General features: G+C 69.8%; 409 protein-coding genes, 3 tRNA genes, 4 pseudogenes and 2 riboswitches. Of the genes and pseudogenes, 191 read left to right on the plus strand and 225 right to left on the minus strand.

Going from position 1 to position 428,308, the window contains the following annotated elements; translation table 11 throughout:
• From D3218_RS05625 to D3218_RS05645, 5 genes are all read right to left on the minus strand, one after another.
• The coding region (locus D3218_RS05625) for an ATP-binding cassette domain-containing protein (protein ID WP_136625058.1) at positions 1-148 on the minus strand (148 nt) is incomplete at its 3' end.
• A gap of 22 nt (positions 149-170) precedes the next feature.
• Positions 171-1,001, minus strand: coding sequence for a carbohydrate ABC transporter permease (locus D3218_RS05630; RefSeq protein ID WP_119538949.1), 831 nt, complete (start codon positions 999-1,001; stop codon positions 171-173).
• 3 nt (positions 1,002-1,004) lie between these two features.
• Entirely contained in the window at positions 1,005-1,868 is an 864-nt protein-coding gene (locus tag D3218_RS05635; RefSeq protein ID WP_119538950.1) for a carbohydrate ABC transporter permease, read from the minus strand.
• A gap of 167 nt (positions 1,869-2,035) precedes the next feature.
• The gene (locus tag D3218_RS05640; protein WP_119538951.1) at positions 2,036-3,355 is read right to left on the minus strand and encodes an ABC transporter substrate-binding protein; all 1,320 of its coding nucleotides are present in this window, start codon (positions 3,353-3,355) and stop codon (positions 2,036-2,038) included.
• Between the two features lie 148 nt (positions 3,356-3,503).
• Complete coding sequence (locus tag D3218_RS05645; protein ID WP_119538952.1) at positions 3,504-4,469, minus strand: sugar-binding transcriptional regulator; 966 nt, start codon at positions 4,467-4,469, stop codon at positions 3,504-3,506.
• Positions 4,470-4,670: 201 nt separating this feature from the next.
• Here D3218_RS05645 and D3218_RS05650 point away from each other — a divergent pair, with 201 nt between their 5' ends.
• The 3 genes from D3218_RS05650 (at position 4,671) to D3218_RS05660 (ending at position 7,952) form a co-directional block, all read left to right on the plus strand.
• Positions 4,671-6,065 (plus strand): circularly permuted type 2 ATP-grasp protein, encoded by a 1,395-nt coding sequence (locus D3218_RS05650; protein ID WP_210209651.1) that lies wholly within the window; start codon positions 4,671-4,673, stop codon positions 6,063-6,065.
• Between the two features lie 61 nt (positions 6,066-6,126).
• A complete protein-coding gene (locus D3218_RS05655) occupies positions 6,127-7,068 on the plus strand; it encodes an alpha-E domain-containing protein (RefSeq protein ID WP_119538954.1) in 942 nt (313 codons plus the stop codon).
• Between the two features lie 137 nt (positions 7,069-7,205).
• On the plus strand, positions 7,206-7,952 hold the full coding sequence (locus tag D3218_RS05660) for a proteasome-type protease (RefSeq protein WP_119538955.1): 747 nt from the start codon (positions 7,206-7,208) through the stop codon (positions 7,950-7,952).
• A 7-nt stretch (positions 7,953-7,959) separates the two neighbouring features.
• Here D3218_RS05660 and D3218_RS05665 read toward each other — a convergent pair whose 3' ends face one another.
• A complete protein-coding gene (locus tag D3218_RS05665) occupies positions 7,960-8,322 on the minus strand; it encodes a gamma-butyrobetaine hydroxylase family protein (protein WP_119538956.1) in 363 nt (120 codons plus the stop codon).
• 103 nt (positions 8,323-8,425) lie between these two features.
• Between D3218_RS05665 and moaA the strand changes: the two genes are divergently transcribed.
• The 7 genes from moaA (at position 8,426) to D3218_RS05700 (ending at position 13,965) form a co-directional block, all read left to right on the plus strand.
• Entirely contained in the window at positions 8,426-9,463 is a 1,038-nt protein-coding gene (moaA, locus tag D3218_RS05670; RefSeq protein WP_119539300.1) for a GTP 3',8-cyclase MoaA, read from the plus strand.
• A gap of 74 nt (positions 9,464-9,537) precedes the next feature.
• Positions 9,538-9,774 carry a YMGG-like glycine zipper-containing protein gene (locus tag D3218_RS05675; RefSeq protein ID WP_119538957.1) on the plus strand — a complete coding sequence of 79 codons (237 nt, stop codon included), beginning with the start codon at positions 9,538-9,540 and terminating at the stop codon, positions 9,772-9,774.
• Between the two features lie 144 nt (positions 9,775-9,918).
• Positions 9,919-10,824, plus strand: coding sequence for a DMT family transporter (locus D3218_RS05680; protein WP_245414932.1), 906 nt, complete (start codon positions 9,919-9,921; stop codon positions 10,822-10,824).
• Complete coding sequence (mobA, locus tag D3218_RS05685) at positions 10,821-11,456, plus strand: molybdenum cofactor guanylyltransferase (RefSeq protein ID WP_119538958.1); 636 nt, start codon at positions 10,821-10,823, stop codon at positions 11,454-11,456. Before D3218_RS05680 ends, mobA begins: the two co-directional genes overlap by 4 nt.
• A 121-nt stretch (positions 11,457-11,577) precedes the next feature.
• On the plus strand, positions 11,578-12,375 hold the full coding sequence (locus D3218_RS05690) for an ABC transporter substrate-binding protein (RefSeq protein WP_119538959.1): 798 nt from the start codon (positions 11,578-11,580) through the stop codon (positions 12,373-12,375).
• Between the two features lie 88 nt (positions 12,376-12,463).
• Positions 12,464-13,171, plus strand: a complete 708-nt coding sequence (locus tag D3218_RS05695) for an ABC transporter permease (protein ID WP_119538960.1) — start codon at positions 12,464-12,466, stop codon at positions 13,169-13,171.
• A complete protein-coding gene (locus D3218_RS05700; protein WP_119538961.1) occupies positions 13,168-13,965 on the plus strand; it encodes an ABC transporter permease in 798 nt (265 codons plus the stop codon). The genes D3218_RS05695 and D3218_RS05700 overlap by 4 nt, the downstream gene beginning before the upstream one ends.
• Here the strand turns inward: D3218_RS05700 and D3218_RS05705 are convergent.
• Positions 13,962-14,675 (minus strand): TetR/AcrR family transcriptional regulator, encoded by a 714-nt coding sequence (locus D3218_RS05705; RefSeq protein ID WP_168990418.1) that lies wholly within the window; start codon positions 14,673-14,675, stop codon positions 13,962-13,964. The two genes, D3218_RS05700 and D3218_RS05705, sit on opposite strands and share 4 nt — an antisense overlap.
• A gap of 182 nt (positions 14,676-14,857) precedes the next feature.
• Between D3218_RS05705 and D3218_RS05710 the strand changes: the two genes are divergently transcribed.
• Complete coding sequence (locus D3218_RS05710) at positions 14,858-15,724, plus strand: NAD(P)-dependent oxidoreductase (protein WP_119538963.1); 867 nt, start codon at positions 14,858-14,860, stop codon at positions 15,722-15,724.
• Positions 15,725-15,747: 23 nt separating this feature from the next.
• Here the strand turns inward: D3218_RS05710 and D3218_RS05715 are convergent, their stop codons facing one another.
• Positions 15,748-16,236, minus strand: coding sequence for an Lrp/AsnC family transcriptional regulator (locus D3218_RS05715; RefSeq protein ID WP_119538964.1), 489 nt, complete (start codon positions 16,234-16,236; stop codon positions 15,748-15,750).
• A 159-nt stretch (positions 16,237-16,395) separates the two neighbouring features.
• Between D3218_RS05715 and D3218_RS20240 the strand changes: the two genes are divergently transcribed.
• The 3 genes from D3218_RS20240 (at position 16,396) to D3218_RS05730 (ending at position 18,878) form a co-directional block, all read left to right on the plus strand.
• Entirely contained in the window at positions 16,396-17,904 is a 1,509-nt protein-coding gene (locus tag D3218_RS20240) for a sensor histidine kinase (RefSeq protein WP_119538965.1), read from the plus strand.
• Positions 17,905-17,977: 73 nt separating this feature from the next.
• Positions 17,978-18,175 carry a DUF1289 domain-containing protein gene (locus D3218_RS05725; RefSeq protein WP_119538966.1) on the plus strand — a complete coding sequence of 66 codons (198 nt, stop codon included), beginning with the start codon at positions 17,978-17,980 and terminating at the stop codon, positions 18,173-18,175.
• Between the two features lies 1 nt (position 18,176).
• On the plus strand, positions 18,177-18,878 hold the full coding sequence (locus tag D3218_RS05730; RefSeq protein WP_119538967.1) for a retropepsin-like aspartic protease family protein: 702 nt from the start codon (positions 18,177-18,179) through the stop codon (positions 18,876-18,878).
• A 7-nt stretch (positions 18,879-18,885) separates the two neighbouring features.
• Here D3218_RS05730 and D3218_RS05735 read toward each other — a convergent pair whose 3' ends face one another.
• Positions 18,886-19,701, minus strand: a complete 816-nt coding sequence (locus D3218_RS05735; protein ID WP_119538968.1) for a sulfite exporter TauE/SafE family protein — start codon at positions 19,699-19,701, stop codon at positions 18,886-18,888.
• Between the two features lie 16 nt (positions 19,702-19,717).
• Positions 19,718-20,716, minus strand: coding sequence for a tRNA dihydrouridine(20/20a) synthase DusA (dusA, locus tag D3218_RS05740; protein ID WP_119538969.1), 999 nt, complete (start codon positions 20,714-20,716; stop codon positions 19,718-19,720).
• Positions 20,717-20,841: 125 nt separating this feature from the next.
• On the opposite strand from dusA, the gene D3218_RS05745 reads away from it, so the two are divergent.
• The 7 genes from D3218_RS05745 to D3218_RS05775 all read left to right on the plus strand — a co-directional run bounded on the left by D3218_RS05745 (position 20,842) and on the right by D3218_RS05775 (position 28,303).
• Positions 20,842-21,123, plus strand: coding sequence for an acyl carrier protein (locus D3218_RS05745; RefSeq protein ID WP_119538970.1), 282 nt, complete (start codon positions 20,842-20,844; stop codon positions 21,121-21,123).
• A gap of 76 nt (positions 21,124-21,199) precedes the next feature.
• Complete coding sequence (locus D3218_RS05750) at positions 21,200-22,405, plus strand: beta-ketoacyl-ACP synthase (protein ID WP_119538971.1); 1,206 nt, start codon at positions 21,200-21,202, stop codon at positions 22,403-22,405.
• Positions 22,406-22,452: 47 nt separating this feature from the next.
• The gene (locus D3218_RS05755) at positions 22,453-23,736 is read left to right on the plus strand and encodes a beta-ketoacyl-ACP synthase (RefSeq protein WP_119539302.1); all 1,284 of its coding nucleotides are present in this window, start codon (positions 22,453-22,455) and stop codon (positions 23,734-23,736) included.
• Positions 23,737-23,759: 23 nt separating this feature from the next.
• Entirely contained in the window at positions 23,760-24,803 is a 1,044-nt protein-coding gene (locus D3218_RS05760; protein ID WP_119538972.1) for a zinc-binding dehydrogenase, read from the plus strand.
• Entirely contained in the window at positions 24,800-25,723 is a 924-nt protein-coding gene (locus D3218_RS05765; RefSeq protein ID WP_119538973.1) for a lipid A biosynthesis lauroyl acyltransferase, read from the plus strand. The genes D3218_RS05760 and D3218_RS05765 overlap by 4 nt, the downstream gene beginning before the upstream one ends.
• A gap of 92 nt (positions 25,724-25,815) precedes the next feature.
• Positions 25,816-27,810, plus strand: a complete 1,995-nt coding sequence (locus tag D3218_RS05770) for a putative bifunctional diguanylate cyclase/phosphodiesterase (RefSeq protein ID WP_245414933.1) — start codon at positions 25,816-25,818, stop codon at positions 27,808-27,810.
• 163 nt (positions 27,811-27,973) lie between these two features.
• A complete protein-coding gene (locus D3218_RS05775; protein ID WP_168990419.1) occupies positions 27,974-28,303 on the plus strand; it encodes a response regulator in 330 nt (109 codons plus the stop codon).
• Positions 28,304-28,519: 216 nt separating this feature from the next.
• Here the strand turns inward: D3218_RS05775 and D3218_RS19635 are convergent, their stop codons facing one another.
• Positions 28,520-28,666, minus strand: a complete 147-nt coding sequence (locus D3218_RS19635; RefSeq protein WP_168990420.1) for an entericidin domain-containing protein — start codon at positions 28,664-28,666, stop codon at positions 28,520-28,522.
• A gap of 257 nt (positions 28,667-28,923) precedes the next feature.
• On the opposite strand from D3218_RS19635, the gene D3218_RS05780 reads away from it, so the two are divergent.
• The gene (locus D3218_RS05780; protein ID WP_119538975.1) at positions 28,924-29,883 is read left to right on the plus strand and encodes a lysylphosphatidylglycerol synthase transmembrane domain-containing protein; all 960 of its coding nucleotides are present in this window, start codon (positions 28,924-28,926) and stop codon (positions 29,881-29,883) included.
• Between the two features lie 19 nt (positions 29,884-29,902).
• On the opposite strand, the gene D3218_RS05785 is transcribed toward D3218_RS05780, so the two are convergent.
• Positions 29,903-30,715: a DUF1194 domain-containing protein gene (locus D3218_RS05785; protein WP_119538976.1), complete on the minus strand. Its 813-nt coding sequence runs from the start codon at positions 30,713-30,715 to the stop codon at positions 29,903-29,905.
• A gap of 146 nt (positions 30,716-30,861) precedes the next feature.
• Here D3218_RS05785 and D3218_RS05790 point away from each other — a divergent pair, with 146 nt between their 5' ends.
• The gene (locus tag D3218_RS05790) at positions 30,862-32,610 is read left to right on the plus strand and encodes a hypothetical protein (protein ID WP_119538977.1); all 1,749 of its coding nucleotides are present in this window, start codon (positions 30,862-30,864) and stop codon (positions 32,608-32,610) included.
• A gap of 62 nt (positions 32,611-32,672) precedes the next feature.
• Here the strand turns inward: D3218_RS05790 and D3218_RS05795 are convergent, their stop codons facing one another.
• The 5 genes from D3218_RS05795 to D3218_RS05815 form a co-directional block, all read right to left on the minus strand.
• On the minus strand, positions 32,673-34,127 hold the full coding sequence (locus D3218_RS05795) for an aspartate aminotransferase family protein (RefSeq protein WP_119538978.1): 1,455 nt from the start codon (positions 34,125-34,127) through the stop codon (positions 32,673-32,675).
• 12 nt (positions 34,128-34,139) lie between these two features.
• Entirely contained in the window at positions 34,140-35,153 is a 1,014-nt protein-coding gene (locus D3218_RS05800) for an NAD-dependent epimerase/dehydratase family protein (RefSeq protein ID WP_119538979.1), read from the minus strand.
• A complete protein-coding gene (locus D3218_RS05805; protein WP_119538980.1) occupies positions 35,150-35,590 on the minus strand; it encodes an EamA family transporter in 441 nt (146 codons plus the stop codon). The genes D3218_RS05800 and D3218_RS05805 overlap by 4 nt, the downstream gene beginning before the upstream one ends.
• A gap of 136 nt (positions 35,591-35,726) precedes the next feature.
• Positions 35,727-37,076, minus strand: a complete 1,350-nt coding sequence (locus tag D3218_RS05810; protein WP_119538981.1) for an FAD-binding oxidoreductase — start codon at positions 37,074-37,076, stop codon at positions 35,727-35,729.
• Positions 37,069-38,511: a UbiA family prenyltransferase gene (locus D3218_RS05815; RefSeq protein WP_119538982.1), complete on the minus strand. Its 1,443-nt coding sequence runs from the start codon at positions 38,509-38,511 to the stop codon at positions 37,069-37,071. The genes D3218_RS05810 and D3218_RS05815 overlap by 8 nt, the downstream gene beginning before the upstream one ends.
• 495 nt (positions 38,512-39,006) lie before the next feature.
• On the opposite strand from D3218_RS05815, the gene D3218_RS05820 reads away from it, so the two are divergent.
• Positions 39,007-39,822, plus strand: coding sequence for an outer membrane protein (locus D3218_RS05820; RefSeq protein WP_119538983.1), 816 nt, complete (start codon positions 39,007-39,009; stop codon positions 39,820-39,822).
• Positions 39,823-39,910: 88 nt separating this feature from the next.
• Here the strand turns inward: D3218_RS05820 and derI are convergent, their stop codons facing one another.
• Positions 39,911-40,372: a D-erythrulose-4-phosphate isomerase gene (gene derI / locus D3218_RS05825; RefSeq protein WP_119538984.1), complete on the minus strand. Its 462-nt coding sequence runs from the start codon at positions 40,370-40,372 to the stop codon at positions 39,911-39,913.
• A 109-nt stretch (positions 40,373-40,481) separates the two neighbouring features.
• Positions 40,482-41,459, minus strand: a complete 978-nt coding sequence (locus D3218_RS05830; RefSeq protein ID WP_119538985.1) for a sugar-binding transcriptional regulator — start codon at positions 41,457-41,459, stop codon at positions 40,482-40,484.
• A 219-nt stretch (positions 41,460-41,678) separates the two neighbouring features.
• Between D3218_RS05830 and tkt the strand changes: the two genes are divergently transcribed.
• From tkt to fba, 3 genes are all read left to right on the plus strand, one after another.
• The gene (tkt, locus tag D3218_RS05835; RefSeq protein ID WP_425359290.1) at positions 41,679-43,682 is read left to right on the plus strand and encodes a transketolase; all 2,004 of its coding nucleotides are present in this window, start codon (positions 41,679-41,681) and stop codon (positions 43,680-43,682) included.
• A 100-nt stretch (positions 43,683-43,782) separates the two neighbouring features.
• Positions 43,783-44,547, plus strand: a complete 765-nt coding sequence (locus D3218_RS05840) for a triose-phosphate isomerase (protein ID WP_119538987.1) — start codon at positions 43,783-43,785, stop codon at positions 44,545-44,547.
• A gap of 19 nt (positions 44,548-44,566) precedes the next feature.
• On the plus strand, positions 44,567-45,634 hold the full coding sequence (fba, locus tag D3218_RS05845) for a class II fructose-bisphosphate aldolase (protein WP_119538988.1): 1,068 nt from the start codon (positions 44,567-44,569) through the stop codon (positions 45,632-45,634).
• A 42-nt stretch (positions 45,635-45,676) separates the two neighbouring features.
• Here fba and D3218_RS05850 read toward each other — a convergent pair whose 3' ends face one another.
• Positions 45,677-46,468: an inositol monophosphatase family protein gene (locus D3218_RS05850; protein WP_119538989.1), complete on the minus strand. Its 792-nt coding sequence runs from the start codon at positions 46,466-46,468 to the stop codon at positions 45,677-45,679.
• A gap of 44 nt (positions 46,469-46,512) precedes the next feature.
• Entirely contained in the window at positions 46,513-47,412 is a 900-nt protein-coding gene (locus D3218_RS05855; RefSeq protein WP_119538990.1) for an ROK family protein, read from the minus strand.
• Between the two features lie 175 nt (positions 47,413-47,587).
• On the opposite strand from D3218_RS05855, the gene D3218_RS05860 reads away from it, so the two are divergent.
• The 3 genes from D3218_RS05860 to D3218_RS05870 all read left to right on the plus strand — a co-directional run bounded on the left by D3218_RS05860 (position 47,588) and on the right by D3218_RS05870 (position 50,470).
• Positions 47,588-49,057 (plus strand): protein adenylyltransferase SelO, encoded by a 1,470-nt coding sequence (locus D3218_RS05860; RefSeq protein ID WP_119538991.1) that lies wholly within the window; start codon positions 47,588-47,590, stop codon positions 49,055-49,057.
• Positions 49,058-49,202: 145 nt separating this feature from the next.
• Positions 49,203-49,967, plus strand: coding sequence for a cytochrome c oxidase assembly protein (locus D3218_RS05865; protein ID WP_119538992.1), 765 nt, complete (start codon positions 49,203-49,205; stop codon positions 49,965-49,967).
• A complete protein-coding gene (locus D3218_RS05870; RefSeq protein ID WP_245414934.1) occupies positions 49,964-50,470 on the plus strand; it encodes a CopD family protein in 507 nt (168 codons plus the stop codon). The genes D3218_RS05865 and D3218_RS05870 overlap by 4 nt, the downstream gene beginning before the upstream one ends.
• On the opposite strand, the gene D3218_RS05875 is transcribed toward D3218_RS05870, so the two are convergent.
• Positions 50,448-50,948: a DUF2231 domain-containing protein gene (locus D3218_RS05875; RefSeq protein ID WP_119538993.1), complete on the minus strand. Its 501-nt coding sequence runs from the start codon at positions 50,946-50,948 to the stop codon at positions 50,448-50,450. The genes D3218_RS05870 and D3218_RS05875 overlap by 23 nt on opposite strands.
• A 48-nt stretch (positions 50,949-50,996) precedes the next feature.
• Between D3218_RS05875 and coxB the strand changes: the two genes are divergently transcribed.
• From coxB to D3218_RS05890, 3 genes are read left to right on the plus strand one after another with little or no spacing between them, the layout of a single operon-like run.
• The gene (coxB, locus tag D3218_RS05880; protein ID WP_119538994.1) at positions 50,997-51,665 is read left to right on the plus strand and encodes a cytochrome c oxidase subunit II; all 669 of its coding nucleotides are present in this window, start codon (positions 50,997-50,999) and stop codon (positions 51,663-51,665) included.
• Entirely contained in the window at positions 51,662-54,169 is a 2,508-nt protein-coding gene (gene ctaD, locus D3218_RS05885; protein ID WP_119538995.1) for a cytochrome c oxidase subunit I, read from the plus strand. The genes coxB and ctaD overlap by 4 nt, the downstream gene beginning before the upstream one ends.
• The gene (locus tag D3218_RS05890; protein WP_119538996.1) at positions 54,169-54,522 is read left to right on the plus strand and encodes a hypothetical protein; all 354 of its coding nucleotides are present in this window, start codon (positions 54,169-54,171) and stop codon (positions 54,520-54,522) included. The genes ctaD and D3218_RS05890 overlap by 1 nt, the downstream gene beginning before the upstream one ends.
• Positions 54,523-54,588: 66 nt before the next feature.
• Here the strand turns inward: D3218_RS05890 and D3218_RS19470 are convergent, their stop codons facing one another.
• Entirely contained in the window at positions 54,589-54,771 is a 183-nt protein-coding gene (locus D3218_RS19470; protein ID WP_136625059.1) for a hypothetical protein, read from the minus strand.
• Between the two features lie 219 nt (positions 54,772-54,990).
• On the opposite strand from D3218_RS19470, the gene D3218_RS05895 reads away from it, so the two are divergent.
• The 9 genes from D3218_RS05895 (at position 54,991) to glpK (ending at position 65,249) form a co-directional block, all read left to right on the plus strand.
• The gene (locus D3218_RS05895; RefSeq protein ID WP_119538997.1) at positions 54,991-55,767 is read left to right on the plus strand and encodes a DeoR/GlpR family DNA-binding transcription regulator; all 777 of its coding nucleotides are present in this window, start codon (positions 54,991-54,993) and stop codon (positions 55,765-55,767) included.
• 88 nt (positions 55,768-55,855) lie between these two features.
• On the plus strand, positions 55,856-57,382 hold the full coding sequence (gene glpD, locus D3218_RS05900) for a glycerol-3-phosphate dehydrogenase (RefSeq protein ID WP_119538998.1): 1,527 nt from the start codon (positions 55,856-55,858) through the stop codon (positions 57,380-57,382).
• Between the two features lie 63 nt (positions 57,383-57,445).
• Positions 57,446-58,516, plus strand: a complete 1,071-nt coding sequence (locus D3218_RS05905; RefSeq protein ID WP_119538999.1) for an ABC transporter ATP-binding protein — start codon at positions 57,446-57,448, stop codon at positions 58,514-58,516.
• An 11-nt stretch (positions 58,517-58,527) separates the two neighbouring features.
• The gene (locus D3218_RS05910; RefSeq protein ID WP_119539000.1) at positions 58,528-59,607 is read left to right on the plus strand and encodes an ABC transporter ATP-binding protein; all 1,080 of its coding nucleotides are present in this window, start codon (positions 58,528-58,530) and stop codon (positions 59,605-59,607) included.
• 4 nt (positions 59,608-59,611) lie between these two features.
• Positions 59,612-60,499 (plus strand): carbohydrate ABC transporter permease, encoded by an 888-nt coding sequence (locus D3218_RS05915; RefSeq protein ID WP_119539001.1) that lies wholly within the window; start codon positions 59,612-59,614, stop codon positions 60,497-60,499.
• Entirely contained in the window at positions 60,496-61,401 is a 906-nt protein-coding gene (locus D3218_RS05920) for a carbohydrate ABC transporter permease (RefSeq protein ID WP_245414935.1), read from the plus strand. The genes D3218_RS05915 and D3218_RS05920 overlap by 4 nt, the downstream gene beginning before the upstream one ends.
• 76 nt (positions 61,402-61,477) lie before the next feature.
• Positions 61,478-61,762 (plus strand): DUF2160 domain-containing protein, encoded by a 285-nt coding sequence (locus D3218_RS05925; RefSeq protein ID WP_119539002.1) that lies wholly within the window; start codon positions 61,478-61,480, stop codon positions 61,760-61,762.
• Between the two features lie 87 nt (positions 61,763-61,849).
• Entirely contained in the window at positions 61,850-63,664 is a 1,815-nt protein-coding gene (locus tag D3218_RS05930) for an ABC transporter substrate-binding protein (RefSeq protein WP_168990421.1), read from the plus strand.
• Positions 63,665-63,749: 85 nt separating this feature from the next.
• Complete coding sequence (gene glpK, locus D3218_RS05935; protein WP_119539003.1) at positions 63,750-65,249, plus strand: glycerol kinase GlpK; 1,500 nt, start codon at positions 63,750-63,752, stop codon at positions 65,247-65,249.
• Between the two features lie 4 nt (positions 65,250-65,253).
• Here glpK and D3218_RS05940 read toward each other — a convergent pair whose 3' ends face one another.
• The 3 genes from D3218_RS05940 to D3218_RS05950 all read right to left on the minus strand — a co-directional run bounded on the left by D3218_RS05940 (position 65,254) and on the right by D3218_RS05950 (position 68,871).
• Complete coding sequence (locus tag D3218_RS05940) at positions 65,254-66,723, minus strand: FAD-binding oxidoreductase (protein WP_119539004.1); 1,470 nt, start codon at positions 66,721-66,723, stop codon at positions 65,254-65,256.
• A gap of 154 nt (positions 66,724-66,877) precedes the next feature.
• A complete protein-coding gene (locus D3218_RS05945) occupies positions 66,878-67,600 on the minus strand; it encodes a response regulator (protein WP_119539005.1) in 723 nt (240 codons plus the stop codon).
• Positions 67,597-68,871 carry a GAF domain-containing sensor histidine kinase gene (locus tag D3218_RS05950; protein WP_119539006.1) on the minus strand — a complete coding sequence of 425 codons (1,275 nt, stop codon included), beginning with the start codon at positions 68,869-68,871 and terminating at the stop codon, positions 67,597-67,599. The genes D3218_RS05945 and D3218_RS05950 overlap by 4 nt, the downstream gene beginning before the upstream one ends.
• A 227-nt stretch (positions 68,872-69,098) precedes the next feature.
• Here D3218_RS05950 and D3218_RS05955 point away from each other — a divergent pair, with 227 nt between their 5' ends.
• The 5 genes from D3218_RS05955 to D3218_RS05975 all read left to right on the plus strand — a co-directional run bounded on the left by D3218_RS05955 (position 69,099) and on the right by D3218_RS05975 (position 74,523).
• Positions 69,099-70,115: a substrate-binding domain-containing protein gene (locus tag D3218_RS05955; RefSeq protein ID WP_119539007.1), complete on the plus strand. Its 1,017-nt coding sequence runs from the start codon at positions 69,099-69,101 to the stop codon at positions 70,113-70,115.
• Positions 70,116-70,185: 70 nt separating this feature from the next.
• A complete protein-coding gene (locus tag D3218_RS05960) occupies positions 70,186-71,697 on the plus strand; it encodes an ATP-binding cassette domain-containing protein (protein ID WP_245414936.1) in 1,512 nt (503 codons plus the stop codon).
• Complete coding sequence (locus D3218_RS05965) at positions 71,694-72,638, plus strand: ABC transporter permease (RefSeq protein WP_119539008.1); 945 nt, start codon at positions 71,694-71,696, stop codon at positions 72,636-72,638. Before D3218_RS05960 ends, D3218_RS05965 begins: the two co-directional genes overlap by 4 nt.
• Positions 72,635-73,609, plus strand: a complete 975-nt coding sequence (locus D3218_RS05970) for an ABC transporter permease (RefSeq protein ID WP_119539009.1) — start codon at positions 72,635-72,637, stop codon at positions 73,607-73,609. Before D3218_RS05965 ends, D3218_RS05970 begins: the two co-directional genes overlap by 4 nt.
• An 11-nt stretch (positions 73,610-73,620) precedes the next feature.
• Positions 73,621-74,523: an SMP-30/gluconolactonase/LRE family protein gene (locus D3218_RS05975; protein WP_119539010.1), complete on the plus strand. Its 903-nt coding sequence runs from the start codon at positions 73,621-73,623 to the stop codon at positions 74,521-74,523.
• A gap of 15 nt (positions 74,524-74,538) precedes the next feature.
• Here D3218_RS05975 and D3218_RS05980 read toward each other — a convergent pair whose 3' ends face one another.
• The 38 genes from D3218_RS05980 to motA all read right to left on the minus strand — a co-directional run bounded on the left by D3218_RS05980 (position 74,539) and on the right by motA (position 108,431).
• Positions 74,539-76,722 (minus strand): DUF1217 domain-containing protein, encoded by a 2,184-nt coding sequence (locus D3218_RS05980; RefSeq protein WP_119539011.1) that lies wholly within the window; start codon positions 76,720-76,722, stop codon positions 74,539-74,541.
• A 92-nt stretch (positions 76,723-76,814) separates the two neighbouring features.
• Complete coding sequence (locus D3218_RS05985; protein ID WP_119539012.1) at positions 76,815-77,288, minus strand: hypothetical protein; 474 nt, start codon at positions 77,286-77,288, stop codon at positions 76,815-76,817.
• The gene (locus tag D3218_RS05990) at positions 77,288-77,623 is read right to left on the minus strand and encodes a flagellar protein FlgN (protein WP_119539013.1); all 336 of its coding nucleotides are present in this window, start codon (positions 77,621-77,623) and stop codon (positions 77,288-77,290) included. The genes D3218_RS05985 and D3218_RS05990 overlap by 1 nt, the downstream gene beginning before the upstream one ends.
• Before the next feature lie 84 nt (positions 77,624-77,707).
• A complete protein-coding gene (locus tag D3218_RS05995; RefSeq protein ID WP_119539014.1) occupies positions 77,708-78,148 on the minus strand; it encodes a rod-binding protein in 441 nt (146 codons plus the stop codon).
• Positions 78,149-78,231: 83 nt separating this feature from the next.
• Entirely contained in the window at positions 78,232-78,636 is a 405-nt protein-coding gene (locus D3218_RS19640; protein ID WP_168990422.1) for a hypothetical protein, read from the minus strand.
• Complete coding sequence (locus D3218_RS06005) at positions 78,633-79,388, minus strand: flagellar biosynthetic protein FliR (protein ID WP_119539016.1); 756 nt, start codon at positions 79,386-79,388, stop codon at positions 78,633-78,635. The genes D3218_RS19640 and D3218_RS06005 overlap by 4 nt, the downstream gene beginning before the upstream one ends.
• Positions 79,385-81,481 (minus strand): flagellar biosynthesis protein FlhA, encoded by a 2,097-nt coding sequence (gene flhA, locus D3218_RS06010; protein ID WP_119539307.1) that lies wholly within the window; start codon positions 81,479-81,481, stop codon positions 79,385-79,387. Before flhA ends, D3218_RS06005 begins: the two co-directional genes overlap by 4 nt.
• Positions 81,482-81,652: 171 nt before the next feature.
• Positions 81,653-81,919, minus strand: a complete 267-nt coding sequence (fliQ, locus tag D3218_RS06015; protein ID WP_119539017.1) for a flagellar biosynthesis protein FliQ — start codon at positions 81,917-81,919, stop codon at positions 81,653-81,655.
• Position 81,920: 1 nt separating this feature from the next.
• Positions 81,921-82,322 (minus strand): flagellar hook assembly protein FlgD, encoded by a 402-nt coding sequence (gene flgD / locus D3218_RS19935; protein WP_119539018.1) that lies wholly within the window; start codon positions 82,320-82,322, stop codon positions 81,921-81,923.
• A 3-nt stretch (positions 82,323-82,325) separates the two neighbouring features.
• A complete protein-coding gene (gene flbT, locus D3218_RS19940; protein ID WP_119539019.1) occupies positions 82,326-82,778 on the minus strand; it encodes a flagellar biosynthesis repressor FlbT in 453 nt (150 codons plus the stop codon).
• 2 nt (positions 82,779-82,780) lie between these two features.
• On the minus strand, positions 82,781-83,131 hold the full coding sequence (gene flaF / locus D3218_RS06030; RefSeq protein WP_119539020.1) for a flagellar biosynthesis regulator FlaF: 351 nt from the start codon (positions 83,129-83,131) through the stop codon (positions 82,781-82,783).
• A 65-nt stretch (positions 83,132-83,196) separates the two neighbouring features.
• Positions 83,197-84,252: a flagellar hook-associated family protein gene (locus D3218_RS06035; RefSeq protein ID WP_119539021.1), complete on the minus strand. Its 1,056-nt coding sequence runs from the start codon at positions 84,250-84,252 to the stop codon at positions 83,197-83,199.
• A 15-nt stretch (positions 84,253-84,267) separates the two neighbouring features.
• Positions 84,268-86,061 carry a flagellar hook-associated protein FlgK gene (gene flgK, locus D3218_RS06040; RefSeq protein ID WP_119539022.1) on the minus strand — a complete coding sequence of 598 codons (1,794 nt, stop codon included), beginning with the start codon at positions 86,059-86,061 and terminating at the stop codon, positions 84,268-84,270.
• A gap of 98 nt (positions 86,062-86,159) precedes the next feature.
• On the minus strand, positions 86,160-87,524 hold the full coding sequence (locus D3218_RS06045; RefSeq protein WP_119539023.1) for a flagellar hook protein FlgE: 1,365 nt from the start codon (positions 87,522-87,524) through the stop codon (positions 86,160-86,162).
• A gap of 188 nt (positions 87,525-87,712) precedes the next feature.
• Entirely contained in the window at positions 87,713-88,384 is a 672-nt protein-coding gene (locus D3218_RS06050) for a response regulator transcription factor (RefSeq protein WP_119539024.1), read from the minus strand.
• A gap of 317 nt (positions 88,385-88,701) precedes the next feature.
• Entirely contained in the window at positions 88,702-90,138 is a 1,437-nt protein-coding gene (locus D3218_RS06055; RefSeq protein ID WP_119539025.1) for a flagellar hook-length control protein FliK, read from the minus strand.
• The gene (locus D3218_RS06060) at positions 90,135-91,448 is read right to left on the minus strand and encodes a hypothetical protein (protein ID WP_119539026.1); all 1,314 of its coding nucleotides are present in this window, start codon (positions 91,446-91,448) and stop codon (positions 90,135-90,137) included. Before D3218_RS06060 ends, D3218_RS06055 begins: the two co-directional genes overlap by 4 nt.
• Positions 91,445-92,566: a flagellar motor protein MotB gene (locus tag D3218_RS06065; protein ID WP_280959958.1), complete on the minus strand. Its 1,122-nt coding sequence runs from the start codon at positions 92,564-92,566 to the stop codon at positions 91,445-91,447. The genes D3218_RS06060 and D3218_RS06065 overlap by 4 nt, the downstream gene beginning before the upstream one ends.
• Positions 92,563-93,429, minus strand: a complete 867-nt coding sequence (locus D3218_RS20055; RefSeq protein WP_245414937.1) for a hypothetical protein — start codon at positions 93,427-93,429, stop codon at positions 92,563-92,565. Before D3218_RS20055 ends, D3218_RS06065 begins: the two co-directional genes overlap by 4 nt.
• Before the next feature lie 3 nt (positions 93,430-93,432).
• The gene (gene fliF / locus D3218_RS06070) at positions 93,433-95,142 is read right to left on the minus strand and encodes a flagellar basal-body MS-ring/collar protein FliF (RefSeq protein ID WP_245414938.1); all 1,710 of its coding nucleotides are present in this window, start codon (positions 95,140-95,142) and stop codon (positions 93,433-93,435) included.
• A 207-nt stretch (positions 95,143-95,349) separates the two neighbouring features.
• Positions 95,350-96,180 carry a flagellin N-terminal helical domain-containing protein gene (locus tag D3218_RS06075; RefSeq protein ID WP_119539028.1) on the minus strand — a complete coding sequence of 277 codons (831 nt, stop codon included), beginning with the start codon at positions 96,178-96,180 and terminating at the stop codon, positions 95,350-95,352.
• Between the two features lie 320 nt (positions 96,181-96,500).
• Positions 96,501-97,277 (minus strand): flagellar type III secretion system pore protein FliP, encoded by a 777-nt coding sequence (gene fliP, locus D3218_RS06080; RefSeq protein WP_425359291.1) that lies wholly within the window; start codon positions 97,275-97,277, stop codon positions 96,501-96,503.
• Positions 97,274-97,813, minus strand: coding sequence for a flagellar basal body-associated FliL family protein (locus D3218_RS06085; RefSeq protein ID WP_119539029.1), 540 nt, complete (start codon positions 97,811-97,813; stop codon positions 97,274-97,276). Before D3218_RS06085 ends, fliP begins: the two co-directional genes overlap by 4 nt.
• A gap of 139 nt (positions 97,814-97,952) precedes the next feature.
• Positions 97,953-98,663 carry a flagellar basal body L-ring protein FlgH gene (flgH, locus tag D3218_RS06090; protein ID WP_119539030.1) on the minus strand — a complete coding sequence of 237 codons (711 nt, stop codon included), beginning with the start codon at positions 98,661-98,663 and terminating at the stop codon, positions 97,953-97,955.
• Complete coding sequence (locus D3218_RS06095; RefSeq protein ID WP_119539031.1) at positions 98,660-99,262, minus strand: MotE family protein; 603 nt, start codon at positions 99,260-99,262, stop codon at positions 98,660-98,662. The genes flgH and D3218_RS06095 overlap by 4 nt, the downstream gene beginning before the upstream one ends.
• Positions 99,262-100,467, minus strand: a complete 1,206-nt coding sequence (locus tag D3218_RS06100) for a flagellar basal body P-ring protein FlgI (protein WP_119539032.1) — start codon at positions 100,465-100,467, stop codon at positions 99,262-99,264. The genes D3218_RS06095 and D3218_RS06100 overlap by 1 nt, the downstream gene beginning before the upstream one ends.
• On the minus strand, positions 100,464-100,940 hold the full coding sequence (gene flgA, locus D3218_RS06105; protein ID WP_119539033.1) for a flagellar basal body P-ring formation chaperone FlgA: 477 nt from the start codon (positions 100,938-100,940) through the stop codon (positions 100,464-100,466). Before flgA ends, D3218_RS06100 begins: the two co-directional genes overlap by 4 nt.
• A gap of 5 nt (positions 100,941-100,945) precedes the next feature.
• Positions 100,946-101,728, minus strand: a complete 783-nt coding sequence (gene flgG, locus D3218_RS06110) for a flagellar basal-body rod protein FlgG (protein WP_119539034.1) — start codon at positions 101,726-101,728, stop codon at positions 100,946-100,948.
• A gap of 15 nt (positions 101,729-101,743) precedes the next feature.
• Positions 101,744-102,064, minus strand: a complete 321-nt coding sequence (gene fliE / locus D3218_RS06115) for a flagellar hook-basal body complex protein FliE (RefSeq protein ID WP_119539035.1) — start codon at positions 102,062-102,064, stop codon at positions 101,744-101,746.
• A gap of 5 nt (positions 102,065-102,069) precedes the next feature.
• Complete coding sequence (gene flgC / locus D3218_RS06120) at positions 102,070-102,486, minus strand: flagellar basal body rod protein FlgC (protein ID WP_119539036.1); 417 nt, start codon at positions 102,484-102,486, stop codon at positions 102,070-102,072.
• A 4-nt stretch (positions 102,487-102,490) separates the two neighbouring features.
• Positions 102,491-102,871 carry a flagellar basal body rod protein FlgB gene (gene flgB / locus D3218_RS06125; protein ID WP_119539037.1) on the minus strand — a complete coding sequence of 127 codons (381 nt, stop codon included), beginning with the start codon at positions 102,869-102,871 and terminating at the stop codon, positions 102,491-102,493.
• Positions 102,872-103,062: 191 nt separating this feature from the next.
• Complete coding sequence (locus D3218_RS06130) at positions 103,063-103,512, minus strand: hypothetical protein (protein WP_119539038.1); 450 nt, start codon at positions 103,510-103,512, stop codon at positions 103,063-103,065.
• Positions 103,513-103,584: 72 nt separating this feature from the next.
• Positions 103,585-104,673, minus strand: coding sequence for a flagellar biosynthesis protein FlhB (gene flhB, locus D3218_RS06135; protein WP_119539039.1), 1,089 nt, complete (start codon positions 104,671-104,673; stop codon positions 103,585-103,587).
• Positions 104,674-104,744: 71 nt separating this feature from the next.
• A complete protein-coding gene (locus D3218_RS06140; protein ID WP_168990423.1) occupies positions 104,745-105,743 on the minus strand; it encodes a FliG C-terminal domain-containing protein in 999 nt (332 codons plus the stop codon).
• A gap of 36 nt (positions 105,744-105,779) precedes the next feature.
• On the minus strand, positions 105,780-106,109 hold the full coding sequence (gene fliN / locus D3218_RS06145) for a flagellar motor switch protein FliN (protein ID WP_210209652.1): 330 nt from the start codon (positions 106,107-106,109) through the stop codon (positions 105,780-105,782).
• A gap of 161 nt (positions 106,110-106,270) precedes the next feature.
• Positions 106,271-106,639: a hypothetical protein gene (locus D3218_RS06150; RefSeq protein ID WP_119539041.1), complete on the minus strand. Its 369-nt coding sequence runs from the start codon at positions 106,637-106,639 to the stop codon at positions 106,271-106,273.
• Positions 106,620-107,555 (minus strand): FliM/FliN family flagellar motor switch protein, encoded by a 936-nt coding sequence (locus tag D3218_RS06155; RefSeq protein WP_119539042.1) that lies wholly within the window; start codon positions 107,553-107,555, stop codon positions 106,620-106,622. Before D3218_RS06155 ends, D3218_RS06150 begins: the two co-directional genes overlap by 20 nt.
• A gap of 9 nt (positions 107,556-107,564) precedes the next feature.
• The gene (motA, locus tag D3218_RS06160; RefSeq protein ID WP_119539043.1) at positions 107,565-108,431 is read right to left on the minus strand and encodes a flagellar motor stator protein MotA; all 867 of its coding nucleotides are present in this window, start codon (positions 108,429-108,431) and stop codon (positions 107,565-107,567) included.
• A gap of 187 nt (positions 108,432-108,618) precedes the next feature.
• Between motA and flgF the strand changes: the two genes are divergently transcribed.
• Both flgF and D3218_RS06170 read left to right on the plus strand, forming a co-directional pair.
• Positions 108,619-109,344 carry a flagellar basal-body rod protein FlgF gene (gene flgF / locus D3218_RS06165; protein ID WP_119539044.1) on the plus strand — a complete coding sequence of 242 codons (726 nt, stop codon included), beginning with the start codon at positions 108,619-108,621 and terminating at the stop codon, positions 109,342-109,344.
• On the plus strand, positions 109,341-110,672 hold the full coding sequence (locus tag D3218_RS06170; RefSeq protein WP_119539045.1) for a FliI/YscN family ATPase: 1,332 nt from the start codon (positions 109,341-109,343) through the stop codon (positions 110,670-110,672). Before flgF ends, D3218_RS06170 begins: the two co-directional genes overlap by 4 nt.
• Before the next feature lie 42 nt (positions 110,673-110,714).
• On the opposite strand, the gene D3218_RS06175 is transcribed toward D3218_RS06170, so the two are convergent.
• On the minus strand, positions 110,715-113,159 hold the full coding sequence (locus D3218_RS06175) for a putative bifunctional diguanylate cyclase/phosphodiesterase (RefSeq protein ID WP_168990424.1): 2,445 nt from the start codon (positions 113,157-113,159) through the stop codon (positions 110,715-110,717).
• Between the two features lie 277 nt (positions 113,160-113,436).
• On the opposite strand from D3218_RS06175, the gene mprF reads away from it, so the two are divergent.
• Together mprF and D3218_RS06185 are read left to right on the plus strand one after the other, a co-directional pair.
• The gene (mprF, locus tag D3218_RS06180; protein ID WP_119539047.1) at positions 113,437-116,028 is read left to right on the plus strand and encodes a bifunctional lysylphosphatidylglycerol flippase/synthetase MprF; all 2,592 of its coding nucleotides are present in this window, start codon (positions 113,437-113,439) and stop codon (positions 116,026-116,028) included.
• Positions 116,025-117,455, plus strand: coding sequence for an AcvB/VirJ family lysyl-phosphatidylglycerol hydrolase (locus D3218_RS06185; RefSeq protein WP_245414939.1), 1,431 nt, complete (start codon positions 116,025-116,027; stop codon positions 117,453-117,455). The genes mprF and D3218_RS06185 overlap by 4 nt, the downstream gene beginning before the upstream one ends.
• Before the next feature lie 31 nt (positions 117,456-117,486).
• Here D3218_RS06185 and D3218_RS06190 read toward each other — a convergent pair whose 3' ends face one another.
• From D3218_RS06190 to D3218_RS06230, 9 genes are read right to left on the minus strand one after another with little or no spacing between them, the layout of a single operon-like run.
• Complete coding sequence (locus D3218_RS06190; RefSeq protein WP_119539048.1) at positions 117,487-118,269, minus strand: SDR family NAD(P)-dependent oxidoreductase; 783 nt, start codon at positions 118,267-118,269, stop codon at positions 117,487-117,489.
• A gap of 46 nt (positions 118,270-118,315) precedes the next feature.
• A complete protein-coding gene (locus D3218_RS06195; RefSeq protein ID WP_119539049.1) occupies positions 118,316-118,678 on the minus strand; it encodes a DUF423 domain-containing protein in 363 nt (120 codons plus the stop codon).
• Positions 118,675-119,055, minus strand: a complete 381-nt coding sequence (gene mnhG / locus D3218_RS06200) for a monovalent cation/H(+) antiporter subunit G (RefSeq protein ID WP_119539050.1) — start codon at positions 119,053-119,055, stop codon at positions 118,675-118,677. Before mnhG ends, D3218_RS06195 begins: the two co-directional genes overlap by 4 nt.
• Entirely contained in the window at positions 119,052-119,417 is a 366-nt protein-coding gene (locus D3218_RS06205; protein WP_119539051.1) for a cation:proton antiporter, read from the minus strand. Before D3218_RS06205 ends, mnhG begins: the two co-directional genes overlap by 4 nt.
• Positions 119,414-119,887, minus strand: a complete 474-nt coding sequence (locus tag D3218_RS06210) for a Na+/H+ antiporter subunit E (RefSeq protein ID WP_119539052.1) — start codon at positions 119,885-119,887, stop codon at positions 119,414-119,416. Before D3218_RS06210 ends, D3218_RS06205 begins: the two co-directional genes overlap by 4 nt.
• A complete protein-coding gene (locus D3218_RS06215) occupies positions 119,884-121,536 on the minus strand; it encodes a proton-conducting transporter transmembrane domain-containing protein (RefSeq protein WP_168990442.1) in 1,653 nt (550 codons plus the stop codon). Before D3218_RS06215 ends, D3218_RS06210 begins: the two co-directional genes overlap by 4 nt.
• A 43-nt stretch (positions 121,537-121,579) precedes the next feature.
• Positions 121,580-121,957, minus strand: a complete 378-nt coding sequence (locus D3218_RS06220; protein WP_119539054.1) for a Na+/H+ antiporter subunit C — start codon at positions 121,955-121,957, stop codon at positions 121,580-121,582.
• Positions 121,958-121,972: 15 nt separating this feature from the next.
• Positions 121,973-122,392, minus strand: coding sequence for a Na(+)/H(+) antiporter subunit B (locus D3218_RS06225; RefSeq protein WP_119539055.1), 420 nt, complete (start codon positions 122,390-122,392; stop codon positions 121,973-121,975).
• Complete coding sequence (locus D3218_RS06230) at positions 122,389-124,761, minus strand: putative monovalent cation/H+ antiporter subunit A (protein ID WP_119539056.1); 2,373 nt, start codon at positions 124,759-124,761, stop codon at positions 122,389-122,391. Before D3218_RS06230 ends, D3218_RS06225 begins: the two co-directional genes overlap by 4 nt.
• Positions 124,762-124,962: 201 nt before the next feature.
• Here D3218_RS06230 and msrB point away from each other — a divergent pair, with 201 nt between their 5' ends.
• Positions 124,963-125,364 carry a peptide-methionine (R)-S-oxide reductase MsrB gene (msrB, locus tag D3218_RS06235; RefSeq protein WP_119539057.1) on the plus strand — a complete coding sequence of 134 codons (402 nt, stop codon included), beginning with the start codon at positions 124,963-124,965 and terminating at the stop codon, positions 125,362-125,364.
• Positions 125,365-125,437: 73 nt separating this feature from the next.
• Positions 125,438-127,555 carry a S9 family peptidase gene (locus D3218_RS06240; protein ID WP_119539058.1) on the plus strand — a complete coding sequence of 706 codons (2,118 nt, stop codon included), beginning with the start codon at positions 125,438-125,440 and terminating at the stop codon, positions 127,553-127,555.
• Positions 127,556-127,577: 22 nt separating this feature from the next.
• Here the strand turns inward: D3218_RS06240 and D3218_RS06245 are convergent, their stop codons facing one another.
• The 3 genes from D3218_RS06245 to D3218_RS06255 form a co-directional block, all read right to left on the minus strand.
• Entirely contained in the window at positions 127,578-128,510 is a 933-nt protein-coding gene (locus tag D3218_RS06245) for a cytochrome c (protein WP_119539059.1), read from the minus strand.
• A gap of 9 nt (positions 128,511-128,519) precedes the next feature.
• A complete protein-coding gene (locus tag D3218_RS06250) occupies positions 128,520-128,975 on the minus strand; it encodes a c-type cytochrome (RefSeq protein WP_119539060.1) in 456 nt (151 codons plus the stop codon).
• Positions 128,976-129,136: 161 nt separating this feature from the next.
• A complete protein-coding gene (locus tag D3218_RS06255; RefSeq protein ID WP_119539061.1) occupies positions 129,137-129,739 on the minus strand; it encodes a superoxide dismutase in 603 nt (200 codons plus the stop codon).
• 292 nt (positions 129,740-130,031) lie between these two features.
• Here D3218_RS06255 and D3218_RS06260 point away from each other — a divergent pair, with 292 nt between their 5' ends.
• The gene (locus D3218_RS06260) at positions 130,032-130,757 is read left to right on the plus strand and encodes a L,D-transpeptidase (RefSeq protein WP_119539062.1); all 726 of its coding nucleotides are present in this window, start codon (positions 130,032-130,034) and stop codon (positions 130,755-130,757) included.
• Positions 130,758-130,779: 22 nt separating this feature from the next.
• On the opposite strand, the gene kynU is transcribed toward D3218_RS06260, so the two are convergent.
• The 3 genes from kynU to D3218_RS06275 form a co-directional block, all read right to left on the minus strand.
• Positions 130,780-131,982 carry a kynureninase gene (gene kynU, locus D3218_RS06265; protein WP_119539063.1) on the minus strand — a complete coding sequence of 401 codons (1,203 nt, stop codon included), beginning with the start codon at positions 131,980-131,982 and terminating at the stop codon, positions 130,780-130,782.
• 80 nt (positions 131,983-132,062) lie between these two features.
• Positions 132,063-133,121, minus strand: coding sequence for a DHH family phosphoesterase (locus D3218_RS06270; RefSeq protein WP_119539064.1), 1,059 nt, complete (start codon positions 133,119-133,121; stop codon positions 132,063-132,065).
• Positions 133,122-133,209: 88 nt separating this feature from the next.
• Positions 133,210-134,541, minus strand: a complete 1,332-nt coding sequence (locus tag D3218_RS06275; RefSeq protein ID WP_245414940.1) for an MFS transporter — start codon at positions 134,539-134,541, stop codon at positions 133,210-133,212.
• Between the two features lie 174 nt (positions 134,542-134,715).
• Between D3218_RS06275 and cyoA the strand changes: the two genes are divergently transcribed.
• The 8 genes from cyoA to D3218_RS06315 all read left to right on the plus strand — a co-directional run bounded on the left by cyoA (position 134,716) and on the right by D3218_RS06315 (position 142,502).
• On the plus strand, positions 134,716-135,942 hold the full coding sequence (gene cyoA / locus D3218_RS06280) for a ubiquinol oxidase subunit II (RefSeq protein ID WP_119539066.1): 1,227 nt from the start codon (positions 134,716-134,718) through the stop codon (positions 135,940-135,942).
• A 61-nt stretch (positions 135,943-136,003) separates the two neighbouring features.
• Positions 136,004-138,010: a cytochrome o ubiquinol oxidase subunit I gene (gene cyoB / locus D3218_RS06285; protein ID WP_119539067.1), complete on the plus strand. Its 2,007-nt coding sequence runs from the start codon at positions 136,004-136,006 to the stop codon at positions 138,008-138,010.
• Positions 138,011-138,014: 4 nt separating this feature from the next.
• Entirely contained in the window at positions 138,015-138,653 is a 639-nt protein-coding gene (gene cyoC, locus D3218_RS06290; protein WP_119539068.1) for a cytochrome o ubiquinol oxidase subunit III, read from the plus strand.
• Entirely contained in the window at positions 138,650-139,036 is a 387-nt protein-coding gene (gene cyoD, locus D3218_RS06295) for a cytochrome o ubiquinol oxidase subunit IV (RefSeq protein WP_119539069.1), read from the plus strand. Before cyoC ends, cyoD begins: the two co-directional genes overlap by 4 nt.
• Complete coding sequence (locus D3218_RS06300; protein WP_425359292.1) at positions 139,033-139,836, plus strand: SURF1 family protein; 804 nt, start codon at positions 139,033-139,035, stop codon at positions 139,834-139,836. Before cyoD ends, D3218_RS06300 begins: the two co-directional genes overlap by 4 nt.
• Positions 139,833-141,191 carry an ATP-binding protein gene (locus D3218_RS06305; protein ID WP_245414941.1) on the plus strand — a complete coding sequence of 453 codons (1,359 nt, stop codon included), beginning with the start codon at positions 139,833-139,835 and terminating at the stop codon, positions 141,189-141,191. The genes D3218_RS06300 and D3218_RS06305 overlap by 4 nt, the downstream gene beginning before the upstream one ends.
• Positions 141,188-141,718, plus strand: a complete 531-nt coding sequence (locus tag D3218_RS06310; protein WP_119539070.1) for a response regulator transcription factor — start codon at positions 141,188-141,190, stop codon at positions 141,716-141,718. The genes D3218_RS06305 and D3218_RS06310 overlap by 4 nt, the downstream gene beginning before the upstream one ends.
• Before the next feature lie 79 nt (positions 141,719-141,797).
• A complete protein-coding gene (locus D3218_RS06315; protein WP_210209645.1) occupies positions 141,798-142,502 on the plus strand; it encodes an HAD family hydrolase in 705 nt (234 codons plus the stop codon).
• Between the two features lie 23 nt (positions 142,503-142,525).
• Here D3218_RS06315 and D3218_RS06320 read toward each other — a convergent pair whose 3' ends face one another.
• Positions 142,526-143,569: a hypothetical protein gene (locus tag D3218_RS06320; RefSeq protein ID WP_119539072.1), complete on the minus strand. Its 1,044-nt coding sequence runs from the start codon at positions 143,567-143,569 to the stop codon at positions 142,526-142,528.
• A 326-nt stretch (positions 143,570-143,895) separates the two neighbouring features.
• On the opposite strand from D3218_RS06320, the gene D3218_RS06325 reads away from it, so the two are divergent.
• The 6 genes from D3218_RS06325 to D3218_RS06350 all read left to right on the plus strand — a co-directional run bounded on the left by D3218_RS06325 (position 143,896) and on the right by D3218_RS06350 (position 149,351).
• A complete protein-coding gene (locus D3218_RS06325) occupies positions 143,896-145,167 on the plus strand; it encodes an ADP-dependent glucokinase/phosphofructokinase (protein WP_168990425.1) in 1,272 nt (423 codons plus the stop codon).
• Positions 145,168-145,192: 25 nt separating this feature from the next.
• Positions 145,193-145,966, plus strand: coding sequence for an SDR family NAD(P)-dependent oxidoreductase (locus D3218_RS06330; protein WP_119539074.1), 774 nt, complete (start codon positions 145,193-145,195; stop codon positions 145,964-145,966).
• Between the two features lie 65 nt (positions 145,967-146,031).
• The gene (locus D3218_RS06335; protein ID WP_119539075.1) at positions 146,032-146,838 is read left to right on the plus strand and encodes a DeoR/GlpR family DNA-binding transcription regulator; all 807 of its coding nucleotides are present in this window, start codon (positions 146,032-146,034) and stop codon (positions 146,836-146,838) included.
• Positions 146,839-146,898: 60 nt separating this feature from the next.
• Positions 146,899-148,044 (plus strand): Gfo/Idh/MocA family protein, encoded by a 1,146-nt coding sequence (locus tag D3218_RS06340; RefSeq protein WP_119539076.1) that lies wholly within the window; start codon positions 146,899-146,901, stop codon positions 148,042-148,044.
• On the plus strand, positions 148,041-148,991 hold the full coding sequence (locus D3218_RS06345; protein ID WP_119539077.1) for an alpha/beta hydrolase: 951 nt from the start codon (positions 148,041-148,043) through the stop codon (positions 148,989-148,991). The genes D3218_RS06340 and D3218_RS06345 overlap by 4 nt, the downstream gene beginning before the upstream one ends.
• A gap of 141 nt (positions 148,992-149,132) precedes the next feature.
• Entirely contained in the window at positions 149,133-149,351 is a 219-nt protein-coding gene (locus D3218_RS06350) for a hypothetical protein (protein WP_119539078.1), read from the plus strand.
• Positions 149,352-149,489: 138 nt separating this feature from the next.
• Here the strand turns inward: D3218_RS06350 and D3218_RS06355 are convergent, their stop codons facing one another.
• Positions 149,490-149,894 (minus strand): DUF983 domain-containing protein, encoded by a 405-nt coding sequence (locus D3218_RS06355; RefSeq protein WP_119539079.1) that lies wholly within the window; start codon positions 149,892-149,894, stop codon positions 149,490-149,492.
• 156 nt (positions 149,895-150,050) lie between these two features.
• Here D3218_RS06355 and D3218_RS06360 point away from each other — a divergent pair, with 156 nt between their 5' ends.
• Complete coding sequence (locus D3218_RS06360) at positions 150,051-151,622, plus strand: FAD-dependent oxidoreductase (protein ID WP_119539080.1); 1,572 nt, start codon at positions 150,051-150,053, stop codon at positions 151,620-151,622.
• Positions 151,623-151,629: 7 nt separating this feature from the next.
• On the opposite strand, the gene D3218_RS06365 is transcribed toward D3218_RS06360, so the two are convergent.
• Positions 151,630-151,860, minus strand: a complete 231-nt coding sequence (locus D3218_RS06365; protein WP_119539081.1) for a TM2 domain-containing protein — start codon at positions 151,858-151,860, stop codon at positions 151,630-151,632.
• A 64-nt stretch (positions 151,861-151,924) separates the two neighbouring features.
• Entirely contained in the window at positions 151,925-153,559 is a 1,635-nt protein-coding gene (locus tag D3218_RS06370) for a helicase HerA-like domain-containing protein (protein ID WP_119539082.1), read from the minus strand.
• 167 nt (positions 153,560-153,726) lie between these two features.
• Here D3218_RS06370 and D3218_RS06375 point away from each other — a divergent pair, with 167 nt between their 5' ends.
• Together D3218_RS06375 and D3218_RS06380 are read left to right on the plus strand one after the other, a co-directional pair.
• The gene (locus D3218_RS06375; RefSeq protein WP_119539083.1) at positions 153,727-154,077 is read left to right on the plus strand and encodes a DUF2267 domain-containing protein; all 351 of its coding nucleotides are present in this window, start codon (positions 153,727-153,729) and stop codon (positions 154,075-154,077) included.
• Positions 154,078-154,227: 150 nt separating this feature from the next.
• A complete protein-coding gene (locus tag D3218_RS06380) occupies positions 154,228-155,289 on the plus strand; it encodes a magnesium transporter CorA family protein (RefSeq protein ID WP_119539084.1) in 1,062 nt (353 codons plus the stop codon).
• A 16-nt stretch (positions 155,290-155,305) separates the two neighbouring features.
• On the opposite strand, the gene D3218_RS06385 is transcribed toward D3218_RS06380, so the two are convergent.
• Complete coding sequence (locus D3218_RS06385; protein ID WP_119539085.1) at positions 155,306-156,310, minus strand: asparaginase; 1,005 nt, start codon at positions 156,308-156,310, stop codon at positions 155,306-155,308.
• A 78-nt stretch (positions 156,311-156,388) separates the two neighbouring features.
• Here D3218_RS06385 and D3218_RS06390 point away from each other — a divergent pair, with 78 nt between their 5' ends.
• Together D3218_RS06390 and D3218_RS06395 are read left to right on the plus strand one after the other, a co-directional pair.
• Positions 156,389-157,132 (plus strand): DUF3750 domain-containing protein, encoded by a 744-nt coding sequence (locus D3218_RS06390; protein ID WP_119539314.1) that lies wholly within the window; start codon positions 156,389-156,391, stop codon positions 157,130-157,132.
• 88 nt (positions 157,133-157,220) lie between these two features.
• Complete coding sequence (locus D3218_RS06395) at positions 157,221-158,177, plus strand: carbohydrate kinase family protein (protein WP_119539086.1); 957 nt, start codon at positions 157,221-157,223, stop codon at positions 158,175-158,177.
• A 177-nt stretch (positions 158,178-158,354) separates the two neighbouring features.
• Here the strand turns inward: D3218_RS06395 and D3218_RS06400 are convergent, their stop codons facing one another.
• From D3218_RS06400 to D3218_RS06410, 3 genes are all read right to left on the minus strand, one after another.
• Positions 158,355-159,137, minus strand: a complete 783-nt coding sequence (locus D3218_RS06400; protein WP_119539087.1) for an outer membrane protein — start codon at positions 159,135-159,137, stop codon at positions 158,355-158,357.
• 598 nt (positions 159,138-159,735) lie between these two features.
• Positions 159,736-160,647, minus strand: coding sequence for a class I fructose-bisphosphate aldolase (locus D3218_RS06405; RefSeq protein ID WP_119539088.1), 912 nt, complete (start codon positions 160,645-160,647; stop codon positions 159,736-159,738).
• Positions 160,648-160,937: 290 nt separating this feature from the next.
• Positions 160,938-161,846: a PhnA-like protein gene (locus D3218_RS06410; protein WP_119539089.1), complete on the minus strand. Its 909-nt coding sequence runs from the start codon at positions 161,844-161,846 to the stop codon at positions 160,938-160,940.
• 123 nt (positions 161,847-161,969) lie between these two features.
• On the opposite strand from D3218_RS06410, the gene D3218_RS06415 reads away from it, so the two are divergent.
• The 3 genes from D3218_RS06415 to D3218_RS06425 all read left to right on the plus strand — a co-directional run bounded on the left by D3218_RS06415 (position 161,970) and on the right by D3218_RS06425 (position 165,611).
• On the plus strand, positions 161,970-163,982 hold the full coding sequence (locus D3218_RS06415) for an FUSC family protein (protein WP_168990426.1): 2,013 nt from the start codon (positions 161,970-161,972) through the stop codon (positions 163,980-163,982).
• Between the two features lie 127 nt (positions 163,983-164,109).
• A complete protein-coding gene (locus D3218_RS06420) occupies positions 164,110-165,000 on the plus strand; it encodes a tetratricopeptide repeat protein (protein ID WP_119539091.1) in 891 nt (296 codons plus the stop codon).
• Between the two features lie 110 nt (positions 165,001-165,110).
• Complete coding sequence (locus tag D3218_RS06425; protein ID WP_119539092.1) at positions 165,111-165,611, plus strand: DUF992 domain-containing protein; 501 nt, start codon at positions 165,111-165,113, stop codon at positions 165,609-165,611.
• Between the two features lie 67 nt (positions 165,612-165,678).
• Here the strand turns inward: D3218_RS06425 and D3218_RS06430 are convergent, their stop codons facing one another.
• From D3218_RS06430 to D3218_RS06445, 4 genes are all read right to left on the minus strand, one after another.
• Positions 165,679-165,948, minus strand: coding sequence for an aa3-type cytochrome c oxidase subunit IV (locus D3218_RS06430; RefSeq protein ID WP_119539093.1), 270 nt, complete (start codon positions 165,946-165,948; stop codon positions 165,679-165,681).
• Between the two features lie 141 nt (positions 165,949-166,089).
• A complete protein-coding gene (locus tag D3218_RS06435) occupies positions 166,090-166,653 on the minus strand; it encodes a type 1 glutamine amidotransferase domain-containing protein (protein ID WP_119539094.1) in 564 nt (187 codons plus the stop codon).
• A 118-nt stretch (positions 166,654-166,771) separates the two neighbouring features.
• Positions 166,772-167,308, minus strand: coding sequence for a regulatory protein RecX (locus tag D3218_RS06440; protein WP_119539315.1), 537 nt, complete (start codon positions 167,306-167,308; stop codon positions 166,772-166,774).
• A 93-nt stretch (positions 167,309-167,401) separates the two neighbouring features.
• Positions 167,402-168,115, minus strand: coding sequence for a chromosome partitioning protein ParA (locus D3218_RS06445; RefSeq protein WP_210209646.1), 714 nt, complete (start codon positions 168,113-168,115; stop codon positions 167,402-167,404).
• Between the two features lie 185 nt (positions 168,116-168,300).
• Between D3218_RS06445 and D3218_RS06450 the strand changes: the two genes are divergently transcribed.
• Positions 168,301-169,065 carry a gamma-glutamyl-gamma-aminobutyrate hydrolase family protein gene (locus D3218_RS06450; protein ID WP_119539095.1) on the plus strand — a complete coding sequence of 255 codons (765 nt, stop codon included), beginning with the start codon at positions 168,301-168,303 and terminating at the stop codon, positions 169,063-169,065.
• Here the strand turns inward: D3218_RS06450 and D3218_RS06455 are convergent.
• From D3218_RS06455 to D3218_RS06470, 4 genes are all read right to left on the minus strand, one after another.
• Positions 169,062-170,135 (minus strand): nickel/cobalt transporter, encoded by a 1,074-nt coding sequence (locus D3218_RS06455; RefSeq protein ID WP_119539096.1) that lies wholly within the window; start codon positions 170,133-170,135, stop codon positions 169,062-169,064. The genes D3218_RS06450 and D3218_RS06455 overlap by 4 nt on opposite strands.
• Positions 170,120-170,788 carry a DUF1007 family protein gene (locus D3218_RS06460; protein ID WP_119539097.1) on the minus strand — a complete coding sequence of 223 codons (669 nt, stop codon included), beginning with the start codon at positions 170,786-170,788 and terminating at the stop codon, positions 170,120-170,122. The genes D3218_RS06455 and D3218_RS06460 overlap by 16 nt, the downstream gene beginning before the upstream one ends.
• Positions 170,789-170,862: 74 nt before the next feature.
• Complete coding sequence (locus D3218_RS06465; RefSeq protein ID WP_119539098.1) at positions 170,863-171,369, minus strand: L,D-transpeptidase; 507 nt, start codon at positions 171,367-171,369, stop codon at positions 170,863-170,865.
• A 42-nt stretch (positions 171,370-171,411) separates the two neighbouring features.
• Positions 171,412-172,335 (minus strand): LysR family transcriptional regulator, encoded by a 924-nt coding sequence (locus D3218_RS06470; RefSeq protein WP_168990427.1) that lies wholly within the window; start codon positions 172,333-172,335, stop codon positions 171,412-171,414.
• A 525-nt stretch (positions 172,336-172,860) separates the two neighbouring features.
• On the opposite strand from D3218_RS06470, the gene odc2 reads away from it, so the two are divergent.
• The 3 genes from odc2 to D3218_RS06485 all read left to right on the plus strand — a co-directional run bounded on the left by odc2 (position 172,861) and on the right by D3218_RS06485 (position 177,249).
• A complete protein-coding gene (odc2, locus tag D3218_RS06475; RefSeq protein WP_119539099.1) occupies positions 172,861-173,994 on the plus strand; it encodes an ornithine/lysine decarboxylase in 1,134 nt (377 codons plus the stop codon).
• Positions 173,995-174,120: 126 nt separating this feature from the next.
• Entirely contained in the window at positions 174,121-174,702 is a 582-nt protein-coding gene (locus D3218_RS06480; protein ID WP_119539100.1) for a GNAT family N-acetyltransferase, read from the plus strand.
• Between the two features lie 156 nt (positions 174,703-174,858).
• Positions 174,859-177,249 (plus strand): PAS domain-containing sensor histidine kinase, encoded by a 2,391-nt coding sequence (locus D3218_RS06485; RefSeq protein WP_245414942.1) that lies wholly within the window; start codon positions 174,859-174,861, stop codon positions 177,247-177,249.
• A gap of 6 nt (positions 177,250-177,255) precedes the next feature.
• On the opposite strand, the gene D3218_RS06490 is transcribed toward D3218_RS06485, so the two are convergent.
• Genes D3218_RS06490 through D3218_RS06500 form a run of 3 tightly spaced genes read right to left on the minus strand, consistent with a single transcriptional unit; the run spans position 177,256 to position 180,235 of the window.
• Positions 177,256-178,233 carry a WD40 repeat domain-containing protein gene (locus D3218_RS06490; protein ID WP_119539101.1) on the minus strand — a complete coding sequence of 326 codons (978 nt, stop codon included), beginning with the start codon at positions 178,231-178,233 and terminating at the stop codon, positions 177,256-177,258.
• Complete coding sequence (locus tag D3218_RS06495; protein WP_119539102.1) at positions 178,233-179,384, minus strand: CobW family GTP-binding protein; 1,152 nt, start codon at positions 179,382-179,384, stop codon at positions 178,233-178,235. The genes D3218_RS06490 and D3218_RS06495 overlap by 1 nt, the downstream gene beginning before the upstream one ends.
• Positions 179,385-179,428: 44 nt before the next feature.
• Positions 179,429-180,235 (minus strand): creatininase family protein, encoded by an 807-nt coding sequence (locus tag D3218_RS06500; protein ID WP_119539103.1) that lies wholly within the window; start codon positions 180,233-180,235, stop codon positions 179,429-179,431.
• A gap of 122 nt (positions 180,236-180,357) precedes the next feature.
• On the opposite strand from D3218_RS06500, the gene D3218_RS06505 reads away from it, so the two are divergent.
• From D3218_RS06505 to D3218_RS06530, 6 genes are all read left to right on the plus strand, one after another.
• Positions 180,358-180,834 carry a MarR family winged helix-turn-helix transcriptional regulator gene (locus tag D3218_RS06505; protein WP_119539104.1) on the plus strand — a complete coding sequence of 159 codons (477 nt, stop codon included), beginning with the start codon at positions 180,358-180,360 and terminating at the stop codon, positions 180,832-180,834.
• Positions 180,835-180,914: 80 nt separating this feature from the next.
• Positions 180,915-181,949 carry a LacI family DNA-binding transcriptional regulator gene (locus tag D3218_RS06510; RefSeq protein ID WP_119539105.1) on the plus strand — a complete coding sequence of 345 codons (1,035 nt, stop codon included), beginning with the start codon at positions 180,915-180,917 and terminating at the stop codon, positions 181,947-181,949.
• Complete coding sequence (locus tag D3218_RS06515; protein ID WP_119539106.1) at positions 181,946-182,950, plus strand: 2-hydroxyacid dehydrogenase; 1,005 nt, start codon at positions 181,946-181,948, stop codon at positions 182,948-182,950. Before D3218_RS06510 ends, D3218_RS06515 begins: the two co-directional genes overlap by 4 nt.
• A 175-nt stretch (positions 182,951-183,125) precedes the next feature.
• Positions 183,126-184,145: an autotransporter domain-containing protein gene (locus tag D3218_RS06520; protein WP_136625060.1), complete on the plus strand. Its 1,020-nt coding sequence runs from the start codon at positions 183,126-183,128 to the stop codon at positions 184,143-184,145.
• A 116-nt stretch (positions 184,146-184,261) separates the two neighbouring features.
• Positions 184,262-185,053 carry a transporter substrate-binding domain-containing protein gene (locus D3218_RS06525; RefSeq protein ID WP_245414944.1) on the plus strand — a complete coding sequence of 264 codons (792 nt, stop codon included), beginning with the start codon at positions 184,262-184,264 and terminating at the stop codon, positions 185,051-185,053.
• Between the two features lie 242 nt (positions 185,054-185,295).
• Positions 185,296-185,736, plus strand: a complete 441-nt coding sequence (locus D3218_RS06530) for a hypothetical protein (RefSeq protein WP_136625061.1) — start codon at positions 185,296-185,298, stop codon at positions 185,734-185,736.
• A gap of 6 nt (positions 185,737-185,742) precedes the next feature.
• On the opposite strand, the gene D3218_RS06535 is transcribed toward D3218_RS06530, so the two are convergent.
• The 16 genes from D3218_RS06535 to D3218_RS06610 all read right to left on the minus strand — a co-directional run bounded on the left by D3218_RS06535 (position 185,743) and on the right by D3218_RS06610 (position 205,308).
• Positions 185,743-186,414: a GNAT family N-acetyltransferase gene (locus D3218_RS06535; RefSeq protein WP_119539109.1), complete on the minus strand. Its 672-nt coding sequence runs from the start codon at positions 186,412-186,414 to the stop codon at positions 185,743-185,745.
• Complete coding sequence (locus tag D3218_RS06540) at positions 186,411-187,280, minus strand: alpha/beta hydrolase (RefSeq protein ID WP_245414945.1); 870 nt, start codon at positions 187,278-187,280, stop codon at positions 186,411-186,413. The genes D3218_RS06535 and D3218_RS06540 overlap by 4 nt, the downstream gene beginning before the upstream one ends.
• 87 nt (positions 187,281-187,367) lie before the next feature.
• Positions 187,368-188,009 carry a 2-dehydro-3-deoxy-phosphogluconate aldolase gene (locus D3218_RS06545; protein ID WP_119539110.1) on the minus strand — a complete coding sequence of 214 codons (642 nt, stop codon included), beginning with the start codon at positions 188,007-188,009 and terminating at the stop codon, positions 187,368-187,370.
• Between the two features lie 90 nt (positions 188,010-188,099).
• Positions 188,100-189,551: an alpha,alpha-trehalose-phosphate synthase (UDP-forming) gene (locus D3218_RS06550; protein ID WP_119539111.1), complete on the minus strand. Its 1,452-nt coding sequence runs from the start codon at positions 189,549-189,551 to the stop codon at positions 188,100-188,102.
• A gap of 3 nt (positions 189,552-189,554) precedes the next feature.
• Positions 189,555-190,313, minus strand: a complete 759-nt coding sequence (gene otsB / locus D3218_RS06555) for a trehalose-phosphatase (RefSeq protein ID WP_245414946.1) — start codon at positions 190,311-190,313, stop codon at positions 189,555-189,557.
• Positions 190,314-190,590: 277 nt separating this feature from the next.
• Positions 190,591-191,904: a D-amino acid dehydrogenase gene (locus D3218_RS06560; protein ID WP_119539112.1), complete on the minus strand. Its 1,314-nt coding sequence runs from the start codon at positions 191,902-191,904 to the stop codon at positions 190,591-190,593.
• 144 nt (positions 191,905-192,048) lie between these two features.
• A riboswitch (glycine riboswitch) is annotated at positions 192,049-192,139 on the minus strand.
• A 77-nt stretch (positions 192,140-192,216) separates the two neighbouring features.
• A complete protein-coding gene (locus D3218_RS06565) occupies positions 192,217-193,278 on the minus strand; it encodes a sn-glycerol-3-phosphate import ATP-binding protein UgpC (RefSeq protein WP_119539113.1) in 1,062 nt (353 codons plus the stop codon).
• Positions 193,278-194,126, minus strand: a complete 849-nt coding sequence (gene ugpE, locus D3218_RS06570) for a sn-glycerol-3-phosphate ABC transporter permease UgpE (protein ID WP_119539114.1) — start codon at positions 194,124-194,126, stop codon at positions 193,278-193,280. Before ugpE ends, D3218_RS06565 begins: the two co-directional genes overlap by 1 nt.
• Before the next feature lie 4 nt (positions 194,127-194,130).
• Complete coding sequence (ugpA, locus tag D3218_RS06575; RefSeq protein WP_119539115.1) at positions 194,131-195,015, minus strand: sn-glycerol-3-phosphate ABC transporter permease UgpA; 885 nt, start codon at positions 195,013-195,015, stop codon at positions 194,131-194,133.
• Positions 195,016-195,081: 66 nt separating this feature from the next.
• Positions 195,082-196,386: a sn-glycerol-3-phosphate ABC transporter substrate-binding protein UgpB gene (ugpB, locus tag D3218_RS06580; RefSeq protein ID WP_119539321.1), complete on the minus strand. Its 1,305-nt coding sequence runs from the start codon at positions 196,384-196,386 to the stop codon at positions 195,082-195,084.
• Between the two features lie 159 nt (positions 196,387-196,545).
• Entirely contained in the window at positions 196,546-198,066 is a 1,521-nt protein-coding gene (gene betC, locus D3218_RS06585; RefSeq protein WP_119539116.1) for a choline-sulfatase, read from the minus strand.
• A gap of 81 nt (positions 198,067-198,147) precedes the next feature.
• Positions 198,148-199,089, minus strand: a complete 942-nt coding sequence (gene choX / locus D3218_RS06590) for a choline ABC transporter substrate-binding protein (RefSeq protein WP_119539117.1) — start codon at positions 199,087-199,089, stop codon at positions 198,148-198,150.
• A gap of 140 nt (positions 199,090-199,229) precedes the next feature.
• Positions 199,230-202,379: an efflux RND transporter permease subunit gene (locus D3218_RS06595; protein WP_119539118.1), complete on the minus strand. Its 3,150-nt coding sequence runs from the start codon at positions 202,377-202,379 to the stop codon at positions 199,230-199,232.
• Complete coding sequence (locus tag D3218_RS06600) at positions 202,376-203,539, minus strand: efflux RND transporter periplasmic adaptor subunit (RefSeq protein ID WP_119539119.1); 1,164 nt, start codon at positions 203,537-203,539, stop codon at positions 202,376-202,378. Before D3218_RS06600 ends, D3218_RS06595 begins: the two co-directional genes overlap by 4 nt.
• A 111-nt stretch (positions 203,540-203,650) precedes the next feature.
• Entirely contained in the window at positions 203,651-204,391 is a 741-nt protein-coding gene (locus D3218_RS06605; protein ID WP_119539120.1) for a pseudouridine synthase, read from the minus strand.
• Positions 204,388-205,308, minus strand: coding sequence for a class I SAM-dependent methyltransferase (locus D3218_RS06610; RefSeq protein ID WP_119539121.1), 921 nt, complete (start codon positions 205,306-205,308; stop codon positions 204,388-204,390). Before D3218_RS06610 ends, D3218_RS06605 begins: the two co-directional genes overlap by 4 nt.
• Positions 205,309-205,601: 293 nt before the next feature.
• On the opposite strand from D3218_RS06610, the gene D3218_RS06615 reads away from it, so the two are divergent.
• Positions 205,602-206,984: a deoxyribodipyrimidine photo-lyase gene (locus D3218_RS06615; RefSeq protein ID WP_119539122.1), complete on the plus strand. Its 1,383-nt coding sequence runs from the start codon at positions 205,602-205,604 to the stop codon at positions 206,982-206,984.
• A 4-nt stretch (positions 206,985-206,988) separates the two neighbouring features.
• Here the strand turns inward: D3218_RS06615 and D3218_RS06620 are convergent, their stop codons facing one another.
• Positions 206,989-207,681: an SDR family NAD(P)-dependent oxidoreductase gene (locus D3218_RS06620; protein WP_119539123.1), complete on the minus strand. Its 693-nt coding sequence runs from the start codon at positions 207,679-207,681 to the stop codon at positions 206,989-206,991.
• 99 nt (positions 207,682-207,780) lie between these two features.
• Between D3218_RS06620 and D3218_RS06625 the strand changes: the two genes are divergently transcribed.
• Positions 207,781-207,957, plus strand: coding sequence for a DUF2256 domain-containing protein (locus D3218_RS06625; protein WP_119539322.1), 177 nt, complete (start codon positions 207,781-207,783; stop codon positions 207,955-207,957).
• Here the strand turns inward: D3218_RS06625 and D3218_RS06630 are convergent.
• Entirely contained in the window at positions 207,932-208,336 is a 405-nt protein-coding gene (locus tag D3218_RS06630) for a diacylglycerol kinase (RefSeq protein WP_210209648.1), read from the minus strand. The two genes, D3218_RS06625 and D3218_RS06630, sit on opposite strands and share 26 nt — an antisense overlap.
• A 142-nt stretch (positions 208,337-208,478) precedes the next feature.
• Entirely contained in the window at positions 208,479-209,294 is an 816-nt protein-coding gene (locus D3218_RS06635; RefSeq protein WP_119539124.1) for a sugar phosphate isomerase/epimerase family protein, read from the minus strand.
• Between the two features lie 116 nt (positions 209,295-209,410).
• Positions 209,411-209,515: riboswitch (SAM-I-IV-variant riboswitch) on the plus strand.
• Between the two features lie 45 nt (positions 209,516-209,560).
• Between D3218_RS06635 and D3218_RS06640 the strand changes: the two genes are divergently transcribed.
• Positions 209,561-209,908 carry a hypothetical protein gene (locus tag D3218_RS06640; protein ID WP_119539125.1) on the plus strand — a complete coding sequence of 116 codons (348 nt, stop codon included), beginning with the start codon at positions 209,561-209,563 and terminating at the stop codon, positions 209,906-209,908.
• A 9-nt stretch (positions 209,909-209,917) separates the two neighbouring features.
• On the opposite strand, the gene D3218_RS06645 is transcribed toward D3218_RS06640, so the two are convergent.
• Positions 209,918-210,778, minus strand: coding sequence for a DMT family transporter (locus D3218_RS06645; protein ID WP_119539126.1), 861 nt, complete (start codon positions 210,776-210,778; stop codon positions 209,918-209,920).
• A gap of 123 nt (positions 210,779-210,901) precedes the next feature.
• Between D3218_RS06645 and D3218_RS06650 the strand changes: the two genes are divergently transcribed.
• Positions 210,902-212,329 carry an aminotransferase-like domain-containing protein gene (locus tag D3218_RS06650; protein ID WP_119539127.1) on the plus strand — a complete coding sequence of 476 codons (1,428 nt, stop codon included), beginning with the start codon at positions 210,902-210,904 and terminating at the stop codon, positions 212,327-212,329.
• Here D3218_RS06650 and D3218_RS06655 read toward each other — a convergent pair.
• The 4 genes from D3218_RS06655 to iolG form a co-directional block, all read right to left on the minus strand.
• A complete protein-coding gene (locus D3218_RS06655; protein ID WP_168990429.1) occupies positions 212,305-214,011 on the minus strand; it encodes a putative bifunctional diguanylate cyclase/phosphodiesterase in 1,707 nt (568 codons plus the stop codon). The two genes, D3218_RS06650 and D3218_RS06655, sit on opposite strands and share 25 nt — an antisense overlap.
• Before the next feature lie 204 nt (positions 214,012-214,215).
• A complete protein-coding gene (locus D3218_RS06660) occupies positions 214,216-215,652 on the minus strand; it encodes an NAD(P)(+) transhydrogenase (Re/Si-specific) subunit beta (RefSeq protein ID WP_119539129.1) in 1,437 nt (478 codons plus the stop codon).
• Positions 215,653-215,668: 16 nt separating this feature from the next.
• Positions 215,669-217,237, minus strand: a complete 1,569-nt coding sequence (locus D3218_RS06665; protein WP_119539130.1) for a Re/Si-specific NAD(P)(+) transhydrogenase subunit alpha — start codon at positions 217,235-217,237, stop codon at positions 215,669-215,671.
• A 74-nt stretch (positions 217,238-217,311) separates the two neighbouring features.
• Complete coding sequence (gene iolG, locus D3218_RS06670) at positions 217,312-218,307, minus strand: inositol 2-dehydrogenase (RefSeq protein ID WP_119539131.1); 996 nt, start codon at positions 218,305-218,307, stop codon at positions 217,312-217,314.
• 176 nt (positions 218,308-218,483) lie between these two features.
• Here iolG and pcaQ point away from each other — a divergent pair, with 176 nt between their 5' ends.
• Positions 218,484-219,407 (plus strand): pca operon transcription factor PcaQ, encoded by a 924-nt coding sequence (pcaQ, locus tag D3218_RS06675; protein ID WP_119539132.1) that lies wholly within the window; start codon positions 218,484-218,486, stop codon positions 219,405-219,407.
• A 10-nt stretch (positions 219,408-219,417) separates the two neighbouring features.
• Here pcaQ and D3218_RS06680 read toward each other — a convergent pair whose 3' ends face one another.
• The 6 genes from D3218_RS06680 to D3218_RS06705 all read right to left on the minus strand — a co-directional run bounded on the left by D3218_RS06680 (position 219,418) and on the right by D3218_RS06705 (position 225,013).
• Complete coding sequence (locus tag D3218_RS06680; protein WP_119539324.1) at positions 219,418-220,128, minus strand: ABC transporter ATP-binding protein; 711 nt, start codon at positions 220,126-220,128, stop codon at positions 219,418-219,420.
• Positions 220,109-220,873, minus strand: coding sequence for an ABC transporter ATP-binding protein (locus tag D3218_RS06685; RefSeq protein WP_119539133.1), 765 nt, complete (start codon positions 220,871-220,873; stop codon positions 220,109-220,111). The genes D3218_RS06680 and D3218_RS06685 overlap by 20 nt, the downstream gene beginning before the upstream one ends.
• Positions 220,870-221,868, minus strand: a complete 999-nt coding sequence (locus D3218_RS06690; protein ID WP_119539134.1) for a branched-chain amino acid ABC transporter permease — start codon at positions 221,866-221,868, stop codon at positions 220,870-220,872. The genes D3218_RS06685 and D3218_RS06690 overlap by 4 nt, the downstream gene beginning before the upstream one ends.
• Positions 221,865-222,728, minus strand: a complete 864-nt coding sequence (locus tag D3218_RS06695; RefSeq protein ID WP_119539135.1) for a branched-chain amino acid ABC transporter permease — start codon at positions 222,726-222,728, stop codon at positions 221,865-221,867. Before D3218_RS06695 ends, D3218_RS06690 begins: the two co-directional genes overlap by 4 nt.
• Before the next feature lie 56 nt (positions 222,729-222,784).
• Positions 222,785-223,909 (minus strand): ABC transporter substrate-binding protein, encoded by a 1,125-nt coding sequence (locus D3218_RS06700; RefSeq protein ID WP_119539325.1) that lies wholly within the window; start codon positions 223,907-223,909, stop codon positions 222,785-222,787.
• A gap of 216 nt (positions 223,910-224,125) precedes the next feature.
• Positions 224,126-225,013 carry a helix-turn-helix domain-containing protein gene (locus D3218_RS06705; protein WP_119539136.1) on the minus strand — a complete coding sequence of 296 codons (888 nt, stop codon included), beginning with the start codon at positions 225,011-225,013 and terminating at the stop codon, positions 224,126-224,128.
• Between the two features lie 150 nt (positions 225,014-225,163).
• Here D3218_RS06705 and pobA point away from each other — a divergent pair, with 150 nt between their 5' ends.
• Positions 225,164-226,336: a 4-hydroxybenzoate 3-monooxygenase gene (pobA, locus tag D3218_RS06710; protein WP_119539137.1), complete on the plus strand. Its 1,173-nt coding sequence runs from the start codon at positions 225,164-225,166 to the stop codon at positions 226,334-226,336.
• Between the two features lie 27 nt (positions 226,337-226,363).
• Here the strand turns inward: pobA and D3218_RS06715 are convergent, their stop codons facing one another.
• Positions 226,364-227,257: a LysR family transcriptional regulator gene (locus tag D3218_RS06715; RefSeq protein ID WP_119539326.1), complete on the minus strand. Its 894-nt coding sequence runs from the start codon at positions 227,255-227,257 to the stop codon at positions 226,364-226,366.
• Positions 227,258-227,377: 120 nt separating this feature from the next.
• Between D3218_RS06715 and D3218_RS06720 the strand changes: the two genes are divergently transcribed.
• The 3 genes from D3218_RS06720 (at position 227,378) to D3218_RS06730 (ending at position 230,298) form a co-directional block, all read left to right on the plus strand.
• Positions 227,378-228,376, plus strand: coding sequence for a YeiH family protein (locus tag D3218_RS06720; protein ID WP_119539138.1), 999 nt, complete (start codon positions 227,378-227,380; stop codon positions 228,374-228,376).
• Positions 228,377-228,464: 88 nt separating this feature from the next.
• Positions 228,465-229,469, plus strand: a complete 1,005-nt coding sequence (locus D3218_RS06725) for an ornithine cyclodeaminase family protein (protein ID WP_119539139.1) — start codon at positions 228,465-228,467, stop codon at positions 229,467-229,469.
• Positions 229,470-229,491: 22 nt separating this feature from the next.
• Positions 229,492-230,298, plus strand: coding sequence for a phosphate/phosphite/phosphonate ABC transporter substrate-binding protein (locus tag D3218_RS06730; protein ID WP_245414947.1), 807 nt, complete (start codon positions 229,492-229,494; stop codon positions 230,296-230,298).
• 16 nt (positions 230,299-230,314) lie between these two features.
• On the opposite strand, the gene D3218_RS06735 is transcribed toward D3218_RS06730, so the two are convergent.
• Positions 230,315-231,082: a UTRA domain-containing protein gene (locus D3218_RS06735; protein ID WP_119539140.1), complete on the minus strand. Its 768-nt coding sequence runs from the start codon at positions 231,080-231,082 to the stop codon at positions 230,315-230,317.
• A 328-nt stretch (positions 231,083-231,410) separates the two neighbouring features.
• Between D3218_RS06735 and D3218_RS06740 the strand changes: the two genes are divergently transcribed.
• From D3218_RS06740 to D3218_RS06760, 5 genes are all read left to right on the plus strand, one after another.
• Positions 231,411-232,286 (plus strand): glycine betaine ABC transporter substrate-binding protein, encoded by an 876-nt coding sequence (locus D3218_RS06740; protein WP_119539141.1) that lies wholly within the window; start codon positions 231,411-231,413, stop codon positions 232,284-232,286.
• 71 nt (positions 232,287-232,357) lie between these two features.
• Complete coding sequence (locus D3218_RS06745; RefSeq protein ID WP_210209649.1) at positions 232,358-233,842, plus strand: aromatic amino acid lyase; 1,485 nt, start codon at positions 232,358-232,360, stop codon at positions 233,840-233,842.
• Entirely contained in the window at positions 233,839-234,468 is a 630-nt protein-coding gene (locus D3218_RS06750) for an ABC transporter permease (RefSeq protein WP_119539143.1), read from the plus strand. The genes D3218_RS06745 and D3218_RS06750 overlap by 4 nt, the downstream gene beginning before the upstream one ends.
• Complete coding sequence (locus D3218_RS06755; protein ID WP_119539144.1) at positions 234,465-235,100, plus strand: ABC transporter permease; 636 nt, start codon at positions 234,465-234,467, stop codon at positions 235,098-235,100. Before D3218_RS06750 ends, D3218_RS06755 begins: the two co-directional genes overlap by 4 nt.
• Positions 235,101-235,129: 29 nt before the next feature.
• Positions 235,130-236,089 carry an ABC transporter ATP-binding protein gene (locus tag D3218_RS06760; RefSeq protein ID WP_119539145.1) on the plus strand — a complete coding sequence of 320 codons (960 nt, stop codon included), beginning with the start codon at positions 235,130-235,132 and terminating at the stop codon, positions 236,087-236,089.
• A 432-nt stretch (positions 236,090-236,521) separates the two neighbouring features.
• Here the strand turns inward: D3218_RS06760 and D3218_RS06765 are convergent.
• Positions 236,522-236,598 (minus strand) — tRNA-Pro (locus D3218_RS06765).
• A gap of 150 nt (positions 236,599-236,748) precedes the next feature.
• Between D3218_RS06765 and D3218_RS06770 the strand changes: the two genes are divergently transcribed.
• Positions 236,749-236,823 (plus strand) — tRNA-Gln (locus tag D3218_RS06770).
• Positions 236,824-236,874: 51 nt separating this feature from the next.
• On the opposite strand, the gene ade is transcribed toward D3218_RS06770, so the two are convergent.
• A complete protein-coding gene (ade, locus tag D3218_RS06775) occupies positions 236,875-238,581 on the minus strand; it encodes an adenine deaminase (protein WP_119539146.1) in 1,707 nt (568 codons plus the stop codon).
• A 143-nt stretch (positions 238,582-238,724) separates the two neighbouring features.
• On the opposite strand from ade, the gene D3218_RS06780 reads away from it, so the two are divergent.
• Positions 238,725-238,797, plus strand: a tRNA-Ile gene (locus D3218_RS06780).
• Between the two features lie 6 nt (positions 238,798-238,803).
• On the opposite strand, the gene D3218_RS06785 is transcribed toward D3218_RS06780, so the two are convergent.
• From D3218_RS06785 to ribA, 8 genes are all read right to left on the minus strand, one after another.
• The gene (locus D3218_RS06785) at positions 238,804-240,591 is read right to left on the minus strand and encodes a VWA domain-containing protein (RefSeq protein ID WP_119539147.1); all 1,788 of its coding nucleotides are present in this window, start codon (positions 240,589-240,591) and stop codon (positions 238,804-238,806) included.
• Positions 240,592-240,628: 37 nt separating this feature from the next.
• Positions 240,629-241,111 (minus strand): TadE family protein, encoded by a 483-nt coding sequence (locus D3218_RS06790; protein WP_168990430.1) that lies wholly within the window; start codon positions 241,109-241,111, stop codon positions 240,629-240,631.
• Between the two features lie 72 nt (positions 241,112-241,183).
• Positions 241,184-241,756 (minus strand): TadE/TadG family type IV pilus assembly protein, encoded by a 573-nt coding sequence (locus D3218_RS06795; protein ID WP_119539149.1) that lies wholly within the window; start codon positions 241,754-241,756, stop codon positions 241,184-241,186.
• Between the two features lie 119 nt (positions 241,757-241,875).
• The gene (locus D3218_RS06800; RefSeq protein ID WP_119539150.1) at positions 241,876-242,637 is read right to left on the minus strand and encodes a RibD family protein; all 762 of its coding nucleotides are present in this window, start codon (positions 242,635-242,637) and stop codon (positions 241,876-241,878) included.
• Positions 242,634-244,265, minus strand: coding sequence for a sulfatase-like hydrolase/transferase (locus D3218_RS06805; RefSeq protein WP_119539151.1), 1,632 nt, complete (start codon positions 244,263-244,265; stop codon positions 242,634-242,636). The genes D3218_RS06800 and D3218_RS06805 overlap by 4 nt, the downstream gene beginning before the upstream one ends.
• On the minus strand, positions 244,262-245,041 hold the full coding sequence (locus D3218_RS06810) for an FkbM family methyltransferase (protein WP_119539152.1): 780 nt from the start codon (positions 245,039-245,041) through the stop codon (positions 244,262-244,264). Before D3218_RS06810 ends, D3218_RS06805 begins: the two co-directional genes overlap by 4 nt.
• Complete coding sequence (locus tag D3218_RS06815; protein ID WP_119539153.1) at positions 245,038-245,823, minus strand: CDP-alcohol phosphatidyltransferase family protein; 786 nt, start codon at positions 245,821-245,823, stop codon at positions 245,038-245,040. The genes D3218_RS06810 and D3218_RS06815 overlap by 4 nt, the downstream gene beginning before the upstream one ends.
• Before the next feature lie 6 nt (positions 245,824-245,829).
• On the minus strand, positions 245,830-246,951 hold the full coding sequence (ribA, locus tag D3218_RS06820; protein WP_119539154.1) for a GTP cyclohydrolase II RibA: 1,122 nt from the start codon (positions 246,949-246,951) through the stop codon (positions 245,830-245,832).
• A gap of 196 nt (positions 246,952-247,147) precedes the next feature.
• On the opposite strand from ribA, the gene D3218_RS06825 reads away from it, so the two are divergent.
• Genes D3218_RS06825 through D3218_RS06840 form a run of 4 tightly spaced genes read left to right on the plus strand, consistent with a single transcriptional unit; the run spans position 247,148 to position 250,411 of the window.
• Positions 247,148-248,143: a zinc-dependent alcohol dehydrogenase gene (locus tag D3218_RS06825; RefSeq protein WP_119539155.1), complete on the plus strand. Its 996-nt coding sequence runs from the start codon at positions 247,148-247,150 to the stop codon at positions 248,141-248,143.
• A gap of 32 nt (positions 248,144-248,175) precedes the next feature.
• On the plus strand, positions 248,176-248,574 hold the full coding sequence (locus tag D3218_RS06830; protein WP_119539156.1) for a 6-pyruvoyl trahydropterin synthase family protein: 399 nt from the start codon (positions 248,176-248,178) through the stop codon (positions 248,572-248,574).
• Positions 248,571-249,629: a glycosyltransferase gene (locus D3218_RS06835; protein ID WP_245414948.1), complete on the plus strand. Its 1,059-nt coding sequence runs from the start codon at positions 248,571-248,573 to the stop codon at positions 249,627-249,629. The genes D3218_RS06830 and D3218_RS06835 overlap by 4 nt, the downstream gene beginning before the upstream one ends.
• Positions 249,626-250,411 carry a class I SAM-dependent methyltransferase gene (locus D3218_RS06840; protein ID WP_119539157.1) on the plus strand — a complete coding sequence of 262 codons (786 nt, stop codon included), beginning with the start codon at positions 249,626-249,628 and terminating at the stop codon, positions 250,409-250,411. The genes D3218_RS06835 and D3218_RS06840 overlap by 4 nt, the downstream gene beginning before the upstream one ends.
• Here D3218_RS06840 and D3218_RS06845 read toward each other — a convergent pair.
• The gene (locus D3218_RS06845) at positions 250,408-251,373 is read right to left on the minus strand and encodes a lysylphosphatidylglycerol synthase transmembrane domain-containing protein (RefSeq protein WP_245414949.1); all 966 of its coding nucleotides are present in this window, start codon (positions 251,371-251,373) and stop codon (positions 250,408-250,410) included. The two genes, D3218_RS06840 and D3218_RS06845, sit on opposite strands and share 4 nt — an antisense overlap.
• Positions 251,374-251,761: 388 nt before the next feature.
• Between D3218_RS06845 and D3218_RS06850 the strand changes: the two genes are divergently transcribed.
• The 4 genes from D3218_RS06850 to D3218_RS06865 are packed head-to-tail and all read left to right on the plus strand — an operon-like array spanning position 251,762 to position 257,126.
• The gene (locus tag D3218_RS06850; RefSeq protein ID WP_119539158.1) at positions 251,762-253,357 is read left to right on the plus strand and encodes a peptide ABC transporter substrate-binding protein; all 1,596 of its coding nucleotides are present in this window, start codon (positions 251,762-251,764) and stop codon (positions 253,355-253,357) included.
• A 58-nt stretch (positions 253,358-253,415) separates the two neighbouring features.
• Positions 253,416-254,339, plus strand: a complete 924-nt coding sequence (gene oppB / locus D3218_RS06855) for an oligopeptide ABC transporter permease OppB (RefSeq protein WP_119539159.1) — start codon at positions 253,416-253,418, stop codon at positions 254,337-254,339.
• A complete protein-coding gene (locus D3218_RS06860; RefSeq protein WP_119539160.1) occupies positions 254,332-255,498 on the plus strand; it encodes an ABC transporter permease subunit in 1,167 nt (388 codons plus the stop codon). The genes oppB and D3218_RS06860 overlap by 8 nt, the downstream gene beginning before the upstream one ends.
• A 2-nt stretch (positions 255,499-255,500) precedes the next feature.
• The gene (locus tag D3218_RS06865) at positions 255,501-257,126 is read left to right on the plus strand and encodes an ABC transporter ATP-binding protein (RefSeq protein WP_119539161.1); all 1,626 of its coding nucleotides are present in this window, start codon (positions 255,501-255,503) and stop codon (positions 257,124-257,126) included.
• A gap of 75 nt (positions 257,127-257,201) precedes the next feature.
• Here D3218_RS06865 and D3218_RS06870 read toward each other — a convergent pair whose 3' ends face one another.
• The 6 genes from D3218_RS06870 to D3218_RS06895 form a co-directional block, all read right to left on the minus strand.
• Positions 257,202-258,704: a tripartite tricarboxylate transporter permease gene (locus D3218_RS06870; RefSeq protein ID WP_119539162.1), complete on the minus strand. Its 1,503-nt coding sequence runs from the start codon at positions 258,702-258,704 to the stop codon at positions 257,202-257,204.
• A 13-nt stretch (positions 258,705-258,717) separates the two neighbouring features.
• Positions 258,718-259,263 (minus strand): tripartite tricarboxylate transporter TctB family protein, encoded by a 546-nt coding sequence (locus D3218_RS06875; RefSeq protein WP_119539163.1) that lies wholly within the window; start codon positions 259,261-259,263, stop codon positions 258,718-258,720.
• A 77-nt stretch (positions 259,264-259,340) separates the two neighbouring features.
• Positions 259,341-260,339 carry a tripartite tricarboxylate transporter substrate binding protein gene (locus D3218_RS06880; RefSeq protein ID WP_119539164.1) on the minus strand — a complete coding sequence of 333 codons (999 nt, stop codon included), beginning with the start codon at positions 260,337-260,339 and terminating at the stop codon, positions 259,341-259,343.
• 76 nt (positions 260,340-260,415) lie between these two features.
• Positions 260,416-262,128 (minus strand): dihydroxyacetone kinase family protein, encoded by a 1,713-nt coding sequence (locus tag D3218_RS06885; RefSeq protein ID WP_119539165.1) that lies wholly within the window; start codon positions 262,126-262,128, stop codon positions 260,416-260,418.
• Positions 262,125-263,021: a sugar phosphate isomerase/epimerase family protein gene (locus tag D3218_RS06890; protein WP_245414963.1), complete on the minus strand. Its 897-nt coding sequence runs from the start codon at positions 263,019-263,021 to the stop codon at positions 262,125-262,127. Before D3218_RS06890 ends, D3218_RS06885 begins: the two co-directional genes overlap by 4 nt.
• 92 nt (positions 263,022-263,113) lie before the next feature.
• On the minus strand, positions 263,114-264,151 hold the full coding sequence (locus D3218_RS06895) for a 4-hydroxythreonine-4-phosphate dehydrogenase PdxA (protein WP_119539167.1): 1,038 nt from the start codon (positions 264,149-264,151) through the stop codon (positions 263,114-263,116).
• Positions 264,152-264,341: 190 nt separating this feature from the next.
• Here D3218_RS06895 and D3218_RS06900 point away from each other — a divergent pair, with 190 nt between their 5' ends.
• Positions 264,342-265,040 (plus strand): GntR family transcriptional regulator, encoded by a 699-nt coding sequence (locus D3218_RS06900; protein WP_425359293.1) that lies wholly within the window; start codon positions 264,342-264,344, stop codon positions 265,038-265,040.
• 55 nt (positions 265,041-265,095) lie between these two features.
• Here D3218_RS06900 and D3218_RS19650 read toward each other — a convergent pair whose 3' ends face one another.
• Together D3218_RS19650 and D3218_RS19655 are read right to left on the minus strand one after the other, a co-directional pair.
• Positions 265,096-265,752: a hypothetical protein gene (locus D3218_RS19650; RefSeq protein ID WP_168990432.1), complete on the minus strand. Its 657-nt coding sequence runs from the start codon at positions 265,750-265,752 to the stop codon at positions 265,096-265,098.
• A gap of 29 nt (positions 265,753-265,781) precedes the next feature.
• Positions 265,782-266,486, minus strand: coding sequence for a hypothetical protein (locus D3218_RS19655; protein ID WP_168990433.1), 705 nt, complete (start codon positions 266,484-266,486; stop codon positions 265,782-265,784).
• A gap of 106 nt (positions 266,487-266,592) precedes the next feature.
• Between D3218_RS19655 and D3218_RS06910 the strand changes: the two genes are divergently transcribed.
• The 6 genes from D3218_RS06910 (at position 266,593) to ptsP (ending at position 272,527) form a co-directional block, all read left to right on the plus strand.
• Positions 266,593-267,564: a sugar-binding transcriptional regulator gene (locus tag D3218_RS06910; protein WP_245414950.1), complete on the plus strand. Its 972-nt coding sequence runs from the start codon at positions 266,593-266,595 to the stop codon at positions 267,562-267,564.
• Positions 267,565-267,681: 117 nt separating this feature from the next.
• The gene (locus tag D3218_RS06915) at positions 267,682-268,113 is read left to right on the plus strand and encodes a transcriptional regulator GutM (protein ID WP_119539169.1); all 432 of its coding nucleotides are present in this window, start codon (positions 267,682-267,684) and stop codon (positions 268,111-268,113) included.
• A gap of 76 nt (positions 268,114-268,189) precedes the next feature.
• The gene (gene srlA, locus D3218_RS06920) at positions 268,190-269,041 is read left to right on the plus strand and encodes a PTS glucitol/sorbitol transporter subunit IIC (protein WP_119539170.1); all 852 of its coding nucleotides are present in this window, start codon (positions 268,190-268,192) and stop codon (positions 269,039-269,041) included.
• A 23-nt stretch (positions 269,042-269,064) separates the two neighbouring features.
• Positions 269,065-270,108, plus strand: coding sequence for a PTS glucitol/sorbitol transporter subunit IIB (gene srlE, locus D3218_RS06925; protein ID WP_119539171.1), 1,044 nt, complete (start codon positions 269,065-269,067; stop codon positions 270,106-270,108).
• A 67-nt stretch (positions 270,109-270,175) separates the two neighbouring features.
• Positions 270,176-270,556: a PTS glucitol/sorbitol transporter subunit IIA gene (locus tag D3218_RS06930; RefSeq protein ID WP_119539172.1), complete on the plus strand. Its 381-nt coding sequence runs from the start codon at positions 270,176-270,178 to the stop codon at positions 270,554-270,556.
• A gap of 33 nt (positions 270,557-270,589) precedes the next feature.
• Complete coding sequence (ptsP, locus tag D3218_RS06935) at positions 270,590-272,527, plus strand: phosphoenolpyruvate--protein phosphotransferase (RefSeq protein ID WP_342635112.1); 1,938 nt, start codon at positions 270,590-270,592, stop codon at positions 272,525-272,527.
• A 97-nt stretch (positions 272,528-272,624) separates the two neighbouring features.
• On the opposite strand, the pseudogene D3218_RS06940 reads toward ptsP, so the two are convergent.
• Positions 272,625-273,370: pseudogene (locus D3218_RS06940) on the minus strand (sulfite exporter TauE/SafE family protein).
• Positions 273,371-273,466: 96 nt separating this feature from the next.
• On the opposite strand from D3218_RS06940, the gene D3218_RS06945 reads away from it, so the two are divergent.
• From D3218_RS06945 to panB, 3 genes are all read left to right on the plus strand, one after another.
• On the plus strand, positions 273,467-274,357 hold the full coding sequence (locus D3218_RS06945) for a LysR family transcriptional regulator (RefSeq protein WP_119539173.1): 891 nt from the start codon (positions 273,467-273,469) through the stop codon (positions 274,355-274,357).
• A gap of 154 nt (positions 274,358-274,511) precedes the next feature.
• Positions 274,512-275,387, plus strand: coding sequence for a pantoate--beta-alanine ligase (gene panC, locus D3218_RS06950; protein WP_119539333.1), 876 nt, complete (start codon positions 274,512-274,514; stop codon positions 275,385-275,387).
• Entirely contained in the window at positions 275,384-276,211 is an 828-nt protein-coding gene (panB, locus tag D3218_RS06955) for a 3-methyl-2-oxobutanoate hydroxymethyltransferase (protein ID WP_119539174.1), read from the plus strand. Before panC ends, panB begins: the two co-directional genes overlap by 4 nt.
• On the opposite strand, the gene D3218_RS06960 is transcribed toward panB, so the two are convergent.
• The 9 genes from D3218_RS06960 to D3218_RS07000 form a co-directional block, all read right to left on the minus strand.
• Positions 276,208-276,897, minus strand: coding sequence for an HAD family hydrolase (locus D3218_RS06960; protein ID WP_119539175.1), 690 nt, complete (start codon positions 276,895-276,897; stop codon positions 276,208-276,210). The two genes, panB and D3218_RS06960, sit on opposite strands and share 4 nt — an antisense overlap.
• 39 nt (positions 276,898-276,936) lie before the next feature.
• The gene (locus tag D3218_RS06965; protein ID WP_119539176.1) at positions 276,937-278,337 is read right to left on the minus strand and encodes an acetoin dehydrogenase dihydrolipoyllysine-residue acetyltransferase subunit; all 1,401 of its coding nucleotides are present in this window, start codon (positions 278,335-278,337) and stop codon (positions 276,937-276,939) included.
• A gap of 4 nt (positions 278,338-278,341) precedes the next feature.
• The gene (locus tag D3218_RS06970; protein WP_119539177.1) at positions 278,342-279,355 is read right to left on the minus strand and encodes an alpha-ketoacid dehydrogenase subunit beta; all 1,014 of its coding nucleotides are present in this window, start codon (positions 279,353-279,355) and stop codon (positions 278,342-278,344) included.
• Positions 279,356-279,381: 26 nt separating this feature from the next.
• Positions 279,382-280,434, minus strand: coding sequence for a thiamine pyrophosphate-dependent dehydrogenase E1 component subunit alpha (locus D3218_RS06975; RefSeq protein WP_119539178.1), 1,053 nt, complete (start codon positions 280,432-280,434; stop codon positions 279,382-279,384).
• Between the two features lie 21 nt (positions 280,435-280,455).
• A complete protein-coding gene (locus tag D3218_RS06980) occupies positions 280,456-281,775 on the minus strand; it encodes an NAD(P)H-dependent oxidoreductase (RefSeq protein ID WP_119539179.1) in 1,320 nt (439 codons plus the stop codon).
• A 77-nt stretch (positions 281,776-281,852) separates the two neighbouring features.
• The gene (locus D3218_RS06985; RefSeq protein WP_119539180.1) at positions 281,853-282,887 is read right to left on the minus strand and encodes a sugar-binding transcriptional regulator; all 1,035 of its coding nucleotides are present in this window, start codon (positions 282,885-282,887) and stop codon (positions 281,853-281,855) included.
• Positions 282,888-282,942: 55 nt separating this feature from the next.
• A complete protein-coding gene (locus tag D3218_RS06990; protein ID WP_119539181.1) occupies positions 282,943-283,923 on the minus strand; it encodes a carbohydrate kinase family protein in 981 nt (326 codons plus the stop codon).
• A 53-nt stretch (positions 283,924-283,976) separates the two neighbouring features.
• On the minus strand, positions 283,977-285,572 hold the full coding sequence (locus D3218_RS06995) for a glycerol-3-phosphate dehydrogenase/oxidase (RefSeq protein WP_119539182.1): 1,596 nt from the start codon (positions 285,570-285,572) through the stop codon (positions 283,977-283,979).
• Positions 285,573-285,574: 2 nt separating this feature from the next.
• The gene (locus D3218_RS07000; RefSeq protein WP_119539183.1) at positions 285,575-286,609 is read right to left on the minus strand and encodes a zinc-dependent dehydrogenase; all 1,035 of its coding nucleotides are present in this window, start codon (positions 286,607-286,609) and stop codon (positions 285,575-285,577) included.
• A gap of 365 nt (positions 286,610-286,974) precedes the next feature.
• Here D3218_RS07000 and D3218_RS07005 point away from each other — a divergent pair, with 365 nt between their 5' ends.
• From D3218_RS07005 to D3218_RS07030, 6 genes are all read left to right on the plus strand, one after another.
• Positions 286,975-287,922: a substrate-binding domain-containing protein gene (locus D3218_RS07005; RefSeq protein ID WP_245414951.1), complete on the plus strand. Its 948-nt coding sequence runs from the start codon at positions 286,975-286,977 to the stop codon at positions 287,920-287,922.
• Positions 287,923-287,981: 59 nt separating this feature from the next.
• Positions 287,982-289,472: a sugar ABC transporter ATP-binding protein gene (locus tag D3218_RS07010; RefSeq protein WP_210209650.1), complete on the plus strand. Its 1,491-nt coding sequence runs from the start codon at positions 287,982-287,984 to the stop codon at positions 289,470-289,472.
• 47 nt (positions 289,473-289,519) lie between these two features.
• The gene (locus D3218_RS07015) at positions 289,520-290,512 is read left to right on the plus strand and encodes an ABC transporter permease (protein WP_119539184.1); all 993 of its coding nucleotides are present in this window, start codon (positions 289,520-289,522) and stop codon (positions 290,510-290,512) included.
• Positions 290,513-290,616: 104 nt separating this feature from the next.
• A complete protein-coding gene (locus tag D3218_RS07020; protein ID WP_119539185.1) occupies positions 290,617-292,044 on the plus strand; it encodes an aldehyde dehydrogenase family protein in 1,428 nt (475 codons plus the stop codon).
• A gap of 139 nt (positions 292,045-292,183) precedes the next feature.
• A complete protein-coding gene (locus D3218_RS07025; RefSeq protein ID WP_119539186.1) occupies positions 292,184-292,687 on the plus strand; it encodes a CYTH domain-containing protein in 504 nt (167 codons plus the stop codon).
• Positions 292,688-292,775: 88 nt separating this feature from the next.
• A complete protein-coding gene (locus D3218_RS07030) occupies positions 292,776-293,531 on the plus strand; it encodes an SIMPL domain-containing protein (RefSeq protein ID WP_119539187.1) in 756 nt (251 codons plus the stop codon).
• Between the two features lie 88 nt (positions 293,532-293,619).
• On the opposite strand, the gene D3218_RS07035 is transcribed toward D3218_RS07030, so the two are convergent.
• Positions 293,620-293,991 (minus strand): hypothetical protein, encoded by a 372-nt coding sequence (locus D3218_RS07035; protein ID WP_119539188.1) that lies wholly within the window; start codon positions 293,989-293,991, stop codon positions 293,620-293,622.
• A gap of 208 nt (positions 293,992-294,199) precedes the next feature.
• Here D3218_RS07035 and D3218_RS07040 point away from each other — a divergent pair, with 208 nt between their 5' ends.
• Positions 294,200-295,723, plus strand: a complete 1,524-nt coding sequence (locus D3218_RS07040) for a putative bifunctional diguanylate cyclase/phosphodiesterase (protein ID WP_168990434.1) — start codon at positions 294,200-294,202, stop codon at positions 295,721-295,723.
• Positions 295,724-295,790: 67 nt separating this feature from the next.
• Positions 295,791-296,231, plus strand: a complete 441-nt coding sequence (locus D3218_RS07045) for a DoxX family protein (RefSeq protein WP_119539190.1) — start codon at positions 295,791-295,793, stop codon at positions 296,229-296,231.
• Between the two features lie 72 nt (positions 296,232-296,303).
• Here D3218_RS07045 and rpoD read toward each other — a convergent pair whose 3' ends face one another.
• Together rpoD and dnaG are read right to left on the minus strand one after the other, a co-directional pair.
• Positions 296,304-298,277 (minus strand): RNA polymerase sigma factor RpoD, encoded by a 1,974-nt coding sequence (gene rpoD / locus D3218_RS07050; RefSeq protein WP_119539336.1) that lies wholly within the window; start codon positions 298,275-298,277, stop codon positions 296,304-296,306.
• A gap of 303 nt (positions 298,278-298,580) precedes the next feature.
• Complete coding sequence (dnaG, locus tag D3218_RS07055) at positions 298,581-300,536, minus strand: DNA primase (RefSeq protein WP_119539337.1); 1,956 nt, start codon at positions 300,534-300,536, stop codon at positions 298,581-298,583.
• 154 nt (positions 300,537-300,690) lie between these two features.
• Here dnaG and D3218_RS07060 point away from each other — a divergent pair, with 154 nt between their 5' ends.
• Together D3218_RS07060 and D3218_RS07065 are read left to right on the plus strand one after the other, a co-directional pair.
• Positions 300,691-301,008, plus strand: a complete 318-nt coding sequence (locus D3218_RS07060; protein WP_119539191.1) for a chorismate mutase — start codon at positions 300,691-300,693, stop codon at positions 301,006-301,008.
• Positions 301,005-301,580, plus strand: a complete 576-nt coding sequence (locus D3218_RS07065; RefSeq protein ID WP_119539192.1) for a GNAT family N-acetyltransferase — start codon at positions 301,005-301,007, stop codon at positions 301,578-301,580. The genes D3218_RS07060 and D3218_RS07065 overlap by 4 nt, the downstream gene beginning before the upstream one ends.
• Here the strand turns inward: D3218_RS07065 and D3218_RS07070 are convergent.
• Complete coding sequence (locus tag D3218_RS07070; protein WP_119539193.1) at positions 301,573-302,022, minus strand: GatB/YqeY domain-containing protein; 450 nt, start codon at positions 302,020-302,022, stop codon at positions 301,573-301,575. The genes D3218_RS07065 and D3218_RS07070 overlap by 8 nt on opposite strands.
• A 400-nt stretch (positions 302,023-302,422) precedes the next feature.
• Between D3218_RS07070 and carA the strand changes: the two genes are divergently transcribed.
• Positions 302,423-303,607: a glutamine-hydrolyzing carbamoyl-phosphate synthase small subunit gene (gene carA / locus D3218_RS07075; protein ID WP_119539194.1), complete on the plus strand. Its 1,185-nt coding sequence runs from the start codon at positions 302,423-302,425 to the stop codon at positions 303,605-303,607.
• Positions 303,608-303,704: 97 nt separating this feature from the next.
• Here the strand turns inward: carA and D3218_RS19660 are convergent, their stop codons facing one another.
• Positions 303,705-303,842, minus strand: a complete 138-nt coding sequence (locus D3218_RS19660; protein ID WP_168990435.1) for a hypothetical protein — start codon at positions 303,840-303,842, stop codon at positions 303,705-303,707.
• Positions 303,843-304,071: 229 nt separating this feature from the next.
• Between D3218_RS19660 and D3218_RS07080 the strand changes: the two genes are divergently transcribed.
• The 5 genes from D3218_RS07080 to D3218_RS07100 all read left to right on the plus strand — a co-directional run bounded on the left by D3218_RS07080 (position 304,072) and on the right by D3218_RS07100 (position 310,273).
• On the plus strand, positions 304,072-304,353 hold the full coding sequence (locus D3218_RS07080; RefSeq protein WP_119539195.1) for a helix-turn-helix domain-containing protein: 282 nt from the start codon (positions 304,072-304,074) through the stop codon (positions 304,351-304,353).
• A gap of 129 nt (positions 304,354-304,482) precedes the next feature.
• The gene (gene carB, locus D3218_RS07085; protein WP_119539196.1) at positions 304,483-307,914 is read left to right on the plus strand and encodes a carbamoyl-phosphate synthase large subunit; all 3,432 of its coding nucleotides are present in this window, start codon (positions 304,483-304,485) and stop codon (positions 307,912-307,914) included.
• A gap of 170 nt (positions 307,915-308,084) precedes the next feature.
• A complete protein-coding gene (gene greA / locus D3218_RS07090) occupies positions 308,085-308,558 on the plus strand; it encodes a transcription elongation factor GreA (RefSeq protein WP_119539197.1) in 474 nt (157 codons plus the stop codon).
• 13 nt (positions 308,559-308,571) lie between these two features.
• Positions 308,572-309,159 carry a Uma2 family endonuclease gene (locus tag D3218_RS07095; protein ID WP_119539198.1) on the plus strand — a complete coding sequence of 196 codons (588 nt, stop codon included), beginning with the start codon at positions 308,572-308,574 and terminating at the stop codon, positions 309,157-309,159.
• A gap of 7 nt (positions 309,160-309,166) precedes the next feature.
• The gene (locus D3218_RS07100; protein ID WP_245414952.1) at positions 309,167-310,273 is read left to right on the plus strand and encodes a glycosyltransferase family 4 protein; all 1,107 of its coding nucleotides are present in this window, start codon (positions 309,167-309,169) and stop codon (positions 310,271-310,273) included.
• Here D3218_RS07100 and D3218_RS07105 read toward each other — a convergent pair.
• The 3 genes from D3218_RS07105 to D3218_RS07115 all read right to left on the minus strand — a co-directional run bounded on the left by D3218_RS07105 (position 310,204) and on the right by D3218_RS07115 (position 314,368).
• Positions 310,204-311,019: a glycosyltransferase family 25 protein gene (locus tag D3218_RS07105; protein ID WP_119539200.1), complete on the minus strand. Its 816-nt coding sequence runs from the start codon at positions 311,017-311,019 to the stop codon at positions 310,204-310,206. The two genes, D3218_RS07100 and D3218_RS07105, sit on opposite strands and share 70 nt — an antisense overlap.
• Positions 311,019-312,416: a TrkH family potassium uptake protein gene (locus D3218_RS07110; protein ID WP_119539201.1), complete on the minus strand. Its 1,398-nt coding sequence runs from the start codon at positions 312,414-312,416 to the stop codon at positions 311,019-311,021. Before D3218_RS07110 ends, D3218_RS07105 begins: the two co-directional genes overlap by 1 nt.
• A 161-nt stretch (positions 312,417-312,577) precedes the next feature.
• A complete protein-coding gene (locus D3218_RS07115; RefSeq protein WP_119539202.1) occupies positions 312,578-314,368 on the minus strand; it encodes an ABC transporter ATP-binding protein in 1,791 nt (596 codons plus the stop codon).
• Positions 314,369-314,756: 388 nt separating this feature from the next.
• Between D3218_RS07115 and trxB the strand changes: the two genes are divergently transcribed.
• The 3 genes from trxB to chrA all read left to right on the plus strand — a co-directional run bounded on the left by trxB (position 314,757) and on the right by chrA (position 318,204).
• On the plus strand, positions 314,757-315,728 hold the full coding sequence (gene trxB / locus D3218_RS07120; protein ID WP_119539203.1) for a thioredoxin-disulfide reductase: 972 nt from the start codon (positions 314,757-314,759) through the stop codon (positions 315,726-315,728).
• A gap of 42 nt (positions 315,729-315,770) precedes the next feature.
• The gene (locus tag D3218_RS07125; protein WP_119539204.1) at positions 315,771-316,667 is read left to right on the plus strand and encodes a LysR family transcriptional regulator; all 897 of its coding nucleotides are present in this window, start codon (positions 315,771-315,773) and stop codon (positions 316,665-316,667) included.
• Between the two features lie 322 nt (positions 316,668-316,989).
• A complete protein-coding gene (chrA, locus tag D3218_RS07130; protein ID WP_119539205.1) occupies positions 316,990-318,204 on the plus strand; it encodes a chromate efflux transporter in 1,215 nt (404 codons plus the stop codon).
• 52 nt (positions 318,205-318,256) lie between these two features.
• Here the strand turns inward: chrA and D3218_RS07135 are convergent, their stop codons facing one another.
• The gene (locus tag D3218_RS07135; RefSeq protein WP_119539206.1) at positions 318,257-319,462 is read right to left on the minus strand and encodes a pyridoxal phosphate-dependent aminotransferase; all 1,206 of its coding nucleotides are present in this window, start codon (positions 319,460-319,462) and stop codon (positions 318,257-318,259) included.
• 227 nt (positions 319,463-319,689) lie between these two features.
• Here D3218_RS07135 and D3218_RS07140 point away from each other — a divergent pair, with 227 nt between their 5' ends.
• Positions 319,690-320,307: a glutathione S-transferase family protein gene (locus D3218_RS07140; RefSeq protein ID WP_119539207.1), complete on the plus strand. Its 618-nt coding sequence runs from the start codon at positions 319,690-319,692 to the stop codon at positions 320,305-320,307.
• A 58-nt stretch (positions 320,308-320,365) separates the two neighbouring features.
• On the opposite strand, the gene D3218_RS07145 is transcribed toward D3218_RS07140, so the two are convergent.
• Complete coding sequence (locus D3218_RS07145) at positions 320,366-320,845, minus strand: PRC-barrel domain-containing protein (protein WP_119539208.1); 480 nt, start codon at positions 320,843-320,845, stop codon at positions 320,366-320,368.
• Between the two features lie 116 nt (positions 320,846-320,961).
• On the minus strand, positions 320,962-321,984 hold the full coding sequence (locus D3218_RS07150) for a DUF1176 domain-containing protein (protein WP_119539209.1): 1,023 nt from the start codon (positions 321,982-321,984) through the stop codon (positions 320,962-320,964).
• Between the two features lie 107 nt (positions 321,985-322,091).
• Between D3218_RS07150 and D3218_RS07155 the strand changes: the two genes are divergently transcribed.
• On the plus strand, positions 322,092-322,487 hold the full coding sequence (locus D3218_RS07155) for an acyl-CoA thioesterase (RefSeq protein ID WP_119539210.1): 396 nt from the start codon (positions 322,092-322,094) through the stop codon (positions 322,485-322,487).
• Positions 322,488-322,536: 49 nt separating this feature from the next.
• Here the strand turns inward: D3218_RS07155 and D3218_RS07160 are convergent, their stop codons facing one another.
• The 3 genes and pseudogenes from D3218_RS07160 to D3218_RS20355 form a co-directional block, all read right to left on the minus strand.
• On the minus strand, positions 322,537-323,241 hold the full coding sequence (locus D3218_RS07160; RefSeq protein ID WP_119539211.1) for a hypothetical protein: 705 nt from the start codon (positions 323,239-323,241) through the stop codon (positions 322,537-322,539).
• A gap of 127 nt (positions 323,242-323,368) precedes the next feature.
• Entirely contained in the window at positions 323,369-324,562 is a 1,194-nt protein-coding gene (locus D3218_RS20245) for an extensin-like domain-containing protein (RefSeq protein ID WP_280959959.1), read from the minus strand.
• 169 nt (positions 324,563-324,731) lie between these two features.
• A pseudogene (locus tag D3218_RS20355) lies at positions 324,732-325,109 on the minus strand (DUF805 domain-containing protein); the annotation flags it as partial.
• A 155-nt stretch (positions 325,110-325,264) separates the two neighbouring features.
• On the opposite strand from D3218_RS20355, the gene uvrB reads away from it, so the two are divergent.
• Positions 325,265-328,249, plus strand: a complete 2,985-nt coding sequence (uvrB, locus tag D3218_RS07175; protein ID WP_119539212.1) for an excinuclease ABC subunit UvrB — start codon at positions 325,265-325,267, stop codon at positions 328,247-328,249.
• Between the two features lie 27 nt (positions 328,250-328,276).
• On the opposite strand, the gene D3218_RS07180 is transcribed toward uvrB, so the two are convergent.
• From D3218_RS07180 to D3218_RS07205, 7 genes are all read right to left on the minus strand, one after another.
• Complete coding sequence (locus D3218_RS07180) at positions 328,277-329,887, minus strand: RNA-directed DNA polymerase (RefSeq protein ID WP_119539339.1); 1,611 nt, start codon at positions 329,885-329,887, stop codon at positions 328,277-328,279.
• A gap of 193 nt (positions 329,888-330,080) precedes the next feature.
• Complete coding sequence (locus D3218_RS07185; RefSeq protein WP_119539213.1) at positions 330,081-330,371, minus strand: hypothetical protein; 291 nt, start codon at positions 330,369-330,371, stop codon at positions 330,081-330,083.
• 194 nt (positions 330,372-330,565) lie between these two features.
• The gene (locus D3218_RS07190; protein ID WP_119539214.1) at positions 330,566-330,886 is read right to left on the minus strand and encodes a hypothetical protein; all 321 of its coding nucleotides are present in this window, start codon (positions 330,884-330,886) and stop codon (positions 330,566-330,568) included.
• A 282-nt stretch (positions 330,887-331,168) separates the two neighbouring features.
• A complete protein-coding gene (locus D3218_RS20250) occupies positions 331,169-331,300 on the minus strand; it encodes a hypothetical protein (RefSeq protein ID WP_280959960.1) in 132 nt (43 codons plus the stop codon).
• 821 nt (positions 331,301-332,121) lie between these two features.
• Positions 332,122-332,430 (minus strand): hypothetical protein, encoded by a 309-nt coding sequence (locus tag D3218_RS07195; protein ID WP_119539215.1) that lies wholly within the window; start codon positions 332,428-332,430, stop codon positions 332,122-332,124.
• 169 nt (positions 332,431-332,599) lie between these two features.
• Positions 332,600-332,944: a hypothetical protein gene (locus D3218_RS07200; protein ID WP_119539216.1), complete on the minus strand. Its 345-nt coding sequence runs from the start codon at positions 332,942-332,944 to the stop codon at positions 332,600-332,602.
• A gap of 130 nt (positions 332,945-333,074) precedes the next feature.
• Positions 333,075-333,431, minus strand: coding sequence for a hypothetical protein (locus D3218_RS07205; protein ID WP_119539217.1), 357 nt, complete (start codon positions 333,429-333,431; stop codon positions 333,075-333,077).
• A gap of 475 nt (positions 333,432-333,906) precedes the next feature.
• Here D3218_RS07205 and D3218_RS07210 point away from each other — a divergent pair, with 475 nt between their 5' ends.
• Together D3218_RS07210 and D3218_RS07215 are read left to right on the plus strand one after the other, a co-directional pair.
• Positions 333,907-334,122, plus strand: coding sequence for a cold-shock protein (locus tag D3218_RS07210; protein WP_119539218.1), 216 nt, complete (start codon positions 333,907-333,909; stop codon positions 334,120-334,122).
• Positions 334,123-334,300: 178 nt separating this feature from the next.
• Positions 334,301-335,200 carry a hypothetical protein gene (locus tag D3218_RS07215; protein WP_119539219.1) on the plus strand — a complete coding sequence of 300 codons (900 nt, stop codon included), beginning with the start codon at positions 334,301-334,303 and terminating at the stop codon, positions 335,198-335,200.
• A gap of 51 nt (positions 335,201-335,251) precedes the next feature.
• On the opposite strand, the gene D3218_RS07220 is transcribed toward D3218_RS07215, so the two are convergent.
• A complete protein-coding gene (locus D3218_RS07220; RefSeq protein ID WP_119539220.1) occupies positions 335,252-335,896 on the minus strand; it encodes an MBL fold metallo-hydrolase in 645 nt (214 codons plus the stop codon).
• A 113-nt stretch (positions 335,897-336,009) separates the two neighbouring features.
• Positions 336,010-336,900: a branched-chain amino acid aminotransferase gene (locus D3218_RS07225; protein WP_119539221.1), complete on the minus strand. Its 891-nt coding sequence runs from the start codon at positions 336,898-336,900 to the stop codon at positions 336,010-336,012.
• Positions 336,901-337,174: 274 nt separating this feature from the next.
• Between D3218_RS07225 and D3218_RS07230 the strand changes: the two genes are divergently transcribed.
• The 3 genes from D3218_RS07230 to D3218_RS07240 all read left to right on the plus strand — a co-directional run bounded on the left by D3218_RS07230 (position 337,175) and on the right by D3218_RS07240 (position 339,842).
• A complete protein-coding gene (locus D3218_RS07230) occupies positions 337,175-337,705 on the plus strand; it encodes a MarR family winged helix-turn-helix transcriptional regulator (protein ID WP_119539340.1) in 531 nt (176 codons plus the stop codon).
• On the plus strand, positions 337,706-338,422 hold the full coding sequence (locus tag D3218_RS07235; RefSeq protein ID WP_119539222.1) for a response regulator: 717 nt from the start codon (positions 337,706-337,708) through the stop codon (positions 338,420-338,422).
• Between the two features lie 79 nt (positions 338,423-338,501).
• Positions 338,502-339,842 (plus strand): ATP-binding protein, encoded by a 1,341-nt coding sequence (locus D3218_RS07240; RefSeq protein WP_425359296.1) that lies wholly within the window; start codon positions 338,502-338,504, stop codon positions 339,840-339,842.
• On the opposite strand, the gene D3218_RS07245 is transcribed toward D3218_RS07240, so the two are convergent.
• The 4 genes from D3218_RS07245 to D3218_RS07260 form a co-directional block, all read right to left on the minus strand.
• Positions 339,839-340,201, minus strand: a complete 363-nt coding sequence (locus D3218_RS07245) for a tRNA-binding protein (RefSeq protein ID WP_119539224.1) — start codon at positions 340,199-340,201, stop codon at positions 339,839-339,841. The genes D3218_RS07240 and D3218_RS07245 overlap by 4 nt on opposite strands.
• 4 nt (positions 340,202-340,205) lie before the next feature.
• Entirely contained in the window at positions 340,206-341,027 is an 822-nt protein-coding gene (gene proC, locus D3218_RS07250; RefSeq protein WP_119539225.1) for a pyrroline-5-carboxylate reductase, read from the minus strand.
• A complete protein-coding gene (locus tag D3218_RS07255) occupies positions 341,024-341,524 on the minus strand; it encodes a type III secretion system chaperone family protein (protein ID WP_119539226.1) in 501 nt (166 codons plus the stop codon). Before D3218_RS07255 ends, proC begins: the two co-directional genes overlap by 4 nt.
• A 321-nt stretch (positions 341,525-341,845) precedes the next feature.
• On the minus strand, positions 341,846-342,118 hold the full coding sequence (locus D3218_RS07260; protein WP_119539227.1) for an accessory factor UbiK family protein: 273 nt from the start codon (positions 342,116-342,118) through the stop codon (positions 341,846-341,848).
• 135 nt (positions 342,119-342,253) lie between these two features.
• Between D3218_RS07260 and lgt the strand changes: the two genes are divergently transcribed.
• The 5 genes from lgt to D3218_RS07285 all read left to right on the plus strand — a co-directional run bounded on the left by lgt (position 342,254) and on the right by D3218_RS07285 (position 347,330).
• The gene (lgt, locus tag D3218_RS07265; RefSeq protein WP_119539228.1) at positions 342,254-343,123 is read left to right on the plus strand and encodes a prolipoprotein diacylglyceryl transferase; all 870 of its coding nucleotides are present in this window, start codon (positions 342,254-342,256) and stop codon (positions 343,121-343,123) included.
• Entirely contained in the window at positions 343,120-344,223 is a 1,104-nt protein-coding gene (locus D3218_RS07270; RefSeq protein ID WP_245414953.1) for a class I SAM-dependent methyltransferase, read from the plus strand. Before lgt ends, D3218_RS07270 begins: the two co-directional genes overlap by 4 nt.
• Positions 344,224-344,256: 33 nt before the next feature.
• Positions 344,257-345,063, plus strand: coding sequence for a peptidoglycan editing factor PgeF (pgeF, locus tag D3218_RS07275; RefSeq protein ID WP_119539229.1), 807 nt, complete (start codon positions 344,257-344,259; stop codon positions 345,061-345,063).
• A 34-nt stretch (positions 345,064-345,097) separates the two neighbouring features.
• Positions 345,098-346,249, plus strand: coding sequence for a M24 family metallopeptidase (locus D3218_RS07280; RefSeq protein WP_119539230.1), 1,152 nt, complete (start codon positions 345,098-345,100; stop codon positions 346,247-346,249).
• Positions 346,250-346,397: 148 nt separating this feature from the next.
• Positions 346,398-347,330 carry a ribose-phosphate pyrophosphokinase gene (locus D3218_RS07285; RefSeq protein ID WP_119539231.1) on the plus strand — a complete coding sequence of 311 codons (933 nt, stop codon included), beginning with the start codon at positions 346,398-346,400 and terminating at the stop codon, positions 347,328-347,330.
• Between the two features lie 4 nt (positions 347,331-347,334).
• Here the strand turns inward: D3218_RS07285 and D3218_RS07290 are convergent, their stop codons facing one another.
• Entirely contained in the window at positions 347,335-348,033 is a 699-nt protein-coding gene (locus D3218_RS07290; RefSeq protein WP_119539232.1) for an HAD family hydrolase, read from the minus strand.
• 173 nt (positions 348,034-348,206) lie between these two features.
• Between D3218_RS07290 and D3218_RS07295 the strand changes: the two genes are divergently transcribed.
• From D3218_RS07295 to ychF, 3 genes are all read left to right on the plus strand, one after another.
• Positions 348,207-348,869, plus strand: coding sequence for a 50S ribosomal protein L25/general stress protein Ctc (locus tag D3218_RS07295; protein ID WP_119539233.1), 663 nt, complete (start codon positions 348,207-348,209; stop codon positions 348,867-348,869).
• A 93-nt stretch (positions 348,870-348,962) separates the two neighbouring features.
• Positions 348,963-349,685, plus strand: a complete 723-nt coding sequence (gene pth / locus D3218_RS07300; RefSeq protein ID WP_119539234.1) for an aminoacyl-tRNA hydrolase — start codon at positions 348,963-348,965, stop codon at positions 349,683-349,685.
• Positions 349,686-349,761: 76 nt separating this feature from the next.
• On the plus strand, positions 349,762-350,865 hold the full coding sequence (ychF, locus tag D3218_RS07305; RefSeq protein WP_119539235.1) for a redox-regulated ATPase YchF: 1,104 nt from the start codon (positions 349,762-349,764) through the stop codon (positions 350,863-350,865).
• A gap of 30 nt (positions 350,866-350,895) precedes the next feature.
• Here ychF and D3218_RS07310 read toward each other — a convergent pair whose 3' ends face one another.
• From D3218_RS07310 to D3218_RS07335, 6 genes are all read right to left on the minus strand, one after another.
• The gene (locus tag D3218_RS07310) at positions 350,896-352,623 is read right to left on the minus strand and encodes a GGDEF domain-containing protein (RefSeq protein ID WP_136625062.1); all 1,728 of its coding nucleotides are present in this window, start codon (positions 352,621-352,623) and stop codon (positions 350,896-350,898) included.
• A 201-nt stretch (positions 352,624-352,824) separates the two neighbouring features.
• On the minus strand, positions 352,825-353,778 hold the full coding sequence (locus D3218_RS07315; protein WP_119539237.1) for a cytochrome c1: 954 nt from the start codon (positions 353,776-353,778) through the stop codon (positions 352,825-352,827).
• Between the two features lie 23 nt (positions 353,779-353,801).
• Positions 353,802-355,100 (minus strand): cytochrome b, encoded by a 1,299-nt coding sequence (locus D3218_RS07320; protein ID WP_119539238.1) that lies wholly within the window; start codon positions 355,098-355,100, stop codon positions 353,802-353,804.
• Between the two features lie 19 nt (positions 355,101-355,119).
• Complete coding sequence (gene petA, locus D3218_RS07325; RefSeq protein ID WP_168990436.1) at positions 355,120-355,680, minus strand: ubiquinol-cytochrome c reductase iron-sulfur subunit; 561 nt, start codon at positions 355,678-355,680, stop codon at positions 355,120-355,122.
• A gap of 222 nt (positions 355,681-355,902) precedes the next feature.
• Positions 355,903-357,783, minus strand: a complete 1,881-nt coding sequence (locus D3218_RS07330; RefSeq protein ID WP_119539239.1) for an ABC transporter ATP-binding protein — start codon at positions 357,781-357,783, stop codon at positions 355,903-355,905.
• The gene (locus D3218_RS07335) at positions 357,780-359,669 is read right to left on the minus strand and encodes an ABC transporter ATP-binding protein (RefSeq protein WP_119539240.1); all 1,890 of its coding nucleotides are present in this window, start codon (positions 359,667-359,669) and stop codon (positions 357,780-357,782) included. Before D3218_RS07335 ends, D3218_RS07330 begins: the two co-directional genes overlap by 4 nt.
• Before the next feature lie 141 nt (positions 359,670-359,810).
• Here D3218_RS07335 and D3218_RS07340 point away from each other — a divergent pair.
• A pseudogene (locus D3218_RS07340) lies at positions 359,811-360,279 on the plus strand (tRNA (cytidine(34)-2'-O)-methyltransferase).
• Entirely contained in the window at positions 360,276-360,710 is a 435-nt protein-coding gene (locus D3218_RS07345) for an NUDIX domain-containing protein (protein WP_119539241.1), read from the plus strand. Before D3218_RS07340 ends, D3218_RS07345 begins: the two are co-directional and overlap by 4 nt.
• Here the strand turns inward: D3218_RS07345 and D3218_RS07350 are convergent.
• Entirely contained in the window at positions 360,679-360,927 is a 249-nt protein-coding gene (locus D3218_RS07350) for a hypothetical protein (protein ID WP_119539242.1), read from the minus strand. The two genes, D3218_RS07345 and D3218_RS07350, sit on opposite strands and share 32 nt — an antisense overlap.
• 194 nt (positions 360,928-361,121) lie before the next feature.
• Between D3218_RS07350 and hemF the strand changes: the two genes are divergently transcribed.
• Both hemF and D3218_RS07360 read left to right on the plus strand, forming a co-directional pair.
• Positions 361,122-362,033 (plus strand): oxygen-dependent coproporphyrinogen oxidase, encoded by a 912-nt coding sequence (gene hemF, locus D3218_RS07355; RefSeq protein WP_119539243.1) that lies wholly within the window; start codon positions 361,122-361,124, stop codon positions 362,031-362,033.
• Positions 362,034-362,319: 286 nt separating this feature from the next.
• Positions 362,320-362,499 carry a DUF1059 domain-containing protein gene (locus tag D3218_RS07360; RefSeq protein ID WP_119539244.1) on the plus strand — a complete coding sequence of 60 codons (180 nt, stop codon included), beginning with the start codon at positions 362,320-362,322 and terminating at the stop codon, positions 362,497-362,499.
• Positions 362,500-362,583: 84 nt separating this feature from the next.
• Here the strand turns inward: D3218_RS07360 and D3218_RS07365 are convergent, their stop codons facing one another.
• Genes D3218_RS07365 through D3218_RS07375 form a run of 3 tightly spaced genes read right to left on the minus strand, consistent with a single transcriptional unit; the run spans position 362,584 to position 365,022 of the window.
• The gene (locus tag D3218_RS07365) at positions 362,584-363,816 is read right to left on the minus strand and encodes a CCA tRNA nucleotidyltransferase (protein WP_119539245.1); all 1,233 of its coding nucleotides are present in this window, start codon (positions 363,814-363,816) and stop codon (positions 362,584-362,586) included.
• Positions 363,813-364,439 carry a CoA pyrophosphatase gene (locus D3218_RS07370; RefSeq protein WP_119539246.1) on the minus strand — a complete coding sequence of 209 codons (627 nt, stop codon included), beginning with the start codon at positions 364,437-364,439 and terminating at the stop codon, positions 363,813-363,815. The genes D3218_RS07365 and D3218_RS07370 overlap by 4 nt, the downstream gene beginning before the upstream one ends.
• On the minus strand, positions 364,432-365,022 hold the full coding sequence (locus D3218_RS07375) for a DUF1285 domain-containing protein (protein WP_245414954.1): 591 nt from the start codon (positions 365,020-365,022) through the stop codon (positions 364,432-364,434). The genes D3218_RS07370 and D3218_RS07375 overlap by 8 nt, the downstream gene beginning before the upstream one ends.
• Positions 365,023-365,205: 183 nt before the next feature.
• Between D3218_RS07375 and D3218_RS07380 the strand changes: the two genes are divergently transcribed.
• The 5 genes from D3218_RS07380 to D3218_RS07400 all read left to right on the plus strand — a co-directional run bounded on the left by D3218_RS07380 (position 365,206) and on the right by D3218_RS07400 (position 373,181).
• Entirely contained in the window at positions 365,206-366,216 is a 1,011-nt protein-coding gene (locus D3218_RS07380) for an AAA family ATPase (RefSeq protein ID WP_119539247.1), read from the plus strand.
• A gap of 4 nt (positions 366,217-366,220) precedes the next feature.
• Positions 366,221-367,135: a DUF58 domain-containing protein gene (locus D3218_RS07385; RefSeq protein WP_119539248.1), complete on the plus strand. Its 915-nt coding sequence runs from the start codon at positions 366,221-366,223 to the stop codon at positions 367,133-367,135.
• Positions 367,135-369,993, plus strand: coding sequence for a DUF4159 domain-containing protein (locus D3218_RS07390; RefSeq protein ID WP_119539249.1), 2,859 nt, complete (start codon positions 367,135-367,137; stop codon positions 369,991-369,993). The genes D3218_RS07385 and D3218_RS07390 overlap by 1 nt, the downstream gene beginning before the upstream one ends.
• A gap of 4 nt (positions 369,994-369,997) precedes the next feature.
• Positions 369,998-372,073: a hypothetical protein gene (locus D3218_RS07395; RefSeq protein ID WP_119539250.1), complete on the plus strand. Its 2,076-nt coding sequence runs from the start codon at positions 369,998-370,000 to the stop codon at positions 372,071-372,073.
• Between the two features lie 91 nt (positions 372,074-372,164).
• Complete coding sequence (locus tag D3218_RS07400) at positions 372,165-373,181, plus strand: patatin-like phospholipase family protein (RefSeq protein WP_168990437.1); 1,017 nt, start codon at positions 372,165-372,167, stop codon at positions 373,179-373,181.
• Here the strand turns inward: D3218_RS07400 and D3218_RS07405 are convergent.
• The gene (locus tag D3218_RS07405; RefSeq protein WP_119539252.1) at positions 373,178-373,690 is read right to left on the minus strand and encodes a GNAT family N-acetyltransferase; all 513 of its coding nucleotides are present in this window, start codon (positions 373,688-373,690) and stop codon (positions 373,178-373,180) included. The genes D3218_RS07400 and D3218_RS07405 overlap by 4 nt on opposite strands.
• Positions 373,691-373,928: 238 nt before the next feature.
• Between D3218_RS07405 and D3218_RS07410 the strand changes: the two genes are divergently transcribed.
• Positions 373,929-374,915, plus strand: coding sequence for a glutathione S-transferase family protein (locus tag D3218_RS07410; protein ID WP_119539253.1), 987 nt, complete (start codon positions 373,929-373,931; stop codon positions 374,913-374,915).
• A 1-nt stretch (position 374,916) separates the two neighbouring features.
• Here D3218_RS07410 and D3218_RS07415 read toward each other — a convergent pair.
• Positions 374,917-375,383: pseudogene (locus D3218_RS07415) on the minus strand (NUDIX domain-containing protein).
• A gap of 45 nt (positions 375,384-375,428) precedes the next feature.
• Between D3218_RS07415 and D3218_RS07420 the strand changes: the two are divergent.
• Together D3218_RS07420 and D3218_RS07425 are read left to right on the plus strand one after the other, a co-directional pair.
• A complete protein-coding gene (locus D3218_RS07420; protein ID WP_119539254.1) occupies positions 375,429-376,370 on the plus strand; it encodes a metallophosphoesterase family protein in 942 nt (313 codons plus the stop codon).
• A gap of 75 nt (positions 376,371-376,445) precedes the next feature.
• A complete protein-coding gene (locus D3218_RS07425) occupies positions 376,446-377,606 on the plus strand; it encodes a benzoate/H(+) symporter BenE family transporter (RefSeq protein WP_119539255.1) in 1,161 nt (386 codons plus the stop codon).
• Positions 377,607-377,612: 6 nt separating this feature from the next.
• Here the strand turns inward: D3218_RS07425 and D3218_RS07430 are convergent, their stop codons facing one another.
• The 7 genes from D3218_RS07430 to D3218_RS07465 form a co-directional block, all read right to left on the minus strand.
• Entirely contained in the window at positions 377,613-378,227 is a 615-nt protein-coding gene (locus D3218_RS07430) for a hypothetical protein (protein ID WP_245414955.1), read from the minus strand.
• 108 nt (positions 378,228-378,335) lie between these two features.
• Positions 378,336-380,027, minus strand: a complete 1,692-nt coding sequence (leuA, locus tag D3218_RS07435) for a 2-isopropylmalate synthase (RefSeq protein WP_119539256.1) — start codon at positions 380,025-380,027, stop codon at positions 378,336-378,338.
• Positions 380,028-380,430: 403 nt separating this feature from the next.
• On the minus strand, positions 380,431-380,796 hold the full coding sequence (locus D3218_RS07445; protein WP_119539258.1) for a hypothetical protein: 366 nt from the start codon (positions 380,794-380,796) through the stop codon (positions 380,431-380,433).
• A gap of 214 nt (positions 380,797-381,010) precedes the next feature.
• A complete protein-coding gene (locus D3218_RS07450) occupies positions 381,011-381,934 on the minus strand; it encodes a cation diffusion facilitator family transporter (protein ID WP_425359294.1) in 924 nt (307 codons plus the stop codon).
• On the minus strand, positions 381,934-384,123 hold the full coding sequence (locus tag D3218_RS07455; protein ID WP_119539259.1) for an anthranilate synthase: 2,190 nt from the start codon (positions 384,121-384,123) through the stop codon (positions 381,934-381,936). Before D3218_RS07455 ends, D3218_RS07450 begins: the two co-directional genes overlap by 1 nt.
• A 249-nt stretch (positions 384,124-384,372) precedes the next feature.
• Positions 384,373-385,008 carry a glutathione S-transferase family protein gene (locus D3218_RS07460; RefSeq protein WP_119539260.1) on the minus strand — a complete coding sequence of 212 codons (636 nt, stop codon included), beginning with the start codon at positions 385,006-385,008 and terminating at the stop codon, positions 384,373-384,375.
• 97 nt (positions 385,009-385,105) lie between these two features.
• Entirely contained in the window at positions 385,106-385,360 is a 255-nt protein-coding gene (locus D3218_RS07465) for a hypothetical protein (protein ID WP_119539261.1), read from the minus strand.
• A gap of 216 nt (positions 385,361-385,576) precedes the next feature.
• On the opposite strand from D3218_RS07465, the gene D3218_RS07470 reads away from it, so the two are divergent.
• Positions 385,577-386,599 carry an ATP-binding cassette domain-containing protein gene (locus D3218_RS07470; RefSeq protein ID WP_119539262.1) on the plus strand — a complete coding sequence of 341 codons (1,023 nt, stop codon included), beginning with the start codon at positions 385,577-385,579 and terminating at the stop codon, positions 386,597-386,599.
• Between the two features lie 13 nt (positions 386,600-386,612).
• Here the strand turns inward: D3218_RS07470 and D3218_RS07475 are convergent, their stop codons facing one another.
• The 6 genes from D3218_RS07475 to D3218_RS07500 all read right to left on the minus strand — a co-directional run bounded on the left by D3218_RS07475 (position 386,613) and on the right by D3218_RS07500 (position 393,219).
• A complete protein-coding gene (locus D3218_RS07475; protein WP_119539263.1) occupies positions 386,613-387,431 on the minus strand; it encodes a dipeptide ABC transporter ATP-binding protein in 819 nt (272 codons plus the stop codon).
• Positions 387,428-388,267: an ABC transporter ATP-binding protein gene (locus tag D3218_RS07480; protein WP_119539264.1), complete on the minus strand. Its 840-nt coding sequence runs from the start codon at positions 388,265-388,267 to the stop codon at positions 387,428-387,430. Before D3218_RS07480 ends, D3218_RS07475 begins: the two co-directional genes overlap by 4 nt.
• A 4-nt stretch (positions 388,268-388,271) precedes the next feature.
• A complete protein-coding gene (locus D3218_RS07485; RefSeq protein ID WP_245414965.1) occupies positions 388,272-389,126 on the minus strand; it encodes an ABC transporter permease subunit in 855 nt (284 codons plus the stop codon).
• A 97-nt stretch (positions 389,127-389,223) separates the two neighbouring features.
• Positions 389,224-390,231 (minus strand): ABC transporter permease subunit, encoded by a 1,008-nt coding sequence (locus tag D3218_RS07490; protein ID WP_119539266.1) that lies wholly within the window; start codon positions 390,229-390,231, stop codon positions 389,224-389,226.
• Between the two features lie 134 nt (positions 390,232-390,365).
• Positions 390,366-391,961: an ABC transporter substrate-binding protein gene (locus D3218_RS07495; RefSeq protein WP_119539267.1), complete on the minus strand. Its 1,596-nt coding sequence runs from the start codon at positions 391,959-391,961 to the stop codon at positions 390,366-390,368.
• 103 nt (positions 391,962-392,064) lie between these two features.
• Positions 392,065-393,219, minus strand: coding sequence for an Mrp/NBP35 family ATP-binding protein (locus D3218_RS07500; RefSeq protein ID WP_119539268.1), 1,155 nt, complete (start codon positions 393,217-393,219; stop codon positions 392,065-392,067).
• 88 nt (positions 393,220-393,307) lie between these two features.
• Here D3218_RS07500 and D3218_RS07505 point away from each other — a divergent pair, with 88 nt between their 5' ends.
• Complete coding sequence (locus tag D3218_RS07505) at positions 393,308-394,087, plus strand: HugZ family pyridoxamine 5'-phosphate oxidase (RefSeq protein WP_168990438.1); 780 nt, start codon at positions 393,308-393,310, stop codon at positions 394,085-394,087.
• Here the strand turns inward: D3218_RS07505 and D3218_RS07510 are convergent.
• From D3218_RS07510 to D3218_RS07530, 5 genes are all read right to left on the minus strand, one after another.
• On the minus strand, positions 394,084-394,371 hold the full coding sequence (locus D3218_RS07510; RefSeq protein WP_119539270.1) for a hypothetical protein: 288 nt from the start codon (positions 394,369-394,371) through the stop codon (positions 394,084-394,086). The two genes, D3218_RS07505 and D3218_RS07510, sit on opposite strands and share 4 nt — an antisense overlap.
• A 79-nt stretch (positions 394,372-394,450) precedes the next feature.
• On the minus strand, positions 394,451-394,732 hold the full coding sequence (locus D3218_RS07515) for a glycine zipper domain-containing protein (protein ID WP_245414956.1): 282 nt from the start codon (positions 394,730-394,732) through the stop codon (positions 394,451-394,453).
• A gap of 82 nt (positions 394,733-394,814) precedes the next feature.
• Positions 394,815-395,105 (minus strand): hypothetical protein, encoded by a 291-nt coding sequence (locus tag D3218_RS07520; RefSeq protein WP_119539272.1) that lies wholly within the window; start codon positions 395,103-395,105, stop codon positions 394,815-394,817.
• Between the two features lie 141 nt (positions 395,106-395,246).
• Complete coding sequence (locus D3218_RS07525) at positions 395,247-396,212, minus strand: sensor histidine kinase (protein WP_119539273.1); 966 nt, start codon at positions 396,210-396,212, stop codon at positions 395,247-395,249.
• A gap of 269 nt (positions 396,213-396,481) precedes the next feature.
• On the minus strand, positions 396,482-397,273 hold the full coding sequence (locus D3218_RS07530) for a response regulator (protein ID WP_061936513.1): 792 nt from the start codon (positions 397,271-397,273) through the stop codon (positions 396,482-396,484).
• A 308-nt stretch (positions 397,274-397,581) separates the two neighbouring features.
• Here D3218_RS07530 and D3218_RS07535 point away from each other — a divergent pair, with 308 nt between their 5' ends.
• The 6 genes from D3218_RS07535 (at position 397,582) to D3218_RS07560 (ending at position 399,957) form a co-directional block, all read left to right on the plus strand.
• Positions 397,582-397,773: a NepR family anti-sigma factor gene (locus D3218_RS07535; protein WP_119539351.1), complete on the plus strand. Its 192-nt coding sequence runs from the start codon at positions 397,582-397,584 to the stop codon at positions 397,771-397,773.
• Between the two features lie 5 nt (positions 397,774-397,778).
• Entirely contained in the window at positions 397,779-398,330 is a 552-nt protein-coding gene (locus tag D3218_RS07540; RefSeq protein ID WP_061936461.1) for a sigma-70 family RNA polymerase sigma factor, read from the plus strand.
• Between the two features lie 84 nt (positions 398,331-398,414).
• Positions 398,415-398,741, plus strand: a complete 327-nt coding sequence (locus tag D3218_RS07545) for an ElaB/YgaM/YqjD family protein (protein WP_119539274.1) — start codon at positions 398,415-398,417, stop codon at positions 398,739-398,741.
• Between the two features lie 11 nt (positions 398,742-398,752).
• Complete coding sequence (locus D3218_RS07550; protein WP_119539275.1) at positions 398,753-399,202, plus strand: hypothetical protein; 450 nt, start codon at positions 398,753-398,755, stop codon at positions 399,200-399,202.
• Positions 399,203-399,368: 166 nt separating this feature from the next.
• Positions 399,369-399,623: a hypothetical protein gene (locus D3218_RS07555; RefSeq protein ID WP_119539276.1), complete on the plus strand. Its 255-nt coding sequence runs from the start codon at positions 399,369-399,371 to the stop codon at positions 399,621-399,623.
• 22 nt (positions 399,624-399,645) lie between these two features.
• On the plus strand, positions 399,646-399,957 hold the full coding sequence (locus D3218_RS07560) for a hypothetical protein (protein ID WP_136625063.1): 312 nt from the start codon (positions 399,646-399,648) through the stop codon (positions 399,955-399,957).
• Positions 399,958-400,003: 46 nt separating this feature from the next.
• Here the strand turns inward: D3218_RS07560 and D3218_RS07565 are convergent, their stop codons facing one another.
• Positions 400,004-400,912: a diacylglycerol/lipid kinase family protein gene (locus D3218_RS07565; RefSeq protein WP_119539278.1), complete on the minus strand. Its 909-nt coding sequence runs from the start codon at positions 400,910-400,912 to the stop codon at positions 400,004-400,006.
• A gap of 153 nt (positions 400,913-401,065) precedes the next feature.
• Between D3218_RS07565 and D3218_RS07570 the strand changes: the two genes are divergently transcribed.
• From D3218_RS07570 to D3218_RS07610, 9 genes are all read left to right on the plus strand, one after another.
• Positions 401,066-401,230 carry a DUF1328 domain-containing protein gene (locus D3218_RS07570; protein ID WP_119539279.1) on the plus strand — a complete coding sequence of 55 codons (165 nt, stop codon included), beginning with the start codon at positions 401,066-401,068 and terminating at the stop codon, positions 401,228-401,230.
• Between the two features lie 129 nt (positions 401,231-401,359).
• Entirely contained in the window at positions 401,360-403,018 is a 1,659-nt protein-coding gene (locus D3218_RS07575) for a PRC-barrel domain-containing protein (protein WP_168990439.1), read from the plus strand.
• A 275-nt stretch (positions 403,019-403,293) separates the two neighbouring features.
• A complete protein-coding gene (locus tag D3218_RS07580; protein WP_119539281.1) occupies positions 403,294-404,562 on the plus strand; it encodes an efflux RND transporter periplasmic adaptor subunit in 1,269 nt (422 codons plus the stop codon).
• Complete coding sequence (locus D3218_RS07585; protein WP_119539282.1) at positions 404,559-407,711, plus strand: efflux RND transporter permease subunit; 3,153 nt, start codon at positions 404,559-404,561, stop codon at positions 407,709-407,711. Before D3218_RS07580 ends, D3218_RS07585 begins: the two co-directional genes overlap by 4 nt.
• 374 nt (positions 407,712-408,085) lie before the next feature.
• Positions 408,086-409,009, plus strand: coding sequence for a LysR substrate-binding domain-containing protein (locus D3218_RS07590; RefSeq protein ID WP_119539283.1), 924 nt, complete (start codon positions 408,086-408,088; stop codon positions 409,007-409,009).
• A 9-nt stretch (positions 409,010-409,018) separates the two neighbouring features.
• The gene (locus tag D3218_RS07595; RefSeq protein ID WP_119539284.1) at positions 409,019-410,839 is read left to right on the plus strand and encodes an ABC-F family ATP-binding cassette domain-containing protein; all 1,821 of its coding nucleotides are present in this window, start codon (positions 409,019-409,021) and stop codon (positions 410,837-410,839) included.
• Positions 410,840-410,975: 136 nt separating this feature from the next.
• Positions 410,976-412,130 carry a D-alanyl-D-alanine carboxypeptidase family protein gene (locus D3218_RS07600; RefSeq protein ID WP_245414957.1) on the plus strand — a complete coding sequence of 385 codons (1,155 nt, stop codon included), beginning with the start codon at positions 410,976-410,978 and terminating at the stop codon, positions 412,128-412,130.
• A 251-nt stretch (positions 412,131-412,381) separates the two neighbouring features.
• Positions 412,382-413,782 carry a DEAD/DEAH box helicase gene (locus D3218_RS07605; RefSeq protein WP_119539285.1) on the plus strand — a complete coding sequence of 467 codons (1,401 nt, stop codon included), beginning with the start codon at positions 412,382-412,384 and terminating at the stop codon, positions 413,780-413,782.
• A 115-nt stretch (positions 413,783-413,897) separates the two neighbouring features.
• Positions 413,898-414,215 (plus strand): polyhydroxyalkanoic acid system family protein, encoded by a 318-nt coding sequence (locus D3218_RS07610; protein ID WP_119539286.1) that lies wholly within the window; start codon positions 413,898-413,900, stop codon positions 414,213-414,215.
• 17 nt (positions 414,216-414,232) lie between these two features.
• Here D3218_RS07610 and D3218_RS07615 read toward each other — a convergent pair whose 3' ends face one another.
• Positions 414,233-414,751 carry a hypothetical protein gene (locus D3218_RS07615; RefSeq protein ID WP_119539287.1) on the minus strand — a complete coding sequence of 173 codons (519 nt, stop codon included), beginning with the start codon at positions 414,749-414,751 and terminating at the stop codon, positions 414,233-414,235.
• 121 nt (positions 414,752-414,872) lie between these two features.
• Between D3218_RS07615 and D3218_RS07620 the strand changes: the two genes are divergently transcribed.
• Positions 414,873-415,193, plus strand: a complete 321-nt coding sequence (locus tag D3218_RS07620; protein ID WP_119539288.1) for a hypothetical protein — start codon at positions 414,873-414,875, stop codon at positions 415,191-415,193.
• Positions 415,194-415,307: 114 nt separating this feature from the next.
• Here D3218_RS07620 and D3218_RS07625 read toward each other — a convergent pair whose 3' ends face one another.
• Positions 415,308-416,651: a dicarboxylate/amino acid:cation symporter gene (locus D3218_RS07625; protein ID WP_119539289.1), complete on the minus strand. Its 1,344-nt coding sequence runs from the start codon at positions 416,649-416,651 to the stop codon at positions 415,308-415,310.
• Positions 416,652-416,869: 218 nt separating this feature from the next.
• Here D3218_RS07625 and D3218_RS07630 point away from each other — a divergent pair, with 218 nt between their 5' ends.
• Together D3218_RS07630 and D3218_RS07635 are read left to right on the plus strand one after the other, a co-directional pair.
• Entirely contained in the window at positions 416,870-418,693 is a 1,824-nt protein-coding gene (locus tag D3218_RS07630) for a sensor histidine kinase (RefSeq protein WP_168990440.1), read from the plus strand.
• Positions 418,690-420,033 carry a sigma-54-dependent transcriptional regulator gene (locus D3218_RS07635; protein ID WP_119539291.1) on the plus strand — a complete coding sequence of 448 codons (1,344 nt, stop codon included), beginning with the start codon at positions 418,690-418,692 and terminating at the stop codon, positions 420,031-420,033. Before D3218_RS07630 ends, D3218_RS07635 begins: the two co-directional genes overlap by 4 nt.
• A 4-nt stretch (positions 420,034-420,037) precedes the next feature.
• On the opposite strand, the gene D3218_RS07640 is transcribed toward D3218_RS07635, so the two are convergent.
• Positions 420,038-420,289 (minus strand): hypothetical protein, encoded by a 252-nt coding sequence (locus D3218_RS07640; RefSeq protein WP_119539292.1) that lies wholly within the window; start codon positions 420,287-420,289, stop codon positions 420,038-420,040.
• Between the two features lie 169 nt (positions 420,290-420,458).
• Here D3218_RS07640 and D3218_RS07645 point away from each other — a divergent pair, with 169 nt between their 5' ends.
• A complete protein-coding gene (locus D3218_RS07645) occupies positions 420,459-420,716 on the plus strand; it encodes a hypothetical protein (RefSeq protein ID WP_119539293.1) in 258 nt (85 codons plus the stop codon).
• 34 nt (positions 420,717-420,750) lie between these two features.
• On the opposite strand, the gene D3218_RS07650 is transcribed toward D3218_RS07645, so the two are convergent.
• The 3 genes from D3218_RS07650 to D3218_RS07660 form a co-directional block, all read right to left on the minus strand.
• Positions 420,751-422,112, minus strand: a complete 1,362-nt coding sequence (locus D3218_RS07650) for an APC family permease (protein WP_119539294.1) — start codon at positions 422,110-422,112, stop codon at positions 420,751-420,753.
• Positions 422,113-422,214: 102 nt separating this feature from the next.
• A complete protein-coding gene (gph, locus tag D3218_RS07655) occupies positions 422,215-422,907 on the minus strand; it encodes a phosphoglycolate phosphatase (protein ID WP_119539295.1) in 693 nt (230 codons plus the stop codon).
• Entirely contained in the window at positions 422,904-423,422 is a 519-nt protein-coding gene (locus D3218_RS07660) for a MaoC family dehydratase (RefSeq protein ID WP_425359295.1), read from the minus strand. The genes gph and D3218_RS07660 overlap by 4 nt, the downstream gene beginning before the upstream one ends.
• 135 nt (positions 423,423-423,557) lie before the next feature.
• Here D3218_RS07660 and D3218_RS07665 point away from each other — a divergent pair, with 135 nt between their 5' ends.
• From D3218_RS07665 to D3218_RS07675, 3 genes are read left to right on the plus strand one after another with little or no spacing between them, the layout of a single operon-like run.
• Entirely contained in the window at positions 423,558-425,333 is a 1,776-nt protein-coding gene (locus D3218_RS07665; protein ID WP_119539297.1) for an N-acetylglutaminylglutamine amidotransferase, read from the plus strand.
• A complete protein-coding gene (gene ngg, locus D3218_RS07670) occupies positions 425,330-427,027 on the plus strand; it encodes an N-acetylglutaminylglutamine synthetase (protein WP_119539298.1) in 1,698 nt (565 codons plus the stop codon). Before D3218_RS07665 ends, ngg begins: the two co-directional genes overlap by 4 nt.
• An 8-nt stretch (positions 427,028-427,035) precedes the next feature.
• Complete coding sequence (locus D3218_RS07675) at positions 427,036-428,178, plus strand: osmoprotectant NAGGN system M42 family peptidase (RefSeq protein ID WP_119539299.1); 1,143 nt, start codon at positions 427,036-427,038, stop codon at positions 428,176-428,178.
• The last annotated feature ends 130 nt before the right edge of the window (positions 428,179-428,308 follow it).

Here is a 428,308-nt window from a genome sequence, read left to right on the forward strand (position 1 = left end):
CGATCAGGCGCAGCAGCGTGGACTTGCCGCAGCCCGACGGGCCGACGAAGACCACGAACTCACCGTCCGCGATCTCGAGATCGAGACCGGGAATGATCACGGCTTCGCCGAACCGCTTCTGGACGTTCTTCAGGGTGATGGCACTCATGTCGCTCTCCCGAGACTTCTTCTTACTTTACGGCGCCGAAGGTCAGGCCGCGCACGAGCTGCTTCTGGGAGAACCAGCCGATGATGAGGATCGGCGCGATCGCCAGCGTCGAGGCCGCCGAAAGCTTGGCGTAGAAATTGCCCTGCGGACTGGAGAACGAGGCGATGAAGGCCGTCAGCGGCGCCGCGTTGGTGGTGGTTAGGAGCAGCGTCCAGAACGCTTCGTTCCACGCCAGGATCACGTTGAGCAGCACCGTGGACGCGATGCCCGGCAGTGCCATCGGCGCCAGCACCCGGAACAGCTCCTGCCTCAGGTTCGCCCCGTCCATGCGCGCCGCCTCGAGGATCTCGCCGGGGATTTCTTTGAAGTAGGTGTAGAGCATCCAGACGATGATCGGCAGGTTGATCAGGAAGAGGATCAGGATCAGGCCGAAGCGGGTGTCCATGAGGCCGGTGTCGCGGAAGATGATCGTCACCGGAACCAGCGCGCCGACCGCCGGCATCATCTTCGTCGACAGCATCCACAGGAGCACGCCGCGCGTCTTCGGCGTCGGCGAGAACGCCATGGCCCAGGCCGCGGGGATCGCGAAGACGAGGCCGAGCGCGGTCGAGCCGAGCGCCAGGTAGACGGAGTTCAGGAGGAAGGCGAAGTAGTTCCGCTGCTCCTGGATCGCCTGGTAGTTCTCCGTGGTCCAGTCGAACAGCAGGAACTTCGGCGGGATCGAGATGGCGTCGAGCTCCGTCTTGAACGACGTCAGAACGGTCCAGAGGATCGGGAAGAAGATCAGGAGACCGACCGCCCAGGCGAGCACCGTCATGCCGATCTTGCGCTGTGTGGAAACGCGACGCGCCATGGATCAGGCCTCCAGATTCTTGCCGACGAGGCGCACGAGAAAGATCGACACGATGTTGGCGAGCACCACGGCGACGATGCCGCCTGCGGACGCCGTGCCGACGTCGCCCTCCAGCGTGATGACGGAAGCGATCAGGAACGGCAGATTGGACGAGGACACGCCGCCGCCGGTGGTCACGAAGATCTCGGCATAGATCGAAAGCAGGAAGATCGTCTGGATCAGGATCACCACGGTGATCGCCCGCTTCATATGCGGCAGGGTGATGTACCAGAAGATCGACAGCGCCTTCGCTCCGTCCATCTCGGCCGCCTCCTTCTGGTCCTCCGAGAGCGACTGCAGCGAGGTCAGGAAGATGAGGGTCGCGAAGGGAAGCCACTGCCACGCGACGATGATGATGATCGAAAGGAGCGGATAGTTGGTCAGCCAGTCGATCGGCGGCAGGCCGATGGCCGCGAGCGCCTGCGCGATCACCCCGTAGACCGGGTTCATCATCATGTTCTTCCACACGAGCGCGGCCACCGTCGGCATGACGAAGAACGGAGCGAGCACCAGAAGGCGCACCGGCGACTGGCCGAAGAACTGCTGGTCCAGCAGCAGCGCGATCAAGGTGCCGCCGACGACCGTGATGCAGAGAACCCCGCCGACCAGGAGAAGGGTGTTCTGGAACGCGCTGATGAAGCGTGGGTCGGTCAGGAAGTAGGTGTAGTTCTCCAAGCCGACGAAAGGCGTCAGCGGGTCGTAGTAGGTGTAGCGAAGCGTCGAGAACCAGAGCGTCAACGCCAGCGGGACCAGCATCCAGATGAAAAGCGCGATGACGGACGGCGCCATCATCAGGCGCGCCGCCGATCGCGTGTGCGTGGTCGCCATGGGTTCGCTCCGATACAGGTCAGAAACCCGAGCGACCGGGCCTTCGCCTCGTTCGCTTGGGTCGGCTCTGGAGTTCACGGGGTGGGAAACGGGGGCGGCGCGGCCCGGGCGGGCCACGCCTGACATGCGAAGGACGCTCCCCGGCCTAAGCCGGAGAGCCGACGCCGCTACTTGATGTAGCCGGCGCGCGTCATCTCGCGGGTCGCCTGCGCCTGCGCGGCGGCGAGCGCCTGGTCGACGCTCTGCTGCCCGGACAGGGCAGCCGCCATCACCTGCCCGACCGCGGTGCCGAGACCCTGGAACTCGGGGATCGCGGCGAACTGCAGGCCGACATAGGGCTTGTCCGGGCCCATCGACGGATCGGCCTTGTTGATCGCCGCCAGCGTTTGCTCGGCGAAGGGCGCGGCCTTGGTGTAGTTCTCGTTGGCGTACAGCGAGGACCGCGTGCCCGGAGGCACGTTGGCCCAGCCCTCCTTGGAGGCGACGAGTTCGGCATAGGCCTTGGAGGTTGCCCAGGAGATGAAGGTCTCGGCGGCTTCCTTCTTCTGCGACGAGGCCGGGATGGCGAGCGACCAGGCCCAGAGCCAGTTCGCTCCCTCGTTCGGGCAGTTGTCCGTGCCACAAGGCGCGGGCGCGAAGCCGACCTTGTCGGCGACCTGGCTCTGCTTCGGGTCGGTCACGAAGGAGGCGGCGACCGTGGCGTCCATCCACATGCCGCACTTGCCCTGGCCGAACAGCGACAGGTTCTCGTTGAAGCCGTTGGACGCCGAGCCCGGCGGGCCGTACTTCGTCATCAGGTCGACGTAGAGGGTGACGGCCTTCTTCCAGCCCTCGCTCTCGAACTGCGGCTTCCAGTTCGCGTCGAAGTAGTTGGCGCCGAACTCGCGGGCCATGTTGCCGAGGAAGGCCATGTTCTCGCCCCAGCCCGGCTTGCCGCGCAGGCAGATGCCGTAGACGCCGGCCGACTGGTCGGTCATCTTCTCCGCCGCCTCGGCGATGAAGTCCCAGGTCGGCTTCTCGGGCATCGTCAGCCCGGCCTTCTCCAGGAGGTCCTTGCGATAGAGCGTCATGACGCTCTCGGCGTAGAACGGCGCGGCATAGAGCTTGCCGTCGGTCGACAGCGCGGCACGGATCGGCGGCAGGAGGTCGTCGGCGTCGTATTCCGCACCGAGGTTTTCGAGCGGCGACAGCCACTGCTGCTTGGACCAGATCGGAACCTCGTAGGTGCCGATCGTCATGATGTCGAACTGGCCGCCCTTGGTGGCGATGTCCGTCGTGACGCGCTGGCGCAGGATGTTCTCCTCCAGCGTCACCCAGTTGACCTGGATGTCGGGATGCGCCGCCGTGAACTCCGACGTCAGCCCCTGCATGCGGATCATGTCGCTGTTGTTGACCGTGCCGATCGTCAGCGTGGTCTGCGCCTGCGCGGGCAGAGCCACCGACGCGGCGAGCGCCATCGCGCCAGCGATCCAAAACCGTTGGTTCATCCTTCGAGGCCTCCCAAGCCAATCGATGGGCAAATACCCATTCTGCGGGCAAATTCTCATCAGCCCCGGCGCAAGTCAAATGATTCACTCGCTGCGATGCAGCGGGACCACAGGTCCTGCGCGCGGCAGTTCAAACCCAGTCTGAAACCTAGGGTTCTGACGCGCCGAGCAAAGCGCCTGCGGTCGATTCGTCCGTGACGAGACTGCCGACCAGCCGCCCCTTCAAAGCCGCCAGGATGCTGTCGCGCTTCGACGCGCCCATCGCGACGCCGACCACCTCCGTCGCCGCACCGAGCGGAAAGGGTGGGCTGACCACGCGCTTGTTGAAGGCACAATCGAGGATGCGCCCGTCGGCATCGTAGACCCAGCCGACGATCTCGCCGATGCCCCCCGTGGCGACCAGTTCGTCGCGTTCCGTCTCGGATATGAAGCGATCCATCAGGAGCTGCGCCTGCGGCCCCACCTCGCCGATGCCGACGAACGCGATGTCGGCCTCGCGGGCGAGCTCGAGCGAGACCTGCACCACCTTCTGCTGATGCAGCAGGGCGCGCTCATCCGGCGAGGAGGCGACCACGGGCAGCGGCATCGGATAGTGCGGCGCCTCGATCTTGTCGGCGAGCGAGAAGATCACGTTGTAGATCGCCGCCGACCCGTCGGGCGCGATGTTGCCGGTGAGGGACACCAGCCGGTGCTGCGGGCAGCGCATGCGGGGCAGGTTCTCCACGGCCGCGCGCAGGGTCCGCCCCGTGCCGACGCCGATGACGAGCGGCTCCGCGCGCAGGAGCGTCCGCTCGATCCGCGCCGCACAGGCCTCGGCGATGCCGAGCGTGGTGGATGGCGAATCGGGGTCCGAAGGCACGACCTCGGCGGAGCGGAGACCGAAGCGGTCCACGAGGCGGCGGCCGAGTTCGAGGCAGGCGGCGATCGGGTGGTCGATGCGCACCTTCACCAGGCCGGCCGATACGGACAGGGACACGAGACGCTGTGCGCCCTGGCGCGAGATGCCGAGCTTCACGGCGATCTCCTCCTGGGTGTTTCCCGCGATGTAGTAGAGCCAGCCGGCGCGCGCCGCATCGTCCAGACGGGCCGAAGCCTCCTCCGTCGCCTTGCTCATCCGACCGTCCCCCTCGCCTGCGCCCGCGCCGCAAGCCGCACCGCCTCCGCCCGCGAATCCACCTTGCGCACCGTCATGGCCCGCTCGCGTCGGGAAACAGAATATCGCATCGATCGGCCGAGGCATCTTGGAATCTTGCGAGTTTGGCGCATTCTGATGTTGCAAAGCAGCGAGGAGACGGGCTTGGCGGGATTCGACGAAATGCTGAACGGAGGCGACGGCGTTCGCACTCCCTATCGTCGCTTTCAGACGTGGTACGAACAGCAGGTGCCCGCGACCCTGGCCGCCAAGGCGAGCGAGGCGGAAACCTTCTTCCGCCGCACCGGCATCACCTTCAACGTCTACGGCAAGGAAGAGGCGGCCGAGCGCCTGATTCCCTTCGACCTCGTGCCCCGCATCATCTCCGGCCAGGAATGGTCGGTGCTCGCCGAGGGTATCGAGCAGCGCGTGCGCGGCCTGAACGCCTTCCTCGACGACATCTACCACGATCAGGAGATCGTGAAGGCCGGCATCGTCCCCAAGCGGCTGATCGAGGGGAACGAGGCCTTCATCCCGCAGATGGCGGGCTTCCGCCCGCCGGGCGGCGTCTACACGCACATCATCGGCGTCGACATCGTGCGCACGGCCGAGAACCAGTTCTACGTCCTGGAGGACAACGCACGGACCCCGTCCGGCGTCTCCTACATGATCGAGAACCGGGAAACGATGATGCAGATGTTTCCCGAGCTCTTCGCGCAGAACCGCGTGCGCCCGGTCGAGACCTATCCGCGACATCTGCGCCGCTCGCTCCAGGCGACGGCGCCCGCCGCCACGAGCGGCGTGCCGCGCGTCGCCATCCTGACGCCGGGCATCCACAACTCCGCCTACTACGAGCACGCATTCCTGGCCGACCAGATGGGCGTCGAGCTGGTGGAGGGGTCGGACCTCAAGCTGATCGACGGGCGCATCGCCATGCGCACCACCGAGGGCTACATGCCGATCGACGTGCTCTACCGGCGCGTGGACGACGCCTATCTCGACCCGCTCACCTTCAAGCCCGAATCGGTGCTCGGCGTGCCCGGCATCATGGACGTCTACCGCAACGGCGGCATCACCATCGCCAACGCGCCGGGCACCGGCATCTCGGACGACAAGGCGATCTACTCCTACATGCCGGCGATCGTGGAGTTCTACACCGGCCGCAAGGCGATGCTGGAGAACGTCCCGACATGGCGCTGCGCCGAGGCCGACAGCCTCGCCTACGTGCTGGAGCACCTGGAGGAACTGGTGGTCAAGGAGGTCCACGGCTCGGGCGGCTACGGCATGCTGGTCGGCCCCGCCGCCTCCAAGACCGAGCGCGAGACCTTCGCGGCCAAGCTTCGCGAGCGTCCGGGCAACTACATCGCCCAACCGACGCTGGCCCTGTCCACCGTGCCGATCCTCACCGAGAAGGGCCTCGCCCCGCGGCATGTGGACCTCCGGCCGTTCGTGCTGGTGTCGGACACGGTGAAGATCATTCCGGGCGGCCTGACGCGGGTCGCGCTGAAGGAAGGCTCGCTCGTGGTGAACTCCAGCCAGGGCGGAGGCACCAAGGACACCTGGGTGCTGGAGGACTGACGCGGCACGCCGCCGCCGCCCTCTCGAACCACGCGCGTTTCCCAAGGATCGACCTCAGCCCATGCCTCTACTCGGACGCACCGCCAACGGCCTCTTCTGGATGCAGCGCTACATCGAGCGCGCCGAGAACATGGCCCGCCTGCTCGACGCGGGCCTGCGCCTGTCGTTGACCAACCTGTCCTCCGCGCCGGACGAATGGCAGTCCGTGCTCGTGTCGGCCGGCGTCGAGTCCGGCTATCTCGCGAAGTATCCCGAGTTCGATCCCGACCACATCATCGACTACATGCTGCGGGATCTCGACAACCCGTCCAGCGTCCTGTCCTCGATCGGCGTCGCGCGCACCAACGGGCGCATGGTGCGCACCGCCCTCACCCGCGAGACGTGGGAAGCCTTGAACGAGAGCTGGATCATCCTGCGCCAGCGCCTGTCGCGCCCCGTGCAGGATCTCCCGGCCGTCCTGGACCTCGTGAAGGCGCGCACCGCGCTGATCCGCGGCACCTTCTACGGCACGATGCTGCGCAACTCGATCTTCGACTTCTGCAACCTCGGCACCTTCGTCGAGCGCGCCGACAACACGGCGCGCATCCTGGACGTGAAGTACTGGGTCCTCCTGCCCGAGCATTCCTCGATCGGTTCCTCGCTCGACAACTACCAGTGGGGCTCCATCCTGCGCTCGGTCTCGGCGCTGCGGTCCTACGCCTGGGAGTACGACGCCGACTTCCGGGCGATGGACATCATCGACTTCCTGCTTCTGAATCGTCGCATGCCGCGCTCGCTCGCCTATTCCTACCGCTGCATCAACGACAGCCTCGAGTTCCTCGCCAAGACCTACGGCGTCGAGCACGAGTGCCACGGGACGGCCCGCGCCATCGCCGCGCGCCTGGAGAACCGGTCCGTGAAGGAGATCATCGACGGCGGTCTGCACGAATTCCTGGAGACGCTGATCGTCGAGAACAATCGCCTCTCGAACGAGATCGCGAGGTCCTTCAGCTTCTACTCCTGAACGGAGGGTCTGCGTCCCGAAAGCCGCACTCGCGACAACTTCGCGCCGGCCCCCTTGCCGGACCCGGGCGGGCCGGAGATACCGCTATCCGACTATCGGGAGGACGCCGGGCGCGGCGTCGATGCGGAGAGAGCAACGTGACCTACTGCGTCGGGCTTCTTCTGAAGCGTGGCCTCGTCTTCATGTCCGACACGCGAACCAACGCGGGCATCGACAACATCTCGGTCGTGACCAAGATGCGCACCTGGGAGGTTCCGGGCGAGCGCTTCCTGTGCCTCCTCAGCGCGGGAAACCTCGCCACCACGCAGTCGACCATCTCGCTGCTGGAGGAGCGGTGCCTCGCGCCCGCGCAGCGCAAGTCCGCCCTGCTCGCCCAGCCCTCGATGTTCCAGACCGCCAAGCTCGTGGGCGAGACCCTGCGCGAGGTCATCTCCTACACCGCGGAAACCGGCCAGGAGGCCAGCGGCCGCTTCATGGGCAGCTTCATCCTCGGTGGCCAGATCGCGGGCGGCCAGCCGCGCCTGTTCATGATCTACCCGGAGGGAAACTTCATCGAAGCCGGGCCCGACAACCCGTTCTTCCAGATCGGTGAACACAAGTACGGCCGCCCGATCCTGGTGCGGACCTACGACCCGGAGATGCCTGTGGAGGACGCGGTCAAGCTTCTTCTCGTCTCGTTCGATTCCACCATCAAGTCGAACCTGTCGGTGGGACTGCCGATCGACGTTCAGGTCTACGAGACGGACAGCCTCGTGGCGGGCTTCCGCCAGCGGTTCGACGATCGCGACCCCTACTACCGCAAGATCTCGGACGGCTGGTCGGACGCGCTGAAGTCCGCCTTCGAGAGCCTGCCGCCCTTCGTGCCGTCGCGCCCGGGCGCCTGAGCCGGCCTCAGCGGCGCAACCCCTTGGCCTCGAGTTCCGCGAGGTGCGCCTGCCAGAGCGCCTCCCGCTCGGTGCCCAGGCGGTCGAGGTAGGGCCAAGTGTAGAGGCCCGAATCGTGCCCGTCGTCGAAGACGATGCGCACCGCGTAGTGCCCGATCGGGCGGATGTCCGAGATAGAGACCTCGGCCTTCCCGGCCACCGTCACCCGCTGGTCGGGCGAGTGCCCCTGAACCTCGGCCGAAGGCGACAGGACCCTCAGCATCTCGGCCGTCAGCTCATGGCTGCGCCCGTCCGCGTAGCGCAGCGTCAGACGGCGCCGGTCGCTCGACACGGCGAGTTGTTCGGGCGCGAGACCTGCCGGTGCGGCCATGGGGATCGCTCCTTCCTCGGGGGTTCGGGTTGACCCCATGCACCCCCAAAGCCACATTCGCAAGCACGGCAACGAGAAGGGGGCGGAATTCCCGCCCGACGACATGCTCGACATTCCCACCGCCCAACGCACCGCGCCCCCCAGGGCGGGGCTGGTCGACCCGTTCGGGCGCCGCGTCACCTACCTGCGGGTTTCCGTCACGGACCGCTGCGATTTCCGCTGCGTCTATTGCATGGCCGAGGACATGCAGTTCCTGCCCAGGCGCGACCTCCTGACGCTGGAGGAGCTCGACCGCATCTCCAGCGCCTTCGTGGAGCGCGGGGTGCGCCGCCTGCGCCTGACCGGCGGCGAACCGCTGGTGCGCCGAAACCTCATGCAACTGGTGCGCCGCCTGTCGCGGCACCTCGAGAGCGGCGCCCTGCAGGAGCTGACGCTGACGACCAACGGGTCGCAGCTCGCCCGCCATGCAGCCGAACTTGCCGATTGCGGCGTGCGCCGGATCAACGTCTCGCTGGACACGATGGACCCCGACCGGTTCAAGCGCATCACCCGGCGCGGCGAGTTCGGCGCCGTGATGGACGGCATCCGCGCCGCCCAGGCCGCCGGCATCCGCATCAAGCTCAACGCTGTGGCCCTCAAGGGGGTCAACGAGGACGAGCTCACCGAAATGGTGCGCTGGGCGCACGGCCGCGACATGGATCTGACACTGATCGAGACCATGCCGCTCGGCGAGGTGGACGAGGACCGGACGGACCGGTATCTGCCGCTCAGCGTGGTGCGCGAGCGGCTGTCGCGCGAGTTCACGCTGACCGACCTTCCCGAGCGCACCGGCGGGCCGGCGCGCTACGTCTCGGTCGGCGAGACCGGGGGCAAGCTCGGCTTCATCACGCCGATGACGCACAACTTCTGCGAAGGCTGCAACCGGGTGCGACTCACCTGCACCGGGACGCTGTTCATGTGCCTCGGCCAGGAGGACGCGGCCGACCTGCGGTCGGTCATGCGCTCCAGCGAAAGCGACGAGACGCTCCATCGGGCGATCGACGCGGCCATCGCCCGCAAGCCCAAGGGACACGATTTCGTCATCGACCGCTCCACGAACCGGCCGAGCGTGTCGCGGCACATGAGCGTGACGGGCGGCTAGCCCAAGCCGGGAACCGATCGGCTCATCCTGCATTGGGGCGTCAGTAACCGTTTGTAACAGTCCGGAGGAGCGACATGACGTCTACTTGGAAAACCGCGCTGGTGCTGGGTGCCGCCACCCTGACGATGGCAGGCTGCACCACCACGGAGCGCACGGTCGGCGGCGCGGTCGTGGGCGGCGCGGGCGGCGCCGTGATCGGCAATGCGATCGGCGGTTCGGGTGGCGCCGTGATCGGCGGTCTGGCCGGCGGCACGGCCGGTGCCCTCGTCGGCCGCGACATGGGCCGGCAGCGCGGCTACTCCCGCTACTGACCCTTCGCATCGCGATCTCATCGGAAGGCCCCGGAGCGCACCGCTCCGGGGCCTTCCGCGCTTGTGCGGGACCAAATACCCCATCTCGCCTTCCGGTCGCCGATACGATACGCGTGCCTGACGATTTCCCCCTGGTCTCGCGACGTGTCGGTTTCTCCTCTTCGCTTCGCGGCGCTCGGCGCCAACATGCAGGCCAGCCTGCTCATGACGCTGTCGATGGCGACCTTCGCCACCAACGACATGCTGACCAAGTTCGCCACCCAGTCGATCGAGCCGGTGCAGATCATGGCCCTCCGGGGCGCGATGGCCTCCGCGCTCCTGTTCGCCTTCGCCAAATGGCGGGGGGCTTTCCTGTCCTTCGCGGTGCTGCGCCGACCGGTGGTGCTCGTGCGCGCCGTCGCCGACATCTGCACCACGCTCTGCTATCTCAACGCCCTCAGGCACCTGCCCCTCGCCAACGCTTCGGCGATCTTCCAGGCGCTTCCGCTGACGATCACGCTCGGAGCCTTCCTGTTCCTGGGGGAGCGCGTCGGATGGCGGCGATGGACCGCGATCGCCGTCGGCTTCGTCGGAGTGTTGGTGATCCTCGCGCCGGGGGCGGAGGGCTTCAACGTCTACGGACTCTGGGTCCTGGCCTCGGTCGTCTTCGCAGCGATGCGGGATCTCGCGACTCGCCGGATGCCGCCCGACCTGTCCTCACCGCAGATCGCGCTGGTCACCTCCGTTGCGGTGACGCTGACCGGCTTCTCGCTCCTGCCGGTGGAAGGGTGGCGGCCGGTGCCGGCACAGGTGTGGGCGACCCTGGCGGCGGCCTCCGTCACGCTGGCCTGCGGCTACGCGTTGATCGTCTCTGCGGTCCGCACGGGCGATCTCAGCTTCGTCGCCCCGTTCCGCTACACGATCCTCCTGTTCTCGATCCTGCTCGGCATCGCGGCCTTCGGCGAGCGACCGAGCCTGCGCGAGACCTTCGGCTCGCTCATCGTCGTCGGCAGCGGCCTCTACGCACTGCACCGCGAGACGCGCGGTCGCGCGGCACAGGATCGGGGATGAGCGAGACCCGCCCCCTCCCCTTCGGGCTGATCCTCGCCGGAGGGCGCTCGTCCCGCATGGGGCTGGACCGGCCGAAGCCCCTCCTCGACATTGCCGGCCGGAGCATGGTCGGTCGCGTCTCCGACAGGCTGCGTCCCTTCGTCGCCCAACTCCTGATCGCGACCGACCGGCCCGAGCTCTATGCCGACCTCGGCGCGCTGGCGATCCCCGACGAGGTGCCGGGCTATGCCGGTCCGCTGGCCGGCCTCCAGGCCGGAGCGCGCCACGCTCTTCGAGCCGGCGTGCGGGGGGCGGGTCTCGTCAGCGCGCCCGCCGATACGCCTTTCCTGCCCATGGATCTGGTGCCGCGCCTCCTCGACGGCTCGGGCGAGGACGAGCTGCGCGTCGCCGCCTGCTCGGACAGGCTGCATCCGACCTGCGCCTTCTGGCCCGCCACCGCGCTTCGGCGGCTGGACGCGCTGCCGCTGGACGCCGCGCAGGCGCCCTCCCTCCTGCGCGTGATGCGCGAGCACGGTTTCACGACCGTGCCGTTCCCCCCGGCGGACACGGGCCCCGGCGCCGACCCGTTCTTCAACGTCAACACGCCGGCAGAGCTCGAAACCGCCCGCGCCTTTGCGGTTTCTCGGGGATGAGGCGGGCGCTGCGGGCGCGACGGGTTGCCAAATTTGACGGAAACGGCAACATCGCCCCTTCCAACAGCATGCCCATATCGCAGGCACCCTTCATTCTGGCCCGGCAGGACATCTCACGCCCATGACAGTGATCCAGAAGCTTCTCGCGGCGACCGCCATTGCCGCCCTCGCCTCGAGCCCCGTCGCCGCCCAGCAGAGCGACGCCGACAAGACCTGGACGGAAGTCCGCATCGGCACGGAAGGCGCCTATCCGCCGTTCAACTACACGGACGCGTCCGGCCAGCTCCTCGGGTTCGACATCGACATCGCGAAGGCGCTCTGCGAGCAGATGAAGGTCACCTGCACCTTCGTCACGTCCGACTGGGACGGCATCATCCCCGCCCTGCAGAACGACCGTTTCGACGCCATCATCGCGTCCATGTCGATCACCCCGGAGCGTGCCGAGCAGGTGCTCTTCACCAACAAGTACTACAACTCGCCGGGCGCCGTGGCGGTGCCGAAGGACTCCACCATCGCGGACACCAACCCGGCCTCGTTCGCCGGCAAGGCGGTCGGCGCGCAGGGCTCCACCACGCACGCCCAGGCGGTGCAGACCTTCTTCCCCGATGCCGACATCCGCATCTATCCGACGGCCGAGGAGTACAAGCTCGACATCGAGAACGGCCGCCTGGACGCTGTCAGCGACGACGTCGTGGTGCTGACGGAGTGGCTCGAAAGCCCGGCCGGCGCCTGCTGCAAGCTGCTCGGCACCTTGCCGGTGGACGAAGCGATCTACGGGCCCGGCGCCGGCATCGCCCTGCGCAAGGGCGACGAGAAGCTGAAGAAGATGTTCGACGACGCGATCATCGCCATCCGCGAGAACGGCGTCTACAAGACGGTCAACGACAAGTACTTCAAGTTCGACGTCTACGGCGACTGACGCCCTCGACCAACGCGCGGCGGCGACGGTCCCACGAGACCGAAGCTGCCGCGCGCTCCTTCCCGCGTTGGCGAAGCGCGATCGATAGATGAACCACTTTCCGCTACTCGCCTTCGGCGATACCGGCTGGGGCGACGAGATCGCCGGGGGCCTGCTGGTCACCGTCTCGCTGGCGCTGGCGACGCTTCCGTTCGGTCTTCTGCTGGGCCTCGCGCTGGCCCTCGGCAAGCGCGGCGACGACCCTGCGCTTCGCCTGTCGGCCGACATCTACACGACGATCTTCCGGGGCCTTCCCGAGCTCCTGACCCTGTTCCTGGTCTACTACGGGGGCCAGAACCTGCTGAACGCGCTGACGGCATGGCTCGGCCTCGGCCAGTGGGCGCTGTCGAGCTTCGTGTCCGGCATGGTGGCGCTCGGCCTCGTGTTCGCCGCCTACTCCTCCGAAGTCTTCCTGTCGGCGTTTCGCGCCATTCCGAACGGGCAATGGGAGGGTGGGCGCGCCCTCGGCCTGTCGCACCAGCGCATCCTCGGTCTCGTCATCCTGCCGCAGCTCCTGCGCATCAGCCTGCCGGGTCTTTCCAACGTCTGGCTCAACCTCCTCAAGGATACGGCGCTCGTCTCGGTCATCGGCCTCGCCGACATCATGCGGCAGACGGGCGTGGCGGCGCGCGTGACACGCGAGCCGTTCTTCTTCTTCGGGCTCGCCTGCGCCCTCTACCTTCTGCTGACGATGATCTCAGCCGTGGGGCTCCGGCGGGTGGAACTGTGGACCAAGCGCGGCGAGGCGCTCCGATGAGCCTCGCCCCTCCACCCGTCGCGCGCCGCCGACCCGGCCTTCTCGGCATCGCCACGCTGGCCCTCTGGGCAGCCGGCGGCGTCGCGCTCGTCGCCTATCTGGCGCTGGCCTGGAACCCGCAACTCGTGGCGACCTACGGGCCCGCCTACCTGCGCGGGCTGTGGACGACCCTGTCGCTCGTCGCCCTGTCCTACGGACTGGGAGCCCTTCTCTCGGTCCCGATCGCGGCGGGACGCATGGCGCGAAATCCGCTCGCGCGCGGCACCGCCTTCGCCTACGTCTCGTTCTTCCGCGGCACGCCGCTGATCGCGCAGATCTTCCTCATCTACTACGGATTCGGGACGTTCCGGACGCAGTTCGAGACGGTCGGGCTCTGGTGGTTCTTCCGCGATGCCTGGTACTGCGCGATCTTCGCCCTCTCGCTGAACACAGCCGCCTATCAGGCGGAAATCCTTCGCGGAGCGATCCAGAGCGTCGCCAAGGGGCAGTGGGAGGGCGCGCGGGCCCTCGCGCTTCCCCGCAGCGTGACGATCTGGCGCGTCGTCGCGCCCCAGGCGCTGATCGTCGCGCTCCGGCCCTATGCCAACGAGTTCATCCTGATGCTGAAGGCGTCGGCCATCGTCGCCATCATCAGCGTCTTCGACCTGTTCGGCGAAACCCGCCGCGCCTTTTCGCGCAGCTTCGACTTCCAGACCTATGTCTGGGCGGCCGTCTTCTATCTCGTGCTGGTGGAGATCGTCCGGCGCCTCACCAACCTCGCCGAGCGGCGGCTGACGCGGCACCTGCTCCGCTAGGACTTCCGAGGAGCGGCACGCTCCGGCGTCACCTGGGCGCCGTTGAGAAAGAGCCGCACCGCGTTCTCGATCCACTCGTCCATCGTCGCATGGGTCTGCTCGCGGGCCACGCCGCAGACCCGTTCGCGAACGTGCTGACCGCAGACGGCCTGGATGAACTGGTTCGCCAGGAACTCGACCGGCAGGTCCACGATCTGGCCGCGATCGACCGCATGCCGGAAGATGTCGGTCAGTTCCACCACCACGGGGCGCAGGAACTTCTCCTCCGTGAATTGGGCGAGTTCGGGCGTGCGATGCGCTTCGGAGGCCAGGAGGCGGTAGAGAGCGATCGTATCGTCTACGAGCACCTTGTCCTTCAGCCACCTCGCGACGTCGAGCAGGATGGCGTCGAACGGGTCGTTCCGCGCGTCGAACTCGCGAAGACCTTCGGGCTCCAGCGTCCCGCGCCGCTGCAGAGCCTCGTTGAGGAGATGCATCTTGGAGGGAAAACGGTCGTAGAGCGTGCGCTTCGAGATTCCGGCCTCGGCGGCCACCGAATCCATGCTCGTCGCGGAGAACCCTGCGTTGAGAAACTGGCAGAACGCGATGTCGACGATCTTGTGCCCGAGCGAGGCGGCCGCCCCCTTGGTCGGGCGACCACGACGGCGCGCGTGTCCTCGCACGGCGGGGTAAGATCCGCCCGATACCGCTTCGGCAATTTCGCCCGTCACCGGCAAGCTCCTTTCCCTCCGTCAACCAGCCACGAAGTGAGTGATTTTGTTTACCAGCGCCTCGAGAATGCATACGCGATACATTCTGTAACGTCCTACGTATTGACGCGGCGACGATTCGCTGGGCTGACCTTGCTCCCGGCTAATGACACAAACAGACCGACCAACGGAAGGACCCAAGAATGGTTGCAACGAGTTTCATCGGCCTTGGAGTGATGGGTTTCCCGATGGCGGGGCATCTGGCGGCCAAGGGCCACGACGTCACCGTCTACAACCGAAGCGCGTCGAAGGCGCAAAGCTGGATGGGTAAGCATGGCGGACGCGCCGCCCCGACGCCCCGCGAAGCCGCCGAGGGAGCCGATATCGTCTTCGTGTGCGTCGGCAACGACGACGACGTGCGGTCGGTGATCTATGGCGACGACGGCGCCATGGCCGGAATGAAGGAGGGTGCGATCCTGGTGGATCACACCACGGCCTCGGCCGAGCTCGCGAGGGAGCTGGAGGAGACGCTTGCGGCCAAGCGCCTCCGCTTTCTGGACGCACCCGTCTCCGGCGGTCAGGCGGGCGCCGAGAACGGCGTTCTCACCGTGATGGCCGGGGGCGATGCCCAGACCTTCGCGGACGCCCGGCCGGCGATCGAATCCTACGCTCGGATGATCGGGCTGATGGGCCCGGCGGGGTCGGGCCAGCTCACCAAGATGATGAACCAGATTTGCATCGCCGGGCTGGTCCAGGGACTGTCCGAGGCGGTCCATTTCGGCCAGAAGGCCGGGCTCGACATCGCCAAGGTCGTGGAGGTGATCTCCAAGGGCGCGGCGGGATCCTGGCAGATGGAGAACCGCCACAAGACGATGGACGAGGGACGCTACGACTTCGGCTTCGCCGTGGAATGGATGCGCAAGGACCTCGGCATCTGCCTCGCCGAGGCGCGCCGCAACGGGGCGTCGCTCCCCGGCACCGCCCTGATCGACCAGTTCTACGCCGAGGTGGAGGCCATGGGCGGCCGGCGGTGGGATACGTCCTCGCTCCTGGCACGTCTCAACCGGTAGCGGCCACCCGGACGGCGGGAGGGTCAGCCCTCCCGCTGCTGGTCCTTGTCGAGCAGCAGGTAGTCGAGCGGCAGCTGCGTCGTATACTTGATCTGCTCCATCGCGAACGCCGACGACACGTCCCGGATCTCGATCTTGGCGATCAGCCGCTTGTAGAAGGAATCGTAGGCCGCGATGTCGGGCACCACGACACGCAGGAGATAGTCGACGTCGCCGCTCATGCGGTAGAACTCGATGACTTCGGGAAACTCCTGGACGACCTCCGAGAAGCGCCGAAGCCACTCCACCGAATGCGATCCGGTGCGCACCGACACGAACACGGTGACGCGGGCGTTGACCCGGACCGGGTCGAGCACGGCCACGCGCCGAACGATCACACCCTCCTCCTCGAGCTTCTGGATCCGCCGCCAGCACGGCGTGGTGGATAGGCCGACGCGCTTGGCGATGTCTGCCACGGCCAGAGTCGCGTCCTCCTGGAGAAGCCGAAGGATCTTCTTGTCGAGTCTGTCCACGCCGAACCCCTTTCCGGGGAGCGCGCGGATGGGGCGGCCCCTCGCCGCCCCGCGTTCGCGCCCCCGCGATCTTTCGCGGTTTCTTAAGCCAATTCTTTAAGTTTTCCGCAACAGGATGCTGCCGAACGACCGCATGCAACCCTTGCCCGAACCCTGTCCATGTCGCTTGCCGCCCCGCCATCCCTGGACAAGTCGGCCCTGCCTCGCGGCGGGACGCCCGGCCACAGTCTGGAACTGGCCCGCACGCTCCGCCGCACGCGCGACCGCCTGATCTCGGCCGACGGCATGCCGCCGCGAATCGAGCTCGAACTGCTTCGCCAGCACGTGCCGCAGTTCTCCGCGGGACTGCCCGCGATGGCGGTCCTGGTCGGCGCGGCGGGCGCCCTGCTCGCGCTCGGCGACCTGCCCGTGATGGCGGCCTGGATCGGCCTGAACCTCCTGCTGGCGCTGCCGCTGCTCCTGGTGCTGCGCGCCTTCGAGAAGGCGGCGCCGTCCATGGTGACGGCCTTCGCGTGGCGCCGCCGCTTCCAGATCGGGCATCTGGCGCTCGGCCTTCCCTGGGCCGTCCTGATGGCCTGGCCGGCCTGCGAAGCCTGCGGCTTCGTCGCGGCGGACGCGGTGCGCTTCGCGGTGGCCGTCGCGGTGGTCGGGACGGTGTCGCTGATCGGCGCCAGCCTCAAGGCGGTGGTCGGCTGGAGCTTCGCCCCCCTGGTCGTCGTCGTCGCCGCCCTCGCGGCCCGTGCGGACGATCCGTCGCAGTTCGCCCTTCACGGCGTGCTTCTCGCCGCGGTGCCCTTCTTCGCGATCGTGGCCAACCGCCTTCGCGCCTCGCGCACCGACCGGATCCGCCATCGGACGGAGCGCGATCAGTTCACCTTCGAGATCGAGGCGGCGCGCATCGCCTCGGACCAGGCCCGCCAGCGCGCCGAGGAGGCCAACCTGGCCAAGTCGCAGTTCCTGGCCACGATGAGCCATGAGTTGCGGACGCCGCTCAACGCGATCCTCGGCTTTTCCGAGGTGATCGGCGAGGAGATCCTCGGCCCCGTGGGCAACGAGACCTATCGCGACTATGCGCGCGACATTCACAATTCCGGGCAGCACCTCCTGGATCTCATCAACGAGATCCTCGACCTGTCGCGCGTGGAAGCGGGGCGCTACACGCTGAACGAGGAGGCGGTGAGCCTCGTGGCCATCGCGACGGCGGCGATCGGCTTCGTGCAGATGAAGGCGGACGCGAAACGGATCGAGATCCGCGCCGAGTTCGAGCCGAACCTGCCGCAGCTCTGGGGCGACCCGCGCTCGCTCCGTCAGGTGATCCTCAACCTCCTGTCCAACGCGGTGAAGTTCACGCCCGGAAGGGGCCGGATCCTGGTCCGCGTCGGCTGGACCGCCGGCGGCGGGCAGTACGTCTCCGTGCGCGACAACGGGCCGGGCATTCCCAAGGAGGAGATGCCGCTGGTGCTCTCGTCGTTCGGGCAGGGCACCAACGCCATCAAGAGCGCGGAACAGGGCACCGGGCTCGGCCTGCCCATCGTCCAGGCGCTGGTGAACCTGCACAACGGCACGTTCGAGCTGACCTCCGCCGCCGGCCAGGGTACCGAGGCCCTGGCCACCTTCCCGCATGCCCGCGTGCTCGAGGTGATGCCCGCGCTCGCCGAGCTACCCTGAGGATTCCTCAACCGGAACACGTCCTGGCGAGGGCGCATTGCGGCGCACGTTCCGGCGACATATCTCCGGAGGCATGAGCGCCGCCCCCGCCCCTCTCGCTTCCCCTTGCGTGCGCGTCTGCGCCCTCGACGCCGCCGGCGCGCTATGCGTCGGATGCGGCCGCACGATCCAGGAGATCGCCGCGTGGTCGGGCATGTCCGAGGCGTCGCGCCTCGCCATCATGGGCGAGCTCGCCGAGCGGCTGCGCCTTCACGCACTCGAGGCCGTCTGACATGCGCTCCGGGTTCTCGCTCCTGATCGTCTTCGCCGTGATCGGCGTCGCGCTCGTCGCCCTCACCTTCGGCAACGGTCGGGTGATGGGAATGGACGACGACGCCTTCGCCTCCTTGGTCTACATGGGTCTGTGGACGACGCTTCTCGGCTCCGGCCTCCTCGTCGCGTTCCGCGGTCGCTGGGGCGAGGCCGTCCGTAGCGCGGCGATCTGGGTCCTCGCCTTCGCCGCGCTGATCGCGGCCTATGCGTTCGGGCCCGAACTGCGCACGGCGGGCGACCGGATGCTGGCCGTGCTCGTTCCCGGCCGGGCGGCGAGCCTCGGCGGTGCGGACGGACAGGTCATGGTGGCGCGCGGCGACGGGAGCCACTTCTCGCTCGACGCCGAGGTCAACGGGCGACGCGTGCCCTTCCTGGTCGACACGGGCGCCAGCCTCGTGGCCATCGACCGCGACACCGCCGCCGCCATCGGCATCGATCCCGCCAGCCTGCGCTACACCGCGCGCATCCGCACCGCGAACGGCGACACCGTGGCCGCGCCGGTGACGCTCGACACGGTCCGTGTCGGGGGTATCGAGCGGCGGCGGGTGCCTGCCGTGGTCACGCAGGGCGATGGGATCGGGGTCAACCTCCTCGGCATGAGCTTCCTCGGCAGCTTGCGTTCGTTGGATTTCCGCGGCGACCGGCTGGTGCTCTCCGACTGAGGACGCGTCAGATCAGGCCGATCGCGAAGCGCACCGCCACGGTGAGGAGGAAAGCGCCGAAGCCGAGCTCGAGCTGACGCCTCGTGAGACGGTGGGCGATCGCGGCGCCCAGCTTCACCGTGGGCATGGACATGGGAATCAGGATCGCCAGCGCCGCGATGCTGACATTGCCGAGGCTCAGCGGTGGCAGGCCGGGCTGGCCCCAACCGCCGACCACGAAGGGAACGACGCCCGGTATGGCGATCAGCACGCCGACTCCCGCCGACGTCGCGACCGCCTGATGCATCGATCGGCCGTACAGCGTCATGAACGTATTGTTCAGGACGCCGCCGCCGATCCCCATGATGGCCGAGAGTGCGCCGATCGACAGGCCCGCGACGGTGCGGCCCGCCTGCCCCGGCAGGTCGCTCCCCAGCATGAAGGGGAGCCGTCCGATCAGCATGCGAAGGCCCAGCACCAGGGCGATCGCCGCGAAGATCGCCTCCAGCGCCTCGGACGGGAGCAGGTTCGCGACCGCACCGCCGAGGATCGCACCGAGCGGCACCGCGAAGAGCCATTGTTTCAGGAGGACCGTATCCACCGCGCCCCGCGCCATATGCGCGCGCAGCGAGCGGATCGAGGTCGGGATGATCAGAGCGAGCGAGGTTCCCACGGCGATCTGCATGCGCGTCTCGGCGGCGACGTCGAGCGTCGTCATCACCTGGAACAGCACGGGCACCGTGACCGCTCCACCGCCGATGCCGAGAAGTCCCGCCAGGAACCCGGCGAGAAGCGCACCGGCCGCCAGCAAGGCGACCAGCGTGCCGACCTCGGTCCAGTCCATGTCGATGGTCTCCCCGTCAGGCCGCCGCCTCGGCGGCCGGCCCGAGGCGCACCTCGGCGAACGCCTCGCGGATCAGATCCGGGCCGGCATCGGGCCGGACGGCGCGCTCGGAGAGGAGCTGCCGCCACCGCCGCGCGCCGGGAAGGCCGACGAACAGGCCGAGCATGTGGCGGGTGACGTTGGACAGGCGTCCGCCCGCCGCCATGTGACGCTCCGCATAGGCGACCATGTCGTCGATCAAGGCCGCGTGGTCGAGCGGACGCTCCGCTTCGCCGTGGATCAGGGTGCCGACATGGGCGAGGTCGCCGGGGTTCTGGTAGGCGCCGCGCCCCATCATCACGCCGTCGACATGGGCGAGCTGCGCAGCCGCCGCCTCGACCGTCGCAAGGCCGCCGTTGAGACCGACGAAGACCTCCGGCAGGCGCGCCTTCAGCCGGTGCACGCGGCCATAGTCGAGCGGCGGGATCTCCCGGTTCTCCTTGGGGCTCAGGCCCTGCAACCAAGCCTTGCGCGCATGGACCCAGATGGCCGAGACGCCAGCCGCCACGGCGGCATCGGCCAGCGCGTCGAGCGCCGGCTCGGGATCCTGTTCGTCCACCCCGATCCGGCACTTCACCGTGACCGGCAGCGAGACCGCCTCGCGCATGGCGGCGAGGCAGCGCCCGACCAGCGCAGGGTCGCGCATCAGGCATGCGCCGAAGGCGCCGGACTGCACCCGGTCCGACGGGCAGCCGACATTGAGGTTGATCTCGTCGTAGCCGAACGCCTCGCCGATCCGAGCCGCCTCGGCGAGCTTGGCGGGGTCGGAGCCGCCGAGCTGGAGCGCCAGGGGGTGCTCGGCGGGATCGAAGCCGAGAAGCCGCTCCCGGTCGCCTTGAAGAACGGCGTCCGCCACAACCATCTCGGTGTAGAGAAGGGCGCGCGGCGCGAGCCGGCGGTGCAGGACGCGGCAGTGGCGATCGGTCCAATCGATCATGGGCGCGACGGCGAAGCGGATCGGGAGGTAGGGGCGCATCAGGTCCGCGTGTTGTTCGGCAAGCGATCGGGCGTTGGAGAGCGGCGGCGTCGCTTTGCAAACGCTGGAGGATTGCCTATAGGTTCGCCGCACGAACGATCTGACAGATTTACGAGGAAGATCCCTTGTCTTCAACCTTCGACCGGGTGGCCGACATCATCGCCGAGACGAGCGAGATCGACCGCGACCAGATCACGCCCGAAAGCCACACGATCGACGACCTCGGTATCGATTCGCTCGACTTCCTCGACATCGTCTTCGCGATCGACAAGGAATTCGGGATCAAGATCCCGCTGGAGAAGTGGACGCAGCGCGTCAACGAGGGCGAAGCCTCCACGGAGGAATACTTCGTCATGAAGAACCTCTGCGCCAAGATCGACGAGCTGCGCGCCGCCAAGGCCGTCTGACGACCGCCTTCGGTCGCCGACCCTTCCCGTCGCGGGTGCCTCGTGCGCCCGCGCTTCTGATTCGACGGAACCGACGATGGACCAACCCGCGCGCGACGTGCTGATCACCGGTGTCGGCCTCGTTTCCTCGCTCGGCGAAGGTGTGGAGACGCATCTTTCGCGCCTCGGCGCCGCCGATGGCTTCCAGCCCTCGATCGAGACCGTCGCGCCCACGGCGCATTTCGTCCATCCCCTGCCCACGGTCGACTGGTCGCTCCAGATCCCGAAGAAGGGCGATCAGCGGCAGATGGAGACGTGGCAGAAGCTCGGCGTCTACGCGGCGGGCCTGGCGCTTTCCGACGCCGCGGTGGCTGCCGACGAAGCGACGCGCGCCAAGGTCGACATGATCGTCGCGGCCGGCGGCGGCGAGCGCGACCCGGAGGTGGACGCGCTGGTGATGGCCCGTGCGCGGGGCCTCGTCGACCCGCTGCCGATGATGAACGAACTCCTGTCGAGCGAGCTGCGCCCCACGCTGTTCCTCGCCCAGTTGTCCAACCTGATGGCCGGCAACATCTCGATCGTCCACAAGGTGACGGGGTCGTCGCGCACCTTCATGGGCGAAGAGAGCGCCGGCATCTCCGCCGTGCAGGTGGCCTCCGCCCGCATCCGCGCGGGCCAGAGCCGGATCTGCCTCGTGGGCGGAGCCTTCTCGGCCGAGCGCAAGGACCTTCTCGTCAACTACGAGCTGGGCGGCTTCCTGCTCGGCGGCGAGTGGCGCCCCGTGCCCGGACGCACCGGAGCCGAAGCCGGTTTCGTTCCGGGAAGCGTCGGTGCCTTTCTGGTTCTGGAGGACGCGGAGCACGCGGCGGCACGCGGCGCCACGGCCTACGGCCGGCTGCGCTTCGTGGCGGGCGACCGGGGCGCGCGGGGCGATGGTCGCCTCGCCGAGCGCCTCGCCCGGCTCGTGGACGAAAGCGGAGCCGACGACGAGAAACTTCTGGTCCTGTCCGGCGCCACCGGCCTCCAGCCGGAAACGCGGACCGAGACCGAGCTCCTGCGCGACCGCTTCCCGCGCGCGGCCCTGCGCAGCTTCGGCAGCGCCGTGGGTCATGGTATGGAAGCGCAGTTCCCGATCGGGGTGGCGCTGGCCGCCATCCATCTGTCGGCCGGCCGCATCCCCGCCCCGGCTGCGGGCGGCGAGGAACGGCCCGCGGACTTCGCGCCGGCCCAGGCGCTGGTGACGGGCGTCGGCCACGTACGGGGCGAAGGCGTCGCCCTGGTCGAGGCGATCGAGCCGCGCTGACGCATGAGGATCGGGCCGGACCCTTCGGCCCAGCACGGATGGGACTGATGGCTTCTCGCGATCTCGATTTCCAGGGTCGGCCGGTGGTTGCGGTGACCGGCGTCGGCGTCGTCACGTCGCTCGGGCGGGGCGTGACCGACAACTGGGCGGCGCTGACCGCCGGCCGGTCGGGCATCCACCCGATCACGCGGTTTCCGACCGACAACCTGCGCACCACCATCGCCGGCACGATCGACTTCATGAACGTCGAGCCGTGGAGCGGCATCGCGCTGTCCTATGCGCTGGCCGAAGCGGCGGGCACGGAGGCGATCGCCATGGCCGGGCTCGACCCGGCCGCCTTCGGGGCGCCGCTGTTCCTGGCCGCCCCGCCGATCGAACTCGAATGGTCGCAGCGGCTCGCGCTCGACAAGTTGGGCGGCGACGCGCGCGAGGAGGCCGGCTATGACCGCCTTCTGGAACTCGCCCGCGCCAACCGCTCCCGCGAAATCTACGATCTCACGCTGTTCGGCGGCATCTCGGAGCGGCTCGCCGACCGGCTGGGCACGCGCGGGCTGCCCATCACCCTGTCCACCGCCTGCGCGTCCGGCGCCAGCGCGATCCAGCTCGGGCTCGAGGCGATCCGGCGCGGCGACGCCGACCGCTGCATCGCGATCGGCACGGACGGCTCGGTCGGCGCCGAGGCGCTGATCCGCTTCTCGCTCCTGTCCGCCCTCTCGACCCAGAACGAGGTGCCGGAGCGCGCGTCGAAGCCCTTCTCCAAGGACCGCGACGGTTTCGTGATGGCGGAAGGCGCCGGCGCGCTGGTCCTCGAATCGCTCGCCGCGGCGCGCGCGCGCGGCGCCACGATCCTCGGCGTCGTCCACGGGATCGGCGAGCAGGCGGACGACTTCCACCGCACGCGCTCCAAGCCCGACGGCTCGCCCATCATCTCGACCATCCGGGCCGGGCTCGAGGACGCCGGGCTGACGCCGTCCGACATCGGCTACATCAACGCGCACGGCACCTCGACGCCGGAGAACGACCGCATGGAATACAGCGGTCTTGCCGCCGTTTTCGGCGAGACGATCGGCTCCGTGCCGATCTCGTCCAACAAGTCGATGATCGGGCACACGCTGACGGCGGCGGGCGCGATCGAGGCTGTGGTCTCGATCCTGTCGATGCGCGAAGGCTTGCTGCCGCCCACCATCAACTACGCCCAGCCCGACCCCGCGATCCCGCTCGACACCGTGCCCAACGCCGCGCGGTCGGCGGACGTGTCGGCGGTCCTGTCCAACTCCTTTGGCTTCGGCGGCCAGAACGTATCGCTCGTTCTCGGCCGCGAGCCGCGCTGACCCACCGTTCCACAGGAGCCCCCATGCGAGCCTTGCAACTCGTCGCCGACCGAGACCTGCGGAGCGTCGAGGTGGACGCCCCCGGCGCGCCCGGTCCCGGCGAGGTGACGGTGCGCATCCAGGTCGTGGCGCTGAACCACATCGACGTGTGGGGCTGGCGCGGCATGGCCTTCGCCAAGCGCAAGCTGCCCTTGACCATCGGCGCCGAGGCGTCGGGCATCGTCGAGACGCTGGGCGCAGGCACCTCGGGGCTCGTTCCGGGCCAGCTCGTCTCGATCTACGGCGCGCGCACCTGCGGCCTGTGCCACGCCTGCCGCGAGGGTCGGGACAATCTCTGCGAGCACGTGGGCGGCGTCCACGGATTCCATCTCGACGGCTTCGCGCAGGAGCGCATCAATTTGCCCGCGCGACTGCTCGTCCCCGCCCCTCCGGGCTGCGACGCCGTGGGAGCGGCCCTCGCCCCCGTCACCTTCGGCACGGTCGAGCACATGCTGTTCGACAACGCCCGCCTTCAGCCCGGCGAGACGGTGCTCGTGCACGCCGGCGGATCGGGCATCGGCACGGCGGCGATCCAGCTCGCCAAGCGCCACGGCGCCACGGTCATCACGACCGTCGGCTCGGACGAGAAGATCGAGCCGGCCAAGGCGCTGGGCGCCGATCACGTCATCAACTACCGCGCCGACCGGTTCGAGGGCGTGGTTCGCAAGCTCACCCGGAAGAAGGGCGTCGACGTCGTGTTCGAGCATGTCGGCGCCGACACGTTCGCCGGCTCGATGCTCTGCCTCAAGCGCGGCGGCCGCCTCGTCACCTGCGGCTCCACCTCGGGCGTTTCCACCGAGGTCAACCTCATGATGCTGTTCCAGCAGCAGCTCAAGCTCCTCGGCTCCTTCGGCTGCCGCATGGAGAACATGGCCGACGCTATGCAGAAGATGGCGCGCGGCTGGGTGCGGCCGGTGATCGACACAGAGGTCGGCTTCGACGAGATCGACGTCGCGCTGAAGCGGATGGAAGGGCGGCAGGTGTTCGGCAAGATCGTCCTGCGGGTGGATCGCGACCTCGCCGCATGAGCGGACGCGTCCTGGAAAAAGCCTGGAAGCGGCAGCGGCAGGCGCGCGACTGGCTGATCGCGCAGACGCTCTTCGGCCTGCTCGCGGTTCTGCGGCGCTTTCCCGCCCGCAGGGGCCTCGCGCTCGCGGACGGGCTGGCCCAGCGGATCGGCCCGATGACCGCCCGCCACCGCGTGGCGGTCGAGAACCTGACGCTCGCCTTTCCCGAGATGGACGCGGCCGCCATCGAGGATCTCGCCCGGCGCAACTGGGGCCAGATGGGCCGGATCGCGGCCGAGTACGTCTTTCTGGACGAGATCTTCGACTTCGACCCCTCGCGCGACACGACCGAGGGAATGGTCGAGGTGGAAGGGATCGAGCTGTTCCTGGAGCTGCGCGACAACCCGAAGCCGATCATCTTCTTCACCGCGCATCTCGGCTCGTTCGAACTCCTGCCGATCTGCGCCGCCACCTTCGGCCTGGAGTTGACCGCCCTGTTCCGCCAGCCGAACAACCGCTACATCGCGCGCGAGGTCCTGTCGGCCCGTCGCACGCGCGGGGGCCACCTCGTGCCTTCCAAGGCGGGGGCCGCCTGGGCTCTGGCGGGGGCGCTGGAAGCGGGCGGCAACGTAGGCATGCTGGTCGACCAGAAGTTCAAGCGCGGCGAGCCGACGACCTTCTTCGGCCGTGCCTGCCGCACCAACCCGCTGCTGCCCAAGCTGGCGCGCAAGTTCGACTGCGACATCCATCCCGCGCGCTGCGTGCGCCTGCCGGGCGGACGCTACCGCCTGACGCTGGAGCCGCGGCTGGAGCTGCCGCGCAGCGCGGACGGCGGCATCGACGTCCAGGCGAGCTGCCAGCGGCTCAACGACGTAGTGGAACGCTGGGTCCGCGAGCACCCCGAACAGTGGATGTGGTTCCATCGACGCTGGATGATCTAGGGTCGCTAGCCGCGACCAAGTCCTTCGGCAGTGCCGATTCGCTTCGTTAACCTTCGTCACATAGCTTCGAGCTGCGAAGGAATACGAATGCGATGATCACGTTCCTTAAACGGTATTCGACGAGTGCCATCGGCGCGGCGGCGGTGCTCGCCAGCGTCTCGATCGCTGGCGTCTATATCAGTCAGGAGACCGTTTCCAACCTCGTATCCTCGAGCGCGCAGCAGCGCGTCCAGGGCTTCGTGCGCTATCTGCACGAGACCGATGGCGCGATGGACGCCCTTCTGACGGGTATCTCGCGCAATCCCGACCTCGAGACGGAGGTCCGCGCGGTGGCGCTGGCGTCGGGCATCGCGAACTTCACGGTGTTCGACCTGCACGGACACCCGGAATTCTCATTGAAGTCGGAAGCGCATACCTGGCTGCTGCGTGAGCGGCCGGGGGGCATCAACGGCCTCGATCAGCTCTCGCAGGTCGCGGTGGAGCGCGAGGGGCAGTGGACGGAAACCGTGCGCGTCGGAGGCGGTGAACGCCTGGTGATCTCGCCGGTCGAGCGGAACGGGCTGCGCCTGGGTTTCGTGTCGGTCGTGCCCGACATGCAAGGCGTGCGGGAGCAGGCGGCGCACGTCGTGGGCTTCGCCGTCGCTGGCCTGATCGCCGTACTGGTCATCGCCGCCGGCGTGCCGGGCCTGATCTACATGCGCCGCAAGTGGCGGATCGAGCAGGCGGACGAGCATATCCAGTTCCTGGCGAACCACGACACGCTGACCAAGCTCCTGAACCGCAAGCGGATCGAGGAGGATGCCGCGCGCATCCTCGCCACGTGCCGCGCGACCCGCGAGCGCCTTGCCGTGTGGGCCCTCGACATCCAGGGGCTCGGCGACGTGAACAAAAGCGTCAGCCAGGAGGGAGGCGACGAGTTGCTGCGCGTCGTGGCCGACCGGCTGATGCACGTGATCGACCGGAACGATCTCGTCGCCCGCACCAGCGCGGACGACTTCATGATCGTGCAGCGCAATCTGCGCGGACGCAACGACGTGGAAGCCCTGGCACGGCGGATCCGGCAGGAAGTCGAGGTGCCGGTGACGATCGAGGGCATCACCCTGACCCCTCGCCTCTGCATGGGCGTCTCCCTCGTGCCCGAGCACGGCCGCACCATCGTTCAGCTGTTCCAGCACGCCGAGCTTGCGCTGCTTGTTCACAAGAGCTCGAAGCAGGGCGACTTCGTGCTCTTCGAACCCTCCATGGACGAGGAAGCCAACCGCCGCCGGACGATCGAGCGGCGCATGCGCGAGGCGCTGGAGCACGAACAGTTCGAGCTCTTCTACCAGCCGATCGTCTGCGCCGGGGAGAAGCGCATCCTCGGTTTCGAGAGCCTGATCCGCCTGCCCGACGGACAGGGCGGCTACATCCCGCCCTCGGTCTTCATTCCGATCGCGGAAGCGCGAGGCTACATCAAGGCGATCGGAGACTGGGTGCTGCGGGAAGCGACACGGCAAATCGCCTTGTGGCCCGAGGATCTCTTCATCTCCGTCAACCTCTCCGCCGTGCAGTTCCGCGACGGGGATCTCGTCTCGATCGTGCGGGACGCCCTTGCGGCGTCCGGCATCGCGGGTCATCGGCTGGAGATCGAAGTGGTCGAAAGCCTGCTGCTGGACAGGTCCAACGCCATTCTCGAACAGTTGCAGGAGCTGAAGAAGCTCGGCGTGTCGATCGCGATGGACGATTTCGGAACCGGCTATTCGTCGCTCGGCTACCTCTGGCGCTTCCCCTTCGACAAGCTGAAGATCGATCAGTCCTTCATGATCGCCTTCGAGCAGGGCGAGGCCAACATCCGCCAGATCGTCAGTACGATCGTCAGCCTCGGCCACCACATGAACCTGAAGGTCGTGACCGAAGGCATCGAGACGGCGGAACAGGCCGTCATGCTGTCCGAGATCGGATGCGACCAGCTCCAGGGATACCTGTTCGGCAAGCCGGTGGCGGCCGAGCGCGTGGCCGGAGAATTGCTCGCCTCCCTGTCGGCGCGCGTCGCCGAACGCGACGACCGGACGGCCGACGTCGCCACCGCTCTCGAGGCCGCGTCGTGAGCGACTGACCCCTCGCCTTCCCCCGACGAGCATCGCCGCCCGAGCGCACACGTGGCTCGGGTTATGGTAAATGAAAAGTCAAGATAAACGTCGGATTTTATTTTTCATCGCAGCGAACCAACGCCGGACCGATCCGTTGTACGGAAAACGAAGGGCTTCTGCGATGCGCGTACTGATCCTGGAAGACGAACCCTTGATCGCGATGGATCTCGAAGAGATCATTCTCAAGGCTATCCAAGCCGACTGCGTCTGGGCAAGCAGCCTTCGTGAAGGGCTGCAGCTTATCGCGGATGGCGTAGACTTCGCCTTGCTGGATTTCGACTTGGGCGGCGACAACTCGCTGCCGGTCGCGCGGCAGCTCGCGGCACTGAACGTCCCCTTCTGCTTCGTGTCCGGGAGCCTGTCGGATGTTCCCCGCAGTTTCAGCCGGGTGCCGAAGATCGCCAAGCCCTACCGTTCGGCGGATATCGTCCGCGCCCTGGCGGGCGCCTGACAGGCCGAACGCAGTCGGGGAACTGGATTTGCCCCGACTGGCTCCGGTACGCGAGACCTGATCCGGAGCGCGCCCTCGGGGCGACCGGGACATCATCGATCCTTATGCTTACCAATCCGCTAACGCTGCCCTCGCCTGCCCTGCTCGGGAAAGCGGCCAAGAAAAAAGGCCGGACAAGCCGGCCTTCCCTTCGTCTGTCGCGACGAACCCGCTGCGTCAGCGGGTGACGTCGTTGACGGCGGCACCGGTCGCATCGACCGTATTGCCCACGTCGCGACCCACGCCGCGCACGGTATTGGCGCAGCCCGAAACCACCATCACGGCGGCGAGCGTTGCGGCGACGACGGAAATGCGACGGATCATGACCAAACTCCTCAGGGTCCTGAATGCGGCAGGGAAACGGCAGGTGCGGCATTCGGTTCCACCGCACCGCCACAATTCCTCCGATCCGCGAACCCGGCGCGTCACCCGGCGCGGCGGAGCGCGGGTTTGATTGGTGCGCGACTTGTCTCACAGTTGAAGCCGTATCGCTTTTCTCGGCTCGGCCGAGGGCTTATGTCTGCCATGGCGCGTCCCGCCGAACCCCGGCATCGCGCGCCGCGGCAATGGAAGGAACAGGCATGAAGTGGAAGGATGCCATCTGGCCCTGCGTTGGTCTCGCGGCCGTGGTCCTCTCCTGCTGGATTCTCTACAAGGAAGTTCGCGGCCTTTCGCTGGACGACATCTGGGTCAGTTTCCAGAACGTCGGCTTGAGCCAATGGGCCATGTCGATCGTCTGCGCCCTTCTCGCCTACGCCGTGCTCGCCTACTACGACCGGCTGGCCCTGCGCCATCTCGACCGGCACGTGTCGCTGCCCTTCGTGGCGGCGACCTCGTTCACCACCTACGCATTGTCCCACAACATCGGCGCCTCCGTCTTCTCGGGCGCCGTGGTGCGGTATCGGGCCTACAGTTCGCGCGGGCTGTCGACGTCCGAGATCGCCCTTCTGATCGCCTTCTGCTCGTTCACCTTCGCGCTCGGCATTCTGGTGCTCACCGCGTTCACCCAGCTTGCCGACCCGACGATGATCCGGCGTTACGTGGATGTGGACAGCCGGGTGCCGATCGGTCTCGCGATCGTCATCATCCTGGCCATTGGCCTCTATGTCTTCGGGAGCTTCAAGGGGTTCCGTCCGCGCCGGATCGGCAGCTTCGTGATCCAGTATCCGCGGCGGGACGTGGTCATGCGGCAGTTGATCGCCGCTCCGCTCGAGATCGTGGCGGCGGCCGGCATCATCTATTTCGCCCTTCCGCCGGAGCACAATCCCGGCTTCGTCATCGTGCTCGCGATCTTCGTGGTCTCGTTCTCGCTTGCCCTGGTGTCCCATGCGCCCGGCGGATTGGGCGTGCTCGAAGTGACCTTCCTGACCGGGCTGTCGGACGTACCGGAAACCAGCGTGCTCGCCGCGCTTCTCGTGTTCCGCATCCTCTACCTGCTGATCCCCTTCGCCATGGCGATCGTCATGGTGCTGACATTCGAGCAGAGCGCCATGCGCCAGCGGCGGCGCGCGGCGGCCGGAACGCTGAACCCCCGAACCTGAATCGGGACGATCGACGCGATCAGCGCTGCCAGCGCTCCTGCCACTGCGCCTCGCCGATCAGGCAGTCGGCGGCTGGGGGGTTCGCGGCGATGGGTAGGGTGACGTTCTCGCGGGGCTTTGCCGGCCAGAGGCCGGCAAGTTCCAGCACCAGCTTCCGCCGCACCGCCTCGGGAAACTGAACCCAGTCGTTGACCGGAACCATGAACGCGCCCGGTCCGCCAATCACGCAATCGCTGTAGTAGCGGTCGAGATCGGCGATCGATCCCCATCCACCGCGCGCGTCCCCGCCCTCCGTCATCAGCGGCAGGCCGTTGATCGTGATGCCCCGCGCGGTCGCCGCGTCGCGCGCCTCGGTCACCGGTCGACCCTGGTTGTTGGGGCCGTCGCCCGATACGTCGATCACCCGCCGCAGCCCCTCGAAGCCGTTGCCGTCGAACAGGCCGGCCGCGAAGTCGATGGCGGAGGAGATCGAGGTGCGCCGCATCCGGTCGGGTGCCGCTTCCGAAAGGCGGTAGGCGAAGGCCTCGGCCGCCGCCTTGCCGTCGATCAGCGTCCAGGGGAGAACCACGCTCTGCGACATGTCGCCGGCCCATTCGACATAGGTCACGGCCACCCGGCCGTGGACGCCGTCGGTGATCGCCTGCTGCAGTTCGGGGCTGCGAAAGGCCGCCACGTAGCCGTCGCGCTGGATGTCGAGCTCGCCATAGTCCATCGACCAAGACACGTCCACGGCGATCACGAGTTCGACGTCCACCGGCTCTTCGGCCGCGGCGGGCGACGGGATCATGCCGAGCAGCGATACCGAGATCGCGAGGACGACGGGGTTCACCATCGCGGCAGCGTCCGCCCATTTGCGTGCGGACGCAAGTGCCGATCGAACGGCTGCGACCACAGGTGGCGGATAGCAACGAGGCGTAATGGCGGGTTAATCATACTTTGGAAGAGTGGCGCGGCCGCGAAACGACCCGGACCCCGCCGATGACCCTTCCCATCGAAACGCGCGTCGACCCCGCCCATCCGTCCGGCGTGCGGCCCGCAACCGCCGTGCTTTCCCCGGTGGTGATCGGCCTCGCGGTGACGGCGGTCTGCGCACTGCTTCTGAGCCTTCCGCTCTCGCTGCCCATCGGACCGATGTACTGGGACGTCGTGGTGTTCGTGGACGGCGGCTGGCGGGTCTTGACCGGCCAGACCCCTTCGGTCGATTTCTTCGCCCCCGTGGGTCCGCTGGGGTACTGGCTCTTCGCCGCCGGTCTCGAGCTATTCCCGCGCGCGCAGCCCGTTCTGCTGGCGCAGTGGATGCTGCTACCGGTAAGCCTGGCGGGCCTCCTGCCGGTGCTCGCCCGCATCGACCGGCGCTCGCGCCGCCTCGCGCTGGCGCTGCTCGTGCCGTTCCTCGTGTTCCAGCTTCTGCCCACGAACTTCGAGCAGTTCTCGTCCTATCCGAGCGTCGACGGCTTCGGCATCTACAACCGGCACGCGACGCAGCTTCTCTACGTGCTCACGGTCGCGCTGGTGTTCGAGCGTCGGCAGCGCATGCTGCTGTTCGTGATCGCCTGGACCTGCCTGGCGCTGTTCCTGTCGAAGATCACCGGCTTCCTGTCGGCCGGCATCCTGTGCGCCTTCGCCTTCGCGGCTGGACGCGTGCGCCTGGGCACGGCGCTCGGCGCGCTTCTCGGCTTCGGCCTGGTCCTGGCGGGGCTCGAGGCCACCCTCGGTGTGGTCAGCGCCTACATCCGTGACATCGCCGCGCTCGTCGGCATGAACGAGGGCGTGCTCGCCTCCCGCTTCGTCCAGGCGGCGTCGATTCATTTCGGCATCTTCGCCGCGGGCTCCCTGTTGGTGGCCGCCCTGCTCCTCGCCGACCGCGGGCCGATCGCCACGGACGCGCTCGCCCTCGTCCGCCAGCCGCTGCGCCCGGCCCGCTGGAGCGCGCTGCTCGACCGCGACGTCGCGTGGCTCGGCGTGGCCCTTCTGGCCGGCCTGTCCTTCGAGACCCAGAACACCGGCGGCCAGGCCTTCATCTTCGTTTGGCCGGTCCTGGTCCGCATCCTGTGCGACGCATCGCGACACTCGTCGCGGATGACGGCGACGGTCCTGGTTCTGGCGGCGGCCGTCGCCATGCCGCCGCTAGTCAACGTCCTGCACCGCACGGCACGCGCCCTGGTCGGTCAGGCGCTCTACGTGAAGGTGCCGGCCGAGAACCTGCGCGCGCTCGACAGCGTCACCCAGCGGCCGGAACTGGTCGATCGGGCCGAGCGCATGATCGAGAACTACGTCGCCTTCCCGCAGACCTACGAGGCGCTGGCCGAACAGGGCCAGTTGCCGATCTTCAGCCTCTATTCGGAGCTCGACTTCCAGGCCGCGTGGCTGATCGCGGCGAACGAGGCGGTGGAGGCCATACGCGCCTTCGAGACCGCCAACGGCGTTCGCTTCGAGACGATCATGAGCCTCAACTTCGTCAACCCGTTCCCCTACGCGCTGGAACGGAAGGGCACACCCCGCATCGCCATCGGAGCCGACCCGTTCCGCGCGGTGCCCCCGCCCGACGCCCGCACGATCGAGGCCGTACGCCGCACCGACCTCGTGCTCCTGCCGCTTTGCCCGATCACGATGGCCAACCAGAAGATCCAGTCGATCTACGCCGAAGGCCTCAGCGACCGCGTGGCCATGCCCCTCTCGCGCTGCTGGACCGCCTACGTCCGGCCGGGCCTCCTGCGGGGCAACTGACGTAAACCAAAAAGGCCGGGTCGCGGGACCCGGCCTTTTCGGTTGCGCGAGGGGCCGCGCGGTCAGCCCATCTGCGTCTTCACGAAGTCCTTGACGATCGAGACGATGCCCCGGCCCAGAAGGTCGTCCAGCGCGTCGCAGAACTGGTCCACGTTCTCGTGCGAACAGATCAGCGGCGGCTCCAGGCGGATGACGTTGCGGTTGTACTCCGTGAACGCCACCAGGCAGTCGTAGTCCTTCAGCAGCAGCGCGCCGATGAAGCCCGAGAGCGAGCCCTTCAGCTTGTCGTCCAGGAGCGCCACGACGGGCCGCAGCGCGAAGGGCAGCGTCTGCGAGAAGTCGTGGAACTCGAGACCGACCATCAGCCCCCTGCCCCGCACGTCCTTCACGATCGACGGGTACTTGGCCTGGATCGCCTGGAGCCGCTCCTTGAGATAGGCGCCGACCACCTCGGCATTGCCGATCAGGTCCTCGTCGTAGAGCGTGTTCAGCGCCTCGATCGAAGTGGCGCAGCCCTCGCCGATGCCTCCGAACGTGGCGTGGGCGTGGATCATCGCCGTCTTGGGCGTTCCATAGGCCTTCATGTAGACGTCGCGCCGGGCGATCATCGCCGCCATCGCCGCCTTGCCGCCGCCGAAGCTCTTGGCGAGCGCCGTCACGTCCGGCACGACACCGTGGTGCTCGAAGGCGTAGAAGCGCCCGGTCCGGCCGTAGCCGCACTGCACCTCGTCGGCGACCCAGATCACCTTGTGCTGGTCGCAAAGGGCGCGCACGCCCTGCCAGTACTCGGTGGTCGCCTCGACGATGCCGCCGCCGCCCTGCACCGTCTCCAGCACCACGACGCCGACGTCCGGGTCGGAGCGCACCACGGCGGTCAGCGCCGCCAGGTCGCCGAAGGGGACACGGTAGGTGTTGTCCACCAGCTTGAACTCGCCCTTGTAGAGCGGCGAGTCGGTGATCGAGAGGACTCCCTTGGTCTTGCCGTGGAACGAGTTCTCCGCGTGGACGATCTTGCAGTTCTTTCGACCGCTCGCGCGCTCGGCCACCTTGATCGCCGCCTCCATAGCCTCCGAGCCGGACGAGCCGAGGAACACCATGTCGAGCTCGCCGGGCGAGCAGGCCGCGACGTTCTTGGCCAGCGCCGCCGCGTATTGCGACAGGAAGGCGATGGCGATCTCGTGCCGCTTCTCGTCCTGGAACGTCTTGCGGGCGTCCAGGATGCGCGGGTGGTTGTGGCCGAAGGCGAGCGAGCCGAAGCCACCGAAGAAGTCGAGGATCTTCCGGCCGTTCTGGTCGACGTAGAACATGCCCTCGGCGCGCTCGACCTTCACCTTGTGGAAGCCGAGCAGCTTCATGAAGTGGAACTGGCCGGGGTTGATGTGCTCCTTGAAAACGTCCGCCATGGTGCCGACGTCCATGGCCTTCGCCTGGTCGAGGGTCAGCATGTCGGGCTTGGGCGGCCCGAGGCGCGGGGCGGCGTCGAGCGAGGGGGCGTTGGCGGTCGGGCGGTCAAGCATGGGAGGGCCTCCTCATTCGGCCGGGTGGGGAAAGGCGGAACCGGCGGCCGGGCGCCCGTCCTTCTTCGCGCGGTATTCGGAATAGGCCGCGATCAGCATGTCCTCGTCGCGATACTGCGGAACCCAGCCGAGGTCGCGCCGGCCCTTGGAGACGTCGAGCACGCATTCCTCGTCGGCGATCAGGTACTGCTCCGGGTCCATCAGCGGCATGTTCAGCCAGTCGAGGAGGTCCAGCGTCCGCTTCACCGCGAAGCCCGGCGTCGGCACGAGGATGGACTTCGACCCGGCATGGCGCACGAGATCGCCGAGCAGCTTGCGTACGGGCGGCGGGTTGAGCGAGCCGAGATTGTAGGCCTCGTCGGGCACGCCCACCTTCCAGGCGAGACGCGCGGCCTCCGCGCAGTCGAACACCGAGATGAACTGGTAGGGGTTCTTGCCCGAACCGATCATCGGGACCGGCAGGTTCGCGTCGATCAGCTTGAACAGCTTCTCCAGGATGCCGAGCCGCCCCGGGCCGATGATGAGGCGCGGGCGGAACAGCGAGATCCGCATGCCGCGCCCCCGCCAGTCGGCCGCCAGATGCTCGGTGTCGAGCTTGGACTGGCCGTATTCGCCGAGCGGCGCGACCGGGTGGTCCTCGGTCATCGGCGTGCGCACCGTATGGCCGTAGATCATGTCGGTGGTGAAGTGGACGAGCCGGCCCGCGCCGGCCCGGTCCATCGCCTCGATGATGTGCTTCGTGCCGTCGTAGTTGACGGGGTAGAAGAACGCCCGGCGCTTCGCCCGTACCTGCAGCGGCGAGAGCATCTTGGCCGACAGGTTGTAGACCATGTCGTCCGGCGCGATCGGCACCGCGTTCACGGCGGCCGGATCGGTGACGTCCACGGTCAGGTGGGTCGAGCGGGCGTAGTGCGGAAGGTCGCCCTTGGCGATGTCCGCCACCACGACCTCCTCGCCGTCCGAAACCAGGCGCTGTGCGAGATGGCGACCGACGAAACCGTCGCCGCCGAAGATCACGTGCTTCATCGAATGGCTCCTTCAGGGGAATGGTTCTGCGCGACAACCGGCAGGGCGGCGTCGTCCGCCGTCTGTCCGCCGCCGCGTGCGATGAGGATCGTGCCGAAGCAGATCAGGGCGATGCCGCCGATGCGGGCCGGATTGAGCGTCTCGCCGAACAGGAACCAGGCCGCGAAGGCCACGACGACGTAAGCCAGGCTCAGGAACGGATAGGCGTAGGTGAGCTCGACCTTCGACAGGACGAAGAGATGCGAGGCCATCGAAACCACGAAGGTCAGGAGCCCCAGGAAGACGAAGGGACTGAAGACGATCGAGAGGATCTTCAGGATCGGGTTGACGCCGGCGAAGCTCAGCGGACCGAGCTGCATCATGCCGTATTTCAGCAGCATCTGGGCTGCGGCGTTGGTGAACACGGTGAAGAGGATGAAGGGGATGTAGCGGCTCACGCCTCGCCTCCCGGCTGTTGGATGTCGGGCCGGATCCTCGCGGGAGCCGGTATGCCAAGCGGTTAAGACGCGGCCGCCGCCTGCGTTTCGCCGCGCCTTTTCGGCCGCCAGCGTCAATCAATCCTTGCGTGTGCGCCTACGCGGCGGCGCCGAGGCGCCGCGTCCCGGCATCCAGGCGCAGCGCCGTACGGGTCCAGAAGTCGGAACGGATCGCGGGGTCGCTCATCGCCTCCAGCATCCGCCAGCGCGGAAACGAGGCATCGAAGACGCCCGGCGCCATGCGGGCGTCCTTGTAGGGGTTCACGGCGCCGCCGGCCTCGATCGCGATCCGGTCGAGCTCGTCCATCAGCGCGAGCGTCGGCGCGCCCCGGTTGGGAAAGTCGAGCGTCAGCGTGTAGCCACGGCGCGGAAAGCTTAGGAGACCGGGGCTCGGCAGATCGCCGAACCGCTTGAGAACGGTGAGGAACGAGCCCTGGCCATGCGCCGAGGCGCACTCCATCAGCGCCCGCACCGCCTGCCGGCCCATCGCTTCGGGCACGACGCTCTGGTGCTGGTGCAGCCCCTGCGGGCCGTAGAGCCTGTTCCAGTCCTCCACCCTGTCGAGCGGATAGAAGAACCCGTCGAAGGCGACGTCGCGTGTCGCCTCCTCGGCGCGCAGCTTGCGGAAGGTCACCTCGTTGAACGCCTTCAGCGCCAGGCCGCGCAGCGGGCTCACGGGCGGCGTGAAGGGCACGGACAGGAGCGGCCGGCGGGCCCGCCCCGTCCGGTCGCCCGAGCCGGCATGATCGCCGCAGATCAGATGCCCGCGCCCGAAGCGCGGGCCCTTGGCGAGCTGGTCGATCCAGGCGACGGCGTATTCGTGGCGGTCGTCGGCCTCCGTCGCCCGCGCGAAGTAGTCATCGAGGCAGGACAGGCGATAGGTGGTCTCGCGGATCGTCAGCGACGGCACCGCGAGGAGGCGAAGGCGAACGCGGGTGACGATGCCGGTCAATCCCAGTCCGCCGATCGTGGCGGCGAAGAAGTCGGCGTTCTGGGTGCGCGAGCAGGTCAGCGCCCCGAGGTCCGAGCGCAGGAGGGTGAAGGATTCGACCCAGCGCCCGAACGTGCCCCGGCGATGGTGGTTCTTGCCGTGCACGTCGTTGGCCAGCGCCCCGCCGAGCGTCACGAACTGCGTGCCGGGCGTCACGGGAAGAAACCAGCCGTGCGGCGCGACGCGCTCGGTGATCTCGTGCAGCAGCACGCCGGCTTCCGCCTCGATCACCCCGTCCTGCGGGTCGAAGGACACGATGCGGTCTCGGCCGCGCATGTCCACGAGGACGCCCGCGTCGTTGAGACAGGTGTCGCCGTAGGAGCGGCCGTTGCCGCGCGGCAGCAGTCCGGCCGGGCTGCGCAGGCCGGGAAAGGCGTCGCCGAGCGGCGCCTCGACGGCCCGCCGGCCGTCCGGCGGCGGCGGGGTGCGGCCCCAGTTGCCGTAGCGGTCAGACATAGGCCGCCACCAGGAACATGCAGGCGCCGAGGACCATCATGATCTGCGAGCGCCAGTCGTGCATGATGAAGACCACCGGGTCCTCGTTCATCTGGCTGCGCCGCGCCAGAACCCAGATGCGCACGATGATGTAGAGGACGAGCGGGCAGAGCGGCCACAGGAAATAGGGATGCGCGTAGAGCTCGCGCACCTCGCCGCTGTCGATGTAGAGCGCCAGAACCATCACCGAGGCGAAGCCGGACGCCATGCCCGCCTGCCCCACCGTGTCGAGATCGACGTCCACGTATCCCCGGCCGGTCGAGGAGCGGTTGGCGCCGCCGCCGAAGTCCATGATCTCCACGAAGCGCTTCACCAGGGCGAGCGACAGGAAGAAGAAGATCGAGAAGGCCAGGAGCCAGAAGGATTCGCTCGACTGGATCGCCATGGCGCCAGCGATGATGCGCAGCGTGTAGAGGCCGGCCAGCGTCAGGACGTCGATCAGAAGCATGCGCTTCAGGGCGAAGGAATAGGCCGTGGTGGCGACCATGTAGACGGCCAAGGTCGCCATGAACTCCCATGGCAGGAAGGCGGCGATGGCGAAGGCCGAGACGAACAATCCCGCGGCAAGGCACAGGCCCGTGGGAATGGGCACCTGACCGCTGGCGAAGGGGCGCTTGCGCTTGGTCCTGTGACGACGGTCGGCCTCCAGGTCGAGGAGGTCGTTGAGGATGTAGACCGACGAGGCCGCCAGCGAGAAGCAGAGAAAGGCGAGCACCGCGTTGCGGAACATCGGAAAGTCGAGGAACTCGTGGTTCAGCACCATGGGCACGAACACGAGGACGTTCTTGCTCCACTGATGCGGGCGCATGGACTTCACCACGGCGCGCAGGCTCGAGTCCCCGTCCACGATCAGCCGGGCGGGACGCGCAGCGCCCCCGTGCCAGCGCCGCGCCGAGCGGTCCGGCTGCACCACCGTCGCCGTCTCGGCCGCCTCGAACAGGCAGACGTCGTCGTGCGAATTGCCGAAATAGTCGAAGCCCTCCGCGCCGCACCGGTCGCGGATGCGCTCGAGTTTGCGCTGCGCCGAGAGGTTCACCTCGCGATCGCTCGCCATCACCTCGTCGAACAGGCCGAGATGGTCGGACACGGCGTGCGCGAGGCGTTCGTTGGAGGCGGTCGCGAGCACGATCGGACGTCCCGTCTCGCGCTCCGCCTGGAGCGTCGCGACGACCTCCTCGCGATAGGGCAGCGTCGCGGCGTCGATCGTGGTGCGCGCGGCGAGTTCGTCCTTCAGCACCGCCTTCCCCTGGAAGGCCCAGCCGAACAGGCGCCAGAAGCCCAGCGGCTCCTGCCGGGCGAAATGGAACAGGCTCTCCCAAAGAAGATCCCCGCGGATCAACGTTCCGTCGAGGTCGACGAACAATGGTCTCCCCGTCCGCGTGACGTATGTGTCCATGACGATGTCCTTACCGAGGCTTGGTCAGCTGCGGGGGAATATCTTCGTCGCCGGGTTTCCTTACCGTAAAACCAGGGGACATCATCTGATTTACGGAAAACATGATTAAGGCACCGCTCGGCGACGGACGAGGATTCGAGACATCGCCTCAACGCGCCCGAAAGGTTTGAAGGTTGCCTGTCGTCGTTCGCAGGACCGCCGACGGCGCGAGATCGGACGATCACCAACTGGTGACCGCTGGTCCCGAGCGTTCAGAAATTCCGTTAAGTCGTTGCGATCGCTGATATCAACACGCACCGACCGCATGGCGCGCCGGTGCGCCGCGTGACGCATCCGCAACACACGCGAAACTGGCGCCTGAAGCAACTCTTGCGGTTGTTCGCGCGCTATTATTTCATGGTCGGGAAGAGACGGGATGATCCCGGTCTTGCCGAAGAACTGACAAGAACAGCCGCGTCGCACCGACGAAACGCGGCATGCTGGAGATCCGACCTCATGAAGCGTCTCGCCCTTCTTCTCGCCTCGGCGGCCCTCGCCACCCCGGCCCTCGCGGCCGACGTCGTCTACGAAGAGCCGGCGGCGCCCATGGTCATGGCCCCGGTCACGAGCTGGACCGGCCTCTATCTCGGCGTGCAGGGCGGCGGCGCGTTCAACCCGGACGACGGCGACAACCTGTCGATCGTCCCGAACTTCACGGGTGCCGGCGCGACCTTCCTGACCAACGCCTTCGGCAACAGCTTCTCCTCGGAGTTCGAGTCGAGCTTCATCGGCGGTGCCCACATCGGCTACGACTACCAGATCGACCGCTTCGTGGTCGGCGCCCTGGTCGACATCAACGCCCTCGACGTCAGCCAGCGCGCCAGCGCGTTCTCCAACACCCCGGCCTTCTACACGGCCGAGCGCAGCCTCGACTACCTGGTCACCGGCCGCCTGCGCGCCGGCTACCTCGTGACCGACATGGCGCTGGCCTATGTCACGGGCGGTTTCGCCTACGGCGAGGTGGACTACGGCTTCGCCACCAACAGCCCGGCCGTCAACGCCGCCTTCCCCGCCTTCCTCAGCTCGGACGAGGACGACTGGGGCTACTCGGTCGGCGGCGGCATGGAGGTGAAGGTCACCAACAACATCTCGTTCGGCGCCGAGTATCTCTACACCAACCTGGGCGACGGCGGCTCGTTCACCCGCCTCAGCGGCGGTCCGTTCGACGGTTCGGGCACGGCGGTCGTCCCCGGCCAGTTCACCGACTTCCGCTCCAACGGAGACTTCGACTTCCACACGATCACGGCGAAGCTCTCGTACCGCTTCAACTGATCTGTCCGGGCCGCTGGTCCGAGCACGAGAAAGCCCGCCGCGTCGAAGGACGCGGCGGGCTTTTCATATGGGCGCTCGAATGCGCCGTTCAGCAGGCGTTGTACTTGCGGTCCAGCGCGTCGATCGCCTCGACGTTGGCGGCCGAGCTGCCGGCGGGGTCGAACTCCGACTCCAGGTACTTGTCCACGATCGCCTTGGCGAGTTCCGGACCGATGACCCGCGAGCCCATGGTGATGATCTGGGCGTTGTTGCTCTTGGCGGCACGCTCGGCCGAATAGGTGTCGTGGGTCAGAGCGGCGCGGATGCCCGGCACCTTGTTGGCCGAGATGTTGACGCCGATGCCGGTGCCGCAGCACAGGACCGCCCGGTCGTACTCGCCGTCCACCACCGCGCGCGCGATGCGCTCGGAGGTCATGGCGTATTTCTCGGCCGCGCCGTCGGGCGCCTGGCTGGCGTCCACGACCGTCAGGTTCTCACGGCCGGCGAGGTGGTCCTTGATGACCTGGACGAGGGACTGGCCGGCGCTGTCGCCGCCGATGATGATCTTCATGGACTGTCACCTGAGGTTGGAGGAACGGGCGTTGCGCGCCGTGTCGAGGGCGCCTGCGGGGACGCCTTGTCGATCATAATATCGCATGCTTGTTCAAACGATCAAGCCGTCATGCGTCTGCTCGCGCCGCCTGGTCCAGCGCGAGGATGCCGTGCGCGTTGGCGAGCGAGGTGGCGATGACGTCGATCGCCCCGGTGCGGAGCGCCGCCAGGATGGGCATCGCCTTGGTCGGCTCGGCCGCAACGGCGATCGCGGTGGGAATGGCGCGGATGTCCGCCAGACGCAGGCCGACCACCCGCCCGCCGAGGATCTCGTTCCGCTCGCGGCCCTCGATGTCGTAGAAGTCATAGCCCATCAGGTCGCCGACCACGCCGGTCGCGCGGGCGGCCAAAAGCTCTTCGCGGCGAAACCAGCCCATGCGCGCCATGTGGCTTTCCTCTCCGAGGTCGCCGACGCCGACCAGTGCGAAGGCGGCGCTGCGGCCGAGGTCCAGCGTCTGCTTCACCGTCGGGTTGCGCATCAGGGCCGCTCGCAGCGTCGCATCGGGCACATAGGCGGGCGCGTAGAGCGTTTCCGGCACGCCGCCGAAGCGCCGAGCCAGCTTGCGGCAGATGTGGTCGGCGTTAGACGGCTCGCCCGCCTGATGCGCGCCGCCGGTGGCCGAGACGAAGGTGGCCGTCTCCAGGCCGGGCCGCCCGCGCGTCTCGGCGACGGCCGCGATGTTGCGTCCCATGCCCACGGCCACGACCGCGCCTTCGTGCAGCACCCGCTCCAGATAGTCCGCGACCAGCAGAGCCACCTCGGCGCGCTGCGCCTCCGGGTCGCGCCGATCCACGGCGATCAGGGCTGCCTTCACCCCGAACCGGTCCTGCAGCCTGCGCTCCAGGTCCGCCTCCACCGCGCGGTGCACCCGTATGCGCACGTCCACGATCCCCGCCTCGCGCGCCTGGCGCAGGAGCCGGTTCACCTTCATGCGGGACAGACCAAGCTCGACCGCGATCTCCGCCTGCGTCGCCTGTCCCTCGTAGTAGCGGCGGGCCACCTGCATCATCGCGGCGACATCGGCGGGTGCTACGGCATCCATCATGACCCTCCGAATCGGAGTTGCGCACTCGGTCGCGAGCACTCATGCCCGTTCATATGGCAGACCTTCGTTCATATGAACGTTTTTCATGGGACGGACATTGATTCAAGCGCCGCCTCGTGGTTCTGGTGACGCAGCATCTGGCGGATCCGGCATGGCCGGCCATGCCGACGGGACGGCCCGCGACGACGCGGGTGCCACGATCGAGGGAGACGATACACCGTGGACACGACACAAGCCCCCAGCCTGGACGCCAAGGAAATCCGCGCGATGGCGAGCGGCATCCGCTTCCTGTCGATGGACGCGGTGGAGGCGGCCGCTTCCGGCCACCCCGGCATGCCGCTCGGCATGTCGGACGCGGCCACCGTCCTGTTCAGTCGGTTCATGAAGTTCGACGCCAAGCGCCCGCATTGGCCGGACCGCGACCGCTTCGTGCTGTCGGCGGGCCACGGCTCCATGCTGCTCTACAGCCTCCTGCACCTCACCGGCTACGAGGACTTCACGATCGACGAGCTGAAGCGGTTCCGCCAGCTCGGCTCGCGCGCGGCGGGCCATCCGGAGTTCGGCGAGGGCGCCGGCATCGAGACCACGACCGGCCCGCTCGGCCAGGGTCTGGCCACCGCCGTCGGCATGGCGCTCGCCGAGAAGATCCTGCGCGAGCGCTTCGGCGAGGAGCTCTGCTCGCACCACACCTATTCCATCGCCGGCGACGGCTGCTTCATGGAAGGCGTCAGCCAGGAAGCGATCTCGCTCGCCGGCCACCTGAAGCTGAACCGGCTCATCGTCCTGTGGGACGACAACCGCATCACCATCGACGGCTCGACCGACATCACCACCTCCGACGACCTCGCCAAGCGCGTCGAGGCGTCGGGCTGGGCGACGGCCGCCGTGGACGGACACGACCCCGAGGCGGTCGCCGCCGCGATCGAGGCGGCGCGCCGTTCCGACCGGCCGACGCTGATCGCCTGCCGCACCACGATCGGCTACGGCGCCGGCAAGAAGGCCGGCACCTCCGGCGTCCACGGCTCGCCGATCGGCGCCGAGGGCATCGCCCATGCCCGCGACTACTTCGAGTGGGCGCACGAGCCCTTCGTGCTGCCGGATGTCGTGACCGACTTCTGGAAGGCGGTCGGCCGCCGCGGCGCCGAGGAGGCCGATGCCTGGGAGAAGCGTCTGTCGGCCTCCGCCCATGCCGATGCCTGGAAGGCCATCATGGCCGAAGGCTTCGACGCCGATGCGGCCGCGATCCTGGCCGACGTCAAGGCGAAGTTCGCTTCCGACGCGGCGTCCGTCGCCACCCGCAAGGCCAGCCAGACGGTGATCGAGGCGCTCACCGGCAAGTCCGCCAAGCTGATCGGCGGTTCGGCCGACCTCACCGGCTCCAACCTCACCAAGGCCGGGGCGATGAAGCCGGTGACGCCGGCCGACGCCACGGGCAACTACATCTACTACGGCGTGCGCGAGCACGGCATGGCCGCGGTGATGAACGGCCTGTCGCTGCACGGCGGCTTCACCCCCTTCGGCGGCACGTTCCTGTGCTTCTCGGACTATGCGCGCCCGGCCATGCGCTTGTCGGCCCTGATGCACCAGCCGGTGGTCTACGTGATGACGCACGATTCCATCGGCCAGGGCGAGGACGGCCCGACGCACCAGCCGATCGAGCATCTCGCCTCGCTGCGTGCCATGCCCAACATGCTGGTCATGCGCCCGGCCGACGGGGTCGAGACCGCCGAGTGCTGGGAGGCCGCGCTCGCGGCCGCGACCTCGCCGACGACGCTGGTGCTGTCGCGCCAGAACCTCAAGGCGCTGCGCACCGGCGCTGTTGGCGAGAACCTGTCGGCCAAGGGTGGCTACGTGCTGGCCGAGGCCGAGGGCGGCGCGCGTCAGGTGACGATCCTCGCCACGGGCTCGGAGGTCGAGATCGCGGTCGCCGCGCGCAAGCTTCTGGCGGACGCCGGCGTGCGGGCGGCGGTCGTGTCGCTGCCCTGCTGGGAGCTCTTCGCCAAGCAGCCCAAGTCCTATCGCGACGCGGTGCTGGGCGATGCGCCGCGCATCGCGGTGGAAGCCGCCTCGCCCTTCGGCTGGACGCGCTTCGTGGACGACGAGGAGGACGTGGTCGGCCTGCCGGGCTTCGGCGCCTCGGCGCCCGGTGGCGATCTCTACAAGCATTTCGGGCTGACGCCCGAGAAGGTCGCCGAAAAGGCCCGCGCCAAGGCCGGCGCCTGACGATACAGCGAGCCCCGACAGGGCCGGCCGAACCGATCGGCCGGCCCTGTCCGTTTCCGACGCGCGCTCGCTCGCGCCCTCGACCTTTGAGGCAGCCCCTATGACCAAGCGTCCCTGGATCGGCACAAGCTGGAAGATGAACAAGACCGTCGCGGAGGCCGACGCCTTCTGCGAGACCGTCGCTCGCTCGCCCTTCGCACGCGACGACCGGGCCCAGCTCTTCGTGATCCCACCATTCACCGTGCTCTACCGCGTGGCCCAGGCGCTGGACGAGACCGACCTGATCGTCGGCGCGCAGAACGCCCACTGGAAGGATGCCGGCGCCTGGACCGGCGAGGTCTCCCCGGTGCAGGTCAAGGACTGCGGCGGCCGACTGGTCGAGATCGGGCATTCGGAGCGGCGCGAGCATTTCGGCGAGACCGACGAGACGGTGGCCCTGAAGACCGAGGCCGCCGTCCGCCACGGGCTGGTGGCGCTGGTCTGCATCGGCGACACGCGCGAGGAATACGACGCCGGCCGCACCGCCGAGGCCCTGCGCCGGCAGACCGAGGCGCTGATCTCGCGCGTGGACTGGAGCCGCCCGGCCAAGGTGGTCGTCGCCTACGAACCGGTGTGGTCGATCGGCGAAGGCGGAACGCCGGCCGAGCCGGGCTTTGCCGACGAGCAGCATGCCCGCATCAAGGAGTTGACGCGCGAGAAGCTCGGCTTCGCGCTGCCCGTCCTCTACGGCGGCAGCGTCAATCCCGGCAATTGCGTGGAGCTCGCCGCGCAGGACCATATCGACGGTCTCTTCATCGGCCGTTCCGCCTGGAACGCCGAGGGCTATCTATCCATCGTGTCCGACGTCGTCTCGTCCCTGTCCTGACCCCGCCTGGAGCAACCCCTTGGCCCTGATCACGCTACGCCAGCTTCTCGACCACGCCGCCGAACACAGCTACGGCGTGCCGGCCTTCAACATCAACAACATGGAACAGGGGCTCGCGATCCTGGCGGCGGCGGCCAAGACGGACGCGCCCGTGATCCTCCAGGCGAGCCGCGGCGCGCGCGCCTACGCCAACGACCTGATCCTCGCGCGGCTGATCGAGGGCCTCGCCGAGATGCACCCGGACATCCCGATCTGCATGCATCTCGACCACGGCAACAACGAAGCGACCTGCATCACCGCGATCCAGCACGGCTTCACCTCCGTGATGATGGACGGCTCGCTCAAGGAGGACGGAAAGTCGCTGGCCGACTACGCCTACAATGCCGCCATCACCCGCCGCGTGTCCGACATGGCGCATTGGTGCGGCGCCTCGGTGGAGGGCGAGATCGGCGTTCTGGGCAGTCTGGAGACCGGCGGCGGCGAGCAGGAGGACGGACACGGCTTCGAGGGCACGCTGGAGCACGACCAGCTCCTCACCGACCCGGAGGAGGCCGCCCGCTTCGTCGAGGATACCCATGTCGACGCGCTCGCCGTGGCCATGGGCACCTCGCACGGCGCCTACAAGTTCTCGCGCAAGCCCGACGGCGAGGTGCTCGCGATGAACGTCATCGAGGCCATCCACCGGAAGCTTCCGAACACCCATCTGGTGATGCACGGCTCGTCCTCCGTGCCGGAGGACCTGCAGGAGATCGTCAACAAGTACGGCGGCCAGATCAAGCCGACCTGGGGCGTGCCGGTGGAGGAGATCCAGCGGGGCATCCGCCACGGCGTGCGCAAGATCAACATCGACACCGACTGCCGGCTGGCCCTGACGGGCGCGATCCGCAAGGTCTTCGCCGAGAACCCGGAAGAGTTCGATCCGCGCAAGTATCTCGGGCCCGGAATGGCGGCGATCACCAAGCTCGCCGCCCAGCGGTTCGAGGAGTTCGGCACCGCCGGCCACGCCTCGGCGATCAAGCCGATCGACCTCGCCGACATGGCCCGTCGCTACCGCGACGGCAGCCTGAAGGTGAGCAACGCCGCCTGACCGAGGAAGGGCGCGGTGGCTCGGCCGCCGCGCCCTTCGCCCTCATGCGTATCGCGCGAGGTCCCGCAGCGCCGGGAAGAGTTCGGGCGAGGCAGCCACCAGCGCGTTACCGACGAACAGGCTGTCACCCGCCAGGAAGTCGCTGACCTGTCCGCCCGCGCCCTCGATCACCGCCATGGCGCCCAGGCAATCGTAGGAATTGATGTGCGACTCGAGGTAGCCGATCAGCCGGCCCGCCGCGACATAGGCGAGCGCCAGCGCGCCGGAGCCGTCGCGATAGAACATGCCGCCCCCTTCCAGGAGCCGCCCGAACACCGGCAGGAGATCGGACGGAGGCCGGCGGGTCGAATATCCGGTGGCGATCAGCCCGTCGCCGACGCTCGCCGCCCGGCGTACCCGGATCGGCTCGCCGTTCAGCGTGGCGCCCCGTCCGGCGCCGCCGGCGAAGAGTTCGCCGCGCGCGGGGGCGTTGACGAAGCCCATCCGGTTCACCCCGCCCTCCACGAAGGCGATCGAGATGCACCAGCTGCTCATGCCGCAGACGAAGGGCTGGGTGCCGTCGATCGGGTCGACCACCCAGATCCCCTGCCCGGCCGAGAAGTCGCTCCGGCCGCTTTCCTCGCCGAAGAAGGCGTCGTCGGGAAAAGCCTCGGCCAAGCGGTCGCGGATCAGCTTCTCCACGGCCACGTCAGCCTCGCTGACGACGTCCTGCGGCCCCTTGGACGAGACCGACAGCGTGTCGACGCGGCGGAAGTAGTCGAGTGCCAGCACGCCGGCCTCGCGGATGAGGTCGAGGGCGAAGCCGGCGCGCCGGTCGAGTTCGGTCGAGTTCATGGGAAACCTTCGGTCAGGAGAGGAAATCGGGCACCCGCGCGGTCTCAGCCGTCCTTCCAGAGCCAGGCAGCCCCGCGCACGCCGCTCGAATCGCCGTGGCGGGACGGCACGATCGGCGTGTGGAAGACGGTGGAGAACGTATAGCGCGCGATCCGCGCGGGCAGTTCTTCGTAGAGTTCCGGGATGTTGGACATGCCGCCGCCCATCACGAAGATGTCCGGGTCGAGCGTGTTGACTACCACCGAAAGGCCGCGCGCCGTACGGTCCAGGTAGCGGTCCCAGATCAGGCCCGCCAGCCGGTCCCCGGCGCGGACCTTCTCCATCACCGCCCGTGCCTTGAGCTCCGTGCCCGTATGGCGCGCGTACTCGGCCTCGAAGGCGCGGCCGGACACCCAGGTCTCGAGGCAGCCGTGCTTGCCGCAGTAGCAGGGGGCGCCGGGAAGCTCGGAGGCTTGGGGCATCGGCAGTGGGTTGTGGCCCCATTCGCCGGCCGAGTTGTTGGGCCCGTGATGCGCGCGCCCGCCGACCGCGATGCCGGCGCCCGCGCCGCTGCCGAGGATCACGGCGAACACGACGTTATGGCCCGCCCCTGCGCCGTCCACCGCTTCGGACGCGGCGAGGCAGTCCGCGTCGTTCTCCACCCGCAGTTCGCGGCCGAGCCGCTCGTGCAGGTCCGCCTCCACGGGGCGGTTCAGCAGCCAGGTGGAGCTTGCGCCCTTGCCGATCCGCGACTTGGGCTCCAACGAGCCGGGGATGCCGATGCCGACCGAACCGCGCTGGCCGGTCGCCGCCTCGAGCCGCAGGATGATGGAGCCGATCATGGCGATGCAGCCGTCGTAGTCGTGACGCGGCGTGTCCTCGCGAAGGCGCGCCAGTTCGCTTCCGTCCGGGGACAGCGCCACGCCTTCGATCTTGGTGCCGCCCCAGTCGATTCCGATCAACATGCCGCATCCCCTCCCAAGGAACGCCCCTCCGCGTCCATTCCCGCGCGAGGAAGGGTCATAGATGCTCATGATACCAGATGCCAGGGCAACTCGACGCTCGGGCGCGACGAAGAGGTGGAAAGATGCTGCCTGCCGTCCCATCTGGCGGGGACACGCCAGCCTGGAGGCCCGTGCCATGGGCATCGCCATCCCCTTCGACAACAGCTACGCGCGCCTGCCACAGGGCTTCCACGCCCGCGTGCCGCCGAAGCGCCTCGCTGCGCCTCGCATCGTCAAGGTGAACCGTGCCCTGGCCGCCGAGCTGGGGCTCGATGCGAGTGCGCTGGAATCGCCCGAAGCGGCGGCGGTCCTTTCGGGCGGGGCCGCCGCGCCGGGGTCGGAGCCGATCGCGCTCGTCTATGCGGGCCACCAGTTCGGCCAGTTCGTGCCGCGCCTCGGCGACGGGCGCGCGCTGCTCCTCGGCGAGGTGGTGGATCGTGCCGGAGCCCGCCGCGACATCCAGCTCAAGGGGTCCGGCGTCACCCCTTACTCGCGCCAGGGCGACGGTCTCGCCGCGCTCGGGCCGGTGCTGCGCGAATATCTCGTCAGCGAAGCGATGAACGCGCTCGGCGTGCCGACCACGCGCTCGCTCGCCATCGTCGCCACCGGCGAAAGCGTCTACCGCGAGACCGAACTGCCCGGCGCCGTGCTCACGCGGGTCGCCGCCAGCCATATCCGGGTCGGCACGTTCCAGTATTTCGCCGCGCGCGGCGAGACCGACAACCTGCGGGTCCTCGCCGATCACGCCATCACGCGTCACCAGCCCGACGCCGTCGGCGAGCCGGACCGCTACCGACGGCTTCTGGAGGGTGTGGCCCGACGGCAGGCCGCGCTGATCGCTCGATGGATGCTGCTCGGCTTCGTGCACGGCGTGATGAACACCGACAACATGGCCGTGTCGGGCGAGACCATCGACTACGGCCCCTGCGCCTTCCTCGACCGCTACGATCCGGCCACCGTCTTCAGCTCGATCGACCGCGGCGGGCGATATGCCTACGGCAACCAGCCGGCGATCGGGCAATGGAACCTCGCTCGCCTCGCCGAGTGTCTCTTGCCACTCCTGTCCGCCGTCGAGGCCGAGGCGATGGAGCAGGCGACCGGGGCGCTGTCGCTCTATGCCGACGAGTTCAACACCGCCTATCGCGCGGGCCTGCGCGCCAAGATCGGGCTGACCGAGGGCACGGACGAGGACACGGCGCTGGCCGAAGATCTCCTGCGCCGCATGCAGGAGGGGGGTGCCGACTTCACGGCGACCTTCCGCGGCCTCTCGGTTCTCGCAGGCGGCGGCGACACGTCCGCGATCTCGTCCGGCTTCCGCGATGCGGCGGCGTTCGACGCCTGGGCGCAGGACTGGCAAGCGCGTCTGGCGCGGGACGGCGCGGACAGACGCGCGAGCACCGATGCGATACGCCGCGCGAACCCGGCCTTCATCCCCCGCAACCAGCGCGTGGAAGAGGTGATCGCCGCAGCCGTGAGCGACTGCGACTTCGCGCCGTTCGAGGCGTTCCTGCAGGTCCTGTCCCGTCCCTACGACGACCAGCCGGACGCCGGGCGTTGGGCCGATCCCGGACCGCCCGCCCCCTATCGGACCTTCTGCGGGACCTGACGGGGCCGCCGCGCTTCACGAACGCGTCAATTTGCCCGCCTGCTCGGCCGCGCCATTGGCGAACAGGCTCCGCGCGTTAATCTTCCGAAGGCGTGGCCGACGGCCATGCCATCTCGAAGACGAAACGAGGCGGTGCCCCCCGGCCATGCTGGAGCGAGCGGACGATCCCTATTGCGGAAGCCCGCCCCTGCCGGCGGACCTCCTGGCTGCCTGGAACCTCGATCCGGCGCTTCTCGCCGTGCTCGCGCTCGCCCTCGCGGCGGGGCTCCGTGCCATCGGGCGCGACGGGACCGACGCGAGGCACCGCCGCCGATGGTTCCTCGCCGCCTTCCTCGCCCTCGCCGTGGCGTTCCTCTCGCCTCTATGTGCCCTTTCCTCCGCACTCTTCTCGGCGCGGGTGGTGCACCATGTGCTGCTCGTGGCCGTCGCCGCTCCGCTCGCCGCCCTCGCCTTCCCGGCACGCACGGCCATCGGCTCGCGGGCGCTGGCCGGCGCGACGCTCGCCCATGTGGTGACGCTCTGGATCTGGCACGCGCCGCAGCCCTACGCCTTCGCCCTGTCGAGCGATGCCGCCTACTGGTTCATGGAGCTGACGCTGCTTCTGCCTGCCTTCGCCTTCTGGCGCGGCGTCCTCGGCCGGCGGGCCGCCAGCCCTCCGGCGCTTCTCGCCCACCTCACGGTGATCGTGCAGATGGGGCTCCTGGGCGCCCTCATCACCTTCGCCCCGGCGCCGCTCTACGCGCAGCACTTCCTGACCACCGGCCCATTCGGCCTCACGGCGCTGGAAGACCAGCAGCTCGCCGGCCTCGTCATGTGGGTTCCCGCGCTGGTCCCCTATCTCCTTGCCGCTCTCGCTGGCGTCGTGCGGCTGGCGGGCTCGGCGGACGAGCGCGAGGGGGCTGCCGCTTGATCCTGGTCTGGGCGAAGAGCCTTCACATCGCGGCGCTGATCGTCTGGTCGGCCGGGCTCCTGACGCTGCCGGTGCTGATGGCGCAGCGCGAGGCCCTGGGGCCCGGGCGCGAGTTCGACCGCCTCCACGCCTTCACCCGTTTCGCCTATATCGTCGTCATCTCGCCGGCCGCGTTCGTGGCGGTCGGGTCGGGCACCGCGCTGATCCTGCTGCGCGAGGTGTTCACACCGTGGTTCGGGGCGAAACTCCTGCTGGTCGGCGCGCTGGTGGCCGTGCACGTGCGGATCGGGCTTCTGGTCCTGTCGGTGTTCGACGAGGGCGGCCATTTCCGCCTGTGGCGCGTCGTGCTCGCCACCGTGCTGATTTCCGGCATCCTGTCTGGCATCCTGTGGGTCGTCCTGGCCAAGCCGGACGTTCCGCTCGGCTGGCTGCCGTCCGTCGCCTTCGAGCCCGGCGGGCTCGGCCGGGTCGGCGACGACGTCATTCGTCGTCTGACACCATGATTCCGACGCCATGATGCAGGATCAGCTTGCCCCCGTGCCAGCCCGCGAGCCCGGTGAAGACGCTGCCGAGAACCGACAGGAACAGGCCGAGCGGCAGGACCGATTCCGGGCTTGCCAGCCGAAGGCCCCAGTTCGTGGCGATGATCGAGATCAGCATCATGGCGGCGACGGCATGCGTCCAGCTCGCCGCCCGCGCGCGGATGCCGGGCACGAAGATCAGCTCCATCGTGCCGACCATGGCCGCGACGACGCCGAAGCCGAGCGCCGCGCCCGCCGACCACAGGCCGGCGCGAACCCAGAACGGATCGGCCGACCACCAGTAGAAGAGGTCGCAGCCGAGCGTCGCGATCACCAGCGCGATCGGAAAATGCACGCTCATGGCGTGGATCGGATGGCCCGCGACGGCGACCGCCGAGCTCACGTCCTTTTCCGCCACACGCTCCAGGACGGGGCTTCCCGTCGACGTCGTCTCGCTCATCGGACCGCTCCCGCTACGGCGCCGGTCTCGTGCGGGCGCCGCAGGGGGATGTGGAGCGCGGCTGCGATCCTGCCACTTCTGTCGGCTTGCTCGGGCCCGCTTTCGACGCTGGCGCCCGCCGGCCCCGCCGCCTCGGCCACGGCCCTTCTCTGGTGGGTAATGCTGGCGGGCGCGACGGCGATCCTGCTCCTCGTTCTGGCCCTGGTCGGCTTCGCCTTCCTGCGGCCGGGCGTCGGCCGCGACGTGCCGCCGCAGCGGTGGCTGGTCTGGGGCGGCCTGGTGTTTCCCGGCGTGGTCCTCGGCGCCCTTCTCGTGTTCGCTCTGGCCACCGGGGAGCGGCTTCTCGCCCATCCCGGCACGCCGGGCCTCTTCACGGTGGAGGCACGCCCGCACCAATGGTCCTGGCGCTTCCGCTACGCGGACGGGCGCGAGAGCGTCGACGTGCTCCACCTGCCGGCCGGACGGCCGGTGGACGTGCGCGTCGTCGGCTCGGACGTGATCCACTCGTTCTGGGTGCCGCGCCTCGGCGGGAAGATCGACGCCATTCCGGGTCACGTGAACACGATCCGCCTCATGGCCGACCGTCCCGGCACCTTCGGCGGGGTCTGCGCCGAGTTCTGCGGCGTCGGCCATGCCGCCATGGGGTTCCAGGTCGTGGCGCACGCGTCCGCCGATTTCGACGCCGCGCTGGCCGGCGTCCTGGAGGGAACCCGATGACGCACGCGGATCCCGTCCGTCTCCACCGGGAGCTGGAGCGCATCTGGCGCACGCCCGGCGGGCTCGGCCGTCTTTCGGCCGTGAACCACACGGTGCTCGGCCGGCGCTTCATCATCGCCGCCTTCGTGTTCTTCGCGATCGGCGGCATCCTGTCGATGCTGATCCGCGCCCAGCTCGCCTCGCCGCGCAGTGCCTTCGTCGGGCCGGACCTCTACAACCAGATCTTCACCATGCACGGCACGGTGATGATGTTCCTGTTCGCCATTCCGATGTTCGAGGGGCTGGCGATCTACTTTCTCCCCAAGATGCTGGGCGCGCGCGACCTCGCCTTCCCGCGCCTCACCGCCTACGGTTTCTGGTGCTACGTCTTCGGCGGGTCGATCCTGGTGGCCGCCCTCCTGTTCGGCGCCGCGCCCGACAGCGGCTGGTTCATGTACACGCCGCTATCGTCGGGCCGCTATTCGCCGGGCATCAACGCCGACGTCTGGCTGCTCGGCATCACCTTCGTCGAGATTTCGGCCATGGCCGCCGCGGTGGAACTCACCGTCTCGATCCTGAAGATGCGCGCGCCCGGCATGTCGCTCGCGCGCATGCCGATCTTCGCCTGGTACATCCTCGTCACCGCCGGCATGATGCTGGTCGGCTTTCCGCCGCTGATCCTCGGCTCGATCCTGCTCGAGATGGAGCGGGCCTTCGACCTGCCCTTCTTCGACCCGACGCGCGGCGGCGACGCGCTCCTCTGGCAGCACCTGTTCTGGCTCTTCGGCCACCCGGAGGTCTACATCATCTTCCTGCCGGCGGCGGGCATGATCTCCACCATCCTGCCCGTCCTGGTCGGCCATCGGCTGCTCGGATATTCCTGGATCGTCGTCTCCGTCGCCGCCATGGGCTTCCTGAGCTTCGGCCTCTGGGTCCACCACATGTTCACGGTGGGCATTCCCCATCTCGCCCAAGCCTTCTTCTCCGCCGCCAGCGTCCTGGTCGCGGTGCCGACGGGCGTCCAGATCTTCCTTTGGATCGGCACCCTGATGGCCGGCCGGCCACGCCCGACGCTGCCGATGCTCTACCTCGTCGGCTTCTTCGCGGTGTTCGTCTGCGGCGGGCTGACGGGCGTGATGCTCGCCATCGTCCCGTTCGACTGGCAGGCGCACGACACGCATTTCGTGGTCGCCCACATGCACTACGTGCTGGTCGGCGGCTTCGTGTTCCCGATGCTGGCGGCAGCCTACTACTACCTGCCGCATTTCAGCGGCCGAAAGCCGCTCTACGGCGTCGGCCACGTCGCCTTCTGGCTCATCTTCGTCGGCTTCAACGCCACGTTCCTGGTCATGCACCTGACCGGCCTGCTCGGCATGCCGCGCCGCTACCACACCTACGAGAGCGGCTACGGCTGGGACTGGCTGAACCTCGTCTCCTCGATCGGCGGCTTCGTCACCGCCATGGGCTTCGCGCTGGTCGCCTTCGACTTCATCTTCCAGTTCCGCTTCGGCCGCGTCGCCGATCGCAACCCGTGGGACTCGGGCGGCCTCGAATGGGCCACCGCCACGCCCCCGCCCGCCTACGCCTTCGCTTCGATCCCCACGGTGGAGGGCCGGGAGCCGCTAGCCGCCGACCCGGACCTCGGGCAGAAGCTGGCCGCCGGCGACGGCTACCTCGCCGCGGCGCGCAACGACTGGCAGGAAACGCTGGTGGTCGACATGGCGACCGGGCGGCCCGAAGCGATCCAGCTCCTGCCGCAGCCGACCTTCCTGCCGCTGGCCACGGCCCTGTCCACCGGCACCGTCGTCCTGTCGCTGCTGTTCAAGGTCTACCCGCTTGCGCTCGCGGCGACCGCCGCGACGCTCTGCCTGTTTCTCGCCTGGACGCGCGCGACCGGCGCCACGGTGGATCGGGGAGAGATCGACGCCGGGCGCGGCCTGCGCCTGCCGATACATGCCGAGGTTCGCCGCCCCTTGTCCTGGTGGGGCATGAGCTTCGTCCTGGTGGCGGACGCGACGATCTTCGCCTCGCTCCTGTTCGGGGCCCTGTTCCTCTGGCTCGTCGCGCCCGGCTGGCCACCGCCCGCGCTCGCCGAAGTCCCGCCCACCCTGCTCGGGGCGGCGGCCCTCGCGCTCGTGCTGGCCGCGATCGGTGGGGCATGGGCCCTCGCGGCCCTCGGGAAGGGGTCGGGTCTTTCCGGCACGCTGCTGGCGGCGCTCGCCGCAACCGCCGGAACGGCGCTCCTCGTCTGGGCGACGCTCCTGGTGCCGACGCCGACCGCGCACGCACACCTGGCGACCACGGCGGCGATCCTCGCCTATGCCGCGTTCCACGCCGCGCTCGGAGCGATCTTCGCCCTCTTCGGCCTCCGACGCATTCACGCCGGCAAGGTCACCGCGCGTCGCAGCGCGGACCTGTCGATCGGCGCGTTGTGGCACGGCTACACGGCGGCTTCCGGCGTCGTCGCGTTGGCCTTCGTGGCCCTGGTCCCGTGGCTCGCCGGTATCGGAAGGGTCATGCCGTGATGAGCGAACGGTCGGCGGCCAATCTTCTGCTGCTGGTGGCGGGGCTCGTGATCTGGAGTTCGGCCTTCGTCTCGCTCTACGCGCTGCTGTCGGTCGGCTGCGCCTTCGGGTGGGAAGCGCGCAGCGTCGGACCGGTCTCGGTCCAGCGCGCGGTGCTCCTGGGTGTCTGGCTGCTGCATCTGGCCGCCCTCGCCGCCCTGGTCGGATGGACATGGCGGCGGGCGCGGCGGGCGGCCCCAAGCGATCCGCTGGCCGGCTTCTTCGCCCGCACCGCGCTCGCCTGCGCCGTCGTCTCGGTCGCGGTGACGCTGGTCAACTACGCGCCGATCCTCGGTCTGTCGGCCTGCCTGTAGCGGCAGGCCAGGCTAGGTCGGTCTCCGCCGACCCGGCCGATTCGCGTTTCCCCGATGCCGTGCGGCTCAGCGGATGGCTTCGAAACCGTTGCACCAGGCGCGCCAGTCGGCGCTGCCGGGGCGATAGGGATTGTCCCGACGCGTCCGGTTGTTACGGGCCGCATCCTCGCCTTCCATGCGCACGACGTCGTCGCGCGTCATGGCGAAATTCGCTGCCTTCATCATTCGGTTTTCCTTCACGATATCCAACAGTCCCTCCCAGCCTTTGGATCACAAAACTTCGTCAACCATGCGACGGCGCCGCTCTATAGGGCGGGTCCCGCGCCGTCAAAGGGGGCGAGACCAATTTTTCGCCGATGGTTTCCACGCGAAAGACTGAGGTCGTTTCCTTTCGGGTGCAACTGACACTATGTTTCGCTTCGTAGCATTCGAGTTTCGCTTTTTGCCCTTCGCCGTTCGAGGTTGCCCATGTTGTCAGAGCGTCAGGCCCGAATCGTCGAAGCCGCCAAGCGTGAAGGCAAGGTGCTGGTGGACGCGCTGGCGGCGCGGTTCGAGGTCAGCGTCCAGACCATCCGCAAGGATCTGAACGAGCTTTGCGAGCAGCGGCTCCTGTCGCGCATCCATGGCGGGGCGGTGCTCGGATCGGGCGCGGAGAACGTGGGCTACGACGCCCGGCGCGCGATCGCGGCGGTGGAGAAGCTTCAGATCGGGCGCGCGGCGGCCGACCTCGTGCCAGACCGGTCGTCGCTGTTCATCAACATCGGCACCACGACCGAGGCTGCCGCGCAGGCGCTCCTGCATCATGCCGGCCTTCTCGTGATCACCAACAACCTCAACGTCGCCAACGTGATGCGGCCGAGTCCTCAGATCGAGGTGATCGTGGTGGGCGGCGTGATCCGGCGCAGCGACGGCGGGATCGTCGGCGAGGCGGCGGTGGATTTCATCCGCCAGTTCAAGGTCGACTTCGCGATCGTCGGCGTGTCCGCGATCGATTCGGACGGCGCTCTGCTCGACTTCGACTATCGCGAGGTGCGCGTCGCGCAGGCGATCATGGCCAACGCGCGGCATGTGATCCTGGTCTCGGACGGCTCCAAGTTCGACCGCACCGCACCGGTTCGGATCGGCCATATCTCGCAGGTGCAAAGCTTCGTCACCGACCGCTGCGGATCGGAGGAAGTGCGCGACATCTGCCGCCAGGCGGGGGTGCGGCTGATCGAGACGGCGGCCGCTCCGGAAGACGTGTAGCGTCGCTTGACTTTCGTTTATTTTCGTTTCTAATCCTCCTACTTTCGCATTTGCGCGATTATTGCTGCAATGCGAAAGCGGTGGGATCATGCAGAGCTTCGACCTCTTCATCATCGGCGGCGGCATCAACGGATGCGGCATCGCCCGCGACGCGGCCGGACGGGGCTACTCGGTCGGGCTCGCCGAGGCGCGGGATCTCGGCAGCGGCACCTCGTCCTGGTCCACCAAGCTGATCCACGGCGGCCTGCGCTATCTGGAGCACTACGAGTTCCGTCTGGTGCGCGAGGCGCTGATGGAGCGGGAGGTGCTCTGGGCCATCGCGCCGCACATCATCCAGCCGCTGCGCTTCGTGCTGCCCCACCATTCGGGCCTGCGCCCATCGTGGCTGCTGCGGCTCGGCCTCTTTCTCTACGACCACCTGGGCGGACGCCGGAAGCTGGCGGCCACGCGCACGGTGGATCTCGCCGGCCCGCTCGGCGCGCCCCTCAAGCCCGCCTTCGCCAAGGGTTTCGAATATTCCGACGCGCGCGTGGACGACACCCGCCTCGTGATCGCAAACGCGCGCGACGCGGCGCGGCACGGCGCGTCGATCCGGGTGCGAACCCGCGCCACGGGGGCGCGGCGCGAAGGCGACGGCTGGGTGATCACTCTCGAGGACACGCAGACCGGCGCGACCGAGACGGTGGGCGCGCGCTTCCTGGTCAATGCCGCAGGTCCGTGGGTCGACCGGGTGATCCAGTCCACCCTGTCGCGGCCGGACGCGCACAACATTCGCCTCGTGCAGGGCTCGCACATCGTGATGCGCCGGCTCTTCGACCACGACCGCGCCTATATCTTCCAGAACGCGGACGGGCGGATCATCTTCGCGATCCCCTACGAGCGCGACTTCACGCTGGTCGGCACGACGGACCGCGACTATGCCGGCGACCCGGCCGACGCGGCGATCAGCGAGGAGGAGACCGCCTATCTCCTCAAGGCCGCGAGCGAGTATTTCGCCGAGCCGCTGCGGCGCGAGGACATCGTCTGGAGCTTCTCGGGCGTGCGCCCGCTGTTCGACGACCACGCCTCCAAGGCCCAGGAAGCGACGCGCGACTACGTTCTGAAGGTCGACGCCGCCGGCGGCGTGCCGGTGCTCAACATCTTCGGCGGCAAGATCACCACCTATCGCCGACTGTCCGAGGATGTCCTGGACGCCGTGGAAAAGGCGCTGGGCGCCAAGGGCCGCCCCTGGACGGGCAAGGCCGCCCTGCCCGGCGGCGACTTCGCGGTGGACGGGCTGGATGCGCTCGATGCGCGCCTCGCCGAGGCCGCGCCCGCTCTCTCCCCGGATACCCGCGCGCGGTTGGTGCGGGCCTACGGCACGGAAGCGATCGCGATGGCGGACGAAGCCGGGCCGGGCGGCCGGGCGGACTGGGGCCGCGACCTCGGTCACGGATTGACCGAGCGCGAGGTCTCGTGGCTCGTTCGTCACGAGTGGGCCCGCACGGTCGAGGACGTGCTCTGGCGCCGCTCGAAGCTCGGCCTGCGCTTCGGCCCCGACGAGGTGGCCGGGTTGGAAGACGTGATGGGCGGGCTGGTATCGCGCGGGCGACGCCAGGGACTGGCGGCGGAGTAGGCGTCGTCGCGCCGCCAAGGGCGCGGGGACGGCGTTGAGGATTTGGCTGCACGGGAGGTTACGGTGCTGCTGTTGGAACAGGTCGGCAAGCGGGTCGGCGCGGAGACCCACATCGAGGACGTCAGCCTGACGCTGCAACGCGGCTCGGTGAACGTCCTGCTGGGCCCGACCCTGTCGGGAAAGACCAGCCTGATGCGCCTGATGGCCGGGCTCGACCGGCCGACGAGCGGGCGCATCTTCATGGACGGGAAGGACGTGACGGGCGTGCCCGTGGCCAAGCGCAACGTTGCCATGGTCTACCAGCAGTTCATCAACTACCCGGCGATGACGGTGTTCGAGAACATCGCCTCGCCGCTTCGCGTGCAGGGCCGCCCCGAGGCCGAGATCCGCGAGGCGGTGGACGGCGCGGCGAGCCTGCTCAAGCTCAAGCCCTATCTCGACCGCACGCCGCTGAACCTTTCGGGCGGCCAGCAGCAGCGCACCGCGCTCGCCCGCGCCCTGGTCAAGAAGGCCGACCTGGTGCTTCTGGACGAGCCGCTCGCCAACCTCGACTACAAGCTGCGCGAGGAACTGCGCGAGGAGCTTCCGCGCATCTTCGCCGAGAGCGGCGCGATCTTCGTCTACGCCACGACGGAGCCGACCGAGGCGCTTCTCCTGGGCGGCAACACGGCCACCCTGTCGCGCGGGCGCGTCACCCAGTTCGGCCCGACGCCGGACGTGTACCGCCGCCCCGCCGACCTCGAGACCGCGCGGATCTTCTCCGACCCGCCGCTCAACGTCCTCGCGATGGAAGCGGAGCGCGGCATCCTCGTCTCGCCGCACGGGTTCAGCGTGCCGGCGCCGGGCCTCCCCGACGGCGCCTATCTAGCGGGCCTGCGCGCCCATCACCTGCGCGCCGGTCCGCCCCCCTTGGGCACCGCCGGATTCGAGGCGCGCGTCGTGGTGACCGAGGTCACGGGCTCGCAGACCTATCTCCATGCGGACATCGGCGGCGACCGGCTCGTGGCGGTGCTGCCCGGCGTGCGGGCGTCCGAGCGGGGCGCGCCGATCGAGTTGCACTTCGCGCCGGGCGACCTGCGCGTGTTCGGTGCCGACGGCCGGGCCGCCGCGCCCGCCCTGGCTCGGGCGGCCTGAGGGAGGACGCGATGTCGAAGATTCAGCTCGATCACATCCGCCACGCCTACACCCCCGAACTCGCCCGTGCCGGCACCTATGCGTTGCGCGAGGTGGACCACGTGTTCGAGGACGGCGGCGCCTATGCCCTGCTCGGCCCATCCGGCTGCGGCAAGACCACGCTCCTCAACATCATCTCGGGGCTGCTGACGCCCTCCGAAGGGCGCCTGCGCTTCGGCGAGCGCGACGTGACCGACCTCGCGCCGGAAGCGCGCAACATCGCGCAGGTGTTCCAGTTTCCGGTCATCTACGACACGATGACGGTGGCCGAGAATCTCGCCTTCCCGCTGCGCAACCGGAAGGTGCCCGAGGCCGAGATCGGCCGGCGCGTGGCGACCATGCTCGATCGCCTGGCGTTGACGCCCAAGGCCAACCGCAAGGCGCGCGGCCTCACCGCCGACGAGAAGCAGAAGATCTCGCTCGGTCGCGGCCTCGTGCGTCACGACGTCAACGCCATCCTCTTCGACGAACCGCTGACGGTGATCGACCCGCAGATGAAGTGGGTGCTGCGCTCGCTGCTCAAGGAACTGCACCGCGAGTTCCGCGCCACCATGGTCTACGTCACTCACGACCAGACCGAGGCGCTGACCTTCGCAGAGAAGGTCGTCGTCATGTACGAGGGCCAGGTGGTCCAGATCGGCACACCCAAGGAGCTGTTCGAGCGTCCGCGACACACGTTCGTCGGATACTTCATCGGCTCGCCCGGCATGAACGTCCTGCCCTGCCGCGTCGAGAACGGCCGGGCGATCGTGGCCGGCGGCTCCGTGACGACCGACGCCGCAGTCCCCGCGGCCGCCGGGCGGCTCGAGCTCGGCATCCGGCCCGAGTTCGTGCGGCTCGTGGGGGCCGGCAGCGACGACGCGCTTCCCGTGCGCATCGACAAGATCGAGGACATCGGCTCCGAGCGCATCGTGCGCGCGCGCCTCGGCGACGAGAAGCTCGCCGCGATCCTGCCCGAGGGCGTCGAGGTCCCCGCCGACGCGGCGGTGCGCTTCGAGCCCGGCGCGGTGAACCTCTATGCCGACAGCTGGCTCGTGGCGGGAAGGAGCTGAGGCGATGGACAAGACCTGGAACAACAAGGCCTGGTTCATGGTCCTGCCGGTGCTGGCGCTGGTCGCCTTCTCGGCCGTGATCCCGCTGATGACCGTGGTCAACTACTCGGTTCAGGACTCGTTCGGAAACAACGAGTTCTTCTGGGCGGGAACCGAATGGTTCACCGACGTCCTCCAGTCCTCGCGCTTCCACGACGCGCTGGTGCGCAACCTGATCTTCTCGGGCATCATCCTGGCGATCGAGGTGCCGCTCGGCATCCTGGTGGCTCTGGCCATGCCCAAGAAGGGAATCTGGGTGCCGGTCTGCCTCGTTCTGATGGCGCTGCCGTTGCTGATCCCGTGGAACGTCGTGGGCACGATCTGGCAGGTCTTCGGGCGCACCGACATCGGCCTCCTCGGCCGCACGCTGGCCAATCTCGGCATCCCCTACAACTACGTCCAGAACTCGTTCGACGCCTGGGCGACGCTGATCGTCATGGACGTCTGGCACTGGACCAGCCTCGTGGTGCTGCTCTGCTACGCCGGGCTCGTGTCGATCCCCGACGCCTACTACCAGGCCGCCAAGATCGACGGCGCCTCGCGCTGGGCGGTGTTCCGCTACATCCAGCTTCCGAAGATGGGCCGCGTGCTGCTCATCGCCGTGCTCTTGCGCTTCATGGACAGCTTCATGATCTACACCGAGCCCTTCGTGGTGACGGGCGGCGGCCCCGGCAACTCGACGACCTTCCTGTCGATCGATCTCGTCAAGACGGCGGTCGGCCAGTTCGACCTCGGCCCGGCCGCGGCCATGAGCCTGATCTACTTCCTGATCGTGCTCCTGCTTTCCTGGGTGTTCTACACAGTGATGACCAATGCCGGGACCGACCGGCCCAGCGCGGGAGACCAGGCATGAGCGCCGCCGCCGCCTCCCCCGCCGCCGAGGCCCATGCCGCCATTCCGCCGGCACTCCATTCCGAGGACGCGCTGAGGGCCCGCTCGCGCCTTGCCTCGGGCCGCTTCCGGCCCAAGGCGCTGATCCCGGCGCTCTACATCCTGTTCCTGCTCCTGCCGATCTACTGGCTCGTCAACATGAGCTTCAAGACGAACCAGGAGATCATCTCGACCTTCACGCTCTGGCCTCAGAATCCGACGCTGGACAACTACCGGACGATCTTCACCGACCCGTCCTGGTACTCGGGCTACATCAACTCGATCATCTATGTCGTGATGAACATGGTGATCTCCGTCTCCGTGGCGCTGCCGGCGGCCTACGCCTTCTCGCGCTACCGGTTCCTGGGCGACAAGCACCTGTTCTTCTGGCTGCTGACCAACCGCATGGCGCCGCCGGCCGTGTTCGCCCTGCCCTTCTTCCAGCTCTATTCCGCCTTCGGCCTGATCGACACGCACATCGCGGTGGCGCTCGCCCACTGCCTGTTCAACGTGCCGCTCGCGGTGTGGATCTTGGAAGGCTTCATGTCGGGCGTGCCCAAGGAAATCGACGAGACGGCCTATATCGACGGCTATTCGTTCCCGCGTTTCTTCTTCAAGATCTTCACGCCGCTGATCGCGAGCGGCATCGGGGTCGCGGCCTTCTTCTGCTTCATGTTCTCGTGGGTCGAGCTCCTGATCGCGCGCACGCTGACCGTGACCGACGCCAAGCCGATCTCGGCCATCATGACGCGCACGGTCTCCGCCTCGGGCATGGACTGGGGCGTCCTGGCCGCCGCCGGAGCGCTCACCATCATTCCGGGCGCGATCGTGATCTGGTTCGTGCGGAACTACATCGCCAAGGGCTTCGCCCTGGGGAGAGTGTGATGGATCGCTCGAGCCCGCACTCACGCAACACCGTCGCTGCGGGCCCCGGCACCGGCCGCAACTGAGGAGGATCGCCATGGACTTCTCGTGGATGGCCTGGACCTGGCCGACCGCCGCCTTCTTCCTCTGCATCTTCGCGCTGATCGCGGCGATGGGCATGTGGGAGGTCGCCTCGCCCGGCGGCGGACCGAGACTGGGCGTGCTGCGCTTCGAGACCACGCGCGGCGACCGGCTCTTCGTCTCGCTGCTCGGCTCCGCCTTCATCTGCCTCGGCTCGCTGTACTTCTTTTCCGACGCCCCCCTCTGGTGGGCGCTCGGCGTGTGCCTCGCCTATGCGGGGCTGGTGTTCCGCTTCGTCTGAAGCGGCTTCGAACCCCGTCGCGCGCGGCCGGTCGCGCGGAAGGGCCGAAACGACCGGCCGTAAACCTGGCTTTGGGAGGAGACCGACATGAAGAAGCAATGGATGATGAGCGCGGCCGGCTTGGCGATCGCGCTGGCCACCGGGCCGGCCTTCGCCGACATGAACGCGGCGAAGTCGTTCCTGGACGCCGAGATCAAGGACCAGTCCAGCCTCTCGCGCGCCGATCAGGAAGCCGAGATGCAGTGGTTCATCGATGCCGCGAAGCCCTTCGCCGGCATGGAGATCAAGGTCGTCTCGGAAAACATCACGACCCACGACTATGAATCGAAGGTCCTCGCCAAGGCCTTCTCCGACATCACGGGCATCCGGCTGACGCACGACATCATCGGCGAAGGCGACGTGATCGAGAAGCTGCAGACGCAGATGCAGTCGGGCGAGAACATCTACGACGCCTATGTCAACGATTCCGACCTGATCGGCACCCACTGGCGCTACAATCAGGTCCGCAACCTCACCGACTGGATGGCCGGCGAGGGCAAGGACGTCACCTCGCCGACGCTGGACCTCGCCGACTTCATCGGCACCAGCTTCACCACCGCGCCGGACAAGAAGCTCTACCAGCTTCCCGACCAGCAGTTCGCCAACCTCTACTGGTTCCGCTACGACTGGTTCAACGACGAGAAGAACAAGGCCGACTTCAAGGCCAAGTACGGCTACGACCTCGGCGTTCCGGTCAACTGGTCGGCCTACGAGGACATCGCCGAGTTCTTCACCGGTCGCGAGGTCGACGGGAAGAAGGTCTACGGCCATATGGACTATGGCAAGAAGGACCCGTCGCTCGGCTGGCGCTTCACCGACGCCTGGCTCTCCATGGCCGGCAACGGCGACAAGGGCCTGCCCAACGGCCTGCCGGTGGACGAGTGGGGCATCCGCGTCAACGACCAGTCCCAACCGGTGGGCTCGTGCGTGGCGCGCGGCGGCGACACCAACGGACCGGCCGCGGTCTACTCCATCGAGAAGTATCTCGAGTGGCTGAAGAAGTACGCCCCGCCGACGGCGCAGGGCATGAACTTTTCCGAAAGCGGCCCGGTGCCGGCGCAGGGCGAGATCGCCCAGCAGATCTTCTGGTACACGGCCTTCACCGCCGACGCCGTCAAGAAGGGCCTGCCGGTGGTTAACGAGGACGGCACGCCCAAGTGGCGTATGGCCCCCTCCCCGCACGGCGTCTACTGGGTCGACGGCATGAAGCTCGGCTACCAGGACGTCGGATCGTGGACGCTGATGCAGTCCACCCCGACGGAGCGCGCCAAGGCCGCCTGGCTCTACGCCCAGTTCGTCACCTCCAAGACGGTCGACGTGAAGAAGAGCCACATGGGCCTGACCTTCGTGCGCGAGTCGACGATCCGGCACCAGAGCTTCACCGACCGCGCCAAGGACCTCGGCGGCCTCGTCGAGTTCTACCGTTCGCCGGCCCGCAAGCAGTGGTCGCCGACGGGCACCAACGTGCCCGACTACCCGAAGCTCGCCCAGCTCTGGTGGCAGGCCATCGGCGACGCGGCCGCCGGCAACAAGACGCCGCAGGAAGCCATGGACTCGCTCTGCGCGGAGCAGGAAAAGGTCATGGCGCGGCTCGAGCGCGCCGGCATCCAGGGCGAGAAGGGGCCGAAGCTCAACGAGGAGCACGACCTCGCCTACTGGAACGCCGAGGCGCAGAAGGCCGGCACGCTGGCCCCGCAGATGAAGAAGGAGAACGAGAAGGAGCAGCCGATCACCGTCAACTACGACGAGCTGGTCAAGAGCTGGGCCGACACCAACGCCGCCGGCGATCCGGGCGACGCGGCGGCCGGCACCACGGCCGTGAAGGCTTCGGCGCAGCCGGACACGGCCAAGCCCGCGAACTGACGCGCGGCTTCCTTCGCAGCGAACGGAAGGCCGGGGTCCGCCCCGGCCTTCGCATGACCTCGCATCCGAACCACCGGAGTTCCCCATGACCGGATACGTGCTGGCGATCGACCAGGGCACCACGTCCTCCCGCGCCATCGTCTTCGACGATTCGTTCCGCGTGGTGGGCGTCGGCCAGCAGGAGTTCGAGCAGATCCTGCCGCGTTCCGGCTGGGTGGAGCACGACCCGGAGGCGATCTGGCGTTCCGTCGTCGAGACGGTGAAGACCGCGCTGGCCGACGCCTCGCTGTCGCCCGGCGACATCGCCGCGATCGGCATCACCAACCAGCGCGAGACGACCCTGATCTGGGACCGCGAGAGCGGCCAGCCCATCCACAACGCCATCGTCTGGCAGGACCGGCGCACCGCCGACATCTGCCGCGCCCTGGTTAAGGACGGCGCGGAGGCGACGATCTCGGAGCGCACGGGTCTCGTGGTGGACCCCTATTTCGCCGGCACCAAGATCGCCTGGATGCTGGACCACGTGTCCGGCGCGCGGGCACGCGCCGAGGCCGGCAAGCTCGCCTTCGGCACGGTGGACACCTTCCTTCTCTGGCGGCTGACGGGCGGGCGCGTCCACGCCACCGACGCCACCAACGCCTCGCGCACCATGCTGTTCGACACGGCGCGCAACGAATGGGACGACGAACTCCTGCGCCTCCTGCGCGTGCCGCGCGCCGTTCTGCCGGAGGTGCGCGACTGCGCGGCCGATTTCGGCACCGTGGACCCCACCCTCTTCGGCGCCCCGATCCGGATCTGCGGGATGGCCGGAGACCAGCACGCCGCGACGCTGGGCAACGCCTGCTTCCGGCCCGGGATGATGAAGTCCACCTACGGCACCGGCTGTTTCGCCGTGCTCAACACCGGCACGGAACGGGTGCTGTCCGCCAACCGCCTCCTGTCGACCATCGCCTATCGCCTCGACGGCCGGACGACCTACGCGCTGGAGGGCTCGATCTTCATCGCCGGCGCCGCCGTCCAATGGCTGCGCGACGGGCTGCGCATCGTGGAGAAGGCGTCGGAGACCGGCCCGATGGCGACCCGGGCGGACGACAACCAGGACGTCTACCTGGTGCCCGCCTTCACCGGTCTCGGCGCCCCCTGGTGGGACGCGGAGGCGCGCGGCGCGATCTACGGGCTCACGCGCAACACCGGCCCCAACGAGATCGCGCGCGCGGCGCTGGAGGCCGTTTGCTTCCAGACCGCCGACCTTCTGTCCGCCATGCGGCTCGACTGGCCCGGCGCGGCCGACACGGTTCTGCGGGTCGACGGCGGCATGGTGGCCAGCGACTGGACCATGCAGCGCCTCGCCGACATCCTGGACGCGCCGGTGGACCGCCCGACCGTCCTGGAGACCACCGCCCTCGGCGCCGCCTGGCTGGCCGGCCGCCATTGCGGCGCGTGGCCGGACATGGACGGCTTCTCCGCCCGCTGGCGCCTGGAGCGCCGCTTCGAGCCCTCCATGGACGCCGTGCGGCGCGGCGAGAAGCTGAGCGGCTGGTCCAAGGCGGTCCGCCGGACGCTGACCGAGACCGTGGCGGGGTGACGCGTCAGAACACCGTCACGTCGCTTCCGTCCCGCGGCGAGGCCATCTGGCAGCCGGGGTTGAACAGGTCGGCCGGGTCGAGCAGCGCCTTGATGCCGGCCAGGACCTGCTGCTGAACGGGCGTGCGCCGCGTGGCGAAGTCGTCGCGCTTCAGCCGCCCGATGCCGTGCTCGGCGCTGATCCCGCCGGCATAGCGATCGACGATCGCATGCAGCGTCTTCTTGGCGAGCAGCATCTGGGCGTCGCGCTCCTCGCGCGCGAGGCCCGGGGGCGGCAGGACGTTGAAATGGATGTTGCCGTCGCCGACATGGCCGTAGGCGACCGGCAGGCAGTCCGGCAGGTGCCGGGCCATCTCCCTCATGCCCTCCTCGATGAAGGCGGCGACCTTGGACGGGGGCACGGAGAGGTCGGTGCGCAGATGGACGCCGCGCCTCGCCTGCCCCTCGTTCATGCCGTCCCGGATCTGCCAGAGATCGGCGGCCTGCGCTTCCGAGGCGGCCAGCACCCCGTCGACCACGTAGCCGCGCTCGGCGGCGAGCTCGAAGAAGCGTTCCATCAGGGGCTTGAGGTCGAGCGAGCCTGTGGCCGCGACGTCGATCAGCGCATAGGCGGGCGCCTCGGCGATCCGCGGCAGGACCAGCGAGGGGTCGGCCTCCTTGGCCAGCATCATGCCCTCCGGCGGCACCAGCTCGAAGGCGGACAGGAGGTCACAGCATTCACGCCGCGCCAGCGCATAGAGCGCCATCACGTCGTTCCGGTCGCCGAGCGCCAGGAAGGCCGTTTCCGTGCGCGTCGGCTTCGGCACGAGCCGGATCGCGGCGGCGGTGACGAGGCCGAGCGTGCCCTCCGCGCCGATGAAGAGCTGCTTGAGATCGAGCCCCGCATTGTTCTTGCGCAGAGTCGACAGACCGTTCCAGACCGTCCCGTCGGCCAGCACCACTTCCAGGCCGAGGATCATCTCGCGCGTCATGCCGTAGCGCAGGACGTTGATGCCGCCGGCATTTGTGGAGATGTTGCCGCCGATCTGGCAGCTTCCCTCGGCGCCGAGCGAGAGCGGGAAGAAGAGATCCTGCGCCTCCGCCGCTTCCTTGATGGCGCCGAGCACGCAGCCCGCTTCCACCACGGCGGAGAAGTCGGCCGCGTCGATCTCGCGGATGCGGTTCATCCGCTCCGTGGAAACGACCACGTGCGCCCGCGCGCTGGTCGGCAGGGCGCCGAGCACGAGGCCGGTGTTGCCGCCCTGCGGCACGACCGCGAGCCCCGCCTCGGCGCAGAAGCGCACCATGGCGGACGCTTCCGCGGTGTCGGCGGGCCGCAGCACCGCCACCGCGCTACCCTCCACGTCGCCGTGCCAGTCGCGCCGGTAACGCAGCGTGTCGGCGGGCTCGGCAAGCACCGACCGGCTTCCGAACCGCGCGACGAGAGCCTGCGCGAGTTCGGCCGGCGCGGCGTCGGTCATGACATTGGCATTCATCGATCGATCCTCCAGACGGGTTCGGGAATGCACCCGGAGGCCGTATCAGGCAAGGGCGTCGTGCGCCCCGGACGGGACGGAGTGGTTCGCCTCGACCGATCTCGCCCCGCCCGTCGCGGCGATGGCTGCGCCCGAACGCCCAGGAGGGCAGCCATTACCGGTGCCGCGCCAGCCAGGCCTGAAGTTCCGCCTCGGCCTGATCGAGCCCCGCGCGATTGAGGAGCCGCCGCATCAGAGCGAGGCTCACCGCACGGGTGCGCAGGTTGAAGAGGTCGCTGCCGCCGACCCCCTGGTAGGCGCCGACCTTCTCGTAGACCTGCTGGAGCCGGTTCTGCACGGTGCGCAGCGATAGTCCTCGGCGCTCGGCGATCATCCGATCGGTCAGCCCGAGGGCGAGATCGACCAGCACCTCGTATTCGACGTCCGACAGGCCTTCCGAGCGATTGGCCGCCTTCTGCTGGACGCCCCGGATCTCGCGGTCGATGACGCATTGCCCTTCCACGAAGACGCCCTTCAGGGCGAGACCGAGCCGCTCCTCCGAGGCCGACTTCAGGATGTAGCCGTAGGCCGCCCCAGCCGGAACGATGCGCGAGACGCCCCGCACATAGGCCTCGTCCGCGTAGTTCGACCAGAAGATGATGCTGGTCTCCGGCCGGTCGCGCCAGAGCGAGCGCGCGAGGTCGACGCCGGTGCGCCGCGGCATCTGGAGGTCCACCACGATGGCGCGCGCGCCGTGGCTGCGCGCCAGCCGTTCGCCCTCCTCCCCGTCCGCCGCCTCGATCAGCGCGCGGTCGGGCAGAACGCTGCGGATCACCTCGCGCAGGAAGGCGCGGTGCACCGCATCGTCCTCCACCAGGAGGATGTCGTCGGCGCTCACGACGCCACCGCCGCACCGGACGCCACGGGCAGCACCAGCGACATCAGCGTGCCGCGCCCGCCGGGTTGCCGATCGAGGAAGAAGCTTGCCGAGATCAGCCGGGCGCGGGTCTGCATGTTGCGGATGCCCCCGACGCGCCGCCGCTGGGGGATCGGCGCGAAGCCGATCCCATCGTCGCGCACCTCGACCCGCAGGGTCCCGTCCCGCCCGCCGGCGACGCGGACCTCGATCAGCGAGGGTTCGGCATGGCGCGCGGCGTTGTTGACCGCCTCCTGCACGATGCGGAACACGGCGAGCCGGAGCGCGGGGTCCAAGGTGTCGACCAGTCCGCCGCTCGCGTCGTCGAGCCGCCATTCGACGCCCGCGTCGAACAGCGCCCGGCCGAGAAAGTCCTCCACGCCCTCGGCGAAGCCGAAGAGCTCCAGCACGTTGGGTCGCGCGTCGTCGATGATCCTGCGGAGCTCGCCGACGCATCGATGCAGGCCCTCGATCGTGGGCGAGAGGCTCTCGGGCGCCGGGGACCCCTCGCGCAGCGCCTCCAGCCGGCGCACGATGCGGGTGAGGTCGGCGAGCGTCTGGTCGTGCAGGTCCATGCCGATGCGCTGGCGCTCGCGTTCCAGCTCTTCCGTCAGGCGCAGCGCGCCCTCGCGCAGCCCTTCCTCGCGCGCGCGCCCCTCGGCCTCCTCGATGGCGAGGCGACGCGCGTCCTGGCTGGCGCGCAGGGCATAGAAGTAGGGCGCCAGCATCTCCCCCACATGCCGGGCGAGGGTCATGTCGTCCTCGCCGTAGAAGTCGGCGTCGTGCTTGGAACAGGAGAACGCGCCGATGACCTCGCCGCGAACCAGCATCGCGGCATGGACGCGCGAACGCAGGTTCTGATCGAAGATCGGGTGGTTGAAGGCACCCTCGAAGCCGAACCGGGGGTCCCTCGTCGCGTCGCCGGTGACCATCGCCTCCTCCTGGCCGAGCAGGATGCGGCGGATCGGACTGCCGGAGACGGGGACGGGGTGCGGGTTCAGGCTCCAGTCGGTGTGCAGGCCCGCTTCGTAGGCCGCGTGGATATTGCCGCCCGACCCGAGGAGGCACACGTCGAGATGGTCGTGCGGCAGCACGTCGCCGAGCTCGGCCGACACGGACTGGATGGCCGCCTGGAAGTCGAGATGACCGGCGAGCGCGCGCGAGATTCTCAGGAGATGGCCGAACACCGCCTCCGCGCCGGGCACGATGCGGGGCTGCGCGTTTCGGCGTTGGGGATCGAGGCGTGTGATCATGCAGGATCGCACCACGTTTGCGCGCAGGCCGCCAGTGCCGATCGGCCGGCGGGCGCGACGTTCCTGGCACGGCGTTTGCGGGAACCCGCAAATGCCGTGCGCGAAGAGGATTGGACAGAACGGCTCGCGGTGGTCAACACTGATGCCCGGCCGTCGGGAGCGGCCCTGCCCTGCCACTGCGAGCGGGGCTGAGATGGGAGGGGCCGAAGCGGCCCATGGGAGGACCTATGATCGCCACGCGTCTCTTGCTGGCCGGCACCGCCGCCGCATGCCTTTTCACCGCCGGCTCGGCCTTTGCCGACACCGCCGACAAGTCCATCGCCCTGTCCAACAACTATGCGGGCAATTCCTGGCGCCAGGCCATGCTCCAGAGCTGGAAGACGGTGACCGACAAGGCCGTGGCGGACGGCATCGTGAAGTCGGCCGACGCCTTCACCACCGCCGAGAATCAGGCGACCGAGCAGGCTGCCCAGATCCAGAACATGATCCTTCAGGGCTACGACGCGATCGTCATCAACGCCGCCTCGCCGACCGCCCTCAACGGCGCCGTCAAGGAAGCCTGCGACGCCGGCATCACCGTGGTCTCGTTCGACGGCATCGTCACCGAGCCCTGCGCCTGGCGCGTGGCGGTGGACTTCAAGAAGATGGGCTCGGGCCAGATCGACTACCTCGCCGGGCGCTACCCCGACGGCGGCAACCTCCTCGAGCTCCGCGGCCTCGCCGGAACCTCGGTCGACGGCGAGATCCACGAGGGCATCGCGGCCGGCGTCGCCGCCCATCCGAAGTTCAAGATCGTGTCCGAGGTCCAGGGCGACTGGACGCAGACCGTGGCGCAGAAGTCGGTCGCCGGCGTGCTGCCCAGCATCCCCCAGGTCGTCGGCGTGGTGACGCAGGGCGGCGACGGGTTCGGTGCGGCCGAGGCCTTCGCTGCCGCCGGCCGCCCGACGCCGACCATCATCATGGGCAACCGCCAGGACGAACTCGCCTGGTGGAAGCAGCAGAAGGACAAGGACGGCTACGAGACCATGTCGGTCTCCATCGCGCCGGGCGTCTCGACGCTGGCCTTCTGGGTGGCGCAGCAGATCCTCGACGGGCAGGAGGTTCCCAAGGACCTCGTGGTGCCGTTCCTGGCGATCGATCAGGCGGGCCTCGACGAGGCGCTGAAGGACACGCCCGACGGCGGCGTCGCCAATGTCGACTACAGCCAGGACGACGCCAAGAAGGTGATCGCCGAGGCGAAGTAAGCCGCGAGCGGCGGCGGCGAGTGCCGCTGCCGCCCGCCCCGTTCGACGACGCAGGCTCGCGAGTGTTTCCATGATGCCATCCGAGGGCGGGGCCGACCCCGCCGACGCCCCCGCGCGCCCGCTGGTGGACCTTCGCGGCGTGGCGAAGGCCTATGGGGCCGTGCGCGCCCTTGGCGGGGTCGACTTCGCCATCGCGCCCGGCGAGTGCATCGGCCTCGCCGGCCACAACGGCGCCGGCAAGTCTACGCTGATGCAGGTGCTCGCCGGCAACGTGCGGCCGGACGAGGGAACGCTGCGGATCTCCGGCTCCGACGAGACGGGCCGCTATTCGGTTGAGCGGGCCGGCCGGCTCGGCGTGCGCTGCGTGTTCCAGGAACTCTCGCTCTGCCCCAACCTGACGGTGGCCGAGAACGCCCGCGTCCGCCATCCCTTCCTGCGCGGCTTCGGCTGGCGCGCGCGCGCGGCGCGGCTGATCGTCAGCCAGCTCGATGCGATCTTTCCCGGCCACGGCATCCGGCCGGGCGACCTCGTCTCCGACCTCGCCCTCGGCCAGCGCCAGATGGTGGAGATCGCCACCGTGTTCGCGGCGGGCGAGACGCCGCTCTCGCTGGTGATCCTCGACGAGCCGACCTCTTCGCTGGATGCTCAGGTGGCGGGCCAGCTTCTCGCCCACGTGCGCCGCTTCGTGGCCGAGGGGGGCAGCGTCGTGCTGATCTCGCACATCCTCGGCGAGATCCTCGAGACCTGCGACCGGATCACCGTGATGAGCGACGGCCGCGTCGTGGCCGACCGCGCCGCCAAGGAGTTCACCCGCCACTCGCTGGTCGAGGCCATGGGGCATGTGGCGCACGCGCAGGAGGACGCGGCCGAGACGAGCGCCGGCCCCACGGCCCGCTCGGCCGCACCCGTGGTCGCCTCCGCGGCCCCGCCGCGCCAGGCGAACGATCGGCGCGTCGAGGCGCGGCGCGGCGAGATCATCGGCCTCGGGGGCCTTGCCGGACACGGGCAGACCGCGTTGCTCGTGCTCCTGCAGAACGCATCGCGCGGCCGCTCGCGCCTCTGCGAGCTTCACGGGCGCACCGCCTTCGTCGCGGGCGACCGGCAGAGCGACGGCGTGTTCCCGCTCTGGTCGATCGGCGCCAACGTCACCGTGCGCTCGCTTCGCGCGATGAGCCGCCTCGGCCTGATCGACGCCGAGGCCGAGCGCGCGATGGAAGAGGAATGGAAGGCGCGCATCGCGATCCGCACGCCCGACATGGACAACGGCATCCTGACCCTGTCGGGCGGCAACCAGCAGAAGGCGCTGTTCGCCCGCGCGCTCGCCTCCGACGCCGAGATCGTGCTGATGGACGACCCGATGCGCGGCGTCGACATCGGCACCAAGCAGGAGGTCTACGCCCTGATCCGCGCCGAGGCCGCCAAGGGCCGCACCTTCCTCTGGTACACGACGGAGTTCGACGAGTTGCGCGCCTGCGATCACGTCTACGTCTTCCGCTCCGGGCGGATCGTCGCTGACATGGCGCGCAGCGAGCTGTCGGAGGCACGGGTCCTCCAGTCCTCCTTCGAGGAGAATGCGGCATGATCCGCAGCCCCGCCCTCGCCCGCACCCTGCGCGATCTCCTGCCGCCGGTCTCGCTGGCGCTGCTTCTGGTCGCCATCTTCATCATCCAGCCGCGCGCCATGAGCTATCTCGGCCTGTCGCTGATGCTCAACCTCGCGCTGCCGATCGCGCTGGCCACGATGGCGCAGCTCTGCGTCATCGCGGTAAACGACCTGGACCTGTCGATCGGCGGCTTCGTGTCCTTCGTCGCCTGCATCGGGGCGACGCTCCTGAACGACACGCCCTTGCTCGGCGTCCTCGCCCTGATCAGCTGCATCGGCGTCTATGCGCTGCTCGGCGCCCTGATTCACGTGCGCAACCTGCCCTCCATCGTGGTCACGCTCGGCATGAGCTTCGTGTGGCTCGGCGCGGCGGTGCTCCTGCTGCCGAGCCCCGGCGGCAGCGCGCCGGCCTGGCTCTCCGCCCTCGTCAAGCTCAAGACCCCGATCGTGCCGCTGGCGATCATCGCGAGCGCGCTCCTCGCCGTCGCCGGACATCTCCTCCTGATGCGCTCGTCCTTCGGCGTCGTGCTGCGCGGTGCGGGCGGCAATGCCCAGGCCGTGCAGCGCGCCGGCTGGTCGCTGCTGCGCGCGAAGATGACGATGTATGCGCTGTGCGGCGTGTTCGGCGTGCTGTCGGGCCTGGCGCTGGTGGGTCTCACCACGTCCGCCGACGCCAACATCGCGTTGCGCTACACGCTCCTGTCGGTCGCGGGCGTGATCCTGGGCGGGGGCGAGTTCACCGGCGGGCGCATCTCGCCGGTGGGCGCCGTGCTCGGCGCCCTGACACTGACCCTTGCGGGTTCGCTCTTGTCGTTCATGCGCATTTCGCCGGATTGGCAGATCGGCGCGCAGGGCGCCATCCTGATCGTGGTCCTGGCGCTGCGCGCCCTGGTCAATCGCGTGGAAAGGCAAGCGGCATGAGCGGCGCGATCTCGACGCCCCGGGCGAAGCGGCGCACGGCGCAGGCCCGCCCCTGGGTGTTCTCCTTTCTCGGCGCGGGCGCGGTGTTTCTGGCCACGATCGCCTTCACCGGCGGGACGGGCGCCGGCCAGATCCTGTCCACCGCCCTCACCTTCGCGACGATGTACGTGATCGTCGGCCTCGGCCAGATGTTCGTCATCACGACGGGCCCGGGCAATGTCGACCTGTCGATCCCCTCGACCATCGCGCTGGCGGGAGCCGTTTCGATGACGGTGATGGGGGGCAGCGACGCGATGATCCTGCCGGGTATCCTCGCCGCGCTCGGCGTGGGCGTCGCCGTCGGCTGCTTCAACTTCGCCCTGATCCGCATTCTCCAGATCCCCCCGATCATCGCCACCCTTTCGGCGAGCTTCCTGATCCAGTCGGTGGCCATCGCCTACGGACGCGGCCTGCGGGTGCGCCCGCCGGCCGCCTTCGGCGAGTTCGCGACCGGGCGGGTTCTCGGCGTGCCCTATCTCGCGATCGCCACGCTAGTGCTCTGCCTTGCCATGGGGGTGCTGCTGCACCGTACGGTCTACGGGCGCTCGATCTCGGCGATCGGCCAGAACCCGCGCGCGGCCCTCCTGGCCGGCATTCCGGTGGAGCGGCTTCGCTGGGCGACCTATGTCCTGTCGGCCGTCCTGGCCGGTCTCTGCGGCGCGGTCCTCGCCGGGTTCTCGGGCGGCTCCTCGCTGAACATGGGCGAGGAGTATCTCCTGGCATCCATCGCCGTGGTGGTGGTCGGCGGCTCGTCGGTGTCGGGCGGCCAGTCCAACGTTCCCGGCCTCTGGGGCGCGTCGATCTTCCTGTATCTGCTGGTGACGATGCTCAACACGTTCGGCGTGGGCGCAGGGCTGCGGCTGCTCCTGACCGGCCTCATCATCATCGCGATCATCACCGTCGCCGGCGGTCCCCGCACCGGACGCAACTGAAGGACACCCCCATGGCGATCATGACGCCCTACCAGATCGACGACGAGCGTTTCGAGGCGCTGACGCTGCTGAACGTCGAGCTGGAGATGGTGTTCGACGGCTGTCGCTGGGCGGAAGGGCCGGTGTGGTTCGGCGACGCCGGACACCTCGTCTGGAGCGACATCCCCAACGACCGGATGATGCGCCACATTCCCGACGTCGGCACGTCGGTGTTCCGGCAGGGCTCCAACCATTCCAACGGCAACACCCGCGACCGGCAGGGCCGGCTGATGTCCTGCGAGCACGGCACGCGGCGCGTGACGCGCACCGAGACCGACGGCTCGGTGACCGTGATCGCCGACCGGTTCGAGGGCAAGCGCCTGAACTCGCCGAACGACCTCGTGGTCCGCTCCGACGGCTCGATCTGGTTCACCGATCCGACCTACGGCATCATGGGCGACTACGAGGGGTTCCAGGCGGAGCCGGAGCAGTCGGCGCGCGGCGTCTACCGCGTCGACGGGGCGAGCGGGGCGATCACCCGCGTGGTGGACGACTTCCTCCAGCCCAACGGTCTCGCCTTCTCGCCCGACGAAAGCGTTCTCTACGTCGCCGATTCCGGCGCCAGCCATACGCACGGCGTGCCGACCCACATCCGGCGCTTCCGCGTGGAGGGCGACGCCCTGCGGGACGACGGGGTGTTCTGCCACATCGACGCCGGAGTGCCGGACGGCATCCGCGTCGACATGCGGGGAAACCTCTGGTCGAGCGCCGCCGACGGGGTCCACTGCTTCGCGCCGGACGGCACGCGCCTCGGCAAGATCCTCGTGCCGGAGGTGGTGGCGAACCTCTGCTTTGGCGGCCCGCGGCGCAACCGCCTCTTCATCACGGCGACGCGCTCGCTCTATGCAATCTATGTGGGCGCGAGGGGCTGCTGAAGCCCCCGCCTCACCTCACACGATGCCGAGGATGCCGTTGGCGCCCGAACTCTCGCCGAACAGCGCCAGGATCGGCGAGCTTTCGGTCGAGAAGTTGGCGACGTCGTAGAGCGTCGAGAACCGCAGGATGAACTTGTCGAGCTTCTTGGCGTCCTGGAAGTCGTCGAAGTTGATGCGCGACTCCAGGATCTTGGCCTGCGCCTCGATGTCCATGTTCGACATGCCGCTCGGCAGCCCGAGCGCGGTGCGAGCCACCTCGAAGAGCGCCTTGTCGCCGAGGATGCCGTAGGGCTCCGTCACGTCCGGCGCGACGCGCAGGAAGTACAGCGCCAGTCGAGCCCCCTCGCTGCTCTCGCCCGTCTGGGTCTCCATCGTCTGGAGCAGATACTTGTTCTGCGTCGACAGGAGCGCCGAACCGCTTTGGACGCCTTCGGTCTCGCGCTGGATGGTTCCGCTGGTCGTGAAGTTGAAGGCCGCCACCAGCTTCGTGAAACGCTTGTCGTTCTTGGCGTTGGCGAAGCTTTTCGGATCGGACAGATCGCTCGTGAAGAGCTTCCGCAGATCTGCGTTCGAGATCTTCTCGTCCTCAAGCCCGTAGGCCTTCAGCGCGTAGGCGACGACGTCCTTGTCGGCGATGAAATCGTCCAGCGACCGAATCTGGCCGACCGCCGTCAGGTAGTCCTCCGTGTCCTTCGCGATGAGGCTCTTCTTCGCGTCGCTGATGTCGGTTCCGAACGAGGCGGTGTAGAGCGTGCCCGTCGCGGTCTGGTTCGTGACCGACTGGGCCAGGCGCTGGGTCGAGGCCTTGCCGTCCGAGCCGAAGTTGAAGGCGGCCGCCAAGCGTTCGTAACGCTCGTCCTTGAGCTTGCTGACGTAGCTCGTCGGGTCGGACGGATCGCTCAGGAGCACCTGGCGGATCTTGGACGTCGATTCCGTGGTCGGATCGATGTCGAAAGCGGTCAGGATGTAGTTGAAGGCGGCCTTGCCGAACACGGCGTCCCGACCGATCAGGTCGTTGATGGACTTCATGTTCGAAAGGCGCACCGCGAAGGTGCTGATGCTCAGCTTGTCCCTGGTGGCGTCGGCCTTCTGGTAGTTGGAGAAGAAGGCGCTCTCCAGGGTGGAGAAGCTCGAGCCGGACGCGAACAGCGATCCGTCGATCGTGCCGTCCGAGTTGAAGCTGAAGGCCGCGTTGATCGCGGTCATGCTCTTCTTGCGCGCGATCTCGCCCGTGGTGCTCTGGGCCATCTGCGACAGCGCGTTCGGCTGGTTGTCGGACCGCGACGTCAGGATGTTCTGGACGAATGCGGAGGTCTCGCTGCCCGGCGACAGGCCGAAGGCGGTCAGGATGTAGTCGAGGACCTGATCGTCCGCCGCCAGCGCCTCGGCGGTCGGGTTCGCCTCGAGGAAGCTCTTCACATAGCTTGTCTTCAGCGCGGCGGCCTGGGAGCTCGTGCCCGAGCCCATCTCGTCGTAGTAGGTGGCCGAGATGTCGATCCGCGCCGCCTCGGTCTGGGCGGTGGTCGCGGGATCGGTGGTCGGCAGGGTTCCGTCCGCCTGGAACTGGAAACGGTCCTTGAGCTCCTGAAGCTGCGCGTCGCCCGACGAGGCGGCGCCCGTGGTCAGGGCGTCGGCGAGCAGCGCCTTCAGCGAGGCCTTGTCGGTCGTGTCCGGGTCGCGGCCCGCGACCTTCGCCACGACGCGGAACATGTCGGCGTCGTCGAGCAGGTCCGACACGGTGCGGACGTTGGCGATCTTGGCGGTATAGGCGTCGACGGTCTTGGCGACCACCGCGGCCGCGCGCAGGCGATGCTCGCTGTAGGCTTCGGTCAGGAGTTCGGTCTGGGCCGTGGTCTGGATCGCGGCCTCGGTGGAGGAGCCGAACTGGAAGGCGGCCGCGAACTCGCGGTAGCGCTTGTCCACCAGCTTGTTGGCAAAGCTCGTCGAGTCCGACAGGTCGCTTTCCAGCACCTTGCGCATCAGCCCGACGGACTGGGTCTGGTCCTCCAGGCCGTAGGCTTTCATCGCGTAGGCGTAGAGGCGATAGTTCTTCAGCAGGTCGTCGGTCGACTTCACCTTGCCGATGTTCGCCTTGTAGTAGTCCGACTCGCGCTGCACCGATGCCTGCTGCGAGATACGCGCCAGAGACTTGGTCAGGTCGTTGCTGTACAGGCGGTAGTTCAGCAGGGTCGAAAGCACGGCAACAGCCTCGTTCGGGCGCACGAGACCGGGCGCGGGACACGGGCTCCATGATCGTCGGTTATGATTAAACCGGCGTAAATGGGCCGGTCCTATTGGGTCTTCAGCACCTCGCCGCCGAGCTGGTTCTTCGGCAGGAAGTCGAACTGATCGACCATCATGTCTTCGACGACGGGCTTGCCGTACTTCGCGTTCACGTCGTCCTTGAGCGAGGCGAGCAAGGCCGGCAGGTCGTAGCGTTCCGGGTTCTTGAAGTCGAAGTTGGTGACCGCGTAGACCGACTTGAAGGCCTGATCGAGGATGATCGGATCGGGCGGCACGGCGAGACTTGCCGCCGTCTTGCCGTCGATCGTGTAGACGAAGCGGGCCAGGACATAACCCTGGATCGCGTTCTCGGCGATGATGGGAACCGCGATCGTGTCGGTCTTCTTGTAGTCGAGGCCTTCGAAATAGGTGGGCCCGGGTTCGGGCCCCGCCGGTTGCCCGGCCGCCATGTTGGCGACCGCATACCCGGTACCCAGCGTCACGAGGCAGACCCAGATGCCGATGCCGAGGATCTTGATCATCAGAATCGCTTGGCCCCGCTCCGGGGCGCGCCGTAGGTGCCGTCGGATTCGGCTTCGGCGATCGCCTGCGTGATGAGGCCGGCCACCTCGGCCGTGGCCTCCATGTGCAGCTCGAGAAGACGGCTGTTGTCGTCCAGGCGCTCGCGCAGCACGCTCAGCCGGCCGCGCAGGTCGCCGCTGACGCTCGCCGCGTCGATGCCGCGTCCGATGCGGGTGAGCTCCAGAAGGCTCTGGTTCTTACGGTGGCTGATGTCGCCCAAGCCCGAATGGTCGCCCGCGCGCAGCGCCATCATCTCCCCGGCGATGACGGCTTCGAGCCTGTTGATGGCCTGCATGAGAACCGCTTCCAATGCCTCTACCCTTTTTTCATGCGGGCGATCCGCCCTCGTGTCGATGACGGGGAGCCGTGTCCCCGTTCGTCAGGTCGTCTTCTGCGCGGTATCGGGAGCCTGCGCTCCGCCCCGCCCTTCCTCCTCCAGCATCTTCGCGATGCCGATCCCCCCGGACTTAGCCATCTCGTCGCCGATGCGCTCGGCGAGCATGGAGCGCCAGATGTTTCCGGCGGTGCCCGTTCCGAAGAACGACGTGTTCTGGCTGGGCAGCATGTTCTCGATGAAACTGCGCAGCACGAAGCTCTCGAACTTCTGGAGCGGATGAAGCTCGCCGCTGCGGGAGGTCTGATGGCGGAAGTGGACATCGTCGGTCCCGCCCTCGACCGCCGCAATCGCCCGCGCCACCGGCATCTCCTTCTCGAAGGCCTCGGCCTGCGCCGTGCCCTCGACCGTGCGCGACGCGGCCGGGGCGAGCGTCCGGTCCGTGCGCTCGGTGGCGAGCGACGCCGCGAGGGGGGAAACGGTCATGGATGCCAATCCTGAAGCTGGATCGCGGCACGACGCCGAGTTCGGCGCCGCGATTCGCTAAGGGAAGTTGTAAGCCAGGCTACTTATTCGAAACTTGCGGCCCGCGCGGCGAGGTGGTCTTCCAGGGCCAGCAGCAGCTCGGCGCGCTCCGCCTCGGCGCGCTCGGCGGCCTCCGCCTTGCCCGCGGCGCGCTCGACCCGCTTTTCGGTCGCCTGCGCCTTGCGCACCCGCTCCCTCGCGGCGGCCTCGCGCTCGCGCGTCTCGCGCAGGGTGAGGTCGTTGCGCCGGAGCGCGGCCGCCTTTCCCTCCAGGAAGAGGCCGTGCATCAGCGACTGCGAGCCCAGCGTTTCCAGAAGCTCGCGCTCGTTGTCCACGAGCCGGGCCTCCTCGCGCACCAGCTCGCCGAGGCGCCATTCCTCGAGCTGACGCATCTTCTCCTGCACGGCGCGCACGCGCGTCAGCCGCTCGGCCCGACTCTGAACGCTCATCCGTAGATAACCCAGTTGCGGAAGCCTTCGATGAACAGCGTGAGGTAGTCGCCGATCGAGAAGCCGAGGAGCACCAGCCCGCCCGCCAGAACGAAGGGCAGCGAGATGAAGTAGATCGGGATCTGCGGCGTCATCTTGTTGGCGAGGCCGACCGCGAAGTTGACGATCACCGCGTAGACCACGAACGGGCTGGCAATGCGAAGGCAGAGATGGAACGTCTCGTCCAGGTTGTCGACCAGCGCGGTGAGGCCGGTGCGGATGGAGAAGCCGAGCTCCACGGGCATGGCCCGGTAGGAGGCGAGAAGCGCATGGACGATCTCGGCATGCAGGTTCAGGGCGAAGATCAGCACCGTGGCGGTGAGCGTGATGAGCGACACCAGGGCCGGATCGGCCTCGTGCCCCTCGATGGGCACGCCGAGCGTCTGGCCCATGCCGATCGCGTTGGCGATGACGCTCCCCGAGAACTGCAGCGCGATCATGAAAACGCGGCCCAGGAGACCGATCAGGAGCCCGTTCAGCAGCTCGCCGAACATCATCGCGATGCGCAGGTCGTCGGACGCGCCGCGCACGAGCGGCATGATGTCGGGCAGAAGGCGGGGCGACACGGCGAAGGCGATCGCGACCGCCACGAACAGGCGGATCTGCGCGGGTATGCGCAAGGACGAGAATCCCGGCAGCACCATCAGACAGGCCCCGATCCGGCAGAAAACCAGGAAGGCCGATAGCACCAGGATCTCCGCCTCGGGGGTCACGAGATCGACCCGAGCGCCTTGATGTCCACGCCCCGCGCGATCTCCAGATGCGACAGGACCGGCAGGTTCACGAAGATGCGCTCGATCATCATGCGCACGTAGGGACGCGCGTCGGGCGAGGCCACGAGCACGAAGTTCTCGCCTTGGTCCGTCTTCTCGCGGATGATCTTGGATGCTTCGGTCGCGAACTGTTCCACCAGGCGCGGATCGATGTCGAACTCGACGACGTCGCCCTTGGTGTCGCGCTTGAGCGCCTGGTGGAAGGCGAGGTCCCACCGGTTGCCGAGGCGCAGCACGCCGAGCTGGCCGTTGTGCAGGAGATCGCCGCAGATCTGCTGCGCCATGCGGGTGCGCACGTGCTCCACGATCTTCTCCGAGCGCCGGACATGCGGCGCGATCTCGGCGATGGCTTCGAGGATCAGCGTCAGGTTGCGGATCGAGACGCGCTCGGCGAGGAGCAGCTTCAGCACTGCCTGGAGCCCCGAATAGCTCATGTGGGTCGGCACGATCTCCTCGATCAGGCGCTTGTATTCCGGCTCCAGCCGGTCGAGCAGCGAGCGCATGTCCTTGTACGACAGGAGATGGGCCAAGTTGTTGCGCATCACCTCGGACAGATGCGTCAGGATGATCGACAGCGTGTCGACGGGCTCGAAGCCCGCCCGGCGCGCCGACGAGGCGAAGGTCTCGGAGATCCAAGCCGCGCGAAGGCCGAATGCGGGTTCCTTGGTCAGGTCGTGCGGCATGTCGGGCGGCGGCGCGTCGCCCAGCACGATCAGGAGATCGCCGAGGCGCACCTCCTGCGTGGCGACCGTGGTTCCGTGCACCTTGATCGCATAGGCCTTGCCGCCGATCGACAGGTCGTCCGACAGCTTGATCTCGGGAATCACGAAGCCGTAGCGCGAGGCGAAGCGGCGGCGCATCTTGCCGACGCGGCTGGCCAGCTCGCCGCGCGCGAAGGACAGGTGCGCCGACACCTGCTTGCCGAGGACCAGCTCGACCTCGATGATGCGCAGGGATTCCTTGACCGACTGGCGCTCGGCCTCGATCGCCTGGGCCTCCTGCGCGCGCTTCTCGCCCTCCACCCTCTGCGCCTCCGTGGCGCGGCGACGTGGGATCACGTAGGCGACGACGCCCAGGACGACGCCGACCATCGCGAAGGGCAGGAACGGCAGCCCAGGCAGCAGCGACAGCACGAAGAGCAGCGAAGCGGCGACCATGAGCGCGCGCGGGTAGTGCCCGAGCTGCATCATGATCGCGCTTTCGGCCGCTCCCCGCGTGCCGCCCTTGGACACGAGCAGGCCGGCGGCGAGCGAGACCACGAGGGCGGGGATCTGCGTGACCAGACCGTCGCCGACCGACAGCTTCACGAAGACGTCGGCGGCGTGCGCGGCGTCCATGCCGTGGCGCGTCACGCCAATCACGATGCCGCCGAAGATGTTGACGGCGGTGATGATGAGGCCGGCGATCGCGTCGCCGCGAACGAATTTCGACGCACCGTCCATCGAGCCGAAGAAGGAGCTCTCCTCCTCCAGCTCGCGGCGGCGCGCCTGTGCCTGCTTCTCGTCGATCAGGCCGGCGGACAGGTCGGCGTCGATGGCCATCTGCTTGCCGGGGATGGCGTCCAGCGTGAAGCGGGCGCCGACTTCCGCGATACGCGTGGCGCCCTTGGTGATGACCAGGAAGTTGACGGTGATCAGGATGATGAAGACGACGATGCCGATCACGAAATCGCCGCCCATCACGAACTGCGAGAATCCGCCGATCACGTAGCCCGCCGCGTTGTGGCCCTCGTCGCCGTGGCTGAGGATGACCCGCGTCGTCGCGATGTTCAGCGACAGGCGCAGCATGGTGGCGAGGAGCAGGACGGTCGGGAAGGCCGAGAAGTCCAGCGGCTTCTCGATCCACAGCGCCACCATCAGGATCAGGATCGACAGGGCGATCGAGATGACCAGCCCCATGTCGATCAGGAAGGCGGGGATCGGGACGAAGAGGACCGCCAGGATGGCGACGATGCCGAGCGCGAAGCCGATGTCGCGCGAGCTCGCCTTGGGCGGCAGCGACGATGAGGGGATTTTCAGCGTATCGACGGCCATGCGCATCGGTCCTGGACGGCTTCCGGCGGCGGAGACGCGGGAAGCGGGATCGTTAACGCTTTCTTGCCAGCCCGGACTGGTGCAGGGCTGGCGGTGGTCCGGAACGACGAAGGCCCGCGCCTTGGAGGCGCGGGCCCGGTGGATGAGGTTCGATGCGCGCGAGGCGGCGGATCAGAACCCGTGCTCGATCCGCGAGAAGGTCTCCTGGGTGAAGGCGTAGACCTGCGCGCCCGTGAAGGAGGCGGTGAAGGCGATGATGACGAAGATCGCCAGGATCTTCGGCACGAAGGTCAGGGTCACTTCCTGGATCTGCGTGAGCGCCTGAAACAGGGCGATCACGATACCCACGAGCATGGCCCCGGCGACGGCCGGCCCGCAGCCGGTGACCACGGTCCAGATCGCCGACTGCACGATGTCGATGGCGTCCGCCTCGTTCATGCTACTCGACCTTGATGCCGGCTTCGAGAAGCACGAGCTTGCCGTCCTCCAGCGTCGCGATCGCGCCGTCCGAGGCGACCTGGATCGATTTCACGACGCCGGTGACGCTGCCGTCGCCGGTGGTCACGGTCCGCCCGATCAGGTTGTTCGCCTGGGTCAGCGTCGAGAGCGTGGTCATCGCCTCGAGCTTCTGGTTCAGCTTGATGGACTGCTCGACGTTCGAGAAGGACGCGAGCTGGCTCATCTGCTCGGTCGGGTCGGTCGGGTTGAGCGGGTCCTGGTTCTTCATCTGCGCGACCAGCAGCTTCAGGAAGGCGTCGTAGTCGAGCCCGGTCTTGACCTCGCTGCTGGTGCTGCTGGTGGTCGTCGCGGCGGTGCTCGAGACGCTCGAAACGGTGGTCATGGTTCAGCGTACTCCCACTGCGATCGCCGGGCGGGCGATCGACTTGAGGTCGGGCATGGGGATGGCGTCGCCCTTCAACACGATCTCCTCCAGCGGGATCAGCGAACGGAGGCGCTTCAGCCCCTCGAAGTTCCGCTCGCGCTGGACGAGGTCCACGACGTCCTGGATGCCGGACCGGATGTCCGGCGACGAGAACGCGGCGAGAAGCGAGGGATAGGTCCTGTCGAACAGTGCGCGGGCCTCGGCGGCGCCGGCCGGGTCGATCAGCATGAGCTGGATCACGAAGTAGAGCTGGCGCAGCGGGGTGGTCGCGTCGTCGGCCTGCATGACATGGCTTTCCAGGAGGAAGGTCACGTCGTTCATGAACTCGAGATGGGTCTTGCGGTCGACGCGCATCACCGCGCCGTTGACGAATATCCGCTCGCCGGCGCGCAGCGTGATCCGAAGCGTGGACATGCCTATTCTCCGAGCCCGTCGCGGATCATGGCGGTGATCTCGATCATCGCCGAGAAGTCGTCGCTGCGTCCGAGGCGGATCGCCTCGGCTTCGCGCATGATCCAGAGGCCGATCGAGATCAGCGCCGCGCGAAGCTCCTCGGGCAGGGTGTTCTCGGCGTTTGCCAGGTCTTCGACCAGCACGCTCCAGAGGCTGCGCGTCAGATAGATCGCCTCGACGGCCTCGCGCGACTTGGGACCGGCCGCCTGCGCGCGCTGGAGCGCGTCGACGGTGCGGTCGAGCGCCTCACGCTCCCGGTCGCGGGCCGTCGCGGAACTCTCCGAACTGACTTCCGCATAGGAAAACTGATACATGCTTCATGTCCCGTGAGGCTGGATCGCGGTGGGCGGCAGGAGGAGCGGCTGGATCGAGTGGGTCGTTACAGGTAGTTCAGAAGGCTCAGGTTCTGCAGCCGTCCGGTGACGGTGTAGGAAGCCTGCAACTGCGTCTCCAAGGCGGTCACGCGCAGCCCCGCCTCGGTCGCATCCACCCCCTCCAGGCGATCGATCGCGTTCTGGACGAGGGTCTTCTGCGTGGCCAGCGTGGTGTCGGCGAGCGACACACGATTGAGCCGCGTTCCGACCTGCGCTTCGAGGGCGGTGGTTCCGTCGATGCCCGCGTTGATCCGCGAGAGCGCGGCGTCGGCGACTTCCTTGCGAGCCGCGCTGCTCATGTTCTCGAGGCCGATGCTGTTCATCAGCGAGTATGCCGCGGCGATCTTGCGGAAGGCTGACGCGTCGGTGCTGAGCGAGGATTCGATCGTCTCGGTCTTGGAGATGCGCGAGACGATCGGCGTGTCCGACGCGTTCGACCAATCGGCCCAGCTCTCGTCGTCGAAGGAGTCGTCGAACTTGTATCCCAGCGGATGGCCGTCGGCCGACAGATAGCTCTTCAGATCCTCGGCCGAGATGGTCGCGGCCGTCACCGTGGTGCCCTTGTCGGCGCTCAGGGCATCGAGGAAGCCCTGAAAGTTCGCGGCGACCTTGCTGCTGGCGTCCTGCATCGGCGTCTGGTCGGTCTGCGCGCCGGCGAAAAGGAACTGCCCGGTGACGTTGACGTTCAGCGCGCCGATCATCGAGCTCAGCGCCGAAGCCGCCGTGTCCTGCGCCGACTTCACCGCCACCGAGTTGCCGACGTCGCTCGCCAGCGTCGTGAGCGTGGTCATCATGCTCTGCGCCGACGTTCGCACGCCGTCCAGCGTATCGCTCATCACCTCCAGGCGGCTCGTCACCAGCTTGTTGGAATCCAGCATCTTCTGAATGCTGGTTTCCTGCGAGTGATACTGCACCGCCTCGCCGCTCAGCCGCCCGAGCGTCAGCCCGACATCGGCGTAGCGACCCGAGCTCAGTTCGGTGTTGGCATCCTTCAGCTCCGTCTGGAGCCGCATGATGGTGGCGCGGGTGGCGGCGTTGAAGGAGAGCGAGGAAATGGACATGGCAAGCAAGGTCCGTCAGAAGGATTCGAGAAGCTGGGACAACATCTGGTCGACCGTCGAGATGATCTTCGCCGACGCCTGGTAGGAGCGTTCGAGCTCGATCAGGCGTGTCAGCTCGACATCGAGGTTGATGCCGGTCTCGCTGGAAAGCGTTTCGCTCGTCTTCGTCACCAGCGTCGACATGGAGGTGACGGACGTCGCCGCGGCCGATCGCTGTTCCTGGACCCAACCGACCGACGACGAAGCGTAGCCGGCTAGGCTGGTCAGGGGGTTGGCGCCGGAAGCGGTGGAGAAGGAGCGCGTCGCTTCCATCGCGGACGTGAGCGCCACGATGCGGTCGCTGTAGCCGGCAAGCTTGGTGGGGGAGCCGGGGTTGAAGTCGTAGCTGACGCCGTCGCGGATCATGGTCGGCGTCGTGGTCAGGCCGGAGGCCAGCGACAGGGTGGCGCTGAGACCGGCGTAGACGGGCTCGGCGGCCGGCGTTCCGGTGCCCGCCGCGACGCCGGCCGCCGCGAGGTTCGCTGAAAGCCCCGAGACGGAGAAGCCGATGCTGTCGCCGATGCCCGTCGCCGTCATCGACAGCGCCGTTCCGTCGCTGGCGACCGAGATCCGCCCTGCGCCCAGGGCGGTGCCGCCCGTCGTCTTGGCCTCGGCCACCAGGGTCTGGAGACACTGCGCGAAGGCGTCCGGCGTCGCCAGGTCATCGGCGGTCAGCGTACCGGACGCCTGGTAGGCAGTGCCCTCGTAGGTGACGGTGAAGGACACGTCCATGCTGCCGGAGAAGGCGGTCGTGTCGGTCAGGCTGCCGACCGCGACGGGTCCCGTCGTGGTGGAGAGGTCCTGCGTCGAGGTGAAGATGCCCGTCTTGGCGACGCCCGAACCGGTCGGGTCGAACTCGCTGAAGGCCGAGATCAGGCCGCGCGCGAGTTCGTCGAGCTGCGCGCCGTAGGTGTTGGCGATCTTGTCGCGCACGTCGGTCAGGCCGACGACCATGCCGCTCTTGACGGGCATGTAGGAGTTCGCGCCGGTGACGGCGACGCCGTCGATATAGAGCGCGTTGCCCTCCTCGCCGGGAACGAGCGAGCTCGTCGGCTGGAACGAGACGGTGCGCGCGTTGGTCTCGAGGAGCGTGACGCCGGAATCGGTGTAGAGCACCATGTCGTTGCCGGCGCGGATGTTGGCGTTGACGCCGACATACTGCGACAGCTCGGTGACCAGACGGTCGCGCTGATCGGTCTGGTCGGTGACGTCGTTGCCCTTCGCCGTGCCGGAGACGATCTGCCGGTTGACCGACTCGAGCTCGCCGAGGATCCGGTTCATGTCGGACGCCGCGGTCGCCAGCTTGGTGTCGGCGTCGCGGCGGAGCGTGGCGACCGTATCGGCACTGGAGCGGATCGTCGTCACCAGATCCTGCGCGGACTGGACGGCGCTACGGGCCAGATCGTAGTTGCCCGGCGTATTGGCGAGGGTCGAGAGCGCGTCGTTGAGCGCGGCGATCTTGGCCTGCGGGGACTCGGTGGAGTCCGTGTCGCCGAGGATCTCGTTCAGCCGCGAGTAGGCGTCCGAATGGGCCACGGACACCTGGAGCTTCGAGGTCGCATCCAGCATGTTGCGGAACAGGACGGAATTCGACGCCTGGCTGATCGAGGTGACGGTGACCGTTCCCGCGGAACCGGAGACCACGTTGGCGATCTTGCGGGTCGCCCCCGCCGTGTTGACGTTCGCGATGTTGCTCGACACGACTTGCGTCTGAAGCTGCGACGCGGCCAGCGACGATTTGGCAGTGTTCAACGCGGCGGAAAGCGACATGGGAACGTTCCGGGAGGACGGGAGTAACGAGGTTGTCGGCGGCGCGCCGCGACGGGGCGGCGCGCACGACCATCAGGGCTCCGGAGGAGCCGCCGGCCTCAGCGCTTGAGGTTGACCAGCACGTCCATGATTTCCGAGCCGGTCTGGAAGACCTTGGAGTTGGCGGTGTAGGATCGCTGGCTCTCGATCATGGTGGTGAGTTCGGAGGCGAGATCGACGGTGGAGCTTTCCAGCGCGCCCGACACGAGCTTGCCGAAACCGTCGGACCCGCCGAAGCCCATCAGCACACTGCCGGACTCGAGGCTCGGCGCGAAGGCGTTGCCCGACAGCACGGTCATGTTGTCGGCGGCCTCCACGCGCGCCAGCGGGATCTTGTAGAGATCGCGGTAGGTGCCGGAGGTGAAGGTGGCGCGGACCGTGCCGTCCTCGCCGACGCTGATCGTGTCGATCACCTCGGCGGGGTTGCCGTTGACCGTCGCCTTGAGGGGCTGGTTGTCGCCGAAGAGCTGGGTCGTGGCGCTGATGTCGAGCTTGAAGGCGCTCGAGCCGCCGATGCTCGCGTCGGACAGGTCGATGCTGAGGTACTTGTTGTCGACGCCGGTGATGCCGCTGGCGCCGGTGATCGTCTTCAGCGAGTAGCCGTTGTCCGGGTCGAATTCGAGGGTCGCCGAGCCGATCGCCGCGCCCGTCGTCACCGGATCGGTGACCGGAACCGCGCTGTAGGGGAAGGGCCGGTTGGCGCCGGTCGACTGGCCGCGACCGTCGAAGACCGCGACCTCCCACGTGTTCTCGCCCGTCTTGGTGTAGTAGAAGTCCAGCGACACGGGCTCGCCGGAATTGGTGTAGACGGTGATCGACTTGGAGATCGTCTTGCTCTCCTCCGGCACCGCGTCGGGGTTGGCGGAGGGGAGGCTGGCGGCGTCCTGCGCCACGAAGTTCTTGTTGAGCGGGATGGTCAGCGTGCCCTCGGTGGTCGGGTTGGCGCTGAGCAGGGAGGCGCTGAGATTGACCTTCTCCAGGCCCGCGAAACCGTTCAGCACGTAGTCGGTGCCGGTGGCGCTCACGGGATAGCCTTTCAGGGCGTAGCCGGCGGCGTTCACCAGCGTGCCGTCGGGCTGGCGCGTGAAGGAGCCGGCGCGCGTCAGCACGGTGCCGCCGTTGCCGTCGTCCACGGCCAGGAAACCGGCACCCGAGATCGCCAGGTCCAGCTTATCGGAATTCACCGAGTTCGCCGTGTAGGTGAGGCCACCCTGCTCGCTGATGAGCGTGCGGACATTGGCTTCGACGGCGCCGGAGTTGTAGATGCCCTTGCCGTTGGCCAGCATCTGCGAGGTGAACTCCGTCGTCGCCTGCTTGTAGCCGGTGGTGTTGGAGTTCGCGATGTTCTCCGAAACGGCGCTGAGGCGGGTCGCCTGCGCATTCATGCCGGACACGCTCGTGCGCATCAGTCCGCCGATACTCATACTGCCAGCCTCATCCGTTACCTGGGGTTACGATCACACTAGTGGGAGTGCCTTGCGCGAAGCTGCTGTCACATATAATTTAAATAACGCAGGATTAACCATTTCTTCATAAATCATAAGGCCCGGCATCTTCATGCCGGGCCTTACAAGTATTTCCAGGATGAATGCTTGAAGCGTCGCGTGCGAAGTCAGACGCCGATGCCGTAGCCGAGGTAACGCTTGGAGGAAACGGGATCGTAGCCGAGGCGCATCTTCAGCTTCTTGCGCAGCTTCGAGATGTGGCTCTCGATCACGTTCTCCTCGACGTTCTCGTCGAAGATGCCGTAGATCGCGCTGAAGAGCTGCTGCTTGGAAACGCGGCGCCCCTTGTTGGCGACCAGATATTCGAGGATGCGGCGCTCGCGGCGGGGGAGAACCATCGGCTGGCCGGCGACTTCCGCGTCGCGCCCGTCGGCGAACACGCAGATCTCGTCCACCACGGTCTTGGCGCGGTCGACGGCGACCTCGCGGCGGCGGATGGCGCCGACGCGGGCCAGGATCTCCTTCACGTGGACCGGCTTGGCGACGACATCGTCGATGCCGGCGGCGAAGAGGTCGAGCGTGGAGTTGAGCGCCTTGGCCTCGGCCAGCGCGATCATCGGGGCGGTGGAGCGGCTGCGCACGAGGCGGGTGAAGGCGCCGCGCTCGGGAAAGTCGCCGAGCAGGAAGGCCTCGACGGCCGACAGGTCGTTGTCGGACGCGGTCTCGACCCAGTCGCGGAACTCGTCCACGCCGAAGCCGGCGGAGGAGACACCTTCCGTCCCGAAGAGGGACTTGTAGCCGTTCGTGACCAGCTCGCGATTGTCCACAACTACGATCATCTGTCCCCGCCGCGTGACTTGCGTTTCGTTAGGAAACAAATAACCAATCCGAGCCGAATCGGACCATCCCCAAAAATAACTATAGGGTTAACGGCGGGTTACCGATCGAACAGGTTTTCGACTTTTTATCAATCGGTTAACCAACACGCTTCCGATCTCGCCTTAACGCTCTCAGCTCGATTTTCAACCTATAGGCGATTTCTGACGCCAGGCTTGCAACCGTTCGAGGTGACGGCGAGATCCGTCCGTTTCCGTGGCGGACGGACGTGCGAGGGGCACCGCCGAGCGCTTGGCCCGGCGGCGCCCCGGTGTCGGCATCACAGGTAGGTGGAACCCGAGCGCGACGTCGCCGACGCGGTGTCGTCCGCGCTGCGGGACGGCGCCTGGCGACGTGACGGCTGCTCCTGCGAGCCGCCGGACTGTTCGCGCGTCTGCGAACGCCCGTCGCCTTGCTGGCCGCCGGCGGCATCGCGCTGCTGCGAACCGGCGGCGTTGCCGTCGGCGGTTCGGATCTGGCCGCTGTCGCGGGTGACCACGGAGATGGCCGCATCGTCCAGCGAGAAGCCCGCATGCTCGAGGAGCTTGCGCAGGGAGGCCTGATCGTCGAGGAGCATCGAGGCGGTGTCGCTGCGGCTCGCGGCGAGCTCCAGCGTCAGGCGCCCCTCGTTGAGGCGCAGGGACACGTCCACGGTTCCCAGGTGCTCGGGATGCAACTGAATGGTCAGGGTCTTGAGCGCGCCGCCGCCGGCGCGCATGCGCAGATGAGCGTCGCTCGTGGTCGAAGCCGCCGGGGCCGAAGCCTGTCCCGGATCGCCCAGCGCCTCCATGATCGGTCCGGCCACCTGGCCCGCCAGGTTGTAGGGCGATGCGGCGGAAATCGTTCCCGAGCCGGCCACCGCGTCCGCCCCCTTGGCGGCGCTGCGGCGCGCGGCCAGTTCCGCGAGCGCCGACTGCGAGGCCGCCGAGCCGTCGCGGCCCGTCTCGCCGCCCGAGCGGTCACCGCCGGCCCGTCCGAGACGGGCGAGCGCCTCGTCGAAGCGCATCGGCGGAAGCCCGTCGTCCTGGGATGCCGTCGATGCACTCCCCTCGCCCGCCATGACGGCGGCGGCAGTCGCCGACTTGAGCTTCGCTCCGTCCGCCAGCTTCGCCGCCACGGCGTCCGCGCCGGATGCGGTCTTCGTGACATCGGCCTGCCCCGCCGCGTCCGCCGACGCAGCGCCTGCCCCTTCCACCAGAACCATTCCGTCCTGGCGCGGCTCGAAATGCGTTTCCATGCGCAGGACGTCGAGCTTCATGGAGCCCTTGCCCTTGCCGTTCGGCGTTTCCGACGCGTCGATCGGACCGGGGTCCGGTTCGGCCGTCGCCGGCACGCCGCTCTGCTCCTTTGCCTCCTCGGCGGCGGGCGCACCGCCCTTCGGCTGGGCCGCCTTCTGCGCGGTCAGGGAAGCAAGCGCGCCCAGGAGGGATTGCATCGGAGCCGCCTCGGAGCCGGCCTCGCCCGACGCCTCGGCTTCATCTCCGGCGGCGCTCGCGTTGTCCGACCCCTCGTCCTTCGCCTCCGTCGCGGCGGCGGAACCGGCATCCGTCGTCGCCTTCCCGGCCCTGTCGTTGGAATTGGCCGACCGCCGGCCTTCGGCGTCCCGCACCGCCCGTCCGAAGGCGTCGCCCATCGCGCCGCGCTCGGCGTCCGCGTTGGCGGACGGTCGCGCGGGGCCGTCCTTGTCGAGCGGAGCAAGCGACAGATCGATCTTCATGGGTCGGATTTCTTCATTTCATGGGATGCGGCATCGAGGGCGGCGCGCGCCCGCGACAGGATGGTGGACGTCTCCGGCGGGTCCGGCGGCACGTTGCTCGCTTCCGACAGGAGGGCCGGCTTGACCATCGAATCGAGGACCGAATAGGCGGCGTCGAGCAGCTTTGCGTCCTCCGCGTGGAGGAGATCGCGATCGATCCCGTCGAGGGCCGCACGCGAGGCGTCCTGCCCGTCCACACCCAGGGAGGACGCGGCGTGATAGAGGACGGCGCGCGCCAGGTCGCCGGGTTGCAGCTCCCCGAGCTCGACCGCGCGGTCGGAGGCGATGGCGGCGAAGCGGAGGTTGCCGGACACGAGCGAACGGCGGGCGGCCGCCAGATAGAGCCGCTGCCGCCGGTCCACGGGCAGCGCGTCGACCACCGCGTCCATCGTCAGGAGCGCGGCGTGCGCATCGGGCATCGCGCGCCCGACGACCATGGCGACGTAGCGCGTCTCGAAATTGGAGACGTAGCTGGAATCGTGGAACGCGTCGAAGTAGCGGCGCGCGAGCCGGTCACCGCCCTGGTGGTCGCCGCTCTCGTCCACCAGCGGGACGCCGAGCCGAAGCGCCGCCTCCTCGATCAGCGTGCCGGGCGCGAGGAGCCGAGCGCGCGTGAGGTTCTCGATCGCCTCGGCGGGCTGGTCGAACTGGTGGATCTGGCCGAGCGCGAGGCTGACCTGCGCCGCCAGAACCGGCTCCAGCGCGTCCACGGACACGGCTTCGAGCTTCTTCGCGGCGGCCGGAAGGTCGTTGCGGACATAGGCGAGCGCGCCCTCGAACAGCGGCTTCTCGCCTTCCGGCAGCCGGTTCTCGCGCAGCAGCGCCTGGATCACGTCGGGCGTGCCGCCGCTGAAGGTGAAGAGAACCACGGCGCGCGTGTTGCGCGGATCGCTCCAGACCTCGGGCGCCGCTTCCAGGAAGGTGGCGCCGAAGCGCCGCAGCAGGAGCGCCTGGACGCGGATCGCGCGCACGTTGCCCCGCGCCACCTGATCCTGGAGGAACTGCACGGAGCGCATAACGTCGAAGGGCATCGGCGAGCGGCTCTGCGACCACTGCGTGTCGCGCCCCTCGGCTAGCGCCGCCGGCGGTTCCTCGCGCGCGGCTCCGCCCTCGCCTTCCGGCTCGGGCGCCGGTGCGGCGGCGTCGGTCGTCTCGGCTCCGTGCTCCGCGGCGGCGGGCGCGGGCGCGGCGGGCGCCTCCATGCCGCGCGCCGGCAGCATGGACACGCCGATCAGCAACGTGCCGAGCAGGAGCCGCAGGGAGTTCCTCACGCCTTGGGTTCTTTCAACAGGATCTCGATGCGCCGGTTGCTGGCGGCCTCGGGATCGGACGCGTTGCTGGGCTGACGGTCGGCCACCCCCTCGATCGCCTCGACGCGCTTGTCGTCGAGACCGCCACGCCGGAGCATGTAGTAGGCCATGTGGGCACGGTCGGTGGACAGCCGCCAGTTGTCGGTCTGCCCGCCGCCCGAATAGGGGCGCGCATCCGTATGGCCGCGGATCACGATGTCGCCCGGACGATCCTTCAGGATGGCGGCGATCTTCTCCATCAGCCGGATCGCATCGGCCGTGGGCCGGGCCGAACCGATCTGGAACATGCCGGTGTCGAGCGTGTCGGCCAGCGAGATGGTCACCGTGCCCGAGCCCGCGTCGCCGCTCTTGACCTGGACGTCGGCGACGTCCTTGGCCGGGACGCTGGCGTCGATCTGCTTCTGGAGCTCCGCCGCGTCGTTCTGCTCGTCGGTGGCGGGCGCGCCGGGCGCCGCGGCGACCTGGACCGGCGCTGGCGCGGGCGTCGGCTGGACCGCCACGGTGGCAAAATCGTCGGGCGAGACATCCACCTGCTTGCCCGCCACGGTGTTGGGCGTGAGCTGCCAGGACGTCGGATCGAACGGATCGCGGTAGGCGTCGCCTCCGTTGAGGCCGGGCAGGCCGGTACCGTCCGGCTTGCCGGTGTCCTTGCCGGTTTGGCCGGCCGCCTCGTTCTCGGCCACGATCTCGGCGAGCACCGCATAGGGATCGCGGAACAGGGCCTGGTCCTCGCCGCCCTTGGCGTCGCCGCCGACGGGCTTGCCGCCGGGCGTGCCGGGCGTGTCGCCGCTGGAGGTCGCCTGCCCCGCCGTCGAGGCGGCGGCGGTCGGATCCTGGCTGACGCCCGAGGTCGGGGGCAGCGGGTTGTTCAACTCGATCGGGTTGAAGTACTGCGCGATCTGGGCCTTGGTCGCATCGTCCGAGACGCTGGTCAGCCACATCACCAGGAAGAAGGCCATCATGGCCGTCATGAAGTCGGCGAACGCGATCTTCCAGGCGCCGCCATGGTGCCCGTCCTCGCCTTCGCCGCTCCGACGGACGATGATGATCTCGTGCCTTTCGGCGTCGGCTGCACTCACGAAAGCGCCTCCTCGACGGCCTTGAGCCAGGCCGCGAGACGGGTCTCGATCACGGTCTGGTTGGCGTCGATGCGCACGTCGGTATGCGTCTCGTCGGCGTCGAACGAGACGTGGCGCGCGTGGTCGCCGAGCTTGCCCTCGAGCGAATCCAGAAGATCGGGCGGCCCGGAGGCGGCGATCTTCACGGTGGAACCGTCGAAGGCGATGGTCTTCACCGCGCCCGCGAGCTCGTCCACCGTCATGCGCTTGCGGGCGTCCAGCACCAGGGGGCGCAGCAGCGAGCTCAGCGTCGACTTCAGCGCGTCCTCGAACACCGCCATCTGCAGGATCACGAGGTCCGCGAGCCGGTCGCCCTCGGTCTCGACCCATTGCCGGCGCGCTTCCGCGAGCGCCCCGTCGTGGTCGGCGGCCAGGGTCTGGCGCAGGCTCTCGATCCGCTCGGCGGAGGCGCGCTCGAGGTCCTGGCGCACGGAGGCCTCGGCCTCCGCGGCGCCGTCATGGTGGGCCTGGGCGAGCGCGATCTCATGGGCACGCAGCAGCGTCTCACGCTCGCGGGCCCAGGCCTGCCGCTCCGCCTCGAGCTCGCGCAGGGGAACGCGGGGCTCGGCGACTGGGCGCGGCTGGGGCGCGGCGACGCCGGCGGCCTGCAGGGCTTTGGCGGGCATCGCCGTGGGGCGCAGCGCGGCACCGGGCTGCGCGGCCTTGACGGCCGGGCGAGGCGCCGGGGCGGCGGGCGTCGAGAGGCGCGGCAGGCCGGCCTCGAAGGCGCGGGGGGCGGCCGCCGCCCGGCGCGGGGCCTGCGGGCGCAGCGGAACGAACTCGTCCTCGGTTTCGTCCGACAGGAATTGCGCGAGAGGGATCATGGCTTAGGCCGCCTCTTTCTGGTGAATCCACTGCTTGAGGATGGCCGCCGCTTGGGCTTCGTCGAAATCGACGAGCTTCTCGAGGCGGACCTTGGGCGAGTTGGCACGGTTGCGGGTGAGTTCGTCGAGAAGGTCGTCGCCGGCGGGCGGCTCGCCGTAGCCGAGCGAGGCCACGAGGTCGGCGCCGAAGCCGGGAGGCGTGCCCAGCGGGCCGAGGTCGCCCCCGTCCAGCATCGGGTTCTGGAGTTCGATCGGCGTGTCGCCGGCCAGCAGGCCGTCGTCGGCGTTGTCGTTGGCGGCCGGCGCGGAGATGGCGCGGATCGCCGGCTTCAGGCCGAACCAGATGACGAGCACGGCGACCACGAGGATGGTCAGGGCGTTGACCACGGTCCCGGACTGCTTCAGCAGCATCTCGCCGTAGCCGGGCGACGGGACGGGCTGCAGGTCCTGGCCGTTGGACACGAAGTCGACGGCGGTGACCTCGAGCTGGTCGCCGCGGCTGTCGGTGATGCCGGCGGCGGACGCGACAAGGGTCTTCACCTCGGCGAGCGCGGCGTCGATCTGCTCCTGGGTCGGGTTCTCGCCGAGCGTGGCGACCAGGCGGGCGCGGTTGACCACCACGGCGATCGACAGGCGGCGCACGTCGTAGCCGTCCGACACGGTCTGGGTCGTGGTCTCATTGATCTCGTAGTTGGTCAGCTCCTCGCGACGCTCGTTGGCCTCGGAAGAGGACTTGCCGGCCGGCGTCGCCTGGGGCGCGGCCTGCGGCACGTTCTGCGCGGCCGTGGTCGCGTTGTCGTTGGCGGCCGAGTCGGTCGACTGGCCCGTCTCGCGCACGGTGCGCGTCGAACGCTCCACCCGGCCGTCGGGGTCGAACTTGCGCGAGGAGATCTGGCGGCGGTCCGTGTCGAGCCGTGCGATCACGCTGGACTGGAAGTTGCCGACGCCAAGATAGGGGGCCAGCGTGCGGCGGATCGAGTCCTGGATCGAGGAGGACACGATGCCCTCCATCCCGAGCTGTTTGGTGGAGGTGGCGTTGGAGGCGTCGTCGCCGGAGGCGAGAAGGGTGCCGTCAGTATTCAGCACCGTGACCTGGTCGACCTGCATGCCGGGAATGGCGCTCGCCACGAGGTGGCGGATCGCCTGCGCGTTCGCGAAGTCCTCCGTGTTGTCGGTGCGGATCACGACGCTGGCGGAAGGCTTCTGGCTTTCGCGACGGAACGAGCCCGCTTCGGGAAGCACGATGTGGACGCGGGCCGCGCGCACGTCCTTCAGCGTCTGGATGGTGCGTGCGAGCTCGCCTTCCAGCGCGCGCACGCGGGTCACTTCCTGCATGAAGGTGGTGAGGCCCATCGAGCCCATCGAATCGAAGAGCTCGTAGCCGGCATTCTCCGAACGCGGCAGGCCCTTCTCGGCGAGCAGCATGCGCGCGTTCGCGGTCTGGGGGAAGTTGGTGGAGACGGTGTCGCCCGCCGCGTTGACGTCGAACGGGATGCCCGCCTCGGTCAGCGCCGCGCCGATCCGCGTCACGTCCTGCCGGTCGAGGCCCGAGTAGAGCGTCTCCATCGTCGGCTTGGACAGGTAGAACGCGGCGAGGCTCACCAGCGCGATGGCGACCACGCCGATCAACGCGAGCGCGCCCAGCTTGCGGCCGCCCAGCGACTGAAGGTTGGACAGGAGTTTTTGGGCCTCGGCCCGAGCGACCATCGCCATTCGTTCGCCTGCGGAATGCGGGAAGTGATGGCCGCAATGTGGCCGCACAAGCTTGCGCGGGCGTGATGACCTTACCGAATGATGAAGAATGCAGGACCGGTAGTTCTGGCCAGAATCGGAAACCCTCCGGCACGGGGAGCACCGGAGGGTCGCTTCGTAAGCCGCCAGCGAATGGCGCGACGGGGAGACGCGTTGCGTCGCCGTGGCTTACTGGAAGAGGCGCAGGATGTTCTGCGAGGACGAGTTTCCGATCGAAAGGGCTTGGTAGGCGAGCGCCTGCTGGGTCTGGAGGGCCGTGATCTTCGCGTTCTCTTCGGTCAGGTCGGCATCCACCAACTGGCTCACGGCATCGGAGCGGATCGAGGAAAGAGCCTTCATGAAGTCCTGCTGGATACCGAGCGACGACGAGAAGGAGGAAAGCGACGCCTGGTACTGGGTCACGGCGTTGAGGGCCGTGGTCACCGCGGCGCTGTAGGTCGCGGCCGTTGCCGCATCCGTCGCATCGGCCGTCCCTACGTAGTCCGTCAGTTCGCCTGTCCCGGCAGCAGCGTAGAGATCCTTGGTCGTTGCGGACACGGTGTTGGCGGTGGTTCCGTCAGCCTTGTAGCCGAGCGTGACGCTGACGCCATTCGCGTCGGTCAGCCAGTTCTTACCCTTCAGGCTGGCGCTGTCGACCGTGGCTTTGATTTGTGCGTTGATCGCGTCGATCTTACCCATCAGAGCCGTGTAATCGGACGATGCATTCGTGCCGCTGTCCGCGAGAGTCTTCGCCTCGTTGAGGAGCTTGGCGACGGTATCCAAGGCAGTGACGGCAGTATCCACCTGAGATTTCGTCACCGAGATCGCCGAAGAGAGGGCGTCCTGCTGCGACTGCTGGGACTGGATAGCCTGCGCGATCGACCAAACACTGGAATTGTCGGACGCCGAATTGACCTTCTTGCCGGTTCCGATGCGCAGCTGGGTCGTGGCGAGGTCGCTGTTGATCTGGCGGATGCTGGCGAGAACGGCGGCGTTGGCGGAGGTGTTGATCGAAACCATTGTATTTTCCCCGTTTTATCTTTGAAGCTTTCTTCGAGCCGTTGCTCTCTGCTTCGAAGACAAAACTACCGGGGAACTCGGAATACCTGCTGTATTTGATCCGTAAAATTGAATATATCACCCAGAACCGACTTACAGTGGCGAGGTATAGATTACACACCGTCAGTCTTCGAGCTGGAATTCGATTCAAGTTTTAGGCATCGGCCGCCAAGCCCAGGAATCTTCGGGATGTGCCCGTCCACGAACGCGAAAGGCCCCCGAACCCGAAGGTTCGGAGGCCTTAGAAGGCACGCGCGGCGAAGGAGCTTGCGCCGGCCCGGCTACATGAAGGAGCGCACCAGGCTTCCCGTCAGCATGTTCCAGCCGTCGATCAGCACGAAGAACAGGATCTTGAAGGGAAGCGAGATGATGGTCGGAGGCAGCATCATCATGCCCATGGACATGGTGAGTGTCGCGACGATCAGGTCGATCACCAGGAACGGCAGGACGATCAGGAAGCCGATCTCGAAACCGCGACGCAGCTCGGAGATCATGAAGGCGGGCACCAGGATGCGGAAGTCGACCGTGTCGTCGTTGGAGCCCTGCTCCACCACGGGCAGCCGGTCACGGATGGAGGCCTCGTTGATGTTGTTGAACAGGGCGAGGTCCTCCTCGCGCACCTGGTCCAGCATGAATTCGCGGAACGGCTCCGCGATCCGCGGTAGCGCCTCCTCTTCCGTGATCTCGCCGCGCATCAGCGGTTGGAGCCCGTCGCGCCAGGACTGGTCGAAGGTCGGCATCATCACGAAGAAGGTGATGAAGAGCGACAGGGAGATCAGGATGAGGTTGGCCGGCGTGGTCTGGAGGCCGAGCCCGGTGCGCAGGATCGACAGCGCGATCACCACGCGCGTGAACGCCGTGACCATCACCAGGAGGCCCGGCGCGACCGACAGCACGGTGACGATGCCGAAGAGCTGGACGATGCGGCCCGAGACGGCGGCGTCGCCGGCGGGGATCAGCGAGGCGAGACCGCTCGCCGCATTGGCGACCGCATCCTGCGCCAGCGCCGGCACGGCGCTGGCGGCCAGCACCGCCAGAAGGAGGAAGAGCCGCTTCACTTGACGATCAACGAGCGCACGATGACGTCGTCGACGGCGGTGGAGCGCATCCTCGCCCGCTCCAGGAGGTCCTCCTTGAGATGGAGAAGGCCCCGCGAGCCCTCGATCTGGGCGAGTTCCAGCGTGCGCAGGAAGACCAGCGTGTCGGCCTGGACCTGCGCGGCCAGAAGGGTCTGGTCGACGCTCTCGTCGTCCGAGAGCGACAGGATGAGCCCGGCCTCGAGACGGACCTGCGTGCCCGGAGGCGACGCGAGGTTGGTGAGGATCGGCTCGAGCGGCTGCACGACCTCCTTGGTACCGAGCGGTGCGACGGCCAGCGCGGGATCGACGGCCGAGGCCTGCGCGGCGTCGGCGGCGGGCGGTGCCTCCGCGACAGGCGGATCCTTCTTGAGCAGGAAGCCGAGGCCCGCGCCCCCGGCCAGCGCGATCACGGTCAGCCCGACCAGCGCGCCGACGGTCTGCGCCTTGCTGCTCTTCTTGGGAGGCGCGGAGCCCTCGGACATGAAAGCCAGGGCTTCGGGGCTGAGCTCGGTCATTCGGCGCTCCGGCGGCGGGAAATGGGGCAGCCGGGCGCGGTCTGGGCGGGATCGTCCCGCCGGGCACCGCAGCCCGGCAAGGAAGTGTTAAGAAATCGCCCTGTCGCGAGCCTTGCCGCGCCGGCGGCAAGGCATGGCGTCAGTAGGGCAGCACGTTGTCGAGGACCTGCTGCCCCCAGCCCGGTTGCTGCACCTCCGTCAGGCGGCCGCGACCGCCGTAGGAGATGCGCGCTTCGGCGATCTTCTCGTAGTTGATCGTGTTGTTCGGCAGGATGTCGCCCGGCCGGATGATGCCGGCGATCGACAGAACGCGCACCTCGAAGTTGACGCGGACCTCCTGCTGGCCGGCGATGTAGAGGTTGCCGTTGGGCAGGACCTGCGTCACCACGGCGGCGACCGAGACGTTGATCTCCTCCTTGCGGTCCACCTTGCCCTTGCCCGTCGCCTTGGTGCCGTTCGAAAGGCCAAGCGTCGTGCCGACGGTCGGGAGCCCGAAGGAGCCGAGCGATCCTTTGAGGTCCGCGCCGACGTCCACGCCGGAATCGCGCGAACGCTTGGTGTTGTTGTCGAGCGTCGCCTTGTCGTCGATCTTGATCTTCACCGTGACGATGTCGCCGATGTTGAGGGCGCGCGTGTCGCGGAAGAGATCGGCGTTGCGACCGGTCCACAACGAATTGACGTTGCGCGGCAGCTCGCCGGGGCCGGGGCCGGGCGCGGGCTGGACGATCGGCGCGTTCTGGTAGAGGCCGGTGCCGACGGGCGTCAGCACGGGCTCGCGGAACGCGTCCTCGCGCGTGGTGGAGCAGCCGGCGAGAAGGCCCGCCGCCAGGATGGGGGCGATGGCTCTCACAGGGTCTGGTCCTTTGCGCCGGCCTCGGCGGAGGCCCGGTCGGTCTTCTTGACGATCAGCGCCGCAAGCTCGGAGGCGATGGGAGCGGGCATCTCCGCCAGGATCGCGCTTGCCTGGCGTGCCTTGAGGCGCGTCAGCAGCGACGCGGCGATGGGCCGGTCCAGGGCGGCCATCTGCGCGGCGGCCGCGTCCGGCTTCATGCCGGCATAGATGCCGATCACGATGTCGGAGGTGGACTCGATGAAGTCGCGGCGCTCGCCCAGCCACTTCTCGACCTCGGCACGCTTGGTCTCGAGCTCGTCGATCTTGGCGGAGATCTCGTCCTCCGCCTGCTTGATCTCGGCGAGCTGCATCGCGTTGCGCGCGTCCAGCGCCGGGTTGGCGATGTTGGCGCAGTAGCGCTCGGTGTCGGTCATCTGCACGTCGGGCGGCACGACCTCCTTGCCGTCGGGTCCGATGACGCGCAGCTTGGCGGGACCCGCCGGCATCTGCGGCGGCGCTTCGGACGCGCCCTCGGCCGCGAAGGCGGAGCCGGCCGCCAGGACGGCGAGGGCAAGGCCGAGCCCGAAGCGGGCGCGCGGAAAAGCGATGGGGGTCATTACTGCACCACGATCTCGGCCTGCATGGCGCCGGCCGTCTTGATAGCCTGGAGAATGGCGATGATGCCGGTCGGCTTGAGGCCGAGGCGGTTCAGGCCGCGCACGACGCTGTCCAGATTGGCGCCCTGGACGATGGCGAGGTTGCCGCCGCCCTGCTCCGCGTTCACCACCGTGTCGGCGGTCACCACCGTCTCGCCGTTGCTCAGCGGTCCGGGCTGCGAGACGTTCGGAATGTCGGTGATGCGCACCGTGAGGCTGCCGTGCGTGACGGCCACGGTGGAGATCTGGACGTCCTTGCCGATCACCACCGTGCCGGTGCGCTCGTCGATCACCACGCGCGCCGCCTGGTCCGGCTCGATCATCAGGTCGCCGAGGTCGGCGATGAAGCGGGTGGAGGACATCTTGGTCGGGCGGGTCAGCGAGATGGTGCGGAAGTCCTGCTCGCGCGCCACCGGCTTGCCCCAGGCGCCCACGGCGAAGGCGTTGATCGCGTCCACCACGCGGATCGCGGTCCGGTAGTCCGGATTGCGCAATTCCATGGTGATCACGGGCGTGTCCACCGTGGCGCGCGGCACCTCGCGTTCGATCAGCGCGCCGCCGGCGATCCGTCCCGTCGTGGGCGTGCCCTGCGTCAGGCTCTCGTTCGTGCCCTCGGAGGTGAAGCCGCTGACGGCCAGCGCCCCCTGCCCCACCGCGTAGATCTCTCCGTCGGGCCCGTAGAGCGGCGTCATCACCAGCGTTCCGCCCATGAGCGAAGCGGCGTCGCCGAGCGAGGAGACGGACACGTCGATGCGCGAGCCGATGCCGGCGAAGGCCGGCAGGTCGGCGGTGACGATCACGGCCGCGACGTTGCGCGTGCGCGGGTTGGCGCCGCGCACGTTGACGCCCATGCGATCCAGCATGGACTGGAGCGACTGCTCGGTGAAGGGCGAGTTGCGCAAGCTGTCGCCCGTGCCCTGGAGACCGATCACCAGGCCGTAGCCGACGAGCTGGTTGTCGCGCACGCCCTTGATCGTGGTGACGTCCTTGATGCGCACGCCGCCGGACTGGCGGGCACGGGGCACGATGGTCTGGAAGTTCTCGCGCGCGCCGATGCCGGCCTGCGCGTAGCCGAAGTCCTGCGCGCCGTAGTCGGCGGCCTGGGCCGGCAGCGCGAAGGCGACGAGGCAGGAGCCGAGCACGAGCCGGCGCAGGAGGGAGCTCATCGCGACGACACCTCGATGCTTCCGTCCTCGGTCGCGACGCCGCTGATCGTCACGCCGCTGTCGATGTTGCGCACGCGCACGGCCTGCCCGGCCTGGGCGGACTGGAGCGGGATGCCCTTGCCGGTGATCAGCAGCCCTTCCTCGCGGTAGACGAGGGTGGTGGCCTGCCCCACCGTGACGGCGTCGGGCGACTTCAGGTCGCTGAGCAGGATCGGCTGGTTCGGCAGCAGGGTGCGGCGCGCGAGCCGGTCCTTCAGCATGCCCTCCTCGACCACGTAGGCCGAGAGCTGGTTGCCGGGCACGGAGAAGCGGGCGGAGATGACGCCGCGCTCCAGGACGCTCTGGCCGGGATAGACCACGGCGGTCGGCACCGGCAGGTTGAGGTCGGCGGCGCCCGCCGAGCCGGCGGCCGGGACGAGGCCGAGCGCGGCGGCGGCCAGGACGTTTCGGGCAAGGCGGGCGATGGCGGTCATGATGCTCAGCGAATGCCCTTGGAGACGACGCCCGACATCTCGTCGGCGGCCTGGATGACTTTGGAGTTCATCTCGTAGGCGCGCTGCGCCGAGATCAGCTCGGAGATTTCCTTCACCGGATCGACGTTGGAGTTCTCGAGATAGCCCTGCTTGATGATGCCGAAGCCCGGGTCGCCCGGCACGCCGGCGATCGGCGCGCCCGAGGCGGCGGTCTCGCGGAACAGGTTTCCGCCCTCGGCCGCCAGGCCCGGCTCGTTGGCGAAGTTGACGATGGTGAGCTGGCCGATGAGCTGGGCCTCGCCGTCCACCGTCGCGTAGACCTCGCCGGAATCGTTGATCGAGAGGTCGGTCGTGTTCTCCGGCACGGTGATGCCCGGATCCACGGTGAAGCCGTCGAGGGTGACGATCTGGCCCGTGTCGTTCTTGTTGAAGGCGCCGTCGCGCGTGTAGAGCGTCTCGCCGCCCGGCCCTTCGATCTGGAACCAGCCCTGGCCGTTGATGGCGAGGTCGAGGTTGTTGCCGGTCTGCTCCAGGGCACCCTGGATGTGGACTGCGCGCACGGCGGCCGTGCGCACGCCCAGGCCGATGCGCGCGCCCTCGGGCACGACGTTCTCGCCGCCGCGGGCGGGCACGCCCTGCATCCGCTCGACCTGATAGAGCAGGTCGGTGAACTCGGCGCGCGAGCGCTTGAAGCCGGTTGTGTTGATGTTCGCGATGTTGTTCGCGATCACTTCGACGTTGGTCTGCTGGGCGTTCATGCCGGTCGCGGCGATCGCAAGGGCGCGCATGGGCTGGGACTCTCTTTAGATCGACATGCGGGAAAGTTCGAGATAGGCGGAGACGACCTTGTCGCGCAGCGCGACGGCCGTCTGAAGCGTGCGCTCGGCGCCCATCACGGCGTCGACCACGGCCTGGGTGGAGGCCTTGCCGTTGACGCCCTGGATCGAGGTCGTCTCGGCGCCCTTCATGGTCTGGGCCGCCTCGCGGGCGATCTCGGTCATCGCGGCGGCGAAGCTCTGGCCGGCTTCGGCGGTGGCCCCTGCGCCCGTGGCGGATGCGGGGGAAAGACCGTCGAGGCGCAGGGCGTCGACGCGCGGCATGGCACTGCCGATGGCGGAGATCATGGGCGTCAGCCTCTCATGAGATCGATGGTGAGATTGATGAGCTCGCGCGCCTGCTTGATGACTTGCAGGTTCGCCTCGTAGGAGCGGTTGGCCTCGCGCATGTCGGCCATCTCGACCAGCATGCTGACGTTCGGCATCTTCACGTAGCCGTCCTTGTCGGCGGCCGGATTGCCGGGGTCGAGCTCCATCTTGAAGTCCGAACCGTCGGTGTCGACGGACTTGATGCGCACGAGGTCGGCGCCCGTCAGGCGGTCCATCTCGCTGGTGAAGGACACGGTCTTGCGGCGATAGGGGTCGCTGCCGGGCGTCTCGCCGGTGGATCGCGCGTTGGCGACGTTTTCCGTCACGACGCGCATGCGCTCGGACTGCGCCTCCAGACCGCTGGCTGCGATCTTGAGGGCGGAGGAGATGGAGTCGGTCAAGGCACTAGCCCTTCAGCGTCGACAGATACATGCGTTGGAACGACTTCGCGACCGAGGTCGAGAGGGCGAAGTCGCGCGACACCTCGCCGGCCTTGAGCATCTCCTGCTCGAGGCTCACCGAGTTGCCCGAATGGGTGATGTCCCAGGGCGTCTGCTTGGTCTCGTCCACACCGAACTCGCGCCCCGCCGAGGCCACGAGATGGCTGGGACTGGAGGCGGACATCTGAAGAGCGGTCGTCTCCAGCACCTCGGAAAACGGGGTCACGTCCTTGGCGCGGTAGGTCGGCGTGTTGGCGTTGGCGACGTTCTCCGCCACCACCGCCTGGCGCGCGGAGAGCCATTCGGCACGGCGGGAACTGAGCCCGAAAAGGTAGAACTCGCTCAACGGTCGCGTCCTCGAACAGGTCTTCGATGCCCCCATTCATAGGAAGAGGCACTTGTCCGAAGCTGACGATCTTACAAATTTATTAGTATTAACCTATCGTTAATCAGTATTAACGAAATATCAACGACGTGAAACGAAAAGACCCCGCCGAAGGGCGGGGTCCGTGAAAGGGTCGAGGGTCGGCGGCTGGTTCAGGGCTGGCGGGCCGTCGCCAGTCGCGCCGCCGCGATCGCAGCCTTGAGGCGCTCGGTGTTCGCGGCCGGATCGGCGTCGGGCTCGGAGAAGGCGATGTAGTTGATGTGGACGCCCGCCTTGGTGGCGGACAACGACAGCTTGAAGTGGACGGTGACCTCGCCCCCGTGGAACTCCATGTCGAGGTCGATGGTCGGCGCGCTACCCCAGTTAAGGTGCACGTCGCCGCCCCCCGCGAAGCGGAGCGAGCCCGGCGCCAGATAGAGCTGCGCCGACGATTCCACGATGTCGGCGATGTTGCCGAACTGGTCCATCCGCAGGAACGCGACGTAGTCGACGACGTCGACCAGCCGCAGCTCGGCCACCACTTCCTTGATCCCGTTCGCCAGCGCCTTCTCGCGGTCGGCTGCGTACTTGTTGCGAACGTTGAGCATGACGTGGGAACCCATGGAGGACCTTTACGCGAAATGGATCGATACGACTTCCCGCAAGGGAAGGCAGACGTCGACAGGTCGGCCGGGTCAGGCTGCCCCGATCTCCAGGCGCGAACTGGAGCGCGACTGGAGGAAGTAGATGAGTTCCGCAACGGCCTTGAAGAACTGCGGCGGAATCATCTGGTCGATCTCGACATGATCGTACATCGACCTTGCCAAGAGCTTGTCTTCGATCACCGGGATCTCGTTGGCCTCGGCGATCTCGCGGATCTTCAGCGCCAGGACGTCGACGCCCTTGGCCACGACCACGGGCGCCCCGCCCTCCTCGCGCACGTAGCGCAGGGCGATGGCGTAGTGGGTCGGGTTGGCGATCACGACGGTGGCGCGCGGCACGGCCGCCATCATGCGCCGCTTGGTGCGCTCGCGCGCGATCTGCCGCTGGCGCGCCTTCACCATCGGGTCGCCTTCGGCCTGCTTCATCTCGTCCTTGATCTCCTGCTTGGACATGCGCAGGTCGCGCCGCCACAGGATGCGGGAGAACAGGAGATCGGCGGCCACCAGCACGATCGTGGCGACGGACACCGCCGCCAGCAGCCGCATGGCAAGGCCCAGGATCGTTTCGGGAAGAAGCAGCGGGTCCGAGAACATCGTCTTCAAGAGCAAGGGCAGTTCGTCGGACAAGATCCAACCAACGATGATCGTAACGGCGGAGAACTTGAATAAGGCTTTACCGAACTCCGTGAATCCGCGGCGCCCGAACATCCGGCTCCATCCGCTGGACAGGGACATGTTGGAATACTTGGGCCGGATGCGCTCCAGGTTGATCTGCGGCGGGTTCTGAAGCAGCGAGGCGAGGATGCCGGCCAGCATGAAGAGGCCCGTCGCCGGCAGGACGAACTTGGCGCTCTGGATGGTGATCGTGTGCAGAAACTGCAGCGCGTCGATTCCGTTCCCGATCGACCATTGCGTCGGGTTCTCGAAGGTGACCTTGAGATCGCTGGCGAGCTGCGCGGCGTTGTTGCGGGCCTGGAAGACCACGACGGCGATCGCGGCCAGGAGCGAGGCGAGGATCGGCGCCTCGCGGGAAACCGGAAGGTTGCCCTTCTCGACGGTGTCGCGAATTCGCTTTTCCGTCGGTTCCTCGGTTTGGGACTCCTTGTCCGCCCCCTCCGCCATGCCGCGCCCGCCTTCCCGCGAAACGATGCGGGCCCCGGACGCCGCTCAGGGCGCCGGGGCCGCTGGTTGGATCAGCCCTCGGCCTTCTCGGCGAGGTCGATGCGCCCCTCGGCGGCAAGGCTCAGGGCGGCGCCGGCAATCGCCCGGCGGGCCGCCTGGACGGCGTCGGCGGCGGCCGGCTCGTTGCGGCCGAGTTCCGCTTCCACCATGCGACGCGCGCGGGCGCCCATGGCCGAGAGCACGGCCTCGCGCAGGTCCTGCGGCGCGCCGTTGAGCGCCAGCGTCACCTGCTCCACCTGGATCGCGTCGAACAGGACGAGCCGCCCCTTCCTGCTGAGCCCGGCCACGTCCTCGAAGGCGAAGAGCAGCTTGCGCAGCGCGGCTGCCTCTTCCGGTTCCGCGGTCTCCAGCGCGGCGAGGAGTTCCTCGGTCTGCGCCTTCTCCATGCGGTTCACGATCTCGGCCATGGTCGCGTAGCGCTCGCGGCGCTCGGCGCCCTTGGAGGCGGCCACGAAGGCCTCGCGGCAGCGCCGCTCGATCAGCCGCGCGACCGCTTCCGGCGGCGGGGCCGAGGAGAGCATGCGGCGCATGATGTCGTTGCGTCGGGTCGCCGGCATCCCGGCGACGATCGTGGCGGAGAAGTCCGACTTCACCCGCTGCAGGATATAGGCCGCGACCTGCGGATGCTCGCGGTCGAGCACCTTCGCCAGCGCCTCCTGCCCGAGCTGCTCGATTTCCTGCCAGACCGGGACGCCGCCCTCGTCGACGGGCATCGCTTCGCCGTCGAAGACGAGCGCGAGCTCCTCGCGCGTCAGGCTGCTGCGCAGCAGCTTGGTCATCTCGCCGTCGAGGCCGGTGATCGCCGGCCCCACCCGGAACGCGTCCTGGAAGTCGGCGACGATCTCGTCCAGCTCCATCGGGGTGACGGAATTGGGCAGCGCCGCGCTCTGGCGCAACGCACGGATCTCCTCGGCGGAGAAGTGCTTCAGGAGCTTGGTCGCGCCCTCCCCGCCCAGCGTCAGGAGCAGGACGGCGGCGCGCGAGGCGCCGGACAGCGTCGGCGCTCCCAACTCTCGGCTCTGATAGGCTTCGGAGAGCATCGGCCGTTAGGCGCCCTTGACCCGCGGCTGGCGGGCGGTGGGGGAGACGATCTCGGTGAGCGTGATCCCGAAACGCGATTCCTCGTTCTCCAGGACCACGACCTCGCCCCGCGCGACGATGCGGCCGTTGACGATGAGGTCCACCGGGTCGGAGATGTTGGTGTCGAGCTTCACCACGGCGCCGCGGCCCAGCTTCATGAGGTTGGCGACCGGCATCACCGTGGAGCCGAGCACGACCTGCATGGTCACCGGGATGTTCATGATGACGTCGAGGTTGGGCGTCGCCTCGACGGCGGGCTCCTCCTCCGCGTCCGCGAAGCTCATCCCATGGCCCATCTCGTGGGCCTCCTCGGTGTCCTCGACCGTCTCGTCCATCTCGAACCCCGCCTCCATGGCGCCGAACTGGCCACCGAACTGGGTTTCGGTCTCGACTTCCATCGTCTCGTTCTGCATCGGGGTCGTCCTTGGAATAGGTCGGATCGCAGGCGATCCGGTCATCAACGGATAGCGGTCGGAACTGACGCGAAACGGGAGATCGCGTCGTTGTCATGGAGGATCGTCGCGGCGGTGACCGAGGCGGTGCGCCGCTGCTCGTAGGAATCGAGCAGGACGTCCAGCCGCTCCACCAGCTCCTGCGCCTCGCAGGCCCGTTCCTCCAGCGCGCGCAGCGTGCGGACGCCCTCGCTCTTCAGGAGAACCACGGCGTTGGCGGCACGGTTGATCGAGGCGTCGGCGTCCTCGAGCGCCTGGCGGAAGCCGCTTTCTTCGGAGCGAAGGCGCTTCAGCTCCTTGTACATCGAGCCGGTGCGCCAGCTCGTGATGAGGAGGGCGCCGACCAGGATGGCGTCAATGAGCCAGGATGTCATCGATGAACTCCTCGGTCGGGTCGACGGGTTCGGAAACCTTGACGACGTAGGTGTCGCGCGAGCGGCCCATGGAGCCGCGGAACAGGCGCTGGCCCTCGCATTCCAGAAGCACGAGGCTCTGCATCGTGGCGTCCAGCGCGATCGTCTGGCCGACGTGGAAGGTGGAGATCTCGCCCAGCGACGACTGCTGCTCGCACAGGATGGCGCGCACGTGCATGTCGGTCTTCTGGAAGCCGGCCTCCAGATCGCGCGTCCAGGTCTCGTCGACGATCGACGGGCCCTCGTCGGGCAGCGCGGCGAACTTGCGGCGGTGTGGCGACAGCACCGATTCGGGGATCGCGACGCGCAGCGCCGCCTCGCAGCGACCGATCGACACCCGGAACCGGAACTCCAGGAAGGCCCGCGCCTCGGGGGCGATCGCCTCTTCGAGCTTGTGGCCGATCCCCTCGACCAGGAGACGGTCGGCGGACATGCCGAGCGCCACGACATCCGCGAACACCGCGTTGCCCGTCTCCACGAAGGTGCGCAGCGCGGCGTCGGCGAAGAAGCGCCCGACGCTGGTCAGCGGTCGCCCCGCGGCCGGCGCGTCGCGTCCGTCGCCCCCGAAGCCCGCCTCGGTGATCGTGTCGGCGAACCGCCCGTCGGCCGCCACCAGCGCCGTCTCGCGCCACTTGGCCGAGCGCACGGTGAGCACCATCTGCGTGTCCGTTTCCGACAGGGCGGCGGTCGACAGCACGAAGGGCGAGGAGGCGACGAACTCGACGGAAAGGGGCGAGGCGTGGGCCGCCGCCAGCTTGGCGGACACGGCTTCGGCCCACTTGTTGCCGATCAGCTTGAGGCGCGGAAAGCGCTCCGGCTCGATGCGGGCGGCGGAGCGGAGGCGCTCGCCGATGTTGCGTTCGGTGACCGTGTCCATGATCGTTCCTTACGCGGCCGAGGGCGCGCCGCCGATGGTCTCGGCTTCCACTTGGTCGATGGTGGGGCGGTCGTAGGCGGAGATCGCCTTGCGGCCGTATTCCAGGGCGACCTGCGGCAGGGCGCCGTTCATGTAGGCGATCAGCGTCTGCTTGATGATGACGTACATCCGCATCTTCTTCTCGCGCACGCCCTTCACCTTGGTCGCCAGCGGCGCGAAGACGCCGTAGGAGAAGAAGATGCCGGCGAAGGTTCCCACGAGCGCCGCGCCCACGAGATGGCCGAGCACTTCCGGCGACTGGTCGAGCGCGCCCATCGCGTGGACGATGCCCAGAACCGCGGCCACGATGCCGAGCGCCGGCAGGCCGTCCGCAATGTCCTGGATCGCGTGCTTGGGCTTGAGCTGGTCGCGGGCGACGGTCTGGATCTCCTCCTCCATCAGCGCCTCGATCTCGTGCGGGCGGGCGTTGCCGACGATGATCAGGCGGCAGTAGTCGCAGATGAAGTCGGTCATCGGCTTGTTCTTCAGGATGCTCGGAAAGGCGCTGAAGATCGCCGAGTCGGCCGGGTTGTCGACATGCGCCTCGAACTCGGAGCGCGACTTCGACTTCATCTCGCGCATCAGCGAGTGAAGGAGGCTCAGGAGGTCGAGATAGTCGCGCTGCTTGGGCACGGCGTTCTTGAAGGCCTCGCCGACGGCTTTGCCGGTATCCTTCACGACCTTCATGTTGTTGGCGATCAGGAACGTGCCGAGGGCCGCGCCCAGAATGATCAGGAGCTCGTAGGGCTGCCAGAGCACATAGAGATGTCCGCCAGACGCGACGTAGCCGCCGAGAACGCAGCCGACCGTCACGATAAGGCCGAGAATGATACCCATCGGGCTGTCCCTTGAACGATAAAGGAATTGGTAAGGAGAATTAACGAGGCGGACTTGCGCGAGACTGTGCGTTCGCGGGGTTCGCGGGTCAGCTTCGATCCATTCGGACAGGGCAAGATGCCCGCGATTACGGTCCGCCCGGCGGCGGCGCCGGCGCCCTTCCAGCCGTTCAGTCCCAGGTTCCTCCATGCAAACCACGCTCCCCGTCGCCCTTTCCGCGCAGCTCGCCATGGAGAAGCGTCTCGACACGATCGCCAACAACCTGGCCAACGTGGGCACGGCGGGGTTCCGCTCCGAGGAGGTGAAGTTCGAGAGCGTACTGTCGCGTGCCTCCGCGCGCACGGTGGCCTTCGCCTCGGAGGGGCAGCAGTACATCTCGACCCGCGCCGGGGCGCTGACCGAGACCGGCAACCCGCTGGACATGGCCGTCGCCGGGGAGGCCTTCTTCGCGATCCAGACGCCCAAGGGCACCGTCTACACCCGCGACGGGCGGATGCAGATGTCGGACGCCGGCGAGCTCAAGACCGTCAACGGCGAGTCCTTTCTCGACGTCGGCGGCGCGCCGATCCTGATCGACCCGAACGGCGGCCCCGTCCACATCGCGCACGACGGCATGATCACGCAGGCCGGCGCGCAGCTCGGCGCGGTCGGCCTGTTCAAGATGCCGGTCGGCGCGAACCTGTCGCGCGCCGGCACGTCGGGCGTGGTTCCCGACGCGCCGGCCCAGCCGGTGATCGACTTCAACGAGGACCGCGTGGCGCAGGGCTTCGTGGAAGGGTCCAACGTCAATCCCATCCTCGAGATGACCCGGCTGATCGAGGTCCAGCGGGTCTTCGAGCAGGCCGCGAACATGATCCAGACGTCCGAGAACTCGCTCAACGATGCGGTGACCCAGCTCGGAGCCAGCAAGTGAGGGAAGCCAGCCGGAAGAAGGACCTGTCCGGCCTGGATCAGCCGCTGGTGCGCGTCAGCGGACACGTGGTGGACGTCTCGCCGCAGTCGTTCCGCGTGGCGGGGCTCAGCCCCTATGTCCGCCTCGGCGACTGCATCGTCTGCGAGGGGCCGCACGGGCCCGAGCTCGGCGAGGTGGTGCGCGTCGAGGAGGCGGCCGCGACCGTGAAACCCTTTGCGGTGCGCTTCCACAGCGGCGTGCGCACGCTCGCCTACCGCACCGGCCCCGTCACCGTCGCCCCCTCCCCGGCCTGGAAGGGACGCACGATCGACGCCTTCGGACGGCCGTGCGACGACCTCGGGCCGCTGGAGAACGGGGACGCCGAGTTCGTCACCGACAGCTTGCCGGACGCCGCCATGCGCCGCGCGCGCATACGCCAGCCGGTGCCGACCCAGGTGCGGGCGATCGACATCTTCACGCCGCTGATCCGCGGCCAGCGCATGGGGATCTTCGCAGGCTCGGGCGTCGGCAAGTCGACGCTGATGGGCATGCTGGCGCGCGCCCCCGGCTTCGACACGGTGGTGGTGGCGCTGGTCGGCGAACGCGGCCGCGAGGTGCGCGAGTTCCTGGAGGAGACCATGCGCGGCGAGCTGTCGCGCGTGGTCACCGTGGTGGCCACCGGCGACGAGAGCGCCATGATGCGCCGTCTCGCCCCCAAGACCGCGATGACGGTGGCCGAATACTTCCGCGATCGGGGCGAGCATGTTCTTCTAATTGTGGATTCGGTCACCCGCCTCGCCCATGCCGCGCGCGACGTCGCGCTGGCGGCGGGCGAGCCGCCGGTGGCACGCGGCTATCCGCCGAGCGTCTTTTCCGAACTGCCGCGCCTCCTGGAACGGGCGGGACCCGGCGCCGAGGGGAGCGGCACGATCACCGGCCTGTTCGCCGTGCTGGTGGACGGCGACGACCACAACGAACCGGTGGCGGACGCGATCCGCGGCACGTTGGACGGCCATATCGTGCTGGACCGCGCAATCGCCGAGGAAGGGCGGTTCCCCGCGATCGATCTCCTGAAGTCGATTTCGCGCATGGCCGATCTCGCCTGGAAGCCGGAGGAGCGCGAGCTCGTCTCCCGCCTCAAGGCGATGATTGCCCGCTTCGAGGACACGCGCGATCTGCGGCTCCTGGGCGGGTATCAGCGCGGTGCCGACCCGACGCTCGACCAAGCGGTGGACCTCGTACCCCACGTCTACGGCTGCATGATGCAGCATCCGGGCGACGTGCCGGCGCAGTCGCCGTTCGACGAGCTTTCGCACCGGCTGAAGACGAGCCTGACCGGCAACGCATGAGGGGTGCGTGCGTTCGGGGGCCGCGCGCCGGGCCGGCGTCCGTCAGCCGGCCTTCGCGCTGCCGCTCTCGGCGGGACGGGCGAAACGGCCGGTCCTGAACCCTTCGCGCACGTCCATCAGGATCTTCGGCAGGTCCGACGCCGGCCGCGGCCGGGAGAACAGGAAGCCCTGCACTTCGGTGCAGCCTTCCTGCTCCAGGCGCATGAGCTGGTCCACCGTCTCCACGCCCTCGGCGATCACGCCCATGCGCATCGCCGCCCCGAGGCCCATCACCGCGCGCACGATGGCGATGTTCTCGTCGCGGCCCATGTCGCGCACGAACGACTGGTCGATCTTGATCTTGTCGAAAGGGAAGCGGCTGAGATACCCGAGCGACGAATAGCCCGTGCCGAAATCGTCCATCGACATGACGAGACCGAGCCGGCGCAGGCTCTGGAGCGTCTCCAGGACGCCCTCGGCATCGTCCAGGAACAGCGACTCGGTCACCTCGAGTTGCAGTCGCTCCGGCGCCAGCCCGCTGGACTTCAGGGCGTTCTGGACCACGGACACGATGCCCGCGCTCTTCACCTGGAGTGGCGACAGGTTGACCGAGAGCGTCAGGTTGGCAGGCCATCCGGCCGCCTGCCGGCAGGCCTCGAACAGGACGAACCGACCGAGCGGAACGATCAGGCCCATCTCTTCCATGAGCGGGATGAAGGTTCCCGGCCCTACCACGCCGCGCGTCGGATGGCGCCAGCGCACCAGCGCCTCGAAGCCCGAGACGGCGCGGCGCCGCAGGTCCACGAACGGCTGGAAGTGCAGCTCGAACTCGTTGCGCTCGATGGCGGCGCGCAGGTCGGCGACCATCAGTTGCTTGGCCTGCAGCTCTTCGCGCAGTTCCGGCCGATAGGCCTTGAACTTGCGCAACGGCTGGGCCTTGGCCTGTTGGAGCGCGAGTTCGCAATTCTGCATGGCCCGGGCGGCGTCGAGCCCGGCCAGGCGGTCGTCGCGGCTGATCGCCACCAGGCCCACGGCCACGGCGACCGCGAGCGGGCGTCCCGCGACGCGGATCGGCCGTCCGTCCACCGCTTCCATCACCGCACGGGCAAGCCGTTGCTTGCCGCCAGGTTCGTCGCCGAGCGCCAGGAGGATGCCGAACTCGTCGCCGTCCAGCCGCGCCACCAGCGCGTCCTCGGGAACCAGCGAGCGGAACCGCTCGCCCAGCTGCCGAAGAAGATCGTCGCCGGCCGCCTGTCCGAGCGTCGCGTTCACCGTGTTGAAGTCCTCGACGTCGATGGACAGGACCAGGACCTCGCCTTCGATCGTCTCGTCGCGAAGCATCGTCTCGAGCGCGGCGTAGAAGCGCGTCCGGTTCGCGAGCCCAGTCAGGGCGTCCTGCCCCGACAGACGCTCGATCTCGCGGCTCACTGCCTGGAGGCGGGTCACGTCCTCGAAGATCACGATCGTCCCGCCGACCTGCGGGCTGGAATGGCGGCGCAGCTCGAAGGTGCGCCCGTCCGGCGCGTCACGCGTCTCGTTCTCCTGCGGCGGCGGCACCAGAAGGTGCGAAAGGAGCGGGTCGGCGTTCGGCGCGGTCGCCACCATGCCCGCCTGCATGGACGGGAAGAGCTGACTGAACGCGGCGTTGACGCTCAGGATCTTGCCCGCGTCGTCCAGCACGCAGAAGGCCTGGGGGACGTTGTTCAGCGCGGCTTCGAACCGCTTGCGCTGGCGCTGGAGCTCGTCCTCGTGACGGCGCGCGGTTTCGCGCCGGCCGGCCGCGATCTCCTCGATCCGGTCGTCGAGCGTGATCTCCACGAACTGGATCGCCGCCTCGAGTTCGGCGATCGCGTCGCCGGTGATGGGGACGACAGCCCCTTCGCCGCTCACGCGCAGCAGGCTGGACGTCGCCTGCCGGATCGAGTTGGCGATGCTGCGCGAGAGGTAGACGAGGATCAGGAGGCCTGCCAGGAGCCCGGCCAGGATGCCGGCCGTGACCACGCGCTTCAGCTCGTCCGAACGCGCCGTGGCGTCGCTGCGCAGCGAGTCCACGCCATGCCGGAGGTCGTGGGCGATCCCGTTGAGGCGCGAGACGATCTCCGACATCTCGCGACGCACGAGGCGCAGCGTGACGTCGCCGTCCGCGAGGCGCAGGCGGTTGATGCTGTAGTCCAGTTCGTCGAACTTGGCGGCGACCGAACGGCCGTCCATCGTCACCATGCGCAGCTCGGCCATCACCTTGGACAGGCCGTCCGCGAGCTGCGCGGTTTCCTCGCGCGTGACGATCCGGGCGGCGTCGCCGCGGCGCTGCTGCTCGAACCGGTCGGCCAGCTCGTCCGCGCGGATCGCTGCGGCTTCGACGCGCGCGAGCGGGTTGGCGCTTTCGCGGACCACGCGCTCGGAGGCCTCCACCAGCGCTCCGCTGCTGCGATCGATCGTCAAGGCAAACCCGGCGCCCAAGAGCCCGAGAACCAGTCCGCTCGCCAGAAGCTTGGCATTGATGGACATGAACGACCGTGTCTCTCGCATACGGGGAATGCCGGCGGCCCGGATCCCGTGAATCGGCTGCTTGATTCAAATTGTAGCTGGCGCACGTTATGGTTCCGTTACTCTACCGTATGTCGGCAACAACCAGCGGTTCGATAGGCGCGACCCAAGGACACGGTTCGGGCTTAAATTTCCGCAAGGTCCCGGCCCGGACTTGTGGCGCGCGACGAATTGAGCCAATCCCCGTTCGCCTCGCGCCGGGCATGGAATTGGGCGGCGGCGGAATGTGCGGGTACCGATGAGCGTGGAAGCGGAAATCACGGAATCTGCGGCCGCGCCGCGTTCGGGACGCGGCTGGAAGACCTGGGTGCCGGTGGGCATCGGGCTGGCCATCACGGTGGTGGCCTTCGCCACCCTGCACACCATGATGTCCACCCTCTCCCTCGGTCAGATCCACGAGGCGGTGACGAGCGTTCCGGCACCGGCTCTCCTTTTGGCCGTGTTCTTCACCGTGGTCAGCTTCGCGGCCGTCTCCCTCTACGACGTCGTGGCGGTGGAGACGATCGCGCCCGGCCGCGTGTCGCGTCCCGTGGCGGCGACCGTGGGTGCGGCGGGCTACGCCATCTCCAACGCGCTCGGCTTCCCGCTGCTGACCGGCGGCGCGCTGCGCTATCACGCCTACAAGTCGGGCGGCATCGAACTCGCCGACATCGGCCGGATCGTCGGCACGTCCTGGTTCGCCTTGTGGTTCGCCCTCGCGATCATGCTCGGGATCGCCCTGATGGTGGATCCGAGCGGCATCCCGTTCCTGCGCGACCTCGACCACCGCGTCGACCTGATCCTCGGCATCGTCATCGTCGCGCTGGTGGCGCTGTTCGTGGCCTGGCTTTCGCGGGGCGCGCGAGAAGTCCGCATCGGTCGCTTCCACATGGCGCTGCCGTCGCATCGCGGCGCCCTGGTGCAGCTCGTGGCCGGCATCGTCGACGTCGGCGCGGCGGCAGCCGTGCTCTACGTGCTGATGCCGCCCGGCACGGTCGGCAGCTTCCTCCTGTTCTCCCTGGTCTTCGCCGTCGCCACCGTGGTCGGCGTCGCATCCTCGGCGCCCGGCGGCCTCGGCGCCTTCGAGGCGACGCTCCTGGTCACGCTGGGCCTGTCCGACCGGGCGGACGTCGTGGCCGCCCTGGTGCTCTACCGCCTGATCTACACCGTGCTGCCGCTGGTCGTGACCGTGGTCGGCCTCGCGGTCATCGAGGTGTTCCGGCGCCGGGGCGTCGTCGCGGGGCCGGCCAAGGAACTGGCGCGTGCGGTGGAGCCGATCGTCCCACCGGCCGTCGCCGCCCTGACCTTCGGCGGCGGCCTGGTGCTGCTCGCCTCGGGCGTGCTCCCGAGCGTCGCCACGCGCATCGGCATCCTGGGCGACATCGTGCCCCTCCCCTTCATCGAGATGTCGCAGCTCGCCGCGAGCTTCGTGGGCGTCGCGCTGCTGATCGTCGCGCGGGGCCTGGCCAAACGGCTGTGGCGGGCCTGGGTCGTGTCGCTGGCGCTGCTTCTGGCGGGCGCGGTCTTCGCCCTGTCCCGAGGCCTCGACTGGGAGGAGGCCGTGCTCCTGGTGATCCAGGCCACGCTCCTGCTCGGCTTCCGCCGCGCCTTCTACCGCCGTTCGGTGCTCAACCCCTTCGCCCTCACCTGGAGCTGGCTTGCCGCCGTGCTCGCCACGGTGATGGCCTCGATCTGGCTCGGCTTCTTCGCCTATCGCCACGTCGAGTACGCCAACACCATGTGGTGGGACTTCGCGCTGGACGCCGACGCGCCCCGCTTCCTGCGGGCGAGCGTCGTCGCCATCGCCATCGTCGCGGCCGTCGGGCTCGACGTCGCCATCCATCGGCGCACGGAGCGCATCCAGCGGTTCAGCGCCATTCCGCCCGAGGTCGCGCCCATCGTCGCCGGCCACCCGTCCACGGTCGCCTGGCTCGCGCTTCTCGGCGACAAGCGGTTCCTGTTCTCGCCCGACCGGCGCGGCTTCGTGATGTATGCCCGGTCCGGCGGCAGCCTGGTGGCGCTCGGCGAGCCGGTCGGCCCGCCGGACGTCGTGGCCGAACTCGCCTGGAGCTTCCGCGACCTCGCCGACCGGCAGGCGGAGCGGACGGTGTTCTACCAGGTCGGACCGCAGAGCCTTCCGCTGTTCCTCGACATGGGGCTGTCGGCCCTGAAGCTCGGCGAGGTCGCCCGCGTCGACCTGCCGGCCTTCAAGCTCGAGGGGCAGAAGATGCAGAACCTGCGCACCGCGATCCGGCGTGCGGAGCGCGAGGGGCTGGAGTTCGAGATCATCGGCCCCGAGACCGTCCAGGCCGAGATGGACGAGCTGCGCGCCGTGTCCGACGCCTGGCTCCAGAGCAAGTCCGGTTCGGAGAAGGGCTTCTCCCTCGGCTACTTCGACGAGAAGTATCTCGGCCATTTCGACATGGCGATCCTGCGCAAGGACGGGGCCGTGGTCGCCTTCGCCAACCTGTGGCGCGGGTCCGGCAAGGAGGAGCTGTCGATCGACCTGATGCGCTTCCTGCCCGACGTGTCGCGCGTGCTGATGGACGTGCTGTTCGCCAAGCTTCTGATGTACGGCAAGGACGAGGGCTACCGCTGGTTCAACCTCGGCGCGGCGCCGCTGTCGGGGCTGGTGGACCGTCGAGGCGCCTCGCGCTGGAACCGTTTCGGCTCCTTCCTGTATCGACGCGGCGGCAACTTCTACCATTTCGATGGCCTGAAGGGGTTCAAGCAGAAGTTCAACCCGGTGTGGACTCCGCACTACCTGATCTGCCCCGGCGGCTTCGACACGGCCAAGTGCCTGGTCGACGTCACCGCGCTGATCTCCGGTCGACCGAAGCAGGATTCATGAAGCGCACCTTTTCCGTTCTGTCCGCCGCCGTCGCCCTGATGCTGCTGGGCGGCGCGAGCTCCGCCCTTCTCGCCTCCCGCGCGCTGGATCAGGCGGCCGGAAGCCTGTCCGCCGCGCGCATCTCCTACGAGAACCTCCAGGACGTCGACGTGCTGGCGCCCGACGACGACGCGGGCGGGCTCGTGGTGCTCCTGTCCGACCGGGGCGGCATCACGGCCGCCGACCGCGACCTCGCGTCCCGGCTCGTGTCCGAGGGGCTGATCGTGATCCCCGTGGACCTCGACCGCTGGCGCGCCGCGCTGGAGACCGAGGCGGGTCCCGACGGCGAGTGCCTCTATCTCGGGTCCGACCTCGAAGGCATCGCCAAGGAGGCGCTGCGCGCGCTCGAACTGGACACCTATTTCCATCCCGTGGTGGTCGGACGGGGCGAGGGCGGCACGCTCGCCTATGCCGCCGTGGCCGACGCGCCGGCCGCGACGCTCGCCGGCGGCGTCGCGCTGGATTCCCCGCCCGCCGCCCACAGCCGCGTCCCGGTCTGCGAGGGCGCCACGGCGACGCCCGCCGGGACCGGAAGCTTCGCCTACGATCGCGGCGCGGACCTGCCCGCACCCTTCACCTTCGTCGCCGCCGAGGGCACCGAGATCGCCACCGCGATGAAGGCCCCGATGCGGGCCGGCCAGTCGGCGGTCGCAGAGCCCGAGGCGCGCCTCGCGGCGACCACGCAGGCCACCCTCTCGATCGCCGACGCCGACCGGACGGAGCTTCCCATCGTTGTGGGCAAGCCCAAGGGCGCGCCCAAGGGCGTCGTGGTCTTCTTCTCCGGCGACGGCGGCTGGCGCGACCTCGACAAGACGATCGGCGACTGGCTCACCGCCGAAGGCATCGAGGTGATCGGCGTCGATTCGCTGCGCTACTTCTGGTCGGAGAAGACCGCCAAGGAGATGGCCGACGACATCGGCTCGATGCTCGCCAACGCCAAGCCGGCGCCCGACGTGCCGATCGGCCTCCTGGGATATTCGTTCGGTGCGGACACCCTGCCCTTCGCGATCCGCGAACTGGCTCCCGAATGGTCCAAGCGCGTCTCGCTGATCGGCCTGCTCGCCCCATCCATCGAGACCGGCTTCCAGATCTCCGTCGGCGGCTGGCTCGGCATGTCGACCGGCGACAGCGACGTGGTCGCGGCCGCCGCCGGCCTGCCCGCCGACCGCGTGCTCTGCATCTACGGGACGGACGACGACGGCAGCGCCTGCGTGGAACCGAGGCTCGCCGCCTTCACCAAGCTTCCCATCGAAGGGGGGCACCATTTCGACGGCAATTACGACGCGCTGGCCGCCCGCATCCTGGCAGCCCTGCGCGCCGGCCCGCAGGCCGCGCTGGCGACCCCGCCGACGCCCGCCGGACCGCCCGCGCCCCCATCCGCGAACTGAGGCGCGGCCCGGCGGGCTCCTCGGACGGGCTTCAAGGCATCAACTGACCGCCATTGACCTCGAGGATCTGGCCGGTGACGTAGCCGGACAGGCTGCCGGCGGCGAGGAACAGGTAGGCCGGGGCGCAGTCCTCGGCCGTGCCGAGGCGCTTGAGCGGAATGGCGTCGGCCGTCGCGTCGAGCTTCGCCTTGGACGAATAGCGCCGGTGGAAGTCCGTCATGATCGTGCCCGGCGACACGGCGTTGACGCGGATGCCGTCCGGCGCCAGTTCCTTGGCCAGGGTCTTGGTCCAGGCGGACACGAAGGCCTTGGCGCCCGAATACAGCGCCGAGCCGGCACTGCCGCCGGAGCGACCGGAGATCGACACCGTGTTGACGATCGAAGCGCCTTCGCTCCGGCGCAAAGCCGGCAGCAGGGCGCCCGTGAGCGCCACCACCGAGCGGATATTCAGATCCAGCACGTGGTCGTAGTCCTCGCGCGTCTCCGTGCCTGCGGGAACGCGCCCGCCCATCGTGCCTGCGTTGTTCACCAGGACGTCGACCGTGCCGGTCCGCGCCAGGATCTCGCGGGCGAGCTCCTGGCCGCCCTCGGGCCGCGAAAGGTCCTCCGTCAGGAGCGTCAGCCGCGGCCGCGCGCCGGCCGGGAGCCTGGCCAGGAGGTCGCCCTCCACATGCGACAGGTCGCGCCCGGCATGCACGAGGACCTCCGCCCCGCAGCGCAGGAAGGCGACGGCCACCGCCGCGCCGATGCCCCGTCCCGCCCCGGTCACCACCACCGTCCGGTTCTCGAACAGCCTCGAATCGAATCCGATCATGCCTGCCTCCTCGTCCGCCGCATGGGACCGGGCGCGCCGCCGTGCGTCAAGCCGGCCGGCGCGGCACGAGGGCGAGCACCGCGACGGCGAGCCACGCGAGGATCAGCACGCTGCCGCCGATGGGCGCCGCGTTGGCGAAGAGGCGCTCGCCGCCGACCGCGCGCATGGCGAGGTCGCCCGAGAACAGGATCGTGCCGAGGATCATCAGCCCACCGGCCACGGTCCGCCCCCGCAGGGCGCCGGGCGGGACGAGGCCGAGCGCGAGCAGCGCGGGCGCATGGACGAAGGCGATCGCCGCCGCGATGGCGACGAGGTTGGCCTGCGCACCGCCATGGGCCGCAAAGGCCGCCCCGGCCGTGCCCGCGGCGCCCAGCAGGCCGGCCGCCGCCACGAGGCTGCGCGCCGTCACAGGATCGGCCTGTGCGGATCCGCGTCCGGCTCGTCGTCCGCGCCGGGCTTGCGCGGCTGCATCTCGTCCAGTACCGAGCCGGACCACATCCGGTAGCCCGCCGAGTAGGCCGCCTTGCCGAGGAGATGGGCCGCGATCGGTGCGGTGAGGAAGAAGAACACGATGGCGGCGATGGCGCGCAGCACCTCGGCGGTCTGCACGGACACGATGGCGAGCGCCACCAGCGCCAGCGCCGAGCCGACCGTCCCCGCCTTGGAAGCCGCGTGGACGCGCGTGTAGAAGTCGGGCAGGCGCAGGATGCCGACCGAGGCGACCAGCGCGAACAGCGCCCCCAGGATCACGAACAGGGCGGCGAGCAGGTTTCCGAGGGCGGTCACGGCTGCGGCTCCTGCGTCAGGACGACCTCGTCCGGCTCCTCCGCCACGTCCACGGAGACGGGCGAGCGCTCGGTGTCGCCACGCGCCATGATGAAGCGGGCGAAGGAGATGGTGGCCAGGAAGCCGACCAGGCCGAGCGCGATGGCGATATCGACATAGAGGGTGAACCCCGTGTCGATGCCGATCACCGCGATCAGGCCGATCGACGAACTGGTGAGCACGTCGAGCCCGAGCACGCGGTCGGGCAGCGTCGGCCCCTTCCAGATGCGCACGATGGTCAGCGTCAGCGACAGACACAGGAGCACCAGCGCGATCGACAGCGACCAATCCAGGACGAGTTCGGAAAACTGGAGGAAGCTCATTCGGACAGTTCCAGGATCCGTCGCTCGAAACCCTCGGCGATCTCGCGTCGCCGCGCGTCGGGGTCCGAGCAGTCGAAGGCATGGACGTAGAGCGTGCGCTCGTCGTCGGAGATGTCGAAGATCAGCGTCCCCGGGGTAAGGCCGACGAGATTGGACAGGAGCGCGATCTCGAACTCGCTGCGCACCTTGTGACGGTAGAGGAAGACGCCGGGTTTCAGCTCCAGCCGGGGCCGCATCACCACGACCGCGATGCGCCAGGCCGAGACGGCCAGGTCGTAGATCAGGAACAGGAGCAGCGAGGCGACCTTGCGCCCGTGCCGGAAGTAGCCGCCGGCCCCGACCTGTTCGCGGATGAGATAGAGCGACGCCGCCCCCAGGAAGAACCCGAAGATGAGGTTGGCGAGGCTGAAGCCGCCGGTGATGACCAGCCAGACGAGGGCGAGAAGGAGGTTGGCGACGAAGGGCGTCATGGCACGTCTCCCAGGACCGCGGCCAGGTAGCGCGCCGGATGGAGGACCTGATGGGCCGCCTGCATCGACAGGCTCGCCAGCGGCTGCGGCCAGACGCCGACGGCCACCACGAAGACGCACAGGGCGACCAGCGGAACCGTCGCGAGCGGGCGGCCGGGCGGCGGCGCGCGGAACGCCTCCTCCGCCGCATGCGGCTCCAGGTCCGCGAGCGCGGGCAGCGGACGCCAGAAGGCGAGCGCGAAGACGCGCGCGCAGGCGATGGTGAGGAGGAAGCCCGAAAGGAGCACCGCGAGCGCCAGCCACGGAAGGTCGGCCGAGAGCGACGCGCGCACGAGGAGCATCTTCGGCCAGAAGCCCGAGAAGGGCGGCAGACCCGACACGGCCAGGAGAAGCATCAGCATCAGCGCCGAGAACAGCGGGTGGCGGCGCCACAGGCCGCCCATCTCGTGCAGCGACGAGGAGCCGTTCCGAAACGCCGCGACGCCCGCCGCGAGGTAGAGGGCGGTCATCACCACGATGGAGTGGACCGCATAGAAGATCGCGCCCGCAAGACCCGTGGCGAGCGGACCGTCGGGGGAGACGCCGTTCTGGATCAGGCCACCGGCTCCCTCCCCGCGCAGTACGCTGGCCGCGCCTGTGGTGATCGCGCTGGACGCGCTTTCCAGGACGGGCGGGATGGCGATGCCGGCGAGGATCGTGCCGATACCGGTGATCACGGCGTAGTTCAGCATGCGCCGAAGGTCCGACTGCGCGAGGGCCCCCAGCGCACCGAACAGCATGGTGAGCGCGGCCATCCAGGCGATCACGACGCCCAGCCCGCCGCGCTCGGGCGGGAACAGCATCAGCACCACGCGGATCAGCGCATAGATTCCGACCTTGGTGAGAAGCCCCGCGAACAGGGCCGACACCACGAAGCGCGGCGTGTGGTAGGAGGCCGGCAGCCAGAAGTTCAGCGGGAAGGCCGCCGCCTTCATGGCGAAGGCCACCACGAACAGCGAGGCGATCGTCAGGAGGATGCCGTTGCCCTCCATCCGCGCCGACTTCACCGCGATGTCGGCCATGTTGAGCGTGCCGAACAGGCCGAACAGGTAGCCGATCGTCAGCAGGAAGAAGGTCGCGCCGATCAGGTTGAGGAAGCAGTATTTGGTGGCGCCGTCGAGCTGCTCGCGCTCCGAGCCGAGGATCAGGAGCCCGAAGGAGCCAATCAGCAGCACCTCGAACCAGACGTAGAGATTGAAGATGTCGCCGGTCAGGAAGGCGCCCGATACGCCGCCCATCACCATGAACAGGAACGGGTAGAACCCGTAGCGGCGCCCTTCCTCGTCGATCGAGGCGATGGCGTAGATGCCGCAGGCGAGCCCCGCGAAGCCGGCGACCGACAGGAACAGCGCGCTCAGGAGATCGGCCGAGAAGGAAATGCCGAACGGGGGCTTCCAGCCGCCCATGGCCATGGCCATGGGTCCGCCCTCCGCGATGCGCCAGAGCAGCGCGAGGTCGGTCGCCAGCAGGAGCACGAGCCCGATCACCGCGATCACGGGATGCAGGTCCATGCGTCGGCGCATCATCAGGAGCACGGCGCCGAACACGAAGCAGATCACGACGGGCAGGACCAGGAGGGCCTGGTCCGGCGCGAATCGGTCCACGACCATGGCTTCGGCGATCAGGTTGGCGGTCTCGTCCACGGGCCCCTCCTCAGAAGCCGAGGGGCGGGAGCCCCTCGTCCTCGGGTTCGGCCACGCGCATTTCCATCGTGTCGTCGGTTTCGAGGTCTTGGTAGGCGCGATAGGCGAGCACGAGCAGAAACACGAAGAAGGAGAAGGAGATGACGATCGCCGTCAGCACCAGGGCCTGGGGCACCGGATTGGCGACCGCCTGCGGCGGAATCTTCAGCCCGGCCGGGATCAGCGGCGGGGCGATCGGGTCGATCCGCCCGGCGACGAACAGCGACAGGTTGACCGAATTGCCGAGCAGCACCACCCCCAGCAACATGCGGATGATGTAGCGCGACAGAAGCAGGTAGATGGTGACCGAGAACATTACCGCGACGAGCGCGGCCAGCGCGATTTCCATGTCAGGCGGCCTTTCTCATCCCGAGTAGCGCTCCTCGAGCGAGAGCGCGATCGAGGAGATCGCGCCGACGATGACCAGAAAGACGCCGAGGTCGAAGATCAGCGTGGTGGACAGGGCGAGCTCCGCGCCGGCCACTGAGACGAAGGCCCAGAGCCCCGTCATGAAGGGCGCGCCGCCGAACAGCGGCATGAGCCCGGCGAACACCGCCACCAGGAGGCCGAAGCCGGCGTAGGCGATCGGGTGGAAGTGCAGCGCGCGGCGCACCGCGTCCACGCCGCAGGCCATGCCGTAGACAGCGATCGCGGACGAGGCGATCAGCCCGCCGATGAAGCCGCCGCCGGGCTCGTTGTGTCCGCGCAGGAGCACGAACAGCGAGAACAGGAGCATCAGCGCGGTGATGTAGGGCGCGGTGACGCGGAAGATGACCGTCCTCATGGATGCAGCTCCCCGGCCCTGCGCCGCCGCTTGCGCGAATGGCGCGCGTCCGGCTTGCTGGCGCGGATGCGCACCAGCGCCAGGATCGCCGCACCGGTGGTCAGCACCACCGCGATCTCGCCCCACGTGTCGACGCCGCGGAAGTCCACGAGGATGACGTTCACGATATTGCGGCCGTGGGCGATCGTGTAGCTGTAGGTCTCGTAGAACTCGGCGAGCTGCGTATCGAAGGGCCGCTGGGTCACCGCCATCAGGAAGAGGCCGAGGCCGAGGCCGCCGGCCGCCGCCAGCGCGGCTTCCGGCACGATCTTGCGCCATGGACGACGATCGGCTGGCATCAGCCGGAGCCGCGTCATCACCAGGGCGAGGATCGACACGGAGAGGATCTCCACCATGAACTGGGTGAACGACAGGTCCGGCGCGCCGAGCAGCATGAACAGCAGCGCCACCGCCAGGCCCTGGATCCCGAGCGAGACGATCGCGGTCAGGCGGCTGGTGGAGAAGGCCACCACGAGAATGCCGAGGATCACGATACCGATGATCGCCCATTCGTAGAAGAACAGCCGCGGCATCTCCGGCACGCTGGGCAGCGAGCCCGTCCAGATCATGGTGATCCAGACCGTGGCGACGATGACGCCGAAGGTGACGCGCATGTAGACGTCCAGCCGCCCCGGCTGGAGGCGATTGGTGATGTTGGCCGCCATCACCACGAGGCCGCGCATCGCCTGGTCGAACCCCTTGTCCGGCCCCCAGCCGATGCGCGCGAGGAGCGCGGCGACGCCCGAGCGCATCCCCTGCGCCTTCAGGAACAGGACGACGCCCAATGCCACGGTGACGAAGGACAGGACCAGCGCCGCCCCCCAGTGGAAGCCGAGCGCGATATCGACCGCGAGCGCCCCGTCCAGCGCCGGTGGCGACATCGGGTTCGAGATGAACTGGTGCGTGGTCTGCGAGAAGATCGCAGCCAGGAGGCCGACGACGCCGAGGAGCATCGGGCCGAACCAGATCATCGGGCTGGTCTCGTGGGCGCGCCGCATGCCGCTCGGCAGCGGGCCGAGGAAGGGCTTCAGCGCGACGAGGAGGGCGACCGCGAACATCAGTGCGTTGCCGGCGACCGCGGCGATCGTGGTGAGCACGCCGCGCAGGTCCGCGACGGCCGTCGCGGCGTAGACCTCCTCCTTGGCCAGGAAGCCGAAGAGCGGCGGCAGACCGCCCATGGCGGCGGCGCCCAGGATCGCCGCGGCGAAGGTGACCGGCATCTTGGCCCGAAGGCCGCCCAGCGCGCGGATGTCGCGCGTTCCCGCCCCATGGTCGATCGAGCCGGCGACCATGAACAGGCAGGCCTTGGCCAGCGAATGCGCGAACAGATAGAGCACCGCGGCTTCGACCGCGATCTCCGAGCCGATGCCCAGCAGCATGACGAGCAGCCCGAGCGAGGCGATCGTGGTGTAGGCGAGCATCAGCTTGATGTCGCTCTGGCGCATCGCCAGCACGGCGCCGATCACCAGCGTGATCCCGCCGAACAACGGCAGAGCCACCGCCCAGATCGTCGAGTGTCCGGCCAGCGGGAAGATCCGCATCAGGAGGTAGATGCCGGCCTTCACCATGGTGGCGGAGTGGAGATAGGCCGACACCGGCGTCGGCGCCTCCATCGCGTTGGGGAGCCAGACATGGAACGGCATCTGCGCCGACTTTGTGAAGGCGCCGAAGAGGATCAACACCAGCGCGGGCACGAAGACCCCGCTGGTGCGGAAGGCGTCGGGCGCACTCAGAAGCAGGCTGAGGGACGACAGCCCCGTGCCTTCGCGCATCATCAGGAGCCCGGCGAGCAGCGCCAGCCCACCTCCACCCGTCACCACGAGCGCCTGCACCGCGCCGCGCCGCGCCGCCTCGCGCTCGTGGTCGAAGCCGATCAGCAGGAAGCTGGTGATCGAGGTCAGCTCCCAGAAGATGAACAGGGTGATGAGGTCGTCCGCCAGGACGAGGCCGAGCATCGAACCCATGAACAGGAGGATATACGCGTGGAACCGCCCGCGCTTGGAGCCGCGCGGCATGTAGCCGCCCGAATACACGACCACCAGCGCGCCGATGAACAGGATCAGGAAGGCGAAGCCGAAGGAAAGGCCGTCGAGCCGGAACGCGAAGCGCACCCCGAAGGACGGCACCCAGTCGAAGCCGAACAGGATCGGCACGCGCGCCTGCACCTGCGCGCTCTGCTGGAACAGGATCGCCAGCGCGCCCACGGGGAACAGCGCCAGCACCAGCGAGCCGAGCCGGTCCAGGAGAATGATGGAGAGGGGGGCGACGATGGCTCCAAGGAACGGAAGCGCGAGGGCGAGAAACAGCAATCCGTCCGAAAGGTAGTCCATCCAGTCCCCGTGATCCCTCGCGCGCTGCGCGGCCGGACGTCTGCCGCTATGCAGCAAAGGCTAACGCGCGACCCCGCTTTTTCAAGGCCGAAACGCCTGCGCGAGGCTGGTTTGCGCGGGTTTCCCGGGCACACGTGCTTGTGACCGCATGTCCGGACTCCTAGCTAGGCTGCATCGAACGATTCCCGACAGGAGGACGCCGTGGCCGATCATCCGAAAGTGCACAAGAGCGATGCGGAATGGCGCGAGCAACTGACGCCGGAACAGTATCAGGTGGCGCGCGGGCACGGCACCGAGCGCCCCTTCACGGGGCCGAACTGGGACCAGAAGGCGGACGGCCTCTACACCTGCGTCTGCTGCGACCGGCCGCTGTTCCGCTCCGAGACCAAGTTCGAGTCCGGCACGGGCTGGCCGAGCTTCTACGAGCCGGTGGAGCGGGAATCGGTCAAGGAGGTCACCGACCGGACGCACGGCATGGTTCGCACGGAGGTCCGCTGCGCGGACTGCGACGCCCATCTCGGCCACGTCTTCGACGACGGGCCGCGCCCGACCGGGCTTCGCTACTGCATGAACGGATATGCGTTGAACTTCCAGCGCGATTGAGCCACGAGGCTAAGCTGGCGGGGCGCCCGACGCGCCCCGCTTCCCGCCCCTCGCGGCCCCGATCGGACACGCCATGCCCCCCGTCTTTCGCGACGACCTTCCCCCTCCTCCGCCCGCCGTGCGACGCCCCGTTTCCGACGAGCGGCACGGGAAGACGCGCACCGACGACTACGCGTGGCTGCGCGCGCCCAACTGGCAGGAAATGTTCAAGGACACGGGGCTCCTGGATCCCGCCATCCGATCGCATCTCGATGCCGAGAACACCTATTCGCGTGCGGTCCTGGGCGAGCTGGACGGGCTGAAGGCGGAACTGATCGCGGAGATGCGCGGCCGCATCAAGGAGGATGATTCCTCCGTGCCCGCTCCCGACGGTCCCTATGCCTACGGCGTGGCCTTCCGCCACGGCGCGGAGTATCCGCGCTTCGTGCGCCGGCCGCGCGAGGGCGGCGACGAGACCGTGATGCTGAACGGCGAGGTGGAGGCCGAGGGCTCCGACTACTTCTCGATCGGCGGTGTCGACCACTCGCCCGACCATAGATGGCTCGCCTGGTCGCGCGACGACAAGGGATCGGAATTCTACGACCTGTCGGTGCGCGATCTCGAGACCGGCGAGGACACGCGGGAACTCGTCGCCGACACGAGCGGCGGCGTCGCATGGGACGCCCGCTCGCACGGCTTCTTCTACACGCGCCTCGACGCCAACCACCGCCCGAGCCGCGTCTTCTACCATGCGCTCGGCACCGACGCCGCGGACGACCTCCTGATCTACGAGGAGACCGACACCGGCTTCTTCATGGGCGTCGGCGGCACGCAGTCGAACAGTTTCGTGGTGATCGACATCCACGATCACGAGACTTCGGAAGCCTGGCTGATCCCCGCCGCCAACCCCGCCGCCGAGCCGCGCCTCGTGGCTCGCCGGCGGACCGGCGTCGAGTACGACATCGACGAGGGCGATGGCACCCTCTACATCCTGACGAATGCGGATGGGGCGCGCGACTTCAAGATCGTCACCGCGCCGGCCGACATGCCGGGCAAGGAGAACTGGCGCGATTTCGTGGCCCACGAGGACGGGCGGCTGATCCTGAGCCATCTCGTGCTGAAGCGTCATCTCATCTGGCTGGAGCGGCGGGACGGGCTGCCCCGCATCGTGGTCAAGCGGCTGGCGGACGGCGCCGAGCACGTGGTGGCCTTCGCGGAGGAGGCCTATTCGCTCGGGCTCGGCGGAACCTACGAGTTCGACACGACCGAGATCCGCTTCTCCTACTCGTCCATGACGACGCCCAACCAGACCTTCGCCTACGATGTGGAGACGCGCGAGCGCACACTTCTGAAGACGCAGGAGGTCCCGTCCGGCCACGATCCGGCGGCCTACGTCACGCGCCGCATCCACGCGCCGGCCGCCGATGGCGAGACGGTGCCGATCTCGCTGGTCTACCGCCGCGACACGCCCCTCGACGGCTCGGCGCCGTGCCTCCTCTACGGCTACGGCTCCTATGGGATGACGATTCCGGCGTCCTTCAACACCAACTGCCTGTCGCTGGTGGATCGGGGCTTCGTCTACGCCATCGCCCACATCCGTGGCGGCAAGGACAAGGGGTTCCGCTGGTACGAGGCGGGCCGGCGCGAGCACAAGCGCAACACGTTCACCGACTTCGTCGCGGCCGCCGACCATCTCGTGGCCGAAGGCTTCACCCGGCACGACCGGATCGTCGCGAACGGCGGCTCCGCCGGCGGCATGTTGATGGGCGCGATCGCGAATCTGGCGCCGGAGAAGTTCGGCGGCATCGTCGCGGTGGTGCCCTTCGTGGACGTGCTCAACACGATGCTGGACGACACGCTTCCGCTGACACCGCCCGAATGGCCCGAATGGGGCAATCCGATCGCCTCGCCGGCCGACTACGCGACGATCGCCGCCTACAGCCCCTACGACAACGTTCGCGCGCAGGCCTATCCGCCGATCCTCGCCATCGCAGGCCTGACGGACCCGCGCGTCACCTACTGGGAACCGGCCAAATGGGTGGCGCGGCTGCGCGCGGTGAAGACGGATTCCAACCCCGTCGTTCTCCACACCAACATGGGTGCCGGTCATGGCGGCGCGTCGGGACGCTTCGCCAAGCTGGACGAGGTCGCGATGATCCACGCCTTCGCGCTCAAGCTGATGGGGCTGCCCGCGCGACGGCCCGCCGTCTGACCGCGGCGTGGCGATGGCAGCGTCAGTTCCCCTCGCCGTCCGGCGCCACGGCGGGGATCGCCTTGAGATAGGCGGCGATCGCCTCGCGGTCCTCCGCAGGCAGCCGGGCGAGATTGTTCTGGACGGCCACCATGGAGCCGCCGACGCTGTCGAAGTCCGGGGTGAAGCCGGTCTCGAAATAGGTCACGAGGTCGGCCTCCGACCAGTCCGCGACGTCGCCTCCCGGAGTGATGTCGGGGATGCTGCCCTCACCCTCCGGGGCAGGGCCGCCGGCAAGCCAGCGCGAGCGGTCCAGCCCGCCGAGGCCGCCCAGCGTGCGGGGCGTGTGGCATTCGCCGCAGTGGCCCGGCCCTTCCACTAGGTACTGTCCTCGCTTCACCGCATCCGTGGCGTCCGCCGGCAGCGCGACCACGGGTGATGGGTCGAGGAAGACCCGCTGCCACAGGCCGACCCCGCGACGGATGTCGTACGGAAAGCGAAGGTCGTGCGGCGGGGCGACGGCGTCCGAAGCGGGTAGTGTCATCAGATAGGCGTGGAGATCCGCGACGTCGCCGGCCGTCATCCGCGCATAGGACGTGTAGGGGAAGGCCGGATACAGCGGCTCGCCGTTCGGCCCGACGCCGCGCTGCATGGCGTTGGCGAAGTCGGCGAGCGACCAGGCGCCGATGCCCGCCTGCGGATCGGGCGAGATGTTGGGTGCGTGGAACGTGCCGAACTCGGTCACCAGCGGCGCCCCGCCGATGAGCGCGATGGGCCCGTCGCCGGAGGGCTCGGCGGGCGCGTGGCACGACGCGCAGCCGCCGGCGTGGAACAGGCGTTCGCCCCGCGCCGCGTCGCCACTGCCCTTGGCGGCGATCGCCTCGGGCGGCAACCGCGAAGGACTCGTCAACGCGTAGGCCGCGCCGGCTGCCAGCACGATCACCCCGAGGGTGATGGCGATCCCACGCGCGGCCATCCCCGCCACCTATCTCTGGCGGAATTGCTGGTGGCAGCTCTGGCAGTTGCTGGCGACGCTTGCGAAGGCGGTCTTGAAGGCCTCCACGTCGGCCGGCGCGGCATCGAGGGCCGCCTGCGTATCGGCGACGAACTTGGCGTTGGCGGCCTCGAACTCGGCCGGCTTCTCCCAGATCGCCGGAGCGGCTTCCGTCTTGCCGCCCGTCTTGGAATCCTCGGGGAAGAGCGTGCCGAAGGTCTTGGCGTCCGCGTTCAACGTCTGGAGGATCTCGGTCGCCTTTGCGGCCTCGAACGGCTCGTCGCCCTTGATCAGCGCGTTGGCCGACCGCGCGGCGCGGGCGTTGTTCTTCATGAGTTGCTGACGCTCGGCGATCACATCCGTGTTCTGTGCCGTGGCCGGCAGGAGCGGCGCCAACAGCGCCGCTACGGCCAGGAGGCCCGCGAAACCCGACTTCCCGATTCGCATGATCGTTTCCCCACGAGAGATTGGAACGTCTCCAGGGAGCAGATAGCGAAAATTCCCGCGTGTCCATCCGCCGACGCGTCGCACGGTGCGCGCGAAACGCGGAAGGGCCCCGCCGCGAGCGACGCGGCGGGGCCCTTCGGATGCGGTCGCGAGCTTTCGGCTCAGGCGCCGGCAGCCTCGAAGCGCTCCAGCACGTAGTCCCAGTTCACGAGACTGTCGACGAAGGCCTCGAGATACTTCGGACGGGCGTTGCGGTAGTCGATGTAGTAGGAGTGTTCCCAGACATCGACGCCGAGGATCGGGGTCGCGCCGTGCACCAGCGGGTTCTCGCCGTTCGGCGTCTTGGCGATCTGGAGCTTGCCGTCCTTCACCGCCAGCCAAGCCCAGCCCGAACCGAACTGCGTCTTGCCGGCCTCGATGAAGTCGTTGCGGAACTTGTCGTATCCGCCGAGATCGGAATCGATCGCCGTCTGCAGCTTGCCGGGCAGGCTCTTGCCGCCGCCGTTCGGCTTCATCCATTTCCAGAAGTGGATGTGGTTGTAGTGCTGGCCGGCATTGTTGAAGAGCGGCTGGTTCTTGCCGAAGGACTGCTTCACCACCTCCTCCAGCGAGGCGTCGGCGAGGCCCGCCTCGGCCGCGAGCTTGTTGCCCATGTCGACATAGGCCTGGTGGTGCTTGTCGTGATGGTATTCCAGCGTCTCCTTGGACATGAAGGGCTGGAGCGCATCGTAGGCATAGGGCAGTTCGGGCAGGGTGAAGGCCATCGGTCGTCTCCTTCTTCTCGAGCCCGTCCGGCGCGACTCGATCCGGCCGGCGGGCACTGAAACCGGGCCCTTAGCTAGAGCCTGGCGTCCGGTTTGTCAGCCTCGGGCGGCACGAAAGGCGGAGCATCCGCCGAATATCGACGGAGCGCCTCGGGGGCGCGCGCGCCGTCAGGAGACCTTAAGGCTTGGGAACGAAGATCACGCGAGCGCGTTCACAGCGCATGTGTTGACGCGGTTCGGGCCGAAGCCCCCGGCACAGGGGGCAGTCCGGGTCGCCAGTTCTGGCTGGATCATGACCGACGATCGAATCTCCCGCGCGCTCTCGCGCCGCTCCCTGCTCCAGGGTCTCGGCCTCGGGGCCGCCGCCTTCGCCCTGTCCGGTTGCACGATGGACAGCCGCGCTCGCGTGGCGAACCTCACGCCGTTCAACGGCGGCACCGGCCCCGGCGGCATCAACCCCGAATACCTGACCGCCTACGGGCAGATACAGGACGGCGGCTTCACCATCCCGGCGATCGACCTTCGCCGCATGGACGTGCGCTATCTGCGCCGCCAGGTTTCCTACGCTGGGCCCGAGGAGCCCGGCACCATCATCATCGATACGCCGACGCGCTACGCCTACCTCATCCAGCCGGGCGGCACCGCCATGCGCTACGGCGTCGGCATCGGCCGCGACGGCTTCGCCTGGGAAGGTCGCGCGCGCGTCCAGTACAAGCGCGAATGGCCGCGTTGGACCCCGCCGTCCGAGATGATCGCGCGCCAGCCGGAACTCGAGATGTACCGCGAGGGCATGGAGCCCGGCCTGAAGAACCCGTTGGGCGCGCGCGCGCTCTACCTGTTCCAGAACGGTAAGGACACGCTGTATCGGCTGCACGGCACGCCGGAATGGTGGACCATCGGCAAGGCGGTGTCGTCCGGCTGCGTGCGCTTCATGAACCACGACATCATCGACCTCTACGACCGCGCCAGCGCCGGCGCGACGGTGATCGTCAATCAGGCGGGCGGCGCGACCGTCTGACCCCGCCTCGATCCGCCGCCCGTCAGGTGACCCTGTTGCGGCGGCGGAAATCCGGGGTGTCCCATCGGCCGGTGCGCAGAATGTCGACGAGCACCGCCGCGCCGCGTCGCACCTCCTCCTCGCCGAGATAGAGCGGCGTGAAACCGAAGCGCATGATGTCCGGCGCGCGGTAGTCTCCGATCACGCCCTCGGCGATGAGCGCCTGCATCACCGCATAGCCCTGCGTGTGGCGGAACGAGACCTGCGACCCGCGCGCCGCAGGGTCGGCGGGCGAGGCCAGTTCCAGGTCCGGCACGCCCGTCCGCACCTCGCGCACGAACAACTCGCCGAGCGCGATCGAGCGGGCGCGCACCGTGCCCATGTCGATACCGTCCCACACGTCCAGGGCGGCGTCGAGCGCCGCGAGCGCCAGGATCGGCGGCGTGCCGACGCGCATCCGCTCCACGCCGGCGGCCGGCCGATAGGCTGGCTCGAAGGCGAAGGGCGCGTCGTGGCCGAACCATCCCGACAAGGCGGGGCGCACGTTGGCTGCCAAGTGCGGCGCGACGAAGATGAAGGCCGGCGCACCCGGTCCCCCGTTGAGGTACTTGTAGGTGCAGCCGACGGCGAAGTCAGCGCCGGCGCCCGACACATCCACCGGCAGGGCGCCGGCGGAATGGGCGAGATCCCAGATCGTCAGCGCGCCGGCGGCGTGCGACCGTGCCGTCAGCGCCGCCATGTCGTGGAGCCGCCCGGTGCGATAGTCGACCTGCGTCAGCATCACGGCGGCGACGCTCTCGTCGATGGCCGCCTCCACCGCCTCCGGTTCCACGACGCGCAGTTCGTGGCCGCGCCCGAGCGAGGCGATCAGCCCTTCGGCCATGTAGAGGTCGGTCGGGAAGTTGCCCGTATCCGAGAGGATCACGCGTCGGTCCGGCTTGAGGTCCAGGGCGGCGGCAAGCGCCTGGTAGACCTTGATCGACAGGGTGTCGCCCATGGTCACCGTGCCGGCGGGCGCGCCGATCAGGCGGCCGACGCGGTCGCCCACCCGGCGCGGCAGGTCCACCCAGCCCGCGCTGTTCCAGGCGCCGATGAGCGAACGTCCCCATTCGCCCGAGATCACGTCCGCGACGCGTCGCCCGACCGACTTCGGCAGGGCGCCGAGCGAGTTTCCGTCGAGATAGACGAGGCCGTCCGGCAGGTCGAAGAGCGCGCGCGTCGCGCGGAAGGGATCGGTCTGGGACATGGGCTCCGGGGACGCTCGGGAACGCCGACGCTCGGATGCGCCGGCCGATGACGCGTTCTGCGCCGGATCGCGACCTGCGTTCAAGGGGTGTCCGGCAGCGCCATCTCCGGCCCGTAACCGAGTTGCGCGACGAACGCGTTCCAGTCCCGCACCCGCAGCGCCCCGCCGGAGGCCGCACGGTGCCCGTTGCCGTACTGCTCGTCCGCACCCGGCGGGCGTACCGAGGCGAGAAAAGCCAGGATGTCGCGGTCGGTCGCGGTGCGGGCCGCGAAATGCACCCAGCCGGGGCGATAGCCGGTGTTGGCGGCGATCACGATCCGGTCCTTGAGACGTCCACGCCAGGCCTGCGCGACGAGCGGGTGGATCTGGCAGGGCGAAGCGAAGCGCACGACGGCGACATCGCCGGCGACCTTCGGCGCCATCTTGCGCGCGGCATCGAGCGCGGACGCGACCTCGGCCTTGGCCGCGAGAAGCGCATCGGTCTCTGCATGCTCGCCAGACAGGACGGCCTTCGGCCCGTCCGCCTTGCGCAGGAGCGCGAAGGCCGCCGAGGCATCGCCGCTCGCCGTGCGGCGCGGCGCGTTGACGAGAGAGGTCGCCTTGCGCAGCGCGGTGATGCCGTATCGCTCCCTCGCCTCCTGCATCTCCGGGAAGCCGGCATCCTCGGCCAGATCGCCGATCAGGCCGATCGCGGCGAGCCACAGGAGATCGTCCGCCGGACCCAGCGTCCGTGCGCAGCGGTAGGCAAGAAGGCTGGAGGTCGGGACCGGATCGTCGGCGATTCCGCTGATCGTGACGGCACCGGCCGGGCGGCCGGTCGGCACGTGGTGGTCGATCAGGATTGTCGGGACGTCATCGCGCGGCAGGCGGGCGGCGACGCCGAGATCGGCGATCACGAGGCCGCCGATCGGCCGGCCGGCCAGTTCCGTGCGGAAGGCGTCGGAATAGGCGTTCTCGCCCTTGCCGACGATGCGCAGCGCCGGTGCGTGGCCCGCTCGCTCCAGCGCCGCCTGCAGGATCACGCCGGCCGAGAGACCGTCCGCGTCGTTGTGGCACACCAGGAGCGGATCGGGGCCGAAGCGCCGGACGGCTGCGGCGAAGGCTTCCGGCCGGTCGTAGTCCGCCTCGTGCCGTGTCATCCGCCGTTCCCTCCGCCGCGTTGCCTCGACCGACAACGCGGCAACCGGCCGGCGGCTCCGCCAAGACCGCCGACAGCGCCCTCCCGCGTCAGACGGCGCGCAACCGCATCCGGCGGTTCACGCGCAGCGCGATCAGCGTGCAGACGGCACCCGACAGCAGATAGATGCCAACCGCCGCGAGCCCGAAGCGGCTGGTCGCGCCCAGCGCCACGAGCGGCGCGAAGCCGGCGCCGATCAGCCAGGCGAGATCCGTGGTGAGGGCGGAGCCCGTGTAGCGGTCGCGGCCCGCGAAGTTGGAGGCGACCGCGCCGGCCGACTGACCGTGCGACAGACCGAGAAGCGCGAAACCGATCATGATGAAGGTCGTCTGCCCGGTCGTGCCGCCGCCCAGCAGGAAGGGCGTGGCGACGCTGAAGGCGGCGATCGCGATGGCGCAGGCGCCCAGATGCGTGCGCCGCCCGACGCGATCGGCGATGGAGCCCGACAGGAGCACGCAGACCAGGCAGACCGCCGCGCCGACGAGCTGCATCAGAAGGAATTCGCCCGGCGATCGGTCGGAGAAGATGTCGATGTAGGAGATCGGGAAGATCGTCACGAGATGAAACAGCGCGAAGCTCGCCAGCGGCACGAAGGCGCCGACCAGCACCGCGTTGCCCTGCTTGGCGACGAGTTCCTTGACGCTCACCGGCGTCAGGTCGCGGCTCTCGTAGAGTTCCGCGTATTCCTCCGTGGCGATCAGGCGCAGGCGGGCGAACAGGGCGACGACGTTGATCGTGAAGGCCACGAAGAACGGGTAGCGCCAGCCCCAGCTCAGGAAGTCCTCCGCCGACAGGTTGAGGTAGAAGAAGGCGAAGAGCGAGCTTGCGATGATGAAGCCGATCGGCGTGCCGAGCTGCGGCAGCATCGCGTACCAGGCGCGGTGCTTCTCCGGCGCGTTCAGCGCGAGAAGCGAGGCCAGACCGTCCCAGGCGCCGCCCAGCGCGAAGCCCTGGCCGAGCCGGAAGACGACCAGGGCGACCACGGCCCAAACGCCGACGGATTCGTAGCTCGGCAGGAAGGCGATGGCCGCCGTGGAGCCGCCGAGGAGGAACAGCGCGATGGTCAGCTTCACGCCGCGCCCGTGACGGCGGTCGACCTCCATGAACAGGATCGAGCCGAACGGGCGCGCCAGGAAGGCGAGGCCGAAGACCGCGAAGGCGTAGAGCGTGCCCGTCAGCTTGTCGGCGAACGGGAAGATCAGCGCGGGGAAGACGATCACCGAGGCGATGCCGTAGACGAAGAAGTCGAAGGCCTCGGACGCGCGCCCGATGATCACGCCGATCGCCAGTTCGCCGGGCGACACGTGTCCGTCGGTCGAGACGAGACGAGCGTCGCGCTCCATTTCCGTGGACGATGCCACTGACTGGTCCGGCGTCGACATGCCGCAGCTCCTGAGAATTCGGGCGTGATGCCCGCCCGCGAAAAATATGGCGTGCTACGGTGTCGAATAGGTCGCCCGCGGCATATTCGTCAAACGGAGGGCGGTTGGACAAAACGTCCAATCCCCTTTGCGCAGCGCAAAACTTACATCGCGCAACGAGACACCGGGACTGAGATGGTCGTTTTGCTCCAGAGATCCATGCGCGCCCTCGCCTTGTTGCCGCTCCTGCTCGCGCTGGGCGGGTGCAACATGGTGGTGATGAACCCGTCCGGCTTCATCGCCAACCAGCAGGCCAACCTCATCCTGATCTCGACGGGCCTGATGCTGCTCATCATCGTCCCCGTGATCGTGGCGACCTTCGTGTTCGCCTGGCGCTACCGCGCCGGCAACCCGAACGCGAAATACGACGCCGACTGGCACCACTCGACGCGCCTCGAGGTGCTGATCTGGACCGCGCCGCTGATGATCATCATCGCGCTGGGCGCGATCACCTGGATCTCGACCCACCTCCTCGATCCCTACCGGCCGCTCGATCGCATCGACGCCGCGCGCGCGGTGACCGCCGAGACGCCGCCGATCACCGTGGAGGTCGTGGCGCTCGACTGGAAGTGGATGTTCCTCTACCCCGAGCTCGGCATCGCGACCGTCAACGAGCTGGCGGCGCCCGTGGACCGGCCGATCAACTTCAAGATCACGTCCAGCGCGATCATGAACACGTTCTACGTCCCCGCGCTGGCCGGCATGATCTACGCCATGCCGGGCATGGAGACGAAGCTCCACGCCGTGATCAACCAGGCGGGCGTCTACGAGGGTCTTTCGGCCAACTATTCGGGCGCCGGCTTCTCCAACATGCACTTCAAGTTCCACGGCCTCGCGCCGGCCGACTTCGACGCCTGGGTGGAGAAGGTGCGCGCCGAGGGCCAGCCCCTGGATCGGGCGCTCTACGCCGAGATCGAGAAGCCCAGCGAAGCGGAGCCCGTGCACTACTACTCGTCCGTCGAGGACGGGCTCTACCAGGCCATCCTCAACATGTGCGTCGCCCCCGGCAAGATGTGCATGGACGAGATGATGCACATCGACATGCAGGGCGGGGGCGGCCACGACAGCGCGGGCACGCGCGACCGCCTCGTCTACGACGGCCACCGCAACCACGACGGCGCGGGCCACGGGCCCGAGGGCTACGCCGGGGCGGCGGGCGGCACGGAGGAGCCGGGCGCGACCTTCCCGGCCTCGGGCCGCGAGCCCCGCTCGGAGGAGACGCCCGAAGGCGTCGCGCCGCAGGGCGCGCCCGCCGGGCAGGCTCCGGCCGGCGGCGGCCATGAGGGCCACGGGGGCCACGAAGGGCACGGCGATGCTTCCGGCGGCAGCGTTGCCCCGGACCAGTTGAACCAGACGAACTGAACGAGACGGCCGGGCCCCGAAGGGTCCGGCCCGACCCAGAGCGAACCAGCGGATCCGACCGATGTTCTCCAATGTGGATCTTCAGAAACTGGTGTTCGGGCGCCTGACGCTCGACGCCATCCCCTATCACGATCCGATCCTGATCGTGACCTTCGCCGTGGTGGCGATCGGCGGCGCCGCCCTGCTCGGCGCCCTGACCTACTACCGGCTCTGGGGCTATCTCTGGAAGGAGTGGTTCACCACCGTCGATCACAAGAAGATCGGTATCATGTACTGCATCCTGGCAATCGTGATGCTGCTGCGCGGCTTCTCGGACGCCATCCTGATGCGCATCCAGCAGGCCATGGCCTTCGGCGCCAACGAGGGCTACCTGCCGCCGCACCACTACGACCAGATCTTCACCGCCCACGGCGTGATCATGATCTTCTTCGTGGCGATGCCCTTCATCACCGGCCTGATGAACTACGTCGTGCCGCTGCAGATCGGCACGCGCGACGTCGCCTTCCCCTTCCTGAACAACTTCTCGTTCTGGATGACGGTCGGCGGCGCGGTGATGGTGATGTTCTCGCTGTTCGTCGGCGAGTTCGCACGCACCGGCTGGCTCGCGATGCCGCCGCTGTCCGGCCCCGCCTATTCGCCGGGCGTCGGCGTCGACTACTACATCTGGGCACTGCAGATCGCCGGCGTCGGCACGCTCCTGTCGGGCATCAACCTGATCGTGACCATCGTGAAGATGCGCGCGCCGGGCATGACCATGATGAAGATGCCCGTCTTCACCTGGACCTCGCTGTGCACCAACGTCCTCATCGTCGCCGCCTTTCCGGTGCTGACGGCGGTGATGACGCTCCTGTCGCTGGATCGCTACGTCGGGACGAACTTCTTCTCGAACGACCTCGGCGGCAACCCGATGATGTACGTCAACCTCATCTGGATCTGGGGCCATCCGGAGGTCTACATCCTGATCCTGCCGGCCTTCGGCATCTTCTCCGAAGTGGTGTCGACCTATTCGTCGAAGCGCCTGTTCGGCTATGCCTCCATGGTCTACGCGACCGTGGTCATCACGATCCTGTCCTACCTCGTGTGGCTCCACCACTTCTTCACGATGGGCTCGGGCGCCAGCGTGAACTCGTTCTTCGGCATCACGACGATGATCATCTCGATCCCGACGGGCGCCAAGATCTTCAACTGGCTGTTCACGATGTATCGCGGGCGCATCCGCTTCGACGTGCCGATGCTCTGGACCATGGGCTTCATGGTCACGTTCGTGATCGGCGGCATGACCGGCGTGCTCCTCGCCGTGCCGCCCGCCGACTTCGTGCTCCACAACTCGCTGTTCCTGGTGGCGCACTTCCACAACGTCATCATCGGCGGCGTGCTGTTCGGGCTCTTCGCCGGCGTGAACTACTGGTTTCCGAAGGCCTTCGGCTTCCGGCTGGACGAGTTCTGGGGCAAGATGAGCTTCTGGTTCTGGCTCACCGGCTTCTGGTTCGCCTTCGCGCCGCTCTACGTGCTCGGCCTCATGGGCGTGACGCGCCGCGTCAACCACTTCGAGGACCCCTCGCTGCAGATCTGGTTCCTGATCGCCGCCTTCGGCGCCTTCCTAGTCGCCCTCGGCATCGCCTCGTTCCTGATCCAGATCTACGTGAGCATCAAGAACCGCGACAAGCTGCGCGACGTGACGGGCGACCCGTGGGGCGGCCGCACGCTGGAATGGGCGACCTCCTCGCCGCCGCCGGCCTACAACTTCGCCTTCACGCCGATGATCCACGACGGCGACGCGTGGTGGGACATGAAGCGGCGCGGCTACGCCCGTCCGCTCACCGGCTTCCGGCCGATCCACATGCCCAAGAACACGGGCGCCGGCGTCATCCTGTCGGCCCTGTCGGTGGCCTGCGGCTTCGCGCTGGTCTGGTACATCTGGTGGCTCGCCGCCCTGTCCTTCGCCGGCATCGTGGTCTACGCCATCGCGCACAGCTTCAACTACAAGCGCGACTACTACATCCCGGCCGACGAGGTCGCGCGGGCCGAACAGGAGCGCACGCAGCTCCTGGCGACGGCGAGGGTCTGAGACGATGGCGACTGCAAGCGCGATTTCCGCATCGGGCAAGCCCGACGAAGAGCTGAAGTTCTACGTCGCGGAGGAAGAGGGTCACGCCGAGGGCGGCACGCTGCTCGGGTTCTGGCTCTACCTGATGAGCGACTGCCTGATCTTTGCGGTGCTCTTCGCATGCTTCGGCGTCTACGGGCGCTCCTACGCGGCCGGTCCGTCCGGGGCCGACCTCTTCGATCTCGACCTCGTGGCGCTCTCCACCGCGCTCCTGCTCGTCTCCTCAATCACCTACGGCATGGCGATGCTGGCGATGGAGAAGGGAGCCAAGGGCGCGACGCTCGCCTGGCTCGCCGTCACCGGCGTCTTCGGCCTCGGCTTCCTCGGCGCCACGGCCTACGAGTTCCACCATCTGATCGAGATCGGCGCCGGGCCGCAGCGGTCGGCCTTCCTGTCGTCCTTCTTCGCGCTGGTCGGAACCCACGCGCTGCACGTCGCCTTCGGCGCGCTGTGGCTCGTGGTGCTGATGGTCCAGGTGGTCACCCACGGCCTGATGCCGGAGAACAAGCGCCGTCTCCTGTGCCTCTCCATGTTCTGGCACTTCCTGGACGTCGTCTGGATCGGCGTCTTCTCCTTCGTCTATCTGATGGGGTCGCTGGCATGAGCGAGAAGCATCACGGCGCCCAGGTCGAGGTCCTGCACGACCACCACGAGGCCGGCCACGGCAGCCTCAAGGGCTATCTTACCGGCTTCGTGCTGTCGGTGATCCTGACGGCCATTCCGTTCTGGCTGGTGATGGGGGGCGCCTTCGACAGCTCCCGCGTCACCGCCCTCCTCGTGATGGCCTTCGCCGCCGTGCAGATCGTCGTCCACATGGTCTACTTCCTGCACATGAACACGAAGTCGGAAGGCGGCTGGAACATGCTCGCCCTGATCTTCACCGTGGTGATCCTCGTGATCACCATCGCGGGTTCGCTGTGGGTCATGTACCACCTGAACACCAACATGATGCCGGCCATGCAGCACGACATGAGCCAGATGCCGTGACCCGTTCCCGGCGCCCTGCGCCGGGGCCGGACCGCACGCCGGACGCGGGGCGCCCGCGCGGCCGCCTGTCGCTGGCTCTTTTCGGCGCGGCTGGGCTTGTCGTGTTCGCCGTGCTGGTCGCGCTGGGGATCTGGCAGGTCCAGCGCCTCCATTGGAAGCTTGACCTGATCGCGCGGGTGGAAGCCCGCGTCGCCGCGCCGCCCGCGCCGCCCCCCTCCCCGGCGCAATGGGCGACCTTCGACGGCACGGCGGAGGAGTACCGCCGGGTGCGCCTCGACGGCCGCTTCCTGAACGACCGCGAGACCTTCGTGCAGGCGCTGACCGACCTCGGCGCCGGCTTCTGGGTCCTCACCCCGCTGGTGATGGCGGACGGCTCGACCGTCCTCGTCAATCGCGGCTTCGTGCCGCCGGATCGGCGCGATCCCGCCTCGCGCGCCGAGGGCCAGACGTCGGGTCCCGTCACGGTCACCGGCCTCCTGCGGCTCGACGAGCCGGGCGGCGGGTTCCTCCGGTCCAACGATCCCGCGAACGACCGCTGGTACTCGCGCGACGTCGCCGCCGTCGCGGCCGCGCGCGGCCTCGGCCCGGTCGCCCCGTTCTTCGTGGACGAAGCGGCGGGCGAGACGCCGGGCGGCTTTCCCGTGGGCGGGCTCACGGTCGTCTCGTTCCGCAACCACCACCTCGTCTACGCCCTCACCTGGTTCTCGCTGGCGGCGATGCTCGCCGGGGCCGGGGCATGGATCGCGCGCGACGAGCGCCGCCGACGCGCCGCGCCGCGGGCCGGGCGGAAGGCGCGATGAACGCGCCCCGCGATCCCGCCGAGCCCATGCAGCCGAGGACGCGGCTGGCGCGCATGCGCGCGCGCCTCGCCCACGGCGTGCCGCCCGAAGACCCCGCGGGCCGCAAGAACTTCCTGCTGCTGATCCAGCTCCGCTGGCTCGCGGCGGCCGGCCAGGTGGCCAGCATCGCGATCGTCTCGCTGTTTCTCGGCATCACCCTTCCCGTCGTCCCGATGGTCGGTGTGATCCTCGCGCTGGTGCTGCTCAACATCGCCAGCCACCTTCGCCTTCGCCTGCGCTTCGGCGTCAGCAATCTCGAGCTCTTCGCCGCCCTCCTGTTCGATGTCGCCGGCCTCACGGCGCAGCTCTATCTCAGCGGCGGTGCCACCAACCCCTTCACCTCGCTCTACCTTCTCCAGGTCACGCTCGGCGCGGTGCTTCTCAAGCCCTGGTCGTCGGTCGCGCTGGTGCTGCTCACCGTGATGTGCTTCGCGGAGCTGACGACCGCCTATCGCCCGCTCGCCTTCGTGGAGCAGGAAGGGCTCGGCCTGATGAGCCTCCACATCGTCGGCATGCTGGTGTGCTTCGCGCTGAACGCCGCGCTGCTCGTGGTCTTCGTCACCCGGATCAGCCACAACATCCGCGAGCGCGACACGCGCCTCGCCGACCTTCGACAACAGGCGGCGGAGGAGGACCACATCGTGCGCATGGGACTTCTGGCGTCGGGCGCGGCGCACGAGCTGGGCACGCCACTCTCCACCCTCTCGATCATCCTCGGCGACTGGCGCCGCATGCCGGCCCTGACCGCCAATCCCGAACTGACCGACGAGATCGAGGCGATGGAAGCCGAGGTCCGGCGCTGCAAGTCCATCGTCACGCATATCCTGATGTCGGCGGGCGAGGCGCGCGGCCTGGAGGCCGGGATGACCACGATGCACCGATTCCTGGACGGGCTGGCGGCCGACTGGCACGCGACGCGGCCGGGCGCGGGCCTGCGCTACGAGAACAGCTTCGACCGCGACATGCCGATCGTCTCGGAATCAACGCTGCGACAGGTCGTGTTCAACGTGCTCGACAACGCGTACGAGGTTTCGCCCGACCGGCTCCTGCTCCACGCCGCTCGCGTCGGCGACAAGCTGCGCCTGCGCATCGAGGATCGCGGGCCGGGCTTCGATCCGGCGATCCTCGGCGCGCTCGGCCGCCCCTACCAGTCCACCAAGGGCCGGCTCGGCGGCGGGCTGGGCCTGTTCCTCGTGTTCAACGTGGTGCGCAAGCTCGGCGGCAACGTGCGGGCCGAGAACCTGCCCGGCGGCGGCGCGGCGGTGGAGCTGACCCTGCCGCTGGATGCCCTGTCGATCGAGGAGGAGGGACGATGAGCGAGCGCCTTCTGGTGGTGGTGGACGACGACGAGGCCTTCGCCAAGACGCTCAAACGCTCGTTCGAGCGGCGCGGCTACGAGGTGGTGGTGGCGCCCGACGCGGAGACGCTGCGCACCCTTCTGGACGAGCGCACGCCGGGCTTCGCGGTGGTCGACCTGAAGCTTGCCGGCACGTCGGGCCTCGCATGCGTGGAGATGCTGCACGAGCACGACCCGGACGTGCTGATCGTGGTCCTGACGGGCTTTGCCAGCATCGCGACGGCCGTGGAGGCGATCAAGCTCGGCGCGTGCCACTATCTCGCCAAGCCGGCGAACACCGACGACATCGAAGCCGCGTTCGCACGCGGCGCGGGCGACGCCAACGTGCCGCTGACCAGCCGGCCGACCTCCATCAAGACGCTCGAATGGGAACGCATCCACGAGGTCCTGGTGGAAACCGACTTCAACATCTCCGAGGCCGCACGCCGTCTCGGCATGCATCGCCGGACCCTGGCGCGCAAGCTCGAGAAGCGGCCGATCAAGTGACGCGCGGCGCCGTGCGGGTTATGCACCGGCGCCGGGCGCCGAAGACCGGCGCGAAAGGCTCACACGAGGACGCCCGACGATGACGCGAGAAACCCGAGCCGAGATGCCCGCCGGGATCGAGGCGCTGCTGTTCGACCTCGACGGAACGCTGGTCCACACGGACCCCTTGCATTTCCTGGCGATGCGCGGGCTTCTGGAAGCGGAAGGCGTGGCGATCGACGACGCGACCTTCCAGGCCCATGTCTCCGGCCAGCCCAACGAGGCGATCGGGCGGCACTTCTTTCCCGAGCGCGGCCCGGCCGAGCATCGCGCCTTCATCGAACGCAAGGAGGCCCGCTTCCGCGAGCTCGCCGGGGCGCTGGTGCCTCTGGCCGGCGTCGTCGCCTTCATCGACCGCGCACGGGCGGAAGGCCTGCGCGTCGCCCTCGTGACCAACGCACCGCGCGCCAACGTCTCGCACATGCTGGAGGCGATCGGCCTCGCGGATCGGTTCGAGACGGTGATCTACGGCGACGAGCTGGCGCGCGGCAAACCGGACCCCCTGCCCTATCGGCTGGCGCTGGAGGCCTTCGGGCTCGCGCCCGATCGGGCGGTCGCCTTCGAGGACTCGCCGCCCGGCCTCGCGGCGGCCAAGGGCGCCGGCCTCTTCTGCGTCGGCATCGCCACCAGCCGTTCGCCCGAGGCCCTGAGGGCGGCGGGCGCCGACCTCGCGGTCGCGGACTTCGAGGACGCCTCGCTCCGGGCGCTCCCAATGGTGCGTCCGGAACGTCGCCGGCCGGACTGAGCCGGCCAACGAACGGCTAACCGTCAGGCGGCGCGCAGCGTCGCTGCCGGCTTCAGGTTCGCCTCGGTGATCGTGCGGTCGTCCTCCAGCGAGCGGACGGCGACGAGGCCCGCCTTCCCGAGCTCGCCGTGGTAGGCCCGCACCGCTTCGTCCGGCGTCAGCGCGCCGTCGGCGACCTCCCGCATCATCGCCACCATGGCGAGCGGTGATTCCGCGAGATTGATCTTGCGCCCGAACAGCGCGACGCGCGCGCCGTAACGCTCGGCCTGCGCGACCAGCTCGAACGTGTCGCGCGCCGTGCCGGCACCGCCGCCGAGCACGCCGACCACCAGAGTGGAGTCGAAGCTCGCCAGTTCCTCCAGCGCCTCCGGCCCGTTGTAGACGATCTTCAGGAACTCGGGCCTGTCCTCGCGCGAGACGCCGGCCAGCGAACGCAGGATGCAGTCGTTCATGTACTGGCCGAGCGCCTTGCGATCGAGATCCAAGGGCACGTTCGGATTGAACACCTCGTAGAAGTAGCGGAACTCGTTGGCGGCGGCTTCGCGGCGGAAGGCGGCGAAGGCCTCCAGCGACGCGACGTCCGCCGCGAGGTCGTTGTTGAAGGTCACCGAATACAGGCCGAGGTCGGTGCCCGTCACCGCTGCTCCCGGCTGCGGAACGGAACTGCCGTAGCGCACGCGCGACAGATCCGCCGTGCGGAAGGGCAGCGATGGCACCTGCGTGTAACGCTGGTGGCGTACGCCGCCCCAGCAGTCGGTGGTCTCGTTGGCGCGGATCGCCGGCTTCACCGCGCTGCCCTCGAAGGCGCCGCGCGCCTGGAGTTCGTCGAGGTTGGACACCGACACGAGCATGATGTCCACGACGTCCTGCCGGATGATCTCCTGGATCGCGTCGAGGAATTCCTGACGGGTGCGCCGCCGCCCCTGCGTGCCGTCGGGGTTGCGCAGGAACCCGGTTCCTCCGACGCCCGATCCCATGTCGCTGTCCTTGGCGTCGGCGATGATGAAGTCGGACCGGCGGTAGCGTCCGGCGCGAATGTTCTGAAGCTTCTGGTCCAATCGCAGCACGTCGCGGGCTCCTGTTCATGTCTGGCGGGAGGGCACGGGCGAAGGAAGCACGCACCGCGCGTATCGACCGAAGGAATAATCTCAATTTCGTTCATTGGAAATCGAAATCTTCCACCCACCCATACGTCCGATAGACGATGGTGAGGACACCTGCGCGTGCCATCGCGGATGAACGGAGATCCCTACGTCTACGGACTTCCGGATGGTCCATCGAGGACGCACCCGCAGCATGCAAATGCTGCACGACAATGACGTTTTGTGGTTGACGACCGGCGGAGACTGGCACGACCCTGGAAGAGATTGACATGCCGGGAAGGGCGTCGCTCATGTTCGATGTGCAACCGGGTCGGAATGTCGCCGGGAACTGGGAGGCCGCCTACGGCTCTCTGGCCCGGCGTCTGCCGGCCATCGCCCGAAGCGCGCCGCTGACGCTATGCGGCATGAGCGCCTGCGTGGACGCGCGGATCGAGCTGTCGGCCGCGCCCGCGCTGTGGAACGCCGACACCGGCGAGGCCGGCGCCTTCGCCGCGATGCTGCGCGACCGGGTCCGGCGCGGCGTCGGCGGCGAGGTCCGCGTGGAGTGGCCGGACGGCCCGGCCTGGCTCGCGGCGCACGTGCCGGCGCGATACGCGCTGGGCGGGGTCGGCCCGCAGGCGGGATGGGTGCTGACCACGCTCGGCGCTCCGGCGCTCGTCAACCTCGCGGACCGCAGCGCGCATATGCTCGCCTGCCTGCCGCCCGGCCTGCTGCTCGCCGAGGGCGAGCGGACGGTGCGTGCCCGCTCCGTTCAGCCGCGCGGAGAACGACGGCCCGACATCTACATCTTCGAGTACACGGCGGGGCGGCCGGTCGGCGACCTCGTGCCGAACCGCTCGTCGCGCATCATCGTGCGCTTCGGCGATCCGGGGCTGGAACGGGACGCGGCCTTCGACGGGCTGACGCCGCACCTCGCGCCCGAGGCCGGCGCGGGCCTCGTCGCCGGCTTCAACGGCGTCTCGGCGGGCGAGCTGGACGGCGAGCTCGATCGCGTCTTCCGGCTCACACACGGCTGGCTCGAGGCGGGTCTGCCCGGCGTGCACCTCGAGATGAGCACGTTCGAGGACGCCGGGCCGCGCGACCGAGTGCTGGAGGCCGCGCGCGGCGCCGTGACCTCGGTCGGCATGAGCCATTCGGAGATGCGCGACCTCGCGCCCGGCACCCCGGACGCCGACCTGCCGGCCGCCATGCGCGCGCTGGGCGAACGCCTGCGCCTGCGCCGCGTCTGCGTCCATGCCGATCATTGGGCGCTCACGCTGACGCGCGACGATCCGGCGGTGGAGCGCGAGGCGTTGATGGCGGGCTGCCTCGTCGCCAGCGCGCGCTCGCTGGCCGGACGTCCGGTGGAGCCGAACGGCGTGCCGGAGGGTGCCGCTTTCCTCCCGTGCCCCGTTCCCGATGCGCGGCTCGCGGGCGGCTGGTCGAGCGTCGCCGTGCCGAGCCCCTATCTCGCCTCCCCCGCCACCACGCTCGGCCTCGGCGACACGTTCACCGCCGGCTGCCTTCTGATCCTCGGCTCGGCCGGCGTCTCCGAGCGCCAGCGCATGCGCAGCCGGGCCTGACCCACGCCATCCAGGACCCGCCCCCATGTACAAGCAGAAGTCCGACCTGTCCGGCCGCGCCGCCTTCGTCACCGGGGGCGGACGCGGGATCGGCCTTTGCGCGGCCGAGGCGCTGCTGGAGCACGGCGCGCGTGTGGTGATCTCCGACCGGGATCCCGCCGTTCTGGAGGCGGGGCGCGCCGAGCTCGCCGGCAGGGGGTGGGAGGTCGACGCCGTGGTGCTCGACGTGACCGATTCCCACGCCGTCGCCCAGGCGGCGCGAGACGCGGACGCGCGGCACGGCGGCATCGACATCCTGATCGCCAATGCCGGGATCGCCTGGCCCGACACGCCAGGCGAGAGCATGCCCGACGAGGTCTGGCACAAGGTGGTCGATGTGGACCTCAACGGCTGCTACTGGTGCTGCCGCGAGTTCGGCCGGGCGATGCTGGAGCGCGGGCGCGGCGCCATCGTCACGGTGGGCTCGATGTCCGGCGTGATCTCCAACAAGCCCCAACGGCAGGTCCACTACAACGCGGCGAAGGCGGGCGTGCACCACATGACGCGCTCGCTCGCCGGCGAATGGGCCGCGCGCGGGGTGCGCGTCAACGCCGTCGCGCCGACCTACGTGGACACGGCGATGTCGCGCGGCGGCTTCACCGACGACGCGCTGATGCCGACCTGGATGGAGTTCACCCCGATGAAGCGTCCGGCGCGCGCCGACGAGATCGCGTCCGCGATCCTGTTCCTGGCCACCGACGCCTCCAGCGCCATGACCGGTTCGATCGTCGCGGTGGATTGCGGCTACACCATTTGGTAACCACGGTTCACACAACCCGGACGGTCGGCCCGGGCCGGATGCGACGCCAGCCGACAGGATCATCCATGGACGCTCCCACCAAACGCGTCGAGATCATTCCCGCCAAACGGCGCGCGATGATCCTCGACTATCTGAGGCGCAGCGGGACGGCCTCGATCGGCGAGCTGACCGAGGCGATCGGTGGCTCGCAATCCACGATCAGGCGCGATCTGGAGCAGCTCACCGAAGGCGGCTACCTCGAGCGCACGCACGGCGGCGCCCTTCTCGTGCCGCCCCTGCGCGCGACCTTCGAGCGCGAACCCGCCCTCAACGCGCACTACCAGCACCGGCAGAAGGCGGCGATCGGCCAGGAGGCGACCTCCCGTCTCAAGGGCGGCGAGAGCGTCATCTTCGATTCCAGCTCCACGGTGATCGAGGTCGTGCGCGCCACCGCCCTGCGCCGCATCCCGCTCACCGTCGTCACCAACAACATCGAAATCGCACGCATCGGCTCGAGCGTGCCGGAATGGCGGGTGATCGTCACCGGCGGCACGCTGCGGCCGGGGTCCGACATCCTTCTCGGCAATCCCGGCGAACCCTTCTTCGAGACGATCCACGCCGATGTTTGCTTCACCGGCGCCTATGCCGTGACGGGGCCGCTCCTGACCGACGCGTCCATGGAGATCGCCTCGATCAAGCGCGCCATGATCCGTTCGGCCCGCCGCACCGTGCTCCTGGTCGACAGCACCAAGTTCCAGGCTCCGGCCTTCTGCACCTTCGCCCAGCTCGGGCAGGTCTCCGAGGTCGTCACCGACGCAGGCATCGACCCGGAGATCGCCGCCGGCATCCGCGCGAGCGGCCCGGAGCTGACCGTGGTGCCGGTGCCGGACTAGCCACGCGCCGGAACGCGGCCGAACGAGCGCCGCGCGGCGCACAGAGACGGGACACGTCGCATGGACCGCATGGGGATCGGCATCATCGGTTGCGGCAACATCGCGGCGACCTACCTGCGCAACGCGCGCCTGTTCGGCGACGTCGCGCTGGTGGCCTGCGCAGACCGCGAGCCCGCCGCGGCGGAGCGGCGCGCCGCCGAGTTCGGCCTTCGGGCGATGAGCATGGAGGCCCTTCTCGCCGCGCCCGACGTGGCGCTCGTCCTCAACCTCACCGTACCCTCGGCCCACCACGAGATCACCGAGGCAGCGCTCGCCGCTGGCAAGCATGTCTTCACCGAGAAGCCGCTCGGCGTCACCCTCGCCGAAGGGCGGGCGCTGGTGGACGAGGCCGAGCGGCGGGGCCTCGCGCTCGGCTCGGCGCCCGACACGTTCCTGGGGGCGGCCGGGCGCCGGGCGCGCGCGATGGTGGATGCCGGCGCGATCGGCCGACCGGTGCTCGGCACGGCGTTCATGATGGGGCGCGGCATGGAGCACTGGCACCCCAATCCCCAGTTCTACTACCAGCCCGGAGGGGGTCCGGTACTCGACATGGGCCCGTACTACCTGACCATGCTGGTCAACCTCCTCGGCCCCGTCGTGCGCGTCGGCGCCGTCGCGCGCACCGGCGAGGCCGAGCGGCTCGTCACCGCCGAGGGACCGTTCCACGGCACCCGCTTTCCCGTCGGCACGCCGACCAGCCTCCTGTCGCTCCTGGAATTCTCGGGCGGCGCGGCCGTCACCTTCGGCGCATCCTGGGACGTCTTTCGGCATTCCAACCATCCGATCGAGCTGCATGGCACGAAGGGCTCGCTGCGCCTGCCGGATCCCGACACGTTCGGCGGCGACGTCTCGCTGTCCGCGAACGGCGCTCCCTGGCAGGAGCACCCGAGCGAGCCCGACCGCTTCGGCGAGCCGAACTGGCCCGTCGACGCGCCCCGGCTCGCCAACTACCGCATGCTCGGCGTCGCCGATCTCGTCCGTTCGATCCGCGAAGGTCGCGAGCCCCGCGCCTCGGGCCGCCTCGCGCTCCACGTGCTGGAGGTCATGGAAGCGATCCTTCGGGCCGGCGAGACGGGCGAGCCGGTGGCGATCGGCGGCGGCGTGAACCGGCCCGCCGCGCTCGGCGAGGAGGAGGCCGCCCTCCTCCTCGCGCGGGAGGCCGCATGACGCTCGATCCGCAGGCCGCCAAGGTGCTGGCTCTCGGCGAGGCGGCCGACGCACCGCCCTTCGAGGCCGGAACCGCCGCCGAGGCGCGCCGCGCCTACCGCGCGTCCTATCTCGCGTTGCGCGGGGCGCTGGAACCCGTGGCGAGCACGCAGGAGCGATCGTTCCGGGGACCGGGAGGAGCGATCGCGATGCGCGTCCATCGCGGCTACGGCGCGCCGGACACCGCGGCGCCCGCCCTTCTCTACCTGCACGGCGGCGGCTGGGTGATCGGCGATCTCGATTCCCACGACGACATCTGCCGCTGGTTCGCCAACGCGGCGCGCTGCGTGGTCGTCTGCCCGGACTATCGTCTGGCGCCGGAGCATCCGTTTCCGGCCGCGATCGAGGATGCCGCCGCGACGCTGGCCCATCTCCACGCCTGCGCCGACGAGCACGGCCTCGACGCCGGTCGCATCGCCGTGGCGGGCGACAGCGCGGGCGGCAACCTCGCGGCCGTGCTGGCGCTCATGGCGCGCGACGCGACGGTGCCACCCCTCGAAGCGCAGCTCCTCCTCTATCCCAACACGGACGCGCGCCAAACCGCCGACAGCTACCGACGCTTCGCGAACGGCTTCGGTCTCACCAGCCGAACCATGCGCTGGTTCCGCGATCAGTACGTGCGCGACGCGGACGACATCGCCGACTGGCGCGTCTCGCCGCTCCTCGCCGAAAGCCTCTCGGGCGCGCCGCCCGCCTTCGTGCTCGTGGCGGGCCAGGACATCCTCGCCGACGAAGGCGCGGCCTATGCCGAGCGGCTCCGGGCGGCCGGCGTGCCGCTCGTGCTGAGCCGCCGGGCGGACCAGATCCACGGCTTCGCTTCCGCCGGACGCTACATCGACGCCGCGCGCCAATCGGTTCTGGAAGCGGCGCGCGCCTGGACCGAGCTGCGGCCTCACGCGGCCCGCTGAGGCGCGGATTGCCGCAAAGCCCTTCCCGAAACGCCAGTCCTTCCGTATGTCGGCAATGTGAACGGATCGAACGGTGCGCGGTGGCGGTTGCCGCTCCGCGCACATGGGCACGACGGAATCGAAAGGGTGGAGCCTGTAAGGATGGACCGGAAGTTCATCGCGAAGGGCCTGGAAGCGGCGACGATGGAAGAGGTCGACCCCATCATCACGATCCTGCGGCTCGTCGAGGAGGAAGACGACGGCACCGCGATCGCGCGCCGCTTCTTCGAGCATCACCCGGAACTCGATCGCGCAGCCTTCCTGGAAGCCTGCTCGGTCGCGCTCGACATCATCGGGCTGAAACCCTCCCAGCTTCACTGAGACTGGACGCGGGGTCTGGCAAGACGGACGACGGGTGCGAAGCCGGGCGGATGGGACGCCGGGCCCCGCCCCGCTTCCTGTCTTGCAGGCGCCGCTATAACGGCCGTTCGTTGCGGGAGGATGACAGCCGCTTCCGCCTCAACGATGGTCGTCCCGCTCCGTCCCGGGAGCGACGAGGCGCCCCTCCTCGGCCTTGTGGTGGTACTGGCTCGCCACCAGCCATCCCTTGAGCGGGCGCAGCGGCAGGATGCAGGTGAGGAGCAGGAACGGCAGGGACACGAAGACGTGGACCCAGGGGGACGGCTCGAAGGCCACCTCCAGCCAGACCGCGAAGAGCACGGCCGGGACGCAGCCGAAGCAGACCACGAAGAAGGCCGGTCCGTCCGCCGGGTCGGCGAAGGAATAGTCGAGGCCGCAGCGGTCGCACCGCTCCGCCAGCGACAGGAACCCCTTGAACAGCCGTCCCTCTCCGCAGCGCGGGCAGCGACCGCGAATGCCGACCTTCCAAGGCTCCAGCCTCGGGGTGGCGGGGTGATGCGTCATGGCGTGCGTTCCCTTGCCGCTCGATCGTCTGCCCTCTCCATATAGACGCCGGCGGCGGCGGGGCAGCGCGCGGTGCCTGGGCAAAGTGTCCAGGCGGGGGAACGCGCCGGACCCTCGCCCGGTTGAATGGAACCGTTCCAGCCTGGAGACGCCTCGATGCGCCACGACGTTCTCGCCCTCGCCGATCTTCCCGCGGACGGTCTCGCCGAGGTCTCCGTGGGCGAGCTGAAGATTCTGCTCGCGCGCGATGGCGACAGGGTGCTCGCGACCGGCGCGACCTGCACCCACAAGGGCGCGCCGCTCAAGAACGGCCGGCGCGTCGGCAACCGGGTCATCTGCCCCTGGCACCACGCGATCTTCGACCTCGAGACGGGCGACCATCGGGAACCGCCGGGCAAGGGATGCCTGTCGCGCTTCTCGGCCGCCGTGGAGAACGGCCGGGTGCTGGTGGAGGTGCCCGAGGACGCGCGCGCCCATCGCCCGGAGGTCGATGCCCCGAGCCGCGAGAGCCGCAGTGAGCGCGTCTTCGCCATCGTCGGCGGCGGTGCGGCGGGGCTTGCCTGCGCGGAGGAGCTCGCGCGGCGCGGCTTCGGCGGCCGGATCGTCCTGTTCCTGCCCGAGCGCGAGCCGCCCTACGACCGAACGGACCTGTCCAAGGCCTATCTCCAGGGCAAGAAGACGGACGACGCCCTGGCGCTCCAGCCGCCTGAGGCGCTGGAGGCGCTGGGTTTCGAGCGGGTGGAGACGGCGGTGGAGCGGATCGACGCCGCCGCCCGGCGTATCCATTTGGCGAACGGCGAGACGCTCGACTACGACCGATGCTTCGCCGCGCCCGGCAGCGGCGCGGTGCCGCTCGACATGGCGGGCGCGGACGCCGAGAACGTCGTCTCGCTGCGAAGCCACGACGACGCGCGCCGGCTCAAGCCGCTCGCCGACAAGGCCCGGAAGGTCGTGGTGATCGGATCCGGCTTCATCGGGATGGAGGTGGCGGCCAGTCTCGTCTCGCCCGAACGCTCGGTCACCGTCGTCTCGCGCGCCGAGTTGCCGTTCGCCAAGCAGTTCGGCGACGACGTGGCGCGCCAGCTTCTCGCCACCCACCGCGCCAAGGGCGTCGACGTGCGCACCAGCACGGACCTCGCGGCCCTGGAAACCGAGGCGGGCCGCGTCGTGGCCGTGCGCTTCGAGGACGGGAGCCGATGCGAGGCCGACCTCGTGATCGCGGCGCTCGGCGCGGCGCCGCGCGCGGATCTTCTCGCGGGGGTCGAGCGGGCGGGAAAGGGCGTGAAGGTGGACGCGACGCTCAAGGCCGCCGAAGGGCTCTATGCCGGCGGCGACATCGCGGCCTTTCCCCTGGCGGCGACCGGCGAGAGCGCGCGGATCGAGCACTGGCGCGTGGCCGAGCAGCACGGACGGCACGCCGCCGGCGCGATGCTGGGCGACGAGGCGCCGTTTGCCGGCATCCCCTTCTTCTGGACAGCGCAGCACGGGCGGCTGAGCTATGTCGGCCATGCCGAGACCTTCGACGCCGTGCATGTCGAAGGGTCGCTGGCCGACAACTCCTACACCGCCTTCTACGTGAAGGACGGTCGCGTCCTGGCCGGGCTGGGGCTTGGAAAGGGAGACAGGACCCCGGCGCTCCATGCGCTGATGCTCGGCGACCCGGCGCCGGAGAGCGCGCGGCTGGAAGCGGCCGGATGGGACCCGGCGGCGCTGCTGCAGCCGCGCTGACCATCCGTCATCGCACGACGGTGCGGGTCTCCATGCGGTCCAGCCGCCGTTCCAGGTTCTCCTGCCGGATCATCGACGGCAGGAGGAAGAGGTCGATGATCTGCCCGATGCCGAAGATGCCGACCGTCAGCAGCCAGAGCAGCCCGGTCCACGGCCGGCCGAGGTAGAAGCGGTGCAGTCCGCAGAGGCCGATCAGGCCGCAAAGCCAGAGGACGAAGGCGGCGGGGCCGGATTTCATGGTCGGTTCTCCTGTTGGCACTGCACCGGAACATGGAGACCGGCGGCCCCGGTTTCGAGGGCGGTCAGCGACCGCGCTTGAACGAGCCGAGGATGCCGCGCATGATCGCCGTGGTCACGGTCGAGGCGACCGTGCGCCCCACCTGCTTCATCACCGTCTCGGCCACCGTCTGGCGCTGGTAGCCGGACCGCGTGGCGACACGCGGCGCGCTTCGGCGCACCGGGCGCTGCGGCGCGGCCTCCTCCTCGTCCTCGCGCGGCTCCGGGGCGAGCCCGTCCCAGGGTCCGCGCGGCTCGGCGGAGCGGCGGGCGGCCGCCTCGGCCCGGTCGCGCCCGGACTCGCGGCGGCGTCGGAGCGCGGCGTCCGCCTCCGCACGGGCCGCTTCCTCGTGCCGTAGCTCGGCCTCCGCCCGTCCGGTCAGCATCTCATAGGCGGATTCGCGGTCCACCGCCGTGTCGTATCGCCCGGCCACGGGGCTGGAGCGCATGAGCCCGGCCCGCTCGTCGGCCGTGATCGGCCCGACACGCCCGGCCGGCGGCCGGATCTTCACCCGCTGCACCATGCCGGGCGCGCCGTCCTCGCCCAGCACCGAAACCAGCGCCTCGCCGGTGCCGAGCTCGGTGATGGCGGTCGCGCAGTCGAAGGCGGGGTTGGGGCGGAAGGTCTCGGCCGCCGTGCGCACCGCCTTCTGCTCGCGCGGGCTGTAGGCGCGCAGCGCGTGCTGAATGCGGTTGCCGAGCTGGGCCAGCACCTTCTCCGGCAGATCGAGCGGGTTCTGCGTGACGAAGAACACGCCGACGCCCTTGGAGCGGATCAGCCGCACGACCTGCTCCACCCGATCCACCAGAGCCTTCGGCGCGTCGTCGAACAGGAGGTGGGCCTCGTCGAAGAAGAAGACGAGCTTGGGCCGGTCGATGTCGCCGACCTCGGGAAGCGTCTCGAACAGCTCGGACAGGAGCCACAGGAGGAACGTCGCGTAGAGCCGAGGGCTGCGCATCAGCTCGTCCGCCGCCAGGACGCTGACGACGCCCCGCCCCTCGCGGTCGTGGCGCATGATGTCGTCGATGCCGAGCGCCGGCTCGCCGAAGAAGCCGTCGCCGCCCTGCGTTTCCAGCACCAGAAGCTGGCGCTGGATGGCGCCGACCGTGGCCTTGGCGACGTTGCCGTAGAGCCGCGAGATCTCGTCGGCGCGGTCGAGCACGTGCGCCAGCATCGCCTGGAGGTCCTTGAGGTCGAGCAGCAGCAGCCCTTCCTCGTCGGCGATGCGGAAGGCGATGTTCAGAACGCCCTCCTGCGCCTCCGTCAGGTCCATGAGCCGCGACAGGAGGAGCGGGCCCATCTCCGAGACCGTGGTGCGCACCGGGTGGCCCTGGCGGCCGAACAGGTCCCAGAAGACCGTGGGGAAGAAGTCGTTGTACCAAGGGTCGAGGCCGATCTCGGCGGCGCGCTTGGCGAAGGCGTCGCGCGGCTCGCCGCGCACCGAAAGGCCCGACAGGTCGCCCTTGATGTCCGCGCAGAAGACCGGAACCCCGGCGTCCGAGAAGCCCTCCGCCAGAACCTGGAGGGTCACCGTCTTGCCGGTGCCGGTCGCCCCCGTCACGAGCCCGTGGCGGTTGGCGTGGCGCAGGTCGAGATATTGCGCCGCCGGCCCATCGGCCGCCGCGATCCCGCCGAGGTAGATGCGACCGTCTTCGAGCATGATTCGGCTCCCAACCCGTCCTGGACGGTGGACGATACCGCCTCGCGCCCGCCCGCGTCGATTCCGGCGGCCAGGGGGTGGAGAGCGATTGCGCGCGACCGGCAGACTTGCCATCCTCCGCGCGGATCACGCCGCGGCGCGGTGTGCGCATGGGAACAGCAAGGCAGATGAACGAACTCTGGAACCGCATCGCCGCTTCGGCCGATACCGACGCCGAAACCGCCAAGGTCGCGGTCGGGCACATCCTCTCCTACATGCGTTCGGAAAGCTCGGACCCCGCCGTGGAGCGGATGATCGAGGAAACGCCCGGCGCGACGGAGGCGGTCTCGGCGGCCGGCGAGACGGACTTCTCCGGCGGCATCATGGCGCTGGGCGCCAAGCTGATGGGCCTCGGCCTCGACATGGGCCAGATCCGCTCGGCGGCCGAGGAGCTCGTGGCCTATTCCAAGTCCACCTGCGGCGAGGACACGGTGAACCAGGCGATCCACTCGGTGCCGGCGCTCGCGCCCTTCGTCTGACGGCGTGTCCGGGCTGCCATAGGCGACGCCCGCCCGCACCGTCCCATGAAGCCCGGACTTGCCTTTCGGCGCGGTCCGGGCTTTGGCTCGCGCCCAAGCGAAGAAGTCGCGGCCCCGAGCCGCGTTCGCGTTCCAGCGAGGACGACGCCCATGATCGACGCCTACACGGTCTTCGGTTCGCAGGTCCGGCGCCATGCGCGGATCAACCCCGACGAGCTGCCGCCCGAGGCGGTGTGGATCGATCTGCGCAATCCGACCCGGGAAGAGGAACGGGCGGTCGAGGGCCTGTGCGGCATCGAGGTGCCGACGCGCGAGGAGATGCGCGAGATCGAGGTCTCGAGCCGCCTCTACTCGGAGGACGGCGGCGACTTCATGACCGCCTCGCTGGTCTACGGGCTGGACGAGGGGCGGCCGGACTTCGGTCCCGTCACCTTCATCCTCGTCGGCCAACGGCTCGTCACGCTGCGCTACACCGAGCCCCGCTCGTTCCAGATCTATTCCAACAAGCTCTGCCGCGGCGAAAGCATCGAGGACGGCGGCGCGCCGAGCGCGCCCCGCGCCCTGCTCTACGGGCCGCCTCCCGCCCCGCCCAAGCCGTCCCGCATGCGCGGGCCGAGCGCCGATTCCATCGCCGTCGGCCTCCTGGAGACGGTGATCGACCGCATGGCCGACCTTCTGGAATCGATCGCAGCCGACCTCGACCGGATCGGCGCCGACATCTTCCGCTCGTCCAGCGACAACACGCCCACCGCCACCTCCGACTTCAAGGAGCTGCTGCAGCGGCTGGGTGCTGCGGGCGACCTGTCGTCCCGGACGCGGGAAAGCCTCGCCACCCTCGACCGGCTCCTGCCCTTCCTCCAGTTCGTGATGGACCGGCGCAAGCCTCAGAAGGAGCTGAAGATGCGCGTCAAGGCGATGGCGCGAGACATTTCATCGCTCAACGACTTCGTGTCCTTTCTGTCGAACAAGACCACGTTCCTGCTCGACACCACGGTCGGCATGATCTCGATCGAGCAGAACGCCATCATCAAGATCTTCTCGGTGGCGGCCGTCGGCTTCATGCCGCCCACCCTGGTCGCCTCGATCTACGGCATGAACTTCGTGCACATGCCCGAGCTCAACTGGACCTTCGGCTACCCGCTCGCCATTCTGCTGATGGTGCTCACGGCGGTCTTCCCGCTCCTGTTCTTCCGCTACAAGAAATGGCTCTGACGGCGCGTCGCTGGCATCATAGGCCGGTGGCGCGGATCTCGCCCACCGCCGTCCCCTCCCAGTTGCGCAGCGTGGTGCGCGACAGCGCGTCGTAGCGCTCGGCCAGGGCCGCATCGTGCGGGCGCCAGATGCGCGCGAGCACGGCGGCCACCGTGGCTTCCGCGGCGCGCGTCGCCCCGTCGTCGATCTTGAGCGCGAAGCCGAGGCCGAGTTCGGGCACCGCGCCGCAGAAGACGCCCTCCGCCCCCGTCTTGGCGAACACACGGCCGGGCGCCGCCTCCATCAGCGAGACGCAGGCGCGGCGCGTTCCCGCCATCAGCCAGGGCTCGGCCATGCAGGCCGCCATGAGGCGCTGCCCCGCGGCCGCGCGACCGCCGTCCACCCGCTGCCCCGACGCGAGCCGCGCGAAGCCTTCGGCGAAGCTGCGGAGCGGCGCGGCATAGGTCGGAATGGAGCAGCCGTCGATGCCGGCCGGCTGGTCGTCGCCGGGCCGGGTTCGCGTGAGATCGGCAAGGACGTCGCGCACCCGCCGCTGCACCGGATGCGCGGCCGCGACGTAGCCGCGAGGATCCTCACCCTGGTGGACCGCGGTGCACAGGAAGCCGGCATGCTTGCCGGAGCAGTTGTTGTGAAGCTGGTTCGGCTCTTCGCCCGCCCGCGCCAGCGTCAAAGCCACCCGCTGCTCGAACGGCCAGTGGCAGCCGCATTCGAGATGGGTCTCGCCGAGCCCCGCCTTGGCCAGGACGGCCGCCGCGCGCTCGACATGGCCGGGCTCCCCCGAATGCGACGCGCAGGCGAGCGACAGGTCCGCGACATCCAGTCCCAGGGCGTCGGCCGCACCCTTCTCGATCAGCGGGATGGCCTGGAACACCTTCACCGCCGAACGCGGGAACACCGGGCGTTCGACCTCGCCGCCGAGAAGCACCGCCGTCCCCGCACCGTCGCACACCGCGACATGCGCCAGGTGCCGGCTCTCCACGGCATTGCCGCGCGTCGTCTCGATCACGATATCCGTGCTCATGCCTGAAGGTTCCTGCCGGTCCGATCCGCGATGGGCGAGACCTACCATGCCCGTCCCGCGCCCGTCACCGGAGCCTCGATGATCCTTCTGCGCACGCTGCTTCTCGGCATTCTCCTCGTCTTCCTGCTGCCCGCCGGGCTGTCGGTCCTGTTCTGGGAGCTCGGCGAGCATCCGGGTTCCTGGCGCGAGGCGGACTGGAGCTCGGCCGCGATCGTGCCCGCCGCCACCGCCGAGGACACGGCAGCGGTCTATGTGCTGGCCGCGCGCACCGGGGGCCTCAAGGGCGCGCTCTCCGAGCACTCGTGGATCGTCCTCAAGCCCCGCGGCGCCGCGCGCTACGAGCGGTTCGACAAGGTCGGCTGGGGATCGCCGATCCGGCGCAACGGCTACGCGGCGGACGGACGCTGGTATTCCAACACGCCGCGCGTCGTCGCGAGGCTGGAGGGCGAGGCGGCCGAACGCGCGATCCCCAAGGTGCGCGCGGCGATCGAAAGCTACCCGTTCGCCACGCGCGGCGGCTATCGGATCTTTCCCGGACCCAATTCCAACAGCTTCGTCGCCCACGTGCTGCGCGCCGTGCCGGACCTCGGCGCCGTGCTGCCGCCGGCGGCCGTCGGGCGCGACTTCCCGGTCGACGGGCGGCTCGTCACGCTGGACGCGGAGGCGCGCGAGCTGCGAGCCTCGCTGTTCGGCTATGCGGGCCTCGCCATCGGCGCCCGCAGCGGCCTTGAGCTTCAGTTCCTCGGCCTCGTCGCCGGGATCGATCCGTTCCGAGGGCTGCTCAAGGTTCCGGGCTTCGGCAGCCTGTCCGTCTTCGGTTGAGGACACGCGGGCCCGCATTCCCTGCCCGGCGGAATTTTGCTAGCCGAGAGCGGGGCGCACGAGGAAACGCGCCCGGAGGGAGACGGCGATGTTCTTGAGTTGCGGCGACAACCTGTTCGACCTGTTCGCCGACAGCGAGGCGGCCGATGTCTCCCATATCGCGCTGAACGGCCGCATCGGCGGATCGGCGCTCAACGTGGCGCTGGGCCTTGCCCGGCTCGGCCACCGCTCGGCCTTCTTCTCCAAGGTCTCGAGCGACCTGTTCGGGCAGCGCATCAAGGCGTTCATGGACCGCGAGGGCATCGATCGGCGCCTCCTGATCGATACCGACCGCAACACGACCCTTGCCATGGTTTCCCTGTCGGGCAACGGCACGCCGCGCTACGACTTCTATATCGAGGGCACGGCGGATCGCTCGATCGAGCCGTCGGAGATTCCGGCCGCCCTGCCCGACGAACTTGCGGCGATCCATCTGGCAGGCTCCTACTCCACGGTGGCCGAGCCGACCGCGAGTGCCCTGGCCAGACTGGCGGCCCAGGAACACGGCCGCCGGTTCATCTCCTACGACCCGAACATCCGTGCCTCGGTCGTTCCCGATCTCGACGTCTGGCGCTCGCGCATCGGCGCCACCGTTCCCTACGCGACCATGGTCAAGGCGAGCGAGGAGGACCTCGAGCAGGTCTACCCCGGCCGCAGCGCGGAAAGCGTGCTGGCGGGCTGGCTGGAGGCGGGTGCCTCGCTGGCCGTCGTCACGCTGGGCGACAAGGGCGCCCTGGCGATGACGCGGGGCGGCGCGCGTGCCAGCGCGCCGGGATTGTCGATAACCGTGGCCGATACGGTGGGCGCGGGCGACACGTTCCAGGCGACGCTGCTGGCACGTCTCTTCGAGGCAGGACGACTGTCGGCCGACGGGGTCGCAGACCTCGACGAAGGCGATCTCTCCGAGGTTCTGACCTTCGCCGTGCGGGCGGCCGCCCTCACCTGCTCGCGGCGCGGCGCCGACCTTCCCCGCCGCGCCGACCTCGGCCTTCCGCCGCTCGGCTGAGCCGCGAGGGTTCGAACCACGAAGCGTGGGGGGGCCTGCAAGCCGCATCGCGGGACGCATCCGGACGCTGCCAAACTCGACCTCAGCGCAAAGAAAAACCCGCCGGCCCGAATGGGCGGCGGGTTTTTCCGTTTCCGGCGATCGGAGGACCGTTGCCGGTCCTCCGGTGCCCGCTTCTTAGTTGAAGCGGAACGAAGCCTTGGCCCACACGGTGTGGAAGTCCAGGTCGTCGTTCGAGGTCGCGGTGAACGGCTGCTGGGCGCCAGCGGCGTCCACGTAGGTGACCGTGGTGTCGGTCGAGCCGAGGTCGGTGTAGAGGTACTCGAGGCCGAGCGAGAGGTTCGGCGTGACGAGGTAGTCCACACCGGCGCCGACGGCGTAGCCGACGTCGTCCGAGTTGGAGTCGACCGTCGGCGTGAAGCCGGCGAGGCTGCCCGTCAGCGTGCCCGGCGCGAAGAACTTCACGTCGGTGTCGGCGTAGGCGAGACCACCCGTGGCGTACACGGCGAAGCGGTCAGCCGCGATACCGGCCTTGGCGCGGACGGTGCCCACGAAGTTGATGTCCGAGGACAGGCCGAACGTGTCGGTGCCGAGCGAGTAGGTCGAGGTCGACGAGGCGTCGATGTAGTTGATGTCGGCAACCGCACCGATGATGAAGTTGTTGATCTGGTAGTCGTAGCCGACGTGCACGCCGCCGATGAAGGCCGCGTCGCTGCTGTCCGACGAACCGCCCGTGAAGGCCGTGGTCGTGGTGGTGCCGGTGGCCGGGTTGTAGCGGACGTCGCCGGCATCGCGGTTGAAGGCCACGCCAGCCTGGCCACCGACGTAGAAGCCGGTCCAGGAATAGGCCGGGGCCATCTCGACCACGGCCGGAGCAGCGGGCTCCTCATAGACGACGTCGGCAGCGAGGGCCGGGGTGACGAAGGCCGTGGAGGCCAGGAGAAGGGCGAAACGCTTCATGTCGATACTCCAGTGTCGCCGTGGCGACGTTTCTTGCGACGGACTTTCGGTCCGAAAGGCGGGACCCGGTTTCGTCCGGGCTTGAGGCGATTTAGGGTCCGACCCCCTGCCGAGGCAATGCCGTCGAGGGCGATCCCGACCGTCATGTGGCAGCTCGGCAACAGGCGCCGCTCGGCCGGGATGACGTTCGCTGCGATGAATAGTCCGGCAACCTTAAGGCAAGTTTAACCGGGGCACCCAACCGCAGGGCTTAAAACCTTCAATCGTCAATGACTTACGGGTTTTGAAGAGACGTCATCACGAAGGTTTTCAGGAGGGGAGGACATGTGATGCGGCATCCGCATGGCACGGCTTGAAACGACCCGCCCCCAGCCCTGAACCCCAACTGTAACACAACGATAAGCATGCCCTATTTTCGACACGATATCGCCGCAAGTGCGTCTTTTCGTTAGGATTTCGGCGTTTTGGGCGGGAGGGGGCCGCAAACCCTCTCGCTAGGCGAGGCAGCCGGAAGCCTCTTGCACTCTCGAATCGACCTCTGCATTGTCGCTGCCTTCGTCGATCGGCCCGCTTCGAACGGGCCGATCGGGGCGCTGCCTCAGGCGTAGACGTCCATCACCTCGGCCAGGAGCTTCAGTGCGTCTTCCTTGGACCGCTGGAACGAATTCCGGCCGATGATCGAACCGTTGCCGCCGCCGTCGCGGATCGCCCGCACCTCGTCCAGAAGCTCGCTCGTGTTCTTCGCGGCGCCGCCCGAAAAGACCACAATGCGCTTTCCGGCGAAGGATGCCTGCATCACGTGACGCACCCGATCGGCCGCGCTGGTGCGGGCGATCGCGTTCTTCTCGTAGGTCGCCTTCGCCTCGGCGAGGTCCACATGGTCGGTCGGCAGCTTGACCTTGATGATCGTGGCCCCGAGCAGCGCCGCCATGTGCGCGGCATAGGCGATGATGTCGAGGCCGGTCTCGCCCTCCTTGGTCACCTTGCCGCCGCGCGGATAGGACCAGACGACCGTCATCAGCCCGCGCGACTTCGCCTGGAGCGTGATCTCGCGCAGTTCCTCCATCATGTCGTAGGAGTCGTCGGCGCCCGGATAGATGGTGAAGCCGACGCCGACGCAGCCAAGGCGCAGCGCGTCCTCCACGGTGCCCGTCAGGGCCTGGTCCTGCTTGTTGACCAGCGAGTTGCCGCTGTTCAGCTTGAGGATCAGCGGTACCTCGCCGGCGAACGTGTCGGCCCCCTGCTCCAGGAGGCCGAGCGGCGCCGCGTAGCCAGACACGCCGGACTCGATCGCAAGATTGTAGAGATAGTGCGGGTCGTAGGCGATCGGGTTGGGCGCGAAGCTGCGGGCCGGCCCGTGCTCGAACCCCTGGTCGACCGGCAGGATCACGACGCGGCCCGTCCCGGCCAGGCGTCCGTGCATCAGGAGACGCGACAGGTTGGACTTCAGGCCGGGCGTCTCGCCCTCGTACCAGGACAGGATCTTGCGGACGGTATCGGTTCTCAGCATCGGCGTGACTGCCCTCTTTACGGATCGCGACGCGCCGTCACTCCCGGCGCCGCCGATGTCATGAAGACCTCTCCGCGACAGGTAAAGCGTCCCGCAAGCATTCTCGCACAATAAAATCGGTTCAAAGGGTTCGAGCTGAATTTCTTCTGATCGCGTTGCTTTTCGAGGCGGCGCTCGGATTCCATGAAGTTCTTCCCGACGGTCGCCACGGACCGGCCGCAGGCATGCGCGCAAAAAGAAAAGGAGGGACGAATCCCTCCTTCTCGTTCAGCATATGACGGCCCGCGGCATCAGTCGCGGTAGTACCCGACCGTCCGCTTGGTCCGGCCGACGAGGCCGCCCACCGCGCCGGCCGCGAGGCCGAGGAGCAGGCCGACGAAGGCCGCGAAGGCTGCGCCGGATGCCGCATCCGCCGCCTGTCCGGCCGCCTGACGGGCCTGTTCGACAGCCTGATCGTACTGCTGCTGGAACTGGTTCAGGCGCTGCTCCGCCTCGGCCTGGCTGATGCCGGCTTGCGAGGCGATCATCTGGACGGCCGCGCTGCGCTGCTGCGGGGTCGCGTCCTGCCCGAGGCCCTGGAAGATCTGCGAGACGGCGGCGCCGAGATCCTGCTCGCCGGTGGTCTGGCGTGCCTGGTCGGCGGCCTGCTGCGCCTGATCCTGCACCTGGCCGGCCGCCTGCTGCGCCTGATCCTCGCCGCGCGCGAGAAGCTGGCGGGCCTGCTGCTGGAGTTCGGGCGGGAGGGCATCCAGCGAATCCGGGACGACGCCCTGCACCGCCGAGCCGAGCGACGACACGGTCGAGCCGAGCGCGCCGAAGGCGGTGGTCACGAGGGACGATGCGCCGCTCGTCAGGAGGTACACGGCCACCAGCGTCGCGGTCGCCCAGGTGGTGATGCCGTGCAGCGCGCCGTCGCGCTTGGAGGCGCTGCCGGCGAAGCGGGCGGCCGCGTAGGCGCCCAGGAAGGTGGCGATCAGAATGGTCAGGACCGCCCAGATGCCGCTGGCCGAGCCGAAGCTCGCGAGTGTGGGGTTGTCGCCGCCCTGCGGGTCGAGCGTCGCCAGCCCGATGCCCAGCCCGAGAAGCGCCAGCATGATCTGGAACACCAGCGCGAGGATCGTGCCCGCGATGATGGCACCCCAGGAAATCCGCTTCAGCGGCGCCGCCGCGTATGCACTGCGATCGACCACATCGACCATTTTGCTTTACTCCACCCGAGACTCGACCGCTTGTGCAGCGGCGGTGTGATACGCCGTCCGGCCCGAAGCCGGCAGTCCCATGGGTAAATGGAGCGGCCGAATGGTTTTCCAGGGAGTTCCGACGTGATTTCGGGGGCCGTGGAACGGCTGGCCGCCCGCCTTCGCCTGCGGGACGCGAGCTGGGAGGAAGTGGCCGCGCGGCTGATGGCCATCGACCCCGGTCTCGTCCGCCTGCACTTGGCGCTGCGCGTCACCCTGGCGGCCGCGCTGGTGCTCTGCTGCCTGCTGCTGGCCAACCATGCGATCATGTCGCTCTCGCCCGCCGCCTTCGCCGCCGGCCTCCTGTTCGCCATCCAGGGCGTCGTGTCGATCCGCGATCCGTCCGCGCACCAGCGGCTGCGCACGCGCCTCCTGTCCGGCATGGCGGGACTGGCGACCATCGCCCTCTTCAGCCTTCTCGTGTCGCAGCCGCGCGTGGTCGACGGCCTGTTCCTGGTGGTCGCCTTCACGGCCGTCTTCGTCCGGCGATGGGGCCCGCGCTGGACGGCCGTGGGCATGTTCTCGTTCATGGCGAGCTTCGCCGGCGCCTATTTCCGCCCCCAGCTGACCGAACTGCCGGGCATCGCGCTCGCCATCGCGGTCACCGGCACCGCCGCCTACCTGGTGCGCGAGATCGTGGTGCGGGACCGTCCGCTCGCGGATCTGCGAAGTGCCCTCGCGGGGGTCGACCATCGCGTCGGCCGCGTCGCCGCCCTGATCGGCGAAGGCGGGCGAAGCGGTTGGTCGGACCGGCGACGCCGGCGGGTGCGGGCCGCGCACCAGGGCGTGCGCGACGCGATGGGCGTGGTGGAGGCGATGCTGCCGGACGAGCCCCAGCGCGGTGAGGCCGCACCGGGGGAAACACCGCTGGCGATCGAGCTCTTCGATCTGAACCTCGCGCTGGAATCGGTTCTGGCGGAAGCCCTGGCCCACGACATCGCGGGCGAGGCCGCGCGCCGGCACTTAGCCGACAGTCTCCGGCGCCTCGCGCGCCTGCGGCGGCGGCTGCGCCGGGCGGCGGCCGCACTGACCGAGGCCGACCTCGCTTCCGGCCTCGGCCCCGCCATGCCGGCGCGGCCCGGAACGGCCGGCCCCTTCTGGCGCGACGACGCGACGCGGCTCGCGCTGCAGGTGACGCTCGCCTGCGCCCTCGCCATGGCGGGCGGCATGTGGCTTTCCGCCGACCGGTGGTTCTGGGCGGTGCTCACCGCCTTCCTGGTCTTCACCAACGCGCAGTCGCGCGGCGACACGGCGGTGCGCGCGCTCGGCCGCGCGGGCGGGACGGCGGCCGGCATCGTCGCCGGCATGGGCATGGCGACGCTGCTGCACGGGCAGTTCGTCCCCAGCCTCGTCCTGTGCGCGCTGTGCACCTTCCTGGCGTTCTTCTTCCTCCAGGCGTCCTACGGGACGATGACCTTCTTCCTCACGGTCACGCTCTCGCTGGTCTACGGGCTGCTCGGCAACTTCACGCCCGACCTCCTGATCCTGCGGCTGGAGGAGACGGTGATCGGCACGGCATCGGGGACGCTGGTCTCGTTCCTTGTCTTCCCGCAGCGGACCAGCGCCGCCACGGGCAAGGCCGTCTCCGCCTTCCTGAAGGACCTCGACCGTCTGATGCAGGCGATCGAGGAGCGGCTCGACGGCAACGGATCGGACTGGCGGCTCTACGCCATCTCGCGCGCCCTGGACCGTCGGCATGCGGCGATCCTGGCGGCGAGCCGTCCGCTCGGACGGAGCTGGGCCTCCGGCGCGCGGCGGCGTTCGGTGCGGATCGGGCGGCTGCGGTTCGCGGTGATCAGCCATTGGGCCCACCGGCTCGCCGCGGCCTGCATCCGTCCGGTGGACGACGTGCCGGCGCTGCGGCGCGAACTGGCGCGGTGTCGCAGGTCCATCGCCGCGGTGGCCGGGCCGGACTTCTTCCAGCGGATGGCGACCCCTGCCCACTTCGCCGCGGCCGGGGCGCCGGACGGCTCCGCCGAGGACGAACTGGACCCCGTCCTCGCCGCGCGGGCGGTGAACCACACGCTGGCGCAACTTCTGCCCGAGGCTCCCGCCGATCCTGGCGCCAGCCTGGGTGCGTCGCAGGGAAGCGCCTGAAACGGCTTCACAAACCGGCCGCGAACGTGGCATTGGCGCATCACAGGGGGACTTTCCCTTCGGGCACGACCAAGTTTCCCTGGCGCCGTCGTCGTTCCGCCCTCTTTCTGACGGCTGCGTCCTGGGCATGCGCCCTGCCGACCCGACACTTGTGAAGGATCTTCGCCGCGTGACCTCGCTCCCCCTCGACCAGCGCCGCAGCCGCTTCCTCCCGCTCTTCGGCGGGGCCGTGCTGCTCGCGCTTGCCGGCTGCCAGAGCGGCCCGACGCTTCAGGCCATCAGCCTCGACCAGGCGCAGGGTTCGGCCGAGAACCTGTCGTCCCTCACCGCCGCCGTGAACGCCGATCCGCGCAACCCGGAAGCCTACAACGTGCGCGGGATCGCCTATGGCCGGTCGGGCGACAACAAGCGGGCGATCAGCGACTTCACCACCGCGATCCAGCTCGATCCGAACTTCTACCAGGCCTATGCCAACCGGGCGCTGGTCCTGCGCCAGACCAACCAGAACGCCGAGGCGGTGGCGGACTACAACCAGGCGCTCCGCATCAATCCGAACTACGATTCGGCCTATATCGGGCGCGGCAACATCTACCGGCTGGCGGGACGCAACCGCGAGGCGCTCGGCGACTTCCAGCGCGCCATCGACCTCAGCACGACCGATCCGCGCGCCTACCACAATCGCGGGCTGCTCTATCAGCTCGACGGGCAGCACCGTCAGGCGATCGAGGATTTCTCCACCGCGATCTCGATGGACGCCAATGCGCCCGAGCCCTATTCCGGCCGCGCGGTGTCTTACCTGGCGCTGAACAACGTCGAGGACGCGGCCGACGACATCAACCGGGCGATCCAGCTCGACGGCAAGCGCGCCGAGTTCTGGGCCACGCAGGGCCTCGTCCTGGAAGCGCGGGGCGACAAGGCGAAGGCCTTCCGCTCCTTCTCCCACGCCGCTTCGCTCGACCCGAACTATCAGCCGGCGAAGGACGGCGCGGCCCGCACGCGCGGCTCGGCCGGCTCCTGACGTTTCAGCGCGTCACGTTTCGTGACGCGCCGCCGTCCGGCGGCGGGGAAACCATACCCATGGCAAATGGTTAACGGCGCGAACCCGCGTTTCAAGCCGAGTGACATGCCATGAAGAAGACCATTCTCGCCGCCCTCGCCCTGGCCTCCGCGGCCGCCCTCCCCTCCGCCGCGCAGGCGGGGGCCAAGGTCGGCACCCTCGTGTGCCGGAGCCAGGGCACGATCAACCAGGTCGTCTCGTCCAGCGAGACGGTGCTTTGCGACTACATCCCCTTCGGCCGCACCCGCGCCTCCGAGACCTATGTCGGCACGCTCGACACCTACGGCGTCGATCTCGGCATCACCGGGCGCACGTTGTCGACGTGGTCGGTGCTGGCCGCCAGCTTCCAGGCCGGCCAGCCGGACTCGCTCGCCGGGCGCTACTACGGAACCAGCATCGACGCGTCCTTCGCGGTGGGCGTCGGCGGCAAGTCGCTGATCGGCGGACCCGATCGCGGCTTCACCCTGCAGCCGACCAGCCTTCAGATCCAGGAAGGCGTCAACGCCACGGTCGGCGTCGCCCGGCTGACGCTGGACGAGGCGCAGCCGGTGGGCATCGTCTACAAGCCCTGAGGCATCCCCCGACGCAGAAAGGGCCCGCACTCGGTGCGGGCCCTTATCGATTCCGGCAGGCGGGGGATCAGTGGTGCGGCTCGAGGTCCGGGCGGTCGGTCTTCACCTGCGCGTCGCCGCCCAGCACGTAGCTCGCCACCACGAAGAAGACCACGGCGGCCAGCACGCTGAGGATGATGCCGGCGCTCGCCACCAGACCCGCCAGCATGCCGAGCAGGATCGCGACCACCGCGATGGACCCGTACTTCACGAGCCACAGGAAGCCCATGTAGGTCCTGTCGTGCTCGGCATAGTCCATCGTGGTGCCCTTCCACTCGTAGCCCTGTTCCTCGGCCATACGCTCAATCCTCTCCGCCACGGCGTGCTGGCTGCTGTTATACGGCAAGCGGCCGGGGTGACAATCGCCGCCGCGCAACGCCGCCCACGAAAACGGGGCGCCGAGGCGCCCCGCTTGCGATCCGCGATCGGTCCCCGGCGATCAGGCCGCCTGGCGCTTCTCGTGCCGGCCTTCCTCGACCTCCTCGATGATCTTGGCGATGAAGGCCGGCAGGTCCTTCGGGTTGCGCGAGGTGATCAGCGCCTGGTCGGTCACGACCTCCTCGTCGTGCCAGCGGCCGCCGGCATTGACGACGTCGGTCTTGATCGACTTGAACGACGTCACGTCCCGGTCCTTGATCACGCCGGCCTCCACCAGCAGCCAGGGCGCGTGGCAGATGGCGGCCAGCGTCTTCTTGGAATTGTAGAAGTCGCGCACGAAGGTCACCACGGACTCCTCGGCGCGCAGCTTGTCCGGGTTGATCTGGCCGCCCGGCAGGACCAGGGCGTCGTAGTCGGACACGGAGACCTCGGACAGAACCTTGTCGACCGGCACGCTCTGGCCCCAGTCGGTCTCGTCCCAGCCCTTGATGGAGCCGGCCTCGAGGGACACGACATCGACGGTCGCGCCGGCGGCGCGCAGCTTCTCCAGCGGCTGGGTGAGCTCGGACTGCTCGAAGCCGTCGGTGGCGAGAATGGCGATCTTGGCGTTGCGGATGCTGGGCATCGGTATCGAACCTTTCGGATCGCGGGCATGCCTCGTCCGGGACCCAAGTCCCGGCATCATGCCCACTCTTGTTGGTGTTCGCTTCACCAACGGGCGTCCGACGGGAGGGTTCCTCGGTTCAGTCGCGACCGTCCGCCTCGCCGTCGATCGCCGCCGACGCATGCGTGTAGGAAAAGCCGGCGCGCATCAGAGCGGCGACGTCGCGGTCGCGGCGCTCGGCGCGCTCGCGCAGGCGGTGCGGTCCAAGGCGTCGGCGCCGGGCGAGCCGGCGCGCGGCCTCCGCCTCGTCGGTCTCGTCGCCAGCCATCACGGCGGAGACGGTCTCGCGGTCGACGCCCTTTTCCGCCAGCTTCGCGGCACTTTGCCGCTGCGAGGTGCCGCGCCGACGCAGGGAGGCGAGCCGCGCCTCGGCGAAGCTTCGGTCGTCCAAGAGCTTCAGCTCCACGAAACGCGCCACCGTTTCGGCGATCAGCGGCTCGAACGCGCTCGCCTCCTCGCCGCGCGCCAGCGCACGTCGCATCACCTTGCGCTCGAGTACGCGGCGAAGGTTCGCCTGCGTGGAGGCATAGCGCTCGAGATAGTGACTCGCCGCGCGAAATAGCCAGTCGCGGGTGACGGGGCGCGCAATCTTGGCGTTGCGGGGTTCGTCGCTCATGCCGGACATCTAGTCCGCCGAGCGGCCGAGGTCACGCACATCGGCCCCCGCGCGCCGGGGCCGACGTTTCCGTCGGAAGACGGTCACCGCGCGTCAGGCGGCGGCCGCCGCCTCCAGCATGCCGCGCTCGCGGATCACCGTGGTGGCCTGCACGTCGTGGCCGAGGATGCCGATCTCGTAGGCGATCGTGGCCGCTTCCGCGCGAGCGCGTTCGAGGCCCGGCGCGACGTCCTCGCTCAGCGTGAAGAGCGTGCCGCCGTGGAGGAAGGGCGCTTCGTAGGCCGCCCGCAGCACCAGGCCGACGTCGATCCGCGCGGTGGCGGAGCGTTCGATCATCGCCTCGATGGTGCGCGCGACGCGGCTCGGGATGGTGGTGACGCCGCTGGCGACGAAGGCCCAGTCGCGGCCCCGGCGGCCCTTGTCGGCCTCCGTGGCGAGCAGGCGGTCGGTGGCCAGCGCGGCGTAGGCGGACAGGGGCGAGAAGCGGACCGGGATCAACGCGCGGTCGGACAGGCGGGCCCCCGCGCGGATCATCTCGGCATTGTCGCCGGCGTCGATCACGGCGAGATCGCCTCGGCGGCGGGCGGCGCGCACGATGCGCTCCAGCGTGATCTCGTCATCCGCCACCTCGACCGTGCAGAGCGAGGGGCAGCCGGGCTTGCGCGCCCAGTCCACCAGATCCTTGTCGCGGCCGGCGTCGACCAGCACGACCGGGATGTCGGCGGCGGCGGCGACGCCCGCGAGCGTCAGGGCGAGGGTGGTGGAGCCGGAGGTTTTGAGCGAGCCGATCGACAGGACGGGCGTCATGGGTTTTCCTTCTGGAAGCATCGAGCCGTCGCCCCGCGAGGCGAGACCCACGCACCCGGACTGGCGGGCGACAAGCGATGGCCACCTTTAAAGCGCGCGCTGCTTGACCGGGCCTTGCGGTCGGGCGATCGGAAGGACGGCGTGATTCGCCCCACGCTCCGCCCCGAAGCCGAGGACCCGAGACCGTGTCACACAGCGCGCCCCTGATCGCCGTGCCCGCCGATACGCGGGTGTTCGACAACTACGAATGGCACGCCGCGCCCTCGACCTACCTGGCGGCGATCGCGCAGGCGTCCGGCGGCGTGCCGGTGATCGTGCCCGCGCTGGTGGACGAGGCGGCCCTCGACGTCGTGCTCGACCGGGTGGACGGGGTGCTGGTCACCGGATCGGCCTCCAACGTCCATCCGAGCCGCTACGGGGTGGCGCCGACCGCCGCGCACGAGCCGTTCGACCCGGCGCGCGACAGGCTGACGGACGCGCTGATCCGAAAGGCGCTGACACGGGGGACGCCGCTCCTCGCGATCTGCCGGGGGCACCAGGAGCTCAACGTCGCCCTGGGCGGCTCGCTGGCCACCGAGATCCAGGAATTCGAGGGCCGTATGGACCACCGGGCCCCGACGCACCCGGAGCAGGACGCGCGCTTCGCGCTGCGCCACCCGGTCAGCGTCGAGCCCGGCGGACGGTTGGCGACGATCGTGGGCGACGGTCCGGTGGAGGTGAACTCGCTGCACCGGCAGGCGATCGACCGGCTGGCCGACGGCCTCGCGGTCGAGGCCCGCGCGCCGGACGGCACGGTGGAGGCGGTGTCCGTGGCGGACGCGAAGGGCTTCGCCCTCGGCCTCCAGTGGCACCCGGAATACTGGGCGGCGAGCGACCCGGCCTCGCGCGCCATCTTCGAGAGCTTCGGCGCGGCCTGCCGCGCCTTTCGCGATCGACGGGCGGCGCGCTAGCGCGGGAGGGACGCGAGCAGCAGCCCGAGGCCGACCGCGACCAGAAGCAGGGCGCCCCCCGCTTCCAGCCCGGTGCGCAGACCCCTGCCCCAGGCCCCGCCCCGCCCGGCCAGGAGGGCGAGCCCCTTGCCCGAGACCGCGATCGCGGCGATCGCCGATACGGTGATCGCCGTGCCGAGTGCCATCGCCAGAACCGACAGGCCACCTGCGCCGTAGAGCCCGTTCATCAGCGCGAAGGTGAGCACCACGATGGCGCCCGAGCAGGGGCGCAGGCCGATCGCGACCACGGTGGCGAGGCCGGCGCGCCACGAGAAGGCGGGGCTGGCAAGGAACGTCGGCTCCAGAATGTGCGGCCGGCCGCAGTCGCAGGCGTCGCCCGCAGGATCGTCGCAGATGTCGGCGCCATAGCCGCCGGAGGCGCGCAAGGCGCCTGCCTGCCGCGCCCCGCCGGCCTCGGTGAAGGTGCCCCGCCCGGCGAAGGCGAGGCCGCCGCGCGGCGCCGGCGCCAGCGTGCGAACCCGCACCATCAGGCCGCGCAGGAGCGGCCAGCCCTTGCGGACCAGCAGCCAGGCGCCCACCAGCGCGATCATCGCATAGGAGCCGAGCTCCAGCCCGAAGGCGAGCTCGGTCATCGACAGGCCGGACCCTCGCAGCACGAACCAGCCGAGTGCGACCACCGCGACGGCCGAGAGCGCCTGCACCAGCGCGGCCGCGAAGGACAGGACGACGCCCCGGCGCAGGGCGACCTCGTTGGCCAGCATGTAGGACGACAGGACGGCCTTGCCGTGGCCGGGCCCGGCGGCGTGGAACACGCCGTAGACGAAGGACAGCCCCGCGAGCCAGGCGAAGCCGCCGTGGCCGTCGCGCAGGGCGACCAGCGCCTGGCGCAGATCCACGAAGAACGCGCGCTGGACGGCGAGGATCTCCATCATCAGCCCCGCGAAGGGTCCGCTCGGCGCGGGCGTCGCCTCGGCGCTGCCGATGCCGAGCGAGGATTGCGCGTGGGCGGCGGCGGCGGCGGCGAGCAGAAGGCACAGCGCAGCCGCGAGACGCGTCAGCCCGCCTTGCACGAGACGTCCACCCGGGTCGCCAGGAGCTGGGAGAAGTTCACCCCGTCCTCCGGTATGGCCTGGCCCGGCTTCAGCATCGAAACCGAGCTCATCCACTCGCTCGCGTCCTCGTCGGGGTCGGGCCGGGTGTAGGTCTTGGTGCAGGTCTTCGGCATGTCGAGGAGCTGGAAGGCGTTCTTGTCGGCGAAGTCGAAAGCGACGAAGTAGGATTCGTCGTAGACCGAGAAGGTGACCGGCGCCGCCTTGAGATCGACCGGCTCGGCCGGCTTCATCTCGAAGAAGAGCAGGAGCTGGCCATGCTCGAACAACCCGCGGATCGCGGCCGGCGGCTGGAGCTTCACGTCGCGGTTGCCGACGCTGACGAAGGTGTAGAACTCCCACTCGGCGATCGACTGGCGCACCGTCTCGGCCACCGCCTGCACCTCGTCGTCGTCCAGCGTGCCGTTGCCGTTCTTGTCGAAGTCCACCACCACGCTGGAGGAGAACAGCTCGTCGAAGCGCCAGATGTTGCGCACGGACGAGAGCATGCCGTCGGCCGTGCCGACGATCTCCATGCGCGAATCGGCGAAGACATGCGGATGGGCCTCGGCCGCGCCGCAGCACGCCAGCAGCGCCACCGCGGCCGCTCCGCCCAGGAAGGTTGGTCGACGCATGCTCGCCCCCGGTTCGCTGCCCCGCGGGAGGGACGATTAAACCAAGGCGAAAGTGGGGAGAAGCCCCTTGCCGCTCAGCGCAGCACGACGACCCGCGCCCCGACGTGGACCCGCTCGAACAGGTCCATCACGTCGTCGTTGCGCATGCGGAAGCAGCCGGCCGAGGCGGCGGAACCGATGGAGTTCGGCGAGTTGGTGCCGTGGATGCGATAGGTGCCCCACCCGAGATTCATCGCGCGCTTGCCGAGCGGATTGTCCGGCCCCGGCCCCATCGAGGCGGGGAGGGTCGGCTTCTTCTCGCGCATGGAAGGAGTCGGCACCCAGGTCGGATTAAATCGCTTCTTGGAGACCCAGCTCGTTCCGAACCACTGCTCGGTCGGCTTGCCGACGGCGATGTCGTACTGCAGGGCGGTGTCGTCGCCGGTGACCAGGAAAAGCTGGCGCGCGCCGGTCATCACCACGATCGTGCCGGGTTCGTAGTCGCCGATGAACACCGTCTCGCGCGCCTGGACGCCGGCATGGGCCGCCGGGCCAGCCCCGAGAAGGAAGGCGGCGGCGAGAAGCGGGACGAGACGGCGCATGCGGGACCTCGGGCATCCAGGAACGGGGCCGGGGTCGGCGCGTCAGGCGGCGGCGCTCATCTCCCGGCCGGGACAATTCTTGCGGAACCAGGTTGCCAAGAAGTCAACGAAGACGCGCGTTCTGGCAGGAAGATGCCGCCGGTGCGGAAACACCGCGTAGATGCCGGCGTCCTTCGGCACGAAATCGTCCAGGACGCTGACCAGACGCCCGGCCGCGATCTCGGGGCGGGCGACGAATTCGGGCATCATCGCAATCCCGAGACCCGCCAGCGTGGCCGCGCGCACCGTGTAGGGCGAGTTGGCCGAGAATCGGCCCGACACGCTGATGGGGATCGGATCGCCGGTGAGCGGATCCTTGAAGGTCCAGTTGTAGAGGATCTTGGCGTTGGAATCGATCACCGCCGGCATGCGCGTGATATGGCTCGGATGCGTGGGCACGCCGTGGCGCTCCAGGAACTCCGGCGTCGCGCAGATGGTGAAGTCGAGACTGCCGAGACGCCGGGCGATCATCGCCGAATCGGTCAGCCGCGTCATGCGGATCGCCACGTCGAAATTGTCCTCCAAGAGGTTCACGAAGCTGTCGTTGAGATGGAGGTCGAGCGAGATGTCCGGGTGGGCGGCCGAGAACTCCACCAGGCTGAGGCCGAGCTCGGCGTCGCCAAAGGTGCGCGCGGCGGTCACGCGCAGCGTGCCCTTCGCCTCTCCCGTCGCCTCGCGCGCCTCCTCGTTCAGCGTTTCAAGGTCGGCGAGGATCGCCGAGGCGCGCGACACGTAGACCTCGCCGGCCGCCGTCAGCGCCACCTGCCGGGTCGTGCGGTTGATCAGGAGCACGCCGAGCTCGTCCTCCAGCTCGCGCACGTACTTGGACAGGAGCGCCTTGGATCGGCCGGTCTTGCGCGCGGCCGCCGAGAAGCCCCCATTCTCCACGACGGCGAGGAAGGCGCGCATGCGGGTCAGGGTGTCCATCGGCATATCTCTCGTGTGCGAAACTGACCGGTGTTGCCGTCTGACGACATGATGCACCGAAGTCCAGCGCGAATTCAAAAAGCGGGACCGGACGTGATTTTCTTGTTGTGTATGACAGACGGCTTTCCTATATCCCCGCTTGCCCAATGTCGCACGTGCCTGTGGGCGTCCCCCGGCCCTTCGAATGCGAAGGTCACCGGGACGGTAACTGGAGAGATCCTCCAGATCGGTTTCGCTGCTGGCGAAATCGTGGACGCCTTGAAGCAACGACGGTGAGGGCCTTTCTGGTCTCTCCTGGTCTCCATAGCCGGGAATACTGCAGAGGCACACCTTCCTTGCCTGAAGTGCGGCGGGCCCAGCCCTCCAATCCACGGCAGACTTTCGGATCCTTCGACGGCACGTCGCCGTCTTCGGGTCCACGAATGTCGCGTTTCGCGTTCGCATCACGTGCGGGGTCTCCATCGGCCGCGCGTGGGAACGAATGCGTGCGCTCCTCGTCAACCTCATGGTTAACCGGAGCTTCCGATGGCTACGCAGCGCATCCTCGACTTCATCGCCACCCGACGTCCCGCCGGGCCTTGCCTGGTGGTCGATCTCGACATCGTCGAGGACAATTTCCGCGCCTTCCGCAAGGCCCTGCCCGACTCCTCCATCTTCTATGCCGTGAAGGCCAATCCCGCACCCGAGATCCTGCGTCTCCTGGCCTCGCTGGGCTCGTCCTTCGACTGCGCGTCCGTGGCCGAGATCGAGATGGCGCTGAACGCCGGCGCTACGGCGAACCGCATCTCCTTCGGCAACACCATCAAGAAGGAGCGCGACGTGGCGGCCGCGCATGCGCTGGGCGTCTCGCTCTTCGCGGTGGACTGCGTCGAGGAGGTCGAGAAGGTGGCCCGTGCGGCGCCCGGCGCGCGCGTGTTCTGCCGCGTGCTGACGGACGGCGCCGGCGCCGAATGGCCACTGTCGCGCAAGTTCGGCTGCGTGCCCGCCATGGCGATCGACGTCCTGACCCACGCCCGCGACCTCGGGCTCGTCGCCACCGGCGTCTCGTTCCATGTCGGTTCGCAGCAGTGCGACACCGAGGCCTGGGACCGCGCGCTGGGCGACGCGGCCATGGTGTTCGGCCAGCTCGCCGAGCGCGGCATCCAGCTCACGCTGGTGAACATGGGCGGCGGCTTCCCGACGCGCTACCTCAAGGACGTGCCCTCGGCTGAGGCCTACGGTCGTTCGATCTTCTCCGCCCTGCGCCGCCATTTCGGCAACAGGATCCCGGAGACGATCATCGAGCCGGGTCGCGGCATGGTCGGCGACGCGGGCGTGATCAAGGCCGAGGTGGTGCTGGTCTCGCGCAAGTCCGCCGAGGACGAGAACCGCTGGGTCTATCTCGACATCGGCAAGTTCGGCGGCCTCGCCGAGACGATGGACGAGGCGATCCGCTATCCGATCGTGACGGCCCGCGACGACGACCGCAAGGAGCCCTGCGTCCTCGCCGGCCCGACCTGCGACTCGGCGGACGTGCTCTACGAGAAGACCCCCTACCCGCTGCCGATCTCGCTGACGGTGGGCGACGAGGTTCTGATCGAGGGCACCGGCGCCTATACGACGACCTACTCGGCCGTCGCCTTCAACGGGTTCGAGCCGCTCCGCTCCTACGTCATCTGACGGGCGGACCGCCCGTCCCCTCCCGAGCATCCCTTCCGGCGCCGCCCGCGCCGGAGGGCCCGTCGCCGGCGCCCCGTTTGCGGGCGCCGCGCTTTCGTTCGTCCCCTTCCCGGAGGATGACCGCCGATGTTCGCGCGCGCCCCCTTCTTCGCCGACCTTCCCGCCCCGACGCCCGCCGTCCGCCTGCGCGCCGAGACCGCCGCGGACGAGGCCGCGCGCGAGGCGTTGCTGGACGCCGCCATGGGACCGAACCGCCGCCGCAAGTCGTCGGAGGCGATCCGCCGCGACCGCCTTCCGGCGGAGGGCCTGTCGCTCGTGGCCGAATCGGACGCGGGCGAGCTCCTCGGCACCGTGCGCCTCTGGAACGTCGCCGCCGGCGCGCGGTCGGGCGAGCCGGTCCCCGCGCTGTTGCTCGGCCCGCTCGTGGTCTCGTCGTGCTGCGAGGGCCTCGGCATCGGCTCGGCCCTGATGCGCCGCGCCGTCGCCGAAAGCCGCTGGCGCGGCCACGCGGCCATCGTCCTGGTGGGCGACGCGCCCTTCTACGAGCGTTTCGGCTTCGGTGCCGACATGGCGGCCGACCTCGTCATGCCCGGTCCCTTCGAGCGCCACCGTCTGCTCGGCCTCGCCCTGCGCGACGGCGCGCTGGCGGGCGCGGCCGGGCTCATCGTTCCGACGGGCCTGCCGGCTTCGCGCGCGCTCGCGGCCTGAGCCGCAGGCGGTCGGGGGGGTGTTTATTCACCCTAGCCGGCCCTTTGCCTTTGCCCCCGGCCCCCGAACGTGCTTCACCTGAAGCAGGGGAACGACACCGCCGCCGACGCCACCGGCTTCGGCGGCCTTCCACGATGGCATGGCTTGGAAACGGGAATGATGGGGGATGCTGCGGCCCGACTGGCCGCCGCCGAATGCAGGATCGCCGAGCTGACGCGCGAGAACGAGCGTCTTCGGTCCCATGCGGAGATCGCGGCCGACGCAGGGGCGTCGACGGCGCTGTCCGGCGCCGTCTACGAGACCCTTCTGGCCAATGTCGCGGACTACGCGCTGATCGCGACGGATCTCGAGGGGCGCGTGATCCTGTGGAACCAGGCCGCGTCCGACGTCTTCGGCTGGACCGGAGCCCAGCGGCTCGGGCAGCCGGTGGCCGACCTCTTCACCCCGGACGACCGCGTGGCGGGCCGCGTCGAGGCGGAGATGGCGACCGCCGCGCGCGAGGGCCGCGCCACCGACAACCGCTGGCTGCTGCGTGCCGACGGCAGCACCTTCTTCGCGCGCGGCGAGCTCGTTCCGCTGCTCGACGGGACCGGCGGGCGCATCGGCTTCCTGAAGATCCTGCGCGACCGGACCGAGGAGGAGATCGCACGCCTGGAACTCGCGGCGAGCCGCGAGCGGCTCCAGTTCGCGCTCGACGCCTCGGCGCTGATCGGCACCTGGGATTGGCTCCTGCCGCAGGACATCGTCTACGCCGACGCGCGCTTCGCCGACCTCTACGGCGTGGACGAGGCGCAAGCCGCCTCGGGCCTGCCGATCGAGAGCTATCTTCACGGCATCCACGCCGAGGACAGGACGCGCGTCGCGGCGGCGATCCAGGCTGCGATGGAGGCCGGCGGCGACTTTTCGGCCGAGTATCGCACCGTGCGGCGCGACGGCGACGTGCGCTGGATCCACGCGCGGGGCCGCTGCTTCCTGAACGATGCGGGGCGCCCGGTGCGCTTTCCGGGCGCGGTGGTGGACATCACCACCGACAAGCTGCGCGAGCGGCGGCAGGCCGCGCTCCTGCGCCTCGGCGACGAGGGCGGCTTCGGCGAATCCGTCGACTACACGCTGAAGGCGCTGCATCTCCTGGGCGAGACGCTCGAGATCGGACGCGTCGGCTATGCCAAGGTGGACCCGACCGAGACCTTCGCCGCGATCGTCGGCGAATGGACCGCGCCCGGCCTCGTCCCCTTGTCCGGCCGCAAGCGTATCGCCGACTTCGGCAGCAGCCTGGCGGACGCCCTGCGCGGCGGGATGGCGGTGGTGGAGGACGTCCGCGAAGATCCTGCGACGCGCGACGGGGCGGCGGCCTGGGAGGCGATCGGCTCGCTGTCGATGATCAACCTCGCCGTGCAGGAGAACGGGCGGCTCGAGGTCATCCTGTATCTGCACCACACGTCGCCGCGCCGCTGGTCGGACGACGAGATAGGCTTCATCCGCGAAGTCCTGAACCGCTCCTGGACCTATTCGCGCCGCCGCCGCGCCGAACGCTCGCTGATCGAGACCGAGGCCCGCCTGCGCCTCGCGCACGAGGCGGCCGAGATCGGCAGCTTCGACTACGACCTCCAGACCGGCGACATGGTGTGCGACCCTCGCTGTCGCGAGATTCTCGGGATCGCCGACGACGAAGCCGTGACCTTTGCCGGGACGTTCCGCCCCCGGATCCATCCGGAGGACCAAGAGCGGGTCGAGGCGGCCGTGCGGCAGGCGACCGGCGCCGAGGCTCCGGGAAGCTTCGATCTCGTGTTCCGCACGGCCCCGCGAGACGTGGCGGGGTCGCGGACCGTCCACGCCAGCGGTCAGAGCGTGCTCGCCGACGGCGCGCCGGCGCGCATCGTGTGCGCGGTTCGCGACGTGACGCAGGCCAAGGAGGCGGAGGAGCGGCAGGCGCTGCTGACGCGCGAACTCCAGCACCGCGTCAAGAACACGCTGGCCATGGTCAACGCGCTGGCGAACCAGACCATGCGCCGGGCGGCCAGCGCGCAGGAGGGGCTCGCCGCATTTTCCGCGCGGCTGATCGCGCTGGGCCATGCCCACGACATCCTGACCCAGACGAGCTGGACCAGCGCGCCCATCGAGGCGATCGTGGCCCAGACGCTCGCCTCGCACGGCGACGGCGGGCGCATCGCCTGGCACGGGCCCGACATCCGGCTGACGGCGCGCCAGAGCCTTGCGCTGGCGCTGGCGCTGCACGAACTCGCGACCAACGCCGCGAAATACGGGGCCCTCTCCGACGAGCGGGGCGAGGTACGGATCGAATGGCGGGTGGATCGCGCCGAGCGCGAGAGCCTTCGCTTCGAGTGGCGCGAGAGCGGCGGCCCGCCCGTGGCCGCCCCGGAGCGCAAGGGCTTCGGCTCGCGGCTCATCGAGCAGTCGCTGGCCGCCGAGTTCGGCGGCGAGGTCACCGTCAGTTACGATCCCGCCGGCCTCGTGTGCACCATCGAGGCCGATCTTCAGGTCGCACCGGAGGACAACGTCCTGCCGGCCCGGCTCGGCGAGCCCTGATCGCCCTCAGCCGGCGATGTCGATCACGCCGGCCTCGCCGCTCTCCGTTCCGAAGGCCAGGAAGCGGCCCTTGGGGTCCCAGGCGAGCGTGCGCGCCGCGCCCGAACCGCCGCGCCGCAGCAGCGCCTCCTTGGCATCGGAGATGCGCACGGCCAGGATCATCCCGTCCGCGTAGCCGATGGCCACCACGTCGTCGGCGGGATGGCAGGCGACGGCCACGACGCTCGTGTCGCCTCGCGTGCCGAGTTCCAGCGGCGCCTTGCCCATCGGCCCGTCCTTGCCCGAGAACGGCCAGAGGATCGCCGCCGGCGCGCCCGAGGTCGCCAGGAACTTGCCCTTGGCCGACCAGGACAGGCTCTTCACCTTGGAGGGATAGCCGGTCATGCGCATGTGCTTGCCGTCGTCGAGCCGCCAGCCGTGCAGGGCATTCTCCTGCATCACGGTGACCAGGAAGCGCCCGTCCGGCGAGAAGGCGACGCCGGTGTGGGCGCCCTTCCATTCCAGCTCCTGCGCCTTGGCGTCCGTTCCGGCGAAGAACAGCGAGGCGCCGTCGTAGCGAGCCGTCGCGATCCGCAGGCCCTTCGGCGCGAAGGCGAGATCCTCGACGGTCCGTCCGTGCGCGAACTCGCGCGTCTCGCACTTGGCCTCGCGCACGAAGGCCGTGCGACCCACGGCATAGCCCACCGCACCGCCCGGCCCGCCGGCCACGGCCGAGATCCACTTGCGGCCCGCCGACGCGATCTCGGCGCATTGCCGGTCCGGCCCGGTGGCCACCACCCGGCCGTCCTCGCCGCCCGAGAGGAGGCGCGGCGCGAACGGGTCGGGCCGGGCGCAGAGGAGCCCCTGCGCATGCGCCTCGACCACGGTTTCGCCCCCGGCGGGAAAGCGGATCGTACCGTCCGAGAGCGCGAAGACCGGCTCGTCCTTCAGGAAGGCTGCGGTCTCGACATGGCCGTCGAACGAATAGGGGGCGATCTGCGGCATCAGGCGGGCGTGGCCTCGCGCGTCTTGGCCGCGCAGGACAGGAACTCGGCCTCGAGGCGGGCGGCGTCGAGATCGCGGCCGATGAAGACCAGGCGGCTCTCGCGCGGCTCGTCGTCGCGCCACGCGCGCTGGTGATCGCCCTCGATGATCATGTGCACGCCCTGCACCACGTAGCGGTCCGGGTCGCCCTTGAAGGCGATGATGCCCTTGAGCCGCAGGATGTTGGGACCTTCCGTCTGGGTCAGGTTCTGGATCCAGGGGAAGAAGCGGTTCTGGTCCAGCTCGCCGCCGCGCAGCGAGACGGAGGTGACGGTGACGTCGTGGATCGGCGCGACCTCGCCTTGGTCGTGGTGGTGATGCCCATGGTCGTGGCCGTGGTGGCCATGGTCGTGCCCGTGATGGTCGTGGCCGTGCGCATGATCGTGATGATGGTGGTCGTGGTCGCAGTCCGGGCCGCAGACGTGGTCGTCATGGGCCTGCGCCGCCGCTTCCAGGAAAGCCGGATCCTGGTCGAGCACCCGCTTCAGGTCGAAGGCGCCCTGCCCCAGCACCCGGTCCAGCGCGATGGCCGAGCGCTCGGTGCGGTGGATCACGGCGGAGGGGTTGATCGCCCGTACGGTCGCCTCGACGCGCGCCAGTTCCTCCGCGGTCACGAGGTCCGTCTTGTTGAGGAGCACCACGTCGGCGAAGGCGATCTGGTCTTCCGCCTCGCGCGAATCCTTCAGGCGCAGGCCGATATGCTTGGCGTCCACCAGGGCGACCACCGCGTCGAGCCGCGTCCTGGCGCGCACGTCGTCGTCCATGAAGAAGGTCTGCGCCACCGGCACGGGATCGGCGAGGCCCGTGGTCTCCACCACGATCGCGTCGAAGCGGCCGGCGCGCTTGGTTAGCGTCTCCACGACGCGCACGAGATCGCCGCGCACGGTGCAGCAGATGCAGCCGTTGTTCATCTCGTAGATCTCTTCGTCGGTCTCGACGATGAGGTCGTTGTCGATGCCGATCTCGCCGAACTCGTTGACGATCACGGCATAGCGGCGGCCGTGGTCCTCGGTGAGGATTCGATTGAGCAGCGTCGTCTTGCCGGAGCCGAGATAGCCGGTGAGCACGGTGACGGGAATCTGGCCCTCGGTCGGGCGGGACGTGTCGGACATCGGGATGCCTCCTTGCCTGGAGCGCCCGATATAGGCGCCTCGCGTCAGCTTTGCACGGGGCCTGGCGGCCAATCCACGGCGGCGACGTCCGCCAGGAATTCGGCAAAGCGCGCGGCCTGATGCTCCAGGATCGCCCGGCCGATCTCGGCCGTTCCGAGCCGCGCGTCGCCCACGGTGCCGACGGGGTTCAGGTCCTGCGCCAGCCAGCCGAAGCCGAGCCGCCCGTGGGCGCGCAGGTGCCGGCGCTCGGCGGCGAGCCGCGTTTGGAGCGACGGCCGGTCCGCCACGCGGTCGCGCCGCACGAGATCGGGCCGGATATGGAGCATCAGCGCCGTCTCCAGCGCGCCGCCATGGATGCCGGTCGCCACCTCCGCTTCGGGCAGGAGCCCGGGGGGCAGGCCGAAGCGGTTCCACGAGGCGCTGGCGCACAGGAGGCCGAGCCGGCGGCGAAGCTCCAGCGCGGCGGCCTCCACCGCCGGCGTATTGCCGCCATGCGAGGAGACCACGGCCATGCGCGCGAAGCCGGCCGCCGCGACGCCTTCCCCGAGGCGCACGATCGTATCGGCCGCGATGCGCCAGCCGAGCGACAGCGTGCCGGGAAAGTCGAGGTGCTCGTCCGAGGCGCCGACGCGCAGCACGGGCAGGAACACCGCCTCCAGCGCGTCGGGCAGGCGCGCCATGGTCCCGGCCACCATCGCGTCGGCGATCAGCGCGTCGGTGCCGAGCGGAAGGTGCTCGCCGTGCTGCTCCACGGCCGCCACGGGCAGGACGGCCACGGCGCGGCCGAGCGTCTCCCGTCGTTGGCCGAGCTCGGCGCTGGTCAGGTCCTCGAATCGTCGCGCGAGCGGCATCGGCGTTGTCTCCGGGCGGGAACCAGGCTTGTAGATCCACCCGCCGGATGGTGAAAGGGCGCTGGCGTGGACAAGACCGGGAAGCCCGGTCATCCTCGCGCCTCTGTGCCGGGTGGTCGAGTATGGGCGAGCGCAAGAAGATCAAGGGAGCGGCCGTCGGCGTGCAACTGACGCTGACCGCGCGTGCCGTGCGCAACGCGCTGTCGCACGAACTCGCCGCCCGCGGACTCTATCCCGGACAGGACGCGGTGCTGCTCGCGATCGCGCAGGAGGAGGACGGCATCTCGCTGCGAGATCTGGCCGAGCGCCTCGCGGTGCGCCCGCCCACCGTCACCAAGACCATGACGCGCCTGTCGGCGCAGGGGATCGTGGTGCGCCGCGCCTCCCGCTCCGATGCGCGCCAGAGCTTCGTCCACCTCACGGACAAGGGGCTCGGCCTCGTCGCCGAAGTGCGCGCGGCCCGCGCCGCCGTTGAACGGCAGGCGCTGAAGGGGCTCAAGGCCAAGGACGCCCGCCGCCTGCGCAAGGTCCTGCGACGGGTGGAGCGCAACTTCGCCGACGCCGCACCGGCCGACGCGCCGGCGGAGACTGACGATTGAAGCCGTCCGGTTGCGTCGGAAGAAGCCAGTCCTTACACCCGAACCGTCAGAATACGCGCATGGACATGGAACGGCACTAGGTGGCGCAAAAGGTCAAACTGTCGACGATCGCCGAGCGGCTCGGCCTGTCCACGGCCACCGTATCGCTGGCGCTGCGCGACAGCCCCCTCGTCGCCGAGGTCACGCGCGAACGCATCAAGGAGGAGGCCCGCACCTCCGGCTACATCTACAACCGCCGGGCGGCCAGCCTGCGCACCTCCAAGTCCGGCATCGTCGGCGTGTGCGTCCACGACATCATGAACCCGTTTTACGGCGAGATCCTCAAGGCGATCGAGGACGAGCTCGACCGCCACCGCCAGACCTTCGTTCTGTGCAACCACTACGACGACCTGTCCAAGCAGCGGTCGTTCCTGGACACGATGCTCCAGCTCGGCGCCGACGGGCTGATCATGTCGCCGGCGATCGGCACGCCCGCCTCCGACATCCGCCTCGCCGAGGACAACGACCTGCCCGTGGCGCTGATCGCCCGCACCGTCGAGGGTTCGGGCGTCGCCTCGTTTCGCGGCGACGACGCCTACGGCATGTCGCTCGTGGTGCGCCACCTGATCGCGGAAGGGCACCGCGCCGTCGCGCTGGTCGGCGGGACGGACCAGACCTCCACAGGCCGCGACCGCGCCCAGGGCTACCGCGACGCGCTGGCTGAGGCCGGCATCGCCTTCCGCCCCGAATGGTGGATCCGGGGCGCGCGTTCGCGCCACCAGGGCTTCGACGCGGCCGCCGAGTTCCTGGCGCTGCCCGACCGTCCGAGCGCGGTCGTCTGCTTCTCCGACCTCGTCGCCCTCGGACTGATGTACGGGCTCTCGCGCGCCGGCGTCCGGCCGGGCGTCGACATCGCGGTCTGCGGCTACGACGACATCGACGAGGCCGCGATCGCCATGCCGCCGCTGACCACCGTCGCCAACGGGCAGTCCGAGGTCGGCCACCGCGCCGCCGGCGCGCTGCTGGCCCGCCTTAGCGGCGCGCCGGCGGCGGAAGAGCTCGTGCTGATCCGCCCAGAACTGCGCGTCCGCCAGTCCAGCCTGCTTGACTTCGGCATCGTCAATCCGTCCCCATGAAAGTGAGCGCCCGCGTGTCCAGTCCCAACGACGCCACCGTCCTCGTCTTCGGCCCCTACAACGGCGACGGCGTCGCCGAACTCGAGCGGCGCTTCACCGTCCGCAAGCTGGAGAAGCGCGACATCGACCTTCTGCCGGAGGGAGAACGCGGGGCGATCCGGGCCGTGGCCGTCGCCGGCCACCTTCCCAACGCGGTGATCGACGCGCTGCCGAACCTCGAGATCGTCGGCCATTTCGGGGTCGGCTACGACGGCGTGGACGCCGCGCACGCCGCCACGCGCGGCGTGGCCGTGACCAACACGCCGGACGTCCTGACCGAGGAGGTCGCCGACACGACCCTCGGCCTGATCCTGATGACGGTGCGCGAGCTCGGCCAGGCCGAAGCCCACGCGCGGGCCGGTCGCTGGAGCGCCGAGGGGCCCTTCCCGCTCACTCGCTTCAGCCTGCGCGGCAAGACGGTCGGCATCATGGGTCTCGGCCGCATCGGGCTCGCCATCGCCAAGCGCCTGGAGGCGTTCGGCCTCACCATCGCCTATCACAACCGCTCGCGTCGCACCGACGTGCCCTATGCCTACCACGACACGCTGGAAGGGCTGGCCCGCGCGGTGGACATCCTGGTCGTGGCCGCGCCCGGTGGGGCGGCCACCGACAGGGCTGTGAACGCTTCCGTGCTGCGGGCCCTCGGCCCGGAGGGCATCTTCATCAACATCGGCCGCGGCTCCACGGTGGACGAGCCGGCGCTGATCGCGGCCTTGCGCGACGGCACGATCGCCCGAGCCGGCCTCGACGTCTTCGCCGACGAGCCGCATATCCCGGATGCGCTGATGGCCCTGCCCAACGCCGTGCTGCTGCCGCACGTCGCCTCCGCATCGCGCGACACGCGCCGCGCGATGGGCCTGCTGGTCGCCGACAACCTGTCCGCATGGTTCGCGGGGGAAACGCTGCCGACGCCGGTGCCGGAAAGCGCGGATGCCGGTCTGACCCGCGCCAAGGCTTCGTGATCGCGACGCGGGTGCTCCTGCCTTTCGCGTGATCCAGCCCTGGGTTATGTTGCACTGCGATCATCCGCATCGACATCCACAATCTGGGAGACGGCCGATGACCGTTCTCCGGCTTGGAAGACGCCGTCGCCTTCAGGGCGCGGCGTTCGCGGCCTGCCTTGTTCCTGCGGCGGCTTTGCCGCTCGCCACCGCCGCCCACGCGGCCCAGCTCGAAGCCGCGCTGCGCACGGCGAGCGATCTGGCGCTCGCCGCCAGCGCCCGCCTCAACGCGCGCATCGAGGCCGTGCGCGACCCGGACACGGTCGCCATGTCGGCCGTCGATCTCGACCTGCGTCTCGCGCGGGCCCAAGCCGACCGAACGCTGGACCCCTTCCTCGGAAGCTCCGAGCCCGACATGCCGGTGCTCCTTTGGGACAACGATTTCGACTGGCGCCCGGTGCCCGCCGTGGAACTCGAGGTGAACCGGCGCACCACCAGCGACGGCACCGGCGACCTTTGGGGCAGCGGCGTCATCGAACTGGGCCGGGACCCCGACGGCATGATCGCCTCGCGACAGTCGCGCGCCGACGTCGCGACCGGCTTCGACCTGCCGCTGTCGGCGCGGGGCGCCGCCGGCGTCGCGGCGGGGTTCAACCGCGCCCAGGGCGGCACGGGCACGCTGGACCTGCCCACGGTCTCCACCTACGGCACGTTCGCGCCGACGCCCGCGAGCTTCGTCGATCTCGCCGCGGGTCTCGGCCCGCTGCACGCTTCGGCGGCCTCGGCCGGCGGCGCGATCGACGCCGGCGAGGCGGGCTTTGCCACCGCGACCTACGGCTCGCGCTTCCTTGCCGGCACGGTCGTGCTCTCGCCCTACGGACGCGTGGAAACCGCCGTGATCCGCGCGCAGCCGCGCGGCGTCGACGCGCGCAGCGCCCTTCTGGCCAGCCGGACCTCGGCCGTGGCCGGCATCAGAACGACGCGGCCGATCGTCCGGCCGGACTACACGCTCGCCCCCGCCCTGCGCGTCGAGGTGCGGCAGGATCTGGCGCGCGCGCAATCGCTCGGCCGCCTGGTCAGCCGGGAACTCACCATCGCACCCGAGATCGAGACGGAGCTCGCACCGAACTGGACCGCGCGGGTCGAGCACCTGTCACGGTTCGGCGGCGACGGCGACACGCGCTCCCTGCAACTGCGGCTCGAGGCGAAGTTCTAGCCTTCCGTTTGTTCCCGGGCGTTCCCGCCTCCGATGCGGTTGATCGTTGCTGCACTGCAGCTACCATGGCTTGCCGATCATGGGATCGGAATCAAACGGGACATGGAGTCGGGGCGATGAGCTTGGGTTGTTCGGTGGCGCGGTTCGCGGCGGGCACGATGTTGGCGGCCCTGTCGACGCAGGCATTCGCCCAGGAGGCCGGCGCATCGCGGCTGGACCAGGTGGTCGAGCGCAAGGTGCTGAACGTGTGCACCACGGGCGACTACCGCCCGTTCTCCTACCGGCCCGGCGGTGCCAACGACTTCGTGGGCATCGACATCGACCTCGGCCGTTCGCTCGCCCAGTCGCTCGACGCCGAGGCGGTCTTCATCCAGACCAAATGGTCCGACCTCCTCGCCGACTTCCAGTCGAAGTGCGACATCGCCATGAGCGGCATCTCCGTGACGCTGCCTCGGCAGCGCGAGGTCTCCTTCAGCGCCATGTATCTCGTGAACGGCAAGGCGCCGATCGTGCGCTGCGAGGACGTCTCGAAGTACCAGACCATCGAGGCGATCAACCAGCCCGCGACGCGGGTCGTCGTGAATCCCGGCGGCACCAACGAGAAGTTCGCGCGCACCAAGCTCGCGGACGCGCAGATCCAGCTCTTCCCCGACAACCGCGTGATCTGGCAGGAGATCGCCGAGAACCGGGCAGACGTCATGGTCGCCGAATCCGTCGAGGTGAAGCTCCAGGCGAAGCTGCATCCCGGCCTGTGCGCCGTGAACCCCGACCAGCCGCTCCAGTACGGCGAGATGGGCTTCCTGCTGCCGCGCGGCGACACGGCGTTCAAGGACTACGTCGACCAGTGGCTGCACCTGGCCAAGGCGACGGGCGAGTTCGACCGGATCTTCGACGCCAACATGAAATGATCGCCGACCGGTGCCTCGCGCGGTCGCGCAGCGACCCGCGAGGCCTGCCGTCTCCCGTGCCGTTCGTCCGGCGAAGGGCACGCACGGCCGGGTTCGTTAACCTTCAGGTAAGGCTAACGATGCGATACTGAGCCTCTGTCAGCCTGCCCCTCCGCCCGTTCGGGATCCTACGTTTCCCGGGAGCCGCAGGCCGTCCAAGGGTTCAGTGCCGCTCGGCAACGCGGCGCATTCGGAGATTGGTCATGAGATTTGCAGCCGTGGCGCTCGGCGTCGGCTTCGTCGGAACGCTCCTCGCCAACCTTCCCGCCCGCTCCGACGCGAATGCCGAGAGCCTCGTCTCGATGATGCGCCCCTCCGAAGAGATCACTGGTTCGATCGCCCCGGCGGGCGCACACCCGGCGGCCGCCATCCGACTGATCGACCTGCGCAACGGCGCGAGCTGCAAGATGGCGGGGCCCGCCGACCCCAGCGCCGGTTTCCGCCGCGCGCCGCTCGGCCCCGAATGCGCCGCCTCGCCCGAGCTCGCGCGCGTCGCCTACTGGAAGACCACGGGCGACGGCTCCCTGGTGATGGCGGACGGCGGCGGCGCGACCGTCCTAGAGTTCATTCCCGGCGACGGCGTGCTCTACGAATCGGTCTATCCGTCCAACGCCCTCATCACCATCGTTCCGGCGCGCGGCTGAGCCGCCTCAGGGGCGGAGCTGCGACAAGGACCGGCACTGCCGACCGCTCGCGTCGAAGTTCTCCGGTCGCAGCCAGGCGTCGAACCCGGCCTTCACCCTCGGCCATTCGCCGTCCACGATCGAGAACCACGCGGTGTCGCGGTTGCGCCCCTTGGTCACCATGTGCTGGCGGAAGGTGCCCTCGTAGGTGAAGCCGAGCCGCGCGGCCGCGCGGCGGGACGGCGCGTTCTTGTCGTTGCACTTCCATTCGAGCCGGCGGTATCCGAGCTCGTCGAACACGCGCGAGAACAGGAGGTGGAACGCCTCGGTCGCCGCGCGCGTCCGCTGGAGCGCGGGCCCGAGGCAGATATGGCCGATCTCCGCGACGCCGTTGGCCGGGTCGAGGCGCATCAGCGCGGCCACGCCTTCCGCACGGTTCGAGGCGAGCGGCACGATCGCGTGGAACATCGGATCGGAGCCGAGATAGGTGGCATTGGCGAAACGTCCGAAGTCCTCGGCGTCCGCGAACGGACCGTAGGCGAGATAGTCCCACAGGCGGTCGTTGCCCCCGAAGGCCGCATGGAGCTCGGCGAAGCGCCGCGCGTCGCGCACCGGCTCCACGCGGACATGGTCGCCGGTGATCGCGTTACGCCCCGGCAGCTCGCGCGGCTCCCAGTGCGACAGGTCGTGGCTCGTCATCGCGATCGGTCCTTCAGAAACGCCAGAACGTCCTCGCGCACCCGCCGGTCGCCGAGCGGCAGGGCTGTGGCAAGGGAGCTGACCGTACCGATATGGTCGAGCTCGGGATAGAGAGCCTCGGTGACGGGAACGCCCGCCCGGCGAAGATGCCGCGCCAGCGAGCGTGTGTTCTCGGGGTCGACGGTGGTGTCCTTCAGCCCGTGTGCCAGGAACGCCGGCGGGTCGCCCCTCCCGACGAAGCGCACGGGCTGGCTCGCCTCGCGCAGCGCTGGCGGAAAGATGCGCTTGTAGCGCTCTTCCTTGAGCGGCAGGAAATCGTAGGGACCCGACAGGCCGACGAAGCCCGCGATCGCCCGGTCGGGCGCTTCGGCAGCGGCGAGGTAGCGGGCGTCGAAGGCGAGGAGCGCGGCGATCTGTGCGCCAGCCGAATGGCCCATCAGGAACAGCGGATGGCGCCCCGGCTCGACGCCCGCCCCGCCCCGTCGCGCCAGCCGTTCGATCGCGGAAACCGCCCGCGCGCCGTCCTCGACGAAGGCGGGGAAACGCACGTCCGGGTAGACCCGATAGTCCGGGATCGCCACGATGTAGCCGGCCGAGGCGAGCGACTGGCCGACGAAGGGATAGATCGCCTTGAAGCCGGAATCCCAGCTTCCGCCGTAGAAGAACACGACGATCGGGGTCGAGGCCGTGGCCGTGTCGGGCACGTAGAGATCGAACGTGCCGCGCTCGCCCGGCATGTAGCGCAGGTTGCGCACCGTCTCGAAGCCGGCGCGGCTGGTGACGGAATTGAGGAGCGCGGCGCCCGAACAGGCCGTCACAAGGCCGGCCAGCGACAGGAGGAGGAGCAGACGGGTGATGGAGCGCAAGGGGGATCGCACGAAGGGATTGCGGGACCCCCACGAAGATGGGACGGGCGGGGGCGGCGACCAGACGGCCGCGCCCGCCCCCGAGCGTCAGCGGCGGGCGAGAGCGGCCGCCTCGCGCGCCAGCGCCGTGATCTCCTCGAACCGTCCGGCCGCCACCATCTCCTTGGGCGCGACCCAGGATCCGCCCACGCATACGACGTTGGGCAGCGCCAGGTACTCGGCGACGTTCTTCGGGCTCACCCCTCCGGTCGGGCAGAAGCGGATGCCCTGGAACACGGGAGCCAGCGCCTTCAGGTAGGGGATGCCGCCGAGCTGCTCGGCCGGGAAGAACTTGAGGATCTCGTAGCCTTCCTCGATCATCGCCATCAGCTCGCTCGGCGTGGCCGCGCCGGGCAGGAGCGGCACGTCGGAGGTCTTGGCGGCGTCCAGCACCTCGTGCGTCGTGCCGGGCGACACGATGAAGCGCGCGCCGGCTTCCACCGCCTTGTCGAACTGGCGCGGGGTGAGGATCGTGCCGGCGCCGCACAGCGCCTCGGGCACCTCGGCCGAGATCGCCTTGATCGCCTCCAGCGCGGCAGGGGTGCGCAGCGTCACCTCGATGCCCGGCAGGCCGCCGGCCGCGAGCGCCCGCGCGAGGTTGACGCCGTCGGCCGCGCTGTCCACCGCGACCACGGGCATGACGGGCTGCCCCGTCAGGATTTCCATCAGGGCATGGGTCTTCTGGGTCATCGGCTCTCTGATCCTCGCGGACGGCTGGCTCTCCGGCGAGCTTTAGCCCAAGCGCGGGCCCGCCGGAACCCCGCCGATCCGTTCGATCCGCTACCAGCTCATCGCCATGCCGGAGCGGAATCGATCCCACCAGGACCGCGGCTGGAGATCGCGCTCGGCCGGCGCGTCGAGCACGGCCAGGAACGTCTCGCACCAGTTGTGCGCGGTGTTGGCGAAGACGCGCGCGCGCATCGCCTCGTGCCGACGCTGGCGCTCCTCCAGGGGCATCTCGAGCGCCTGGCGCAGGGCACGCGCAAGATCGTCCGGCGAGTAGGGATTGACGATCAGGGCCTCTGGCAGCTCCGCCCTCGCGCCGGCGAAGCGCGACAGGATCAGCACGCCGGGATCGGCGCGGTCCTGCGCCGCCACGAACTCCTTGGCCACGAGGTTCATGCCGTCGCGAAGCGGCGTGACCATGCAGATCTGGGCCGCTCGGTAGATCCCGGCGAGCGCACGCCGGGTGAAGCCGTTAACCATGATCTGGATCGGGTTCCAGTCGAGCGTGGCGAAGCGGCCGTTGATGTTGCCGGCCAGGCCTTCGAGTTCGACCCGGAGGTCCGCGTAGGCCTCCACCTCACCGCGCGACAGGGGCGCGACCTGAAGGAACTGCGTCTGGCCGCGCAGGTCGGCGTTGTCCTCCAGCAGCAGCTCGTAGCCGCGGAACCGCTCCACGATGCCCTTGGAATAGTCCATCCGATCGACGCCGACGATCTGATGGCGCCCGTGCGAGATGCTCCCCACCATCCGCTCGTGCTCGCGCGCCTCGTCCGAGACGGCGAACTCCGCAAACCCTTCCGCATCGATGCCGATCGGGAAAGCGGAGGCCCGCACGATCCGCCCGTCGGCGGTGCGCAGCCGGTCTCCGTCGATGTCTTCGGCACCGAACTCCTGGGTGCAGAAGGCCACGAAGTTGCGACGATCGTTGTCGGTCTGGAAGCCGATCACGTCGAAGTCGAGCATCGCGCGCACGAGGTCCTGGCTCGCGGGCAGCGCGGTGAGCATGTCGGGCGGGCAGAAGGGAATATGGAGGAAGAACCCGAGGCGCCCGTCGTAGCCCGCCTTGCGCAGCTCCTGGCCCAGGAAAAAGAAGTGGTAGTCGTGGACCCAGACGAGGTCGTCGGCCTCCAGGAGCGGCGTCAACCGTTCGGCGAAGCGGCGGTTGACCGCGCGATACACGCGCTCCGACTCCCGGTCGAAGGCGGCGATGTCGAGCCGGTAGTGCAGGAGCGGCCAGAGCGAGCGGTTGGCGTAGCCGAAGTAGAAGCCCTCGATCTCCTGCTCGCTAAGGTCAATGGTCTTCAGCGCGGTGTGGCCGTGCTCCTCCACGCGGATCTCGCTGCCCGTGCCCTCGGGCGTGATCTGGCCGCTCCAGCCGAACCACAGCCCGCCGCGCCGCCGCAGCGCGTCGGCCAGTCCCACCGCGAGCCCGCCGGCCTTGCCCTCGTCGCTCAGGGGCCCGACCCGGTTGGATACGACCACCAGCCGATGATTGTCGCCTGCCATTCCTTATGAAGCCTCTTTCATGCCGTCCGCCCCCAAGCCTGGCTCCGATCCGAGCCAGCGATGGACCGAATCCACGCAGGAGAGGCGATAGTCCGCCTCGCTGGGTCCGTTCCCCACCTTGATCGACACGCCGTTCAGCGCCTTCACCGCGGCGAAGCCGAACTCGTCGGTCGTATCGTCGCCGAGATAGACGGGCACCCTACCCACGAAGGGCTCGCGGGTCATGAAGGCCGACAGGGCCTTGCCCTTGTCCATGCCGCCGAGATGCACCTCGACGATGTTGTCGCCCTTCATAACCGCGAAGCCCGGCTCGTCGGCCACCGAACGCTGGACGAGCTCCACCGCTGCCCCCTCCAGTTCGGGATGCCCGCGATAGTGGACGACCAGCGAGGTGCCCTTGTCCTCCAGCCGCAGGCGCGGCTCCTCGGTCACCCCGACCGACAGCACGAGGCGGATCGGGTCGAGGCCGGCCGGCCCGGCGAGCGGGACGATGGGGCCGCCGGGCTCCTCGCGGCGCTCCAACCCATGGATCCCGCCGGCGGCGAAGGCCAGCGGCGACAGGAACCGGTCAAGATCGGCGATGCGGCGACCGCTGAGGAGCGCGAAGGCGCCGGCGCACTGACGCTGGAGGACGCCCAGTCGCTGCACCGCCTCCGGCGAGATGCGGACGTCTTCGGGCCGATCCACGAGTTCGACGAGCGTCCCGTCGAAGTCGATGAACAGCGCGTGGCGGGCGGGATCGAGCGGCGGGGGGAGGTTCATGGGCCCCAAGATAGGGGAAACGGCGCGCATGCCTACCCATGAATTGCACACGAATCCGCCTTTGCCCGGCCACAATGCGCCGAACCGCGCCGCCGCAACCGCTCCCCTCCCCCGCTTCGGGAACTCGGCGGACCGTCGCGCGACGCTGCATTGCAGGATACGCAGTGACGCGCCGATCACGGAAACGGCCAAGGCCTGCGAGGCGCGGAAGGCCGGAACGCGAAACGGCCGGCGCGCCGCCGAAGCGCGCCGGCCGCCGAACGTGCGACCGGGTCGGTCAGGCGGCTTCGGTGAGGCGCTCGGCCTGCGCACGCACGGCGGGAACAGGCTTGAGCTCGGAGCGCACCACCGTCCCGGGCGCGGCGTGGTCGCCCGCCACTTCCGCCGCGATCGTGTCGGCGGTGATCGCCGAGAGCGTCCAGCCGAGATGGCCGTGTCCGGTGTTGTAGTAGACGCCCTTCGCCGAGCCGCGCCCGACACGCGGCATCATGTCCGGCATCATCGGGCGCAGACCCGCCCAAGGGACGACCGAGGCGGTGGACACACCGGGGAAGCGGTGACGGCACCAGTCCACCAGCGGCTTGATGCGATCCATGCGGATGTCGCGGTTCTCGCCCGCGAACTCGGCCGTACCGGCGATGCGCAGCCGGTCGGCGCCGAGGCGGCTGGTCACGATCTTGGCCTTGTCGTCGAGCAGCGAGACGTAGGGCGCGCCCTCGCGGCTCGCTTCGTCGGCGAGGTTCACGGTGATCGAGTAGCCCTTCACCGGATAGACGTTGACGCGGTCGCCGAGTTGGGCGGCGAAGCGGCGGCTGGCGACGCCCGCGCAGACCACCACGGCGTCGAAGTCCTCGCGCGCTTCCTCGGCCTCGCTGCCGACGGGGCGCGAGAACACGGCAGCGCCCCCTTCGGCGCGCGTCGACAGGCGCGTCACGTCCGCCTCGTAGCGGATCCGGCCGCCGCGACGGACCACCGCCTCGGCCAGGCCGCGCGTGTACTTGTGGATGTCGCCGGTGAAGTCGGATTCGGTGAAGAACCCCCCGTGGAACGTGCCGGCCAGCGCCGGCTCGATCGCGTGGATCTCATCGTCGGTCACGCTGCGGCGCTCGAGCCCGCCCTTGGCGTAGAGCGCGCTGACGCGGGCGGCGTGCTCGTACTCGGCCTTGGACTCGTAGACATGGAGGATGCCGCGCTTCACGAGGTCGAACTCGAAGCCCTCGCGCTCGGCCATCTCGACCAGATGGCGGCGGGCGGCGATGGCGAGCTTCACGGTGGCGACCGTGTTCTCCTCGTAGGAGCGCGCGGCCAGCACGAACTCGGCCATCCAGGACAGCTTGTGCCACGTCGGCGCGGGGTGGACGAGCAGCGGCGCGTCCTTGCGCAGCATCCACTTCACGCCCTTGATGAAGGTCGAGGGCGAATTCCACACCTCGGCGTTGGAGGCCGAAAGCTGACCGCCGTTGGCGAAGGAGGTCTCCATGGCCGAATAGGCGTTGCGGTCGAAGACCGTCACGTCGAGGCCCTGGGAGAGAAGCTTATAGGCGGTGGTGATGCCGGTGATGCCGGCGCCGATGACGGCCACTGAGGTCACGACAGGTCCTTTCCCCGCACTCATGCGGGTTGCCTTCGTGCCCCTCCGTCACTGGCCTGAGAGTTTCACGGCGGGGGAAGCATTCCCTCGTCCGCTTTCTCCTTCGGCGGACGGCCAAACGAGCCGTCACTCTCCGGATATGATTCACGCCGCGCGGTCCGTTTGCCTGAGAGTTTCCGGGGCGGTTGCTCCTTCGGCGCCGGTCTCGAGGACCGATCTCTCCCGCAGCGGGCGATGACTCCGACATATGGCATGGCGCGCAAAGGGGCAAGGTCAAAGAATTCGCAACCCTGCCCGATCGCCGCGTCCCGGTCAGCCGTCGACGCGCCGTCCCGTCTCGGCGGAGAAGAGGTGGAGCGCCGCCGGATCGAAGCCGATGCGCACCCGTTCCCCGAGGTCCTTGCGCACGTGGCCGGGGGTGCGGAGCGCGATGTCGGCGCCGCCGGACGGCAGGGCCCCGTAGAGATAGGTCTCGGCGCCCACCCGCTCGATGGCGTTCAGCGTCACCTCCGTCGCGGGGCGCCCGTCCCCGGGCCCCTCCAGGATCGAGACGTGCTCGGGGCGGATGCCGAGAACGTGCGAGGCGCCGGGTGCGGCAACGAGCGCGCGATCCATGCCGTCGATCGCCATGGCGTCGGCCAGCGGCACGAGGTTCATGGCGGGCGAGCCGATGAAGCCGGCCACGAACAGCGAGGCCGGCCGCTCGTAGACCTCGATCGGCGTGCCGACCTGCTCGACCCGCCCCCCGTTCAGCACCACCAGCCGGTCAGCCAGGGTCATGGCCTCCAGCTGGTCGTGGGTGACGTAGAGGCTGGTCGTGCTCAGCCGCTTCTGCAGGCGGCGGATCTCGGCGCGCATGGACACGCGCAGCTTCGCGTCGAGATTGGACAAGGGCTCGTCGAACAGGAAGGCCGCCGGCTCGCGCACGATGGCACGGCCCATGGCCACGCGCTGGCGCTGTCCGCCCGAGAGCTGGCCCGGCTTGCGGTCGAGATAGGTCTCGATCTCGAGTGCCCGCGCCGCCTCGCCGATCCGCCGCTCGATCTCCTGCGCCGGCATCTTCCGGTTCTTGAGACCGTAGGCAAGGTTCTGCCGCACGCTCATGTGCGGGTACAGGGCGTAGTTCTGGAACACCATGGCGATGTCGCGGTCGGCCGGCTCCAGGTCGTTGACGCGCCGGTCGCCGATCCGCACCTCGCCGCCGGTGATCGGCTCCAGCCCCGCCACCATGCGCAGCAGCGTGGACTTGCCGCAGCCGGACGGGCCGACCAGCACGACGAACTCGCCGTCCGCGATGTCGAGCGAGATGCCCTTCACCGCTTCCTGCCCGTTGGGATAGGTCTTGCGGACGTCGCTGAGTGTGATCGAGGCCATTACTTTTCCGATTCCACGAGGCCCTTGACGAACCATCGCTGCATCAGGACCACCACGAGGACGGGCGGCAGAATGGCGAGGATCGCCGTCACCATCACGAGGTTCCAGGGCGTGTCGGCGTCGGCGAAGGAGATCATCTTCCTCAGGCCGATGACGATCGTGTTCATGGAGTTGTCGTTGGTGACGAGGAGCGGCCAGAGATACTGCGTCCAGCCGTAGATGAAGAGGATGACGAAGAGCGCGGCGATGTTGGTCCGCGACAGGGGTAGGAGGATGTCCCGGAAGAAGCGCATCGGCCCCGCCGCGTCGACGCGCGCGGCCTCCACCAGTTCGCCCGGGATGGTCAGGAAGAACTGGCGGAACAGGAGCGTCGCCGTGGCCGAGGCGATCAGCGGCAGGATCAGCCCGGCATAGGTATCGATCAGGCCGAGATCGACCATGACCTTGTAGGTGGGCAGGATGCGCACCTCGACGGGCAGCATCAGCGTCAGGAAGATCATCCAGAAGAAGGCCATCCGGAACGGAAAGCGGAAGAACACGATCGCGAAGGCCGACAGGAGCGAGATCACGATCTTGCCGACGGCGATGCCGAGCGCCATCACGAACGTGTTGAACAGCAGCGTCCAGACGTCGACGCCGCCGATGCGCCCGACGCCGCCGAACAACGCCTGGCCGTAGTTCTCGGCGAACCGGTCCCCCGGCAGGAGCGGCAGCGGCGGACGCAGGATCTCGGGGATCGACAACGTCGAGGCGACGAACGTGTAGTAGATCGGAAAGGCGACGATCAGGACGCCGAGGATCAGCACGACATGGGCGGTCGCGGTGGCGAAGGGGCGGTTCTCGATCATCGCCTCACCCGTAGTGCACGCGCCGCTCGACGAAGCGGAACTGGAACGCGGTGAGCGCGACCACGATGGCCATCAGGATCACCGACTGCGCGGCCGAACCGCCGAGGTTTAGGTTCACGAACCCGTCCGTATAGACCTTGTAGACCAGCGTCTCGGTGGCCTTGGCGGGGCCGCCGCCCGTCACCGAATCGATGATGCCGAACGTGTCGAAGAAGGCGTAGACGGTGTTGACCACCAGCAGGAAGAACGTGGTGGGGGCGATCAGCGGGAAGACGATGGTCCAGAACCGCTTCGGCCCCCTCGCCCCGTCGATCGCCGCCGCCTCGATCAGCGAGCGCGGGATGGACTGGAGCGCCGCCACGAAGAACAGGAAGTTGTAGGAGATCTGCTTCCAGGCCGCCGCGACCACCACGAGCAGCATCGCCTGATCGCCCTTCAGGAGCGGATCCCAGCCGTAGCCGGCCGAGCGCAGCATGTAGGCGAAGGTGCCCATGGTCGGGTTGAACATGAAGAGCCAGAGCATGCCGGCGATGGCGGGCGCCACCGCGTAGGGCCAGATCAGCAGCGTCCGGTAGAAGGCCCGGCCGCGCAGCACCTTCTCGGCCGAGGTGGCCAGGAGCAGCGCCAGCCCCATGGCCAGCACGGCGGTGCAGAGGCTGAAGACGACCGTGGTCCGCAGCGCGTGGAGATAGCCGGGGTCGCCGAGCACCTGGGCGAAGTTGGCAAGGCCCACGAACTCGGTCTTCAGCCCGAAGGCGTCCTCGCGCAGCACCGACTGGTAGAGCGCCTGCGCGCCCGGCCAGTAGAAGAACACCAGGGTGACCAGGACCTGCGGCGCGAGCAGCAGGTAGGGCAGGAACTTGTTGGGAAAGATGACGCGGGTCTGCAAGCGGACGCCCTGGCTGGATGAGTGCGCGCCCCGCCGGATGCCGGCGGGGCGCCTGGAACGGGTGGGTTACTGGCCGTTGGCCTGGGCGATCGCCGCGTTGCCGCGCTCCACGATCTTGGCCATGGCGGTCTTGGCGTCCTGGCTGCCGTTCAGCATGGCCTCGAACTCCTCGTTCATAATGTCGCGCACCTGCGGCAGGTTGGGCAGGCGCACGCCCTTGGAGTTCTCGGTCGGTGCCTTGCCCATCATCTGCTGGATCGGGATCTCGCGCGCCGGGTTCTTCTCGTAGAAGCCGGAGGCCTTGGTCGCCTCGTAGGCGGCGAGCGTCACCGGCAGGTAGCCCGAGACCTGATGCAGGCGCGACTGGATGTCGGTCTGCGACAGGAAGTCGAAGAAGGCGGCGACGCCCTTGTACTCCGCGTCCGACTTGCCGGCGAAGACCCAGAGGCTGGCGCCGCCGGGGATCGTGTTCTGCGGAGCGCCGTTGCCCTTCGGGTCGTAGGGAAGCTGGCCGGTGCCGTAGTTGATGCCCGACTTCACGACGTCGCCGAGGCCACCCGACGATTCGGTCAGCATGGCGCATTCGCCGGACAGGAGAAGCTGCTTGGCCTCCGAGGTGCGGCCGCCGTAGCGGAACGTGCCGTCCTTGGCGAGGTCGGCGAGCGCCTGGAAATGCTCCACGAAGATCGGCGCGTCGACCTCCAGCTTGACGTCCAGCGAGGCGAGCCCGTTCTCGTTGGTGCCGTAGGGCACGTTGTTCCAGGCGGCGAAGTTCTCGGTCTGGATCCAGGTCAGCCAGGTCGAAGTGAAGCCGCAGGGAGCGGCGCCGGACGCCTTGATCTTCCGGGCGGCGTCGAACACCTCCGGCCAGGTCTTGGGCGGGTTGTCGGCATCGAGCCCCGCCTTCTGGAAGCTGTCCTTGTTGTAGTAGAGGATCGGCGAGGAGGAATTGTACGGGAAGCTCAGCATCGTCCCGTCCGGCTTGGAATAATAGGACACGATGCCCGGCAGGTACTTCGACTTGTCGAAGCTCTGGCCGCCCGCCTCGAGCACCTCGGCCACCGGCTTGATCGCGCCCTCGGCACCCATCATCACGCCCGTGCCGGCGTCAAAGATCTGGATGATCGCCGGGGCCTGGCGGGCGCGGAAGGCGGCGATGCCGGCGTTCAGCGTCTCGGGATAGGTGCCCTTGAAGACCGGGACGATCCTGTAGTCGGACTGCTTCTCGTTGAACTCCTTGGCGAGCTGCTCGACCACGTCGTTGTTGGCGCCGCTCATCGCGTGCCACCACTGGATCTCGGTCTGCGCCATGGCGGCGGTCGAGACGAAAAGGGCGGCCGCAAGGGTCGCGGCGGCGGCGGTTTTGGTCATCGCAAAGGTCTCCCAGCGCCGGGCCTTCATGGCCACGGTCCGTCCCCGCCCTCCTAGCGGCGCGAACCAACAGTCGCGTGTCGAACCTACGACGGTTCCATGACGTCGCAAAGCCTTATCAGGGCTTTGCTTTTCGCCTTCCACACGCACGAAGTGCGCTTATTCCCCTCGGGGAAACCGCTGCGAATCCTCCAGGACGTTGAGATCCATGTGGTTGCGCATGTAGCGTTCGGACGCACGCTGCAGCGGCTGGAAGTCCCACGGATAGTAGGCGCCGTTGCGCAGCGCCTCGTAGGTCACGAGCCGCCGCGCCTGGCTGGCGCGCACGTCGCGGTCGAAGGCGCGAAGATCCCAGAGCGCCTCGGCCTCCCGGTCGAACCCGGCGAGGGTCTCGGCGTGGGCGGGATCGCCGGCGAGGTCGACGAGTTCGGCCGGGTCCGTCTCGAGGTCGAAGAGCTGGTCGGGATCGGCGGCGCAGCGGGTGAACTTCCAGCGGCCGCGCCGGATCGCGACCATGGGCGCGACGGACCCCTCGGCGGCGTATTCCATCGGCACCGCCGACGCCCGCTCGCCCCGGCGCGCGGTGTCCAGGAGCGAGACGCCGTCGAGCCACTCCGCCCCGTCCGACAGGTCGACGCCGGCCAGTTCGGCGAGCGTCGGCAGGACGTCGAGCGTCGACACGGGCGCCATGTAGGGGCCGGGCGGCAGGCCGGGCGCGCAGACCATGAGCGGCACGCGCGCCGAGCCCTCGAAGAAGTTCATCTTGAACCACAGGCCGCGCTCGCCGAGCATGTCGCCGTGGTCGGACACGAACAGGATGATCGTGTCCTCCAGCATCCGCGTCCGCTCCAGGATGCCGATCAGCTCGCCGACCTTCTCGTCGATGTAGCTGATGTTGGCGTAGTAGGCCTGCCGCGAGCGGGCGACCATCTCGTCGGTGATCCGGTAGGCGTGGTCCTCGCACGCGATCATCAGCCGCTGCGAGTGCGGATCCTGGTCCGCGAAGTCGATGCGCGGCACGGCCGGCAGCAGCGCGGGCGCGTTGCGGTAGAGGTCGAAGAAGCGACGACGCGCGACGTAGGGGTCGTGCGGATGGGTGAACGAGACGGTGAGGCAGAAGGGGCGGTCGTCGTGCCGGCGCGACAGGTCGTGCAGCTTGGCGCCCGCATGGTGGGCGACCTCGTCGTCGTATTCGAGCTGGTTGGTGATCTCGGCGACCCCCGCGCCCGTGACCGAGCCGAGATTGTGATACCACCAGTCGATCCGCTCGCCCGGCCTGCGGTAATCCGGCGTCCAGCCGAAATCCGCCGGATACACGTCCGTCGTCAGCCGCTCCTCGAAGCCGTGGAGCTGATCCGGCCCCACGAAGTGCATCTTGCCCGACAGGCACGTGCGATAGCCGGCGCGGCGCAGGTAGTGCGCGAAGGTCGGAACGTCCGAGGCGAACTCGGCGGCGTTGTCGTAAACGCGCGTCTTGGACGGGAGCTGGCCGCTCATGAACGAGGCGCGGGCCGGCGCGCAGAGCGGGCTTGCGGTGTAGGCGTTGACGAAGCGCGCCGAGCGGGCCGCCAGAGCCTTGAGGTTGGGCGCGTGGAGGAAGCGCGCCGGCCCGTCGGGAAACAGGGTGCCGTTGAGCTGGTCCACCATGACGACGAGGAAGTTGGGCCGGCTCTGAAGCATGGAACGCTCGCGAAGGGGATGCGGGGGCTGCCGCGGCAATGACCGCGGCGACCCCCGTGCGTCAAGCGGGGCTGGCGACGATCAGCCCTCGACGCTGGCCTTCACGGCGGGCAGGCCCGGCTCGCCTTCGAGCGTCTCGACGCCTGCGAGCCAAGTGTCGAGGACGCCCGGATTGGCCTTCAGCCAATCGCGCGCGGCCGCCTTGGCGTCGGTGCCGTCCGCCAGCGCGGCCATGATCTGGTTCTCCATCTCGACGGAGAACTCCATCTGGCCGAACAGCTTCGCGGCATTGGGGCATTCGGCGCCGTAGCCCTTGCGCGCCAGCGTGAAGACCTCGGCGCCACCGTAGTTCGGCCCGAAGAACTCGTCGGCACCCGACAGGTAGGTGATGCCCATGTTGTTCATCGGATGGGGCGCCCAGCCGAGGAAGACGATCCAGTCCTTGGACCGTTCGGCGCGCTGCACCTGCGACAGCATTCCCTGCTCGCTCGAATCCACCAGCCTCCAGCCGCTCAGCGCGTAGCCCGGCGCCTCGATCATGGACTGGATGTTCTGGTTGGCCGGCGCGCCGGGCTCGATGCCGTAGATCTCCTTCTTGAACTTGTCGGCGTTGACCGCGAGATCCTTGACGTCCTTGACGCCCGCCTCGGCCACGTAGTTCGGCACCGCGAGGGTGAATTTCGCGCCGGTCAGGTTCCGTGTCAGTTCCTCGGCGCTGCCATCGACGTCGAGCTGCTGGCGGAACTTCGTCTGGGCCGGCATCCAGTTGCCGAGGAAGACATCGATCTGCCGGTTGGCGAGCGCCTGGTAGCCGACCGGCACGGCCAGCGTGTCCACGGACTGATCGTAGCCGAGCCCCTCCAGCACGACGCCCGCCAGGGCGTTGGTGGAGGTGATGTCGCTCCAGCCCGGATCCGACATGCGCACCGTCTTGCAGGACGCGGGATCGGCCGCGAGCACCGCGCCGGCGGCGACCATGCCGATGGCCAGGGTCAGCGAAAAAGTTGAAACGGTTCGAAGCATGCCGTCCTCCCATGGGGCGCCCTCGGGCACGCCGCGCGACGCGCGACGCCCGCCCATGTGCGGGCAAGACACCCCCGCTGGCAAGGCACCAAACCGTTGCCCGGCCCCGGTCTCCGGCGTCGGGCGGGCGCGGCTGCGGGCTACTCGGCCGGCGACGTCGCCTCCGGCGGTGCGTCGTCGGCCGAGCGCGGGAGCCAGGGGCGCAGCCGCCGCGCCAGGCCGTCGAGATAGGTCAGCGCCACCGGCACGAAGATCAGCGTCAGCACCGTGGACGACAGGAGGCCGCCGATCACCGCATGGGCCATCGGCGCACGCTGCTCGCCGCCCTCGCCCAGGCCCAGCGCCAGCGGCAGCATGCCGAAGATCATCGCCAGCGTGGTCATCACGATCGGGCGCAGGCGCACCTGGCCGGCCTCGGCGAGGCTGTCGCGCAGCGAGGCGCCACGCGCCCGCGCCTGGTTGGAATAGTCCACCAGCAGGATCGCGTTCTTGGTCACCAGTCCCATCAGCATGATGAAGCCGATGATCGAGAAGATGTTCAGCGTCGACCCGGTCGCCAGGAGCCCGAGCAGCACGCCGATCAGCGAGAGCGGCAGCGAGGTCATGATCGCCAGCGGCTGAAGGAAGGAGCCGAACTGCGAGGCGAGGATCAGGTAGATGAAGATCACCGCGAGCCCCAGCGCCTGGACCGCGTAGCCGAAGCTCTCGGCCATGTCCTGCGCCTCTCCGCCGAAGGAGATGCGATAGCCGGGCGGCAGCTCGATGGTCGCGATGGCACGCTGGAGGTCGGACACGACCTCGCCCAGCGCCCGCCCCTCGACATTGGCCGAGATGCGCACCTCGCGCTGGAGGTCGCGCCGGTTGACGGAGGACGGGGCGACGCTGTCCACCACGTCCGCCACCTGGTCGAGCGAGACGAGAACGGGGCGGCCGTCGGCGTCCTGGCGGCCGGAGGCGACGCGCAGCTCGCGAAGCTGCGCGGCGCGTTCGCGCCCGGCCTCCGGCAGGCGCACCAGGACGTCGTAGGTCTCGCCGTCGGGCGCGTTCCAGACCGAGATGGCGTCGCCCGCGACCAGGGGACGGAGCGTGTCGCCGATCGCCTGGAGCGAGACGCCGAGGTCGCTCGCGGCCTCCTGGCGGATGCGCACGGCGAGCGTCGGCTGCTCGTCGTCGATGGTCGATTCGACCTCCACCGCGCCCGGAATGGCCCGAAGCCGCGCGATGACCTGATCCGACAGCCGCTTCAGCTCCGCCTCGCCGTCGCCCAGCACCGAGACCTGGAGCGGCTTGGCGTCGGCCCCGCCGCCGCCCCCGCCCATGGCCGGCTGGTTCACCGAGACCTTGAGGCCGGCGATGCGCGACAGACGCTCGCGCAACGGTTCGGCGAGGGCCATGGTGGCGCGCGAGCGCTCGGAGATCGGCACCAGCGTCACGGCGATGTTGGCCGAGTTGAAGCCGCGCGAGGCGGCCGCGTTCACCGTGGAATAGTAGGTGGCGACCTCGGGGATCGCGGCGATCACGCGCTCGGCCTGGGCCACCTTGCGCGCCGTGTAGTCGAGCGACGAGCCTTCCGGCGTCTCGATCGACACGGTGAACTCGCCGAGGTCGCCGACGGGCACGAACTCGGCGCCGATCCGCGGCACCAGCGCCAGGCTGACGCCGAAGGTGACGAGGATGGCGCCCAGCGTCACCACGCGGTGGCGGAAGGTCCAGCGGATCAGGCCCGCGTAGTGCGCCGCCATGCGCTCGAAGCCGCGATCGAAACGGGCGACGAGGCGGCCGAGGGGCCCGCGCCGGGCATCGCGCCGCGAGGCCGGGTCGTACCATACGCTCGATAGCATCGGGTCGAGCGTGAACGAGACGAAGAGCGAGATCAGCACGGCCACCGCCACGGTCACGCCGAACTGGAGGAAGAAGCGCCCGATGATGCCGCCCATGAAGGCGACGGGCAGGAACACGGCGACGATCGACAGCGTCGTGGCCAGCACCGCTAGGCCGATCTCCTCCGTGCCGTCGATCGCCGCCTGCCGATGCGACTTGCCCATGTGGAGATGACGCGTGATGTTCTCGCGCACCACGATCGCGTCGTCGATCAGGATGCCGATGGCGAGCGACAGCGCCAGGAGCGTCATCGTGTTGAGGGTGAAGCCGAGGGCGTGGATCACCGCGAAGGTGCCGATCACCGAGATCGGCAGCGTCAGCCCGGTGATCACGGTGGAGCGCCACGAGTTGAGGAACAGGAACACGATCGCCACGGTGAGCAGCGCGCCCTCCACCAGCGTTCGCTGCACGTCGGCGACCTGCGCGGCGATGGCGCGCGAATTGTCCCGCGACACGGCGAGATCGACCCCCTGGGCACCGAGTTCGAGGCGCAGCCGCTCGATCTCGGCGCGCAGGGCGCGGGCCACCTCCACCGTGTTGGCGCCCTGCACCTTCACGACGTCGACGCCGAGCGCCGGCACGCCGCCGTAGCTGGCGCGGCTCGTGAGTTCGGCGCCGCCCTCGCGCACGGTGGCCACGTCCGCCAGCCGGATCGGTGCGCCGCCGTCGGACGCGACGATGATGCGCTCGAAGCCCGCGACGTCCGCGATCCGCCCCTCCACGGTGACGTTGCGCCCGGTGATGCCGGCGGTGAGCGTGCCGGCGGCGATGTCCTGGTTCTCGCGGCGGATCGCGTCCATGACGCCGGCCGGCGCCACGCCGAAGGCCTGCATCCGCTCGGGGTCTAGCAGAACCTGGATCTGCCGCTCCGCGCCGCCCACGATCGCGGTCTGGCCGACGCCGGGCACGACGTTGAGCCGCCGGGTGACGACCTGGTCGGCGATCGCGGTGAGTTCGGGCAGCGTCTGCGTGGCGGACGAGACGGCCAGCGACAGGATCGGCTGGTCGTCCGGGTTGAAGCGGGTGATCTGCGGCGTGTCGATACCGTCGACGAAGCTCGCCTCCAGCCGCGAGACGCGGTCGCGCACCTCCTGCGCGGCGGTGCGCGAATCCGTTTCCAGCGTGAACTGGACGATCACCAGCGAGCGGCCCTCGAAGCTCTGCGAGGTCACGCGATCGACGCCGCCGATCGTGTTCACCGCCTGCTCCACCGGCCGGGTGATCTCCGACTCCACCGCCTCGGGCGAGGCGCCGGAATAGGTGGTGGCGACCACCACGACCGGCATTTCGACGTCCGGAAACTGATCGAGCCCGAGCCGTCCGTAGGAGAACAGGCCGATCACCACGATCGCCGCCATCATCATCGTGGCGAAGACCGGGTGGGCGACGCTGACGCGGGTGAGGATCATGTGGGGTTCGGGCCCTCGCGCGAGTTCCCGTCGGCGCTCTGGATCGTGACCTCGGTCTCGGCCTTCAGGTCGGGCAGCGGCGCCACCACCACGGTGTCGCCCGCCGAAACACCCGAGCGCACCACCACCAGCCCCTCGCGCGGCAACAGGGCCCCGGTTTCAACGTCCCGGCGCGCCAGCCGTCCATCCCGCGCCGCAAGCACGAAGGCGCCCGCGTCGTCGCGCCGGATCGCCGCGGGCGGCAGGGCGACCACCTTCTCCATCGCCTCCACGGCGATCTCGCCCACGGCGAACATGCCGCCGCGAATGGCTCCATCGGGGTTGGGCAGGGTCACGTAGACAGCGATGGCCCGCGAGCCCGCCTCGGCCTCCGGCGCGATGCGCGACACCCGCCCTTCGAAGACGCGCGTGCCCGCGCCGTCGAACCGGAGCCGCGCCGCCTGACCCACCGCGATGTCGCCGATGCGGCTGGTCGGCACGCTGGCCGCAACCTCGACGGTGGACAGGTCCACGAGTTGCAGAAGTTCGGTGTTGACGCCCACGGTCTGCCCCGGCTCCACGGCACGCGCGGCGACCACGCCGTCGAAGGGCGCGGTGACCACGGCATCCTCCAGCGTCTTGCGCGCGTCGGCGACCTCGGCCTCCAGCGCGCGCGCCTGGGCCTGGAGGTTCAGGAGCTGCGAACGCGCGCTCAGGAGGTCGGCGTCGGAGGTGATGCCGCGATTGCCGAGCTGCTGGCGGCGCTCCAGCGTCCATTCGGCCAGCTGAATCTCGGAGCGTCGTGCCTCCAGCGTCGCCTCGCGCGCCGCCAGGGCCGAGCGCAGGAGCGTCTCGTCGAAGCGGGCCAGCACCGCGCCGGCCTGGACCGGCTCCCCCACCTCGACGGCCACCTCGGAAAGCCGACCCGACACCTCCGCCGTCACCACGGCGCGGCGCACGGGCCGGGCGGGACCGGACACGGAAACGGTGCGGGCGAAGTCGCGCTCGGCCACGGTCTCGACCTCGAAGGACGCGAGCTCCACCGGCCCGGCCTCGCGCGCGGCGGGCGCCATCGCGGCGGCGTCCGAAGGCTCGCTTCCCCGATCCAGCGCGAGATAGGCGCCGGCGCCGAGGCCGAGCACCAGGAGGCCCGCCAGGGCTCTGCGAAGCCTTGCGGCCATGTGTTCCGATCCGATGCCGATTCGTGTTGCCCGCCACAAAGAACCCGAAAGGGTGGCGTCAGCGTGACATCGTGCGGCCGCGCGTCGGCGTCAACCGCGCTCGCCGCGCGCTCAGGCGGCGGCGAAGATCGCGGCGCGGTCGGCCTCGGTCAGGCGGCGGACCTCGCCGGGCGCGAGGTCGGACGGCATGCGCAGGTCGCCCACCGCCTCGCGATGCAGCGCCTCGACATGGTTTCCGGCCGCGGCGAACATGCGGCGCACCTGATGGTAGCGCCCCTCGTGCACGCGAAGAAGCGCCTCGCGGGGCTCCACCACCTCGAGCTCCGCCGGGGCGAGCGGCTTGTCCTCGCCCTCCAGCATCAGCGTGCCGGAGGCGAACAGGGCGCCCTCCCCGCCCGTCAGCGGCCGGGCCAGCCGGGCGCGATAGAGCTTGGGCACGTGCCGGTTCGGCGAGATGATGCGATGGAGCAGCGCGCCGTCGTCGGTCATCAGGAGAAGGCCCGACGTCTCCTTGTCCAACCGCCCCACCGTCGAGATGGCCGGGTCGCGCCGTCGCCAACGTGCGGGCAGGAGTTCGTAGACGAGCGGCCCAGCCTCCTTGTGCGAGCAGGTGACGCCCAGCGGCTTGTTGACCATCAGCGCGAAGCCCGGCAGCGGGTCGAGCGGCTCGCCGTCCACCACGAGGCGCGCTTCGAGATCGGGCGTCAGCGCGATGCGCTCGTCGGCTCGCGGAAGGGGTGCGCCGTCCAGCCGGATGCGCCCGTTGCGCGCCAGAAGCTGGATCTCGCGGCGCGAGGCGTAGCCGAGATTGGCGAGGAGCTTGTCGAGACGCGAGGTGGGAACCTTGCTCACTTGCGCGCCTCGATGACCTTGAAGCCGGCCTCGTCGGCTACGACGGCGACGTTGCGGAAGGCGGCGCGCAGCCCCTCCTCGTAGGGCATGTGGCGGTTGGCCACGAGGACCAGCGTGCCCGACCGGCGCAGCATCCGCGCGGCCGCCGCGACGAAGGCCTGCCCCAATCCGCGATCCTCGACACCCTCGGCGTGGAAAGGCGGATTGGACACGACGAAATCGAGATCGGCCAGCCCGGACGAGCGCACGTCGACCCACAGGAAACGAGCGCGCGGATCGTCCACGTTGAGCCGCGACGCCGCCACCGCCCGCCGGTCGATCTCCACCAGCGTCAGCGCCTCCACTACCGGCGCTGCGAGGACATGCCGCGCGAGGATGCCGAGCCCCGCGCCAAGATCGGCGCCGCGCCCCGACAGCGGCGGCAGATGGCGCAGGAGGAGCGCGGTGCCGGGATCGACGCGGTTCCAGGAGAAGACGCCCGGTTGCGAGTGCAGACCCGTTTCCTCGACAAGCGCGGGCGCCCCCGCCGCGATCGCCTCCCCGATGCCCGACAGCGTCTCGGGCCTCGCCAGCGTGCAGATGCGCTGGCGCGCCTTGGAGCGCTCGACCACCGCGCAGCCGAAGCCCTCCAGCTCCTCCCGCAGGCGCTGCCCGCCCCGGTCCTTGGGCGCGAGGACGGAGAGCGTGCCGCCGGGCGCCAGGACCCGCAACGCGTGGGCCAGCACGTGGCGACGCTCGATCGAGGCCGCCGGGGCGGCCAGGGCGAAGGATTCCAGCGACGCGTCGGGCAGGCTCTCCAGCGCCAGCGCGCCGGGCCGCAGCGGCGACACCTGGACGGCATCGTCGGCCACCGCGACGAGATCGGGGGACGGCGCGCCGTAGACGGCGCTTCGGACGGAGGGGGACGTATCGCTCACGCCGACCCCTTAGCAGCTTTGCGGGCGGCGCCGAAAGCGTCGATCGCGCATGGCTTCCGCTCGCCACTGCCATCGCGACAGCGTCCGCTGCCATCCCACGCAGGGACGCGACGCGATCGGCTCCCTGCGCTTCCGCTTCCCGACAGCCGACGCACGGCAGGCGCGCCACGCGGTCGCAACGCCGGCTCCGGCCGCTGACGAAGCGGCGCCCCGCCCCATAACCTCACGCACGAGGTGCGCAAGCGCGCGCGTCGATCGTGGCCGGCCCGTGCGGGGCCCGGGGGAGCCGTGCGATGACCATCCAGCCGCAACGCATCCGCATCCTCAAGGACAGGGAGCCGAGGACGGGCGGCGCCTACGTCCTCTACTGGATGCAGGCGGCCAAGCGCGTGCACGGCAACCACGCGCTGGAATACGCCATCGACCGGGCCAACGAACTGGACCTGCCGCTGGCCTGCGTGTTCGGCATGATCGATGCCTTTCCCGACGGCAACGCGCGCCACTACCATTTCATGGTGGAGGGCCTGGCGGAGGTGGAGGCCGACCTCGCCAAGCGTCACGTCACCTTCCACGGCGCGCTCGGCAGCCCGGACGAGGTGGCGCTCGCGCTGTCGAAGAAGGCGGCGCTCGTCGTATGCGACCGGGGGTACCTGCGCATCGAAAAGGCCTGGCGCCGGCAACTGACCGAGGCCATCGAATGTCCGCTGCACCAGGTGGAGACGGAGGTGGTCGTCCCCGTCGAGACCGCCTCGCCCAAGCACGAATACGCCGCACGCACGCTGCGCCCCAAGATCCACCGGCTGTGGGACGAGTTCCTCCAGCCGCTGTCGCATCGGCGGGTGCGCCGCCACGAGCGCGCCGACGTGCCGGCGAGCCGCCTGGACCTGTCCGATCCCGCCAAGCTCGTCGCCTCCATGAAGGTGGATCCGGAGATCGGCGCCGTCCGGCGCTTTCGCGGCGGCCAGAGCCAGGCGCGCAAGCGGCTGAAGGCCTTTCTCGGCCGCTCCTTCGCGACCTACGGCGCGGACCGCAACAAGCCGGAGGCCGCCGCCGCCTCGCACATGAGCCCCTATCTGCATTTCGGGCAGATCGGTTCTCTGGAGATCGCGCTCGCCGTGCGCGAGGCGAAGACCGGCGGCGACGAGGACAAGGCATCCTATCTGGAGGAGCTGATCGTGCGGCGCGAGCTGGCGATCAACCACGTCTTCTACGAGGAACGCTACGACGACTACGCCTGCGTGCCGGACTGGTGCCGGAAGACGCTCGGCGAGCATGCGGGCGACAAGCGCGAGCACGTCTATTCCGAGAAGCAGCTCGCGGCCGGCGAGACGCACGACCCCTACTGGAACGCCGCGATGCGGGAGATGCGCGAGACCGGCTTCATGCACAACCAGCTCCGCATGTACTGGGGCAAGAAGATCGTGGAATGGTCGAAATCGCCCGAGGCCGCCTTCCGCACCGCGCTCCGCCTTAACAACCGCTACTTCCTCGACGGGCGCGACGCCAACTCCTTCACCAACGTCGCCTGGCTCTTCGGCCTGCACGACCGCCCCTGGGGATCGCGCCCGGTGTTCGGCAGCATCCGCTATCTCGGCCCGGCCACGTTGAAGAAGTTCGACGCCGACGCCTATGTCGCGACGGTGGAGAAGCTGGCGAAGGCCGAGGCCCGGGACTGACGCGTCACCACTCGATCGGCCGGCCGTCGTAGGCGACGAAGCAGCCGCTGCGCTCGGCCGGCAAGCCGTCCAGCACGACGAGAAGCCTGCGCGCCGCGTCTGCTGGGTCCAGACGGTCGCGGGTGCCGGCGAACGGTTCGGAAAGCGGCGTCGCGACGGTGCCGGGATGCAACGCCGCCAGCACGGCCTCCGGCCGGCGTCGCGCGACCTCCACCGCGGCGGTGCGCAGGATCTGGTTCAGCGCCGCCTTGGCCGCCCGGTACGAGATCCACCCGCCCAGGCGGTTGTCGCCGATCGAGCCGACCCGCGCGCTGAGGGTCGCGAAGAGCGAGCGCCTGCCGCGCGGCAGCAGCGGCACGAAGTGCTTCAGGATCAGAGCGGGGCCGATGGCGTTGACGGCGAACTGGCGCGCCATGCCGGCCGGATCGATCTCGCGCAGCGCCTTTTCGGGGCCGTAGCCGTCGATCCGGAGGGCGCCCGTCGCGTCGAGCAGGACGTCGAACTCCCCTTCGGCAAAGCGTGCGGCCGCCGCCGCGACAGAAGCCTCGTCCTCGAGCTCGAACCCGTCCCGGCGCGACAGGCCGGCGACGCCGGCGCAGCGCGCGTCCGCTTCCAACGCCGCGGCAAGGGCGCCGCCGATGCCCCCGCCGGCACCGAACACCAGAGCGCGATAGCCGCTTCGCAGCGATGGCAACATGGGCGTCCTTCCGTGTTCGCGCGTCGCGGCGCGCGGGCGGAACCACGCCCCCGTCGCTCCGGTTCCCACTCCCCACCGAGCGAGGACCCGATGGCGAAGATGCGACGCAAGGCGGACCTGCCGGAAAAGCCCTGCCGGCACTGCGGCCGGCCGATGGTCTGGCGCAAGGCCTGGGCGCGCACGTGGGACGAGGTGCTCTATTGCTCCGACCGCTGCCGGACGGAGGCGAAGCACCTGCGCGCGGGGAGCGTCAGAGGAACGACGTCGAGTCCTTGAACAGAACCGCCGCGCAGAACGCGGCATTGGCGACCAGGAGGCAGAACACGGCGAAGGAGCCGAGATCCTTCGCATGCTTGGCGAAGGCGGAAAATTCCGGCGAAACGCGATCGACGATCAGCTCGATCGCCGTGTTGACCGCCTCGATCGCGCCCAGGATCGCCAGGAGCACGAGCTGGATCAGGAAAGCCGCCGCCGAGGCGCCTTGGATCGCTAGCACGAGGATCAGCACCGCGCCGAACAGGATCTCGTGCCGAAACGCCGGCTCGCGCAGGAGCCGCCGGCCGCCGTTGATCGAATAGCCGGCGGCGGCGAACAGGTGTTCCACACCGCGAAGCTTGGGCGGGCGCAGGCCAGTGGAGGAAGAGCGTTCGGTCATCGGGCGAGCGTCCAGGGGCGAAGCGCGCCGGACGCGGCGGCACCGTCGTTGTCGTGGAACCGCTCGATAGGGCAGCGGCATGGCGGCAGCAAGGCGCCGCATGCCCGAACCCTGCGGCAGGCTTGCCGCTCCGCCCGCGCCCTCAGGACAGAAGCCGGCGCAGGGTCTCGCGGTTGGTGCGGACGGCTCCGGCCGGGTCGGCGGCGGCATCGTCCGATTCCTCCTCCAGCACCACCCAGCCGGTGAAGCGCGGCGCGGCGCGCACCACCTCCACCGCCGCTCCGACGTCGCAGGCGCCGTGGCCGAGCATGGCCCAGGTGCCGTCGACGTCGACGTCCTTGAGGTGGAGATGGCGGATGCGCGGCGCATGGGCCCGCAGCGTGTCGAGCATGTCCATCCGCCCGCGCAGGATATGGCCCGTGTCGGGCACCCAGCCGACCGTCTCGGCGTCCAGCAGCGCGAACAGCGCATCGTAGTCCGCCCGGCTGAACAGCAGCGTGTCGTGGTGGGAACTCGGATGCACCGCGACCCCGACGCCCATCGTGCTGCCGAGCGCGGCGGCGCGGTTGTAGACCTCCGCCGCCACGCGGAACTTGGCCTCCCTCGGCCCGTCCGACATCACGGTGGCCGAGCCCATCGACAGGACCGCCTTCGGGAAGCGGGCCAGGAAGTCGATCCAGCGCCGCGCCGTCTCGACATCCGCCTCCACCTCCCCGGCCTCCGTGAACCCGCTTCGCGAGGCCACGGCGAGCGAGACCAGCGTCAGGCCGCGCGCCTCGAGCGCCCGCGCGAAGGCGTCGGGGGCGCCGCTGTAGGCGCCGATCATCGCGTCGGTGATCTCGATGCCTTCGTAGCCGCCGGCCGCGATCGCGTCGAGGAGGTCGTCCGCGCCGCCGGCGAAGCCGTCGCCCAGCATTTCCCACGTATAGGTCTGACAGCCGATCCTGAGATCCGTCATGGTCGCCTCGCTCTCCTGCCGCGAACGGGCCGCAGTCTGCCGCAGCGCGCCTCGCGGTCAAGTGATGCGGACGCGAGGCGGCGAGTTGAAACGCTTCGCGCGAAATGCTAGGTCGGCCCCAGCATCAAGAGTTGGACCGTTGTCCAACGCCAACCTGCCGTCCGGGCAAGGTGGCGCTCCGCAAGGAGGATGTGGCCGAAGCGGCAACCAAACGGAGCCCCGCCATGTCTTGCGCATCGATCCAGTCGCAGCCGCCGGAGACATGCATGCCGTTCCAGCCCTCCCTTCCGTCGCACCCGCTCGCGGGCACCGGCGTCGAGCGCCGTTTCCTGGGCCTGTCTCGTCATCCCGGCACCGGCCACGCGCGGCGGCCGGGCGAGGTCTGGCTGGTGTTCCACGGCGACTGGACCGGAATCTACCGGCTGGACCCGCGCGACGGGCGCACCGTCCACCTGGAGCGGGCGCTCGACGGCGACCGCCGCCGCGACGCGGCGCTCTGGGCGGTGGAAACCTTCAAGCTCGCCCCGGCGGAGCGCGCCGACGCGCGCGTCCTGACGGCCGCCAACCATCCCGGCGCGGCGGATGCGGCGCCGGAACGGCGCATCGGCGCCTGACGGCGGTCGTCAGGCGAAGCGGCGCGCGCCCGCGACGCAGGCCACCACGCCGAGCGTCGCCGCGACCATGCCGGGCGCCACGGGCTCGCCGAGGAGCAGGCCCGCCAGACCGAGGCCGAAGAACGGCTGGAGAAGCTGCAACTGTCCGACGCCCGCGATGCCGCCCAGCGCCAGGCCGCGATACCAGAACACGAAGCCGACCAGCATCGAGAACACCGACACGTAGGCAAGGCCCGCCCAGGCCGGCGCGCCGATCGCTCCCCATCCCGCCGGCATCGTCAGGAGCGCCAGCACGGCCATCGGCGGCAGGGCCAGCACCAGCGCCCACGAGATGACCTGCCAGCCGCCGAGGCGCCGCGAAAGGCCGGCGCCTTCCGCATAGCCGAGCCCGCAGGCCAGCACCGCCGCCACCATCAGGAGATCTCCGTGCAGCGATGCGCGGCCGCCCTGATGGAGCGCGAAGCCGCAGACCAGCGCCGCGCCCGCGCAGGCGAAGAGCCAGAAGGCCGGCTTCGGCCGCTCGCCGCCTCGCAACACGCCGAACAGGGCGGTGGCGAGCGGCAGCAGGCCGATGAACACGATCGAATGGGCCGAGGTCACGTGCTGGAGCGCCAGCGCGGTGAGGAGCGGAAAGCCCACCACGACGCCGAGCGCCACCACGGCCAGCGCCGGAAGATCGGCGCGGGCCGGCCGGCCCTGGCGCAGGACGGCAAGGAAGGACACGGCCAGGACCGCGGCGATCACGGCACGCGCCGACGTCAGGAACAGGGGCGAGAAGCCGCCCACCGCCAGACGCGTCGCCGGCAGCGACCCGCTGAAGATGACCACCCCGAGGAGCCCGCTGCCCCAGCCCGGCATCGAATTGCGCATGGATCCCGACACTCCTTCCGAACGCCCGACGCATACGCGCCGCCCCCTGGCGCGGCCAGCGACGCCGCCGTACGATCGAGCCGAACCGTATGGGTTCGCAGGGCAGTACGGATGGGGCGGTCCATGGAGAAGGGAGCACGCGGTGGGCGTACCGGCGCGGTGATGGCGACGATCCGGGGCCGGATCGCAGCCGGCGCGCTCGTCGCCGGCGACCGGCTTCCCTCGATCCGGGGCCTTGCCGCCGGCATGGGTGTGTCGCCCTCCACCGTGGCCGAGGCCTACGAGCGGCTGGCGGCCGAGGGCCTGGTGCGCGCCCGGCCGGGCTCCGGCGTCTTCGTGGCGCGCACGGCGGCGCCCCTGCCGCTGGCCCCGCCGGGTGGACGCATGGAGCGGGCGATCGACCCGTTCTGGGTGTCGCGCCAGTCGCTGGACGCCGATCCGGCCGCGCTGAAACCCGGTTGCGGCTGGCTGCCCGCGGACTGGCTGCCGACCGAGGCAATCCGGCGGGCGCTACGAGGGGCGGCCCGCGCGCCCGAGGCGGTGCTGACCGACTACGGGACGGCGCAGGGATCGCTTCCCCTGCGCCGACTGCTCGCCCGGCAGTTCGCAGCCGAAGGGCTGGACGTCGGTCCCGACGCCGTCCTCCTCACCGCCTCGGGCACGCAGGGGCTCGACCTCGTGTGCCGCCTGTTGCTGCGCCCCGGCGACACGGTGCTGGTGGACGATCCCTGCTACTTCAATTTCCGCGCCCTGCTGGCCGCCCATCGCGTCGCGGTGGCGGGTGTGCCGATGACGCCGGCGGGGCCCGACCCCGTGCGCTTCGCCGATCTCGCCGATCGGCACCGTCCCCGCCTCTACGTCACCAACGCGGCGATCCACAACCCGACCGGTGCGAGCCTCTCGCCGGCCGTCGCGCACCGCATCCTGGCGGCCGCGGCCGCCCACGACATGACCATCGTCGAGGACGAGATCTTCGCCGACTTCGAGCCCGAGCCGTCGCCCCGGCTCGCGACCCTCGACGGGCTGGAGCGTGTGCTGCGCATCGGCTCCTTCTCCAAGACGCTGTCCGCTTCCGTGCGCTGCGGCTACGTCGCGGCGCGGTCGGACTGGATCGAGGGGCTGATCGACCTCCAGATCGCGACGAACTTCGCGGCCGCCGGTCCGCTCGCCGCCGCGATCGTGCACGAGACCCTGTCCGGCGGGGGCTACCGCCGGCACATGGAGGCGCTGCGCCGCCGTCTGGCGCGCGCGCGGCGCGACGTGGGCGGGCGGCTGGAGGAGATCGGGTTCCGGCCGTGGACCGTTCCGCGCGGCGGCTTCAACCTCTGGTGCGAGCTGCCCGACGGGCGCGACGCGGCCTCACTGGCGCGCTTCGCCGCCGAGGCGGGCGTGATCCTGGCGCCCGGCGACGTGTTCAGCCCGTCGGGCGGCGCGGGCGCGTTCATGCGCTTCAACGCGGCCCAGATGTCGGACGAGCGCGTATGGGCGACGCTCGCGCGGGGGCTGGCGCGGCCGGACGACGAGGATCAGACCGCCGCGCGTCGATCCTGATCGCCGTAGCGGCTGAGCGCATGGAAGGTGCGCGCCGTGACCGGGCGGCTGTAGAGGTAGCCCTGCCCCATGCCGCAGCCCTGGGACAGCATGAGCGCGTGGTGCTCCAGCGTCTCGATGCCCTCGGCGATGACCTCGATGCCGAGCCCGTCGGCCATGTGCACCAGCGCCTGCGTGATCGACCGGTCCTTCTGGCAGACGTCGGCGCCGCTGACGAAGGAGCGGTCGATCTTGATCTTGCTGACCGGATAGTGGCGCAGCATGCTGAGCGAGGCGAAGCCCGTGCCGAAGTCGTCGAAGGCGAGGCCGACGCCGAGGTCGCGCAGGCGATTGAGCTGTCTCAGGATCCGCTCGTCGGATTTCAGGATCGTGTTCTCGGTGATCTCGAGTTCCAGGGCGTCCGGGGCGAGGTCGTGTCGTGCAAGAGCGCGCGTCACCTCGGACACGATGTCGCCGGACTTGAACTGCAGCGCGAAGAGGTTGACCGCGACACGGAACCCGGGAAACACCGTGGCGCGCCATTCGGCCGTCTGGCGGCAGGCCTCGTCGATGATCCAGGCGCCGACCGACATGGCGAGCGCGTCGGTCTCGAGCAGGGGCAGGAAGGCGCCGGGCGCCAGGACGCCGCGCACGGGGTGGTTCCAGCGCAGAAGCGCCTCCGCGCCGCACAGCTTGCCGTCGCCCAGCATGACCTGGGGCTGATAGTACAGCTCGAACTGGCCGCCGGCCCAGGCCGAGGCGAGTTCGGCACGGGCCAGCCCCTTCTCCATGATCCGCAGCCGGAGGTCGGACGTGAAGAGCTGCGTGCGCCCGCGCCCGCCGCGCTTGGCCTTGTAGAGCGCGAGGTCGGCGTCGGCGAGGAGTTCGGCGGGAAGCGAGCCGTTCGCCGAACAGGCGACGCCGATGCCGGCGCTGACGGTCACCATCGCGTCGTCGATCGTTATCGCCTGCTCGATCGCGTCGATCAGCGTTTCCCCGAGCCAGACCCCGTCCATGGGGTTGGCGACGCCCTCGATCAGGACCACGAACTCGTCGCCCCCCATGCGCGCCACGAAATGCCCCGCAAGGATGTGGGCGCGCAGTCGCCGGGCGACTTCCGCAAGGATTAGGTCGCCGGCAAGGTGACCCAAGGTGTCGTTGACCTCCTTGAACCCGTCGAGGTCGATCAGAAGCAGCGTGACGCTCCGTTCCGCCTCGGCGATCTCGGCGAGGTGGGCGTCGAGACTGGCGCGGTTGGCCAGGCCCGTGAGCGCGTCGATCATGGCGGCGTTGCGAAGGGTCTCCTCCGCGCGGTGCCGCTCGCTGGCGTCGCGCAGGATCGCGCCGAGGCGCGGCATGCCACCCTCCGTCCACCGCGACAGCGACAGCTCGACCGGGACCTGAACGCCGTCCCTGCGGATAGCCCGGAGGCAGACCGGGCGGTCTGCCGGTGCGGAGGCCACGTTCGGCACGACGAGTTCGAGAGACCGGCCGACCGCTTCGCCCGCGCTATAGCCCAGCAGACGCTCGGCGCCGGCGTTCCAGGCCAGGATGACGTAGTTCGCGTCCGTAGCGAGGATGCCGTCCGGCGAGGCGGCGGCGATCTGCTCGAAACCGGCACCGGGCGCGGGGCACCGCGCGCGGTCGACGTCGTCGTAGGGGCGGTCGACCGAAGCCGGGGTCGTGCCGGAATTGAATGCCATCGTAGCCACATGCGATGCAATGCACGAAACGAGGCATGCATAGCCGGCAAGCGTAAAGAAATAGCAGATATGGCGCGCGTCCATATCCTGCCGTCCAACGGCCAGGTATGCATGCCGATGGCCGAACGGCAAACGGGCCGGCGCCCTGAGGCGGCCGGCCCGTTTGAGGCAGAGTGCGGGCGCGGCGCGTCCGGCCGGCCGGCGTCAGCCGATCTGCTTGAGCAGCTCGTCGACCGACTTCTTGGCGTCGCCGTAGAACATGCGCGTGTTCTCCTTGTAGAAGAGCGGGTTCTCGATGCCGGAATATCCGGTGCCCTGCCCGCGCTTCGACACGATCACGCGCCGCGCCTTCCAGACCTCGATCACCGGCATGCCGGCGATCGGCGAGTTCGGATCCTCCTCCGCCGCCGGATTGACGATGTCGTTGGCGCCGATGACGATTGCAACATCCGTCGAGGGGAAATCCTCGTTGATCTCGTCCATCTCCAGAACGATGTCGTAGGGGACCTTGGCCTCGGCGAGCAGCACGTTCATGTGGCCCGGCAGGCGCCCGGCCACCGGGTGGATGGCGAAGCGTACGGTCTTGCCCTTGGCGCGCAGGCGGCGGGTCAGCTCCGAGATCGAGCCCTGCGCCTGCGCGACGGCCAGCCCGTAGCCCGGCACGATGACGATGGAGTCCGCCTCGTCCAGCGCCTGGGCGACGCCGTCCGTGTCGATCGCCACCTGCTCGCCCGTGATCTCCTGGGCCGGGCCGCTCGTGCCGCCCCAGCCGCCGAGGATGACCGACACGAAGTTCCGGTTCATCGCCCGGCACATGATGTAGGAGAGGATCGCGCCCGAGGAGCCGACCAGCGCACCCGTGACGATCAGGAGATCGTTGCCGAGCGTGAAGCCGATGGCGGCCGCCGCCCAGCCGGAATAGCTGTTCAGCATCGACACGACCACCGGCATGTCGGCGCCGCCGATCGCCATGATGAGGTGCCAGCCGAGCGCGCCCGCGAGGATCGCGACGAGGATCAGCGTCCAGAGCCCGGCGCCGTTGAAGTAAAGGAGGCCGAGGATCAGCGCGACCACGACGCCCGCGAGATTGATCGCATGCCGGTTGGGCAGCACCAGCGCCTTGGAATCGAGGCGGCCGGAAAGCTTGCCGTAGGCGACCACCGAGCCGGTGAAGGTCACCGCGCCGATGAACACGCCGAGGAACACCTCGACGCGCATGATGGCGAGCTCCACCGGCGTCTTGAGGGCGAGCGTGGCGGCGAAGCCTGTCAGGAGGTCGCCCGAGCCGTCGGCCAGGGCCCGCGCCACATGCGCCGCCTCGATGTCGGCGTTAAAGCCGATGAACACGGCCGCCAGCCCCACGAAGGAATGCAGCGCGGCCACGAGTTCGGGCATCTGCGTCATCTGCACGCGGCCCGCGAGCCAGGCGCCGACGAGGCCGCCGACGACCACCAGCGGCACCACGAGCCAGATCGCACCGACGGCGGGACCGGTGATCGTGGCGAACACGGCGAGCGCCATGCCGACGATGCCGTACCAGACGGCGCGCTTGGCGCTTTCCTGGTTCGACAGGCCGCCGAGCGAAAGGATGAAGAGGATGGAGGCGACGATATAGGACGCGCCGACGAGACCATAGCTCATGTGATCGGCTCCCCGCTCAGCTCTTCTGGAACATCTTGAGCATCCGGCGCGTCACCATGAACCCGCCGAAGATGTTGACCGACGCCATCAGGATGGCGAGGCCGGCGAGGATCGAGACGAGCCAGCCCGTGGTGCCGACCTGCAGGAGGGCCCCGAGGATGATGATCGAGGACACCGCGTTGGTGACCGCCATCAGCGGCGTATGCAGCGCGTGGCTGACGTTCCAGATCACGTGGTAGCCGACGAAGCAGGACAAGGCGAAGACCACGAAGTGCTGGAGGAAGCTCGGAGGGGCCGTCAGACCGATCAGCATCAGGAGCACCGCGCCCGCCGCCAGGAGCGCGATCTGGCGCTGGCCGGACTTGCGCGCCTCGGCTGCCTCGCGCGCCGCCTTCTGGGCCGACGTCTCCTCCACCGCCTTCTTCGGCGCCTGCCGGGCGATGGCCTGGATCTTGGGCGGCGGAGGCGGATAGGTGATCTCGCCGGCGTGCGTGACCGTGGCGCCGCGGATCACGTCGTCCTCCATGTTCACCACCGGCACGCCGTCCTTGTTCGGCGTCAGGTCGTCCATCATGTGGCGGACATTGGTGGCGTAGAGGGTGGAGGCCTGGGTCGCCATGCGGCTCGGATAGTCGGTGTAGCCGACGATGCGCACGCCGTTCGCCGTTTCCACGATCTCGTCGGGCACGGTGAGGTCGCAGTTGCCGCCGCGCTCGGCGGCGAGGTCCACGACCACCGAGCCCGGCTTCATCAGGGCGACCATGTCCTCCAGCCAGAGCTTCGGGGCGTCGCGGCCGGGGATCAGCGCGGTGGTGACCACAATGTCGACCTCGGGCGCCTGGGCGCGGAAGAGCTCGAGCTGCTTGGCGCGGAACTCGGGGCTGGACGGGGCCGCATAGCCGCCCGTCGCCGCACCGTCGGCGGCCTCGGCGAAATCCAGGAACAGGAACTCGGCACCCATCGACTGGATCTGCTCGGCGACCTCGGGCCGCACGTCGAAGGCGCGCACCTGGGCACCCAGCGACTGCGCCGTGCCGATGGCGGCAAGGCCCGCGACCCCGGCCCCGATCACCAGCACGCGCGCCGGCGGCACCTTGCCGGCGGCCGTGATCTGGCCGGTGAAGAAGCGGCCGAACTGGTTGCCGGCCTCGATCACCGCGCGGTAGCCGGCGATGTTGGCCATGGAGGACAGGGCGTCCATCTTCTGCGCGCGGCTGATGCGCGGCACCATATCCATCGCCAGAACGGTGGCGCCTCGGTCGCGGATGCGCTCCAGGAGGTCGGCGTTCTGCGCCGGATAGAGGAACGAGATCAGGATCTGGCCCTGCCGGACGTGCTCGACCTCGTCCGGCTCGGGCGGGCGCACCTTGGCGACGATATCGGCCTCGGCCCACAGCGCTGCGGCATCGGGAACGACGCGCGCGCCGGCCGCCTTGTAGGCCGCGTCGGAGAAGCGCGCCGCGTCGCCGGCCCCCGCCTCGACCAGGCATTCGTAGCCGAGCTTCTGCAACCGGCCGACGCTCTCGGGCGTCAGCGCGACGCGGCGCTCCCCCGCGAAGCGCTCCCTTGGAACTCCGAATTTCATGTCGATCCTCCCAACACGGTTGGACTAATGCCGCGTCGCACGGCAATTCACCAGCGATTCGGTGCCGCAGGCCCTCAGTGGGCCGGAACCTCGATCACGCGTCTCTCGGCGATGGAGCGGTTGCCCGCTTCCGCCAGTTCCAAAGCGCGCAGCCCGTCGCGGAAGGTGACGGCCGGCGGCCGGCCCGCCCAGAGGTTGGCGAAGAAGCTGACCCATTGCGCCGCGAAGGCGTCGATGTAGCGGTCCAGGAAGAAGTCCGACAGGCGGGATCGCATGTCCGTCCCGTCCGCGAGGTTGACGCGCAACTCGTCCACCAGCGGGTTCTCGGCCCGCAGCGACCCCTTTTCCCCGAAGACCTCGATGCGCTGGTCGTAGCCGAAGGCGCAGCGGCGGGTGTTGAGGATCTGGCACTGGACGCCGGAGGCCGTGCGCATCACCACGCTGATGCTGTCGTGGTCGCCGGCCTCGCCGATCGCGGGGTCCACCAGCACCGAACCCGTGGCGAAGACCTCCACCGGCTCTTCGCCCAGGATCAAGCGGGCCATGTCGAAGTCGTGGATCGTCATGTCCTTGAGGATGCCGCCGGAGCTGGCGAGATAGGAGATCGGCGCGGGCGCGGGGTCGCGGCTGATGATGGTGAGGTTCTCGATCCGGCCGATCGCCCCCTCCCCCAGTCGCTCGCGCAGACGCGCGAAGGTCCGGTCGAAGCGGCGGTTGAAGCCGATCTGGACGCGGTCGGCGGCGTCCCCGATCCGGTCCCTGCATTCCAGCGCGCGGGCCACCGAGAGATCGATCGGCTTCTCGCAGAACACGTGCTTTCCGGCGGCCACGGCGCGCACCAGATAGTCCACATGCGTGTCGGTCGGCGTGGCGATGGCGACGGCTTCGACCCGCGGGTCGACCAGTGCCGCCTCGACATCGGCATAGACCTCGCCGCCGAAGCGTCCGGCCGCGGCCTCCGCCGCCTCGCGACGGAGGTCGTAGACGCCCGCCAGTTCGGCCCCCGCGCTCCTGATGCCTCGCGCATGGACCTCCGCGATGCGACCGGCACCGAGCAATGCGACCCGCATGTGCTGCTTCCTTATCCCCGCCGGCGACCGGCCCGTTTCCACCCAAGCGCCGCGGAACGGCGCCTCCGGCGCAAGCTGTATCCATGCGCCGGGATGGGCGCAACGGCTGGCGGAGGGGGCCGTCGGTCATGTAAATTGACGATTCGAAGCGAAACCATAACCAGCGGCGATATCCGATGCTCGATCCGGCGGTCCGGCTCCGACATCTCGCGACCTTCGTCACCGTGGCGCGGGTCGGATCGGTGTCGCGCGCCGCCGAGCGGCTGCACGTCACCCAGCCGGCCGTGTCCAAGACGCTGCGCGAACTCGAGACCCTCCTGGGCGCGGCTCTGTTCGACCGGTCGCACCGAGCGGTCACACTGTCGAGCTTCGGCACCTTGTTCCTGCGGCACGCGGAGGCGGGCCTCGGCGCCTTCGACGAAGGCGCCCGGGCGCTCAAGGCGGCGCGCGACCCCGCCTCGCTGCCGCTTCGCGTCGGCGCCCTGCCGACCGTCTCCGCCCGGCTGATGCCGCAGGCCATGCAGAGGTTCCTGGCCGAGGGGCTCGGCGCGGTGCCGCGCGTCGTCACCGGGCCGAACGAGCATCTGCTGATCCAGCTTCGCGAGGGGCACCTCGACGTGGTGATCGGGCGGATGGTGGAACCGGAGACGATGGACGGTCTGGTGTTCGAGCCGCTCTATTCGGAGCCCCTGTGCCTGGCGGTGCGCGCCGGCCATCCGCTGCTCCAGGGCACGGCCTTCCGACCCGCCGCGGTGGCGGACTGCCTGGTCCTCCTGCCGCCGCCCGGATCGGTGATTCGGCCGGTGGTGGACCGGTTCCTCCTGTCGGCCGGGATTCCCGCTCCCTCGCGCGTGATCGAGACCGTGTCGCTCGCCTTCGGCCGCGCCTTCCTGCGCGACACGGACGCGGTGTGGATGATCTCGGAAGGGGTGGTGGCGCGCGACCTCGCGGAAGGGACGCTGCGCCGCCTGCCGCTCGACATGGCGACGACGATGGGGTCGGTGGGCGTCACCCGGCGCGCCGGAGCCGAGCTGCCGGCGGCGGCCGAGATCTTCCTCGCCGGCCTCAAGGAAAGCGCGCGCCTTCTGGCCGCCTCCTGAGCCGATCGGCTCAGTGCAGCGCACCGACGCCGATGAAGCGTTCCGCCAGCGCGGGGTCGAAGTCCTGCGCGCCGCCCGACCAGGCGAGCCGGCCGCGCTCCAGGATCAGCACCGTGTCGGCGAAGGCGAGCGCCGAATCGACGCGCTGCTCCACCAGGAGGATGGTCATCTCCTCGCCGGCCGCCAGCCGCCCGAAGGCCGCCATCAGCTCCTCGCAGATGATCGGCGCCAGCCCTTCCAGCGGCTCGTCCAGAAGCAGCACGCCGGGCCGGCCGAGGATGGCGCGCGCGGTCGCGAGCATCTGCTGCTCGCCGCCCGAAAGCTGGGAGCCGAGGTTGCGCCGGCGCTCCGCGAGGCGCGGGAACAGCGCGTAGGCCTCCTCGACCGCGCCGCGCTCGCGCCCCTTCAGGCCGACCCGGAGGTTCTCCTCCACGCTCAGGGAGCGGAAGATGTCGCGGCCCTGCGGCACGTAGCCGAGGCCCTTCAGCGCGCGGCGCGAGGTGAGCAGCGTTTCCAGCGCCTCGCCCCCGACGCGCAGCCGGCCGCCCCGGTGGCGGGTGAGGCCCATCAGAGTCGCGAGCAGCGTCGTCTTGCCCATGCCGTTGCGCCCGAGGATGGCGACGCGTCCGCCGGCTGGCACCGAGAACGAGACGTCCTCCAGGATCACGGTGGGCCCGTAGCCCGCCGTGAGCCCCTCGACCTCAAGCGGCAGGGCGGGCATCGGCATAGCTCCCGAGATAGGCTTCCCGCACGCCGCGGTCGGACGTGACCTCCGACGCGGGACCGGTGAAGATGACGCGGCCGGCGGCCAGGACCACGACCTCGCGCGCGAAGCGGAACACGAGGTCCATGTCGTGGTCGATCATCAGCACGGCGAGTTCGGCGGGCAGCTCGGCCAGCGCCTCCTCGATCAGGCGCGTCTCGCCCTGCGGCACGCCGGCGGCCGGCTCATCGAGGAGCAGCACCTTGGGCCGGAGTGCCAGCGCGATGGCAAGTTCCAGGAGGCGCTGTTGGCCGTAGGCGATCTCAGCCACCTGCCGCCGGCCGATCTCGGCGAGGCGCAGGCGCTCGAGAAGCTGGTCGATCTCGGCCGTCACCTCCGGCATGCGCTCGTAGTGGCCGACCATCGCCCCGGCGCGCCCCTCGCGCTGGAGGATCGCGAGCGCCAGATGTTCGCGCGCGGTCAGGTCGGGAAACAGGCGGGTCACCTGAAACGAGCGAACCAGGCCCGAGCGCACGCGCTCGGCGGTCGGCGTGCGGGTCACGTCGCGTCCGGCCAGCCGGACGCTTCCCGCATCGGGGCGCAGATGGCCGGTGACGAGGTTGATCAGCGTCGTCTTTCCGGCGCCGTTCGGCCCGATCAGCGCGGTGCGCGCGCCGGCCGGCAGCGCGAGGCTCACCCCGTCGGTCACCGCGAGGCCACCGAACCGCTTGCGAAGGTCGCGGATCTCCAGGAGCGCGCTCATCGACCCCGCCTCCCGATCCACGAGGCGAGCGAACCGTAAAGGCCGCGCGGAGCGAAGAGCACGACGAGGATCAGGAGCGCCCCCACCAGGGTAAGCCAGTGGAACGGGTTGGCCGCCGACACGACATGCTCGAACCACATGAAGACGAAGGTGCCGACCAGAGCGCCCCAGACGGTGCCCACGCCGCCGAGCACCAGCATCACCAAGGCCTCGGCCGACGTCGTGAAGGAGAGGGAATCGAGGCCGACGACGCGCGTCGACAGGGCGGCCAGCGCACCGCCGAGCCCCGCCACGAGGCCGGAGACGACGTAGAGGCGCAGGAGCACCGGGTAGACCGACCGGCCCATGGCCGCCACGCGAACCGGATCCTGCCGGATGGCGCGCACCAGGAGGCCGAACGGCGAGCGCACGAGAAGGCGGACCAGGAACACGGCGGCGACCAGGACGCCGAGCCCGAGCAGGAACCCGGTGCGCCCGAAGAGGTCGAACCGGTAGAGGCCGAACAGCGGGGCCGGCGCGATGCCGTAGAGCCCGTCCGAGCCTCCGGTCCAGCCGCTCGCCTTGTTGGCGATCTCGACGCCGAGCTGCACCATCGCGATCGACAGCACGAGCTGGGGCAAGCCGTGCGCGCGCAGGATCACCGCGCCCGAGACGAGGCCGGCGAGCGCGCCGCTGAGCGCGCCCACCAGGAGCAGGAGCAGCGGGTCGGACAGGCCGAAATGCACCGCCGCGATGCCGGCGCCGTAGGCGCCCGCGCCGAACAGGGCGGCGTGGCCGAGCGTCGCGACGCCGCCCTGCCCGGTGACGAGCTCCAACGAGAGCGCAAGGAGAGCGAGCGCCATCAGCCCGGTGAGGAAGCTGAGGCTGGTCGGAAACAGCCAGTAGCAGGCGAGGCCGACCGCGAGGACGGCGAGCGTGCCGAGGCAGTCCGCGAGGAAGCCCGTGCGGGGACGGTCGGCGCCGGAGCGCCGGGTGGGCGTGACGGCAAGGGTCATGCGGCGCGCCCCATGAGGCCGCGCGGGAACACCAGGATCACCGCGATCACCGCGAGGTAGAAGAAGAACTCGCCGAAGTCCGGCATCAGGTAGCGCCCCACCGTATCCACGGCGCCGAGGAGCAGGCTGGCGAGAAGGGCACCCGGGATCGAGCCCGCGCCGCCGACGCACACCACCACCAGGAAGGTCACCATGTAGCGCAGCGCGTAATAGGGCTCGATCGGCAGCATTTCGGCACCCACCACGCCGCCGAGCGCGGCAAGCCCCGTGGCCAGCGCGAAGCTGAGGGCGTAGACACGCTCGGTGCGCACGCCGAGCGCCGCCGCCATGGACACGTTGTCCACCGCCGCGCGCAGCCGCACGCCGAAGTCGGTGCGCTCCACCAGGAACCACAAGGCGGCGGCGATGCCGAGGCCGCACAGGATGGCGAAGAGCCGGTGCGCCGAGACCGTGCGGAAGCCGAGGTCCACCGGCGCACGCAGGAGTTCGGGCAGCGGCACGACCTTCAGCGTCGGCCCGAGCAGCCAGTTGGCGACGCCGATGATGCAGAAGGTGATGCCGATGGTCATCAGGACCTGGGTGAGTTCCGGCTTGCCGTAGATCGGCCGATACAGGAGGCGCTCCAGCGGTAGCGCAAGCACCACCGTGAAGGCGACCGCCCCCGCCACCATCAGCGGGAACGGCACGCCGTAGCTCGTCCCGAGCCACGAGGCGACATAGCCGCCGACCATGGCGAAGGCGCCGTGCGCGAGGTTCACCACGCGCATCAGGCCCATGGTCAGGGACAGGCCGATCGAGATCACGAACAGCACCATGCCGTAGGCCAGGGCGTCGACGGCGATCGAGAGGACGAGTTGCATCGGATCTCCGAAACGCGGGGGGCGGCCGGCGCGCGCGAGGCGGCCGGCCGTGTGCCTCAGTTCTGCCAGCCGAGGTCCGGCGTCTTCTCGAAGCTCTGGATCTCGCGGTTGAAGAACGTGCCGTCCTCGGCCTTGGCCACCTCGCGCAGGTAGATCGTCTGCGTCGGCGAGCGCGTCTCGGCATCGATCGTCACGGGGCCGCGCGGGCTCTCGAAGCTCATGCCCTTCACCGCCTCCACCGCGGCGGCCGCGTCCTGCTCGCCGCCCGTGGCCTCGATCATGGCCGCGATCACGCGCATGCCGTCGAAGGCACCGACCGCCGGGAAGGTCAGGAGCTTCGGGTCGCCGATGGCCGAGCGCGCGGCGTCCACGAAGGCCTTGTTTTCGGGGCTGTCGTGCGCCACCGAGTAGTGGAAGGTCGTCAGGAACCCCTCGACGCTGGCGCCGAGCGCCGGGAGGTCCGATTCCTGCGTCAGGTCGCCGGGCGCCAGGAACGTGACGCCGGCTTCCTTCAGGCCGTTGTCGTTGTAGGCCCGCGCGAAGGCGAGCGTCGAGGGGCCGGACGGCAGGAAGGCGAACAGGGCGTCGGCGCCGCTCGCGCGCACCCGCTGCATGATCGGCGAGAAGTCGTTGGTGGCGAGCGGCATGCGGATCTTCTCGACCACCTGCCCGCCCGCCGCCTCGAACGCGGTCGAGAACGCCTTCTCCGCATCGGCACCGGGCCCGTAGTCGCTGACCACGGTGACCACGCGCGAAAGGCCGCGCTGGCGGGCCACCTCGGCCATCGGGGCGGAGGTCTGCGGCAGCGTGAAGGACGTGCGCACGATCAGCGGCGACTGCTTGGTGATGGCCGAGGTCGCCGCGTTGAAGATCACGAGCGGCGTGTCGGCCTCTTCTAGGAGCGGGGCGATGGCAAGCGCGTCGGGCGTGAAGTAGACGCCGGCGAGGTACTGGACCCCGTCCGACACGACGAGCTCCTGGGCGAGCGCCCGCGCGCGGGCCGGGTCGGCCGCCGGCAGGTCGCGGTAGACGACCTCGATCTCGTCGTCCCCGACGTTGCGCCCGTTCAGCGCGAACCATGCGTCGACGCCCGCCTGGAAGTTCTTCCCCTGGTTGGCGTAGGGGCCGGAGAACGGACCGATCACGCCCACCCGGATCGTGTCGGCGGCGGCGGGCGTCATCAGGAGCGCCAGGGCGGCGCCGGCCAACAGGCCGAAGTGCGGCAGACGTGTCACGACGAGGTATCCTCCCAGAACCTTCCGGCGATTGGCCAGCCCGAGCCCGTTCCGGCCCGTCCCAACTCCCGCCTATGGAGGGGAAAGGTAACCGCGAGGACGCCGCAACGTAAAATCACCTTCATCCGATCTCGTATAACCCACCGGTAATGAACTTTTCCGCTATTCCTGCGGCGTCCCGTCGGCGATGCGCCGGAACGACAGCGGACTGGCGCCGACGCGGGCCTTGAAGAAGCGGCTGAAATAGGCGGCGTCCTCGAAGCCGAGGCGATAGGCGACCTGCGCGACCGGAAGTGCCGTGTAGGCCAGAAGGCGCTTCGCCTCGATCAAGCGTCGGTCCTGGACGAGCCGCGAGGGCGAGCGGCCCGTGACCGACCGGCAGGCCCGCGCCAGATGCGACGCAGACACCCCCGCCTCGCGCGCGTAGTCCGCGAGCGACCGCGCCGTTCCGAAGCCGCCCTCCACCGCGTCCAGAAAACGGCGGACGATCGGCACCAGGGAAGGCGTGTCGTCCTCGCGCCCGTCCTCGCCGCGTGGGTTGGTCCGCCGATGAACCCACAAGGCCAGCAGCGCCGCTCGCGCGCACAGGCTCGCCTCGCGTCCCGCCGCGACGGTCTGGTAGTCCCGCAGCAGCGTCGCGCACAGGAACCGCGCCTCCTGCCACTCCTCCGCCGGCAGATCGCCGACCACGCTGCGGAAGGCGCCGAGACGCTGGAGAACGGCCGGCGCCAGCGCGAGGCCGGAGCGCAGCAGGTTCGCCGGCACGCTGACCACGGTGCCGACCGTGCCGGGAGCGAAGTCGTAGGCGTGGACCACCAGCGGCGGAACCCAGGCGAGCGCGGGCGCCGGCAAGGGGATGCGCCGCCCTTCCGCCGTGGCCATCGCATGCCCCTCGGCCACCAGCAGCGCCTGGAACAGGTGCGAATGGCGATGCGGCGCGATGCGCCAGTCGAGATGCGACGAACGGCTGGAGATCGTTTCGGCGTGGACGCCCGCCGGCAGCTTGCCGCCCTCGGCTTCGCCGTAGAGCGCATAGACCGGTATCGACATGGAGGCTTGCGGCAACGAAGCGGATCCCGGCGCGCGATTTGTCCAAGTCTTTGCCCGAACGACGCCGCTGCGACAAGCACCGCCGAAGGGCTAGGATCCAATCCGGCGGCGCCAGGACGTGCCGCGGGAGGATTCCGGGAGCGCGGGAACTTGAAGACACAGGTCGTCATCGTCGGTGCCGGGCCGTCCGGGCTTCTGCTCGGCCAGCTTCTCGGGCGCGCGGGAATCGATACCGTGATCCTGGAGCGGTCGACGCGCGAGCATGTGCTCGGCCGCATTCGCGCCGGCGTCCTGGAGCGGGGCACGGTACGGCTCCTGGAAGAGGCCGGCTGCGCCGACCGCCTCCACCGCGAGGGCCAGATCCACCACGGGGTGGAACTCGCCTTCGACAACGAGCGGCTCCGCCTCGACCTCGCTGCGCTGACCGGGGGCGCCCACGTCACGGTCTACGGCCAGACCGAGGTGACGCGCGACCTGATGGAGGCGCGCGCGGCCGCCGGCTGGCCCACCGTGTTCGAGGCCGCCGACGTCAGGATCGAGGATGCCGCGACGACGCGCCCCCGCGTGTCGTTCGAGCAGGAGGGCGTTCGGCACGAGGTCGCATGCGACTTCGTGGCCGCCTGCGACGGCTACCATGGCGTCGGTCGCCGGTCGGTGCCGGCCGAGGCGCTGCGGACCTTCGAGAGGGTCTACCCCTTCGGCTGGCTGGGGCTCCTGGCCGACGCCCCGCCCGCGGCGGAAGAGCTCGTCTACGCGAACCATCCGCGCGGGTTCGCGCTGGCGTCGATGCGCTCCGCGACCCGGTCGCGCTACTATGTGCAGGTGTCGCTGGACGAGCGCGTGGAGGACTGGAGCGACGATCGCTTCTATCGCGAGTTGCGCGCGCGCCTGCCGGCCGATCTTGCCGCCGCCGTCACGCCGAGCCCGTCGATCGAGAAGAGCATCGCCCCGCTGCGCTCCTTCGTGGCCGAGCCGATGCGCTTCGGCCGGCTGTTCCTGGCGGGCGACGCCGCCCACATCGTGCCGCCCACCGGCGCCAAGGGGCTCAACCTCGCCCTCGGGGACGTCCACTACCTCACCGAAGGGTTCGTCGCGCACTACCGCGAAGGCAGCGATGCCGAACTCGACGCCTATTCCGCGCGCGCCCTGGCAAGGGTCTGGAAAGCTGAACGATTCTCGTGGTGGATGACGTCGGTCCTGCACCGCTTTCCCGACATGGACGCCTTCGCCCAGCGCATGCAGCGGGCGGAGTTCGACCACCTGACGGCCGTCCCGAGCGCGGCGGTCAACCTCGCGGAGAACTATGTCGGCCTGCCGTTCTGACGGCGCTCCGGGCGGCTCGACCGCGGATCAGGGCAACGCTTCGGGGGCGCAGAACCGCTGAAAGAGCTGCGAGGCGCGCGAGGCGTGCCGGTCGGGGTGGGTGAGCATGCTGAAGCCGCGCGCCGGAAGCTCGATCGGGCAGCGCGCCAAGACGCCGAGGCGCGTGAGCGGGCCGGCGGCCAGAGCGGACACCGCCGACGCGAAGGGGCCCGACTGCACCGCCGACAGGATCGCCTCGTTGGACGGCATGGTCATGATGACCTTGAGCGAGGCGATCCCGACGCCCAGTTCGACCAGCGCGGCCTCGAACTCCGAGCGCGTGCCCGAGCCGGCCTCGCGCAGGATCCACGACGAGCCCTCGGCAAGCTCGCCGGGCTCCAGTCGCTCCGCCCGCGCCCAGGGATGCTCGGGCGCCGTGACCACCCACAGCCGGTCGTCGCCGACCGGTCGGCTGGCCAGATCGGGCTCGTCGATGCCCCCTTCCACGAAGCCCACCGCTGCCCGACCCTCCAGCACCGCGCGCGAAACAGTGCGCGTGTTGCCGACCGTCAGGTGCATGTCGATGCCGGGATTGTCGGCGTGGAAGCGGGTGAGGATCGGGGGGAGCCAGTAGCTGGCGATCGTCTGGCTCGCGTAGATGGCGATCTCGCCGCTGGTCCCGTCGCCGAGATCGCGCAGCAGCAGCGACGCGCTGCGCGCGCTCGCCAGGACATCGCGCGCCTTGGCCAGAAACGCGCCGCCCGCCGCCGACAGCTCGACCCGCCGGCCGATGCGCTCGAAGAGCTGGACGCCGTGCTGCGTCTCGAGCTGCCGGATCGCCGAACTGACGGCCGAAGGGGTGAGACCGACGGCGGCGGCCGCGCGCGTCACGTGCTCGCGCTCGGCCACCGCCACGAAAACCGCAAGCTGTTCGAGCGTCATCAGGTTGTGCAATCCATTCGTACGAAACCTCAACAATTATTCGATATACTCATACAGCCGAACTGACTACCCCTCGTGGCACCGGCGCATCGACGCCGGCGATCCGCAAGGGCCCCTGCCGTGGCGCTGCCTCCCCTCTGCCTTCCCGCCCTCCTCCGTCTGGGCATCGTCTCGCTGCTCGCGCTGGCCGCCCAGGCCGGCCTGCACGCGGCCGGCATCCGAAACGGGCCGGACGCGATGGTGCTGGCGATCCTGATCGGCGCCGGCGCGAGCGCGCTCGTTCCGATGTCGCGGACGACGTCCGCCGGTGTCCAGTGCACCGCCAAGCCGCTTCTGGAGATCGCGGTCGTGCTGCTCGGAGCGTCGATGAACGTCGTCGCACTGATCGCGGCCGGCCCGGCGCTCGTCGGCGGCATCGTGGCGGTCGTGGTCGTGGCGCTCGGCGTCGGCTACGCGGCCGGCCGGATGGTCGGCCTGCCGCCGGCGCTCGCCGCGCTGGTCGCCTGCGGCAATGCGATCTGCGGCAACTCCGCCATCGCCGCCGCCGCGGCCGTGCTGCGCGCCCGCGCCGAGGAGATCACCACCGCCATCACCTTCACGGCCCTCGTGGGCGTCGCCGTGGTGGTCGCCCTGCCCTTCCTCCAGTCGGCCGCCGGCCTCGACCCGGCTCGGTTCGGCGTGCTGGCCGGGCTCACCGTCTATGCCGTGCCGCAGGTGATCGCGGCCACGGCGCAGGCCGGCTCGTTGGCCACGCAGCTCGGCGTCCTGGTGAAGCTGACCCGCGTCCTGATGCTCGGCCCGGTGCTGCTCCTGATCGCCGTGGCCGGTCGCCGCCAGGCGGGCCCGCGCCTGCCCCTCCACATGCTCGTGCCCTGGTTCGTGCCGGGGTTCATCGCGCTGATGGCGGCGCGCGGCTTCGGCTTCATCGACGAAGGCATGGCCGAGCTGATGAACGTGGTCGCGCGGGACTTCACGCTTCTCGCCATGGCCGGGCTCGGCCTCCTGATCGACCTTCGCGCCCTGGCCCGCTCCGGCGGCCGGGTGATCGCCGCCGCGTTTCTCGCCTTCGTGGTGCTGGCCGCCTCGAGCACGTTGCTACTCGCGGTGATCGACCTTTGATGCGGGCGCGCTTTTGCCGGAAACCCGCCCGAACCCGTGTTAAAGCGCCGGCCATGTCCGGCCTCCCATTCCACAGGAGCTCTATCGCATGCAGGAAATCTGGATCGACTATCTGAACGCGGGCGACGTCGCGGCGCTGGCGCTCGGCAACGACGAGATCCTCGACGCGGTTTCGGCGGCCCTGCGCGCGCAGGGACTCGGCGAGACGGTGATCGAGCCGCGTGTCCACCTGGTGCCGGAGAGTTCGGACAAGGGGCATTTCAATGTGCTGCGCGGCTACGTGAAGCCGCTCGACATCGCCGGCGTGAAGGTGGTCGGCGACTTCGTGGACAACTACAAGGTCGGCCTTCCGTCCGAGATGGCGGTCCTGAACCTGTTCAATCCGCACACCGGCATGCCCACCGCCATCATCGACGCGACCGCCATCACCGACATGCGCACCGGCGCGGTGACGGCCATCGGCGCCCGCCACCTGGCCCGCAAGGATTCCAAGATCCTCGGCCATGTCGGCGCGCGCGGCACCTCCTATTGGAACGTCCGGCTTCTCGACCACCTGTTCGACTTCGACGAGATCCGCGTCCACTCGCGCCGTCCGGAGAGCCGCGAGGCCTTCGCGGCGCGCCTGGAGCAGGACCTCGGCAAGAAGATCGTCGTCACCGACAACTGGCGCGACTGCCTCGAGGGCGCCGACATCATGATCGAGGCGAGCCGCCTGCCCGAGCCGACCCCGCTCTTCCGCACCGAATGGGTCAAGAAGGGCGCCTTCGTGGTGCCCTACGGCACGATGAGCGCGCTGGAGTTCGACCTCACCGACATCGTCGACAAGGTCGTGGTGGACGACTGGGGCCAGTGCGGGCCCGGCCGCCCCTACGGTGCGCTGCGGCGCCATGTGGACGAGGGCAAGGTGACGCGCGAGAACCTCCATGCCGAGATGGGCGAGATCGTCGCCGGCTCGCGGCCCGGCCGCGAAAGCGACGGCGAGACCATCCTGTTCTGGCATCGCGGCCTGTCCAGCACGGACGTCGCGCTCGGCGCCGCGATGGTCGAGAAGGCGCGCGGGCTCGGGCTCGGCCAGCGCCTGCGCTTCCGCTGAGCACCGTGGGGCTCGGCCGCTCATGACACTGGTCGCCTCCTCGCGCATGTACAACGTCGCGCCCGGCGCGCGCGCGGCCTGGGACGCGCTGTTCGCCTGGCTCGCCGGTGCTGCCGGCGTCGCGTTGGAGGCGATCGCCCACGCCCCGCCCGCCTCCCTCCCGGCCCTCTGGGGGCGGGAGGACCTCGGCGCGGCCGTGATGTGCGGCTTTCCCTATGCCAGCCTCGCGCCGGCCGAGCGCCCCGCCGCGCTGGCCGCGCTGCGCCCTTCCGGCGCCTTTGCGGACGGCGGGGCGAACTATGCCAGCCACATCGTGGTGCGGGCCGACGCACCGTTCACCACGTTCGACGACCTGAAGGGCCGCCGGTTCGGATGGACGGTGCGCGATTCGCAGTCGGGCTACCATGCCCCGCGCCAGCACGTGGCGGCCCGTTGGGGCGCCATGCTGTTCGCCGAGGCGCGCGGCCCCCTGCTCAACCCGTCGGGCGTCCTTGCCGCGCTGGAGGCCGGGGAGATCGACGCCGGCCCGGTGGATGCCCAGTCCTTCGCGCTGCTGGCGCTGCACGAGCCCGCGCTGGCCGCTGGGCTCCGCGTCCTCGACACCACGGCGGCCCGGCCGGCGCCGCTTCTGGTGGCCGCGCCCACGCTGCCGCCCGAGACGCTGGGGGCGCTGCGCGGCGCGCTGCTCTCCGCCGACGCCTCGCCCGAGGCGCGTCCGCTTCTCCGGGCGCTGGCGCTCGATGGCTTCGCGGCGCCCGACCCGGCGCGCTACGGCGGCCTCGTCGCGCTCGCGCGGCAGGCCGGGCCGCCGGCCCTGCCCGCGTGGTGACCGCCGGCCGGCGGCGTCAGATCGTCGGCAGCGTGTAGGATCCCTTGACCTCGAGCCGGCTGCCCGCCAGCACCATGCGGGCACGCGTCACCGGCACGTCGAAGTGGAACGTGCGCCGCTCGATCGTCGGACAGGCCGTGCCCACGGCCAGATCGAGCTTCCCTGCAAGGTCGCTGCCGCAGTTGACGGCGGCGATGCGGTGGTCGACGCTCGTCCACGGAATGTTGGCGAGCAGCCAGGGGCTCGGCGCGGCGCGCTCGAACGTCTCCTGCGTCACCGCGGGCGCGGCGGCGATGTTGATGAGGCGCGACTCCAGCATCAGCGGCGCGTCGTCGCCCAGGTGCAGCACCTCGACCCGCACCAGCGGTTCGCCGGAGGGCACGTCGCTCCAGTCCAGCCCGTCGCGCCCGTTGCGCAGGATCGCTCGGTCCAGCACCCGGTAGCCGTAGGCGAGGCCGCGGTCGCGCACGTCCTGCCGGATATCGGCGAGCGGCAGGATGAAGGTGCGGTGGAACTTGCGCGTCACCACGGTTCCCGCCCGTCGGTTGCGCTCCACGAGGCCGCAACGCGCGAGTTCGGCGATCGCCTTGCTGACGGTCTGCCGCGAGGCGCCGAACTCCTGCGCGAGTTCCGCCTCGGAAGGAAGCCGCTCTCCGACCCCGTAGACCCCCTTCAGGATCCGTTCCGACATCTGGCGGCGGATGCGCACGAACAGCGATTCCTCGCTGCCGCCGCGCGCGGCGCGAGGGGCAACTCGGGGTTCGGATATCGTGGGCTGCAGCATCTCGTTATGTCCACTCAATATCCCGCGCCACGTCCTCGAACTCGACCCCGGCGATTCCCGGTCCGCGCTCTGGACCAGCCATTCCACGAAACCTTCCACCAAGTCGCATGAAACAAGCAAGAGCGTTGCAAAGCAACGGAGTTCCTTGATCCTATTCGGCACAGCTGCCCAACATTTCAGCGTCCTGAAGCACAACGGATAAGCAGGGTCGGAGGATCGCCACAGGCCTCCTCTTTATGACTTTACATTACCGGAGAAACGCCGCAGCATCCTCCTGCCGGCGGGTCCTGCCCGTCACCCATCGCGCCCTTCCGGGAGATCCCGCATCATGAAGACTGCCACACTTCTCGGCCTCGCGATCGCGCTCGGCCTGGGCACGGCCGCCAACGCGCAGGCGTTCAAGATCGGAAGCAAGAACTTCACCGAGCAGGTGATCCTCGGCGAGCTCTACGCCGCCGCGCTCGAAGCGTCCGACATCCCGGTGGAGCGCAAGCTCAACCTCGGCGGCACGCTGATCGCGCAGCAGGCTTTGACCTCGGGCGACATCGACATGTACCCCGAATACACGGGAACCGCGCTGGTGGCCGTGGTCGGCGGCAAGATCAAGAGCGACCCGAAAGCCGTCTACGACGAGGTCAGCGCCTTCTACCAGGACAAGTTCCAGCTTCGCTGGCTCCAGCCCGCCGGCATCAACAACGGCTACGCGATTCTGGTCAGCGCGAAGACCGCCGAGGACAACAAGCTCGCGACCCTGTCCGACCTGGCCGCCGTGGCCGGCAAGATGTCGCTGGGCGCCGGTCCCGAGTTCGCCGATCGTCAGGACGGCATCCCGGGCCTGCGAGACGTCTACGGCATCGAGTTCGGCGAGTTCCGCCAGTTCGCGCGGCTGGTGCTGCGCTACGAGGCGCTGGCCGGCGGCCAGATCGACGTCGCCAACGGCTTTGCGACCGACTGGCAGATCGCGGACCAGAAGTTCGTCCCGCTGCGGGACGACAAGGGCCTCTTCCCGCCCTACTTCGTCGCTCCCGTGGTCCGCGAGGATGCGCTCAAGACCTACCCCGCCGCCCAGGAGATCCTGGATCGCGTCAGCACCCTCCTCGACAACGACACGATGCAGGTCCTGAACGGTCGCGTGGAGCGCGATCACGAGGAAGCCTCGGACGTGGCGGAGGACTTCCTGCGCGAGCATGGCGTCATCCAGTGATGTCGGACGGCGGGCGCGCAACGCCGGAACGCGGTGCGTCGCCGCTTGTCCTGAAGACGGACGGCATCGACGTGGATGCCGTCCGGCGCGTCGCCGAGGACGAGGCCGCCGTCGCGGTCTCGCACGAGGCCGAAGCCGCGATCGCCGAAGCCCATGCCTGCCTTCTCCGGCACGCGGGCGCCGGCGCCGCGATCTACGGCGTCAGCACGGGTCTCGGCGCGGCTGTCGACACCGCCGTGGCGCCGCAGGGGGGCGACGCGCAGCGGCGCATCGTGGAAGCGCGGGCGGTCGGCGTCGGCCCCTTCGCCACTGTGCGAGAGGTGCGCGCGACCATGGTGGTGCGCCTCGCGCGCCTCTGCCTCGGCCGCTCCGGCGCCTCGACGGCCGCCGCGGCCGGCCTCGCCACCATGCTCAACGAAGGCATCCACCCACGCATGCCGCTGATCGGCTCCATCGGCGAGGCGGATCTCGCTCCGCTCGCGCACCTCGCCTGGGCGATGACCGGCGACGGGCCGGCGGAGACCCGCGACGGCCGCCTCTGCACGGGCGGCGAGGCCTTCGCGGAGCGCGGCCTCGCGCTTCCCCGTTTCGCCCCGAAGGACGGCCTCGCCCTCGTGTCCTCCAACGCCGCGGCGGTGGGCCTGGCCTGCCTCGCGGTGGGCGACGCCGAGCGGGTCCTGTCGGCCGCGCTTGCCGCCACCGCCCTGTCGTTCGAGGCGTTCCGCGCCTCCCTCGATCCGATCGACCCCGCCGCGATGGCGCTGCGGCCGGTGCCGCGCGGCGCCGCCGTGGCGCAGGCGCTGCACGGCCTGCTGGCGGGCGGCGACCTGCCCATGCCCGGCGCCGCGCGCCGGCTGCAGGATCCGCTGAGCCTGCGCGTGGGCCCCCACGTGCTCGCCGCCTGCCTCGACGCGCTCGATCGCGCCCGCGCCGCCACCAACGACGAGCTCGCCTCCAGCGACGACAATCCGGCGGTTCTGGTGGAGGCCGACCGCATCCTGCCGAACGGCAATTTCGACGCGACGCACCTGGCCCTCTCCTTCGATGCCCTCGCCCTGGCCCTCGCCCGCCTCGCGGCCGCCGGGGGCGAGCGGATCGCCAAGCTGATGTCGCCCGCCGCGAGCGACCTGCCGCGTTTCCTCGCTCCGCAGGACGAGCCCGGCGCCAACGGCTTCGCGACGCTCCAGAAGACGGTCGCCGCGCTGGTCGCCGAGATCGCGCACGCCGCCGCGCCGCTTCCCTTCACCGTCCTGCCCGTGGCCGACCGGGTGGAGGACTACGCGTCCATGGCGATGCCCGGCATTCGCCGCCTTCAGGGGCTCGTCGCGCATCTGCGCATGCTGGTGGCGATCGAGATGGTCGTGGCGGCGCGGGCCTGCGACCTTCGCGGCGCACGCCTCGGCGAGGGCACCGCCTCCCTCCACGCGGCGATCCGCGAGCGCGTCCCGCCGCTCCTGCGCGACCGCCCGGCGGCCCCCGACATCGCCGCGCTCGACCGCGCCATCGCGCGGGGCGAACTGCAGGCCTTCCGCGACGAAGCGAGCGTTTGCGCATGACATGGACCTTCCGCAACCTGGACCGCATCCTGGAGGCGCTGCTGCAGCATCTCGTGCTGGTCTTCCTGTCGGTGTCGATCGCGCTCGTGGTCTCGCTGGCGATCGGCATCTGGTCGGCGCGCCGCCCGCGCACCTTCGGCCTGGTGCTCGCGGTCACGGGCGTGCTCTTCGCGATCCCGAGCCTCGCCCTGTTCGCGCTTCTGATCCCGATCATGGGCATCGGCAGCGCGCCGGCGATCACCGGTCTCGCCGCCTATAGCCTGATGATCCTGGTGCGCAACATCGGCACCGGCTTCCAGGCGATCCCGGACGAGGTCCTGGAGGCGGCCCGCGGGCTCGGCTACAGCCCGGCGCGGCGCCTCCTCGAGATCGAGCTGCCGCTGGCTCTGCCCTTCATCGTCGCGGGCGTGCGCATCGCGAGCGTGACGGTGATCGGCATCGCCACCGTGGCGGCCTACATCAACGCCGGCGGCCTCGGCGTCCTCATCTTCGAGGGCATCGACCAGCGGTTCCTCGAGAAGATCCTCGTGGGCGGTCTGCTGACGGCGGCGCTGGCGCTGTTCTTCGACTTCGCGCTCGCACGCCTGGAGCGTGCGCTGGCGCCCGCCGGACGGAGAACCGCATGATCCTCCTCGACGCCCTGAACTGGATCGCCGAGAACCAGTCGACGTTCTTCGGCGCCTTCCGCCAGCACCTTGTCATGTGCGCCACCTCGCTGGCGATCGGCTCGGCGGTCGCGATCCCGCTCGGCTTCGCGGTGGCGCACTCGCCGCGCGCGGCCTTCGCCGCGGTCAACCTCGTGGGCGCCTTCCGGGCGATCCCGAGCCTTGCCATCCTCGCGGCCATGCTGCCGATCCTCGGCATCGGCTTCCTGCCCTCGGTGGTGGCGCTCGTGGTGCTCGCGATCCCGCCCATGCTGCTCAACACGATCGCCGGCGTGCGCGGCATCGACCCTGCCATCATCGACGCCGCCTCGGGGATCGGCATGGGCCGGCGCGAGCGGCTCCTCCAGGTAGAACTGCCGCTCGCCGTGCCGCCGATCGTGGCGGGCCTCAAGACGGCGTCGATCCAGCTAATCGGCGGCGCCGCGCTCGCCTCCTTCATCGGCGGCGGCGGTCTCGGCGACTTCATCAACACCGGTATCGCCATCATGGACATGGCCCGCCTTCTGGTCGGCGCCGTGCCCATCGCCCTTCTCGCCATCGCCACCGAACTGCTGCTGAGCGGGGTCGAACGCCTCGTGAAGCGGCAGGGCTGACGGCCGCATCCCTTCGCCAGGAATATCCCATGATCCGGCTCGAGAACGTCACCAAGTCCTTCCCCGGCACGGCGCAAGCCGCCGTCACCGGCCTCGATTTCGAGATCGAGACCGGCACCACGGTCGCGCTGATCGGGCCGTCGGGCTGCGGCAAGACCACGACCATGCGCATGATCAACCGGCTGGAGGTGCCGACCTCGGGCCGCATTCTGATCGACGGTCGCGACGTGGCGACCAGCGAGCTGACGCTCCTGCGCCGCAACATCGGCTATGTGATCCAGCATGTCGGGCTCTTCCCGCACATGACCATCGCGCGCAACGTGGCCGCCGTCCCGCGCCTTCTCGGCTGGGACAAGGCGCGCACGGACCGGCGGGTGGACGAGCTCCTCCACCTCGTGGGGCTGGATCCGGCGACCATGCGCGCCCGCCTGCCGCACGAGCTCTCGGGCGGCCAGCGCCAGCGCGTCGGCTTCGCGCGGGCCCTGGCGGCCGATCCCGACATCATGCTGATGGACGAGCCGTTCGGCGCCATCGACCCGATCACCCGCGTGCGCCTTCAGGACGAGTTCAAGGAGATCCTGCGCGCGGTGCGCAAGACGGTGGTGATCGTCACGCACGATCTCGACGAGGCGATCAAGATGGGCGACCGCGTCGCCGTGATGCGCGACGGACGGCTTCTCCAGTACGACACACCCGACGCCATCCTCGCCCGCCCGGCCGATTTCTTCGTGGAAAGCTTCCTCGGGCCGGACCGCGCGATCCGACGCCTCGCCCTTCGAACGGCCGGCAGCGCCATGGGGCCGCGCCGCGAGGCGGCGACGACCCGTGGCTCGGTGGACGAGCGGGCGAGCCTGCACCTCGCCCTGTCGCTGATGCTCGCCGACGACCTGCCCGGCCTCACCGTGACGAACGCCGCCGGCGACGCCGTGGGCTACCTGGAACGCGAGAGCGTGGTGTCGGCGGCGCGGACCGAAGCCGCCCCCGTCTGACCGCCGGCGCGCGCGGAGGGCGCCGCCGGTTCACCCACGCCGGCGGACCCCACACAGATGAATCCGATCGCGGCGGACGGCCGACCGCGCCTTCGACGCCAACCTACCGATCACGGCGGGAGAAGGCAGAATGCGATAGATCCCGCACGCGCCGGCCCCTTCGATTCGCAAGCGTCGCCCGACCCGCATCGATCGCCTGCGTCCTGAAGCCAGCACCGACCCTGCACCGGAGCTCCTGCCCGGCTTCCAGCCGCTGCCCGCGGGCCTTAGGGAGCCGAGCACGCACGCTGTTCGGACGCAGTCGGCGGCGCACCATCCCGGCCTAACCGAAAAGCTCGCCATCACACGGTCGCCGGCGTGCTCGGCCGCTCCGCGCAGCCGAGCGCATTCGGCGCCGCTGTCGGGAATGGATAGCGTAGATGTTTGAAAGAGTGGTCGGAGTGGCAGGATTTGAACCTGCGACCCCCTCGTCCCGAACGAGGTGCGCTACCAGGCTGCGCTACACTCCGTGACCGAGCGGGTCTATAGCCAACCGCAGCCCTGGGCGCAACAGGATTCGCGCGTCCGACGCACCAAAACACGGACGGCGCGACGGCCCTTCCGCTTCCTTGCGCGCCACCCACCGAGCGACTATAGAAGCCCTCGCCGTCGGCGGGTCTTGGGGCGTAGCCAAGCGGTAAGGCAGCGGTTTTTGGTACCGCCATTCCCTGGTTCGAATCCAGGCGCCCCAGCCATCGGCGAATCGCCCGAATGCCCGGCTCCCCTTGGACGCCTCGCGGCGCTGCTCAGCTCTCGACGAACGCGAAGCGGTCGACGTCGAAGAGGCCGCGGTCGGTGAGCTTCAGATGGGGGATGACCGGCAGGGCCAGGAACGCCAGTTGCAGGAACGGCTCGGGCAGCGCGCAGCCCAGCGCGCGGGCGGCGTCCACCAGGGTTTCGAGGTCGTGCACCACGGTCTCGAACGGCTCGAGGCTCATCAGCCCGGCCATCGGCAGCGCGAGGCCGGCCGTGACGCGCCCCTCGTCGGCCACCACGAATCCGCCGCCACGCTCTACCACGCCGTTCACGGCCGCCGCCATGTCGCGCGCGCAGGTGCCGACCACGGTGATGTTGTGGCTGTCGTGGGCGACCGACGAGGCGATGGCGCCCCGTTTCAGTCCGAAGCCGTTGACGAAGCCGAGCCCGACATTGCCGTTGCGCCCGTGCCGCTCCACCACCGCGAGCTTCAGGACGTCCTGCGCCGTGTCCGGCTGCCATTCGCCGTCGCGAACCTCGAGCCGGGCGTCCATGCGCTCGGTCAGCAGCAGCCCGGCCCGGACGCCGATCACCGGCACCGCGCCGGCTGTGCCCGCCCCCGGCTGGCGGAAGCGTTCCGGCCGAACGGGCTCGGCCTTCATCGAGCCGAGGCCGACGGGCGCAACCGTCGGCCGGGCGTCGAACAGTGCCGGCTCCACCAGCCGCCCGCCCGCGACCACGTCCGAGACCCGGCACGCTTCGAGATCGTCCAGGAGCACGATATCGGCACGCCAGCCCGGCGCCACCATGCCCCGGTCGGCAAGGCCGAAGATGCGCGCGGCCGAGAGCGAGGCGGCGCGGTAGACATGGTGCACCGGGCATCCCCGTGCGATCAGCCGCCGGATCATGGCGTCGAGATGCCCCTCCTCGACGATGTCCAGCGGGCTGCGATCGTCGGTGCACAACGCCACGAAGGCCGAGGTGTCGACGGTCAGGATCTCGGCCAGCGCCTCCAGGTCCTTGGAGGCCGAGCCCTCGCGGATCAGGATCGCCATTCCCTTGCGCAGCTTCTCCATCGCCTCGGCGGCGCTCGTCGCCTCGTGGTCGGTGCGGATGCCGGCGGCGAGGTAGCCGTTGAGCGCCGTGCCGCGCAGCAGCGGGGCGTGGCCGTCCACGTGCCGTTCCTGAAAGGCCTCGAGCTTGGCGAGGATGCCCGGATCGAGACCGAGAACGCCGGGATAGTTCATCATCTCGGCAAGGCCGTGGACCTTGGCGTGGTCGAGGAACGGCAGGAGATCGTCGATCTCGAGCCGGGCGGCGGCGGTCTCGAAGCCGGTCGCCGGGACGCAGGAGGACAGGTTGATGCGGATGTCCATCACGCTCGCCTCGGCGCAGGCCGCGAAATAGCCGATCCCCTCCGCGCCCAGGACGTTGGCGATCTCGTGCGGGTCGCAGAACACGGTGGTCACGCCGCGCGGCAGCACGCAGCGGTCGAACTCCAGCGGCGAGACCAGCGAGGATTCGATGTGCAGATGCGTGTCGATGAAGCCGGGAACCGCGAAGCGCCCCCGCGCCTCGATCACCCGCTCGCCCTCGTATCGGCCGTGCGTGCCGACGACGCGATCGCCGACGATGGCGATGTCGGTGGTCTCGACGGTGCCGGTGATGAGGTCCAGGAGCCGCGCGTCGCGGATCACGACGTCGGCCGGCCGGCGGCCTTGGCCGGCGAGAATGCGGTGGGACAGTTCCGAAGCCATGGCAGTTTCCTCGTCGCACGGGCCGGACGCGCCGGCCGCGCACAAGGTCTAGCGTCCCCGGCCGCGCGGCGAAATCCCCCGCGCCCCCGCGCTCGCCCGCTTGAGAACCGGCCGCCGTTGCGATAGGCGTTCGGGCTCGGGTCGGGCCTGTAGCTCAATGGTTAGAGCCGGCGGCTCATAACCGCTTGGTTGCAGGTTCGAGTCCTGCCGGGCCCACCCGCCTCATCGCGCGATGCGCAGCGCCGAGATCTCGTCGGTGATGGAGGAGAAGGCGCTCAGAAGGTCGTTGGAGTTCTTGGCGTCGTAGTAGAGCTTGGCGCCCTTGCCGTCGATGCCGTTGGAGGCGCAGGCCCGCAGCCGCTCCTTGATCGGACTTCCGTCCTTCAGGTCGAAGGCGATCGAGAAGATCACGATCCCGTCGCCGCCATCGTCGTTGGTGCCGTCCTTCTTGATGTTCTCGCAGACGCGGCTCATCGTCTCGTTCATCGCGGCGGTGATGTTGGAGATGGCGGCCTTGGGCTTGGTGGAGAGGGTCGCGTCGAACATCCGGCCGATCCGCACGGTCGGCGTGCTCTTGGTGGTGTCGAGGATCTGGCCGTAGCCGTAGGTGCCGAACATCGAGCGGTTGGCGTTGGTCAGCTCGATCTGCTCGCCGGACGTGTAGGCCGCGTTGTAGGTGTTCTCGCCGTCCGTCATCAGGACGACGACCTTGAGGTTCTCCTTGGTGTTGCGGGGACGGCCCTCGGGGAAAGGCTGTCCGTCGGTGAGCGTGCGCCAGCCCCAGGCCAAGCCTTCCGCGATGTTGGTGCCGCCCAGGGGCTGCATGTCCCGCACGGCGCTCTGGACCACCGATTCCGTCGCAGTCAGCGGCGTGATCTTCGTCGTGGTGCAACCGTTGTTCGGACCTTCCTTTTTGCGATCTGCGTTGGGCGATTCCAAATACTTCGTCACGTCCCGCTGCTTCGCCAGGGCCGCGGCGTCGCCGTCCGGAGCATTGCCCGTGTCGGGAAGATAGTCGTTCTTCACCGACGAAAGCGAACCGCTCCAGTTGTATTCGGATGGGGCCAACAGCGGCACAAAAAGCGTCGACGGGTCCTTCTCGATCGGGGCGTTGTCGGTGATCGCATATCCGTTCGGCCGCGACATGACGCAGCCCGCCCAAGCCCAGTCGCTGTAGCGCTTGCCCAGCTTTTCGAAGATCGTGAACTTGGTCAGCGGCCTGAGGAGAAGATCCTTCCAGGAACCGTCGGACATCTTCTGAGCCTGCCGGAAGCCGTAAACCTTCCAGGTCGTCCAGTCCAAGTCGTCGTGATGCGAGGGGTTGAGGCCCTTGGTGTCCATCCAGGTGGCGGAGGCATAGTCCTTGCCGACGTTGACCGACGCCGCGAACGGCACCACGGAGATGCGGACCGGATCCTTGGCGTTGGCCGCCGGCTGGGAGACGAGCATCTTGGAGACCAGCGACTTGGTGGCCTCGCGCAGCGTCACGATCTTGGCCGCGCCACCGCCGGCCGGCGCGTTCTTCATCGAGCCGGAATTGTCGAGCACCAGCGCCAGTTCGATCGAGCGGTTGGCGACGATCACCTCGCTGAACGCTTCGAGATGCCAGCGCTCCAGGTCGACCTTGCCGCCCGTGACGGCCTTCACCGCTCCGCCGAAATAGGTCGGAGCGTCGCGCACCGCCGAAACGCGCAGCACGTTGTTGCCGTCCACGCGCGTGACGCCGTCGTAGGAAAAGCGCGTGTCGGCACTCGCCTCGCTTCCCTCGTTGGCGAAGAAGAGGGACTGCGCCCATCGCTCGAGCTCAGCCGGGTCCTGCGTGCGGCCGTACTGCTTGGCCGCGCCCAGCGCCGCCGCGTCGAGCGAGCGCTGCATGCTCCATTTCGACGCCTCGATCGCGGACGTGTCCACCGCCATGCCCATGGTCACGACGATCACGGGCATCACCAGCGCGAAGACGAGGGCGACGTTGCCGCGAACGTCGCGCCGAAAGGATCGATAGCGGCTCATGGCAGGTCCTCGCGCCGGGTCGGTGGAAGCGGGCGGATCATTTCCAGGCGATCTCCGTGCCCTTGCGGGGCCGGAACGTGAAGCGGCGCTCGAACTCCATCGTGCCGAATATGCCGACGAAGTCGAAGGCCGGCGTATAGGCGTAGCGCACCGTCGCGAGCACGAAGTAGGCGTCGGCAAGGCCCGCCAGCTCGTCCGGAAGCCGGTAGGGCGTGCCCTTGGCCGCCGCCTCCGCGGTTCCCCTTCGCGACCAGTCGACGGTGGCGACCCCCTTGGCGTCGGTGCGCACGGTGGTGACCGTGATCTCGGGCGGATCGCCGTCCACCGAACCGATGATGGCGTCGGAGATGAGAAGGACGTTGCGCATGCGCGTCGCGTCCATTTCGGAAGAGCGCGCCACGATGCCGCCCACCGTCTCAGCCGCGTTCGTCACCTTGCGCTTGGTGATGATGGCCTGCGAGGCCTCGAACGTGCCGAGATAGAACAGCAGCATCACCGGGAGGATGACGGCGAATTCCACGGCCGCGGCACCACGGCGATCGCGCAGGAACGGGAGAAATCGGGCGCGGCGCGGCTGCTCCATCCCCGGTCCTCAGCAGTTGGCCTTCGTCGACGTCGCGCCGCCGAAGGGTTCGTTCATGAAGGCCGCCATGGAGCCGAGGATCGCGTTGCCGTTCGTGTCCTCCGCGAAGCCGTTGAGGATGGAGGTCACCCAAGGCCACGGGTAATAGGCGCGGATCACGGTGATCGTGTCCTGCCCTCCCGGGTCGAAGCAGAAGTTCTCGCTGTCCACGGCGCCGTCGCGCAGCGCGACCGAGGTCGGGATCGGCGAGCCGGCCGGGAAGGTGCGCATGTCGAGCACCAGCCGATCGCAGGACATCATCATGTCGATATCGCCGCAGATCAGGCGGCGGAAGCCGTCGGCGTCCATGTCTGACTTCTGGACGCTGCCGGTCATCACACCGCGTGCGGCGGAATTGACCGCGTTGTTCAGCATGACCCCCGCGGTGGTGGCGAGCGCCGTCTCGATCATCGCCATCAGGACGAAGAAGAACGGCAGCGCGACGAGCGAGAACTCCACGGCCGCGACGCCGGACGCGTCGCGGCGGAACCGCGCGACGGCCTGGGCGACATGATCCAGAGTTGTGCGAGCGGGCCGCTTCATGAGGACGAGTTGTCGTCCAGCCCCTCTAACGCGAGCTTAAGACGATATCGCGCATTCGCAGCGTCCCCGCGATCCACCGCGAAATTCTTTGGCCGCGACCGAACCTCGAGACGCTTCCCTCAAGCGTCTTCGAATGCGCAATCGAACAAGGTGTCGTTGCCGAGATCGTAGGTGCGACAGCGGGGACGCAGGGCTTGGCTGAGGCGCGATACGGGCGACAGCGTAAGCCCCGGAGCGCCCGAGCCGATCACGATCGGGGCCACCGACACGTGCAGGCGGTCCACCAGCCCGGCTTCCAGGAAGTGGCGGATCGTCGCGGCTCCCCCCTCCACCAGCACATGGACCAAGCCTCGGTCGGCCAGCGCGTCGAGCAGCGAGCGCGGGCTCAGCCGATCCCCCTCCCCGCGCGCGAGGTGGATAGTCTCGCAGGGCGCCGGCGCGCGGCAATCGCGCGCGCGCACAAGGATCGTCCTCGCCTCGCCGGACAGGCAGCGCGCATCGGCAGGGACGCGCCCGTTGGGATCGATCAGCACACGCACGGGCGACGGGCCGGACACCTCCCGCACGGTGAGTTGCGGATCGTCGGCGACCACGCAGCCGGCGCCCACCACCACGGCGTCGGCCAGGGCGCGCAGGCGATGGAGATGGGCGAACCCGTCCGGGCCGGAAATCGGCGCCGCGTCGCCGTCCACCGTCGCCACGCGCCCGTCGAGGCTCTGGCCGACCTGCGCCACCACGAAGGATTCCCGGCGCCGGCGGGCCAGCGGCTCGTAGAGCGCCCAGGCCGGCTCGTCGTCGGGCGAGGGTCGCGCGGCGTCCTGCCCGCCGCGCAGCGCCAGAAGCGCCCGCCACGCCCCGTCGGAAACGCGCATCGCGCTCATGTCGCGGGTCCCGCGCCGCTCATCGCGCGCACGAAACGCTCGCGGAAGGCGTCCATCGGCAGGCTCGTCCCGCCCGGCGCGGGGACCATGCCGGTGGCGAGATCCCAGCCCTCCAACCGCCGAAGCACGGCCGGATCGGCGGACAGGACGTGGAACGGGACGTCGCGCGAGGCGCCGGGCCCCGTGACCAGCTCGGCCGGCTGATGGTCGCCGACCACCACGACCACCGCGTCGCGCGCGAACCGCGCCACGAACGAGCCGAGCGCCTCCAGCGCGTAGTCGATCGACAGGCCGTAGTTGAACCGCACGCGCTCGGGATCGCGCCACAGGACGTCGGGCGCCTCGCCGCCGGCGGCCTGCGCGTCGAACACGGTGCCGTCGCCGACCGCGTCCCACGGCACCATCCGGGGGATCGGCGTCCAGGGTGCGTGGCTGGAGATCAACGCGGTGATCAGCATCGTGGGTCCGGGCGTGCGCTCCAGCAGCTCGCCGATCTGCCGGAGCGTGAACTGGTCGGGCATGGTGACCCAGTTGAACGACCGGCCGCGATAGCCGAGATCGTGCGCGGCCAGGATCTCGTCGTAGCCGAACCAGGCGGCCTCGGGCCAGGGCATGGTGATCGCCGGCATCACCGCCGCCGTTCGCCATCCGGCCGCATGGAATAGGGCGTTGAGGCTTTGCCGGCGGCTCCGCAGCAGGCTTTCGTAGCGCGTCTGGTTGTCGATCGAGAGGCCCGAAAGGAGCGTGCCGTGCGCCAGCCAGCTCTGCCCGCCGGCGATCGGCGAGGCCATCCATCCGCTGCGCGAGCCGACACCGACCGCGGCGAGTTCGGCCTCCACCTGCCGCAGCCGCGCCTGCGTGCGCGGGGCGAAACGGGGCTCCTCCACCACGCTGCGACCGTAGGATTCCACGAACACGACCAAGACGTCGTGCCCCGTCAGGGCCGCGAGAGGCCCGTCCGGGGGCGCCGCGCGCAGCGGATCGTCGGCGACGTCACGCGCGAAGGTGGCCTGCGCGACGAAGGAACGGCGCGCGTCGGCGACCTTGGCGACGGCGTAGGACGAAGGACCCGCGGAGATCGGCAGGGGCACCGATGGGGCGAGGACAACGAGGAGCGTCGCGGCGACCGCCGAACCCAGCGCGGCCCCGGCCAGGAAGCCGCGCGTGCGGCCAGCGAGCCGGCGCAGGCCCGCCAGCCCCCAGGCCAGCACCGCCAATGCCGCCAGGAACGCCGCCAGCGCGCCGCCCACCGCGAGCAGCGCCCGTCCCTCCCCCACGGTGCCGGACAGGAGATGCCATCCGGCGACCAGCACCGTACGGTCCCCCACCGGGTCGAAGGGGCGGGAGAACGCCAGGAAGGTTCCCCAGTCCGCCAGCTTCAGGACCGCACCGACGCCCGCCAGCGCGACGACACCGGCGCACAGGAGCGCGAAGGCCCGGCCGCGAAGCAAGGCTAGAAGCCCCGCCACCCAGAACCATTCCACCGGAAACCGAAGATCGGCCACGGGCCCCGGTCGCGTCGGCAGCGCGAGAGCCGCAAGGAGCAGCGCGAGGCCGACCCCGATGCGCAGGCCGATCCGCCGAGGCGCGCGCCCGCCGCCGGTGGCGGACGCCGTCGGCTCCGTCACGCGCGGGGCCCCACCAGGCGCGCGTACACGTCGCCCGAACGCCGGTTGCGGGCGGCTTCCAGCGCGAGCCGCGCGCGGAACGCCTCGTCCCCGAGCCAGCGGTCGAGCCGGAAGCGCGCTTCCTCGCCGACCGCGAGATTGAACTCGTAGCGGCCGAGTTCGCCCAGCCGGTCGAGGCAGCGGAAGGCGAGGTCCAGGGTCGCGGGCGTGTATTCGAAGGCGAGGCAGCGCAGCGGCCGCGACAGGCCGGCCAGCACCTCCGCCTCGTGTCCCTCCACGTCGATCTTGCAGAAGGCCGGCTCGCCATGCTCGGCGATCAGGATGTCGAGCGTGGATACCTCGACGCTGACGCGCTCGCCCCATTCCACGCCGCGAAAGCCCTCGTCGCCGGCGACGCGCCCGCGCCATTCGCCGGACAGGGTGGAGACGGTCGGATGGCGCGCGGACACCGCGAGTTCCGCCCGGCCCGGTGCACGGCCAACGGCGCGGCGGTCGAGGCGGATCGTGGCCGGATCGAGCCGGCGGGCGAGATAGTCGGCGAAGAGCGGCTGCGGCTCGAAGGCGACCACGCGCGCCCCGGCCCGTGCCAGCGCCCGGCTACGACTGCCGACATGGGCGCCGATGTCGAAGGCGAGGTCGCCTGGCCGCACCAGCGTGCGCAGGAACCGGTCCAGCGCCCAGCGGCGCCACGGCTGGCCGTTGTAGATCGCGATCGAGCGCCAGAGGCCGAGGGTCGCCGCGTCGAGGCCGACGCGGTCCAGAAGACCTCGCTTCACGGCCGGACGCTCCGAAGCGCGCGGATGTCCACCGCGAAGGACCAGGCGAGAAGAACGAGCGCCGCCAGCACCACCCCTTCCGACAGGGGCGGGTCGACCGGCGGAAGCAGGGCGAAGCACAGAAGGGCGATCTGAAGGACGCAGACCGTCTTGCGCCGCAGCGACGGCGCCAGCGGGCGGGCGAGGCGCGGGTCGAGCGCGCCCCAGACGACAAAGGCATAGCGCATCAGGCCGATCAGGAACACATGGGCGCCGGCCTTGCCGTCGGCGAAGGCGAGCGCGCACAGGATCAGGATCAGGAAGGCGTCCACCTCCATGTCGAAGCGCGCCCCGAAGCGCGAGGCGAGGCCCGTGCGGCGCGCGAGCCAGCCATCCAGCCCGTCCAGCGCCAGCGCCAGCAGGGCGGCGCCGGCCAGCATCCACTCGAAACCCGCGTCGTACTCGGCCAGCCGGCCGTAGTCCCACGCGCAGGCGCCAAGGGCCGCCGCCATCCCTCCGCGCACCGCCGTCACGACGTTGGCGGGCCCGAACCGGACATGCGGATGCTCGCCGAGGGTCCACAGCACGAAGCCGACAACCGGCGCGAACAGCGCGAGCGCCAGCGGAAGCACCGGCCAGCCGGCATGGCCCTGAGAGACCAGAAGGCTCGCCGCGACCGTCAGCCCCAATGCGGTCGCCGCCAGCGTCGCGCAGGCGCCTGGAAGCGCCGGCGCGCCCGCCCGGCCGACCGCCGGGATCGGGCCGGCCTCCGGCATGGCCGGCAGGATGGGGTCGAAGCGCATCGCGCGTCAGCCGAGCTTCGCCGCGATCGCGGGCCAGTCCAGAAGGTGCCCCGCGCGACGTGCCTTCGTGACGAGATAGTCGCGGTTCTCCGCCGTGACCGTGCCGAGCACCGCCGTGCGGGCGCTTACCTCGATGCCCGCCGCCTGGAGCGCGGCGATCTTGGCGGGGTTGTTGGTGAGGAGTTCCACCGAGCCGATCCCGAGCCCGCGCAGCATGGCCACCGCCGCGCCGTAGCGCCGCCCGTCGGGCTCGAAACCGATTTGCGCGTCGGCCTCGATCGTGTCGAAGCCCTCGTGCTGCAGGCCGTAGGCGCGCATCTTGGCGGCCAGCCCGGTGCCGCGCCCTTCCTGGTCGAGATAGAGGAGCACGCCGCCGCCCCGCCGCGCGATGAGCTGCAGGCCCTCGCGGAGCTGGTCGCCGCAGTCGCATTTCAGCGAGCCGAAGAGGTCTCCGGTGATGCAGGACGAATGGATGCGCACCGGCACGGGCCCCGACGCGTCGGCCTCGCCCACCACGATCGCGAGCTGGTCGCGCTGAGCGAGGCCCCCGCGAAACACCACGAAGCGGCAGTCGGCGACGTCCCGCAGCGGAACGGGGGTGCGGGCGACCTCGCGGAAACGGGTTTCCTGCGCGGTGGCCGCGCGCAGCTCCGCCTCGGCCACCGCGAGGCAACGGACGAGCGTGGCGTCGCCCGGACGCGCCGGCCGAACGAGAAAGGCCGGCAGGAGCTGCGCGAGGCGCGCGAGCTCCACCAGGCAGCCGAGATCGGGAGCCGGACGCCAGGGCGCCTCGCTGCGCGCGCCGGCGGCGAAGGCGAGGCGCGACAGTTCGGCGATGTCCTGCGGGCCCGTGCGCAGGCACACCGGGCCGATGGTCGACAGGCCGAGCGCCCGCGCGCGGGGCGCGCTGAGGAAGAGATCGGTCTCTGCATCGGCCGCGGCGAAGAAGCGGGCGACGTCGGCGGGTGCGGCAGCGTCGAGCGCCAGCACGGCGAAGCGGGCGCCATCCGTGGCGAGCACCACGGGCCGCCCGTAGCGCAGTTCGGAAACGGCGCGCTCGGCGTTCAACTTGGCGATCTCCGAGACGTCGTCCCCACCGAACAGGATGTCGGAACCGCCTTCGCTCATCGCCTTCCACTCCCCACATCGACGCGCACCGGCAGGGCACAGCCGCCACGCGGCCCGGCGCTCGATCATGACAGCTAGACGACGGCGGTCCTTAATCCAGATTGACCGCTGAACGAGCGCGTGAGGTGGCCGTGAGGCCGCCGCCGACGCCGTTTCCAGGTGGGTGGGAGATGGCGCCATAGGAGCCCGAAGAAGCATGGGAGACGCCGGTCCCGACAGACCGGAAGACGGTCGCGCGCTCTGGATCGTGGGCGCCGGCCGCGCCGAGCTGCGTCGAAGCGTCGCCCCCGTTCCGACGCCCGAGACTTGCCGCGTGCGAAGCCTGTTCGGAGCGATCAGCCGGGGCACCGAGCGGCTGGTGTTCCAGGGCGCGGTGCCCGAAAGCGAGGACGAACGCATGCGCGCGCCGCTCCAGGAGGGCGATTTTCCGTTTCCGGTGAAATACGGCTACAGCGCCGTCGGCACCGTGGAAGGCGGACCGGACCCCTTGCGCGGGCGCGTCGTGTTCTGCCTCCATCCGCACCAGGACCTCTTCGCCGCGCCACGCGCCGCGCTGCGCCTCGTGCCGGAGGACGTGCCGCCCGAGCGGGCGGTGCTGGCGCCCTTCATGGAAACCGCGCTCAACGTGGTCTGGGACGCGGCGATCGCGCCCGGCGACCACGTGGCCGTGATCGGCGCCGGGCTGATCGGCAGTCTCGTCGCCTACCTCGCCGCGCGCGTGCCGGGCACCGAGGTCACGCTGGTGGACACCGCCGAGGCGCGCCTCGGCCGCCTGGCGGGCTGGGGCTGTCGGCTCCGGCCGCCGGACGGAGCGCCGGCCGACCAGGACGTCGTGGTGCACGCGTCCGGCCAGCCGGAAGGGCTCGCCGCCGCGCTGGACTGCGCGGGCGTCGAGGCGCGCGTGGTGGAGGCGAGCTGGTTCGGCACGCGCCCCGTCGCCCTGCCGCTCGGCGGCGCGTTCCACGCGCGCCGCCTGTCGATCGTCTCCTCGCAGGTCGGCCGCATCCCCGCCGACCGCCGCGCCCGCTGGACCACGGAGCGCCGTCTCGACGCGGCGCTCCGGCTTCTGGCCGACCCGGTGCTCGACCGTCTGTTCTCCGGCGAAAGCGCGTTCTCGCGCCTCGACCGCGACTACGCGGCGATCCTCGCCGACCCCGACACGCTCTGCCACCGCATCCGCTACGCGGACTGACCCCTTCCCCTTCTCCAGCGCGAGGCCCGCCGATGTTCGCCGTCGAAGTCCGTGACCGCATCATGATCGCCCACAGCCTTCCCCGTCCCGTGTTCGGCCCGGCCCAGGGCATGCACGGGGCGACCCTCGAGGTGGACGCGGCCTTCTTCACGCAGGACCTGGACGAGGACGGCCTCGGCGTCGACATCGGCCTCGCCGCCGCGGTGCTCGGCGAGGTTCTGGCGCCGCTGAACTACCAGAACCTCGACGCGCTGGAGGTCTTCCGCGGCCGCGTCACCACGACCGAGGTGCTGGCGCGCCACGTGTTCGACGCCCTGGCCGGGCGGATCGCGGCGGGTGCCTTCGGGCCCGGCGGCGCGCGCATCCGGCGCCTGCGCGTGACCCTGCACGAGAGCCAGGCGGCGCGCGCCTGGTACGAGGCGGAGCTTTGAACGCGGCGGTCGCGCGCGATCTCGTTTTCGCCATTCCGGGCGACCTCGACGCGCCGAGCGGCGGCTACGGCTACGACCGGCGCATGATCGCCGAACTCGCCGATCTGGGTTGGCGCTTGCGCGTGCTCGCGCTGCCCGCCGCCTTTCCGGCGCCGGGGCCGGCCGACCATGCGGCCACGGCCGAAGCCTTCGCCGGGCTCGACGACGGCGCGCTGGTGCTGGTCGACGGGCTCGCCTTCGGCGCCCTGCCCGCCCTGGCGCGGCGCGAGGCCGCGCGGCTGCGGCTGGTCGCGCTGGTGCACCACCCGCTGGCTTTGGAAGACGGGCTGGCGCCGCCGGTGGCCGAGGCGCTGCGCCTCAGCGAACGCGAGGCGCTGGCGCACGCGCGGGCGATGGTCGCCACCAGCGCCACCACCGCCCGGCTCCTGAAGATCGGCTTCGGGGTCGCCGCGACGGTCGCCGTCGCCCCGCCCGGCACCGAGCGCCCCGATCGCCTCCCAACCACCCGCGACGCGCCGGTGCCGACGATCCTGTCGGTCGGCGCGCTGATCCCGCGCAAGGACCACGCCTTGCTGGTGGATGCGCTGGCGCGCCTCGCCGATCGCCCCTGGCGATGCCGCATCGTCGGCAGCCCGACGGCCGATCCGGCCACCGCCGAAATGGTGCGGGCGCGCGTCGCGGCCGCGGGTCTGGAGCGGCGCATCGTGCTGGCCGGTGCCGTTGCCGACGTCGAGGCGGAGTACCGCGCGGCCGATATCTTCGCCCTGCCGTCCCGCTTCGAGGGCTACGGGATGGCCTTCGCGGAGGCGATGGCGCACGGGCTGCCCGTGGTCGGCTGCGCGGGCGGCGCGGTCGCGGAGGTGGTGCCGCCGGAGGCCGGGCGGCTGGTGGAGCCCGGCGACGCCGCCGGCTTCGCCGAAGCCCTGCGCGCGCTCCTTGACGAACCGGCGCTTCGCCGAGACCTCGCGCTCGGCGCGTGGCAAGCGGCCCAAGGCCTGCCTACCTGGGCCGATTCCGCCCGGATCCTTTCCGACGCCTTGGAGGCGGTGCATTGAGCGGCTTCGACACGACCTGGCTCGACCTGCGCGAGCCCGCAGACCACGCCGCGCGGGACCATACCCTCCTGAATGCCGCGCGCGCCCACCTGCGGGCGGGCGGAGCGTCCGCGCTCGCGGTGGACCTCGGCTCGGGCACGGGCTCGACCCTGCGCGCCTTCGGCCCCGACGGCGGGACGCGCTGGCGGCTGGTGGACCACGACCCGCGCCTTCTGGAGGCCGCCTCGGCACGCCTTGCCGGGTTCGGCGTCGTGGAACGGGTGGAGGCCGATCTCGGCGCCCTGCCGCCCGCGATCCTCGACGGCGCGCGTCTGGTCACGGCGTCCGCGCTGTTCGACCTCGTGTCGCGTCCCGTGGTGGAGCGTCTCGCGGCGGTGCTGGCCGAGCGTCGGTGCGCCCTCTACGCCGCCTTGAACTACGACGGCAGGACGAACTGGGACCCGCCGCTCGAAGCCGATCCTGAGATGCTGGCCGCCTTCAACGCGCATCAGGCGGGCGACAAGGGTCTCGGGCCGGCGCTCGGCCCCGGTGCCGCCGATGCGTTGCGCACCACCTTCGAGGGGCACGGATACACGGTGCGGGTGGCGCCGAGCCCCTGGCGGCTCGGCCACGAGAGCGAAGCTTTGCGCGACGCGCTGCTCGACGGGTTCGCGGGCGCGGTGCGCGAAACGGGGCGGGTCGAGCGCGCCGTGCTGGATCGCTGGACGGAGGCGCGCCGGGAGCGGCCGGGCGCCTGCCATGTCGGCCACTGGGACGTGCTGACGCTGCCTCCCGGGCCCTAGGGGCAGGACCGGGCGGGCGCCTTGCGTCCGGCGACGGCGTGGCGCATCGGCACGAGCGCGCCCGGCAGGGCGCCGACGAGCGAGGCGATGCCGTAGACGACGCTGGCCGCGAAGGCCGCGTCCGCCCCGACCCCGGCGACCGGCAGGATCGCCGCGGCCGCCGCCTCGCGCACGCCCCATCCCCCGACCGAGACGGGCAGCAGCATCGACAGGAGCACGAGCGGCACCAGCAGGAGCGTCGCGCGCCATCCGAGCGGTGCGCCGACGGCGGCCGCCGCCAGGGCGAACACCGCAAGATACGACCCGACCACGGCGAGCGAGAGCATCGCCTGGACCGCCCAGGCGCCTCGCCGCAGGAAGGTTTTCGCGAGGACGGGACCGAAGGCCCGCCGAAAGCGAAGGACGCGCTCGCCCAAGAACGCAGACGCGAGCCATCCGAGGAGCAGCGCCGCCGCCGCGAGCCCCACGAGGAAGAGGAGACCCGACCCGCCCGGCGGCACCGTGCCGAACGCGACCGGCGCGGCGAGGAGGCCGACGCCGGCGGCACCGAACAGCACCGCCTGTCCCGACAGCCGCTCGAGAACGACGGCCTGCCCGGCCCGGCCCGTCCAGCGGCCGTCGCCGCCCTCGCGCGCCGCCCGCACCACGCGCATCGCGTCGCCGGCGACGCCTCCCGGCAGCACCTGGTTCAGGAGGGTCGCGAAATAGTATTCGCCGACCGCGCGCCGGAGCGGCAGCGGCTGGCCGAGGCGGAGCGACGTGAAGCGCCAGCGCAGCGCCGACAACACGATCTGCGGCTGGACCACAAGCACCGCCAGCGCGAACAGGGCGGGATCGGCTTCGATCAGCCGGCGCGCCACCTCCCCTTCGTCCAGCCTCACGGCGACGAGCGTCAGAATGGCAACGCCGGCGAGAACGGGAATCACGGCACGCAGCGAGGGACGCGGGAAACGAGGTCGCAAGAACACTCCATCGACGCCGGCAGCGCGTTCGAGATGCACCTAGCGTCGAGCAGGCCCGGGGACAGGCCATGCTCCACCAGGCCCGGCCGATCAAAAATCCGCGAAGCGCCGCCGAATCGTCTAGTTCTCCCGCACCGCGCGCCTAAGCGACGCGGCGGATCATACCGCACTGCACAGTAAATCGTCCCGATGATCCAAGATGAGGCGTTTCGCCCTGGGACATCGGTGGAAACGTTTCGTTTCCCGGGCCTCGTGAATGCTTTTGCCGGCGCACGGGGGCGTTCCGACTTGCCTTGGCTCGCCGGGCCATGCTTGAACCTTCGCTTCCGCTCGACCGGTCGAGCCCTTGCTGGCTCCCGGCGGCCAACCGACATGGAGACGTCACCCGATGACCCTTCGCCCGATCCGCGCCCTTCTCGGCGCCGCCCTCCTCTCGTCCACCCTTCTGGCCGGGCCCGCGCTCGCGCAGACGCTGCACCGGGGCAACGCGGGCGAGCCGCAGACGCTGGATCAGGCGCGCACGTCGGTGAACATCGAAGCCTTCGTGCTGAAGGACCTCTACGAGGGACTGACGATCTACGACCCCGACGGCAAGATCGTGCCCGGCGCCGCCGAGAGCTGGGACGTATCGGACGACGGCACGGTCTACACGTTCAAGATCCGCGACGACGCCGACTGGTCCAACGGCGATCCGGTCACGGCCGAGGACTTCGTGTTCTCCCTGCGCCGCATCCAGGACCCCAAGACCGCCGCGCCCTACGCCAACATCCTCTACCCGATCAAGAACGCCGAGAAGGCGAACAAGGGCGAGGTCGCGCTCGACCAGCTGGGCGTGCGCGCGGTGGGCGATAAGACGCTCGAGATCACGCTGGAGCGTCCGACGCCCTTCTTCGTGGAGCTCCTGGCCCATCAGACGGGGCTGCCCGTCCATCCGGCGACGGTCGAGGCCCAGGGCGACAACTTCGTGCGGCCGGGCGTGATGGTCTCGAACGGCGCCTTCAAGCTCACCGAGCAGGTCGCCAACGACCACATCACCGTCGCCAAGAACCCGGAATACTGGGACGCGGCGAACGTGAAGCTGGAGAGCGTGATCTTCTACCCGATCGACGACGCGGCCGCCGCGCAGCGCCGTTTCCAGGCGGGCGAGCTCGACATGACGTTCGACTTCGCCGCCGACCAGCTCGAGTTCCTGAAGAAGGAGTTCGGCGACCAGGTGCGCGTCACGCCGAAGCTCTCCACCGAGTACTACGTCTTCGATACGCGCACCGCGCCCTTCGACGACGTCAACGTGCGCAACGCCCTGTCCATGGCGGTGGACCGGGACTTCCTGTCGACCGAGATCTTCCAGGGCGCCCGCCTGCCCTCGCTCTCCTTCGTCCCGCCGGGTATCTCGGGCTACGGCGAGCCCGGCGAGCCGAGCTTCGCCTCGCTCGACCAGCTCGACCGCGAGGACGAGGCGCTGCGCCTCATGAAGGACGCCGGCTACGGCGAGGGCGGCAAGCCGCTCAACATCTCGATCCGCTACAACACCAACACCAACCACGAGCGCGTGGCCACCGCCATCGCCGACATGTGGCGCACGCAGTTCGGCGCGAACGTGACGCTCCAGAACTCGGACGTCGCCTCGCACTACGCCTATCTCCAGGAGGGCGGCACGTTCAACGTGGCGCGCGCCGGCTGGGTGGCCGACTACGCCGATGCCGAGAACTTCCTCGCGCTGACGACCACCGGCAACGCGACGTTCAACTATTCCAAGTGGTCGAACCCCGAATACGACCGGCTGATGGCCGCGTCCTACGAGGAGCAGGACCCGACCAAGCGCGCCGCGCTCCTGCACGAGGCCGAGGCGCTGCTCCTGAAGGAGCAGCCGATCGCGCCGCTGCTCAACTCGGCCTCGCTCTGGCTGATTTCCGACAAGGTGTCCGGTTGGGGCGACAACGCCGCCGACGAGCACCTGTCCAAGTACCTCTCGGTCAACCGCTGACACGCGGCAACGGCAGCGGGCGCCCCGGCGCCCCCGCCTCGCACCGAGAGATCCCATCATGACCCGTTTCGTCTTCGGCCGCCTCCTGAGCGCGGTGCCGACGCTGTTCGTCGTCGTCACCATCTCCTTCTTCCTGATGCGCATGGCCCCCGGCGGCCCCTTCAACCTCGAGCGCCCGCTGCCGCCCGCCACGATGGCCAACCTGATGGCCACGTACCAGCTCGATCAGCCGCTGGTGGTCCAGTACTGGACCTACCTCACGAACGCCCTGACCGGCGATTTCGGGCCGAGCTTCATCTACCGCGACTATTCGGTCGCCGAACTGATCCTCCAGGCCCTGCCCTATTCGGTCACCCTCGGCCTGTGGGCCCTCGGCTTCGCCGTGATCGGCGGAACCGTGGCGGGCGTCGTCGCCGCGCTGCGGCAGAACGGCTGGGTGGACTATCTCGTGATGGGCGTCGCGACGGTCGGCATCACGGTGCCGAACTTCGTGGTCGGCCCGGTCCTGACGCTGGTCTTCGCCATCATCCTCTCGCTGGTCCCGGCCGGCGGCTGGGGCGACGGCTCGTTCCGCAACCTCGTGCTGCCGGTGATCGCGCTGGGCCTGCCGCAGCTCGCCGTGTTCGCACGGCTCACCCGCGGCTCGATGATCGAGGCGATGCGCACCGACCACGTGCGCACGGCCAAGGCCTACGGCCTGCCGTGGCGCTCGGTGGTGGTCACGCACGCGATGCGCGGCGCGATGCTGCCCGCCGTGACCTATCTCGCCCCCTGCTGCGCGGCGCTCCTCACCGGATCCACGGTAGTGGAGACGCTGTTCACGATCCCCGGGGTCGGCCGCTACTTCGTGGAAGGGGCGCTCAACCGCGACTACACGCTGGTGATGGGCACGGTGGTGCTGATCTCGGTCTTCATCATCGGCTTCAACCTTCTGGTCGATCTCCTCTACGCCTTCCTCGACCCGAGGATCCGCCATGACTGACCTCGCCTCCACGACCCCGGATCCCGGCCCGCTCCCCGGGGACGCCCCGCCGGCGGCCACGCAGGTGCGCGGCCGCTCGCTGTTCCAGCTCGCGCTCCTGCGCCTCCGCCGCAACCGCGCGGCGATGGCCGGCTTCGCGGTGCTCGTCCTCGTCTCGCTGTTCTCCTTCCTCGGACCGCAGTTCACCGACCACCGCTACGACCAGGTGTTTCCCTCCTACGTGTCGGTGCCCCCCTCGCTCGAGCCCTGGCCGCGCGAGGAGAACCTTCGGGGCGTGGTCGAGAACGTGGCGCGGCGCGCCCGCGTCGAACTCGCGGACTTCGACGTCGAGGACGGGCGCTACCGCGCCACGCTGCGCGACGACCAGCCGATCGACGCGCGCGTCCTGCGCTACTTCGACCGCGCGGGCGAGCTCGGCGGCGCGAGCGAAGTGGCCGAGACGCGGCAGGACGGGCGCGAGCTCGTCGTCACCGGGGCGGTCGCCCAGCAGTACTTCCCCTTCGGCACCGACCGGAACGGGCGGGACCTGATGGTGCGCACCATGGTGGGCGGGCAGATCTCGCTGGTGATCGGCGTGCTGGCCAGCCTCGTATCGCTGGTGATCGGCGTCACCTACGGCGCGGTGTCGGGCTATGTCGGCGGGCGCGTCGACAACCTGATGATGCGCCTCGTGGAGATCCTCTACTCGCTGCCCTTCGTGTTCCTGGTGATCATGCTGGTGGCCTTCTTCGGCCGCTCGTTCGTCCTGATCTTCGTGGCCATCGGCCTCGTGGAATGGCTCGACATGGCGCGCATCGTGCGTGGGCAGACGCTGTCCATCAAGCGGCGCGAGTTCGTGGCCGCCGCCGAGGCGATGGGCCTGACCGACCGGCAGATCGTGCGGCGCCACATCGTGCCCAACACGATCGGGCCGGTGGTGGTGTTCGTCACCATCGTGGTGCCCAAGGTGATCCTGCTCGAGAGCTTCCTGTCCTTCCTCGGCCTCGGCGTCCAGGCGCCGCTGACGAGCTGGGGGGCGCTGATCTCCGACGGCGCGCAGACGATCCAGGCCGCCCCCTGGCTCCTCGCCTTCCCCGCCACCCTGTTCTGCGTGACGCTGTTCGCGCTGAACTTCATCGGCGACGGGTTGCGCGACGCCTTCGACCCGAGGGATCGCTGACCATGACGGACGCCGTGCTTTCCATCCGCGACCTGCGCGTCGCCTTCGACACCGAGGACGGACCGGTGGAGGCCGTGAAGGGCGTGTCCTTCGAGGTGGCCCCGGGCGAGACGCTGGCCGTGGTCGGCGAATCGGGCTCGGGCAAGAGCCAGACCATGATGGCGGTGATGGGCCTCCTGGCCGCCAACGGGTACGCCTCGGGCTCGGCACGCTATCGCGGCGAGGAGATCCTCGGCCTCCCCGCCCGCCGGCTCAACCGCTATCGCGGCGCGAAGATCTCGATGATCTTCCAGGAGCCGATGACCTCCCTCGATCCGCTCTACCCGGTCGGCCGGCAGATCGGCGAGGTGATCCGCCACCATTCGCGGCGGCGCGGCGGGGCGGTGCGCGAGCGGGTGCTGGAGCTCCTGCGCCTCGTCGGCATCCCCGAGCCCGAGCGGCGGATCGACAGCTTCCCGCACGAGCTGTCGGGCGGCCAGCGCCAGCGCGTGATGATCGCCATGGCGCTCGCCAACGATCCCGAGCTTCTCATCGCCGACGAGCCGACGACCGCCCTCGACGTGACCGTGCAGGCGCAGATCCTCAAGCTCCTGGCCGAGCTGCAGGCGCGGCTCGGCATGGCGATCCTCCTGATCACCCACGACCTCGGCGTGGTGCGCCACTTCGCCGGGCGGGTGGTGGTGATGCGGCGGGGCGAGGTGGTCGAGGAGGGTGCGACGGAAACGATCTTCTCCGCGCCCCGGCGCGACTACACGAAGATGCTGCTCGCGGCCGAGCCGCAGGGCGGCAAGGGTCCGGTCCCGCCCGGCTCGCCCGTGGTGCTTTCGGCAAGGGACGTTGTGGTGGACTACGACCTGCGCGGCACGCGCGGCCTCTTCTCCAAGGGGCCGGACACGTTCCGGGCGGTGGACCACGTGTCGCTGGAGCTGCGCAGCGGCCAGACGATCGGCGTGGTCGGCGAATCGGGTTCGGGCAAGTCGACGCTCGGCCGCGCCATCCTGCGCCTCCTGCCCAGCGGCGGACACTACCGCTTCGAGGGTCGGGATATCGGTGCCTTCGACCGCCGGCGGATGCGCCCCTTGCGGCGCGAGCTCCAGCTCATGTTCCAGGACCCGTTCGGCTCGCTGAGCCCCCGGCTCACCGTGGGCGAGATCGTGACCGAGGGCCTGCTGGTCCACGAGCCGGCCCTGTCGGCCGCCGACCGGGCGAGACGCGCGGCGGCGGCGCTGGAGGAGGTCGGCCTGCCGCCCGAGGCGCACAACCGCTATCCGCACGAATTCTCCGGCGGACAGCGCCAGCGCATCGCCATCGCGCGGGCGATGATCCTGAAGCCCAAGGTCGTGGTGCTGGACGAGCCCACCTCGGCGCTCGACCGCTCGGTGCAGGTGCAGATCGTGGACCTCCTGCGCGCGCTCCAGCGCGACCACGGCCTGTCCTACGTCTTCATCAGCCACGACCTCGCGGTGGTGCGGGCGATCTCGGACCATATCCTGGTGATGAAGGACGGGCGGCTGGTGGAAGAGGGCGCGACGCAGGACATCTTCTCCGCGCCGCGCCAGGACTACACGCGCACCCTGATCGCCGCCGCCTTCGACGCCAAGCGCCCGCGCGAGGCGGCGGCCTCCTGACAACGAGGAAGGGGCGCCGGGGCTTCCTGCCCCCGCGCCCCTTTCCCATGCGGGTTCCGGCCGACGCGCCGCCGGTCAGGCGGTCCGGGCGGGGCGGATCGTCTGGATGCCCCGCGAGATCAGCGGCCAGGCGAGGAGCAGCAAGGCCAGCGCCATCAGCATGCCCACGAGCCCGTTCGACCAGAAGATCGACAGGGAGCCGCCCGAATACAGCATCGACTGGCGGAACGCGTCCTCGGCCTTGTCGCCCAGCACCATGGCGAGCACCAGGGGCGCGATCGGGTAGTCGAGGCGCTTGAAGACGTAGCCGACGATGCCGAAGGCCACGGCCATCATCACGTCGAACTCGGCGTTCGCCACCGTGTAGGCGCCGATCAGGCAGACCACGATGATGATGGGCCCGATGATGCCGAACGGAATGCGCAGGATCGAGGCGAACAACGGCACGGTGGCGAGCACCAGCACCACGGCGACGATGTTGGAGAGGTACATGGAGGCGATCAGGCCCCAGACGAAGTCGGGCTGCTCCACGAACAGGAGCGGACCGGGCTGGAGGCCCCAGATCATCAGGCCGCCCATCATCACCGCCGCCGTCGCCGAGCCGGGCACGCCGAGCGCCAGCATCGGCAGGAGCGCCGCGGTGCCGGCCGAGTGGTCGGCGACCTCCGGCGCGATCACGCCCTCGGGCTCGCCCTTGCCGAAGTTCCGGCCGTACTTGCCGAAGCGGCGGCCGAGGCCGTAGCTCATGAAGGAGGCGGCCGTGGGCCCACCGGGGGTGATGCCCATCCAGACGCCGACCGCGGCCGAGCGCAGGAAGGTCACCCAGTAGTGCGGCAGGCGGGCGAGCGCACGGAAGATCTCGTGCACCTCGATCCGCGAGGACACGCCCTTGAACTTCAGCTCCTCCTGGACCGTGAGCAGCAGCTCGCCGATACCGAAGAGGCCGATCACGGCGACCAGGAACGAGATGCCGCGCAGGAGGTCGGTCCAGCCGAAGGTGAGGCGCAGCTCGCCCGACACCGTGTCCATGCCCACCGTGGCGAAGGCGAGGCCCGCGAGCAGCGATACCGCCGCCTTGAGCGGATCGCCGCCGCCCAGGCCGATGAAGGAGCAGAAGGCCAGAAGGTAGATCGCGAAGAACTCGGGGCTCGAGAAGCGCAGCGCGAACTGCGCGATCCAGCCGGCCAGGAGGGTGATCACGATGACGCCCGTCAGCGCGCCGATGCCGGCCGAGAAGAAGGCGGTGGACAGCGCCTCCGTCGCCCTGCCCTGCTTGGCCATCGGGTAGCCGTCGAAGGTGGTGGCGACCGAGGACGGCTCGCCAGGAATGTTGAACAGGATCGAGGTGGTCGACCCGCCGAACAGAGCGCCCCAGTACATCGAGGAGAGGAGGATGATCGCCGACACCGGGTCCATGGTGAAGGTGAGCGGCAGGAGCAGCGTGACCCCGTTGGGCGCGCCGAGCCCCGGCAGGACCCCGACCAGGATGCCGAGCAGCACGCCCATCACGATCAGCGCGACGTGGTAGAAGGAGAACGCGACGGAGAACCCGTGCATCAGGTTGGCGATGTCGGCCATCGGGCGATCCTCCTCAGTAGATGCCCAGAAGCGGCATGACGACGCCCTTGGCGAGCGGCACCTGGAACCAGAACTCGAACGTCACGAAGAACACGGCCATGGTGGCCACGGCGATGGTGGTCGCCTTGAGAAGGCCGACCTTGCCGAGGGTCATCATGGAGAACACCAGGAACAGCGCGCCGGCCAGGTAGACGCCGAGCCACGGGATCAGGGCCGCCGCCACGGCGGTCGGCACGAACACGGCGGCGATGCGCCCGAGCGCCCCGTCCTCCAGGAAGCGTTCGTCGAGCCCGGTGGGCTCGTGCAGCGCCGCCGCGCCGCCGGCCGCCTGCGCCTCGAGGTTCTCCGGTGCGCGCCGGCGCATGGTGAGGCCGTATTTCACGGCGATCACGAGGCCGAGCACGGTGAGGATCACGCCGATGCGGAACGGGAAATAGCCGGCCGACGGACCGAAGTCCGTCCAGCCGGTTCCGTTCTCCAGGCTTCCATAGGCCGTGACGACGCCGAGCAGCGTCGCGCTCAGGCCGGTCGCGACTTCGATATGACGACGGGTGACCATCGCGCGTCCTCTCCCTTTGAAGACGGTGGTGCGACGGGACGGCCGGCGCGCGGCCGCCCCGCTTGCGGCTTGGCGGCTCAGTTCACCAGCCAGCCGTCCGCCTCGAACTGCTTGCGCGAGCGCTCGACGTCGGCGGCGATGTAGGACTTGAACTCGTCGCCGGTCAGGAAGCGCGCCGTCTGCGAGGTGTTCTTGAGGTAGGCCTTGAACTCCGGCGTCTCGGACACGCGCCTCAGGAGGCCGGTGTACCAGGCGACCGCCTCGGCCGGCACGTCGGCCGGGGCGAACACGGTGCGCGGCATCTGGTAGGCGTCGACCTGGAGCCCCTGCTCCCGGCAGGTCGGAATGTCGTTCCACGACATGGTCTCGGTGACCTTGGTCGTGTCCGCCATTCGCTGGTCGGCCATCACGCAGAGCGGCTTGGCCTGACCGGCGCGCCACTGTCCGACGTTCTCGGCCGGGTTGTTGGTGTTGGCGTCGATGTGGTTGCCGGCGAGCTGCACGGCGGCCTCGGAGCCCGACTTGAAGGGGATGTAGAGGAACTTCGCGCCCGTGGCGCCCTCGATGCGGCGTACCAGCGTCTGGTCGACGTCCTTGGACTGCGAGCCGCCGAAGCGGACCTTGCCGGGGTTCGCCTTTCCGGCCTCCACCAGGTCGGCGATCGTGTTGTAGGGGCTGTCGGCCTGCACCCAGACCACGAACTCGTCCACCGCGAGCGTGGCGATCGGCGTCAGGTCCTCGGCCTTGTAGCCGAGGCGGGTGACCAGCGGGAGCTGCCACTCGTTCGAGGTGCCGAAGATCAGCTTGTACTCGTCGCCGGACGCGCCCGCGCCGTAGATGAAGGCCTCGGCGCCCGAGCCGCCGCCCTTGTTGGCGACCACGACGTTCTGCGGCGACAGGTCTTCCTTGGCGATCGCGGCCTGGATCTGGCGCGCGAACTGGTCGGTTCCCCCGCCGGCCCCGCCGGCGGCCACGAACTCGATGGGCTTCGTCGGAGCCCATTGCGCCTGGGCGGGCGCGGCGAGCGTGGCCGCGAGGGCGAGGGTCGCGAGGGCGGTGGTGGTGAAGAGCTTCATGGATCATGCCTCCCAGACGGATCGTTGAAGGAAAGGGAACCCGGCCGCCTGCGCGACCGGGCCATGCGTCGGCCGGCTAGCCGGCGTTCAGGACCTCGCCCACGGTGCGGGCGCAGAGCGCGAGCGAGACGGCGCCGGCATCGGGATGGCCGATGCTCTTGGCGGCGAGCGGACGGGCGCGCCCGAGGCGCGGGGTGAGCTTGGCGGTCTCGTCGGCGGCGCGGGTCGAAGCTTCCGCGGCCCGGACCCAGGCGTCGCGCAGCCGCGCCCCGCCCCGGACCTCGGCTTCCAGCGCATCGACGAAGGGCACCAGAGCGTCCACCAGCGTCTTGTCGCCGGGCTTGGCGCGGCCGAGCGTCGTCACCGCCTCGCGGGCGGCCAGCGCACCGCGCACGGCGGCGTCGGCATCGACACCCGCCCGGTCGCCGAGAGCCGTGCCGAAGCCGCGCAGGAGAAGGCCCCAGATCGCCCCGGACGTGCCGCCAGCCGTGTCGGCCCAGCGGTCGCCGGCATGGGCGAGGAGCGAGCCGGCACCCGCGCCGGCGGCCAGCGCCTTGCGCGCGCCTTCGGCGGCCGAGGCCGAGCCGCGGCGCATGCCCTGGCCATGGTCGCCGTCGCCGGCCACCGCGTCGATCCGCCCGAGCTCCTCCTCGGCCTCGGCCAGCACCGCCGCGAGCCGCTCCACGATGGCGCAGGCCTTGGCCGCGCTCTCGCGCGAGGCGTCCGAGGCCTCGGGGAAGCTCGGGACGTCCGTGCCCGTCTCCACCGGCTTGGGTGCCGCCGGGCGCGGTTCGACATGACCGCGCCGGAAGGCGGCGCCGTGCGCCGGGGCCAGCCAGAGCGGCTCCAGCTCCGCGTCGAGCCAGGTGAGCGTCAGCGAGCAGCCGGCCATGTCGAGCGAGGTGACGAACTCGCCGACCTCCGGGTGGACCAGCGTCAGCCCCGCGCCGCGCAGACGCCGGGCGACATGGGTCCAAAGGACGAAAAGCTCCTCGTATTTCGTGGCGCCGAGCCCGTTGAGCAACACGGCGACGCGCCCGTCCGCACCCTCCGGGCGCTCGGCGAGCAGCGGCTCGACCAGGAGGTCGGCGAGCGCCTCGGCGGACATCGCCTTCTCGTCGCGGATGCCCGGCTCGCCGTGGATGCCGAGGCCGATTGCGACGGCGCCCTTCTCCACCGTGAAGAGCGGCGCCTCGGCGCCGGGCAGCGTGCAGCCGGAGAACGCGATGCCGAGGGACTGGGTGCGCGCGTTGGCGTGGCGCGCCAGGCGCTCCACCTCGTCGAGGCTCATGCCCGCTTCGGCAGCCGCGCCCGCGATCTTGAACACCGGCACGTCGCCCGCGACCCCGCGCCGAAGCTCGGGCGTCTCCTTCGGCGCGCTCGCCACGTCGTCGGTGACGGCCAGGACGCGCACGTCGATCCCCTCGCCGCGCAGGCGGGTCGCCGCCGCGCCGAAGTTCAGGACGTCGCCGGCATAGTTGCCGAAGCCGAGCACGATGCCGCCGCCGCGATGGGCCTGCCGGCAGATGCGCGCGACCGATTCCGTCGAGGGCGAGGCGAACACGTCGCCGGCCACCGTGGCATCGGCCAGGCCGACGCCGACATAGCCGCCGAAGGCCGGGTAGTGTCCCGAGCCGCCGCCGATCACCAGGGCGACCTTGCCGTCCGGCGTCCCGGTCGCCCGCACGGCGCCGCCGCGCACATGGTGGACCAGATGGGAATGGACGTCGCAGAAGCCCTCGAGGGCGTCCCTTGCGAAACGTTCGGGTTCGTCGTGGATCAGCGTCATGCCGTGGCCTCCGGTCTGGGAAGGATGCGGCGCAGATAGTCGCGGTTGGTGGCGCTCACGGAAAGTCCGTCGCCCCCGTAGTGCTCGACCAGGAAGGGCGAGCGGAAGCCGTGGGCGAGCGCCATGCCGATCGCCGTGCGATAGTTGATCGTGCCGAACTCGAGGGGCGCCGGCGCGGTCATGATCGCGCCGGTCGTCTCGTCCTCGATCCGGGTGTAGTTCTTGACGTGCCAGAAGCCGGCGAAGGGCGCGATCTTCTCCATCATCGCGTGCCAATGCTCGACCGGCCGGTGGAGGCGGACGAGGTTGCCGATGTCGGCGTTGATCCTGACATTGGGCAGGTCGACGTCGGTGACGAAGCGCACCGCCCCGTCCGCCGTACCGATCAGCGTGTCCTCGTACATCTCCAGCGAGATCTCGAGACCGAGCTCGGCGGCATGCCGGCCCAGCTCGCGCAGGCGCGAGACGGCCAGCGCCCAGGTGTCCGCGTCGGTCGGGTTGCGCTCGCCCTGCACCGTCCAGAACCATAGCGCCCGCTTCTGCGCCTCGTTCAGCGGCCCGAAGAAGCCGAAGGAGACCGCACGCGCGCCAACATTGGCGGCGGTGTCGAGCACGCGGTGCCCGTAGGCGAGGTGCGCCTCGCCGAGCGCTGGGTCGATCAGGTTCTTGCGCGCCGTGGAGATCGCCGGGATCGTCAGCCCGTGCGAGCGGACCACGTCCATGAACTCCGCGAGCCGCGCGGGCTCCAGGTCGGCGATCCGCAGCCAGCCGTCCGTCGGGTCCAGCTCGGTGAAGCCCGCGTCCGCGACATCGGCCAGCGCGGCGGACCACTCCTCGGGCGCCTGGTCCTGCGTGGACCGGCCGTCCGGCAGCGTGCCCGGATACTGGATCATCGCGGCCGCGATCGGCCAGTTGGTTCGGTCGAGCCTCGGCTCGGCTTCAAGGGACACGCGCATTCCTCCCTCACGCATGCGGATCGGCGGGCCTACTCGGCGGCGGTAGCCAGCGCCCGGCGCTGCTCGGCCATGCGCACGGCCAGGCGGAACGCCTCCCGCGTCGCGCCGAGGTCCGCCTTGCCCTTGCCGGCGATGTCGTAGGCCGTGCCGTGGGCGGGCGTGCAGAGCGGGAACGGCAGGCCGCCCATCATGGTCACGCCCTTGTCGAAGCCCATGAGCTTCATCGCGATCTGGCCCTGGTCGTGATACATGGTCAGCACCGCGTGCCAGCCCTCCTTGAGGGCCCGCAGGAACACCGTGTCGGCCGGGAACGGCCCGTCCACGTCGTAGCCGGCCTCCTTCGCGGCGCGCACGGCGGGCTCGATGATCTCGATCTCCTCCATGCCGAAGGCGCCGCCGTCGCCCGCATGCGGGTTGAGGCCGTTGACGGCGATGCGCGGGCGCTCGATGCCGGACTGCCGAAGGCAGTCGTGCGTCAGCCTCACCTCCGCCAGGATCGCCTCCACCGAAAGGTGGGCCGACACGTCCTTGAGCGGGATGTGCGAGGTGACCCGCGCGTTCCAGACCCGCTCCAGAACGTTGAACTCGCGCACCTTGCCCCGGAAGCCGGTGACGTCCACCACGAAGCGGATTTCGTCGTCGTAGCCCTCGTAGGCGAAGCGCATGGCCTGCTTGTTGAAGGGCGTGAAGATCACCGCGTCGGCGCGCCCGGCATGGGCCATCTCGAGAGCGCGGCGGAAGTTGGTGGTGGCGAAGGTGCCGCCCTCCAGCGTCGCCTCGCCCCGGCGCACGTCCCTCACGTCGAGATTCTTGAGGTCGATCATCACCGGGCGGCGGCCGTCGCCGATCGCGTCGATGCCGGACGCCTCGTCGAGATCGAGCGCGACGCCCGCCTCGGCGGCGCCGCGATCGAGGATGCGGCGGTCGCCGAACACGACGACGCGGGCGCGCTCGGCCGTCTCCCGATCGGCCAGCAGCATGGCGGTCAGCTCCGGGCTGATACCGGCCGGGTCGCCCATCGCGAGGGCCACGATCGGACGACCGGCGTCGGTGGTAGCAGAAGCCATTCCCAATTCTCCCGAATGAAGCTCGGCGACAGGGCTAGCCGATCCGCATGCAGGTATCAAGCCTTTTTCATTTTGTATTCTGCATACAGCATTCCGGTTTGACGGAATGGGCCGTTTGTGGTGATAGGGAGGCCGTCTTCGCGACAGACGCCGCCTGGGCAGGCGGCCTTTTGCGCTTCGGGAGGGATCGATGAGCGATACGATGTCGACGCCGCGCCCGCTGGACGGAGCCATCGGCTCGGATCTCGGCCGCATATCGCGCACCTCCTTGCACGACACGATCGTCAACCGGCTGCGCGACATGATCATCGAAGGGGCTCTGGAGCCCGGCACGCGCCTGCACGAGGGCCAGCTCGGAGAGCAGCTCGGCGTTTCGCGCACGCCGCTGCGCGAGGCGATCAAGTATCTGGCGAGCGAGGGGCTGGTGGAGCTCGTGCCGAGCCGCGGCGCCGTGGTTCGCCGCTTCGGCCGGAAGGACGTTCACGACATGCTCGTGGTGATCCGCGAGCTGGAGCACCTGGCCGGGCGCCTCGCCTGCGAGGCAGGCAGCGACGCGGGCATCGCCGGCGTGCGCCGCGCCCACGACGCGATGATCGAGCGCTACCGGGCGGGCGACCGGCTCGCCTACTACAAGCTCAATCAGGAGATCCACACCCTGATCGTGGAGCTGAGCGGCAACGCGGCGCTCGCCCATGTCCATGCGGGATTGCAGATGCGGCTGAAGCGCGTGCGCTTCATCGGGCACGAGGGCCCGGAGAAGTGGGCGGCCGCCGTGGCCGAGCACGAGGAAATGATCGCCGCCCTCGAAAAGCGCGACGGCGACGCCCTGGCCGAGATCCTCACCCGCCACCTTGCCCGCGCCTGGGACCGCGTGGCGGACATGATCTAGGGACCGTTCGGCGCGCGCGGCACGGGCGTGCCAGGCGCCGCGCCGGCGTTCGGGGTCAGCGGCTTGGCGGCGCGTCCAGCCGCTTGTCCCAGTCCAGCATCCGCCCCTTCAGCGCCGAGCGGAAGCGGGCCGCGCGGGGAAAGTCCCAGTTCGGGTCGCCGCCCAGGAACAGGTCGAGAAAGGGGATCGCGAGATCCGGATCGGAGGCCACGTTCTCGCGGAACGAGGCCCAGGAGCGCAGCTCCAGCGCTCCGGCCGACAGGTGGATGCCCTCCAGGTCCTGCTCCGCCAGCACCTTGTCGAGCACGGTGATGCAGAACTCGAAATAGAAGACGCCCTCCGGCCAGAAGGCGACCAGCGCCTCCTCCGGGCGCGCGTCCGCCCCGCCCTGCCCCTTCGCCGCGCCGGCCGCGACGGGCCGGTTGCGGATCAGGCTGGACAGGAGGATGCCGGCCGCGAAGTGGCTGAAGTCGCGCCGGTCGCGGTCCGCCAGCGCGCGCTGCGCGTCGAACCGGCGCATCCATTCCAGGAAGGCGCGCGTCAGGCTGCGCTGCGTCAGGTGCAGCTCCACGCCGTAGCGCGTGTTGAACTGCCCGAGCGCGAGCTCGACGGTGCGCGAGAAGTCGCCGAGCCGGCGGATCGAGCGCCGCAGGGCCTGGCGACCGTCCGCCGCGGGCGTGTCGAGGCTGAGCGTCAGGCCGGGATCGATCAAGGGGCGGGTCGCCTTTCCTGCGGTGGTCTTCAGGGTAGATAGGGAACCGTGGCGCGCCATGCAGCGGCGAGATCGGCGAAACGCGCCTCGCGCAGCATCGCCCGCCACTCCGCGCCCTCGGCCTCCACCGCGCGATGCGCGCCAAGGATCGCAAGCTCGCCCGGCGCCCCGCCGTCGCGCCGGACCAGAACGCCCAGCCAGACCGACAGGGCCATGTGGTCGTTGACGACGGCGCCTTCCTCCGGGTCGAGCGGTCCCAGCGCGCTGCTGAGGCAGGGGCGCGCCGCGCCGACGGCCGCGAGCCGAGCGGCGGCGCGCGCGGCCGCCGTCGGCGCGTCGGCGACGGGGTCGCGGCGCCCCGGCTCTTCCGGCGACATCGCGAGACGCAGTTCCGAGACCACCGCGTCGCGCGGGCCGCCGAGCGCCACCACGGCGCGGCACGACGCGTAGAGATCGGCGCTGTCGGGCGCGGGGCCGCCCGGCCGCAGCGAGGCCGCCAGCCGGTCCAGCGCCTGCCCGAGGTCGGCGTCGCCGCGCGGCAGCATCCGGCCCGCCATGCGCTCGGCCCGTGTCAGCACGCCATCGGCCACGCGCGCGATGCGCCGCGCCGGCTCCGGCGTTCCCAGAAGCCGGGCGGACAGGACGCCCGACGCGGCTTCCAGCCGAATCGAGGTGCGAAGGTCCCGTATCCCTTCCTTGAACGGCAGCGTCAGACTATGGGGGTGGGGCAGCATGGGGCTCTCCGGGCTGGAGCAACGATTACCATACGATCGGCGGAAGCATGAGACGTTTTGCTGACAACGCAGCCCCCGCGACCGATGCGGCGGACCGGGGCCGCCCGTGAAGGGGCGCTCGCGAAACGGCGCCGAGGCGTCCGCCTCGGACACGCGCGCCGACCGGATGCGGGTGCGGGCCGCATGGATGTACTACGTCGAGGAGATGACGCAGAGCGACATCGCCGCCGCGCTCGATATCGGACGCGTCAGCGTGGTGCGGATGCTGGCCGAGGCGCGCGCGCGCGGCGAGGTTCGCATCTCGGTATCGGGGGCGCTGGCCGAGCTGACGGCGGCGGAACGGGCGCTGGAAACCCGCTACGCGCTCGGGAGCGCGGTGGTGGTGCCGGCCCCGGGGCGCGGCGAGGATCCCTCGCCGGCGATCAGCGCGGCGATCGGCGCCGTCCTGTCCGAGGCCGTGGGCAGCGGCATGGCGGTGGGGCTGGGCTGGGGGCGCACGCTCCTCGAATCCCTGCCCTTCATCGCGCCCCGGGCGCTGGACGACATGCGCGTGGTGTCGCTGCTCGGCGGCATCTCGCAGGCGCACCGCTTCAATCCGGCCGAGTTCGTCTGGCGCTTCGCCCAGATCTTCAACGGCGACGCGTTCCTGCTCAGCGCCCCCGCGATCGTCGACGGCCCGGACACCAAGACCGCGCTGGTGGAGCGATGCGGCCTGCGCTCGACCTTGGAGATGGCCGAGAAGCTCGACCTCGTGGTGCTCAGCGTCGGCGGGATCGAGCGCAACGCCACGACCTACCGCACCGGCTACATCGCCGAGACCGAGCGCCGCTCGCTGCAGGCGGCCGGCGCGGTCGGCGATCTCCTGTTCCACTTCCTGGACCGCGACGGCGCTTTGGTGGATCATCCGATCAACGGGCGCATCGTGTCGGCCGACATGGAGGCGATTCGCAGGGCCCCGGAACGCATCCTCGCCTCGGGCGGACCGGAGAAGACGGAGATCCTCCGGGCGGCGCTGGCCTTCCTGAAGCCCACCGTTCTCGTCACCGACGAAACCACCGCCTCCCGCCTCCTCGACTGACCCCGCAGGCCAAGCCTGCCCACTCTTCCCGAGAGTCTAGAACATATTGACTTTCCCTAAGTCAAATGTTCACCTGCCTTGACGGGAGCGGGAAACCGAGGTCTCGGGGAGGTTGGCATGACGGGATGGCAAGCCGCACTCGCGCTTCTGGCGCTCGCCTGGACGCTGCAATGCGTCGGCACCGTGATTCAGGTCCGGCGCTACCGCGCGGCGTTCCGCGACGTCGGCGCCTCGTCGCAGGACGGCTGGCTGGGCGTCGGCAAGGGCGGCGGCGCGCTGCGCGGCGGCGCGATCGCCATGATCGTCGTGGCGCCGGACGGGCGGGTTCGGCGCGCCTCCAGCCTCCAGGGACGCACGGTCTTCGCCAAGGCGCGGCGTCTGCACGAGCTGGAAGGGCGCTCCACGGCGGACCTGCGCGTCGAGGCCGAGGCACGGCGGCGCGAGCCGCTCGGCGCCGCGATCCTCAGCGCGCTCGACCAGGTGGCGCAGGCACGCGCGCGGCAGGCGCCGCCGGGCGCGGCGGACCGGCGCGAGCCCGTCACCGCCTGACGGGCGCCCCGCGCCGAGATTTCCGACAACCGCGACGTCGCAACGCCCCGCGCGGGCACGGCTGGGAGGGCCGAACATGCTGACGATGATGATGCTGGCGCAGGGGGCGGCGGATCTGGCCGCGCACGGCGCGATCCACGCCCACGCCCTGGCCGACCCGGCGCTCGCCGCGCCCTTGGCCGACATGGCCGCCCATCACGGCGCGGCCGCCGCGGACGCCGCGCACGGCGGCGCGACGCTGCTGGCCCAGGCGGCGGATCCGGGCGCCGCCGGCACCGCGGCCGCCACGGCTCCGGCCTCGGGCGGCGGGGCGATCTCCTCGGAGGAATACGCCCGGCGCGTGCAGCAGCTTTCCGCCACGGGCAACCAGGAGGAGCAGCTCGGCTGGCTGGCGACGATCGGCCGTCACTTCATCGGCGTCTTCCAGAAGGGCGGCGAGGTGTTCCTAGGCTTCGTCACCGGCATCATCCCGACGCTGGTGGTGCTGATGACCGCCTTCTACGCCCTCACCGGCATGATCGGCGAGGAACGCGTCCACGGCCTCGCCCAGAAGGCCGGCCGCATCGCGCTCACGCGCTACACCGTGCTTCCCGTGCTCGCGATGTTCTTCCTCACGAACCCGATGGCCTACACGTTCGGCACGTTCCTGGAAGAGAAGCACAAGCCGGCCTTCTACGATTCGGCGGTGTCCTTCTGCCACCCGATCCTCGGCCTCTTCCCCCATGCCAACGCCGGCGAGTACTTCGTCTGGGGCGGTGTGCTGGTGGCGCTCCTCGAGCTGGAGAACCGCGGCGTGATCCCGGCCGGCTACCACATCAATCTCGCGATCTACTACTTCATCGTCGGCGTGGTGGTGATCCTCCTGCGCGGCATCGTTACCGAGCGCGTCACACGCTTCCTCGCCCAGCGCGAAGGCGTGACGCTGTAACGGCCCGAAGGGAGGATCGATCGATGAGCAAGACCTTCAACGCCATCCGCGTGTCGCAGGGCAAGGGCGGCTGGGGCGGTCCGCTGGTGATCCAGCCGACGCCCGAGCGCGACAAGATCGTGGCCGTCACCGGCGGCGGCATCCCGCCCGTCGCCCAGCGGCTCGCCGAACTCACCGGCGCCACCGTGGTGGACGGCTTCCGCAACCCGCCGCTGGAATCGGAGATGGCGGCCGTGGTGATCGACTGCGGGGGCACCGCGCGCTGCGGCGTCTACGCCCGCAAGCGCATCCCGACCATCAACATCATGCCGGTGGGCCAGTCGGGCCCGCTCGCCCAGTTCATCACCGAGGACATCTACGTCTCGGGCGTCACGACGGCCGACATGGCGCCGGCCGACGGCTCCGCCCCGCCGGCCGGCCAGCAGGCGGCTTCGCCGGCCGCCATGGGCTCGCCCGCCGCCGCGCCCCGGTCCTTCTCGACGCCGGCCGAAGCGGCGGCCGCGCTCGGCTCGGGCCCCGCGCCCCAGTCCAAGGGCGGTCTGATCGGCGCGATCACGAGCGTCGGCCGCGTGATGGGCCGCGCGGTCGGCATCTTCTTCAACGCCGGCCGGCGCACGATCGACATGGTGGTGCGCAACGTGCTGCCGTTCATGGCCTTCGTGACCATGCTGATCGGCATCATCCTCTACACGGGGATCGGCGACCTCCTGGCCGCGCCGCTCGGGCCGCTCGCCAACAACATCGTCGGCCTCGTGGTCCTGTCGGCGATCTGCGCGCTGCCTTTCCTGTCGCCGATCCTCGGACCCGGCGCGGTGATCGCGCAGGTGATCGGCGTCGCCATCATCGGCCCGCAGATCGCCAACGGCACCATCGCTCCGGCGATGGCCCTGCCGGCGCTGTTCGCTTACAACGCGCAGGTCGGCTGCGACTTCGTGCCCGTGGGCCTCGCGCTCGGCGAATCCAAGCCGAAGACGATCGAGATCGGCGTGCCGGCCGTGCTCATCAGCCGCCAGATCACCGGGCCGATCGCGGTGCTGATCGCCTGGGGCGCGAGCTTCCTCCTCTGATCGACGCGACCGGGCGGCGCAGGGTCGCCCGGTCCCTCCCCCGCCCGAAAGCCTGCCCGAGGACATCATGACCCAGTTCCTGCGCACCCGCGTCACCGCCGTCGGCCCCGACGTTCCCGACCTCCTGGAGGGCGGCGTCCTGATCCTCTTCGCCGAGGGCGCCCCGCCCGAGCTCGCCGAGGTCTCGGTGATGCACGCGGTGGTGGGCGCGCCGGCGGCCGAGCCTCCCGCCCCGGGCGCGGCGATCCGCGTCGGCGCCGTGGAGGCGCGGCTCACGGGCATCGGCGAGCTCGCCTGGGCCAAGGTGCGCGACATCGGGCACGTGGTCGTCAACTTCAACGGCTCGGCGACGCCCGAGCGTCCCGGCGAGCTGACGGCGAGCGCCGTGGACAGCGCCGAGCTCGCCGCGGCCCTCCAGCCCGGCGCCGAGATCGTCATCGGCGACTGAACCCTTCTCCCCTTCCGATCGGGATCACGAGCCATGATCGAGCGCTCCGTCGTCGTGCGCGTCCACGACGGCCTCCATGCCCGCCCGGCCACCCAGTTCGTGAAGCTCGCCAAGAGCTTCGCCTGCGACGTCGAGATCCGCTGCAACGGGCGGGGCGCCAGCGCCAAGAGCGCGGTGAAGCTCATGCTGCTCGGCGTCAAGGAGAACGACGAGGCGACCCTGCGGGCCGAGGGCGACGACGCCGCCGAGGCCGTGTCGGCGCTCGCGACCTTCCTCCAGACGCCGGACGCGGGCGAGGTGGACCTGTCGGCCCCGCGCCCGGCCGACGGCCCGGCGACCGCCGCCGCGCCCGTCGCGGCCGGCGAGCGTGGCGTGGCGGCCAGCGAGGGCACCGCGATCGGGCCGGCCTTCCCCTTCTTCCCGGCCGCGCTCGAGATCCGGCCGCGAACCCTGACGCCCGACGCCGTCGTGCCCGAGCGCGCGCGCTATCGCGCGGCCCTCGCCGCCACGATCTCCTCGTTCCGCGAGGCGCGCGCGAAACCCGGCCTGCGCCGCGACGACGCCGCCATCATCGAGGCGCTGGTGGAGGTGGCGGAGGACGCCGACTTCATCGCGGCGGCCGAAGATGCGATCGGCGCCGGACGGGACGCCGAGAGCGCCGTGGAAAGCGCCGGACGCGCGATCGCGGAGAGCTTCGAGGCGTTGACCGACCCCTATCTGCGCGCGCGCGCCGAGGACATCCGTTCGGTGACGCGGGCCATCGTGCTCGCCCTTCTCGGCCGGCGCGACACCACCTTGGCGGACCTGCCGAAGGGGGCGGTGATCGTGGCGGACGAGATCGCGGCGCTCGACCTCGCCAAGGCGACGCTGGCCGACATCGGCGGCATCGTCTGCCGCAAGGGCGCGGCCACCAGCCACGTCGCCATCATGGCGCGCGCCCACGGCATTCCGGCCGTGCTCGGCTTCGGCGTCGACGCCGCGCACCTCCGGGACACGCGCACGGTGGCGCTCGACGGCGCGAGCGGCGAGGTCGTGCTGGACCCGGACGAGCCGGTCGCCGCGCGCTTCCGGGGCGCCATCGCGCGCGAGGCCGAGGAGCGTACGCGCCTTGCCGCCTACCGCACCGTGGAGCCGAGGACGCGCGACGGGCGGCGGATCGAGATCGCGGCCAATCTCGGCTCGCTCGCCGAGATCGACGCCGCGCTGGCGGCGGGCGCCATGGGCGTCGGCCTGTTCCGCACCGAGTTCCTTTTCATGGAGCGCCGCACCCTGCCCGGCGAGGAGGAGCAGACCGAGACATACGTGAAGCTCGCGCAGGCCTTCGCGCCCCATCCCGTGGTGATCCGCACGCTCGACATCGGCGGCGACAAGCCGGTGGCCGGCATCGACTTCGAGCACGAGGACAACCCGTTCCTGGGCTGGCGCGGGGTGCGCATGTGCCTGGAGCGGCCGGACGTCTTCAAGCCGCAGCTCCGCGCCCTGCTGCGCGCGTCGGCGGTCGGCAACGTCAAGGTCCTCCTGCCGATGATCGCCGACGTCGGCGAGGTGCGCGCCGTGCGCGCGCTGATCGGCGAATGCCGCGCGGAGCTCGATGCTTCCGGCCACGCGCACGGCGCGTTCGAGCTCGGCGTCATGGTGGAGACGCCGGCGGCCGTGTTCGTGGCGGCCGAGATCGCGCGCGAGGTGGACTTCTTCTCCGTCGGCACCAACGACCTGACGCAATACGTGATGGCGGCCGACCGCCTCAACGCGCGCGTCGCCAAGCTCAACCGCACGGAGCACCCGGCGGTGCTCGCCGCCATCCGCATGGCCGCGGCGGCCGCGCGCGAGGCGGGCATCTGGATCGGCGTCTGCGGCGAGGCCGCCGCCCGGCCCGACCTCATCCCCTTCTTCGTGGAGAACGGCGTGACCGAACTCTCCATGAGCCCCGCGTCCATCCCCCGCGCCAAGAAATGCGTGACGGAGATCTGAGACGCACGGGCCGACCGGAACCGTCGGGGCTGTTTCGCGACGGTCGGCTCGCGGCCGAACCGCGGGCGCAGGCACCTCGCGAGGCCGTCCGTCGCCGTCAGAGCAACGATCGCGAAGCCATCTCCAGGCCGAGAAGGAGCAGGAACGCGAGGAACACGCGGCGGAAGGCGAGAGGGCTGATCCGGGTCCGGACCACCTGACCGACCTGCATCCCCGCGAGGGCGGGAACCACCGCGAGGACCGAGGCGAGCCAGCCGTCGCGCGCGATTCCCCCGTTCCAGCCGAGACCGACGCCGAGCGCGATCGTGGACACGGTGAAGGACAGGCCGAGTGCCTGGACCAGTTCGTCCTTCGCGAAGACGAGCGACTGAAGGTAGGGGACGGCGGGGATGACGAAGACGCCGGTTCCCCCGTGACGATACCCGTGACGAACCCGACGACCGGCGAGGCGAGGCGCTCCAGCCTTTCGGGAACGCGAACGGGTCGGCCGAACAGCGAGTAGGCCGCATGGGCGACGAGGGCGACGCCGAGCGCCGTCGTCGTCGTCCGCGTGTCGCCTCGGGCGAGGAGCGACGAACCCAGCACCGTCCCCACGACGATCGCCAGCATCATCGGCCAGAGCTTTCGCATCAGCACGGCGAAGCGCGGGCCGGCCAGAAGCTGCCAGACGTTCGTCACGAAGGACGGCGCCAGCAGCAGCGAGGCGGCGGCGAGCGGCGACAGGAAGGCGCCGAGCGCGCCCATGGCCACGGTCGGCAATCCCATGCCCGTCACGCCTTTGACGATGCCGGCGGCGAAGAAGGTCGCCGTGATCGCGGCGAGGAGGGGAAGGTCCTGTTGCATCCCGCCATTCCACCGATCGGACGAACTGGCGCAATTCGGAAGCGGCGGCATCACCCTTCGGCTGTTCCGAACCCTTCCCGCATGCCACCGTGCGCCATGCGCTTCGATCTGGCCGACCTCCGCCTGTTTCTCGCCGTGGTGGATGCCGGCAGCATCACGCACGGATCGAGGGCCGCGAACCTGTCGCTTGCAGCGGCAAGCGAACGACTTCGCGACATGGAGGCCGCAGCCGGCGTTCCCCTGCTCCTGCGCAATCGGCGCGGCGTCGTGCCGACGAGGGCGGGCGACACGCTCGCGCACCATGCCCGCCTCGTCCTGCGCCAGGTCGGCGCGATGCAGGCCGAGCTCTCCGACCATGCGAAGGGGTTCAGGGGCTCAGTCCGCGTGCTCGCCAACTCGGCCGCCATGGCTGGATGGCTGCCCGAGCGTCTCGGACCCTTCCTGGCGCGGCATCCGGGAACGGACATCGACCTTGCGGAGCGTCCGAGCCCCGACATCGTGAAGGCGGTGGCCGGCGGGCGGGCCGAGATCGGGGTCGTGTCGGATGCGGCCGACGTGAGCGGCGTCGCCACCCTGCCCTTCGCGATCGATCGTCTGGCCCTCGTGGTCGTCCGCGATCACCCGCTCGCCGGGGCCAAGCGCGTCGCGTTCGCGCAGATCGCGCCCGAGCCCATGGTCGGGTTCGATGGCGCCCTCCAGGTGCAACTCCGCCTCGAGGCCGAGAGCGTGGGCGTTCGTCTGCGTCCGCGCGTCTTCGTGCGGACCTTCGACGGCGTCGCCCGAATGGTCGCGGACGGCGTCGGATTCGGCATCATGCCCGAGTTCGCCGCCCGGCGTGCCCGCCGCACGATGCCGCTGTGCTGCCTCCGGCTGACTGACCCGTGGGCGACGCGGCGCCTCCTCCTTTGTACGCGAGCCCGGACCGAACTGGAGCCGTTGGCCCTCAGCCTGCTCCGGCATCTGGCGGAGAGCGCGAGCCCCGCTTGAACGGTTCGGGGGACAGGACGGATCAGGGTCCGCTCGCGCGGCCCGCCTGGGCGCGATCCATTCGCCACGCAAGCCGGTGTGACCGCCGCAAGGGCTGACAACGCGTCGAGATGCTGACAAAAGCGGCCTATCCATGGGGAGGGTGGCTTCCATCGTGCAGAGCATCTCGACGCGCGCGGACCTGCGTGGGTTCGTTTCGTCCCATCGGCGGGCCGGCCGGACGGTCGGCTTCGTTCCGACCATGGGGGCCCTGCATCACGGCCACATGGCGCTGGTCGAGCGATGCCGTGCCGAGAACGACGTGACCATCGTCAGCATCTTCGTGAACCCGACGCAGTTCGGCCCGAACGAGGATTTCGACGCCTACCCGCGCCGCATCGACCACGATCTCGAACTCTGCCGCTCGCACGGGGTCGACGCCGTGTTTCATCCCGGGATGCAGGAGATGTATCCCGAGCCGCTTCGGACCGTCGTCGAGGTCGCCGAGCTTTCGTCGATCCTGATCGGGGAGCAGCGTCCCGGGCACTTCCGGGGCGTCGCGACCGTGGTCGCCAAGCTGCTCAACATCGTGGAGCCCGACCGCGCCTATTTCGGAGAGAAGGACTTTCAGCAGCTCGCCGTCGTCCGACGCATGGCGTTCGACCTGTCGATGCGCGCCACGATCGTCGGCGTTCCCACCGTTCGCGAGGCGGACGGCCTGGCCGCCTCGTCTCGCAACCTGCGCCTCACGCCCGCCGAGCGGCGCGTCGCGCCGGTGGTCCATCAGGCGATGTTGGACGCGAAGCGCCTCTTCGAGACCGGAGAGCGCGACGCCGCGACGCTCCTTTCGGCCGTGCGCGCGCGCGCGGCGAGCGAACCGTCGATCGCCCTCCTGTCCTGCGACCTCTGCGACAGCGCGACGCTCGGCGCGCTCCGGCGTGTCGCGGACGGTCCGGCCGTGCTGCTCGTGACCGCCCGGCTCGGCTCGGTGGTGCTGATCGACCAGTTCGAACTGAAACCCGACCTCGCCACCGGAGGGCCCGCCGCATGAGCGTCGAGATCGCGCAGAAGCGCCTTTCCGTCCCTGATATCCGAGCCCGCAAGGGTGGGCGCCCCATCGTGGCGCTCACCGCCTACAACGCCCTCACCGCGCGGTTCGTCGACCGCCACGCCGACATCGTCCTCGTGGGCGACAGCGTGGCGATGGTCGAGCACGGTCTGCCGTCGACGCTCGGGGCGACCATGGAGATGATGATCCTGCACGGGCGGGCCGTCGCCAAATCGACGCAGCGGGCGCTGGTCGTGGTCGACATGCCGTTCGGCTCTTACGAAGGCAGCCCCAAGGACGCGTTCCGCAACGCGTCGCGCCTCCTGGCCGAAACCGGTTGTTCCGCGGTGAAGCTCGAGGGCGGTCAGCCCATGGCGGAGACGGTCGCCTTCCTCGCGACGCGCGGCGTGCCGGTGCTGGCCCATGTCGGCCTGACGCCGCAGGCCGTGATGACCCTCGGCGGCTTCCGGACGCAGGGCCGCGATCGGAGCGACTGGGGCCGCCTCCAGGAGGACGCGCGGAGCGTCGCCGAGGCGGGCGCCTTCGGCGTGGTGCTGGAGGGCGTGGTGGAGCCCTTGGCCGCGGAGATCACCGGGCAGATCGCCGTGCCGACGATCGGCATCGGCGCCTCGGCCCAGTGCGACGGGCAGATCCTCGTGCTGGAGGACATGCTCGGCTTCAACGACCGCGTCCCGCGCTTCGTCCAGCGGTTCGGCGATCTCGGCAAGGACATGGACGCGGCCATATCGGCCTATGCCGAAGCGGTCGCCGACCGGCGCTTTCCGGGCGAGGCGAACGTCTATCAGCCCCGGAAGGAAGACGGCTAGGGCTTGAACGCCGGGTCCACCGATCCTCGGCCGGCCATCGCGGCGGCGATCTCGTCCCAGGTGCGGGCGACGAAGTCGGCTCCCGCCTCGCGCAGGGCGTCGCCCGTGTTGGCCAGGAGATGGGCGCCGCCGAGGAAGCCGTAGGCGACCATGCCGGCGGACTTGGCGCCGAGGATGCCGAAGCGCGAATCCTCGATCACCAGGCTGCGGGCCGGGTCGAAGCCCATGCGCGCGGCGGCGTGGAGCACGAGGTCGGGCTCCGGCTTGCCGCGCTTCACGTCGTGCGAGGAGAAGATCGCCTCGTCTCGGAAGAAGCGGTCGAGGCCGGTCACTCGCAGGCTGTGGCGTATGCGCTCGTGGTCGGACGAGGAGGCGACGCAACGCGGCAGGTCCGAGGCCTCGAGAAACGCGACGACGCCGGGCGTCGGGGCAAGTTCGGCGTTGAACAGCGCCTTGGTCTCGGTCCAGAAGCGCGGGTGGTAGTCGGCCGCCAGCGAGCGTCCGGTGCGCGCCTCGATGCCCCGGAGGATGTCGGCCATCTTCATGCCGACCATGGCGTTGACCATTTCGGCCGTGACCTCGATGCCGGCCTGGCGGTAGACCGACTGCATGGCGCGGCGCGCCAGGACCTCGCTGTCCACAAGAACGCCGTCGCAATCGAAGATGATGCCGTCGAATCGCGCCATGTCCGCCCTTTCGGATGCCCCGCCCCGGGGCCGGCGCGGCTAGCGCGTCAGCTCGCGGAGCAGGCGGGCGACGTCGCCCTTCTGTTCGATCTGCGGCATATGTCCCGTCCTCGGGAACACATGCAAGGCGATCCGCCCGGGCAGGCCGGCGAAGTGGCGCGCCGGCACCACGCGGTCCTCGGCGCCGGCGACGATCTTCACCGGCATGGAGAGCCCCGCCGCAAGATCGCGCACCGAAAGGTGCTGCGTGCCGTTGGAGAAGAGGCGCGTCCCCAGCCGCGCCTGCGCCTCGGCCTGCCGCCCGTCGGCGCGACCGCGCGCGGTGGCCCGCACGAAGCCGTCCGACAGCGTGGCGGGGTCGGCCACCAGGTGGCGCAGCCAGGCGCGCACCGGCGCTTCCTGCGTGGCGCGCGCGAAGCCCTCGGTGAAGCCCGTGTCGATGTCCGGGCCGAAGCCGGCCGGCGACAGGAGCATCAGCGAGCGCACGTCGCTCGCCGTGCCGCTCGCCACCGCCGTCGCCACCGCGCCGCCCAGCGAATGGCCGACCAGATGGCAGCTCGCGAGCCCCAGCGCGAGGAGCGTTTCCTCCACCCCGGCGACCAGCGCGGCGAACCCGTCCGCCTCGCGGTCAAGCGAGGCACCGTGACCTGCCAGGTCGATGCCGAGCACCGCGCCGCCCTCGCCCATCTCCGACAGGAGCGGACGCCAGCTTGCCGACTCCGAGCCGAAGCCGTGGATCAGAACGACCGGGACGCCCGCGCCTTCGCGCAGACGCACCACCGCCAGCGGCGTATCGGCCTCCGCTGCGGGCGCGGAAACGCGCGAGGCCGGCCCGCTATCGGGGGCGCGGGCGAGAGGCTGAGGCTCGGCGCGGACCTGCGACCCGCCCGCCGGCGCCGACGCGGCCTCCGCCGTCGCGGCCCGCTCCACGTCGTCGCGGCCGATGCGCCCGAGCGGCCCGGTGCCGGTGACGGTGGCGAGATCGACGCCCCGCTCGCGGGCGATGCGGCGGGCGAGCGGCGTCGCGCGCACGCCCCGGCGTTCGCCGCCCGGCTGGGCACAGCAGGTCTTCCCGACCAGGCCGTTCGCCGGGGTCGCGACCGCGTCGGCGGACACGGGAGCCGCGTCCGTCTCGACGTCCGGGTCGGGCCCGACCTCGACGGGCACGCGCCCCGGCGCGGAGGCCGGATCGAAGGCCTCGCCCTCGGCGTAGATCCAGGCGACGGGGGCGCCCACCGCGATGTCGACGCCCTCGGCGCCCGTCACGTTGCGCAGCGTTCCGCTCGCCGGCGCGTCCACCTCCATGGCCGCCTTGTCGGTCTCGATCTCGAAGAGCGGCTCGCCCTTCCGGATCGCGTCGCCCTCCTTGTAGAACCAGCGCGAGATCTGGCCGGTCGCCATGTCCATGTCGACCTTCGGCAGGATCACTTCGGTCGGCATGGCGTCAGCGCTCCCTCTTGTGCAGGGCGCGCACGGCCGAGACGATGTCGGGAACCTGCGGCACCACCGCCTTTTCCAGCTCGGGATTGTAGGGGATGGGCGCCTCGGCCCCGCCCAGGCGGACCACCGGCGCGTCGAGATAGTCGAAGGCCTCGCTTTCGGCGATCATCGCCGAGATCTCGGCGCCGACGCCCAGCGTCTTTACGCCTTCGTAGACGCAGACGAGGCGGCCGGTCTTCATCACGCTCGCGACGATCGTCTCGCGATCCATCGGGCGCACGGTGCGAAGGTCCACGACCTCGACGTCGATGCCCTCCTCCGCCAGCTCCTCGGCCGCCGCGAGCGCCTTGTGGACCATGATCGCAGAGGCGACGATCGTCAGGTCGCGCCCCTCGCGCACCACCGCCGCCTTGCCGATCGGCACGGTGTAGCGGCCCTCGGGGACGATGCCCTTCGACTTGTAGAGGATCTTGTGCTCGAAGATCATCACCGGGTCGGGGTCGTCGATCGCGGCGAGCAGCATCCCCTTGGCATCGTGCGGCGTGGAGGGTTGGAGCACCTTGAGGCCGGGCACGTGGCCGAGCCAGGCCTCGAGGCTCTGCGAGTGCTGCGCGGCCGCGCCGGTGCCCGAGCCGGCGGGAAAGCGCATCACCAGCGGCACCGAGACGTTGCCGCCCAGCATGAAGCGCAGCTTGGCCGCCTGGTTGACGATCTGCTCCATCGCGAGCGTGGCGAAGTCGGAGAACTGGAACTCGTAGATCGGCTTCATGCCGGTGAGCGCGGCGCCCACGGCCACGCCCGCCCCGCCGAGCTCGGCGATCGGCGTGTCGATCACGCGGTCGGCGCCGAAGCGGTGAACGAGGTCGCCGGTCACCTGGAAGGCACCGCCGTAGACGCCGATGTCCTCGCCCATGATGAAGACGCGGGGGTCCTCCTCCATGGCGATCGCGATCGCTTCCTGGATCGCCTGGGCATAGGAAAGCTCGCGGCCGCCGGCCGCGTTCGCAGGTTCGCTCATCCGGGTGGTTCCTTGGGGTCGGCCGCTCAGGCCGTGTAGACGAAACGCGTCGCGTCGGACGGGTCGGGGGACGGCGAGTTCTTGGCGAACTCGATGCCGTCCGCGATCTCGCGCTCGACCCCTTCGCGGATCTCCTCGATCTCGCCCTCGGCGAGGATGCCGTACTGGATCAGCTCGGCCTCGAAGCGGCCGATCGGGTCCTTGCCGATCCAGTCGTCGATCTCCTCCTTGGTGCGATAGCGGTTGCGGTCGCTCTTGGAGTGGCCGCGATGGCGATAGGTCTTGCACTCGATCAGGGTGGGGCCCTCGCCCCGCCGCGCCCGCTCGATCGCGGCGACGGAGGCCTCCGACACGTCGGACAGCGAGTTGCCGTCCACCGTGACGCCCGGCATCGAATAGGCCACCGCGCGCTCCGCGATGTTCTTGACCGCCGTGGACCGTTCGGTGGAGACCGACATGCCGTACTTGTTGTTCTCGCACACGAACACGACCGGCAGCTTCCAGATCGAGGCCATGTTGAGCGCCTCGTGGAAGGCGCCCTCGTTGTTGGCGCCGTCGCCGAAGAACGAGACCACGACGTCGGGCCGCTTCTGCATCTTCATGGAGAGCGCGGCGCCGACCGCGATGGGCAGGCCGCCGCCGACGATGCCGTTCGCGCCGAGGTTGCCCTTGGTCACGTCCGCGATGTGCATCGAGCCGCCGCGCCCGCGGCAATAGCCCGTCTCCTTGCCGAAGAACTCGGCGAACATCCGCCCGACCTCGGCGCCCTTGGCGATGCAGTGCCCGTGGCCGCGATGCGTCGAGGTGATCTGGTCGGTGTCGGTGAGCGCGAGGCAGGTGCCGACCGCCGAGGCCTCCTGCCCGATCGACAGGTGCATCGTGCCGTGGATCAGGCCGCGCGTGTAGCTTTCCTCCGCCCCTTCCTCGAAGCGGCGGATGAGGTGCATCTGGCGCAGCGCGTCCTTCAGGACGGCCGGCTCGAAGTGGCGGAAGGCGAAGGGACGGTTGTCGCCCTCACGTCCGGCGCCGGCGGCCGGCGCGGCCTCGGCGACTTCGGATGCCTTGGGGATGGCGGACATGGGATGCCTCTCCTGATCGGATCACTCGGCCGCCGTCGCGAAGCGCCCGTCGGCCTGGTCGAGACGGCGACGGATCTGGGTGATCACCAGGCTGTCGTCCGGCTCGCAGTTGGCGTAGGTCAGCTTCTCGCCGGCCTTGATCGGCTTGATGACGCGGGCCCGCTCGGCCAGGCCCAGCGGCAGCGCCCCCTCGTCGCGCGCCCCCTCCCAGGTCATGGCGAAGCCGCGATAGTCGTACTCGCCGATCTTGCCGAGCGTGTCGCCGGGCGCGAGGTCGCGCTTGGCGAGCGTGACGCACTCGGCGACCGGACGGTCGGCGGGGATCAGGTCGGGCGCGCCCTTGACCACCGCGCGCACCGCCGAGAGCGGCACTTCGAGGGAGGTCAGGTGATAGGGGCGGAAGATCGTGTAGTTCGGGCCCGGGCCCATCTTGAGGTCGCTCATGCGCTCCAGCACGCGCTCGTGCCGGGGCTTCACGATGCAGAAGACGCCGGGCGCGACGCCCTTGCCGATGGAATAGTCCACCTTGCCGGGCCCCGACAGCACGCCACCATCCTCCCGGGTGCAGAGCACCGAGGCGAGCTCGTCGCGCGTGGCGGCCGGGCCGTGCATGCCCGGAACGTCGGGCACGAGCCCCGTGGCGTTGGCGACGGCGACCATCTCGATCATGGTCTTGGAGCCGTCCACGAACTCCACCAGCATGCGGGCGTTCATGTTGCGCCGCGCGGCCTCCTCCTCGTAGGCGTCGGGCGTCGCGTCGAACTTCAGCGGGTTGTTCTTGCCCTTGCCGGCGCACACGATGTCGAGGCCGAGCGACTGGGCGAAGCCGACGATCTCGATGGTGGCCGCCGGCTCGTCGCCCGCCGCGCCCGTGTAGACGACGCCCGCCTTGGCCGCCTCCTCGCGCAGGAAGCGGCCGATGGTGATGTCGGCCTCGACGTTCAGCATCACGACATGCTTGCCGTTGCGGAAGGCCTCCAGCGCGATCAGCGTGCCGACGTTCGGGTTGCCCGTGGCGTCGATCACCACGTCCACGTGGCCGGAGGCGCAGAGCGCCTTGAAGTCCTCGGTGAGCGCCACCTTGCCGTTCTCGATGGCGCGGTCGATGTCGGCCACGCCGCTGGCATGGGCGAACTCGCTGCCGGCCATGCGCAGCGCCGCCTCGGCGCCCGCCACGTTCAGCTCCGACAGCGCCCCGAGGCGCACGCCCGGCATCAGCGTGAGCTGCACGACCATGTCGGTGCCCATCTGGCCGGAGCCGGCAAGACCCACCGTGACCGGGCCGTTCCGGTCGGCATAGGCCTGGAGTTCGGCCGCGAGGCCCACCTGCAGAATCGTCATCGGGTTCCTCCCATACGAAGCAAAGTACATTTGTCTTTTTCAAAAGACAAGAGTTCAAAACCGCGGTTGCGCGTTTTTCAGCCGTCCAGGAGCCGCTCGGCGGTGCGCTCGTCGGTCACCAGGATCTCGGGCGACAGGAGCGACATGGCCGCCCGGATCGCCGGGAACTTCGACCAGCCGCCGCTCGCCAGGACCGTGCGACGCGCGTCCGCGAGGCGTCGCGGATCCACCGCCAGCACGCGGTCGTTCACCGAATGGTCGAGGACGCGCCCGTCCGCGTCGATGAAGCGGCACAGGACGTCCCCCACCGCCCCGGCCCGCTCCAGACCGTCGAGGTCGGCGCGCTCCAAAAGCCCGTAGCGCACGAAGATCGAGTCGCGCGTGAAGTCGCCGACCGAGAGGATGGCGAGGTCCAGGCGGTCGGTGCGCCGGAACACCTCGGCGATGCCGCGATGGCCGAGCAGCGCGTCGCGCGTCGCCCGGTCGGGCGCGAAGACCGGGCACGCCAGCATGTAGCAGTCGCCGCCGATCCGATCGGCGAAGCGCCAGGCGAACTCGGACGGGTTGGACAGGCTGACATGGGTGAGCCCGCCCAGCATCGAGATCGTGGTCGAGCGCCCGTAGCCCATCGGCTCGACGAAGGGCAGCGACGAGGACAGGGTGCGGCCCCAGCCGAGACCGATGGTCATGCCGTCGGCGAGGAGGTCGGGCAGGAGCTGGCCAAGCGCCGCACCGATCATGGCGGGAAGCTGCCCCTCGTCCTGCGGATCGGGCACCACCACCACGCGTTCCATGCCGAAGCGCGCACGCACCTCGCGCTCCAGCCGGGCGCAGCGGGCGATCGGCGAGGTGACGCGGATCTGCACGGTACCGTCCTCGCGCGCGGCCGCCAGCATGCGCAGGACGCGGGTGCGCGTCACGCCCAGTATCTTGGCGACCTGGTCCTGCGTCAGCCCTTCCATGTAGTAGAGCCAGGCGGCGCGCGCCTTGATGTCGTCGCTGTCGATGGAGGACACGGTCTGCCTTTCGCGCGAGGAGGTCTCGTCCGGCCTTAGCCCCTCGCCGGCCTGCGCGGACAGCCCCGGCGAGCCGGCGCGCGCACGCCAGCCCATCGGTCAGCCTCCCGTTCCGGGCCGGCCGCCGGCGCCCCGCGTCACGGCCGCCGCGTCAGGCCGCCGTGCGGCTGACACCGTGGATCTCGATCTGCGAGGGGCGCGTGGCGCGCCGGGTGAAGGCCAGCGTTTCGTCGAAGGAGGTGACGCCCGCCTGGCTTCCGAGGCCGGTCGCGTTGAGCGCCGAGGTCGCCTGGGCGAAGCGCACCATGGATTCGGGGTCCATGCCGCGCACGAGGCCGGTGGCGATCCCCGCGTTGAAGGCGTCGCCGCAGCCGCAGGAACAGACCATCTCGATGTCGAAGGCCGGCATCAGGAACCGGTCGCCGTTGGCGTGGCGATAGTAGGCGCCGTTCTCGCCCAGCGTCAGGATGCAGCAGGTGACGCCCTTGTCCAGGAAGAAGCGGGCGACGTCCTCGACCTCTTCCAGCCCGGACAAGACGCGCGCCTCCTCGATCGAGGGGAGGAAGTAGTCGGTGTGCGGCAGGAGGCCGACGACGTTGGCGAGGTCCTTCTCGGCCGCCGCGAAGACGTCCACCGTGGTGACGGCGCCCCGGCGCTTGGCCTCGGCGAAGAGCCGGGCGCTCGGCTCGCCGTCCATCCGATCCATCAGCCCGACGCCGCCGATATGCACGACCGTCGCGTCCAGCACCTGGTCCAGCATGTCGGGCCCGATCACGAAGGCGCCGGTCGCACCCTTCATGTGGAGTGCGGGCCGCGAGCCGTCGGCGCGGGTCAGCACGATCGAGGTCGAGGTACCGACGCCCCGAAGGCGCTGCATGGTGGAGATGTCGATGCCGAACTGCGCCATCCGGTCGAGCACCCAGCCGGCCATCAGGTCGTCGCCGACGGCTCCCACCGCCAGGCAGCGGAGCCCGTGCTTGGCGGCGGCGATCACCGCCGCCCCGGCGGCGCCCGACACGGCGAGGTCGATCTCCTCGATGAACTGCGTGCCGCCACCGGGCGGGATGGCGCCCACCGGGCGGCCCAGGCAGTCGAACGTGTAGAAGCCGATCGAGGCGTAGTCGTAGCGCATCGCGCATTCCTCCCTGGAATGCCGGACCCCTTCCCGATCCGGCTGGACGTGGTTCAGGCGGCGGCGGCGAGGCGGATCGCCTCGACCTCGCTCTCCAGCGCGGGTGTCACCCGGCCCGACAGGGCGAGGTCCGTGCGCCGGCGCAGGATGTCGTCCGCGGTGCGGACCTTCTCGTTGGCCGCGATCCACGCGATCTCGGCCACATGGTGATCGGGCGCGGCGTCCAGCGCCCGGCGGTCCGACGCGCCGATCGCGGCCGCGACCGCGCGCGCGCGGGTGCCGTAGCGGCGCAGCAGGCGCTCGCCCACGGGCTCCGGCGAGGCGGCCATGGCGGCAAGCTCGCGCACCAGCGCCGCGCGCGCGGCGGGGTCGGCCGGAAAGTCTCGGCCGCCGCCGATCGCGAGCTCGGCGGTGGAGGCGCGGCGGCGGACGCCGAGCCGCGCCAGAACCCGGTCCGCGACCTCCTCCGAGAAGCCGCGATAGGTGGTCCACTTGCCGCCGATCAGCGACAGGACCGGCACGTCGGCGCCGGGCAGGCGCTCCTCGGCGATCGAGTGGTCGCGGCTGATCGCGCCGGGGTCGTCCACGTCGGCGTTGGGCAGCGGGCGCACCCCGCAGAACGCGTAGACCACGTCGTCGCGCGCGATCGCGATCGCGGGGAAGACCTCGCGCACCACCGCGATCAGGTAGGCGATCTCCGCCTCGCTGACGCGCGCCTCGTCGGGATCGGCCACCGGAATGTCGGTGGAGCCGATCAGGACGCGGCCCTTGAACGGGTAGAGGAGGTTCACCCGGCCGTCGGCCGAGCCGAAATAGACCATGCGCCCGTTCAGCGCCGCGAGGAGCTCGGGGTGCTCCACCACGACGTGGCTGCCCTTGGTGCCGCCCATGTGCCGCGTGTTGAGGCCGAGCGCGGCGTTGACGCCGTCGATCCAGGCGCCGCCCGCGTTGATCACCACGTCGGGGCGCACCCATTCGCGCGCACCGCTCAGCCGGTCCTCGATCTCGATCGCCCCGTCCGCCTGCGCGCGAACGCCGGCGTAGCTGCGGGCCTCGCTGCCGGGATTGTCGGCGAGCGCGTCGAGCACGAGTTCCAGCCCGAGCCGCTCGGCGTGGTCGAGGCGCGCCTCGTAGTAGAGGCCGACCGCGGTGATCGCCGGGTCGAGCCCCGCGAGCTCGGCCCGCGCGCATCGCCCGCCGATGAAGCGGTGCACCGGCATGGTGCGGAAGCGGCGGCCGAAGGCGTCGTACATCGTCAGGCCGAGCTTGGTGATGATCGCCCCGCGGTCGTTGAGCCTGGCCTTCAGGCCGAGGAAGCGGCGGATCGAGGGGACGATGCCGCCGAACCAGGAGCGCACGGGCAGCGCGGTCTCCAGCGGCGTGACGAAATGCGGGGCGTTGCGCAGGAGGATGTTGCGCTCCTCCGCCGACTGGCGCACCAGTCGGAACTCGCCCGTCTCCAGGTACTTCAGCCCGCCGTGCATCAGGCGCGAGGACGATTCGCTGGCGCCCGAGCAGAAGTCGCCTCGGTCGATCAGCAGGCAGTCGACGCCCTGGAGACTGAGGTCGCGGAACGTGCCGATGCCGTTGATGCCGGCGCCGACGATGACGACCGGGACGTGGCGGGCTGTGGCGGGTGTGTCGTGCATGATCAGGATACGATGGCGACCTTGATGGCATCGCCTCTGGCGGCGGTTTCCAGCGCCTCGCCGATCGCCGGAAGCGCGAAACGATGCGTCAGGAACGGCTTCGTATCGAGCTGTCCCGAGGCGATCAGGGCGAGCGACTTCTCGAACTGGAGCCGCGTGAGGCCGAAGGAGCCGGTGACGATCAGCTCGTTGTAGTGGATGGCGTTGACGTCGAGAGGGGCCATCTCGCCCTTGTTGAAGCCGGCGAACAGCGAGACGCGGCCGCGCAGGCGGGCGAGGCCCAGCGCGTCGTTGGCGAGCGACGGCACGCCGATGGCGACGATCACCACGTCGGCGCCGATGCCGCCCGTCTCGCCCCGGACGATCGCCCCGAGATCCTCGTTCGCCGGGTCCACCACGACGTCCGCGCCGGCCCGCAGCGCGGCCTCGCGGCGGCCGGGGTTCGGCTCCGACACGACGATGCGCCGCGCGCCGGACAGGCGGGCGACCTTGACGTGCAGCAGCCCGATCGGCCCGGAGCCGAGGATCGCCACCACGTCGCCGCGCTCCACGCCGACCTTCTCCTGCCCGTTGATGACGCAGGCGAGCGGCTCCGCCAGCGCGGCCTCCTCGAAGGAGACGCCGTCCGGCATGGCGAAGACGTTGCCCGTCTCCAGCGCGCGTCCGGGAATGCGGATGTACTCGGCGAAGGCCCCGTCGACCTCGTAGCCGATCGCGGTGAGGTTCTCGCAGACGTTCTCGAGGCCCCGCCGGCAATAGGCGCAGTGGCCGCAGGCGATCGCCGGATCGACGCAGACCGCGTCGCCCGCCTTGAAGCGCCCGGAGCCGCCGGCCTCGACGATCTCGCCGGAGAACTCGTGCCCGAGAACCGAGGGGTAGCGCACGCCCATGGTCTTGCGGCCGGTGACGATGCGGATATCGGTGCCGCAGATCGTGGCGGCGCGCACCTTCAGAACGAGATCGCCGCGCTCGGGCGCCGGGTCGGCGACATCGCCGAAGAGGACGTCGTTGGGAGCACGCAGGAGAGCAGCTTTCATGACCGTCCATCCGAATTGGGGGCGGCGCACACGTCGCGCCGTGACGAAGGTGTAGTCCGCATATTTGTTTTTTGTAAATAGCAAAAATGCGGCGACGAGAACGCGTTGGTTGGGATTTCTAGCGTGCGCTTGTCCTTTGAGTATCTGCCGAATTCAGCCAAGCCCGACCGGAAAGCCTCCCTGCGTTAACGAGAGCAGCCTCGGTCCTGAACAATTGAAATACCGGAGATCAAATGTGTTGACGTCAGCCGAAAAGTGCGCGAGACGGAAAGGGCGCGCACCGCCTGGGAGAGGCGAGCCGCGCCGGGCGGCCCGCGGTCGCGCGTTTGCGGGGCGGGAGGCGCCCCTTTCGGGAGGAAGACGACATGCGCAAGGGATTCTGGTCCGCCCTGGTTCTCGGCTCCATGCTCGCCGGCACGACGCTGCCGGCACTGGCCGAGGGCCAGGAGGACCTCATCAAGCCGATCGACAAGGAGCTGACCTTCGTCTTCATCCCGAAGGTGATCCATCCCTGGTACGACGTGGTGCGCCAGGGCGGCCAGTTCGCGGTGGACGAACTCGCCAAGGAAGGCATCAAGATCAACATGATCTGGGATCAGCCGCCCCAGGCCGACGTCGCCGACCAGAACCAGCGCATCGAGGCCAATATCGGCCGCCATCCCGACGGCCTGGCCGTCGCCTGCCTCGACCAGGCGACCAACGTCCAGCTCCTGAACGAGTCCCGGGAAGCGGGTGTCAACACCATCACCTTCAACTCGTTCTGCTCGCCCGACTTCGCCTTCGTGGGCCAGAAGGACAGCTACGGCGACGGCTACGACCTCGGCAAGTTCCTGGCCGAGCACATCGGCGGCGAGGGCAAGGTGGGCATCCTGTCCGGATCGCTGACCGCCACCGACCACGTCGAGCGCATCAAGGGCTTCAAGAAGGCGCTGGAGGATTTCCCGAAGGTCGAGGTCGTGTTCGAGCAGCCCGACAACGACGTGCTCGAGCAGGCGGTCTCGCTCACCGAGAACGCGCTCCAGGCCCACCCCGACATCAAGGGCTTCTTCGGCTGCAACGCCTCCAACCCGATCGGCATCGCGCGCGCGGTCCAGAACGCCGGCAAGGCGGGCGAAGTGGCCGTGGTCGGCATGGACGACCTGCCGGAAGCGGTGGACTTCGTGAAGGAAGGCGTCATCACCGCCCTCAAGGCGCAGCGCCAGTGGGACATCGGCTACTGGGCCGTCCGCTACATGGTGGCGATGAACCAGAACCACACGATCCCGATGGACCACAACACCGGCTCCCGCCTGATCACCAAGGACCAGCTCTGATCCCGGGAGGGGCCGGCCCGCCCGGCCCCTTCGTTCCCCGAAGAATGGGAGAGGCTGACATGGACGCGATCGCCGCCGCCTTCGAGGCGCGCAACGTGTCGAAGAGCTTCGGCGTGGTGCACGCCCTCAAGGGCGTCTCCGTCTCGATCCGGCCCGGCGAGGTGCACGCCATCATCGGCGAGAACGGCGCCGGCAAGTCGACGCTGATGAACATCATCTGCGGGCGCCTGCGCCCCACCGGCGGCCAGCTCCTGGTGGGGGGCGCGGAGGCGCACTTCCATTCGCCCGGCGAGGCGCAGGGCGCGGGCATCGCGATCGCGCCGCAGGAGATCAACCTCGTGCCGGCCCTCACCGTCACCGAGAACATCATGCTGGGCGCCGAGATCACGCGCGGCCCGGCGATCGACTGGCGCGCGACGCGCGAGGAGGCGCTCACGCACCTCCACGCCGTGGACGACACGATCGCGGGCGAGGCGCGCGCCGGCGATCTGTCCAAGGCGCAGCAGCAGCTCGTGCAGATCGCGCGAGCCGTGGCCACCAAGGCCCGGATCCTGATCTTCGACGAGCCGACCGCCGCGCTCACGACGCGCGAGACCGAAAAGCTCTACGCCTTCATCCGGCGCTTCCGCGAGGGCGGCGGCTCGGCCTTCTACATCTCGCACCGCCTGGACGAGATCCTCGACCTGTCCGACCGCATCTCGGTGCTGCGCGACGGCGCCTATGTCGGCGAGCTCGAGCCCCGGCGCACCTCCAAGCACGAGATGGTCGCCATGATGGCGGGCCGCGAGGTGGCGCTCTCCACCCACACGCCGCGCCGCCTGGAGGACCGCCCGGTGGTGCTGCGCGTGTCGGGCCTGACGCGACCCGGCGAGTTCGAGGACGTGTCCTTCGAGCTGCACGAGGGCGAGGTGCTCGGCGTCTCGGGCCTCGTCGGCGCCGGCCGCACGGAGGTCGCCAAGTGCATCTTCGGGCTGACGCGGCAGAAGGCGGGCACCGTCGAGATCTTCGGCGACGCCCGGCCCGTCTCCGACCCGGCGGACGCCATCGCGCGCGGGCTCGTCTACCTTCCCGAGGAGCGCAAGCAGGAGGGCATCTTCCCGCTCCTGTCGATCGCCGAGAACCTGACCATCGCGACGCTGGACCGCTTCCGCGGGCCGGCCTGGATGGACTTCCGAGGCATGGCCGGCACGGTGGACGAGTATGTCGAGCGCCTGCGCATCAAGATCGGCGCGGCGTCCGACCCGATCACCTCGCTGTCGGGCGGCAACCAGCAGAAGGTCATCCTCGGCCGCTGGCTCGCCAAGAACGCCCGCATCCTCATCCTGGACGAGCCGACGCGCGGCATCGACGTCGCCGCCAAGTCCGAGATCCAGGGCGTGCTCGACAGCCTCACCGCCGCGGGCCTGTCCATCGTCTACATCTCCTCCGAGCTGGAGGAGGTGCTGAACGTCTCCGACCGCATCCTCGTGATGCACGAGGGCCGCGTGAAGGGCACCCCGCGCACCGAGGAGATGACGCAGGAATCCCTCCTGCGCCTCGCCATGAGCTGACGGGCGCCCCGCGCCGCGCATCCTCCCGACCGAAAGGCACCCGAGCCATGACCAACGCCGCTCTTGGGTCCCCCGCGCGGGCCCGCTCCGCCCCTCCGTCGCTGTGGTCCCGCTTCAAGGGCTGGGAGGCGAGCGGCATCCTGATCGCGCTCGGCATCTTCGCGATCGTGCTGTCGCTCGCCGCGCCGAACTTCCTGTCGGCCTACAACCTCACCGTGGTGGCGCGCGCGGCCGCCTTCGTCGGTCTGGTCGCGCTCGGGCAGACGCTGGTGCTGCTGCTTGGCGGCATCGACCTGTCGGTGGGCGCGGCGGCCGGCCTGTCGGCCATCGTCGGCTCGCTCCTCCTCACCTCGCTCGGCGTCCACCCCTGGCTGGTGATCCCCCTCGCCTGCCTGTTCGGCCTGTGCCTCGGCCTCGTGAACGGGTTCTTCATCGCCTACCTGAAGCTCAATCCCTTCATCGTGACGCTGGCCTCCGGCGAGATCTTCGCCGGCATGACGCTGGTCATCACCGAGGGCTACCCGATCCGCCCGCTCGGGCCGGGCTTCCGGGTGTTCGGCCAGGGCGAGGTGTTCGGCCTGCCGGTGCCGGTCCTGTTCTTCCTGGTCTCGGCCGCGATCCTGATCTGGGTCCTGCGCAACACCAAGTTCGGCCGCAACATCTTCGCCATCGGCGGCAACCGCGACGCGGCGGTCCTGGTCGGCATCCGCATCCGCCGCGTCGAGCTCCTGGTCTACGGGCTGGCCGGCATGTTCGCGGCCATGGCCGGCATGCTCTACGCGAGCCGCATGGACGCCGGCCAGCCGTCGGTCGGCGAGGGCTGGATGCTGCAGGCGATCACCGCCGCGATCATCGGCGGCACGAGCCTTCGCGGCGGCCAGGGCACGATCGTCGGCACGGCGCTGGGCGCGCTGCTCCTCGCCATGCTCGCCAACGGCACGGTTCTCCTGAACGTGTCGGGCTTCTGGCAGCGCGTGATCGTCGGTCTCGTGGTTCTGGTCGCCATCCTGGTGGACCTCGCCCGTCGCCACCGCCGCTGAGGCACCGAGTCCCCCGGCAGGGCCGGAACGAGGGGGCCGGCGGCTGGACCGCCGGCCCCTCTTCGGCCTACACCCGTGGCCACGCTCGACGAGGAGGGATCGACATGAGCCACGCCCTGCAGTTCTACATCGACGGCGAATGGGTGGACCCGGCCGCGCCCGCGCGGCTTCCGGTGATCGATCCTTCCACGGAAGAAGCCTATGCCGAGATCGCGCTCGGCGGCGCGGCCGACGTGGACCGGGCGGTGGCCGCCGCCCGCCGGGCCTTTCCCGCCTTCTCGCGCACCACGCGCGCCGAGCGCCTGGCGCTGATGCGCCGCCTTCTCGCGGTCTACGAATCCCGCCTGCCCGAGATGGCCGAGGCGATCAGCCGCGAGATGGGCGCGCCGCGCCCCTTCGCCCTCGCCTCCCAGGCCGCGATCGGCACGGCGCATCTCGCCCGGATGATCGAGACGCTGGAGAGCTTCGAGTTCGAGCAGCGTCGCGGCGCCACGATGGTGGTGCGCGAGCCCATCGGCGTGGTCGGCATGATCACGCCGTGGAACTGGCCGATGAACCAGATCATGTGCAAGGTCGCGCCCGCGCTCGCCGCCGGCTGCACCATGGTGCTGAAGCCCTCCGAGATCGCCCCGATGAGCGGGCTGCTCTTCGCCGAGATCTGCCACGAGGCGGGCCTGCCCAAGGGCGTCTTCAACCTCGTCAACGGCGACGGGCCGAGCGTCGGCGATGCCATGTCGCGCCATCCCGGCATCGACATGATGTCCTTCACCGGCTCGACGCGGGCGGGGATCCTGGTCGCCAAGTCGTCGGCCGACACGATCAAGCGCGTCCATCAGGAGCTCGGCGGCAAGTCGGCCAACATCCTCCTGCCCGACGTCGACCTGGAGACCGCCGTCACCAAGGGCGTCCAGGGCTGCTTCGGAAACTCGGGCCAGAGCTGCAACGCGCCGACGCGCATGTTCGTGCCCGCCGACCGCCACGACGAGGCGGCGCGGATCGCCGCGCGCGCCGCCGACGCCTTCAAGGTCGGTCCGGCCGACGCGGAGGCGACCCAGCTCGGCCCGGTGGTGAGCCAGGTCCAGTACGACAAGATCCAGGGCCTGATCGAGACCGGCATGCGCGAGGGCGCGCGGCTCGTCGCGGGCGGGCCAGGCCGGCCGGACGGGCTGAACCGGGGCTACTTCGTGCGCCCCACCGTGTTCGCCGACGTCACGCCCGACATGACCATCGCGCGCGAGGAGATCTTCGGGCCGGTCCTGTCGATCCTGTCCTACGAGAGCGAGGAGGAGGTGGCCGAACTCGCCAACGACACGGTCTACGGCCTCGCCTCCTACATCCAGTCGTCCGACATCGACCGCGCCCGCGCGCTGGCCGCCAGGATGCGCACCGGCAACGTCTACATCAACTATCCCGCCTGGGACGCGGGCGCCCCGTTCGGCGGCTACAAGCAGTCCGGCAACGGGCGCGAATATGCCGAGTTCGGCCTCGACGAGTTCCTGGAGATCAAGGGGATCGTCGGCTACGGCGCCTGACGCGGCAAGCCCGCGCCCGCCCTTCCGGAAGCACGCCGTCCCTTCGGGGTTTGCCTTCGTGACGATTCGGTGACATGGGAGCCGCCCGACGGACGTCGGTGGCCCCCGCCAGCGGGTGCGATGCGAGTGGAAGAACCGCATGCAGGTTGAGATCGAGCGCAAGTTCCTGGTGGTCGGCGAGGGCTGGCGCGCGCGCACCGTGCGCGTCAGGGTGCTGCGCGATGGGCTCGTCAGCCGGGGCGCCAACGGCAAGGTCCGCGTGCGCGTCGAGGGGCGGAAGGCTTGGCTCACCGTGAAGGGCGCGCGCTCGGGCATCTGCCGGCCGGAGTTCGAATACGAGATCCCCGTGACCGACGCCGAGCGCCTCCTGGCGGAGGTGTGCCGCGGCCAGGTCATCGAGAAGCACCGGCACATCGTTCCGCACGCGGGACGGACCTGGGAGGTCGACGTCTTCAAGGGCCCGCTCGCCGGCCTGGTCTGGGCGGAAGTGGAGCTCGACCATCCCGACCAGAGCTTCGCCCGGCCCGACTGGGTGGGGCGCGAGGTCACGGGCGACCCGCGCTTCCGCCACGCCAATCTCCTGTCCGCCTGCGCCGCCGCCGACGGCGCGGGCGAGACCCGGAGCCTCATCGCGGGCGGCTGACGCGCGCCGCCGCTTGTCCGCGCGTCTGGCGTTTCGCCGCAATCGCGCGGCACAACCCGTGCGTCAACAATCGCACGGAGAATCGGCCTTGTCCACAGTTCGCCTTTTCGCCCCCCTCGCCCTGTGTGCGGGCCTCGCCCTCTCGGCTCCGGCGCTCGCTCAGGACGCCCCGCCCCCGCCCGCCCCGCCCCCGGCGCGCATTAGCGTCACCGGCGAGGGACAGGCGAACGGCGCGCCCGACCTTGCCGTCACGCAGCTCACCGTGCTGCGTACCGGCGCCACGGCGGCCGCGGCGCTGGAGGAGGCCAACACGGCGATGGAGGCCGTTCGCGGCGCCATGTCGTCCTTCGGCGTCGAGGCGCGCGATCTCCAGACGTCGGGCTTCCGCATCACGCCGCAGTACCGCTACGACAACGGGCCGGACGGAACGCAGTCTCCGCCCGTGCTCACCGGCTACGAGGTGCGCAACACGCTGTCGGTGAAGATGCGCGACATGGCGCGGCTCGGCGAGCTCCTGGACCGGGCCGTGCAGCTCGGGGTGAACGAGGGCGGCTCGTTCTCCTTCCAGATCGAGGACGACGCCGCCTTGCGCGACGCGGCGCGGCGCGAAGCCGTCGCCAAGGCCCGCAGCAGCGCCGAGGCGCTCGCCGACGCGGCCGGCCTGACGCTCGGCCGCGTGGTCTCGATCGAGGACGCCGCCAACGCCTATGTGCCGCAGCCGCCGCCGATGCCCTTCGGCGAGATGCGGATGATGGCGTCCGGCAGCGCCGCCAAGGTGCCGGTGGAGGCGGGCGAGAACACCGTCACCAGCGAGGTGCGGATCGTCTACGAGCTTCGCCCCTGAGCCGCCGGGGACCGCGAGCGACCGACGAGAAAAAGGGGGCGGCCCGCGAAGGCCGCCCCCTTTCGTCGTTCGGGCGATGCCCGACCCCTTACCGGTAGCCGATCACCGGGCAGCCGCGCGCCTGCGCGAAGCGCACCGCGGTCGGATGGCCGCGCTTGTGGCCGGCCACCACCACGGCCCGGCGGTTGTCACGCACGATGTCGGCGCCGCGCACACCCATGTCGCGCGCCTTGCGCAGGGCCAGGCGCGGCGAGCAGCTTCCGCCCCGCCGGGCCTCACGCTCCCAGCGGTCGCCGTGCCGGGGCCCGCGATGCTCCCAGCGGTCGTGGCGGTGATGGCGTTCGCCGCGATGGTCGATCAGCGTCACGCCGGCCGCCTCGCGCGGGGCGGCGGTGGCGGCACTGAACGAGCCGAGAAGCGTTGCGGCGACGAGCGTGGAGCGGATGAGGCTGGACAGCATGGACGATCTCCTGGCGAAAGGGCCGCGCCGGCGGCGCGTCGGGAAAACCGTCCTATGCTCGCCTCGCTGAATTCCCGCCGTCCGCGCCGTTCATGCGCCGTTCAGCATAGCGCCAGAACCCACGCGCCCCGGTGCTCCGCCGCCTTGATCGACGTGAAGCTTTCACAGACTCACACTAACGTCCCTGATGGTCATGGATGCGTACGGTATGCACAAGGTCACGTCGTTCTGGAACGAAGAGGCAGGCTTCCTGCGCGAGTTGGGCAGATCCCATGCGGGTTTCACCCTGGCCTGGATCGGGCTGACGCTCGCCGGCCTCCTCGTCACGCCCTGGCTCGGCCCGGTCTCGCTCGTCGCCTTCGTCGTGACGTTCGGCCAGCTCGGCCGCCTCCACCGCACGCTCCGGCGCACCCAAGGGGATCTCGACACCCTGCGCGTCGAGCAGCAGGAGCTCGTGGAACGGCACGTGATCGACGAGATCACCGGCCTCCTGACGCGCCGCGCCTTCCTGGAGGCGGCCGGCGAGGCCATCGGCTCGCGCGAGGCCGGCAAGTCGCTCGCCTTCTTCGCGCTCGACATGGACAACCTGAAGATCCTCAACGACAGCTTCGGCCATCGCGCGGGCGATTTCGCCCTCTTCCATATCGCGACGACGCTGACGCGGCTGGCGCCGCGCGCGGTGGCGGGCCGGCTCGGCGGCGACGAGTTCGCCTTCGTCCTGCCCTGCGCCGACGAGGACGAGGCCCTGGCCTTCGGCGAACGCCTCGGGCAGGCCCTCAACAAGCCGGTCATGGCCGGTGGGCGCCGCCTGTCGCTGTCGGCCAGCCTCGGCGTCGCGATGGTGCCGGAGCGCACCCATTACCTGTCGGAAGCCATGCAGTTCGCCGACGTTGCGCTCTATGCCGCCAAGAAGGCCGGGCGCAACAAGACCTGCGTCTTCGACGCGGAGATGCTGTCCGAGCTCAAGCATCGCCGCCTCATCGAGCGCGAGCTGCGCGCGGCGATCCTCCTGAACGAGCTCGACCTCCACTACCAGCCGATCCAGGGCCCGGACGGCCATCTCGTCGCCGTGGAAGCCCTGCTGCGCTGGCAGAGCCCGTCGCGCGGCAACATCTCCCCCGCCCGCTTCATCCCGATCGCCGAGAGCACCGCCCTGATCGACCAGCTCGGCGAATGGGTGCTGCGCCGCGCGCTGACCGACGCGGGCGATCTGCCGAACGCTTCCGTTTCCGTGAACGTCTCGGCCAACCAGCTCACGCGCGACGACGTCGTGGACATGGTGGCGCGGGTGCTGGAGGAGACGGATTTCCCCCCGAGCCGCCTGGTGCTCGAACTCACCGAATCGGCCGCGATCAACGCCACGCCCGATATCTGCCGGCGCCTCCAGAGCCTGCGCGACATGGGCATCCGCATCGCGCTGGACGATTTCGGCACGGGCTTCTGCGGCTTCGACTACCTGCGCCACCTGCCGGTGGACACGATCAAGATCGACCGCAGCTATATCGCCCGGCTCGGCGACAGCGAGACCGACAACGTCTTCGTCTCGGCCCTGGCGAGCCTGGCGAGCGCGATGCGCCTCAACGTCGTGGCCGAGGGCATCGAGACCGAGAAGCAGATGCTGCTCGCGCGCGCGGCCGGGTGCAACCTGTTCCAGGGCTACCACCTCGCACGGCCGATGCCCAAGGCCGACATCGTCCGGATGCACGATCACGCCTTGAGGAAATGCGCGTGAAACGTCGCGCCGATACGGCTTTCCCCGATCCGGCCACGATGCGCCGGCCCGCTCGGGGAACGCCGTCATGCCCTCCGCCATCGCCCAGCTTCTCGACAGACGCTGGTTCCCGCCGCTCGCGCGGCTGATCCTCACCTTCTGCTTCTGGGGCAGCGGCCTCGCCAAGCTCGCGGACTTCGAGACCGCGACCGCCGAGATGGCCTATTTCGGCTTCTCGCCCCCGGCGCTGGTCGCCGCTCTCGTGATCGCGGTGCAGCTCGTCGGCTCGGCGCTCGTGGTCCTCGACCGCGCCGCGTGGCTGGGCGCCGGCATACTGGCGACCTTCACGGGGCTGACGATCCTCCTGGTCCACGACTTCTGGGCCATGACCGGCCCCGACGCCACGGCCCACTTCCACACGGCCACGGAGCACGTGACGGTGATCGGGGCGATGATGGTGGCCGCGCTCCTGTCCCGCCGCACCCGCGCCGCGCGCCCGACATCCGCCCCCCGCCCCACCGCCGCTTGAGCGGCCAAAAAAAAGGGCGCCCCCCGGCGGGAGGCGCCCTTTCGCTGTGTCTTGCGGCGGCGGTGGAGCGGCTCAGCTGTCTAGGAACGAGCGGAGCTTGCGCGAGCGGCTCGGATGCTTGAGCTTGCGCAGGGCCTTGGCCTCGATCTGGCGGATGCGCTCGCGCGTCACCGAGAACTGCTGGCCGACCTCTTCCAACGTGTGGTCGGTGTTCATGCCGATGCCGAAGCGCATGCGCAGGACGCGCTCCTCGCGCGGCGTCAGCGAGGCGAGCACGCGCGTCGTGGTCTCGCGCAGGTTCGCCTGGATCGCCGCGTCGATCGGCAGGATCGCGTTCTTGTCCTCGATGAAGTCGCCGAGGTGCGAATCCTCCTCGTCGCCCACCGGCGTCTCGAGCGAGATCGGCTCCTTGGCGATCTTGAGGACCTTGCGGACCTTCTCCAAAGGCATGGCCAGCTTCTCGGCCAGCTCCTCCGGCGTCGGCTCGCGGCCGATCTCGTGCAGCATCTGGCGCGAGGTGCGCACGATCTTGTTGATCGTCTCGATCATGTGCACCGGAATGCGGATGGTGCGCGCCTGGTCGGCGATCGAGCGGGTGATCGCCTGCCGGATCCACCACGTCGCGTAGGTCGAGAACTTGTAGCCCCGGCGGTACTCGAACTTGTCCACGGCCTTCATCAGGCCGATGTTGCCCTCCTGGATCAGGTCCAGGAACTGCAGACCGCGGTTGGTGTACTTCTTGGCGATGGAGATCACGAGGCGCAGGTTCGCCTCCACCATCTCCTTCTTAGCCTGCCGCGCCTCGCGCTCGCCCTTCTGCACCATGTGCACGATGCGGCGGAACTCGGTGATCTCCAGGCCCGTCTCGGTGGCGAGGTTCTGGATCTCCTGGCGCAGGTTGCGGATGCCGTCCCGCTCGTTCTGGACGAACTTCAGCCAGCCCTTGCCCGCCAGGTTGGCGATCGACTGCGTCCAGTTCGGGTCGAGCTCGGAGCCCTGGTAGCTCTGGAGGAACTCGTCGCGCTTCACCCCGTGGCTCTCGGCCAGGCGCAGCAGCCTGCCCTCGTTGCCCACAAGCCGCTTGTTGATGTCGTAGAGCTGGGCGACCAGCGCGTCGATGCGGTTCTGGTTGAGGGACAGGCCCTTCACCGCCGCGACGAGGTCGTCCTTGTGCTTGCGATAGGAGCGCTCCTGCGAGGAGGACAGGGTGCCCTGCGCGGCGAGACGGTTCTCGACCTGCTGGTCCTGGAGCTTGCGCAGCCGCTTGTAGTTCTCGGCGATCGCGTCGAAGGTCTCCATGACCTGCGGGCGGATCTCGGCCTCCATCGCGGCGAGCGAGAGCGAGTTCTCGAGGTCGTCCTCGTCGTCGTCCTCCTCCTCGCCGGGGCGCAGCTCGCCGTTGGGCGCGGGCGCGCCGGCCTCGCCGTTCTCCGGCGGGGCGCTCGGCATCTTGGCCTCGGGGCCGGCATAGGTCGCCTCGAGGTCCACGACCTCGCGCAGCATGATGTTGCCCTCGTTGAGCTCCTCGCGCCAGATGATGATGGCCTGGAACGTCAGCGGGCTCTCGCACAGGCCGGCGATCATCGTCTCGCGGCCGGCCTCGATGCGCTTGGCGATAGCGATCTCGCCCTCGCGCGACAGAAGCTCCACCGACCCCATCTCGCGCAGGTACATGCGCACCGGGTCGTCGGTCCGGTCGGAGGCTTCCTTCTTGGTCGTGGTGGCGACGGCGCCCGTCGTGGTCTCGGCGACCTCGGTAGAGCCGGACTCCTCGGACTCCTTCTCCTCCTCGTTCTCGCCTTCCTCGTCCTCGACGACGTTGATGCCCATGTCGCTCAGCATCGACATGAGGTCCTCGATCTGCTCCGACGTCACGTCCTCGGCCGAGAGCACCGAGTTGAGCTTGTCCATCGACACGAAGCCGCGCTTCTTGGCGGCCTTGATCATCTTCTTGACGGCGTCGTCCGACAGGTCCAGCAGAGGACTGTCAGGCGTCTCCTGACGCTCCTCGACGGCCGCCTCGCCTTCCTTGACTTTCGTCGCCATGTGCATTCGTCTCCATCTGGCGCGGTGCGGCTTGCGGAAAGCGGCGCCTCCCGCGCCCCATTCCGCCAGCCTTAGCCGCCGGCCGTGAATGATCGATTAACCATGACCATTCGAGAGGTCTCGGTCGATCGGTCGGTCCATTCCATTTCCAACCGGCGGATGCGGCCGGCCCGGAACGCGCCGGCACCGGCGTCCGGCCGATGCGTGTTTCTTCTTTCCCGCCGCGAAGTCAAGGGCTTGAAGCCTCGCGGCACGATTCACGAGGCGGACGCGCCCCGTCGCGGGGTCGGGCTGCGTCGGGGCTCAGATCCCCTTGGCGGGCCGACCGGACAGCAGACCAAACCCGTCTATCAGCGCCTCGGTTCCCGCCAAATTGTTGATTTCCCGGTGTATCTCGACGAGTTGCGCATGGGCGAGGTCGTCGCCGTCGGTCGCCAGCGCGGCCTCCGCCGCTCGGAGTTCCCTATGTAGTGAGAGGTATCGGTGCTGCAAGTGCAGCGCCTGGCGGACCGCCTCGCGCGCGTCCTCCAGCGCCGCGCCGTCCAGGAAGCTCCACAGGCGGACGGCCTGGAGCTTCTGCTCGCAGGCCTGGAAGGGCTCCAGCAACAACCGCCGGTCGAGCTCGGCCAGGATCTCCTCGCGCGAATGGGGCTGGCCGTCGGCATAGACGTCGATCACCGCCGAGCGGAGCCGTTCCAGCTCGGGGCTGGTGAGCTCCAGGTCGGCGAAGTAGTCGAAGGCCTCGCGCAGCAGCAGCGGGTGGTTCACGAAGCCCACCAGGATCGACATCTCGCGCATCGGCGCGGCGGTGGCGCGGGCGCCTCCCCCCAGGAGCGCGCTGCGCGCCAGGCGCTCGGACACGGGTGAGCGCCGCCCGGCGCCGGGCGCGCCGGCCCGCCGCGGCGCACCGCCGCCGCCGCGGCCATCCTCGCGCCGTCGCCCGTTCCAACCCCCTCCCCCGCCGCGCGCGGGCGGGGGGCCGAAGAAGGCCGCGAGCCGCTCCTGGACGTCCTGGAGATAGTGGCGCCGCACGCTCTCGTCGCCGATCTGGCGCATCATCGCCTTCAGCCGGCCCTCCAGCTCGGCGCGGCGCTCGGGCGTGTCGAAGCCGCCGCCGCCGGTCTCGCGCATCCACACGAGGTCGGCGAGCGGCCGGGCGCGATCCAGCACCTCGCGCATCGCCTCCGGGCCGGACGCGCGCAGGAGGTCGTCGGGGTCCTTGCCCTCCGGCAGGAGGGCGAAGCGCAGCGAGCGGCCCGGTCGCAGCAGCGGCAGCGCCAGCTCGGCGGCCCGGTTGGCCGCCTTGAGGCCCGCCGCATCTCCGTCGAAGCACAGGATCGGCTCGGGCACGGTGCGCCACAGGAGGTCGAGCTGGCGCTCGGTCAGCGCCGTTCCGAGCGGTGCCACGGCGTTCTCGAAACCTCCCTGGTGCAGGGCGATCACGTCCATGTAGCCTTCGGCGACGATGAGCGTGCCCGTGCCCTTGGCCGCCCGCCGGGCTCCGGCGAGATTGTAGAGGACCTGCCCCTTGTGGAAGACCTCGGTCTCGGGCGAGTTCAGGTACTTGGCCGGCACGCCCGCCGCCAGCGCCCGACCGCCGAAGGCGATCGCCCGCTCGCGGATGTCGAGGATCGGGAACATCACGCGGTCGCGGAACCGGTCGTAGGAGACGGCGATCCCTTCCCCGTGCACCACCAGACCGGCGCCTTCGATCTCCGCCCGTCCGACGCCCCGCCCCGCCAGGAACTCCTTCAGCCGGTTGCGGTTGTCGGGCGCGTAACCCAGCCCGAACGCCTTCTGCACCACCGGATTGATGCCCCGATCGCGCAGGTAGGCGCGCGCCTTGGCCCCGTCCGCCTCCTGCAGGGTCTGGCGGAAGAACTCGGCGGCGAGGCGCAGCGCGTCGATGAGCGTCGCCTGCGTTTCCTGGCGCTTCTCCTCGTCTCGGTCGCGCGCGGGCATCGGCAGGCCCGCTTCGCCGGCCAGCCGCTCCACCGCCTCGGGGAAGCTCATGCCCTCCAGCTCGGTCAGGAAGCGGAAATGGTCGCCCGACACGCCGCAGCCGAAGCAATGGTAGCGCCCCTTGGCATCCTCGCAGTGGAACGAGGGTGACTTCTCGCCGTGGAACGGGCAGCAGGCCCACCAGTCGCCCTTGGACGACTGCGTCTTGCGCCGGTCCCAGACGACGCGCCGGCCGATCACCTCCGAGATGGGGATGCGGGCACGGATCTCGTCGAGGAACTGGGGCGGAAAGCGCATGACGGACATATCGTCATCTGCCTTGGCGAATGCCACCGTTTTCCCGAGGCGCCTGGCTTGTCCACCTCGATCCACAGGGCGCCCCGCGCTTTGACGGATCGGGCGACGACGCTTAATCCAGGCGTCGGAGAGAAACGTCAGCGAACCGAGCCTCATGGACCAGACCCCCGCCATCCTGCCCGAGCTGCAGAACCTGCGCAATTCGATCGACAACATCGACGCGGCGATCGTGCACATGCTGGCCGAGCGGTTCCGCTGCACCCAGCGCGTCGGCGTGCTGAAGGCCGAGCACGACCTGCCGCCGGCCGATCCGGCGCGCGAGAAACGCCAGGTGGCGCGCCTGCGCGAACTGGCGGGCTCCGCCCAGCTCGACCCGGACTTCGCCGAGAAGTACCTAGCCTTCGTGGTGCGCGAGGTGATCCGCTACCACGAGGCGGCGGCGCGCGAACTGGCCGGCAAGAGCGGCGGATGACGGCGCCGGACTTCGATCCGGCCGCAACGCTCCGCGGCCCGCGGCTCACCGTTCGCGAGCTCGTGGCCGGCGATCTCGACGCGCTCCACGCGGCCGCGTCCGATCCCGAGACCTGGGCGGGCCATCCGGCGCGCGACCGGCATCGGCGCGAGGTGTTCGAGCCCTTCTTCCGCACGCTGCTGGCGCTCGGCGGCGCGGTCGCGGTGGAGGACCGGGCCGCCGGCCGGATCGTCGGCGCGTCGCGCTTCTACGTGCCGCCCGACCGGCCGGAGGCGATCGCCATCGGCTTCACCTTTCTCGACCGCGCGTATTGGGGCGGAGCCGCCAATTTCGAGCTGAAGTCGCTGATGCTGGCCCACGCCTTCGCCTGGTTCGACGAGGTCTGGTTCCACATCGCGCCCGGCAACATCCGCTCGCAGAAGGCGACGGGAAAGCTCGGCGCGGTGCATGCGCACGACGCGCGGCTCGATCTCGCCGGCCAACCGGCAGACTGGCAGTGCTTCCGGCTGACCCCCGAGGCGTGGCGCGCCGCGGCGGCGCGACGCCCGTCCGAGGATGTGCGCCCTAGCTGAGAAGCCCGCGCATCACGACGCCGGCCTCGATCAGGTTCAGCTTGTCCTGGTAGCGGTCCTTGAGCGCGCTCATGCAGCGTCCGACGTCGCGCAGGCCCTTGGAGCCGGTGTCGGACACGATCTGCCGGCAGGCCGCCTCGATCTCGCCGGTCGGCACGGGCGCCGGCATCAGCTCGCGGATCATCTCCATGCAGGCGCGCTCGGCCTCCGCCTCCTCGAGGCGGCCGGCGGCGCGGAACCCTTCCTCGGCGGCCTGTCGGTGGCGTAGCATGCAGTGGAGGAGCGACACCATGTCGGCCGCGTCCGGCCGGCCCCGGCCCGCCTCGCGAAACGCCGCTTCCTTGTCCTTCAGGGCGGTGGCGACGAGGCGCAGCGTCGCGATCCGCCGCTTGTCGCCGCTCGCGATGGCCGCCTGCAATGCGTCTGCAATCTGATCGCGCATTCCAACTCGTCCTGTTCGACCGCCGGGGCGCGTCGGCGCTCCGTAGCGGGCCGGCTCCCGTCCAGGAAGGACGAGAATGACCGTGTCAGCTTGTGGGAAAATGGTGAGGTTTCGGATGACCGGAAGCGGTCCGGCGCCCTGCGCTAAGCGAATCCCGTGGATAACTCGTGCGTCCTCCGGCCCTGTGCGCCGGCACCTCCCAAGAGGTTGATGAACGATTAATGACGCGCCGGCGCTTTGGCAAGCGCATGCGTGCCATGCTCCACAGTCATGCGTTCCCGGCCGGGCGCCGCGCGCGAAGGGTTGCGCCCGAAGGCCGATGGCGCGATATGGACGCTCCGGAAGGGTGTGCCCGCCTTTTGTGCCGATGGCCCCCGAAGGATCTCGAGGAGTTGAGACGATGAGCGACGCCTGGACGCAGAGGAAGCCCACGGCCCTGCTCGTGCTGGCCGACGGCACGGTGATCGAGGGCGACGGGATCGGCGCCGTGGGCGAGGCTCTGGGCGAGGTCTGCTTCAACACCTCGCTGACCGGCTACCAAGAGATCCTGACCGATCCCTCCTATGCCCGCCAAATCGTCACCTTCACCTTCCCCCACATCGGGAACGTCGGCGCCAACGACGAGGACATCGAGGACCTCGTGCCCGACAACAATGTCGGCGCGGTGGGCGCGATCTTCCGCGCCGAGGTCTCGGCGCCCTCCAACTACCGCTCGGCGGGCGGGCTCGACGCCTGGCTCAAGAAGCGCGGCGTCGTGGCGCTGTCCGGCGTGGACACCCGCGCCCTCACCGCGCTGATCCGCGAGCGGGGCATGCCCAACGCCGTGCTTGCCCACAACCCGGACGGCGTCTTCGACATCGAGGCGCTGCGCGCCAAGGCGGCCGGGTGGAGCGGCCTCGTCGGCCTCGACCTCGCCAAGGACGCCGCCTCCGATCGCGCCGAGGTCTGGACCGAGGGCCCGTGGGTGTGGAACGCCGGCTACGGCGCGGGCGAGAATCCGGCCTACACGATCGTCGCCATCGACTACGGCGCCAAGCGCAATATCCTGCGCCTGATGTCGGGCCACGGCGCGCGCGTCGTGATCGTGCCGCCGACGGCGAGCGCCGCCGATGTCCTCCAGCACGATCCGGACGGAATCTTCCTGTCCAACGGCCCGGGCGACCCGGCGGCCACGGGCGAGTACACGGTGCCGGTGATCCGCGAGCTCGCCCGCAGCGGCATCCCGATGTTCGGCATCTGCCTCGGGCACCAGCTCCTGGCCCTGGCGCTTGGCGGGCGCACGGAGAAGATGCATCAGGGCCATCACGGCGCGAACCACCCGGTGAAGGACTTCACCACCGGCAAGGTCGAGATCGTGTCGATGAACCATGGCTTCGCGGTGGCCGCCGATTCGCTGCCCGCCGGCGTCGAGGAGACCCACGTCTCGCTGTTCGACGGCACGAACTGCGGCCTGCGGATGAAGGATGCGCCGGTGTTCTCGGTGCAGCACCATCCCGAGGCCTCGCCCGGCCCGCAGGACTCGCATTACCTCTTCGCGCGCTTCTTCGAGATGATCGACGCGCATCGGACCCGGTCCGCCGCCTGAGGCCGTCCGCCCCGCGCAGGAATCGATAAGGGCGCCGGAGACATCCGGCGCCCTTATCGCGTTTGGCGTTCCCCCGATCCGATCCGGGCGGGGCCTGTCATGCCGCCTTGAACAGGTGAAGCACGCGGCGCAGGATCGAGCGCAGGCCGCAACTGAACGTCGCGTGGCGGTGCAGGTCGTCGCGGCCGCGGTCGGCGCCGAGGTTGGAGCGGCTGACGATGAGGTCGGCAAGCATGGAGCGGGTTTCCTTTCGGGTTGCGGGTCCTCGCTGATCGAAGGTCGTACGGGCCTTCACATCCATTAGATGTGCACGCCGTGCGCTTTTTCAATGCGACAGGTGCGCACGTCGTGCATTTTCGTTGTCCCAGCCGTCCGATCTGCTAGGGGACATGACCCCGGACGCCCGAAGCCTGCGCCTCGGAGTTTGAGCGGGGCTGAGGGGAGCCGATCGGATGGGGCACGGGATGGATTCGGACAGCTTCCGCGAATGGCGCCGCGCGCTCGGTTGGAAGCAGCGGGAGGCGGCCGACCGGCTCGGCCTCAAGAAGCGCGTGATCCAGTATTACGAGAAGGGCGACCGCGGCGGGAAGCAGGTCGAGATCCCCCGCGCGGTGGAGCTCGCCTGCCTTGCGCTGGCGATGGGCATCGACCGCTACGACGGCCGCGCCCTGCCGCGCGACGCGGCCGATCTTCTCGGCCGTTCGCGCCCGCCGGGCGATCCGTCCACAATCGCGTCGCCGGACTGACGCTTCGCCCTTTCGCGCGGGCGCGGCTTTCCCTATAAGCCGGCCTTAGCCTGAAGAATGCTCTGCCCGAGACCCTCGACCGCCCTGCGGCCGGGGCCATCCGTGCGCACGAATGGAAGACGGACCGCCATGCCCAAACGCGACGACCTCGAAACGATCCTCATCATCGGCGCGGGTCCGATCATCATCGGGCAGGCCTGCGAGTTCGACTATTCCGGGACGCAGGCCTGCAAGGCGCTGCGCGACGAGGGCTACCGGATCGTTCTCGTCAACTCCAATCCGGCGACGATCATGACCGACCCCGATCTCGCCGACGCCACCTACATCGAGCCGATCACTCCCGAGGTGGTCGCCAAGATCATCGCCAAGGAGCGGCCGGACGCGATCCTGCCGACGATGGGCGGCCAGACCGCGCTGAACACCGCCCTCTCGCTGAAGCGCATGGGCGTCCTCGACAAGTACGACGTCGAGATGATCGGCGCCGACGCGACCGCGATCGACAAGGCCGAGGACCGCGCGCTGTTCCGCGAGGCGATGGCCAAGATCGGCCTGGAGACGCCCAAGAGCTATCTCGCCAACGCGACGGAGGCCAAGCAGGCCGACCGCCTCGCCCACGAGGAGCGGCGCGCCGAGACGATCCGCACCACGCAGGCCGGCGCCGCGCGGGACGAGGCGCTCGCCGCGCTGGAGACCGAGTGGAACCTCGGCGAGACCGACCGCAAGCAGCGCTACATGGCGCGCGCCATGGGCGCGGCGGCCGAGGCGCTGGAGCATGTCGGCCTGCCCGCCATCATCCGCCCCTCCTTCACCATGGGCGGCACGGGCGGCGGCATCGCCTACAACCGCTCGGAGTTCTTCGAGATCATCGAGGGCGGCCTCGACGCCTCGCCCACCACCGAGGTGCTGATCGAGGAATCGGTGCTCGGCTGGAAGGAATACGAGATGGAGGTGGTCCGCGACCGGGCGGACAACTGCATCATCGTCTGCTCGATCGAGAACGTCGATCCGATGGGCGTCCACACGGGCGACTCCATCACCGTGGCGCCCGCGCTCACGCTGACCGACAAGGAATACCAGGTGATGCGCAACGCCTCGATCGCGGTGCTGCGCGAGATCGGGGTGGAGACCGGCGGCTCCAACGTCCAGTTCGCGGTGAACCCGGATAACGGGCGCCTCGTCGTGATCGAGATGAACCCGCGCGTGTCGCGCTCCTCCGCGCTCGCCTCCAAGGCCACCGGCTTCCCGATCGCCAAGATCGCGGCCAAGCTCGCCGTCGGCTACACGCTGGACGAACTCAAGAACGACATCACCGGCGGCGCGACCCCGGCCTCGTTCGAGCCGACGATCGACTACGTCGTCACCAAGATTCCGCGCTTCGCCTTCGAGAAGTTTCCCGGGGCCTCGCCGGTCCTCACCACCGCGATGAAGTCGGTCGGCGAGGTCATGGCGATCGGGCGCACCTTCGAGGAATCGCTGCAGAAGGCGCTGCGGGGCCTGGAGACCGGCCTCGACGGGCTGGACGAGATCGAGATCCCGGGCCTCGGCGAAGGCGACGACAAGAACGCCATCCGCGCCGCGCTCGGCGTGCCGACGCCGGAACGGCTGCGCATGGTGGCCCAGGCGCTTCGCGAGGGCGCCACCAAGGAGCAGGTGCACCGGTCCTCCAAGATCGACCCCTGGTTCATCGACCGCTTCCAGGCCATCGTCGACCAGGAGGCCCGCGTACGCGAGCACGGCCTGCCGCAGGACGCCGACAACCTGCGCTTCCTGAAGTCCGCCGGCTTCTCCGACGCGCGCCTCGCCAAGCTGTCTGGCCAGTCCGAGGCCGAGGTCAAGGCGCTGCGCGAGCGCCTCGACGTCCATCCCGTGTTCAAGCGGATCGACACCTGCGCCGCCGAGTTCGCCTCGCCGACGCCCTACATGTATTCGACCTACGAGCGGCCCTTCGCCGGCGAGGTCCGCTCCGAGGCCGGCGTCTCGGACCGGAAGAAGGTCGTGATCCTCGGCGGCGGGCCGAACCGCATCGGCCAGGGCATCGAGTTCGACTACTGCTGCTGCCACGCGGCCTTCGCGCTGCGCGACGCGGGCCTCGAGGCCATCATGGTCAACTGCAACCCCGAGACGGTCTCCACCGACTACGACACCTCGGACCGCCTCTACTTCGAGCCGCTGACCGGCGAAGACGTGCTGGAGATCCTGCGCGTCGAGAAGTCGAAGGGCACGCTGCACGGCGTGATCGTCCAGTTCGGCGGCCAGACGCCGCTGAAGCTCGCCGAGGCGCTCGAGGAAGCCGGCATCCCGATCCTCGGCACCTCGCCGGACGCGATCGACCTCGCCGAGGACCGCGACCGCTTCCAGAAGTTGCTCCACGACCTCGGCCTGCGCCAGCCCAACAACGGCATCGCGCGCTCGGTCGAGGAAGCGCGCACCATCGTGGAGCGCATCGGCTACCCCGTGGTGATCCGGCCTTCCTACGTGCTGGGCGGCCGCGCGATGGAGATCGTGCGCGGCGACGCGCAGTTCGAGCGCTACATGAAGGAGGCGGTCGTCGTCTCCGGCAAGTCGCCGGTGCTGATCGACAGCTACCTGTCGGACGCGACCGAGGTCGATGTCGACTGCCTCTGCGACGGCACGGACACGTTCGTCGCCGGCATCATGGAGCATATCGAGGAGGCGGGCATCCATTCCGGCGATTCGGCCTGCTCCCTCCCCGTCCATTCGCTGCGCCGCGAGATCACCGACGAGCTGGAGCGGCAGACGCGCGAGATGGCGCTGGCGCTCAAGGTCGGCGGCCTGATGAACGTGCAGTTCGCCATCAAGGGCGGCGACATCTACGTGCTGGAAGTCAATCCCCGCGCCTCGCGCACGGTGCCCTTCGTCGCCAAGACCATCGGGTCGCCGGTCGCCAAGATCGCGGCGCGGATCATGGCGGGAGAGACGCTCGAGGCCGCCTTCGCCGCCTATGGCGGAAAGCCGGACGTGAAGAACCTCAAGCACATCGCGGTCAAGGAAGCGGTCTTCCCCTTCGCGCGCTTCCCCGGCGTCGATACGCTGCTCGGCCCCGAGATGCGCTCCACCGGCGAGGTCATGGGCCTCGACCGAGGCTATGCGCTGGCCTTCGCCAAGTCCCAGCTCGGCGCCTCAGTCGACCTGCCGCGCGAGGGCACGCTGTTCGTCTCGGTGCGCAACGGCGACAAGGAGAAGATGCTGCCCACCGTGCGTCGCATGGCCGAACTCGGCTTCCGCATCTCGGCCACCGAGGGCACGCAGCGGTTCCTCGCCGGACACGGGATCGAGGCCGAGAAGGTCAACAAGGTGCTTGAAGGCCGGCCGCATATCGAGGATGCTATCCGCAACCGGCAGGTGCAGGTGGTGCTCAACACGACGGAGGGCGCCAAGGCCCTGTCGGACTCCCGGTCGCTGCGACGCGCCGCCCTCATGCACAAGGTGCCGTACTACACGACGCTGGCCGGCATGGAGGCCGCGGCCGAGGCGATCGCGGCCCTGAAGGCCGGCAACCTTGAAGTCCGCTCGCTGCAATCCTACTTTTCGGCAGCCTGATTTCGGGAAGGCCGGGCGCCTTTCGGCACGGGCCTCATGCAGACGTTCCGGCTGGTCCCCGCTGGGGGCCGGCCCTTCTTATGTCCCGCGCGGTCCATCCGGCCGTGGGGGCTCCACGACAGAGCGTCCGGCCCTCAAGCCGGGTGCCGCGACAGCTAAGGGTTGAGGGCATGGAAAAGGTCCCGATGACGAGTGCCGGCTTCGAGTCCCTGAAGGAGGAGCTCCGCCGCCGTCAGCAGGAGGAGCGTCCGCGGATCGTCGAGGCGATCTCGGAGGCCCGCGCCCATGGCGATCTCTCCGAGAACGCCGAGTACCATTCCGCCAAGGAGGCGCAGAGCCTCAACGAGGGCCGCATCTCGGAACTCGAGGACCTGACGGCCCGCGCCGAGGTGATCGACGTGACCAAGCTGTCGGGCGACAGGGTCAAGTTCGGCGCCACGGTCAAGCTCGTGGACGAGGACACCGAGGAGGAGAAGGTCTACCAGATCGTCGGCGACCAGGAGGCGGACGTTAAGATGGGCCGCATCTCCATCTCCTCGCCCATCGCGCGCGCCCTGATCGGCAAGGGCGAGGGCGACACGGTCGAGGTCGCCGCCCCCGGCGGCGCGCGCTCCTACGAGATCCTGGAGCTGCGCTGGGTGTGAACGGACGGGGGTGATGAGCGAGGCAAAGGCCAGAACCTGGAGCCTGTCCGACTTCCTTCTTTGGGAGGAAGGTCAGGAATGCCGCCATGAACTGGTCGAGGGCCACCCGATCCTCATGGCCGGCGGCACTCAGGCGCACGCGCTCATCGCCGCCAACATCGTCTCTACCTTGCGTTCGCTTCTGCGCGGGTCGCCCTGCCGACCGGTCGGGTCGGACTTGCGCATCCCGATCGTCAAGACCGGCAATGTCCGATATCCGGACGCCACCATCGATTGCGGACCGTTCCGGCCCGACGCCCACGACGCCTCGGAGCCGAATGTCGTGTTCGAGGTCCTGTCGCAGTCCACGGGATGGTACGACCAGACACGCAAGCTGCGTGACTACGAAAGCGTCGCGTCGATCCGACAGTATGTCTGCGTGTCGCAGTCGGAAACCCGTGTAAGCCTCTGGCTGCGTGACGATGTCGGGCGGCTCGTTCCCCAGGATGACATCCTGCACGGAAGCGTCGCGATCGACTTGGCCACGACCTCGTTCGCGCTGCCCCTGGCGGAAATCTATGAGGGTACGGCGTTGATGCCCCCGCCCGCAGCGACCGCCTGACCCCCCATTGGCTTTGCGTCTTCCAGCGCCGGGCGACATCCTCGTGGTCGCCCCCAACTTCAAGCGTCGGCTGTCCGGCGTCACCTCCACCATCGTGCAGCTCGTGCCCGAGCAGGCCAAGCGCCTGCCCATCGCCGCCCTCGGCCCCGGCCTGCCCGCGCACCTGCCGAAGCTTCGCTGGCGCGACCTTCTCCGCTTCTGGCGCAAGCCGCCCACCAAGCCGTTCCGCATCTGGCACGCGCGGCGCAACCTCGAGATGCTGCCCGGCATCCTTCTGCGCGACGTTCTGCGCATGCCGCTGCGGCTCGTCTTCACCTCCGCCTCGCAGCGCCGGCACACGGGCTACACGCGCTGGCTGATCCGCCGGATGGACGCGGTGATCGCGACCTCCGCGCGGTCCGGTGCCTACCTCACTGTGCCCCACACGGTGATCCACCACGGCATCGACCTCGCCCGCTTCCGCCCGCATCCTGCCGGGGCGGCGGTCGCGCGCGCCGAGCTCGGGCTCGACCCGGCGAAGCGCGCGGTGGGCTGTTTCGGACGCGTGCGTCATCAGAAGGGCACGGACCTCTTTGTCGATGCGATGATCGCCCTCCTGCCCCGGCACCCCGGCTGGCAGGCCGTCGTCGCCGGCCGCGCGACGGCCGAGCATCAGGGTTTCGAGACCGCCTTGAAGGCGAAGGTCGCGGAGGCCGGGCTTGGCGACCGCATCCTCTTCGCCGGCGAGCACCGCGACATCGAGCGCTGGTACCGGGCCCTCGACCTTTTCGTCGCGCCCCAGCGCTGGGAGGGCTTCGGCCTGACGCCGCTGGAGGCCATGTCCTGCGGCGTGCCAGTGGTCGCCGCCGATGTCGGCGTGTTCTCCGACGTCGTCAGCGCGGCCTGCGGCACCGTGGTCCCGCCGGACGACCTCCCGGCCCTGTGCGAGGCGATCGAACCCTTCCTCGCCGACGAGCCGCGCCGCATGGACGCGGCCGCGCGCGCGCTCGCCAAGGCTCAGGCCGAGTTCGCGCTGGCGCGCGAGGCGGACGAGATCGTGGCGGTCTACGAGCGTCTCTGGGCGGATGGAGGTTCGGCCGCGAAGTCCTCGTCCACGACCGGCGTGCGCCCGTAGCGGGCCGGTCCCAGCCGCATCAGGTGGTAGCGGACGAGGCCGAGCTGCGTCCGCAGCCGCCGAAGCCGGAACGGAAGGGTCTCGCGGGTCAGGCCGGCGCGGACGCGCAGGGCCTGGATCGAGGTCGCCGGATCGACGCCAGCCCGGCCCCCCCGCGCCTCCAGGATATGCGCCTGCATCACCAGCGCCGGCTCCGCCTGCCACGAAACGAGCGCCGCACAGCCGTGCAGGAAGGCGTCCACCGGCGCCGCGCCCCGACGCTCCGTGCGCTCCAGGAGCTTTCGCGCGCCCGCGGGCCAGAGGAGGTAGCCCGCCGAGCCCGACTTGTCGCGATAGACGCGCCGCACCGCGATTCCGCCGCCGAGGTCGACGGCCCGGCGGGCCGCGAAGCGCCGGCGGTCGAAGCTCTCGAGGTTCAGGAAGTCGGCGTCCTCGAACGCCGCGAGGCGGCGAAGCGCCTCGCCCGTCCGCCGCGACAGGACCGCGTCGTCCTCGAGCACGAGAACCGGCCCGTCGCCCCTCGCGACCTCGGCCCAGATCCCATGATGCGACAGGAAGCAGCCGAGCTCCGGCCCGCTGAGCGGCCGCTCCCAGCGCCCGTTCAGGCGCGCATCGACGTCGGCCGAAATGTCCCCCGTCTCCACCGCCCGAACGCGCTCGAGGGCCAGGCCGAGCCGCGCCCCTTGCCCCTCCATGAAGGCGCGTCGTTCGCCCGCCCGGTCGAGGTTGACGAACACCGTCCGCATCAGTCCCTCCAGAAGCCGGGCGACAGGATCACGAGCACGGTCACGATCTCGAGGCGCCCCATCAGCATCAGGAACGACAGGATCCAGAGCGCCGGCGCCGAAAGCGTGGAGAAGTTGCCGGCCGGGCCGACCACCTGCCCAAAGCCCGGGCCGACGTTGCCGATGGCCGTGAGCGAGGCGGAGAAGGCCGTCAGCAGTTCCAGGCCGCAGACCGAGAGCGCCGCGGTGCCGAGCAGCAGCGCCAGGAAGAACAGGAAGATGAAGATGGTGACGCTCTGCAGCGTCTCGATCGAGATGTCGTCGTGGCCGTATTTCAGCCGCTGCACCGAATGCGGCCGGATCACCCGCGCGAAGTTCGCCCGCACCAGCGCATAGAGGATGATGATGCGGTTCACCTTGATGCCGCCCGCCGTCGAGCCCGCGCAGCCGCCGATGAACATGGCCAGGAAGAAGATGCCGATCGCCGCGTTGGACCAGAGCGTGAAGTCCTCCGACACGAAGCCGGTGGTGGTGATCACGGAGACGAGGTTGAAGGCGGAGGACACCAGCGCCTCGCGCACCGACACCTCGTTGATGACGACGCGCGTCACCGCCAGCGCCAGGGTCAGCACCACGCACAGCGCCAGGAACAGCGCGACCTGCGGGTCGCGCCAGCGCTGGAAGCGCCGGGGCAGGAAGAAGCGGATGTAGAGCACGAACGGCAGCGAGCCGGCGATCATGAAGACGGTCGCGACGATCAGGATCGCCTCGCTCTCGAAGAAGCCGAGGCTCTCGTCGTGGGTGGAGAAGCCGCCCGTCGCCAGCGTCGACATGGCGTGGTTCACCGCGTCGAACAGGCTCATGCCGAGCGCGAAGTAGAGCATCGCGCAGACCAGCGTCATGACGCCGTAGACGGCGACGATCCCCGAGGCAAGCTGGCTGACGCGCGGCAGGAGCTTGCCCGAGCGGTCGGAGCTTTCCAGGTGGAACAGCGCCATGCCGCCGACGCGCAGCGAGGGCAGCACCAGGAGGGCCATGCCGATGATCCCGATGCCGCCGAGGAAGTTGAGCAGCGAGCGCCAGAGAAGAAGGCCGCGCGGCAGCGCGTCGAGCCCCGAGATGGTGGTCGCCCCCGTGGTGGTGAGCCCGGAGATCGCCTCGAACACGGCCGCCGTGAAGCTCAGCTCGGTGTCGGCGAAGTAGAGCGGCAGCGATCCGACGAAGGCGCTGGCCATCCAGATCGAGGTGACGAGCAGGAAGCCGAAGCGCGGCGTCGGCCGCACGCTGGCGCCGCGCGTCGCCACCGCGACCAGCGTGCAGATCGCCGCGACCACGCCGCCCGTGCCGACGAACACGACCCAGTCGCCGTTGCCGTCCGACAGGTCCACGGCCGCCGGCAGCAGCATGGCGCCGGACAGGATGAGCCCGAAGATCGCGGCGACGTGGCTGATGGTCCTGAAGATGGCTGCATTCCCCGATCGGCGGCCGCGCGGCCCCCGCCGGCCGAACCTCGGTACGCTTCTAGATGGACCGTCGCGGGGGACACAAGCCTCCCCCCGCGACGGTGCGGCGGCGCGCGCTAGCCGCCGAGCATGCCGGCCGACTGCTGCTCGACGAGCGCGCGGTAGAGCCCGCCGGGGCGCTGCATCAGCTCGCCCGGCGCCCCGTCCTCGACGATCCGCCCCCGGTCGAACACCAGGATGCGGTCGAGCGAGCGGACGGTGGACAGGCGGTGCGCGACCACCAGCGCCGTGCGTCCGGCCATGAGCCGCTCGGTGGCCGCCTGGATGAGCTGCTCGGATCGGGAATCCAGCGCCGAGGTCGCCTCGTCCAGCACCAGGATCGGCGCGTCCGCCAGGAAGGCGCGGGCGAGCGCGATGCGCTGCCGCTCGCCGCCCGAGAGCTTGACGCCCCGCTCGCCCACCAGCGTGTCGTAGCCCTCGGGCATGCGCGCGATGAAGGCGTCGGCATGGGCGAGCCGGGCGGCGGCCTCGATCTCGGCGCGCGTCGCCTCCGGCCGGCCGTAGGCGATGTTCTCGGCCAGCGTGCGGTGGAACAAGATCGATTCCTGCGGCACCACGGCGATCCGCCGTCGCAGCGACACCTGGCGAACGGCGGCGACGTCCTGCCCGTCCACCGTCACCCGACCGCCCGCCACGTCGTGGAGGCGCTGTATCAGCTTCACGAAGGTGGTCTTGCCCGAGCCGGACGGCCCGACCAGCCCGACCCGCTGCCCGGCCGGGATCGACACCGACAGCCCGTCGTAGAGCGGGGCCGCGTGCGCGCCGTAGTGGAAGCGCACGTTCTCGAAGCGGATCTCGCCCGGGCCCGGCACGATCGCCGGTGCGCCGGGCCGGTCGCCGATCTCGGGCCGCTCGTCATGAAGCTCCACCAGTTCCTCCAGTTCGTTCACCGACCGCTGGAGGTTGCTCACGTGCATGCCGATGTCGCGCAGGTAGCCGTGCAGCACGAAATAGGTGGTCAGGATGTAGGTGACGTCGCCGGCCGACGCCTGCCCCCGCCACCAGAGCGCCACCGCGACGCCCGCGACGCCGATGCGGATCGCCCAGAGCACCACGGTCTGGAGCGTCCCGAGCCAGGTTCCGCGCATCCAGGTGCGGCGCGTGCCGACCTGCCACGCGGCCAGCGCCTCGCCGAGCCGCGCCGCCTCGCGCTCCTCCGAGCCGAAGGCCTTGACCACCCCGTTGCAGGCCAGCGCGTCGGCGATCACCCCGCCGACCCGCGTGTCGAGCCGGTTGGAGAGGCGCGACGCCGGCGCGACCCAGCGCGTCGAAAGGACGATGGTCGTGCCGACATAGACCAGCGCGCCCGCCCCCATGGCGAGCCCCATCACCGGCCACTGCAGCGCCAGCAGCCCCACGGTGCCGACCAGCACCACCATCGACGGGAGGAGGGCCAGCAGCAGGATGTCGTGCAGGAGGTCGAGCGCCCACATGCCGCGCGTGACCTGGCGTACCACGGAGCCGGAGAAGCTGTTGGCGTGCCAGCTCGCGGAGAAGTGCTGCACGCGGCCGAACGTGTCCTGCCCGACGCGGCCCATGATGCGCAGCGTCATCGGCACGACGCTGGCCCAGGCGCAGTGGCGCGCCACGACGAACACGACGCCGAGAACGGCCATCGCGCCGAGCGCGCGCAGCGCGGGCGCAAGGTCCCGCTCCCCTCCCGTGGACGCCAGCGCGTCCACGAGGCGCCCGGCATAGAACGGGATGAGGATGTCCGCGAGCGTCGCCAGCGTGATGCAGCCCGCCACCGAGACGGCGAGCGGGCGCTCCGCGCGCCAGTTGGAGACGGTGAACGCGAGCGTTCTTCGGATCGCGCCCGCGCGATCCCGAGGCGGGGTGATGGACATGATGCGATGCGGCGACGAACGCCGTCCCGGCCCGCGCGCGCATCCTGTGCGCCGGCGGGCGATCGAAGAGGAAAAAGCATGCCGGGGCGACCGGCGACGAGGGGCGGCTGCGGTGGGCGCGCCGGCCTCTAGGCCGAAGGCGCCAGCGGTCGCAGGCCTGCCGGGGCGAGCGTCGATGACCGGTTTTTCATGCGCCCTCCCTCGGGTTCGTCGCTGACGGAAGGCGGACCATATCGACGGCCCCGAATCGCGTCCACCCCAGCGAACGTTCGCTTGCCGGGTGTTGCACAGGCGCAACTCATCGTGTTGTGGGCTTGCCGATCGTCCTCTATTGAAGACGACGGGGCCTGCGCCCATGTCCCGCGTCATCAGAAGTTCGAGTCTCGCCATGACCCAGCGCCACGCGGAAATTCTCGTCATCGGTTCCGGCCCGGCCGGGTATACGGCCGCGATCTACGCCGCGCGCGCGATGATGAAGCCGCTTCTCGTGGCCGGCCTCCAGGAAGGCGGGCAGCTCACCATCACCTCCGACGTCGAGAACTATCCCGGCTATCGCGACCCGATCGCCGGCCCGTTCCTGATGGAGGAGATGAAGCAGCAGGCGCTGAACGTCGGCGCCGAGATGGCGGCCGACCTGATCGTCGAGGCGGACCTGTCGCGCCGTCCCTTCGCCTTCCGGGGGGATTCGGGCACGACCTACACGGCCGATGCGGTGATCGTGGCGACGGGCGCCCAGGCGCGCTGGCTCGGCCTCGATTCCGAGGCCGCGTTCCAGGGCTTCGGCGTCTCGGCCTGCGCCACCTGCGACGGCTTCTTCTACCGCGGCAAGGACGTGGTGGTCGTGGGCGGCGGCAACACCGCCGTCGAGGAAGCCCTGTACCTGTCCAACATCGCGCGCTCAGTCACCGTGGTGCACCGGCGCGACACGTTCCGCGCCGAGCGCATCCTCCAGAACCGCCTCTTCGCCAAGGACAACGTCCAGGTCGTCTGGAACGCCGAGGTCGCCGAGATCCTCGGCCAGACCAAGCCGATGAAGTCGGTGACCGGCGTGCGCCTGCGCGACCGCGTCTCGGGCGAGGCGCGCGAGATCGCCGCCGACGGCGTGTTCGTGGCGATCGGCCACGCGCCGGCGACCGAGGTCTTCGGCACGCAGCTCCGGCAGAAGGAAGGCGGCTATCTATGGGTCGAGCCCGGCACGACGCGCACCTCGGTGGAGGGCGTCTTCGCGGCCGGCGACGTGGCCGACGACGTCTATCGCCAGGCGGTTACGGCTGCAGGCCTCGGCTGCATGGCGGCGCTGGAGGCGGAGCGCTGGCTCACCGCCCAGGCCGTTTCCGACACGCGGCAGGCCGCCGAGTGACACGACGGATTTCTTGAGGCTTCGGGGGAGGCTGGGGACACGATGGCGCTCGACTGGGACAAGCTGCGGATCTTCCACGCAGCGGCCGAAGCCGGGTCGTTCACCCATGCCGCGAACGTCCTGAACCTGTCGCAGTCCGCGATCTCGCGGCAGGTCGCGGCGCTGGAGCAGGAGATCGGCGCGCCGCTGTTCCACCGGCACGCGCGCGGCCTTGTCCTGTCCGAGCCGGGCGAGCTGCTCTACCAGACCGCGACCGACGTTCTGAAGCGCCTGGAAACGGTGCGTATGCAGCTCACCGAGACGCGCGAGAAGCCGAGCGGCAAACTGCGCGTCACCACCACCGTGGGCCTCGGCTCCGGCTGGCTGACGCAGCGCGCGCAGGAGTTCCTGGAGCTCTATCCCGAGCTCGAGCTCCAGCTCGTCTTCGACAACGAGGAGATCGACCTCACCATGCGCAAGGCGGACGCGGCGATCCGCCTGCGTCAGCCGCAGCAGCCGGACCTGATCCAGCGCCGGCTCTTCACCGTGCATCTCCACGTCTACGCGGCGCCTGCCTATCTCGCCCGCTACGGCACGCCCGAGACGGTGCAGGACCTCGACCGACACCGCGTCATCACCTTCGGCGAGCCGGCGCCCAACTACCTGCGCAACCTCAACGCGCTGGAGACGGCGGGACTTCCCGAAGGCCAGACCCGGTCCTCGATCCTCCAGATCAACAACCTGATGGCGATGCGCTCGGCGATCGAGCGCGGGATCGGCCTGGCCCTGCTGCCGGACTACATGATCGACAAGGACACCAAGCTGGTCCAGGTCCTGCCCGACCTCGACCTTGCGTCGTTCGACACCTACCTCTGCTACCCGGAGCAGATGCGCGACGCCGCCAAGCTCAAGGTGTTCCGCGACTTCCTGATCGGCAAGGCCCGGACCTGGTCCTACTGACCGGCGCCGCCGGCGGCGCAGATCCGGCGCGCGCGAACTTGGCCCGGTCTCATATGTTGCATGCGCTCACCGCATGGGTGGCATGCCGAATGAACGATGGTCCCCAACCGAGGGTCCTCTATAGTCATTCTCAGTCGGGTCGCGGAGAGCTTACCTCCTCCCAAGCTGCTTCGCTCCCGACTGTTTCCTCCCAAGGGTTTGCTTTTTCGAAAGCCCCTTACTTTTCAGCCGGGTTCTTCGTGAACCCGGCTTTTTTCTTGGCCGCTCCTCCCCTGCCCGCCGCCGTCATACGCCCCTTGCGGAAGCGAGATACGAGGGCGGGATGACCTCAGCTTCTCTCACGCGTCCGGCCGGGGCGGGCGCCGTCTTCCTCGCGTTCCTCGGGCTTGGCCTCACCTCCTTCGGCGGGCCGATCGCCCACCTTGGCTATTTCCGCCGTGCCTTCGTCGAGAACCGGCGCTGGCTGGACGACGCGGCCTATGCCGACCTCGTGGCGCTGTGCCAGTTCCTGCCCGGCCCCACCTCGAGCCAGGTGGGCTTCGCCATCGGTCTCGCGCGGGCCGGGCCGCTCGGCGCGCTCGCGGCCTTCGCCGGGTTCACGCTCCCCTCGGCGGCCCTGATGCTCGCCTTCGCGCTCGGCGTCTCCGGCCTGGACGATCCGACCGGCGCCGCGCTGCTGCATGGGCTGAAGCTCGCGGCGGTCGCCGTGGTGGCCGATGCCGTGCTGGGCATGGCCCGCGCGCTGACGCCCGATGCGCCCCGCGCAGGGATCGCCGTCGCGGCCGCCGCGATCGTGCTCCTCGTGCCCGGCCCGTTCGCGCAAGTCCTCGCCATCGCGGCGGGCGCCCTCGCCTTCGGCGCGCTCGGCCGCGCCGCCCTGCCCCGGCCCGCGACGGCCGGCCTCCCCACGGCCGTGTCGCCCCGCGCCGGATGGCTCACGTTCGCGCTGTTCGGCGTCCTGGCGCTCGGGCCGGCCCTGCTGCCGGCGTTCGGCCTCGGCTCGCCGGCCGTCGCGCTCTTCGACGCCTTCTTCCGTGCCGGCTCGCTGGTGTTCGGCGGGGGGCATGTCGTGCTGCCGCTGCTGGAGGGCGCGCTCGTCGCGCCCGGCTGGCTCGACGCGCCGTCGTTCCTCGCCGGCTACGGCGCGGCGCAGGCGATGCCGGGCCCGCTCTTCAGCGTCGCCGCGTTCCTCGGCGCGCTCGCCGCGCCGGCGCCCTCGGCTCTGTCCGGCGCTGCGGTCGGACTTGCCGCGATCTTCCTGCCGGGTTTTCTCCTGCTGGTGGCCGCCCTGCCCGCCTGGACGCGGCTGCGCGCCTCACCCGCCGCCCGCGCGGCGCTCGCGGGAGCCAACGCGGCGGTGGTCGGGCTTCTTGCCGCGGCGCTCGTCGCCCTCGCCCTCGGCGGCGCCATCGGTGCGCCGGCCGACGCGCTGGTGGCGACGGCGGCGTTCCTCGCCCTGCGCCTCGGCAAGGCGCCGCCGCTCGCCGTGGTGGCGGCCGTCGCGATCGCCAGCCTCGCCCTCCGTCTCGGCACATGAAGGGGGCGGCGGATCGCTCCGCCGCCCCCTCGCACGCAATAGGCGGGTCGCGTTACCGCTGCAGGCTGCCGCAGAAGCGCTGGATGCGCGTGCAGGCCTCCTCCAGCAGCTCGTCGGACGTCGCGTAGGACAGGCGGAAGTTCGGCCCGAGCCCGAACGCCGTGCCGTGCACCACCGCGACGCCCTCCTGCTCCAGGAGCGCGGTCACGAAGTCCTCGTCGGTCTCGATACGCCGGCCCGCCTTGGTGGTGGCGCCGATCGTGCCCTTCACCGAGGGGTAGACGTAGAAGGCGCCCTCCGGCGACGGGCATTCGATGCCGCTCGCCTGGTTCAGCATGGACACGACGAGGTCGCGCCGGCGCTCGAACATGGCGCGGTTCGTCGGGATGAAGGCCTGCGTGCCGTTCAGCGCCTCCACCGCCGCCCATTGCGCGATGGAGCAGGCGCCCGAGGTCTGCTGGCCCTGGATCATGTCCATCGCCTTGATGAGCTTCAGCGGGCCGCCGGCATAGCCGATGCGCCAGCCGGTCATGGCATAGGCCTTCGACACGCCGTTGATCGTGATCGTGCGCTCGTACAGCCCGGGCTCCACCTGCGCCGGCGTGACGAAGGTGAAGTCGCCGTAGACGAGGTGCTCGTACATGTCGTCGGTCATCACCCAGACGTGCTCGTGGCGCATCAGGACGTCGGTCAGGCTCTTCAGCTCGGCATGGGTATAGGCCGCGCCCGAGGGGTTCGAGGGCGAGTTGAACAGGAACCACTTGGTGCGCGGCGTGATCGCGCGCTCCAGCGCCTCGGCCGTCAGCTTGAACCTGTCCTCCTGCTGCGTCTCCACGATCACGGGCGTGCCGCCGCACAGCGACACCATCTCCGGGTAGCTCACCCAGTAGGGCGCCGGGATGATGACCTCGTCGCCGGGGTTCAGCGTCGCCATGAAGGCGTTGAAGATGACATGCTTGCCGCCGGTCGAGACGATGGTCTGCTCGGGCTTGTAGTCCAGCCCGTTCTCGCGCTTGAACTTCGCGGCGATCGCCTCGCGAAGCTGCGGAATGCCGGAGATCGGGGTGTACTTGGTCTCGCCGCGCGCGATGGCCTCCACCGCCGCCTGCTTGATGTTGTCGGGCGTGTCGAAGTCCGGCTCGCCGGCGCCGAGGCCGATCACGTCCATGCCCTTCGCTTTCAACTCGCGCGACTTCTGCAACACCGCGATGGTGGCGGAAGGCTTCACGCGGTCGAGGGAAGCGGCGAGAAAGGCCATGGGTCGGCTCCGGTCTGGACTGGTCGAAGCGGGTCGGAAGGGAGTTCGGCCGCTCGCCGCACCCGCTGCCGACGAAGGCGGCCGGACCCTAGTCTCAGCCCGTGTGCGGCGCAAGGTGAAAGGGCGGATCGCCCATCAATCCATCTGATGGCAGGGTTTCGCGTTCGGAATTGGCGTTCCGGCGGCGAAGCGGCGACAAAGGCCGCCCAACCAGCGCCGGAGCCCTCATGATCACGATCCACGGAATGCACGACAGCGGCAACTGCTACAAGCCGCGCCTCCTGATGGCCCTTCTCGGCCGTCCGTTCCGTCACGGCGAGGTCTCGGCGCGCGACGGCTCCACCCGCACGCCGGCGTTCCTGGCGCGCAACCCCGCCGGGCAATGCCCGCTCCTGGAGCTGGAGGACGGCCGCGTTCTCGCCGAATCCAACGCCATCCTCGTCCATCTCGCGGAAGGCTCGCCGTTCCTGCCGGTGGAGGCGTTCGAGCGGGCGCAGACCCTGCGCTGGATGTTCTTCGAGCAGAACCAGCACGAGCTGAACCTTGCCGTGCGCCGTTCGCTCGTCGTCTATCCGGAGCGCGCGGCAGCCGCCACGCACGAGCGCATGGCGCTGACGCTCGAAGGCGGCACCCGCGTCCTCGGCGTGATGGAGACGCACCTCACGTCGGCGCCCTTCTTCGGCGGCACGGCGCCGACCGTCGCCGACATCGCGCTCTATCCCTACACGGCGAGCGCCCCCGAGGGCGGCTTCGACCTCGTGCCGTTCCCCGCCGTCCAGTCCTGGCTCGCGCGCATCGAGGGACTTCCCGGCTTCCGCCCGCGCGAGTGGCTGCCGACGGCCTGACACGAAGAAACCCGCGCCGTTGCCGGCGCGGGTCTCTCGTCGGCCCTGCGGGCGTCGATCAGCTGTGGTCGGGGAAGAGCGTGTCGAGGTCGGTGTCGGGCGCCGAGGTCAGGATCTCGCGCGTCAGGCTCGGCGCGTTGATGCGCATCGAATTGCCTTCCATGACCATCTGCAGCTCGCTGAAGTTCACGAGCACGTCCTTCTCGCCGATGCCGAGGAAACCGCCGACCTCGATCACGGCCGCCGCGACCGTGCCGTCCGAGTTGATCACGAAATCCTCGATCTCGCCGATCTTCTCGTTGTTGGCGCCGTAGACGTCCTTGTCGTCGAGGTCGCTGGCGAGGTGGCTCATGGCCATCTGGCCGGACGCAGGCGGCTGCACCGTGTAGAACGGACCGCCGGCGGCGCCGGCCGCGGGCGTCGCGGTCGCCGTGGCGGGCGCCATCGCGCCTTCCGTCGTCGTGGTGGTCGAGGTCTGCGCGAGAGCGACGCCGCCCATCAGCGTTGCCAGGCCGGCGGCGAGAACGAAGGACTTCATGGACAAACCTCTTTGTCTGATATGTGCCACGGCCGCCTGTATGAGCGGCCGATCTGCCTGCTAAAGTCCGCCGCCGCCGTTCGGTTCCGCTGCATCGCAAAAGCGTGTGCGTCCGGTCAGGCTTTCGGCCAGAGGAGCGGCCAGCTCTCCGGGTCGCCCTCGCCGTCGCAGTCCTGCTTCTCGCGCGCCTCCACGAGAACCAGCGCGCCGGCCTGCGCGTCGATGCGCCAGGTGGCGGTCCGCCCGCAGTCGCCGAGGCCCCGCCCCTTCATGAGGGACCAGAGGTGGTCGCCCGAGAAGTCGACGTTCCAGACCGTCAGGTCGGCCGTCGGTCCGTCCGCCGTCATCGTGGCGAGGGGCACCGCGTCGGCGAGGTTCTCGCCGGCGGTGTAGCTGTAGAGGCGCGATGGGTAGTTGTAGGCGCCCGGCATGCCGCAGGCGAGCACGAACAGGCGCGTGTCCGCACCGAAGGGAACGGAGAAGCCGAGATTGCCGTAGGTGCCGTCCTCGTCCCGTTCGGCGCAGCCGCCGGCGCCCTGCCAGAGCGCGCGCACCGGCGCGGGGAGATCGTCCGCCGTGGCGACGTCCGCCGGCAGCGCCGCGCGGTCGGGAAGAGGCTTGTCGCCCCGGTCGGTCAGCGCCGTCCGCGTGCCGATCCGTCCCTGGTCGTCGTCCATCTTGCGCAGGGCCGCGACGAGGCCGGACAGGGAAAAGCGCTGAGAGACGGCCCGGTCGCCGATCCGCGTCGACACCTCCACCGCCTCCCCGTCCCGCAGCTTCGGCAGGAGCGCGGTCCGCACGCCCTCCGCCGAGGCCGCGACCTCGTCGCCCGTCGTCGCCGCAAAGGCGGAGGCCGGGAGGCTCAGCGCCTCCGTCCCGTCGACGCGGAACACGACGTCGCCGGCCGGCCGCGCCTCGCCGACGACCCACAGCGTGAGCCGCAGGGGGGCGTCGGCGGCGGCGTCCCGCTCCAGGCCGAAGGCGGTGATGCCTTCGCTCGCCGCGGCAAAGGTCTGCGCGTCGCATCGCAGGCCCGGCGTGCAGGACAGGGCCCAGTCGCGGAACGAGCCGCCGGTCTGCGCATGGGCCGAGGTCGCGGCGGCCAGCAGGCCGACGCAGGCGAGAAGGCTTGGTCGCATGGAGGGTCTCCGGGAATGAAGCGGCCGAGCATGCCCCTGCCGCGGCGCGTCTGACAAGCCGGCATGGGCGCTGTAGGATACGGTCAGCACCACGGAGCCGCTGCGCGATGAACGATTCGACCGACATGCCCACCGGCGACCTCACGATCCGCGTCCAGGCCATGCCGGCCGACAGCAACGCGGCGGGCGACATCTTCGGCGGATGGGTGATGTCGCAGATGGACCTCGCGGCCGGGGTGCGCGGCGCCGAGCGGGCCGGCGGGCGCGTGGTCACGGCGGCGGTCCAGTCCCTGTCGTTCCGAAAGCCGGTGAAGATCGGCGACACGCTCTGTGTCTACGCCCGCATCGACAAGGTGGGGCGAACCTCGGTCACGCTGCATGTCGAGGCGTGGGCCCGCCGCTACCTGTCGCGCCGACGCGAACTCGTCACCGAAGGCAGCTTCGTGATGGTGGCCCTGGATGCCACCGGCAAGCCGTCGCCGATCCCGCCCGAGCTGGACTGACGACGGCCGGGCCGCGAAGGCGCCCTTCCGGGGAAGGGCGCCAGCGAGATCAGTTGGCCGGGGGCGGCGGCGGCGGCGGAGCGTCGCCGGACGGCGGCGGCGGAGGCGGTGCGTCGGCACCTCCCGCCGGCGGGGTCACGAGGTCGGCCGGCGGCGGCGGGACCTGCGAGACGGGGCCGCCAGGCCCACCGGGACCGCCCGGACCGCGGGGTCCGGCGCGCACCATCTCGCTCGCGGAGTCCAGGATCGGCCCGGCCGCCTCGACGCAGCGGGCGAAGGCCTCGTCGCCGCATTCGACGCGGATGGTCTGCCCCGGTCCGAGGTTGATCTCGAAACCGGCCCGCGGCGGCGGGGGCGGCGGCGGCGGTCCGCGACGGCCGTCGGGGCCGCCTCGGCCGTGCATGCGGGGCCCGCGATCGCCGCGATCCATGTCGCGACCGCCGCGCTCGCCGCGATCCCGGTCGCGCATCTCGGCGCGGTCGCGGTCGCGGTCGCGATCCTTGTCGTCGTCCTTCTTCCGGTCGCGCGGGCCGTCGTCGTCCTTCCGGTCGCGGGGGCCGTCATCGTCGTCGCGACGGTCGCGGTCGAGCGCCCAGCGGTCGCCGTGGCGCATGTCGCGCATCGGCGGGTCGCCGCGGTCGTCGCCACGGTCGGCGTTCTCGTAACGGTCGCCGTAGTCGTCGGAATCCTGTGCGTGCGCCATGGGCGCCGTGGTGGCCAGAAGGACGGCCACGAGGGTCAGGGGCTTCAGCATCAACGTATCCTGTGCCAGGCGGTGCGGCGGCATACCGCACCAGCCCCCAAACGTGCCCCGGACGGTTTCGTTGCCTGGAAACGATCCTTCGTCCGGCCGTCCTCGAAGAGCCCGGCGAGACGGGGGGCTACTTGCAGACCGGCCGCAGACGGACCTTGGAATCGAGGTGCAGGTGGTCGACATGGGCGCGGTTGTAGCCCGGCCCCAGCACCGTGCCGAAATGGCGGCAGCTCGCGCGCCGGATCTGGTTCTGGAAAGGCTTCTCGCGCCAGGCGAACGGGCCCTTGGGCTCGACCTTCACCACCGACCCGTCCCCGAAGCGGAAGCCGCCGACGTCCAGCGCGTTGCCGCCCGCGTGCTCGGAGATGGTGCGCGAGCCCGCGATGCGCGAGCAGCGATAGGACGACAGGTTGATCAGGGCCGTCGGCTGCTTCCACAGCTTCCAACGCGCCGCCGGCTTCACGTCGTCGCGCAGCCAGCGGGCGACGTTGAGCGCGGTGCGGCAGTTGAGCGTGGCGGGCGGCGACATGGCGATGCCCTTCAGCGCCACGGTGACGCGGACGGGATCGTCGATGCCGCAGCTCCGGCCCGACGACACGGGCGACAGGTCGGTGAAGCGCACGCCCAGCTTGCGCAGCTCGCGCCGGCACATGGCTTCGGACTGGGCCATCGGACGGTAGCCGCTCGGCGTCTCGCTTTCCAGGGCGCCGCGCGGCGGCCTGGCGATCGGCGACAAGGGGCGGTCGCCGCCGAGCGAGGCCCAGCTCGGGACCGTGCTCCGGCGCTCGGGCGCCCGCTTCGGCGCGGGTTCGGGCGGCGCGGCCGCCTCCGGCTCGGTCAGCCCTTCCCACGGGTCGAAGGTGCTGTCCGGCATCTCGGCCGAGGGCAGAGCGCCGCCGTCGTCGATCTCGCGCGGCGCGGCGAGCGGCTCCAGCGCCGCCTCCTGCAAGGCGGGGGGCGCCGCCTCCTGCACCGGATAGGTCCGGCCGTAGTCGCCCGGCCCCCGCTCGGGCGTCGGCAGGGGCGCTGGCGCGGGCGCGGCGTAGACGGGCTCGGGTCGGGCGGGCTCGGGATCGGCGGCGGAAGGGCTCGGCGCATAGGCGGGCATCTCGCCGCCGGGCACCGGCGCGGGCGGCACCGGTCCGCCCCAGACGAGCCGCGCCCCGGTCTGCGGGTCGCGCGCCGCGGGCAAGCCGCCGGGAATGTCTGCGGGCGGGATCGGCTTGAAATCCATCGCCCGGAGGGGGCGGTCGGCGCTCGCCGCCGCATACACGGCGACGGCGAGCGTGACGATACGCCATCCGGTTCGACTCGATACCATCCGGCTGGCCTTTCACTTCCGCGAAACTCGAGCGGATGAGAGGGAGAGTAGGGCCGGCTTGGTCAACGAATGATGAATGCACGCCCGAAAATGCGCGCCGGATCGCCGCCGCCGGATCGCCGTCGAGCGCGGCGGCGGTATCCGCGCGCGGATCCGTTCCGAAGCGGCTGGCGCCCTTCCGACCACGCGACAGGCCGCATGCCGCGAAGATCCGGATCATGCCGACGAACGGCACGAAACCGACGAGGCTCCACCAGCCGGACTGTCCCCAATCGTGCCGGCGCTTCGCCCGGATCCCCAGGGAGACGAAGACCGAAACGCCGACGCCCAGGATCGAAAGGCCCCGACTGCCTGCGGTCCGGCGTCCGGCATCGGGCGAGGCGACGACCAGACGCGTCGCGAGTTCGCCATTCCCGGCCCGCGTCACCGACGTGAACTGCGCTCGGGGGAGCAGCACGGCCGCGACGGTGACGACGAGCCACACGATCAGGGCGGCGATCCGGCACCACCTGCGGCCGATGCGGCCGTCGTGATCGAGCCGGAGAATCCGAGAGTCCCAGTCGGTTCACCCTTCTGGTCGCGACGATCCCGATCCGCGCAGCCGGCGATGAACGCGCCCCTCGCCGCTTCCCGCGAATTCGACGCGACCGCCCCGTTCGTTCCCCCTTTATTCCGCCCCCGTCGCGGCCCATATTCGGCCGCATGGCCGATCCCAAGAAGTCCCCCAAGCGCTCGCCGCTCCTCGACTATTCCGACGCCTCCGAGCGCCTGCATCCGGGGTTCGGCGAGGCGCCGCAGCCCGCGCTCGACGGCGAGCCCTTGAGCGGCCCCCTCGCGGGCTGGGCCGACCAGATCGCACAGGACCTCGAGGAGCAGGCCGAGCGCAAGGCGGCCGCGCCGGCGAAGAAGGCGCGAAAGCCCGCCGCCCCGGCCGACGCGCCGAAGGCCAAGCCCGGCAAGACCGCGCGCGGCACGTCGATGGGCGTCGCCACCTCGCCGGCCGAGCGCGCCCGCGCGGGCCTCAACCCCGTGTCCGGCATGAACGTGTCGCTGGAAGACGCCGCCGCCCTGCCCGAGAGCGGCGTGACGGCCACCGTCCAGGCGCTGCAGGACCTCATCGCCTCCGGCAACCCGCTGTTCAAGAACGGCGAGCTGTGGATCCCGCATCGGCCCGAGCGCCCCTCGAAGTCCGAGGGCGGCCATGCCTTCCGCATCTCCTCGGACTACGAGCCGAAGGGCGACCAGCCGACGGCCATCCGCGACCTCGTGTCCGGCATCGCGGAGACGAACGACCAGACGCAGGTGCTGCTCGGCGTCACCGGCTCGGGCAAGACCTTCACGGTCGCCAACGTGATCGAGCGCACCCAGCGCCCGGCGCTGATCCTCGCGCCCAACAAGACGCTGGCGGCCCAGCTCTACGGCGAGTTCAAGAACTTCTTCCCCGACAACGCCGTCGAGTATTTCGTCTCCTACTACGACTACTACCAGCCCGAGGCCTACGTCCCGCGCTCCGACACGTTCATCGAGAAGGAATCGTCGATCAACGAGCAGATCGACCGGATGCGCCACGCCGCCACGCGCGCCCTGCTGGAGCGCGACGACGTCATCATCGTCGCCTCCGTGTCCTGCATCTACGGTATCGGCTCGGTCGAGACCTACACCGCGATGACGTTTCAGATGTCGGTCGGCGACCGGCTCGACCAGCGTCAGCTCCTCGCCGACCTCGTGGCCCAGCAATACAAGCGCCGCGACATGGACTTCGTGCGCGGCTCGTTCCGCGTGCGCGGCGACACGATCGAGATCTTCCCCGCCCACCTGGAGGACCGCGCCTGGCGCATCTCGCTCTTCGGCGACGAGATCGAGGCGATCCACGAGTTCGACCCGCTCACCGGCTCCAGGACCGACGACCTCAAGTCGGTGAAGATCTACGCCAACTCGCACTACGTCACGCCGCGCCCGACGCTGCAGCAGGCGGTGAAGTCGATCAAAGAGGAGCTGAAGGGCCGCCTGGTCGAGCTGAACAAGGCCGGCCGCCTCCTGGAGGCGCAGCGGCTGGAGCAGCGCGTCACCTTCGACATCGAGATGATCGAGGCGACGGGCTCGTGCAACGGTATCGAGAACTACTCGCGCTACCTCACCGGCCGCCAGCCCGGCCATCCGCCGCCGACGCTGTTCGAGTACCTGCCCGACAACGCCCTGGTCTTCATCGACGAGAGCCACGTCACCATCCCGCAGATCGGCGCGATGTACCGGGGCGACTTCCGCCGCAAGGCGACGCTGGCGGAATACGGCTTCCGCCTCCCCTCCTGCATGGACAACCGCCCGCTCCGCTTCGAGGAGTGGAACGCCATGCGCCCGCCCACCGTCGCGGTCTCGGCCACCCCCGGCAAGTGGGAGCTGGAGGAGGCGGGCGGCGTCTTCGCCGAACAGGTGATCCGCCCGACCGGCCTCACCGATCCCCCGATCGACATCCGCCCCGCCAAGAGCCAGGTGGACGATCTGCTCGGCGAGATTCGCGAGGTGACGGCGCGCGGCTACCGCGTCCTGTGCACCGTGCTCACGAAGCGCATGGCCGAGGACCTCACCGAGTATCTCCACGAGCAGGGCATCCGCGTGCGCTACATGCACTCGGACATCGACACGCTGGAGCGCATCGAGATCATCCGCGACCTGCGCCTCGGCGCCTTCGACGTGCTGGTCGGCATCAACCTCCTGCGCGAGGGCCTCGACATCCCCGAGTGCGGCCTGGTCGCCATCCTCGACGCCGACAAGGAAGGCTTCCTCCGTTCCGAGACCTCGCTGATCCAGACGATCGGGCGCGCCGCGCGCAACGTCGACGGCAAGGTCATCCTCTACGCCGACCAGGTGACGGGCTCGATGGAGCGCGCCATCGCCGAGACCAACCGGCGCCGCGACAAGCAGGAGGCCTACAACGCGGCCCACGGCATCACGCCGGAATCGGTGAAGGCCAAGATCGCCGACATCCTCGATTCGTACTACGAGAAGGACCACGTGCGCGTGCCCACCGGCGCGCACGCGGCCGAGGGCGCGCTCGTCGGCAACAACCTCAAGAGCCACCTGGAGCATCTGGAGAAGCAGATGCGCGGGGCCGCCGCCGATCTCGACTTCGAGACCGCCGCGCGCCTGCGCGACGAGATCAAGCGCCTCCAGGCGACCGAGCTCGCCGTGGCCGACGACCCGATGGCGCGCGATCTCGACGTCGACATGTTTTCTGACGGCTCGGGCAGCGGATCGAAGGCGCGCGGCGGCGCGCGGCGCAAGGGCGCGAACCACCAGAACCCGCGCTTCGGCCCCAACGGCGAGCCGCTCGCCGCCCGCATCAAGCCGGCGTCGAAGAGCGGCCACGCCGCCATCGGCGAGACCCAGGGCCTGCGCTCGGATCGCGGCGACGGCGCCTCCTACTTCGCCAAGCCGAACCTCGACGACATGGGCCCCGGCACCGACACGGCGACCCCCAACCGCCCCCTGTTCCGCAAGAACACGCTGGACGAGATGACCGTCGGCCGCACGGAGAAGCCGCTGGCGTCAGGCCCCCTCCCCCCGAAGCCCGGCGACGACCTCAAGCCCATCCGCCGCGAGAAGATCGGGCTTGGCAGCTACGAGGACCCGGCGGACGTGAAGAAGCGCGGGCGGCGGAAGGCGAAGACGGGACGGCCGGGGCGGTGAGTTTTCGCGATTTGTGGCGCCCAACTTTTACTCGCCATCGTGGTCGAAGTCTTCTCCAAAGTCAAAATCATTCGTCCTATCATCATCATAGCCATATCTAGTTCGACTAATCGCTCTTGACTTCCTTTCAGCAATCTTCTGCATGTGAGGTTCAAAGTCGATCAGCCTGATATTTTTTTCAGCCAAATGAGTAAAGTGTTCGGAATACATTCCCGAAAATGATGCCTTGGAGTACCCTTCGGATCTAGCGACGAGGTTTGTAAGCCAATTGGAATCGACGCTCGACAGGCCGCTTCCCAGAGAAAGCTTTGGCTTTCTTCTTAGTCGCCCATCAGAATTAGCCTTAATTAAGAACGACCTAACATGAGCGTTCTTGGACTTCGCCACCTCTTCAATCATTTCTCCCGGGACTTCAATTTTACAAACCATCATCAACCAAAGCATCCAAAGGACTTCATGGTGATGATCAAAAGCCAAGCCTTGTCGAATGATAATCGATGCGACTGCTAACCAGCCTTCCTTATCTACATAACCGCCTCTAGCGAACCGTTTCGCCACCAGTAGGCAAGCGTAATCCACAGAATGCGGGTGCTTTTGAATTATTCTTTGTATATTTTTTTCAATATAGCCCCAATGCTCAGTCGCATAGAGCTTTTTCTCATCGAACGCCCGGAATAGCATTTTGATTGCGCTGTCGGACTTAGTTTCTCTTGCCGTGGATATGACTTCAGATATCGATCTCTCGATTTTTTCATGGCTTGAATAGCCATACAACAAAGAAGTATGATCCCTGACCCTCTGAGCCCACAAATCGTTGATTGGGTCTAGACTTGATATTATTCGAGTTTTACTATCATTTACGTTAAGTTCATAAGACGAAAGTATCTCTCTGAGCGTTGAAAGGACTGACTGGGCATCATGTTCCGTTTGCAGACCTATATAGTAATCATCGACGTGCCTTACTGCACCTACAATCTTGTCCCCAACACGCCTCTCTATTTCCTGATCTAAATTCGCTAGAACAAATTCAGCGATCAATCTGAAGGCATCAGGACCAACCAACACACCTCTTGTATTTCCCCGCTGCCCATTCCTTACGTGGAAATCCAATGCATTGAATAGGTTTTTGGCGGAATTTGCATTCGTGTCATCCTTGGACGCGTCAACTCCATGAGCTGCCCAAGATATCGAATGTGTGTAGATACTATGAAAGCACTGGGCAATATCAGCTTTTAATATAAAAGGAGCGTATCTGATATTTTCTGACGTCTTCTTTGACAGCTCTGAAAGCGACGGCACCCTTACCGCTCTATCTTCAAATTCCTCCATCAGAGATGGCGTGCTTATTGAATAAGAAGATTTTTTGTACTTCCTATCAAACAACTTCCAATTTTTCCATATGAAAGAAGACGTGTGAAAATACGATACTATATTTGGCGTTCCAAAATATCTTCTACTTCCATCGTGTTTTGTTCCATTATATCGTGAAAAATCAGACTTCCTTTCAAAAAATTTCTGACTGTCAAGGTGCGAAACCAAGCCCGTAAATGCACGTTTGGCATCTTTTGATACGAAACAGGGCGGCAAAGTCTCTGGATAAAGCCCTAGATTTATCAAGTGAAATCGCGACTTCATCATGCCGCCCTTCGCTGTCCTGATCTGATAAACGATCGTGCCGACGGCGAGGGAGCCTGTCAATCTTGCCCAGGAATTTCGATGTGGCCAAGGAAACTACAATCTACCCACACCCATATCGGGTAATACACTTTATTAGCAACTCTGCTTTAATTCCCTGGCAAGTACATCCAAATTGCGACTACAATAAATCGTTTCACCAACGCCGATCCCGCCGCCGATCCTCCCTCTCCCACCGCCGCCTCTCCTCCCGCTCCCACCGCTGATCCGCCCGCTGCCGGCGCTCGTACCGCTCCTGACGCCGGATCTGATCCGGCCTCTGGAAGCCGCGCTCGCGGTTGATCCGGATCTGCGCGTCCACGCGGTCCTGCAGCCGCTGCTCCACCGCGTTGCGCGGCGGGCCGGAGGGCAGCACGAGGTCCTGCGCCGAGACCGGCAGGGCGGTGAGCGTCAGCGCGAGGGCGGAGAGGAGGAGGGTCGTCTTCATCGCAAGAGTTCCTCGATCGATGGGTCCCGGCCGGGAGCAGCCCGGGCGCCGGAACGGGTCATGGGAATGGCGGGCGTCGCATTGCCGGGCGCGGCGTTCGGCACGCACCGGAACGGCCGAGGGGCGCGGCGGCGGCCGAGCCCCCTCCCCGCGCCCCTCGGCGTCATGGCGAGCCGCCCGCGCGGGCGCCGAGCCTACCAGCGGTGATGGTTGCGGTTGGCGCGCACGATGTGGCGGTTGGCGCGGTCCTGCATTCGCTCGATCCGGTGCGCCGAGCGCGGGTCGATATGGCCGTTGTTGTAGTAGCGCGCCCGGCGCTCGACGCGCTCGATGCGGTGCTGCTGGCGGGCGAGGCGGTGCGCCTCGCGCGGCGTGATGCGCCCATGGTGGATGCCGCGCTCGATCCGCTCGTGCTGGCGCCACTGGCGCGCGTCGGAACGCGTGGTCTGGGCCATCGCCGGCAGCGACGTGGCGACGAGGAGGCCGGTCAGGGCCAGTATCAGGGTCTTGCGCATCGGATCAACTCCCGTTTGAACGATGATCCTATGGAAGTCCCCCGCGCCTGAACGGTTCCTGAACCTGACGTTCATCCCCGCTGACGATCGGCGCTCGGCGGGTCGCCGATCGACGCATCTCGGCGCGCCCAAAGGGTCCGGCACCGGCCCCTCCCGGCGCAGCGGAACTTTCCGGCGCGCTCGGCCCGACCCCGCATGGAGCCGCGCCGGACCGCCGAACCGGCCCGTGCCTCGAAGCCGGGACCGGATGGGCGGGGCCGGCGCGGCGTGCGCCGAGCGGACCTACCGGGGCATGCCGTTGGTGTCGCGCGTCGCCCTCTCGCGCCACGAGTCGTTCGGGGTGATCGGCTTGTTGACCTCGGCGCAGCCGGCGAGGAGCCCGAGGGCGGTGGCGAGAAGAAGGATACGGGACAAGAGCGGTACGCCTCGAATGGGCGCGTTCCGGCGCGGCGGGATGCCGGGCCGGGCAGCGCGATGGCAGTGACGGACCGGGCACGCCCCGGCGCACGCACGGCGTCCGTCCGGCGGCCGCCCGGACCGGACGGCCCGGCTAGACGGCGATTCCAGCGGAAATGCGGAAGAGGCGGCGCAGTGGAACGCGGGGTGCGCGCCGCTCGCGACGGTCCGGGGCCTTGCGCGCCTGTCCGCCCACGCCCGGTCCCGCCGGAGGGGATCGGCGCCCCGCGCGTTGGGCGGGCCGTGCGCCGGGCGGGCGCGGCGGGGCCGTGCGGCACCATCTGTCGCCCGTTTCTCCCCCGTGGCGCGCGTCGCCCCTACTCTCGTTCCATCGCCGGCCCATTCTCGAACAGGCGCGAATGATCACCGGGATCGTTCGGAAGGGCTGGCGGGCGGTGTCCGCGACACGCCCCCTGCCGGAGGGGGCGCTGGCCCGGACGGTTCTGGCAAGTCCGGTTCTGCCTCCAATACGAGAGGCGCTCGGAAAGCCGCAGACCCGAGACAGCCCCGACCGCGCGCCCGTCAGAGGGGATGCGCCGCAAGGGCCGAGGCGCGCGGCAACCGGAGAAGCTCCATGGCGGGGCTTCGCACCCCCTGCCGAACCGAAAGCACCGCGCGGGTCGCCGGAGGCGGACCACTTTGTTTTCTACCAACGGAGGTTCGCCTCCGGCGGCCCGTCGCCCGTTCCGACAGGCGACCAGGAAGTGCATCGACCGCAAGCCCGGCCACGTTTTGTGGCGCGGGCCGCTTTCGCGCGTCCGTGGATCGCTCCCGCGCGCCTATTCGGGCTCCTGGCCCGGAACCAGCCCGCCCGAGGGCGTCGAGGCCTCCACCGAGGGCGTGCGGCCGTCGACGAGCGGCACCGACGAGGCCTTGCCCGTCGCGTCGCCGAAGCCGAAGGCGGCCGGGAAGCCGTAGTTGTCGGTCTGCAGCACCACGCGCCCGTCGGGCAGCACCACCTCGCGCACCACCTGCTCGCGCTCGCGCGGCGACAGGATCGTGCCCGCCTCGCGCGGGTCGTTGGCGAAGGCGGGAAGCGCGGCGAAGACCAGCGCGAGGCCGACGCTGGCGTAGAGACATTCCTTCATCGTGGTTCATCCTGAAACGGGGCGCCGGGCCTTGGCGGGCCGGCGGCGCCGATTGTGTCGCTGGCGTGGCAACGGCTGGGGAAAGCCTTTCGTTCCAGGCGCTTGCGCATGAAAAAGGCCCGCCGGAGCGGGCCTTGCCGATGCGTGGGCGCGGGGCGACGCCGGCGTGTCAGCCGCCGTTCGCCGAGGTCCCGCCGAGCGGGATGCCGAAGCCGCTGCGCCCGCCTTCCGGGATCGCGCCCGGGATGCGGGTCAGCGTGTTGCCGGCCGAGCCCGACCCGTCCGGCGTCATGTTGCCGTAGGCGCCGACGCCGTTCTGCAGCCCGCCCGGCCCGCGCGTGCCCCGGTCGCCGCCGGCCGAGCCGATGCCCATGCCGACGCCCGGCAGGTTGCCGGTCGGCTGCGAGACGCTCCGCCCGGCCGCCATGTCGTCGGTCGGGGCCATGGTCTGCGCGCCGGCGGGCGCGGCGAGGCCGGCGGCGAGGAGGAGGGCGGAGGCGATGGGCCGGAGCATGGAACTGTCCTCGGGAATGGGTCTCGTCGGGATAATGCCGGGAACGCCGGGCGCGTTCCGCCCTCGCCCCCACGAAAAACGCCGCCCCGCGCGATGCGGGGCGGCGTCGGTCAATCGTTCCGCGGCCGGATCACTCCGGCGTCTGGCCCGGCACCAGGCCGCCCGAGGGCGTCGAGGTGTCGGCCGCCGCGCCCGAGGCCGGGTCCATCCCCTGCGTCGGCGTGCCGTTGGCCATCGGCGCCTCGGGCGTGGTGGAACTGGTGGACGTGTCGTCCGTGCCCATCATGTTGCCCGAGCCGGCCGGGGCCGCCGTGTTGCCCGTGCGGGCCGCCTCGCCCATCGCGTCGTCGGTGCCGCTCTGCGTGCCCGTGGCGGCGGGCGGCATCATCGTGGTGCCGCCGGAGGTCGAGCCCCCGTCGGTGGACTGGGCGAGCGCCGGGGCGGCGAGGAAGGCCAGGGCGGCCGTGGCGGTGAGAATCCGCTTCATGGTCGTGCTCCGTATCGATGTGTCCCGCAAGGGGTTCGGAGAGGGGAAGGCCCCGGCGCGCGGATCGTTCCGTGAGTTTCTCGTCGCGCGACCGAAAGTCCGCCGCGCCGCGACCCCCGCGAAAGCGGCCTTCCGGCGGCCCGCATGCGGCGAAAACGGGGCGTCCGCTCGTTCGTCAGTCTAACGATCGATCTTCACTTGCACACCGATAAAGCAGACCAGTGGGACCCACATGGCGACAAACAAGGAGCGAGGCGAAACTTTCGCTTGCAAAGACAAGCGAGTGCTTGCACACTTTTCTTGTTCGGGCAAATTCGCGAACTCGGGTGATGGACGAATTGCGTATCGGGGGCGCATCCCTCGGGTGGGCCGTGAAGGCGGGCCGCGATGTATCGGTTCCTTTTCCTCGCATCAAGACTTGCCTGCAAGCCCCGTAAGGGGACCATACGATAGCCCAAGGAAAAGGGTACAAGACATGGCACAGACCGGCACGGTCAAGTTCTTCAACACCGAGAAGGGCTTTGGTTTCATCAAGCCCGACAACGGCGGCGCCGACATCTTCGTCCACATCTCTGCGGTCCAGGCCTCCGGCCTGCCCGGTCTGGTCGAGAACCAGAAGGTCTCCTACGAGACCGAGCCGGACAAGCGCGGCAAGGGCCCCAAGGCCGTCAACCTCGAAGCCGCCGACTGACGCTTCGCAACGCCCGGTCCGGGGCCACGCCCCGGTCCCTCGAAAGTTTTCGACGGCCCGCCGAACCCTCGGCGGGCCGTTTCGCTGTTAACCCCGTTTTAACTCTCGCCGTCCCGGCGTTTGACTTGGGTCCACCTGCACACAATCCTTAACCGAGGATTAACGAGGCAGGACGCAGATGAAGCGGTTTCTCCAGGCGATCTGCGCCGCCCTGATGGCCGCCGTGCCCCACGCCGCGCCGGCGCTCGAGGTCGACACGACGCTCGACCGGTTCCCCTCCGCCGGCCAGCCGGCCGTTTCGGGCGTGCGGGAATGGCGCGGCGGCGCGCGGGACGAAGGGCGCACGCGCTTCGCCCGCGAGCCGGCACGCTTCGCTCCGGCCTTGCACGAGGCATACCGCGGCCGCGATCACGCCTCCTCCGCCCGATGGACAGGCTCCGGCCGCTATCGCACGTCGGGCTCGCTGATCGAGGTCCGCCCGTTCGGCGGCGCGGTGGAGCGCGGCAGCTTCTACGGCACGGCCGGCACCGCGCAGTCGTCGTCCATCGTCGTGGTCGCACCCGGGGCGCTCGGCTCGGATCTCTCCACCCCCTCCGGTGGGATGCGCGGCGGACCGAAGATCCTCGATGTCGCGACGGACCGCCTCGACCGCCTCCCTTACGGAAGGAACGGCCTGGCGGTCGCCCATGTCGGCACGGCCAAGATCATCCGCATCGGTCCCGACTTCCGCAGCGGCAGGGATCGCGATGCGGAGCGGGACGTCGAGCCGGCGGACGAGGCGGAGCCGACGCCCTTCGCCGAGTTGCCGCCGGAGGAGCAGGCGGTCACCGTCTACCCGGACACCGACATGGCGGAACGTCCCCTGGATCCGCCCGCCCCGCGCGTCGCCGAAGCCGCCCCGGCGCCGGCCGAGACCCCGGCGCCCGCCCCCGCCCCGACCGAGGCAGCGGGCTTCCTGGAGCCCTGGACGCCGGACTGGCTGCGGGACTGCGTAGCGCGCCACGCCGATTTCGACGTGTCGCTCGGCACCTACACCAACGCCGAGGGCCAGCGCCGCTTCTGCACCGGCGAGCCCTGAGCGAGCCCGCGTCGCGCTCCGCCGCGCGGGTTGGCCCGGCCTTCGCCGCGCTTACGGCTCGCGCAGGAACGGGTTGGTCCGGCGCTCGACGCCCAGCCGGCTGCCCGGCCCGTGGCCGCAGATGAAGCCGACCTCGTCGCCGAGCGGCAGGATCCGATCGCGGATGGTGGAGAGAAGTCGCGCATGGTCGCCGCCCGGCAGATCGGTGCGCCCGATCGAGCCGGCGAAGAGCACGTCGCCGGCATGCAGGAAGCGCGCCTCGCGATGGAAGAAGACCACATGGCCCGGCGCGTGGCCCGGCGCGTGGATCACCTCGAAGCGGTGGGTGCCGAGCGAAAGGACGTCGCCGTCGTCCAGCCAGCGGTCCGGCACGCAGTTGCGCACAGCGCCCGGCAGGCCGAACATGCGAGCCTGATCCTCCAGGTGGCCGAGCAGCATCGCGTCCGCGCGGTGCGGCCCGACGACCGGGACGCCGAGCGCGTCCTTCAGGTCCATCGCCCCGCCCGCGTGGTCGATATGGCCGTGGGTGATCCAGATCTCGCCGACCGATACGCCGAGCCGCGTCACGGCGTCCCGGATGCGCTCGACGTCGCCGCCCGGATCCACCACCACCGCCGATTTGTCCCCCTCGTCGTAGAGGATGCAACAGTTCTGCTGGAACGGGGTGACGGGAACGATCTCGGCGGCAAGGGTCATGGCGCGGCGGGGTCCTGAAAGCGAACGGTCGGGACGGCATGTTTGTCCGGCGAGCCGAAAAGAAAAGGGCCCGCCGGTCCGGCGAGCCCCTCCATTTCGGCGACGGCGAGGGCCTACTCGGCGGCGAGGCGCTTCGGCTGGACCTCGGCAGCGTAGTCCTCCACCAGGCGGCGGGTGATGTCGCCCGGCACGAAGCGATAGGGGCCGATCTCGGCCACCGGCGTCACCTCGGCGGCGGTGCCGCAGAGGAAGCACTCGGTGAAGCCCTCCAGCTCCTCGGGCATGATCGCGCGGACCTGTACCTCGTAGCCCCGCCGCTTGGCGAGGTCGATCACCGTGCGGCGGGTAATGCCGTCGAGGAAGCAGTCGGGATCGGGCGTGTGGAGCACGCCGTCCTTCACGAAGAAGACGTTGGCGCCCGTCGCCTCGGCGACGCGGCCGCGCCAGTCGAGCATCAGCGCGTCCGCGTAGCCCTTGGCCTCGGCGGCGTGCTTGGAGATGGTGCAGATCATGTAGAGGCCGGCCGCCTTGGCGCGCGAGGGGGCGGTGCGCGGGTCGGGCCGGCGATACTCGGCGAGGTCGAGGCGGATGCCCTTCATCCTCTGCTCGGGATCGAAGTAGCTCGGCCACTGCCAGATCGCGATGGCGAGGTTGATCGTGTTCTTCTGCGCCGAGACGCCCATCGATTCCGAGCCGCGCCAGGCGATCGGCCGCACGTAGGCGTCGCTGAAGCCCTGGCGCCGGAGGAGCTCGCTGCAGGCGGCGTCGATCGTGTCGGCGTCGTAGGGAATCTCGAAGCCGAGGATGCGGCCCGATTCGATCAGGCGATCGGTGTGCTCGCGCAGCTTGAAGATCTCGCCGCCATAGGCCCGTTCCCCCTCGAACACGGCACTGGCGTAGTGCAGGCCGTGCGTCAGCACATGAACCTTGGCCTCCGCCCACGGCACGAAGGCGCCGTTGTACCAGATCTGGCCGTCGAGTTGGTCGAAGGGAACGCTGCTCATCGTGGGATCGCGCCGGGGGGCGCCCTTTCTCATCGTGTTCGCGCATCGACCCGGCGATGCGCCGATCCTCCCGACCGCCCGGGCGCGGTGGCATGACCGTCGGTCCCGGCAAGGATGCGGCGTTCATGGGATGGAATTGGGGCACGCTCGCGATAAGGCCCGGAAAACGGACGGTTGTCGAGCCTGCGCGGCAGCGGCCGCTGTTCCCGACCGCCTGCTTGGGTGTAACAATGGACGGCATATACGTCAACACTGCTGACCTATTCCGATGGACATGCCCTTGGCCGATGCCCCCGCCCCGGACGACGCGATCGTCGAGGACGCGCTGCCCACGCGCGGCGAACTCGACTTCCGACTGATCGAGCTCTTCTTCTTCGCCTATCGCGAGTTCACCGGCGACGCCGACTCCATCCTGGAACGCTACGGCTTCGGGCGGGCCCACCACCGCATCCTCCACTTCGTGAACCGCGATCCCGGCATGACCATCGCCGAGATCCTGGACCTCCTGGAGATCACCAAGCAGTCGCTGTCGCGTGTGTTGCGCCAGCTGATCGACGATGGCTTCATCGCGCAGGTGCAAGGCACGGACGACCGGCGCCAGCGCCGCCTGTATCCGACGCAGAAAGGCCGCGATCTCACGCTGGAACTCTCGCGCGCGCAGGGGCGGCGCATCGACGCCGCCTTTCGCGCCGCCGCGCTGGACGACCCGGGCCTCGTGAACGACTTTCTCCTGGAGATGGGAGCGGACCGCAAGGCGACGCGGGACTGGTTCGCACGCAAGGGCATCGGAAGGGAGAATCGCTAGATGACCATCGCCGAGGACCACGCGATTGGCGAATCGATGGACGACGCGCCGCACCTCCTGGTGATCGACGACGACCGGCGCATCCGCAGCCTCCTGTCGCGCTTCCTGTCGGAACGGCGCTTCCGCGTGTCGGTCGCCTCCGACGCGGCGGAGGCGCGGCGCATCCTGCAGGGGCTCGAATTCGACCTCCTGATCGTCGACGTGATGATGCCGGGCGAGAGCGGCCTGGACCTCGTTCGCGCCGTGTCGCCCCATCGCGACATTCCGATCCTGATGCTCACCGCGCGCTCGGAGACCGACGACCGCATCCTCGGACTGGAAGCGGGCGCCGACGACTACCTCGCCAAGCCCTTCGACCCGCGCGAGCTTCTCCTGCGGATCAACAACATCCTGAAGCGCGGCAGCGCGCAACCGGTGCAGAAGGTCGAGCACGTGCGCTTCGGCCCCTTCTCCTTCTCCCTGTCGCGCAAGGAGCTGCGGCGCGGCGCCGAGGTCATCCGCCTCACCGAGCGCGAGCAGGAGATCATGACGCAGTTCGCCCAGAAGGCCGGCGACACGATCCCGCGCCAGGACCTCCTGACCAACGAGGCCGAGGTCGGCGAGCGCACGGTGGACGTTCAGATCAACCGGCTGCGCCGCAAGATCGAGAGCGATCCGGCCAATCCCCTGTGGCTCCAGACGGTGCGCGGCATCGGCTATCGCCTGAATGTCGATTGACCGGCCGATCGACCCGGCGGCGCTCGCCGAGACCGAGCCGCTGCTTCCGCCCCCGCCGCGTCGCGGGGTCGTCCCCCTCTTGCGCGGCCTGTCGCGCCACGCCCGGCGCTTCGTATCGCGGCGGACGCCCAAGGGGCTCTACGCCCGCTCGCTGATCATCATCATCGCGCCGATGGTGCTGCTCCAGTCCGTGGTGGCCTTCGTGTTCATGGAGCGGCACTGGCAGACGGTGACGCAGCGCCTGTCGGCCGCCGTGGTGCAGGACATCGCGGCCGTGATCGACATGATCGACACCTTCCCGGACACGGCCGACTACGCGCAGGTGAGCCGCATCGCCCGCGAGCGCCTCAAGCTCAACGTCCTGGTGCTGCCGCCCGAGCCCCTGCCCGCCCCGGCGCCCAAGCCCTTCTTCAACATCCTGGACGGCATCCTGTCCGAGGAGATCACCCGCCAGATCAACCGGCCGTTCTGGATCGACACGCTCGGCGAGTCGCGCATCGTCGAGATCCGCATCCAGCTCCCGAACCACATGCTGCGCATCTTCGCACCGCGCAATTCGGCCTACGCCTCCAACAGTCACATCTTCCTGGTGTGGATGGTGGGCACGTCGCTGGTGCTGATCCTGATCGCCATCCTGTTCCTGCGCAACCAGATCCGCCCGATCCAGAAGCTGGCCCAGGCGGCGGAGGGGTTCGGGCGCGGACAGCCGATGCCGCCCGACTTCCGGGTGCGCGGCGCCTCGGAAGTGCGGCGCGCCTCGCTGGCCTTCATCCAGATGCGCGACCGCATCGAGCGGCAGATCGAACAGCGCACGCAGATGCTGAACGGCGTCAGCCACGACCTTCGCACCGTGCTGACGCGCTTCCGGCTCCAGCTCGCCCTCCTGGAGGAGAACGAGGATCGCCGCGAGCTCGAGCAGGATGTCGACGAGATGGGACGGATGCTGGAGGGTTATCTCGCCTTCGCCAAGGGCGAGGGCGGCGAGGAGGTCGGCGAGCTCGACCTCGAGCGCGTCTTCGCCCGGTTCGAGAGCGAGGCGGCGTTGAAGGGCCGGCGCATCGAGAGCGACGTGATCGGCGATCCGCGCGTGTCCGTTCGCCCGGACGCCTTCGTGCGCTGCCTCGGCAACCTCGTCGCCAACGCCCTGCGCCACGGTTCGGCGGTGCGCCTGGCGGCGCGCCACGACGACCGCTGGCTGTCGGTCTCGGTAGAGGACGACGGGCCGGGCATCGAGGCCGCCCAGCGCGAGGACGTGTTCAAGCCCTTCGTGCGGCTCGACGAGGCGCGCAACATCGACGCCGGGGGCACGGGGCTGGGCCTCGCCATCGCGCGCGACGTCGCCCGCAGCCACGGCGGCGACATCCTCCTGTCGGAGTCCTCGCTCGGCGGCCTCAAGGCGCTGGTGCGGATCCCGGCCTAGAACAGCCGGCCGCCGTCGGGCACGGGGTGGCTCGGCGCAGCCAGCACCACGTTGCCGGCCTCGTCCGGGAAGCCGAGCGTTAGCACCTCGGAGCGCATCGGCCCGATCTGGCGCGGCGGAAAGTTCACCACGGCCATGACTTGCCGGCCGACCAGTTCGTCCAGCGCGTGGCGCACGGTGATCTGCGCCGACGACTTGCGCTGGCCGATCTCCGGCCCGAAGTCGATCACGAGCCGGAAGGCCGGCTTCCTCGCCTCCGGGAAGGGCTCGGCCGAGACGATCGTGCCGACGCGGATGTCGACCTTCATGAAGTCGTCGAAGGCGATCTGCGGTGCGAGCTCGGAGGGTTCGGCGCTCATTCCCTCACCCTTTCGAGAGTTCCACCGCGCGCTCACGCGCGGCGGCCACCGCGCGCGTCATCAGCGGCCGCAGCCCGTCGTCCGCCATCAGGACGCCGAGCGCGGCCTCGGTCGTGCCCTTGGGCGAGGTGACATTGCGGCGAAGCTGGTCGGGCGCGTCGTCGGAGCGGATCATCAGCTCGCCGGCGCCCGCCACCGTGTGGCGCGCCAGGCGCATCGCGAGACCGGGCTCGAGCCCGGCGCGCACGCCCGCCTCGGCCAGCGCCTCGGCCAGCAGGAAGACATAGGCCGGGCCGCTGCCCGATACGGCGGTCACGCGGTCGATGTCGTCCTCGCTCGGCACCCATTCCACCGGGCCGCTGGCCGACAGGAGGTCGGTCGCCGTGGACCGCAGGCCCGGCGTCACGCGCTCGTTGGCATAGGCGCCGGTGATGCCGCGCCCGATCAGCGCCGGCGTGTTGGGCATGGCGCGCACCACCGGACGGGCGCCGAGCTGCGCCTCGATGAAGGCGACGGTGCGCCCCGCGGCCACCGAGATGACGAGCGTCCCGTCCTTCAGCGCGGGACGCAGCGGCGCCACCGCTTCCGCCAGAACCTGCGGCTTGACCGCGAGGATCACGACGTCCTGCGGTTCCGCCGGGGCGGACGCCGCGTGCCGCACGCCGCGCTCGAACAGGGCGCCGAGGGCGGGCGACGGGTTGGGGTCGAGGATGGTGACGGAGGCCGGGTCCAGCCCCCTCTCCATCCAGCCGCGCAGCATGGCGCCGCCCATGTTGCCGCCGCCGAGCAGCAGCAGCCGGCCCACCGGCGCAAAGCCCGCCGTCATGCGTTGCCGACCGTGTCGAACACCGCGCAGGCGAGCGCCTCGTCGACGCCCTTGTCGGCCCAGACCACGAACTGGAATGCCTGATAGTAGCGCTCGCAGGCCTCCAGCGCCGCCGACAGGAGGCGTTCGGCCTGCTGGCTGGTCGGCTGCACGCCGCCCGACAGGAGCATGGCGTGGCGGAACATCACCGCGCCCTCGGCCGCCCAGAGGTCGAAATGGCCGACCAGGAGCTGCTCGTTGATGCGCGACAGGAGCCGCAGCGTCTCGACCTGGCGCCGGGCCGGCACCTTGAGCGCGAAGGCGCAGCCCAGATGCAGCGCCTCGGACGCCTCCATCCAGGAGAAGGAGACCGAATAGTCGGTCCAGGCGCCCTGCACCGAGACGGCGATCTCGTCGTCGCAGGGGCGTTCGAAGGACCAGTCGTGATGGGACGCGACCGTTTCGATCACATCCACGGGATGGGTCTGTCGCCTAAAGTCCAGTTCGCCGAGTTGCATCGTCCGTTTCCCCGTGCCGCATCCGACGCGGGACCGCCGGGGCGCCGCACGCACCCCGTCGTCAAGGGTCGAATTCCTCGTAAGACCCCGGCTTCCGCGCCTCCCGGCGAGCGCCGCCGTGGCGAATCACCGTTGGGAATCAGTGTATCGACGCCGAGTCGCGATGCCAGGGGCGGAAACGGGATTTTAAGATTTGCCCGGGGCGGGTCGCGCCCGCCGCCAGGATCCCGGAGCGTTAAGGGATTCAGCGCCCACGCTTTTCCGAATCCGGCCCTTCGCGAAGGGCCGGTGACAAACCTGTGCAAGGCCTGTGGAAAAGCCTCAGACCGTGGGCTCGGAGGTGCCGGACAAGCGGGATTCGAGGTCGGCGACGCGCTTCTTCAGAGCTTCGTTCTCGACGCGGGCGCGCGTCGCCATCTCGCGCACGGCCTCGAACTCCTCGCGCTGCACGAGGTCCATCGAGTTGATGAAGCGTTCGCCCTGCGAGCGGAACACCGTCTCCATCTCGCGACGCACGCCCTGCGCCGCGCCGGCCGCGTCGGTCATCATGCGGGCGAACTCGTCCAGCATGCGGTTCGGGCCTCGGTCGGTCATGGCTACGCTCCTTCAGGTTCGGCCCCTTCGAGGTAGGCCCTCCACCCCGCCTTGGCAATGGAGCGGCTTGACCGCGCGTGGCCGGCGGCGCACATCCCCGCCGACGCGCGAAGCTCCGGGGGAAGGACCCACGTCATGACTGCCTCAGCCCTCCTTGGCGTCCTCACCTATCCCGCCATCGACCCGGTGTTCCTCCAGATCGGCCCCATCGCCCTGCGCTGGTACGGCCTGGCCTATGTCGCGGGCATCCTGTGCGGCTGGCTCTACGGGCGCCACCTCGCGGGCACGCCGGGCCTTTGGCCGAACGGCGTCTCGCCGATCACCCGGACCGACATCGACGACTTCATCGTCTGGATCACGCTCGGCATCGTGGCGGGCGGGCGGATCGGCTCGATCCTGTTCTACGACTTCGACCGGGTCGTCGCCGACCCGCTGTCGGCGCTGCGCATCTGGGAGGGCGGGATGTCGTTCCACGGCGGGCTGATCGGCGTGACGGTGGCGATGATCCTGTTCTGCCGCACCCACAAGGTGCCGCTGTTCAGCCTGATCGACGTGGTGGCGGCCTCGGTGCCCTTCGGCCTGTTCTTCGGGCGCATCGCCAACTTCGTGAACGGCGAGCTCTGGGGCGCGCCGACCAGCGTGCCCTGGGCCATGGTGTTTCCCCATGCCGGCCCGGAGCCGCGCCATCCGAGCCAGCTCTACGAGGCGGGGCTCGAGGGCATCGTCCTGTTCCTGATCCTGCGCGTCATGACCCACCGCTTCGGCGCGCTAGGCCGCCCGCGCCTCGTCGGCGGGGCGTTCATCCTGCTCTACGGCTGCGCTCGCATCTTCGTGGAATTCTTCCGCATGCCGGACGTCCAGCTCGGCTACCTCCTGGGCACCGGCTGGCTCACGATGGGCATGGTCCTGTCCGTGCCCATGCTGCTGATCGGCCTGTGGGCCATCGCGACGGCCCGGCCCCGCGCCTACGAGCCCCGTCCCGCCGAGACGCCGGCCTCGGCGTGAGCGACCTCGACGGGCGCATCCGCGCCGAGATCGCGGCATCGGGGCCCATGCGGCTCGACCGGTTCTGGAACCTCGCGCTGTTCGATCCCGCCGAAGGCTACTACACGCGCCGCGACCCGATCGGCGCGCGGGGCGACTTCACCACCGCGCCCGAGATCAGCCAGATGTTCGGCGAACTCCTGGCGGCGTGGGCCTTCGCGGCGTGGGACGGCCTCGGCCGCCCCGCCCCCTTCGTGTTCGCCGAGGCGGGGCCGGGGCGCGGCACGCTGATGGCGGACATGCTGCGCACGCTGCGCCAGCTCGATCCCGCCTTCCTCCGGGCCGCGCGGGTGCGCCTCGTGGAGGTCAGCGACCGGCTGGCCGCCGCGCAGGCCGAACGCCTCGCCCGGTTCGACCTGCCGCTGCGGCGGATCCGGCGGGTCGGCGAACTGGACGAGGCGCCGCTGATCCTCGTCGCCAACGAGCTTCTGGACGCCGTGGCGATCCGCCAGTTCGTCTTCCGCGACGGCGCATGGCGCGAGCGACGCGTGGTGGCGGCCGACGCGGGGGGCTTCGCCTTCGCCGACGGAGCGCCCGCCCCACGCGTGCCGGCCGTGCTCGCATCCCTGCCCCCGCCCGCCCCGGGCGCCGTGTTCGAGGTCTCGCCGGAGCGCGACGCCCTGTGCGGCACCCTGGCCGGCGCGATCGGCGCGCGCGGCGGGGCGGCGCTCCTGATCGACTACGGCCATGCCCGCTCGGCCCACGGCGACACGCTCCAGGCGCTGCGCCGCCATGCCGCGGCCTCGCCGCTCGACGCGCCGGGCCGGGCCGACATCACCAGCCACGTGGACTGGGAGCAGGTGGCGCGCGCCATGGCCGCCGCCGCGCCGCTCAGCTTCGGGCTCGCGCGCCAGGGCGACTTCCTGCTCCGAATGGGGCTGCGCGAGCGTGCCGGCCGCCTCGGGGCGCCGATGGACGAGCAGGGGCGCCAGGCGATCACCGCCGCCGCGCATCGCCTCGCGGGCACCGGGCCGGGCGAGATGGGCGCGCTGTTCCAGGTGTTCGGGGCGGCCTCCGCGCCCCTCGCCCTGCCGCCCTTCGCACAGCCTCCGGTCGATTGACTTCGATTCCCCCCTCCCCCACGATCCGCCGCCATGCTCGATCATCGCCTCTCCACAGCCTCGCACCTTCGCGACGGCGACACCGTCCAGGACCCCGGCCTCCGGCGCGACGAGCGCGTGGCGCACGCCTTCTTCACCCGCGTGGGCGGCGTTTCGACCGGCCTCTACCGGGGGCTGAACGCGGGCATCGGCTCGCACGACGCGCCCGAGGCGGTGCACGAGAACCGGCGGCGGGCGGTGCACTTCCTGGGGCTGGAGGGCGCCCGGCTCGCCACGCCCTGGCAGACCCATTCGCCGGACGCCGTGGTCGCCACCGACCCCTTCGGCGGCGAGCGGCCGAAGGCCGACGCCGTGGTCACCGCGACGCGCGGGCTTGCGGTCGGCGTCGTGACGGCGGACTGCGGACCCATCCTGTTCGCGGACGCCGAGGCCGGCGTCGTCGCGGCGGCTCACGCCGGCTGGCGCGGCGCCGTGGGCGGCGTCCTGGAGCGCACGGTCGAGACCATGGAGAACCTCGGCGCGGAGCGCGGCCGGATCCAAGCCGTGCTCGGGCCGTGCATCACGCAGCCGAACTACGAGGTCGGCGCCGACATGGCCGAGACGTTCCTTCGCGAGGATGCGCGCAACGCCCGCTTCTTCGCGCCGGGCGCGGCGCCGGACAAGCGCCTGTTCGACCTGCCCGCCTTCATCCTCGCCCGCCTGGAGCGGCTGGGGCTGGCGGCCCGCTTCGTCGGCCGCTGCACCTATGGCGAGGAGGACGCCTTCTTCTCCTTCCGCCGCACCACCCATCGCGGGGAGCCGGACTACGGGCGACAGCTTTCGGCCATCGCCCTCGCCTGATCCGCCCGCCCCCGAACAAGCCGCAAGGACACCGATGCTGCATTTCACCCCTGACGAATTCGAGCGTCGCCGCGCGCGTCTGACCGCCGAGATGGCCGAGCGCAAGCTCGACGCGATGATGCTCTTCGCACAGGACTCGCTCTACTGGCTGACGGGCTACGACACGTTCGGCTTCTGCTTCTTCCAGTGCCTCGTGGTGAAGGCCGACGGCGAGATGCGCCTGTTGACGCGCTCGGCCGACCTGCGCCAGGCGCGCGCCACCTCCAACATCGAGACGATCGTGGTGTGGCGCGACCGGGGCGGCGCCAACCCGGCGATCGAGCTGCGCGACATCATGGACGACATGGGCCTCCTGGGCGCGCGCGTCGGGGTCGAGTGGTCGACGCACGGGCTGACGGCGGCGAACGGCAAGCTGGTGGAGGAGAAGCTCGGCGCCTTCGCCACGCTGATCGACGCCTCGGACCTCGTTCCCTCGCTGCGCGTCGTCAAGAGCGAGGCGGAGATCGGCTACGCGCGCGAGGCCGCCCGGCTCGGCGACGAGGCCTTCGAGGCGATGTGGCCGCTGGTGCGCGAGGGCGCCGACGAGGGGGCGCTGCTCCACGCGCTGCAGGGCGACATCCTGCTCAAGGGCGGCGACTACCCGGCCAACCCCTTCATCCTCGGCTCGGCCGAGGATGCGCTTCTGTGCCGCTACAAGTCCGGCCGCCGCGCGCTTTCGGCGCAGGATCAGCTCACGGTGGAGTGGTCCGGCGTCAAGGCGCAGTACCACGCGCCGCTGATGCGCACCGTGATCGTCGGTCGCCCGCTGATGCGCCACGAGGAACTGTTCGAGGCGGGCGCCGAGGCGCTCAAGGCGGTGGAGGGCGCCATGCGCCCCGGCCAGACCTTCGGCGACGTGTTCGACGCCCATGCCCGCGTGATGGAAAGCCACGACCTCGTGCGCCATCGCCTCGCCGCCTGCGGCTATTCGGTGGGCGCGCGCTTCGCCCCGTCCTGGATGGACCCGCAGATGTTCGTCTCGGGCAACGCCGAGCCGATCCGGCCGAACATGACGCTGTTTGCCCACATGATCATTATGGATTCCGACAGCGGGGCGGCCATGTGCCTCGGCCAGACCTACCTCACCACCGAGGACGCGCCGGAATCCCTGTCGCGGCTGCCGATCGAGCTCAAGGCGACGGGATGACGCCGGGCGGCGCGCCTTAACCGCACGGCGTCCTTTCCCGCGGCGCAACCTTGAATCTTTCCACCATCTTGTTAAGAGCCCGGCCATGCGACCGGCCCCTCCGTCACGAGGCCCGGCAAGCCCCGTTGACGGATCGAAGCGGACCGCCATGAAACTCTTTGTCGGCAACTCCAACCGCACTCTGGCCGAAGCGATCGGGCGCTACCTGGAGCTTCCCCTCGGCATGGCCTCGGTGCGCCGCTTCGCCGACCAGGAGATCTTCGTCGAGATCCAGGAGAACGTACGCGGCGAGGATTGCTTCGTGATCCAGTCGACGTCCTACCCGGCCAACGACCACCTGATGGAGCTTCTCATCATCATGGACGCGCTGCGCCGGGCCTCGGCCCGCCGCATCACGGCCGTGCTGCCCTACTTCGGCTACGCCCGCCAGGACCGGAAGGCGGGCGGGCGCACGCCGATCTCGGCGAAGCTCGTGGCCAACCTCATCACCCGCGCCGGCGCCGACCGCGTGATGACGATGGATCTCCATGCCGGGCAGATCCAGGGCTTCTTCGACATCCCGACCGACAACCTCTTCGCGGTGCCGCTCCTGGCGCGCGACATCAAGGAGCACCTCGAGACCGACCGCGTGATGGTGGTCTCGCCCGACGTCGGCGGCGTGGTGCGCGCCCGCGCGCTCGCCAAGCGCATCGACGCGCCGCTCGCCATCGTCGACAAGCGGCGCGAGAAGCCGGGCGAGTCCGAGGTGATGAACATCATCGGCGACGTCGAGGGCCGGCACTGCATCCTGATCGACGACATCATCGATTCGGGCGGCACGCTGTGCAACGCGGCCGACGCACTGATGGCGGCGGGCGCCAAGGGCGTGCGCGCCTACATCACCCATGGCGTGCTGTCGGGCGGCGCGGTGTCGCGCATCGCCGCCTCGTCGATCGAGGAACTGGTGATCACCGATTCCATCGAGCCCACCAAGGCGATCCGCGAGGCGCGAAACATCCGCGTGATCAGCACCGCGACGCTTCTGGGAGAGGCGATCTCGCGCACCACGACCGAACAGTCGGTGTCCTCGCTGTTCGACTGACCGTTCAGCCGATCTCGGCCAGAACCGCCTCCAGCCCGTCGAGCGAGGGGATGGCGCGAAAGCGCGGATGCCCCCGCGGCGCCTCGGCCCGCTCGTACTCCCATGTCAGCGCATGGGGCACGTGGACGCCCCAGGCTCCGGCCTCCAGCGCGGGCAGGACGTCCGAGCGCAGCGAATTGCCGATCATCGCCGCCCGCTCGGCGCCGTCGGCATGGCGCGCGAAGACGCGCCGGTAGACCGCGGCCGACTTGTCGGAGACGATCTCCACGGCGTCGAACAGGTCGCCGAGGCCCGAGGCGGCGAGCTTGCGCTCCTGATCGAACAGGTCGCCCTTGGTGACGAGGATCAGCCGGAAGCGGCCGGACAGGCGCTCCACCGCCGCCCGCGCGCCGGGCAGCAGTTCCACCGGATGGTCCAGCATGGCACGCCCCTCGGCGAGGATGCGCGCGATCTCGCCGGCCCCGACGCGCCCGTCCGTGATCTCGATCGCGGTCTCGATCAGGGACAGGGTGAACCCCTTCACGCCGAACCCGTAGGCGGCGAGGTTGCGCCGCTCGGTCTCCAGAAGCCGGCGCGAAACGGCCTCGGCGTCGGCATGGGGCGCCAGCAGGGCCTGGAACCGCTCCTGCGTCAGCCGGAAGCGGGTCTCGTTCTCCCAGAGCGTGTCGTCGGCGTCGAAGCCGATCGCGGTGAGGCGGCGCATGCGGTCTTTCCCCTCGGCTTGCCCTTTGCCGGCCGCGAGGCTATAGCCAAGCCGCCCGCGCGGACACCCTTGGAGGCAGCGCGGGCGTGAAGCGGCCTCGCGGCCGCTTTTCGTCGTTCCGGCGCAAGGCTTGGCCGGTCCGGCATCCTCTGAACGAAACAAGGATTGAAACCATGAGCGAGAGCTACACGGTCAAGGCCGAAGCGCGCGAGAAGGTCGGCAAGGGGGCCGCCAGGCATCTCCGTCGCAACGGACTGGTGCCCGCCGTCATCTACGGCGACAAGCAGGAGCCCCTGCCGATCGCGGTCCCTTACAAGGAGACCTTCCTGAAGCTGCACGCGGGCGGCTTCCTGACCACGGTCATCACGGTCGACGTCGGCGGTAAGCAGATCAAGGTCCTCCCCAAGGACTACCAGCTCGACGTCGTCAAGGACACGCTGGTCCACGTCGACTACCTGCGCGTCTCGGACCGCACGGAAGTCACGGTGCGCATCCCGGTGCACTTCGAGAACGAGGACGCAGCGCCCGGCATCAAGGCCAAGGACGGCTCGCTCAACGTCGTGCACCACGACATCGAGGTCGTGTGCGCCGCGCAGGCGATCCCGGAGGGCTTCACGCTCGACCTGACCGGCCTCGACATCGGCGACGCGCTGCATGCCTCGAACCTGAGCCTCGGCAAGGGCGTGCGCCTCACCAGCGACGAGGATTTCGTGATCGCCACGATCGTCCCGCCGATGGCCGAGGAGACCGACGAGCTCGACGCCGAGACGCCGGAGACCGAGGTCATCGAGCAGACCGACGACAAGGCCGAGGACGAGCCGAAGTCCGGCAACTGATCGACCCGCGGCGGGCGGGCTTCGGCCCGTCCGCCGCATCGCGCATGACGGGACCGGCGGCGAGCCGGCCCCGGATCGCTGGAGGACGGGCACATGCTCCTCATGGTGGGACTGGGCAATCCCGGCGCGCAATATGCCGGAAACCGGCACAATATCGGCTTCATGGCCGTGGACGAGATCGCCCGCGCGCCTGGCTTCTCCCCCTGGTCGAAGAAGTTCCACGGCGAGATCGCCGATGGGCAGGTCGCGGGCGAGAAGGTCCTCCTCCTGAAGCCGCAGACCTTCATGAACGACAGCGGCCGCTCGGTTCAGGCCGCGGCGAGCTTCTACCGGATCTCCCCGGACCGGATCGTGGTGTTCCACGACGAGCTGGATCTTCCGCCGGGCAAGCTGCGCGTGAAGACCGGCGGCGGCCACGGCGGCCACAACGGGCTGCGCTCCATCGACGCCCATCTCGGCAAGGAGTACCGGCGCGTGCGCCTCGGCATCGGGCATCCCGGCGCCAAGGAGCGCGTCAACCCGCATGTCCTCGGCGACTTCGCCAAGGCGGACCGCGACTGGCTGGAGCCGATGCTGGAGGCTGTGGCGCGCAACGCCGACACGCTCGCCCGGGGCGAGGACGCCGTGTTCATGAACAAGGTGACGCTGGCGACCGGCGGCGTGCAGGAGCCGAGCGGCGCCCGGGGCGCCGCGAAGGCGGCCAGCGGCGAGAGCCACGTGCGTCAGGCACGCGGGAGCCAGCCCCCCTCGCCGCCTGCGAGCGGCCCGATGGCTGGCATGCTGCGCCGGCTCCTGGGCGGCGGCGACACGACCTGATCCCACCCTCCCCTTCCCTTCCCTCGGGCGCCCGGACGGGCCGGCCCGCATCCACCAGACACAGGCAAGAGATTCCATGGGCTTTCGCTGCGGCATCGTCGGACTTCCCAACGTCGGCAAGTCCACCCTCTTCAACGCGCTGACCAAGACCGCCGCCGCCCAGGCCGCGAACTACCCGTTCTGCACGATCGAGCCCAACACCGGCGATGTCGGCGTGCCCGATCCGCGCATGGCGCCCATCGCCAAGATCGGCAAGTCGGCGCAGATCATCCCGACCCGGATCACCTTCGTGGACATCGCGGGCCTCGTGCGCGGCGCCTCCAAGGGCGAGGGGCTCGGCAACCAGTTCCTCGCCAACATCCGCGAGGTGGATGCGATCGTCCACGTGCTGCGCTGCTTCGAAGACGACGACATCACCCATGTCGAGGGCCGCATCGATCCCGCGGCGGACGCGGAGACGGTGGAGACCGAGCTCATGCTCTCCGACCTCGAGAGCCTGGAGCGCCGCATCGTCGGCGTGCGCAAGAAGGCGCAAGGGAAGGACAAGGAATCCCTGGCGCAGCTTCCGGTGATGGAGGGGGCGCTGGCGCGGCTGCAGAACGGCGAGGCCGCACGCACCCTCCTGCCGACGCTCGACGCCGAGGAGCGCCAGCAGCTCCGCAACCTCAACCTCCTGACCTCCAAGCCCGTGCTCTACGTCTGCAACGTCGCGGAAGGCGACGCGGCCACCGGCAACGCGCATTCGCAGGCGGTCGCCGACATGGCGGCCCGCCAGGGCGCGCGCAGCGTCGTGATCTCGGCCGCGATCGAGGCGGAGATCGCCCAGCTCGGCGAGGACGAGGTCGGCGAATACCTGGAGGCGATGGGGCTCAGCGAGCCGGGCCTCGACCGGCTGATCCGCGAGGGCTATGCGCTGCTCGACCTCATCACCTATTTCACGGTGGGGCCGAAGGAAACGCGCGCCTGGACCGTGAAGCGCGGCGCGAAGGCACCGCAGGCGGCCGGCGTGATCCATACCGATTTCGAGAAGGGCTTCATCCGGGCCCAGACCATCGCCTACGACGACTTCGTGTCGCTGGGGGGCGAGGTGGCGGCCAAGGAGGCCGGCAAGGCGCGCGACGAGGGCAAGGAATACGTCGTCCAGGACGGCGACGTGATGCTGTTCAAGTTCAACGTCTGAGGTCGCACCCGGCGGCCGAGTCCGCCCCGGTCAGGCCGCGGCCTCGTCCCGCCTAGCGGCGGTGCCGCCGCCGGGCTGCGCGGCAGGCCCGAGCGTCGCCAGCGTCGCGTTGCTGAGGCGCACGCGGTTCCGCCCCGCCGCCTTGGCGTCGTAGAGCGCCCGGTCGGCGATGCTGAACAGCGCCTGCCAGGACGCGACCGGGCCGCCCTGGTGCGCCAGCCCGAAGCTTGCCGTGATGCGGATCGTCCCGGCCGTGGTGCGCACCGCGAGGCCCTCCACTTCGCCACGCAGCTCCTCCGCGAAGGCGAGCGCCATCTCCAGCCCGTCGGACCGCACCACGATCGCGAACTCCTCGCCGCCGTATCGCGCGACCACGATGTCCTCGCCCGCCCTCTTGCGAAGGCAGGCCGAGAAGGCGGCAAGGACCTCGTCGCCCGGACCGTGCCCGTAGGTGTCGTTGACGGCCTTGAAGTGGTCGATGTCGCCGAGGATGGCGACATAGTCGCGCCCCTGTTCGCCGAGTCCGTCGAGCCGGGCGAAGAGGCCGCGCCGGTTGGGCAGGCCGGTCAGTTCGTCCGTTTCCGACAGGGTGCGCAGCTTCTCCGCCAGTTCGGCGCGCTCCTGCTCGAGGACCATACGCTGATGGTCCCGCGTCTCCAGCGTTTCCAGCGCCTTGTAGAGGCTTCTCACGGCGAGGACGGAGCCTTCGTAGCGCCGGCGGCTCAGCGGCCGCCGCTCGCAAAGGGCGAGGATCTGGTCCCGCAAGCCAAACAGCGGCCGAAGCATCTGGCGATACAGGACCCAGGTGGCGATCGCCGTCATCACCAGGATGAGGCCGGTCAGGAAGACCACCAGCTTCATCTGCAGCAGCGTCGACTCCTGGATCGCCACGGCCTCCTTCATCATCGCGTCGACGTAGAGGTTCCGCATGCGCAGGATCGGCAGGGTGGTGGGCGCGTAGACCTCCGAAATCCGATCGCCCCGCTCGGTCGCGTTGAGCGGCCGGCGGGAATAGGTCTCAATGGCGCGCGTGAGGAACGGGAAACCCTTGCCGAAATAGATCGCGCGGATGTCCTCGTGCGCCTGCCTCAGCTGCGGCGAATCGAACCCGAACTCGAGCTGTGAGACGCCGACGTCCCAAAGGGCCAGAATGCGTTGCTGGACGCGCATGCTGGTCATCACCGCCTCCGGGGGGATCACCTCGGACCGCTTGAGCGCGGGCATCACCTCGGAGGGAAGCCGCGTCGCCGACTCGTAGAGCGCACCGAGCAGGCGCGCAACGTTGACTCGCCCCGCGAGGCTTTCGTCGGCCTCGATCACGCGTTGCGCCGCCTTGTCCACGAACGGAACATAGGCTTGCGAGATCGCGGACATGCCCCGCGCGACGCGAAGTTGGAGCGACACTTGCCGCGCCTCCAGCGGCAGCGCCAGCAGCGCGTCCGCCCCGCGCCGCTCCTCGCGCAGGAGGGCGGTCAGGAAGTTGAAGTTCATCCCCTCCTGCAGCTTCTCGGCTTCGACGCGCGCGCGGAAGCGCGCGATGGCGCGGTCGGCATCGTTGCGTGCAGCCTTCAGCTCGGTCTGAAGATCGCCGGCGTCCTCGGGGTCGACGCTGAGGGCGAGCTCCAGCGGGCGCCGCTCCTTGGTGATCGCCGTCGCGGCCGCGGTGGCGAGCTCGAAGAGCTGCAGTTCGACCAGCGAGGCTCCGGCGCGTTGATACTGATCCAGCACTCCGCGTAGAGCGATCGATCCGATGATCATGCTCGACGCCAGGGCGATGATCGAGCTGATGCGAATGAGATCGAGTGACGGAAGCCGGAACATCGCGATCCCCTTGAAATTACCGAAGCCTATCCCAGCAAAAGTGAAGGTTCCCTCAACCGTGGGATGCGCTCCGGCGCAAGTTCGGCAAGAAAAAGGGGCCCGGAGGCCCCTTTTTCTGCATACGTTACGGGTCGTCGCTCAGTGCGGCGTGTCGGCCCACACGCGTCGCTTGACGAGATACAGCATGATCGCGAAGCCGATCAGGAAGATCATCACCACGAAACCCGTCGCCTTGCGTTCCACGAGGTGGGGCTCGGCCGCCCACATCAGGAAGGCGGACACGTCACGCGAGTACTGCTCCAACGTCTGAGGCGCGCCGTCGTCGTAGGTCACCTGACCTTCGCTGAGCGGCGGGGCCATCGCGAGGGCGGGACCGGAGATGAAGTGCGGGTTGTAGTAGGTGCCCGGCTGGATGGTCACGTCGGCGGGCGCATCCTCGTAGCCGGTCAGCAGCGCGTGGATGTAGTCCGGTCCGCCTTCGGCGTACTGGCTCCAGGGTAGGATGTCGAACAGGAAGCGCGGGAAGCCGCGTTCCACCGAGCGCGCCTTGGCGATCAGCGACAGGTCCGGCGGATGGGCCCCGCCGAGCGCGGCGGCGGCCGCCTCCGGGTTCGGGAAGGGAGACGGCAGCCGATCGGACGGGATGCCCGGCCGCTGGAACATCTCGCCCTGCGCGTTGGGCGCCGGATCGGTGATCTGGTACTCGGCCGCGAGCGCGCGGACCTGCTCGTCGCTGTAGCCGAGAGCCCCGAAGTTCCGGAAGGACACCAGGTTCATCGAATGGCAGTTCGAGCAGACTTCCTTGTAGACCTTCAGGCCGCGCTGAAGCTGCCCGAGGTCCCAGTGCCCGAACGGTCCGGCGAAGCTCCAGGAGAGCTCGGCCGGCTTCTTGAGCGGGTAGTGCGGGGTATGCGAAGCGGCGTGCTCGCCTTCGGCCCCGGTCGCGGCCTCGCCGCCGCTGCCCGATTCCGGCGCAGCCCCCGGAGCGGCACCCTCGACCTGGCCGGCGGGAGCCGCCGGCTCCTGCGCCCGGCCGAGCACCGGCGTCAGCACCACGCCGGCGGCCAGAAGGGCTGGAAGAAGCTTTCTCATTGCAAGGTCCATGGGTCGCTTCGTCAGCCTTTGGTTTCGGGAGAGGCGGCGGCCCCGGCGGGCACCCCGCGCGCGGCGCCGTGCTTGGCCAGCACCGCCTCCGTGATCGAGTTCGGCAGCTTCCGCGGCGTCTCGATCAGACCGAGCACCGGCAGGACGATCAGGAAGTGCGCGAAGTAGTAGATCGTGCCGATCAGCGACAGGGTCGGATAGATGCCCTCCGCCGGGCGCGAGCCGAGCCAGCCGAGGACCACGGCGTTGGCCGCGAAGACCCAGAAGAAGATCTTGTAGATCGGCCGGTAGCTCGTGGAGCGGACGCGGCTCGTGTCGAGCCAGGGCAGGAAGAACAGGATGATGATCGACCCGAACATCACCAGCACGCCGCCGAGCTTGGAATCGATCGGTCCGATGTTGAAGGTGATGGCGCGCAGCATCGCGTAGAACGGCAGGAAGTACCATTCCGGGACGATGTGGGCGGGCGTCTGCAGCGGGTTGGCCGGAATGTAGTTGTCCGGGTGGCCCATGTAGTTCGGCATGTAGAAGACGAAGTACGAGAAGAAGGCCAGGAACACGACCATCGCGAACCCGTCCTTGATGGTCGCGTGCGGCGTGAAGGGCACGGTGTCCTTGGACGACTTGATCTCGACGCCGGTCGGGTTGGTCTGGCCCACCACGTGCAGCGCCCAGATGTGCAGGATCACGACGCCCGCGATCATGAAGGGCAGCAGGTAGTGCAGCGCGAAGAAGCGGTTGAGCGTCGCATTGTCCACCGCGAAGCCGCCGAGCAGCAGCGTCTGGATCGGGCCGCCGATGCCCGGGAAGGCGGTGAAGAAGCCGGTGATCACCGTGGCGCCCCAGAAGGACATCTGGCCCCAGGGCAGGACGTAGCCCATGAAGGCGGTGGCCATCATCAGCAGGAAGATCACGACGCCGAGGATCCACATGATCTCGCGCGGCGCCTTGTAGGAGCCGTAGTAGAGGCCGCGGAAGATGTGGACGTAGACGGCGATGAAGAAGAAGGAGGCGCCGTTGGCGTGCATGTAGCGCAGCAGCCAGCCCCAGTTCACGTCGCGCACGATGCTCTCGACGGACTGGAAGGCGATGCCGGAATTGGCCGCATAGTGCATGGCCAGGACGACGCCGGTCAGGATCTGGATGCCGAGGAACAGCGCCAGGATGCCGCCGAACGTATAGGCGTAGCTCAGGTTGCGCGGCACCGGAAAGGCCACGAACGAATCGTAGAGGAGCCGGGGGAGCGGCAGGCGGGCGTCGAGCCAGCGCATGACGCCGCTGGTCGGCACGTAGGACGAAGGACCACTCATGTTCTTTGTGCCTCTTGCCTCAGCCGATGCGGACGGTGGTGGGATTGGGGAAGGTGTAGAGCGGCACCGCCATGTTCTCCGGCGCCGGCCCCTTCCGGATACGGCCGGCCGTGTCGTAGTGCGAGCCGTGGCATGGGCAGTACCAGCCGTCGTAGTCGCCGGACTGGCCGAGCGGCACGCAGCCGAGATGGGTGCATACGCCCACCATCACGAGCCACTGCTCCTGGCCTTCGGCAGCGCGGTTGACGTCGGTGGCGGGCGCGTCGCCCGGCAGGTTGGCGTTGCGCGCGATCGGGTCCTTGAGCGCGGACAGATCGACGGCCTTGCCCTCCTCGATCTCCTTGGGCGTGCGCTGCCGGATGAAGATCGGCTTGCCGCGCCACTTGGCGGTGATCGACTGGCCGGCCGCGATCTGGCTGATGTCGACATCGACCTGCGCGAGCGCGAGCGTCGCGGCGTCGGGGTTCATCTGATCGATGAACGGCCAGACCGCCGCGGCGGCACCGACGACGCCGGCCGCCCCCGTCGCGATGTAGAGAAAATCCCGGCGTGTGGGTTCGCTGCTGTGATCGACGCTCACGGAAGAAATGCGCTCCTTCAGGGCCGGCACGCCGATGCGGCGCGTCTGCCTCAGTCCCATCACGACCTCGCGGAGCACACCGAGCGCCGGAGCGACCGCGCCCTCCCCTAGAGCCGTTTCGGCCGCGATTTCTAAGCGCCCACTTGGAACTTGTCCAGACTGTGGCGGCGGTTCGGGCGGTTATGTCGCTCGATGAACACGCCCCGCCCCGGACGGGCGCCCCTACTCGGCGGCGGCGGGGAGAAAGCCGCCCGACTGGCGCCGCCAGAGCCCCGCGTAGAGGCCGCCGCGACGCACCAGCTCGGCATGCGTCCCCTCCTCCACGATGCGCCCCGCGTCGATCACCACCAAGCGGTCGAGCTGCGCGATGGTGGACAGGCGATGGGCGATGGCGATCACCGTCCGCCCCTCCATCATCCCTTCCAGATTGTCCTGGATCGCCGCCTCGACCTCCGAATCCAGCGCCGAGGTCGCCTCGTCGAGCACCAGCACCGGCGCGTTCTTAAGGAACACGCGGGCAATGGCGATGCGCTGGCGCTGGCCGCCCGACAGCTTGACGCCCCGCTCGCCCACATAGGCGTCGAGCCCGACGCGTCCGTTCGGGTCGCGCACCGTGCCGATGAAGCCGAGCGCGTCGGCGCGCCGGGCGGCGGACAGGATCTCGTCCTCGCCCGCCTCCGGCCGACCGTAGGCGATGTTGTCGCGGATCGAACGATGAAACAGCGAGGTGTCCTGGGTGACGACGCCGATCTCGTTGCGCAGCGAGGTCTGCGTCACGCCCGCGATGTCCTGCCCGTCGAGGAGGATCGTTCCCTTCTCCACGTCGTAGAGTCGCAGCAGGAGGTTCACCAGCGTCGTCTTTCCGGCTCCCGAGCGGCCCACCAGCCCGACCTTCTCGCCGGGGCGGATCGCGAGCGAGAAGTTCTCGATCACCCCCGCACCCTTGCCGTAGTGGAAGGTCACGTCGCGAAATTCCACCGCGCCGCCGGCGGGGCGGATCGGCGCCGCGTCCGGCCGGTCCACCAGCGCCGGCTGGGCCGAGACGGTCGCCACAGCGTCCTGCACCGTGCCGTAGTTGCGCACCAGGCCGTTGATGTTGAACATCATCCAGCCGCTCATCTGGTTGAGCCGCAGCACGAGGCCGAGCGCGGTGGCGACGTCGCCGGTGGTGGTGGTGCCCGCGGTCCAGGAGTGGAGCGCCAGGGCGCCGATCGCCGTCATCATGAAGCCGTTGAGCACGGCCACGGCGGTGCGCACCGCCGTGATCGCGCGCGTCGTCGCGCGGATCGCGTCCACGAAGCGCCGGAAGCCGTCCAGCACGAAGGCGTCCTGCCGCCGGCCGGGATCGAAGAGCTTCACCGCCAGGATGTTGGTGAAGCTGTCCACCACGCGGCCCGACATCACCGAGCGCGCCTCCGCGCTCTCGCGCCCGGCGCGGCGGATGCGCGGCAGGAGGGTGCGCACGATCCAGCCGTATCCGGCCGCCCAGACCAGGAGCACGAGCCCCATCCAGGGATCCATCGCGCCGAGGATCGCCACCGTCAGGACCGCGAAGGTGACGAAGCTCCAGAAGGTCTGGAGCGTGGTGACGATGAAGTCGCCCGTCGCCTCGCCCACCTGCTGCACCTTCTGCGCGACGCGGCCGGCGAAGTCGTTCTGGAAGAACGTGTAGGACTGGTCCATCAGGCGGCGGTACGACTGCCAGCGGATACGGTTGTAGAGCGAGGGCACGATGACCTGCTGCTCCAGGACGGAAGCGGCGAAGAGCACCAGCGTGCGCACCAGGAGGGTGGAGGCCGCCAGGATCGCGAGCAGCCAGAAATGGTCGGCCACCAGCGTCGCGGGCGAGGACGACCCCAAGGCATCCACCACCCAGCCGACGGCCGCGTAGAGCAGCGCGTCCACCCCGCCGGTCAGGCCACCGGTGACCAGGAGCGCGAGGAACGGCCACTTCGCCTCGCGCGCGAAATGCCAGATGAAGCGGTTGGTCTCGCGCGGCAGCGGCGGCAGGGCGCCGACGCGGCGAGGCTCGGCATCGCCGGCCTCCACGTCGCCATAGGGATCGATGACGCGCTCGAAGCGGCGCAGCAGCCGGTCGATCATTCCGCCGCGCGCGCCCGTTCCACCAATGCCGCCTCGCCCTCGCCGGCATCCAGGAAGCCGCCGACCTGACGCCGCCACAGGTCCGCGTAGAGGCCGCCCTGCGCGATCAGCTCCGCGTGTGGGCCCTCCTCCAGGATGCGGCCACGATCGAGCACCACCAGCCGGTCCAGCGCGGCGATGGTGGACAGGCGGTGCGCCACGGCGATCACCGTCTTGCCCTCCATCAGGCGATAGAGGTTCTCGGCGATGGCCGCCTCGACCTCGGAGTCCAGCGCCGAGGTCGCCTCGTCCAGGAGCAGGATCGGCGCATCCTTCAACATCACGCGTGCGATGGCGATGCGCTGGCGCTGGCCGCCCGAAAGCTTGACGCCCCGCTCGCCGACCTCCGCGTCAAGGCCTCGCCGGCCCTCGCGGTCGACCAGCGCATCCACGAACTCCTCCGCCTCGGCGCGCCGCAGCGCATGGCGGACCTCCTCGTCGGTCGCGTCGGGACGGCCGTAGAGGATGTTCTCGCGGACGGTGCGGTGGAGCAGCGAGGTGTCCTGCGTCACCATACCGACATGGGCGCGCAGCGAGTGCTGCGTGACGCCGGAAATGTCCTGCCCATCGATCAGGATGCGGCCGGACTGGACGTCGTAGAAGCGAAGAAGGAGGTTGAGCAGCGTCGACTTGCCGGCGCCCGAGCGGCCGACAAGGCCGATCTTCTCGCCGGGAGCGATCGTGAGATCGAAGTCCTGCACCACCGGCCCCGCCGCGCGATGCGGGCGCGCCGACCCGTAGGCGAAGCAGACCCGCTCGAAGCGGACCTCGCCCTCTGGCACCGCCAGCGGCCGGGCGTCGCGCGCGTCGGTGAGGGCCACCGGCCGGGTGAAGGTGGCGATGCCGTCGCGGATGGTGCCGACGTTCTCGAACAGGGCCGAGACCTCCCACATGATCCACTGCGCCATGCCGTGGAGGCGCAGGACGAGGCCGATCCCGACCGCCACCGCACCGACCGACACGAGCCCGTTGATCCAGAGGCCGATGCCCATGGCCCCCACGGCGAAGAGGAGCGCGGAGTTGAGGGCGAGGAGGCTGACGAAGAACAGCGTGATGAGCCGCCCTTGTCCGTAGACCGGCTTCAGGAACAGGCGCATCGCGTCCTGCGCGTAGGTCACCTCGCGCGGCGTATGGGCGAAGAGCTTCACCGTGCCGATGTTGGAATAGGCATCCACGATGCGGCCGGTCATCTCGGCGCGCGCGTCGGCCTGGGCCTGCGCGACGGCGCCCAGGCGCGGGATGAAGTAGCGCAGCATCACGACGTAGAGCACCAGCCAGCCGGCGAAGGGCAACATCAGGCGCCAGTCGGCGGCGGCCAGGAGCACGATGATGCCGGTGAAGTAGACCGCGACGTAGAGGAACACGTCGATCGACTTCATGATCGTCTCGCGCACGGCGAGCGCCGTCTGCATCAGCTTGGTGGAGACGCGGCCGGCGAACTCGTCCTGGAAGAAGCCGAGCGTCTGGTCGAGCAGCCAGTTGTGCGCGCTCCAGCGGAAGCGCATCGGCAGGTTGCCGAACAGCGCCTGGAACGAGATCAGCGACTCGACGAGCGCCAGCCCCGGCAGCAGCACCAGGATCACGACGGCCATGCCGGCGAGGCGCCAGCCCTCGTCGGCCAGGAACGTCTGCGGGTCGGCGGCCGAGAGCCAGTCGACGATGGATCCGAGGAAGCCGAACAGCGACACCTCGATCACGGCGATCACGCCCGACATCACCGCCATGCCCACGAGCAGCCAGCGGACCGGGCGCGCATAGTGCCAGACGAACGACCAGAAGGTGGCGGGCGGGCTGCCGGCCGGCCCCGACGGGAACGGGTCGACCAGCTTCTCGAAGAAGGCGAACATGTAGACTTCCGTGCAGCGGATGCGGCGGGGCGCAGGCGACGCGCCCGACGCGCCGGGATCGCGGCCTTCATATAGGCCCTCCGACGACGATTTCACGAAACGGGGCGTATGCGTGCGCCGGGCGGTCGTCTATCGGAAGGCATGTCCCCTTCCATCGCCCTCTACCAGCCCGACATCGCGGGCAATGCCGGCACGATCCTGCGGCTCGGCGCGTGCCTCGGCCTCGATGTCGAGATCGTCGAGCCGGCGGGCTTCGACCTGTCGGACCGGGCGCTCCGGCGCGCCGGCATGGACTATCTCGCCATGGCGCGACTGACGCGGCACGTCGACTTCGCCGCCTTCGACGCCGCGCGGCGAGCCGCCGGGCGGCGGCTGGTGCTTCTGACCACCCGGGGCCGAGCTGCCCTACCACGCCTTGGACTTCCGCGCCGACGACACGCTTCTGTTCGGGCGCGAGAGCGCGGGCGTGCCGGACGCGGTGCACGCGCTGGCGGACGTGCGGGCGACGATCCCGATGGTGGCGGGCGCGCGCTCGCTGAACCTTGCCGTCAGCGCCGCCATGGTGGCCGGCGAGGCGCTGCGGCAACTGCGCGCGAGGGGCGCGGCATGAGCGCGCGAGAACCCCGGCTCGGCACCGGCGCGGCCATCCTGCGGGGTGGCAGGCTGCTGCTGATCCGGCGGCGCGGCGCCCCGGAAGCGGGGGCCTGGGGCCTGCCCGGCGGCAAGGTGGACCTGTTCGAGCGGGCGAATGTTGCCGCGGCGCGAGAGGTGCTGGAGGAAACGGGGCTGCGCATCGTCGCCCGCGAGCTCCTCTGCGTCGTGGACCAGATCGACCGCGATGCGGGCGACCATTGGTTCGCGCCGGTCTACGTGGTGGAGGACGCGGCGGGCGAGCCGGCGATCACGGAGCCCCACAAGCACGACGGGTTGGACTGGTTCGCGCTGGACGCGCTGCCCGAGCCCCTGACCGCGCCGACGCGTGGCGCGCTGCCCCATCTGCGGGAGCGGCTCAATCGGCGCTCGGCAGGCGGCGCATCGTGAACTCGACCTCGCCGCCGGGCAGCAGGCGCCAGCTCTCGACCTGCGTCCAGTAGGCGGCCTTGGGATAGCGCGCGAACCACTCGCGCGCCTTGGTCCGGGCCTCGGGGCGCGGCAGGGTGAAGGTCTCGCGCACGAAGCTGTCGCGCGGGGCCGCCGCGCGCCGGGCGCGGAGCTGCCGGCGCAGGCCTTCCAGGGGTGGCGGGGGAAGCGGCGCCATCGGACCGTCGCGCTCCTGTTTCGGCTGGCTCCAGTTGTCCGGCAATATAGGCCTGGGCGCGGCGGAGTTCGAGTCGCATCCGCCGGGGCGCCGACGACGGATCGCTTCCGAAACGCTTCCGCACCTGCTAGCCAGGGCGCATGTCCGGCCGGTTCCCCGCGAAACCGGCCCGCCAGCGAGGATCCACGAACGCTATGGAACGTCCCGAACTGCCGCAGGGCCTCCCGGAGAATCTCGACGCCAAGAAGGCGGAGGCCAAGGCCTGGTTCGAGGCCCTGCGCGACCGGCTCTGCAAGGCGTTCGAGGACCTGGAGGACGAGTTCGGCTCCGAAGGCGGCCTGCCGGCCGGCCGGTTCGAGCGCACGCCCTGGACGCGGGGCGAAACCGGCGGCGGCGGCACGATGTCGATGCTGCACGACGGACGCGTCTTCGAGAAGGCCGGCATCCACACCTCCACCGTCCATGGCGAGCTGTCGGAGGATTTCGCCGCGCAGATCCCCGGCGCGAGCAGCGACCGCAGCTTCTGGGCATCGGGCATCTCCCTGATCGCCCACACGCGCAACCCGCATGTGCCCGCCGTGCACATGAACACGCGCATGGTGGTGACCACCGGACAATGGTTCGGAGGCGGCGCCGACCTCACGCCCATGCTCGACGCGCGGCGCACCGCCGAAGACCCGGACACGCGCGCCTTCCACAAGGCGCTCAAGTTCGTCTGCGACCGGCACGCGCAGGTGGCGAGCTTCGATCGCTACAAGGCGTGGTGCGACGAGTATTTCCACCTGCCGCACCGGGGCGAGCCGCGCGGCGTCGGCGGCATCTTCTACGACTGGCTTCATTCGCCCGACGAGGCCGGCGGCTGGGAGGCGGACTTCGCCTTCACGCGCGACGTCGGCAAGGCGTTCCTGGTGGTCTATCCTCATCTCGTGCGACAGAACGCCGAAACGCCGTGGAACGAGGCCGAGCGTGACGAGCAGCTCGTGCGGCGTGGCCGCTACGTGGAATACAACCTCCTCTACGATCGCGGCACGCTGTTCGGGCTGAAGACGGGCGGCAACGTCGCCTCGATCCTGTCCTCCCTGCCGCCGGTCGTGAAGTGGCCGTAAATAATCGTTTCCGGGCTGACGATCGGCATCGGGCGGCCTGTTCCGACCGGGTGCGAAACCTATCTGTCCGCAGACGGACACGAATTGGTTAAAGCGCCAGAAACCTCCTGTTCACAGATCGCGAAGTCCTGATAAGGTTCGTGTAGTCCAGCCATCGTCCGCCGAGGACGAGCTGGTGTCTCGGGGCGAAAGATCCGGGAAGGGACGTGCATTCCGACCGCATGGTTTCGAAGGGCAGACGGCCAGCGCACGAGCGCGGCCGAAGGATCGACCAGGGAGGATTGTGATGTATGAACTCGATTGCCACGGCGTCATTCCAGGCTGCGAGCGCGTGATCCGCGCCGAGTCGCAGGCGGAGGTGATGCGCCGCGCCGTGACGCAGGCCAAGCAGCTCGGGGTGGAGACGATCTCCCAGCGCATGATGGACGCGTTCCGCGACGGGACCCACGAGACCGTCAAGCACTGACCGGTTTCGGGCCGCAGCGGTCCGGCGACACGAATATTCGGGCGCGGCTCCATCGGCGGATGGGGCCGCGCTTTTCGTTTGGCGTCAGACCAGCTTCAGCAGCGCATCGCGGCCGAGCACGAATCCGCTCTCGGCATAGCTGCGCTTCAGCCTGTCGAGCGTGCGGCCGACCTCCGGCCCCGGCCCGATGCCTGCGGCCGCCAGATCGTGGCCCGACAGCGGAAACGGCGGCGGATCGAAACGGACGGCGGCCTCGTGGCGCGCGGCAAGGCGCGCGACCTGGGCAAGGCGATCCGGGTTCTGCGCGGCGGCGGTGCGCTCGGCGGCCAGCGCCAGCGACAGGCGGTCGGACAGCGCGGACCGGTCGCCGAGATAGAGCCGGGCGCGGAAGGCGCCGTCGCCCTCGTCGAGCGGCATCTCGGCCATCGCCCAGGCGACGATCCGGTCGCGGTCCGCATTGGACAGCCGCAGCCGCCCGGCCATGGCGCGCAGGCGCGCGGCGTCCGGCGGCACGACGGCCTCCAACCGGCGGATCGGATCCGGCGCCCAGCCGTAGAGGCGTTCCGTATCCACGAGGCCGTGGATGGCGTCTATGCCCCACTTCTCGCTTTCCGGCAGGACGCGGCCGAGCACGCCCGCCTGGCGCATCCACAGGAGCGCGCGCGCCGGCTCCGGTGCGCCGAGAACCTTGCGCAACTCGCCCCAGACGCGTTCCGCCGACAAGCGGTCGAGCCCTTCCTTAAGGCGCGAGCAGGCCCGCAAGCCCTCCCCGTCCGGCCGCCCGTGCCCGTACCAGGCGAAGAAGCGGAAGAAGCGCAGGATGCGCAGATAGTCCTCCTCGATGCGCTGGCCCGCATCGCCGATGAAGCGCAGCGTCCCGCTTCCGACGTCGGCGATGCCGCCCACGAAGTCGAGGACCTGCCCTTGCGCGTCACAGTAGAGCGCGTTGATGGTGAAGTCCCGACGCCCGGCATCGAGCGCCCAGTCGCGGCCGAACAGCACCTTGGCATGGCGCCCGTCGGTCTCCACGTCGCGGCGGAGCGTCGTCACCTCGAACGGACGCCCCTCGGCCACCACGGTCACGGTTCCATGCTCGATGCCGGTCGGCACCGCCCGCAGGCCGGCCGCCTCCACGCGGGCGATCGTCTCGGCCGGCAGCGTCGTGGTGGCCACGTCGACGTCGGAGATGGGACGGTCCATCAGCGTGTTGCGGATCGCACCGCCGACCACGCGCGCTTCCTCGCCTCCCGCCGACAGGGCGGCGAGGAGGGCCTGGAGGGCGGGATCGCGGAGCCAGTCCGCCTGGATGCGCGTCATGATGCGTAGAGCCTTTCATACAGCGTGCGCAGGATGCCCGCCGTCACGCCCCAGATATAACGATCGCCGAAGGGCATCGTGTAGAAGTATCGCGGCCTGCCCTGCCAGACGCGGCTGTCGCGAGCATGGTTGGCGGCGTTCATCAGGAAGCCGAGCGGAACCTCGAAGGCGTCGGCCACCTCGGCCGGATCGGGGCGCGGCACGAAGTCGGGCGGGACGATGCCGATCACCGGCGTGATGCGGAAGCCGGTCGTGGTCCGGTAGCGCGGCAGGCGGCCGAGCACCTCGACGCTGGCCGGATCGAGGCCGACCTCCTCGCGCGCCTCGCGCAGGGCGGCCGCCTCCGGCGAAGCATCCGCCGGGTCCACCGAACCGCCGGGAAAGGCGATCTGGCCGGAATGCTTGCGCAGGTGCGCGGCGCGCGTCGTCAGCACCACGCCGGCCTCGCCGGGCCGGTCCACCACCGGCACCAGCACGGCCGCCTCGCGCGTCGAGGCGCCTTCGGCAAGCTGCTCCCAGTCGGGGTTGAGCACATGGTCGCCCGCGTCGTGCTCCAGCACGCCCGGTCCGCGCGCCAGAAGGCGGGCGCGCAGGTCGGCGGCATCGAACCGGGGCTCAGACATCGGCACCGTGCGGCAGCGGCACCGGAAACCACGCCGCACCCGAGGCGATACCCGCCTCGCCGCCCCGCTCCTCGACGCGTTGGGCGAGATCGAAGGCGAGCGCGCGGGTGAGCCGGGCCTCCAGCCCGCCCCGCACGAGCACGTAGGGGCGAAACGCACCGTCGGCGTCCGCCTCGAAGCGGAGCGGATGGGCCGTGTCCGCCTCCACCACGTCGCCCATGTTGGTGCGGAAGCTCAGGCGTCCCGCGTCGGCACTCATCTCCACCGCCACGAAGGGCGCATCCGCCACGCGGATCGGCAACTTCTCGGCCGGCGTCACCAGCACGAAGCCGCCGTCCGGCTCGCGCCGCAGCACGCTGGAGAAGAGGCGCGCCAGCGCCGGGCGGTCGATCGGCCGCCCCTCGTGGAACCAGCGGCCCTCGGCGTCGATCGCCATGTCGATCGTCCCGCAATGGGCCGGGTCCCAGCGTTCCACCGGCGGGGCGGAGAGGCCGGCCCGCTCGGCGCGCGAGACCAGCGCCTCCAGCGAGACGTCGCCGGGGAATGCGGTGGCGGACGGGTCGTCGGGTGGCTGCGACATCATGCTTTGCCTTCCAGGGCTTCGCCCGGTGGCGGGCGGTGTCCCGCGCGTCTTATTTTGGCCGGGCTTGGCCGTCACCAGATAGTCGCGCGTCCCGGTGCTTGCCAGACGACGCCGGCCTCGATTCTATGGGGCCATCCGCCGCCGTCGACCATCGCGACGCGACTCATCGAAAGGCCCCGAAGGATGACGATTATCGCCCACCCGGAGCCCGTCCTGGATTCGCGCGCCATGGTGGAGGAAGCCGAGCGCGCGCTCGGCGACATCGCGAAGGCGCGCGAATCGGTCGCCCGCGTCATTTTCGGCCAGGAGAGCGTGGTGGAGCAGACGCTGGTGGCGATCCTGGCCGGCGGCCACGCGCTGCTGGTCGGCGTGCCGGGTCTGGCCAAGACCAAGCTGGTGGAGACGCTCGGCGTGGTTCTCGGGCTCGACGCGCGCCGCGTCCAGTTCACGCCCGACCTGATGCCGTCCGACATCGTCGGCACCGAGGTGATGGACCAGGACGAGACGGGCCGACGCTCCTTCCGCTTCGTGCGCGGGCCGGTCTTCGCCCAGCTCCTGATGGCCGACGAGATCAACCGCGCCAGCCCGCGGACGCAGTCCGCCCTGCTTCAGTCGATGCAGGAATATCACGTGACGGTGGCCGGCGAGCGGCACGACCTGCCCGCGCCCTTCCATGTGCTGGCGACCCAGAACCCGCTGGAGCAGGAGGGCACCTACCCCCTGCCCGAGGCGCAGCTCGACCGCTTCCTGTGCCAGGTGGACGTGCACTACCCTTCGATGGAGGCGGAGCGGCGCATCCTCATGGCCACCACGGGCGTCGCCGAGGACAAGGCGGTCGGCGTGGTGACGGCGGACCGGCTGCGCGAGATCCAGACCCTGGTGCGCCGGATGCCTGTGCCCGAGAGCGTGGTCGACGCGATCCTCTCGCTGGTGCGCTCGGCCCGGCCTGGACAGGGCTCGGCGGAGGCCGACACGCACGTCGCGTGGGGCCCCGGGCCGCGCGCCTCGCAGGCGATGATGACCTGCGTGCGCGCCCGCGCGCTCTACGAGGGGCGCCTGGCCCCCTCGGTGGACGACGTGCGTGCGCTGGCCGAGCCGATCCTGCAGCACCGCATGGCGCTGAACTTCGCCGCGCGGGCCGAGGGGATCGGCGTGCGCGAGGTGATCGCCCGTCTCGCCAAGCAGGCCGGCTGACGCCATGGCGGCTGTGGGTCGCATCGCGGACGCCGTCACAGGGCGCGAGGCGCTGCATCGCGCGCGCCAGCGGGCGGCCCTCCTGCCCGACCTTCTGGTCGAGGCGCGCCGCGTCTCCGCCTCCGTGGCCACCGGCTGGCACGGGCGCCGGCGGCGGGGCACGGGCGAGAACTTCTGGCAGTTCCGCCCCTTCGTGGACGGCGAGCAGGTCTCGCGCATCGACTGGCGCCGCTCGGCGCGCGACGACAACGTCTACCTGCGCGACCGCGAATGGGAGGCCGCCCAGACCGTCTGGCTCTGGGCCGACCCGTCGCCCTCCATGCTCTACCAGAGCCGCGAGGGACTGGTGTCCAAGGAAAGCCGCGCGCTCGTGCTGGTGCTGGCGCTGGCCGAACTCCTGGCGCGCTCGGGCGAGCGGATCGGCTATCCGGGCGTGCTCGCGCCGGTCTCGGCGCGCAACGCGGCCGAGCGCATCGCCGCCGCCCTCCACACCAACCGGCCGGCCGGGGGGTTCCCCGCGACCGATCGGCTCCGGCGCTTCAGCGAGATCGTGCTGGTGGGCGACTTCCTCGACCCGATCGACGCGCTGACCGAACGCGTGGACACGCTGGCGCGCCAGGGCGTGCGCGGCCATCTGGTCCAGGTGGCGGACCCGGCCGAGGTCGCCTTCCCCTATTCCGGCCGGACCGAGTTCCAGGACCCGGAAACCGGCTCCAAGCTCACCGCCGGGCGCGCCGAGGCGCTGCGCGAGCTCTACCGCGACGCCTTCGAGGCGCGCCGCCGCTTTCTCGGCGAGCATTGCCGGCGGCTCGGCTGGAGCCATACGTTCCACGCGACCGACCGTCTCGCCTCCGAGCCGCTGGTCGCCGTGCACGGCCATCTCAGCGGCCAGCCGCAGGCCATGAAGGCGCGAGCCTGATGGGAGCCCTGTCCTTCGGCGCCCCGCTGCTCCTGGCCGGCCTTCTCGCACTGCCCGCGATCTGGTGGCTGCTGCGGCTGACCCCGCCGCGCCCGCAGACCGAGACCTTCCCGCCCCTGCGCATCCTCGAGCGTGTGCTCAAGCGCGAGGAGACGCCGGCGCGCAGCCCCTGGTGGCTGACGCTGCTGCGGCTGCTGCTCGCCGCGCTGGTGATCCTGGCGCTGGCCGCGCCGATCCTCAACCCGCGCGAAAGCGCGCTGACCGGCGACGGTCCCGTGGTCGTCATGCTCGACAACGGATGGGCCAGCGCGCGCGACTGGGACGAGCGGCGCGCGGCCGCCGAGGAGCTGATCCGCGAGGCGGGCGAGGCCGGGCGGCCGGTGTCGCTGCTGCTCACCGCGGAGGGTGCCGCCAACGATGCGGCGCCCGTGGAGGCCGCGACCGCGCTGGAGCGGCTGGCCGCCGCCGAGCCGCGCCCGATCGCGCCCGACCGCGCGGCGGCGGCCGAACGCCTCGCCGCCCTCGCCGGCGGCGGCACCGGCGCCAGCCTCGCCTTCCTGAGCGACGGGCTCGACGGCGGCGGGCTGGAAGCCGCCGCGCAGAGTCTGCGTTCGCTCGGCCCCTCGCAGGTCATGCTCTACGCACCGCCCGTGGCGGCGCTGACCGGCCTCACAGGCGCCCAGAACACGACCGAAGCTCTGGTGGTGCAGGCCGTGCGCCCCGCGGGCGACCCCGGCCCCGCGACCTACCAGCTCCGCGCTCTGGACGCGCAGGAGCGCGAGATCGGCCGCGCGCCGCTCGCCTTCGCCGCCGGCTCGACGGAGGCCGAGGCGCGCTTCGCCATCCCGGTGGAACTGCGCAACGACGTCGCGCGGATCGAGCGCGACGGCCTCAACGACGCGGCCTCCGTGCGCCTCGTGGACGAAAGCTTCCAGCGCCGGCGCGTGGCGCTGGTGTCGGGCGAGGCCGCCGACCTCGCGCAGCCGCTGCTTTCGCCGCTCTACTACATCACCCGCGCGCTGGAGCCCTTCGCCGACCTCGTGCGCGCCGACAGCGCCGATCTCGGCACGGCGATCCCGGCCTTGATCGAGCAACGCCCCTCGGTGATCGTGCTGGCCGACATCGGCGTCCTGCCCGACGCGGCGACGCAGGCGCTGAACGGCTTCCTCGAGAGCGGCGGCACGCTGGTGCGCTTCGCCGGCCCGCGCCTCGCCGCCTCCACGGCGGAGGACACGCTTGTCCCGGTGCGGCTGCGCGGCGGCGAGCGGCAGCTCGGCGGCGCCCTGTCGTGGTCGGAGCCCCAGCGGCTCGCGCCGATCCCCGACGGCAGCCCGTTTGCCGGCATCACGGTGCCGGACGACGTGACGGTCTCGCGCCAGATCCTGGCCGAACCCTCGGCGGACCTATCCGAGCGCACCTGGGCGGGCCTGGCCGACGGCACGCCGATCGTCACCGCCGCCGCGCGCGGCGCGGGCACCATCGTCCTGTTCCACACCACCGCCGAGGCCACCTGGTCGAACCTGCCGATCTCGGGCGCCTTCGTGGACATGCTGCGCCGGATCGTGTCGCTGTCGCGCGGGGCGTCGGGCACGGACGGCGGAACCGCCGAGACCAGCCTGCCGCCCTATCGCGTGATGAACGGGCAGGCGCGCCTCGTGCAGCCGGGCCCCGACGTGCGCCCGCTGCTGCTGCGCCCGGGCGCGGCGCCGGTGCCGGGCCCGGAGACCCCGCCGGGCCTCTACGGCACGGCCGAGGGGTACCGCGCCCTGAACCTCCTCGGCGCCGACGCCACGCTGCGGCCTCTGCAGGCGTTCGACCTCGGCGCGCCCGTCGCCGCGCGCGCCTACGGCACGGCGGGCGCCACCGACCTGACGCCCTGGCTGTTCGCGGGCGCCGTGGCGCTGTTCGCGCTGGATGCGCTGGCGCTCCTGTGGCTGAACGGCGGCTTCGCCCGTCTGCGGCGCGGGCTCGCCCGCCCGGCGGCGCCGGCGGCGCTCCTGGTGGCCGCCGCGCTTCTCGCCGGCATGGGTGGCTTGCCCGGCCGCGCCGAGGCGCAGGACGCCCCCTCGCCCGCCGCGCTCGCGACGCAGGGGCTGGAGGGCATCGACGCCGCGCGCGCGATCGCCGCCACCGAGACCACGCACCTCGCCTATGTGGAGACCGGCGAGGCCGCCACCGACGAGATCTCGCGCCAGGGCCTCGACGGGCTGTCGCAGTTCATCGCCTCCAAGACCGCGCTGGAGCCCGGCCCGCCCATGGCGGTCGACATCGCGGCCGACGAGCTGTCGTTCTATCCGATCCTGTACTGGCCGATCCGCGCCTCAGCTCCGATGCCGAGCCAGGAGGCGATCAGCCGGGTGGACGCCTACATGAAGCAGGGTGGCACGGTGCTGTTCGACGTGGAGGGCGACGCGATGGGCGACCTGTCGGGCACCACGGTCTCGGCCGGGCAGCGACGCCTGCGCGACATCCTGGCCGATCTCGACATCCCGCCGCTGGAGCCCGTGCCGCGCGACCACGTCCTGACCAAGGCCTTCTACATCATGGACAGCTTCCCCGGCCGGCACACGGGCTCGGACCTATGGGTCGAATCCCTGGTGCGCTCGGCCGATGCCGAGGCGCGGCCGGCGAGCGCGGGCGACGGCGTCTCGTCCATCATGATCACGTCCAACGATCTCGCCAGCGCCTGGGCGGTGGACGACAACGGGCTGTTCGTCTTCCCCACGGACAACGCCGACCCGTCGCAGCGCGAATACGCCTACCGGGCGGGCGTCAACATCGTGATGTACGTGCTCACGGGCAACTACAAGGCCGACCAGGTCCACGTGCCGGCCCTTCTCGAGCGCCTGGGACAATGACCCCATGACCTGGTCGATCGACGTCTCGCCCTTCTTCTCCTGGACCGTGATCGCGATCCTGGCGGTGCCGGCCGCGCTGCTGGCCGTGGCGCTGCTGGCGGCGCGCATGCGCGGCGCGGTGGTGCGCAGCCTGGCGCTGGCGGCCCTGATCCTCGCGCTTCTCAACCCCGTGGTTCTGCGCGAGGAGCGCGATCCGCTGAAGAGCGTCGTCGCCGTGGTCGTGGACCGGAGCCAGAGCCAGACGATCGGCGAGCGCACGGCCCAGACCGACGCGGCGCTGGAGCGGCTGCGGCAGAACCTCGCCGCCTATCCGCAGTTCGAGGTGCGCACGATCGAGGCCCGCTCGGCCGGCGACGGCGACGCGACCACGGCGCTGTTCGCCGCGCTGCGCGACGGGCTTCGCGACGTCTCGCCCGCGCGCGTCGGCGGCGCCATCATGGTCACCGACGGGCAGGTGCACGACATTCCGGACGCCGCGGCCGCGCTGGGCTTCGACGCGCCGGTCCATGCCCTGGTCACCGGCCGCCCCGACGAGTTCGACCGGCGGCTGGAGCTCGTCACCTCGCCGCGCTTCGCCCTGGTGGACCAGCCGCAGACCCTGACCTTTCGCGTGGTGGAGGAAGGCCAGGGCGCGTCCGCCAACCCGGTCGAGGTGCAGATCTTCCTGAACGGCGACCTCGTGGAGCGGCGCAACGCCGTGCCGGGGCAGGACGCGCAGGTGCAGATCACCCTTCCGCGCGCCGGCAAGAACATCGTGGAGCTCTCGGCGGCGCGCGACGCGCGCGAGATCACCCCGGTCAACAACCGCGCCATCGCGGTGATCGACGGCATCCGCGAGAACCTGCGCGTGCTGCTCGTCTCGGGCGAGCCACACGCCGGCGAGCGGACCTGGCGCAACCTCCTGAAGTCGGACGCGGCGGTGGACCTCGTCCACTTCACCATCCTGCGCCCGCCCGAGAAGCAGGACGGCACGCCGATCAACGAGCTGTCGCTGATCGCCTTTCCGACGCGCGAGCTGTTCGTGGAGAAGATCGAGGACTTCGACCTCATCATCTTCGACCGCTACCAGAGGCGCGGCGTGCTTCCGACGCTGTACTACGACTACATCGCGCAATACGTGCAGAACGGCGGCGCCATGCTGATCGCCTCCGGGCCTGAATATGCCGGGCCCGATTCGGTCGCCAACTCGCCGCTGAGCGCCATCCTGCCGGCGATGCCCACCGGGCAGGTGGACCAGCGCGCCTTCCGCCCGGTCCTGTCGGAGATCGGCCGCAAGCATCCCGTCACGCGCGACCTTCCCGGCGCCAGGGCGATGCCGCCGGACTGGAGCCCGTGGTTCCGCTCGGTGGACGTCGGCCAGACGCGCGGCGAGACCGTGATGACGGGGCCGGACGGAAAGCCGCTCCTGATCCTCGACCGCGCCGGCGAGGGCCGCGTCGCGCTCCTTCTGTCGGACCAGGGCTGGCTGTGGTCGCGCGGCTACGAGGGCGGCGGCCCGCACGTGCCGCTGTTCCGCCGCCTCGCCCATTGGCTGATGAAGGAGCCGGAACTGGAGGAGGAGGCGCTCGATGCCGAGAGCCTCGGCACCGAGCTCACCGTCACGCGCCACACGATCGGCGACGATCCGGGTCCCGCCACCGTGGTCACCCCCTCGGGCCGCGCGGTGCAGCTCCCGCTCGCCCAGGGCGACGAAGGCGAATGGCGCGGCAGCCTCCAGGCCGACGAGCTCGGCCTCTACCAGGTGGCCAACGGGGACCTGCGCGCGCTGGCCCATGTCGGCCCGGTGAACCCGCGCGAGTATCGCGAGGCGATCTCCACCACGGCCAAGCTCCAGCCGATCGCGGACGCGACGCGCGGCTCCGTTCGCCGGCTGGCGGAGGCGACGGGCGACGTGTCGGTGCCGCGCGTCGTGCCGGTGTCGGGCCGGGCGGACGCGGAGGGGCGCGACTGGATCGGCCTGAAGACCACGGAGGAAAGCGTGCTGCGCGGCGTCGACCGCACGCCGCTCTTCGCCGGGTTCCTCGGCCTCGCGGTGCTGCTGCTCGCCCTCTCGGCCACCTGGTATCGCGAGGGTCGCTGACCTATCTCGCCCTTGCGGCGTGTTCCCGGACCTTCCCGTCCGGCCATGCGGCATGGGAGGCTGGGAGGTCCGGACGGAAGGCTCGAACGGCATGTCCCGCATCTGTCTCGCCCTGCAGGGCGGCGGCGCGCACGGCGCCTTCACATGGGGGGTGCTCGACCGCCTCCTGGAAGACCCGACGATCGAGATCGCGGCCGTCAGCGGCACGAGCGCGGGCGCGTTGAATGCGGCGAGCCTTTCGGCCGGCATGGCGAGCGGCGGTCGCGAGGGCGCCCGCGAGGCGCTGCATCGCCTCTGGGAAACGGTGTCGGCCCGCTCGCCGCTCGGCGTGGTGGAAAGCAGCCTCCCCTTCTTTCCCTTCCCGCGCTCGATGGTCCATCAGGCGATCGAGCAACTGCGCTCGTTCAGCCAGTTCGTCTCGCCCTACAGCCCGACGCGCCCCGGCGGCAATCCGCTGCGCGCCGTGGTGGAGGAGGCGATCGACCTGCCCCTGCTCCAGAGCCAGACCCTGATCCCGACCTTCGTCTCGGCGACCGACGTGGAGGCGGGCAGCGTTCGCGTGTTCTCGGGCGGGGAGCTGACCGCGGACGCGCTGCTCGCCTCCGCCTGCCTGCCGGACGTGTTCCGTGCCGTGGAGATCGACGGGCGGCACTACTGGGACGGCGGCTATCTCGGCAACCCGATGCTGACGCCGCTGTTCGCCACCGACCACGGCACGGCCGACCTCCTGATCGTGCAGGTGACGCCCTTCGTGCGGCCCGGCGTGCCCGACACGGCCGAGGAGATCATGGCGCGCGTCAACGAGATCACCTTCAACACCTCGCTGATGCGTGACCTGCGGATGCTGACGGAGACCAAGCGGCTCGTGCGCGGCGAGGACCTCGAGAACCCCGTCCTGCGCCACATCGCGAGCCTCCGGCTCCACATGATCTCGGCCGGCGAGGAGCTGACGCGGCGCGGCGCCGTCGGCAAGCTCGACACGCGCTGGTCGGAGCTGACGGACCTGCGCGACCTCGGCCGCGCGGCGACCGAGCTCTGGCTGGAGCGGCACGGCGCCGATCTCGGGCACCGCACCTCCCTGCCCACCGAGGTCGAGGGTCTGGTCTAGCGGCGCGGCTCCACCGCGCCGTGGACGCCCTCGAGGGCGCCGGGCACGAGTTCGAGGCCGAGGATGCGGGTCTCGTCCACCGGGCCGGGCATGACCACCGAGCCGACGGGCAGCGGCCGATAGCCGAGCGGTGTGTAGTAGGCGCGGTCGCCCACCAGGAAGATCGCCCGCTCGCCCGCCTGCCGCGCCGCCTCGGCCGCCATGGCCAGAAGCGTCCGGCCGATGCCCCGCTTCTTGAACCGGGGCCGCACGGCGAGCGGTCCAAGCATCACCACCGGCACGCCGCCGATCGCAACGCGCGTCTGGCGAACCGAGCCGACCACCTCGCCGCCCAGGATGGCGACCAGCGACAGGGCCGGGTCGTGGGGCGCGCGCTCGCGCACCCGCTCGGCGGCCCGCGTGAAGCGCCCCGGCCCGAAGGCCTCGGCGGCGATATCCTCGATGGCGGCGGCGAGTTCGGCGGTTTCCGCGCAGAAGCGCAGGTCGAGATCCTGGACGATGGACAGCATGGACGGGTCCTGACGAAGAGACGCTGACGGCTCCGCCGCGCTCGCCCGGAGGGCCGGGTCAGGCGGTGGCGGCGTGGGCTCGGGCGGCTGGTGCCGCCTCCTGGCGTCGTCGTCGCAGCATCGGAAGAAACTCGTGGTCGTCGGGACTGCCTCTCGGCCGGCACGCTCCATATCATCGCCTGAGCGCCGCGTCGATAGCCGAGCGACGGGCGGCCGAACGGTGCGAGGGAGCGGACGAATGGGCCTTCTGGTGGACGGCAAGTGGGTGGACAAGTGGTACGACACGGCCAAGTCCGGCGGCAGCTTCGAGCGCAGCCGGACCGCGTTCCGCCGCTGGGTGACGCCGAACGGCGAGCCGGGCCCCGAAGGGCAGGACGCCGTGCCGGCGGAGGCGGGGCGCTACCATCTCTACGTCTCGCTGGCGTGCCCCTGGGCGCACCGCACCCTGATCCTGCGGAAGCTCAAGCGGCTCGAGGACGTCGTCTCGCTGTCGGTGGTGGACTGGTTCATGGGCGCCGAGGGCTGGACCTTCTCGGATCGGCCGGGCACCATTCCGGACACGGTGAACGGCGCCGCGCGCCTCTACGAGGTCTATCTCAAGGCCGACCCCGACTTCACCGGCCGCGTCACCGTCCCGGTCCTGTGGGACAAGCGCGAGAACACCATCGTCAACAACGAGTCCGCCGAGATCCTGCGGATGTTCAACACGTCGTTCGACGCCTTCGGCGACGCCTCGGTGGACATGCGGCCGGCCGCGCTCGCGAGCGCGATCGACGCGGTCAACGAGGAGGTCTACGAGGCGGTCAACAACGGCGTCTACAAATGCGGTTTCGCGACCACGCAGGAGGCCTACGAGACACCGTTCCACGCGCTGTTCGAGACGCTGGACCGGCTCGATGACCGTCTGTCGCGCCAGCGATACCTCGCGGGCGACCGCCTGACGGAGGCCGACTGGCGCCTGTTCACCACGCTGATCCGCTTCGACGCGGTGTATCACGGGCACTTCAAGTGCAACCTGCGCCGGATCGCCGACTACCCCAACCTCCAGGGCTACATGCTGGAGCTCTATCAGTGGCCGGGCGTGCGGGAGACCGTCGACTTCCACCACATCAAGCATCACTACTACGAGAGCCACGACATGGTGAACCCGACGCGGATCGTGCCGCTGGGGCCGGAGCTCGCGCTCGATCGGCCGCACGGGCGCGACCGCCTGCCGGCGGCCTGAGCTACCAGTCGGCGGTCGGATCCTCGCCGTTCAGGACCTCGGCGAGGCGCCGTCGCGTGGCGGGCGTCGTGTCGTGCGGCAGCGCGTCGAGTGCGAAGAACCCGCTGTCGGCAATCTCCCAGTCGGGCCGACGCGGCGCCGACTGGCGCACGCGGTCGCAGCGATAGACGAGGACGTGGTCGCGCCCCTCACGGCGGTTGTAGTAGATCCCGACGAGCCTCGGGGTCTCCTCGCACACGAGGTTGCCCTCCTCGCGCGCCTCGCGCCGGACGGCCTCCAGCGCCGTCTCTCTCCGGGATCCACCGCCCCGCCCGGCATGTACCAGCCCTCGCGATAGCCGTGGCGCACCAGGAACACGCGTCCCTCCCCGTCGAGGGCGACGATGCGCGCGCCGAGCGTCATCGAGCGGGTCGCGAGCCCCCATATCCGCAGCGCCCGACCCAAGGGGCGCGACAGCCACGGCGTCATGCCGATCCCCTTCCCATCGCCGTCCATCCGGCTAGTTCATCCGCCATGTTTCGTCTCGCCCATCTGTCCGACATCCATCTCGGCCCGTTGCCCGAGCTGTCCTATCGCGAGCTCGCGTCCAAGCGCATCACGGGCTACATCAACTGGCAGCGCAACCGGAAGCGGGCCATGTTCGGCGACACGCTGCTCCGGCTCGTCGCCGACCTCAAGGCCCAGGCGCCCGACCACGTGGCCGTGACAGGCGACCTGGTGAATCTGGCCACGCGCGAGGAGATCGTCGGGGCCCGGATCTGGCTGGAGGACCTCGGCGACCCGCGCTGGGTCTCCGTGGTGCCGGGCAACCACGACGCCTACGTGCCCGGCGCCCTCAAGCGCGTCTACCACGAATGGCACCCCTACCTCGTCGGCGACGACGGGCTGGCGCCGCACCACCGTCACTACCCCTACATGCGCGTGCGCGGCTCCGTCGCCATCATCGGCACCTCGAGCGCCGAAGCCACCGCGCCGTTCTTCGCCACCGGCACGTTCAAGCGCGGGCAGGCGCTCGCCACCGCGCGCATGCTGGAGGAGGCCAAGGCGCGCGGCCTGTTCCGCGTGGTGATGATCCACCACCCGCCGATCGCGGGTGCGGCGGCCTGGTCGAAGCGGCTGATCGGCAAGCAGTTCTTCTCCAAGGTGATCCACGATGCGGGCGCCGAGCTCGTGCTGCACGGTCACACCCATCTCGACACGCTGTACTGGCTCACCGGACCGGGCGGCGAGAAGGTCCCGGTTGCCGGCATCCCCTCCGCCAGCCAGAACGTCGGCGGCTCCAAGCCGGCCTCACGCTACAGCCTGTTCGAGATCGAGGGCGAGGCGGGCGACTGGTCTCTGATCCAGCGCGAGCGGGGCTTCCGGGCCGACGGCGGCGGCATCGACTGGGTGCGCGAGCGGCGCCTCATGCGCGACGGCACCGCGGTCGCGGCCGAAGGCCGGCAGACCGCCTGAGGCGACCGCGCTTGCCGCCCGGCGCCGGCATGCCGTAAGTCGTCGCCATCCTCCGGCGCATCGATCGGCAGCCCCATGTCCCGCCCTCCCCTGTCCGCCGTCTCGGCCGGCCTGCTCGCCGCTTTCGTCGCCTACGCCAGTTCGTTCCCGGTGATCCTGCAAGGCCTGCGGGGCGCGGGCGCCAGCGAGGCGCAGGCGGCGGCCGGGCTGATGATGCTGTCCGTCGTCATGGGCCTCGCCGGCATCCTCATGTGCCTGCGCTCGCGCCTGCCGCTGTCGATCGCGTGGTCGACGCCGGGCGCGGCGCTGCTCGCGACCTCGGGCATGCCGGACGGCGGCTTTCCGGCCGCGGTCGGCGCTTTCCTGGTGGCCGGGGCGCTGATGCTGGCCGCCGGGCTCGTGCGCCCGCTCGGGCGGCTGGTGGCGCGCATTCCGCTGTCGCTCGCCAGCGCCATGCTCGCCGGCATCCTCCTGCCCCTGTGCCTCGCGCCCGTGCGGGCGGTGGCCGAGTCGCCCGCCGCCGGGCTGGCGGTCGCGGGAACATGGCTTCTCGTCGGCCTGTGGAACCGCCGCTTCGCGGTGCCGGCCGCGGCCCTCGTCGTGGTCGCGATCGTGCTGGCCACGGGACCGGGGGTCTCCGGCTCCGCCGCGCTCGCCGTGCCGCACCCGGCCTGGACATGGCCGCAGTTCACCCCGGCCGCCGCGCTCGGCCTCGGCCTGCCGCTGTTTCTGGTGAACATGGCGTCGCAGACGATCCCCGGCATCGCGGTGATGCGGGTCAACGGCTTCGACCCCTCGCCGCCGAGCGTATTCGCCGGCACCGGCCTCGCGAGCCTCGTGTCCGCGCCTTTCGGCGGCCACGCGGTGGCGCTCGCCGCGATGACGGCGGCCATCTGCGCAGGGGACGAGGCGGGTCCGGACCGGAGCCGGCGCTGGTGGGCAGGCGTCGTCTCCGGGGTGGCCTACGTGGCGTTCGGGCTTTCGGCCGGCTTCATCACGGCCTTCGTGGCGCAGTCGCCGCTCCTGGTCCAGGCGATCGCGGGCCTGGCGCTGGTGGGCGCGCTTTCGGCCTCGATCGGCAGCGCCATGGCGGACGCGTCGCAGCGCGAGGCGGCGACGCTGTGCTTCCTGGTCACGGCGTCGGGCACGGTGTTCTTCGGGATCAGCGCGCCCTTCTGGGGCTTGGTGGCGGGCGGCGTCGTCCTGGCGCTGCCGCGCCCGGCGGGCCGTCGCTAGGGCCGGTCAGACCAGCGGCGCGCCGCGATAGGCCGCAAAGGCCATCAGCACGCCGGCGCCCACCACGATGCCGATCATCAGCCACGAGAGGGCGATCACGAAGTCGGTGGAGCGCGGGCGCGGCGCGAGGCGGATCGGCTCCAGCGCCGCCGCCGCGGCGGCGGCCGGGCGTTCGGCGGGGCGAAGGCCGATGCCGTCCGAGGCGGCCAGGGCGCGGTCGCGCTCCACCATCCGCTCGGCGACGTATTCGGTCACCCTGTCCACGATCATGCGGCTTTCGCCCGATTCGGCGAGCGTCACCCGGCCGAGGCGCGTGTCGCGCACGAAGCGGTAGGTGCGCCGGTCGCGCGCCATCAGGACTTGCGCCGTTCCATCGATCCAGAACCGTGGCTGCGGGCCGCCCGACAGTGTGAAGTCGAAAAGGTCGTCGTCCGCCGGCACGGCGTCGACGATCGGCTGGAGTTCCTCGGCGAAGATCTCGAGCCGCGCCCGGTCCGCTTCGCGGATGTCCACGACGATGTCGGTGCGCTGCGACGAAGCGATCTTGGCCGCGCGCACGGCATCGGCCAGCCGCTTCGTCCCGCTCGACACCGACAGGGCGCCCTTGGACTCCATCATCATGCCACCTCGACCTCGCGCGGCGGGCCATCATGGCCCGCCGTACGGATTTCATGCGTATCGCCCCTGGCTTTCGCGAAGCCGGAACGGCACCTCACCGGAAAGGTTTCGTTAACCGCGACTATCCACGATCCGGTTGGCCGCCGCAACGATCGCGCGCAGCGAGGCGGTGGTGGCGTTCTGGTCGATGCCGGCACCGAACGCCCGACCGTCCGGATGCTCGATCTCCATGTAGGCGATCGCCGATGCGTTGGAGCCGCGCTGCAGCGAGTGTTCCGAATAGTCGGCGACCGAGAGCTCGACCCCGAGGTGGCGCGACAGGCCGTCGATGAACCCGTCGATCGCGCCCGTGCCCCGACCCTCGATCTCGAGCGTCCGGTCGCCGTCGCGGATCGTCGCGGTCACCGTGCGGCGCGAGGGCCCCTGCTCCGGCCGGGTCACGTGCTCGACATAGGCGAAGCGCCCGCCGGGCTGTTCCACGTAGCGCTCGATGAAGCGTTCGTAGATGCGCTTGACGGGAAGTTCCTTGCCCTCCTCGTCGGTGATCCGCTGGATGTCCTCTCGGAACTCGATCTGGAGGTTGCGCGGCAGGTTGATGCCGTGGTCCGCCTGGAGAACGTAGGCGATGCCGCCCTTGCCGGATTGCGAGTTGATGCGGATGATCGCCTCGTAGGAGCGGCCGACGTCCTGCGGGTCGATCGGCAGGTAGGGCACTTCCCACTGCGGCTTGTTGGCGACCTTCGCCGCCTTCATGCCCTTGTTGATCGCGTCCTGGTGCGAGCCCGAGAAGGCGGTGTAGACCAGCTCGCCGACATAGGGATGGCGCTCGGGGATCGCGAGCTGGTTGCAGTGCTCGTAGACGTCCTTCATCCGGTTGATGTCCGAGACGTCGAGCTCGGGGTCCACCCCTTGCGTGTACATGTTGAGCGCCAGGGTCACGAGATCGACGTTGCCGGTGCGCTCGCCGTTGCCGAACAGCGTGCCTTCGACCCGGTCGGCCCCTGCCATCAGGCCGAGCTCGGTGGCCGCGATCGCCGTGCCCCGGTCGTTGTGCGGGTGCAGGGAGAGGATGATGCTGTCGCGCTTGTCGAGATTGCGGCTCATCCATTCGATCTGGTCGGCATGGACGTTGGGCGTCGACATCTCGACCGTCGCCGGCAGGTTCAGGATCAGCCGGTTCTCCGGCGTCGGGCGGATGACCTCGGTAACGGCGTTGCAGATCTCCAGCGCGAAATCGAGCTCGGTCCCGGTGAAGCTCTCCGGCGAGTACTCGAAGCGGAAGCCGCCGCCGGCCTTATCGGCCATCTCGGCGATCATCTGGGCCGCATCCACCGCGATCTGTCGGATCCCGGCGCGATCCTTGCCGAACACGACGCGGCGCTGCAGCTCGCTGGTCGAGTTGTAGAAGTGGACGATCGGGTTGCGCGCCCCTTCCAGGCTCTCGAAGGTGCGCGTGATGAGCTCGGGCCGGCACTGCACCAGCACCTGGAGCGACATCTCGTCGGGCACCCCGCCCTCCTCGATGCACCAGCGCACGAAGTCGAAATCGGTCTGTGAGGCGGACGGAAAGCCGATCTCCACCTCGCGGAAGCGCATGTGCTTGAGCAGCGCGAACATGCGCGACTTGCGCTCCTGGCCCATCGGGTCGACCAGCGCCTGGTTTCCGTCGCGCAGGTCCACCGAGCACCAGATCGGCGCCTTCTCGATGCGTCGCGCGGGCCACTGGCGGTCGGGCAGGTCGACCTGGGGATAGGACTGGTACTTCTCGGAAGCCTTGGGCATCACCGGTACGGATGCGGACATGACGAAACCTTGCTCGTTCGGCGAAGACGGAGCGGCACGAAGGCCGGCTGACGCGCGTCTTTCAGGATTTGAATGGGGATGTAAAGCCGAAGAGACTGGAGGCTTGGCGAGGGTGTCGCGCGCCGGCTCGACCGCCGGGCGCCCCTTCGATCAACGGGCCCGACGGTCGCCGATAAGGACGAGGCGAAGCAGGCCGGCGAGCGGACGCGCCATCGCGCCTCGCATCTGCGCGCAAGTACGGGCCGTGGGGCCGAAGGGGGCGAAGGCGTCGCTCATCGCCCACAGGATGGCCGGGGACGGCTCGGAAGGCAAGCCGGAAACGGCGGGGAACACGAAAAAGGCCCGGTCCTCGCGGATCGGGCCTTGCGGTCGGTCGGGCGGGCGAAGCCGCCCGACATCGGGCTCAGAACGAGTCGGAGCCCGGGACGATGCGGACCAGCACTGCCTCGCTGGGAACGTAGGAGCCGCGGGCGTCGCCACGGATCACCGAGTTCACGGCGTTGGAATCGGCCGCGCGGGTCTCGAAGCGCGAGCCCGGAACGACGTTCACGGCCGCGCCGGTCGCGGCGGGATAGCCGAAGGAGCGGGTCTCGACCACGGTGGCGCGGGGAGCGGCGGCGGTCTCGCCACGGATCACGCTGTTGACGGCGACGCCGTCGGCAGCGCGCTCGTAAGTATCGGAGCCGGGGATGAGGCCGGAAGCGGACGCGGCACCGGTCAGGGCGGCGAGGGAAACGACAACAGCCGAAGCAAAGACGGAAATCTTCATTGTTCTTGTCCTTATGAAAAACTCAGCGCCGCAAGAAATGGTCTTCGCCATAGGGGAGGAAGCGAGAGATCTTGTTTGCGTCGTCCGATGCTTCCCATTTAGGCGCCCGCTGCCCACAATACGAGCGGCGAACGGTGAACAGTCCGTCATTAAAGTAAGTTAAGCTGCCTTTTTGCTGCCCAACAGGTTGCCGACCCCTTGGCCGGGTCGAGGCTCACAGGACCGGCACGCCCACCTGCTTGGCCTCGCCCTCCGGCTCGACATGGATCAGCACGCGCGCGCCGGCGAAGGCGTCCTGCAGCGCGTCCTCGATGCGGTCGCAGATCGCGTGGGCGTCGACCACGCGCATCTGGCTCGGCACCACCATGTGGAATTCGATGAACACGGCGCGGCCCGCGATGCGGGTGCGCACGTCGTGGACCTCGATCGCCCCTTGTGCCGAGGCGGAGATGATCTCGCGGGCCCGCGTGTCGTCGGCCGGGTCGAGCGCCTGGTCCATCAGGCCGGACAGAGAGGCCGCGACCACCTTCCAGCCCTCCCGCAGGATGTTGAGCGCGACCAGCGCCGCCAGCGCCGGGTCGAGGATCGCCCAGCCGGTGGCGCCCGCGATCGCCAGCCCCGTGAGCACGCCGACCGAGGTGACGACGTCGGCCATGATGTGGCGCCCGTCGGCATCCAGCGCGGGCGAGCGGTGCGCCCGCCCCTGACGCAGGAGATGGAGCGCCCAGAACAGGTTGATCACCGTGGCGACGCCGTTGATCGCGATGCCCAGCATCGGCGCCTCGATGGCGCGCGGCACGAGATAGGCGCCGTAGGCCTCCCGCAGGATCACCAGCGCGGCGACCACGATCAGCACCCCCTCCACCACCGCCGAGAAATATTCGGCCTTGGTGTGCCCGTAGGGATGGTCGACGTCGGCCGGCTTGTAGCTGACGCTGACCGCCCACAGCGCGACGAGGCCCGCGACGACGTTGACGATCGATTCCAGCGCGTCCGAGAACAGCGCCACCGAGCCGGTGACCCAGTAGGCGGCATACTTGATGCCGAGCACGAGGCAGGCGACGGCGATCGTCATCATCGCCGTGCGCTTCACCAGACGGCCGGAATCGTCCGCCATCGCCATCGCCGACGCCGTCATCAGGCCGCCTTTTCCCGCGCGCGGCGCGGCAGGTGCGCCACCACGTTCTCGATCATCCGCATCCCCGCCTCGGCCCCGAGGCTCATGATGCTCTCGGGATGGAACTGCACCGCCGCGACCGGCTCGTGCCGATGCTCGAAGGCCATCACGACGCCGTCCTCGGTCTCCGCCGTCACCTCGAACTCGCGCGGGAGGCGCACGGGGTCGGCGAAGATCGAGTGATAGCGCCCGACCGTGACCTCGCCGGGCAGGCCGGAGAAGATGATGCCCGGTTTCGAGACGCGCACCCGCGAGGGCTTGCCGTGCACCGGCACATGCAGGGTGCGCAGCGTGCCGCCGTAGGCCTCGGCCAGCGCCTGGAGCCCGAGGCAGACGCCGAAGATCGGCATCTGCCGCTTGCGCGCCTCGGCGATCGTGCCCCGGCAGTCGAAGTCGTCCGGGTTGCCCGGGCCGGGCGACAGCACCACGAGGTCGGGCGCCACGCGCTCGAACACCTCCTCCGGCACCGGGGTGCGCACGGTGGTCACGTCGGCGCCTGTCTGGCGGAAGTAGTTGGCGAGCGTGTGGACGAAGGAATCCTCGTGGTCCACCAGGAGAATGCGGACGCCCTCGCCGACGCGGGCGCGCGTTCGCTCCCCTCCGCCGGCGTTGGGCTTGCCGGCCTCGCGCACCGCCGCCAGCATGGCGGAGGCCTTGAGCTCGGTCTCGGCCTCCTCCTCCTCCGGGTTGGAATCGTAAAGCAGCGTCGCGCCGGCGCGCACTTCGGCCACCCCGTCCTTGAGGCGGATGGTGCGCAGCGTCAGGCCGGTGTTCATGTCGCCGTTGAAGTGCATCATGCCGACCGCGCCGCCATACCAGGCACGCGGGCTCTTCTCGTGTCTCTCGATGAAGCGCATGGCCCAGAGCTTGGGCGCGCCGGTCACCGTCACCGCCCAGGCGTGCGACAGAAAGGCGTCCATGGCGTCCATGTCCTCGCGCAGGCGGCCCTCGATATGGTCCACCGTATGGATCAGGCGCGAATACATCTCGATCTGGCGACGGCCGATGACGCGCACCGATCCCGGCTCGCAGACGCGGCTCTTGTCGTTGCGGTCGACGTCCGAGCACATCGTGAGCTCGGATTCGTCCTTCTTGGAGTTAAGGAGCTTGAGGATCTGCTCCGAATCCGAGATCGCGTCCTCGCCGCGCCGGATGGTGCCGGAGATCGGGCAGGTCTCGACCCGGCGGCCGGACACGCGCACGAACATCTCCGGGCTCGCCCCGATCAGGAACTCGTTGGCCCCGAGATTGATGAAGAAGGAATAGGGCGACGGGTTGACGCCCTTGAGCCGCCGCGAGACCTCGGACGGGCGATGCTCGACGCGCTCGTAGAAGGTCTGGCCCGGCACGACCTCGAACAGGTCGCCGCGCATGAACTTCTCCTTGGCGCGGCGCACCAGGGCGGCGTATTCGCCCGGCTCGTGATCGCCGCGCGCAACCTCGGCCCGCGACGCCACGAAGGGCGCATCCGGCCCGCCGCCGGGGAGGCCCGCCGTGGTGCGCCCGCCCTTCTCGAAGGCGTATTCCTCGACATAGGCCTTGGCCGCGTAGTGATCCACGATCAGGATCTCGTCCGGCAGGAAAAGGACGAGGTCGCGCCGGTCGGCCGGGCGCTCCAGCGTTTCCTCGACCTTGTCGAACTGGAAGGCAAGATCGTAGCCGAAGGCGCCGTAGAGGCCGAGGTCGGAATCCTGGTCGGAGCGGAACAGGGCAACGATCGCGCGCAGAACCGAGAACACGGTGGGCATGCGCGAACGCTCCTCCTCCGTGAAGGCGCGCGACGGCAGGGCGATCGTCAGGTCCAGGCGATCCGCGCCGCGCGCGGCGGCCGCGACGTCCGCATGCCCCTCCAGCGCCTCGGCCACGAAGTCGAGCAGCACGCGCCCGCGCTCGTTCATCGCCTCCACCGCGACCGAACGGCCGGACGAGGTGACCACCAGCGGCGGGTCGACGATGGCCGTGTCCCAGCGCGTGTAGCGGCCGGGATACTCGTAGTTCGACGAGAAGACCGCGCCGCGACGGGTGTCGAGCCGGTCCACGTAGGGTTCGATCGCGGCGTCGTAGGCGACGTCGCGGCGGCTGCGCGTGATCGTCACGCCGCCGTCCGTCACGTAGACGTGCGCGCCGTCGCCCGGGGTCTTGAGGGTCATGCCATCCACTCCATCTTGAGCGCCGGCCCCAGGGCCCCTCAAAAGGAAAAGGCCGCCGGGGGTCCGGAGCGGCCTTTGTCGATCGAACGCGCACGGGTTCGCAAAGCCGCTAGAAGCGGGCCTGCCACCAGTTCGTGTGGTTGCGTGCGTGGTTCATGGGCGCATGGGTAGCCGAAGCCCCATTTTCCCGCAACGGAAAAGTTCTCGGATCCCCTACCTGCCAGTGGTTTGCACTTGCGCGCGGCCCGCTCAAGCCGCCCCGCCCGGCGCCTCCGCCATCAGCCGATCGTCCGCCTCGGCGGCCCGCTGGAAGGCCGGCCGCGAGGCCAGCCGCTCGTCGTACCGCTCGAAGGCCGGGCGCCGTTCCATGCTGCCGAAATGCAGCCCGTATCCGATGTGGGAGCCGACATAGACGTCGGCCGCGCTGAACCGGTCCCCGGCCACGTAGTCGGCGCGCGAGACGGCCTGTTCCAGGACGTCCATCACCCGCCCGAACGAGCCGTAGCCGACGAAGGCGGACTTGTCGGCCGGCACGTCGACCTGGAGCGCGCGGTTGGTCACGGCCGCCTCCAGCGGGCCGGCGGCGAAGAACAGCCAGCGGAAGTAGGCCGCGCGCGCCGGGCCGGCCGCCGGCACGAGCCCGGCTTCGGGAAAGGCGTCGGCGAGATAGGCGCAGATCGCGGCCGCTTCGGTGACCACGGCGCCGTCGTGGACGATCGCCGGCACCTTGCCCATCGGGTTCACCGCGAGATAGGCCGGCGCCTTCATCGTGGTGCCGTAGTCGAGCACCTCGACGCGGTAGGGCCGGCCGACCTCTTCCAGCATCCAGCGCGCCATCCGCCCGCGCGACATGGGGTTGGTGTAGAGCAGGATATCCTCGGCCATCGATCGTCCTCCGCAGGGGTTGGCCGGGACACCCTACGCCTAAAACGCGAAGACCGCGCGGGGAGAACGCGCGGTCCCGCCGCACGGGCGGCGTCGGTCAGTATTCGGGCAGACCGTGGATCCGGGGATCGTTGACGGTGGGCGCGTAGATGACGCCGTCGGACGCCTGGAAGACGCCGGTAAGGCCCGGATCGGCATTCGGCTTCTCGCTCATCACCTTCGTGGGAGCCGCGCGCGCGTGTTCCACCGGGTGGGGGACGGGTTGGCGGACCGCGTGCGTGGCCGCCATCGCACCGGAGGCGGCGCCGAGCGAGCCGGCGAGGACGAGGACGGTTGTCAGAAGGGACTTCATGGCTCTGCTCCTGGTTCGATCGGCGCCATCGATCCCAAGTCGCCTGAAGGCCGGGCGAAGGGTCCGGCGGTCGTGGCTTGGTGCGCCGAACGGGAGCGTGCGCCCGCCGTCGGAGCCGGTCGAGTTACAACAGGTTCATGACACCGAATTCATCGAATGCGCAGCGGGCGCCCGCGCGCTTGCACCCGCCCCGACGCTGGCGCATAAGCCCGCCGCATGACCCCGCAGATCAGCATCCGCCGCCTCGCCGTCGTCCATGGCCGCCACCCCGGCGCCGCGCTCCGCCGGGCCGACGCGGGCGAAAGCCACCATGCGATCCGCGTCTCGGGCGAAGGCGCGGTGGCCCTGATCGACGTCGATCTCGACATCGCCTCCGGGGAGATCCTGGTGCTGCTCGGCGGATCGGGCTCCGGCAAGTCGAGCCTCGTGGCGGCGCTCGCGGGCGCCGCGCCGATCGCGCGCGGTTCGGCCTCCTTCCTCACCGGGCGCGGTGCCTTCGAGCTCGCCACCGCGACGCCGAAGCACCTCCGGCGCCACGCCGAGGCGACCGTCGCCCACCGCTCCTCCCCCGTCCGCCTCGCGCCGCGGCGCACGGTGGCGGCGGCGGTGGAGGCGGCGCTCGCCGCGCTCGGCACGCCACGCCGCGACCGGGCGCCGCGCGCGGTGCTCGAACTCGCCAATGCGGGCCTGCGGGACGCCGCCGGCGCGCCGGTGGAGGCGCTGGGGCCGGGCCTGCGCTCGCATCTTCAGCTTCTGGTCGCCGCGCTCGGCCCCGAGCCCGTGCTGCTTCTCGACGGCGCGCTCGACACGCCGGACGCCTGGCGCGATCCGTCGCTGGTCGCCGCCCTCAGGCGGCTGCGCGAGCGAACCGGCAAGACCGTGATCCTGACGAGCTGCGATCCGGCCGAGGCGATGCGCGTCGGCGACCGGATCGCGGTCCTCGACAACGGGCGGCTGGTGCAGGCGGGACCGCCGCGCGAGCTGGTCCTGCAGCCCGCCACCGACCATGTCGCCGCGCTCCTGTCGGAGCTCAACCCCGTGGGCTTCCTCCTCGCGGAGGACGTGATGGCGCCGATCACCCCCGCCGACGAGGCGGCGGGCTTCGCCGGCCTCGTGCAGACGGGCACGCGGCTGGTCGAGGTCCTGCCGACGCTGCGTCGGGGCGACGTGGTGGTGGCCGAGCGCGGGCGCCTCCTCGGCAAGATCGACGCCCACCGGCTCTGGAGCCTGTTCGCCTGACCCAGCCGCGCCCTCAGGCGCGCGCGGCGACCCGGCGGCGGATGCTGTCCACGTCGGCGCGCGGCGTCGAGGCGAAGAGCTTGCGCGTGTAGTCGTGCGACGGCGCGCTGAACACCTCGTCGCGCGGGCCGTATTCCACCACCTCGCCGTAGTACATCACCATCACCGTGTCGGCGATGTAGCGCACCACCGAGAGGTCGTGGCTGATGAAGACGTAGGTGAGGCTCAACTCGTCCTGGAGGTCGGCGAGGAGGTTGAGGATCTGCGCCTGGACCGAAAGGTCGAGCGCGGAGACCGGCTCGTCCAGCACCAGGAGGCTCGGGTTGAGCATCAGCGCGCGGGCGATCGCGATGCGCTGGCGCTGGCCGCCGGAGAACATGTGCGGATAGCGGTTGAAGTGCTCCGGGCCGAGGCCGACCTTGACCAGCATCGCCATGGCCCGTTCGCGCCGCTCGGCGGTGGGCATGTCGGTGTTGAGCGCCAGCGGCTCCATCAGGACGTCGCCGACCTTCTGGCGCGGGTTCAGCGAGCCGTAGGGGTTCTGGAACACCATCTGCACCTTGCGACGCATGTCGCGCGTCACGCCGCGGTCGATGCGCATCGGCTGCCCGTCGATGAACAGCTCGCCCGCCGTGGGTGCGTCGATCAAGGTCAGGATACGGGCGAGCGTGGACTTGCCGCAGCCCGATTCGCCGACGATCGCCAGCGTCTTGCCCCGCTCCACGGAGAAGCTCACGCCCTTGACCGCCTGGATCGCCTTGGGCGCCGAGAACAGGCCCTGCGGCACGAAGTAGTCGCGCTTGATCCCGCGCGCCTCCAGAACCAGGCTCATCGCGCCGCCTCCAGCGCCATGGCATCGGCGACCGTGGGCAGGCGATCGCCGGTGGCGTTCTCCGGCAGGGCCGAAAGCAGGGCGCGGGTATAGGAGTTCTTCGGGTTCTCGAAGAGCTCGAGCACGCCCGCCTCCTCCATCTTGCGGCCCTTGTACTGCACGACGACGCGGTGCGCCGTCTCGGCCACCACGCCCATGTCGTGGGTGATCATGATGAGGCCCATGCCGTGCTCGCGCTGGAGGCCGACGAGAAGGTCGAGGATCTGCTTCTGGATCGTCACGTCGAGCGCCGTGGTCGGCTCGTCGGCGATCAGGAGCTTCGGGTTGCAGGCGATGGCCATGGCGATCATCACGCGCTGGCACTGGCCGCCCGACATCTGGTGCGGGAAGCTCGACATGCGCCCCGCCGGGTCGGGGATGCCGACCGCCTCCAGGAGCTCCAGCGCGCGCCGGCGCCGCTCCGCCCGGCCGAGCCCGAGGTGGAAGCGCAGCGTCTCGGTGAGCTGGAAGCCCACCGTGAAGCACGGGTTGAGGCTCGCCATCGGCTCCTGGAAGATCATCGAGATGTCGCGGCCGACGATCTCGCGGCGCTGGCGCCCGGAGAGCGTCAGGAGATCGCGGCCCTCGAAGGTCAGGCGGTCGGCCGTGACCGTGGCGGTCTTGGGCAGGAGGCCCATCGTGGCCAACATGCCGACCGACTTTCCCGAGCCGGACTCGCCGACGATGGCGAGCACCTCGCGGCTGTCGACGTGCAGATCGATGCCGTCCACCGCCTTGAACGGGCCGGAGGCCGTGTCGAAGGAAACGGTGAGGTTGCGGATTTCGAGGAGGCTCATGGGCTCAGCTCCGGCGCATCTTCGGGTCGAGCGCGTCGCGCAGGCCGTCGCCGATCAGGTTGATGGCGAGCACGGTGACCAGGATCGCGAGACCCGGGAAGGTCACGACCCACCAGGCTCGCAGCACGAACTCGCGCGCCTCGGCCAGCATGGTGCCCCATTCGGGCGTCGGGGGCTGAGCGCCGAGACCAAGGAAGCCGAGCGCCGCGGCGTCGAGGATGGCGTTGGAGAAGGACAGGGTCGCCTGCACGATCAACGGCCCCAGGCAATTGGGCAGGATGGTGCGGAACATCAGCCGGATCGGCCCCGCGCCCACGACGCGTGCGGCGGTCACGTATTCGCGCTCCTTCTCGGCCATCACCGAGGCGCGGGTCAGGCGCACGAAATGCGGCTGGAGCACCAGGGCGATCGCGATCATCGCGTTGACGAGGCCCGGCCCGAGGATCGCCACCAGCACCAGGGCGAGCAGCAGCGAGGGAAAGGCGAGGATCACGTCCATCACGCGCATGATCACCGTGTCCACCCAGCCCCGGAAATAGCCGGCGACGAGGCCGATCACGATGCCGGTGGACACGGCGAGGATCACCACGAACGTTCCGATGAACAGCGAGTACTGCGCGCCGTAGATCAGGCGCGAGAGGATGTCGCGCCCCACGGCGTCGGTACCCAGGAGATAGGTCCACTGCCCGCCCTCCATGAACACGGGCGGCATCAGCAGGGCGCCGCGGTTCTGCGCCACCGGGTCGTGCGGCGCGATCACGGGGGCGAGCACCGCCACCAGAACCACCAGCGCGAAGACCACGAGACCGGCGACGGCGCCGCGATTGACGGAGAAGTAGTACCAGAACTCCGACAGCATCCGTCGGCGCTGGCCGGTCTCGGGAACGCGGTCGGGGATCACCGAGCCGACGCCCGCTTCCGACTGCTGGGCTTCCACATGGGACATGGGTGCTCTCCTATCGGGCCCGGACGCGGGGATTGATGAGGCCGTAGAGAAGATCGACCACGAGGTTCACCACCATCACCACGATGGCGATCAGCAGAAGGCCGCCCTGCACGACCGGGTAGTCGCGCCGGAACACCGAATCCACCATCCACTTCCCGATGCCGGGCCAGGAGAAGATCGTCTCCGTCAGGATGGCGCCCGCCATCATCACGCCGATCTGGAGGCCGATCGTGGTGACCACGGGGATCAGCGCGTTGCGCAGGGCGTGGATGCCGACCACGCGGCCGGGTCGCAGCCCCTTCGCGCGCGCCGTGCGCACGTAGTCCTCGCTCAGCACCTCCAGCATCGCCGAGCGGGTCTGGCGGGCGATCACGGCGAGCGGGATCGTGGCGAGCACCACGCCCGGCAGGATCAGGTGGCTGATCGCCGACTTGAACGCGCCCGCCTGCCCGGACAGGAGGCTGTCGATCAGCATGAAGCCGGTGACCGGCGGGAAGAAGTAGAGCAGCGAGATGCGGCCCGAGACCGGCGTCCAGCCGAGCGTGCCGGAAAAGAAGATGATGAGGAGGAGGCCCCACCAGAAGATCGGCATGGAATAGCCGACGAGCGCCGTGCCCATGATGGTCTGGTCGAGCCAGGACCCGCGCTTCACGGCGGCGAAGACGCCGGCCGGCACGCCGAGGAGCACCGCGATCAGGATGGCGAAGAGCGACAGTTCGACGGTCGCCGGAAACAGCGTCAGGAACTCGGTGAGCACCGGGCGGCGCGTGACGATCGAGGTGCCGAAGTCGCCGCCGAACAGGCCCACGAGATAGTGCCAGAACTGGATCGGCAGCGGCTGGTCGTAGCCGAGCGCCGCCGTGAGCTGGGCGTGGCGTTCCGGCGAGATGCCGCGCTCGCCGGCCATCAGCGTGACCGGGTCGCCGGGCAGGAGACGGATGAAGGAGAAGGCGACGATCGCCACGCCGACGAAGGTCGGAACGAGGACGCCGAGGCGCGCAACGATGAAGCGGAACATGGGTGAGGCCCTTGGAGGTCCTGGTGCCGCGCTGCGCGGCCGAAGCCGAATTCTCTAGCAAAATCGCCAGGTTCGGCCAAACGAAAAGGGGAACGGCGCTCGGCCGCTCCCCTTCCCGACGATGACGCCGCGCCTTACTCGGTGATGTCGACGCCGTCGAACGTGTAGTCGCCGAGCGGGCTCTGGACGAAGCCGGTGACGTTCTTGCGCATCGGAACGTAGACCACCGAGTGGGCGATCGTGGCCCAGGGGGCCTGCTCCTTGAAGATCACCTGCGCCTGCTCGTAGAGCTTGGCGCGCTCCTCCTGGGTGGACTTGGTCTTGGCCTCCTGGACCAGCTTGTTGAAGTCCTCGTTGCACCACTGCGCGCGGTTGGCGCCGCCGACGCCGTCGCAGCCGAGGAGCACGGCCAGGAAGTTGTCCGGGTCGCCGTTGTCGCCGGTCCAGCCGAGCAGCACCGCGCCGTCGCGGTCCTCGGCCTTGGAACGCTCCAGGTACTCGCCCCACTCGTAGGATACGATCTCGGCCTTGACCCCGACCTTGGCGAAGTCGGACTGGATCAGCTCGGCCATGCGCGCGGCGTTGGGGTTGTAGGGGCGCGACACGGGCATCGCCCAGATCTTCATCGACAGGTCGGTGACGCCCGCGTCCTGGAGCATCTTCTTGGCCGCCTCGGGATCGTAGGGGTCGTCCTTGAGCTGGTCGTTGTAGCTCCACATGGTGGGCGGGATCGGCGCCTTGGCCTTCTCGCCGGCGCCCTGGTAGACGGCCTCGATGATGGCGTCCTTGTCGATCGCCATGTTCAGAGCCTTGCGGACCTCCGGCTTGTCGAACGGCGCCTGCTTGGTGTTGTAGGCGAAGTAGCCGACGTTGAGGCCCTCCTGCTCGTCGACCTTGAGGTCGGCGTTCTGCTGGAGCGAGGCCACGTCAGCCGGGTTCGGATAGGCCATCAGGTGGCATTCGCCGGCGGCCAGGCGCTGCTGGCGGACGGAGGCCTCCTTGGTGATGGCGAAGACGAGGTCGTCGATCGGCTGCTTGCCGCCCCAGTAGTCGGCGAAGGCCTGGTAGCGGATCACGGCGTCGGGCTGGTAGGCCACGAACTGGAACGGCCCGGTGCCGATCGGCTGCTGGTTGAGCTGCGCCTGGTTGCCGGCCTCGGCCAGCTTGTCGGCGTATTCCTTCGACATGATCGAGGCGAAGGGCATCGCGAGGTTGGCGATGAACGGCGCATAAGGCTCGCTCAGCGTGAAGCGGACGGTCATGTCGTCCACCTTCTCGACTGACTTAACGATGTCGGGCATCGACATCGAAGCATAGTACTCCCACGACGCGCCCGAGACGTACTGGTGCCACGGGTTCTCGGCGTTGCCCTGGCGGTCGAACGAGAACACCACGTCGTCGGCGTTCATCTCGCGCATCGGCGTGAACGAGGCGTTGGAGTGGAACTTGACGCCCGGACGCAGCTTGAACGTGTACTGCATGCCGTCGTCGGAGACGTCCCAGCTCTCCGCGAGGCCGGGTTCGGTCTCGGTCGTGCCTTTCTTGAACTCGGCCAGCCGGTTGTAGATCGGGTGGGCCGAGGCGTCGAACGTGGTGCCCGCGGTGTAGAGGCCGGGATCGAAGCCCTCGGGCGATCCTTCGGAGCAGAAGACGAAGGTTTTGGCCGAGGCGGCCGAGCCGAGCGCGAGGACGATCGCCGTCGCCGCCAGGAGCTTCTTGGTCAGACCCATGAAACGCGTTCTCCCATGAACGTGCCTAAGACGGCTGCATTGCCGCCGGAAGCGCACATTTCGACCACGATTAGGTCGCGACGCAAGCGCGTTTTTCGCGTTTTCACTCAAAAAGGATTGTAGGTGCCTTGCCAACGGTCGAATCGGCTGCCTCGATTGACGAGAGGGTTTTCTCGGCGATCGCGGCGTAGGCACGTGCGTGCGGACCGTCCGGCTGCGCGGCCATCACGGGGAGGCCCGCGTCCGAACCCTCGCGGATCGCCATCTCCAGCGGCACTTCGCCCAGGAACGGCACGCCGAGGCGCTCGGCCTCCGCACGCGCGCCGCCATGGCCGAAGATATCGTATCGGCGGCCGGTGTCCGGCGCGACGAAGTAGCTCATGTTCTCCACGATGCCGAGCACGGGCACCTCGACCTTGCGGAACATGGCAAGCCCCTTGCGCGCGTCGATCAGCGCGAGGTCCTGCGGCGTCGAGACGATCACCGCGCCGGCCAGCGGCACCTGCTGGGCCATGGTGAGCTGGGCGTCGCCGGTGCCGGGCGGCATGTCCACCACCAGGATGTCGAGCGGCGCCCAGGCGACCTCGCGCAGCATCTGGTTGAGCGCGGACATGACCATGGGTCCGCGCCAGATCATCGGCGTGTCCTCCTCTACCAGGAAGCCCATCGACATCGCCTTGAGCCCGAACGCCTCCATCGGCCGCATCGTGCGACCGCCTTCCAGTTCGGGCCGTCCCCGAAGCCCCAGAAGGCGCGGCACGGAGGGTCCGTAGATGTCGGCGTCGAGCAGGCCCGTGCGCAGGCCGAGCGCCTGGAAGCCGAGCGCCAGGTTCACCGCCGTGGTGGACTTTCCGACCCCGCCCTTGCCGCTGGCCACGGCGACGATGCGCTCGACACCGGGCACGCCCTGCCGGGACGGACGCGGCGGCGCGGGGCGCGCGGCGGGGGCCGGCGGGGCCTTCGGCGCGGGGGGACGCCGATCCGGCGGCGACGCGTCGACGCCCCCGCCCCGCCGCTCGGCGGTCAGCGCCACCATGGCACTCGACAGGCCCGGCACCTCGGCGGCGCGACGCTCGGCTTCGCGGCGCAGCCCCTCGAACCGCTCGGCCTCGGCGGCCGGTACGCTGATCGAGAAGAAGGCCCTACCGTCGGCCACGAAGATGTCCGACACCATCTTGCGCGACACGACGTCTCCGCCGCCGGGCGCCGGCAGTTCGCGCAGCATCCCCAGAATTCGGCTCTTCTGGTCCTCGGACATCGTCACTCTCTCGTTTGCGGTGGGCGGCTTGCCTGCCCCGTGCGCCGGAGATAGGGGATTTGCGGCGCGGATGGGAGGTGCAGGGCAGATGACGGACACGCCGCCGGCCGCCGCGACCCCCTATCTCGTCGCCGACGAGGAGGCACGGGCCCTGGCGCGGCGCCTCCTGCGGACGACCCGGCACGCGGCACTCGGGTGGCTCGATCCAACCACCGGCGCGCCGATGGCCAGCCGTGTCGCGCTGGCGGCCGACTTCGACGCGAGCCCCATCCTACTCCTGTCGCAGCTTTCGGCGCATACGCGGGCGCTGGCGGCCGATCCGCGCCTGTCGCTCCTGGCGGGCGAGGCCGGCGCCGGCGATCCGATGAACCAACCGCGCCTGTCCATCGCGGGCACCGCCTCGCCGCCGATCGGCCGCGAGGCACCGGAGCACGAGCGTCTGTCGCGCCGCTTCACGGCGCACCATCCCGCCGCCTCGCACTACGGACAGTTCGCCGACTTCGCATTCTTTCGCGTGACGGTGACCTCGGCTTTCCTGAACGCGGGGTTCGCACGCGCCTATCCGCTGGGGGCCGACGACGTGACGGACAGCGTCGCGCCGGACGTCCTCGCCGCCGAACGGCGGGTGGTGGATCACATGAACGAGGACCATGCGGACGTGCTCGACCGCCTGATGGCGCGGCGAGGCCGGGCGGAGAGTGGATGGCGAATCGCGACGCTGGACCGGCGCGGCTTCGAACTCGTCGCCGGCTCGCTCGTGGATCGCCTCGAGTTCGCCGAACCGGTGGAAACCGGCGGCGCCTTCCGCAAGGCCTTCGTCGCGCTCGCCGCCGGCCTCGATGCCGACGCGCCCGAAACGGGACGTTAGAACGAGAAGCCCTCCGGGCAGTCGGCGCGGAACCGGTTGCCCGCGGCGTTCTCGAAGATGCAGCGGCCGCGATCGGTGCCCGATCGGCCGATCAGCCGGTCGCCGGGATGGGCGGTGATCTCCGGCAGGGTGCCCGGCGCGTAGGCGGATACGCCGCCCGACCCGAAGCCGAACACGGCCGGAAGCAGATCCGACTGGCAGCCCGAGAGGCTTGCCGGCGCGAGGGCCAGGAGGAGGCAGGTCGCGACCCGGCCGGGGCTCCGTTTGGCGTTGGTTCCGCTCATCGCTCGTCCCGTCCGGTCGGATTGCAAGAAAAGGCCCGCCGGTTCGGGAGAACCGGCGGGCCGTGGGATAGGGCCTTGCTCAGTAGCCGGCCGGGCAGTCGGCGTAATAGCGCTGGCCGCGCCCGTCGCGGTAGACGCACTGGCCGGGGCGGTTGGTCGCCGCACCGAGCAACGCACCACCCGCACCGCCCACCGCCGCGCCGATCAGCGCGCCGCGGGCGTTGCCCGAGATACCGGCGCCCACCGCCGCGCCGCCCAAGGCGCCGATGCCGGCCGGAATGGCGACGTTGCGATCGACCGACTGGCAGCCCGCGAGAGCCAGCGTGCTTGCCGCCACGGCGGCCAAGATCATCGATTTCATCAGATGCTTCCCAAACTAACTGAATGTCCCGTAACGCCTAAATAGCACGGGCCCGACCGGCGTCCAGACGGCCGCACGGGTCTCAACGGGACGCGACGAGCTGCGGCGCGGCGTCGAGCTTGACCGCGAGATCCCCCGCGCGGTTCACCGCCCATTCCACCGAGGCCGATCCATCGAGCTCCGCCTGCGTCAGCCCCGTGCAACTCGCCATCACGCGACGGTCGTAGGTTCCCGAGAGGCGCATCGCCAGGGGCTTGGCAGCCTCGCATTCCTCCAGGCCGCGATAGATGGGCTGGGGCACCGGGATCTCGGTGCAGACGGACGAGTCCGGCGTGCAGCCGACGAGGAGGAGCAGGGCGGCGACGTGTTCCATGGCGGCAATCCTTTCGCCTTCGACAACCCGGAACCAGCGCGTGCGGTTCCCGAAGTATCTGGCGGAAGGCAATCGCAGGTTGCGATGTGTTGCCGATGTCGCGGATGTTGCAGGGCCAATACGAGCCGGTTTCGCCGAGCCTCAGCCGTCCACCAGCTCGAACTGGTTTCGCGGCACGCGCAGCCAGTACCGGATTCCGTCCGGCTGGTACTCCAGGGCCGCCTCGCCCCCCACGGAGTTCGGAACGATACGCTCCAGGGTCGAGGTGCCGAAGCGCGGGTCGTAGTCGACGCGCACGCGCGGACCGTCGGACTCACGCCAGCGCAGGACGAGCGAGGTCTGCCCCTCCCGCGTTTCGAGGCGCGAGACGATCTCGACCCGCCCGCCGGGTACCGACAGCGCGCCGTAGGAGGCCGCGTTGACGGCAAGTTCGTGAAGCGCCAACCCGACATGCAGGGCGGCGGTGGGCGTCAGGTAGACGTCGACGCCCTCGAAGCGGATCTGGTCCATGCCGTCCGGCGCGTAGCGTTCGACCTGCAGGGTCACGAGGCTGAAGAGGTCGGCCCCCCGCCAGTCCGTATCGGTCACGATGTCCTGGGACGAGGCCAACGACTGGATGCGCCCGCGAAACCTCACCAGGAATTCGGGCACGGTGACGGAATGGCGCGCGGTCTGGCTGGCCAGGCTCTGGATGATGGCGAGAAGGTTCTTGGACCGGTGCGAGACCTCGCGGAGCAGGGTCTTCAGCGTATCCTCGCGTCGCTTCTGGTCGGTGATCTCGACGGAGGTGCCGATGAGGCCGATCACGGTGCCGTCGTCGTCGCGGTCGACGTCCACCCGCACGTCGAACCACCGCATCGTGTCGCCGCTCGCCACGGGCAGCTCGAAGCGAACGGGCGCGCCCGTCTTCAAGGTCTCCGCCTTGATCGCCCTCGCCTTCTCGGCGGCGGGCGCGGGCAAGAAATCGTGGTCGCAATCCCCATTGCGCGCGTCCGCGAGCCAGGACCCTTTCGCGTTGAACAGCCAGAGATAGCGAAGTTCGAGATCCTGCGCAAACAGGGTCATCTCGGTGTTGGCGACCGCCTTCAGCGCCTTGTAGGCTACCATGACGCCGCACCCGTCGCAGGCGGGGCGGATGCTGGAGCGAGCCGGGCGGCACGTTCCGAGCCGACCGGGAAGGCAGGGTCGAAACGGGCGCCCGAGCGGTTTCCGTTGAGCCTTCCGGTCATGTCGGGCGGACCTTTCCGAGGCCTGCGGGTCATTCCGGTAAGCCTTCTGCTCGTCACTAGGCGGCAACGGAGCGGGCCCGCAAGCGGTTCCCGCGTCGCGGGGCCGCGGCCGAAGGCCGGAGGGCCCGCGCGATCAAGCGCGTCGCGTCAGGCGGCCTCGCGCTCTGTCTCGAAGAACAGCGCCTGGCTGATCAGGGCCTTCACCATGTCGGGGTTGAACGGCTTGGTGACCAGGAAGGTGGGCTCCGGCCGCTCGCCGGTGAGGAGCCGCTCCGGGAAGGCGGTGATGAAGATCACCGGCACGGACACCTTGGCCAGGATGTCGTTCACCGCGTCGATACCCGACGAGCCGTCCGCGAGCTGGATGTCGGCGAGGACCATGCCCGGCTTCTGCTGCTCGAACAGCGCGATCGCCTCCTTGTGGGTGCGCGCGATGCCGGTCACGCCGTGGCCGAGGCTCTCCACCATCTGCTCGATGTCCATCGCGATCAGAGGCTCGTCCTCGATGATCATGATGTTGGTCGAGACCTGACGGCCGATGTCGGCACTGGCCTGGCCGATCAGCTCGGAGAAGTCGCTCTCCCCGACGCCGAGGATATGGGCGGCCTCCTCCGTGGTGAAGCCTTCCACGGCCACCAGCAGGAACGCCTGACGCGGCAGCGGGGAGATGCCGCGCAGGTTGCGCGAGGCCTTCTCCTCCCAGGCGGAGACCGGGGCGTCCTCGCGCACGTTCACCTCGACCGACTGCCAGAGCGAGGAGAACAGCTTGTAGAGCGAGATCCGCGGGCTCTCCTGCGTGTCGAACAGGCTGGGCTCGGCGATCAATGCCTCGAGAACCGCCGCGACATAGGCGTCGCCGGAGGACTGAGAACCGCTCAATGCGCGAGCATACCGCCGGAGATACGGGATATGCGGCGCAATGCGCGAGGACATCGACATGAACATTCCCTCGTTTCTTGCCCGGGCTTTCGGCCCGGTCCTGAGCTTGTCTGTGCGGCACCGAAAGTCGACCCCGGAAGGAGCGGCGACTGAAACGTCGGCACCCTGTGGACTTCGCGCACCCGGCCCTAAGTAAGGCAAGAGGCGCGAAACGCTAGACCTTCGAACACAACATTTCCGGCTCGCCCGGGACGCACTTGCGAATGGGCCACGGTCCCACATCTAGCGCAGCATGCGTCTGGGGGACGGGCGTGAAGGCCGGCAGGGCGAGAGGTGGAATGGAAGACCGCAGGAACAAAGGCACCGTCATGCCCGACACACAGGAAACGGACGCCTCGACCAGCCGGCCGGCCGATCTGGGATCGACATCCGCCATCGGCCGCCGCCTGAAGGCCTACTACGACGACGTCGCGAGCGAACCCGTGCCCGATCGGTTCATGTCGCTCCTCGACGCCCTGGACGCGGCCGAGGCCAAGTCCAAGCCGAGGGAAGGGAACTGAGCCACATGGCACAGGACACCGATTTCCGTAGCGAGCTCGTCGCCATCATTCCGAACCTGCGCGCCTTCGCGGCGTCGCTCGCGGGCTCCTTCGACCGCGCCGACGACCTGGTGCAGGAGACGCTGGTGAAGGCATGGGACAAGCAGCACACGTTCCAGCCCGGCACCAACCTCAAGGCATGGCTCTTCACCATCCTGCGCAACGAGTTCTACACGCAGATGCGCAAGAAGGGCCGTGAGGTGCAGGATGTGGACGGCATCCACGCGATGCAGCTCGCCGGCCATCCCGAGCAGCAGGGCCACCTCGACCTGCAGGATTTCCGCAAGGCGCTGGACCAGCTTCCCGACGACCAGCGCGAGGCGCTGATCCTGATCGGCGCATCCGGCTTCTCCTACGAGGAGGCGGCCGAAATCTGCAAATGCGCCGTCGGCACCATCAAGAGCCGCGTGTCGCGGGCCCGCACGCGGATGGCCGACCTTCTCGGCATCGAGGGGGACGGCGAGTTCGGCCCGGACTCCATCTCCTCGCAGATCATCGGCGTCGCCCCCGCCGCCTGAGGCGGGAACCCGCCGCCGGGCAAACGACTTCCGCATCCAAGGGGTGGCGAGCCTGCCCCGTCCAACGTGAAAGGACCAGCTCCCATGTCGAACACCACGCCCAACGAGTTCTCGGCCGAAGGCGGTAACGGCCCGGACCGCGCCGAGCTCGAAGCGCAGATCGCCAAGCTGCGGGAGGACGTGGCAGGCGTCACGGAGACGCTGAAGTCGATGGCCGGCAGCCGCGCCGAGAGCGCCCGCGCGCAGGCCTACGCGCTGCGCGACGAGGGCGAGCGCTACTTCCGGCAGGCGCAGGAGACGGTCGGCGAGTTCGAGGAGGAGATCAGCGAGCGCGTGCGTGCCGAGCCGATCAAGAGCATCCTGATCGCGGCCGCGGTCGGCTACGTCTACGCCCGCCTCTTCAAGAACTGACCGTCGCTTCGATGGTCTTCCAGCTCATCACCAAGATGCTGACGGGCGAGGCGTCGATCTATATTGCCCGGTTGCGGACGATCGCCGTGATCTACGCGATCATGGCGGTGTTCGCGCTGGCTCTCCTGTTCTTCCTGCTCCTGGCGCTGTTCGTATGGATCGCCCAGAGCTTCGGCGTGCTGGCCACCGCGATCGGTTTCGCCGTGGGCTGCCTCGTGATCCTGATCGGCGTCTACGTTTTCCTGCTGATCGCGCGGCGTCCCCCGCGGCAGCGGGCGGCCGATCGGATGCAGCGGGACGTGGCCTCCATCGCGTCCATTGCGGCAGTGTCGAACATGCCGCTCCTGTTCCGCAGCGTTCGGCGGCGCAAGTCGCTGCTTCTGGTGCCGGTGGCACTGGCTTCGGCATGGGGCCTTTTCCGGGTCGTCCAGACGGTCCGGGACGGAAACGACCGAGGCTGAGGTTGCGTGCAGGACCTTCGGCGGCGCGCCCGGCGACGGGCGCGCCGCTCGCGTTTGCGGCCTCCTGTTCATGTGACGGGAATTCACCTGGGGCGCGGGATCGTTTGGGCCGGTCGTGCCGTTATCGGGATCAAGAGCGCAGAGGCGCGTACAGGGGAGTTTCATCATGGCTGATCTGAGAACCGACAAGGCCCGGCAGGGGCGCACGGGGCGCCCGGTGCTCTACGTGCTGATCGCGGGCCTCGCCCTGTGCCTCGTCGTCTTCATCGGCCTGCAGATCTACGGGATGAGCCTTCCCGACGAGAACATCGGCGGGGTCGAGGCCTCCGGCACGACCGCCGCCCCGGCGACGCCGGACAACTCGCAGACGGGCGTGGTCACGCCGGGCACCCCTGCCCCCGGCACCCAGCCGCAAAACTGACGCGTCCCGCGGACCGACGACGATGAGCGGAGTGACCGACGACCCCATGGACGTCCCGTCGAGTTCCGGGGCGGAATTCTCGGGCCACGACGAACGCCTCACGGCGATCCTCGCCGACCCGACGCTGCCCGACCGCGACAAGCGGCAGGCGATCCAGGACGCGTTCGACGATCTGGTGCGCGAGCGCGGGGACGAACCCGCCGCCGCCTACGAGACCATCGAGCGGCGCTTCTTCGAGGCGCTGACGCTCCTGGCGGAGGGCGGCCACGACTACGACGACGCGAGCGATCACGGTGGAGACGCCCCGCCCGATCGGCGGCCGGGCGAGATCTGAGACGGGGGGCGCGGCACAGGCCGCGCCCTTTTTTCGTTGCGGGCGCCTAGAACGAGGCTTCGTCCGGGACCAGCACCTTCAAGCCGCGCGGATGGATGCGCACTTCCGACCGCCTGTCGAGGCTGCGCAATTCGCCGTCCATCACCGCGCGGTTGCGGCTTTTCGATCGCCGATGCTCGATCACCAGTTCGTCGGCAGTCAGCACGGTGAGGTTGCCCTTGTCCTTCCAGGCTCCCCGCATCATGTCGATCGTCAGCTTCAGAACCGCCACGCGGCTGTTCGCGTGCATGATGTAGATGCCGAGCTTTCCGCCGCGCGGGTCGTCGGCATAGGGCAGATGCCCGTCGCCGTAGATGTTGTTGGAGATGGCGACCGCCGGCGTGCGGATCACCTGCGTCCGGCCGTCGATCTCGATGCGCAGGGCGACGGTCGGCAGCGAGCTCGCCGCCGTGACCACTGCGCGCACGCTCGCCCACATCTTGCCGAAGCGGGAGCGGTAGTCGAGCTTTTCGCGCGTGCGCACCATGCGGGCGTGCATGCCGACCGCGAACTGATGCACGAAATAGCGCCCGTTGACGCTGGCGATGTCGACCTCGACCACCCGGCCGTTGGCCAGCGCCTTCACTGCCGGGTCGAGCCCCATCGGAATCTGGAGCGACCGGGCGAAGAGGTTCATGGTGCCGGCCGGCAGGATGGCGAGCGCGATCGGCGAGCCCGCGACCGCCGCCGCGGCCGATGACACGGTGCCGTCGCCGCCGCCCACCAGCAGCACGTCGAGATCCTTGCGCCCCGCCTGCGCGTCGATCCGGTCGCCGATCTCGGGCCCCTCGACGAGTTCGACCTCGATTTCGTGCCCGTGGAGCTGGAACTCGCCGCGGATCGCCGAACTCAGGAGATCGAGGTCGGTGGTGCGCAGGGTGCCGCCGTGCCGGTTGAGGATGGCGTGGACTCTCATGAACGGCGCGCGGCTCCCTTGCGATGCGTCGCCAGCCATATGGAGCGGCACGGCGCGCCGAAAATGGCGGCGGCCGACACACGCCGCCCGGAACCCCGGCGGCGCCTCCCCGTTTCCGCACCATACCAAGTCTGGTTCGTGTGGAGTGTTTCAATGATCGAATGGATCGTCATTCTTCTCGTGGTGGCGGCGATCGCCAGCCTTCTCGGGTTTCGGGGCGTCGCCGGTGCCTCGGCCGGCATCGCGAAGGTTCTGATCCTGATCGTGCTCGTGGGTTTTCTGCTTCTGCTTTTCTTCGGCGTCATCGCGTTCGCCTGAGATCACGCTCGCGTTTCTTCGATCCACACCCGGAACCTTGGCAACGCCCGCAGGTTGAACATCCATCATCTGATGCGCGTGGCGTCTCCGCATAGCCGCGCGCATCCATCGAAATCAGGGGAGATATCAATGGTTCGCACACTCCTGGCCACCACGGCCATGGCCGCCGTTCTCGCGACCGGCACCCTCGCTCAGACGACCACGACCACCACGCCGGGCGAGCAGCCCGCGATGGGTGCCGCGCCCGCCACGGGCACGATGGCGCCCACGACCGACACGACCGGCGCCGCGCCGGGCAGCGACATGCAGGCCGATACGGCCGCCGCGCCCGCGACCGCGGACATCGCCTACATGCAGTCCCTCGGCGCCGACCAGCACCTGGTCACCGACCTCGACGGCCAGACGGTCTACGCCTCCAACGCCGCCGATGCCGAGACGGCCGGCGAGATCGACAACTTCATCGTGAGCGCCGACGGGACCGTCGTCGCCGCCGTGGTGGATACGGGCTCGTTCCTGGGCGACCAGTCCAAGACCGTCGCCGTCCCCTACGGCAAGATCGAGTGGACCACGGGCGAGAACAACCAGCCCCGCGCCGTGCTGACGGCGACGCGCGAGGAGCTTGCCGCCGCCCCGGCCTTCGCCGTGAACGAGCAGGCCGCGGCGAACACCACGGCCGGCGGCACGGGCGCGATGGCGCCGGGCGCCAACGGCGGCATGGCCGCCAACACCACGGCGCCCGCCGGCTCGGGCACGATGGCCACGGACAACATGGCCTCGGGTAACATGGCGTCCGGCAACATGGGTACCGAAATGGCCGCTCCGGCCGCGACCACCGATATGGCGGCGAGCACCACGGCTCCGGCCGGCTCGGCGGCCTCCACCCCGGGCGCCTCGGGCGACTACGTCGCCACGCTCGCCAACGACCAGTTCCTGTCGGACGATATCGTGGGCGACAACGTCTATTCCGGTCCGGCCGACGATGCCGACAACATCGGCAACATCAACGACCTGGTGATCTCCGCTAACGGGCAGGTCGAGGGCTTCGTCGTGGGTGTCGGCGGCTTCCTCGGCATCGGCGAGAAGAATGTCGGCGTTCCGTTCGACAACATCTCCATGAGCGCCAACGCGGACGGCGAGCCGCGTGCGGTGTTGGCCGCGACCAAGGAGCAGCTCTCGAACGCACCGGCCTTCGAGGAGCGCGACCAGACCATGGCCGCCAACACCACGCCCGCAGCCGGCACCGGCGCGGACAACATGGGCGCCGCCGGCACCGCCACTACTGGCATGGCGGCCGGCACGGCGGGAATGGCCGCGGGCACCACCGACATGGCGGCGAGCGGCACGGCCCCGGCGACCGGCGGCATGGCGGCCACGAGCGGCGAGTCCACGGCCTCGACGAGCGGCAACACTCCGGCTGCGAACGTCGGGACGCCTGTGACCGGCGCGGACCTCACCGCCGACAACCTGATCGGGACCTCGGTCTACGGCCCGGACAACCAGACCATCGGCTCGATCGGCGATATCGCGCTGACGCCCGAGGGTCAGGTGGATGCGGTGATCGTGGACGTCGGCGGCTTCCTTGGGATCGGCGCCAAGCCGGTCGCGGTGGCGATGGACAATCTCCAGTTCATGCGCGACTCCGGCGGTTCGCTGACGCTGACCACGCAGTTCACGCAGGATCAGCTCCGCAACGCGCCCGAGTACAATCGCGACAGCTACGCGGAGAACCGCGACCAGATGCGCGTGAGCAACCCGGGCGACGTTCCGGCGGCCCCGGCCGCCCAGTAAGCGGCACCAGCCGACACCACCGCTTCGCGAAGGCCCGCCCCACCGGCGGGCCTTCGTGCGTGTCCAGTCACGATGTCGTTCTGTTTCCTTACCAAAATTTATGGCGGTGCGCCGCGATCCATCGTCTATCATCCGAGGGGCTTGGAGCGACCGGGCGGATGACATCCGGCGGCACGGGCCGGCTTCGAGGACGCGGAGCGCTCCCTGACGGGGAGCGAGCGGTCCCCCGGGGCAGCCGTTCGGGCACAGGGACTTCGCGCCATCCAAAGGGTCTCATGGCTGCTCTTCGACAGATCGCCGTCACACTTCTCCTGATCGCGGTCGCCGGCTGCGCCTGGCTGTATCTCTCCCCCGCCCCCGGCCGCTTCCTTCTGGCGGACGGCCGGCTTCCCGAGGCGCTGCATCCGCTGGTCTCCGCGCTGTCGCCCGCCGACAACGGGCCGAAGGTTGGTGCGACGCCGGCGGGCCGAGGCGGCGGCCGACAGACACCCCTCGTCGCCGTGTCCACCGCACGCCCGCTGGTGACCCGCGACCGGCTGCGCGCCATCGGCTCGGGCGAGGCGGTGCGCACCGTGGCGGTCCGCCCCGACGCGTCCGGGATCGTGAAGTCCCTGTCCTTCCGATCGGGCGACGCCGTCGAGGCCGGCGCGACCCTCGCCCAGCTTCAGGACGACGCGGAGCGGATCGCGGTGGATCGCGCCCGCATCGCGCTCGCCACAGCCACGGACCAGTTGTCCCGTTACGAGACCCTGGCCGCCACCGGCTCCTCCATCACCTCCGTGCAGCTCGAGGAGGTGCGCCGGGCGCGCGATGCGGCGGCGCTGGACCTCCGGGCAGCGGAAGTCGCCCTCGCCAAACGCAGCATCACGGCTCCCATCGCCGGCCATGTCGGGCTGCTCGACCTCGAGATCGGAGCCCTGGTGGACAGCTCCACCCTGATCGCGACGGTGGACGACCGCTCCAAGCTGCGCATCCTGTTCGACGCGCCCGAGGCGTTCGCCACGCAGCTCGCGGTGGGATTGCCGATCACCGCCGTTCCGGCGACCCGTTCCGGCGAGACCTACCAGGGCGTCGTGACCGCGCTGGACAGCCGGCTCGACCAGGCAAGCCGCACCCTGCGCGCGGAGGCCACCATCGACAACGAAGGCGACCGGCTGCGCCCGGGCCTCTCCTTCTCGGTCGAGATCGGTTTCGAGGGCGAGAGCTTCGTGGCCGTGGATCCCCTCGCCGTCCAGTGGGAGCGCACCGGCCCCTTCGTCTGGGTCGTCGCGGACGACAGGACGAGCAAGGCGCCGATCGCCATCATCGAGCGCAACATCGATTCCGTCCTGGTCGCCTCGGATACGCTGAAGGCCGGCGACACGGTGGTGACCGAAGGCGTGCAGCTCCTGCGCGAGGGCGGCTCGGTCCGCGTCCGCGAGACCACTGGCGTCGACGCGGTGCCGGACGACGAGGGGCCGCCCACCGCGGAGTCCCCGCCCGCCGGGCGACGGGCCGATGCCGGCACGCTTCTGGCGCCGCCGGCCGAGGCGGCCGCCCGATGAGCGCGGGGGCGGGCCGGCCCGACGGGATGACGGCGCTCACCTCGCTGTTCATCCGGCGGCCGGTCTTCACGATCGTCGTGAACCTCCTCATCATCGTCGCCGGTCTCGCCGCCTTCAACGCGGTCGAGATCCGCGAGCTGCCCAATGTCGACCGCCCGGTCATCACCGTCACCACCAACTTCCAGGGGGCGTCGGCCGAGGTGGTGGACCGGCAGCTCACCAGCACGATCGAGAGCGCGGTGGCGCGCGTGCCGGGCATCGCGTCGATCTCGTCCTCGTCGCGCTTCGGCCAGAGCCGCGTGACCGTCGAGTTCACCAGCTCCACCGACCTGAACGTCGCCGCCAGCGACGTGCGCGACGCCGTGGCCGGCATCGCCAACCAGCTCCCCGACGACGCCGACGAATCCCGCATCGTGAAGGCGGATGCCGACGCCGACCCGATCATGCGCCTCGCGGTCCTGTCCTCGACCCTGCCGATCGAGGACCTCACGACCCTGGTGGACGACCGCATCGCCGACCGCGTCGCGGCCGTCGAGGGCGTCGCCGACGTCGACCTGTCCGGCGAGCGCGAGCGGCTGATCTATGTCGACGTGCGGCCCGACGAACTGGCGACCCGCGGCCTGACGCTCGCCGACGTGTCCGCGGCCCTCGGCAACGCCGCCTTCGACCAGCCGGCGGGCCAGCTCGAATCCCCGACCCAGAATCTCGTCGTGCGCGCCGACGCCGGCCTGTCGACCCCCGAGGCCTTCGGCGCCGTGTCGCTCGACGCGCACACGCGCCTGCGCGACGTCGCCTCCATTCGCTTCGGGCCGGACGAGGCCGCCTCCAAGACGCGCGTCAACGGCGAGACCGGCATCGGGCTTGGCGTGATCCGCCAGGCCGGATCCTCGACGCTGGCGATCTCGGAAGGCGTGCGCGCGGCCGTGGTGGAGCTCAACGCCTCGCTGCCGCCGGGCACGCGCGTCATCGTCACCTCGGACGAGGCGACCTTCATCAACGGCTCGATCCACGAGGTCGAGCTGACGCTGGCGCTCGCGGTCCTGATCGTGGTGGCGGTGATCTACGCCTTCCTGATGAACTTCCGCGCCACGCTGATCCCGACCCTCACCATCCCGATCGCCCTGATCGGCGTGGTGGCCGGCATCTATCTCGTCGGCTTCTCGGTCAACATCATCACGCTCCTCGCCCTGGTGCTGGCGACCGGCATGGTGGTGGACGACGCCATCATCGTGCTCGAGAACATCATCCGCTGGCGCAATCGCGGAATGTCGGTGCGCGCGGCCAGCGTGATCGGCACGCGCGAGGTGTTCTTCGCCGTGATCTCCACCACCGCGACGCTGGCGGCGGTGTTCATCCCGATCTCGTTCCTGCCGGGCGTCGCGGGCGGGCTGTTCCGCGAGTTCGGCTTCGTGCTGGCCATCTCCGTCACGCTGTCGGCCTTCATCGCGCTGACGCTGTGCCCGATGCTAGCCGCCCATCTCCTGGGCGAGGCGGCGGACGAGCGGCGGCCGGGGCCGATGAAGCGCGCGGCCGGACGCTTGGGCGGGGCGCTCGCCACCCTCTATGCCGCCTGCCTGCGCAAGGCCCTCGCCTATCCGCTGGCCGTGGTGGTGGTCTCGGCCATCTTCGCGGGCGCGGCGATCGTCACCTTCCAGAACCTGCCGCAGCAGCTCACGCCGAACGAGGACCGCGGCAGCGTGCTGATGCGGATCTCCGCGCCCCAGAGCGCGAGCCTCGACTATACCGACACGCAGATGCGGCGCGTGGAGGAGATCGTCCTGCCCTATGTCGAGAGCGGCGAGGCGACGGGCGTCTTCGCGCGCATCGGCACCGGCACCGGCAACAGCGCCTTCATGGTCCTCACCCTGGCGCCTTGGGGCGAGCGGGAGCGCACGCAGCAGGAGATCGCGGCCGAGCTCAACCGCGCCTTCGACGAGATTCCCGGGGTCCAGGCGCGCGCGATCCAGCCGAACTCGCTCGGCATCCGCGGCGGCGGGCGGGGCCTGCAATTCGCGCTGGCCGGGCCCACCTACCAGATGCTGTCGGACGAGGCGACCTCGCTCGAGGAGGCGATGAACGCCGACGGGCGCTGGGGGCGCGTCCAGCTCGCCTTCGACACCACGCAGCCGCAGCTCTCCGTCGAGATCGACCGCACGCGCGCGTCCGACCTCGGCATCGATATCGACGGCCTCGCCTCGGCCATCCAGGCGCTGCTCGACGGGCGCGAGATCGGCACGACCTATGTGGACGACCGCGCGGTGGACATCCACGTCGTCTCCACGTCCCAGCCGATCAACGACCCGGGCGACCTCGCCAACATCTTCATGAAGACCGGCGACGGGCGCTTCGTGCCCCTGTCCTCGATCGCCACGATCCGCGAGCAGGCGGTCGCCCCGACCCTGGCGCGCGAGGACCAGTCGCGCTCCGTCGCCCTGTCCGCCGATCTGCCCGACGACCTGTCGATCCGCGAGGCCTGGGACGAGGCGCAGGCCTTCGCCGCCGACCGGCTGCCCGACACCGTGCGCCTCGTGCCGCTCGCCGAGGCGGCGACGCTGGAGGAAACGTCGAGCGGCCTCACGATCGTCTTCGGCTTCGCCATCGTGGTCGTGTTCCTGGTGCTGGCGGCCCAGTTCGAGAGCTTTGTCTCGGCGATCATCATCATCGCCACCGTGCCCTTCGGCGTCGCCTGTGCGGTCTATGCCATGGAGTTCTTCGGCGAGACGCTAAACCTCTATTCGCAGATCGGGCTGGTGCTCCTGGTCGGCATCATGGCCAAGAACGGCATCCTGATCGTGGAGTTCGCCAACCAGCTTCGCGAGGAAGGGCGCGACGTGCGCACGGCGATCGAGGAAGCGGCGATCATCCGCCTTCGCCCGGTGATGATGACCATGATCGCGACGATCGTCGGCGGCGTGCCGCTCGTGTTCTCGGAAGGGGCGGGCGCCGAGGCGCGCGTCTCGCTCGGCTACGTCATCGTCGGCGGCCTGGGCCTCGCCACCATCGCGACGCTGTTCCTCACGCCCGTCGCCTACCTCGCGCTCGCCCGCTTCTCCAAGCCCCAGTCGGAGGGCGAGGAGCAGCTCCGGCGCGACCTCGCGGCGGCGGAGAGGCTCGGCAAGGGAGCCCCGGAAGCCGCCCCGGCGGAGTGATCGGCTTGCGGGCGAGGACCCGTGGCATCCGTGGTCGGCCCGTCCTGCCGATAAGCTAGAGGCGCCTCTCCCACACGGCTCGGCCCCGGATCGGACGGGCCGAGGGATGATCGCGCTCGACATCGGACCGGAGGGTCGGGGGTAAGCTGGTTCGATCCCAGCCAAGCCCCCTCCACCAAACCGACAGGCGCCGATGCCATGCCGGAGCTTCGGTCGGTGACGCGGGTACGTGAGCGCAGTCCTCGAACGTCTTCGGCGGAACGTGCTTCATCTCGTGGCTCTCGAACGTTTCGGGATCGAGGAAAGACTGGCGCGTTCCGTCTTGTCGATCCAATCGAAGCTCTGCCATGATGCATAAGGAGACCTTATACGTCATGGCCCGTTCGCTACCGCCCTTGTCCGCGTTGCGCGCCTTCGAGGCGGCTGCACGGCACCTCAGCTTCACTCGCGCCGCCGAGGAGCTCGGCATGACCCAGGCCGCGGTCAGCTACCAGATCAAGCTTCTGGAGGAGCGCATCGGCGCGCCGCTCTTCTTGCGTGGGCGGCGGCAGGTGGCGCTGACCGAAGCGGGGGAGCGATTGGGCAGCGATGCGACGAACGCGTTCGAAACCATCGCCGCATCGTTCGAGGCGGCCAAAGGCGGCGTCGCGGGGGTTCTCACGATCAGCGTCATCCCGACCTTCGCGACCGGCTGGCTGGCGCGCCATCTCTACGCATTCCAGCTGGCCCATCCGACCATCGCCGTGCGGCTCCATTCCACCCGCGACGTCAGCGACTTCGAGAAGGAACCCGTCGATGTCGGGATTCGTGGCGGCCTCCATCCAGGCCGGGGCCTCGTCGCGCACAAGCTCCTGCGCGCGGACTTCACGCCGATGCTGCATCCCGACCTCGAAGCGCGAACCGGCCTCCCGCTACGCGAGCCGTCGGACCTACTGGCCTATCCGCTGATCGATCCGACCGATCCCTGGTGGAATGAATGGTTCGCGCAGGCGGGCGTGACGCGTGCCGGCTTCGAGGTGGACGACGGACACAAGATGGGCGGGCAGGATCTCGAGGCGATCGCGGCCGTCGCCGGCCATGGGGTCGCCGTCCTCACGCCGTTCTTCTATCGCGACGACCTTGCCGCCGGCCGCCTCGTCCAACCGTTCGACATTCTCTGCGCGAGCGAACGGGGCTACTGGCTCTGCTATCCACCGGGACGACGCAACGCGCCCAAGGTCCGACTCTTCCGGGACTGGCTCCTTTCGCATTTCCCCGACCCCGAAGCCGATCTTTCAAGCGTCGGACCGATCGGCTAGAAGCCGGCCATGGCCCCTCCCCCGCTTCTTCGCCTCGACGGCGTGCGCCTGACCTTCGGCGGCACGCCCCTTCTCGCCGATGTCGAGCTCGGCGTCCTGCCGGGCGACCGGATCGCCCTCGTGGGTCGCAACGGCTCGGGCAAGTCGACCCTCCTCAAGATCGCGGCCGGCGCGGTGGAGCCGGACGGCGGCGAGGTGTTCCGTCAGCCGGGGGCGACGATCCGCTATCTCGCGCAGGAGCCGGACTTCGGCGACGCCCCCACCGTCGAGGCCTATGTCGCGGCGGGCCTCGGGCCGGCGGACGATCCCTACCGCGTCACCCGCCTGATCGAGGGGCTGGGCCTTCGTGCCGACGCGCGGCCGGGCGACCTGTCGGGCGGCGAGGCGCGCCGCGCGGCGCTCGCCCGCGTCCTGGCGCCCGAGCCCGACATCGTGCTCCTCGACGAGCCCACCAACCACCTCGACCTGCCGACCATCGAATGGCTGGAGGAGGAGGTCGCCTCGATCCGCTCCGCCGTGGTCATCATCAGCCACGACCGCCGCTTCCTGGAGCGGACGACACGCGCCACCGTCTGGCTCGACCGCGGCCGCGCACGCCGGCTGGACCAGGGCTTCGGCGGCTTCGAGGCCTGGCGCGACAAGGTGCTGGAGGAGGAGGAGCGCGACCTCCAGAAGCTCGACCGCAAGATCGTGCGCGAGGAGCATTGGCTGCGCTACGGCGTCACCGCGCGGCGCACGCGCAACGAGCGGCGCCTTGCCGCCCTTCATCAGCTCCGCGCCGACCGCAAGAACACCCGCCGCGCCACCGGCACGGTGGAGATGCAGGTCGGCGACACGCGCGAGAGCGGCAAGCTGGTGATCGAGGCCAAGGGGATCGCCAAGGCCTATGGCGAGCGCGTGCTGGTGGAGAACTTCTCGACCCGCATCCAGCGCGGCGACCGCGTCGGCTTCGTCGGCCCGAACGGCGCCGGCAAGACGACGCTCCTGAAGATGCTGATCGGCGAGACCGAGCCGGACGCGGGCACGGTGCGCCTCGGCACCAATCTCGACCTCGCCTTCCTCGACCAGAAGCGGGCGAGCCTGCGCGACGACCTGCCCGTGGCTGAGGCGCTGACGGACGGGCGCGGCGACCAGGTCATGGTCAACGGCGAGCCGCGCCACGTCGCCGGCTATCTCAAGGACTTCCTGTTCCAGCCGGAGCAGATCCGCACCCCCGTCGGCAACCTGTCGGGCGGCGAGCGGGCCCGCCTGCTGCTGGCCAAGACGCTGGCGACGCCCGCCAACGTGCTCGTCCTCGACGAGCCGACCAACGATCTCGACATGGAAACGCTGGACCTCCTCCAGGAGCTGATCGCCAACTACCCCGGCACGGTCCTCCTGGTGAGCCACGACCGCGATTTCCTGGACCGGACGGTGACTGGCGTCATCTCGCCCGAGGCCGACGGGCGCTGGCTGGAATATGCCGGCGGCTACACCGACATGGCGGCGCAGAAGCGCGGCGCGCAGGCCGAGGCCCGCAAGGCCGAGAAGGCCGCACGGCCCGCCCCCGCCGCCGCCGGCGCGACGGCGGCGCGCGCGCCCGCGCAGGGCAGCGCCAAGCTGTCCTTCAAGCAGAAGTTCGCGCTGGAGACCCTGCCCAAGGAGATCGCCCGGCTCGAGGCGGAGATCGCCCGGGCGGAGGCCGAGATGGCCGACCCGGCGCTGTTCGCGCGCAACCCGGACCGCTTCGCCAAGCTCGCGCGCGACAGCGAGGCCGCCCGCGCCGCGCTCGCCAAGGCCGAGGACGAATGGCTGGAGCTGGAGATGCTGAAGGCCGAGCTGGAGGGCTGAGCCGGACCGGTTTGTGCTCGCCGCCCGGTTGTCGTTCACCTGCCGTTCACCAAGTTCTGCTGAGGTTCCATTAACCTCCCGGGCAAGGATGTGGCGCGGCCTCGCCGCCGCGCCCGCGGCATAAGGATTTCACGGCATGGCAAGGCTTGCGCGCTTCTCCCTCCCCTTCACGCGCATGCTGGCGGCCCTCCTCGTCGCCGCCGGCCTGTCTGCCCCCGCCCATGCCTTCGAGACCACGGCACACGCGGCGGTGCTGCTCGACTTCGACACCGACACGATCCTGTTCGAGAAGAATCCGGACGACGAAGTGCCGCCCGCCAGCCTGTCGAAGCTGATGACGCTGCTGGTGATCTTCGACGAGCTGAAGCGCGGCGCGATCCGCATGGACGAGACGTTCCCGGTTTCCGAACACGCCTGGCGGACCGGCGGCGCCGCGTCGGGCGGCTCCACCATGTTCCTGCCGCTGAACTCGCAGGTCAGCGTCGCCGACCTCATCAAGGGCATCGCCATCCAGTCCGGCAACGACGCGACGATCGTGGCCGCCGAGGGCATCGCCGGATCGGTGCCGGCCTTCGCCGAGATGATGAACCGGCGGGCGCAGGAACTGGGGCTGACCCATTCCCACTTCGTCAATCCGCACGGGCTGCCCGATCCCGCCCAGCGCGTCTCGGCGCGCGACCTCGTGACGCTCGCCGCCTACATCATCCGCACCTATCCCGAGCACTACCCCCTGTTCTCGGAGGAGGAATTCACCTTCAACGGCATCACCCAGCGCTCGCGCAACCCGCTCCTCAGCCTCGGCGCGGACGGGCTGAAGACCGGCCACACCAGCGAGGCCGGCTACGGTCTCGTGGCCTCCGCCAAGGACGACGGCGGACGGCGCATCGTCTTCGCGATGACGGGCATGAAGACCGTCGGCGAGCGGGCGACCCAGGCGCGGGCGCTGATGACGCTGGGCCTGCGCGGCTTCGAGAACGTCGTGATCCTGAAGAGCGACGAGACCGCCGGCGAGGTGCCGGTGAGCGGCGGCGTGGCGGCCAGCGTGCCGGTGCGCGCGGCCGGCGAGATCCGCTTCATCGAGCCGCGCGGCTCCGGTTCGCCCTACCAGACCGAGATCGTGCCGGTCGGCACCATCGAGGCGCCGGTGCCCGAGGGGCGACGCGTCGCGCAGATGCGCATCACCCGCGACGGCGCGGTGGTGCGCGAGGAGCCGCTCTACGCGGCCGCGGAGGTCGAGCGCGCCGGCCTCCTCCAGCGGATGCAGGAACAGGTGCTCGGCTACTTCCGCTGAGCGACCGGCCGGGCCGAGGCGCCCGGTTTCGGCCGATCCGGCTTGACGCAGCGCACAAGAGAGCGGATATAGGGGCGGTCATGCCGCGCTTGCGCTGCGCCCGCCTTGATCCCGCTTCGGGACACTGAGCCGAGCGCCACCGCCGTCCCCTTCCAAAGGGCCGGCCGCGGTCCGTGCCGTTCCGTTCCCGCGCAGGGACGTCCGGCCGATCTCCGGGACAGCCGTCCCGGCTTCACAGTCAAAGGCATTCCTTGACCCAGACGAATTTCCAGGCGCTCGGCCTTGCCGACGCGCTTCTGTCCGCTCTTGCAGCCATGGACATCACCACGCCGACGCCGATCCAGGCGCAGGCCATCCCGGCCGTGATGAAGGGGCGCGACGTCCTCGGCATCGCGCAGACCGGCACCGGCAAGACAGCCGCCTTCTCGCTTCCCATCCTCGACGCCCTGATCGCCAAGGGCGGCAAGTCCAAGCCCGGCGCGCCGCGCGTCCTGGTGCTGGCGCCGACGCGCGAGCTGGCGCTCCAGATCGCGGAGAACGTGAAGGGCTTCACCGCCGGCACCCCGATCCGCCACATGACGGTGTTCGGCGGCGTGTCGATCCGCCCGCAGATCGAGACCGCGCGCCGGGGCGTCGACATGGTCGTCGCCACGCCCGGCCGCCTGCTCGACCTCATCGACCAGAAGGCGATCACCCTGTCGGCGATCGAGCACCTCGTGCTCGACGAGGCCGACCGCATGCTCGACATGGGCTTCATCCGCGACATCAACCGCATCGTGAAGCTGGTGCCCGAGAAGCGGCAGTCGCTCCTGTTCTCGGCCACCATGCCGCAGAACATCGCCTCGCTGGCCGCCAAGATCCTGAAGGATCCGGTCCGCGTCGAGGTGACGCCAGAGGTGGTGACGGTCGAGAAGATCGACCAGAGCGTCTTCCTGGTGCCGCAGAAGGCGAAGAAGCACTGGCTGATCAAGTCCCTGCCGGGCTTCGACAAGACCGTGATCTTCACGCGCACCAAGCACGGCGCCAACCGCCTGTCCGAGGATCTCGGCAAGGCCGGCATCGCCGCGCTCGCCATCCACGGCAACAAGAGCCAGGGCGCGCGCCAGAAGGCGCTCGGCCAGTTCCATTCGGGTGAGCTGCGCGTGCTGGTGGCCACCGACATCGTGGCGCGCGGCATCCATGTCGACGACATCACCCATGTGGTGAACTTCGACCTGCCGGAGGAGCCGGAGAGCTACGTGCACCGCATCGGCCGCACGGCCCGCGCCGGCAAGTCTGGCGTCGCGGTGACGCTGTGCGATCCGTCCGAGCGCGCCAAGCTGCGCCAGGTCGAGAAGCTGACCGGCCTGCGCTTCGACGTGCAGACGTCGGAGTTCTCGGACGCCTCGGCCTTCGCCGACGAGCCCCGCGAGAGCCGCGGTCCCCGTCAGCCCCGGGGCGGTCGCCCGGCCGGCAACAAGCCGCAGCGCTCGGAGAACGGCCAGCGCCACCAGCCGCGCGGCGCCAAGCCCGGCGAGCGTCGCGGCGTCCCGGGCAACGCAGCGCCGGCGGGCGGCGCGCCGCGCAGCGGCGAGGAGCGCGCGGCCCGGCCGAACGGCCAGCGGCGGCGCTCGCGCCGGGGCGGCGGCGCCCCCCGGTCGGCGACGGCCTGATCTCCCATCGAAGCGAAGGGCGCCCCAGGGCGCCCTTTTCGTTTCGGCCGGTTGCCCATCGGGGCGGCGTTCGCCATATGCCGGGGGCTGGACCGAGCACGAGGAGACTGGACGCATGGCCGAGACCGTCAGGGTCGACATTCCGCACAAGCTGTCGCGCGACGCCGCTCGCCAGCGCATCGCGGACGGGTTCGGGCGCATCCGTTCGGAGGCCACCGGCGGCATGCTGAAGTTCGAGGACCAGTGGACCGGCGACCATCTCGACTTCCGCGCGCGGATGATGGGCCAGTCGATCGTCGGGCGCCTCGACATCCTGGACGACCACGTCCATGTCGAGCTCGACCTTCCGGGCTTCCTCGCCTCGATCGCCGGCAAGCTCACCGGCAAGATCCAGAAGGAAGGGCAGGTCCTGCTCGAGAACAAGCCGGCCTGAGGCGGGGCGTCTCGCCCTCAGGGATCGGGCGTGGCGATGCTGCGCAGCGTCGCCTTTTCGGCTGTGACCGAGCCGCCGGACGTGCCGCCCTCGATCGCCTGCACCGTTCCAAGGCCCGGCACGACCGAGCCGACCTTGACCCGCATCAGCTCCTGGCGCGTCGCCAGCAGCGCCTCGTCCTGGAAGATCATCACGATCTGGTAGTCCGAGGGCGTCGGCGTGTGGTCGCGCACGATGGTGGGTGCCGGCATCGCGTCCGCATGCGCCGCCTCGCCCACCGAACCCGTCTCGATCGGGTCCAGCTTGGGCGACATGCGCGCGAGCGCCGCCTGCTGGAAATAGTCCGGCGTCTCGAGGGACACCGCGTAGGACCACGAGAAGAAGCCGGCGGAGGCCACGGCGAGCGTCACCGACGACAGCGCGATCACCCAATCCGTCGCCGACCAGTCGCGGTCCACGTGCTTCAGGAACGTGCGCGCGGACAGCGGTTTGCGGGCGAGCGAGAAATCGGGCGGCGTGGGTGCGATCCGGGACATCGCTGGGCTCCTTGCGTGGAGCTTGCAGCATGGCGGGGCGCCGTTAACGAAGATATGAGGCCGCGTTTTGCCCGCGAGCGACGTTCCGGTAGGGTTAGGAAACGGTAAAGCGGAGCATCACATGCGGGCGGATCGGCGAGGAGCGGCACGACGGACCACGCGACTGCGGCCCGGCAAGCTGCTGGGCGCGGCCGACGGCTTCCTGTGCGACTGCGCCGTGGTGGACCGCTCGGCCCGCGGGGCGCGCATCCGCGCCTTCGCTCCGGTGGACCGCGTGCTGCCCGAGGTTCTGACGCTCTACGACGAGGCGGAGACGCGCCGCTGGACGGCCCGCATCGTCTGGGCGCGCGGTGCGGAGCTGGGTCTTGCCATCGAGGCGGGCGGCGAGCGTGTGTCGGACGCGGAGCGCCATCGGATCGCCGGCCTCTTCTACGCCGTCTGACGCGGCGGGCACCTCGCTCGCCCCTTCCCCCGCTTCCTGCTCGGTTCCCAAACGAAGGCCCGCCCCGATCGCTCGGGGCGGGCCTCGTCGTCGCGCCGGGATGCCGGCGGGCCGTTACTCGGCCGGCACCGCGTTGAGGGACACGCGCTCTTCGTCCAGAGGCGCGACCGCCTCGCCGGCCAGGACCGAACGCAGGCGGTCCTGATCGAGCTCGCCTTCCCAGCGCGCGACCACGAGCGTGGCCACCGCATTGCCGATGAAGTTGGTGATGGCGCGGCACTCGGACATGAACCGGTCGACGCCGAGGATCAGCGCCATGCCGGCGACGGGAACGGAGGGGACTACGGACAGGGTGGCGGCCAGGGTGATGAAGCCGGCGCCGGTGATGCCGGCTGCGCCCTTGGAGGACAGCATCGCCACGAGCAGCAGCAGGATCTGGTCGCCCCAGGACAGGTCGATGTTCGTCGCCTGGGCGATGAACAGGGCCGCCAACGTCATGTAGATGTTGGTGCCGTCGAGGTTGAACGAGTAGCCGGTCGGGATCACGAGGCCGACCACCGACTTCTTGGCGCCGGCGTTCTCCATCTTCTTCATCAGCGAGGGCAGAGCCGCCTCCGAGGACGAGGTGCCCAGGACGAGCAGCAGCTCCTCCTTGATGTAGCGCAGCAGCGAGAAGATCGAGAAGCCGTTGTAGCGGCAGACGGCGCCGAGCACGACCACGACGAACAGGAACGAGGTGAAGTAGAAGACGCCGATCAGATAGGCGAGGTTGGCCACCGAGCCGATGCCGTACTTGCCGATGGTGAAGGCCATGGCGCCGAAGGCGCCGATCGGGGCCGCCTTCATCAGGATGGCGACGAGCTTGAAGATCGGCGCCGTCAGCGCGTTGAAGAAGTCGGTGACGGGACGGCCCGCCTCGCCGATCATCGCCAGAGCGATGCCGAACAGGACGGCGATGAAGAGCACCTGCAGGATGTCGCCATCGGCGAAGGCACTGACCAGCGTCGCCGGGATGATGTTCATCAGGAAGCCGACGATCGACGAATCGTGCGCCTTCTGGGTGTAGGTCGCGACCGCCGCGCTATCGAGCGTGGCCGGATCGATGTTCATCCCGTGGCCGGGATGGGCGACGTTGGCAACGATGAGGCCGATGATGAGCGCCAGCGTCGAGAAGGTGAGGAAGTAGATCATCGCCTTGCCGACCACGCGGCCGACCTTGGCGAGATCGGTCATGCCGGCGATGCCGGTCACGACCGTCAGGAAGATCACCGGGGCGATGATCATCTTCACCAGCTTGATGAAGGCGTCGCCGAGCGGCTTCAGGCTCGCGCCGAACTCGGGGTAGAAATGCCCGAGCGTGATGCCGGCGACGATGGCCACCACGACCTGGAAATAGAGCTGGGCGTAGATGGGCTTCTTCTGCGCAGGCACGGACTGCGCGATCGGCATGGTTGCCATGGGTGCCTCCCCTGTCTTGTCATGTCCTTCTTCCCCGGCGCCCATCGATGGGTGGAGAAGCCTCGACGACAAGGGTAGCAACATGCGTGCCAACTCTATGCAGAGGTGGCATTCGCCCAGCGCAAAGCTCTCCAAGGCGCACTGCGTTCTATCAAGACGGGCAATTCGTGCGGATTTCCACTCGCCATTCATGGACGTTGTGCGATATTCCGCACGCGATGAACACGCCCTCCCCATCCCCCCAGCATCGACGGCTGTTCCGTCTCGCCGTGTCCGGCGGGCTGCTGGCGGTCGCCGTCATGACATGGCTGGCCGCCGGTGCCCTGGCCGACCGCGCCACGCTGGCGATCCTCGGCGAGCGGGCCGACACCTCGCTTCCGCTCGCCATGGCGGTGCTGCGCAGCGAGGTGGACAAGCAGCGGGTGGTTCCGGCCATCCTCTCAGAGGACCCGGACATCCGCGACATCCTCGCAGCGCCCTCCGGGGCCGGCACCGACCGGGTGAACCAGCGGCTCGAAGAGTTGCGCCGGACCACCGGGGCGACCGTCCTCTACCTTCTGAACGCGCAAGGGCTGGCCATCGCCGCCAGCAACTACGCCGAGCCGACGAGCTTCGTCGGCAGCGACTACGCCTTCCGGCCCTACTTCCGGAAGGCGATGGCGACCGGCGCCGGAGCGCAGTATGCCCTGGGCACCGTCAGCGGGCGCGCCGGCCTCTACCTCGCGCGTCGCGTCGACCTCGGCGGACGGGCGCTCGGCGTCGTGGTGCTCAAGGTCGAGTTCGGCGACATCGAGCGGGACTGGGCGGCGGGCGGCAACGTGGTGTTCGTGACGGGCGACCAGGGCATCGTGCTGGCCACTACGCAGGCCGACTGGCGCTACCGCGCGATGGAGCCCGTGCCGGCCGATCTCGCCGCGCGCATCCGCGACAGCCTGCAGTTCGGCGCCGCGCCGCTCACCCCGCTCGGCATCCAGCATCGGCGCGGAACCGTGGCGGCGACGAGGACGGACGACCGGCGACGCTTCGTGGCGGCCGAGGACCGCCTGGACGATCCCGTCCTCGACTGGACGCTCCACCTCTGGGTGCCGGCCGACGCGGCCCTCGCGCAGGCCCGCCTGTCCTATCGGCTCCAGGGCCTCGCGTCGCTGCTGCTCGTCAGCACCGCCGGGTTCCTCGTCGCGCGTCGGCGCCGCTACCTTCGCCGCCGGCAGGAGACCATGCGCGTGGCCGCGCTGGAACTGGAACGCCGCGTGGAGGAGCGGACGGCGGAGCTGCGCGAGGCGAACCGACGCCTGGTGGAGGAAAGCCGCACCCGGCAGGCCGCCGAGGAGCGTGTCGAGACCCTGCGGCGCAGCCTCGACCAGGCCAACCGTCTGGCGTCGCTCGGCCAGATCACGGCCGGCGTGGCGCACGAGATCAACCAGCCGGTCGCCGCGATCCGCACCTATGCCGAGAACGCCGTGCAGTTCCTCGAGCGCGGCGACGCGGACACCACCCGCCGGAACCTCGGCAACGTCGTCGGGCTGACCGAGCGCATCGGACGCATCACCGACACCTTGAAGGGCCACGCCCGGCGAGGGTCCAGCCGGCTGGAGCCGGTCAACCTCGCCGAGGCGGTGGACGGCGCGATCATGGTTCTTCAGGGTCGGCTCGACACGGCGGGTGTGCCCATCGCGCGCGATGCGGACCTTGCACGCTACGTGGTGATCGGCGAGCGCGTGCGGCTGGAGCAGGTGCTCGTCAACCTCCTGCAGAACGCGCTCGACGCCATGGACGACCGGACGGACGGTCGCATCTGGATCGAGACCGCCGCCCGCGGCGACACGGTGCGCCTCGCCGTGCGCGACAACGGGCCGGGCATCCCGCCCGAGCGGCTCGCGACGCTGTTCACGCCCTTTTCAACCTCCAAGCCGCGCGGCCTCGGCCTCGGCCTCGTGATCGTCAAGGACATCCTGTCCGAATGGGGCGGGACGCTCGGCGCCGAGAGCCGGCCCGGCGAGGGCGCCACCTTCACCGCCTGCCTGAGGATCGCCCGATCATGAGCGCCGCCGAGACCACCGTCGCCTTCGTGGACGACGACGCGGACCTGCGCGAGGCGGGGGCGCAGGCCCTGGCCCTCGCCGGCTGGACGCCCCTGCCCTTCGCCGACGCGCGCGCCGCGCTCGCCGCCCTGTCGCCGGAGTTTCCCGGCATCCTCGTCACCGACATCCGCATGCCGGGCATGGACGGGCTCGACCTCTTTCGCGCGGTGCGCCGGCTCGACCCGGACCTGCCGGTGATCCTGATCACCGGGCACGGCGACATCGCCATGGCGGTGGACGCCCTGCGCGAGGGCGCCTACGACTTCATCGCCAAGCCCTACGCCACCGACCGGCTGATGCAGAGCATCGGACGCGCCGCCGAGAAGCGCCGGCTGGTGATGGAGAACCGGCGGCTGCGGGCCCTGGCCGAGACGGGCGGCGACGACCTGCCGCTGATCGGCGAGAGCCCGGCGATGGAGCGCCTGCGCCGCACGCTGCGCCAGATCGCCGATGCCGACGTGGACGTCCTGGTGGAGGGCGAGACGGGCTCAGGCAAGGAAGTGGTGGCGAGCGCGCTGCACCACTGGAGCCGGCGCGCGGCCAAGCCCTTCGTGGCGCTGAACTGCGGTGCGCTGCCCGAGACGGTGATCGAGAGCGAACTCTTCGGCCACGAGGCCGGCGCCTTCACCGGGGCGGCGAAGCGCCGCGTCGGGCGCATCGAGCATTCCAGCGGCGGAACGCTGTTCCTGGACGAGATCGAGTCCATGCCCGCCGCACTCCAGGTGAAGCTTCTGCGGGTGCTGGAGACCCGCGAGGTCGAGCCGCTGGGCACCAACGAGCGGCGGGCGCTGGACCTTCGCGTGGTCGCCGCCGCCAAGGTGGACCTCGGCTCCGCGGAGGCACGCGCCTACTTCCGCGAGGACCTGTTCTACCGCCTCAACGTGGTGACGGTGCGCATTCCGCCGTTGCGCGAGCGCGGCTCCGACATCGCCCTCCTGTTCTCGCACTTCCTGCGCCGCGCCGCCGAGCGGTTCCGACGCGAGCCGCCGAGCCTGTCGCCGGCGCTGCTCCAGCGGCTCGCCTCGCATTCCTGGCCCGGCAACGTGCGCGAACTGGCTCACCACGCCGAACGCGTCGCGCTCGGCCTCGATCCCGACGAGGGAGCGGCATCGACGCCCTCGCCGACGCCGACCCTGCCGGAGCGCGTCGATCGGTTCGAGGCGGAGACGATCCGGCAGGTGCTGGCGGAGAACGGCGGCGACGTTCGGCGCACGGTGGAGGCGCTCGGCATCCCCCGCAAGACCTTCTACGACAAGCTCCAGCGCCACGGCATCAGCCGCCGCGACTTCGCGGAGGGCTGAGGGGTCAGGCGGCCTGCCGCAGCGTGTCGATGACGCGGTCCAGGCGTTCGCGCCCGGCATCGGTCAGCAGGCCGCGCCCACCCTCCGGGTCCAAGAGCCCGGCCTCCTCCATCTCGCGCACCCCCTCGGCATCGGCCTTGTGCCCCTTGCCGTCGTCCAGGACGACGCGCGTCACCGTTTCGCCGCTCACCAGCGAGTGGTAGGCGGCGAAGACCAGGATCGAGAGGGCGCCGTCGGACAGGTTCGTCTGGCTCATCGTGGGGACTCCTTTTCGGGTTTACGCACGGCCGACCAACACGTTCGCGGCGCTTCGGCTCCCCCCTTGCGGCGAAGTTTCACATGCGTGCGCACGGAGGCGGTCGCATGCCTCGACAAGGCCCATCTGTCCGCCTACTTCGAGCCTCGAAAAGTGCAGGACGTCGAGAATGAGCATACCCGTAGACCCCGAACTCAGCGCCCTGATCCGTGAAGTCGTCGAAGCCAAACTCCTCAAGGCGGGGTCGGAGGAGATCCGGGTCGCGCAGCATGTCGCGGCCCATGGCCTGGGCGCATTGAACCCGTCCGAGCGCGACGTCTTCGAGCGCCGGGTCCTGCCGATCCTGTCCAAGCCCATCCGCGAGCAGCTCGCGATCGCCTCGATCGTCCAGCGCGGCGGCTACGTGCCGCGCAAGATCGTCTTCTGACCGGCGGCCCGGCCCATCGGCCGGCCGGCCGGGCTCAGCTCCCGGCTTCGCTTTCGATGAAGCGGTCGATGCCGCCCGAGCGGCCGACGCCCGTCAGGTAGTAGAGGACCACGATCGCCACGAAGAGGCCGATCGCGATGATCGGCGCCGTCCACTCGCCCTGGCCGATCCGCACCACGATCAGCCCGGCGCAGACGAGCGCGCCGAGCGCCGGCACGAAGGTGGGCACCTCGAAGCGGCCCTTCGCCTCGCCCGGCCGCCGCTGGAGCAAGAGCAGCGCGATGTTGACCACGGTGAACACGATCAGCAGCAGCAGAACGGTGGAGGCGGCGAGCGCCCCGATGTCGCCGACCAGCGACAGGAGCACGACGATCGCGAGCAGCACGCCGATCGCGACATAGGGCGTGTGGCGCGTCCGGTGCACGCGGCCGAGCGCCTCCGGCATCAAGCCCTGGCGCGACATGCCGTAGAGAAGGCGCGAGGCCATGACGTAGTTGACCAGCGCCGTGTTGGCGACGGCGAAGATGGTGATGCCGGCATAGAGGCTGGTCGGGAACCAGGGAGCGGCGCGTTCCACCACCAGCGTCAGCGGCCCGGCCGCTTCGGCGAGCTCGCGCCAGGGCACCACGGACACGGCGGTGATCGCGATGGCGATGTAGATCACCGTCGCCATCAGCATGGCCGAGATCATCGCGATCGGCATGGTGCGCTCGGGGTTCTTCACCTCCTCCGAGACGTTGAGCATGTCCTCGAAGCCGATGAAGGAGAAGAAGGTGAGCACCGCTCCCTGCGCGACCAGCAGCATCACCGAGCCTTCCACCGCACCCTCACCGGGGGCCGGAAACTCCAGGAGGTCGGCGCTGCCCCAGTAGGACACGCCGACGGCGATCACGAGCAGCAGGCCGAAGGCCTCGACCACCGTGCAGACGGCGTTGAGCCACAGCGACTCGGTGATGCCTCGGAACAGGATGCCGGCCAGGATCACCAGGAAGCCGATGGCGAGCACGCTCTGCGGCGCGTCGATGCCGGTGACGCTGGCGAAGTTGCGCGCCACGACGTTGCTCTGCGTGGCGATCGAGGTGAGGCCGGAGCAGACCACCGCAAGTCCCACCGTGTAGGACAGGAGCGGATAGCGGTAGGCGCGCTGCGTGACGTAGGCCGCACCACCGGCCCGCGGGTAGCGCGAGGCGATGGAGGCGTAGGACAGGCCGGTCAGCAGCGCCGCCACCATGGACACCATGAAGGCGACCCAGACCGCGCTGCCGAGCTCGCTCGCGGCCTCGCCGATCAGCCCGTAGATGCCGGCTCCCAGCATGGACCCGAGGCCCAGCAGCGTCACCTGGAACAGCCCGACCGATCGCTTGAGCCCCGTGCCCTGTCCCGTCTCCGTCGCCATGAGGCCCCTCGCGCGCTTCCCGGCGGATCCATGCCCACCGCCAGAATAGATAGCCCGCCAAAGGAATAAGGCGACGAGACGGGGGCGAAAACCGGCCGGAAATCAGGCGACGGGCCGGCGGACCTCCCCGAGCCTTGCCGGCATCTCGTCCAGACGGTCGAGCACCAGGTCGGCGCCGAGCGCCTCAATCCCCGTGGCGGTATAGCCGCCGCGCATCGCGACCACGGCCATCCCGGCGGCCTGGGCGGCCTCCACGTCGTTCTCGGAGTCGCCCACGAAGAGCGCCTCGCCGGGCTCGATGCCGAGCTGCCGGCAGGCGTGGATCAGAAGGTCGGGCGCGGGCTTCTTGCGCGGGCCGGCGTCGCCGCCCACCACCACCGCCATCCGGTCGGCCAGGCCGAAATGGGCGAGGATGTCGGCCGTCTCGGCGGCCGGCTTGTTGGTGACGACCCCGAGCGCGATGTTCCGCTCGGCCAGCAGGCGCACGGCATCCGTCGCGCCGGCGTTCAGGGTGGTGAGTTCGGTGGCGCGGGCGGAGTAGATCGCAAGGTAGCGTTCGGCGATCTTGTCTCGCGTGGCGACGTCGATCTCCTTGCCGAGCCCCTCGTAGGCGCGCCCGATCAGCACCTGCACACCCTGCCCCACCATGCGCCCCACGGCCTCGATGGTGAAGGGCGGCTCGCCGAGGCTCTCCATCGTCTGGTTCAGCGCGGCGTGGATGTCGGGCAGCGAATCCACCAGCGTCCCGTCGAGGTCGAACAGGACGGCGCGCGGCCAGGAAGGGGTCTCGCTCATGCGGGTGTCCTTTCGTCGTCGGCCGGCGGCTCCAGCACCGCCAGCGTGATCCAGCGCGCGACCAGCGCCGGCTTCGGGGCGCCCTCGATCTCCACCGCGGCGTCCCAGGTCGACTGAAGGCTCACCGCGCGCTCCTTGAGCGCGACGAGCCGGAAGCTGCCGCGCACCCGCGCGCCGCTCTTGACCGGGGTCAGGAAGCGCACCTCGTCGAAGCCGTAGTTCACGCCCATGCGGGTGCGCTCGGCGCCCGGCATCGCGTCGTAGGCGAGCGTGGACAGCAGCGAAAGCGAGAGGAACCCATGCGCGATGGTGCCGCCGAACGGCGTTTCCGCCATGGCGCGCTCGGGGTCGACATGGATGAACTGGTGGTCGTTGGTGGCGTCGGCGAAACGGTCGATCATGCTCTGGTCGACGCGCAGCCAGTCGGACACGAAGGCCTGCCCGTCGAGATAGGACCGGTAGGTCTCCAGCGGCACCAGGCGCCGTCGCAGCGCGTCCTCGTCGTCCAGGGCCAAGCGATCCAACCTCGTCGATGCGTTCGCGCCCGTCATAGTGGCCGCGCTGCGCCCCGCCAAGGGCCGCGACGGGGTTGCCGCGGCGGAGCGTGGCCTATGTGCAGGCATAGACGGCAACCAGGCAAGGACAAGTCCATGTGCGGCATCTGCGGTGAAATCCGCTTCGACGGCGGTTTCGCCTCCCCCGAGCGCATCGCGGCCATGGGGCAGTGCCTCAGCCCCCGCGGCCCGGACGGTGCCGGCATGGTGCTTCGCGGCCGGGTCGGCTTCGGCCACCGGCGGCTGAAGATCATCGACCTGTCGGAAAAGGCCGCGCAGCCGATGGAGGACCCGGACCTCGGGCTCACCCTCGCCTTCAACGGCTGCATCTACAACTATCCCGAGCTGCGCGAGGAGTTGCAGGGGCTCGGCTACCGCTTCTTCTCGCACGGCGACACGGAGGTCATCCTCAAGGCCTACCACGCCTGGGGCCGGGACTGCGTGACACGCTTCCACGGCATGTTCGCCTTCGCCATCCACGAGCGCCAGAGCGGGCGCGTGATGCTGGCGCGCGACCGGTTCGGCATCAAGCCGATGTACCTGTCGCAGACCGACGACCGGCTGCTCCTGGCCTCGTCCCTTCCTGCGCTGGTCGCGACCGGAGAGGTGGACACGGCGATCGATCCCGTCGCACTGCACCATTACATGACCTTCCATGCCGTGGTGCCGGCGCCGCTGACGATCCTGAAGGGCGTGCGCAAGCTGCCGCCCGCCACCACGCGGATGATCGAGCCCGACGGGCGCTTCGACGACCGGACCTTCTGGTCGCCGCCCTTCGGCGCGCAGGCCGGCGACGAGGCGCGCTCCCCGGCGGAATGGCGCGACATGGTGCTGGAGGCGCTGCGCCTGGCGGTGAAGCGGCGCATGGTGGCCGACGTGCCGGTGGGCGTGCTCCTGTCGGGCGGGGTGGACTCCTCCCTGATCGTCGGTCTCCTGGCCGAGGCCGGGCAGACGGGCCTCTCCACCTTCTCCATCGGCTTCGAGGACGCCAATGGCGAGGTCGGCAACGAGTTCGAGTATTCCGACCTCATCGCCCGGCACTACGACACGCGCCACCACAAGATCTTCGTGCCGGGCCACGAGCTGCTGGACGAGCTGCCGGGCGCCATCCGCGCCATGTCCGAACCCATGGTCTCCTACGACAATATCGGCTTCTACCTCCTGTCGCGCGAGGTCTCCAAGCACATCAAGGTCGTCCAGTCCGGCCAGGGCGCCGACGAAATCTTCGCCGGCTACCACTGGTATCCGCCGATGGCCGACGCGGCCGACCCGGTGGCGACCTATCGCGGGGCCTTCTTCGACCGCAGCCACGAGACGCTGGCCGGCCAGCTTCGGCCGCGCTGGCACGCCGGTCGCGACGCGAGCGGCGACTTCGTGCGCGACCACTTCGCGATGCCCGGCGCCGAGGACCCGGTGGCCAAGGCGCTGCGCATCGACAGCCAGGTCATGCTGGTGGACGATCCGGTCAAACGCGTCGACAACATGACCATGGCCTGGGGCCTGGAGGCGCGCGTCCCCTTCCTGGACCACGAGCTGGCGGAGCTGGCTGCGCGCGTGCCCTCGGCCGAGAAGCTGAAGGGCGGCGGCAAGGGCGTTCTCAAGGACGTCGCCCGCCTCGTGATCCCGCACGAGGTGATCGACCGCAAGAAGGGCTACTTCCCGGTTCCGCAGCTGAAGTACCTCGCCGGCCCGACGCTCGACATGGTGCGCGACGCGATGGGCTCGGCCAAGGCGCGCGAGCGCGGCCTGTTCGAGCCGCGGTGGCTCGACGCCCTGTTCGCCGACCCGGCCTCGCACATCACGCCGCTCCAGGGCTCGGAACTCTGGCAGGCGGCGCTTCTGGAACTCTGGCTGCAGGAGCAGGGCCTATGAGCGAGCCCACCCCCAACGCCGTGGTGGACTGCGGCTGGGGCCGCCTGGTCTTCGCCGAGACCTTCGCGGACCCGGCGGAGCTCGCGCGCTTCCTGGAGGAGGAAGGGCCGGACCGGCGCGACATCGCCTTCCACGTCAGCGACCCGCACGTGCTGCTGGCCCAGGCGCCGCAGGACCTCTTCCTCGATCCGTCCCACACCTACCGGCTCGACCTCACGGCCCTCGCCCCGGCCGAGCGGCCGCCGGCCGGCTTCACCGTACGCAAGGTCGCGGCGGCCGGCGACACCAGCGCCATCAACCGGATCTATCGCGCGCGCAACATGGTGCCGGTGGACCCGGACTTCCTGTGGCGCCACCGCAAGGATCCGGTGCTCACCTATCTCGTGGCCGAGGACGAGGGCAGCGGCGCGATCCTCGGCACCGTGACCGGGGTGCATCACGTCCATGCCTTCGCCGACCCGGACGCCGGCTCCTCGCTCTGGTGCCTCGCGATCGACCCGCAGGCCGCCCCGCCCGGCATCGGCGAGGCCCTGGTGCGCGCTCTCGCGGAGCATTTCCACGACGCCGGCTGTGCCACGATGGACCTGTCGGTGATGCACGACAACGAGCCGGCCATCGCGCTCTACGACCGGCTCGGCTTCGAGCGCCTGCCGATGTTCGCGGTGAAGCGCCGCAACTCCATCAACGAGCGGCTGTTCACCGGCAGCGCCGCGGTGGAGGAGGCGCTGAACCCCTATGCGCGCATCATCATCGACGAGGCGCGCCGACGCGGCATCCACGTCGAGATCCTGGACGCGCAGGGCGGCTTCTTCCGTCTGACCTACGGCGGGCGCACGCTGCGCTGCCGCGAGAGCCTGTCCGAACTCACGTCGGCCGTCGCGCTGTCGATCTGCGACGACAAGAGCGTCACCCGGCGCCTCGTGGAGGATGCGGGCGTCGAGGTGCCGGAGCAGATCGTCGCCGACGAGGACGAGGGAGCGATCGCGGCCTTCCTCGCCCGTCACGGCTCCGTCGTGGTGAAGCCCGCGCGCGGCGAACAGGGGCGCGGCATCGCGGTCGGCCTCGACACGGCGGAGGCGGTGGCCACGGCGGTAGAGACGGCGCGTCGCGAATGCGAGCGCGTCCTGATCGAGTCCTGCTTTGAGGGCGACGACCTGCGCCTCGTGGTGATCGACTTCCGGCTCGTGGCGGCCGCGATCCGCCGCCCGCCCGCGATCGTCGGCGACGGGCGCGCCACCGCGCGCGAGCTGATCGAGCGCCTGTCGCGTCGGCGCGCGGCGGCCACCGGAGGCGAGTCGCGCGTGCCCCTGGACGGGGAAACCGAGCGCACCCTTCGCGCGGCCGGCTTCGGCTGGGACGACGCCATTCCCGAAGGCACGAGCGTCACCGTGCGCCGGACCGCCAACCTGCACACCGGCGGCACGATCCACGACGTGACCGGCATCGTGCATCCGCGCCTCGTCGAGGCGGCCGTCGCGGCCGCGCGGGCGATCGACATTCCGGTCTGCGGCATCGACTTCATGGTCAAGGACGCGCGCGAGCCGGACTACGTCTTCATCGAAGCCAACGAGCGGCCGGGCCTTGCGAACCATGAGCCGCAGCCGACGGCGGAGCGGTTCGTGGACCTTCTCTTCCCGCTTTCCATTCCCGCCTCGGTGCGCACCCTGCGCGCCAAGCGTCGCATTGCCGGCTGACAGGATTCATGGCCCGCCACACGATCGACACGACCTATCTCCTCGCGCAGCTCCATGCCCTTCTCCATATCCCGAGCCCCACCGGCTATACGGATTCGGTGGTCCGCTACGTCAGCGAAGAGCTCCAGCGGCTCGGCCTGGAGGTGGAGCTGACGCGGCGCGGGGCGATCCGCGCCGTGCGGCAGGGCAGCCGCCGCGCCGCGGCCCGTGCCATCGTCAGCCACGTCGACACGCTGGGCGCCCAGGTGAAGGCGGTCAAGGACAACGGCCGGCTGGAACTCGTGCCGATCGGCCACTGGTCCGCGCGCTTCGCCGAAGGCGCGCGCGCCACCATCCTGGCGGGAGACAGGACCGCCCGGGGCACGATCCTGCCACTCAAGGCGTCCGGCCACACGTTCAACGAGGAGGTCGACACGGCGCCCGTCGGGTGGTCGCATGTCGAGTTGCGCATCGACGAACACACGCGCAGCCGCGACGACACGTTGAAGCTCGGCATCGACGTCGGCGACACGGTGGCGATCGACCCACAACCGGAATTTCTCGACAACGGCTTCATCGTCTCGCGTCACCTGGACGACAAGGCGGGCGTCGCCGTGATGCTCGCCTCCATCGAGGCGCTGGAGCGGGAGCGGTCGGCGACGCCGGTGGACACGCACTGGCTGTTCACCATCGCCGAGGAGGTCGGGGTCGGCGCCGCCTCCATCCTGACGCCGGAGGTCGCCTCCATGGTGGCGGTGGACAACGGCACCTCGGCGCCCGGCCAGAACTCGGCCGAGTTCGGCGTGACCATCGCCATGGCGGACCAGACGGGGCCCTTCGACTACCACCTGACGCACAAGCTCGTTCGGCTCTGCCGCGACGAGGACATCCGGTTCCAGAAGGACGTGTTCCGCTACTATCGCTCGGATTCGGCCTCGGCCGTGGTGGCCGGGCACGACGTGCGCACGGCGCTCGTCACCTTCGGCGTCGACGCCTCCCACGGCTGGGAGCGGATCCACGTGCACGCGCTGCGCTCGCTGGCCGAGCTGCTGACCGCCTACGCGGTGTCGCCGCTCGAGATCGAGCGCGACATGAAGCAGAGCGGCGGGCTCGAAGGCTTCACCCGGCAGCCGGCGGCGGACGCCGGTCTCGGTTTCGACGACGAGGGCTAGCCTCCGAAACGCGTCGCCCGCCGCGCCGCTTCGGGGCGGCGGGCGGGCGGCGGTCGGTCTCGTGCCGCCGGCGTCGGGGCCGGCGCGCCGTGCGGCTCAGAACTCTTCCCAGCTGTCGTCGGCCGGTGCC

Origin of the sequence: Aureimonas flava (assembly GCF_003583935.1) — a bacterium.
Taxonomy (GTDB): Bacteria; Pseudomonadota; Alphaproteobacteria; order Rhizobiales; family Rhizobiaceae; genus Aureimonas; species Aureimonas flava.

Excerpts from the sequence above, each read along its gene's own strand:
- D3218_RS05630 (WP_119538949.1), bottom strand. The coding sequence starts at position 1,001 with ATGGCGCGTCGCGTTTCCACACAGCGCAAGATCGGCATGACGGTGCTC.
- D3218_RS05635 (WP_119538950.1), bottom strand. The coding sequence starts at position 1,868 with ATGGCGACCACGCACACGCGATCGGCGGCGCGCCTGATGATGGCGCCG.
- D3218_RS05640 (WP_119538951.1), bottom strand. The coding sequence starts at position 3,355 with ATGAACCAACGGTTTTGGATCGCTGGCGCGATGGCGCTCGCCGCGTCG.
- D3218_RS05645 (WP_119538952.1), bottom strand. The coding sequence starts at position 4,469 with ATGAGCAAGGCGACGGAGGAGGCTTCGGCCCGTCTGGACGATGCGGCG.
- D3218_RS05650 (WP_210209651.1), top strand. The coding sequence starts at position 4,671 with ATGCTGAACGGAGGCGACGGCGTTCGCACTCCCTATCGTCGCTTTCAG.
- D3218_RS05655 (WP_119538954.1), top strand. The coding sequence starts at position 6,127 with ATGCCTCTACTCGGACGCACCGCCAACGGCCTCTTCTGGATGCAGCGC.
- D3218_RS05665 (WP_119538956.1), bottom strand. The coding sequence starts at position 8,322 with ATGGCCGCACCGGCAGGTCTCGCGCCCGAACAACTCGCCGTGTCGAGC.
- moaA (WP_119539300.1), top strand. The coding sequence starts at position 8,426 with ATGCTCGACATTCCCACCGCCCAACGCACCGCGCCCCCCAGGGCGGGG.
- D3218_RS05675 (WP_119538957.1), top strand. The coding sequence starts at position 9,538 with ATGACGTCTACTTGGAAAACCGCGCTGGTGCTGGGTGCCGCCACCCTG.
- mobA (WP_119538958.1), top strand. The coding sequence starts at position 10,821 with ATGAGCGAGACCCGCCCCCTCCCCTTCGGGCTGATCCTCGCCGGAGGG.
- D3218_RS05690 (WP_119538959.1), top strand. The coding sequence starts at position 11,578 with ATGACAGTGATCCAGAAGCTTCTCGCGGCGACCGCCATTGCCGCCCTC.
- D3218_RS05695 (WP_119538960.1), top strand. The coding sequence starts at position 12,464 with ATGAACCACTTTCCGCTACTCGCCTTCGGCGATACCGGCTGGGGCGAC.
- D3218_RS05700 (WP_119538961.1), top strand. The coding sequence starts at position 13,168 with ATGAGCCTCGCCCCTCCACCCGTCGCGCGCCGCCGACCCGGCCTTCTC.
- D3218_RS05710 (WP_119538963.1), top strand. The coding sequence starts at position 14,858 with ATGGTTGCAACGAGTTTCATCGGCCTTGGAGTGATGGGTTTCCCGATG.
- D3218_RS20240 (WP_119538965.1), top strand. The coding sequence starts at position 16,396 with ATGTCGCTTGCCGCCCCGCCATCCCTGGACAAGTCGGCCCTGCCTCGC.
- D3218_RS05725 (WP_119538966.1), top strand. The coding sequence starts at position 17,978 with ATGAGCGCCGCCCCCGCCCCTCTCGCTTCCCCTTGCGTGCGCGTCTGC.
- D3218_RS05730 (WP_119538967.1), top strand. The coding sequence starts at position 18,177 with ATGCGCTCCGGGTTCTCGCTCCTGATCGTCTTCGCCGTGATCGGCGTC.
- D3218_RS05735 (WP_119538968.1), bottom strand. The coding sequence starts at position 19,701 with ATGGACTGGACCGAGGTCGGCACGCTGGTCGCCTTGCTGGCGGCCGGT.
- dusA (WP_119538969.1), bottom strand. The coding sequence starts at position 20,716 with ATGCGCCCCTACCTCCCGATCCGCTTCGCCGTCGCGCCCATGATCGAT.
- D3218_RS05750 (WP_119538971.1), top strand. The coding sequence starts at position 21,200 with ATGGACCAACCCGCGCGCGACGTGCTGATCACCGGTGTCGGCCTCGTT.
- D3218_RS05755 (WP_119539302.1), top strand. The coding sequence starts at position 22,453 with ATGGCTTCTCGCGATCTCGATTTCCAGGGTCGGCCGGTGGTTGCGGTG.
- D3218_RS05760 (WP_119538972.1), top strand. The coding sequence starts at position 23,760 with ATGCGAGCCTTGCAACTCGTCGCCGACCGAGACCTGCGGAGCGTCGAG.
- D3218_RS05765 (WP_119538973.1), top strand. The coding sequence starts at position 24,800 with ATGAGCGGACGCGTCCTGGAAAAAGCCTGGAAGCGGCAGCGGCAGGCG.
- D3218_RS05770 (WP_245414933.1), top strand. The coding sequence starts at position 25,816 with ATGATCACGTTCCTTAAACGGTATTCGACGAGTGCCATCGGCGCGGCG.
- D3218_RS05775 (WP_168990419.1), top strand. The coding sequence starts at position 27,974 with ATGCGCGTACTGATCCTGGAAGACGAACCCTTGATCGCGATGGATCTC.
- D3218_RS19635 (WP_168990420.1), bottom strand. The coding sequence starts at position 28,666 with ATGATCCGTCGCATTTCCGTCGTCGCCGCAACGCTCGCCGCCGTGATG.
- D3218_RS05780 (WP_119538975.1), top strand. The coding sequence starts at position 28,924 with ATGAAGTGGAAGGATGCCATCTGGCCCTGCGTTGGTCTCGCGGCCGTG.
- D3218_RS05785 (WP_119538976.1), bottom strand. The coding sequence starts at position 30,715 with ATGGTGAACCCCGTCGTCCTCGCGATCTCGGTATCGCTGCTCGGCATG.
- D3218_RS05790 (WP_119538977.1), top strand. The coding sequence starts at position 30,862 with ATGACCCTTCCCATCGAAACGCGCGTCGACCCCGCCCATCCGTCCGGC.
- D3218_RS05795 (WP_119538978.1), bottom strand. The coding sequence starts at position 34,127 with ATGCTTGACCGCCCGACCGCCAACGCCCCCTCGCTCGACGCCGCCCCG.
- D3218_RS05800 (WP_119538979.1), bottom strand. The coding sequence starts at position 35,153 with ATGAAGCACGTGATCTTCGGCGGCGACGGTTTCGTCGGTCGCCATCTC.
- D3218_RS05810 (WP_119538981.1), bottom strand. The coding sequence starts at position 37,076 with ATGTCTGACCGCTACGGCAACTGGGGCCGCACCCCGCCGCCGCCGGAC.
- D3218_RS05815 (WP_119538982.1), bottom strand. The coding sequence starts at position 38,511 with ATGGACACATACGTCACGCGGACGGGGAGACCATTGTTCGTCGACCTC.
- D3218_RS05820 (WP_119538983.1), top strand. The coding sequence starts at position 39,007 with ATGAAGCGTCTCGCCCTTCTTCTCGCCTCGGCGGCCCTCGCCACCCCG.
- derI (WP_119538984.1), bottom strand. The coding sequence starts at position 40,372 with ATGAAGATCATCATCGGCGGCGACAGCGCCGGCCAGTCCCTCGTCCAG.
- D3218_RS05830 (WP_119538985.1), bottom strand. The coding sequence starts at position 41,459 with ATGATGGATGCCGTAGCACCCGCCGATGTCGCCGCGATGATGCAGGTG.
- D3218_RS05840 (WP_119538987.1), top strand. The coding sequence starts at position 43,783 with ATGACCAAGCGTCCCTGGATCGGCACAAGCTGGAAGATGAACAAGACC.
- D3218_RS05850 (WP_119538989.1), bottom strand. The coding sequence starts at position 46,468 with ATGAACTCGACCGAACTCGACCGGCGCGCCGGCTTCGCCCTCGACCTC.
- D3218_RS05855 (WP_119538990.1), bottom strand. The coding sequence starts at position 47,412 with ATGTTGATCGGAATCGACTGGGGCGGCACCAAGATCGAAGGCGTGGCG.
- D3218_RS05860 (WP_119538991.1), top strand. The coding sequence starts at position 47,588 with ATGGGCATCGCCATCCCCTTCGACAACAGCTACGCGCGCCTGCCACAG.
- D3218_RS05865 (WP_119538992.1), top strand. The coding sequence starts at position 49,203 with ATGCTGGAGCGAGCGGACGATCCCTATTGCGGAAGCCCGCCCCTGCCG.
- D3218_RS05875 (WP_119538993.1), bottom strand. The coding sequence starts at position 50,948 with ATGAGCGAGACGACGTCGACGGGAAGCCCCGTCCTGGAGCGTGTGGCG.
- coxB (WP_119538994.1), top strand. The coding sequence starts at position 50,997 with ATGTGGAGCGCGGCTGCGATCCTGCCACTTCTGTCGGCTTGCTCGGGC.
- ctaD (WP_119538995.1), top strand. The coding sequence starts at position 51,662 with ATGACGCACGCGGATCCCGTCCGTCTCCACCGGGAGCTGGAGCGCATC.
- D3218_RS05890 (WP_119538996.1), top strand. The coding sequence starts at position 54,169 with ATGAGCGAACGGTCGGCGGCCAATCTTCTGCTGCTGGTGGCGGGGCTC.
- D3218_RS05895 (WP_119538997.1), top strand. The coding sequence starts at position 54,991 with ATGTTGTCAGAGCGTCAGGCCCGAATCGTCGAAGCCGCCAAGCGTGAA.
- glpD (WP_119538998.1), top strand. The coding sequence starts at position 55,856 with ATGCAGAGCTTCGACCTCTTCATCATCGGCGGCGGCATCAACGGATGC.
- D3218_RS05910 (WP_119539000.1), top strand. The coding sequence starts at position 58,528 with ATGTCGAAGATTCAGCTCGATCACATCCGCCACGCCTACACCCCCGAA.
- D3218_RS05915 (WP_119539001.1), top strand. The coding sequence starts at position 59,612 with ATGGACAAGACCTGGAACAACAAGGCCTGGTTCATGGTCCTGCCGGTG.
- D3218_RS05920 (WP_245414935.1), top strand. The coding sequence starts at position 60,496 with ATGAGCGCCGCCGCCGCCTCCCCCGCCGCCGAGGCCCATGCCGCCATT.
- D3218_RS05925 (WP_119539002.1), top strand. The coding sequence starts at position 61,478 with ATGGACTTCTCGTGGATGGCCTGGACCTGGCCGACCGCCGCCTTCTTC.
- D3218_RS05930 (WP_168990421.1), top strand. The coding sequence starts at position 61,850 with ATGAAGAAGCAATGGATGATGAGCGCGGCCGGCTTGGCGATCGCGCTG.
- glpK (WP_119539003.1), top strand. The coding sequence starts at position 63,750 with ATGACCGGATACGTGCTGGCGATCGACCAGGGCACCACGTCCTCCCGC.
- D3218_RS05940 (WP_119539004.1), bottom strand. The coding sequence starts at position 66,723 with ATGAATGCCAATGTCATGACCGACGCCGCGCCGGCCGAACTCGCGCAG.
- D3218_RS05950 (WP_119539006.1), bottom strand. The coding sequence starts at position 68,871 with ATGATCACACGCCTCGATCCCCAACGCCGAAACGCGCAGCCCCGCATC.
- D3218_RS05955 (WP_119539007.1), top strand. The coding sequence starts at position 69,099 with ATGATCGCCACGCGTCTCTTGCTGGCCGGCACCGCCGCCGCATGCCTT.
- D3218_RS05960 (WP_245414936.1), top strand. The coding sequence starts at position 70,186 with ATGATGCCATCCGAGGGCGGGGCCGACCCCGCCGACGCCCCCGCGCGC.
- D3218_RS05965 (WP_119539008.1), top strand. The coding sequence starts at position 71,694 with ATGATCCGCAGCCCCGCCCTCGCCCGCACCCTGCGCGATCTCCTGCCG.
- D3218_RS05970 (WP_119539009.1), top strand. The coding sequence starts at position 72,635 with ATGAGCGGCGCGATCTCGACGCCCCGGGCGAAGCGGCGCACGGCGCAG.
- D3218_RS05975 (WP_119539010.1), top strand. The coding sequence starts at position 73,621 with ATGGCGATCATGACGCCCTACCAGATCGACGACGAGCGTTTCGAGGCG.
- D3218_RS05985 (WP_119539012.1), bottom strand. The coding sequence starts at position 77,288 with ATGATCAAGATCCTCGGCATCGGCATCTGGGTCTGCCTCGTGACGCTG.
- D3218_RS05990 (WP_119539013.1), bottom strand. The coding sequence starts at position 77,623 with ATGCAGGCCATCAACAGGCTCGAAGCCGTCATCGCCGGGGAGATGATG.
- D3218_RS05995 (WP_119539014.1), bottom strand. The coding sequence starts at position 78,148 with ATGACCGTTTCCCCCCTCGCGGCGTCGCTCGCCACCGAGCGCACGGAC.
- D3218_RS19640 (WP_168990422.1), bottom strand. The coding sequence starts at position 78,636 with ATGAGCGTTCAGAGTCGGGCCGAGCGGCTGACGCGCGTGCGCGCCGTG.
- flhA (WP_119539307.1), bottom strand. The coding sequence starts at position 81,481 with ATGGCCGTCGATACGCTGAAAATCCCCTCATCGTCGCTGCCGCCCAAG.
- fliQ (WP_119539017.1), bottom strand. The coding sequence starts at position 81,919 with ATGAACGAGGCGGACGCCATCGACATCGTGCAGTCGGCGATCTGGACC.
- flgD (WP_119539018.1), bottom strand. The coding sequence starts at position 82,322 with ATGACCACCGTTTCGAGCGTCTCGAGCACCGCCGCGACGACCACCAGC.
- flbT (WP_119539019.1), bottom strand. The coding sequence starts at position 82,778 with ATGTCCACGCTTCGGATCACGCTGCGCGCCGGCGAGCGGATATTCGTC.
- flaF (WP_119539020.1), bottom strand. The coding sequence starts at position 83,131 with ATGTATCAGTTTTCCTATGCGGAAGTCAGTTCGGAGAGTTCCGCGACG.
- D3218_RS06035 (WP_119539021.1), bottom strand. The coding sequence starts at position 84,252 with ATGTCCATTTCCTCGCTCTCCTTCAACGCCGCCACCCGCGCCACCATC.
- flgK (WP_119539022.1), bottom strand. The coding sequence starts at position 86,061 with ATGTCGCTTTCCGCCGCGTTGAACACTGCCAAATCGTCGCTGGCCGCG.
- D3218_RS06045 (WP_119539023.1), bottom strand. The coding sequence starts at position 87,524 with ATGAGTATCGGCGGACTGATGCGCACGAGCGTGTCCGGCATGAATGCG.
- D3218_RS06050 (WP_119539024.1), bottom strand. The coding sequence starts at position 88,384 with ATGATCGTAGTTGTGGACAATCGCGAGCTGGTCACGAACGGCTACAAG.
- D3218_RS06055 (WP_119539025.1), bottom strand. The coding sequence starts at position 90,138 with ATGAAGATCGATCTGTCGCTTGCTCCGCTCGACAAGGACGGCCCCGCG.
- D3218_RS20055 (WP_245414937.1), bottom strand. The coding sequence starts at position 93,429 with ATGATCCCTCTCGCGCAATTCCTGTCGGACGAAACCGAGGACGAGTTC.
- fliF (WP_245414938.1), bottom strand. The coding sequence starts at position 95,142 with ATGGCGATGGTCGCTCGGGCCGAGGCCCAAAAACTCCTGTCCAACCTT.
- D3218_RS06075 (WP_119539028.1), bottom strand. The coding sequence starts at position 96,180 with ATGGTTTCGATCAACACCTCCGCCAACGCCGCCGTTCTCGCCAGCATC.
- D3218_RS06085 (WP_119539029.1), bottom strand. The coding sequence starts at position 97,813 with ATGACCGAGCTCAGCCCCGAAGCCCTGGCTTTCATGTCCGAGGGCTCC.
- D3218_RS06095 (WP_119539031.1), bottom strand. The coding sequence starts at position 99,262 with ATGACCCCCATCGCTTTTCCGCGCGCCCGCTTCGGGCTCGGCCTTGCC.
- D3218_RS06100 (WP_119539032.1), bottom strand. The coding sequence starts at position 100,467 with ATGAGCTCCCTCCTGCGCCGGCTCGTGCTCGGCTCCTGCCTCGTCGCC.
- flgA (WP_119539033.1), bottom strand. The coding sequence starts at position 100,940 with ATGACCGCCATCGCCCGCCTTGCCCGAAACGTCCTGGCCGCCGCCGCG.
- flgG (WP_119539034.1), bottom strand. The coding sequence starts at position 101,728 with ATGCGCGCCCTTGCGATCGCCGCGACCGGCATGAACGCCCAGCAGACC.
- fliE (WP_119539035.1), bottom strand. The coding sequence starts at position 102,064 with ATGATCTCCGCCATCGGCAGTGCCATGCCGCGCGTCGACGCCCTGCGC.
- D3218_RS06130 (WP_119539038.1), bottom strand. The coding sequence starts at position 103,512 with ATGGGTTCCCACGTCATGCTCAACGTTCGCAACAAGTACGCAGCCGAC.
- flhB (WP_119539039.1), bottom strand. The coding sequence starts at position 104,673 with ATGGCGGAGGGGGCGGACAAGGAGTCCCAAACCGAGGAACCGACGGAA.
- fliN (WP_210209652.1), bottom strand. The coding sequence starts at position 106,109 with ATGGGCCATGGGATGAGCTTCGCGGACGCGGAGGAGGAGCCCGCCGTC.
- D3218_RS06150 (WP_119539041.1), bottom strand. The coding sequence starts at position 106,639 with ATGACATCCTGGCTCATTGACGCCATCCTGGTCGGCGCCCTCCTCATC.
- D3218_RS06155 (WP_119539042.1), bottom strand. The coding sequence starts at position 107,555 with ATGGACACGGTCACCGAACGCAACATCGGCGAGCGCCTCCGCTCCGCC.
- motA (WP_119539043.1), bottom strand. The coding sequence starts at position 108,431 with ATGGGTATCATTCTCGGCCTTATCGTGACGGTCGGCTGCGTTCTCGGC.
- flgF (WP_119539044.1), top strand. The coding sequence starts at position 108,619 with ATGCAAACCACGCTCCCCGTCGCCCTTTCCGCGCAGCTCGCCATGGAG.
- D3218_RS06175 (WP_168990424.1), bottom strand. The coding sequence starts at position 113,159 with ATGTCCATCAATGCCAAGCTTCTGGCGAGCGGACTGGTTCTCGGGCTC.
- mprF (WP_119539047.1), top strand. The coding sequence starts at position 113,437 with ATGAGCGTGGAAGCGGAAATCACGGAATCTGCGGCCGCGCCGCGTTCG.
- D3218_RS06185 (WP_245414939.1), top strand. The coding sequence starts at position 116,025 with ATGAAGCGCACCTTTTCCGTTCTGTCCGCCGCCGTCGCCCTGATGCTG.
- D3218_RS06190 (WP_119539048.1), bottom strand. The coding sequence starts at position 118,269 with ATGATCGGATTCGATTCGAGGCTGTTCGAGAACCGGACGGTGGTGGTG.
- D3218_RS06205 (WP_119539051.1), bottom strand. The coding sequence starts at position 119,417 with ATGAGCTTCCTCCAGTTTTCCGAACTCGTCCTGGATTGGTCGCTGTCG.
- D3218_RS06210 (WP_119539052.1), bottom strand. The coding sequence starts at position 119,887 with ATGACGCCCTTCGTCGCCAACCTCCTTCTCGCCCTCGTCTGGCTGGTC.
- D3218_RS06215 (WP_168990442.1), bottom strand. The coding sequence starts at position 121,536 with ATGGTCGTGGACCGATTCGCGCCGGACCAGGCCCTCCTGGTCCTGCCC.
- D3218_RS06220 (WP_119539054.1), bottom strand. The coding sequence starts at position 121,957 with ATGGAAATCGCGCTGGCCGCGCTCGTCGCGGTAATGTTCTCGGTCACC.
- D3218_RS06225 (WP_119539055.1), bottom strand. The coding sequence starts at position 122,392 with ATGAGGACGGTCATCTTCCGCGTCACCGCGCCCTACATCACCGCGCTG.
- D3218_RS06230 (WP_119539056.1), bottom strand. The coding sequence starts at position 124,761 with ATGGACTACCTTTCGGACGGATTGCTGTTTCTCGCCCTCGCGCTTCCG.
- D3218_RS06240 (WP_119539058.1), top strand. The coding sequence starts at position 125,438 with ATGCCCCCCGTCTTTCGCGACGACCTTCCCCCTCCTCCGCCCGCCGTG.
- D3218_RS06245 (WP_119539059.1), bottom strand. The coding sequence starts at position 128,510 with ATGGCCGCGCGTGGGATCGCCATCACCCTCGGGGTGATCGTGCTGGCA.
- D3218_RS06250 (WP_119539060.1), bottom strand. The coding sequence starts at position 128,975 with ATGCGAATCGGGAAGTCGGGTTTCGCGGGCCTCCTGGCCGTAGCGGCG.
- D3218_RS06255 (WP_119539061.1), bottom strand. The coding sequence starts at position 129,739 with ATGGCCTTCACCCTGCCCGAACTGCCCTATGCCTACGATGCGCTCCAG.
- D3218_RS06260 (WP_119539062.1), top strand. The coding sequence starts at position 130,032 with ATGACCGACGATCGAATCTCCCGCGCGCTCTCGCGCCGCTCCCTGCTC.
- kynU (WP_119539063.1), bottom strand. The coding sequence starts at position 131,982 with ATGTCCCAGACCGATCCCTTCCGCGCGACGCGCGCGCTCTTCGACCTG.
- D3218_RS06270 (WP_119539064.1), bottom strand. The coding sequence starts at position 133,121 with ATGACACGGCACGAGGCGGACTACGACCGGCCGGAAGCCTTCGCCGCA.
- D3218_RS06275 (WP_245414940.1), bottom strand. The coding sequence starts at position 134,541 with ATGTCGACGCCGGACCAGTCAGTGGCATCGTCCACGGAAATGGAGCGC.
- cyoA (WP_119539066.1), top strand. The coding sequence starts at position 134,716 with ATGGTCGTTTTGCTCCAGAGATCCATGCGCGCCCTCGCCTTGTTGCCG.
- cyoB (WP_119539067.1), top strand. The coding sequence starts at position 136,004 with ATGTTCTCCAATGTGGATCTTCAGAAACTGGTGTTCGGGCGCCTGACG.
- cyoC (WP_119539068.1), top strand. The coding sequence starts at position 138,015 with ATGGCGACTGCAAGCGCGATTTCCGCATCGGGCAAGCCCGACGAAGAG.
- cyoD (WP_119539069.1), top strand. The coding sequence starts at position 138,650 with ATGAGCGAGAAGCATCACGGCGCCCAGGTCGAGGTCCTGCACGACCAC.
- D3218_RS06305 (WP_245414941.1), top strand. The coding sequence starts at position 139,833 with ATGAACGCGCCCCGCGATCCCGCCGAGCCCATGCAGCCGAGGACGCGG.
- D3218_RS06310 (WP_119539070.1), top strand. The coding sequence starts at position 141,188 with ATGAGCGAGCGCCTTCTGGTGGTGGTGGACGACGACGAGGCCTTCGCC.
- D3218_RS06315 (WP_210209645.1), top strand. The coding sequence starts at position 141,798 with ATGACGCGAGAAACCCGAGCCGAGATGCCCGCCGGGATCGAGGCGCTG.
- D3218_RS06325 (WP_168990425.1), top strand. The coding sequence starts at position 143,896 with ATGTTCGATGTGCAACCGGGTCGGAATGTCGCCGGGAACTGGGAGGCC.
- D3218_RS06330 (WP_119539074.1), top strand. The coding sequence starts at position 145,193 with ATGTACAAGCAGAAGTCCGACCTGTCCGGCCGCGCCGCCTTCGTCACC.
- D3218_RS06335 (WP_119539075.1), top strand. The coding sequence starts at position 146,032 with ATGGACGCTCCCACCAAACGCGTCGAGATCATTCCCGCCAAACGGCGC.
- D3218_RS06340 (WP_119539076.1), top strand. The coding sequence starts at position 146,899 with ATGGACCGCATGGGGATCGGCATCATCGGTTGCGGCAACATCGCGGCG.
- D3218_RS06345 (WP_119539077.1), top strand. The coding sequence starts at position 148,041 with ATGACGCTCGATCCGCAGGCCGCCAAGGTGCTGGCTCTCGGCGAGGCG.
- D3218_RS06350 (WP_119539078.1), top strand. The coding sequence starts at position 149,133 with ATGGACCGGAAGTTCATCGCGAAGGGCCTGGAAGCGGCGACGATGGAA.
- D3218_RS06355 (WP_119539079.1), bottom strand. The coding sequence starts at position 149,894 with ATGACGCATCACCCCGCCACCCCGAGGCTGGAGCCTTGGAAGGTCGGC.
- D3218_RS06360 (WP_119539080.1), top strand. The coding sequence starts at position 150,051 with ATGCGCCACGACGTTCTCGCCCTCGCCGATCTTCCCGCGGACGGTCTC.
- D3218_RS06365 (WP_119539081.1), bottom strand. The coding sequence starts at position 151,860 with ATGAAATCCGGCCCCGCCGCCTTCGTCCTCTGGCTTTGCGGCCTGATC.
- D3218_RS06370 (WP_119539082.1), bottom strand. The coding sequence starts at position 153,559 with ATGCTCGAAGACGGTCGCATCTACCTCGGCGGGATCGCGGCGGCCGAT.
- D3218_RS06375 (WP_119539083.1), top strand. The coding sequence starts at position 153,727 with ATGAACGAACTCTGGAACCGCATCGCCGCTTCGGCCGATACCGACGCC.
- D3218_RS06380 (WP_119539084.1), top strand. The coding sequence starts at position 154,228 with ATGATCGACGCCTACACGGTCTTCGGTTCGCAGGTCCGGCGCCATGCG.
- D3218_RS06385 (WP_119539085.1), bottom strand. The coding sequence starts at position 156,310 with ATGAGCACGGATATCGTGATCGAGACGACGCGCGGCAATGCCGTGGAG.
- D3218_RS06390 (WP_119539314.1), top strand. The coding sequence starts at position 156,389 with ATGATCCTTCTGCGCACGCTGCTTCTCGGCATTCTCCTCGTCTTCCTG.
- D3218_RS06395 (WP_119539086.1), top strand. The coding sequence starts at position 157,221 with ATGTTCTTGAGTTGCGGCGACAACCTGTTCGACCTGTTCGCCGACAGC.
- D3218_RS06400 (WP_119539087.1), bottom strand. The coding sequence starts at position 159,137 with ATGAAGCGTTTCGCCCTTCTCCTGGCCTCCACGGCCTTCGTCACCCCG.
- D3218_RS06405 (WP_119539088.1), bottom strand. The coding sequence starts at position 160,647 with ATGCTGAGAACCGATACCGTCCGCAAGATCCTGTCCTGGTACGAGGGC.
- D3218_RS06410 (WP_119539089.1), bottom strand. The coding sequence starts at position 161,846 with ATGGTCGATGTGGTCGATCGCAGTGCATACGCGGCGGCGCCGCTGAAG.
- D3218_RS06420 (WP_119539091.1), top strand. The coding sequence starts at position 164,110 with ATGCGCCCTGCCGACCCGACACTTGTGAAGGATCTTCGCCGCGTGACC.
- D3218_RS06425 (WP_119539092.1), top strand. The coding sequence starts at position 165,111 with ATGAAGAAGACCATTCTCGCCGCCCTCGCCCTGGCCTCCGCGGCCGCC.
- D3218_RS06430 (WP_119539093.1), bottom strand. The coding sequence starts at position 165,948 with ATGGCCGAGGAACAGGGCTACGAGTGGAAGGGCACCACGATGGACTAT.
- D3218_RS06435 (WP_119539094.1), bottom strand. The coding sequence starts at position 166,653 with ATGCCCAGCATCCGCAACGCCAAGATCGCCATTCTCGCCACCGACGGC.
- D3218_RS06440 (WP_119539315.1), bottom strand. The coding sequence starts at position 167,308 with ATGAGCGACGAACCCCGCAACGCCAAGATTGCGCGCCCCGTCACCCGC.
- D3218_RS06445 (WP_210209646.1), bottom strand. The coding sequence starts at position 168,115 with ATGACGCCCGTCCTGTCGATCGGCTCGCTCAAAACCTCCGGCTCCACC.
- D3218_RS06460 (WP_119539097.1), bottom strand. The coding sequence starts at position 170,788 with ATGCGTCGACCAACCTTCCTGGGCGGAGCGGCCGCGGTGGCGCTGCTG.
- D3218_RS06465 (WP_119539098.1), bottom strand. The coding sequence starts at position 171,369 with ATGCGCCGTCTCGTCCCGCTTCTCGCCGCCGCCTTCCTTCTCGGGGCT.
- D3218_RS06470 (WP_168990427.1), bottom strand. The coding sequence starts at position 172,335 with ATGGACACCCTGACCCGCATGCGCGCCTTCCTCGCCGTCGTGGAGAAT.
- odc2 (WP_119539099.1), top strand. The coding sequence starts at position 172,861 with ATGGCTACGCAGCGCATCCTCGACTTCATCGCCACCCGACGTCCCGCC.
- D3218_RS06480 (WP_119539100.1), top strand. The coding sequence starts at position 174,121 with ATGTTCGCGCGCGCCCCCTTCTTCGCCGACCTTCCCGCCCCGACGCCC.
- D3218_RS06485 (WP_245414942.1), top strand. The coding sequence starts at position 174,859 with ATGATGGGGGATGCTGCGGCCCGACTGGCCGCCGCCGAATGCAGGATC.
- D3218_RS06490 (WP_119539101.1), bottom strand. The coding sequence starts at position 178,233 with ATGCCGCAGATCGCCCCCTATTCGTTCGACGGCCATGTCGAGACCGCA.
- D3218_RS06495 (WP_119539102.1), bottom strand. The coding sequence starts at position 179,384 with ATGTCCGACACGTCCCGCCCGACCGAGGGCCAGATTCCCGTCACCGTG.
- D3218_RS06500 (WP_119539103.1), bottom strand. The coding sequence starts at position 180,235 with ATGCCGCTCGCGCGACGATTCGAGGACCTGACCAGCGCCGAGCTCGGC.
- D3218_RS06505 (WP_119539104.1), top strand. The coding sequence starts at position 180,358 with ATGGGCGAGCGCAAGAAGATCAAGGGAGCGGCCGTCGGCGTGCAACTG.
- D3218_RS06515 (WP_119539106.1), top strand. The coding sequence starts at position 181,946 with ATGAAAGTGAGCGCCCGCGTGTCCAGTCCCAACGACGCCACCGTCCTC.
- D3218_RS06525 (WP_245414944.1), top strand. The coding sequence starts at position 184,262 with ATGAGCTTGGGTTGTTCGGTGGCGCGGTTCGCGGCGGGCACGATGTTG.
- D3218_RS06530 (WP_136625061.1), top strand. The coding sequence starts at position 185,296 with ATGAGATTTGCAGCCGTGGCGCTCGGCGTCGGCTTCGTCGGAACGCTC.
- D3218_RS06535 (WP_119539109.1), bottom strand. The coding sequence starts at position 186,414 with ATGACGAGCCACGACCTGTCGCACTGGGAGCCGCGCGAGCTGCCGGGG.
- D3218_RS06545 (WP_119539110.1), bottom strand. The coding sequence starts at position 188,009 with ATGACCCAGAAGACCCATGCCCTGATGGAAATCCTGACGGGGCAGCCC.
- D3218_RS06550 (WP_119539111.1), bottom strand. The coding sequence starts at position 189,551 with ATGGCAGGCGACAATCATCGGCTGGTGGTCGTATCCAACCGGGTCGGG.
- otsB (WP_245414946.1), bottom strand. The coding sequence starts at position 190,313 with ATGAACCTCCCCCCGCCGCTCGATCCCGCCCGCCACGCGCTGTTCATC.
- D3218_RS06565 (WP_119539113.1), bottom strand. The coding sequence starts at position 193,278 with ATGGCCTCGATCACACTCAGCGACGTCCGCAAGACCTATCCCAACGGG.
- ugpE (WP_119539114.1), bottom strand. The coding sequence starts at position 194,126 with ATGATCGAGAACCGCCCCTTCGCCACCGCGACCGCCCATGTCGTGCTG.
- ugpB (WP_119539321.1), bottom strand. The coding sequence starts at position 196,386 with ATGACCAAAACCGCCGCCGCCGCGACCCTTGCGGCCGCCCTTTTCGTC.
- betC (WP_119539116.1), bottom strand. The coding sequence starts at position 198,066 with ATGCTTCAGAGCCGGCCCAACTTCCTCGTCGTCATGGTGGACCAGCTC.
- choX (WP_119539117.1), bottom strand. The coding sequence starts at position 199,089 with ATGCTTCGAACCGTTTCAACTTTTTCGCTGACCCTGGCCATCGGCATG.
- D3218_RS06595 (WP_119539118.1), bottom strand. The coding sequence starts at position 202,379 with ATGATCCTCACCCGCGTCAGCGTCGCCCACCCGGTCTTCGCCACGATG.
- D3218_RS06600 (WP_119539119.1), bottom strand. The coding sequence starts at position 203,539 with ATGGCCGCAAGGCTTCGCAGAGCCCTGGCGGGCCTCCTGGTGCTCGGC.
- D3218_RS06615 (WP_119539122.1), top strand. The coding sequence starts at position 205,602 with ATGACCATCCAGCCGCAACGCATCCGCATCCTCAAGGACAGGGAGCCG.
- D3218_RS06620 (WP_119539123.1), bottom strand. The coding sequence starts at position 207,681 with ATGTTGCCATCGCTGCGAAGCGGCTATCGCGCTCTGGTGTTCGGTGCC.
- D3218_RS06625 (WP_119539322.1), top strand. The coding sequence starts at position 207,781 with ATGCGACGCAAGGCGGACCTGCCGGAAAAGCCCTGCCGGCACTGCGGC.
- D3218_RS06630 (WP_210209648.1), bottom strand. The coding sequence starts at position 208,336 with ATGACCGAACGCTCTTCCTCCACTGGCCTGCGCCCGCCCAAGCTTCGC.
- D3218_RS06635 (WP_119539124.1), bottom strand. The coding sequence starts at position 209,294 with ATGACGGATCTCAGGATCGGCTGTCAGACCTATACGTGGGAAATGCTG.
- D3218_RS06640 (WP_119539125.1), top strand. The coding sequence starts at position 209,561 with ATGCCGTTCCAGCCCTCCCTTCCGTCGCACCCGCTCGCGGGCACCGGC.
- D3218_RS06645 (WP_119539126.1), bottom strand. The coding sequence starts at position 210,778 with ATGCGCAATTCGATGCCGGGCTGGGGCAGCGGGCTCCTCGGGGTGGTC.
- D3218_RS06650 (WP_119539127.1), top strand. The coding sequence starts at position 210,902 with ATGGAGAAGGGAGCACGCGGTGGGCGTACCGGCGCGGTGATGGCGACG.
- D3218_RS06655 (WP_168990429.1), bottom strand. The coding sequence starts at position 214,011 with ATGGCATTCAATTCCGGCACGACCCCGGCTTCGGTCGACCGCCCCTAC.
- D3218_RS06660 (WP_119539129.1), bottom strand. The coding sequence starts at position 215,652 with ATGAGCTATGGTCTCGTCGGCGCGTCCTATATCGTCGCCTCCATCCTC.
- D3218_RS06665 (WP_119539130.1), bottom strand. The coding sequence starts at position 217,237 with ATGAAATTCGGAGTTCCAAGGGAGCGCTTCGCGGGGGAGCGCCGCGTC.
- iolG (WP_119539131.1), bottom strand. The coding sequence starts at position 218,307 with ATGCGGGTCGCATTGCTCGGTGCCGGTCGCATCGCGGAGGTCCATGCG.
- pcaQ (WP_119539132.1), top strand. The coding sequence starts at position 218,484 with ATGCTCGATCCGGCGGTCCGGCTCCGACATCTCGCGACCTTCGTCACC.
- D3218_RS06680 (WP_119539324.1), bottom strand. The coding sequence starts at position 220,128 with ATGCCCGCCCTGCCGCTTGAGGTCGAGGGGCTCACGGCGGGCTACGGG.
- D3218_RS06685 (WP_119539133.1), bottom strand. The coding sequence starts at position 220,873 with ATGAGCGCGCTCCTGGAGATCCGCGACCTTCGCAAGCGGTTCGGTGGC.
- D3218_RS06690 (WP_119539134.1), bottom strand. The coding sequence starts at position 221,868 with ATGACCCTTGCCGTCACGCCCACCCGGCGCTCCGGCGCCGACCGTCCC.
- D3218_RS06695 (WP_119539135.1), bottom strand. The coding sequence starts at position 222,728 with ATGCAACTCGTCCTCTCGATCGCCGTCGACGCCCTGGCCTACGGCATG.
- D3218_RS06700 (WP_119539325.1), bottom strand. The coding sequence starts at position 223,909 with ATGACGCCCGCCGCCGCCGACACGATCCGGGTGGGCGTGATCGGTCCG.
- D3218_RS06705 (WP_119539136.1), bottom strand. The coding sequence starts at position 225,013 with ATGTCGATACCGGTCTATGCGCTCTACGGCGAAGCCGAGGGCGGCAAG.
- D3218_RS06715 (WP_119539326.1), bottom strand. The coding sequence starts at position 227,257 with ATGACGCTCGAACAGCTTGCGGTTTTCGTGGCGGTGGCCGAGCGCGAG.
- D3218_RS06725 (WP_119539139.1), top strand. The coding sequence starts at position 228,465 with ATGCAGGAAATCTGGATCGACTATCTGAACGCGGGCGACGTCGCGGCG.
- D3218_RS06730 (WP_245414947.1), top strand. The coding sequence starts at position 229,492 with ATGACACTGGTCGCCTCCTCGCGCATGTACAACGTCGCGCCCGGCGCG.
- D3218_RS06735 (WP_119539140.1), bottom strand. The coding sequence starts at position 231,082 with ATGCTGCAGCCCACGATATCCGAACCCCGAGTTGCCCCTCGCGCCGCG.
- D3218_RS06740 (WP_119539141.1), top strand. The coding sequence starts at position 231,411 with ATGAAGACTGCCACACTTCTCGGCCTCGCGATCGCGCTCGGCCTGGGC.
- D3218_RS06750 (WP_119539143.1), top strand. The coding sequence starts at position 233,839 with ATGACATGGACCTTCCGCAACCTGGACCGCATCCTGGAGGCGCTGCTG.
- D3218_RS06755 (WP_119539144.1), top strand. The coding sequence starts at position 234,465 with ATGATCCTCCTCGACGCCCTGAACTGGATCGCCGAGAACCAGTCGACG.
- D3218_RS06760 (WP_119539145.1), top strand. The coding sequence starts at position 235,130 with ATGATCCGGCTCGAGAACGTCACCAAGTCCTTCCCCGGCACGGCGCAA.
- ade (WP_119539146.1), bottom strand. The coding sequence starts at position 238,581 with ATGGCTTCGGAACTGTCCCACCGCATTCTCGCCGGCCAAGGCCGCCGG.
- D3218_RS06785 (WP_119539147.1), bottom strand. The coding sequence starts at position 240,591 with ATGAGCCGCTATCGATCCTTTCGGCGCGACGTTCGCGGCAACGTCGCC.
- D3218_RS06795 (WP_119539149.1), bottom strand. The coding sequence starts at position 241,756 with ATGAAGCGGCCCGCTCGCACAACTCTGGATCATGTCGCCCAGGCCGTC.
- D3218_RS06800 (WP_119539150.1), bottom strand. The coding sequence starts at position 242,637 with ATGAGCGCGATGCGCGTTTCCGACGGGGCGTGGCGGGCGCTTCTGGCG.
- D3218_RS06815 (WP_119539153.1), bottom strand. The coding sequence starts at position 245,823 with ATGCGCTTCGACCCCATCCTGCCGGCCATGCCGGAGGCCGGCCCGATC.
- ribA (WP_119539154.1), bottom strand. The coding sequence starts at position 246,951 with ATGAGCGAAGGCGGTTCCGACATCCTGTTCGGTGGGGACGACGTCTCG.
- D3218_RS06825 (WP_119539155.1), top strand. The coding sequence starts at position 247,148 with ATGGGAGACGCCGGTCCCGACAGACCGGAAGACGGTCGCGCGCTCTGG.
- D3218_RS06830 (WP_119539156.1), top strand. The coding sequence starts at position 248,176 with ATGTTCGCCGTCGAAGTCCGTGACCGCATCATGATCGCCCACAGCCTT.
- D3218_RS06850 (WP_119539158.1), top strand. The coding sequence starts at position 251,762 with ATGACCCTTCGCCCGATCCGCGCCCTTCTCGGCGCCGCCCTCCTCTCG.
- oppB (WP_119539159.1), top strand. The coding sequence starts at position 253,416 with ATGACCCGTTTCGTCTTCGGCCGCCTCCTGAGCGCGGTGCCGACGCTG.
- D3218_RS06860 (WP_119539160.1), top strand. The coding sequence starts at position 254,332 with ATGACTGACCTCGCCTCCACGACCCCGGATCCCGGCCCGCTCCCCGGG.
- D3218_RS06865 (WP_119539161.1), top strand. The coding sequence starts at position 255,501 with ATGACGGACGCCGTGCTTTCCATCCGCGACCTGCGCGTCGCCTTCGAC.
- D3218_RS06870 (WP_119539162.1), bottom strand. The coding sequence starts at position 258,704 with ATGGCCGACATCGCCAACCTGATGCACGGGTTCTCCGTCGCGTTCTCC.
- D3218_RS06875 (WP_119539163.1), bottom strand. The coding sequence starts at position 259,263 with ATGGTCACCCGTCGTCATATCGAAGTCGCGACCGGCCTGAGCGCGACG.
- D3218_RS06880 (WP_119539164.1), bottom strand. The coding sequence starts at position 260,339 with ATGAAGCTCTTCACCACCACCGCCCTCGCGACCCTCGCCCTCGCGGCC.
- D3218_RS06885 (WP_119539165.1), bottom strand. The coding sequence starts at position 262,128 with ATGACGCTGATCCACGACGAACCCGAACGTTTCGCAAGGGACGCCCTC.
- D3218_RS06890 (WP_245414963.1), bottom strand. The coding sequence starts at position 263,021 with ATGATCCAGTATCCGGGCACGCTGCCGGACGGCCGGTCCACGCAGGAC.
- D3218_RS06895 (WP_119539167.1), bottom strand. The coding sequence starts at position 264,151 with ATGGCTTCTGCTACCACCGACGCCGGTCGTCCGATCGTGGCCCTCGCG.
- D3218_RS06900 (WP_425359293.1), top strand. The coding sequence starts at position 264,342 with ATGAGCGATACGATGTCGACGCCGCGCCCGCTGGACGGAGCCATCGGC.
- D3218_RS19655 (WP_168990433.1), bottom strand. The coding sequence starts at position 266,486 with ATGCTGCCCCACCCCCATAGTCTGACGCTGCCGTTCAAGGAAGGGATA.
- D3218_RS06915 (WP_119539169.1), top strand. The coding sequence starts at position 267,682 with ATGACGGGATGGCAAGCCGCACTCGCGCTTCTGGCGCTCGCCTGGACG.
- srlA (WP_119539170.1), top strand. The coding sequence starts at position 268,190 with ATGCTGACGATGATGATGCTGGCGCAGGGGGCGGCGGATCTGGCCGCG.
- srlE (WP_119539171.1), top strand. The coding sequence starts at position 269,065 with ATGAGCAAGACCTTCAACGCCATCCGCGTGTCGCAGGGCAAGGGCGGC.
- D3218_RS06930 (WP_119539172.1), top strand. The coding sequence starts at position 270,176 with ATGACCCAGTTCCTGCGCACCCGCGTCACCGCCGTCGGCCCCGACGTT.
- ptsP (WP_342635112.1), top strand. The coding sequence starts at position 270,590 with ATGATCGAGCGCTCCGTCGTCGTGCGCGTCCACGACGGCCTCCATGCC.
- D3218_RS06945 (WP_119539173.1), top strand. The coding sequence starts at position 273,467 with ATGCGCTTCGATCTGGCCGACCTCCGCCTGTTTCTCGCCGTGGTGGAT.
- panB (WP_119539174.1), top strand. The coding sequence starts at position 275,384 with ATGAGCGTCGAGATCGCGCAGAAGCGCCTTTCCGTCCCTGATATCCGA.
- D3218_RS06960 (WP_119539175.1), bottom strand. The coding sequence starts at position 276,897 with ATGGCGCGATTCGACGGCATCATCTTCGATTGCGACGGCGTTCTTGTG.
- D3218_RS06965 (WP_119539176.1), bottom strand. The coding sequence starts at position 278,337 with ATGCCGACCGAAGTGATCCTGCCGAAGGTCGACATGGACATGGCGACC.
- D3218_RS06970 (WP_119539177.1), bottom strand. The coding sequence starts at position 279,355 with ATGAGCGAACCTGCGAACGCGGCCGGCGGCCGCGAGCTTTCCTATGCC.
- D3218_RS06975 (WP_119539178.1), bottom strand. The coding sequence starts at position 280,434 with ATGTCCGCCATCCCCAAGGCATCCGAAGTCGCCGAGGCCGCGCCGGCC.
- D3218_RS06980 (WP_119539179.1), bottom strand. The coding sequence starts at position 281,775 with ATGACGATTCTGCAGGTGGGCCTCGCGGCCGAACTCCAGGCCTATGCC.
- D3218_RS06985 (WP_119539180.1), bottom strand. The coding sequence starts at position 282,887 with ATGGGCTGGCGTGCGCGCGCCGGCTCGCCGGGGCTGTCCGCGCAGGCC.
- D3218_RS06990 (WP_119539181.1), bottom strand. The coding sequence starts at position 283,923 with ATGCGCTACGACTACGCCTCGATCGGCTTCTACACGTTCGACTGCCTG.
- D3218_RS06995 (WP_119539182.1), bottom strand. The coding sequence starts at position 285,572 with ATGCACGACACACCCGCCACAGCCCGCCACGTCCCGGTCGTCATCGTC.
- D3218_RS07000 (WP_119539183.1), bottom strand. The coding sequence starts at position 286,609 with ATGAAAGCTGCTCTCCTGCGTGCTCCCAACGACGTCCTCTTCGGCGAT.
- D3218_RS07005 (WP_245414951.1), top strand. The coding sequence starts at position 286,975 with ATGCGCAAGGGATTCTGGTCCGCCCTGGTTCTCGGCTCCATGCTCGCC.
- D3218_RS07010 (WP_210209650.1), top strand. The coding sequence starts at position 287,982 with ATGGACGCGATCGCCGCCGCCTTCGAGGCGCGCAACGTGTCGAAGAGC.
- D3218_RS07015 (WP_119539184.1), top strand. The coding sequence starts at position 289,520 with ATGACCAACGCCGCTCTTGGGTCCCCCGCGCGGGCCCGCTCCGCCCCT.
- D3218_RS07020 (WP_119539185.1), top strand. The coding sequence starts at position 290,617 with ATGAGCCACGCCCTGCAGTTCTACATCGACGGCGAATGGGTGGACCCG.
- D3218_RS07025 (WP_119539186.1), top strand. The coding sequence starts at position 292,184 with ATGCAGGTTGAGATCGAGCGCAAGTTCCTGGTGGTCGGCGAGGGCTGG.
- D3218_RS07035 (WP_119539188.1), bottom strand. The coding sequence starts at position 293,991 with ATGCTGTCCAGCCTCATCCGCTCCACGCTCGTCGCCGCAACGCTTCTC.
- D3218_RS07040 (WP_168990434.1), top strand. The coding sequence starts at position 294,200 with ATGCACAAGGTCACGTCGTTCTGGAACGAAGAGGCAGGCTTCCTGCGC.
- D3218_RS07045 (WP_119539190.1), top strand. The coding sequence starts at position 295,791 with ATGCCCTCCGCCATCGCCCAGCTTCTCGACAGACGCTGGTTCCCGCCG.
- rpoD (WP_119539336.1), bottom strand. The coding sequence starts at position 298,277 with ATGGCGACGAAAGTCAAGGAAGGCGAGGCGGCCGTCGAGGAGCGTCAG.
- dnaG (WP_119539337.1), bottom strand. The coding sequence starts at position 300,536 with ATGCGCTTTCCGCCCCAGTTCCTCGACGAGATCCGTGCCCGCATCCCC.
- D3218_RS07060 (WP_119539191.1), top strand. The coding sequence starts at position 300,691 with ATGGACCAGACCCCCGCCATCCTGCCCGAGCTGCAGAACCTGCGCAAT.
- D3218_RS07065 (WP_119539192.1), top strand. The coding sequence starts at position 301,005 with ATGACGGCGCCGGACTTCGATCCGGCCGCAACGCTCCGCGGCCCGCGG.
- D3218_RS07070 (WP_119539193.1), bottom strand. The coding sequence starts at position 302,022 with ATGCGCGATCAGATTGCAGACGCATTGCAGGCGGCCATCGCGAGCGGC.
- carA (WP_119539194.1), top strand. The coding sequence starts at position 302,423 with ATGAGCGACGCCTGGACGCAGAGGAAGCCCACGGCCCTGCTCGTGCTG.
- D3218_RS19660 (WP_168990435.1), bottom strand. The coding sequence starts at position 303,842 with ATGCTTGCCGACCTCATCGTCAGCCGCTCCAACCTCGGCGCCGACCGC.
- D3218_RS07080 (WP_119539195.1), top strand. The coding sequence starts at position 304,072 with ATGGATTCGGACAGCTTCCGCGAATGGCGCCGCGCGCTCGGTTGGAAG.
- carB (WP_119539196.1), top strand. The coding sequence starts at position 304,483 with ATGCCCAAACGCGACGACCTCGAAACGATCCTCATCATCGGCGCGGGT.
- greA (WP_119539197.1), top strand. The coding sequence starts at position 308,085 with ATGGAAAAGGTCCCGATGACGAGTGCCGGCTTCGAGTCCCTGAAGGAG.
- D3218_RS07095 (WP_119539198.1), top strand. The coding sequence starts at position 308,572 with ATGAGCGAGGCAAAGGCCAGAACCTGGAGCCTGTCCGACTTCCTTCTT.
- D3218_RS07105 (WP_119539200.1), bottom strand. The coding sequence starts at position 311,019 with ATGCGGACGGTGTTCGTCAACCTCGACCGGGCGGGCGAACGACGCGCC.
- D3218_RS07115 (WP_119539202.1), bottom strand. The coding sequence starts at position 314,368 with ATGTCCATCACCCCGCCTCGGGATCGCGCGGGCGCGATCCGAAGAACG.
- trxB (WP_119539203.1), top strand. The coding sequence starts at position 314,757 with ATGACCCAGCGCCACGCGGAAATTCTCGTCATCGGTTCCGGCCCGGCC.
- D3218_RS07125 (WP_119539204.1), top strand. The coding sequence starts at position 315,771 with ATGGCGCTCGACTGGGACAAGCTGCGGATCTTCCACGCAGCGGCCGAA.
- chrA (WP_119539205.1), top strand. The coding sequence starts at position 316,990 with ATGACCTCAGCTTCTCTCACGCGTCCGGCCGGGGCGGGCGCCGTCTTC.
- D3218_RS07135 (WP_119539206.1), bottom strand. The coding sequence starts at position 319,462 with ATGGCCTTTCTCGCCGCTTCCCTCGACCGCGTGAAGCCTTCCGCCACC.
- D3218_RS07140 (WP_119539207.1), top strand. The coding sequence starts at position 319,690 with ATGATCACGATCCACGGAATGCACGACAGCGGCAACTGCTACAAGCCG.
- D3218_RS07145 (WP_119539208.1), bottom strand. The coding sequence starts at position 320,845 with ATGAAGTCCTTCGTTCTCGCCGCCGGCCTGGCAACGCTGATGGGCGGC.
- D3218_RS07150 (WP_119539209.1), bottom strand. The coding sequence starts at position 321,984 with ATGCGACCAAGCCTTCTCGCCTGCGTCGGCCTGCTGGCCGCCGCGACC.
- D3218_RS07155 (WP_119539210.1), top strand. The coding sequence starts at position 322,092 with ATGAACGATTCGACCGACATGCCCACCGGCGACCTCACGATCCGCGTC.
- D3218_RS07160 (WP_119539211.1), bottom strand. The coding sequence starts at position 323,241 with ATGCTGAAGCCCCTGACCCTCGTGGCCGTCCTTCTGGCCACCACGGCG.
- D3218_RS20245 (WP_280959959.1), bottom strand. The coding sequence starts at position 324,562 with ATGGTATCGAGTCGAACCGGATGGCGTATCGTCACGCTCGCCGTCGCC.
- uvrB (WP_119539212.1), top strand. The coding sequence starts at position 325,265 with ATGGCCGATCCCAAGAAGTCCCCCAAGCGCTCGCCGCTCCTCGACTAT.
- D3218_RS07180 (WP_119539339.1), bottom strand. The coding sequence starts at position 329,887 with ATGATGAAGTCGCGATTTCACTTGATAAATCTAGGGCTTTATCCAGAG.
- D3218_RS07185 (WP_119539213.1), bottom strand. The coding sequence starts at position 330,371 with ATGAAGACGACCCTCCTCCTCTCCGCCCTCGCGCTGACGCTCACCGCC.
- D3218_RS07190 (WP_119539214.1), bottom strand. The coding sequence starts at position 330,886 with ATGCGCAAGACCCTGATACTGGCCCTGACCGGCCTCCTCGTCGCCACG.
- D3218_RS07195 (WP_119539215.1), bottom strand. The coding sequence starts at position 332,430 with ATGAAGGAATGTCTCTACGCCAGCGTCGGCCTCGCGCTGGTCTTCGCC.
- D3218_RS07200 (WP_119539216.1), bottom strand. The coding sequence starts at position 332,944 with ATGCTCCGGCCCATCGCCTCCGCCCTCCTCCTCGCCGCCGGCCTCGCC.
- D3218_RS07205 (WP_119539217.1), bottom strand. The coding sequence starts at position 333,431 with ATGAAGCGGATTCTCACCGCCACGGCCGCCCTGGCCTTCCTCGCCGCC.
- D3218_RS07210 (WP_119539218.1), top strand. The coding sequence starts at position 333,907 with ATGGCACAGACCGGCACGGTCAAGTTCTTCAACACCGAGAAGGGCTTT.
- D3218_RS07215 (WP_119539219.1), top strand. The coding sequence starts at position 334,301 with ATGAAGCGGTTTCTCCAGGCGATCTGCGCCGCCCTGATGGCCGCCGTG.
- D3218_RS07220 (WP_119539220.1), bottom strand. The coding sequence starts at position 335,896 with ATGACCCTTGCCGCCGAGATCGTTCCCGTCACCCCGTTCCAGCAGAAC.
- D3218_RS07225 (WP_119539221.1), bottom strand. The coding sequence starts at position 336,900 with ATGAGCAGCGTTCCCTTCGACCAACTCGACGGCCAGATCTGGTACAAC.
- D3218_RS07230 (WP_119539340.1), top strand. The coding sequence starts at position 337,175 with ATGCCCTTGGCCGATGCCCCCGCCCCGGACGACGCGATCGTCGAGGAC.
- D3218_RS07235 (WP_119539222.1), top strand. The coding sequence starts at position 337,706 with ATGACCATCGCCGAGGACCACGCGATTGGCGAATCGATGGACGACGCG.
- D3218_RS07245 (WP_119539224.1), bottom strand. The coding sequence starts at position 340,201 with ATGAGCGCCGAACCCTCCGAGCTCGCACCGCAGATCGCCTTCGACGAC.
- proC (WP_119539225.1), bottom strand. The coding sequence starts at position 341,027 with ATGACGGCGGGCTTTGCGCCGGTGGGCCGGCTGCTGCTGCTCGGCGGC.
- D3218_RS07255 (WP_119539226.1), bottom strand. The coding sequence starts at position 341,524 with ATGCAACTCGGCGAACTGGACTTTAGGCGACAGACCCATCCCGTGGAT.
- D3218_RS07260 (WP_119539227.1), bottom strand. The coding sequence starts at position 342,118 with ATGACCGACCGAGGCCCGAACCGCATGCTGGACGAGTTCGCCCGCATG.
- lgt (WP_119539228.1), top strand. The coding sequence starts at position 342,254 with ATGACTGCCTCAGCCCTCCTTGGCGTCCTCACCTATCCCGCCATCGAC.
- pgeF (WP_119539229.1), top strand. The coding sequence starts at position 344,257 with ATGCTCGATCATCGCCTCTCCACAGCCTCGCACCTTCGCGACGGCGAC.
- D3218_RS07280 (WP_119539230.1), top strand. The coding sequence starts at position 345,098 with ATGCTGCATTTCACCCCTGACGAATTCGAGCGTCGCCGCGCGCGTCTG.
- D3218_RS07285 (WP_119539231.1), top strand. The coding sequence starts at position 346,398 with ATGAAACTCTTTGTCGGCAACTCCAACCGCACTCTGGCCGAAGCGATC.
- D3218_RS07290 (WP_119539232.1), bottom strand. The coding sequence starts at position 348,033 with ATGCGCCGCCTCACCGCGATCGGCTTCGACGCCGACGACACGCTCTGG.
- D3218_RS07295 (WP_119539233.1), top strand. The coding sequence starts at position 348,207 with ATGAGCGAGAGCTACACGGTCAAGGCCGAAGCGCGCGAGAAGGTCGGC.
- pth (WP_119539234.1), top strand. The coding sequence starts at position 348,963 with ATGCTCCTCATGGTGGGACTGGGCAATCCCGGCGCGCAATATGCCGGA.
- ychF (WP_119539235.1), top strand. The coding sequence starts at position 349,762 with ATGGGCTTTCGCTGCGGCATCGTCGGACTTCCCAACGTCGGCAAGTCC.
- D3218_RS07310 (WP_136625062.1), bottom strand. The coding sequence starts at position 352,623 with ATGATCATCGGATCGATCGCTCTACGCGGAGTGCTGGATCAGTATCAA.
- D3218_RS07315 (WP_119539237.1), bottom strand. The coding sequence starts at position 353,778 with ATGAGAAAGCTTCTTCCAGCCCTTCTGGCCGCCGGCGTGGTGCTGACG.
- D3218_RS07320 (WP_119539238.1), bottom strand. The coding sequence starts at position 355,100 with ATGAGTGGTCCTTCGTCCTACGTGCCGACCAGCGGCGTCATGCGCTGG.
- D3218_RS07330 (WP_119539239.1), bottom strand. The coding sequence starts at position 357,783 with ATGATCGACCGGCTGCTGCGCCGCTTCGAGCGCGTCATCGATCCCTAT.
- D3218_RS07335 (WP_119539240.1), bottom strand. The coding sequence starts at position 359,669 with ATGTTCGCCTTCTTCGAGAAGCTGGTCGACCCGTTCCCGTCGGGGCCG.
- D3218_RS07345 (WP_119539241.1), top strand. The coding sequence starts at position 360,276 with ATGAGCGCGCGAGAACCCCGGCTCGGCACCGGCGCGGCCATCCTGCGG.
- D3218_RS07350 (WP_119539242.1), bottom strand. The coding sequence starts at position 360,927 with ATGGCGCCGCTTCCCCCGCCACCCCTGGAAGGCCTGCGCCGGCAGCTC.
- hemF (WP_119539243.1), top strand. The coding sequence starts at position 361,122 with ATGGAACGTCCCGAACTGCCGCAGGGCCTCCCGGAGAATCTCGACGCC.
- D3218_RS07360 (WP_119539244.1), top strand. The coding sequence starts at position 362,320 with ATGTATGAACTCGATTGCCACGGCGTCATTCCAGGCTGCGAGCGCGTG.
- D3218_RS07365 (WP_119539245.1), bottom strand. The coding sequence starts at position 363,816 with ATGACGCGCATCCAGGCGGACTGGCTCCGCGATCCCGCCCTCCAGGCC.
- D3218_RS07370 (WP_119539246.1), bottom strand. The coding sequence starts at position 364,439 with ATGTCTGAGCCCCGGTTCGATGCCGCCGACCTGCGCGCCCGCCTTCTG.
- D3218_RS07375 (WP_245414954.1), bottom strand. The coding sequence starts at position 365,022 with ATGATGTCGCAGCCACCCGACGACCCGTCCGCCACCGCATTCCCCGGC.
- D3218_RS07380 (WP_119539247.1), top strand. The coding sequence starts at position 365,206 with ATGACGATTATCGCCCACCCGGAGCCCGTCCTGGATTCGCGCGCCATG.
- D3218_RS07385 (WP_119539248.1), top strand. The coding sequence starts at position 366,221 with ATGGCGGCTGTGGGTCGCATCGCGGACGCCGTCACAGGGCGCGAGGCG.
- D3218_RS07390 (WP_119539249.1), top strand. The coding sequence starts at position 367,135 with ATGGGAGCCCTGTCCTTCGGCGCCCCGCTGCTCCTGGCCGGCCTTCTC.
- D3218_RS07395 (WP_119539250.1), top strand. The coding sequence starts at position 369,998 with ATGACCTGGTCGATCGACGTCTCGCCCTTCTTCTCCTGGACCGTGATC.
- D3218_RS07400 (WP_168990437.1), top strand. The coding sequence starts at position 372,165 with ATGTCCCGCATCTGTCTCGCCCTGCAGGGCGGCGGCGCGCACGGCGCC.
- D3218_RS07405 (WP_119539252.1), bottom strand. The coding sequence starts at position 373,690 with ATGCTGTCCATCGTCCAGGATCTCGACCTGCGCTTCTGCGCGGAAACC.
- D3218_RS07410 (WP_119539253.1), top strand. The coding sequence starts at position 373,929 with ATGGGCCTTCTGGTGGACGGCAAGTGGGTGGACAAGTGGTACGACACG.
- D3218_RS07420 (WP_119539254.1), top strand. The coding sequence starts at position 375,429 with ATGTTTCGTCTCGCCCATCTGTCCGACATCCATCTCGGCCCGTTGCCC.
- D3218_RS07425 (WP_119539255.1), top strand. The coding sequence starts at position 376,446 with ATGTCCCGCCCTCCCCTGTCCGCCGTCTCGGCCGGCCTGCTCGCCGCT.
- D3218_RS07430 (WP_245414955.1), bottom strand. The coding sequence starts at position 378,227 with ATGATGATGGAGTCCAAGGGCGCCCTGTCGGTGTCGAGCGGGACGAAG.
- leuA (WP_119539256.1), bottom strand. The coding sequence starts at position 380,027 with ATGTCCGCATCCGTACCGGTGATGCCCAAGGCTTCCGAGAAGTACCAG.
- D3218_RS07445 (WP_119539258.1), bottom strand. The coding sequence starts at position 380,796 with ATGAAGATTTCCGTCTTTGCTTCGGCTGTTGTCGTTTCCCTCGCCGCC.
- D3218_RS07450 (WP_425359294.1), bottom strand. The coding sequence starts at position 381,934 with ATGACGGCGTCGGCGATGGCGATGGCGGACGATTCCGGCCGTCTGGTG.
- D3218_RS07455 (WP_119539259.1), bottom strand. The coding sequence starts at position 384,123 with ATGACCCTCAAGACCCCGGGCGACGGCGCGCACGTCTACGTGACGGAC.
- D3218_RS07460 (WP_119539260.1), bottom strand. The coding sequence starts at position 385,008 with ATGGCCGAGGATATCCTGCTCTACACCAACCCCATGTCGCGCGGGCGG.
- D3218_RS07465 (WP_119539261.1), bottom strand. The coding sequence starts at position 385,360 with ATGAAGTCCCTTCTGACAACCGTCCTCGTCCTCGCCGGCTCGCTCGGC.
- D3218_RS07470 (WP_119539262.1), top strand. The coding sequence starts at position 385,577 with ATGACCCCGCAGATCAGCATCCGCCGCCTCGCCGTCGTCCATGGCCGC.
- D3218_RS07475 (WP_119539263.1), bottom strand. The coding sequence starts at position 387,431 with ATGAGCCTGGTTCTGGAGGCGCGCGGGATCAAGCGCGACTACTTCGTG.
- D3218_RS07480 (WP_119539264.1), bottom strand. The coding sequence starts at position 388,267 with ATGAGCCTCCTCGAAATCCGCAACCTCACCGTTTCCTTCGACACGGCC.
- D3218_RS07485 (WP_245414965.1), bottom strand. The coding sequence starts at position 389,126 with ATGCTGTCGGAGTTCTGGTACTACTTCTCCGTCAATCGCGGCGCCGTC.
- D3218_RS07490 (WP_119539266.1), bottom strand. The coding sequence starts at position 390,231 with ATGTTCCGCTTCATCGTTGCGCGCCTCGGCGTCCTCGTTCCGACCTTC.
- D3218_RS07495 (WP_119539267.1), bottom strand. The coding sequence starts at position 391,961 with ATGGGTCTGACCAAGAAGCTCCTGGCGGCGACGGCGATCGTCCTCGCG.
- D3218_RS07500 (WP_119539268.1), bottom strand. The coding sequence starts at position 393,219 with ATGTCCGAGGACCAGAAGAGCCGAATTCTGGGGATGCTGCGCGAACTG.
- D3218_RS07505 (WP_168990438.1), top strand. The coding sequence starts at position 393,308 with ATGACGGACACGCCGCCGGCCGCCGCGACCCCCTATCTCGTCGCCGAC.
- D3218_RS07510 (WP_119539270.1), bottom strand. The coding sequence starts at position 394,371 with ATGAGCGGAACCAACGCCAAACGGAGCCCCGGCCGGGTCGCGACCTGC.
- D3218_RS07515 (WP_245414956.1), bottom strand. The coding sequence starts at position 394,732 with ATGAAATCGATGATCTTGGCCGCCGTGGCGGCAAGCACGCTGGCTCTC.
- D3218_RS07520 (WP_119539272.1), bottom strand. The coding sequence starts at position 395,105 with ATGGAACACGTCGCCGCCCTGCTCCTCCTCGTCGGCTGCACGCCGGAC.
- D3218_RS07525 (WP_119539273.1), bottom strand. The coding sequence starts at position 396,212 with ATGGTAGCCTACAAGGCGCTGAAGGCGGTCGCCAACACCGAGATGACC.
- D3218_RS07530 (WP_061936513.1), bottom strand. The coding sequence starts at position 397,273 with ATGTCGATGTCCTCGCGCATTGCGCCGCATATCCCGTATCTCCGGCGG.
- D3218_RS07535 (WP_119539351.1), top strand. The coding sequence starts at position 397,582 with ATGCCCGACACACAGGAAACGGACGCCTCGACCAGCCGGCCGGCCGAT.
- D3218_RS07540 (WP_061936461.1), top strand. The coding sequence starts at position 397,779 with ATGGCACAGGACACCGATTTCCGTAGCGAGCTCGTCGCCATCATTCCG.
- D3218_RS07545 (WP_119539274.1), top strand. The coding sequence starts at position 398,415 with ATGTCGAACACCACGCCCAACGAGTTCTCGGCCGAAGGCGGTAACGGC.
- D3218_RS07550 (WP_119539275.1), top strand. The coding sequence starts at position 398,753 with ATGGTCTTCCAGCTCATCACCAAGATGCTGACGGGCGAGGCGTCGATC.
- D3218_RS07555 (WP_119539276.1), top strand. The coding sequence starts at position 399,369 with ATGGCTGATCTGAGAACCGACAAGGCCCGGCAGGGGCGCACGGGGCGC.
- D3218_RS07560 (WP_136625063.1), top strand. The coding sequence starts at position 399,646 with ATGAGCGGAGTGACCGACGACCCCATGGACGTCCCGTCGAGTTCCGGG.
- D3218_RS07565 (WP_119539278.1), bottom strand. The coding sequence starts at position 400,912 with ATGAGAGTCCACGCCATCCTCAACCGGCACGGCGGCACCCTGCGCACC.
- D3218_RS07570 (WP_119539279.1), top strand. The coding sequence starts at position 401,066 with ATGATCGAATGGATCGTCATTCTTCTCGTGGTGGCGGCGATCGCCAGC.
- D3218_RS07575 (WP_168990439.1), top strand. The coding sequence starts at position 401,360 with ATGGTTCGCACACTCCTGGCCACCACGGCCATGGCCGCCGTTCTCGCG.
- D3218_RS07580 (WP_119539281.1), top strand. The coding sequence starts at position 403,294 with ATGGCTGCTCTTCGACAGATCGCCGTCACACTTCTCCTGATCGCGGTC.
- D3218_RS07585 (WP_119539282.1), top strand. The coding sequence starts at position 404,559 with ATGAGCGCGGGGGCGGGCCGGCCCGACGGGATGACGGCGCTCACCTCG.
- D3218_RS07590 (WP_119539283.1), top strand. The coding sequence starts at position 408,086 with ATGGCCCGTTCGCTACCGCCCTTGTCCGCGTTGCGCGCCTTCGAGGCG.
- D3218_RS07595 (WP_119539284.1), top strand. The coding sequence starts at position 409,019 with ATGGCCCCTCCCCCGCTTCTTCGCCTCGACGGCGTGCGCCTGACCTTC.
- D3218_RS07600 (WP_245414957.1), top strand. The coding sequence starts at position 410,976 with ATGGCAAGGCTTGCGCGCTTCTCCCTCCCCTTCACGCGCATGCTGGCG.
- D3218_RS07610 (WP_119539286.1), top strand. The coding sequence starts at position 413,898 with ATGGCCGAGACCGTCAGGGTCGACATTCCGCACAAGCTGTCGCGCGAC.
- D3218_RS07615 (WP_119539287.1), bottom strand. The coding sequence starts at position 414,751 with ATGTCCCGGATCGCACCCACGCCGCCCGATTTCTCGCTCGCCCGCAAA.
- D3218_RS07620 (WP_119539288.1), top strand. The coding sequence starts at position 414,873 with ATGCGGGCGGATCGGCGAGGAGCGGCACGACGGACCACGCGACTGCGG.
- D3218_RS07625 (WP_119539289.1), bottom strand. The coding sequence starts at position 416,651 with ATGGCAACCATGCCGATCGCGCAGTCCGTGCCTGCGCAGAAGAAGCCC.
- D3218_RS07630 (WP_168990440.1), top strand. The coding sequence starts at position 416,870 with ATGAACACGCCCTCCCCATCCCCCCAGCATCGACGGCTGTTCCGTCTC.
- D3218_RS07635 (WP_119539291.1), top strand. The coding sequence starts at position 418,690 with ATGAGCGCCGCCGAGACCACCGTCGCCTTCGTGGACGACGACGCGGAC.
- D3218_RS07640 (WP_119539292.1), bottom strand. The coding sequence starts at position 420,289 with ATGAGCCAGACGAACCTGTCCGACGGCGCCCTCTCGATCCTGGTCTTC.
- D3218_RS07645 (WP_119539293.1), top strand. The coding sequence starts at position 420,459 with ATGAGCATACCCGTAGACCCCGAACTCAGCGCCCTGATCCGTGAAGTC.
- D3218_RS07650 (WP_119539294.1), bottom strand. The coding sequence starts at position 422,112 with ATGGCGACGGAGACGGGACAGGGCACGGGGCTCAAGCGATCGGTCGGG.
- gph (WP_119539295.1), bottom strand. The coding sequence starts at position 422,907 with ATGAGCGAGACCCCTTCCTGGCCGCGCGCCGTCCTGTTCGACCTCGAC.
- D3218_RS07665 (WP_119539297.1), top strand. The coding sequence starts at position 423,558 with ATGTGCGGCATCTGCGGTGAAATCCGCTTCGACGGCGGTTTCGCCTCC.
- ngg (WP_119539298.1), top strand. The coding sequence starts at position 425,330 with ATGAGCGAGCCCACCCCCAACGCCGTGGTGGACTGCGGCTGGGGCCGC.
- D3218_RS07675 (WP_119539299.1), top strand. The coding sequence starts at position 427,036 with ATGGCCCGCCACACGATCGACACGACCTATCTCCTCGCGCAGCTCCAT.